Annotated in this window: 424 protein-coding genes, 17 tRNA genes, 3 rRNA genes, 1 pseudogene, 4 riboswitches and 5 other annotated features (2 of these 454 cut by a window edge); of the genes and pseudogenes, 366 read left to right on the forward strand and 79 right to left on the reverse strand. The window is 33.7% G+C overall.

What is annotated here, in order from left to right; genetic code table 11:
- The 3 genes from EQM13_RS04940 to EQM13_RS04950 form a co-directional block, all read left to right on the forward strand.
- Positions 1 to 475, forward strand: partial view of a Cthe_2314 family HEPN domain-containing protein gene (locus EQM13_RS04940; protein WP_128752107.1) — the 3' portion only. It extends 278 nt beyond the left edge of the window; 475 of the gene's 753 nt are visible here — the last part of the coding sequence; the start codon falls outside the window, past its left edge; its stop codon occupies positions 473 to 475.
- Between the two features lie 16 nt (positions 476 to 491).
- Positions 492 to 1,151, forward strand: a complete 660-nt coding sequence (locus EQM13_RS04945; protein WP_128752108.1) for a hypothetical protein — start codon at positions 492 to 494, stop codon at positions 1,149 to 1,151.
- Between the two features lie 64 nt (positions 1,152 to 1,215).
- The gene (locus EQM13_RS04950) at positions 1,216 to 2,616 is read left to right on the forward strand and encodes a relaxase/mobilization nuclease domain-containing protein (RefSeq protein ID WP_128752109.1); all 1,401 of its coding nucleotides are present in this window, start codon (positions 1,216 to 1,218) and stop codon (positions 2,614 to 2,616) included.
- Positions 2,617 to 2,907: 291 nt separating this feature from the next.
- Here EQM13_RS04950 and EQM13_RS04955 read toward each other — a convergent pair whose 3' ends face one another.
- On the reverse strand, positions 2,908 to 3,261 hold the full coding sequence (locus tag EQM13_RS04955) for a helix-turn-helix transcriptional regulator (protein WP_128752110.1): 354 nt from the start codon (positions 3,259 to 3,261) through the stop codon (positions 2,908 to 2,910).
- 505 nt (positions 3,262 to 3,766) lie between these two features.
- Positions 3,767 to 3,940: a hypothetical protein gene (locus tag EQM13_RS18170; RefSeq protein WP_161567171.1), complete on the reverse strand. Its 174-nt coding sequence runs from the start codon at positions 3,938 to 3,940 to the stop codon at positions 3,767 to 3,769.
- 90 nt (positions 3,941 to 4,030) lie between these two features.
- Here EQM13_RS18170 and EQM13_RS04965 point away from each other — a divergent pair, with 90 nt between their 5' ends.
- The 15 genes from EQM13_RS04965 (at position 4,031) to EQM13_RS05030 (ending at position 13,247) form a co-directional block, all read left to right on the forward strand.
- Positions 4,031 to 4,486, forward strand: coding sequence for a 4Fe-4S binding protein (locus EQM13_RS04965; protein ID WP_128752111.1), 456 nt, complete (start codon positions 4,031 to 4,033; stop codon positions 4,484 to 4,486).
- Between the two features lie 61 nt (positions 4,487 to 4,547).
- Positions 4,548 to 4,697 carry a cupin domain-containing protein gene (locus EQM13_RS18175; RefSeq protein ID WP_161567172.1) on the forward strand — a complete coding sequence of 50 codons (150 nt, stop codon included), beginning with the start codon at positions 4,548 to 4,550 and terminating at the stop codon, positions 4,695 to 4,697.
- Between the two features lie 69 nt (positions 4,698 to 4,766).
- Positions 4,767 to 6,350: an IS21 family transposase gene (istA, locus tag EQM13_RS04970; protein ID WP_128751667.1), complete on the forward strand. Its 1,584-nt coding sequence runs from the start codon at positions 4,767 to 4,769 to the stop codon at positions 6,348 to 6,350.
- A gap of 1 nt (position 6,351) precedes the next feature.
- Entirely contained in the window at positions 6,352 to 7,116 is a 765-nt protein-coding gene (istB, locus tag EQM13_RS04975; RefSeq protein ID WP_114217624.1) for an IS21-like element helper ATPase IstB, read from the forward strand.
- Positions 7,117 to 7,258: 142 nt separating this feature from the next.
- Entirely contained in the window at positions 7,259 to 7,429 is a 171-nt protein-coding gene (locus tag EQM13_RS04980; protein ID WP_206172812.1) for a cupin domain-containing protein, read from the forward strand.
- A 153-nt stretch (positions 7,430 to 7,582) separates the two neighbouring features.
- On the forward strand, positions 7,583 to 7,867 hold the full coding sequence (locus EQM13_RS04985; RefSeq protein WP_128752112.1) for a DUF5320 domain-containing protein: 285 nt from the start codon (positions 7,583 to 7,585) through the stop codon (positions 7,865 to 7,867).
- A 63-nt stretch (positions 7,868 to 7,930) separates the two neighbouring features.
- Positions 7,931 to 8,308: a DUF134 domain-containing protein gene (locus EQM13_RS04990; protein WP_128752113.1), complete on the forward strand. Its 378-nt coding sequence runs from the start codon at positions 7,931 to 7,933 to the stop codon at positions 8,306 to 8,308.
- Positions 8,305 to 8,715: an iron-sulfur cluster assembly scaffold protein gene (locus EQM13_RS04995; protein ID WP_128752114.1), complete on the forward strand. Its 411-nt coding sequence runs from the start codon at positions 8,305 to 8,307 to the stop codon at positions 8,713 to 8,715. Before EQM13_RS04990 ends, EQM13_RS04995 begins: the two co-directional genes overlap by 4 nt.
- The gene (locus EQM13_RS05000; RefSeq protein WP_128752115.1) at positions 8,690 to 9,058 is read left to right on the forward strand and encodes a NifB/NifX family molybdenum-iron cluster-binding protein; all 369 of its coding nucleotides are present in this window, start codon (positions 8,690 to 8,692) and stop codon (positions 9,056 to 9,058) included. The genes EQM13_RS04995 and EQM13_RS05000 overlap by 26 nt, the downstream gene beginning before the upstream one ends.
- Position 9,059: 1 nt before the next feature.
- Positions 9,060 to 9,923 (forward strand): nucleotide-binding protein, encoded by an 864-nt coding sequence (locus tag EQM13_RS05005; RefSeq protein WP_128752116.1) that lies wholly within the window; start codon positions 9,060 to 9,062, stop codon positions 9,921 to 9,923.
- On the forward strand, positions 9,901 to 10,776 hold the full coding sequence (locus EQM13_RS05010) for an ATP-binding protein (RefSeq protein WP_128752117.1): 876 nt from the start codon (positions 9,901 to 9,903) through the stop codon (positions 10,774 to 10,776). The genes EQM13_RS05005 and EQM13_RS05010 overlap by 23 nt, the downstream gene beginning before the upstream one ends.
- Before the next feature lie 4 nt (positions 10,777 to 10,780).
- On the forward strand, positions 10,781 to 11,602 hold the full coding sequence (locus EQM13_RS05015; protein WP_128752118.1) for an MBL fold metallo-hydrolase: 822 nt from the start codon (positions 10,781 to 10,783) through the stop codon (positions 11,600 to 11,602).
- Positions 11,603 to 11,619: 17 nt separating this feature from the next.
- A complete protein-coding gene (locus EQM13_RS05020) occupies positions 11,620 to 12,459 on the forward strand; it encodes an Mrp/NBP35 family ATP-binding protein (RefSeq protein WP_128752119.1) in 840 nt (279 codons plus the stop codon).
- On the forward strand, positions 12,460 to 12,819 hold the full coding sequence (locus EQM13_RS05025; RefSeq protein WP_128752120.1) for a NifB/NifX family molybdenum-iron cluster-binding protein: 360 nt from the start codon (positions 12,460 to 12,462) through the stop codon (positions 12,817 to 12,819).
- Between the two features lie 95 nt (positions 12,820 to 12,914).
- Complete coding sequence (locus tag EQM13_RS05030; protein WP_128752121.1) at positions 12,915 to 13,247, forward strand: CGGC domain-containing protein; 333 nt, start codon at positions 12,915 to 12,917, stop codon at positions 13,245 to 13,247.
- Between the two features lie 477 nt (positions 13,248 to 13,724).
- On the opposite strand, the gene EQM13_RS05035 is transcribed toward EQM13_RS05030, so the two are convergent.
- Positions 13,725 to 14,126 carry a hypothetical protein gene (locus EQM13_RS05035; RefSeq protein WP_128752122.1) on the reverse strand — a complete coding sequence of 134 codons (402 nt, stop codon included), beginning with the start codon at positions 14,124 to 14,126 and terminating at the stop codon, positions 13,725 to 13,727.
- A gap of 406 nt (positions 14,127 to 14,532) precedes the next feature.
- On the opposite strand from EQM13_RS05035, the gene EQM13_RS05040 reads away from it, so the two are divergent.
- On the forward strand, positions 14,533 to 15,096 hold the full coding sequence (locus EQM13_RS05040) for a TetR/AcrR family transcriptional regulator (protein ID WP_128752123.1): 564 nt from the start codon (positions 14,533 to 14,535) through the stop codon (positions 15,094 to 15,096).
- A gap of 19 nt (positions 15,097 to 15,115) precedes the next feature.
- Positions 15,116 to 17,986 (forward strand): hydrophobe/amphiphile efflux-3 (HAE3) family transporter, encoded by a 2,871-nt coding sequence (locus tag EQM13_RS05045; protein WP_128752124.1) that lies wholly within the window; start codon positions 15,116 to 15,118, stop codon positions 17,984 to 17,986.
- 158 nt (positions 17,987 to 18,144) lie between these two features.
- Here EQM13_RS05045 and EQM13_RS05050 read toward each other — a convergent pair whose 3' ends face one another.
- The gene (locus EQM13_RS05050; RefSeq protein WP_128752125.1) at positions 18,145 to 18,816 is read right to left on the reverse strand and encodes a Crp/Fnr family transcriptional regulator; all 672 of its coding nucleotides are present in this window, start codon (positions 18,814 to 18,816) and stop codon (positions 18,145 to 18,147) included.
- 92 nt (positions 18,817 to 18,908) lie between these two features.
- Here EQM13_RS05050 and EQM13_RS05055 point away from each other — a divergent pair, with 92 nt between their 5' ends.
- From EQM13_RS05055 to EQM13_RS05080, 6 genes are all read left to right on the forward strand, one after another.
- Entirely contained in the window at positions 18,909 to 19,538 is a 630-nt protein-coding gene (locus EQM13_RS05055; RefSeq protein ID WP_128752126.1) for a 4Fe-4S binding protein, read from the forward strand.
- Positions 19,539 to 19,618: 80 nt separating this feature from the next.
- Positions 19,619 to 19,933 (forward strand): cupin domain-containing protein, encoded by a 315-nt coding sequence (locus EQM13_RS05060; RefSeq protein WP_089982003.1) that lies wholly within the window; start codon positions 19,619 to 19,621, stop codon positions 19,931 to 19,933.
- Positions 19,934 to 19,953: 20 nt separating this feature from the next.
- The gene (locus EQM13_RS05065; protein ID WP_128752127.1) at positions 19,954 to 21,645 is read left to right on the forward strand and encodes a methyl-accepting chemotaxis protein; all 1,692 of its coding nucleotides are present in this window, start codon (positions 19,954 to 19,956) and stop codon (positions 21,643 to 21,645) included.
- Positions 21,646 to 22,160: 515 nt separating this feature from the next.
- Entirely contained in the window at positions 22,161 to 22,349 is a 189-nt protein-coding gene (locus EQM13_RS05070) for a cysteine-rich KTR domain-containing protein (RefSeq protein ID WP_128752128.1), read from the forward strand.
- Positions 22,350 to 22,868: 519 nt separating this feature from the next.
- Positions 22,869 to 23,309 carry an RNA polymerase sigma factor gene (locus EQM13_RS05075; protein WP_161567173.1) on the forward strand — a complete coding sequence of 147 codons (441 nt, stop codon included), beginning with the start codon at positions 22,869 to 22,871 and terminating at the stop codon, positions 23,307 to 23,309.
- The gene (locus EQM13_RS05080; RefSeq protein ID WP_128752130.1) at positions 23,287 to 23,526 is read left to right on the forward strand and encodes a helix-turn-helix domain-containing protein; all 240 of its coding nucleotides are present in this window, start codon (positions 23,287 to 23,289) and stop codon (positions 23,524 to 23,526) included. The genes EQM13_RS05075 and EQM13_RS05080 overlap by 23 nt, the downstream gene beginning before the upstream one ends.
- Here the strand turns inward: EQM13_RS05080 and EQM13_RS18080 are convergent.
- Positions 23,506 to 23,727, reverse strand: coding sequence for a hypothetical protein (locus EQM13_RS18080; protein WP_150132665.1), 222 nt, complete (start codon positions 23,725 to 23,727; stop codon positions 23,506 to 23,508). The genes EQM13_RS05080 and EQM13_RS18080 overlap by 21 nt on opposite strands.
- Before the next feature lie 282 nt (positions 23,728 to 24,009).
- Here EQM13_RS18080 and EQM13_RS05085 point away from each other — a divergent pair, with 282 nt between their 5' ends.
- The 7 genes from EQM13_RS05085 to EQM13_RS05105 all read left to right on the forward strand — a co-directional run bounded on the left by EQM13_RS05085 (position 24,010) and on the right by EQM13_RS05105 (position 29,106).
- Entirely contained in the window at positions 24,010 to 24,366 is a 357-nt protein-coding gene (locus EQM13_RS05085) for a type II toxin-antitoxin system PemK/MazF family toxin (RefSeq protein ID WP_128752131.1), read from the forward strand.
- Positions 24,367 to 24,480: 114 nt separating this feature from the next.
- Entirely contained in the window at positions 24,481 to 24,651 is a 171-nt protein-coding gene (locus EQM13_RS18180) for a hypothetical protein (protein ID WP_161567174.1), read from the forward strand.
- 60 nt (positions 24,652 to 24,711) lie between these two features.
- Complete coding sequence (locus EQM13_RS05090; RefSeq protein WP_128752132.1) at positions 24,712 to 26,400, forward strand: recombinase family protein; 1,689 nt, start codon at positions 24,712 to 24,714, stop codon at positions 26,398 to 26,400.
- A gap of 356 nt (positions 26,401 to 26,756) precedes the next feature.
- Positions 26,757 to 27,368 carry a helix-turn-helix domain-containing protein gene (locus EQM13_RS05095; protein ID WP_071140355.1) on the forward strand — a complete coding sequence of 204 codons (612 nt, stop codon included), beginning with the start codon at positions 26,757 to 26,759 and terminating at the stop codon, positions 27,366 to 27,368.
- Positions 27,369 to 27,397: 29 nt separating this feature from the next.
- Complete coding sequence (locus EQM13_RS18185) at positions 27,398 to 27,544, forward strand: hypothetical protein (RefSeq protein WP_161567175.1); 147 nt, start codon at positions 27,398 to 27,400, stop codon at positions 27,542 to 27,544.
- Between the two features lie 201 nt (positions 27,545 to 27,745).
- Entirely contained in the window at positions 27,746 to 28,435 is a 690-nt protein-coding gene (locus EQM13_RS05100) for an N-acetylmuramoyl-L-alanine amidase family protein (protein ID WP_159429052.1), read from the forward strand.
- A gap of 128 nt (positions 28,436 to 28,563) precedes the next feature.
- Positions 28,564 to 29,106, forward strand: coding sequence for a GNAT family N-acetyltransferase (locus EQM13_RS05105; RefSeq protein WP_071140036.1), 543 nt, complete (start codon positions 28,564 to 28,566; stop codon positions 29,104 to 29,106).
- A gap of 136 nt (positions 29,107 to 29,242) precedes the next feature.
- Here the strand turns inward: EQM13_RS05105 and EQM13_RS05110 are convergent, their stop codons facing one another.
- Positions 29,243 to 30,940: a sigma-54 interaction domain-containing protein gene (locus tag EQM13_RS05110; RefSeq protein WP_071140037.1), complete on the reverse strand. Its 1,698-nt coding sequence runs from the start codon at positions 30,938 to 30,940 to the stop codon at positions 29,243 to 29,245.
- A gap of 426 nt (positions 30,941 to 31,366) precedes the next feature.
- Here EQM13_RS05110 and gcvPA point away from each other — a divergent pair, with 426 nt between their 5' ends.
- The 8 genes from gcvPA (at position 31,367) to EQM13_RS05150 (ending at position 41,800) form a co-directional block, all read left to right on the forward strand.
- Positions 31,367 to 32,770 carry an aminomethyl-transferring glycine dehydrogenase subunit GcvPA gene (gcvPA, locus tag EQM13_RS05115; RefSeq protein WP_071140038.1) on the forward strand — a complete coding sequence of 468 codons (1,404 nt, stop codon included), beginning with the start codon at positions 31,367 to 31,369 and terminating at the stop codon, positions 32,768 to 32,770.
- A 21-nt stretch (positions 32,771 to 32,791) separates the two neighbouring features.
- Positions 32,792 to 34,354 (forward strand): aminomethyl-transferring glycine dehydrogenase subunit GcvPB, encoded by a 1,563-nt coding sequence (gene gcvPB / locus EQM13_RS05120; protein ID WP_200796101.1) that lies wholly within the window; start codon positions 32,792 to 32,794, stop codon positions 34,352 to 34,354.
- 13 nt (positions 34,355 to 34,367) lie between these two features.
- A complete protein-coding gene (locus EQM13_RS05125) occupies positions 34,368 to 35,504 on the forward strand; it encodes an ATP-NAD kinase family protein (protein WP_071140040.1) in 1,137 nt (378 codons plus the stop codon).
- Between the two features lie 53 nt (positions 35,505 to 35,557).
- Entirely contained in the window at positions 35,558 to 36,301 is a 744-nt protein-coding gene (locus EQM13_RS05130; protein WP_071140041.1) for an SDR family NAD(P)-dependent oxidoreductase, read from the forward strand.
- Between the two features lie 22 nt (positions 36,302 to 36,323).
- Positions 36,324 to 37,289, forward strand: coding sequence for a C-terminal binding protein (locus EQM13_RS05135; protein ID WP_071140042.1), 966 nt, complete (start codon positions 36,324 to 36,326; stop codon positions 37,287 to 37,289).
- Between the two features lie 19 nt (positions 37,290 to 37,308).
- Positions 37,309 to 38,484: a pyridoxal phosphate-dependent aminotransferase gene (locus EQM13_RS05140; RefSeq protein ID WP_128752133.1), complete on the forward strand. Its 1,176-nt coding sequence runs from the start codon at positions 37,309 to 37,311 to the stop codon at positions 38,482 to 38,484.
- Between the two features lie 151 nt (positions 38,485 to 38,635).
- Positions 38,636 to 40,045 carry a YfcC family protein gene (locus tag EQM13_RS05145; RefSeq protein WP_071140044.1) on the forward strand — a complete coding sequence of 470 codons (1,410 nt, stop codon included), beginning with the start codon at positions 38,636 to 38,638 and terminating at the stop codon, positions 40,043 to 40,045.
- A gap of 126 nt (positions 40,046 to 40,171) precedes the next feature.
- The gene (locus EQM13_RS05150) at positions 40,172 to 41,800 is read left to right on the forward strand and encodes an amidohydrolase (RefSeq protein ID WP_071140045.1); all 1,629 of its coding nucleotides are present in this window, start codon (positions 40,172 to 40,174) and stop codon (positions 41,798 to 41,800) included.
- Between the two features lie 169 nt (positions 41,801 to 41,969).
- Here EQM13_RS05150 and EQM13_RS05155 read toward each other — a convergent pair whose 3' ends face one another.
- Positions 41,970 to 43,760 carry an acyltransferase family protein gene (locus EQM13_RS05155; RefSeq protein WP_240662995.1) on the reverse strand — a complete coding sequence of 597 codons (1,791 nt, stop codon included), beginning with the start codon at positions 43,758 to 43,760 and terminating at the stop codon, positions 41,970 to 41,972.
- 1 nt (position 43,761) lies between these two features.
- On the opposite strand from EQM13_RS05155, the gene EQM13_RS18190 reads away from it, so the two are divergent.
- From EQM13_RS18190 to EQM13_RS05210, 13 genes are all read left to right on the forward strand, one after another.
- Positions 43,762 to 44,052 carry a hypothetical protein gene (locus EQM13_RS18190; RefSeq protein WP_071140047.1) on the forward strand — a complete coding sequence of 97 codons (291 nt, stop codon included), beginning with the start codon at positions 43,762 to 43,764 and terminating at the stop codon, positions 44,050 to 44,052.
- 409 nt (positions 44,053 to 44,461) lie between these two features.
- Complete coding sequence (locus EQM13_RS18195; protein ID WP_159429053.1) at positions 44,462 to 44,629, forward strand: hypothetical protein; 168 nt, start codon at positions 44,462 to 44,464, stop codon at positions 44,627 to 44,629.
- Between the two features lie 160 nt (positions 44,630 to 44,789).
- The gene (locus tag EQM13_RS05160) at positions 44,790 to 45,959 is read left to right on the forward strand and encodes a macrolide family glycosyltransferase (protein ID WP_128752134.1); all 1,170 of its coding nucleotides are present in this window, start codon (positions 44,790 to 44,792) and stop codon (positions 45,957 to 45,959) included.
- Positions 45,960 to 46,070: 111 nt separating this feature from the next.
- Positions 46,071 to 46,913, forward strand: coding sequence for a lipoyl synthase (gene lipA / locus EQM13_RS05165; protein WP_071140049.1), 843 nt, complete (start codon positions 46,071 to 46,073; stop codon positions 46,911 to 46,913).
- Positions 46,914 to 47,094: 181 nt separating this feature from the next.
- The gene (locus EQM13_RS05170) at positions 47,095 to 47,394 is read left to right on the forward strand and encodes an anti-sigma factor (RefSeq protein WP_128752135.1); all 300 of its coding nucleotides are present in this window, start codon (positions 47,095 to 47,097) and stop codon (positions 47,392 to 47,394) included.
- 61 nt (positions 47,395 to 47,455) lie between these two features.
- A riboswitch (cobalamin riboswitch) is annotated at positions 47,456 to 47,615 on the forward strand.
- A gap of 189 nt (positions 47,616 to 47,804) precedes the next feature.
- Positions 47,805 to 48,812 (forward strand): ABC transporter substrate-binding protein, encoded by a 1,008-nt coding sequence (locus tag EQM13_RS05175; protein ID WP_206172814.1) that lies wholly within the window; start codon positions 47,805 to 47,807, stop codon positions 48,810 to 48,812.
- A complete protein-coding gene (locus EQM13_RS05180; protein ID WP_071140051.1) occupies positions 48,802 to 49,800 on the forward strand; it encodes a FecCD family ABC transporter permease in 999 nt (332 codons plus the stop codon). Before EQM13_RS05175 ends, EQM13_RS05180 begins: the two co-directional genes overlap by 11 nt.
- Before the next feature lie 10 nt (positions 49,801 to 49,810).
- Positions 49,811 to 50,503, forward strand: a complete 693-nt coding sequence (locus EQM13_RS05185) for an ABC transporter ATP-binding protein (RefSeq protein WP_200796103.1) — start codon at positions 49,811 to 49,813, stop codon at positions 50,501 to 50,503.
- 119 nt (positions 50,504 to 50,622) lie between these two features.
- Entirely contained in the window at positions 50,623 to 54,342 is a 3,720-nt protein-coding gene (gene bchH, locus EQM13_RS05190) for a magnesium chelatase subunit H (RefSeq protein WP_071140052.1), read from the forward strand.
- A 19-nt stretch (positions 54,343 to 54,361) separates the two neighbouring features.
- On the forward strand, positions 54,362 to 55,396 hold the full coding sequence (locus tag EQM13_RS05195; RefSeq protein ID WP_128752137.1) for an ATP-binding protein: 1,035 nt from the start codon (positions 54,362 to 54,364) through the stop codon (positions 55,394 to 55,396).
- Positions 55,397 to 55,419: 23 nt separating this feature from the next.
- Positions 55,420 to 57,273: a magnesium chelatase subunit D family protein gene (locus tag EQM13_RS05200; RefSeq protein ID WP_128752138.1), complete on the forward strand. Its 1,854-nt coding sequence runs from the start codon at positions 55,420 to 55,422 to the stop codon at positions 57,271 to 57,273.
- A gap of 16 nt (positions 57,274 to 57,289) precedes the next feature.
- Complete coding sequence (locus tag EQM13_RS05205; RefSeq protein ID WP_071140054.1) at positions 57,290 to 57,826, forward strand: hypothetical protein; 537 nt, start codon at positions 57,290 to 57,292, stop codon at positions 57,824 to 57,826.
- A 152-nt stretch (positions 57,827 to 57,978) separates the two neighbouring features.
- Positions 57,979 to 58,188 carry a hypothetical protein gene (locus EQM13_RS05210; RefSeq protein WP_071140055.1) on the forward strand — a complete coding sequence of 70 codons (210 nt, stop codon included), beginning with the start codon at positions 57,979 to 57,981 and terminating at the stop codon, positions 58,186 to 58,188.
- Between the two features lie 80 nt (positions 58,189 to 58,268).
- Here the strand turns inward: EQM13_RS05210 and EQM13_RS05215 are convergent, their stop codons facing one another.
- Positions 58,269 to 58,796 (reverse strand): GNAT family N-acetyltransferase, encoded by a 528-nt coding sequence (locus tag EQM13_RS05215; protein ID WP_071140056.1) that lies wholly within the window; start codon positions 58,794 to 58,796, stop codon positions 58,269 to 58,271.
- 289 nt (positions 58,797 to 59,085) lie between these two features.
- On the opposite strand from EQM13_RS05215, the gene EQM13_RS05220 reads away from it, so the two are divergent.
- From EQM13_RS05220 to EQM13_RS05240, 5 genes are all read left to right on the forward strand, one after another.
- The gene (locus EQM13_RS05220) at positions 59,086 to 59,673 is read left to right on the forward strand and encodes a 5' nucleotidase, NT5C type (RefSeq protein WP_071140057.1); all 588 of its coding nucleotides are present in this window, start codon (positions 59,086 to 59,088) and stop codon (positions 59,671 to 59,673) included.
- Between the two features lie 512 nt (positions 59,674 to 60,185).
- Positions 60,186 to 60,884 carry a hypothetical protein gene (locus tag EQM13_RS05225; protein WP_161567176.1) on the forward strand — a complete coding sequence of 233 codons (699 nt, stop codon included), beginning with the start codon at positions 60,186 to 60,188 and terminating at the stop codon, positions 60,882 to 60,884.
- Between the two features lie 210 nt (positions 60,885 to 61,094).
- Positions 61,095 to 61,577, forward strand: a complete 483-nt coding sequence (locus EQM13_RS05230) for a GNAT family N-acetyltransferase (protein WP_071140059.1) — start codon at positions 61,095 to 61,097, stop codon at positions 61,575 to 61,577.
- A 29-nt stretch (positions 61,578 to 61,606) separates the two neighbouring features.
- Positions 61,607 to 62,170, forward strand: a complete 564-nt coding sequence (locus EQM13_RS05235; RefSeq protein WP_071140060.1) for a hypothetical protein — start codon at positions 61,607 to 61,609, stop codon at positions 62,168 to 62,170.
- A gap of 149 nt (positions 62,171 to 62,319) precedes the next feature.
- The gene (locus tag EQM13_RS05240) at positions 62,320 to 62,895 is read left to right on the forward strand and encodes a DJ-1/PfpI family protein (protein ID WP_071140061.1); all 576 of its coding nucleotides are present in this window, start codon (positions 62,320 to 62,322) and stop codon (positions 62,893 to 62,895) included.
- Between the two features lie 127 nt (positions 62,896 to 63,022).
- On the opposite strand, the gene EQM13_RS05245 is transcribed toward EQM13_RS05240, so the two are convergent.
- Positions 63,023 to 63,703, reverse strand: a complete 681-nt coding sequence (locus EQM13_RS05245) for a DUF3298 and DUF4163 domain-containing protein (protein ID WP_083381875.1) — start codon at positions 63,701 to 63,703, stop codon at positions 63,023 to 63,025.
- 195 nt (positions 63,704 to 63,898) lie between these two features.
- On the opposite strand from EQM13_RS05245, the gene EQM13_RS05250 reads away from it, so the two are divergent.
- Positions 63,899 to 64,216 (forward strand): GyrI-like domain-containing protein, encoded by a 318-nt coding sequence (locus tag EQM13_RS05250; protein WP_206172831.1) that lies wholly within the window; start codon positions 63,899 to 63,901, stop codon positions 64,214 to 64,216.
- A gap of 291 nt (positions 64,217 to 64,507) precedes the next feature.
- Here EQM13_RS05250 and EQM13_RS18695 read toward each other — a convergent pair whose 3' ends face one another.
- Positions 64,508 to 64,705: a hypothetical protein gene (locus EQM13_RS18695; RefSeq protein WP_240663044.1), complete on the reverse strand. Its 198-nt coding sequence runs from the start codon at positions 64,703 to 64,705 to the stop codon at positions 64,508 to 64,510.
- Here EQM13_RS18695 and EQM13_RS05255 point away from each other — a divergent pair.
- Both EQM13_RS05255 and EQM13_RS05260 read left to right on the forward strand, forming a co-directional pair.
- Complete coding sequence (locus EQM13_RS05255; RefSeq protein WP_454665258.1) at positions 64,641 to 66,380, forward strand: ABC transporter ATP-binding protein; 1,740 nt, start codon at positions 64,641 to 64,643, stop codon at positions 66,378 to 66,380. The two genes, EQM13_RS18695 and EQM13_RS05255, sit on opposite strands and share 65 nt — an antisense overlap.
- Positions 66,373 to 68,124 carry an ABC transporter ATP-binding protein gene (locus tag EQM13_RS05260; protein WP_071140064.1) on the forward strand — a complete coding sequence of 584 codons (1,752 nt, stop codon included), beginning with the start codon at positions 66,373 to 66,375 and terminating at the stop codon, positions 68,122 to 68,124. The genes EQM13_RS05255 and EQM13_RS05260 overlap by 8 nt, the downstream gene beginning before the upstream one ends.
- A 437-nt stretch (positions 68,125 to 68,561) precedes the next feature.
- Here the strand turns inward: EQM13_RS05260 and EQM13_RS05265 are convergent, their stop codons facing one another.
- The gene (locus EQM13_RS05265) at positions 68,562 to 68,984 is read right to left on the reverse strand and encodes a hypothetical protein (protein ID WP_071140065.1); all 423 of its coding nucleotides are present in this window, start codon (positions 68,982 to 68,984) and stop codon (positions 68,562 to 68,564) included.
- A gap of 235 nt (positions 68,985 to 69,219) precedes the next feature.
- Between EQM13_RS05265 and EQM13_RS05270 the strand changes: the two genes are divergently transcribed.
- The 4 genes from EQM13_RS05270 (at position 69,220) to EQM13_RS05285 (ending at position 74,306) form a co-directional block, all read left to right on the forward strand.
- A complete protein-coding gene (locus tag EQM13_RS05270; protein WP_128752141.1) occupies positions 69,220 to 69,990 on the forward strand; it encodes a patatin-like phospholipase family protein in 771 nt (256 codons plus the stop codon).
- A gap of 105 nt (positions 69,991 to 70,095) precedes the next feature.
- Positions 70,096 to 70,713 (forward strand): TetR/AcrR family transcriptional regulator, encoded by a 618-nt coding sequence (locus EQM13_RS05275; RefSeq protein ID WP_071140067.1) that lies wholly within the window; start codon positions 70,096 to 70,098, stop codon positions 70,711 to 70,713.
- Positions 70,714 to 70,782: 69 nt separating this feature from the next.
- Positions 70,783 to 72,561 carry an ABC transporter ATP-binding protein gene (locus tag EQM13_RS05280; RefSeq protein ID WP_128752142.1) on the forward strand — a complete coding sequence of 593 codons (1,779 nt, stop codon included), beginning with the start codon at positions 70,783 to 70,785 and terminating at the stop codon, positions 72,559 to 72,561.
- Positions 72,558 to 74,306, forward strand: coding sequence for an ABC transporter ATP-binding protein (locus tag EQM13_RS05285; protein ID WP_071140069.1), 1,749 nt, complete (start codon positions 72,558 to 72,560; stop codon positions 74,304 to 74,306). Before EQM13_RS05280 ends, EQM13_RS05285 begins: the two co-directional genes overlap by 4 nt.
- Before the next feature lie 67 nt (positions 74,307 to 74,373).
- Here the strand turns inward: EQM13_RS05285 and EQM13_RS05290 are convergent, their stop codons facing one another.
- Positions 74,374 to 74,631 (reverse strand): glutaredoxin domain-containing protein, encoded by a 258-nt coding sequence (locus EQM13_RS05290; RefSeq protein ID WP_071140070.1) that lies wholly within the window; start codon positions 74,629 to 74,631, stop codon positions 74,374 to 74,376.
- 248 nt (positions 74,632 to 74,879) lie between these two features.
- On the opposite strand from EQM13_RS05290, the gene EQM13_RS05295 reads away from it, so the two are divergent.
- From EQM13_RS05295 to EQM13_RS05305, 3 genes are all read left to right on the forward strand, one after another.
- Positions 74,880 to 75,971, forward strand: coding sequence for a uridine kinase family protein (locus tag EQM13_RS05295; RefSeq protein ID WP_083381876.1), 1,092 nt, complete (start codon positions 74,880 to 74,882; stop codon positions 75,969 to 75,971).
- 111 nt (positions 75,972 to 76,082) lie between these two features.
- On the forward strand, positions 76,083 to 77,354 hold the full coding sequence (locus EQM13_RS05300; RefSeq protein WP_071140071.1) for a 2-hydroxyacyl-CoA dehydratase subunit D: 1,272 nt from the start codon (positions 76,083 to 76,085) through the stop codon (positions 77,352 to 77,354).
- Positions 77,351 to 79,018, forward strand: a complete 1,668-nt coding sequence (locus EQM13_RS05305) for an acyl-CoA dehydratase activase (RefSeq protein ID WP_128752143.1) — start codon at positions 77,351 to 77,353, stop codon at positions 79,016 to 79,018. Before EQM13_RS05300 ends, EQM13_RS05305 begins: the two co-directional genes overlap by 4 nt.
- A 119-nt stretch (positions 79,019 to 79,137) precedes the next feature.
- Here the strand turns inward: EQM13_RS05305 and EQM13_RS05310 are convergent, their stop codons facing one another.
- From EQM13_RS05310 to EQM13_RS05325, 4 genes are all read right to left on the reverse strand, one after another.
- Entirely contained in the window at positions 79,138 to 79,860 is a 723-nt protein-coding gene (locus EQM13_RS05310) for a hypothetical protein (RefSeq protein ID WP_240662996.1), read from the reverse strand.
- 173 nt (positions 79,861 to 80,033) lie between these two features.
- The gene (locus tag EQM13_RS05315; protein WP_114217881.1) at positions 80,034 to 80,798 is read right to left on the reverse strand and encodes an ABC transporter permease; all 765 of its coding nucleotides are present in this window, start codon (positions 80,796 to 80,798) and stop codon (positions 80,034 to 80,036) included.
- Positions 80,795 to 81,712: an ABC transporter ATP-binding protein gene (locus EQM13_RS05320; protein WP_128752144.1), complete on the reverse strand. Its 918-nt coding sequence runs from the start codon at positions 81,710 to 81,712 to the stop codon at positions 80,795 to 80,797. The genes EQM13_RS05315 and EQM13_RS05320 overlap by 4 nt, the downstream gene beginning before the upstream one ends.
- Complete coding sequence (locus EQM13_RS05325; RefSeq protein WP_071140075.1) at positions 81,712 to 81,912, reverse strand: PLDc N-terminal domain-containing protein; 201 nt, start codon at positions 81,910 to 81,912, stop codon at positions 81,712 to 81,714. The genes EQM13_RS05320 and EQM13_RS05325 overlap by 1 nt, the downstream gene beginning before the upstream one ends.
- 177 nt (positions 81,913 to 82,089) lie before the next feature.
- Between EQM13_RS05325 and EQM13_RS05330 the strand changes: the two genes are divergently transcribed.
- Entirely contained in the window at positions 82,090 to 83,532 is a 1,443-nt protein-coding gene (locus EQM13_RS05330) for a DDE-type integrase/transposase/recombinase (protein WP_128752145.1), read from the forward strand.
- A gap of 269 nt (positions 83,533 to 83,801) precedes the next feature.
- Here the strand turns inward: EQM13_RS05330 and EQM13_RS05335 are convergent, their stop codons facing one another.
- Positions 83,802 to 84,914 (reverse strand): helix-turn-helix domain-containing protein, encoded by a 1,113-nt coding sequence (locus EQM13_RS05335; protein ID WP_128752146.1) that lies wholly within the window; start codon positions 84,912 to 84,914, stop codon positions 83,802 to 83,804.
- A gap of 232 nt (positions 84,915 to 85,146) precedes the next feature.
- Between EQM13_RS05335 and EQM13_RS05340 the strand changes: the two genes are divergently transcribed.
- The 3 genes from EQM13_RS05340 (at position 85,147) to EQM13_RS05350 (ending at position 87,463) form a co-directional block, all read left to right on the forward strand.
- Positions 85,147 to 85,752, forward strand: a complete 606-nt coding sequence (locus tag EQM13_RS05340; protein ID WP_128752147.1) for a non-canonical purine NTP pyrophosphatase — start codon at positions 85,147 to 85,149, stop codon at positions 85,750 to 85,752.
- Positions 85,753 to 85,826: 74 nt separating this feature from the next.
- Positions 85,827 to 86,741 carry an AEC family transporter gene (locus tag EQM13_RS05345; RefSeq protein ID WP_114217876.1) on the forward strand — a complete coding sequence of 305 codons (915 nt, stop codon included), beginning with the start codon at positions 85,827 to 85,829 and terminating at the stop codon, positions 86,739 to 86,741.
- Between the two features lie 254 nt (positions 86,742 to 86,995).
- Positions 86,996 to 87,463 carry a PTS sugar transporter subunit IIA gene (locus EQM13_RS05350; protein ID WP_128752148.1) on the forward strand — a complete coding sequence of 156 codons (468 nt, stop codon included), beginning with the start codon at positions 86,996 to 86,998 and terminating at the stop codon, positions 87,461 to 87,463.
- Positions 87,464 to 87,746: 283 nt separating this feature from the next.
- On the opposite strand, the gene EQM13_RS05355 is transcribed toward EQM13_RS05350, so the two are convergent.
- Positions 87,747 to 89,189: a DDE-type integrase/transposase/recombinase gene (locus EQM13_RS05355; RefSeq protein WP_128752149.1), complete on the reverse strand. Its 1,443-nt coding sequence runs from the start codon at positions 89,187 to 89,189 to the stop codon at positions 87,747 to 87,749.
- Positions 89,190 to 89,364: 175 nt separating this feature from the next.
- On the opposite strand from EQM13_RS05355, the gene EQM13_RS05360 reads away from it, so the two are divergent.
- The 4 genes from EQM13_RS05360 to EQM13_RS05375 all read left to right on the forward strand — a co-directional run bounded on the left by EQM13_RS05360 (position 89,365) and on the right by EQM13_RS05375 (position 94,596).
- On the forward strand, positions 89,365 to 89,655 hold the full coding sequence (locus EQM13_RS05360) for a PTS sugar transporter subunit IIB (RefSeq protein WP_240662997.1): 291 nt from the start codon (positions 89,365 to 89,367) through the stop codon (positions 89,653 to 89,655).
- A 19-nt stretch (positions 89,656 to 89,674) separates the two neighbouring features.
- Positions 89,675 to 91,036, forward strand: coding sequence for a PTS galactitol transporter subunit IIC (locus EQM13_RS05365; protein WP_128752150.1), 1,362 nt, complete (start codon positions 89,675 to 89,677; stop codon positions 91,034 to 91,036).
- A gap of 23 nt (positions 91,037 to 91,059) precedes the next feature.
- A complete protein-coding gene (locus EQM13_RS05370) occupies positions 91,060 to 91,707 on the forward strand; it encodes a class II aldolase/adducin family protein (RefSeq protein WP_240662998.1) in 648 nt (215 codons plus the stop codon).
- A 78-nt stretch (positions 91,708 to 91,785) separates the two neighbouring features.
- Positions 91,786 to 94,596, forward strand: a complete 2,811-nt coding sequence (locus EQM13_RS05375; RefSeq protein ID WP_128752152.1) for a sigma 54-interacting transcriptional regulator — start codon at positions 91,786 to 91,788, stop codon at positions 94,594 to 94,596.
- Positions 94,597 to 94,610: 14 nt separating this feature from the next.
- Here EQM13_RS05375 and EQM13_RS05380 read toward each other — a convergent pair whose 3' ends face one another.
- Complete coding sequence (locus EQM13_RS05380) at positions 94,611 to 95,219, reverse strand: DedA family protein (protein WP_128752153.1); 609 nt, start codon at positions 95,217 to 95,219, stop codon at positions 94,611 to 94,613.
- A 126-nt stretch (positions 95,220 to 95,345) separates the two neighbouring features.
- Between EQM13_RS05380 and EQM13_RS05385 the strand changes: the two genes are divergently transcribed.
- Positions 95,346 to 96,272, forward strand: coding sequence for an aminoglycoside phosphotransferase family protein (locus EQM13_RS05385; RefSeq protein ID WP_206172851.1), 927 nt, complete (start codon positions 95,346 to 95,348; stop codon positions 96,270 to 96,272).
- Positions 96,273 to 96,288: 16 nt separating this feature from the next.
- Here the strand turns inward: EQM13_RS05385 and EQM13_RS05390 are convergent, their stop codons facing one another.
- A complete protein-coding gene (locus EQM13_RS05390) occupies positions 96,289 to 97,425 on the reverse strand; it encodes an aldo/keto reductase (RefSeq protein WP_114217862.1) in 1,137 nt (378 codons plus the stop codon).
- A gap of 175 nt (positions 97,426 to 97,600) precedes the next feature.
- On the opposite strand from EQM13_RS05390, the gene EQM13_RS05395 reads away from it, so the two are divergent.
- From EQM13_RS05395 to EQM13_RS05420, 6 genes are all read left to right on the forward strand, one after another.
- A complete protein-coding gene (locus EQM13_RS05395; protein WP_128752149.1) occupies positions 97,601 to 99,043 on the forward strand; it encodes a DDE-type integrase/transposase/recombinase in 1,443 nt (480 codons plus the stop codon).
- A gap of 443 nt (positions 99,044 to 99,486) precedes the next feature.
- A complete protein-coding gene (locus EQM13_RS05400; RefSeq protein ID WP_071140086.1) occupies positions 99,487 to 100,356 on the forward strand; it encodes a DegV family protein in 870 nt (289 codons plus the stop codon).
- Between the two features lie 144 nt (positions 100,357 to 100,500).
- Positions 100,501 to 101,838, forward strand: coding sequence for a uracil-xanthine permease family protein (locus EQM13_RS05405; RefSeq protein ID WP_128752154.1), 1,338 nt, complete (start codon positions 100,501 to 100,503; stop codon positions 101,836 to 101,838).
- Between the two features lie 213 nt (positions 101,839 to 102,051).
- Positions 102,052 to 103,023, forward strand: coding sequence for an L-lactate dehydrogenase (locus EQM13_RS05410; RefSeq protein WP_128752155.1), 972 nt, complete (start codon positions 102,052 to 102,054; stop codon positions 103,021 to 103,023).
- Between the two features lie 172 nt (positions 103,024 to 103,195).
- Positions 103,196 to 103,717, forward strand: coding sequence for a GNAT family N-acetyltransferase (locus tag EQM13_RS05415; RefSeq protein WP_128752156.1), 522 nt, complete (start codon positions 103,196 to 103,198; stop codon positions 103,715 to 103,717).
- A 43-nt stretch (positions 103,718 to 103,760) separates the two neighbouring features.
- Positions 103,761 to 104,198, forward strand: a complete 438-nt coding sequence (locus tag EQM13_RS05420; protein WP_128752157.1) for a DUF523 domain-containing protein — start codon at positions 103,761 to 103,763, stop codon at positions 104,196 to 104,198.
- A 97-nt stretch (positions 104,199 to 104,295) separates the two neighbouring features.
- Here EQM13_RS05420 and EQM13_RS05425 read toward each other — a convergent pair whose 3' ends face one another.
- A complete protein-coding gene (locus EQM13_RS05425) occupies positions 104,296 to 105,948 on the reverse strand; it encodes a Na/Pi cotransporter family protein (protein ID WP_071140090.1) in 1,653 nt (550 codons plus the stop codon).
- 315 nt (positions 105,949 to 106,263) lie between these two features.
- Positions 106,264 to 106,362, forward strand: a riboswitch (TPP riboswitch).
- Between the two features lie 66 nt (positions 106,363 to 106,428).
- On the opposite strand from EQM13_RS05425, the gene thiD reads away from it, so the two are divergent.
- The 47 genes from thiD (at position 106,429) to EQM13_RS05655 (ending at position 162,510) form a co-directional block, all read left to right on the forward strand.
- Positions 106,429 to 107,247 (forward strand): bifunctional hydroxymethylpyrimidine kinase/phosphomethylpyrimidine kinase, encoded by an 819-nt coding sequence (thiD, locus tag EQM13_RS05430; RefSeq protein ID WP_071140091.1) that lies wholly within the window; start codon positions 106,429 to 106,431, stop codon positions 107,245 to 107,247.
- Between the two features lie 294 nt (positions 107,248 to 107,541).
- Positions 107,542 to 109,440: a ribosomal protection-like ABC-F family protein gene (abc-f, locus tag EQM13_RS05435; protein ID WP_206172862.1), complete on the forward strand. Its 1,899-nt coding sequence runs from the start codon at positions 107,542 to 107,544 to the stop codon at positions 109,438 to 109,440.
- Positions 109,441 to 109,518: 78 nt separating this feature from the next.
- On the forward strand, positions 109,519 to 109,812 hold the full coding sequence (locus tag EQM13_RS05440) for a metal-sensing transcriptional repressor (protein WP_234958895.1): 294 nt from the start codon (positions 109,519 to 109,521) through the stop codon (positions 109,810 to 109,812).
- A 144-nt stretch (positions 109,813 to 109,956) separates the two neighbouring features.
- Positions 109,957 to 111,822 (forward strand): heavy metal translocating P-type ATPase, encoded by a 1,866-nt coding sequence (locus EQM13_RS05445; protein WP_071140092.1) that lies wholly within the window; start codon positions 109,957 to 109,959, stop codon positions 111,820 to 111,822.
- Positions 111,822 to 111,995 carry a hypothetical protein gene (locus EQM13_RS18200; protein ID WP_161567177.1) on the forward strand — a complete coding sequence of 58 codons (174 nt, stop codon included), beginning with the start codon at positions 111,822 to 111,824 and terminating at the stop codon, positions 111,993 to 111,995. Before EQM13_RS05445 ends, EQM13_RS18200 begins: the two co-directional genes overlap by 1 nt.
- A gap of 442 nt (positions 111,996 to 112,437) precedes the next feature.
- Positions 112,438 to 113,853: an NCS2 family permease gene (locus tag EQM13_RS05450; RefSeq protein WP_071140093.1), complete on the forward strand. Its 1,416-nt coding sequence runs from the start codon at positions 112,438 to 112,440 to the stop codon at positions 113,851 to 113,853.
- Between the two features lie 691 nt (positions 113,854 to 114,544).
- Positions 114,545 to 115,096, forward strand: coding sequence for a 2-oxoacid:acceptor oxidoreductase family protein (locus EQM13_RS05455; protein ID WP_128752158.1), 552 nt, complete (start codon positions 114,545 to 114,547; stop codon positions 115,094 to 115,096).
- Positions 115,097 to 115,402, forward strand: coding sequence for a 4Fe-4S binding protein (locus EQM13_RS05460; RefSeq protein WP_128752159.1), 306 nt, complete (start codon positions 115,097 to 115,099; stop codon positions 115,400 to 115,402).
- Positions 115,402 to 116,598, forward strand: a complete 1,197-nt coding sequence (locus tag EQM13_RS05465; RefSeq protein WP_128752160.1) for a transketolase C-terminal domain-containing protein — start codon at positions 115,402 to 115,404, stop codon at positions 116,596 to 116,598. Before EQM13_RS05460 ends, EQM13_RS05465 begins: the two co-directional genes overlap by 1 nt.
- On the forward strand, positions 116,598 to 117,485 hold the full coding sequence (locus EQM13_RS05470) for a thiamine pyrophosphate-dependent enzyme (protein WP_071140097.1): 888 nt from the start codon (positions 116,598 to 116,600) through the stop codon (positions 117,483 to 117,485). Before EQM13_RS05465 ends, EQM13_RS05470 begins: the two co-directional genes overlap by 1 nt.
- A 71-nt stretch (positions 117,486 to 117,556) precedes the next feature.
- Positions 117,557 to 119,002: a 4-hydroxyphenylacetate 3-hydroxylase family protein gene (locus EQM13_RS05475; protein WP_128752161.1), complete on the forward strand. Its 1,446-nt coding sequence runs from the start codon at positions 117,557 to 117,559 to the stop codon at positions 119,000 to 119,002.
- An 8-nt stretch (positions 119,003 to 119,010) separates the two neighbouring features.
- A complete protein-coding gene (locus EQM13_RS05480) occupies positions 119,011 to 120,195 on the forward strand; it encodes a thiolase family protein (protein WP_128752162.1) in 1,185 nt (394 codons plus the stop codon).
- 9 nt (positions 120,196 to 120,204) lie between these two features.
- Positions 120,205 to 121,056, forward strand: coding sequence for a 3-hydroxyacyl-CoA dehydrogenase family protein (locus EQM13_RS05485; protein WP_128752163.1), 852 nt, complete (start codon positions 120,205 to 120,207; stop codon positions 121,054 to 121,056).
- Between the two features lie 24 nt (positions 121,057 to 121,080).
- On the forward strand, positions 121,081 to 121,863 hold the full coding sequence (locus tag EQM13_RS05490) for an enoyl-CoA hydratase-related protein (RefSeq protein ID WP_128752164.1): 783 nt from the start codon (positions 121,081 to 121,083) through the stop codon (positions 121,861 to 121,863).
- A 26-nt stretch (positions 121,864 to 121,889) separates the two neighbouring features.
- The gene (locus tag EQM13_RS05495) at positions 121,890 to 122,885 is read left to right on the forward strand and encodes a C-terminal binding protein (protein ID WP_128752165.1); all 996 of its coding nucleotides are present in this window, start codon (positions 121,890 to 121,892) and stop codon (positions 122,883 to 122,885) included.
- A 177-nt stretch (positions 122,886 to 123,062) separates the two neighbouring features.
- Complete coding sequence (locus tag EQM13_RS05500) at positions 123,063 to 124,214, forward strand: acyl-CoA dehydrogenase family protein (protein ID WP_128752166.1); 1,152 nt, start codon at positions 123,063 to 123,065, stop codon at positions 124,212 to 124,214.
- A 39-nt stretch (positions 124,215 to 124,253) separates the two neighbouring features.
- On the forward strand, positions 124,254 to 125,060 hold the full coding sequence (locus tag EQM13_RS05505; protein ID WP_128752167.1) for an electron transfer flavoprotein subunit beta/FixA family protein: 807 nt from the start codon (positions 124,254 to 124,256) through the stop codon (positions 125,058 to 125,060).
- 19 nt (positions 125,061 to 125,079) lie between these two features.
- Positions 125,080 to 126,123, forward strand: coding sequence for an electron transfer flavoprotein subunit alpha/FixB family protein (locus EQM13_RS05510; RefSeq protein ID WP_083381878.1), 1,044 nt, complete (start codon positions 125,080 to 125,082; stop codon positions 126,121 to 126,123).
- 53 nt (positions 126,124 to 126,176) lie between these two features.
- Positions 126,177 to 126,470, forward strand: a complete 294-nt coding sequence (locus EQM13_RS05515) for a hypothetical protein (protein WP_071140105.1) — start codon at positions 126,177 to 126,179, stop codon at positions 126,468 to 126,470.
- Between the two features lie 85 nt (positions 126,471 to 126,555).
- On the forward strand, positions 126,556 to 127,956 hold the full coding sequence (locus EQM13_RS05520) for an Nramp family divalent metal transporter (protein WP_114217841.1): 1,401 nt from the start codon (positions 126,556 to 126,558) through the stop codon (positions 127,954 to 127,956).
- 90 nt (positions 127,957 to 128,046) lie between these two features.
- Positions 128,047 to 128,463 carry a hypothetical protein gene (locus EQM13_RS05525; RefSeq protein ID WP_071140108.1) on the forward strand — a complete coding sequence of 139 codons (417 nt, stop codon included), beginning with the start codon at positions 128,047 to 128,049 and terminating at the stop codon, positions 128,461 to 128,463.
- 44 nt (positions 128,464 to 128,507) lie between these two features.
- On the forward strand, positions 128,508 to 129,818 hold the full coding sequence (locus EQM13_RS05530; protein WP_128752168.1) for a lactate racemase domain-containing protein: 1,311 nt from the start codon (positions 128,508 to 128,510) through the stop codon (positions 129,816 to 129,818).
- A 36-nt stretch (positions 129,819 to 129,854) separates the two neighbouring features.
- Positions 129,855 to 130,613 (forward strand): glucose 1-dehydrogenase, encoded by a 759-nt coding sequence (locus tag EQM13_RS05535; protein ID WP_114217838.1) that lies wholly within the window; start codon positions 129,855 to 129,857, stop codon positions 130,611 to 130,613.
- 232 nt (positions 130,614 to 130,845) lie between these two features.
- A complete protein-coding gene (locus EQM13_RS05540; protein ID WP_128752169.1) occupies positions 130,846 to 131,643 on the forward strand; it encodes an IclR family transcriptional regulator in 798 nt (265 codons plus the stop codon).
- Positions 131,644 to 131,999: 356 nt separating this feature from the next.
- A complete protein-coding gene (locus EQM13_RS05545; protein WP_206172865.1) occupies positions 132,000 to 133,349 on the forward strand; it encodes a beta/alpha barrel domain-containing protein in 1,350 nt (449 codons plus the stop codon).
- A gap of 14 nt (positions 133,350 to 133,363) precedes the next feature.
- Entirely contained in the window at positions 133,364 to 135,283 is a 1,920-nt protein-coding gene (locus EQM13_RS05550; RefSeq protein WP_128752171.1) for an aconitate hydratase, read from the forward strand.
- Positions 135,284 to 135,322: 39 nt separating this feature from the next.
- Entirely contained in the window at positions 135,323 to 136,327 is a 1,005-nt protein-coding gene (locus tag EQM13_RS05555) for an isocitrate/isopropylmalate dehydrogenase family protein (RefSeq protein WP_128752172.1), read from the forward strand.
- A gap of 40 nt (positions 136,328 to 136,367) precedes the next feature.
- The gene (locus EQM13_RS05560; RefSeq protein WP_128752173.1) at positions 136,368 to 139,799 is read left to right on the forward strand and encodes a pyruvate carboxylase; all 3,432 of its coding nucleotides are present in this window, start codon (positions 136,368 to 136,370) and stop codon (positions 139,797 to 139,799) included.
- A gap of 382 nt (positions 139,800 to 140,181) precedes the next feature.
- On the forward strand, positions 140,182 to 141,489 hold the full coding sequence (locus EQM13_RS05565; RefSeq protein WP_128752174.1) for an S-layer homology domain-containing protein: 1,308 nt from the start codon (positions 140,182 to 140,184) through the stop codon (positions 141,487 to 141,489).
- A 14-nt stretch (positions 141,490 to 141,503) separates the two neighbouring features.
- Positions 141,504 to 145,814 carry a S8 family serine peptidase gene (locus tag EQM13_RS05570; protein WP_161567178.1) on the forward strand — a complete coding sequence of 1,437 codons (4,311 nt, stop codon included), beginning with the start codon at positions 141,504 to 141,506 and terminating at the stop codon, positions 145,812 to 145,814.
- Positions 145,815 to 146,015: 201 nt separating this feature from the next.
- Entirely contained in the window at positions 146,016 to 148,118 is a 2,103-nt protein-coding gene (locus tag EQM13_RS05575) for a BglG family transcription antiterminator (RefSeq protein WP_206172867.1), read from the forward strand.
- Positions 148,119 to 148,128: 10 nt separating this feature from the next.
- On the forward strand, positions 148,129 to 148,434 hold the full coding sequence (locus EQM13_RS05580) for a PTS sugar transporter subunit IIB (RefSeq protein ID WP_128752177.1): 306 nt from the start codon (positions 148,129 to 148,131) through the stop codon (positions 148,432 to 148,434).
- A 39-nt stretch (positions 148,435 to 148,473) separates the two neighbouring features.
- Positions 148,474 to 149,772 (forward strand): PTS ascorbate transporter subunit IIC, encoded by a 1,299-nt coding sequence (locus EQM13_RS05585; RefSeq protein ID WP_128752178.1) that lies wholly within the window; start codon positions 148,474 to 148,476, stop codon positions 149,770 to 149,772.
- 72 nt (positions 149,773 to 149,844) lie between these two features.
- Positions 149,845 to 150,813: a phosphotriesterase family protein gene (locus EQM13_RS05590; protein WP_161567179.1), complete on the forward strand. Its 969-nt coding sequence runs from the start codon at positions 149,845 to 149,847 to the stop codon at positions 150,811 to 150,813.
- 126 nt (positions 150,814 to 150,939) lie between these two features.
- Entirely contained in the window at positions 150,940 to 151,332 is a 393-nt protein-coding gene (locus EQM13_RS05595) for a hypothetical protein (protein ID WP_128752180.1), read from the forward strand.
- Between the two features lie 157 nt (positions 151,333 to 151,489).
- Positions 151,490 to 152,266: an IclR family transcriptional regulator gene (locus EQM13_RS05600; protein ID WP_128752181.1), complete on the forward strand. Its 777-nt coding sequence runs from the start codon at positions 151,490 to 151,492 to the stop codon at positions 152,264 to 152,266.
- A gap of 91 nt (positions 152,267 to 152,357) precedes the next feature.
- Positions 152,358 to 153,152 (forward strand): beta/alpha barrel domain-containing protein, encoded by a 795-nt coding sequence (locus tag EQM13_RS05605; RefSeq protein WP_128752182.1) that lies wholly within the window; start codon positions 152,358 to 152,360, stop codon positions 153,150 to 153,152.
- Positions 153,153 to 153,172: 20 nt separating this feature from the next.
- Positions 153,173 to 154,078: a molybdopterin-binding protein gene (locus EQM13_RS05610; RefSeq protein WP_128752183.1), complete on the forward strand. Its 906-nt coding sequence runs from the start codon at positions 153,173 to 153,175 to the stop codon at positions 154,076 to 154,078.
- Positions 154,079 to 154,094: 16 nt separating this feature from the next.
- Positions 154,095 to 154,868 (forward strand): 2-keto-4-pentenoate hydratase, encoded by a 774-nt coding sequence (locus EQM13_RS05615; protein WP_128752184.1) that lies wholly within the window; start codon positions 154,095 to 154,097, stop codon positions 154,866 to 154,868.
- 44 nt (positions 154,869 to 154,912) lie between these two features.
- A complete protein-coding gene (locus tag EQM13_RS05620) occupies positions 154,913 to 155,806 on the forward strand; it encodes an acetaldehyde dehydrogenase (acetylating) (RefSeq protein ID WP_128752185.1) in 894 nt (297 codons plus the stop codon).
- A complete protein-coding gene (gene dmpG / locus EQM13_RS05625; RefSeq protein WP_128752186.1) occupies positions 155,787 to 156,812 on the forward strand; it encodes a 4-hydroxy-2-oxovalerate aldolase in 1,026 nt (341 codons plus the stop codon). The genes EQM13_RS05620 and dmpG overlap by 20 nt, the downstream gene beginning before the upstream one ends.
- A gap of 122 nt (positions 156,813 to 156,934) precedes the next feature.
- Positions 156,935 to 157,573 carry a 4Fe-4S binding protein gene (locus EQM13_RS05630; protein ID WP_128752187.1) on the forward strand — a complete coding sequence of 213 codons (639 nt, stop codon included), beginning with the start codon at positions 156,935 to 156,937 and terminating at the stop codon, positions 157,571 to 157,573.
- On the forward strand, positions 157,563 to 159,014 hold the full coding sequence (locus EQM13_RS05635; protein ID WP_206172869.1) for a hypothetical protein: 1,452 nt from the start codon (positions 157,563 to 157,565) through the stop codon (positions 159,012 to 159,014). The genes EQM13_RS05630 and EQM13_RS05635 overlap by 11 nt, the downstream gene beginning before the upstream one ends.
- A 34-nt stretch (positions 159,015 to 159,048) precedes the next feature.
- Positions 159,049 to 160,308: a benzoate/H(+) symporter BenE family transporter gene (locus EQM13_RS05640; protein WP_128752188.1), complete on the forward strand. Its 1,260-nt coding sequence runs from the start codon at positions 159,049 to 159,051 to the stop codon at positions 160,306 to 160,308.
- Between the two features lie 186 nt (positions 160,309 to 160,494).
- Positions 160,495 to 161,607, forward strand: coding sequence for a M24 family metallopeptidase (locus tag EQM13_RS05645; RefSeq protein WP_128752190.1), 1,113 nt, complete (start codon positions 160,495 to 160,497; stop codon positions 161,605 to 161,607).
- 55 nt (positions 161,608 to 161,662) lie between these two features.
- Complete coding sequence (locus EQM13_RS05650; protein WP_128752192.1) at positions 161,663 to 162,094, forward strand: DUF1893 domain-containing protein; 432 nt, start codon at positions 161,663 to 161,665, stop codon at positions 162,092 to 162,094.
- 2 nt (positions 162,095 to 162,096) lie between these two features.
- Positions 162,097 to 162,510, forward strand: a complete 414-nt coding sequence (locus EQM13_RS05655; protein WP_128752193.1) for a DUF3842 family protein — start codon at positions 162,097 to 162,099, stop codon at positions 162,508 to 162,510.
- A 327-nt stretch (positions 162,511 to 162,837) separates the two neighbouring features.
- Here EQM13_RS05655 and EQM13_RS05660 read toward each other — a convergent pair whose 3' ends face one another.
- Positions 162,838 to 164,280, reverse strand: a complete 1,443-nt coding sequence (locus tag EQM13_RS05660) for a DDE-type integrase/transposase/recombinase (protein ID WP_128752149.1) — start codon at positions 164,278 to 164,280, stop codon at positions 162,838 to 162,840.
- A gap of 175 nt (positions 164,281 to 164,455) precedes the next feature.
- Between EQM13_RS05660 and EQM13_RS05665 the strand changes: the two genes are divergently transcribed.
- From EQM13_RS05665 to EQM13_RS05675, 3 genes are all read left to right on the forward strand, one after another.
- On the forward strand, positions 164,456 to 164,986 hold the full coding sequence (locus EQM13_RS05665) for an ECF transporter S component (RefSeq protein ID WP_114219471.1): 531 nt from the start codon (positions 164,456 to 164,458) through the stop codon (positions 164,984 to 164,986).
- Between the two features lie 402 nt (positions 164,987 to 165,388).
- Positions 165,389 to 166,066: a hypothetical protein gene (locus EQM13_RS05670; protein WP_128752194.1), complete on the forward strand. Its 678-nt coding sequence runs from the start codon at positions 165,389 to 165,391 to the stop codon at positions 166,064 to 166,066.
- A gap of 32 nt (positions 166,067 to 166,098) precedes the next feature.
- Positions 166,099 to 167,289: a S8 family serine peptidase gene (locus EQM13_RS05675; RefSeq protein WP_128752195.1), complete on the forward strand. Its 1,191-nt coding sequence runs from the start codon at positions 166,099 to 166,101 to the stop codon at positions 167,287 to 167,289.
- A 76-nt stretch (positions 167,290 to 167,365) separates the two neighbouring features.
- On the opposite strand, the gene namA is transcribed toward EQM13_RS05675, so the two are convergent.
- The gene (namA, locus tag EQM13_RS05680; RefSeq protein WP_114219472.1) at positions 167,366 to 168,391 is read right to left on the reverse strand and encodes an NADPH dehydrogenase NamA; all 1,026 of its coding nucleotides are present in this window, start codon (positions 168,389 to 168,391) and stop codon (positions 167,366 to 167,368) included.
- Between the two features lie 224 nt (positions 168,392 to 168,615).
- On the opposite strand from namA, the gene EQM13_RS05685 reads away from it, so the two are divergent.
- The 4 genes from EQM13_RS05685 to EQM13_RS05700 all read left to right on the forward strand — a co-directional run bounded on the left by EQM13_RS05685 (position 168,616) and on the right by EQM13_RS05700 (position 175,693).
- On the forward strand, positions 168,616 to 169,374 hold the full coding sequence (locus EQM13_RS05685) for an acyl-[acyl-carrier-protein] thioesterase (protein ID WP_128752197.1): 759 nt from the start codon (positions 168,616 to 168,618) through the stop codon (positions 169,372 to 169,374).
- Positions 169,375 to 169,455: 81 nt separating this feature from the next.
- Positions 169,456 to 172,689, forward strand: a complete 3,234-nt coding sequence (locus EQM13_RS05690) for a DEAD/DEAH box helicase (protein ID WP_128752199.1) — start codon at positions 169,456 to 169,458, stop codon at positions 172,687 to 172,689.
- 193 nt (positions 172,690 to 172,882) lie between these two features.
- Positions 172,883 to 174,316 carry an adenylosuccinate lyase gene (gene purB / locus EQM13_RS05695; protein WP_206172872.1) on the forward strand — a complete coding sequence of 478 codons (1,434 nt, stop codon included), beginning with the start codon at positions 172,883 to 172,885 and terminating at the stop codon, positions 174,314 to 174,316.
- A 102-nt stretch (positions 174,317 to 174,418) separates the two neighbouring features.
- Complete coding sequence (locus EQM13_RS05700) at positions 174,419 to 175,693, forward strand: adenylosuccinate synthase (protein ID WP_128752201.1); 1,275 nt, start codon at positions 174,419 to 174,421, stop codon at positions 175,691 to 175,693.
- A 74-nt stretch (positions 175,694 to 175,767) separates the two neighbouring features.
- Here the strand turns inward: EQM13_RS05700 and thpR are convergent, their stop codons facing one another.
- From thpR to EQM13_RS05715, 4 genes are all read right to left on the reverse strand, one after another.
- Positions 175,768 to 176,310: an RNA 2',3'-cyclic phosphodiesterase gene (thpR, locus tag EQM13_RS05705; RefSeq protein WP_128752203.1), complete on the reverse strand. Its 543-nt coding sequence runs from the start codon at positions 176,308 to 176,310 to the stop codon at positions 175,768 to 175,770.
- A gap of 363 nt (positions 176,311 to 176,673) precedes the next feature.
- The gene (locus EQM13_RS05710) at positions 176,674 to 177,891 is read right to left on the reverse strand and encodes an IS256 family transposase (protein WP_128752205.1); all 1,218 of its coding nucleotides are present in this window, start codon (positions 177,889 to 177,891) and stop codon (positions 176,674 to 176,676) included.
- A gap of 135 nt (positions 177,892 to 178,026) precedes the next feature.
- Complete coding sequence (locus tag EQM13_RS18205; RefSeq protein ID WP_161567180.1) at positions 178,027 to 178,191, reverse strand: hypothetical protein; 165 nt, start codon at positions 178,189 to 178,191, stop codon at positions 178,027 to 178,029.
- A 139-nt stretch (positions 178,192 to 178,330) separates the two neighbouring features.
- A complete protein-coding gene (locus tag EQM13_RS05715; RefSeq protein WP_206172881.1) occupies positions 178,331 to 179,713 on the reverse strand; it encodes an ISLre2 family transposase in 1,383 nt (460 codons plus the stop codon).
- 270 nt (positions 179,714 to 179,983) lie between these two features.
- Here EQM13_RS05715 and EQM13_RS05720 point away from each other — a divergent pair, with 270 nt between their 5' ends.
- Together EQM13_RS05720 and EQM13_RS05725 are read left to right on the forward strand one after the other, a co-directional pair.
- The gene (locus tag EQM13_RS05720; RefSeq protein WP_114219945.1) at positions 179,984 to 180,196 is read left to right on the forward strand and encodes a helix-turn-helix domain-containing protein; all 213 of its coding nucleotides are present in this window, start codon (positions 179,984 to 179,986) and stop codon (positions 180,194 to 180,196) included.
- Between the two features lie 14 nt (positions 180,197 to 180,210).
- Complete coding sequence (locus tag EQM13_RS05725) at positions 180,211 to 181,482, forward strand: DNA methyltransferase (protein ID WP_114219946.1); 1,272 nt, start codon at positions 180,211 to 180,213, stop codon at positions 181,480 to 181,482.
- A 38-nt stretch (positions 181,483 to 181,520) separates the two neighbouring features.
- On the opposite strand, the gene EQM13_RS05730 is transcribed toward EQM13_RS05725, so the two are convergent.
- Positions 181,521 to 182,114 carry an MjaI family restriction endonuclease gene (locus tag EQM13_RS05730; RefSeq protein ID WP_114219947.1) on the reverse strand — a complete coding sequence of 198 codons (594 nt, stop codon included), beginning with the start codon at positions 182,112 to 182,114 and terminating at the stop codon, positions 181,521 to 181,523.
- A 179-nt stretch (positions 182,115 to 182,293) separates the two neighbouring features.
- Here EQM13_RS05730 and EQM13_RS05735 point away from each other — a divergent pair, with 179 nt between their 5' ends.
- Positions 182,294 to 183,736 carry a DDE-type integrase/transposase/recombinase gene (locus tag EQM13_RS05735; protein ID WP_128752207.1) on the forward strand — a complete coding sequence of 481 codons (1,443 nt, stop codon included), beginning with the start codon at positions 182,294 to 182,296 and terminating at the stop codon, positions 183,734 to 183,736.
- Positions 183,737 to 184,098: 362 nt separating this feature from the next.
- Here the strand turns inward: EQM13_RS05735 and EQM13_RS05740 are convergent, their stop codons facing one another.
- The 3 genes from EQM13_RS05740 to istA (EQM13_RS05750) form a co-directional block, all read right to left on the reverse strand.
- Positions 184,099 to 184,419 carry a hypothetical protein gene (locus tag EQM13_RS05740; protein ID WP_114219964.1) on the reverse strand — a complete coding sequence of 107 codons (321 nt, stop codon included), beginning with the start codon at positions 184,417 to 184,419 and terminating at the stop codon, positions 184,099 to 184,101.
- Between the two features lie 223 nt (positions 184,420 to 184,642).
- Positions 184,643 to 185,407 (reverse strand): IS21-like element helper ATPase IstB, encoded by a 765-nt coding sequence (gene istB, locus EQM13_RS05745; RefSeq protein ID WP_128752209.1) that lies wholly within the window; start codon positions 185,405 to 185,407, stop codon positions 184,643 to 184,645.
- Between the two features lies 1 nt (position 185,408).
- Entirely contained in the window at positions 185,409 to 186,992 is a 1,584-nt protein-coding gene (gene istA, locus EQM13_RS05750; RefSeq protein WP_128752210.1) for an IS21 family transposase, read from the reverse strand.
- 801 nt (positions 186,993 to 187,793) lie between these two features.
- On the opposite strand from istA (EQM13_RS05750), the gene EQM13_RS05755 reads away from it, so the two are divergent.
- From EQM13_RS05755 to EQM13_RS05795, 9 genes are all read left to right on the forward strand, one after another.
- Positions 187,794 to 188,255, forward strand: coding sequence for a MarR family winged helix-turn-helix transcriptional regulator (locus tag EQM13_RS05755; protein ID WP_128752211.1), 462 nt, complete (start codon positions 187,794 to 187,796; stop codon positions 188,253 to 188,255).
- Positions 188,248 to 189,735, forward strand: a complete 1,488-nt coding sequence (locus tag EQM13_RS05760) for an ABC transporter ATP-binding protein (RefSeq protein ID WP_161567181.1) — start codon at positions 188,248 to 188,250, stop codon at positions 189,733 to 189,735. Before EQM13_RS05755 ends, EQM13_RS05760 begins: the two co-directional genes overlap by 8 nt.
- Positions 189,732 to 190,454, forward strand: coding sequence for an ABC transporter ATP-binding protein (locus EQM13_RS05765; protein ID WP_128752214.1), 723 nt, complete (start codon positions 189,732 to 189,734; stop codon positions 190,452 to 190,454). Before EQM13_RS05760 ends, EQM13_RS05765 begins: the two co-directional genes overlap by 4 nt.
- 98 nt (positions 190,455 to 190,552) lie before the next feature.
- A complete protein-coding gene (gene hydE, locus EQM13_RS05770; RefSeq protein ID WP_128752215.1) occupies positions 190,553 to 191,605 on the forward strand; it encodes a [FeFe] hydrogenase H-cluster radical SAM maturase HydE in 1,053 nt (350 codons plus the stop codon).
- A 197-nt stretch (positions 191,606 to 191,802) separates the two neighbouring features.
- The gene (pyrR, locus tag EQM13_RS05775; protein ID WP_071141345.1) at positions 191,803 to 192,351 is read left to right on the forward strand and encodes a bifunctional pyr operon transcriptional regulator/uracil phosphoribosyltransferase PyrR; all 549 of its coding nucleotides are present in this window, start codon (positions 191,803 to 191,805) and stop codon (positions 192,349 to 192,351) included.
- 349 nt (positions 192,352 to 192,700) lie between these two features.
- Entirely contained in the window at positions 192,701 to 193,972 is a 1,272-nt protein-coding gene (locus EQM13_RS05780; protein ID WP_128752216.1) for an NAD(P)-dependent oxidoreductase, read from the forward strand.
- A complete protein-coding gene (gene preA / locus EQM13_RS05785; protein WP_128752218.1) occupies positions 193,972 to 195,207 on the forward strand; it encodes an NAD-dependent dihydropyrimidine dehydrogenase subunit PreA in 1,236 nt (411 codons plus the stop codon). The genes EQM13_RS05780 and preA overlap by 1 nt, the downstream gene beginning before the upstream one ends.
- A 14-nt stretch (positions 195,208 to 195,221) precedes the next feature.
- Positions 195,222 to 195,686, forward strand: coding sequence for a DUF1097 domain-containing protein (locus tag EQM13_RS05790; RefSeq protein ID WP_071141348.1), 465 nt, complete (start codon positions 195,222 to 195,224; stop codon positions 195,684 to 195,686).
- Between the two features lie 228 nt (positions 195,687 to 195,914).
- Positions 195,915 to 196,601 (forward strand): Crp/Fnr family transcriptional regulator, encoded by a 687-nt coding sequence (locus EQM13_RS05795; RefSeq protein ID WP_128752219.1) that lies wholly within the window; start codon positions 195,915 to 195,917, stop codon positions 196,599 to 196,601.
- A 19-nt stretch (positions 196,602 to 196,620) separates the two neighbouring features.
- Here EQM13_RS05795 and EQM13_RS05800 read toward each other — a convergent pair whose 3' ends face one another.
- The 6 genes from EQM13_RS05800 to EQM13_RS05825 all read right to left on the reverse strand — a co-directional run bounded on the left by EQM13_RS05800 (position 196,621) and on the right by EQM13_RS05825 (position 200,492).
- Positions 196,621 to 197,058 (reverse strand): gamma-glutamylcyclotransferase family protein, encoded by a 438-nt coding sequence (locus EQM13_RS05800; RefSeq protein WP_071141350.1) that lies wholly within the window; start codon positions 197,056 to 197,058, stop codon positions 196,621 to 196,623.
- Positions 197,059 to 197,667 carry a pyroglutamyl-peptidase I gene (pcp, locus tag EQM13_RS05805; RefSeq protein ID WP_071141351.1) on the reverse strand — a complete coding sequence of 203 codons (609 nt, stop codon included), beginning with the start codon at positions 197,665 to 197,667 and terminating at the stop codon, positions 197,059 to 197,061.
- Between the two features lie 33 nt (positions 197,668 to 197,700).
- Positions 197,701 to 197,811 (reverse strand): 5-oxoproline transporter, DUF979 family subunit, encoded by a 111-nt coding sequence (locus tag EQM13_RS05810; protein ID WP_234958966.1) that lies wholly within the window; start codon positions 197,809 to 197,811, stop codon positions 197,701 to 197,703.
- Positions 197,812 to 197,839: 28 nt separating this feature from the next.
- Positions 197,840 to 198,529, reverse strand: a complete 690-nt coding sequence (locus EQM13_RS05815) for a radical SAM protein (RefSeq protein ID WP_071141352.1) — start codon at positions 198,527 to 198,529, stop codon at positions 197,840 to 197,842.
- A gap of 18 nt (positions 198,530 to 198,547) precedes the next feature.
- A complete protein-coding gene (locus EQM13_RS05820) occupies positions 198,548 to 199,255 on the reverse strand; it encodes a B3/B4 domain-containing protein (protein ID WP_071141353.1) in 708 nt (235 codons plus the stop codon).
- A gap of 57 nt (positions 199,256 to 199,312) precedes the next feature.
- A riboswitch (guanidine-I (ykkC/yxkD leader) is annotated at positions 199,313 to 199,409 on the reverse strand.
- 120 nt (positions 199,410 to 199,529) lie between these two features.
- Positions 199,530 to 200,492 carry a D-alanyl-D-alanine carboxypeptidase family protein gene (locus EQM13_RS05825; protein WP_071140846.1) on the reverse strand — a complete coding sequence of 321 codons (963 nt, stop codon included), beginning with the start codon at positions 200,490 to 200,492 and terminating at the stop codon, positions 199,530 to 199,532.
- 298 nt (positions 200,493 to 200,790) lie between these two features.
- Between EQM13_RS05825 and EQM13_RS05830 the strand changes: the two genes are divergently transcribed.
- Together EQM13_RS05830 and EQM13_RS05835 are read left to right on the forward strand one after the other, a co-directional pair.
- Entirely contained in the window at positions 200,791 to 201,150 is a 360-nt protein-coding gene (locus EQM13_RS05830; protein ID WP_071140845.1) for a hypothetical protein, read from the forward strand.
- Positions 201,151 to 201,736: 586 nt separating this feature from the next.
- Positions 201,737 to 202,006: a hypothetical protein gene (locus EQM13_RS05835; RefSeq protein WP_128752220.1), complete on the forward strand. Its 270-nt coding sequence runs from the start codon at positions 201,737 to 201,739 to the stop codon at positions 202,004 to 202,006.
- Between the two features lie 153 nt (positions 202,007 to 202,159).
- Here EQM13_RS05835 and EQM13_RS05840 read toward each other — a convergent pair whose 3' ends face one another.
- Entirely contained in the window at positions 202,160 to 202,339 is a 180-nt protein-coding gene (locus EQM13_RS05840; RefSeq protein WP_071140842.1) for a hypothetical protein, read from the reverse strand.
- A 162-nt stretch (positions 202,340 to 202,501) separates the two neighbouring features.
- On the opposite strand from EQM13_RS05840, the gene EQM13_RS05845 reads away from it, so the two are divergent.
- The 15 genes from EQM13_RS05845 (at position 202,502) to EQM13_RS05915 (ending at position 215,265) form a co-directional block, all read left to right on the forward strand.
- Positions 202,502 to 203,053, forward strand: coding sequence for an RNA polymerase sigma factor (locus EQM13_RS05845; RefSeq protein ID WP_071140841.1), 552 nt, complete (start codon positions 202,502 to 202,504; stop codon positions 203,051 to 203,053).
- A gap of 348 nt (positions 203,054 to 203,401) precedes the next feature.
- Entirely contained in the window at positions 203,402 to 205,540 is a 2,139-nt protein-coding gene (locus EQM13_RS05850; protein WP_128752222.1) for a M1 family metallopeptidase, read from the forward strand.
- Positions 205,541 to 205,651: 111 nt separating this feature from the next.
- Complete coding sequence (locus tag EQM13_RS05855) at positions 205,652 to 205,900, forward strand: hypothetical protein (protein WP_071140839.1); 249 nt, start codon at positions 205,652 to 205,654, stop codon at positions 205,898 to 205,900.
- A gap of 267 nt (positions 205,901 to 206,167) precedes the next feature.
- On the forward strand, positions 206,168 to 206,734 hold the full coding sequence (locus EQM13_RS05860) for a TlpA family protein disulfide reductase (protein WP_071140838.1): 567 nt from the start codon (positions 206,168 to 206,170) through the stop codon (positions 206,732 to 206,734).
- A 416-nt stretch (positions 206,735 to 207,150) separates the two neighbouring features.
- Positions 207,151 to 207,660 carry a helix-turn-helix domain-containing protein gene (locus EQM13_RS05865; protein ID WP_071140837.1) on the forward strand — a complete coding sequence of 170 codons (510 nt, stop codon included), beginning with the start codon at positions 207,151 to 207,153 and terminating at the stop codon, positions 207,658 to 207,660.
- Positions 207,630 to 208,301 (forward strand): IS630 family transposase, encoded by a 672-nt coding sequence (locus EQM13_RS05870; protein WP_128752223.1) that lies wholly within the window; start codon positions 207,630 to 207,632, stop codon positions 208,299 to 208,301. The genes EQM13_RS05865 and EQM13_RS05870 overlap by 31 nt, the downstream gene beginning before the upstream one ends.
- Before the next feature lie 195 nt (positions 208,302 to 208,496).
- Complete coding sequence (locus EQM13_RS18995) at positions 208,497 to 208,688, forward strand: hypothetical protein (RefSeq protein ID WP_406565240.1); 192 nt, start codon at positions 208,497 to 208,499, stop codon at positions 208,686 to 208,688.
- Entirely contained in the window at positions 208,658 to 208,978 is a 321-nt protein-coding gene (locus EQM13_RS05880) for a nucleotidyltransferase domain-containing protein (protein WP_071140835.1), read from the forward strand. Before EQM13_RS18995 ends, EQM13_RS05880 begins: the two co-directional genes overlap by 31 nt.
- Before the next feature lie 5 nt (positions 208,979 to 208,983).
- Entirely contained in the window at positions 208,984 to 209,649 is a 666-nt protein-coding gene (locus tag EQM13_RS05885; protein WP_128752225.1) for a class I SAM-dependent methyltransferase, read from the forward strand.
- A 188-nt stretch (positions 209,650 to 209,837) separates the two neighbouring features.
- Positions 209,838 to 210,983, forward strand: a complete 1,146-nt coding sequence (locus tag EQM13_RS05890) for an MFS transporter (protein ID WP_071140833.1) — start codon at positions 209,838 to 209,840, stop codon at positions 210,981 to 210,983.
- Between the two features lie 93 nt (positions 210,984 to 211,076).
- Positions 211,077 to 212,381 (forward strand): putative DNA modification/repair radical SAM protein, encoded by a 1,305-nt coding sequence (locus EQM13_RS05895; protein WP_071140832.1) that lies wholly within the window; start codon positions 211,077 to 211,079, stop codon positions 212,379 to 212,381.
- Positions 212,381 to 213,121 carry a TIGR03915 family putative DNA repair protein gene (locus EQM13_RS05900; RefSeq protein ID WP_071140831.1) on the forward strand — a complete coding sequence of 247 codons (741 nt, stop codon included), beginning with the start codon at positions 212,381 to 212,383 and terminating at the stop codon, positions 213,119 to 213,121. Before EQM13_RS05895 ends, EQM13_RS05900 begins: the two co-directional genes overlap by 1 nt.
- 79 nt (positions 213,122 to 213,200) lie before the next feature.
- Positions 213,201 to 214,043 carry a CvfB family protein gene (locus EQM13_RS05905; RefSeq protein ID WP_071140830.1) on the forward strand — a complete coding sequence of 281 codons (843 nt, stop codon included), beginning with the start codon at positions 213,201 to 213,203 and terminating at the stop codon, positions 214,041 to 214,043.
- An 89-nt stretch (positions 214,044 to 214,132) separates the two neighbouring features.
- The gene (locus EQM13_RS05910; protein WP_071140829.1) at positions 214,133 to 214,468 is read left to right on the forward strand and encodes an encapsulin-associated ferritin-like protein; all 336 of its coding nucleotides are present in this window, start codon (positions 214,133 to 214,135) and stop codon (positions 214,466 to 214,468) included.
- 11 nt (positions 214,469 to 214,479) lie between these two features.
- On the forward strand, positions 214,480 to 215,265 hold the full coding sequence (locus EQM13_RS05915) for a family 1 encapsulin nanocompartment shell protein (protein WP_071140828.1): 786 nt from the start codon (positions 214,480 to 214,482) through the stop codon (positions 215,263 to 215,265).
- A gap of 57 nt (positions 215,266 to 215,322) precedes the next feature.
- Here EQM13_RS05915 and EQM13_RS05920 read toward each other — a convergent pair whose 3' ends face one another.
- A complete protein-coding gene (locus tag EQM13_RS05920) occupies positions 215,323 to 216,033 on the reverse strand; it encodes a YoaK family protein (RefSeq protein ID WP_240662999.1) in 711 nt (236 codons plus the stop codon).
- Positions 216,034 to 216,243: 210 nt separating this feature from the next.
- Between EQM13_RS05920 and EQM13_RS05925 the strand changes: the two genes are divergently transcribed.
- From EQM13_RS05925 to EQM13_RS06010, 19 genes and pseudogenes are all read left to right on the forward strand, one after another.
- Entirely contained in the window at positions 216,244 to 216,453 is a 210-nt protein-coding gene (locus tag EQM13_RS05925; RefSeq protein ID WP_128752226.1) for a helix-turn-helix domain-containing protein, read from the forward strand.
- A gap of 18 nt (positions 216,454 to 216,471) precedes the next feature.
- On the forward strand, positions 216,472 to 217,074 hold the full coding sequence (locus tag EQM13_RS05930) for a DUF1819 family protein (RefSeq protein ID WP_161567182.1): 603 nt from the start codon (positions 216,472 to 216,474) through the stop codon (positions 217,072 to 217,074).
- The gene (locus tag EQM13_RS05935; RefSeq protein WP_128752228.1) at positions 217,074 to 217,664 is read left to right on the forward strand and encodes a DUF1788 domain-containing protein; all 591 of its coding nucleotides are present in this window, start codon (positions 217,074 to 217,076) and stop codon (positions 217,662 to 217,664) included. Before EQM13_RS05930 ends, EQM13_RS05935 begins: the two co-directional genes overlap by 1 nt.
- Positions 217,665 to 217,676: 12 nt before the next feature.
- The gene (gene brxC / locus EQM13_RS05940) at positions 217,677 to 221,264 is read left to right on the forward strand and encodes a BREX system P-loop protein BrxC (RefSeq protein ID WP_128752230.1); all 3,588 of its coding nucleotides are present in this window, start codon (positions 217,677 to 217,679) and stop codon (positions 221,262 to 221,264) included.
- A gap of 11 nt (positions 221,265 to 221,275) precedes the next feature.
- Positions 221,276 to 225,004, forward strand: a complete 3,729-nt coding sequence (gene pglX, locus EQM13_RS05945) for a BREX-1 system adenine-specific DNA-methyltransferase PglX (protein ID WP_128752232.1) — start codon at positions 221,276 to 221,278, stop codon at positions 225,002 to 225,004.
- Positions 225,005 to 225,021: 17 nt separating this feature from the next.
- Positions 225,022 to 226,071, forward strand: a complete 1,050-nt coding sequence (gene cmr1, locus EQM13_RS05950) for a type III-B CRISPR module RAMP protein Cmr1 (protein ID WP_128752233.1) — start codon at positions 225,022 to 225,024, stop codon at positions 226,069 to 226,071.
- Positions 226,068 to 227,933 (forward strand): Cas10/Cmr2 second palm domain-containing protein, encoded by a 1,866-nt coding sequence (locus EQM13_RS05955; protein WP_128752235.1) that lies wholly within the window; start codon positions 226,068 to 226,070, stop codon positions 227,931 to 227,933. Before cmr1 ends, EQM13_RS05955 begins: the two co-directional genes overlap by 4 nt.
- A complete protein-coding gene (gene cmr3 / locus EQM13_RS05960; protein WP_128752236.1) occupies positions 227,905 to 228,984 on the forward strand; it encodes a type III-B CRISPR module-associated protein Cmr3 in 1,080 nt (359 codons plus the stop codon). The genes EQM13_RS05955 and cmr3 overlap by 29 nt, the downstream gene beginning before the upstream one ends.
- Complete coding sequence (locus tag EQM13_RS05965) at positions 228,984 to 230,438, forward strand: hypothetical protein (RefSeq protein ID WP_128752237.1); 1,455 nt, start codon at positions 228,984 to 228,986, stop codon at positions 230,436 to 230,438. Before cmr3 ends, EQM13_RS05965 begins: the two co-directional genes overlap by 1 nt.
- The gene (cmr4, locus tag EQM13_RS05970; RefSeq protein ID WP_128752239.1) at positions 230,417 to 231,352 is read left to right on the forward strand and encodes a type III-B CRISPR module RAMP protein Cmr4; all 936 of its coding nucleotides are present in this window, start codon (positions 230,417 to 230,419) and stop codon (positions 231,350 to 231,352) included. Before EQM13_RS05965 ends, cmr4 begins: the two co-directional genes overlap by 22 nt.
- Positions 231,333 to 231,854, forward strand: coding sequence for a type III-B CRISPR module-associated protein Cmr5 (cmr5, locus tag EQM13_RS05975; protein WP_128752240.1), 522 nt, complete (start codon positions 231,333 to 231,335; stop codon positions 231,852 to 231,854). Before cmr4 ends, cmr5 begins: the two co-directional genes overlap by 20 nt.
- 3 nt (positions 231,855 to 231,857) lie before the next feature.
- Complete coding sequence (gene cmr6, locus EQM13_RS05980) at positions 231,858 to 233,081, forward strand: type III-B CRISPR module RAMP protein Cmr6 (RefSeq protein WP_128752241.1); 1,224 nt, start codon at positions 231,858 to 231,860, stop codon at positions 233,079 to 233,081.
- A 42-nt stretch (positions 233,082 to 233,123) separates the two neighbouring features.
- Entirely contained in the window at positions 233,124 to 235,652 is a 2,529-nt protein-coding gene (gene pglZ, locus EQM13_RS05985) for a BREX-1 system phosphatase PglZ type A (protein ID WP_128752243.1), read from the forward strand.
- 15 nt (positions 235,653 to 235,667) lie between these two features.
- Positions 235,668 to 237,022, forward strand: a pseudogene (gene brxL / locus EQM13_RS05990) (protease Lon-related BREX system protein BrxL); the annotation flags it as partial.
- A 186-nt stretch (positions 237,023 to 237,208) separates the two neighbouring features.
- On the forward strand, positions 237,209 to 237,715 hold the full coding sequence (locus EQM13_RS19110) for a S16 family serine protease (RefSeq protein WP_320054945.1): 507 nt from the start codon (positions 237,209 to 237,211) through the stop codon (positions 237,713 to 237,715).
- Positions 237,716 to 238,308: 593 nt separating this feature from the next.
- On the forward strand, positions 238,309 to 238,860 hold the full coding sequence (locus EQM13_RS05995; protein WP_161567183.1) for a type III toxin-antitoxin system ToxN/AbiQ family toxin: 552 nt from the start codon (positions 238,309 to 238,311) through the stop codon (positions 238,858 to 238,860).
- A 123-nt stretch (positions 238,861 to 238,983) separates the two neighbouring features.
- Positions 238,984 to 239,463: a DUF6530 family protein gene (locus EQM13_RS06000; RefSeq protein WP_128752246.1), complete on the forward strand. Its 480-nt coding sequence runs from the start codon at positions 238,984 to 238,986 to the stop codon at positions 239,461 to 239,463.
- A gap of 4 nt (positions 239,464 to 239,467) precedes the next feature.
- The gene (locus EQM13_RS06005) at positions 239,468 to 239,818 is read left to right on the forward strand and encodes a GIY-YIG nuclease family protein (protein ID WP_128752248.1); all 351 of its coding nucleotides are present in this window, start codon (positions 239,468 to 239,470) and stop codon (positions 239,816 to 239,818) included.
- Positions 239,819 to 240,147: 329 nt separating this feature from the next.
- Complete coding sequence (locus EQM13_RS06010; RefSeq protein WP_128752250.1) at positions 240,148 to 241,188, forward strand: Gfo/Idh/MocA family protein; 1,041 nt, start codon at positions 240,148 to 240,150, stop codon at positions 241,186 to 241,188.
- A gap of 90 nt (positions 241,189 to 241,278) precedes the next feature.
- On the opposite strand, the gene EQM13_RS06015 is transcribed toward EQM13_RS06010, so the two are convergent.
- The 5 genes from EQM13_RS06015 to EQM13_RS06035 form a co-directional block, all read right to left on the reverse strand.
- Positions 241,279 to 243,276 (reverse strand): S9 family peptidase, encoded by a 1,998-nt coding sequence (locus tag EQM13_RS06015; RefSeq protein ID WP_128752252.1) that lies wholly within the window; start codon positions 243,274 to 243,276, stop codon positions 241,279 to 241,281.
- A gap of 209 nt (positions 243,277 to 243,485) precedes the next feature.
- Positions 243,486 to 244,118, reverse strand: coding sequence for a beta/alpha barrel domain-containing protein (locus EQM13_RS06020; protein ID WP_128752254.1), 633 nt, complete (start codon positions 244,116 to 244,118; stop codon positions 243,486 to 243,488).
- Between the two features lie 81 nt (positions 244,119 to 244,199).
- Positions 244,200 to 245,486: a PTS ascorbate transporter subunit IIC gene (locus tag EQM13_RS06025; protein ID WP_128752256.1), complete on the reverse strand. Its 1,287-nt coding sequence runs from the start codon at positions 245,484 to 245,486 to the stop codon at positions 244,200 to 244,202.
- A 31-nt stretch (positions 245,487 to 245,517) separates the two neighbouring features.
- Positions 245,518 to 245,799: a PTS sugar transporter subunit IIB gene (locus EQM13_RS06030; protein WP_128752257.1), complete on the reverse strand. Its 282-nt coding sequence runs from the start codon at positions 245,797 to 245,799 to the stop codon at positions 245,518 to 245,520.
- Positions 245,799 to 247,892, reverse strand: coding sequence for a BglG family transcription antiterminator (locus EQM13_RS06035; protein WP_071140820.1), 2,094 nt, complete (start codon positions 247,890 to 247,892; stop codon positions 245,799 to 245,801). Before EQM13_RS06035 ends, EQM13_RS06030 begins: the two co-directional genes overlap by 1 nt.
- Before the next feature lie 516 nt (positions 247,893 to 248,408).
- Between EQM13_RS06035 and EQM13_RS06040 the strand changes: the two genes are divergently transcribed.
- From EQM13_RS06040 to EQM13_RS06080, 9 genes are all read left to right on the forward strand, one after another.
- Complete coding sequence (locus EQM13_RS06040; RefSeq protein ID WP_071140819.1) at positions 248,409 to 249,107, forward strand: response regulator transcription factor; 699 nt, start codon at positions 248,409 to 248,411, stop codon at positions 249,105 to 249,107.
- Between the two features lie 139 nt (positions 249,108 to 249,246).
- Positions 249,247 to 250,188: a sensor histidine kinase gene (locus tag EQM13_RS06045; RefSeq protein WP_206172884.1), complete on the forward strand. Its 942-nt coding sequence runs from the start codon at positions 249,247 to 249,249 to the stop codon at positions 250,186 to 250,188.
- A 128-nt stretch (positions 250,189 to 250,316) separates the two neighbouring features.
- The gene (locus EQM13_RS06050; protein ID WP_128752261.1) at positions 250,317 to 252,053 is read left to right on the forward strand and encodes an ABC transporter ATP-binding protein; all 1,737 of its coding nucleotides are present in this window, start codon (positions 250,317 to 250,319) and stop codon (positions 252,051 to 252,053) included.
- A complete protein-coding gene (locus EQM13_RS06055; protein WP_071140816.1) occupies positions 252,043 to 253,866 on the forward strand; it encodes an ABC transporter ATP-binding protein in 1,824 nt (607 codons plus the stop codon). Before EQM13_RS06050 ends, EQM13_RS06055 begins: the two co-directional genes overlap by 11 nt.
- A gap of 21 nt (positions 253,867 to 253,887) precedes the next feature.
- The gene (locus tag EQM13_RS06060; RefSeq protein WP_128752263.1) at positions 253,888 to 255,645 is read left to right on the forward strand and encodes a DUF4153 domain-containing protein; all 1,758 of its coding nucleotides are present in this window, start codon (positions 253,888 to 253,890) and stop codon (positions 255,643 to 255,645) included.
- A 262-nt stretch (positions 255,646 to 255,907) separates the two neighbouring features.
- Complete coding sequence (rsgA, locus tag EQM13_RS06065) at positions 255,908 to 256,975, forward strand: ribosome small subunit-dependent GTPase A (RefSeq protein WP_200796156.1); 1,068 nt, start codon at positions 255,908 to 255,910, stop codon at positions 256,973 to 256,975.
- Positions 256,976 to 257,052: 77 nt separating this feature from the next.
- The gene (locus EQM13_RS06070; RefSeq protein ID WP_071140813.1) at positions 257,053 to 257,670 is read left to right on the forward strand and encodes a HutD/Ves family protein; all 618 of its coding nucleotides are present in this window, start codon (positions 257,053 to 257,055) and stop codon (positions 257,668 to 257,670) included.
- 341 nt (positions 257,671 to 258,011) lie between these two features.
- Positions 258,012 to 259,310 (forward strand): hemolysin family protein, encoded by a 1,299-nt coding sequence (locus EQM13_RS06075; RefSeq protein ID WP_071140812.1) that lies wholly within the window; start codon positions 258,012 to 258,014, stop codon positions 259,308 to 259,310.
- 91 nt (positions 259,311 to 259,401) lie between these two features.
- Positions 259,402 to 259,986, forward strand: a complete 585-nt coding sequence (locus EQM13_RS06080; RefSeq protein ID WP_071140811.1) for a hydrolase — start codon at positions 259,402 to 259,404, stop codon at positions 259,984 to 259,986.
- A gap of 168 nt (positions 259,987 to 260,154) precedes the next feature.
- Here EQM13_RS06080 and EQM13_RS06085 read toward each other — a convergent pair whose 3' ends face one another.
- A complete protein-coding gene (locus EQM13_RS06085; protein WP_071140810.1) occupies positions 260,155 to 260,712 on the reverse strand; it encodes a DUF4489 domain-containing protein in 558 nt (185 codons plus the stop codon).
- A gap of 342 nt (positions 260,713 to 261,054) precedes the next feature.
- Here EQM13_RS06085 and EQM13_RS18915 point away from each other — a divergent pair, with 342 nt between their 5' ends.
- The 6 genes from EQM13_RS18915 (at position 261,055) to EQM13_RS06115 (ending at position 267,817) form a co-directional block, all read left to right on the forward strand.
- Positions 261,055 to 262,488: a BclA C-terminal domain-containing protein gene (locus tag EQM13_RS18915; protein ID WP_206172886.1), complete on the forward strand. Its 1,434-nt coding sequence runs from the start codon at positions 261,055 to 261,057 to the stop codon at positions 262,486 to 262,488.
- Positions 262,489 to 262,555: 67 nt separating this feature from the next.
- A complete protein-coding gene (locus EQM13_RS06095) occupies positions 262,556 to 263,650 on the forward strand; it encodes a tetratricopeptide repeat-containing glycosyltransferase family 2 protein (RefSeq protein WP_071140808.1) in 1,095 nt (364 codons plus the stop codon).
- A gap of 210 nt (positions 263,651 to 263,860) precedes the next feature.
- Positions 263,861 to 264,802: a metal ABC transporter solute-binding protein, Zn/Mn family gene (locus EQM13_RS06100; protein WP_071140807.1), complete on the forward strand. Its 942-nt coding sequence runs from the start codon at positions 263,861 to 263,863 to the stop codon at positions 264,800 to 264,802.
- A 62-nt stretch (positions 264,803 to 264,864) separates the two neighbouring features.
- Positions 264,865 to 265,566, forward strand: coding sequence for a metal ABC transporter ATP-binding protein (locus tag EQM13_RS06105; RefSeq protein WP_071140809.1), 702 nt, complete (start codon positions 264,865 to 264,867; stop codon positions 265,564 to 265,566).
- A 7-nt stretch (positions 265,567 to 265,573) separates the two neighbouring features.
- Positions 265,574 to 266,704, forward strand: a complete 1,131-nt coding sequence (locus tag EQM13_RS06110; RefSeq protein WP_128752267.1) for a metal ABC transporter permease — start codon at positions 265,574 to 265,576, stop codon at positions 266,702 to 266,704.
- Positions 266,705 to 267,817, forward strand: coding sequence for a metal ABC transporter permease (locus tag EQM13_RS06115; protein ID WP_128752268.1), 1,113 nt, complete (start codon positions 266,705 to 266,707; stop codon positions 267,815 to 267,817). It abuts the gene before it with no gap.
- A 125-nt stretch (positions 267,818 to 267,942) separates the two neighbouring features.
- Here the strand turns inward: EQM13_RS06115 and EQM13_RS06120 are convergent, their stop codons facing one another.
- Together EQM13_RS06120 and EQM13_RS06125 are read right to left on the reverse strand one after the other, a co-directional pair.
- Positions 267,943 to 268,212, reverse strand: coding sequence for a hypothetical protein (locus tag EQM13_RS06120; RefSeq protein ID WP_143037691.1), 270 nt, complete (start codon positions 268,210 to 268,212; stop codon positions 267,943 to 267,945).
- A gap of 48 nt (positions 268,213 to 268,260) precedes the next feature.
- Complete coding sequence (locus tag EQM13_RS06125) at positions 268,261 to 268,611, reverse strand: hypothetical protein (RefSeq protein ID WP_071140803.1); 351 nt, start codon at positions 268,609 to 268,611, stop codon at positions 268,261 to 268,263.
- Positions 268,612 to 269,035: 424 nt separating this feature from the next.
- Here EQM13_RS06125 and EQM13_RS06130 point away from each other — a divergent pair, with 424 nt between their 5' ends.
- From EQM13_RS06130 to EQM13_RS06140, 3 genes are all read left to right on the forward strand, one after another.
- Complete coding sequence (locus EQM13_RS06130) at positions 269,036 to 269,260, forward strand: YdbC family protein (RefSeq protein ID WP_071140800.1); 225 nt, start codon at positions 269,036 to 269,038, stop codon at positions 269,258 to 269,260.
- Between the two features lie 24 nt (positions 269,261 to 269,284).
- Positions 269,285 to 269,755, forward strand: a complete 471-nt coding sequence (gene msrA / locus EQM13_RS06135; RefSeq protein ID WP_071140799.1) for a peptide-methionine (S)-S-oxide reductase MsrA — start codon at positions 269,285 to 269,287, stop codon at positions 269,753 to 269,755.
- A 67-nt stretch (positions 269,756 to 269,822) separates the two neighbouring features.
- The gene (locus EQM13_RS06140) at positions 269,823 to 270,320 is read left to right on the forward strand and encodes a GAF domain-containing protein (protein WP_071140798.1); all 498 of its coding nucleotides are present in this window, start codon (positions 269,823 to 269,825) and stop codon (positions 270,318 to 270,320) included.
- Here the strand turns inward: EQM13_RS06140 and EQM13_RS06145 are convergent.
- Complete coding sequence (locus tag EQM13_RS06145) at positions 270,317 to 270,931, reverse strand: regulatory protein RecX (protein ID WP_071140797.1); 615 nt, start codon at positions 270,929 to 270,931, stop codon at positions 270,317 to 270,319. The genes EQM13_RS06140 and EQM13_RS06145 overlap by 4 nt on opposite strands.
- A 78-nt stretch (positions 270,932 to 271,009) precedes the next feature.
- A complete protein-coding gene (locus tag EQM13_RS06150; protein WP_206172888.1) occupies positions 271,010 to 272,362 on the reverse strand; it encodes a transglutaminase-like domain-containing protein in 1,353 nt (450 codons plus the stop codon).
- A 141-nt stretch (positions 272,363 to 272,503) separates the two neighbouring features.
- On the opposite strand from EQM13_RS06150, the gene EQM13_RS06155 reads away from it, so the two are divergent.
- The 7 genes from EQM13_RS06155 to EQM13_RS06185 all read left to right on the forward strand — a co-directional run bounded on the left by EQM13_RS06155 (position 272,504) and on the right by EQM13_RS06185 (position 279,630).
- Complete coding sequence (locus EQM13_RS06155; RefSeq protein ID WP_128752272.1) at positions 272,504 to 273,910, forward strand: DNA methyltransferase; 1,407 nt, start codon at positions 272,504 to 272,506, stop codon at positions 273,908 to 273,910.
- Positions 273,911 to 273,951: 41 nt separating this feature from the next.
- Entirely contained in the window at positions 273,952 to 275,409 is a 1,458-nt protein-coding gene (locus EQM13_RS06160; RefSeq protein WP_128752273.1) for an aminoacyl-histidine dipeptidase, read from the forward strand.
- Positions 275,410 to 275,494: 85 nt separating this feature from the next.
- Positions 275,495 to 275,896 carry a DUF1292 domain-containing protein gene (locus tag EQM13_RS06165; RefSeq protein WP_128752275.1) on the forward strand — a complete coding sequence of 134 codons (402 nt, stop codon included), beginning with the start codon at positions 275,495 to 275,497 and terminating at the stop codon, positions 275,894 to 275,896.
- 76 nt (positions 275,897 to 275,972) lie between these two features.
- Positions 275,973 to 277,274, forward strand: a complete 1,302-nt coding sequence (locus EQM13_RS06170; RefSeq protein WP_128752276.1) for a M18 family aminopeptidase — start codon at positions 275,973 to 275,975, stop codon at positions 277,272 to 277,274.
- 19 nt (positions 277,275 to 277,293) lie between these two features.
- Entirely contained in the window at positions 277,294 to 278,127 is an 834-nt protein-coding gene (locus EQM13_RS06175; protein ID WP_128752277.1) for an HAD family hydrolase, read from the forward strand.
- Between the two features lie 43 nt (positions 278,128 to 278,170).
- Positions 278,171 to 279,121 (forward strand): TIGR01212 family radical SAM protein, encoded by a 951-nt coding sequence (locus EQM13_RS06180; protein WP_071140790.1) that lies wholly within the window; start codon positions 278,171 to 278,173, stop codon positions 279,119 to 279,121.
- Between the two features lie 71 nt (positions 279,122 to 279,192).
- Positions 279,193 to 279,630, forward strand: a complete 438-nt coding sequence (locus EQM13_RS06185) for a hypothetical protein (RefSeq protein WP_114219135.1) — start codon at positions 279,193 to 279,195, stop codon at positions 279,628 to 279,630.
- A 28-nt stretch (positions 279,631 to 279,658) separates the two neighbouring features.
- Here the strand turns inward: EQM13_RS06185 and EQM13_RS06190 are convergent, their stop codons facing one another.
- A complete protein-coding gene (locus EQM13_RS06190; protein WP_071140788.1) occupies positions 279,659 to 279,835 on the reverse strand; it encodes a DUF1540 domain-containing protein in 177 nt (58 codons plus the stop codon).
- A 234-nt stretch (positions 279,836 to 280,069) separates the two neighbouring features.
- Here EQM13_RS06190 and EQM13_RS06195 point away from each other — a divergent pair, with 234 nt between their 5' ends.
- The gene (locus EQM13_RS06195; RefSeq protein ID WP_200796150.1) at positions 280,070 to 280,624 is read left to right on the forward strand and encodes a DUF6648 family protein; all 555 of its coding nucleotides are present in this window, start codon (positions 280,070 to 280,072) and stop codon (positions 280,622 to 280,624) included.
- A 32-nt stretch (positions 280,625 to 280,656) separates the two neighbouring features.
- On the opposite strand, the gene EQM13_RS06200 is transcribed toward EQM13_RS06195, so the two are convergent.
- Positions 280,657 to 281,091 (reverse strand): endolytic transglycosylase MltG, encoded by a 435-nt coding sequence (locus EQM13_RS06200; RefSeq protein WP_071140787.1) that lies wholly within the window; start codon positions 281,089 to 281,091, stop codon positions 280,657 to 280,659.
- 95 nt (positions 281,092 to 281,186) lie between these two features.
- Between EQM13_RS06200 and EQM13_RS06205 the strand changes: the two genes are divergently transcribed.
- The 4 genes from EQM13_RS06205 to EQM13_RS06220 all read left to right on the forward strand — a co-directional run bounded on the left by EQM13_RS06205 (position 281,187) and on the right by EQM13_RS06220 (position 285,334).
- The gene (locus tag EQM13_RS06205) at positions 281,187 to 282,161 is read left to right on the forward strand and encodes an RluA family pseudouridine synthase (RefSeq protein WP_114219134.1); all 975 of its coding nucleotides are present in this window, start codon (positions 281,187 to 281,189) and stop codon (positions 282,159 to 282,161) included.
- Positions 282,124 to 282,618 carry a GNAT family N-acetyltransferase gene (locus EQM13_RS06210; protein ID WP_071140785.1) on the forward strand — a complete coding sequence of 165 codons (495 nt, stop codon included), beginning with the start codon at positions 282,124 to 282,126 and terminating at the stop codon, positions 282,616 to 282,618. The genes EQM13_RS06205 and EQM13_RS06210 overlap by 38 nt, the downstream gene beginning before the upstream one ends.
- A gap of 62 nt (positions 282,619 to 282,680) precedes the next feature.
- Positions 282,681 to 283,109, forward strand: a complete 429-nt coding sequence (locus EQM13_RS06215) for a CBS domain-containing protein (RefSeq protein ID WP_083381951.1) — start codon at positions 282,681 to 282,683, stop codon at positions 283,107 to 283,109.
- 179 nt (positions 283,110 to 283,288) lie between these two features.
- Positions 283,289 to 285,334 (forward strand): methyl-accepting chemotaxis protein, encoded by a 2,046-nt coding sequence (locus tag EQM13_RS06220; RefSeq protein ID WP_128752278.1) that lies wholly within the window; start codon positions 283,289 to 283,291, stop codon positions 285,332 to 285,334.
- A gap of 170 nt (positions 285,335 to 285,504) precedes the next feature.
- On the opposite strand, the gene EQM13_RS06225 is transcribed toward EQM13_RS06220, so the two are convergent.
- Genes EQM13_RS06225 through EQM13_RS06245 form a run of 5 tightly spaced genes read right to left on the reverse strand, consistent with a single transcriptional unit; the run spans position 285,505 to position 288,098 of the window.
- A complete protein-coding gene (locus EQM13_RS06225) occupies positions 285,505 to 286,275 on the reverse strand; it encodes an ABC transporter permease (protein WP_071140783.1) in 771 nt (256 codons plus the stop codon).
- Positions 286,276 to 287,034, reverse strand: a complete 759-nt coding sequence (locus EQM13_RS06230) for an ABC transporter ATP-binding protein (RefSeq protein ID WP_071140782.1) — start codon at positions 287,032 to 287,034, stop codon at positions 286,276 to 286,278.
- Between the two features lie 18 nt (positions 287,035 to 287,052).
- Entirely contained in the window at positions 287,053 to 287,403 is a 351-nt protein-coding gene (locus tag EQM13_RS06235; RefSeq protein WP_071140781.1) for a DUF1048 domain-containing protein, read from the reverse strand.
- Positions 287,404 to 287,412: 9 nt separating this feature from the next.
- On the reverse strand, positions 287,413 to 287,760 hold the full coding sequence (locus tag EQM13_RS06240; RefSeq protein ID WP_071140780.1) for a DUF1048 domain-containing protein: 348 nt from the start codon (positions 287,758 to 287,760) through the stop codon (positions 287,413 to 287,415).
- Positions 287,757 to 288,098 carry a PadR family transcriptional regulator gene (locus tag EQM13_RS06245; RefSeq protein ID WP_083381950.1) on the reverse strand — a complete coding sequence of 114 codons (342 nt, stop codon included), beginning with the start codon at positions 288,096 to 288,098 and terminating at the stop codon, positions 287,757 to 287,759. The genes EQM13_RS06240 and EQM13_RS06245 overlap by 4 nt, the downstream gene beginning before the upstream one ends.
- 290 nt (positions 288,099 to 288,388) lie before the next feature.
- Between EQM13_RS06245 and glsA the strand changes: the two genes are divergently transcribed.
- The 24 genes from glsA (at position 288,389) to EQM13_RS06365 (ending at position 320,424) form a co-directional block, all read left to right on the forward strand.
- The gene (glsA, locus tag EQM13_RS06250) at positions 288,389 to 289,306 is read left to right on the forward strand and encodes a glutaminase A (RefSeq protein WP_071140778.1); all 918 of its coding nucleotides are present in this window, start codon (positions 288,389 to 288,391) and stop codon (positions 289,304 to 289,306) included.
- A 144-nt stretch (positions 289,307 to 289,450) separates the two neighbouring features.
- A complete protein-coding gene (locus tag EQM13_RS06255; protein WP_071140777.1) occupies positions 289,451 to 291,307 on the forward strand; it encodes a sigma-54 interaction domain-containing protein in 1,857 nt (618 codons plus the stop codon).
- Positions 291,308 to 291,721: 414 nt separating this feature from the next.
- On the forward strand, positions 291,722 to 293,557 hold the full coding sequence (locus tag EQM13_RS06260; RefSeq protein ID WP_128752279.1) for a peptide ABC transporter substrate-binding protein: 1,836 nt from the start codon (positions 291,722 to 291,724) through the stop codon (positions 293,555 to 293,557).
- Between the two features lie 121 nt (positions 293,558 to 293,678).
- Positions 293,679 to 294,623, forward strand: a complete 945-nt coding sequence (locus tag EQM13_RS06265) for an ABC transporter permease (RefSeq protein WP_071140775.1) — start codon at positions 293,679 to 293,681, stop codon at positions 294,621 to 294,623.
- Positions 294,623 to 295,615: an ABC transporter permease gene (locus EQM13_RS06270; RefSeq protein ID WP_128752280.1), complete on the forward strand. Its 993-nt coding sequence runs from the start codon at positions 294,623 to 294,625 to the stop codon at positions 295,613 to 295,615. The genes EQM13_RS06265 and EQM13_RS06270 overlap by 1 nt, the downstream gene beginning before the upstream one ends.
- An 11-nt stretch (positions 295,616 to 295,626) precedes the next feature.
- Complete coding sequence (locus tag EQM13_RS06275; RefSeq protein WP_128752281.1) at positions 295,627 to 296,679, forward strand: ABC transporter ATP-binding protein; 1,053 nt, start codon at positions 295,627 to 295,629, stop codon at positions 296,677 to 296,679.
- Complete coding sequence (locus EQM13_RS06280; protein ID WP_128752282.1) at positions 296,669 to 297,619, forward strand: ATP-binding cassette domain-containing protein; 951 nt, start codon at positions 296,669 to 296,671, stop codon at positions 297,617 to 297,619. Before EQM13_RS06275 ends, EQM13_RS06280 begins: the two co-directional genes overlap by 11 nt.
- A 34-nt stretch (positions 297,620 to 297,653) precedes the next feature.
- The gene (locus EQM13_RS06285) at positions 297,654 to 298,481 is read left to right on the forward strand and encodes an NlpC/P60 family protein (RefSeq protein WP_128752283.1); all 828 of its coding nucleotides are present in this window, start codon (positions 297,654 to 297,656) and stop codon (positions 298,479 to 298,481) included.
- Positions 298,482 to 298,820: 339 nt separating this feature from the next.
- Complete coding sequence (locus EQM13_RS06290) at positions 298,821 to 299,216, forward strand: manganese efflux pump MntP (RefSeq protein WP_114218575.1); 396 nt, start codon at positions 298,821 to 298,823, stop codon at positions 299,214 to 299,216.
- Positions 299,217 to 299,456: 240 nt separating this feature from the next.
- Complete coding sequence (gene nagZ / locus EQM13_RS06295; RefSeq protein ID WP_206172891.1) at positions 299,457 to 300,668, forward strand: beta-N-acetylhexosaminidase; 1,212 nt, start codon at positions 299,457 to 299,459, stop codon at positions 300,666 to 300,668.
- 57 nt (positions 300,669 to 300,725) lie between these two features.
- Positions 300,726 to 303,749, forward strand: a complete 3,024-nt coding sequence (locus tag EQM13_RS06300) for a PD-(D/E)XK nuclease family protein (protein ID WP_161567184.1) — start codon at positions 300,726 to 300,728, stop codon at positions 303,747 to 303,749.
- Complete coding sequence (locus tag EQM13_RS06305) at positions 303,737 to 307,015, forward strand: UvrD-helicase domain-containing protein (protein WP_083381947.1); 3,279 nt, start codon at positions 303,737 to 303,739, stop codon at positions 307,013 to 307,015. Before EQM13_RS06300 ends, EQM13_RS06305 begins: the two co-directional genes overlap by 13 nt.
- Before the next feature lie 105 nt (positions 307,016 to 307,120).
- Entirely contained in the window at positions 307,121 to 307,327 is a 207-nt protein-coding gene (locus tag EQM13_RS06310) for a hypothetical protein (RefSeq protein WP_071140765.1), read from the forward strand.
- A gap of 14 nt (positions 307,328 to 307,341) precedes the next feature.
- On the forward strand, positions 307,342 to 309,270 hold the full coding sequence (locus EQM13_RS06315; RefSeq protein WP_128752286.1) for a hypothetical protein: 1,929 nt from the start codon (positions 307,342 to 307,344) through the stop codon (positions 309,268 to 309,270).
- Between the two features lie 32 nt (positions 309,271 to 309,302).
- A complete protein-coding gene (locus EQM13_RS06320) occupies positions 309,303 to 310,733 on the forward strand; it encodes a TldD/PmbA family protein (RefSeq protein WP_128752287.1) in 1,431 nt (476 codons plus the stop codon).
- Positions 310,733 to 312,037 carry a metallopeptidase TldD-related protein gene (locus EQM13_RS06325; RefSeq protein ID WP_071140762.1) on the forward strand — a complete coding sequence of 435 codons (1,305 nt, stop codon included), beginning with the start codon at positions 310,733 to 310,735 and terminating at the stop codon, positions 312,035 to 312,037. The genes EQM13_RS06320 and EQM13_RS06325 overlap by 1 nt, the downstream gene beginning before the upstream one ends.
- 151 nt (positions 312,038 to 312,188) lie before the next feature.
- Positions 312,189 to 313,919: an ABC transporter ATP-binding protein gene (locus EQM13_RS06330; protein ID WP_071140761.1), complete on the forward strand. Its 1,731-nt coding sequence runs from the start codon at positions 312,189 to 312,191 to the stop codon at positions 313,917 to 313,919.
- Positions 313,920 to 313,984: 65 nt separating this feature from the next.
- On the forward strand, positions 313,985 to 314,299 hold the full coding sequence (locus tag EQM13_RS06335; protein ID WP_071140760.1) for a hypothetical protein: 315 nt from the start codon (positions 313,985 to 313,987) through the stop codon (positions 314,297 to 314,299).
- A 233-nt stretch (positions 314,300 to 314,532) separates the two neighbouring features.
- Entirely contained in the window at positions 314,533 to 315,288 is a 756-nt protein-coding gene (gene sufC / locus EQM13_RS06340; protein ID WP_128752288.1) for a Fe-S cluster assembly ATPase SufC, read from the forward strand.
- A gap of 16 nt (positions 315,289 to 315,304) precedes the next feature.
- Complete coding sequence (gene sufB, locus EQM13_RS06345) at positions 315,305 to 316,714, forward strand: Fe-S cluster assembly protein SufB (RefSeq protein ID WP_071140758.1); 1,410 nt, start codon at positions 315,305 to 315,307, stop codon at positions 316,712 to 316,714.
- 12 nt (positions 316,715 to 316,726) lie between these two features.
- Positions 316,727 to 317,836: a Fe-S cluster assembly protein SufD gene (gene sufD / locus EQM13_RS06350; protein WP_071140757.1), complete on the forward strand. Its 1,110-nt coding sequence runs from the start codon at positions 316,727 to 316,729 to the stop codon at positions 317,834 to 317,836.
- Positions 317,829 to 319,079, forward strand: coding sequence for a cysteine desulfurase (locus EQM13_RS06355; RefSeq protein ID WP_071140756.1), 1,251 nt, complete (start codon positions 317,829 to 317,831; stop codon positions 319,077 to 319,079). Before sufD ends, EQM13_RS06355 begins: the two co-directional genes overlap by 8 nt.
- Complete coding sequence (gene sufU, locus EQM13_RS06360) at positions 319,069 to 319,491, forward strand: Fe-S cluster assembly sulfur transfer protein SufU (protein WP_071140755.1); 423 nt, start codon at positions 319,069 to 319,071, stop codon at positions 319,489 to 319,491. The genes EQM13_RS06355 and sufU overlap by 11 nt, the downstream gene beginning before the upstream one ends.
- Before the next feature lie 411 nt (positions 319,492 to 319,902).
- A complete protein-coding gene (locus EQM13_RS06365; protein ID WP_071140754.1) occupies positions 319,903 to 320,424 on the forward strand; it encodes a DUF6512 family protein in 522 nt (173 codons plus the stop codon).
- Positions 320,425 to 320,451: 27 nt separating this feature from the next.
- Here the strand turns inward: EQM13_RS06365 and vanG are convergent, their stop codons facing one another.
- On the reverse strand, positions 320,452 to 321,507 hold the full coding sequence (gene vanG / locus EQM13_RS06370) for a D-alanine--D-serine ligase VanG (protein WP_071140753.1): 1,056 nt from the start codon (positions 321,505 to 321,507) through the stop codon (positions 320,452 to 320,454).
- Positions 321,508 to 321,513: 6 nt separating this feature from the next.
- Positions 321,514 to 322,341, reverse strand: coding sequence for a glycopeptide resistance accessory protein VanW (gene vanW / locus EQM13_RS06375; RefSeq protein WP_071140752.1), 828 nt, complete (start codon positions 322,339 to 322,341; stop codon positions 321,514 to 321,516).
- Positions 322,342 to 322,548: 207 nt separating this feature from the next.
- Here vanW and EQM13_RS06380 point away from each other — a divergent pair, with 207 nt between their 5' ends.
- From EQM13_RS06380 to EQM13_RS06440, 14 genes are all read left to right on the forward strand, one after another.
- Positions 322,549 to 323,259, forward strand: coding sequence for a nitroreductase family protein (locus EQM13_RS06380; protein WP_128752289.1), 711 nt, complete (start codon positions 322,549 to 322,551; stop codon positions 323,257 to 323,259).
- Between the two features lie 235 nt (positions 323,260 to 323,494).
- Entirely contained in the window at positions 323,495 to 325,186 is a 1,692-nt protein-coding gene (locus tag EQM13_RS06385; RefSeq protein WP_159429074.1) for an ABC transporter ATP-binding protein, read from the forward strand.
- Positions 325,187 to 325,356: 170 nt separating this feature from the next.
- Positions 325,357 to 326,316: a M23 family metallopeptidase gene (locus EQM13_RS06390; RefSeq protein ID WP_128752291.1), complete on the forward strand. Its 960-nt coding sequence runs from the start codon at positions 325,357 to 325,359 to the stop codon at positions 326,314 to 326,316.
- Between the two features lie 395 nt (positions 326,317 to 326,711).
- The gene (locus EQM13_RS06395; RefSeq protein WP_071141266.1) at positions 326,712 to 328,898 is read left to right on the forward strand and encodes a radical SAM peptide maturase, CXXX-repeat target family; all 2,187 of its coding nucleotides are present in this window, start codon (positions 326,712 to 326,714) and stop codon (positions 328,896 to 328,898) included.
- 12 nt (positions 328,899 to 328,910) lie between these two features.
- Positions 328,911 to 329,174, forward strand: coding sequence for a CXXX repeat peptide modification system protein (locus EQM13_RS06400; RefSeq protein WP_071141267.1), 264 nt, complete (start codon positions 328,911 to 328,913; stop codon positions 329,172 to 329,174).
- Between the two features lie 15 nt (positions 329,175 to 329,189).
- Complete coding sequence (locus tag EQM13_RS06405; protein ID WP_128752292.1) at positions 329,190 to 331,457, forward strand: ABC transporter substrate-binding protein; 2,268 nt, start codon at positions 329,190 to 329,192, stop codon at positions 331,455 to 331,457.
- Positions 331,458 to 331,505: 48 nt separating this feature from the next.
- Positions 331,506 to 331,688: a hypothetical protein gene (locus EQM13_RS06410; protein ID WP_071141269.1), complete on the forward strand. Its 183-nt coding sequence runs from the start codon at positions 331,506 to 331,508 to the stop codon at positions 331,686 to 331,688.
- 94 nt (positions 331,689 to 331,782) lie between these two features.
- Entirely contained in the window at positions 331,783 to 333,549 is a 1,767-nt protein-coding gene (locus EQM13_RS06415; RefSeq protein ID WP_128752293.1) for an ABC transporter ATP-binding protein, read from the forward strand.
- A complete protein-coding gene (locus EQM13_RS06420) occupies positions 333,550 to 334,347 on the forward strand; it encodes a carbohydrate ABC transporter permease (RefSeq protein WP_128752294.1) in 798 nt (265 codons plus the stop codon). It abuts the gene before it with no gap.
- A 1,078-nt stretch (positions 334,348 to 335,425) separates the two neighbouring features.
- Positions 335,426 to 335,668, forward strand: coding sequence for a hypothetical protein (locus EQM13_RS06425; protein WP_128752295.1), 243 nt, complete (start codon positions 335,426 to 335,428; stop codon positions 335,666 to 335,668).
- Between the two features lie 96 nt (positions 335,669 to 335,764).
- Positions 335,765 to 335,887, forward strand: a complete 123-nt coding sequence (locus EQM13_RS18820) for a hypothetical protein (protein ID WP_255417543.1) — start codon at positions 335,765 to 335,767, stop codon at positions 335,885 to 335,887.
- A gap of 55 nt (positions 335,888 to 335,942) precedes the next feature.
- Positions 335,943 to 336,206: a hypothetical protein gene (locus EQM13_RS06430; protein WP_128752296.1), complete on the forward strand. Its 264-nt coding sequence runs from the start codon at positions 335,943 to 335,945 to the stop codon at positions 336,204 to 336,206.
- A gap of 142 nt (positions 336,207 to 336,348) precedes the next feature.
- A complete protein-coding gene (locus EQM13_RS06435) occupies positions 336,349 to 336,780 on the forward strand; it encodes a hypothetical protein (protein WP_161567185.1) in 432 nt (143 codons plus the stop codon).
- 31 nt (positions 336,781 to 336,811) lie between these two features.
- Entirely contained in the window at positions 336,812 to 337,915 is a 1,104-nt protein-coding gene (locus tag EQM13_RS06440) for an ABC transporter ATP-binding protein (protein ID WP_128752298.1), read from the forward strand.
- Positions 337,916 to 338,003: 88 nt separating this feature from the next.
- Here the strand turns inward: EQM13_RS06440 and EQM13_RS06445 are convergent, their stop codons facing one another.
- Positions 338,004 to 338,489 (reverse strand): superoxide dismutase family protein, encoded by a 486-nt coding sequence (locus tag EQM13_RS06445; protein ID WP_071141275.1) that lies wholly within the window; start codon positions 338,487 to 338,489, stop codon positions 338,004 to 338,006.
- A 205-nt stretch (positions 338,490 to 338,694) separates the two neighbouring features.
- On the opposite strand from EQM13_RS06445, the gene EQM13_RS06450 reads away from it, so the two are divergent.
- The 11 genes from EQM13_RS06450 (at position 338,695) to EQM13_RS06500 (ending at position 348,319) form a co-directional block, all read left to right on the forward strand.
- Positions 338,695 to 339,162, forward strand: coding sequence for a pyridoxamine 5'-phosphate oxidase family protein (locus EQM13_RS06450; RefSeq protein ID WP_128752299.1), 468 nt, complete (start codon positions 338,695 to 338,697; stop codon positions 339,160 to 339,162).
- Between the two features lie 15 nt (positions 339,163 to 339,177).
- Positions 339,178 to 339,648: a ribonuclease H-like YkuK family protein gene (locus EQM13_RS06455; RefSeq protein WP_240663000.1), complete on the forward strand. Its 471-nt coding sequence runs from the start codon at positions 339,178 to 339,180 to the stop codon at positions 339,646 to 339,648.
- A gap of 33 nt (positions 339,649 to 339,681) precedes the next feature.
- Complete coding sequence (locus EQM13_RS06460; RefSeq protein ID WP_071141278.1) at positions 339,682 to 340,560, forward strand: patatin-like phospholipase family protein; 879 nt, start codon at positions 339,682 to 339,684, stop codon at positions 340,558 to 340,560.
- An 81-nt stretch (positions 340,561 to 340,641) separates the two neighbouring features.
- Complete coding sequence (locus tag EQM13_RS06465) at positions 340,642 to 341,586, forward strand: DUF5700 domain-containing putative Zn-dependent protease (RefSeq protein WP_071141279.1); 945 nt, start codon at positions 340,642 to 340,644, stop codon at positions 341,584 to 341,586.
- A gap of 17 nt (positions 341,587 to 341,603) precedes the next feature.
- Positions 341,604 to 342,092: a PTS sugar transporter subunit IIA gene (locus EQM13_RS06470; protein ID WP_083382004.1), complete on the forward strand. Its 489-nt coding sequence runs from the start codon at positions 341,604 to 341,606 to the stop codon at positions 342,090 to 342,092.
- A gap of 255 nt (positions 342,093 to 342,347) precedes the next feature.
- Positions 342,348 to 343,448: a metallophosphoesterase family protein gene (locus EQM13_RS06475; protein WP_071141281.1), complete on the forward strand. Its 1,101-nt coding sequence runs from the start codon at positions 342,348 to 342,350 to the stop codon at positions 343,446 to 343,448.
- Positions 343,449 to 343,450: 2 nt separating this feature from the next.
- Positions 343,451 to 346,186 (forward strand): AAA family ATPase, encoded by a 2,736-nt coding sequence (locus tag EQM13_RS06480; protein ID WP_128752301.1) that lies wholly within the window; start codon positions 343,451 to 343,453, stop codon positions 346,184 to 346,186.
- A gap of 86 nt (positions 346,187 to 346,272) precedes the next feature.
- Positions 346,273 to 346,956, forward strand: coding sequence for a metallophosphoesterase (locus EQM13_RS06485; protein WP_071141283.1), 684 nt, complete (start codon positions 346,273 to 346,275; stop codon positions 346,954 to 346,956).
- A 19-nt stretch (positions 346,957 to 346,975) separates the two neighbouring features.
- A complete protein-coding gene (locus EQM13_RS06490; protein ID WP_071141284.1) occupies positions 346,976 to 347,524 on the forward strand; it encodes a class IV adenylate cyclase in 549 nt (182 codons plus the stop codon).
- A gap of 61 nt (positions 347,525 to 347,585) precedes the next feature.
- The gene (locus EQM13_RS06495) at positions 347,586 to 347,798 is read left to right on the forward strand and encodes a hypothetical protein (protein WP_071141285.1); all 213 of its coding nucleotides are present in this window, start codon (positions 347,586 to 347,588) and stop codon (positions 347,796 to 347,798) included.
- 92 nt (positions 347,799 to 347,890) lie between these two features.
- Positions 347,891 to 348,319, forward strand: coding sequence for a flavodoxin (locus EQM13_RS06500; protein ID WP_071141286.1), 429 nt, complete (start codon positions 347,891 to 347,893; stop codon positions 348,317 to 348,319).
- A gap of 83 nt (positions 348,320 to 348,402) precedes the next feature.
- On the opposite strand, the gene EQM13_RS06505 is transcribed toward EQM13_RS06500, so the two are convergent.
- Positions 348,403 to 348,600, reverse strand: coding sequence for a DUF378 domain-containing protein (locus EQM13_RS06505; RefSeq protein ID WP_071141287.1), 198 nt, complete (start codon positions 348,598 to 348,600; stop codon positions 348,403 to 348,405).
- Between the two features lie 182 nt (positions 348,601 to 348,782).
- Between EQM13_RS06505 and EQM13_RS06510 the strand changes: the two genes are divergently transcribed.
- The 3 genes from EQM13_RS06510 (at position 348,783) to ppsA (ending at position 354,365) form a co-directional block, all read left to right on the forward strand.
- A complete protein-coding gene (locus EQM13_RS06510) occupies positions 348,783 to 350,129 on the forward strand; it encodes a L,D-transpeptidase (protein ID WP_071141288.1) in 1,347 nt (448 codons plus the stop codon).
- 71 nt (positions 350,130 to 350,200) lie between these two features.
- On the forward strand, positions 350,201 to 351,808 hold the full coding sequence (locus EQM13_RS06515) for a methyl-accepting chemotaxis protein (protein WP_071141289.1): 1,608 nt from the start codon (positions 350,201 to 350,203) through the stop codon (positions 351,806 to 351,808).
- A 187-nt stretch (positions 351,809 to 351,995) separates the two neighbouring features.
- Complete coding sequence (gene ppsA, locus EQM13_RS06520; RefSeq protein WP_128752302.1) at positions 351,996 to 354,365, forward strand: phosphoenolpyruvate synthase; 2,370 nt, start codon at positions 351,996 to 351,998, stop codon at positions 354,363 to 354,365.
- A 45-nt stretch (positions 354,366 to 354,410) separates the two neighbouring features.
- Here the strand turns inward: ppsA and EQM13_RS06525 are convergent, their stop codons facing one another.
- Positions 354,411 to 354,578: a CDIF630_02480 family spore surface protein gene (locus EQM13_RS06525; RefSeq protein ID WP_083382005.1), complete on the reverse strand. Its 168-nt coding sequence runs from the start codon at positions 354,576 to 354,578 to the stop codon at positions 354,411 to 354,413.
- A gap of 127 nt (positions 354,579 to 354,705) precedes the next feature.
- On the opposite strand from EQM13_RS06525, the gene EQM13_RS06530 reads away from it, so the two are divergent.
- Both EQM13_RS06530 and EQM13_RS06535 read left to right on the forward strand, forming a co-directional pair.
- Complete coding sequence (locus EQM13_RS06530; RefSeq protein WP_071141291.1) at positions 354,706 to 355,299, forward strand: HD domain-containing protein; 594 nt, start codon at positions 354,706 to 354,708, stop codon at positions 355,297 to 355,299.
- A gap of 180 nt (positions 355,300 to 355,479) precedes the next feature.
- Positions 355,480 to 356,082: a GNAT family N-acetyltransferase gene (locus EQM13_RS06535; RefSeq protein ID WP_071141292.1), complete on the forward strand. Its 603-nt coding sequence runs from the start codon at positions 355,480 to 355,482 to the stop codon at positions 356,080 to 356,082.
- Between the two features lie 119 nt (positions 356,083 to 356,201).
- Here EQM13_RS06535 and EQM13_RS06540 read toward each other — a convergent pair whose 3' ends face one another.
- From EQM13_RS06540 to EQM13_RS06550, 3 genes are read right to left on the reverse strand one after another with little or no spacing between them, the layout of a single operon-like run.
- Entirely contained in the window at positions 356,202 to 356,999 is a 798-nt protein-coding gene (locus EQM13_RS06540) for a MetQ/NlpA family ABC transporter substrate-binding protein (RefSeq protein ID WP_071141293.1), read from the reverse strand.
- A 12-nt stretch (positions 357,000 to 357,011) separates the two neighbouring features.
- Positions 357,012 to 357,653 carry a methionine ABC transporter permease gene (locus tag EQM13_RS06545; protein ID WP_071141294.1) on the reverse strand — a complete coding sequence of 214 codons (642 nt, stop codon included), beginning with the start codon at positions 357,651 to 357,653 and terminating at the stop codon, positions 357,012 to 357,014.
- Positions 357,654 to 358,658 (reverse strand): methionine ABC transporter ATP-binding protein, encoded by a 1,005-nt coding sequence (locus tag EQM13_RS06550; protein ID WP_071141295.1) that lies wholly within the window; start codon positions 358,656 to 358,658, stop codon positions 357,654 to 357,656. It lies immediately after the preceding gene.
- Between the two features lie 121 nt (positions 358,659 to 358,779).
- A riboswitch (SAM riboswitch) is annotated at positions 358,780 to 358,880 on the reverse strand.
- A gap of 236 nt (positions 358,881 to 359,116) precedes the next feature.
- On the opposite strand from EQM13_RS06550, the gene EQM13_RS06555 reads away from it, so the two are divergent.
- From EQM13_RS06555 to pyrE, 11 genes are all read left to right on the forward strand, one after another.
- Positions 359,117 to 359,323 carry a hypothetical protein gene (locus EQM13_RS06555; RefSeq protein WP_071141390.1) on the forward strand — a complete coding sequence of 69 codons (207 nt, stop codon included), beginning with the start codon at positions 359,117 to 359,119 and terminating at the stop codon, positions 359,321 to 359,323.
- 18 nt (positions 359,324 to 359,341) lie between these two features.
- Positions 359,342 to 359,620 (forward strand): spore coat protein, encoded by a 279-nt coding sequence (locus EQM13_RS06560; RefSeq protein ID WP_071141391.1) that lies wholly within the window; start codon positions 359,342 to 359,344, stop codon positions 359,618 to 359,620.
- A 198-nt stretch (positions 359,621 to 359,818) separates the two neighbouring features.
- Entirely contained in the window at positions 359,819 to 360,475 is a 657-nt protein-coding gene (locus tag EQM13_RS06565; protein ID WP_071141392.1) for an HAD family hydrolase, read from the forward strand.
- 79 nt (positions 360,476 to 360,554) lie between these two features.
- Positions 360,555 to 360,631, forward strand: a tRNA-Leu gene (locus EQM13_RS06570).
- A gap of 141 nt (positions 360,632 to 360,772) precedes the next feature.
- On the forward strand, positions 360,773 to 361,696 hold the full coding sequence (gene pyrB, locus EQM13_RS06575; protein ID WP_071141393.1) for an aspartate carbamoyltransferase: 924 nt from the start codon (positions 360,773 to 360,775) through the stop codon (positions 361,694 to 361,696).
- A gap of 2 nt (positions 361,697 to 361,698) precedes the next feature.
- Positions 361,699 to 362,127 carry an aspartate carbamoyltransferase regulatory subunit gene (locus EQM13_RS06580; RefSeq protein ID WP_071141394.1) on the forward strand — a complete coding sequence of 143 codons (429 nt, stop codon included), beginning with the start codon at positions 361,699 to 361,701 and terminating at the stop codon, positions 362,125 to 362,127.
- On the forward strand, positions 362,128 to 363,327 hold the full coding sequence (locus EQM13_RS06585) for a dihydroorotase (protein ID WP_114218613.1): 1,200 nt from the start codon (positions 362,128 to 362,130) through the stop codon (positions 363,325 to 363,327).
- Positions 363,317 to 364,171 (forward strand): orotidine-5'-phosphate decarboxylase, encoded by an 855-nt coding sequence (gene pyrF / locus EQM13_RS06590; RefSeq protein ID WP_071141396.1) that lies wholly within the window; start codon positions 363,317 to 363,319, stop codon positions 364,169 to 364,171. The genes EQM13_RS06585 and pyrF overlap by 11 nt, the downstream gene beginning before the upstream one ends.
- Positions 364,164 to 364,898, forward strand: a complete 735-nt coding sequence (locus tag EQM13_RS06595) for a dihydroorotate dehydrogenase electron transfer subunit (RefSeq protein WP_071141397.1) — start codon at positions 364,164 to 364,166, stop codon at positions 364,896 to 364,898. Before pyrF ends, EQM13_RS06595 begins: the two co-directional genes overlap by 8 nt.
- Complete coding sequence (locus EQM13_RS06600) at positions 364,891 to 365,787, forward strand: dihydroorotate dehydrogenase (RefSeq protein ID WP_071141398.1); 897 nt, start codon at positions 364,891 to 364,893, stop codon at positions 365,785 to 365,787. Before EQM13_RS06595 ends, EQM13_RS06600 begins: the two co-directional genes overlap by 8 nt.
- 10 nt (positions 365,788 to 365,797) lie before the next feature.
- Complete coding sequence (pyrE, locus tag EQM13_RS06605) at positions 365,798 to 366,358, forward strand: orotate phosphoribosyltransferase (protein WP_071141399.1); 561 nt, start codon at positions 365,798 to 365,800, stop codon at positions 366,356 to 366,358.
- A gap of 61 nt (positions 366,359 to 366,419) precedes the next feature.
- Here the strand turns inward: pyrE and EQM13_RS06610 are convergent, their stop codons facing one another.
- Positions 366,420 to 367,811: a sodium-dependent transporter gene (locus tag EQM13_RS06610; RefSeq protein WP_071141400.1), complete on the reverse strand. Its 1,392-nt coding sequence runs from the start codon at positions 367,809 to 367,811 to the stop codon at positions 366,420 to 366,422.
- A 166-nt stretch (positions 367,812 to 367,977) separates the two neighbouring features.
- Between EQM13_RS06610 and EQM13_RS06615 the strand changes: the two genes are divergently transcribed.
- The 4 genes from EQM13_RS06615 (at position 367,978) to EQM13_RS06630 (ending at position 372,074) form a co-directional block, all read left to right on the forward strand.
- A complete protein-coding gene (locus EQM13_RS06615; RefSeq protein ID WP_071141401.1) occupies positions 367,978 to 369,414 on the forward strand; it encodes a spore germination protein in 1,437 nt (478 codons plus the stop codon).
- 4 nt (positions 369,415 to 369,418) lie between these two features.
- Positions 369,419 to 370,669: a Ger(x)C family spore germination protein gene (locus tag EQM13_RS06620; protein WP_071141402.1), complete on the forward strand. Its 1,251-nt coding sequence runs from the start codon at positions 369,419 to 369,421 to the stop codon at positions 370,667 to 370,669.
- 1 nt (position 370,670) lies between these two features.
- The gene (locus EQM13_RS06625) at positions 370,671 to 371,774 is read left to right on the forward strand and encodes a GerAB/ArcD/ProY family transporter (RefSeq protein ID WP_071141403.1); all 1,104 of its coding nucleotides are present in this window, start codon (positions 370,671 to 370,673) and stop codon (positions 371,772 to 371,774) included.
- Positions 371,775 to 371,870: 96 nt separating this feature from the next.
- The gene (locus EQM13_RS06630) at positions 371,871 to 372,074 is read left to right on the forward strand and encodes a cold-shock protein (protein WP_071141404.1); all 204 of its coding nucleotides are present in this window, start codon (positions 371,871 to 371,873) and stop codon (positions 372,072 to 372,074) included.
- A 66-nt stretch (positions 372,075 to 372,140) separates the two neighbouring features.
- Here the strand turns inward: EQM13_RS06630 and EQM13_RS06635 are convergent, their stop codons facing one another.
- The gene (locus tag EQM13_RS06635) at positions 372,141 to 372,410 is read right to left on the reverse strand and encodes a GIY-YIG nuclease family protein (RefSeq protein ID WP_071141405.1); all 270 of its coding nucleotides are present in this window, start codon (positions 372,408 to 372,410) and stop codon (positions 372,141 to 372,143) included.
- Between the two features lie 86 nt (positions 372,411 to 372,496).
- Positions 372,497 to 372,703: a binding site (T-box leader), on the forward strand.
- A 49-nt stretch (positions 372,704 to 372,752) separates the two neighbouring features.
- On the opposite strand from EQM13_RS06635, the gene trpS reads away from it, so the two are divergent.
- A complete protein-coding gene (trpS, locus tag EQM13_RS06640) occupies positions 372,753 to 373,757 on the forward strand; it encodes a tryptophan--tRNA ligase (protein ID WP_071141072.1) in 1,005 nt (334 codons plus the stop codon).
- 34 nt (positions 373,758 to 373,791) lie between these two features.
- On the opposite strand, the gene EQM13_RS06645 is transcribed toward trpS, so the two are convergent.
- A complete protein-coding gene (locus tag EQM13_RS06645; RefSeq protein ID WP_071141071.1) occupies positions 373,792 to 374,424 on the reverse strand; it encodes a bifunctional 2-keto-4-hydroxyglutarate aldolase/2-keto-3-deoxy-6-phosphogluconate aldolase in 633 nt (210 codons plus the stop codon).
- Between the two features lie 428 nt (positions 374,425 to 374,852).
- Entirely contained in the window at positions 374,853 to 376,142 is a 1,290-nt protein-coding gene (locus tag EQM13_RS06650; RefSeq protein ID WP_128752303.1) for an IS110 family RNA-guided transposase, read from the reverse strand.
- A 449-nt stretch (positions 376,143 to 376,591) separates the two neighbouring features.
- On the opposite strand from EQM13_RS06650, the gene EQM13_RS06655 reads away from it, so the two are divergent.
- Positions 376,592 to 377,869: an IS110 family RNA-guided transposase gene (locus EQM13_RS06655; protein ID WP_206172910.1), complete on the forward strand. Its 1,278-nt coding sequence runs from the start codon at positions 376,592 to 376,594 to the stop codon at positions 377,867 to 377,869.
- A 271-nt stretch (positions 377,870 to 378,140) separates the two neighbouring features.
- Here the strand turns inward: EQM13_RS06655 and EQM13_RS06660 are convergent, their stop codons facing one another.
- Positions 378,141 to 378,995, reverse strand: a complete 855-nt coding sequence (locus EQM13_RS06660; RefSeq protein WP_071141070.1) for a MurR/RpiR family transcriptional regulator — start codon at positions 378,993 to 378,995, stop codon at positions 378,141 to 378,143.
- Positions 378,996 to 379,263: 268 nt separating this feature from the next.
- Here EQM13_RS06660 and EQM13_RS06665 point away from each other — a divergent pair, with 268 nt between their 5' ends.
- From EQM13_RS06665 to EQM13_RS06690, 6 genes are all read left to right on the forward strand, one after another.
- Entirely contained in the window at positions 379,264 to 380,253 is a 990-nt protein-coding gene (locus tag EQM13_RS06665; RefSeq protein ID WP_071141069.1) for a D-isomer specific 2-hydroxyacid dehydrogenase family protein, read from the forward strand.
- 31 nt (positions 380,254 to 380,284) lie between these two features.
- Complete coding sequence (gene gndA, locus EQM13_RS06670; RefSeq protein ID WP_071141068.1) at positions 380,285 to 381,688, forward strand: NADP-dependent phosphogluconate dehydrogenase; 1,404 nt, start codon at positions 380,285 to 380,287, stop codon at positions 381,686 to 381,688.
- Between the two features lie 152 nt (positions 381,689 to 381,840).
- Positions 381,841 to 382,614 (forward strand): PTS mannose/fructose/sorbose/N-acetylgalactosamine transporter subunit IIC, encoded by a 774-nt coding sequence (locus tag EQM13_RS06675; RefSeq protein ID WP_071141067.1) that lies wholly within the window; start codon positions 381,841 to 381,843, stop codon positions 382,612 to 382,614.
- 17 nt (positions 382,615 to 382,631) lie between these two features.
- Entirely contained in the window at positions 382,632 to 383,510 is an 879-nt protein-coding gene (locus EQM13_RS06680; protein ID WP_071141066.1) for a PTS system mannose/fructose/sorbose family transporter subunit IID, read from the forward strand.
- Between the two features lie 219 nt (positions 383,511 to 383,729).
- Complete coding sequence (locus EQM13_RS06685; RefSeq protein ID WP_071141065.1) at positions 383,730 to 384,149, forward strand: PTS sugar transporter subunit IIA; 420 nt, start codon at positions 383,730 to 383,732, stop codon at positions 384,147 to 384,149.
- Complete coding sequence (locus EQM13_RS06690) at positions 384,149 to 384,637, forward strand: PTS system mannose/fructose/N-acetylgalactosamine-transporter subunit IIB (RefSeq protein WP_071141079.1); 489 nt, start codon at positions 384,149 to 384,151, stop codon at positions 384,635 to 384,637. The genes EQM13_RS06685 and EQM13_RS06690 overlap by 1 nt, the downstream gene beginning before the upstream one ends.
- 62 nt (positions 384,638 to 384,699) lie before the next feature.
- Here the strand turns inward: EQM13_RS06690 and EQM13_RS06695 are convergent, their stop codons facing one another.
- A complete protein-coding gene (locus EQM13_RS06695) occupies positions 384,700 to 385,710 on the reverse strand; it encodes an ABC transporter substrate-binding protein (protein WP_071141064.1) in 1,011 nt (336 codons plus the stop codon).
- A gap of 95 nt (positions 385,711 to 385,805) precedes the next feature.
- Here EQM13_RS06695 and pgsA point away from each other — a divergent pair, with 95 nt between their 5' ends.
- The 14 genes from pgsA (at position 385,806) to EQM13_RS06765 (ending at position 403,443) form a co-directional block, all read left to right on the forward strand.
- On the forward strand, positions 385,806 to 386,345 hold the full coding sequence (pgsA, locus tag EQM13_RS06700; protein WP_071141063.1) for a CDP-diacylglycerol--glycerol-3-phosphate 3-phosphatidyltransferase: 540 nt from the start codon (positions 385,806 to 385,808) through the stop codon (positions 386,343 to 386,345).
- A gap of 291 nt (positions 386,346 to 386,636) precedes the next feature.
- Entirely contained in the window at positions 386,637 to 389,633 is a 2,997-nt protein-coding gene (locus tag EQM13_RS06705; RefSeq protein WP_128752305.1) for a sigma 54-interacting transcriptional regulator, read from the forward strand.
- A gap of 7 nt (positions 389,634 to 389,640) precedes the next feature.
- Positions 389,641 to 390,066 carry a PTS sugar transporter subunit IIB gene (locus EQM13_RS06710; RefSeq protein WP_206172912.1) on the forward strand — a complete coding sequence of 142 codons (426 nt, stop codon included), beginning with the start codon at positions 389,641 to 389,643 and terminating at the stop codon, positions 390,064 to 390,066.
- A gap of 45 nt (positions 390,067 to 390,111) precedes the next feature.
- A complete protein-coding gene (locus tag EQM13_RS06715; RefSeq protein ID WP_071141061.1) occupies positions 390,112 to 391,410 on the forward strand; it encodes a PTS transporter subunit IIC in 1,299 nt (432 codons plus the stop codon).
- Positions 391,411 to 391,512: 102 nt separating this feature from the next.
- Entirely contained in the window at positions 391,513 to 392,553 is a 1,041-nt protein-coding gene (locus EQM13_RS06720; RefSeq protein ID WP_071141060.1) for a zinc-dependent alcohol dehydrogenase, read from the forward strand.
- A 27-nt stretch (positions 392,554 to 392,580) separates the two neighbouring features.
- On the forward strand, positions 392,581 to 393,249 hold the full coding sequence (locus tag EQM13_RS06725) for a class II aldolase/adducin family protein (RefSeq protein WP_071141059.1): 669 nt from the start codon (positions 392,581 to 392,583) through the stop codon (positions 393,247 to 393,249).
- A 19-nt stretch (positions 393,250 to 393,268) separates the two neighbouring features.
- Complete coding sequence (locus EQM13_RS06730; protein ID WP_071141058.1) at positions 393,269 to 394,384, forward strand: iron-containing alcohol dehydrogenase; 1,116 nt, start codon at positions 393,269 to 393,271, stop codon at positions 394,382 to 394,384.
- Between the two features lie 81 nt (positions 394,385 to 394,465).
- On the forward strand, positions 394,466 to 395,527 hold the full coding sequence (locus EQM13_RS06735) for a zinc-dependent alcohol dehydrogenase (protein WP_071141057.1): 1,062 nt from the start codon (positions 394,466 to 394,468) through the stop codon (positions 395,525 to 395,527).
- A gap of 20 nt (positions 395,528 to 395,547) precedes the next feature.
- Entirely contained in the window at positions 395,548 to 395,994 is a 447-nt protein-coding gene (locus tag EQM13_RS06740) for a PTS sugar transporter subunit IIA (protein WP_071141056.1), read from the forward strand.
- Between the two features lie 182 nt (positions 395,995 to 396,176).
- Positions 396,177 to 396,406, forward strand: a binding site (T-box leader).
- Positions 396,407 to 396,450: 44 nt separating this feature from the next.
- On the forward strand, positions 396,451 to 399,099 hold the full coding sequence (locus EQM13_RS06745) for a valine--tRNA ligase (RefSeq protein WP_071141055.1): 2,649 nt from the start codon (positions 396,451 to 396,453) through the stop codon (positions 399,097 to 399,099).
- 135 nt (positions 399,100 to 399,234) lie between these two features.
- On the forward strand, positions 399,235 to 400,830 hold the full coding sequence (locus EQM13_RS06750) for a hypothetical protein (RefSeq protein WP_071141054.1): 1,596 nt from the start codon (positions 399,235 to 399,237) through the stop codon (positions 400,828 to 400,830).
- 36 nt (positions 400,831 to 400,866) lie between these two features.
- Positions 400,867 to 402,159 carry a bifunctional folylpolyglutamate synthase/dihydrofolate synthase gene (locus EQM13_RS06755; RefSeq protein WP_071141053.1) on the forward strand — a complete coding sequence of 431 codons (1,293 nt, stop codon included), beginning with the start codon at positions 400,867 to 400,869 and terminating at the stop codon, positions 402,157 to 402,159.
- Positions 402,160 to 402,220: 61 nt separating this feature from the next.
- A complete protein-coding gene (locus EQM13_RS06760) occupies positions 402,221 to 402,442 on the forward strand; it encodes a hypothetical protein (protein ID WP_071141052.1) in 222 nt (73 codons plus the stop codon).
- A 71-nt stretch (positions 402,443 to 402,513) separates the two neighbouring features.
- Positions 402,514 to 403,443, forward strand: a complete 930-nt coding sequence (locus tag EQM13_RS06765) for a YncE family protein (RefSeq protein WP_161567186.1) — start codon at positions 402,514 to 402,516, stop codon at positions 403,441 to 403,443.
- A gap of 2 nt (positions 403,444 to 403,445) precedes the next feature.
- On the opposite strand, the gene EQM13_RS06770 is transcribed toward EQM13_RS06765, so the two are convergent.
- Positions 403,446 to 403,979 (reverse strand): DUF4364 family protein, encoded by a 534-nt coding sequence (locus tag EQM13_RS06770; RefSeq protein WP_071141050.1) that lies wholly within the window; start codon positions 403,977 to 403,979, stop codon positions 403,446 to 403,448.
- A gap of 135 nt (positions 403,980 to 404,114) precedes the next feature.
- Between EQM13_RS06770 and EQM13_RS06775 the strand changes: the two genes are divergently transcribed.
- From EQM13_RS06775 to hpt, 4 genes are all read left to right on the forward strand, one after another.
- Positions 404,115 to 404,900, forward strand: a complete 786-nt coding sequence (locus EQM13_RS06775) for a polysaccharide deacetylase family protein (protein ID WP_234958949.1) — start codon at positions 404,115 to 404,117, stop codon at positions 404,898 to 404,900.
- A 17-nt stretch (positions 404,901 to 404,917) separates the two neighbouring features.
- Positions 404,918 to 405,559, forward strand: a complete 642-nt coding sequence (locus EQM13_RS06780) for a hypothetical protein (RefSeq protein ID WP_071141049.1) — start codon at positions 404,918 to 404,920, stop codon at positions 405,557 to 405,559.
- 165 nt (positions 405,560 to 405,724) lie between these two features.
- Positions 405,725 to 406,390, forward strand: coding sequence for a single-stranded DNA-binding protein (locus EQM13_RS06785; protein ID WP_071141048.1), 666 nt, complete (start codon positions 405,725 to 405,727; stop codon positions 406,388 to 406,390).
- 199 nt (positions 406,391 to 406,589) lie between these two features.
- The gene (hpt, locus tag EQM13_RS06790; protein WP_071141047.1) at positions 406,590 to 407,123 is read left to right on the forward strand and encodes a hypoxanthine phosphoribosyltransferase; all 534 of its coding nucleotides are present in this window, start codon (positions 406,590 to 406,592) and stop codon (positions 407,121 to 407,123) included.
- 42 nt (positions 407,124 to 407,165) lie between these two features.
- Here hpt and dapD read toward each other — a convergent pair whose 3' ends face one another.
- From dapD to asd, 4 genes are read right to left on the reverse strand one after another with little or no spacing between them, the layout of a single operon-like run.
- A complete protein-coding gene (gene dapD / locus EQM13_RS06795) occupies positions 407,166 to 407,885 on the reverse strand; it encodes a 2,3,4,5-tetrahydropyridine-2,6-dicarboxylate N-acetyltransferase (RefSeq protein WP_071141046.1) in 720 nt (239 codons plus the stop codon).
- Between the two features lie 3 nt (positions 407,886 to 407,888).
- On the reverse strand, positions 407,889 to 408,665 hold the full coding sequence (gene dapB / locus EQM13_RS06800; protein ID WP_071141045.1) for a 4-hydroxy-tetrahydrodipicolinate reductase: 777 nt from the start codon (positions 408,663 to 408,665) through the stop codon (positions 407,889 to 407,891).
- A 12-nt stretch (positions 408,666 to 408,677) separates the two neighbouring features.
- Positions 408,678 to 409,553 (reverse strand): 4-hydroxy-tetrahydrodipicolinate synthase, encoded by an 876-nt coding sequence (gene dapA, locus EQM13_RS06805; RefSeq protein ID WP_071141044.1) that lies wholly within the window; start codon positions 409,551 to 409,553, stop codon positions 408,678 to 408,680.
- An 11-nt stretch (positions 409,554 to 409,564) separates the two neighbouring features.
- On the reverse strand, positions 409,565 to 410,560 hold the full coding sequence (gene asd / locus EQM13_RS06810; RefSeq protein WP_128752307.1) for an aspartate-semialdehyde dehydrogenase: 996 nt from the start codon (positions 410,558 to 410,560) through the stop codon (positions 409,565 to 409,567).
- 142 nt (positions 410,561 to 410,702) lie between these two features.
- Here asd and EQM13_RS06815 point away from each other — a divergent pair, with 142 nt between their 5' ends.
- The 22 genes from EQM13_RS06815 to thrS all read left to right on the forward strand — a co-directional run bounded on the left by EQM13_RS06815 (position 410,703) and on the right by thrS (position 430,685).
- Positions 410,703 to 411,614, forward strand: a complete 912-nt coding sequence (locus tag EQM13_RS06815) for a type II CAAX endopeptidase family protein (protein WP_071141042.1) — start codon at positions 410,703 to 410,705, stop codon at positions 411,612 to 411,614.
- A 46-nt stretch (positions 411,615 to 411,660) separates the two neighbouring features.
- Complete coding sequence (locus EQM13_RS06820) at positions 411,661 to 411,870, forward strand: small, acid-soluble spore protein, alpha/beta type (RefSeq protein ID WP_071141041.1); 210 nt, start codon at positions 411,661 to 411,663, stop codon at positions 411,868 to 411,870.
- Positions 411,871 to 411,907: 37 nt separating this feature from the next.
- Positions 411,908 to 412,654: an SIR2 family NAD-dependent protein deacylase gene (locus tag EQM13_RS06825; protein ID WP_071141040.1), complete on the forward strand. Its 747-nt coding sequence runs from the start codon at positions 411,908 to 411,910 to the stop codon at positions 412,652 to 412,654.
- Positions 412,655 to 412,662: 8 nt separating this feature from the next.
- Entirely contained in the window at positions 412,663 to 413,397 is a 735-nt protein-coding gene (locus EQM13_RS06830) for a class I SAM-dependent DNA methyltransferase (protein WP_071141039.1), read from the forward strand.
- Between the two features lie 147 nt (positions 413,398 to 413,544).
- Positions 413,545 to 413,745: a cold-shock protein gene (locus tag EQM13_RS06835; RefSeq protein ID WP_071141038.1), complete on the forward strand. Its 201-nt coding sequence runs from the start codon at positions 413,545 to 413,547 to the stop codon at positions 413,743 to 413,745.
- Positions 413,746 to 413,846: 101 nt separating this feature from the next.
- Positions 413,847 to 414,719, forward strand: a complete 873-nt coding sequence (gene hslO / locus EQM13_RS06840) for an Hsp33 family molecular chaperone HslO (protein WP_071141037.1) — start codon at positions 413,847 to 413,849, stop codon at positions 414,717 to 414,719.
- Positions 414,720 to 414,760: 41 nt separating this feature from the next.
- Positions 414,761 to 414,836 (forward strand) — tRNA-Phe (locus EQM13_RS06845).
- Positions 414,837 to 414,842: 6 nt separating this feature from the next.
- Positions 414,843 to 414,914: transfer RNA gene (locus EQM13_RS06850), tRNA-Gly, on the forward strand.
- A gap of 137 nt (positions 414,915 to 415,051) precedes the next feature.
- Entirely contained in the window at positions 415,052 to 415,540 is a 489-nt protein-coding gene (locus EQM13_RS06855; RefSeq protein ID WP_114218633.1) for an AAA family ATPase, read from the forward strand.
- A 274-nt stretch (positions 415,541 to 415,814) separates the two neighbouring features.
- On the forward strand, positions 415,815 to 416,381 hold the full coding sequence (locus tag EQM13_RS06865) for a histidine phosphatase family protein (RefSeq protein WP_071141035.1): 567 nt from the start codon (positions 415,815 to 415,817) through the stop codon (positions 416,379 to 416,381).
- A gap of 384 nt (positions 416,382 to 416,765) precedes the next feature.
- Positions 416,766 to 417,461, forward strand: a complete 696-nt coding sequence (locus EQM13_RS06870) for a response regulator transcription factor (RefSeq protein ID WP_071141034.1) — start codon at positions 416,766 to 416,768, stop codon at positions 417,459 to 417,461.
- Positions 417,462 to 417,463: 2 nt separating this feature from the next.
- Positions 417,464 to 418,393, forward strand: coding sequence for a sensor histidine kinase (locus tag EQM13_RS06875; protein WP_161567187.1), 930 nt, complete (start codon positions 417,464 to 417,466; stop codon positions 418,391 to 418,393).
- A 119-nt stretch (positions 418,394 to 418,512) separates the two neighbouring features.
- Positions 418,513 to 419,436: an ABC transporter ATP-binding protein gene (locus EQM13_RS06880; RefSeq protein WP_114218634.1), complete on the forward strand. Its 924-nt coding sequence runs from the start codon at positions 418,513 to 418,515 to the stop codon at positions 419,434 to 419,436.
- Complete coding sequence (locus EQM13_RS06885) at positions 419,429 to 420,163, forward strand: ABC transporter permease (RefSeq protein ID WP_128752309.1); 735 nt, start codon at positions 419,429 to 419,431, stop codon at positions 420,161 to 420,163. Before EQM13_RS06880 ends, EQM13_RS06885 begins: the two co-directional genes overlap by 8 nt.
- A gap of 13 nt (positions 420,164 to 420,176) precedes the next feature.
- Entirely contained in the window at positions 420,177 to 420,911 is a 735-nt protein-coding gene (locus tag EQM13_RS06890; RefSeq protein ID WP_128752310.1) for an ABC transporter permease, read from the forward strand.
- Positions 420,912 to 421,193: 282 nt separating this feature from the next.
- The gene (locus EQM13_RS06895; protein WP_161567188.1) at positions 421,194 to 422,309 is read left to right on the forward strand and encodes an MGDG synthase family glycosyltransferase; all 1,116 of its coding nucleotides are present in this window, start codon (positions 421,194 to 421,196) and stop codon (positions 422,307 to 422,309) included.
- 30 nt (positions 422,310 to 422,339) lie between these two features.
- Positions 422,340 to 423,002 carry an HAD family hydrolase gene (locus EQM13_RS06900; RefSeq protein ID WP_206172915.1) on the forward strand — a complete coding sequence of 221 codons (663 nt, stop codon included), beginning with the start codon at positions 422,340 to 422,342 and terminating at the stop codon, positions 423,000 to 423,002.
- 151 nt (positions 423,003 to 423,153) lie between these two features.
- Positions 423,154 to 423,888 (forward strand): DUF6873 family GME fold protein, encoded by a 735-nt coding sequence (locus tag EQM13_RS06905; protein ID WP_114218638.1) that lies wholly within the window; start codon positions 423,154 to 423,156, stop codon positions 423,886 to 423,888.
- A gap of 78 nt (positions 423,889 to 423,966) precedes the next feature.
- Positions 423,967 to 424,824, forward strand: coding sequence for a putative sporulation protein YtxC (gene ytxC / locus EQM13_RS06910; protein WP_071141027.1), 858 nt, complete (start codon positions 423,967 to 423,969; stop codon positions 424,822 to 424,824).
- A gap of 93 nt (positions 424,825 to 424,917) precedes the next feature.
- The gene (gene hisS, locus EQM13_RS06915; protein ID WP_114218639.1) at positions 424,918 to 426,231 is read left to right on the forward strand and encodes a histidine--tRNA ligase; all 1,314 of its coding nucleotides are present in this window, start codon (positions 424,918 to 424,920) and stop codon (positions 426,229 to 426,231) included.
- Positions 426,232 to 426,575: 344 nt separating this feature from the next.
- Positions 426,576 to 428,354 (forward strand): ABC transporter ATP-binding protein, encoded by a 1,779-nt coding sequence (locus EQM13_RS06920; protein ID WP_128752311.1) that lies wholly within the window; start codon positions 426,576 to 426,578, stop codon positions 428,352 to 428,354.
- 157 nt (positions 428,355 to 428,511) lie between these two features.
- Positions 428,512 to 428,717 (forward strand) — a binding site (T-box leader).
- Between the two features lie 57 nt (positions 428,718 to 428,774).
- The gene (gene thrS, locus EQM13_RS06925; RefSeq protein ID WP_128752312.1) at positions 428,775 to 430,685 is read left to right on the forward strand and encodes a threonine--tRNA ligase; all 1,911 of its coding nucleotides are present in this window, start codon (positions 428,775 to 428,777) and stop codon (positions 430,683 to 430,685) included.
- 60 nt (positions 430,686 to 430,745) lie between these two features.
- Here the strand turns inward: thrS and ftsH are convergent, their stop codons facing one another.
- The gene (gene ftsH, locus EQM13_RS06930; protein ID WP_200796165.1) at positions 430,746 to 432,296 is read right to left on the reverse strand and encodes an ATP-dependent zinc metalloprotease FtsH; all 1,551 of its coding nucleotides are present in this window, start codon (positions 432,294 to 432,296) and stop codon (positions 430,746 to 430,748) included.
- A 161-nt stretch (positions 432,297 to 432,457) separates the two neighbouring features.
- Positions 432,458 to 432,602: a sequence feature (ribosomal protein L20 leader region), on the forward strand.
- Between ftsH and infC the strand changes: the two genes are divergently transcribed.
- From infC to argS, 10 genes are all read left to right on the forward strand, one after another.
- On the forward strand, positions 432,594 to 433,130 hold the full coding sequence (infC, locus tag EQM13_RS06935; RefSeq protein WP_071141074.1) for a translation initiation factor IF-3: 537 nt from the start codon (positions 432,594 to 432,596) through the stop codon (positions 433,128 to 433,130). Its footprint overlaps the feature before it by 9 nt.
- 17 nt (positions 433,131 to 433,147) lie before the next feature.
- On the forward strand, positions 433,148 to 433,342 hold the full coding sequence (gene rpmI / locus EQM13_RS06940) for a 50S ribosomal protein L35 (RefSeq protein ID WP_071141023.1): 195 nt from the start codon (positions 433,148 to 433,150) through the stop codon (positions 433,340 to 433,342).
- A 35-nt stretch (positions 433,343 to 433,377) separates the two neighbouring features.
- Positions 433,378 to 433,728, forward strand: a complete 351-nt coding sequence (gene rplT / locus EQM13_RS06945; RefSeq protein WP_071141022.1) for a 50S ribosomal protein L20 — start codon at positions 433,378 to 433,380, stop codon at positions 433,726 to 433,728.
- A gap of 67 nt (positions 433,729 to 433,795) precedes the next feature.
- Positions 433,796 to 434,590: a TrmH family RNA methyltransferase gene (locus tag EQM13_RS06950; protein ID WP_071141021.1), complete on the forward strand. Its 795-nt coding sequence runs from the start codon at positions 433,796 to 433,798 to the stop codon at positions 434,588 to 434,590.
- A gap of 122 nt (positions 434,591 to 434,712) precedes the next feature.
- Complete coding sequence (gene pheS, locus EQM13_RS06955) at positions 434,713 to 435,735, forward strand: phenylalanine--tRNA ligase subunit alpha (RefSeq protein WP_071141020.1); 1,023 nt, start codon at positions 434,713 to 434,715, stop codon at positions 435,733 to 435,735.
- An 18-nt stretch (positions 435,736 to 435,753) separates the two neighbouring features.
- Positions 435,754 to 438,153 carry a phenylalanine--tRNA ligase subunit beta gene (gene pheT, locus EQM13_RS06960; RefSeq protein WP_128752314.1) on the forward strand — a complete coding sequence of 800 codons (2,400 nt, stop codon included), beginning with the start codon at positions 435,754 to 435,756 and terminating at the stop codon, positions 438,151 to 438,153.
- Positions 438,154 to 438,204: 51 nt separating this feature from the next.
- Positions 438,205 to 438,774, forward strand: a complete 570-nt coding sequence (locus tag EQM13_RS06965; RefSeq protein WP_128752315.1) for a cell division protein ZapA — start codon at positions 438,205 to 438,207, stop codon at positions 438,772 to 438,774.
- A gap of 5 nt (positions 438,775 to 438,779) precedes the next feature.
- The gene (locus EQM13_RS06970) at positions 438,780 to 441,200 is read left to right on the forward strand and encodes a DUF3656 domain-containing U32 family peptidase (RefSeq protein WP_206172917.1); all 2,421 of its coding nucleotides are present in this window, start codon (positions 438,780 to 438,782) and stop codon (positions 441,198 to 441,200) included.
- A gap of 13 nt (positions 441,201 to 441,213) precedes the next feature.
- Entirely contained in the window at positions 441,214 to 443,595 is a 2,382-nt protein-coding gene (locus EQM13_RS06975) for an endonuclease MutS2 (protein ID WP_128752316.1), read from the forward strand.
- A gap of 54 nt (positions 443,596 to 443,649) precedes the next feature.
- Positions 443,650 to 443,851 (forward strand) — a binding site (T-box leader).
- A gap of 153 nt (positions 443,852 to 444,004) precedes the next feature.
- The gene (gene argS / locus EQM13_RS06980; protein ID WP_071141016.1) at positions 444,005 to 445,708 is read left to right on the forward strand and encodes an arginine--tRNA ligase; all 1,704 of its coding nucleotides are present in this window, start codon (positions 444,005 to 444,007) and stop codon (positions 445,706 to 445,708) included.
- Between the two features lie 75 nt (positions 445,709 to 445,783).
- Here the strand turns inward: argS and EQM13_RS06985 are convergent, their stop codons facing one another.
- Complete coding sequence (locus EQM13_RS06985; protein WP_071141015.1) at positions 445,784 to 445,978, reverse strand: hypothetical protein; 195 nt, start codon at positions 445,976 to 445,978, stop codon at positions 445,784 to 445,786.
- A gap of 186 nt (positions 445,979 to 446,164) precedes the next feature.
- Here EQM13_RS06985 and EQM13_RS06990 point away from each other — a divergent pair, with 186 nt between their 5' ends.
- From EQM13_RS06990 to EQM13_RS07100, 23 genes are all read left to right on the forward strand, one after another.
- Positions 446,165 to 447,943 carry a B12-binding domain-containing radical SAM protein gene (locus EQM13_RS06990; protein WP_128752317.1) on the forward strand — a complete coding sequence of 593 codons (1,779 nt, stop codon included), beginning with the start codon at positions 446,165 to 446,167 and terminating at the stop codon, positions 447,941 to 447,943.
- Between the two features lie 5 nt (positions 447,944 to 447,948).
- Positions 447,949 to 448,707, forward strand: a complete 759-nt coding sequence (locus tag EQM13_RS06995) for a hypothetical protein (protein WP_071141013.1) — start codon at positions 447,949 to 447,951, stop codon at positions 448,705 to 448,707.
- Positions 448,708 to 448,718: 11 nt separating this feature from the next.
- Positions 448,719 to 449,840 carry a tetratricopeptide repeat protein gene (locus EQM13_RS07000; protein WP_071141012.1) on the forward strand — a complete coding sequence of 374 codons (1,122 nt, stop codon included), beginning with the start codon at positions 448,719 to 448,721 and terminating at the stop codon, positions 449,838 to 449,840.
- A 20-nt stretch (positions 449,841 to 449,860) separates the two neighbouring features.
- Positions 449,861 to 450,772: a bifunctional enoyl-CoA hydratase/phosphate acetyltransferase gene (locus tag EQM13_RS07005; protein ID WP_071141011.1), complete on the forward strand. Its 912-nt coding sequence runs from the start codon at positions 449,861 to 449,863 to the stop codon at positions 450,770 to 450,772.
- A 302-nt stretch (positions 450,773 to 451,074) separates the two neighbouring features.
- Positions 451,075 to 452,604 (forward strand): 16S ribosomal RNA (locus EQM13_RS07010).
- Between the two features lie 84 nt (positions 452,605 to 452,688).
- Positions 452,689 to 452,764, forward strand: a tRNA-Ala gene (locus EQM13_RS07015).
- A 41-nt stretch (positions 452,765 to 452,805) separates the two neighbouring features.
- Positions 452,806 to 455,737, forward strand: a 23S ribosomal RNA gene (locus EQM13_RS07020).
- A gap of 52 nt (positions 455,738 to 455,789) precedes the next feature.
- Positions 455,790 to 455,906: ribosomal RNA gene (rrf, locus tag EQM13_RS07025) — 5S ribosomal RNA — on the forward strand.
- Together the 16S, 23S and 5S rRNA genes with 8 tRNA genes alongside form the textbook arrangement of a ribosomal RNA operon.
- Positions 455,907 to 455,909: 3 nt before the next feature.
- Positions 455,910 to 455,984: transfer RNA gene (locus EQM13_RS07030), tRNA-Asn, on the forward strand.
- Between the two features lie 13 nt (positions 455,985 to 455,997).
- Positions 455,998 to 456,084, forward strand: a tRNA-Leu gene (locus EQM13_RS07035).
- Between the two features lie 16 nt (positions 456,085 to 456,100).
- A tRNA-Met gene (locus tag EQM13_RS07040) sits at positions 456,101 to 456,177 on the forward strand.
- Between the two features lie 7 nt (positions 456,178 to 456,184).
- Positions 456,185 to 456,261, forward strand: a tRNA-Met gene (locus EQM13_RS07045).
- A gap of 20 nt (positions 456,262 to 456,281) precedes the next feature.
- Positions 456,282 to 456,356: transfer RNA gene (locus tag EQM13_RS07050), tRNA-Glu, on the forward strand.
- Positions 456,357 to 456,367: 11 nt separating this feature from the next.
- A tRNA-Val gene (locus EQM13_RS07055) sits at positions 456,368 to 456,443 on the forward strand.
- Between the two features lie 65 nt (positions 456,444 to 456,508).
- Positions 456,509 to 456,585 (forward strand) — tRNA-Asp (locus tag EQM13_RS07060).
- A 1,047-nt stretch (positions 456,586 to 457,632) separates the two neighbouring features.
- Positions 457,633 to 457,708, forward strand: a tRNA-Thr gene (locus EQM13_RS07065).
- Positions 457,709 to 457,794 (forward strand) — tRNA-Tyr (locus EQM13_RS07070). It abuts the tRNA gene before it with no gap.
- Positions 457,795 to 457,813: 19 nt separating this feature from the next.
- A tRNA-Gly gene (locus EQM13_RS07075) sits at positions 457,814 to 457,888 on the forward strand.
- A 19-nt stretch (positions 457,889 to 457,907) separates the two neighbouring features.
- Positions 457,908 to 457,981, forward strand: a tRNA-Gly gene (locus EQM13_RS07080).
- A gap of 12 nt (positions 457,982 to 457,993) precedes the next feature.
- A tRNA-Cys gene (locus EQM13_RS07085) sits at positions 457,994 to 458,067 on the forward strand.
- Positions 458,068 to 458,072: 5 nt separating this feature from the next.
- Positions 458,073 to 458,146, forward strand: a tRNA-Arg gene (locus EQM13_RS07090).
- 290 nt (positions 458,147 to 458,436) lie between these two features.
- Positions 458,437 to 458,544, forward strand: a complete 108-nt coding sequence (locus tag EQM13_RS18390; protein ID WP_128752318.1) for a putative holin-like toxin — start codon at positions 458,437 to 458,439, stop codon at positions 458,542 to 458,544.
- A gap of 274 nt (positions 458,545 to 458,818) precedes the next feature.
- Positions 458,819 to 460,465 carry a glycosyl hydrolase family 18 protein gene (locus EQM13_RS07100; RefSeq protein ID WP_128752319.1) on the forward strand — a complete coding sequence of 549 codons (1,647 nt, stop codon included), beginning with the start codon at positions 458,819 to 458,821 and terminating at the stop codon, positions 460,463 to 460,465.
- On the opposite strand, the gene sfsA is transcribed toward EQM13_RS07100, so the two are convergent.
- Both sfsA and EQM13_RS07110 read right to left on the reverse strand, forming a co-directional pair.
- Positions 460,457 to 461,143 carry a DNA/RNA nuclease SfsA gene (gene sfsA / locus EQM13_RS07105; protein ID WP_071141140.1) on the reverse strand — a complete coding sequence of 229 codons (687 nt, stop codon included), beginning with the start codon at positions 461,141 to 461,143 and terminating at the stop codon, positions 460,457 to 460,459. The genes EQM13_RS07100 and sfsA overlap by 9 nt on opposite strands.
- Before the next feature lie 98 nt (positions 461,144 to 461,241).
- On the reverse strand, positions 461,242 to 461,373 hold the end of the coding sequence (locus tag EQM13_RS07110; protein ID WP_071141141.1) for a methyl-accepting chemotaxis protein. It continues 1,974 nt past the right edge of the window; 132 of the gene's 2,106 nt are visible here — the last part of the coding sequence; its start codon lies beyond the right edge, outside the window; it ends in the stop codon at positions 461,242 to 461,244.

Consider the following 461,373-nt stretch of genomic DNA (forward strand, 5'->3'; position numbering starts at 1 on the left):
AACGGATTCGGAAGAAGAAGGACTTGCTTTTTATTATATTGAAAATGCTTTGTTTCGCACCTCAAGTTTGTGGGATATGTTGGCACAGTTATATAGACTTTTCTACAATGTAGATATTCCAAAAGAGAAAGTTTATTACAAACAAATATTTAGTCCTACTAAAAATTATGGGGATAAATTCAGGATAAAGGCAGCAGAAATTTATGAATATATTGAACAAGATGATAATACGGATTGTGAAGGAGAGTGGAAAGGTAATCATTCCTTTGTCAATGACCTTAGGAATAAAATGATACATAGAAACTCTCCCAATATTGCTGTAATGAGTGATTTTGATATGAACCTAAAACATCATCCTGTTTTTCAGCTTAAGAGAATAATTGAAGATTATGTAGTAGTTTCACAATATATTAAAGAGATTTTGGATGAGATAGAAAAGGAAGTTATGAGTACTTTTGATGATGCAGATTGTTAAGAGAAGGACATAATTTATGAAGGAGAAGGGCAGTATGAAAATCTTTTATGAAAGTAAAATCATGGAACAATCAGCTCATTTTGGTTGGCAAGATAAAGATTCAGCTTTATATGGTCTGAGAGAGGGGTATAAAAATAGTGCAGATGATTTAGTGGGAATTGCCTTAGAAAGTGGAAATATTAAAACTTTAGATACATATATCTTCCCTATTTTATTCTCTTATCGACATAGTTTGGAAATTTTTTTAAAACATATTTATCTACGGTGTTGGGGAAAGTTACCCAAAGGTGGACATAACTTAATAACTCTTTGGGATGAAGTAAAAACAGAAGTTATAGATGGATTTATAAATAATGAAACCGCTCTTGAAGAGGTCAAAAGGAACAAAATTGATTTTATACCTTATTCGTTAGCCGATATAAGCCTTACTAAAATCAGACTTTTGCTCAAAGAATTTCAAGAGGCAGATCAAAGAGATTTCGAAAGAACAAATCCATCTGAAAAGCAAACAGATCAAAACGCAGAAGTTTGGAGATATTTAATTAGTACCGATAATGATTTATACTTTACAAGCGGTCATTCGATTGACTATTTATCATTAAAAGAAAGCATTTCATATTTGTATGAAATATTTGACTTTCTATACCATATTACGGATGAATACCTATCATCTTAATATATTAGGCACTTGGATTCATATATCTAAGTGCTTTTATATTTGACTAAAGGAGGTGTTTTGATTGGCAACAACACGCTTAATTTCTATGCACCAAAACAAAGGAAAGTCTATTGCTGATTGTCTTGCAGATCGCACAGATTATGCGAAAAATACTAACAAAACAAATGATGGCGAATACATCAGCTCTTACGAGTGTGACCCTAAAACCGTGCAGGGAGAATTTCTTTTATCTAAGCGAATTTACTCTGACATTACAGGTAGAGAACAAGCAAACGATGTAATAGCTTATCAGATACGCCAATCCTTTAAACCGGGAGAAGTTACGCCGGAGCTTGCCAATCAAATAGGCTATGAATTGGGTATGCGGTTTACAAAAGGCAATCATGCTTTTTTTGTCGCTACCCATATAGATAAGGCTCATATTCATAACCACATAATTTTTAATTCCACCTCACTGGACTGCACCAAAAAATTTCGTGATTTTTTAGGTTCAGGCAGAGCAATTCGTAAAATATCTGACCGCATTTGCCTTGAAAACGGACTGTCTATTGTTGAAAATCCAAAGCGAGGAAAAAACCATTATGGTAAATGGCTTGGAGATAAAAAGCCTGTTTCTCACTCTGAAAAGTTAAGGCTTGCTATAGATGAAACCCTTAGAAAAAAGCCTGCCGATTTTGATACGTTCTTATCAGAAATGAAACTGGAAGGATATGAAATCAAGACGGGAATGCACATCAGTTTTAAGAGTGAAAATCAAAAAAAATTCATTCGCCTGCGTTCTTTAGGGAGTGGATATTCTGAGGAAGAAATCAAGGCTGTCATTGACGGGAACAAACCTTTTGTTAATAGAAAAAGAGCAACTGAAAAGTCACAATCTCATGTTAATCTTTTAGTAGATATACAAGCAAAATTGCAGGCTGGAAAAGGTGCTGGTTATGAACGGTGGGCAAAGATTTTTAACCTAAAACAGATGGCACAGACAATTAATTTTCTAACGGAAAATAATCTGCTTTCTTATGAAGATTTGGATAAAAAGGCAAAGGCTGTTACAGATAATTTCAATCAATTATCGGCTCAAATTAAAGCTGCCGAAAAGCGTATGACAGAGATAGTAAGCCTTAAAACCCATATCATCAATTATTCCAAAACCCGTGAGGTTTACATGGCTTACCGCAAGGCAGGATACTCCAAAAAATTCTATGAAGAGCATACTGCTGATTTGCTTTTGCATAAAGCGGCAAAGGCGGCTTTTGACAGCTTAGAGGGCAAGAAATTACCTACCGTTAAGGCTCTGCAAATGGAATATTCCAAACTGCTTTCTGAAAAGAAAAAAGCTTATGGGAAGTATCATTCCACTAAAAAAGAAATGCAGGATATACTGAATGCAAAGGCAAATGTTGACCGTCTTTTAGGCGAGAATATATCGGAGAAGGAAAAAGAAAAATCACAGGAACAGAGGTAATCTCTCCTGTGATTTTTCAGCTCCCAAAGGGAGCGTAGCCACACAATTTATTGTGTGTTCAGTGGGGATTGGGGAACTCCCCAACAAGCAGATTTGCCCAAAATACCGTAAGGGAATTTTGAGCAAAATCGCAAGGTGTGTACCACCTTGCCCTGCTTGCCACGTTACTTAATCTATGATATCAATACCAATGGAGAAGCCAATCTTAACGTGACAAGAGCAAAGAAAAACGCTGCAAGGTTGTATCGGCTGCAACGTTCTTCATTCATTATTTGACTGTGTTTTGGACATTCATTCGTCCTCTGTTTCGACTTCCTTAACCTCTTTTGCTGTAGCGGTAACAATCTGCAAACCCTTGTCGCTTATATCATCAAGCAGACTTTCAAGCTGCCTACGTTGCGTGGATTTATCTGTTTCTTTATTTGGAAAAAAGAATTGGTCTACCGATACATCTAAAAGAGTAACAAGTTCATAAAAGATTTGAAGGCTTGGGTGCTGTCCACTATTTTCGATGGACGCAATATAGCGAGGAGCAATGTGAATTTGATCCGCTAATTCGTTTCTTGATAATCCCTTTGCTTTACGTGCTGCTTTTATGGCTTGACCGAAAGTCTTAAAATCGTATTTTTCGACTTTGCGTATCATGATTTATTTCACCCTACTACATTTTACTGTTCACCTTATATTTTGGATATGATTAGACACATCATAAGGCTGATTGGAATATATCAAAATTATATGGAATTATAAAATTTTCCAATATGCTGTTAAAATTCAATTTAACAGCATTAAATTAATCGTAAGGTTTAATATAATTAGACCTGAAATAAAGATACTATAGATAACACTGATAATAAATGTTTGTGGTCGACAGTCAATTAGGATATAAATTCTCTTGATTGGCGGTTTTTTACTGTAAAGCAATAAAAGTTTATTATTTCAAACTACGCTGACCAGAGCCTTGATTACGATGAAGAATTGGTAAGGCTCCTTGTTGAGAAGGTAAATGTATTTGAAAGCAACGTGGTTGTAAGGTTTAAGTCGGGAATTGAAGTAGAAGTATAAACATAGCTTAAAGACAGGCCGTCAATCAGGAGATAAATCATCGTCTTGGTTGGCGGTTTTCTCTGGAATAGCAATAAGGTTTACATTATTTCAAAAGAGTAATCGAATCTGTATCGAATTCTCCATCAAAATGAACAACGCTACTTTTCTTATAAGATGTAACTTTAAACTTTCCATTTTTAACGTTAGTAAGTATATCCTCATCTGATAAAGATTTTATCAGTGCTGTACTTCTGATTAAATTAATATTCTTAGTCATATAGAATCTCCCATGTGTTACCAAGGTAACACCCTTTTTAATATTATAGCGTTATAATATTAAAAATTCAATAAATGGGTGGAGGATCATATGAAGTATATTATTACTACAATACGTGTTTTATTTTTTGCGCTATTCATATTTTTATTACTTAACGGTAAAATGATGCTTTGGATTGCATTATATGCGGTAAGTCTCTTAGTAGCATTGCTATTTGGCAGAGTATATTGTGGTTATGTCTGTCCGATGAATACGTTGATGATTCCAACAGAATGGCTCTCAAAAAAGCTAAAGCTACAGACGGTTAATTCTTCCAAGTGGCTTAGCTCTGGAAAATTTGCATGGTTCGCATTGGTGGGTAGCGTAGCAATAATGTTGCTTGCACAAAAATTGTTACATAAAAATATTCCTATCTTACTAATTTGGTTAGTGGTTTCGGTGCTTATAACGCTTAGATATAAGCCGGCAGTATTTCATATTGTCAACAAGTATGTTCGAAAGATGCCATTTACTACTCAAAATAGATATAATCGTTTTGTGTTGTGACTAAGTTACATATAATAATATTAAATTTATGATATGATTTAAATACTAGGAGGATGATAAAATGATTGAGCAAGTATATAAAATATCAACTGGCAACGAAAAAGCAGTAGAAAAGGTTATTTATGATGATAACCTTCATTATCTGCACATGATTTTTAACAAAAATGAAGGTGTTTATGCTAATCTAAAAATAGGTCAGCTGGCTCATTGAAAATTAGGTCACTTTCTTAAGAAAATATGGTATCCTTTCAGTATAAACTGGGAGGAGGAAGAGAAGGAAGTGATAAAATTGAATCAAAAACAAAAAATCATACTTAAACATATTGACGGTATGAGCAATCGAAGCATTGCCAGTGAGCTTCACATGAGCAAGGATACTGTAAATAAATATGTAAATGAGTATGAAAATCAAAAGCAAGAACTTTTAGCAAAAAATCCTGAAACAGATACAAAAGAATTAATTCAAGCAATTGTTGAAAAACCAAAATACAATTCTGAAAACAGAGGGCCAAACAAGGTAACATCTGAGATGATTGAAGTAATTGAAGAATGCTTAAAGGTTAATGAATGGAAGCGTGCTAACGGTATGTCAAAGCAGCAAATGAGAAAAATTGATATTCATGAATACTTGTTAAAGAAAAATTTTAATATTAGTTATTCATCAGTTAAAAGATTAGTTAAAACAATCGAGGATAGGCATCGTGAAGCTTTCATAAGACAAGAATATGTTCTTGGAGATGTATGTGAATTTGACTGGGGTACGGCAAAATTAGATATAGGGGGAGAAGGATATAAAGCTTATCAAATGGCAGTTTTTACTCCTGCTAAAAGCGGAATCAGATATTCAATGCTTTTTAAATCTCAAGATACTCCAGCATTTCAACAATCACATGCAGAATTTTTCTCATTTTGCAAAGGTAATTTTAGAACAATGGTCTATGATAATATGAGGGTTGCAGTTAAGAAATTTGTTGGATTGTTCGAAAAAGAGCCAACAAAAGCATTGACAGAATTATCAATATACTATGGATTCAACTTTAGGTTCACGAATATTGCAAAAGGCAATGAAAAGGGCCACGTTGAGAGAAGTGTAGAATATGTTAGAAGAAAAGTATTCAGTGAGCCGGGTAATGACAAATTCGACACTCTTGCAGAAGCAAACAAGTTTCTTTTTGAAGAATGTATGAAGCTTAATAATAAAGAAACATCTAACGGATTGGTGCCGATGGAAATCTTTAAAGAAGAGCAAAAACACTTGTTTCCTAACTTACCTAAGTTTGAAAGCAGTATTTATTCAGAAAACCGTGTTGACAAATATTCGACCGTAACGGTAAGTCAAAATCATTATTCTGTGCCGGATACATTAGTTGGTAAAATGGTAAAAGTGAAGATGTTTACAGATAAGATAATTATCTACTACGATAACAGCATTGTAGCTAAACATGACCGCAGTTTTAAACTGCATGACTGGAAAATTGAGATTCATCATTATCTTAGAACTCTACATAAAAAACCAGGTGCCCTCAAAGGAAGCACAGCACTGCTCCAAACGGACACCCAGATCAAATATATCTATGAACAGTATTATACCAAAGATGCCAAGACATTTCTACAAGTTTTAGAAATTATTTATGAAAAAGGAATCCATGCTGTGACAGAAGCTTTAAGGGAACTTGAAAAACTGTCACCAATGGATATGAGTGCTGATAAGGTTAAGGTGATTTGTGAAAGTAGAAAGGAAAAAGAAATTTGCGTTACTGTTCCATTAAATGATCATCTAACTGAAAAATCAAGGAGCACATTATCGATTTATGATAAACTTGCAGCACTCCAATCAAGAAAGCTTAACAAGGAGGCTGTATAGTATGAAGGTTAAATTAAATGAAGAGATTAAAGAATACTGTAATATATTGAAACTTAAAGGAATTAAAACTCACTATGAAGAAGTAATATCTGAAGCGGCTGATTATGAGGATTTTCTTCATAAGCTTTTAACTTATGAGATGGAAGAAAAGGATAAGCGTTCCATTGAATGTCGTATTCGAAATGCACATTTGCCTTACAGGCAATATATTGAAGATATTGAAATTGACTGTCTCCCAGTAGATATGCAGAAAAGACTTCCTGAGTTAGCAACACTTGATTTTATCGAAAAAGGCAAAAATATCATAATGACCGGTAACCCGGGAACCGGAAAAACTATGGTTAGTATTGCTTTAGCATTAAAGGCTTGCATGGCAGGTTATAAGGTTCTGTTCACGACAATTCCACTACTGGTTACTACATTGAAGGAAAGCAATAGCGCTAAGACCTTGAGATATTTTGAGAATAGATTTGAAAAATATGACCTTGTAGTGGCAGATGAACTTGGGTACACCTCGTTTGACCGGGAAGGGACAGATCTGCTGTTTAATAATCTTTCTTTAAGGGCAGCAAGGAAATCAACAATAATTACTTCTAACCTTTCATTTGAGCGTTGGATTGAGGTTTTCGGTGATCCGACAGTTACAAGTGCGATGATAGATAGACTTACTTACAAGGCAATTCTTGTCGACATGGAGGGTGATTCTTATCGGCTAAGAGAAACATTAAGAGAAAATGGTGCATCTATTAAATCTTTAACAGCTTAAAGTATTTGTGCCTTTGTACACAAATTTTAGAGGCACATTTATTTACAAGAAAGTGACCTAAAATTAAATGGTCTTTTGACCTAATTTTCGGTTGACAAATACAGAAGGATTGCCAGAGCATTTTTCAAATTCTAATGTTTATATGACCGTAGTAAGAGGTACACTTTCTATTGGCCTTAATGACCAGGAAATTCATAAGTATTCCAATGGTACTTTACTAAAAATACCTGTAAATACAAAGATGAACGTTAAAAATTTGAATGATGACACGTTGGAATTGATTGTTGTAAAAGCACCAGCCCCAACAAAATAAAATAAAGCGTTGACCGTCACTTGAGGAATTTCCTTGATTGACGGTTTTTTTTGAATTTTCTATTAAATTTACTCGAAAGTTATTGACATATGCCATAAACAGAGTATAATAAGAATAGATGGCATATGTCATAAATTATAAGAAGGTGAAAAGATGCCAAGAAGGGATGGAACCGGCCCAATGGGTGCGGGATCAATGACTGGAAGAGGTTTAGGGCTTTGCACAGGTGCTAATGCAGTAAAGTATGGAGCTGGTCTCGGAATGGGAATAGGTCTTGGACTTGCTTGCAGACGCGGTTTCGGTTTCGGTCGCGGTTTTGGTAGAGGTTCTGCGATTAACCAGGCCTCCTCAAAAACACAAAAAGAGCTGCTGAATGAACAGAAAACCATGTTGCAAGATCGACTTGAAGTTATTGATAAGCAATTGGAGAACCTATAATGGGCATCAGGGATAACCGGAGGACGCTCTGGTTATTTCTGATTAGGATGGAGGTGATGAATTATGGCGAGACCAGTAAAGTGGAGAAAAGTTTGCTGTTTGCCTGAGAGCAATAAATTCGGGCCTCTTGATTCGTCTGCCGACGCAGAAAACCATGTAAACATGACAGTAGATGAGTATGAAACTATAAGACTTATCGATTTGGAAGGCTTCACTCAAGAAGAGTGCGCCAAGCAAATGAATATTGCTCGTAGCACCGTTCAAGGCATTTATATCGAAGCCAGAAAAAAGCTGGCTGAATCATTAGTAAATGGAAAGGTATTACTGATTGAGGGCGGTGAATACCGGCTTTGTGAAGGGTTAGGGAATGGTTGTGGCCGTGGTTGCCACAGGCATAGGCGTGGTAGATGTTTTACAGATGATGCGGATCGAGGTGGTTGATTATATATTCAGAAAGAGTAATTGAGCATTTTATGTGCCCACAAAATGCCCATAGTATGCCGGATGCAAATGCTGAAGGAAGCTACGGTGATCCTTCCTGTGGAGATTATTTGACCGTTTATTTAAAGGTAAAAGATAATCGTGTTGAGGAAATCAGCTATCTTGTGTTTGGGTGTTGTGCTTCAATTGCAACATCCAGTATGACGTCGGTATTAGCAAAGGGCAAAACCTTAGACGAAGCATTGAATATTACGGAAGAAGATATTATCCAGGCTTTAGATGGACTTACTGAAAATAAGGTTCATTGCTCAAATTTAGGTGTGAGTGCGCTACGCAACGCAATTGAGAATTATTTAAACAAAAATAGAACGGAGGATTCTTATGAAAATAGCAATTCCAGTAGATGAGAAAACCTTGGAGTCGAATGTATGTGTATCATTTGGACGTACTCCCTATTTTCTTATTTATGATGTAGAAACCAAGGAAAGTATATTTATTGACAACAGTGCGGCGGCAAGCACAGGAGGTGCAGGGATTAAAGCTGCACAAATAATAGTGGATAACAAAGCAAATGCTTTACTAACTCCCCGCTTAGGAGAAAATGCTGCTGACGTGTTAAAACCCGCTGAAATCAAAATTTATAAAACGGCAACTACTTCAGCCAAAGATAATATTGATGCTTTTATTGCCGGCAAACTTCATTTGCTTGATGAAATTCATGCCGGATTTCATGGACACGGGGGCAATTAATATGAGAATAGCTGTGCTTAGCGGCAAGGGCGGCACAGGAAAGACACTGGTATCAGTGAATTTAGCTGCGGCATCGAAGGAATCCACATATATAGACTGTGATGTAGAAGAGCCGAATGGACATCTGTTTTTTAAGCCTGAAGGAGTCAGGGAGGAAGAAATATCAGTAAAGATTCCAAAAGTGGATGAAGAATTATGCAATGGGTGTCGAAAATGCGTTGATTTTTGCAACTTTAACGCCCTCGCCTATATTAAAAACAAACTGATTGTCTTTGACGATGTGTGCCACTCCTGCGGTGGCTGTATCTTGGTTTGTCCTGAAAAGGCACTAACAGAGAAAGCAAAGGTTATTGGCAAAGTACAAAAAGGGATTTCCGACGAAGTAACGGTATGGACAGGAATACTGAACACCGGTGAAGCTACGGGCATTCCTATCATAAAAAAGCTGCTTACCGAGAAAAATTTGGAAGCAAATAAACAGACATTTATTGACTGCCCTCCAGGAAGCGCTTGTATCGTAATGGAGAGCATCAAAGATGCGGACCATTGTGTATTGGTAGCTGAGCCGACATTGTTTGGTGTTCATAACCTCAATATGGTATACGATCTGGTCAAGTTATTTAATAAGCCATTTGGGGTGATTCTTAACAAATGCTTGGATGAAGAAAACCCAGCAGAGAAGTTTTGTTTTGAAAATAATATAAAGATATTAGGGCGGATTCCATTTGACAATGAACTTGGAACCTTGAACTCGAATGCGGAAATTGCCGTTAATAAAAATGAAAAGTACCGAGAACTGTTTTCTTCTCTGCTGAAAACAGTGGCAAAGGAGGTGCAGTGTAATGAAACAACTACTAATCCTTAGTGGAAAAGGCGGCACTGGAAAGACCACAATAGCAAGTGCATTTATAAAGCTTGCTGACGCCAAAGCATATGCGGATTGTGATGTAGATGCACCTAACCTGCACCTAATAACCGGATGGAATGTTGAACCGGAAAAAACAGACTATTATGGGTTGCCAAAAGCGGAGATAAATCTGGAACTGTGTACCCAATGCGATCAGTGCAGGCAAAACTGCCGATTTGACGCGATCAAAGCAGAGTCGCACTATAAGGTTGATCCTTTTGCATGTGAAGGCTGCGGCGTTTGCGCATATGTTTGTCCTGCGGAAGCGATAACTTTGGTACCGGCAGTGGCCGGAGAGCTGATGCTGTATTCTGATCGGGAAAAAGTGTTTTCAACGGCACAGCTTAAAATGGGCAGTGGTACCTCTGGAATGCTTGTCACTGAGGTGAAAAAACAAATGAAGTCGGCAGCAGTTGATACTGGGCTGGCCATTATTGATGGATCTCCCGGAATAGGCTGTCCTGTCATTGCATCACTTAGTGGCGTGGATATGGTTTTGATAGTCGCAGAACCTTCCATATCAGGTATCAGCGATATGGAGCGCATTATAACAACAGCGGCGAAATTCGGAACCAAGACAGCAGTATGTATAAACAAATATGATACCAATATTGTAAACACAGAGAAGATTGAAGAGTTTTGTAATAAACAAGGTCTTCCTTATATCGGCAGTATACCCTTTGACTCAAACGCAGTTAAAGCTATTAATAATGGTCAAACCATTGTAGACATCGACTGCACATCGGGAACGGCGGTTAAAGAGGTTTACCACAAAACAATGAATCTACTCTTTGAACAAGGTGGAGGTTAAAGTCATGCTTATTAAAACTTTGGTTGAAAACACAGCGATATCAAAAGACTTTGGCAGCGAGCATGGCCTTAGCCTGTATATAGAAACAAAGAAACATAAAATATTGTTTGATGTTGGTGCAAGCGAGCTGTTTCTTCAAAATGCAAAAAAGCTTGATGTGAATATTGCTGATGTTGACTTTCTTGTGATTTCACATGGGCACTATGACCACGGCGGAGGGCTAAAAACATTTTTGAAAGAAAACACAAAAGTCGAGGTATTTCTACATCGACTCGCTTTTGGAAAGCACTATGCGATCCGTCCAAACGATGAATTGGATTTTATAGGTCTTGATGAAAATCTGAAACAAAACAAACAAATTGTCCTCACATCAGACTGTTTCTTTATTAACAGTGGAATCCAAGTATTCTCGAATATTGCCCAAAGAGAGCCGCGTCCAAAATCAAACGGTGGTTTGCTCATGGAGCATAAGGGGCAAACGATCGATGATACCTTTGCACATGAACAGAACCTCGTGGTAGAGGAAGACGGGAAAACCCTATTAGTAACTGGCTGTGCCCATAATGGCATTATAAATATTCTTGAGCATTTTCACACACTTAAAGGGCGAATGCCCAACTATGTAATAGGCGGATTTCATCTTTCCAGCCGCTCTGGCGGCAATGAGGACTCTGAAATAATAGATAGAATTGGTAAATACCTAATGGGTACAAAAGCAAAATTTTACACCTGTCATTGTACAGGTCTAGAGCCTTATAAAAGGCTAAAAGCTGCTATGGATGATAGCATCTATTACCTTTCAGCAGGCAGTGAAATTACAATCTAAATAAAAGGAGCAAGAATATGAGCGAAAATTGCAATCAAAGCTGCAGCAGTTGTTCGGAGGACTGTGCAGAAAGAAAAGAACAAAAAACGGACTTCTCCGAAAAACTGCACGAGATGAGCAGTGTAAAAAAGGTCATTGGTATTGTCAGTGGCAAAGGAGGAGTCGGCAAATCACTTGTTACCTCTATGCTTGCAGTCACCATGAACAGAATGGGTTATCATACAGCTATTCTGGATGCGGATGTTACAGGGCCTTCTATCCCAAAAGCCTTTGGTATCAGGGAGAAAGCCTCAGGCAGTGAATTTGGCCTATTCCCTGTTAAAACAAAGACCGGGATTGATGTTATGTCTGTCAATTTGCTTTTAGAAAACGACACTGACCCGGTTGTATGGAGAGGACCAATTATTGCCGGCACAGTAAAGCAGTTTTGGACAGATGTTATTTGGAGCGATGTGGATTTTATGTTCATCGATATGCCGCCGGGCACCGGCGATGTTCCCCTTACGGTATTTCAATCCATTGCTGTTGATGGAATTATCGTTGTGACGTCCCCACAGGAACTTGTTTCCATGATTGTTTCAAAAGCTGTTAAGATGGTCGAGATGATGAATATCCCTATTATCGGTCTGGTAGAAAACATGTCCTATTTTAAATGTCCTGATAACGGCAAGGACTATCAGATATTTGGCGAAAGCCATATTGAAGAAGTTGCTGATAAACATAATTTAAAGGTTCTCGCTAAATTACCTATTGACCCGAAAATTTCAGCTGCATGTGACAAGGGTATGATAGAGCTTTTCGATGGCAATTGGCTTGAGCCGGTTGCAAAAATATTAGAAAAAATGGAGGAAAGTTAAATGATGAAAATTGCAGTAGCAAGCGAAAACGGAATGGTGACCGAGCACTTTGGACATTGCGAAGGGTTTATGATTTTTGACACCGAAAATAATCAAATTCTCAAAAGCGAAACCATTGCTAACCCTGGACATAGACCTGGATTCTTGCCTAATTTTCTTGCCGATCGTGGTGTAAATGTCATTATCAGCGGTGGTATGGGCGGAGGTGCAGTCGAGATATTTAATGAAAGGAACATCGAGGTTATTGTCGGAGCAAAAGGTAACGCTAAGGATGTGGTAGAAGCGTACCTGCAGGGTTCCTTAAAATCGACTGGTTCCGTTTGTCATGAACATCAGCATCATGATGAATGCGGCGAATAGAATAGCACATTTGTATTGTGAAATAGTGCTTGCACGGTATAATTAGTGCAAGTACTATTTTTTACTACCGTACATATAGAATTGGAGGTTTATTAATGAAAGTTGGATTAATTAGATGTATGCAAACTGAGGATATGTGCCCCGGAACAACTGATTTTAAAGTGATGAAAGAGAAGAAATGCGCATTTGAAGGTATAGAAGAGGATATAGAAGTTATTGGAGTGAACACTTGTGGCGGTTGTCCTGGGAAAAAGGCAGTAACCAGAGCGGCTGAAATGGTAAAACGAGGTGCAGATACTATTGTTTTGGCTTCATGTATAACAAAAGGAAATCCTATTGGATTCGCATGCCCGTACGCACAACAGATGAGGGCTGCAATTGAAAAGAAGGTTGGAGAAATAATAAAGATTATTGATTATACGCACTAATGGTAAAGGTATTTGTAAAATAACCTTTCACCGTTAACCGTTCTACCAAACGGACAATTGGGGTTGACTGCATCTACCGAACAGGTAAAAACTGTGGACTGTATCTACCGAACCAATAGATTGAAAATGTGCTATTGTTGTAATTAAAAAAGTCCAGTCGAGCCATGTTGATGTGTTGACTTGATGTCAAGAGTGAAAGAATAATTATACTAAAATCATTCATAAATAAAGGGTTTTCAAGGTTGGAGGATTTTCTGCCCAATATCTGGCAGTGCCGTTTAACCTTAAAAATCCTTATTTTTATTTATTAAGGAAATATGTCGACCGTAAAAATATGTGTAGGGTTGTGGAGATAGAATAGATGTGGAAATTAGTATCAATAGTTCTGCTTAAGACGCATATGTGAAAAAATTGTTACTATCGAAGTGTACTGATAAAAATAGATACCAGTATTAGTATCTATTTTGAAAATGAGAATTAGGTTTCAAATTCTTTGTTATCATAATTTTTTATTATATAGGTTGCTATAATACCAAATGATATGAAGGCAATTACACTTGATAGAATTGTTGAGAATCCTTGAGTCCAAGGTGCATTAACCTTACCAAGCGCGGAATTAGTAGTTAATAGGATAAACCAGGCAGTAATTCCTGTAATACTTCCAATTATCCAAACATTAGATGCGCTAAAGACTTCAAGCTTTCTCATAATAAATAGGAGTATATAGCCGACTACTTGACCTGCTATTATATGAATTAAGAGCTGTACAGCAGTTAGTTTTGCTCCTAAAGTAGATAGACCAAGTGATTCTGTTGATAAAATTATTCCTGCTTGGATAAGTGATGCTATTAAGAACCCCGTTGAATATTTTAGATACATATACAAACATCTCCTTTCACCAATTAGTATTCCCATAATTCCTAAACTATTTATATAGCTTGAATTTTTCGATTTACATGCAACGATCCAGAATTCTTTTAATCTGAATAAAAAAATAAATGGCTTACTTCAAAGGGTAAGCCATTTTATGAGTAATTATAACTCATATAGTCCAGCAAAGCGAAACATAAAAGCAGGGCATCCTATGCATCCTTTGTTTTTTTACAGGAACATGTGCAGACCCATTATAAAAGTTCAAAATATTTTTGAAAAAGCGGACACGAGATATCCGTTATTTTTAAATGGAATAAAGTTAAAAAATTTATAGAAGAATTACTTGACAGTTAAAATAAAATATTGTAATGTAAGTAAGTAAGTACTTACATAATGAAAGGAGGATGTGCAATTGGACGCAGACAAAAGATTGAGTAAAGAAGAACGAAGAGTTCAAATATTGGATGCTGCTATGGATGTTTTTATAGCGAAGGGGTTTAGTAATAGTACGACATTGGAAATTGCTAAAGCTGCAGGTATATCTGAAGTAACATTGTTTCGTTACTTTTCGTCTAAGAAGGAAATCTTTTTAGAAGGGATTGAGCCCATCTTGTTTGGTTCTCTAAAGAAGGCATTGGATACTTCTAAAAGTTATAGCATGGCAGAAAAAGTAGAATATATGTTAATTGAAAGAATAAGTTATATTTCTATGCATCGCGAGGTCATTAAGCTAATTTTAAAGGAGGCTGCATTGCTAAAAGAATTAGGTAGTGAAAGTTTCATTGAGAAGACAATTCAATTAATGAAAAGTATGTTAAGTCAAACTGGGATAAAGCTTGATAATGAAGACTTTACGTTAAGATTATTAATGGGTTCCATACTATCTTTTTTGTATATGCCAGAGGACAATGAAACAAGTATAAAAAAATACGTGAGCAAGGTGACATCAATTCTATTAGATGAAATAAAAAATTAGAAAGGTTAGGTACATTTCCATGAATAAAGTATTTAATTGGTTAGGCAGTATAATTGAAAGATATCCGTTCAAAGTATTACTTATTTCAATTCTGCTATTTTCTATGTTAATATTTGGCGCAACAAAAATAGAAATGGCAACCGGTAATGAAACATTGGTTCAAGATGATAATCCAGTATATATATCGAATCAAAAGATGGAGAATACATTTGGTGGGGAATCTATTCTAGTTCTTTTTACAGATAAAACAGAAGGCAATTTACTATCTGTTGAAAACATTAGAAGAATGTGGAATGTTGAAAAACGGTTCCAATATGACGAGAATATTTTCTCATTTATGAGCCCGGCTAGTATTGTACATCAAATGACGGAAACACAGGGTACTAAGATAAAAGAGCAAGTACTTACTTTAAGCGATGGATTAGAAGAAATGGGAACCAAGATGAAAGATATCGGATCGGAATTGAGTGCTAAAGAACTGATGGATACAGCTGAAATAGAAAATAAGTTAGAGAATCTTTCTAGTTCAACCGATGCTTTTAATAAACTTATCAATGGTCAGAAGAATATGGCTAATGGTGCAAAGGAATTACAAGGTGGTCTATATTCAATCGCCAGTGGGCTAGAGGAGGTATCTGGTCAATTAACTCAATTAAGCAATATGATTGGAGAAAACCAAGAATTAAAAATTAAATTAAGTACGATATCAGGGAATATCTATAAAAGCTCTCAGGGTATCAGTACTATGGCTGAAAAGACATCGAATATAAAAACAGGTGCAGACAATACAGCCAATGCGCTGAATAATGTAAGTAGTAAGCTATCGAATGAAACTTCTTCAATGAAAGATACATTTGCCAACAGCAATAGCATTCGTCCAGATGAAATGAAGGAAATGGCAAACGGTTTTATTACCATGGGAGATAACCTTTTAAATATTTCAGAAGGTTTAAGTACATTTTATGCTAAAAGCGAAATGATGGTAGCAGACATCCCAACAGACCAGGTAGAATTAGATAATATTTTATATGATGAAGATGGCAATTTAAGAAGTGTATTTTCTAATGTTGTCTTAGATGATAAAAATAGTTTAATGGTAGTGAAACTTCAGGGCAATTTAGATGACGAGTATAAGAAGCAAGTATCTGAAAATATTGCTGCGGCCTTAGAAGAGGAAGAATTTGAAACACTATCTTATGTAGTCTCTGGTAAACCTGTACTTGATACAGCATTAAAAAATGAAATGAAAACAAATATGGTAATTATGGTAGGTCTAGCAGTTGTTATCATGCTCATTGTTTTATTTATTGTATTTAAAGTAAAATGGAGAATGCTAAGTTTGGGTATTATCTTAGTGTCAGTAATTGCTACCTTAGGTCTAATGGGTCATATAACTGTTCCTGTTACTATGGTGTCTATGGCCGTGTTCCCTATATTAATTGGGTTAGGAATTGACTATTCCATACAGTTTCATAATCGATATGAAGAGGAAAAATCAGTAAAAACAACATTAAGGAATATAGGTACAGCGGTAGCAATTGCTGTATTAGCAACAGTTTTGGGGTTTGTATCTCTTTATGCATCACCTGTACCAATGATTCAAGATTTTGGTAAAATGTTGACTATTGGTGTAATCATAAGCTTTATCGGAAGTATATTCTTATTAACGCCAATATTACACTTGAGAGATCTATTCGGACTACAGAATAAAGACAATGTAAAATTAGATGTAAAAGAAGTAGAAGAAAAAGACACTTTCTTAAATAAAATACTAAAAGGATCTACAAAAACTGTAGTAAAATTCTCAGTGCCAGTATTACTTATAGCTATTATTGCAGCAGGTTTCGGATTTTATCTCGATAATAAAGTAGGTGTCCAGACAGATATTGAATCCTTCATGCCACAAGATATGAATGCACTACAAGACATCCATACAGTCAGAGATGCCGTAGGATCTACAGACCAGATGGCAATCTATATCAGTGACGATAATATATTGGAAAAAAATAATATAAACTGGATACAACAGATAACAAGACATATTCAAGAAAAGTATACGGACGTTGTGGTAGATATAAAATCCATAGATACGTTAGTAAGCAATTTAGGTGAAGATATAAGTGCCGATGAATATGCAGAATTTATTGATGACTTACCAGGGCAACAAGTTAATATGTTTTTGAATAGCGAACAAAATGAGTCAGTAATACTATTAAATATCGAACATTTGGATACGGAAAGATTACAAGATTTCGTTTCTGAATTAAAAGCAGATTTAAAAGATGCTCCTATGAATGTAGAAGTAACAGGTAAAAGTGTACTTGATGTAGAAATGGTAAATGGATTGACTTCTGGAAGAGTTTTAATGACTATTATAGGATTAGTACTTGTGTTCGTAGCTCTTTTAATTGTGTATAGAAATTTTATAAAAGCTTTAGTCCCAATCATACCAGTAATCTTGATTGTAGGAATGTCAAGTGGAATTATGTATCTTCTAGGAGTAGATTACACTCCGATTACTACAACCCTTGGTGCTTTAGTTCTAGGTATGGGTACAGAAATGACAGTTATGTTAATGGAAAGATATATTGAGGAGCGTAAAATAGGAAAAGATAAATCAGATGCGATAATTCATTCTACTATTATGATAGGCAAGGCTATCGTGGCATCAGGTCTTACTACAGTAGGCGGATTCTCAGTATTAATGCTATCTGAATTTGTAATTCTAAAAGATTTTGGATTGATGACAGTAATCAATATATCATTAGCATTACTAAGTACATTTATTATACTACCACCAATCCTTTCAATTTGTGATCGATTCCTTTTAAGTAAAAAAGAAAAGGAGGAAGCTGAAAATGCTTCACAAGAAATTATTCATGAAATTTAGGAATGATTAACTTGGCAATAGAGCCTTCTATACATTCTATAAATTAGCTATTGGAAAATGGCTTACAAAATGAAAAAAAGTTTTTATAGCTGAGCCATACATGAAGCCAATTGAGGTTTTGCGTATGGCTCTTTTTTATTACTTATTTTTAGGTATTGCTATTGATTGGCGGCCTTTTTATATTTCAATAGAGTAATTGTATCTGAGTCAAATTGAATCAGCCCATCTTTTCTCATTTTTGCTAACTCTCGAGATAAAGATGTACGTTGAACCCCGATTTTTTCAGCAAGTGCCTTTTTGGTTATATTTAGTTTGATGTGATTAGAATTTTGTTTTTTACTTTCGTAATTAAGATAATTCATAATGCTTTCACGTATTGTTCTATTGATATAATGTTTTATCTTATCTCCGAGAATGAATGTACGGTCAGAAATAAGTTCTAAGTATGTTCGTAAAAATATAGGATTATTACAGATCAATTCAAACAGCACTTCCCTATCAATTTCTAAAATATCCGTGGGCAATTGTGTTAATACGGTCATAGGATAATAAGGATTTTTTGAAAACAGTAGATTTCCGCCTAAAATATCATCTTTGTAAAACTCTGAGATTGTAAGCAGATTTCCAGATTCGTCAATACGATCTACAACAACCTTGCCAAATAAGACTATTTCTAATTTATTACATAATTCCCCATCAAAATGGACAACGCTACTTTTCTTATAAGAAGTAACCTTAAACTTTCCACTATTAAGGTTAGTAAGTATATCCTCATCTGATAAAGATTTTATTAATGCTGTACTTCTGATTAAATTAATATTCTGAGTCATATATAATCTCCTTATGTGTTACCAAGGTAACGCCCTTTTTAATATTATAGCGTTATAATATTAAAAAATCAATAAAATGATGGAGGTGTCATATGAAGTATATTATATCAGCAATACGAATATTGTTCTTAGCACTGTTTTTATTTTTAGTACTGAATGGAAAAATGATGCTTTGGCTTGCTTTATTTGCGGTAAGTCTCATAGTAGCATTGCTGTTTGGTAGAGTATATTGTGGTTATGTCTGTCCGATGAATACGTTGATGATTCCGACAGAATGGCTTTCAAAAAAGCTGAAGTTACAGACGGATAAGTCTCCCAAATGGCTTCGCTCGGGAAAATTTGCATGGTTTGCATTGATAGGAAGCATTGCAGTCATGCTACTTGCAAAAAAAGTATTACATAAAAATATTCCTATTTTGCTTATTTGGTTGGTTGTTTCAATACTCATAACACTCAGATACAAGCCAGCTGTATTTCACAATCTAATATGCCCATTTGGAGCAATTCAGAAAGTCTTTGGAAGATTTGCTAAGTTTTCAGAAAAGGTAAATAAAGAAAGTTGTATTGGATGCAAGCTTTGTGAGAAGGTTTGTCCTTCCGAAGCAATAGAGGTTAAATCAATAGATAAAAAGGCTAAAATTGAAACTTCACTATGTTTGCAATGTACTAATTGTCAACAAGTATGTCCGAAGAATGCCATTCACTACTCAAAACAAGTATAAGTTGTTTTTGTGTAGTGGCTAAGTTAAGTATTAATCTTTTTAATCTAAGTTATGATATTAAATATAAGGAGAATGATAAAATGATTGAGCAAGTATATAAAATATCAACTGGCAACGAAAAAGCAGTAGAAAAGGTTATTTATGATGAGAACCTTCATTATCTACACATGGTTTTTAACAAAGGAGAAGGATTGCCAGAGCATTTTTCAAATTCTAATGTTTATATGACAGTAGTAAGAGGTACACTTTCTATCGGTCTTAACGATCAGGATATTCATGAATATTCAAAGGGTACTTTACTAAAGATTCCTGTAAAAACAAAAATGAACGTTAAAAACTTGAATGATGACACGTTGGAATTGATTGTTGTAAAAGCGCCGGCTCCTAAAATATAAAACGTAAAGCGAGGCACGAAATGAGTAAATTAAGCATTAAGATTTTAAAGATAGTAATGATAATATCACTTTTATCAATGGTTATCTTAGGGGTAACCAATATTTATGTTTTTAAGTCTATATTTTCTAATCTTCAAACGGAGGCTGTAGACATCGTTAAAGACTCGGTTAATTCCATTTCTGAGGACGAATTGCAAAAAGTAATTCTTAATAAATCTATGGATAGCATTGAATATAAGAATCTACAAGAATCTATGATGATATTTAAAAGTGACAAAGATATTAAGTACCTTTATACAATGATAAAGGGAGAAGATAATAAGGCGTACATGGTGGTTGATGCATCGTTAGAAAATGCATCTCCTTTTGGAGAAGAATATGAATTAGAAGATGCAATGAATAAAGCATTTAACGGTGAGGTATCATTTACAGAGAATCCAGTATCAGATGAGGATGGCACATTTATTTCTGCTTATGCACCAATAAAAGATTCCTCTGGAAAAGTAATCGCAATTGTAGGTGCTGATAAAGATGTTGCTACTTTCGCTTACATACAAACAACAATGTTAAAAACCGCAGTTAAAATTATCGTAGCTATTATAGCATTGTCCGTTATATTGAGCATTATATTAACAAAAAAAATTACTGCAAGTGTGAATGAAGTAGTCATTGGCTTAAATAAAATGTCACAAGGGGATTTAACAGTATCTGTTAATGTAAATTCAAAGGATGAAATTCAAACAATTTCAAAATCAATTGATCATGTTAGGAATAATATGGTAGAGATGCTTAGTAAGTCAAAGCAGTTATGTGAAGCAGTAATGGATGGAAGTATCAATCTATCAGCTGCATCGGATCAAATGGCTGCATCTTCAGAGGAAGTATCATCAGCAATACAAGAAGTTGCAAAAGGAATGAATTCTCAGTCGAATGAAATGGCTAAGATTAATGAAATTATGAACACTTTTGGTCTGAAAATTGATGATACCGTAAAAGGCATTGGTGAAATAAATTCAAAAATAGAAATAATCAACTCAAAAGCCCAAAACAGCAATCATGATTTAGTAACGCTTGAAGATGGGATGAAGGAGTTGGATGATTCATTTACGGTAATGAATCAAGAGATAAAAGATTTAGGTGTTTATTTATCACAAATTGGTGAAGTTACAAATCTTATCAATAGTATTGCAGAACAGACTAATCTACTTGCTTTAAATGCTGCAATTGAAGCGGCTAGAGCAGGTGAAACGGGAAAAGGCTTTGCCGTTGTAGCAGATGAAATCCGAAAACTTGCCGAACAATCTAAAAATTCAGCTTCTAATATAAGTAGTCTACTTGATAATGTGACTATTAAAAGCAATTTGGTAGTAAAAACATCAGAAAATATGAATGGAAAATTAATCGAACAGGATAAGGTAATTAATAACTCTATAAAATCTTTTAAGGATATTATCGATAATGTAGAAGAGATAATTACAAGAATCAATGCCATAAACAATCATATGAATGATATCAATATAGAAAAAGTAAATATTATTCAAAGTGTTGAAGAAACAGCTTCCGTATCAGAGGAAGTTTCAGCTTCTTCAGAAGAGATCGCGGCATCCTCCCAAGAATTAAGTGCATCCTCTGAGGAGGTTGCAGCGGCAACGCAAGAATTAAGCGAGTTATCAAAAAATATGATGGAGACTATGGAACAATTTAAAATTTAGGCTTTTTAGGAGAATTAAAATTAATGTACAGGCTATCAACTAAGGGATCTTCTTGGCTGACAGTGTGGCGAATAGCAATTGAAAAGAAAGTAGGAGAAACCATTAGGATTATTGATTATTCACATTAATAGTGAAGTTACATATAAAACAAGCGCCATGGATATGTTTCCATCTGTACTTAGCACAAAAATACGGTAGATATGTTTCAGAGAATAGAAGGTTCCAAAGTTTCCCGTTCTGTTCTCTTGAGAAGCATGTCCAATTGAAAGAAACGGAATTTGTAGAAGTAGAAAAGATCGTATGATTATATTTTTGTATGTATTCTATTGACATACGATAAAATATATGAGGTCAGTAATTATAGAAATTGTTCGGTTATTTATTCTCCCCTATATGATACGTTTCTATTTTAAGCATGAAGCAAGGTGAGAGATTGCAAATCCTTATCGGTAATTTTCTAACACCACACAGGACGCAGGTCTAAGTCGAAGTACAGAGGTAGGTGATAAAATAATATGAGTGATGAAAAATGGATAGGATGCCCTGTTTGTGGTAATAAAACTCGAACAAAAGTAAGGTCTAATACAATCTTAATTAATTTTCCACTTTATTGCCCTAAATGCAAGCAGGAAAGGACAGTAAATGTACAGCAATTTAAAGTAAAAGTTATCAAAGAGCCAGACGCTAAGACGCAGAGCCGATAACCCGTGATTAATAAGGGTTGTTGGCTCTTTCTTTTTGTAGTGATTTTGTTATATGTTTGTTGAAATTTTACAAAGGATACAAAACTGTTGTTTTAGAGATAGTTGTAGATATTCGTTCAGCGGCGGTTTTGAAATATTATTCAAAGCTACCGTGTTTTTGTTGAAAATATGTTTTTATAAGGTGTATTAAAGTTACCCTTTTTTAAGGACAGGACACGGCGGAATCAAGGGAGGTATCGTCGTGTCTATTTCTCATTATCTTGTTTCACCTAATTTTAACTTATTAAAAAAAATCTATATTCTATAATAGCATATTACTGCCATCAATATGAACACACACATCATTATATGCAATTTATTAGGCCATCTTATGCCCGGCTATATTTTCAGTCGGGCATTTTTGTGTCTTTTTTAAACTTTATTCAAAAAATTTCTGAAAAGTTTGGCAGTTTTGTAATTCTCACCGTAATAGTGGCGAAAGGGGAACAGCGGGGTCACCGCCCGAAAGGGGGTGAGAATGTGAAACCTAACAGCCATGAGCAAAGCAAGCGACACGCCTTTGACAGCTTTTGCAAAAAGATACTAAAACATGAGGCAAGGGATTATTACGATGAGCTGAAAAGCCAGCGTAATCGAGAAGTATCCTTTTCCGATTTGTCTGCAAAGGAAATGGATGAGCTTTATACAGAGGATAGATACTTCGTTACCGAGCAGATTTTCAATGTTTTAGGTCTTGATGTCATTGTTACAGATGATGTTATTGCAGGGGCATTACAAAGTTTGCCGGAACGCAAGCGTGATATTATCTTGCTTTCCTATTTCCTTGAGTTGTCTGACCGAGAAATTGGGGACAAGCTGAATATGCTGCGTTCAACTGTCCAGTACCAAAGAACAAGCACGTTGCAACAGCTAAAAAATTTTATGGAGGGAGATACCTATGAGCGACAAGACAAGAAATAATCATCTGCTTTCCTACCCTGTTATTGTATTAGCCTCTGGTGGCGATGTGGATGCTATCAATGCTGTTCTGAAACATTATGAAGGGTACATAGCAGCATTGTCTATGAGGACATTTTACGATGAAAGCGGCAATCCCCATCTGTGTGTAGATGAGGCATTACGCCGCAGGCTGGAAACTAAGCTGATTACAAAAATCTTAACTTTTAATGCGGCTTAACGGATAAATCCATATGGGAAGTACGCTCCCCTTTCTGTACCTCCAGTTTATGGTTTCGTTGCCATTCAATAAAAGTTCATTGATGAAGTGAGCTTTTATTGCCTGATAACTTAGGCTGATGTTCCTTGACAAAGAAAGCAGGTCAGATAACGGCTTTGCAGTATAATGCAAATCGGATACATTCCATTTATATAGAGCCATGCGGTTGATACGCCATGACCTCTGTTTAGAGTGAGCGAATAATATCAGACCGTAAAACAAATATGGCAGTTTGTAGGCGATGACATATAAATGGGACAATGATACTCCCTTATAGCCACAGTCCGAGCGTTGAAAGCGTCGCAGGCAATGGGTAGGGTTTCGGCAGAACGTCGAGAGGGTGAAATTCCCGTGGAGCTGTGCCAACAGCCGTCCGATTTTACTAAAAATTATATACATTTGCTAATACAGTTATTGCACCTGATTTGAAAGGAGATGGAGTATATGAATGACTGCATTATGCGTGGAGATATTTTCTGTGCCAATCTAAACAATGGAATTGGAGCTGAACAAAGAGGATACCGACCAGTTCTGATTATCCAAAATAATATAGGAAATAAATTTAGTCCAACGGTTATTGTAGCAGTAATCACAGGACAAATTCATCACAAAGCAAGACTGCCCACTCATTGCCAACTAAGTTCTCATTCTGCATTATCCATTCCATCAATGGCATTGTTAGAGCAGATTACTACAATAGATAAAAGACGGTTGAAAAAATATATAGGAAGAATAAGCGAGGAAGAAATTTCTTGTATCAATAAGGCTCTCTCAATCAGTGTAGGATTGGAGAGCCTATAATTATGTCTTTTTTGCTTTTCTAAAGATGTTGAGTTGAAATAGAAAATCGATACATTTCACATAAATTTAAAACCTATTTATAATGGAGGCATGTAATCACGGAGGTGTTTACAGATGGAAAATATCAAGCACGAATCAGAACATTTAACGGAAAAAGAATTTATTCCAAAAGGAACAGCTTGCTCCTCTGGGTCAAAAGCATATAACACTTTCATAAATACCATAGTGAGTGTAGTAGAAAAGTATGGAGCTGAGATTTTAGAAGAAATAGATTGTGCTGTGTAATTCACAGCACGTTACATAGGATATTTTCCATTTGTTTAATCAGAAAAGGAGGTTTTATTTATGAACAGAAGTGGCATGAAATGTGTTTTATATCCTCGTGTCAGCACAGAAATGCAGGTTGATGGATTTAGCTTAGATGGTCAGAGAAGTAGCTTAAAACGCTTTGCAGATAGAGAAGAAATGATAGTAGTAGACATCTATGAAGATGCAGGTAAATCCGGAAAATCCATTGAGGGCAGACCTGCCTTTAAAAAGATGTTATCAGATATAGAAAATGGCTTACAAATAGATTACATACTGGTGTATAAGCTATCCCGTTTCGGGAGAAATGCAGCAGATATTCTAAATTCTTTAGAGTTTATACAATCCTATGGGATAAATCTTATCTGTATTGAAGAAGGAATAGATTCATCACAGGCAAGTGGAAAACTCCTCATATCGGTGCTTTCAGCGGTTGCCGAGATTGAAAGAGAAAATATTATTGAGCAGACAATGAATGGTCGTAAGGAAAAAGCAAGACAAGGTGGCTGGAATGGTGGTTTTGCTCCTTATGGTTATTATTTAAAAGATAAAAATTTATTCATTCAGGAAGAAGAAGCGGAGGTTATCCGCATAATATATGATAAGTTTGCTAATACGGAAATGGGTTACGGCGGTGTTGCCCAATATCTTAACCTACAAGGTATTAAGAAAATTCAAAGGCAGAATGGGAAACTTAGCGAATGGAGTGGTCATTTGGTTAGGCAGATTTTAGACAACCCTGTTTACTATGGAAAAATTGCTTTTGGCAGACGGGCAAGGGAAAAAGTGAAGGGTACAAAAAATCAATACCGGCAAGCGTGGCAAGAAGAGTATATTGTTGCGGATGGTAAGCATGAGGCTATCATCAGCGAGGAATTATGGAACAAGGTTCGTGAAAAAAGAATAGAAACTGGAATAAAGCAGCCATCAAAAGTGGGCAAGGATCGGTCACATTTACTCACAGGGCTTTTGAGATGCCCAGTTTGCGGTGGTCCGATGTATACCAATAAACACGCATGGACAAATAAAGATGGTACATACAAAGAAGTATATTATTATGTATGTAGTCGTAATAGAATGGTCAGAGGAAAAAGCTGTACTTATAAAGCAATGCTTAAAAAAACAGAAATTGAGCCGCTTGTTATTGCCTCAATTAAAGAATTGGTTAGCAATAAAACCTTTGCTAAGGAAGTTAAATCAAGAATAGGCACTCAAATTGATACAACAACAATTGATAGGGAGATTAAGAATTACGAAAGCAAGCTCAGAGAGGTTGACTTGAACAAAGCACGTTTGGAGAATGAAATTGATACCTTACCTGAAGATACCCGTTATAGGGAGAGAAAGCTGCATGATATGACTATTCGATTAGATGGGCTGTATGATATAATGGTGGAATTAGAAGAAAAAATTGAAGATGCAAAGCTAAAGCGACGTTCTGTGGAAATGAACGCTATCACATTAGACAATGTTTACAGATTGATGATTAACTTTGAAAAAATGTACGATAGAATTAATGATGAAGAACGGAAAGCTCTTGTATCGTCCTTGATTAAAGAAATTCAGATATATCCTCGTGATGAAACAGAAGTACCATTAAAGTCGATTTTCTTTAACTTTCCTGTCTTTAAAGACGGAGAAGAAGTGCAGGAACTTTTGTGGGATAAAGATACGCACGTTGAGAGTATAATAATGATGACGCATTGTGGCGATAAGGAGAAAAGGTAGGGTTCAACCACAACATATAGTGGTTTGAGGACAAAAATTGGGTCAAAAATCGGAGTAAAAACACCGTTTTTTGACCCTTAAAAATAGGGTAAAATATAGATGACATAGGAAAAATGAAAATTTTAGTTGATAAATCGGTGGATGAATTATATTATATATTACAGAAAAGTAGAGTAGTGAAACATGAATGATTTATAAGCTATTAGACAAATAGGAATTTGACTCTTCCTTTGATATGAAAAAACCGCAAAATTAAGCAATGTAAAGTCTAGTTGCGGTATTGTAAAGCTTATGTGGTAGTATTTTAGCATGATTTTAACTACAATAAAATTACCAAAACAAAGGAGGATTTTATTGTGAAATTATCAGATAAGATTATAATTTTAAGGAAACAACATGGTATGTCTCAAGAGGATTTGGCCGAAAAACTGAATATATCTCGTCAAGCAATCTCTCGTTGGGAAAATGGGTCTGCCACACCTGATGCATCAAATATTTTACAACTCAGCAAACTTTTTAATGTTACCACCGACTATTTGTTGAATGATGATTTTAAAAGTGATAATGACTTGCCAAAACTCAAGGAGACGAAAGAAAATAACCTAAAGCAAATAATGATATATTTGATTACGCTTGAGGTCATGGTTTTGCTGATGCAAATTATGGCTACTATCATCCTACAAAATGTTTTCTTTGTTGTTTTAAGTATCATACCATTTGTGGCGTTGGTCGGTGGTTTTGAATATGCATATCAAAAAAACGGGAATGAAACATCTGCTATTTTCAGAAAGAGTTTCTATAAAATATCTGTATGGCTTGGATTATATTTCCCTACAAGGTTTCTGGTAACTTTAGCAATGCATTTTTACCCTCACCCCTATTCGACCATTATTTTTGAAATTATGGTAGTGAGTGTGTACCTGATGCTTTCCATGATAGTGATGCTATCCATTGATGAAAAAGCATAAATTGAAGCAAAGGGGACGGTTCTTTTTGTTTGATAAGTTTTAAGGAATGTGATATGTTTATGATATATTTGTATGGGGATGATTGTGTGCCAAGACAAGCAAGAGTTATAAGCAGTACCGGAATTATCATGTCTTTAGTTCCCTTATTATCGCAGTATATAAGAAATTCAGGATAGTATTAATATTATCTGTAATCTATATAATATCTAACTGTCTGAGATATTTAAACCAATAGATATATTATTAGATTTAAACTATCTATTTATTTTAGTTTATATTTTAATAATATATATTTTTATTTCAAATATATGTAATAGTATAAGAAAAAAATTATATAAAAGTAGTTTATGCAGTGTTCATAGGTGGGGGGACGAATGTTGTTTAGGAAAAAGAGAGTAGTATTTTTGACCATTTTACTGGGTTTAGTTATATTGATTATTATAAAGGGCATTCCCTTTATAGATAGAAATTTTAAATCTTCGAAGAGAGTAATAGTAGTTGATCCCGGGCATGGAGGTAAAGATCCGGGAACTATCGGGTTTAGCGGTAATTATGAAAAAGAAGTCAATTTAGAGATTTCTAAAAAGCTAAAGAAAAAATTAAAGTCAAATGGCTATAAAGTTATTTTAACCAGAGATAGTGATGAATATGTGGACAATCTGTTAAGAGCGAAGACAGCAAATAAAAAGAGGGCTAGGGTATTTATTAGTATTCATTGCAATTCTATGGAAAATAATAGTTCTGTAGATGGGGTTCAGGTACTTTATTATCCAAATAGAGAAAGTACAATTGGGGATTTAAACAATAATGAATTGGCACAAATTATGATGAATTCAATGGTTAATGGAACCGGAGCTAAGGATAAGGGAATAATAGAAAGAAAAAATTTAATTGTACTGAATCAGACAAAAATGCCGGCAATAATAATTGAGTGTGGATTTTTATCTAATAAAAACGAAGAAAAACTTTTGCTAACAGAGGATTATCAAAATAAGATAGTGGATTCAATAATAGATGGATTGGAAGAGTATCTTAGTCTGAATACTGGTAGTGAAATGAGGAAGTAGAGCTTTATTAAGATGGTAATTGTTATTATGTACAGGATATGCTATGATTACATTAATTTGATTCAAAATTATAATTTATTATGTAACAAAAATTTATATTGTATTTATATATAGGAGGTAAAATTAATATGAGCCTGACGGGTGATAAAATTTTTATTCGCTTTTTTGAAGATACAGATGCAGAAGCTTTACTTGATTTACATTTAAGGAACAGTGAGTTTTTTCAGAAGTATTCGCCAACTTTTGACGATGACTTTTACACAATTGATTCAACACGTAAATATATCAGTGATTCAGTAAAGCAGAGAGAAGAAGATAAAGCCTATTCTTTTGGTATATGCTTAAAAGATAACGGAAAATTGGTAGGTGATATATCCATTTTTCATATATTTCGAGGTTCACTCCAGAAATGTTTGATTGGTTATTCATTGGATAAACAATATAATGGTAATGGATATACCACGGAAGCGGTCTCTTTGGTAGTAGAATTTGCGTTTAATGAATTACACCTACATCGTGTTGAGGCAGGCGTAATGTTAAGCAATATAGGTTCAATGCGAGTATTAGAAAAGGCAGGTTTTCATAGAGAAGGTATAGAACAAAAAGGTGTAAAAATTAATGGCCAATGGCAAGATCATCAGATATTTGCTATAATATCAGATAATAACTAAACTTTATTTAGTTAAGTGCATAAAATTTTATTATATTTAGGAGTAGTATAAAATAATCTGTGTTTTTGTGAAAACAAATTCTCTTTCCTGTTGCTAATATTTACAGGAGATTTTTTTGTATATAAATAATGCGTAACTACATTTTTAATTTTCTATAAAGAGTTCTTAGACTTAAACCAAGCTCCTTTGCAGCTTTTTCTTTCCCTTTGACATCCCATCCATTCTTATCTAAGGCATTTATTATTAATTGATACTCGGTTTCTGAAACCCTATCTTTTATATTTGAGTTAGAATTAACATAGTGTGTAATTCTAGTAGGCAGACTACTAACCTGTATTATTTTTGTTTCCTCCATATTTAAGGCATATTCAATACAATTTTCCAGTTCTCTAATGTTTCCCGGCCAGCTATATGATTTTAATGTTTCTAAAGCCTCATCCGATAAAGAGCTAATTTTTTTATTAAGTCTCTTATTATATACATTTATAAAATGATTTGATAATAACTCTATATCACCTATTCTTTTGATTAGAGGAGGTAAGTGTATTTGAATCACGTTTAAGCGATAAAATAGGTCTTCACGAAATTTATTTTCTTCAATCATTTCTTCTAAATCTCTGTTAGTTGCAGCAATAACTCTGATGTCAATAGGTATAGGTGTTATACTTCCAAGTCTTTGTATTGTATGGTTTTGAAGGACTCTAAGTAGTTTTGCCTGCAGATATAGGGGCAATTCTCCGATTTCGTCAAGAAATATTGTTCCGCTATTGGCCAGTTCAAATATTCCCTGTTTACCGCCTTTTTTAGCTCCCGTAAAAGCTCCTTCCTCATATCCAAATAACTCTGATTCGAATAAAGAATCTGGGATATTTGCACAATTTATTGGTATAAATGGATTATCTTTCCGATTGCTTGTATAATGGATGGCCTCGGCAATCATTTCTTTACCGGTGCCGGTTTTTCCGGTTATAAGGACCGATGATGATGAGGTAGACAATTTTATAATCTTTCTTTTAATTTCATTAATAATATTATCATTTGATATTATTTTTTCAAGATAATTAAAATTTGTAGATACAGATAATACCTTATCTTTTTCGAATTTTAAAGAGTAGCCGATTACCTCATCATAAGATGTTAATGGTGATACGTATATTAATCCGTTAAATGTGTTGAGACTAAAATATCTTTTTATAGGCTTTTTAACGGATAAAATCCAATCCGAAACATCTTTTGGTAATATTTGATATATAGATTGAGCAAATAGATCACAATATGGAAGCAGTTCATTAGTTCCTTTATTACAATAAATCAACATCCCATTTGCGTCTATTAGCAAAAAATATTCATATTCATTTGTAATTAATTCATCTATGGCATTATGTAATATTTGAGAATCTTTTTTTGAAGATTCATTTGAAGCGAACATAGATATTAAATTAGAAATGTAGTCTATAATTTCCACATAATTACTGATGTTCTTTTCTATCGTGACATGTCTTTCTTGAGAAAAAGAAGTCATACTGACTACACCTATTGGAATGCTATTTATTTTTATACAAGATAATATTTCAATAGTAGAAGGACAATTATTCACAAATCTGCATCCAATACATGATTTCATATGGCCGGGCTTATTAACTACAATGTTGCCTTGAGTCAAAACCTCTTCAATAGAAGCCGAATGAACAGTTCGGCCTTTCCTTTTAAGATAGGTCCTTGTACTCGTAATTAAATGTGAATCGGCATCAAAAATTGCATATTCTAAATTTGTTAGATTTGACATTGTTGAAACGATATTATCCAGGCTCGGCCTGATGTCTTTTAAAATCATGATATCCCTCCTATTTGACAAATATGACAATTAATTTGACTTAAATGGCAATTATATATGATTATTTTATCACATTACCGGAAAAGAAAATTAAAAATTTTCAAAAAACATTGGAATATAGCATATAAAAATTTTTAATAAAAAAAGTATAAACTAAAATATTGGTATAAAAAATGCGACGTAATATTATAGTCAAAGATAAATTATCTTTGACAGGTAAAATGACAGTTATATCTGAATATGTTTCAGGAATCGGACTGGAAGCCCGGGGAACTAAAAAGTGGTGATAAAGCTGATACACATTGTACTGTGAAGGGAGGAAGTGTAAAAATTGCTTATATAATGATTTAGCATTATGAATAGCAGGCGCCGCACTTGTTGTTGAAAGTGAAGGAATTGCATAAATTTTAATAGGAGGTACCAAGTATGACAAATCATGGATTTAGAAATCATCCGTATATTCCTAACTCAGATGAGGATGTACAAAAGAAGATGTTAAGGGAAATAGGTTTAAAAAATTTAGAGGATTTACATAGTGAGATTCCTGAAGAATTAAGGTTTAAAAGAAAATTAAACTTACCTGAACCATATACTTCAGAATATGAATTGAAAAGAGAAGTTGAGAAACTGTTACGAAAAAATATATCTTCCAATGAATATATAAATTTTTTAGGGGCAGGCTGCTGGCAGCATTATGTTCCGGCTATTTGCGATGAGATAGCTAATAGAGCAGAATTCCTTTCGGGATATGCCGGAGAACCTTATAATGACCATGGAAGGTTTCAAGCCTTGTTTGAATATGAGTCATTGGTTGCCGAGCTTGTAGATATGGATGTGGTGAATGTTCCTACTTTTGACTGGGCGCAGGCTGCGGCAACTGCGTTGAGAATGTCATCAAGAATAACTTCCAGGGAAGATGCTTTAGTAGTCCGAACTATTAGCAGGGATAAGCTGGATATAATTAAGAATTATTGTGATCCCGGAGTAAATATTATTTTAGTTGACTATGATACAAAAACCGGAATGATTAATATGAATGATTTAAAAAATAAGATATCTGATGAAACTGCCGCAGTTTACTTTGAAAATCCTTCATATTTAGGGTTCATTGAAGAACAAGGAAATGAAATTTCCAAGGTTGCCCGCGATGCCGGAGCACTTTCAGTTGTAGGAGTTGATCCAAGCAGCTTAGGTGTAATGGAGACTCCGTCAGCATATGGAGCAGATATAATTTGTGGAGATTTACAGCCTTTAGGAATGCATATGAATTATGGGGGAGGGCAATCTGGATTTATTGCTACAAGAGATGAAAAGAAATTTGTACTTGAGTTTCCTTCCAGATTATTTGGCATCGCGCCAACTATAAAAGAAGGAGAATACGGATTTGGGGATATAGCATATGAAAGGACTTCCTTTGGAAATTTAAGAGAAAAAGGAAAGGAGTATGTAGGTACTCAAACAGCATTATACGGTATTACTGCAGGGGTTTATCTTTCATTAATGGGTCCCCATGGAATGTTTGATTTAGGGAAAAATATTATGCAGAAATCTCAATATGCCATAGAAGAATTAACTAAGATAGAAGGTGTAAAAGGTTCTAAATTCAGTAATGTAAGCTTTAAGGAATTTGTAGTTGATTTCAATGATACGAATAAGACCGTTAAAGAAATAAATGAAAAATTATTAGCAAAAGGCATATTCGGTGGAAAAGATCTTTCTGAAGAATTCCCTGAATTAGGACAAGCGGCGCTATATTGCGTAACAGAGGTTCATTTAAAAGAGGATATTGATACCTTAGTCAATGAAATAAAAAAAATAGTCAGAGGATAGACAGCAGAAAGGGATGATATGATGAAGCGAATTATTAGAAATTCTAAAATCAGAGATTTCCATCAGGCCAGGTGGAATGAACCAATTATAAATGAGCTAGGGCATAAAGGCGAAAGGGGGATAATAGTTCCTCAAACCGAGGAAGCCATTGAAAGACAGGTAGGAGATGGGATATCTAAACTTCCCCAATCTGTGAGAAGAAAGAAACTGCCTAATTTGCCTGAGATAAATCAAAAGAGAGTTCTCATGCATTATTTGAGGCTTTCACAGGAAACTTTGGGAGGTGATATAAATATTGAAATCGGACAAGGCACATGTACTGTTAAATATAATCCGACAATAAATAACAAAATTGCCGATTCCGAAAAGATGACTGAATTGCACCCCCTACAGGATGAGAGTACTGTCCAGGGGATATTGGAAATCATGTATAAAACCGATTTAATGATGAGAGAGATTTCCGGTATGGATTATTTCAGTTTTCAGCCGGGAGGAGGTTCTCAAGCTACTATGACTATGGCTTCAATAGTCAGGATGTATCATAGGTTACGCGGTGAAGAGGAGCAAAGGGATGAAATCATAACGACTATATATTCTCATCCGTCAGACGCGGCGGCTCCTGCGTTAAAAGGTTATAAGATTATTAAGATTATGACGGATGAGAAGGGTCATCCTGATTATGAGGCATTTAAGGCTGCGGTGAACAATAGAACGGCTGCATTTGTCGCAGCCAATCCGGAAGATACCGGAATATTTAACCCAAGGATAAAGGAATTTACTGATTTAGTTACTAAAGCCGGTGGTCTGAATTGCTATGATCAAGCTAATGCAAATGGTTTGTTTGGAGTGGCGAGAGCTAAAGAAGCAGGTTTTCAAATGTGTTATTTTAACCTTCACAAATCTTTTGGAACTCCTCATGGCTGCGGAGGGCCCGGTTCAGGTGCTGTCGGAGTCATTAAGGAATTGAAAGATCTTTTGCCGAAACCGTTGGTTGATTTTGACGGGAAGAAATATTATTTAAACTATAATATTAAAAACAGCATTGGAAAAGTTAAGTCTTTTATTGGAACACCCCAGGTAGTGTTAAAAGCATATTCTTGGATTATGAGCATGGGCGCTGAAGGATTGTATGAGGTTGCAAAGATTGCAGTTTTGAATAATGTTTATTTAATTAAAAAGTTATTGAAGTATAAAGGCCTTACAGTTCCATATGATGTAAATATTCAAAGAATCGAGCAAGCCAGATATTCAATGGAACAGATAACTAAGGATACCGGAATAGGTATTGAAGATATTACAAGAAGAGTAATGGACTTCGGAACGCATATTTGGTCAAGCCATCATCCCTTTTATATTCCCGAACCTATAACACTGGAACCAACAGAATCTCCGTCTAAGGAAGATTTGGACGAGTATATAGAGACAATACATCACATATTGGATGAAGCCTATAATAATCCCGAGATAATTCATAGTGCTCCAAACAATAGTACAATTCATCAGGTTGATGAATCGAGCCTCGATGATCCTGATGAGTGGTGTCCGACGTGGAGAGTATATCTAAGAAAAACTAAGACTGATTAGCCAGGTATGTAATATGAAAACTATTGGCTTAATTATAAATCCGATATCCGGTATGGGTGGAAAGGTAGGGCTGAAAGGAACAGACGGAGCGATTACTTTAAATAAGGCTGTTAAACTTGGAGCTGTTAGGGAGGCTCCATGCAAAGCCTTGAAAGCATTAGAAAAGTTAATTCCGTTGAAAGATGATTTACTGATACTGACTTCATCAAATGATATGGGAGAAATTCAATGTAAATCTTTGGGATTTAACTATAAGATTGTGTACAAGACCGGAAATTTTACAAATTACCGTGATACTATAAATGCCGCAAGGATTTTTGAGAAATTAGGCGTTGAATTGATACTCTTCGCAGGTGGTGACGGTACTGCAAGAGATATTTATAAGGCCGTGGAAATTAGAATTCCTGCTTTAGGAATTCCCACAGGGGTGAAAATCCATTCTCCTGTTTATGCCAACACTCCGGAATTAGCGGGTGATTTGGCTCTTATGTATTTAAAAAACGGTAATTTATGCTTGAAAGATGAAGAGGTCATTGATATTGACGAAAAAGAATTCAGAAATAATAGGGTGGTAACGCGTCTGTTCGGATATTTGAAGGTTCCGTATAAAAAGAGACTGCTGCAGAATAAAAAATCTCCGACTCCTTTAGGAGATGAAGAAAGCCAGAAAGCGATTGCCCTTGATATTATAGATAATATGCTGGAAGGTGTTTATTATGTTATAGGACCGGGGACTACAACGAGAGCAATAATGGAGGAATTGAACTTACCCAACAGCCTTCTCGGAGTAGATATAATTAGAGATAGAAAAATAGTGAAACTGGATTGCAATGAAAGCGATATTTTAGACATTGATTTAGAACGTGTTTGTAAACTGGTTATTGCGCCAACAGGCGGTCAGGGATATCTGCTGGGGAGGGGCAATCAGCAGATCAGCTCTCGAGTAATATCTAGAATTAAAAAAGAAAATATAATAATTATATCATCAAATAGCAAGATTATCGAGTTAAGAGGAAATCCGCTTTTTGTATATACAGGTGACCCTGCAGTCGATAAATACTTAGAGGGCTATTACAGGATTAAAGTTGGTTATGGGAATGATCTTATATATAAAGTTTCAGGAGGTGAGGATGGTAAGACTTTGCTCTAAAATTTCAAAATATTTTGCATAATATTATTTATTTAATGAACAGGAGGATGAGTATGGCTAAATACGAAGATTTAAAAGGCAAAAGAGTAATTGTAACAGGAGGGGCAAGCGGTATAGGTTTTGCTACCGCTAAACGGTTTGCGCAAGAGGGAGCAAAAGTTGTAATTTTTGATGTAAACAAAATTGCTTTAAAAGAAGTTCTTTTAAGTAACCCGGAACTAATCGGAGGGGAAGAGGTAGATGTTTCAAATGAAGAAAGTGTAAGAAATGGTTTTTTAGGATCTGATGAACTTATAGGAGGTATTGATGTTCTTGTTTCCAATGCGGGAATTAGCATAAGAAATTTATTTAAAGATACAACTTATGAACAATGGAAAAGAGTGTTGGATATAAACTTGGGCGGGATGTACTTATGTGCAAAGGAAGCATTGAAGAGAATGGCGGATCAAAAATCAGGAGTAATACTTTTCACAGCTTCAACGAATGGAATGGAAGGACATCCTTTCTATGCAGATTATAATGCTTCCAAAGCCGGTGTTATATTGCTTGGAAGAACTTTGGCCTTGGAATACGCTCCTTATATTCGAGTAAATTCTGTTTGTCCGGGATATGTATTGACTCCAATGCAAAGAGCAGAATATACAGAAGAAATGTTACAAAAAGTAAATGAGGGCATACCTATGAAAAGGCACGCAAAGCCTGAGGAGGTAGCTGGATTATATGTATTTTTGGCATCTGATGAAGCTCAATATATTACTGGACAGCATATTCCATTAGATGGCGGAGAAACAGCTTAATAATTAAAAAAGGAGGCATGTCATGAAATCATTAATTGCAATTTTCAGTTATATGAAACAAGATGAAATAGATATAGAGAAGGAAATTTTAAAAGGAACTGATACGGTTGTTGAGTTTTTCAATTCAGAAGAAGAAATAGAAAAAAGATTTAAGGAAATTAGTGTCCTAATCTTAGCTAATCCTGAAATTAAGCGAGATACAATAAACAGATTGAGCAATTGTAAAGCAATTATCAGACGTGGCGTTGGGGCTGATAACATAGATATAAAATCGGCAACAGAAAACAAAATTATTGTATGTAATGTACCTGATTATTGTTCTTCTGAGGTCTCGGATTTAGCTCTTGGATTAATTCTCAGTTTGGTAAAAAGAATTCCGAATTATATCTCAGATGTGAAAAATGGTATTTGGCATATAGATAGTCCGAAAGTATTGCCTCTGTCAAGGGGATTGCAAAATATGACTCTGGGCTTAGCAGGATTTGGCGGTATTTCAAGAGCTCTTGCTAAGAAAACCAAGAGTTTATTCAGAAATATTATTTCTTCTGACCCATATGTTTCATCTGATATAGCAAAGGAATATGGTGTAGAACTTGTTTCCATGGATAAATTATTTAAATTATCCGATGTTATCTCTTTGCATATGCCAAATACTAAAGAAACTTATCACTTTGTTAATGATGAATTATTGTCTTCTATGAAGGAATCTGCATATTTAGTAAATACTGCCAGAGGACAACTGATTGATGAAATAGCATTGTATAAGGCTTTAAAGAATAGAAAGATTGCAGGGGCTGCATTAGATGTAACAGAGATAGAACCCCCAGAAGTAGATAATCAGCTTTTAGAGTTAGATAACCTATTTATTACTCCACATATTGGATTCTATTCTTTAGATTCCTTTAAAGAATTAAGAATAAAGGCAGCAGAAGAAGCGAGGAGAATCATTATGTCAGAAAAACCACTTCATCAAATAAACCATTTTTAAATATGAAGGAGGTCATGTGATGAAATTACCAACCAAAAGAATGAGTAATATTCCATTTACTGGAGGAATACGAGAAATTTTAAGCAAAGCCGATAAAATGGAGAAAGAAGGTAAAAAGATAATCCACTTGGAAATTGGAAGGCCTGATTTTGGTTCTCCAGAAGTTGCAATACAAGCTTTAATTAAATCAATTAAGGCTGGCCAAATGCATTATAGCGATATTTCAGGAGTTGAAGAGCTTAGAGCTGCAATCGCAGACAATATTAAAAGAACAATCGGAATTGAAGTAAATCCTTATAATGAAATAGTTGTAGGAGTTGGAGCAGTAGAAGGATTAATAAATTCTATGATATCATTACTTGATGTTGGAGATGAAATCATATTTTTGACGCCGTGCTTTCCAGCATACTTTGATGAAGCTTTTTTAGCAGGGGTTATACCTGTAGAGGTGCCTCTTAAGTTTTCAGATAACTATTCACTAGATATTAATGAATTGAAAAGAAAAGTAACAAATAAAACAAAAATGATATTAATTAATAGTCCAAATAATCCTACCGGTGCTATATTGTCAAGAGAAGACTTGGAGAAAATAGCTCAAATTGCTATTGAGAATGACTTATTCGTTGTATCTGATGATGCTTATAGTGAATTCTATTTTGATCAGAAGTGGACAAGCATAGCTACTATACCCGGAATGAGAGAAAGAACTATAATAGTAAATACTACTTCAAAAGCATTTTCAATGACCGGTTGGAGAGTTGGTTATACGATTGCTCGGCCTGAGATAACAAGGTATTTATGCAAGACTCACCAGAACATGACTACGCAACCAAGCACCTTTGCCCAATATGGCGCTGTTGCGGCATATGAGAGTGGTAAATCTTGGACTGAAATGATGGTTAAAGAATTTAAGAGAAGACGGGATTTAGTTATAAGATATTTAGATCAGATACATGGAATAGATTACATCAAGCCTGAAGGAGCATTCTACTTTTTTTTATGTATTGATAAATTAAATATGAGTTCAGATGAATTTTGTGATTATATTATAAGAGAAGCAGGGGTTGCCTTAGTTCCCGGAGATGCATTCAAAGGCGAGAAAGGCCGCCATTTTGTCAGACTAGCGTATGCAAATTCTTACGAAAACATTGAAGAAGGTATGAAAAGAATAAAGAAAGCTATAGAAAAATTATAATTTATTATATTGCATTTGAAACAATTACTCTGTTCATAAACGATGAGCTTAAGTAATTAGTGGATTTAGGAACAATTTAATACGTCAAAAGGGAATTAAGCAAAAAGTATATAAAACTTATTAGAGCTAAAAACAAGAAAGAAGGGAGATTATGGAACATACTAAAATAAAGAAAAAGAGATTTGAAATGCCACATGTATATATAATATTAATGTCAATGATGTTATTGGTAATAATTATGTCATTTATCGTGCCAAGTGGAGAATATGTAAGAACTGTTGATCCTGTGACAGAAAATACAATTGTGGACCCTGATAGTTATCATACAGTTGAAAAACCGACACCAACTTCCCCATTAGGTTTCGGGGTAGCAATTTATAACGGTGCTATGAATGCAGCGTCAATATTTTTTCAAATAATAATGGTTTGTGGTACGTTGGAATTTCTCCAGACAACAGGTGCATTTGAGGCTGGTGTAGGAAAATTAGTTAATACGTTCTCTAATCATATTAGTTTACTTCCGGCTGTAATTTTATTAATTTTTACAATTTTAGGGAATATAGGAATGCAGGATGGATGTCTTCCGTTATATCCAATAGCCGCAGGTATAATGATTAGAGCTGGATATGATAAAGTATCTGCAGTGGGAGCAGGTATCTTGGGAGAGGCTATAGGTTTTAGCGGTGGTGCATTAAACATGTTTACTGTGGGAATATCACAGGAAATATTAGGAATACCGATATTTTCAGGTTTTTCGTTTAGATTGATGGCTTCGACATTATTTTATATAGTAACCGTTTCATACTTATTATGGTATTGCAAAAGAATTAGAAAAGACCCCACAAAAAGTGTAATTGCTGATGAATATATTAATCAATTGTCAACACAAAAAGAATCCGAATCATTACCCTTAACTTGGCAGAGGTCTGTTGCATTAATAGGATTGCTTATTGCAGTGATATTACAGGGGTATGGTCCTCTTAAATTAGGTTGGGGGATTGCTGAAATAACATCTTTATATGTGATTCTAACGTTTGTTATTGTAATTATATTCAAAATCAATCCTAATAAAGCATGCGAAATTTACATGGAAGGTGCAAAAAATATTCTTCCTGCAGCCTTTGTTTTGGCATTTTCAAATGCAATTTTAGTATTAATGAATAATGCTAAAATCATAGATACCGCTATCCATACGTTAGTTCAGGCACTTGAAGGAAAAGAAGAAATTGGGATTTTAATAATCCTATTCTTCGCAATTATGGCTTTTGAATTTTTAGTTTCATCCGGCACTGGAAAGGCCATGCTGATTATGCCAATTTTAAAACCGATTGGTCAGATAATAAATATGAGCAGGCAGCTTATAGTCGTTGTATATCAGTACGCAGAGGGCGCTACACAATATATTTGGCCCACATCCGGTACTCTTTTAGCTGCACTTGGGCTGTGTAAAGTTAGATATCAGGATTGGGTTAAATTTGCATGGAAACCGATTTTGTTGATAACTCTTACAAACATTGTGATGGTTATATTGGCATATAAATTACAAATAGGACCTTTTTAACTACTATTCAAGATTAAGAAAATAGATGCTAAAATTAAAATGTTAGAATAGCTTAATCTATTTTTAAAAGCTAAGACAATCAGATTAAGCTATTCTAAGTAAATATAAAATAAAAGGTGAGTGTATATGAATTTAATTATATTAAACGGAAATATTTATACAATGAATAAAAGAAATCCAAAAGCAGAAGCATTATTTATTGAAGATGGAATATTTAAGAATATAGGATCTAATAAAGAGATTTCAGAATTAATAAATAAAAGCAGCCTTGTAATTGATGCAGATGGGAAAACCATATTACCGGGTTTTATAGATAGCCACATGCATTTAGCCATGTTTGGTTCAAATCTGTATGAATGTAATTTAGTAGGGACAAAATCAATAGAGGAATTAATTAATAAAGTTAAGGATTATATTTCTTCAAAGAAAATTCCGAAAGGAGACTGGGTAATCGGAAAGGGATGGAATGAAGACTATTTTAATGTTAAAAGACTTCCTAACAGATATGACTTAGATAAAATTTCAAAAGAACATAATATTTGTTTAACCAGAGGATGTTATCATATGTGTGTCGTAAACAGTAATGTTTTGGATGAAATTGGGATCAACAAGGAAAATCATGAGATAAATAATGGAATTTTTGATATAGACCAGAATAGTGTTCCAACAGGTATTTGCAGAGAGAGTGCAATGAAGTTGGTATACTCTAAGCTGCCTAAGGTATCTAAAGATAGGTTTAAAGAATATATAAAGCTTGCATCAAACTATGTATTATCAAGAGGTATTACTTCTTTATGCACTGATGATTTTATGCTACCGGGAATAGAGTGGCAGAATGTTATTGATTCGTATACTGAAATGAACAGAGACGGTGAACTAAAAATCAGAGTCTATGAACAATGCCTGCTTCCAACCTTAGAATATATTAAGGAATTTGCTTCTAAAGGATATAAGACCGGGATTGGCGATGATCATTTTAAAATCGGACAGCTAAAAATATTAACTGATGGGAATTTAGGAACCAGAACGGCTTATTTATCGGAACCGTACAGCGATGACAATTCTACTTTCGGGATACCGCAATACACACAAAATGAACTGGATAATTTGATTTTAACTGCAACTGAATCCGGATTGCAAATTGCTTCCCATGCTATAGGAGATAAATCCATAAATATGGTTATTGATGCTTTGGAAAAATTACCGGAAGAATATAAGAAAAGAGATTTAAGAAGCAATATTGTGCATTGTCAGGTTACCAATGACAGGCTGCTGAAAAAATTTAAGAAATTGAACATTGTTGCTAATGTGCAACCTATATTCTTAAACTATGATATTCATATGGCTGAATCTAGGCTTGGGCCAAGCAGAATTACTAATTCATACAATTGGAAGACATTATTGAACGAAGGCATAAAAGTGGCATTGGGTTCGGATAGTCCCGTTGAGCTGCCTGATACAATGCTTGGTATATATTCGGCAGTAACCAGAAAGGATTTAAATGGCTTCCCAAATGGAGGATGGTTTCCGGAAGAAAAATTGACAGTTGATGAAGCACTTCATGGATTTACTATTGATGCTGCATATTCTTCTTTCAGCGAAGATATTAAAGGTTCAATAGAAATTGGGAAATTAGCCGATTTTGTTGTATTATCAGAAAATATATATGAAATTGAACCTGAAAATATTAAGAATGTTAAGGTCTTGAAAACTTTTATTGATGGTAAGTTAGTATTCGATATCGAAAAGATTTAGGTATATTAGGATAATAAGAAATGCTTCGGATGGATTCAATAAATCCATCTACAAAAATATCGATACACAGGGCAAAACAGTAGGAAAAGCTGAGGATTATAAATTAAAGGAAGATAATTGCTGTAAAAGCTATATATATAATAAATATACCTGGTACTGTAAAATATTATTATATTTTTAGGTTCTCGATAATAAGGCTTTCTAAGGATTCAACTCCTTTGGAATTTAAATGTACACCATCTTGGTCAAAGTACTCAGGATGTTTAGAAGCCGTAGAATACCAGTCAATTAATGTCACATTTTCCCGTTCTTCAGCTTTTTCTTTTAAGATTTTGTTGACCTTGCTTTCCCAGGAACGTGGCACACGAATATTTATTAAAAAGATATGTGATTTTGAGAAAGAATCAAGCAATTTATCAATTTGTTTATTTGTAAAATAGCCATTTGTTCCTAATTCAATGATAACCGCTTTATCAGAATCATTAAATGTGGTATACTTAGCAGCTAAGGTTGCTGCTTCCGACATTTGCCTTCCAATTTTTCCGTCGATTGTAATGTTATTATATTTTTCGTTAAGGCTTGGAGCAATATCTAATATAATAGAATCTCCAATAGCTAATATATCCTTATAAGTTCCATTTTCTGCTGATGAGGTTTTTTCATCATTTTCAGTAGATACTTTTATATCCTTTTTATTGAGGTTTTTATTAGAAGCTTTTTTTTCGGGAGTTTGAGCTGTATTTATTTCGGATGAATATGCTTCGGCCTTTTCTAAGTTTGATTTTATTTTTGCCATACTGGTAATACCAATAGCAAGGGACATGATCACTAAAAATGATATTATAGTGGTAGTTTTTTTTGCTGAGATTAAGTAATGGCAATATTCTCGAAACCCAAATTTTCGTATTGGCAGCTCTATAAAACGATATGAGAATTCTGCAATAATACATGTAATAATTAGTTGAAAAAAGACACGTAAGTATGATGGGTTTCCTATTTCATAAATAGGGGTACTTAAGACCATAATAGGATAATGCCAAAGGTATATTTCATAGGATCTTGTACCAATCCAGCGCATAGGTTTCCACGAAAGTATAGGACCTAAAATTCCTTGTGGATGACAAACACATGCTATAAGTAAAGCCGTGTTTAAACTAAACAGAAATAATCCGCCTCTGTATAAAAAGGAATTATATTCATCTATAAATATGACACTAAAAATAAAGATAGAAAAAGAAATAATGCTTATGAGTTTTAACTCATTTTTTTGTTTCGGAGAAACTTCCTTAGTGAAATGTTTCTTGTTTGCCAAAACAGTTGCTAAAAAGCTTCCTATTAATAATTCAAAAGCACGAGTATCTGTGCCATAATATACACGGCTTGGGTCGGCAGTTGGATCATAAAGTATACCCATCAAAGTTGCTGAAAGCAAAGCTCCAATAAAAACTATACGTGAAAACTTGCCGATTTTTTTAGTGATTTTTAGTCCTATTATAAGTATAAATGGCCATAAAATATAGAATTGCTCCTGTACTGCCAAAAACCACATATGTTTCAAGGGAGATGGTGAGCCAAAGCTATCAAAGTAAGAAATCTTGTGAAAAATAAACCACCAATTAGTTGTATATGAAATAGAAGACATTGCATCTCCTAAGAGGCTTGTCAAAAGTCTATGGTTAAAAAGTATTACCCATAAGACAGTGACTATAATCATTAAATAAGCAGATGGTAATATTCTGCAAAGACGATCTTTCCAAAAAGTTTTTACTTTAAAATTTTCTCCTGTTAATAAAATTTTAGAGGTTACTAAATAACCAGATAGGACAAAAAAGATATCAACTCCTAAAAAACCACCTTTAGCCCAACTAAAGGTGAAGTGATAAAAAACTACAGATAAAATTGCAAAGGCGCGAAGTCCATCTAATCCTGTTATGTAACGACGATTGTGTATAGTGTTCAATATGAAATCTCCTCTACTTCCTATAATATTAATTATAACCTCTAACTTAAGTATATTAGTCTATGGTTTAAAAAAGGTTTCAAATAAGTTATATAAAGATTACAATATAGTTACAAATATTATTGCTTCATCTGTAAACATGGATGAGATAACAAAAAAATGTGGAATATCTAAAGAATTACAGCAGTTTACTACTGAGATACCGAATATGTTCTTCGAAAATTCAGAAGAAATTAAAGCCAAGATAAAGAAATATAATGTATATTTATATATTATCAGTTTATATATTTAATTTCATTGGTAATTAGCGGATGGTTTTCCAAAGTCATATAGATGGAAGAGGGCTGAGAAAATGTTTAACAAAATGGTTTGTGAAAACGGCGTTTATGATGAAAATATCATTAGAAATAATGTTGATAAAATTATAATTTTTTATAAGATATATTTTGAGATAAATAAAAGTAATTGAGGAATTATTTTCGATGGATATTGATTATATAAAAGTAAATAAGTTATAATTGAATTTAAATCAATGATATCAAACTTTGTAACATTTTGTAATAAATGATTTTAATAAAAAATTAGTAGCATTTATTACTTTAGCACTTTTAATTTATAATTCGGAGAAAAAAGTTATCTTTTAATTATGAGGTTATAAACTTATATTGTTTGATATTAATGGGAGAGGAGTTCGGTATAAGATGAAGAAAGTTGTTATTGGAGGGGTTTTATCATTAATCGGAACATTAGGCTTATTAACTGTTTGTATCATAGTTGCAAATGATGTGGTGTCGGGATGGAGTACACCGCCTGGGCGTTTTATGACTACGGTATTTTCTTTAGGAATGACTCCTATATTGGTGTTTTAAGGCGAGAAGTCCTGCCTGAAATAAACAATCGTATTTCGTTGATGGCATTATATGGAGCAACATCGGATTGTAAGGATATATTAATAAATTTCATAGAAGAAGTTTATAAAGGTGAAGAATAAGAAGAAAGATTAAAATAATTATTTAAAGAGGTAGAGAAATGAGTAAAATTGTATTTTTTTGTATACCAGCCTATGGACACACCAATCCAACAATAGAAGTGGTCCGTGAACTTACAAAAAGAGGGCATGAAGTATGGTACTATTCCTTTAGTATGTTCCGTAAAAAGATAGAAGGAGCAGGTGCTAAATATATTGAATGTGATAAGTATGTACCTGAACTGAAGGCTGAAGATGAAAAAAAAGTAGGAAAGGATTTTGCAGCGCTTATTGAAATGACAGTGGATACTACTATAGCCTTAGACGAGAAAGTTTGCAAAGAACTAAATGAATTTCATCCTGATTGTATTGTTTCAGATTCTTTGTGTTTTTGGGGAAAATTATTTGCAGCTAAACTGAATATAAAATATGTTTGCTCTACCACTTCCTTTGCTTTTAACCAATATACCGCAAAGATGATGAAACAAAATTTAATGGAAATGGTACGGATGATTAAAGGAATGCATCGTATCAAGAAAAAAATTAAACAATTGAATGACTATGGATATGCTGTTGATAATTTTATTTCTCTCATCCAAAATGACAATGAAACATACACTATTGTGTATACTTCAAAGGAGTTTCAACCGTTAGCGAACACATTTTCAAATAAATATTTTTTTGTGGGTCCTTCTGTTTCCGATATATTGGCGGGACCACGAAATAGTGATAAGAAACTTATCTATATTTCCCTTGGGACCGTAAACAATAAAAATAATGAATTTTATAAAAAATGTTTGATGGCATTTGGTGATGGCGAATTTGATGTTATCATGTCCGTAGGCGAAAGCACGGATATTTCATCGTTGGGAGAAATACCTGAGAATTTTGAAATAAAGAACAAGGTTGAACAAATAAAAGTATTACAAAATACAGATGTTTTTATAACACATAGCGGAATGAACAGCGTTAACGAAAGCTTATATTATGGCGTACCGATGGTATTATTTCCCCAGCATCAAGAACAACGCATGGTAGCTGAAAGAGTTGTGACTTTAGGTGCCGGAGTTTATTTAAAAAATGATAACCCCAAAGATATGAAAGAAGCGGTGCAGACGATTCTAGAATATGATTCTTATCAGGAAAATGCCGTAAAATTATCAGAAAGCCTTAAACTATCCGGGGGTGCAAAAAAAGCAGCGGAGGTTATCGGCAGGATTGCAGAAGAATAGATGTGGCTGAAATAGGATAATTTAGATATTAATGACTATATCCTTGGATTATCAACAGATGAATTTATTAATGGACTGCTGGATATAAATTTAAATACGGAGGAATAACAAATGCATTTAGAAAAACCGGAATGGATTAAAGTAAAAATACAAGGTGGAAATGTATCAGGTAAGGTAAACTCTTTGATTTCAGAACTTTCTTTAAATACCGTATGCAATGAAGCCAATTGTCCTAATAGGATGGAGTGCTATGAAAGAGGAACTGCCACATTTATGATATTAGGTAGAAATTGTACCAGAAACTGTACCTTTTGCAATGTAACTAAGAAAAAGCCCGAAAAAATAAACCCCATGGAACCGGAAAACGTAGCTAAGGCTGTAGCTAAGCTTGGTTTAAAACATGCCGTTATTACATCTGTTACTAGGGATGATTTGGAAGATCAAGGAGCTAATCAGTTTGCAAGAGTTGTAGAGAAAATAAGAAAGACTGCCCCAAAGGTAACAATTGAACTGCTTATACCTGATATGCAAGGAAATAAGGAATTAATAGATATTATCATAAATTCAGAACCAAACATACTGAATCATAATGTAGAAACAGTACCGGAATTATATTATAAGATTAGACCTATGGCGGTATTCGATAGATCTATAGAATTACTTGGTTATGTAAAGAAGACAAAACCAAATATGAGGACTAAATCGGGTATGATGTTAGGCTTGGGTGAAACTAAAGAACAGATAATAAATGTATTTAGAAGATTAAGAGAAGTTGATTGTGACATGCTGACATTGGGGCAATATTTGCAGCCCAGCAAATCCCATATTCCGGTAGTGGAATATGTTACTCCTGAAACATTTTACGAATATAAAGAAATCGCGTTATCCATGGGTTTTAAGAGAGTGGCATCGGCACCTCTCGTTAGAAGTTCTTACTATGCAGAGAATTTTTAAGACATGAAGGGGACGGTAAGACTGCAGAAATATTTCTCTCCGCTTTTGTTCAAAATATTTTTTCCCTCTGTAACGAAACATTCGTTTTTGGGATATATAAGCAGAATCAATTAAAAGGAGGCGAGGTAGTGGGTGCCCGCATTGAAGAAATATACAAAGAATACGCCCAAAGCGTGTACAAATGGAGGTCGAACAGCATTTAAAGGAATGTGACGATTGCCGCTCGGACTATGAAAAGATGAAATCTCCTGTCAATATACCGCTGCCGCCAACGACGGATAAAGAGGTAGACTTTTTGAAGAAAGTTAGGCGCAAGGCCTGGTGTATCGCTGCCTGTCTCTTTGTCATCGGGATATTGATTGGCATTGCCGGCATTTACATTGGGGAAACCGATGACGCACCCGGCGCTGCGCTAATTGGTATCCTGGTGATGATAGGATTAGTGGTGTTTGGCGTAAGAGCTGCTTGGCGCAGACGTTGATGGCAAAGTAAAATTTGTCTTGACAATTGATATCACTATATTTAATATAATAGATGAGAATTGAATATAAGAATGAATAGGGCTAGGGAAGCAGGGTGAAAATCCCTCACGGTCCCGCCGCTGTAAAGGAAGAGTCTTTTCTAAATGTCACTGGGAAACTGGGAAGACAGAAAAGATGATGAATCTTAAGTCAGAAAACCTACCTATTTATTAGCAGAAATAACTCTACGGTGGATGGAGAAAGCTGATTATTATTTTAGAAGAATTTTTGCTTTATTGAATTTTATATAATAAAGATTATTTAATAAGCTTATAAGAACTTCATTAGCCATGATTATTGCTTTAATGAAGTTCTTATTTTTTTATAAAAAGAGAGGATGAAAAAGGTGAAGTTCTATAAAAGGATATTGTTGCCATTAGTTGTGATTATGTTGATATTTAGCGTTTCGGGGTGTACTAAAACTACTGAGACAGGCGGGTTGAGCAATACTCAAGACCTTCCCATAACTGTAGAGGGAAATAATTATCCGTTAAAGATAAAGGATTTTCTCAAGAAAGAAACTATCTTAGAAAAGAAACCGGAAAAGGTAGCTGTTTTATCAGGCACCCCCTTAAATATATGGTACGATTTGGGGGGAAAATCCATATGTACGTCTAATATAACAGATAATTTAAAATTGATATCCGAATATAAGAAGGAAATAAACGATCTTCCACAGATAGGGCCTGTATATTCCATAGATATGGAATCCGTAGTATCCCTTAAACCGGATTTAATTATAGCTCAGGCCGGCACTCAAGGGACACAGGCGGATAAATTAAGGGATATTGGGTTTAAGGTGATTACTACTAATATAAGAAGCTATGATGATGTAATAGCAACTTATAATGCCTTCGGCAAGATACTGGGAAATGAAAAATCAGCTGAAGCAAAGATAGAAGCTCTAAAGAATAAGAAAGAAGAAATAGTATCTAAACTGCCCAAAGACAATAAATCCGTGGTCATATTATATATAACAGCCAAAACTATTGCTGTTAAGTTGGACAATAGTATAGCAGGAGATGTAGCTAAAATTTTAAAACTTGACAATATTGCATCCGATTTGCCTCCCGATACTATAGGCTCGGAAACTACTCCGTTGGATGTGGAATACATAGTGAAAAAGAATCCTGATTATGTTCTGGTTACAAGTATGATATCTGATGACGAAGAGGCCAAAAAGACTATGGAAGAGGAATTTAAGAGTAACCCCGTATGGAAGGGAGTAAAAGCCGTTCAAGAGGGACGAGTTATTTATCTTCCCCAACAGTATTTCTTATATAATGCAGGTCCTTATTATAGTGAAGCAATAGAATATATGGCAAAGAGTATATATCCGGAAATATATGGAGAGGTGACTCATCAGGATGGAAAATGATATTTCTCTCAGGGACAAAAAGGGATTTAAAATAACTGTTATTGCTATCTTAGCGATGCTCTTCTTTATATCTTTTATATTAGGGCTTACAAAAGGAACTCTTGAGGTAGAGGTGAAGCGGATATTTGAAGTTATTTCTAAGGATGACGGAAGTCCAGAGAGAATGGTAATTTGGAATATCAGGCTTCCAAGAATGATATTGGCAGCTTTGGTAGGAATAAATCTTGCTCTGTCAGGTGCTATTTTACAAGGGGTAATGAAGAATCCCTTAGCTGATCCCAGCATAATCGGTATAAGCAGCGGAGCAGGACTATTTGGAATTATTGTATTGGTCGTTTTTCCCCAGTATATAAAAATGGTGACTATTGCAGCTTTTATGGGAGCCATGTTGGCTGCCTCCATAATATATCTTTTATCCTGGAAAGGCGGCATAAAAACTATAAGGGTAGTATTAGCAGGAGTAGCTGTATCGTCTCTTTTTGCCGCAGGGATTTCAGGAATATTGGTCTTTTATAGTGATCGGGTCCATGGAGCATTGAATTTTATGAATGGAAGTTTATCATCAAGAAGCTGGCCGGAAGTTTGGACTATTTTACCTTACACTATAATTGGTTTTGTTTTAGCAAATATATTTGCGGACAAACTTAATATTTTGATATTGGGGGACGATGTTGCACGGGGTATTGGCTTAAATGTTGAAGCAACAAGATTTGGATTTACGGCTTTAGCCGCTTTTCTTGCGGCAAGTGCAGTAAGTGTTGTGGGACTTTTAGGATTTGTAGGGCTTATAGTGCCTCACAGTATAAGGTTAGTTATTGGGAACGATTATAGATACATGTTTCCTGCAACTGCTTTATTTGGCTCTGTACTCCTAATGCTAAGCGATACTTTTGCAAGAACTGTTTTAAGCCCCATGGAGATACCGGTAGGAATTGTAATGGCGGTACTGGGAGTTCCTTTCTTTTTATTCTTGCTAAGAAGGGAGTAAAAGGCTAAAGATGAATAAGAATATTATATTATCAATTGAGGGTTTAAGCGTAAGCTATAAAAATAAAGATGTTTTAACGGATATAAATTTACAGATAGAAAAAGGGAAGGTCTATTCTATTATTGGTCCAAATGGCTGTGGAAAGACTACTTTAATACGGACCATTAACAGAAGTATAAAACCTAAAAAGGGAAAGATTTTTTTAAATGGAGAGAATATATTCAAAATGAAAAACAAAGATGTAGCTAAAAAGATAGCCATATTAAATCAAAATAATAATACGATGAACGATGTAACTGTAAAAAGATTAGTTCAATATGGGCGATATGCTTATAAAAATTGGTGGGAGACCGTTGACGGAAAAGATAGTGAAATAGTTCAATGGGCAATGGAGAAGACGGGAGTGATAAAGCTTCAGAACAGAAGAATTAATACCCTTTCAGGAGGAGAAATGCAAAGGGTGTGGATTGCTATGTCTGTTGCACAAAAGCCGGAGATACTTCTGCTGGATGAACCTACTACTTATCTTGATATATGTAACCAATTAGAGATAATGGATCTCATAACGAAGCTAAATAAGGAAGAAGAAATAACTATAGTCATGGTACTCCATGATATAAATCATGCGGTCAGATATTCAAACGAACTCATTATAATTGACGATCACCAATATACGCAAAAGGAGATCCCTGGATTATATTAAAAAGCGGAGCAATTGAAGAAGTCTTTAAAGTTAAAGCCGAAATAACAATGGATGAAGATACGAAAAAACCGAGATTTTATGCGAAAGAATGCATTTAGAAAGTATAGGGAGGTCCTATGGTGAAGATTACTTTTATAACTGTATCAACCCCTGGAATTAAATCCTTAATTGAAGCAGGGAAGGAGATAAACCGACAATATCCTAATATTCTTGATTTAAATCTTTATTACGGAAAAGAAGAGATGAATGATGAAAAATCCAAAAAAATGGCAGAAGATATTAAAAACAGCCATTTGGTTTTTGTAGATTTAATGGGAAGCCCTTCAAGTATAGCGAAAAGCGTATATATAGGTCTTGAAAGCTGCAATGGGAATATAGTTCCTTACGGAAGTTCCGCAAGAGAGTATATGCGTCTCGGAAGTTTTACTATGAAGGGCATGACAGACGGGAAAAACAAAAAGAAAATGAATATGGCTGCCATTGAAAAGATGAAGAGTACGGCGGAAACGCTCGGCAAAATAATGCCGGGCAAGATGAGGGATATGAAAAATTATTTTAGTATACTGAAATATTTTAAGGTAGCGGATAAGTCAAATATTCTCAATATGCTTTACCTCATGTTGAGGGATTATGGAAATATAAATGAAATACCGAGACTGCTGGAACCGAGGGAAGTAGAAGAAGTTGGTATATGTAATCCTGAGACTATGAGATTTTATAAAAATTATGAAGAGTATGAAAAGGACTTTCCCTTTGATATTAAAAAACCCACAGTAGCGATTCTTTTCTACGGCCATAAATATCCTGTAGATACATCGTCCTGTGTCGGAGAAATCAAAAAAAGAATTGAGAAATTTGCAAATGTCATTCCTATTGCAATTTCAGGAGCATTTACAAAGAATGAAAAGAAGATTAAAGATGTGATATTAAAATCCACCAAAACATCTGTGGATATAATACTGAACTTCATGTCCTTCAGGCTTGGAGCAGGTCCCATGGGCGGAGAACCTCAAGCAGGTATAGATCTGCTAAAAAAAGCAGATGTCCCGTATTTTCATCCTTATTTTATGTCAAGAAGAAGGATTAAGGAATGGGAAGAATCAATACAGGGCTGCAGCACATCAGAAATGATGATTTCCGTTATGCTGCCGGAATTAGACGGATGTATCGAAACATATCCTGTCGGGGCTATGACAGAGCCAAGATATGACATGGAATTTGATATTAGAACCGATGAACTTGTGATAATAGAAGAAAGAGTAGACAAATTGATATCCAGAATCAGGTCATATATCAATCTTAGAAAAAAAGAAAATAAAGATAAAAGGATAGCTATTATATGCTATAATTATCCTCCTGGAGAAAGTAATATATTCGGAGGAGCATTTTTAGATACATTTTCATCTGTTGAAAATATATTGAAAAATCTAAAAGATAAAGGTTATAAAGTAAATCCTCTCACTAAAGAAGAACTCATGGGGATATTTACTGCCGGGGGTATAGTTAATTCAGGGAAATACAGTGATAGTTGGGAAAAAATGATTAAATATCCGGATAAAAAATATAGAGAAGAATTAAAGAAAAGTTCTGATTATGAAGACATAATAAAGGAATGGGGACCGTCACCCGGCAGTATAATGGTCAACGATAATAATGAGTTTTTGATTCCCGGGATAATTGAAGGGAATATATTTATAGGATTGCAGCCCACGAGAGGAGTACATGAAGAAATTGAAAAAGTATATCATGATAAAACCTTGCCTCCCCATCATCAGTATTCGGGTTTCTATAAATGGATTAAAGACGAATTCAAAGCAGATGCAATCATTCATGTGGGAACCCACGGCACCTTGGAATTTTTAAAAGGAAAGGAATGCGGTATGAGCGGAAATTGTTATCCGGACAAGCTTCTATCGGATATTCCTCATATATATTTATATTATTGCGGTAATCCCTCTGAGTCGACCATTGCTAAAAGAAGATCCTATGCAAATATAATAAGTTATCAGCCGCCGGTATTTGTACAAGGGGAACTTTACGGAGAATTTGCGGGATTAATATCAATGATAGACAATTATCATCAGTCTTTATCATTAGCTCCCCAAAGCAGCGATGATATATTATCAAGTATATGGGAGCTGGCTGAAAAACTTAATATGCCGAAGAACCTCGATAATATAGAAGGAGAATTATACAGAATGAAGAAAAGCCTCATACCGAAGGGACTCCATATATTCGGGAAAGGGTATACCCCTGAAGAAGCGAGGGAATATGCAAAAGGTCTGCTGAGGTACAACAGAAACGGCATTTTAAGCATCAGGGAATTAATTACAAGAGCTAACGGATGTAGTTTAGATGCTCTCTTAGATAATGATCAGTATGAGACTATAAGAGAGATTGATGAAGAAGCAGAAAAAATTATTGATTATTATTTTGAAAATAGAAAGCTGAAAAAGTCAAAATATATAAATGAAAATAATAAAGATGAATTTATAAAATCCTTGGAATACGGGTGTACAATTATTGAATCATCTCAAAAAAATTATGAAATGGAAGGCTTGATGAGGGTATTGGAGGGAAAGTATAATCCTGCAAAGTTGGCGGGAGATATATACAGGCATCCTGAAATATTGCCTTCAGGATATAATCTGTATCAATTTGATCCCAGGCTTATACCCACTAAAATTGCATATAAGAGAGGGGAAAAGATATGTTTGAATACTCTCGATGCTTATAAAAAAGAAGAGAATTCCTATCCCTTATCTACTGCCGTGGTGCTGTGGGGGCTCGAAACTTCGAGGACCCAGGGAGAAACTTTTTCCCAGATTTTAGCCTATCTGGGGGTCAGGGTTTCGGAGAGCAGCAATGAATGGGATCCAAAATATGACATTATTCCCATTGAAGAACTGGAAAGGCCCAGAATAGATGTAACAATAAATATATGCGGTTTTTTCAGAGACATGTTTCCGAATTTGATAGTAAGCCTTAATGAGATATTTGAAAGGCTTTGGAAATCGGACGAAAGTGATGAGGAAAATTATTTCAAAAGGAATTCAAAAAGAATATACAAAAAGCTTCTTGATAAAGGCTATGATGAAGAGGAAGCAAAAGAACTGGCTATTTCCAGGGTATTCGGCCCTAAGGAAGGAAGCTACGGTACGGGAATAACCAAGATAATAGAAACAAAAAATTGGGAAAAAGAAGAACAGTTGGGGAAAGCTTATATAGACAGTCTGCAACATGTGTATAACGGAAAGGTTCATGGTAAAAGAGTAGAAGGGCTTTATGAAGAAAACCTGAAAACCGTAGAGATTATTTCTCAAATAAGAAGCAATCATGAATATGAAATTACGGATTTGGATCATTATTACGAATACTTCGGAGGATTATCGAAATCAGTGGAAATGGTAAAGGGGCAAAAAGCCAAAATGTATATAACCGATACGACAGGGGACAGGGTTCTCAGCGAAAGTGTGGAGAAATCCATAGAAAGAGGAATAAGGACAAGGGTATTAAACCCAAAATGGATTGACGGAATGCTCGAGCACAAATATCACGGCGTTCAGAAAATTGCCGACAGATTTGAAAATGTTTTAGGCCTTGCGGCAACTACAAATAGTGTGGAAGAGTGGATTTATGAGGATATGTATGATTCCTATGTGGATAATGAAGAACTTAGGAAAAGGCTTATTGAGAATAATCCCTTCGCTTATATGGATATACTTGAGCAGATGACGGAGTATTACAACAGAGGATATTGGAAGGCGGATAAAGAAAAGATAGACAAGATTAAAGAGCTCTATTTGGAACTTGAGGGCAATATTGAAGAGAATTTATAAAGAAAGGATGCAAATATATATGGAAAACAACGGGTTGATATATCCTTTTTCTGCTATAGTGGGACAAGAAGATATGAAGAAGGCTTTGATATTAAATATTATAAATCCTCGTTTAAATGGGGTTCTGATAAGAGGGGAGAAAGGAACAGCAAAATCTACGGCAGTAAGAGCACTGGCGGATATTCTTCCTGAGAGGGAACAAATAGCAGACTGTATTTTTTCCTGTGACCCTAATGATGATAGCTTTTGGTGCGAAAACTGCAGGGCTAATTTCAACAAAGAAACCGGAAAAATCAAAAAAGGGAAAATGAGAGTGATTAACCTCCCCGTCAGTGCCACGGAAGACAGGGTTGTGGGGACATTGGATATAGAGCAGGCAATAAAAAAAGGAGAGAAAAGATTTGAACCGGGAATCTTGGCGGAAGCCAACAGAAATATTTTATATGTAGATGAGGTAAATCTTTTGGATGACCATGTGGTTGATGTACTGTTAGACGCAGCAGCTATGGGGGTTAACTCCATTGAAAGAGAAGGAATCTCCTATACTCACCCCTCAAGATTTGTCCTGATAGGAACCATGAATCCTGAAGAAGGGGATTTGCGGCCTCAGCTCATAGACAGGTTTGGACTTGTGGTGGATGTACGGGGTGAAAGAGATGTTGATTCACGGGTTGAAGTAATTAAACGAAGACTTAGTTTCGAGGCAGATCCCAAAAAATTCGTAAAAGAATATGAAAATGAACAGAAAGAATTGGCCGGTCGGATGGAAAATGCGAAGAAAATATTAAATGATGTGGTTTATTCGGAAGGATGCTTAAGTGTTGCAGCAGAAATTGCCATAGCCATGAAAGTAGACGGTCATAGGGCGGATATAACTTTTATGAAGGCAGCAGTAACCAATACTGCTTACAGAGGAGATACAAAGGTAGATAAAGAAGATCTTTTTATAGCCGCAAAGCTGTCCCTTCCCCATAGAATGAGAAAAAAACCATTCGAGGAGGGAGTCATTGATTTTGACAGAATCAATGATATTATTGAAAAATCGGTGTTGTAAACGGAAAGGAATGAGGTTTAACTATGTTTAGCAATTGTTTTCCTTTTTCGGCGGTATTGGGTCAGGATAGGATTAAAAGGGCTTTGATACTGAATATAATTAATCCGAACATAGGCGGGGTTCTTATAAGCGGAGAAAAGGGGACAGCTAAGTCTACATTGGTAAGAGGATTTTCAAATATAATTGATTCTATGGATGTAGTGGAGCTGCCTTTAAATATTACCGAAGATAGGCTTGTGGGAAGTATAGACATAAAAAAGGCCGTAAATGATGGGCAAAAAACATTTGAAAAGGGAATTCTATATAAAGCCCATAATCAGATATTGTATGTTGACGAAATAAACTTATTAAGCGAGCATATCGTAAATATACTTTTAGAAGTTTTATCCACCGGAATTAATGTAGTAGAACGGGAGGGAATATCATATAGCCATCCTTCAAAATTTATATTGGTAGGTTCCATGAACCCAGAAGAAGGTCTTTTAAGACCTCAGTTGTTGGACAAGTTCGGTTTGTATGTGGAAGCTAAAGGAGAAACAAATGTAGAGAATAGAACAGAAATTATTAGAAGGCGGTTGGAATATGAAAAGAACCCTAAGAAATTTTGTTTAAAATGGGAAAAGAAAGATATAAAGATAAAAGAAATAATTGATATGGGCAAAGAAATAATAAAGAGGATTAAAGTAGAGGATGAGGATTACGGATTTGCAGTGGGCCTGGCAAAGCAGGGGAATTGTTTGGGACACAGGGCAGATATAATATTAATTGAAACCGCCAAAGCTATAGCGGCTTTTAATCAAAGAAATAGAATAATGGAAGATGATATTAAAGAAGCAGCATCTTATGTACTGCCTCATAGAATAAGAGAATTGACACCTCTTGAAGAGTCAGAAACATCTATGGATGATAATAGAATGGAAAGAAACAATACCGAAAATTCTCCGAGGGAGGATAGCGATACAGTTCAGAAACCTTTACCTGAAGAAGAAAATATGACTTCAGATACTAAAAAAGAAGGAATAAAAGAAAGTATAGAGGACATTGTAGGCGGAAAGCAAAAGATAAATATTAATATGGACTTCGGAAAAAAATTCAGCAATAAAGGTTCGGGAAAGAGAGCCAAAGTAAAGACGGATAGCAGTAAAGGAAGATATGTAAAGTACAAGATGCCTAAGGGAAAAGTAAAGGATATAGCTTTTGATGCCACTCTTAGGGTAGCGGCCTGTAATCAGAGAAACAGGGATAAAAAGGGGATGGCTATATGCATAAAGTCTCAGGATATACGAGAAAAGGTCAGAGAGAAACATACAGGGGCAACGATTTTATTTACGGTAGATGCAAGCGGCTCTATGGGAGCAAAGAGAAGGATGGGAGCTGTAAAGGGAGCGGTGCTTTCATTATTAAAAGATGCGTATCAGAAGAGGGACAATATTGGCGTTATTGCCTTCAGAAAAGATAAGGCAGAAGTACTATTGAATATTACAAGAAGTGTGGACTTAGCCGAAAAATGCCTCAAAAAATTGCCTACGGGAGGGAAAACACCCTTAGCCGCAGGGCTTTACAGCGCATATCAGGTTCTTAAAGCAGATAAGATAAAAAATCCCGATTCTTTGCAATATCTTATTATAGTTTCCGACGGGAAGGCAAATGTTCCTCTGAAATCGGAAAATGCTTTGGAAGATGCCTTTATCATGGGAGAAAAAATAAGGAATGAAGGCATTAAAACTATGGTAATCGATACGGAAAGAAACTATATTGAATATGGGTTTGCAAAGGAATTAGCAAAAAAGATGGACAGCGAATATATAAAAATCAGTCAAATATCAAAGACGGATATTAATGCAAGTATAAAAAGTTTGCTTGATATAAATAGATAAAAAGGAGGAAAATGGTATGAAAAAAAGTATATTATTATTGATAGTTGTATTAGCAATGGGTATAATGTCAGGCTGCGGGAATAAAAATGAGAATGAGCAGAGTAATGTACCTGCAGATAATACCCCAAAGGAATCAAAGTTTGAGGAGAAAGACGGTCTTTTAGTGTACTTGGACTTGAAAAACAGTCCTTTTGAAGAATCAGGCCTAAATATATCGATTAAAAAGGGTGAAGACGGTTATGCCGATTTTGTAAAGACCGATTTAAAGGGAAATGAAACTAAAGATTATTACAAATTTGATTATTCAACAAATACTGTAGAAAAATATTATTATGTTTCCGCAATGGGAACGGCATATTACTACTATTATGATTTAGAAAAAGATGAGCTATCAAAAGTGGAAGACGGGGACCATAATGATGTTACCGAAAAAATGAAGAGTTCGGGCAGATGGGACTCTGCCGCAGAAAAAGCAGCAGAAGAGATAAAATCTCTTCAGGATTATTTCAAGGAAAAATACGGTTCGACAATAGAAGAAGCTGTTTTACAATAACATGGGCAGCACAAGGGGACGGTTTGAGATCACTGAAAAACGATGTAATAATATGTAAGATAGTTAGAATCAATTAAATATGAAAAGCAAAATCCTCCTTAATTTAGTATAATGGAATTGATAAGAAACCATACCAAAAAGGAGGATTTACTATGCTTAAAGACAAAAATAATCAGTTAAGCATCTACTCAATATTATATAATAAAATACCTCAAAATCATATACTAAAATTAATAAATAATTCCATAGATTTAAGTTTTATAACAAAATTACTTGAACTACGGATAAGTATTATGGAAGGAAGATCGGCCAAAAATTCTGAGCTTATCATAAAACTGCTGGTTTTAATCTACATTCTTTAAAACGAAAAGCATGGCTGGGCACCGGCAGTTTTCAACCGCTAATGCGACAGCCTCTTATTATGGTTTCTAACTTCTTAATTTTATTCATCTAACTTCCAATTATCTCTCGTAATAGCCATTAAGTAAAAGTCTCTGTAATCACCTTGTACAAATTCATACTTCTTTAATATTGCCTCCTGCTGAAATCCGATTTTTTCACCAATCTTTTTCATCCCTATATTGTCAACTCTGGTTTTATATTGAATTCTCATAATGTTTTGAGTCTTAAAAAGATAATTCACAAAAAGTCTTAAAGATTCTGTACCAATTCCTTTTCCTCTTGCCGATTTTTCTGCAATGAGTAAACCAATTTCAAGGGTTGTACTACTGCCCAAAACTCTTATAAAATTGATTTCGCCTAATGGCTTGCCTTCTTTATCTTCAATGATTGCATAAAACCTGGAAGGATTCCCTATACTTTTATTGAATAATTCGAAAAACTGTTCTTTATACACCATTTGCATATCCATAAATTCTCCGAGATGTGTTTGGTCCTGTAACCACAAATAAAAACAATCAAGATCCTCTTTTTCTAATGGCCTTATTCTTATATTAGTTCCTTTTAACATAATTAAGCCTCCGTCTTATTTATTAATTTTTTGTTGATACTGAGATAACAGGTCTGTGCATTACTTACCATATTATACTATGTAGTACTGAAGTCATCAATTAATTTTTGATTAAATCTTCAATTCGGCAATCTATACTTTGCGTAAATGGGTCTCAAAAAAGGTTTCCTTAGTTTATTAGTATTTTAATAGAAATTTTTTTATATATAAGTTTACTTAAATTTAATATTTTATTAAAAATATCTTTATATTCATAGTGTATAATCAAAAAATAAAAGGAGGTGAATTAATGAAAGAGTTAAATTTATGCATTGATATTGATGGGACTGTTACTGAAGCATATGATTGGATTCCTATAGTAAATCGATATTTCAATACTACAATCACTCCTAATGATGTAACTGTATATGATATATATAAAATTTTAGGAGTAGATAAAGCTGATTATGATTTATTTTATGATTTATATGGGGAAGCATTACATTTGGAATGCAGAATCAGAAAAGGTGCAAAAAATGTTATAGATAGCTTATACCAAAAACACAATATTCACTTTGTCAGTGCCAGAGAAAAAAGAATGAAATATGTAACTCATATATGGTTTGACCACTATAAAATACCAATGGATTCATTGACATTATTGGGAAGCCATAACAAAGTTAGTACTGCAAAGGCTTTAAACTGTGATATATTTATAGAAGACAGATATGAAAATGCAATTCAACTTGCTCAATCCGGATTTGAAGTGCTCCTTGTGGACTGTAACTATAACAAAGGACCTTTGCTCCATAATATTACCCGTGTATCAGACTGGTTTGAAATAAGAAATATAATAGAAAATAAAAATTATGAATTTAAAAACAGCATAGCTCTATAAAATCCGGAACAACACAAAGGTTGTTCCATACATAATAGTGGTATGAGCAAAGCCCTCCTTAATTTGGTATAATATGATTAATATAAAACCATACAAAGGAGGATTTATAATTTTTAAAAATAATAATAAGTTAATCATCTGTTTAATATTGTCCGATAAAATATCACAAAATCATATAAATGAAGCTATTATTTTTTTTATGTAAATATTACAGTAAATTTACTGAAAATTCTGAACTTATGGCAAAATTGAAGATTGTTAAAAAGAGGTGAAACTAAGACTGTGGAATTAATTTTAGAATATAATTTTATCAATAATTAGGGTAGAAAGAGTCCGCGGATATGATAGAATAAAATAAGAATTTCAAAAGTTGCTTTAAAAAACATAATATAAGGGAAATCAAAATTTAACGGAAGATGGTAGGGGGAATAGTTACGACTAAGATTGATTTATATTGTTGGTCTGATCAGTGTCCGCATAATAGTTTAGCAAGAAATTTGTTATATAAACTGATGTGTAAGGGAAAATACGATATTAGTTTCTATGATGTTTCAAAAGAATACGATATAGCTAAAAGAATGAATATGTATTCTCCGACATTGGTTGTATTTGATAATAAAATTAGGTGGAACGGGCCTATTTCTTTAAGTACAATTCAATCTATAGCTGAAGGTAATATCCCAGAAAATAAGCCTTATAAGGTTGATTTAGGTAAACATATAATAAAAGGAAATGTTGAGATGCTTACAGAAAAAAATATTTTTGACACATGTATTTGCTGTGCTCCATCTCAAAAAACAAGTTGCTGTTATAGTAAGGCTGAATGGATTAAGCAGATAAGAAAAGAGTTCAACTTGCCATATTTAGGAGTGCTGCATTATTACAATAATAAATGTGTAGGCGGGGCAGAATTTGTACCGTCATTGGCTGTTCCATACCCGATAATTAAAGGCAAAGATATTGCATTTTTAACTTGTTCTTATCTTTCGGGAGAAGAGCATGATTTTAGAAGTTATCCATTAAAAAAATTGGAAGAAAAGTTATCATCTTTAAACTATAAATCGTTAGTTGCAATAGTGTCGGAATATGTTGTTTTTCCCAATGGAACTCTTAACTGGTTCAAAGAAAAGGGCTATATTGACTTAGGTGAAGTTTATTATGAAGAAAGAGATTTTGCAAGGATGCATTTAATAAAGAAAGATTTATATTAGGGCTTAGAAAAACTCAGCAAGTTAGCATTATTGACCTCAAGAAATATCAGGCATTAATTTAACAAAATATTTCAGACAGTGGATTTACGGTACGGAATCTTCGAAGTTTTTATATGAAAGAGTTGAGGTATCAGATATTGTTAATAATTATAAAATACATACCGATAGAGTCAGGAAAAATTGACATATATTGATGAAAGGGTGATATTTATGGATATAATATTAAAAAGAAGAACAAGGGATCATGTTATTACTTTTTGGGAGAAAACCCAAGACGAAGAAATAAGAAGATTGTTTCCATTTAGTATTGAATCTTTAGAAAAAGCATTGATATTGTTTAAAGAGTCTTTGAGAGAAGATGCTCTGAGCTACGGCAAAGTAATTTATTTTAAAGGAAAATATATCGGAGATATCTGGTGTTATAACATAGATGAAAGCGATGAGAAATCAGCTATGATAAGTGTTGTCATCTTTGAAAAAGAACTCTGGGGCAAAGGCATAGCAACAGAAGCTGCAAACACTTTTTTAAAAGAAATATTTGATAAGTTTGACATAGAAAAAATTGGAGCATTTACATATTCTAATAATTATGGTTCAATAGGTTTGTTAAAGAAAGTCGGATTTTCTGAAATTGAAACATTTGTTGAAGACGGTATTGAATCAAAATATTTTGAAATACAAGGGATAGATTAGAAAGATACCGAAAAATGAAATAATATTTTATGGAGAAAGGAGCCATCGGTGAAGTGAAAAACAACAAAAAAAAGTATTTACTCATGATACTATGTATTATAACAGTCTTTATACTATCTTCATGTAGTAAGGATATTGGACAAAAGGAGAGCATAGATGATAGTCCTATAGATAATACTACGGAGAGTAAAAACACAAAAAGTGCTTCTTATAAAAAAATAGAAGATTATCTATGGAAAGAAGCAAAAGATACATTTTCACCCTACTATGAATTAATCTCCTATGAAATTACGGATTACAAAGAAGATGCTAAAGATGATACGGTGGAAGGGGTATTAAATTATAAAATTATATATAAGAATTATGATAAAGATCCTGATACTGTAGGTTATATTAAGGAAGCCAAAGAAAAGAATGATCCCAATTATAAAACATACTATGATGAATATTTGCAACAAAAGGAAATGAATATGGAAATAAAAGCTGTTATAGATAAAGAAGGCAATATAACACTTTATGGAGATAATGACCCTACTGAAAAGAGAGAATGGACAGAGCTTAAAATGTCAGATTTTATAATAGGCAATAAATAAAATTTGGTGCCGGTATTCAGACTCCTGCTGTGAATGCTATATATCCCCAGCTTGTTCTCCAAGAATATCTATCACAGCAACAAAAAAATATCAGTTAACGACTAAATTCAGAGAGCCTTTTTATTGGGTCTCTCTACTGGAGGTATCGTATGAAAAGTAAAGACGTTTTACTTGTATTAACGGATTTATGGGCAGATTGGGAAGCAGCTTATGCAATTGCGGAAATTAATTCTTCCGAAAAATATACTGTTAAAACAATTGCAATTGATAATAAACCTAAGCAATCTATTGGTGGAATTAAGGCAGAAGTGGATCTTTTAATTGGAGAATATTTTGATTTTTCACATTGTGCCCTTATCATCCTTCCGGGAGGACTGAGATGGAAAGAAAATGATTATCATCAGATTATAGATTTTGTAAAAAGCGGTTATGAAATGAATGTTCCCATTGCCGCTATATGTGGTGCTACTCAATTTTTAGCTAAAAACGGTTTTTTAGATGAAGTATATCATACAGGTGATACCTTTGATTATTTCAAGGTACTTGAGGGATACAAAGGACATGATAAGTTTCAAACCAAACAGGTTGTTATGGATAACAATATTATTACAGCTAATGAAACAGCAGCGGTTGAATTTGCTGCCCAGATATTTTCACTTCTTAAGATTGACAATAATTCTGAAATTGATAAATGGAAAAATTATTACCAATGCGGTCTATTTTAAAATAGTTTAAGCCGAAAGAAACATAAGACCAAGAGAATGGCTGAAAAAGGATAAGTCAAATACCGATATTCAAAGAGGTGTTTCATCTGTTACCGATAAAACACCTCTTTGGTTTATTTTATTTTTATCAGCATTTTGGATACCACCCTATTGTTTTGTAAGGAATTGTAAATTCAACAATGCCGGTAGAATAAGGAGCAATATCATATTGTTGATAGTAGATAACCAATCCTTGAGGGGTAAGATAAAAATTTTGCTGATTAAAATTTTTTAATATTAAATTTTTATAGTCATCAAAATATATGCCCGGATTCTGTTTCATGTTATATTCTGCCTGTTTTATTATTTCTTCGGTAAGCAGACGTTCATAATCTGTACCTCGTTTGAAGAAAGTATAAAGAGGTATATTCGTGCCGCTGGATAGCTCCCATGTATCCGAGCTTCTCACCGTACTTCCATGGGCACCTCCCGTGAACTCATACTTGTCAATATATACACTTAAAAAACAATTCTCATTATAAGCTATGTTATATTTCATATAAGCTTCGTAAGGATGAAATGGAAAACCGTCAGTCTGTGAGTCAATATAAGTTTTAATGGCCTGTTCATGCAAATAATCGGTATATTTTACATATCCGTTGACATTCATAGTTATTTGATTGTTGATAAGATGCTCTGAATATGAATTATGTTCTATGCTTACTTTCGGATATTTGATATTAAGTGTCATCACTTTAACATCGTCATGTTTAAATGTTTTATTAATTTCTTTCATTGTAATGTTTGCTTTATAAGAGTTTTTACTCATTTATATCCCTCCAATTTTATATATAATATGTTCAATATATAAGAAAGGCTACTAAACACAAGGGGAGATGGTTTAAAGAGACGATATTTTGATAGCAAAATAGATACTATAGAATGATTTTATAAATTTGAATGAAAATTAAATGTAATTATGATAGGATAGTAAGAAAGAGAGAAAAAGAAAAATTTATATTTAGTGAGGGTTAAAGTTTATGGAATGTATAGAATGTTACAGCGAGAACAGTCGCATCACACCTTTACTGGAAGCAAGAAAGTGTTTGGAAAATCACAAACAATATATCTTTTAGGTGTAATTGTTGTTGACTTTTCAAAGGTAGAAGAAGACATGATAACAGTAAAAGTTCCGGAAGCCGAATATGCCGTTTTTACGACGACTCCCGTTGATACTACAAAGGATAAAGAACAAAAGGAGTTTGCGGAAATTATTGCAGGCACATGGAAATATATTTTTGAAGATTGGTTTAAAGAAAGTGGATATATTTATAATAGATAATAAAACGTCGAATATATTTTCCAATCTTAAAAATATAGTATATACCTTTAGTTTTTCCCAAGGAAGATATGTATAAATTAGGCTGTAATATGAAAAGAAGTCTATTTTGGATTTAAAATTAAAATCTTATAAAATTTATAAAAAATATATTGACTGGTCTGTAAATTATATGGTATTTTTACAATATAGTTAGTTTCATCTAACCTTTTAAATAGAAAAATTCTTGTAGAGATATCATAATTAAATAATATGTTGCACAATTATATACACAGGTTAGTTTAAACTAACTTATTATTCGATTTCAGATAATAACAATATCAAGAAGAAAAGGGGATATGTCATGAAACAGAAAAACAATGTAACTGCAAAACCCAAAACAGGTATGCCAAGGCTGCTTGAGCTGGCAGCTACGAAAAAGTCACTGATGATTTCCTCGGTAATTTTTTCTGCACTGGCCGCTGTGGTTTCGTTTATCCCGTACATTGCCATTTACTATATTGTACGGGAGATCATGGGAACTTATCCAGACTTCGGAGAGCTTGACATGCAGAGGGTTATCGGTTTTGGATGGATGGCCTTCAGAGGAATCATTCTCAATATTCTCTTATATTTTGCTGCATTGATGTGTTCACATTTAGCTGCCTTTGGTACGCTGTATGAGCTAAAAGTAAATTTTGCGTCCCATCTTGCCAAAGTACCCTTAGGGTTTCACGTACTTGTAGGCAGCGGTAAGCTGCGTAAAATTATGGATGAGAATATTGAAAAGATTGAGGGGTTTATTGCCCACCAGCTTCCGGATATTGTAGCATCTTTTGTGGCGCCGGCGGTGATGATTGTTATTTTACTTTCCGTAGACTGGCATTTTGGATTGTCGGTCATATTAGGTGTTGTCATTGCCTTTGTAATTGAAATGAAAGCATATGGCAACGAAGGAGCTAAGGCTATGATGGAAAAATATCAGGATTCGATGGAAGATATGAACAACGCTGCGGTGGAATATATTCGAGGTATTACTGTGGTTAAAGCTTTCAGACAGACAGTGTATTCCTTTCGCAGGATGCATAGCGCTATTAAGGAATACACCAATATGGTCATTCCCTATACGTTGAGCTGGGAAAATTACATGTCAGCCTTTACTACTATCGTCAACAATATTTATCTATTTCTAATACCCGTTGGTATCTTAATCGGAATTCATACAACAGATTATGTGCTTTTTGCCAGTAAGTTTATTTTTTATCTGATATTTGTACCATCTATTGCTACGGTGATGTTGAAGATCATGTATGTTTCAAGCAACGGAATGCAGATAATGGGGGGCGTAGAACGTATGGACAAAATTTTAAGCGAACCGCATCTACCACAGCCGATAAATCCTAAAACAATCGATCAATATGAAATTGTTTTTGAAAATGTGTTTTTTTCATATACAGGACAGGAAGCCGCAGCCTTGTCCGATGTCTCATTTCGGGCAGAAGAAAATCAAATTACGGCTATTGTCGGTCCGTCAGGTGGAGGAAAAAGTACCGTTGCACATCTTATCCCTCGCTTTTTTGACGTATTAGGAGGAAGCATTAAAATCGGAGGGGTGGATATAAAGGACATGAAGAGTGAATACCTGATGGAGAAAGTCAGCTTTGTATTTCAGGATGTATTCCTTTTTAAACAAAGTATACTTGATAATATTCGAATTGGGAATCAAAATGCTACGGATGAACAGGTAGTGGCTGCTGCCAGGGCGGCTCAATGTCACGAGTTCATTGAAAAATTGCCTGACAAGTATCATACTGTTATAGGTACAAGAGGAGTGCATCTTTCAGGAGGAGAACAACAGCGTATTGCCATTGCAAGAGCTATAGTGAAGGATGCACCCATTGTCGTACTGGACGAGGCCACTGCATTTTCTGATCCCGAGAACGAATATCTGATTCAACGGGCTTTTGAAAAACTGATGCAGGGCAAGACGGTAATCATGATAGCCCATCGATTGTCAACAATACGCAGTGCCAATAAAATAATAGTAATGGATAAGGGCCGACTTATTGAACAGGGAAGCCATGACGAACTCATTGCAATAGAGGGCAAGTATTTTCACATGTGGAATATGTATACCCAATCACTTAATTGGAAAATAAACAAAAGGGGGGATAGGGTTCATGCATAAACTTAAGGACTTTTTAATGCTGACAGATAAAGGATACTCGGATTTAAAGAGGGCGATTACTGCCTGCACCATTACAAATCTTGCATTAATGCTGCCTTTTGCCGTAACTATTCAGATTTTTACCGAGCTGTTAAAGCCTCTTATGGGGCAGGAAATTTCCTGGACACGGATGTGGTTTTTTTTAGGGTGCGGTATCGTTGCCGGAATTTTAGTGTTTATCGCCAACAAAAATGACTATAAAAAAACATATGTGACATCATACTTAGAAGCCGAAAATTCAAGAATCAGTGTTGCGGAACGTATACGGAAATTGCCCATGAATTTTTTTAATTCTAAAGATCTCACGGAACTTACCACAAACATCATGGCCGACTGTTCTACCACCGAACATGTATTGAGCCATATTATACCTCAATTGTGTGCTAATGCAGTTTCCATTACGCTTATTTGCGCCATGCTTGCTATTTTTGATTGGAGAATGGCACTTGCCGTTTTTTGTACCGTTCCTATATCCTTTTTTATCATTTTAGGCAGTAAAAAAATTCAGAACATGTTAAGTGAAAAGCATGTGGAAGCAAAGCTGAAGGCCTCCGGTCAGGTGCAGGAATATTTGGAAGGAATTAAGGTCATTAAAGCCTGCGGATTGGATGGCTCCAAATTTTCGGCATTGGATAACGCACTGCGTCTGATGAAAAAAATGGCTATTAAAATGGAATTTGGTACAGGGATATTTGTCACCGGGGCTCAGATGATTCTGCAGGCCGGAGTAGGACTTACTGTTTTTGTAGGTGTTCACTTATTGACGAATGGGGAAATTGAATTGATTCCCCTGCTGATGTTTTTTGTTATCGTCGTCCGAATTTACGGTCCGGTTATCGTTGAGCTTACTCTTCTTCCGGAGCTTTTTTATCATCGTGCCGCCACAAAACGTATGCGCGCATTGATGACTACTCCTATAATGGAAGGGGATACGGAAAAGCAGATTACGAGATGGAATATTGATTTCGAAAATGTGTCTTTCAGCTACAATACCAGAAATCCTCGGGAAGATGCGGTAATCAAAAATCTGACGGTGTCCATTCCATCCGATGCTATTACAGCGTTAGTAGGACCTTCAGGTTGCGGAAAAAGTACTATTTCAAGGCTGATTGCACGGTTTTGGGATGTCAATCAAGGATGTGTTAAAATCGGCGGTGTCGATGTGAAAACTCTCGATCCCGAACATTTGATGAGTTATATGTCCTTCGTATTTCAGGATGTTATTCTTTTTAATGATACGGTTTATAACAACATCCGTATCGGAAATATGGATGCGACGGAAGAACAGGTTATGGCTGCTGCACGGGCAGCACGCTGTGATGAATTTGTAAATGAATTGCCGGACGGTTATCAGACTATGCTCGGCGAGAATGGCAGTACTCTTTCCGGAGGTGAACGGCAACGAATTTCAATTGCCCGTGCACTTCTGAAAAATGCACCTATTATTCTTTTGGATGAAGCTACGGCGTCTCTTGATCCGGAAAATGAGGTATTGATTCAGCAGGCTATCTCTAAGGTGATTGAAGGGAAGACAGTGATTGTCATTGCCCATAGGTTAAGAACCATTGCTGGTGCCGATAAAATTATTGTATTAGACGAGGGTATGCTGGTGGAAGAAGGTAACCATGATACTTTGATGAAAAACAAAGGTTTGTATGAAAAAATGTATCGTATTCAGCAGGAAAGCTTGGGCTGGAGTGTATAGGTTATAAAAAAAGTAAGGTCCGTAATGGATCCAGTTTGTAATATATCTATTATCTATATGGATCCATTACGGACCATATAAAATATTGGAGATATATTATTTTCATCAAAGAAGCATCAAATCAATCAGATTAAACACTATCTCTGATTATCTTTATAGGGTACTCATTAAAGAGCCGCCTAAAAGATTTACCGGATGCTTTTTACGAACCTTACATAGCTTATAATCTCCAAAATAAGAAATTATATTCATAAAATTTTTTGATTATAATCATAAAAAAATCATATTTTTTCGATGTATACTTGATTTAAATGGGTTTTAATGAAAAATTCCTTAATATACTAAAACAGGGAATTTTTTAATTCCTATAAAAATCGAATGTATTTAATATTATTTGGCAACAGTTTTTTATTTATTTTTTCTTATAATACTTAAATTTAATCTTTTTTTATTTTGCTGAAATCCCAACCTTGTGTTTTTCTTAAATTTTTCTTTCTTTCACTTTGAATGTTTGCATACTGCAAATAGGCAACTGCCGAGAGAATATAGCAAATGATTGTGCTTTTGGGTATTTTAGCTGAAATTCTGTCTAAATCCATTTGGTAGGTTTTCTCTTCCTCTTTTGTCAAATTGAAGCCTTCCGGGTTGTTTAAGGCATTTATAATATCTATGCCTCTTTTTCCTTCAAGAACATAGGTCGCCGACAATATTATACTAATAACAAGCAGAACAATGAATATTATATTCTTATAAGATTTCGCACTTCCCTTATAACTTATAAAAAAATTTTTTAATATAAAAATAAAATTGAATAGGACTAATATAAAGTTTAACGGAACTAATATTTTAAGCTTAGTCACTATATCCCCTCCCTTTTACATAAAAAATATATAAATATACTTCTATATATTTTTAATATTTCCTCTTTAATTTATTGCTTTATTTACCAGAATAAAAGGGAACGTTCCAAAATAGTTCTGAAATTAGGGATTATATTACATTAAAAAATATTGTTTTTATATTAACGCCATTTTTTGTTAAAATATTAAGTGGAGATGTCCAAATACATAAGAATATGAAGGAGGTATAAAAGACATGAATGGGTTATTTTTACAAGGGGGAGGAGCTAAAGGAGCTTTTCAGGCAGGAGTGATATACGGTTTATATGAGAAGGGATATAAATTTGATATAATATCCGGGACATCAATAGGTGCTATCAACAGCTATTTTATTTATAAAAATCAAATAGAAGAATTGAAAAATTTTTGGTTAAAAAACAGATTTAAGAATTTCAACGAAGGTATGACGTCTGATAAAGTAATTGATAATCAGGGTATTATCGATTATTTAAGTAAATTAGAAGGTTTAAATGAAACGGTAAAAAACATATATGTGAACTATGTTCATGTCCAAAACAAAGAGTTTAAAGAAATGGTTGTAGATATAACTAAAGTTTCAGATGAATGTAAGCTTAAGGCTGTAAAATATAGTTCACTGCTTCCATATCGGATGAAAGAATATAATTCTATTGAAGATGTTAAGAATAACTTTGATTCTTCGGTCATGCGAAAGAATTTTTATGAAGATTTAAAGTTGAATGTATATGAAGGATATAATTTAGATGGGGGAATTGCAAATAATGATTTTCTCAATCCGTTTATAAAAAATAATGTAGATAAATTATATCTTATCGTTTTTCACAAAAATTATCGGGTACCGGATTATATAAAAACCATATATTCAATGGATGATATTATAATCATTGAGCCCAAAACAGATTTTAAACCCAATGATACATTAAGACTTGAACGTGATTTTCTAAATGATATATTTGAAGAAGGATACAGCATAAGCAAGAAAATATAAAACAGAAGGTTTAACCTTAATATGAAACGATTTTAGAAAAAATCCGTACTTGACGGAAATAGTTGAATAATATATAATATAACAGTGTTATATAGAGGTGAGATTTTGAGTCAGGATGAATTGTTTACGAAACAAAATATTTTAGAAGCCGGAAAGAAGGAATTCCTTACAAAAGGCTTTAAGTCAGCATCCCTTCGTAAGATTGTGAAGGAGGCCGGAGTAACGACGGGGGCATTTTATGGTTATTATCCCAATAAAGAAGCATTGTTTTCTGATTTGGTAGAAGAACCGGCAAAGACAGTTATGGACAAATTTATGGAAGCTCAGATTGCCTTTTCTGAATTGTCTGCGGAGAAACAATGTGAACAAATGGGTAAGATGTCTGGAAATGCAATGAAATGGATGGCAGAATATATCTATGATCATTTTGACGCATTTAAATTGATTATCTGTTGTGCGGAAGGAACGAAATATGAAAATTATATTCACAGAATGGTAGAAGTCGAAGTAAAATCAACTTATCAGTTTATATCCACATTGCAATCGTTGGGATATTCCGTTCGGAAGATTGATAAACAGTTATGTCATATACTTGCCAGCAGCTTATTTTCCGGATTTTTTGAAATGGTTGTTCATGATATGGAGAAGGAACGGGCGATGAAGTATTTGAAAGACTTAGAGGAATTCTATATTACAGGATGGCAAGGAATTTTAGGGCTGTAGAAGCTCTAAATTTTTCTCATGAAGTTAGTTTAAACTAACTCAACCCAAATAAAAAGGAGTGTGCATTTTATGGAGAAATCAAAAAGCTTACTTTTTTATGCAGGCAATTATAAAATTTTGACTTACCTTGCTTGCATTTTTTCGGGAATTAGTGCATTATTGGCACTTATACCTTTCATTTATATTTGGAAGGTAGTGGAAGAAATCTTTCGGGTAGCGCCGGATATTACGAAAGCAGAAGGACTTCCTCATTACGGACTCATGGCAGTCGTATTTGCTGTATTGAGCATGTTAATTTATTTTGCAGCATTGATGTGTTCCCATATTGCCGCTTTCCGTACGGCAAGGAATATGAGAAGTATGACGCTGAATCATCTGATGAAATTGCCTCTTGGATTCTTCGAAGAAAATGGCAGCGGAAAACTCCGCCGTATTATTGACGAAAGCTCGGGGCAGACAGAAACCTACCTTGCGCATATGCTTCCTGACTTGGCCGGAGCTTATGTAACACCTGTCGGCGTTATTGTATTGCTGTTTGTGTTCGATTGGAGATTAGGGATTATAAGTCTTATTCCTTTTGTTATAGGTATTGTGTTTCTTATGAAAATGATGGGGCCGTCTTTGGCAGGGTCTATGAAGGAATATCAGAATGCATTGGAAGATATGAACAACCAGGCAGTAGAATATGTACGGGGCATACCTGTCGTAAAAACTTTTCAACAAAGTGTTTATTCTTTCCGAAATTTTCATGAATCAATTCTTCGCTATAGAAAATGGGCAATAAATTATACCATCTCTTTGCGAATGCCCATGTGTGGATATACTGTCAGTATCAATGGAATCTTTGCTTTTTTAATCCCAGCAGGTGTACTGTTGATTTTATCCGCAGTGGATTATAAGGCCTTTCTTTTAGACTTTATTTTTTATATTATTTTTACTCCGATTTGTACTGTAATGATGAACAAGATTATGTTTTCCAGTGAAAATGCTATGCTGGCAAAGGATGCGCAGAGACGAATTGAATCTATATTAAATGAAAAACCTTTTGAAAAAGCAAAAAGTCCGGCAGTACCGAAGAAAAATGATATTTCTTTTGAACATGTTTCCTTTACTTATAAAGGTGGAAAAGTTCCGGCATTAAAAGATGTGTCATTTCAGATCAAAGAGGGGAAGACAGTTGCTCTTGTCGGTCCGTCCGGAGGGGGGAAGACCACAGCAGCAAGTCTTGTGCCGAGGTTTTGGGATGTAGATGAAGGAAAAGTTTCCATTGGAGGGGTGGATGTACGAAATATGGATGAACAGGAACTGATGAACCGTGTTGCATTTGTTTTTCAGGACAATCACCTTTTTAAAACAAGTATTCTGGAAAATATTCGTATTAGTAAACCGTCTGCCAGTCGGGAAGAGGTATTGACGGCAGCAAAGGCAGCTATGTGTACGGATATTATTGATAAGCTTCCTAATGGAATGGATACAGTTGTGGGAACAAAAGGTGTATATCTTTCAGGCGGGGAAATTCAAAGAATTACTCTTGCCCGTGCGATTTTAAAGGACGCGCCGATTATTATTTTGGACGAGGCCACAGCTTTCGCAGATCCGGAGAATGAATATCAGATTCAGAAGGCATTTGATAGGCTGACAAAAGGAAAAACAATTTTGATTATTGCACACAGACTTTCCACTGTAAAAAATGCCGATCAAATTCTTGTTATTGTGGATGGTTCTATTGCAGAACAGGGAACTCATCAGGAACTTCTTCAAAAAAATAAGGTTTATGCAAGAATGTGGACAGAATATGAATCCTCTGCCACATGGAAAGTAACAGTAAAAGGAGGTGCCAAGGCATGACAAATTATTTAAAAAATAAATTTGCTTTAAGTGAACAGGGAGCAAAAGATTTGCATAAGGCAATCTGGAGCTGTACGGCAACGGATATAAGTTTGATGTTTCCGGTTGGCATTTTGTATTTGCTATTAAAAGAACTTTGTCTGCCACTCTTTAACGGAGGAAGCATGGAACTGAATTTATGGATGTATGTGGGGTTGTCCGTTTTGGCCCTTGGCATCTTATTTGTTTTAGAATATATTCAGTACAATAGCACTTTTCTTGCATCCTATTCAGAGAGTGCGAACCAGAGAATCAGTTTAGCAGAACTGCTCCGTAAGTTGCCTTTATCTTTCTTTGGGAAAAGAGATTTGTCGGATTTGACAACCACAATTATGTCTGACTGTGCCATGGTGGAAACAGCATTTTCCCATTATATACCGGAATTGATAGGTGCTGTTCTTTCTCTAATTCCTGTCGGAATCGGGTTATTTGTTATAGACTGGTCTATGGCTTTGGCACTTTTATGGGTAATTCCGGTTGCTTTTTTCATTGTGTTTGCTACCAAAAAGCTGCAGGATGGTTTTGGGAGAAGAACAAAAGCCAAAAAACTTGCATATGTTGACGGAATTCAGGAATATATAGAAAATATCAAGGACATAAAGGCAAGCAACCAGAACAGAAGTTACTTACGAAATTTGGAAGAAAAGCTTGCTGTTTTTGAAAAAGTTTCTATAAAAGGTGAATTGATTACTGGGATTTCTGTTACTAGTGCACAGATGTTTTTGAAGATAGGAATTGCTACAACTGTACTGGCAGGTTCAATATTTTTGGCAAAGGGTAGCATTGATTTTCTCACATTTTTGATTTTTCTCATTGCAGCATCCCGTGTCTATGAACCGTTAGCTGCTTCGCTACAAAATCTTGCGGCGGTATTTAGTACGTTGCTGACTGTGGAACGTATGCGTGAGATCCGCAATCAACCAATACAGGAAGGTTCTGAACAGACAGAATACAAAGGATATGATATTGTATTTGAGCATGTAGGATTTTCTTACCATAGAGGGGAAACAGTATTGGAGGATGTTTCTTTTACGGCAAAGCAAGGGGAAGTGACTGCTCTTGTGGGGCCATCGGGCGGCGGCAAATCCACTGCTGTAAAGCTAACGGCACGGTTTTGGGATATTCAGAAAGGGAAAATCACATTAGGCGGTACCGATATCAGTACAGTTGATCCGGAAACCTATTTAAAGAATTTTTCTATTGTTTTTCAGGATGTCGTTTTGTTTAACAATACGGTCATGGAAAATATCCGCCTCGGGAAACTAAACGCAACGGATGAGGAAGTTCTGGCAGCAGCAAAGGCAGCGCAATGTGACGAATTTGTTTCCAAGATGCCGAAAGGCTACCAAACTATGATTGGTGAAAATGGCTCTGCCTTGTCCGGAGGTGAGAGACAGAGAATTTCTATTGCCCGCGCATTGTTAAAAAATGCTCCGGTTATTTTGCTGGATGAAGCTACAGCTTCACTGGATGTAGAAAATGAGTCTCTTGTTCAGTCGGCTATCAGTGAGCTGATAAAAAATAAGACTGTGCTGATTATTGCCCATCGTATGCGTACCGTAGCAGGAGCTGATAAAATTGTTGTTCTTTCGGAAGGCCATGTTGCAGAACAGGGGACACCGAAAGAATTGATGAAACAGGAGGGCATTTACCGTCATATGGTAGAACTTCAGACAGAAAGCCAGAATTGGGCACTGAACGGATAAACCGAAAATTGGAATTATCAAAAGAGGAAAATATTAAAAATTAATATTTTCCTCTTTTGCTTATATTTTATATTTTTAGTTCATTATAATCGAAAATAATTTTTTCTCCATCATTTATAACGATACAAGGTATTCCTATCTTTCCTGCTTCTTTAATTGTATTGAATTCAGGACGGGTGTCTCTATACTTTAAAAACCTCTTTAAGTTCATCAGGCTGTCAGTAATATCTAAATATGCGAATTTAACATTATTACCCGAAAAAAACTCTTTTGCAGGTCCACAGTCTGGACAATACTTACTTCCAAATAAAATTATTTTTTCCATATACATCACTCCTTGAATTGCTAGTTTTTTATATACCTTATCTTTTATAATTATTATAGCATTATTATTATAATATTTATTGAAGGATATTTTGAATTTATAAGAAGATTTGCTTTTAACAATATTTTTGGTTAGAGTTAAATCCTATGATATAATATGTTCAGAATATATAAACTATATTATCAAAGATTTTATGCTATCAGGAATAAAAATATAATTATAATTATATTTTGAGGAGAGATATCAAATTGAAAAACACGTTGCAGGATATTTTAATTTTTCATTGTTCCGAATATCCGGAAATGGAGCTTCAGGATTATATAAAACTGATTTATCAAAATGAATTTGGAAGCGGTCATATGATTTCTAATGTGTATGATAGCGAATTGTTTTTAAAATCAGAGTATGAAGAAATATTAAAGGAAGAAAGCCGAGGGGAAAATTCGTCTTTTATTGAATCGATAGGGAATCACCTTTGCCGGGTATACCTTAATCCGGCTAAAATAACATTTAATTTTCTTCCTATGTTAAACCGGCTATTTGTTGCTACGGCTAACACTCATAAAGGCTCTATTCCCGAGTTCCAAAGAAAGGTTTCTTTTTTGCATGAAATGGCAGCAACAGGTCTTCTTCCGTTAAAAGAAGAAACGGTAAAATCATATTTGAAAGAGTATTTTTCTTTAGGCTGCCCTCCAATGCATCACAGCAAAACTTACAGGGAAAAATATAATCCCCACTACCGGGTGATAAAGATGTTATATGCTTTTTATTTTCCTGTTTTTCAATCCATACAAGAATTAGAGAATAAAGATAAACGTGTAATCATCGGAATAGATGGCAGATGTGGAAGCGGAAAGTCAATGCTTGCCGATTTGTTGTCGGAAGTTTTTTCATGTAATATATTTCACATGGATGACTTTTTCCTTCCTAACTCCCTTTGCACAGAAGAGCGCCTTTCCAGACCTGGAGGGAATATAGATTATGAACGATTCATGAAGGAAGTAATGGATCCTCTGTCAAAAGGACGGGATGTATGCTTTCAACCATTTAATTGTATAACTCAGAAATTTGGACGGCCAATAAGGAAATCTCCCAAATTTATTTCTGTAATAGAAGGCAGTTATTCTTTTCATCCTATTCTTAGTGATTTTTATGATCTGAAAATATTTTTGACATGTTCTAAAGAAGTACAGAAAAGAAGGCTTTTAAACAGGGAAGGAGAAGAAAAACTGCATCATTTTTTAGAACGCTGGATTCCGATGGAAGAATATTATTTCAGTACTTATAATATCGAAAATAATTGTAATTTAAAATTGGATACAACTGACTTTTGTGGATAGTGATAAGAAATTGAGATATAGATTTATACCCGAAAATATTCCAAATTTCTTATTGACCGTACGAAGATTATGTTATAATAATTAGTAAATTACGAATGAGGAGGTAACGCTATGGGTACTGTAGTAGAAAAATTCGGAGAAATGGTAAGAAAAAATGTTGAAAAGAACCCTTCAAGAGCATTGGAACTATTAAGGGCAGGCTATTTTATAAGTGGTAAGCAGATGAAGTACCTGCCAAAGCATCAGTTGCTTCCTCACCAAAAATATGCTGCTGTAGTCAGTAACCGTGCAATTCGAGCACCTCTTACAAGTCCGGATCATTCAGCTGTAGTAAGTGTGTTTACACCCTGCGAGTTATTACATGCTATGGGCATCATGCCTCAGTTTACTGAGGGACTTGCTTGTTACATTAACGGAGCCAAAGCAGAGAGTGCCTTTATCAGATTTGCCGAGAATGCCGGTATTCCGCAAACCTATTGTTCTTACCATAAAATTCTCATTGGAGCGGCATTATCAGGTGTTTTACCTAAGCCTCGTTTTGTTGTGAATACCACTCTTGCCTGCGATGCTAATAACAGTACCTTCCGTCTGTTGGCGGATATATGGAAGGTACCCCATTTCACTCTTGACATTCCCTATCGTAGCAGTGATAGGGAGGTTTCCTATGTGGCGGAACAGATGAGGGAGTTTGTACTTTTTTTGGAGGAAACTTTAAGCCAAAAACTTTCAGAGAAAATGTTACGGAATGTCATTCGAAGGGAAAACAGATCAATCCGGCTGTATCAGGAATTTTTCAACGAGCTTTCACAAAAGGTTTTGCCTAACGATATGACCTCGGAAATGTATAAAATTTTTCTTACTCATGTTTTATTAGGAACAGGAGAGGCTGAGCATTACTTTGAACTTCTGGTGGATGATGCACAGAAATCAGAACCATCAAATAATGAAATTCGGATCTTATGGGTACATTCTCTTCCTTTTTGGCAGAGATCCATGAAAAATATCATTAACTTCAATCCGAGAGTCCAGCTTTTATGCTGTGATTTAAATTTTGATGTTATGGTTGAACTGAATGAAGAAAACCCTTATGAGTCCATTGCAAAAAAACTTCTTTCTCACTCCTTGGGAGGAGAAAATACTCGGCGTACGGATAGGATTCTTGAAATGGCAAAATTACTTCATGCTGACGGCATTGTATATTTCTGTCATTGGGGTTGTAAACATACTTTGGGTGGTGCTAATGCTGCAAAGTGTATCCTTGAAGATGCAGGATTTCCTACATTAATTTTGGACGGTGACGGCTGTGATAGAGGAAACGTTAATGACGGTCAAATGAGTACCCGAATGCAGGCATTTTTAGAGATACTGGAGGCAAAAAAATGATAGAATATATATGTAAATACACCCCTGTAGAAATTCTTAAAGGATTTGGAGTAGAACCTATGTCATGGAATTGTTCTGTTGATAACTTAGATCAAGCAGATAAAATTATTCATCGGAACATATGCGCCTTTTCCCGGGCATTAATTGAACATAGGGTAAGGGAACCTGAAAATGTGCTGATTTTGACCAACTGCTGTGATTCTATAAGACGTGTTAGAGATGTGCTCGCTTCACGAGGTCAGACTGTTTTTATCCTTGATTTACCTCACAGAGATGATCAGTGCTCAAGAAGATTATATAAAAAAGAACTGCTTCGCTTTATTGATGAATTCTCTGCTTATTCAGGTAGAAAATTTGATTTAACTTGTTTCAAGGCTGCCTGCGGGAAACTTCCTTTGCCTATATCCGGTCCGACAGTTGCACTTCTTGGGGCAAGGATAAACAATAGGCTGCTTGACCGTATCCAAAAGCTGTCTCCGCTTCCCGTTATAAATCTTACTTGTACAGGCAATCGGAGAATCGGTATTGCTCCTCAGACAGACGATATAGAGAAACTGATGGATTGGTATGCCAGCGAATTGCTTTCCCAGATACCCTGTATGCGTATGACAGAAATTGCCTCACGGCAGGAACTTATTAATGATCCGAATATTTGCGGAATTATATATAATACTATCAGTTTTTGTGATTATTACGGGTTTGAATATAAAATGTTGCGTGAAAAATTTTCTTTACCCATGTTGAAAATTGAAACCGATTATACAGGGCAGGGAGATGCACAGTTGGAAAATCGAATGAGTGCTTTTTTTGAGAATTTAAATGTATTATCTAAAAGGAATACATGTTCATATCCTAAAAATGAGAATTACAGTAAGAAGTTTTATATTGCGGGAATCGATAGCGGTTCGACTTCCACAGAAGCAGTAATCTTGGACAGTGAGCATAATATAGTTTCATCTGCTGTAGTGCCGACAGGTGTTAGCGTGCCGGATAGTGCAAAAAAGGCGTTTAAGGTGGCATTGCAAAAAGTGTCCTTGTCCGAAGAACGGATTGTTCGTACAGTTTCTACCGGATACGGACGTACTGCCGTGACTTTTGGGAACCGGGATATTACGGAGATTACCTGCCACGGAAAGGGAGCTTATTTTCTGAATCCGGCCATACGCACGGTTATTGATATGGGGGGACAAGACAGTAAAATTATCAGATTGAATTCGGATGGTTCGGTGAAGGATTTTGCGATGAATGATAAATGTGCTGCGGGAACAGGACGTTTTCTGGAAATGATGGCTCAATCTCTCGGCATTACCCTTGAAGAAATCAGCCTTTGCGGTCTAAAATGGGATGAAGAAATTACTATTTCGAGTATGTGTTCTGTTTTTGCTCAATCGGAAGTTGTCTCCTTGATTGCATCGGGAAAGAAATTGTCGGATATTGTGCACGGCTTGAATGTTTCCGTTGCATCAAAGGTGATTGCCCTTGGAGGACGAACCGGAGCGGAGCCAGGCTATATGATGACAGGCGGTGTTGCAAAAAATATAGGAGTTGTCCGGGCAATTGAGGAAAAACTTGGGGTTACGATTTATGTGCCTAAGGAGCCGGAAATTTGCGGTGCTCTCGGTGCAGCTTTGATAGCAATGGAGGATATCATGAATGAGTCTTGACTTGTACTCTTGCAAAACAACCGGCATGGGAAAACGTCAATCCGAAATAAATCAGCAAGAGGAAAGATAATAAAAAGCAGTGGGTTATGTTCCTCACTGCTTTTTATTATAATTTGTAATTACAATTCGAAGAAAAAAGGATTTTTTATTTGGTGTATTCCCCATATATCGACAGCCATTCTATACATCGCTTTGGCATGGATTCTGTCATGCCAAATAAAGCGACGGAGGACTTTTCGAAGTGTCCATTGTTCATCGCAGCTACCGTCAAATATTTGATTTTCAAGAAGAACGGGCATAGCCTCAACAGATTTGAGAGCATTAATACGATTTTCTGAAATATCCGGCAAGTTATTAATATTAATGCCTATTTCCCTAATGTAATATGAAACTACATTGTTGGCATGAGTATACATTTCGTTAGCGGTACGGGGAATTTCACCATAAAATGTTTTTCTTGGATTTAAAGATGTTTGATGCTTGTCTGGAATGGAATCATAAAGTGCCTTGAAATCATTTGCAGACTTCATAACTAATAATTTCAATTTTTTATATTCATCTATATTGAGGGGAAATTTTTCAGATTCAAATAGAACGTCTGAATCGGCGTCACAGATTTGTAGATTACTTTTCTTTTCCTGAACAATTTGTATTTCGGACTTTTCTTTATTACAAAATTTTTTTCCCGTTGACCACATAATATACTGCTTAATTTCTTTATCAAACTTGTTCAGAGCTTCGTCTTTTGTCCTTCCACGGACGTAAGCTCCTATGTAATTGCTCGAATGAATTAAGTATCCCTTATCATTATATTCAATAACTGCTTTAATAAGTAATGGCATCTACAGCACCTCTCAATCCTATTTGAACTAAATTTCAATATAATATATTATATCATGTAAATTATTATAGAAATAAATTGTTTTGCCTCAAAAAGAAAAATAAATAAAATACCTATTATTTTATTTAAGCACCTCTTTCCCAGAAGAAAAAAAGGTGCTTAAATAAAAAACAATTAAAGCTGCTTTTTTCTAAATATTGTAATGGAACTACCGACCATAATTAGAATATATATGACGGAAGTCAATACGGCATAGAAAAGGTTAGATGGCTTTACCGCCCGTGTCAGCAAGGCAATATTCTTTGCGGCAAGGGAGGAAGGATTATATTTTTGTATAGCAGGCACCATATTACAAACTGTTAACGCTACGACAACACCACCGGTTATAAGTAAGGAGCCGTAATTATTTTTTATCAACGTTGAAGCAAATAACAATACTGATAGTAGGAACATTCCAAAGAGCCATAAGCAAAAAACAGAAAACAATAAATTAGATGTTTGATCACCCGGGAATAAGTAAACCGTATATCCCCAGCAGACAATAAAAGCCAGCATATAGCTTAGCGTCCAGACAATTGCCATTGAAGTGAACTTGGACAAAATGACTGTACTTCGTGATAATCCCTTTGTCAGCATATTGATCAGCGTTCCCTTAGATAATTCTGTCGCCAAGATTCCATGGAACAGGATAACCATTACAATTAATCCCATCTGAGAGATGTTTTTGAAAAATTGAGTCCATGAATCTATTGCAGTCGGATTGGTTATGGATATGGTTATTCCTTCTGTTGTAAATGAAGAGAATATTTCGGGAAGCAATTTTGCCGTCAGGGGACTCATCATTCCAAAGACGAAAAAAACAATCAGCATGATGAACAATTTATATGTCCGTATGCTTTCGATAATTTCTTTTTTTAGGAAAATAAAATAGTTTCTCATTGTATTGCCTCCATAAACAAGTTTTCCAAAGTTGGTTCCATGATTTCAAACTTAATTGGAGTTATCTTTTTTTTAGCCAGCAGAGCAATTAGAAATTGGCCGTCCTTTTTTATGTCCAATACCTTTATGGTTATGGTATTTTTATCTTTCTTTGCTGTTATTTCAGGTGATTTTAATTCTTCACAATCCATAAAGGATTCAGCATCATCGGCCTTTGCAAATTCTATAACAAAACCGTTGTGTCGATGTTTTTTCTTTATATCGGAAAGGGTACCACAGAGGGCTAATTTTCCATCATGTAAAAGAGCCACATGATCACAAATACGCTCAACATCTGAAAGAATATGAGTGGAAAAAATAACCGTTGTTTTCCCCTTTATTGCAGATAAAATATCAAGAATTTCCTTTCTGCCTATAGGGTCGAGGGCAGAGGTTGGTTCATCACATATCAACAATGAAGGCTCATTAAAAAGGGCCTGTGCAATTCCGAGACGTTGCTTCATTCCCCGTGAGAAGCCGCTGATTCTTCTGTTTACCTTTTCTAAGCCCACGAGGGATATCAGTTCTTCACTTCTATTCTTAATTTTTGAATTTGATATTCCGGCAATTTCACCGCACAATTTAAGGTACTCCATTGGGTTCATATATCCATAGAACTCAGGAACATCAGGCAGATAACCGATGGAGACATTACTTTTCCTTTCTCCATAAGATACTTTTTCACCATGCACAACAATATCACCGCTATCGGGCTTTAAAAGCCCTAAAATCATTTTCATGGTTGTGGTTTTTCCCGCACCGTTTTGCCCTACAAAACCAAATACTGAATGTTCGGGAACAGATAAATCCAAACCTCTTATCACGGAATGATTACCAAAGTTTTTACAGAGATGTTTAATTTCTAAAATATTCATTAATCCTCACCTCTACCAAAAACAAAATAGATAATGGGACCGATAATCTGAATAAATAACACGATAAAGGACCACATGATTTTGTTTCCGAAACGATAGTGAGGATGCCTGATTACATGGATAAACGCAGTAACGGCCAGCACAAGTTCCGCAATAATAAGGGGAATAAGAAAAGGCCAATATTCCTTTAGAATTTCCATTATAATACCTCCTGACAATTATTGGTAGTGTCAATAAGACACCACTCTTTTTTTATTAAAGCCTTATATTATCAAGGGTTACAGAGTTTTTATAAAATAAAAAACAATGACCCCCCATTTTCTGTTATAATTTGAGTTATCATGCACCAAATTTAAATAGAAAGGTTGGTCATTGTTATGTCTCAAATTATAACTTATTTACTACTATATAATCAATACTTACTTAATCGAATTTATGAATTAACTTTATTTATCGCAAAATATATTCCTCTTAAACAATGGGCCTTTGATGATTCTAAAAGTCCTTATTATCAGAAATTTAAAATAGATAAGCTTCCAATAATTAAAAAATTCTTTAAACAGGATTACAGTTTTTTACTTGAATACTATCTTTGGAAATATGGTAAACCTGTAAAACCGGTTCAACGTCGTAATGGTAAATCTATTCCTGAAGATATATTTTGCCCTCTCTGTGGTGCTCCTCATCAATACATTTACGATAATAATGGTGGTAAAGGCCAATATCAATGTAAAGTCTGTGGTCAAACTTTTATTACAGGTAAACAAGCAGCTTCTCCTTTGGTTCTTATTTGCCCTTATTGCGGACATGCTTTAGCTGCTAAAAAAGATCGTAAACACTTTATTGTGCATAAATGTGTCAATAAGAATTGTTCTTACTACAAGAACAATTTAAAGCTGCTTCCCAAAGACTCAGATCCTAGTGAGAAGTATAAATACAAGCTCCATTATATCTATCGTGAATTTACGCTGGATTTCTTTTCTATGGATTTACATCAGCTTCCGTCATGGGCTACTAGTTTTAAGTTTAGAAAGAACAATGCTCATATTATGGGACTTTGTCTTACTTACCATGTTAATCTTGGTTTATCTCTCCGTAAAACTGCTGAAGCTATGCGTGAAATCCATAATATTAATATCTCTCACACTATGGTTGCAAGCTATGCAAGAACTGCTGCCGTATTAATTAAGCCTTTTGTAGATACATTCGATTACAGTCCTTCAAATAACTTAGCTGCTGATGAAACCTATATCAAAATTAAAGGACTCAAGGGTTATGTTTGGCTCATTATGGATACTGTTTCTCGCTCTATTCTTGGTTATCAAGTCTCTAAAAGTCGTGACGTCGGCCCTTGTATACTTACCATGAGAATGGCTTTTGATAAATTTAGAAAATTCCCCGGTAAAGCTTTAAAATTTATATCTGATGGTTACAGTGCTTATCCTTTAGCTACTCAACAGTTTAAAATTGAAAAGGACTGGGACTTTAATGTTACTCAAGTTATTGGTTTGACTAATGATGATGCTGTAACTAAAGAGTATCGTCCCTTTAAACAAAAGATTGAACGCCTTAACCGTACTCTCAAAGCTTCTTATCGTGTTACTTGTGGTTATGGTACCGATGATGGTGCTTATTATGGTGTAAACCTTTGGGTTGCTTACTATAACTTCCTGCGTCCTCATGAACTTTATAGTTGGAAACGTCCTTTAAATGAGGTTGATATGCTTAAGAATGCCGGCAATATGCCCGGTAAATGGCAGCTTCTTATCTTTTTAGGACAGCAAGTCATTCTTAATATGCAAGAAAATCCTGCATCTTGATTTCTATCTGTTCTTAGATTTCAGAGCCTGAGGTAACCCAGCCACCCTTTAGGGCTTGCCCTTGATAGTAGGACAAATACAATGCTACAATACTGTAAAGACGGCACGAAAAATTATCTGTTCTTGAGTTTCTTTGCCGTCGGTAAATATTGCGCAGCATTGTTTTGGCATACTGTCAAGGGTGGCGGTGACTGCCATGAAAATATATTTTTGCAATTTTCTAGGTTCTATTCAGCCTGATTTTTTATTCTTGTTTTTCATAGGCTACTTTACACTATCCAATTATTTTTTAGTTTTTCAATTATTGTCTGAAAACGGCTATCACCTGAAAGTACTGCAAACGCAGGGTTATTTACAATCACATCAGTCATACTTTGCTTTATCGTTTTTTCATCTCGGGGCAGTTGTATTCCCAAATCAAGTTCGTCCAGCCAGTTATCCAGCAGATCAAAGAAATGATCCCCCTGTAGGTGCAGAGGATATATATTTCCTGTGACGATTTCCGTGTATTTTTCCAGCATATCGAGGGCCTCATTGTTTCTTTTCTGTGTAATATACCCTTGAGCAGCGGATATATAGGTATTGATAAAAACTGCCGGATGCAGATGCTTGAAATCGAAGGCTTCTGCTGTTATAAGAGCACGTTTCAGTACTTCATCAAATCTTTCCGGTTCATCTGCACACAGCAGTAGATAATTAGGGAAAAAATTAAACAGGATAACAATATTTTGATAGATTCCAGCCTGTAAAGCAGTTTTTGCATCTTTTATTCTTCCTGTCATTTGGTATGCAGAAGCTAATAGTAATTCAGGAGGCAGTATCTGTGTATTCATTCCTTCAAGCAATTCTAGTGCAGCATTTGGATCATTAGTAGCAATACAACACAATGCCTCCATATACAATGCCTGCTTAGTCAATGACACATCATTGCTTTCATTCTTTACACGGATGAAAAGTTCCTTTGTTTCACGAATCAAGAGTGTCGTCTTGTCCGGATCTTTTGGTAACATGCTATGATTTAATATAAGAATCCCCATTTGCAGCAGCAGAGGAAAACAGGAAAAATATTTTTTTATAATTTGACGACAGTGTCCCATTACTTCGTCAAAGGGTTTTGATGCAAAGTCAGCGGACAGCTTCAGATATAATTTCCGAATATCCTCTTTTGTCATTTGTGGTTCGTAGTCCATCAGATCATCAATGCTGATATTAAAATATGCTGCAAGTTCCGGAAGAAAAGTTATGTCAGGATAGCTTTGCCCTGTCTCCCATTTGGAAACGGAGGCCTTTGAAACCCCTATATAATTAGCAAGTTCATCTTGTGTGATTCCCTTTTCTTTTCGTTTATTCACAAGAACTTTTGCAATATTTATTTCTTTCATAAAAATCACCTCTATATTTATTTTATCCGATAAATAGAAACTTACAATGGATTGGTGATTGATTTTGGTTGAAAAAATCAACCTATGAGATACATAACGGATTAAATATCGATAATAAAATGACGATGATAATTAAAGCTAAAAAATAGTTTCAAATTACAACTTTATAGTTCCTCGGTATATTATTTATGATATCATATATTTAAATTTACTTATGAGGAGTTGAAAAAATTTGAAAATTTTATACGGAACAGGGAATATTGCAAAAATCAATTCTATGAAAAACATGCTGAGAAATTTAGAAATAGAAATTATTTCTTTAAATGATGTCAATTTAAAAGTAGAAAAAATATATGAAAATGGAAACAGCCCTTTGGAAAATGCTAAGATAAAAGCTTTTGCCTATTATAAAGTGTGGGGGAAACCTGTTTTTTCATGTGATTCCGCCTTGTATATAGACAGAATGGATTTTTATCATCAACCCGGCGTTCATGTAAGAAGGATAAATGGCGGAGAATTAAATGATGAGGAAATGATAAAATATTACACTGAACTTGCCTCAAAAGCAGGCGGTGAAGTAAAGGCAAAATACAAAAATGCAATATGCCTGATTTTAGATGAGAAAAAGGTCTTTGAATATGATGGAAATGATATTGCGGAAGAGTTTATCATTACTTCTGAACCACATAAGAAAAGAAAAAGAGGATTTCCTTTGGACTCAATATCCAAAGATATTAAAACAGGTAAATATTATATGGATTTATCTTATTATACCGAAAGCCAGAAGAATATGATAAATGGATTTAGAGATTTTTTTATAAGAAGTTTAGTTCTATAGCGATTTCTATGATATAATAATAAACTGTGTGGAAAATTAGAACTTTAGATTTTACATGATAATGGGGGTTTGCTATGAAAGCTGTTGTGACAATTATAAGGCAAATGGGAATTATGTACATATTAATGTTTATTGGATTTATTGTATATCGAAAAAAAATAATTGATGAAAAAGGTTCAAGGCAGATGGCCAATTTACTTGTTTGGGTAATTAATCCGTTGGTTATGTTGATGTCATATCAGATGGAATTTTCTATGGAAAAGCTGAAACAGTTAGGTATTTCTTTTGCACTTTCTTTAGTTTCCATGATTATTGGCATCATTATAGCAGAGATTATATTTAAAGATAACGGAAATATTGATAAGCTTGCGGTTAGTTTTGCAAACGGAGGATTTATAGGTATTCCGTTAGTTACTAATATATTGGGGGCTGAGAATGTATTTTTTCTGTCTGCCTACTTTGTTTGTTTTTGGGTTCTAAACTATACTTACGGAATTTATAGGATATCGGAAGATAAGAGTTTGGTCTCATTAAAAAAGATACTGGGAAATCCGGGGATCATTGCAATAATTGTTGGATTTTTGATTTTTATTTCTCCGGTTAAACTTCCCAAAATAGTTTATGATGCCTTTAATTTTATCGGAAACACCAATACCCCTATTGCTATGATAGTTTTGGGTACTTATATTGCTGAATCCGGACTGACTACACTGTTTACAAATAAGCGCACATATTTTATTTGCTTTATAAAATTGATTGTAATTCCGCTGATAATGGTAGGAATATATAAGTTGTTGCCGTCTTCTTTGAATGATATCAAAAAAGTTTTGCTTATTGCCATGTCCGCTCCGGTTGCCGTAACGGTATCTATGTTTTCCCAAATATATGGGAAGGATTATAAATATGCCGCACAATTAGTTGGTCTGAGTACTCTGCTGTCGTTAGTAACCATTCCATTGATTATGCATATAGCCGATATTGTGTGGTAAGAATTATTATGTAAGCAGAATTTTTCTAAGAAAGCTGTGAATAAAGTGATAAACATTGGTTTATTATTTTATTCACAGCTTTTTTATGCACTAAATTTATACTATTTTATGTTTTGCTTAGATTTTAGTTATCAGTGCATATAAATTTCTTATCATTCAGACATTTCAACCTTTCGGTACTATGCACTATATTGGCATGATAATTGCTATTTATTATTGATAAATAACAGAAGTATATTATAAGGAGCGAGAATATGACAACGAATAAAGAGGTAGTCTGTGAGGATCTTATATTTTTAGATGTAGATGAAAGCAGCAGAGATAATTTATTACTGAATCTTGGAAACAAGTTGGTCGAAAAGGGATATGTCAAAGAAAGTTACCCTAGAGCTTTAGTGGAAAGGGAGAAAACTTATCCCACAGGGCTTAATACAGATGGAATTCCTGTTGCTATTCCCCATACGGATATGAAACATGTTAATAAGACTTCGATACTCATAGCTAAGCTTAAAAAACCCGTAGTATTTAAAGAGATGGGACTTGGAGTAAAGGATGTAAAAGCAGAACTTATTTTTATGCTTGCTATTAAAGATCCTTCATTTCAAGTAAAGACCTTGGGGAAATTGATGTCAATTTTTTCAAATAAAAAAGAACTTATGAATATATATAATTCTGAAGACAAAAAGGAAATAAAAGAAAAGATGAAAAAAATTTTAAATTAATAATGATAGTGTAAAGTAGCCTATGAAAAACAGAGTCAAAGAAATTAGGCTCAAATGAACCTAGAAAATTGCAAAATATATTTAAACTTGGTGCGCCGCCACCCTTGACAGCATGCCAAAACAATGCTGCGTAATATTTACCGACGGCGAAGAAACTCAAGAACAGAGAATTTATTGTGCCGTCTTAACAATATTGTAGCATTGTATTTGTCCTGCCATCAAGGGCAAGCCCTAAAGGGTGGCTGGATTACCTCTGGCTCTGAAATCTAAGAACAGATAGAAATCAAGATGCAGGATTTTCTTGCATATTGAGAATAACCTGTTGTCCTAGAAAAATCAAAAGTTGCCATTTGCCAGGCATATTGCCAGCATTCTTAAGCATTTCAACTTCATTTAAAGGACGACTCCTTCTATACAGTTCATGAGGACGTAGGAAGTTGTAGTAGGCAACCCAAAGATTTACACCATAATAAGCACCATCATCAGTACCATAACCACATGTAACACGATAAGAGGCTTTAAAAGTGCGGTTAAGACGTTCAATCTTTTGTTTAAAGGGGCGATACTCCTTGGATACAGTATCATCGTTAGTCAGACCAATAACTTGTGTAACATCAAAGTCCCAATCCTTCTCAATCTTAAATTGTTGAGCAGCCAAAGGATAAGCACTGTAACCATCAGATATAAATTTTAAAGCTTTACCAGGGAATTCTTTAAATTTATCAAAAGCCATTCTCATGGTAAGTATACAAGGTCCGACATCACGACTATTAGAGACTTGATAACCAAGAATAGAGCGGGAAACAGTGTCCATGATGAGCCAAACATAACCTTTGAGCCCCTTAATCTTGATATAGGTTTCATCAGCAGCTAGGTTATTTGAAGGATTGTAATCAAAGGCATCCACAAAGGGTTTGATAATAACTGAGGCAGTTCTAGCATAGTTGGCAACCATAGTGTGTGAAATATTGATATTATGAATTTCACGCATAGCTTCAGCAGTTTTGCGAAGGGAAAGACCAAGATTAACATGATAAGTTAAACAAAGCCCCATAATATGAGCATTGTTCTTTCTGTATTTAAAACTTGTAGCCCAAGAAGGTAGCTCGTTCAAATCCATAGAAAAGAAATCTAGCGTAAATTCACGATAGATGTAATGAAGCTTGTATTTGTGCTTCTCACTAGGATCTAAGTCCTTAGGAAGTTGTTTTAAATTGCTTTTGTAATACGAACAATTTTTATTGACACATTTATGCACAATAAAGTGTTTACGGTCTTTTTTAGCAACTAAAGCATGTCCACAATAAGGGCAAATAAGAACTAAAGGAGAAGTTGCTTGTTCACCCGCAATAAAAGTTTGACCACAGACTTTGCATTGGTATTGGCCTTTGCCACCATTGTTATCATAAATGTATTGATGAGGGGCACCACATAAAGGGCATACAATCTCTTCGGGTATAGTTTTGCCATTACGACGCTGAACTGGCTTAATAGGCTTATTGTATTTCCAAAGATAGTATTCGAGCAGAAAACTGTAATCCTGCTTAAAGAACTTTTTGATTATTGGGAGCTTATCTATTTTAAATTTCTGATAAGAAGGACTTTTAGAATCATCAAAAGCCCATTGTTTAAGAGGAATATATTTTGCGATAAATAGGGTTAATTCATAAATTTGATTAAGTAAGTATTGATTATATACAAGTAAATAGGTTATAATTTGAGACATAACAATGATCACCTTTTCTATAAATTTTGTGTGTAGTAACTCAAATTATAACAGAAAATAGGGGGTCATTGTTTTTATTTTATAAAAAACTCTGTAACCCTTGATAATATAAGGCTTTAATAAAAAAAGAGGGGTGTCTTATTGACACTACCTTAATAATAAGGGGGGATTTTTTATGAATAAAATTAAAACAATCTATGTTGCTTGCGGTTCTGGGGTAGCTACTTCCCAGACAGTTGCATCAAAAATATCTTCCATGCTTGAAGAAGAAGGCATAAAAGCAAATGTCGAAGCAGTAGATATTAAATCATTGGAAAATATAATAGATCAATGTGATATCTATGTATCAATAGTACCTCTTGACACAGTACATGTAGATAAACCAACTCTTTCAGGCATACCATTTCTTACGGGAATTGGGATGGAAGAGGAGTTTGAAAAGCTGAAAAAATATATTAACAGTTAAATAAGGGGGTAAATAAATTATGTTGAGAGTTATTAATTATATTTTAGGATTAGGAGCGGCAGTTTTTCTACCTGTTATAATGATAATAATTGGTTTGATTATGAAGATGAAACCTAAAAAGGCTATTATGTCTGGTATTACTTTAGGAATTGCATTTACAGGAATTAATCTTGTTTTAAATTTTATGCTTGAATCCATAAGTCCGGCGGCATCTCAGTTTGTTAAGAATACAGGAATAACTCTTACAGCAATAGATGCTGGATGGCCTACAATGTCAAGTATAGCATGGGCATGGCCTGCAGCAGTAATCATGTTTCCTATTCAGATTATTATAAATATAGTAATGCTTGCTTTTGGATGGACAAACTGTCTTAATGTGGATTTGTGGAATGTGTGGGGGAAAATATTTACGGCAACTATAGTTACATCAATAACAGGTAATATTTTTCTCGGACTTATTGCAGGAGGAATTCAAGTTGTTTTTGAATTGAAGAATGCCGATATAACTCAAAAACAAATATACAGGCTTACAAAAATTCCGGGAGTTGCCTGCCCTCATCAGATGCTCATACAAGGAGCTTTAATGGCTCCAATAAATAAATTATTTGATTATATTCCGGGACTGAGGTCGTCAAATTTAGATGCAAATAAATTGAAAAGTAAAATAGGAATATTTGGTGAAAACAGTGTTATGGGATTTATCGTAGGTGCCTTAATTGCCATATTTGCGGGATATGGATTGAAAGATATTTTAAATACTGCCATAAAAGTAGGCACGGCTTTAGTATTTTTCCCAATGGCTGCTAAACTTTTTATGCAAGCGTTAGCTCCGATAGCAGATGCAGCAGGAAATTATATGAAAAAAAGATTTAAGGGAAGGGAATTTTATATAGGATTGGACTGGCCTTTCCTTGCAGGACAATCAGAATTATGGGTAGCTACTATAATACTTGTTCCTATTGAACTTCTTCTTGCCGTATTTTTAAATAAATTAGGAGCAAATAATGTGCTTCCTTTGGCTTCATTAATAAATATATCCGTTGTAACTCCGGCCTTAATAGTAACAGGTGGAAATCTAATAAGAATGTTGATCATTGGAATAATTTTTACTCCTGTTTATCTTATTGTGGCAACTAATTTTACAAATATAATTACAAACCTGGGACGAAATGCAGGAGCGGTAAAAGCAGGGCAAGTTATTTCTTGGTTTGGGATAGAACTTCCCGAATTCAGATATAGTATTGCTCATGCATTAAATATTGTTCACGGAGATTTTATAGGACTGATATTATTCATAAGTTATATTTTGATATTTATTTGGTACAGTAAATATATGAAAAAGAGGGATGAATCATTTGAAATGGAATCTCAAACAAAATAAAATCAGTTGAGGTGATAAAATTGTTGGATAATTGTAAAAAAGAAGTTTTAAGAATAGCACAAACTGCGGAAAGAAAAGGTCTATGTATTACAAACTCAGGGAATTTTAGCATGAGAGACGTTGAGACAGGATATATTTTAATAACTCCATCTCATGTATCAAGAGAAAATATGTCTTATGATGATATATGTGTTCTTGATATAGACGGAAACATTATAGAGTCGAAAAATGGCAGGAAACCTTCAAGTGAAGTTTTGATGCATCTTGAGATATATAAGATGAGGGAAGATATAAATGGGATTGCTCATACTCATTCCAAATTTGCTACGGCTTTTGCAGTTATGAATAAGCCGATTCCACCTATAGTATATGAAGCGTCGGCCTACGGAGGGACAATAAATGTTTCTCCTTATAGAAGTCCTGGAACAAAGGAACTTGCAGAAAGCATCAAAGATACCTTATCAAAGTCCAATGCAACTCTTCTTCAGTCTCATGGAGCCGTTTCTTTAGGTTCTGACATAGAAGAAGCATTGCTAAATTCCTTTTATGTAGAGGATGTGGCGGAAATTTATTGGAGAATTTTGGCCGTAACCGGAGGAAAAGAACCTCCCATAATATCACAGGTGGAATTCGACAAGTGGAAATATCCCGACCAAATATTGTTTAAATAAAAAAGACACTTTTGTGCCTTTTTTATTTAAATATGGCACAATTTAATATAAAATAGATATTATGTTGAGGGTGGTTTTATGAAAAAGATAGATGAGATACTGAATTATATTAATAAAAAAGCGTCTGCAAATATTGGCAACGATTTCCTTAGTATGGGTACTACGGCCTCTGAAATTGAGAAAGAGTTAGGCATAGTAAGAAATAATGCAAGTACATTATTAAATAATTTATTTAAAGGTAATTTTCTTATAAAAATAAAAACAAGGCCTGTAACTTATATATCTGCTGACATATTCAAAGATGTTTCAAAGGTAAAAAAAATAAAATATGAATATTCCATAAATGAAATAAAAGAAATTGAGAATATGATAAAACAGGAATATGAGGATCCGTTTGAAAACCTTATAGGATATAAGGGAAGCCTTGAAAATCAGATAGAACAAGCAAAAGCAGCTATAATGTATCCTCCTTATGGTCTTCATATTTTGATTTTAGGAGAAAGCGGGGTAGGTAAGACAACGTTTGCCAAGTTGATATATAAATATGCAAAAATAAAGAAAAATAAAACCGAAAACGAGTTTCCCTTTGTTTCATTTAATTGTTCCGATTATTTTAACAATCCTCAGCTTTTAATGGCTCATTTATTTGGATATGTAAAGGGAGCTTTTACCGGAGCAGAGAAGGACAAGGAAGGGGTTATAGAGAAAGCTGACGGAGGAATTCTCTTTCTTGATGAAGTCCATAGGCTACCTTCAGATGGACAGGAGATGCTTTTTTATCTTATGGATAAAGGAGAATTTATGCGCCTTGGAGAAACATCATCCTATAGAAAAGCAAATGTAGTTATAATAGCTGCAACTACAGAAAAGCCTACGGATGTTCTTCTTACCACCTTTCTTAGAAGAATACCTGTAATAATAAATTTGCCTCCTTTTAGGGAAAAGAGCATTGGTGAAAAAATAGAAGTTATAGAATATGGATTTCAGGCCGAGTCAAAAAAACTGAACAAAAAATTAAGCATATCACCTGAAGTAATAAAAACCCTTGCTTTACAGGATACGAAAGGAAATATCGGTGAGATAAATTCTATAATAAAAATAACATGTGCCGAGGCTTTAATGAAATATAAAGAAAATGAAGATAAAATTAGTATTGATTATTTTATGCTTCCCAAATCCATAAAAGTGTCCAGCATAAATATGAAGAGTATAGACAATAAAACAAGGCAGTATTTAAACATATTTGAGAATAATATTGAAATATCTCCCGATTCTTATTATAAAGGATTAAATTATCTGGATAATTCGTATTATGATAAATTGATAGATGAAATTTCTAATGTAAAGAATGATAAAGAGGAGGTAGCCAATAAATTTGATGATATCATATCTTCTTATTATAATGATATCATTAAGAACAATAAATTTGATTACTGGGATACAAAAAAATTATACAATGTAGTAGACAAGAATATTGTAAATTTATGCAGAGATTTTATTAATGCTGTTTCCATGAGATTAGGGCTAAACTATAGTGATAAACTTTTTTGGGGACTATCATTTCATGTGAAAGCCATGGTAGACAGAATTAAAGAGGGAAAAATTATTCATAATGATAATCTTGAAGAGATAAAAGAAACAAACAAGGTCGAATTTAATTTAACGGAAAAATTTGCCGGAAAGTTGGAAAAAATATATAATATAAATATTTCAGAGGATGAAATAGCTTTTATAGTCCTATTGATTATTAATAGTGTGGATAAAAGAGAAAATACGGATAAACCGGGGATTTTACTGATTTGTCATGGGGAAAGCACTGCTACAAGTATGGCTCAAGTTTGTAACAGCTTATTCAATACAAATTTGGTTAAAGCTATTGACATGCCATTGGATTCCAAAGTAGAAGACACATATAACAAAGTTTTGGCTTCGGTAATTGCAATGGACAGAGGAAACGGCATTATTTTATTGGTAGATATGGGTTCTTTGATTTTTTTAGGAGACAGAATACAAAAACAAACGGGAATAAAAGTTAAAACAGTTCAAAACATAACTACTTTAGATGTTTTAAATATTTTAAGATTTGTTTTGTATAATGATGTTAATATAGAAAATATTTTAGAAGACGGAACAAAAAGTTATAGAGTTATATCAAAGAAAAAAGCTATTTTAACTGTTTGTACTACAGGAATAGGTGTTGCGAAAATGGCTGAAGAGATGATAAATAATTTGCTTAAGGAAAATAATATAAGGGGAGTGGAAGTTATTACATCTAATTATGATGAGATTAGGGAAGGCACGGAAAAGAGAAATAGATTGATGAAGGAATATGAATTAATATGTTCCATAGGAGATATTGAACCTGATTTTGACTGCCCGTATTTTAACATAAGCCAGCTTGTAATTAATGAAACCAAGGAAAAAATAATAAAACTTATAAATATTCATATTAATCAAAATGAAAGATTAGATGAAGAAAAATTTAATAATTCCAATATATTTGAGACTTCAGTAAGGCTTCTTGAGAAGAATGTAGTTTTTATAAATCCTAAGATAGCTGTTGAAAAAATTAAAGAATTTATAGATAATATAGGACTAAAATATGGCGAAGAAAACAGCGAAGAAATGATTAATTTAATTTTGCATTTGGGGTGTATGCTTGACAGGTTAATAAGAGGAATAAAAATTATCTACAAAAACAAGGGAAAATTTATTGAAGAGAATAAAAAGATATATACCTTAAGCAAAAAAAATTTTGCTTTATTAGAGAAATTTTTTAATATTACCATAAGTGATGATGAAATATGTTACTTTATAAAAATAATACTTCATATGGTAAATATCAAAAAAATTTGCTCTAAAACTGAGCTAACTGAAAGCAGTAAATAATTGTGTATTAAAAATTACGAGCGATTTTTAATTTTTTTAATCGCCCAAAAGGCAAAAATTACTCCTACTGCCAAACATCCAAGAATAATATAGGAGTACATGTTTATTTGGTTTACAAGCTCTTTCCATTGAGAACCTGCAAATGCACCTAAGAATATCAATACGGAATTCCATACAAATGTACCTATACCGGTATAGAGCAAAAATATCCATACATTCATTTTTGCCATCCCTGCCGGAAGGGAAATGAGGCTTCTTACTATAGGGATAAATCTGCAAAAAAATACGGTTATATTTCCGTGACGTACGAACCATCCCTTTGCTTTTTTGACGTCTCCAATTTTTAAATGAAAAATATGCCCCCATTTGTTGATCCATCTTTCTAAACTCTTTGTATTTACGAGCCTTCCTAAACTATAAATTATAATGGCACCTATTGAAGAACCTATTGTGGCAAACACTGTGGCAATCCATATGTTCATTCTGGTATAATTAGTCATAAAACCGCTTAATGTTAATATTACTTCAGAAGGGATAGGAGGAAAGATATTTTCAAGAGCAATTAACAACATAATTCCGACATAACCCGAAGAGTCTATGATTTCAATAATCCAGTCATCCATTTTATAAAATTCTCCCATTATAAACAAATTTTTAAGATAATATTTCTGTAGTTTTTCTGTTTCAGAAATGATATCATATATTTACTATTTTTATTTTATCATGAATTCCGTGAGGAGGCAAGATAGTTGCAGGAGAAATGTATGGATAAAATAACTGAAATACCAAATTGTGAAAATTGGCAGCGGATAGAACGAATCAACAAAGGTTGGTCTGATGATGTAAAATATCACGTTATAGATAAGGACGGCAATGAGCTTTTATTAAGATTATCCGATATTAGTAAATTTGATAATAAACAGGCCGAATATAATTTTATTAAACTTATTAATAAGCTTGGTTTCTCTATGTCGGAAGCAGTTGATTTCGGAGTTTGTAATGGAGGGAAAAGTACATATATGCTGCTTTCATGGGTTGACGGGAAATCATTGGATGAATGTATTTCATCATTTCCCATTATGGAACAATATGAGTTAGGAATCAAAGCAGGGAGAATTTTAAAACAAATTCACTCAATACCTGTTAATGATAATCTTCCGTTTCATTGGGAAACAAAAATGAAAAATAAAATAGTTTCAAGAATAAATGATTATAAAACTTCTGATTACAGGGTTAAGGGAGACGAAACCGCAATTCTTTATGTAAGAGAAAATATAAAGTTAATTGATAATGTTAAAAAAGTATATCAGCATGGGGACTTCCATATGGGAAATCTGGTTCTTACAGATGATAAAAACGTCGGTGTAATTGATTTTAACCGATGGGATATAGGTGATTTTGTTGAAGAATTTTATAAAACTCAATCTTTTGACAGAGAATCAAGTATTCCCTTTGCAAGAGGAAAAATCGACGGATACTTTGATAATATTCCACCTTTGGAATTTTGGGAAAGGCATGCGCTTTATGTTGCATATTCGTCACTTTTTTCGATCATATGGTCAATACCTTTCGGAAAATCTGATGTTGAAAGTATGATTACACGCTGCCAAATGGCTTTAAATGATTACGACAATTTTAATATTATAATTCCCCGTTGGTACAAAAATATCCTCTGATTTCAGAGGATATTTTTTATTTGGCAAACAATTCTTCCGTTAAATTTTTAATCGTTTTTAATTTTTCCGGAATTTCAATTGACTGGGGACAATGAGTAGCGCATTTACCACAGGCAATACAATTGTTAATTCTTTCAGATTCGGGCACTTTATTATATGATGTTTTATAACCGTCTTTGTTTTTGCTAATTGCATATTCATTATATAATTTAAATATTTTGGGGATGCTCACACCTTGGGGACAAGGCATACAGTAACGGCATCCGGTACAGGGAATGGTAATATTGGTCTTATATGCAGCCACTGATTTTTCAATGGTTTTATAATCTTCTGAGTTTAACGGTTCGAAATTTGTCATGGTGTTAACATTATCAATAATTTGGTCCATAGTAGACATCCCGCTTAAAACAGTCATAACATTCGGCAAGGTTGCTGCATATCGAATTGCCCAAGATGCAATGCTCTTATCCGGTCTTGCCGCTTTAAATATCTTATTTGACGTATCGCAAAGACTTGCTAAAGCTCCGCCTCGAACGGGTTCCATGATGATACAGGGGATATGGCGCTGTTCCAATATTTCATATTGCTGTTTAGCATCCTGTACTTCCCAGTCGAGATAATTTAATTGTATTTGTACTACATCCCATTCATAAGTATCACAGATTTCTCTTAAAACATCGGGGGTATCATGAAAAGAAAATCCCAAATGACGTATTATTCCCTTTTCTTTTTTTTCTGATAAAAAATCATATAACTTAAATTCCTTGCATTTTTTAAAATGCTCTTTTGTTAAGGAATGAAGCAGATAAAAATCAAGGTAATCTGTTTGAAGCTTTTCCAATTGATCATTGAAAATTCTTTCTATATCCTTAGGAGTATCGACCATCCATACGGGCATCTTGGTAGTTAAAAAATAACTGCTTCTGTCATATTTTTTAAGAGCATGGCCTAAAAATTTTTCTGATGTGCCATCATGATACATATACGCCGTATCAAAATAGTTGATACCGTGAGTAATAGCATAATCGATTATTTCCTGTGCTTTTTCATAATCGATATCACCTTTATCGGGATTTATCTTTGGAAGTCTCATACATCCTAAACCTAATACTGAAATAGATAAATTGGTATTTTTGTAATTTCTTTTTAACATATTAATACCCTCCCCTTATATAAGGTAGTGTCAATAAGACACCCCTCTTTTTTTATTAAAGCCTTATATTATCAAGGGTTACAGAGTTTTTTATAAAATAAAAACAATGACCCCCTATTTTCTGTTATAATTTGAGTTACTACACACAAAATTTATAGAAAAGGTGATCATTGTTATGTCTCAAATTATAACCTATTTACTTGTATATAATCAATACTTACTTAATCAAATTTATGAATTAACCCTATTTATCGCAAAATATATTCCTCTTAAACAATGGGCTTTTGATGATTCTAAAAGTCCTTCTTATCAGAAATTTAAAATAGATAAGCTCCCAATAATCAAAAAGTTCTTTAAGCAGGATTACAGTTTTCTGCTCGAATACTATCTTTGGAAATACAATAAGCCTATTAAGCCAGTTCAGCGTCGTAATGGCAAAACTATACCCGAAGAGATTGTATGCCCTTTATGTGGTGCCCCTCATCAATACATTTATGATAACAATGGTGGCAAAGGCCAATACCAATGCAAAGTCTGTGGTCAAACTTTTATTGCGGGTGAACAAGCAACTTCTCCTTTAGTTCTTATTTGCCCTTATTGTGGACATGCTTTAGTTGCTAAAAAAGACCGTAAACACTTTATTGTGCATAAATGTGTCAATAAAAATTGTTCGTATTACAAAAGCAATTTAAAACAACTTCCTAAGGACTTAGATCCTAGTGAGAAGCACAAATACAAGCTTCATTACATCTATCGTGAATTTACGCTAGATTTCTTTTCTATGGATTTGAACGAGCTACCTTCTTGGGCTACAAGTTTTAAATACAGAAAGAACAATGCTCATATTATGGGGCTTTGTTTAACTTATCATGTTAATCTTGGTCTTTCCCTTCGCAAAACTGCTGAAGCTATGCGTGAAATTCATAATATCAATATTTCACACACTATGGTTGCCAACTATGCTAGAACTGCCTCAGTTATTATCAAACCCTTTGTGGATGCCTTTGATTACAATCCTTCAAATAACCTAGCTGCTGATGAAACCTATATCAAGATTAAGGGGCTCAAAGGTTATGTTTGGCTCATCATGGACACTGTTTCCCGCTCTATTCTTGGTTATCAAGTCTCTAATAGTCGTGATGTCGGACCTTGTATACTTACCATGAGAATGGCTTTTGATAAATTTAAAGAATTCCCTGGTAAAGCTTTAAAATTTATATCTGATGGTTACAGTGCTTATCCTTTGGCTGCTCAACAATTTAAGATTGAGAAGGATTGGGACTTTGATGTTACACAAGTTATTGGTCTGACTAACGATGATACTGTATCCAAGGAGTATCGCCCCTTTAAACAAAAGATTGAACGTCTTAACCGCACTTTTAAAGCCTCTTATCGTGTTACATGTGGTTATGGTACTGATGATGGTGCTTATTATGGTGTAAATCTTTGGGTTGCCTACTACAACTTCCTACGTCCTCATGAACTGTATAGAAGGAGTCGTCCTTTAAATGAAGTTGAAATGCTTAAGAATGCTGGCAATATGCCTGGCAAATGGCAACTTTTGATTTTTCTAGGACAACAGGTTATTCTCAATATGCAAGAAAATCCTGCATCTTGATTTCTATCTGTTCTTAGATTTCAGAGCCAGAGGTAATCCAGCCACCCTTTAGGGCTTGCCCTTGATGGCAGGACAAATACAATGCTACAATATTGTTAAGACGGCACAATAAATTCTCTGTTCTTGAGTTTCTTCGCCGTCGGTAAATATTACGCAGCATTGTTTTGGCATGCTGTCAAGGGTGGCGGCGCACCAAGTTTAAATATATTTTGCAATTTTCTAGGTTCATTTGAGCCTAATTTCTTTGACTCTGTTTTTCATAGGCTACTTTACACTATCTTATATAATAATTATATTGTAATACTCCAATTTCTTACAAGTCAATAGTGAATAATTTGAATTAGGAATTAAAATATATTTATATTGGATAAAAGGTTAAAATATGCTATAATCAAAAATAATGATTTGTAATACAAATTTTTCGATGGGAGGTGTGTTGTTAAATGATTAAAATTATTGTAGATAGTACTTGTGATTTGCCCCAAGATATACTGAAGGAATACGATATTAAAGTGATGCCTCTCAATGTTCTGATTAATGATGTGGAATATAGAGATAGAGTTGACATACAGACGGATCAGGTGTATGAGTATATGAAAAAAGGAGTTGTTCCCAGAACATCACAGATATATCCTGAGGAAATATATAATACATTTATTGATTATGCCAAAAAAACATATGATTTTATATATTTGGCATTTTCTTCAGCCCTTTCAGGTACGTTTGATTTGGCAAAGATGATACAAAAGGAAATTAAAGACCGATATCCCAAAGTTCATATGGAAGTGGTTGATTCAAAATCCGGTTCCTTTGCAACGGGGATTATAGCACTACAGGCTGCTAAATTAGCAGATAAGGGGTATGAAATTTCTGAAATATTAGAACAAGTAAATTTTATGGTAAAACATATAGAACATATTTTTGTAATTTCGGACTTATCTTGGCTTTTAAAAGGAGGAAGGATAAGCAAAATAGCAGCAAAAACCGGGAGCATTTTAAATCTTAGGCCTTTGTTGGACGTGCAAAATGGACATTTGAAAGTTATCGGCGTGGTTAGAGGAAAGAAAAAAGCACTTCGTGCTATTGTGGATCTGGTTGCTCAAAGAATTAAAAATTTTCCAAACCAAATTGTGGGAATAAGTCATGCTGATGATTTGCAAACGGCTCAGGAGGTAGTAGAACTTTTGAAAGAAAAGATAGGCATTTCAAATACTATGATTGAAAAAATAGGATGTGTATTGGGAGCTCATCTGGGGATAGGCGGTGTTGGAGTATTTTTTCTAAACCTTAAGCCTAAATTATACATAGATTAGTTAATGATGGAATTTATCAAAATAAATTAAAAAATTAATTAAATTTATTCAAATTTTTATTGACAAAGTTTGATGAAACATGTACTATGTCTCATAGTATGTATTTTTGTTGTGCATAATATTAAACAAAGGAGAGATGTGTATATGACTGATTCAAACTCAAAAATTATAGGTTATTTACCTGATGAAACTCCTTCAACGGGGAAACTTTTGCTCTTTTCGCTGCAGCAAATTTTGGTTATGTTTCCGGCAACGGTAACAGTAGCACTTCTTACGGGGTTTCATGTATCTACTACAATATTTGCCAGCGGGTTGGCAACTTTGTGCTTCTTGTTTATAACTAAAGGGAAGATACCTCTTTATTATGGCTCCAGCTTTTCCTATATTGCTGCTATATGTGGGATTACGGGAGCCAAATTTGGAGTTGTTGCCCCAGATGCCCTTATTTCTCAGGCCCAGTTCGGAATTATTTGTTCAGGATTTGTTTCAATTTTAGCAGGAGTTATTGTTAACCGATTTGGGATGAAATATATCGAAAAGGTTTTGCCACCTACCGTTACAGGGTCCATTGCTATGGTAATAGGAATATCCCTTGCAGGTACAGCAATAACAAGTGCTCTGGGATATGATGCGACAACAGGTCTTACCAATAACGCTTCTTCCATTGCTGCTATTGTTACTCTTCTTGCCACTGTTATTTTTTCGGTATACTTAAAAGGAGTTTTAGGACAACTTCCCATTCTTTTCGGAATAATTGTCGGTTATATTGTTAGTATACCTCTTGGTTTAGTCGATTTCTCTCAAATATTCACAGGTAATATTTTTATGGTTCCTCATTTCACGTTACCCACTCCAAATTGGATGTCCGTTGCGGCAATAATGCCTATAGCTATTGCAACAATTCCTGAATCTACTGCTCACTTATTCCAACTTGATGTATATATAAATGATCTTTCTCGAAAGAAAGGAAAAGGCGAATATAAAATTGCAGATAAACTTGGTCTTAACTTAATAGGAGACGGTATAGGAGATATTGTTGCATCAATGTTCGGAGGGCCGGCAGGCACAAATTACGGAGAGAATATATCTACTATGGCAATTACTAAAAATTTTTCAGTTGCAATGCTCAAAGTGGCATCAATTATGGCAATGATATTTTCATTCTTTGAACCTTTATCCAATGCTATAAATTCGGTGCCATCTTCTGTAATTAATGGTGCATGTATATTTCTCTTTGGAGTTATCGGCGCTCAGGGAATTGCCATTATGATAAATAAAAAGGTTGATTTATTTAATACTAAAAACCTTTCGGTTATTGCAATAATATTAGTTATAGGTCTTGGAGGACATTATGGTTTCCCTGACAATATGATTCCTTTCTTTGGGATTAAGTTACCCGCTATTGCAACAGCAGCAATTGCAGGAATTATACTTAATCTTATTCTTTCTATAGGAGAGAAAAAAACTACTGATGAAAATTAGAAAATATATATTTATTTTCCGATAATCAAAAGGCAATCAGCAAACATTCAATAAGTTTGTTGGTTGTTTTATTTTTTTAAATTTATTATATTTGGATAACGATTTCCATGTATGGGACAAGTTGATATATATAAAACTAAGTAGTATGATAGTTAAAATAGTTAAAAATGTTGTTTCTATTTTATACTATACAATATTGATGGAGGAATATATATGGGTTCAATAAGAAGCAAACTTGTAGTGGTAGGCGTTGGACATGTGGGTTCTCAGGTACTTAACTGTGCTGCATCTTTAAAATTATTTTCTGAAATTGTTGCTATTGACAAAATTGAAAGCAAAGCTAAAGGGGAAGCTCTTGATATCAGTCACTTTACATCTTCGGATTATATTAATAATGTAAACATCCGCTCAGGAGGATATGAAGAATGTAAAGATGCGGATATTATCATTATATCGGCAGGTCCCAGCATAATGCCTAATAAGGATATTAAGAAATTAGACAGACTGGCTCTTGCGTCTCAAAATGTACCGGTAATGAAGGAGATTATTAGCTCCATAACAAAATATACTAAAGATGCAGTAATTATAATTATTACTAATCCCTTGGATGTTATGGTATATTATGCACAGAACTTTTTCGGATATTCTAAGAATAAAATATTTGGAACGGGAACAAGCCTTGATTCAGCTCGATTCAAAAGAATTATTGCGGATAAATATAATGTAGATCCCAAAAGCGTACAAGGGTATATGATGGGGGAACACGGGAATTCTGCATTCCCGGCATGGAGTCTTTTGAGAATCGCAGGCATCTCTTATGATGATCTTGATAAATATTTTAATCCGAAAGAACATCTCGACTGTGATAATGTAGCTTCAGAAGTAGTGGAAGTTGCTTATAGCGTACTTAATATGAAAGGATATACTAATTCAGGAATTGCAATGGCTGCCTGCAGACTTGCAGAGGCAGTTTTGCTTAATGAGCGTACTATTTTGCCTGTTTCCTCAACTCTTGAGGGCGAGTATGGATTAAGAGATGTGGCACTGAGTATTCCCACTATTATAGGGAAGAACGGTATAGAAAAAAGGATTCAAGTGCCTCTTTCCGACGATGAGATTAATAAGCTCAAGGAAAGTGCAGAAAGTGTATTGAAAACAATTAAATCCGTTGGACTTGAAAAATAATTTTTAAGAATAGCTTTTCAAAGCTGTTTTTCATTAATTTACACTTGACTTTAAATGAATTTCAAAGAAAGGCTTCATTAGTTTATAATGCTTCAATAGAAGCCTTTTTTATTTATATGGAAATGATGTTGAAGTTAAATTATAATAGAACGTAGATAGGGGGTGCAAAGAGTTGAAAAGGATTTTGGAAACAGAAAGAACTTATCTACGTGAATTGGCTTGGGAAGATTATGATGATCTATGTGAGATTCTGCAGGATGAGAAAACCATGTATGCATATGAACATGCTTTTAGTGACGAGGAAGTGAGAAATTGGCTTAATAATCAATTCCGAAGATATAAAAATTTTGGGTTTGGATTATGGGCTGTGGTTGATAGAAATACCAATTGCTTTATAGGGCAGATAGGACTTACCATGCAGAATGTAGAGAACAAACAGGAGCTTGAAATAGGATATTTACTTAAAAGAAAATTTTGGCATAAAGGTTATGCTACAGAAGGAGCAATTGCCTGCAAAGAATATGCTTTTAATGTATTAAATAAAAAGAGGGTTGTAAGTATTATACGTGATAATAATTATGCTTCTCAGCATGTTGCCGAAAGAGTAGGAATGAAAATTGAAAAGCAGTTTACAAAGCATTATTACAATATGGACATGATTCATTATTTATATGTTATAAACAAGACAAAATAGATTATATTCCCTGATATGTATTAATAAAGAAAGAGGCGATAAAATGTATTTGGTAAGTTTATGTTTGGCAGGTTTTAATTGCAGGTATGACGGAAAAAGCAAAGGAAATGAAGGTATAATTGAATTGATCAATCAGGGCAAGGCTATTGCCCTATGTCCCGAGCAATTATCGGGATTATGTACTCCGAGGCTTCCATGTGAGATTATTATAGATGAAAGAGGAAACAGAAAAGTAATCAGGAGAGATGGGAAGGATCTTACCAAAGAATTTACTGAAGGTGGAAATAGAGTTTTATCCATAGCAAAAGCTATGGGTATAAAAAAGGCAATATTAAAATCAAAAAGCCCTTCCTGCGGTTGTGGACTTATATATAATGGAACATTTTCAGGGAGAGTAGTTCCGGGGAACGGAATAACGTCTGAACTTCTAATCAAAAACGGTATTGAAGTTTATACGGAAGAAGATATACATAAATTATAAACCCCACTTACCTTAATATACTTTCCGTAAAATGGGTTTCAAGAAAGGCTTCCATTAAAACACAATATATTAATGGAAGCCTTTCTTATAAATTTCTCTAATTATTTCTTGGTATTCCTTGCAGTTCATCTTTAGAAGCTAAACATATTTTATATATATGATCGGCAATTCTTTCAAAATGAGTTATAATGTTTAAAAATATAATTCCTGATTCTACAGAACAAGTTCCATTTTCTAACCTTTTCACATGAGCATTGGAAAATTCTTTACATAGGTCATCGGCTTTGTCCTCAAGCTTTAAAGTTTCTATTAAAAGGGGAATGTCTTTTTCTTTTAAAACTTTTATAGTATTATCATACATTTTGATGACTACATTTTGAAGCTCATGAAGTTCATCTATTGCTTCGTTTGAAAACACAAGTTTTTTTTCAACTTTGATTTCTATAAGTTTTACAATGTCTTCAGCATGGTCTCCTATTCTTTCTATGTTGTTAATACTGGTTATCATTGCCGGTACCATTATGGAACCCGAATCTGAAAGAGCTCTTTTAGATAATTCAACTATATAAGTAGTAATATCTTTTTGCATTTGATTTACTGTTTCTTCATATTCATGAACTTTATTTATCTTATCAAGTTCATTGTCGTAAAAGGCTTCCATTACATCCTTCAGCATCTGTTCAGATATTTCTGCGCCTCTTGTTATTTCTGATATGATAGCTTTAAAAGCAGCAACAGGAGTATCTAAAAGGAGTTTGTCCAAGTATATGGAAGGGCTTTCATAGTTAGGTCCTTTATCTTTAATTATAGTCTCTAAGAATCTTACATAGTATTTAGTTATAGGCAAAAATATAAGGGCACTTAAGACATTAAATATTGTATGAGAATTTGCTATTTGAGCTCCTATATCTGCGTTAGGTTGTATGTAATTTGTAACAATTTGTATTGCATGAACAAATTGAGGCAAAATTAAAGCAGCAATCAAGACACCGGAAATATTATAGATAGTATGTGCCCAGGCTGTTCTTCTGGCATTTATGTTTCCTGTCAAGCTCGCAAGCTGAGCGGTAATACAAGTGCCTATATTATCTCCCAGCATAATACAGACAGCAGACTTTAAATTTATTAGATTTGCTTTTCCCAATATCATTACTAAACCTACAGTGGCACTACTACTGTGAACCATAGCAGTAGCAAAAGCACCCAGTAATATTCCTATAACGGGAACGGATGCGTAGGTCTCAAAGAAGTACCTTAAAGTTTTACTGTGTTCCATATACGGTACTCCGCTGTTTAATATTTTTAGCCCTAAGAACATCATTCCAAAACCCATAATTGCATTACCGATATTTTTGGCGGTTTTATTTTTACTGAAAAAATTTATTCCGAAACCAATTCCGAGTATTGGAAGAGCTATATCCGTTAGCTTAAAATCAAAACTCAAGGCCATAAGTTGAGCCGTTATAGTAGTGCCGATATTAGCTCCGTATATTATTCCTATGGCTTGAGAAAAATTCATAAGACCCGCATTGACAAAACCTACAGTTAGTACAGTCACTGCGGTACTGCTTTGAACAAGGGCTGTCAGAAAAGTACCGACTAAAAACGCACTCCATATTCTTCCTGTCAGAACGGAAAGCATTTTTTTCATCATTTCACCGGAAGCCTTTTCAAGCCCGTCTCCCATTTTGTCGACTCCATACATTAATAAGGCAGTGCCTCCAATTAAACCATAAATTAACTCTGTCATAAATTTCCCCCAAACTATAAATTATTTTTATAACCCATAAAAAAATTCTATTTTGTCTTATTACAGACTTGACCCTAAATGGATTTCAAAAAAAGTTTTTGTTAATATATTAATGCTTTAATGGATACCTTTTCATTATATTACATAATAACTATACAGCAAATAAAAAAACTTATCAACACGAAAATATGGAAGATGCCTATTATGATTTTCATTCAGGAAAGTGTTAATATATTAATTATATGCATTATTATAGATAAATTTATCATGAAGCAATTGATTCTGAAAGTAAAAAGTGTTATTATAATTAACAAAAGATATTTGCGGGGGGACTCCTTTGAGTTGAGAAGGTAAAACCTGACCCTTTGAACCTGTTAGTTAAGACTGGCGTAGGGAAGCAAAATTTGTATGATTGTATTTAATAAATGGTGCTTGCCAAGATCGGCAGGTGCCATTTTTAATTTATAGGAGGAGATAAATTTGGAAAAAGTTCTTACAATTGCCGGCTCTGATTGTAGCGGCGGTGCGGGAATTCAAGCTGATCTTAAAACCTTTGCGGCCCATGGCGTTTACGGCATGAGCGTAATCGTATCGGTAGTTGCGGAGAATACATCCCGTGTTATTGATATACAGGATGTTGCTCCTGAGATGATTGAAAAACAGATTGATGCCGTTTTTGAGGATATCGGGGTAGATGCCGTAAAAGTGGGTATGCTTTCTCAGCCTTGTTGTATGAAAGCTGTAGCACGTAAACTTAAGGAGTATAAACCCCAAAATGTAGTGATCGATCCCGTTATGTATGCTAAAAATGGGTGTCCTCTCATGAATCCCAGTGCCATTGATATACTGATTCATGAAATACTTCCCCTGGCAGATGTTCTTACACCAAATATTCCGGAAGCAGAAAGAATTTCCGGAATACAGATAAATTCTGCTGAAGATATGGAACAAGGGGCAAAATATATATATGATTTGGGAGTGAAAAATGTGCTGGTCAAGGGAGGTCATGCTGTTGGAGATGCCTTGGATATTCTATATGATGGCAAACAGTTTTATTATTTCAGAGCACAACGTATCAATACAAAAAATACCCATGGTACAGGCTGTACATATTCTTCTGCCATTGCTTCCAACTTATCTTTGGGATTTGATTTGCAGGAAGCTGTAAGGAGAGCAAAGGAATATGTCACAACTGCCATTCGTCATTCACTTGCTATTGGTAAAGGCTGCGGTCCTACCCACCATTTTTATGATTTATATCAAAATGGATTGACCAAAACTATCATCAAAAATAATTGACAGTACTATATTTCTTACATATAATTAAAGAAGGTATTTAAATTATTAAGGGGAGCTTTACTAAATGAGCACAATATTAAGATGGATTGTATTTGAATCGAATATTAACGCAAATTTTTCTCTTTACGGGATAGGTGCGTCCAAAAATAGATTCAAGCTGCAAAAACCATATTAGTATTGAGGGATAAACATATTTAAACATGTCCAGTGGAACCCAAGGCTAATTTTGGCTTTGGGTTTTTTTATATATATTTTATGGTCGGGTGGGAAAAGGACGTTTGCAGCGTAATAAATATGGAAAGGAAGATAATAATGATTGAATGCAGTATAAATAATTTAATTAAATATTATGGTGCAAATAAAATATTTGAAAATATATCCTTTGAATTGAAGACAAACGAGAGAATAGGGCTTATCGGAAAAAACGGATGCGGGAAAACCACATTGATGAAGATTCTCATAGGAGCTGAAGATTATCAGGGAGGGAGTATAAATTTCAGTAAGGATACAAAGGTTGGATATTTAGATCAAATATTTGAATTCAAGCCGGATACGACTGTTATGGAAATATTTGAACTGGCTTTTCAGAAACTTTGGGAAATCAAGAAGGAAATGAAATCTGTTGAGCAGAAAATAAAAAAATTGAAGGGAGGAAATTTAGATAAAGTATTAAAAAGATACGGGTATCTTATGGAACAATATGAGATAAACGGGGGATACGAAGTTGAAACCCGTATAAACAAAATATATAATGGGCTAAATATTGCGGATTCATATAGGAAAATGAGATTTGAAGAATTAAGCGGAGGAGAAAAGACGAGGGTTATGCTGGGAAAACTTCTTTTGGAAGAACCGGACATTCTTCTTATGGATGAACCTACCAATCATTTGGATATTTCTTCTGTTGAGTGGTTGGAAGAGTTTCTAAAAAATTATAAAGGAGTTGTATTAGTCATTTCCCATGACAGATGTTTTCTCGATAATGTAGTGAACAGAATTATAGAGTTGCATTCTGACAAAGCGGAATTATATGATGGGAATTACAGTGATTATACAGCAGAGAGAGAAAGACGATTTTTATTGGAGTATAAGGCATACCAAAATCAACAGAAAAAAATCGATACAATGGAAAAGCAGGTTCAAAGATTTAGAATATGGGGAAAAATGAGAGATAGTGAAGTTATGTATAAACGTGCTAAAGAAATTGAAAAACGTTTAGGCAAAATAGAAGTATTGGACCGTCCCGTGTTGGAAAGCAGAAAGATCAGATTACCTCACCAAAAGGCGCAACGTTCTGGGAAAATTGTTCTTAAAGCGGAGATGATTGAGAAATCCTTTGGAGAAAAAATGTTGTTCTCTGATTTGTCCTTTACGCTATTTTATCAGGATAGATTATGTATAATGGGAAATAACGGAAGCGGAAAAACCACTTTACTGAAAATTATTTTGGGAAAGATACCGGCAGATAAAGGTTGCGTTTCCTTGGGAGCCAGTATAAAAATAGGTTATCTTCCTCAGAATGTAATTTTTAGAGATGAAGAAAAAACATTACTTGAATATTTTATAGAGGAGCACAAAGTTACTGTAAGTGAGGCAAGATCAGAACTGGCTAAAGTTTTATATTTTCAGGAGGATGTAAATAAGAAAATTAGAACCTTATCAGGAGGAGAAAAAAGGCGGCTGAAATTATGTTCTTTATTATATGAAGAGGTAAATTTTATGATTTTAGATGAGCCTACCAATCATTTAGACATGGATTCGAGAGAAGTATTGGAAGAAACTTTAACGGACTATGACGGAACTCTATTATTTGTTTCCCATGACAGATATTTTATAAGAAAGATTGCCGATAAAATCATGGTATTGGACAATGGAAATGGAAAATTATACCCAATGAATTATGATGAATATTTGGAAGAGAAAAAGAAGGATCTGGAAGTTGAATTTCCGAAGGAAAATATAAAAGAAGTTCGGAAAACACCCGAGAAGAAAGTTAAAATGCCGGATAAGAACCAGAAATTAAAAAAATTGGAAGAAGAAATGAATTCCATTGAAGAAAAATTAAATCTTATTGATGAACTTATGAATTTAAATAATTCAAATGCGGTACGGCTTAGTGAACTGTTTAATGAAAAAGAAACATTAGAGATGCAATTTGAAGAAGTATTTCTTGAATGGGAAAAGTTACAATAGATGAATACTATATGTATTTTTCTTGACAGAAAAACATATCAATGATAATTTATAATTATAATCTAATGGTGATTAAGTATGAAAGTAGGCGATAAAATGCGTCAATGTATGGATGCGGATAATTTGCATAGACGAATCAAGAAAATTGCTGGTCAGATAAATGCCATAGATAAAATGATTGATCAAGATGTTCCATGTGAAGATATTCTGATTCAAATCAATGCTGCCAAAAGTGCAATGCATAAAGTGGGGCAGATTATATTAGAAGGTCATTTAAACCATTGCGTAAGAGATGGAATCGAGCACGGAGATGCAGAAAAAACTATTGCTCAATTTGCAAAAGCAATAGAGCATTTTTCGAGAATGTCTTAGCATAAATAACAAAGAACAGTTGTTAGAATATAACGGCTGTTTTTTTATGACCCGTATTTTATTATTGACAAAATTATTTTTTTCCTATATTATATACATATAGGGGTATAGGTATGTAACATAGTAAAGAAAGAAGGTGAGCATATGGAATCTGTAAAGATTTTTGATAAAAATAAGGAAAAGCGAGACATATTTTTTCTTATAATTTCGGCTATTTCATTGATAATCAGTTTTTTTCACCTGAGTATTTTTTCTGTTGATGCAGCATGGGTTGCAATTATTTTTTGTGGAATACCGATTTTGAAAGATGCGGCTATTGGACTGTTTACTAAATTTGACATAAAAGCAGATTTATTAGTATCCTTGGCATTAGTTGCTTCCATATTCATTGGGGAAATTTTCGCTGCCGGTGAAATTGCTTTTATTATGGCCGTCGGTTCACTATTGGAAGAGAGAACGGGAGCAAAAGCACGTGCAGGAATTGAAAAACTGATTCATTTAACTCCTATGACAGCAAGAGTTATTAATGACGGAGTTGAGAGTGTTATATCTGCCGAGAAAGTCCAAGTCGGAGATAAATTGAGAGTTCTTGCAGGTGAAACTATTGCAGTAGACGGAATCATTGTCAGTGGACAAACTTCTATTGATCAATCAGTTATGACAGGGGAATCTTTACCTATTGATAAAGAGGTAGGTGACGAGGTTTTCAGCGGTACTGTCAATCAATTTGGTCCTTTTGATATGAAAGCTGTTAGAGTAGGTCAAGACAGTTCCTTGCAAAGAATGATTCGATTGGTAAAATCAGCTGATGCGGATAAAGCAGAAATTGTGGGAATTGCCGATAGGTGGGCAACATGGATTGTAGTTATTGCCTTAATGTCTGCTGTAATTACCTGGTTTTTTACCAAGGAGATTATTAGATCCGTTACTATTTTAGTTGTATTTTGTCCATGTGCATTAATATTGGCTACACCTACTGCGATTATGGCGGGAATTGGTAATGCTGCTACGCATGGTATTTTGGTTAAAGAAGGGGATGCATTGGAACGCCTCGCAAAAGTGACTCGGATTGCTTTTGATAAAACAGGAACGTTGACGTATGGGAGACCTTTTGTTGTTGACATAGTTAGTTTCAAGAAGGACATTACCCCTGATGAATTGCTGTCTTTAGCAGCATCCGCTGAGCTTCGTTCAGAACATCCGCTGGGGAAGACCGTAGTAAAGTACTTTAAATCCAAGTTTAATACATTACCTCAAGAACCATCATCTTTTCAAATAATTGCCGGGCATGGTGTAAGTGCAAAGATATGTAATCAAACAATTATTTCCGGTAATGAACAATTATTAAAAGAATGTTCAATTGATATCCCCCAAGAAATATTAAGTGCAGCAGAGAAATATAAAAACAACGGATGTACTATTATATATGTGGCGATAGATAATTGGGTTGCAGGCATAATTGCTTTCTCCGATATACTTCGTAACAATTTGGCAGTAACGATAGAGAGTATTAACAAAATAGGAGTAAAAAGCCTTTTACTGACCGGGGATAATGAACAGGCAGCTAATCATATAGCAAAGACAGCAGGTATTCCCGATGTATATGCTAATTGTCTGCCGGAAGATAAAATGCTGGCGATAGAACAATATCAAAAGAAAAATGAGTTTATTTGTATGATAGGCGATGGAATAAATGATGCCTTAGCATTGAAGAAGGCTTATATAGGCATAGCAATGGGCAGCATTGGAAGTGATATAGCAATTGATGCGGCAGACATTGCTCTTGTTAACGATAATATAGATAGCATTCCTTATTTGCTGCTTTTATCCCGTAAGGTTATGAAAACTATTAAAATAAATTTGACGTTTTCTATGGGATTAAACTTTGTTTCCATAATTCTTGCAATGGCAGGAATCCTTAATCCGGTAATTGGTGCATTGTTACATAATGCTGGTTCGGTTTTAGTTGTTATAAATTCATCACTTTTATTAAAATGGAGGAATAAATAATGAAGAGAATTTTATCGATTATTTTATGTGTTTTAGTGGGAGCTGGTTTAATTATAGTGGGTTCGTATTATCTAATAAAGGAGAAAGATGATCAAAGTTCTGTAAAGATATATCGTATTTTTATTGCTGTCGGCATACTAATTTTGGTAGTCTCCGGTATATTCTTTTTATAACATTAAACAGGTATGTTCAGAAGATAACTAAATAGTCTAAAAAAGGTTGTTGTACTGCAGCAACCTTTTTTTATTTGAATTACATTAAATGTTCATATAACACAAGCAATAAAAATATATTTTCTAAATTTGTTTGAATATTAAAAGCAAAAACAAAATAAATATTCGGCAAATAATGAGATATTATAGAATATATCCTTATTAATGTTTACTATTATAATATAAATTTTTATCTGTATTTAATTGATATATTGTGTATATTTCGAGGAATATCGCCATAATTTTTATTTTGATTTTTAAATATATTCATAAAATGATGTTCATTTTTATCTTGACTAAACAAAGATTTTTATATAATATAAGTAATATATTAATAAAACTTGGAGAAGTTTGTTTGATGTTTTAAGGAATTATAATAATTATGGAAAGAGAGGAGTTAAGAATGGAAAAGTTTTTTCAGTTAAATGAAAGAGGGACAAATGTCAGGACAGAAATAATCGCAGGTATTACTACTTTTTTTACAATGGCTTATATTATCTTCGTTAATCCAAACATTTTGTCAATTACCGGCATGGATAGAAACGGTGTATTCGTAGCAACTATTTTAGCTTCTGTAATAGGAACTCTTGTAATGGCCTTAGTTGCCAATGTTCCTTATGCTGTTGCTCCCGGAATGGGGCTTAATGCATTTTTTACATTTACAGTATGCGGACAGTTGGGATTTAAATGGCAAGAAGCTTTAGCAATGGTATTTATATGCGGTATTATTAACATTATTATAACTGTTACCAAAGTTCGTAAAGAGATTATAAAGTCTATACCCCAAAGTCTTCAATTAGCGATTAGCGGGGGAATCGGTATGTTTATTGCTTATATAGGATTGAAAAATGCAGGATTTTTAAAATTTACTGCTGATCCGGGTACTTATGCTCTTTTGGATAGTAAAACCGTTGTTGCTAATAGTTCAATAGTTCCCGCCCTTGTTAATTTCGGCAACAAAGGTGTACTTCTTGCACTGATTGGGCTTGTAATTACGGTTATTCTAATGGTATTAAAAATTAAAGGATCGATTCTTATTGGTATAGTTTTAACTACACTTATTGGTATACCTATGGGGATTACTTCTATTCCCGAGAAAATTTTTGATATCAGTGCAATCGGAGGAATAAATAAAGTAGCGGGTTCTTTCTTTGGAGATGTCGGTTTTAAAAGCATGTTCGCAAATTCTTCAAATATATTTTTAGTCCTTATTACTATATTCGGGCTTAGTCTTTCAGATACATTTGATACAATAGGGACATTTATCGGAACAGGAAGAAAAAGCAACATATTTGATGAAGAAGATGAAAAAGCTCTTCTTCAAAGTAACGGATTTAAATCACGTATAGACAAGGCTCTGTTTGCAGATTCAACAGCTACATCAATAGGTGCTTTACTTGGTACTTCCAATGCCACTACATATGTAGAAAGCGCAGCAGGTATTGGTGCCGGAGGGCGTACAGGCCTTACTTCAGTTGTGGTAGCATGTTTGTTTTTACTATGTCTGCCCTTTGCTTCTATAGTAGGGATGGTGCCTTCTCAAGCTACAGCACCGGCGCTTATTGTAGTAGGGGTTTTAATGGCTGAATCCTTCGGAAAGATTAAATGGGGTGATTTAGAGGAAGCTATTCCAGCTTTCTTTACCGTATTGATTATGACTCTTGCTTATAATATTTCTTATGGAATAGCCGCAGGATTTATATTCTATTGTATAGTAAAAATATGTTTAGGAAAAGCAAAAGAAGTTCATCCTATTTTATACGGAGCAGCAGTACTTTTCATTTTAAACTTTGCTTTATTGGCAATAAAGGGATTATAGTAAATATTAAAAAAGGATAATTACAAATAAACTAATTTTAAATAAAAATTTTTATAAAAAATGGCTGCTGCACAATGATTTTTATTCATTCATTGTGCAGCAGCCATTTTTTATGCAAAAAAACAAAATGCAGGTTCCGAAAAATCTGCAAATAAAATCTTTAAATTCATAGGCTTATTAAAGTACGCCTTAAACCAACCCATTGAATGACTACGGATAATATCAGTCAATTTTTAGGCTCGATTCTTTTAGTTTACGGATTATTCAGTAGTTTCGGGACATTCTTCTTTTTAGTTGTATTAAGAATACCAACCTGACATAAGTTTAAAGATTTTTTTATTTTAGGTAATTATGCATTAGTTTCGCATACTCGCCCTATTTTTAACATCAAAATGAGCACATTCACTAAATAAATAATGTTGTAAACCAAATTTTTACTTGTTTTGAAGAATCTGATTTCAAATTCAAAAAGAGATGGTTGAAAATGTCAAGGTACCTGAATTACTATTGTCATGAAATTTTATGTTAATGATTTATAAATAATTACAAATAAAAATTCAATTTCTATTGACAATTTTCATGGAGGAGTATAAAATAAAAATGAAAACAGAAATCACATTGTGGAAACTCAAAATGTAATGTAGTTTAATGATGTATATAATGATTATTATAAAAAAGGAGGATATGTAAAATGATAGAAGTCAGATGGCATGGCAGGGGAGGCCATGGAGGATTTACGGCGGCAAGGTTATTGGGACTGGCTGCATCCGTATATGGAGGCAATTATGCTCAGGCTTTTCCGTCTTTTGGTCCTGAAAGGAGAGGTGCACCTGTTTTAGGTTTTACCCGCATTGATGATAAGCCGATTAACGACCACAGTCAAGTTTACAGTTGTGACGTGGTTGTTGTTCTTGACGAGAGCTTAATTGGCTCTGTAGATGTGACTAAGGGATTAAAAGATAGCGGAGTAATGCTTATTAATTCACATAAAAGTCCGAATCTTTTTAATTTTAATGTAAAAGCAAAGATATATACTATTGATGCTACTCAGATAGCATTGAATATCTTGGGAAAACCTATTACCAATACTGTAATGCTGGGGGCGGCTGTCGAAGTAACTAATTTTGTTGACATCAAATCGGTTTATGAGGCTATTGATTCATTTATGGATAGAGATTTACGCGAGAAAAACAAGAAAGCTGCTCAGACTGCTTATGAATTTATGAGAGGGGGAAATCAGTAAATGTACAAACCAAAGGTAGTCAAGAATTATCAGTTCCCGAGAACAAAAGAAGATATGCCCTTAGGTCCCGGTTCTGCCGCAGGGGTATTAATTGATGTCAATTCCGGATGGAGAACTTTTAGGCCGGTTATTGACGAGACAAAGTGCAGTATGTGCTATGTATGCTGGGTGGTCTGTCCTGATGGGGTAATAGATAAAACCGGCACTAAACTGGAAATAGACTATGACTATTGCAAAGGCTGCGGAATATGTGCTTATGAATGTCCCTCAAAAGCTATTGACATGATAAAGGAGAGTGAAAAATAATGAGTACAACAGCAGTAGCAACAAAGAAAAATTTTATTTCCGGGGATGAAGCCGTGGCATATGCAGCAAGGCTTTGTAAACCGGAAGTTATTGCAGCATATCCTATTACACCCCAGACAATAATTATAGAAAAGATATCGGAATTTATTGCATCTGATGAAATGAAATGCCAGTTCTTATTAATGGAGAGTGAACATAGTGCAATGGCAGCATCTATGGGTGCTTCAATGATGGGATGCCGTACTTTTACAGCTACTTCTTCTCAGGGGCTTTTGTATATGTCGGAAATGCTTCATTATGTAAGCGGCAGTCGGTTCCCCATAGTAATGATAAATGCCAACAGAACTGTTGCCGCTCCTTGGAACATATACTGCGATCACAGGGATTCCATTTCCGAAAGGGATTCAGGCTGGATGCAGCTATATGTGGAAAATGGACAGGAAGCCCTTGATACTTTGATTCAAGCATATAAAGTTGCGGAAAATCCCAAGATTTTAACTCCAATAATGATTAATTTGGACGGTTATGTTTTGACTCATACTTATGAATTAGTCGATATACCTGAGCAAGAGGATGTAGATGAGTTTCTTCCGCCGTATAATGCTGTAAATAAATTCGATTTTGACAATCCAAAGAGCCTTAGCTTTACCGCTTCCCCCGAATGGCAAACAGAATTCAGATATCAACAGCAGGAAGCAATGGAAAATGCCGAAAAGGTTATTAAAGAAGTTGATGAAGAGTATGGAAATAAATTTGGGCGTTCTTACGGAGGTATGATTGATGAGTATTACGTAAAAGATGCTGATTATGTTATCGTTGCCATGGGAAGTGTAGTCGGAACTTCAAGGCTGGTAGTCGACGAACTTAGAAAACAGGGGAAGAAGGTAGGACTTGTAAAGATTCGTTCTTATCGTCCTTTCCCGAAGGAATATTTTAAAGAATTAGGAAAGAAAGTAAAAGCAGTTGGTGTTATTGACCGCGATATTTCATTTGGCTACGAAGGGGCAGTGTACTCGGAGGTAAAATCTTCATTGTATACTCCGGGAGTGAATGTTAAAACGATAAACTTTATTGCCGGAATATCGGGACGTGACATTACAAAGCAATATATTGCAGATATGTTTGGTCAGCTGGAAGCTGCTGACTTAGGTAAAGATGTAGAGGAAGTTCAATTTACGGGATTGAGGTGGAAATAATGATTAAGATGAAAGAATTAAGCGATGAGGAATTGTTTTACGGTCATAAGGCATGCCAAGGATGTGGGGCAGGGATTGTATCACGTTTGGCAATGAAAATTTTGGGGGATAAAACGATAGTTGTTCTTCCGGCAAGTTGTATTTCATCTGTTACTACAATATATCCTCAAATGTCGTTTTTTACAAATAGTATGACAAGCTCTTTTCCGGCAACTGGTGCTGTTCTTTCCGGAATTTCCGCAGCCTGTAAGGCTAAGGGATTAAATGATGTAAATGTTCTCGGATTGGCGGGAGACGGCGGCACGGCAGATATAGGCATTCAGGCTTTGTCAGGGGCAGTAGAACGCGGCAACGACTTTATATATATCTGCTATGACAACGAAGCATATATGAATACGGGCATCCAGAGAAGCAGCCTTACTCCCTATGGGGCATGGACTACAACCACACCTACAAATGACGGCGCTTTAGGAGAGACAAAGTTTAAAAAGAATCTTTTTGAGATCATGATGGCCCATCGTATACCATACTGTGCGACTGCCAGCGTAGGATATCCCTTTGATTTTATTAATAAAGTAACTAAAGCTAAAAAAATTAAAGGCCCTAAATTTATCCATGTATTGTCTCCATGTCCCACAGGATGGGGGTTTGATACGGACAAGACCGTAGAAATAGGGAAATTGGCTGTACAAACGGGACTTTGGTATTTGGCGGAATATGAAAAAGGTAAAATCAGGATTAATATAGAACCTAAATCATTTAAGCCTGTTTCCGAATATTTAGGGGGACAGAAGAGATTCAGACATCTCAACAAAGGCGACTTTGAAGTTATTGAAAAACACAGGGATCGGGAATGGAAAGCTTTAAAGAATCTGGTTGAGGATTAAAAAAATAAAAAATTTATTAACAAATTAATGATGGCTATCTATGATTATAAGATAAAGGGAGAGATAAGATTATGAAAACGGGAAATCAATACCGTGAAAGCCTAAAAAAGTTACACCCTATTATTTATTGTAACGGACGCAGGATAGAGGATGTAGTTGATGATAAGATGACCAAACCCCATGTAAATTCTGCGGCTATGACATATGATTTGGCTTTTGAACCGAAGTATGAAGACCTGATGACAGCGACATCCAGTTTAACTGGTAAAAAAATAAACAGGTTTACCCATATTCCACAGAGCACCGGTGATTTAGTGAAAAAAGTAAAGATGTTAAGGATGATAAGCCAACATACGGGAACCTGTTATCAGAGATGTGTAGGGATGGATGCGTTAAATGCTACTTTTATAACAACTTATGAAATAGACAGGGATTGCCATACCAATTATCATGAACGCTTTAAAGAATATTATAAGTATGTTCAGCAAAATGATTTAATGATAGCGGGTTCCATGACTGATGTTAAGGGAGACAGAAGCAAAAAACCGTCACAACAGGCCGATCCTGATTTGTATGTTCATATTGTAGATAAAAGAAAAGACGGAATTGTGGTACGAGGTGCTAAGGCACATCAAACAGGCATGGCTAATTCCCATGAGATGTTGATATTGCCTACAACAAATCTGGGGCCTGAGGATAAGGATTATGCTGTGGCTTGCGCTATTCCCGTAGATGCCCCCGGAGTTATTCACATATTCGGCCGTCAAACAAATGATCAAAGAAGGTTAGACGGAGACATTGACTGCGGCAATTCGGAATTTGCCATAGTTGGCGGAGAAACATTAACGATATTAAATGATGTATTTGTTCCGTGGGAACGGGTTTTTATGTGTAACGAATACCCCTATGCCCAGAAATACGTAGAGACCTTTGCTTCCTATCATAGGCAGAATTACGGAGGATGCAAGGTAGGGCTCGCTGATGTAATAATAGGTACGGCTGCGGCGGTAGCAGACTGTAACGGAGTTTTAAATAAATCCCATATCAAAGACAAACTTGTGGAGATGACGTTTTTGGCCGAAACAATGCATTGCTGTTCATTGGCTTGTTCGTCGGAAGGATTCAAGACCCCCGCAGGAAGCTACTATGTTAATACGCTATTTGCTAATGCGGCAAAGCTGAATTGTACGAGAACAATGTATGAGATTTCTCGGCTGGCCCATGATATAGCAGGAGGTTTTATTGCAACCCTTCCTTATGAAGCGGATTACAAGTCGAAAGAAGTAGGGCCCTATATAGATAAATATCTTGCTGCAAATCCTAAGTATTCCACAGAAGAGAGAATCAGAATGGCACGTCTGCTGGAAAATATGACCGGGGGAACGGCATTGGCCGAATCAATGCATGGCGCCGGCTCTCCTCAGGCTATGAGGATAATGATATACAGACAAGCAAATCTGGAACATAAAATGGATATTGCTAAAAAATTAGCTAAAATAGACAAGATGGAGGGGTAATTTAACGTATGAATGTACATGAAGCTGTAATTGTAAGCGGATGTAGGTTGCCTGTAGGTAAATTTGGGGGCTCATTAAGCAATTTCAATGCACCTGAATTGGGTGCAATAGTAGTGAGGGAAGCACTAAAAAGGGCAAATATCAACGGAAATCAGGTAGACGAAGTTATAATGGGAACCCATTTTCAGGCCGGTATAAAGGCTAATTCCGCAAGACAATGTGCTATATATGCGGGCCTGCCCGTAGAAGTACCTGCCTGGACACCTAATAAAAACTGCGGTACCGGACTTAAGGCCGTACAGTGTGCAGTTCAGGCAATAGGAGTGGGAGACGGAAATATTATTGTTGCCGGCGGCTGTGAAACAATGAGCAGGATTCCTTATATAATTCACAATCACCGATTTGGTGTCAGAATCGGCCACGGAGAGTTATTGGACGGCATGTTATACGATGGTTTGATAGACCCGTTTTGCAATTATCATATGGGTGTTACTGCGGAGAATGTGGCAAAAAAATGTGAAATTACGAGAGAAATGCAGGATGAATTTGCTTATAACAGCCACATGAAGGCAGCTAAAGCCAGAAGAGAAGGGAAATTTAAAAATGAGATTATCCCCGTAGAAGTAAAAAAACATAAACAGACTGTGATTTTTGATCAGGATGAAACGATAAGAGAGGATACAACTATTGAGACCTTATCTAAATTGAAACCGGCTTTTAAGGAAAACGGCACGGTGACTGCCGGAAATTCTTCGGGAATAAATGATTGTGCTGCTGCGGTGGTTGTGATGTCGAAAGAAAAAGCAGAAGAAATGGGGAAAAAACCTATAGCCGTATTTAGAGGATTTTCTTCGGCAGGAGTTGATCCTTCAATAATGGGTTATGCTCCGGTGCCGGCAATCAATAAATTACTGAAAAAGACAGGGGTAAGAAAAGAGGACATAGATCTTTTTGAAATAAACGAAGCCTTTGCGGCTCAAGCCGCAGCGTGTGTCAGGGATCTCGGACTTGACCCGGAAAAAGTAAATGTCAATGGGGGAGCCATAGCTTTAGGTCATCCGGTAGGATGCAGCGGAGCCAGATTAGTAGTGACGGTTGTTAATGAAATGATAAGGCGTAATGCTAAATATGCTGTTGTTGCTTTATGTATCGGTGGAGGCCAAGGAATCGCAAGTCTTATAGAAAGGTGCTGAGATGAAAGTATGACTATTAATAAATTATTTGTTATAGGTTCCGGAACTATGGGTTCGGGTATTGCTCAAACTGCCGTGCAGTCGGGACTTGAAGTAACAATGAGTGATATTAACGAGACCTTCGTTGAAAGGGGAAGGCAGAATATAGAGAAAAGAATAAACAGATTGGTTGAAAAGGGGAAATTTACGGCTGAGGAAAGAGATAAAGCATTAAACAGGCTGAAAACGACAGTCGGTATGAAGGAAGCCGAAACAGCCGACGCAGTAATAGAAGCGGCTTCCGAAGATGAAAAAATTAAGAGCGGGATATTTAAGGAATTGGATGAAATATGTCCTCCTGAAACTATATTTGCAAGCAATACGTCTTCGATTTCTATAACATATTTGGCTTCGTTTACAAAAAGACCCGATAGGGTTATAGGAATGCATTTCTTTAATCCCGTACCTATAATGAAACTTTTGGAAATAACCATGGGATATGTTACATCGCAGGAAACTCTTAGTAAAGCTAAAAAAGTTGGAGAAAAAATGGGGAAGGTTTACGTTGTTGCAAAGGATAAAGCCGGCTTTATAGTAAATCGTTTACTTGATCCGATGCTTAATGAAGCCGTTTACTTAGTGGATGAAGGAGTTGCAACAGTAGAAGATATAGATAAGGCACTGGTTTACGGATGTAACTATCCCATGGGGCCTTTGGCATTGACGGACTTAATAGGTCTTGATGTATTGCTGGCTGTAATGGAAACATTTTATAAAGAGTATGGGGATCCCAAATACAGGCCTGCTCCTTTATTGAGGAAGATGGTCAGAGCGGGTAAACTTGGCAAGAAGACAAAAGAAGGTTTTTATAAATACGAGTAAATAATCGTAAGAGGGTGTAATTGGATGGGTTATAAAAATATTATTTTAGACGAAAAAGATGGTATTTTAACAATAACGATAAACCGACCTAAAGTTTTGAACGCACTTAATACTGATACCCTAAATGAACTTGAGAATGTGGTAAGAGATATTGAAAGAGATAAAGAAATTATGGTTGTAATAATAACAGGAAGCGGAGAAAAGTCCTTTGTTGCAGGTGCGGACATTGCAGAAATGAAATCTTTAAATATACATGAAGGGCGAAATATGACAAGATTAGGTCAGTGCGTATTTCAAGAAATTGAAAATCTCAGCAGACCTGTAATTGCGGCCGTAAACGGTTATGCATTGGGGGGAGGCTGTGAACTGGCAATGGCGTGTGATATTCGTATTGCCTCTGAAAAAGCCAAATTCGGGCAGCCGGAAGTAGGACTTGGTATAATTCCCGGATATGGAGGAACCCAGAGGCTTCCGAGGCTGATAGGCAAAGGCCGTGCTAAATATTATATTTTTACCACAGATATGATAACGGCAGAGGAAGCATTTAATATGGGGTTGATCGATAAGGTAGTACCTCACGGAAAACTTTATGAAGAGACATTAAAAATTGCCGAGAAGATAATATCTAAGGGACCTATAGCTGTGAGGATGGCTAAATATGCTGTTAATAACGGAATGAATATGGATTTGGCTTCCGGGATTGCTTATGAAGCCGAAGCCTATACCACTTCATTTGGTTCCGAGGACCGCATAGAAGGTATGAGTGCATTTTTGGAGAAAAGAAAAGCCGACTTTAAAGATGAATAAAGAAGACTATATGTGGAGGGGAGAAAATGAGCAAATTTAAAGTTGTTGTTACCGACCATGAATATGAATCTATGGAGATTGAAAGGCAAGAGATGTCAAAAATTGATGTTGATTTTTATGATTCCTATCAATGTAAGACGGAAGACGAAGTAATAGATGCAACTAAAGACGCTGACGGTGTTATAGTTCAATATGCGAAGATAACGCCGCGGGTTATCGATCACTTAAAGAAATGTAAAGTTATTTCAACATATAGTATCGGTGTTGACAAAATAGATATAAAATCGGCTACCGCAAAGAATATATGCGTTGCCAATGTTCCCGATTATTGTGTTGATGAGGTATCAGACCATGCTGTACTTCTGATGTTGGCTATTGCCAGAAAACTTACGCTGCTTAACGGAAAAGTAAAATCAGGGGTTTGGGATTATAAAGTTTCAAAGCCAATCTATAGAATAAAGGGGAAGAAACTTGGGCTTATAGGTTTTGGAAAAATACCTAAACTGGTCGCTAAAAAGGCCCAGAGTTTTGGAATGAAGGTCTATGCTTATGATCCCTACATTACGGCAGAAGAGATGTCAAAATATGACGTAAGCAGAATGGAATTTGACGATATTATTCAAACAGTTGATTTTGTTTCTATACATGTCCCCTTGCTGCCGTCTACAAAAGAAATGTTTAACGAGGCGGCATTCAAAAAGATGAAAAAGACGTCATATCTGATAAATGCGGCGAGAGGTCCGGTTGTTGACGAAAAGGCATTGATTGAAGCATTGCAGAATAAAGAAATTGCAGGGGCGGCCCTTGATGTGGTATATAAAGAACCCATATCTAAAGATAATCTTCTGGTGAAAATGGATAATGTAATTATTACACCCCATGTGGCTTGGTATTCGGAAGAATCGGCAGAGGCTCTTCAAAGGACAACCGCTCAGCAGGTAGTTCAGGTGTTGGAGGGATATTATCCTAAAAATCTTGTAAATAGAGAGTTAAAAGGGAAGTTAAATTTAAAAGAAAGATAAAAATTTATATAAAAATAACTTATAGATATGATGAACCGATATCAGCCGAACAATTCACAGATAATTCCCCTATTTTTAAATATTGTGTGAGATTTGAGCTTTACGCCGATATCGGTTCTTATATAATATTTCAAATGAAATTTGATAATTTTATGTATAACAAGGAGGTAATTTATAATGCAGTTTTTTCAGTTTACTCGAGAACAGGAAATGCTTAGAAAAGCTGTACGTGAATTTGCTGAAGCTGAAATAGCCCCTAAAGCGGCTGAGTGGGATGAAAAAGATTATTGCCCCATAGAACTTTTTCCGAAGATGGGTGAGATGGGAATAACAGGAGTTTTTGTTCCCGAGGAGTATGGCGGAGCCGGATTGGGCCATGTGGAAAGGGCAATATGCTTAGAGGAGATATCAAAATATTCAGCGGGACTTGGAATTGCTTTAATGACTCATCATTTAGGATTGTCTTCAATTTTATATTTCGGAACTGAAGAACAAAAGAAGAAATATCTGCCCGAGTTGGCGGCAGGAACAAAGATTGCCGGTTTGGCTGTGACAGAGCCGGGTGGAGGCTCCGATCTAATGGGAATTAAATCCAAGGCGGAAGAAAAAGACGGCAAATGGGTAATCAACGGACGAAAATGTTTCATAACCAATTCCCATATAGCCGATTACAATGTGTTGGTAGTAAGCATAGGAAAAGATCAAAAAGGGCATAACTTGATGGCAGCATTTATAATAAAAAAAGGTACTCCCGGATATACTCCCGGCAGAAAAGAAAATAAATTTGGTTTGCGTGGCTCTGTAACAGGAGATATTAACTGTGTAAACGTAACTGTCGGATCTGAGGCAATGCTGGGAGGTTCTGGAGACGGAATTAAAATTGCCATGAAGAGTATAGGAGAAGTAGGACGTGCAGGTATGGCCGCAATCGGCGTCGGAATTTTGCGCGGATGTTTGGAAGAGGCAGTTAAATTTGCTAATGAACGTATCATATACGGAAAACCTCTGTCGAAAATCCAATCGATTCAGTTTAATATAGCCGAAACAAGGCTTGAATATGAATCAGCAAGATTATTGCTTTATCATGCCGCAAGTATGAAAGATGAAAACCTTCCTTGCACAACGGAGTTCGGAATGGCAAAATGGTATGCAACGGAGGCTGCGGTTAATGCTTCCAAACGTACAATGGATCTTATGGGGGGCTATGGTGTAATAAATGAATATCCTGTAGGACGTTTTTTAAGAGATGCACAGGCTGCTATTCCTTCCGGTGGTACAACGGATATTCAGAAAATTATTATTGGAAGAGATACAATAAACAAAAATTAAAACATGTGTTTTTATGTATAGAAAAGGGGGTGAAGTTAATTGAGTTACAATATTGCTGTTTGTATAAAACCGGTGCCCGACCCTGATTTTTATGACAAGATAACCATAGATCCAAGGACAAAAAGGATAACCCGCAGCGGTATACCGGCTGTCATTAATCCGGCAGACAAAAATGCGGTAGAAGCCGCTTTAGAAATTAAAGAAAAATACGGAGGAAAGGTGACGGTAATAACAATGGCGCCGCCTAACGCCGAAGAAAATATGAGAGAGGTTCTGGCCATGGGAGCGGACGCGGCTTATATTTTAAGTGATCGTGAGTTTGGAGGAGCAGATACACTGGCAACCTCCTATACTTTGGCCCAAGGGTTAAAAAAAATAGGCCCATTTGACATAATCATTACCGGTACGGAAAGTGCCGACGGAGCAACAACCCAAGTTCCTGCCCAATTAGCTCAATGGCTTGAAATCCCGCATCTGTGGGGAGTGAAAAAAATAGAATTTATAAATGAAACAGAACTTAAGGTTAGAGCAAAAATCGAAGGCGGGTCTATAGAGTATTTCATAAAACTGCCGGCTTTATTAGCTGTATCCCGTGAGATTAACAGACCGAGGTATACAACGATTATGGGCATAAAGGGAGCTAAAAAGAAACCGTTGACAATATATGGGGTAAAGGATATTGACATAGATTTAAATAATATAGGCCTGAAAGGGTCTCCTACACAGGCAGGAGCAGTGAATGTTCCCTCTATCGACAGGAAATGTAAAAAATTAAGGGGCGAACCGGATGAAATAGCGGATTTACTTATAAGAGAATTAACGGCAGCCGGTATACCTCTTGAATAAATTGTAAGAAGATATATTGGTGAACAGAGGAAGGGAAAGAAGAATGAATATAGATGAATGGAAAGGCGTTTGGGTTTTAGCGGAACAAAGGTCAGGGCGGATAGATTCAGTCAGCTTTGAGTTAATACAAAAAGCCAAAGAATTAAAAATGCAGTTAAAATCATCTGAGCCTGTAACTGCAGTAATTATCGGAAATGGCATTGAAAAATTAACTGAGGAATTGGGAGAATATGGAGCGGAGGAAGTTATAGTTATAGATGACCCTGCACTGGAAATGTTTAATAATGAAATTTATAGCCTGATTTTAACTGATTTAATAAAGAAAAGAAAACCTGAGATACTTCTTATAGGAGCTACCATATCGGGACAGGATATTGCTTCAATGTTGGGAGTTAGGCTGGGAACAGGTGTTGCAACCCATTCTGTAGGCTTACATATTGATGAGGACAACAACCTTGTTTCTGCTGTACCTGCCTTTGGCGGTAAGGTCATAGGGGATATCATATGCCCTAAACACAGGCCTCAAATAGCTACAGTAAAACCGGGAATCTTGGAAAAAGGGCAAAAAATGCAGGGAAATAAATTTAAAACAATCAGATATGACCCGTCAGATATTATTAAGAAAGATAAAGGATGTATAAAAGCATTGGCAGTTCACAAGAAAGAATATAAGGGCATACCGTTACAGGAAGCTAAAGTCGTGGTGGCCGGCGGGTTCGGCATAGGTTCAAAGGGAAATTGGAATCTTCTCCGGAAATTAGCCCAACTTTTAGGGGGAACCGTAGGATGCAGCCGGCCTGTCGTTGACGAAGGGTGGATACCGGACGACCATTGTATGATAGGGACAAGCGGAAAAACGATTCGTCCTAAGCTGTATATAGGCTTTGGCATATCGGGTTCGACTCATCATGTATGCGGCATGAAGGATTCCGATGTAATTATAAGCATTAATAAGGATGAGAATGCACCGATCTTTAATGTGTCGGATGTAGGGGTTGTAGGAGATGCTGAAATTATACTTAAAGATTTGATTGAGAAAATCGAAAAATTAAAATCAATGTAAATAATCTTTCAACGTAAAAATCGGTTTGAAGATGTATGGGAGAAATGTATATCATGTTGAAAGTCGGAGTTAAATTTTGCGGAAGTTGCAATCCTTATATTGACATGGGATATATATATAAAAATATTCAAGGAATATTGGGTGTTCAATATGTAAGCTGGGAGAGCAAAAATTATGATGTTCTTCTGATAATCAGCGGTTGTCCTAAAAATTGCATTACAAAACCTGATTTTAAGGGCCCTGCGATTATCGTGGCAGGTAATTTTATTGATATGGTTCCGGTATCCGATGAAAAATTAGTCGAGGTCTTAAGGGAAAAAATAGAAAGGCTATCCCTTATGAGGTAGCCTTTTGAGAATAGAAAGGAGGAAAAGGTTACAATCGGCTTGATTTTGTCAAAAAAACAAAAAATTAAATTGGGAGGGAAAAATTTTGGAGGGTATAAAAAGAAAAAGGTTAACTTCAGAGGGACTTGAAGTTGGAGAACTGCCGGATATTGAAAGCGATACCAAGACATTGCTTAAAAAGATCGGACCGGGATTGGTTTGGTCTGCCGCTGCCATAGGTACGGGAGAATTAATATTGATTACGAGAAATTCCGCCATGTACGGTCTTAGGTTTGCATGGATGATAGTATTTTTAATATTTATAAAATTCTTTATAAACTATGAAGTCGGACGATATACTGTTTTAACGGGGCAGCCAATCATGGGCGGAATAGCAAAGGCATCGAAGATTTTGGTTTTCTGGTTTGCATTTTTACCTATTGCATGGCAGGTAATTACTATTTCCACTTATTGCGTAAATTGCGCCACTTTGCTGCAATGGATTTTTGGCGGAAGGGGAAGCTTAGCATTTATGGCGACAATAATTGCACTTTTAACCGGACTGATATTATATTTTGGCAGATATGATACACTGGAGAAATTCTGTACAATCGGTACGTCATTTATGACTTTATGTATATTAATTTCGGCAATTGTTTTTACACCGGGGAAAGGATATGGAGAATTGTTTTTAAACATAATCATGCCTAAATTGCCGCAGAATCCCCAAGCGTGGACTGATATGATGTCTCTCACCGGATTTGTGGGAGCCGGTTGTGTAGGTACTATATGGTACAGCTATTGGCTTAAAGAAAAAGGATATGGGTTTGGTTTAAATAATAATAAAAAAGATGAAAAGGGTATTGATGTGGCGGTAATTCCGGGAGAGACGCCGGAAGAAGTTAGAAAAGGCAAAGGGTGGATGAAAATGTTACGCCTTGATTTAGGAATCGGGACAATTTTGACTTTAGTTGTCTGTTTAAGTTTTTTCCTATGCGGCTATGCAATATTACAACCTCGAGGCTTGGTGCCGGAAGGATTAAAGGTGGTACTTGTTCAGGCCCAGATAATGGTACAGCTAATAGGTCCCATTGGCGAATGGATATATGTAATAGTAGCTATTGAAGTAATGTTTGCTACTTATTTGGCATTCCAAGACGGAACCTCCAGAATGTGGGACGATGCAAGCAGAATACTTGTTCCAAAGCTTACTACTAAATATGACAAGCGTAAGACTTATAGATTTTGGGTAACGATATTTACAATACAATGCCTGATTTCTTTGATAGTTACTTTAAAAGATGCCCAGCCTTTGCTCCTGCTACAGGCACAGTCAATATTAGACGGCGCTTATAATTTGCCGATATTGTCCGTAGTCGTATTAATAGTTAACCTCAAAATACTGCCGAAAATTTATAAACCTACAAAGTGGTGTGTATTTTGGAATATAGTAGGCATCGTTTTCTTTAGTATTTTTGCAATATTCTATACAACTACTTTGGTATAACTGCTTTTATAACAACAGGATAACTCACTAATATAAAAAGGAGTTATCCTGTAACTGTTTTATTAAGTTTATAAAGGGGGTAACTTTGACTTGAAAAAATATATCGGTAGTATTATTATGCTGTTTTTTTCATTAGGTATTTTTGCTTTGGCGTTGATAATCTCTATGAGAAATAATAATTTTATGATTTTGAAGCGAGAAGGGTTTTTCCATAGGGTATTTCTTGCCTGTATTTTAACTATTGTTGCTGGTTTGTTCTTTGATTTATTATTAAAATTAAGAAAAACAAGAAGAACTTTTCTTAAAACATCCATGTTATATTGGGGATTTGTAGCTTTATTAAGCAGAATTCAAATTATTATAGGTATGAATTACAGTTTTTCATTATCATTTTTATTCTCAATGGCAGTAGGGTTAATTGTGATTTTTGGATTAGGCAGCGTGTTCGGATTCTTTTTTTATCGCATATATATGTCAGTATATAAGAAATTAAGCAAGTCACAATAATAATTTTGTGAGGTATATAAAAATTGAATCGAAGGTGGTAAATAATGAATAGATTAGATTTTAAAATTGATTTTCCATCGATTATAAAAATGTCCGACTCCGTATTTATTCCTAAGATGTATAAAGTACGTCAGAATTTCGATACTTTAAAACTTTCAAATTTTATTGAGAAGTTAAAAGGCGAGTTAACAAATAAAAAAGATATAATGGAATCTCTAAATGGCAAAAAAGTATGCATAGCCCTCGGAAGCCGTGGTATCAATAATATATCCTCTATAGCCACTCAAATAGTAAAGGAGGTAAAACAATACGGCGGTGAACCATTTATAATCCCTGCAATGGGAAGCCACGGAGGTGCGACTCCCGAAGGACAGAAGGAATTGTTGGAGGGATACGGTATCACCGAAGATAAAGTAGGAGCTCCTATTATATCAAACCTTGATGTGGAATTTTTAGGGAAGACAGACGAAGATATTCCGGTATTTACAAGTAAGGATGCCCTCAATGCCGATGGGGTTATACTTGTAAATCGTGTTAAACCTCATACGGCATTTCACGGAGATATAGAAAGCGGTTTAATAAAGATGTCTGTTATAGGAATGGGGAAACAAAAGGGGGCAGAATTGTGCCATAAAATGGGATTTAATAACTTTTCCGAGAAATTAAAGAATATGTCAAGGATTGTATTCTCCCATGTACCTGTAGTTCTCGGAGTGGCAATTTTGGAAAATGCATATGATGAAACAGCGGATATAAGGGCTTTAGCCCCGTCGGAATTCTTCACTGAAGAACCAAAACTTTTAAAAACTGCCAAGTCATTAATGCCCCAAATTTTATTAAATAATCCGGACATCCTTATAGTGGACGAACTGGGAAAGGACATCAGCGGAGACGGGATGGACCCTAATATTACGGGAAGATTTGCGTCGGATTATGTAAAAAGTGATTTTAAAGTAAACCGGATCGTGGTGTTGGGGCTTACGAAGGCTACGGATGGAAATGCAAACGGTATAGGAGTAGCCGATATTACTACTTCAAGAGTGCTGAAGGATACGGACTTTACAAAAGGCTATATCAATTCGATTACTGCAGCTATCCCCAGTACTGTACGCTTGCCTATGGTTATGCCTAATGATTATGAAGCTATAAAAACGGCAATAAAGACAGCTAACAATTTGGATTATGACGGCAGAAAATCACGTATAGTACGTATTAAAAATACTTTGAGCCTGAAAAACATATATGTCTCCGAATCGCTTATTGAAGATGTAAAGAAGAATTCAAAGCTTGAGATCATATCGGGGCCTTTTGATTTTGAGTTTGATAAAGAAAATAATCTGATAACAGGCTGGTAGATATTAACGATTAAATGAGAAAGGAGAGAAAGTAAAATGAATTTATTTGACTTGACGGGTAAGGTGGCAGTGGTAACAGGAGGAAGTTCAGGGAATGGGCAGAGTATTGCATATGGTCTTGCACAGGCAGGGGCGGATGTGGCGGTAGTCGGCAATACAAGCCCCTTAGACAAGACAAAGAAGCTAATTGAAAGTACCGGAAGAAGATGTTTACCGATAAAAACTGATTTAAGAGATATACATGAAGCAAAAACTAAGATTATTGATTCCACTATGAAGGAATTCGGAAGAATTGATATACTTGTCAATAATGCGGGTATTCAGAGAAGAAATCCGGTTATGGTTTTTACGGAAAAAGATTGGGATGATGTTTTGGCCGTGAATTTGAAGTCCGTTTTTATTTTGAGCCAAGGAGTAGCTCCTATAATGCAGAAGAATGGATGGGGGAAAATTATAAATATGGCTTCCATGTTGTCTTTTCAGGGAGGTTTAAATGTCCCAGCTTATGCTGCCAGCAAAGGAGGAATAGCCCAACTTACCAAAGCTATGGCAAATGAATGGTCAAAATATGGAATTAATGTAAACGCCATGGCCCCGGGATATATAGTCACTAAGATGAATACCGCCCTAATATCCGATAAAGAACGTAGCAGACAAATATTAGAAAGAATTCCAGCCGGACGCTGGGGAGAACCGACGGATCTGATTGGAGGAGCTATATTCCTTTCATCCCATGCTTCTGATTATGTAGATGGACATGTACTATGTATTGACGGAGGATGGATGGGGAGGTAATATTTATATAAAATTAATATTGAGAAGTTAGCTGTTTATTTGGACGTATTTTCCAAAATACGTCCAAATAATTTTTTTGACTAAGTATATAAATTCCCTGTATTTACAGTAAAACTGTTTATAATGCTTGACAACAGGGTATTACATGAATATGATTTATTTATAATAAGGATATTAAAAATTACAATTTGGTTTTATTTAAACAGTATTATTTTGAAGAGGAGAGAAATCTATGCAAAATGGAGAACCTGAAAGAAAAAATAAGTTTTTTGTGCAATCTTTACATAGGACATTTGAAATAATCGACATAATCAGTGAAGCGGAGGGAAAAGGTGTCAACGTTACAGAGATAAGCAAAAAAATTAAACTACCCATAAGTACGGTTTATAGATTGTTACAAAACTTAATAGAAGGGGGCTATGTAGAAGAAATAGACGGTTGTAACTATATTCTCGGACTGAAATTTTTAGAATTAGGGGTAAAAGTTCAAAAAAATATTGATATACGTAATGTTGCACGGGACTTTCTTGAAAAGCTTAATGAAGAAACGAAAGAAACCATATATGTTGCAAAGTTTGACTCTAAACAGTTAAATATAATTTATATTGAAAAAATACAAAGCAAGAGAAATATAACATTAACTGCAGGGATAGGTTCGAGAAACTATGTTCATTCTACCGCTAATGGGAAATGTCTTCTGTCCGGTTTTAGTGATGAAAAGATAATAGAAATTTTGAAAAAAACAGGAATGCCTGCTTTAACTGATTATACCATAGTTGATGCGGAACAGTATTTAGAAGAAATAAGAAAGGTACGACAAGATGGATATGCAATTGATGATAGGGAGAATGAAAACGATGTACGTTGTATTTCTTCCCCGATATTTGATCATGAAAATAAAGTGACGGCAGCAGTAAGTATTTCCGGGGTAATAAATAACATGGATTTAGAGCTTATGCATACAAAATATAGGGATCTTATAATAGAGACTGCAAGATCTATATCTGAAAAATTAGGATACTGGAAGTAATAAACAGACTTTAATAAATACGATAGCAAACAAAAATGCAAGTTTTTATATAAAAACTTGCATTTTTGTTTGCTATTTTTTTATATACGTGTTAAAATATATTTTATAATTTCAATAATATACATATCCAATATATAATATATGTAAGAATAAAATAATAATTAGATATGCGGCATTCTGTAAAATGAATATATTGGTTATCCATATTGCATTAATTGAGATATAAGAAAAGCTTCTATAGGAATATTATAAGGTAGTTTTTCTTGAAGCTCATTTACGGAAAGTTCTTTTTAATCAATATTTTATAAGTGAGAACTTTCCTATTCGTTATAAAAATATAATCGGGAGGGATTAACGTGTATAATCCAGTAGATGTACTAAAGCCAAATCTTTATAAGAGTATATTTCCTTATTCGGAAATTCCAAAGGTTGTTTTTAATAATATTCAACTGCCTATGGAATTGCCGGAGAACATATGGATTACGGATACTACTTTTAGAGATGGGCAGCAGTCTATGTCTTTTATGACGGTGAAACAGATAGTCAAGATTTATGATTATCTGCATGAATTAGATAACGGTTCAGGGGTTATATGCCAATCCGAGTTTTTTCTGTATTCCGATAAGGATAGAAAAGCTGTAGAGAAATGCAGAGAAAGAGGATATGAATTTCCACAGATAACATCCTGGATTAGAGCAGATAAGAGGGATTTTAAGTTAGTAAAGGATATGAAAATTAAAGAAACGGGAATATTGATGTCCTGTTCGGATTATCATATATTTCACAAATTGAATATGACGAGAAAACAAGCCATGAACAAATATCTTTCCATTGCGGAAAGCGCATTGGAATATGGCATAATTCCGAGATGCCATCTGGAAGATATAACAAGAGCAGACTTTTTTGGGTTTGTCGTTCCACTGGTCAAAAATCTGATGGGACTTTCCAAGAAATCGGGAATACAAGTAAAAATAAGAGCTTGTGATACATTAGGAGTTGGAGTTCCTTATAATGGAGTAGAACTTCCCAGAAGTGTACCTGCAATTATTCACGGTTTAAGGTATTATTGCAATGTTCCCTCGGAATCCATTGAATGGCATGGCCATAATGATTATTACGGAGTAGTGACTAATTCAACAACTTCTTGGCTGTATGGATGCTCTTCGGTAAATACCACATTATTCGGAATCGGAGAAAGATCCGGGAATTGCCCTCTGGAAGCCATGATAATGGAATATGCTCAGTTAAAAGGTACGACAAAAAATATGAACCTAAAGGTTATTTCTGATATATCCGATTATTTTCAAAGAGAATTTAATTATAAAATACCTGTGCGTACACCTTTTGTAGGAAGTGAATTCAATGTTACAAGGGCTGGAATACATGCGGACGGATTGTTAAAAAATGAAGAGATATATAATAGTTTTGATACCGAAAAGGTATTGAACAGGCCTATAATAGTAGCGGTAAATTCTTATTCGGGATTGGCGGGAATAGCAGCCTGGATAAACAGTTATTTTAAGCTTAAAAGTGACAAAAAAATAGATAAAAATGACGAAAGAGTGCTTTCGATTAAAAAGTGGGTAGATGAAGAATATAAAAGGGGAAGAACTTCGAATATAAAAAATGACGAACTGAAAGAGATTGTATTAAAATATTTTCCAAACATTTTAAACGATGATAAAACAAAGGCCATAGAGGCATAATAGGAGGAAATAATATGAGACTGACGGTGGCGCAGAAAATCATAAAAGATCATTTATCGATTGGAGAAATGAAAAAAGGAACTGAAATAGGGATAAGGATAGATCAAACCTTAACTCAGGATTCTACAGGAACTATGGCTTACCTTCAACTGGAATCTTTGGGAGTTGATAAGGTTAAGACTAAAAGATCCGTGGCTTATATAGATCATAATATGCTTCAGACGGGTCCGGAGAATGCAGATGATCATAGATATATTCAAAGTGTAGCAAAAAAATACGGAATATATTTTTCAAAGCCCGGAAACGGCATATGCCATCAGGTTCACTTAGAAAGATTCGGAGTGCCTGGGGAAACTTTATTAGGCTCCGACAGCCATACTCCGACTTGCGGAGGAATAGGAATGATTGCTATAGGTGCCGGCGGATTGGACGTGGCTGTGGCTATGGCAGGAGGAGAATATTTTATAACCATGCCCGAGATTGTTAAAGTGGAGCTGAAGGGCTGCTTAAAGCCGGGAGTATCGGCTAAGGATATAATCTTGGAGATATTGAGAAGATATAAAGTTAAAGGCGGAGTAAATAAGATATTTGAATACTGGGGAGAAGGAGTTAAAAGTTTAACGGTTCCCGAAAGAGCTACCATAACAAATATGGGAGCCGAACTCGGAGCGACTACATCTGTTTTCCCTTCCGATGAGGTTACTTATGAATTTCTGAAAGCTCAGGGAAGAGGCAGTGATTATAGAGAAATAACCGCCGATGAAGGAGCTGTTTTTGATGAAGAGTTTGTAATAAATCTTGATGAGCTAAGGCCGTTAGTAGCCTGCTATCATAGCCCCGACAATGTAGTGCCCATAGGGAAAGTGGAAAATATCAGGGTAGACCAAGTTGCTATAGGAAGCTGCACTAATTCTTCCTATAGGGATTTAATGAGAGTTGCTCAAATTTTAGATGGAAAGACGGTAGCCGAACATGTTTCGCTGACTATTTCTCCGGGTTCCAAACAAGTACTGAATATGCTTGCGGAAAACGGAGCTTTGTCAAAGATTATTTCATCGGGAGCAAGAATATTGGAATGCGGATGCGGACCATGTATCGGAATGGGGCAGGCGCCAAATACCGACGGGGTTTCTTTGAGGACTTTTAACAGGAATTTTAAGGGAAGATCCGGAACTCCTTCAGCAAAGGTATATTTGGCAAGTCCCGAAGTAGCGGCAGTATCAGCTTTAACGGGATATATCACTGATCCAACGAAATATATTTCCGAAGGTGATATAAATCTGCCGAAACATTTTCTTATAAATGACAACTCCATAATTCCGCCGGCAGAAAAAGGAGAGAATGTTGAAATAGTCAAGGGACCGAATATAAAACCCTTTCCTCAAGGAAAGCCGTTAACAAAAGATATCGGCGGGAAAGTACTTATTAAGTTGGGAGATAATATAACAACCGATCATATAATGCCGTCAAATGCGAAATTATTGCCTTACAGATCCAATATCCCATATTTAGCGGACTATTGCTTGTTGCCCTGTGATAGTGAATTCCCTCAAAAAGCAGAAAAATTTGGAGGAGGAATAATTGTTTCCGGATTTAACTATGGTCAAGGTTCAAGCCGTGAACATGCTGCATTGGTTCCCCTGTATTTGGGGATTAAAGCTGTTTTGGCCAAGTCCTTTGCCAGAATTCACAAACAGAATTTAATTAACAACGGAATAATTCCCCTTATTTTTCAACAGGAAAAAGATTATGATGATATAGATGTTATGGATGAACTGGTTTTAGAAAATATTTTGGAGCAGATGGAAGGAGACACCATTGTTGCAAATAATGTGACTCAAAATAAAAGATATACTTTGATATTGGACGAAACGGAAAGACAAAAAGAAATATTAAGGGCGGGGGGACTTTTAAACTTTATAAAAAGCAGGTAAACCTAAAATTGATATTTAAACAGTTGGAAGGACGGTGAGATGATGCACAATATAACATTGATATATGGAGACGGAATAGGAAAAGAAGTAATAGCTTCGGTTAAAAAGATAATTGATTATTCGGGTGCTGATATTAATTGGGATATTGTTGAAGCCGGCTATTCTGCTCAGGAGAGATACGGAACTCCTCTTCCTGATCATGTGACAGACAGTATAAAGAAGAATAGAATAGCATTGAAAGGGCCGGTGACGACTCCTATAGGCAAGGGGTTCAGAAGTGTAAATGTGGCTTTAAGAAAACAACTAAATCTTTTTGCTAATGTAAGACCGATAAAATCCTATGACGGTGTCGACAGTATTCATAAAAATGTGGATTTTGTCATAGTGAGAGAAAATACCGAAGATTTATATTCCGGAGTTGAGCATATGGTAGGAGAAGATGCTGCGGAGAGCATAAAGATTATAACGAGAAAAGCAAGTGAAAGGATATGCAGATTTGCTTTTGAATTGGCAAGGAAGGAAAACAGGAAGAAGGTAACTTTAGTTCATAAGGCGAATATTATGAAACTTTCCGATGGACTTTTCTTAAATAGTGGGATAAAATGTAGTAAGGAATATGAGGATATACAATTTGAAGAAGTGATAGTTGATGCGATGAGTATGAAGCTTGTTCAGTCTCCACAGGACTATAGCGTGATAGTTGCGCCTAATCTTTACGGAGATATATTATCGGATTTGTCTGCAGGGTTGATAGGAGGATTGGGATTGGCTCCGGGAGCTAATATAGGAGAAAATATAGCGGTGTTTGAACCGGTTCATGGCTCAGCACCGGATATTGCAGGGAAGAATATTGCAAATCCCACATCTGCTATATTATCGGGTATAATGTTGTTAAAATATATCGGAGAAGTAAACAGAGCAGAGACGATAGAAAAAGCTTTGAAAGAAATATTTAAAGATAGGGCTAAATGTACCGAAGATTTGGGAGGAAGCCTTGGGACAAGAGAATTTACTCAGGAAATTATCAATCAAATGAAAGGATAATTAAAGAAGAAATTTTGTTGTGTTAACGGAGGTAATTTAAATGAATAAGAGATTTAAAAAGGTTTTAGTTGCAAACAGAGGAGAAATTGCCATAAGAGTGTTCAGAGCCTGCAATGAACTGGGAATAAGAACCGTAGCCATATATTCCGATGAGGATAAAAATTCTCTTTTCAGAACTAAAGCCGACGAATCTTATTTAATAGGAAGAAATAAAGGGCCTGTAGAGGCATATCTGGATATTCATGAAATTATTAAGATTGCTTTGAAAAGGGGAGTAGACGCTATTCATCCCGGTTACGGATTTTTATCCGAGAATCCGGAATTTGCAAGAAAATGCGAAGAAGTAGGGATTGAATTTATAGGACCTACTCATGAGATAATGGAAAAACTTGGAGATAAAATACAATCCAAGATTGTGGCTCATAACGTTGGAGTACCTATTATCCCGGGAATAGAAAAGTCAGTATATTCTAAGGAAGAAGCTTTGGAATATGCTGATTATTGCGGTTATCCCGTTATTCTAAAGGCATCTGCCGGAGGCGGCGGCAGAGGAATGAGAGTGGTGAGGAATAAAGAAGACCTGATAAAAGAGTATTACAGTGCTAAAAACGAAGCTAAAAAAGCTTTCGGAATAGAGGATATCTTCATAGAAAAATATATAGAAAAGCCTAAGCATATAGAAGTTCAAATTTTAGGGGATAAATACGGAAATATTGTGCATCTTTACGAAAGAGATTGTTCAATACAGAGAAGGCATCAAAAGGTTATAGAATTTACACCTGCCTTTTCTATAACGGAAGAACAGAGGAAAGGGATATGTAATGATGCTATAAAGATAGCAAAAGCCGTTAACTACAGGAGTGCGGGGACAGTTGAGTTTTTATTGGATTCCAGCGGAAATCACTATTTTATTGAAGTGAATCCCAGAATTCAGGTGGAACATACCGTTACGGAAATGGTTACGGGGATTGATATAGTTGAGAGCCAAATTTTAATAGCCGAAGGGTATTCCCTTGATTCCGATGAGATAGGGATTAAAAGCCAAAAAGATGTAAAGCCGAGAGGGTATTCCATTCAATGCAGGGTAACTACTGAAGACCCTCTAAACAAATTTGCACCGGATATAGGAACAATAGATACCTATAGAACAGGTTCGGGCTTTGGAATAAGGCTTGACGGGGGTAACGGATTTACAGGTTCTAATATAAGCCCCTATTATGACAGCCTTTTGGTAAAAATAACTTCTTGGTCCAGAACCTTTGAAGACGCTGCACGAAAATCAAGCAGGGCTTTGAAGGAATTGAAAATAAGAGGAGTAAAGACAAATGTCCCGTTTTTAATAAATGTACTTAATCACGAAGACTTTTTAAGGGGAAGATGTAATACCGGATTTATTGCCGATAATCCGGAACTATTTGATATAATTACGAAAAGAGATATAGAATTGCGGATATTGAATTATATAGGAGAAAAGGTAGTAAACGAGACTAAGGGCAATAAACCGGATTTTGATATTCCCGTTGTTCCCAAAGTTGTTAGGCCTAAAGAGCAGTACGGAACAAAACAAATATTGGATGAAAAAGGACCCGACGGGCTTATAGAATGGATTAAGAACCAAAAGGGCCTTCTTCTTACTGACACTACCATGAGAGATGCTCATCAATCTTTGATGGCAACAAGAATGAGGACGAGGGATATGATGAAAATAGCCAAGGCGGTATCCGTGCTGGGCAATGATTTGTTTTCCCTGGAAATGTGGGGGGGAGCAACTTTTGATGTTTCCTACAGATTTTTAAAGGAATCTCCATGGGAAAGATTGGAATTATTGAGAAAGAAAATACCCAATATACTTTTTCAAATGCTTTTAAGAGGAGCCAACGGAGTCGGATATAAGAATTATCCTGATAATGTTATAAGGGAGTTTGTAAGGGAATCGGCTGAAAAAGGCATAGATATATTCAGAATATTTGATTCTTTAAATTGGTTAAAAGGAATGGAAGTAGCCATAGATGAGGCTTTAAAGTCGGGAAAGATTGCGGAAGCATGTATATGTTATACGGGAGATATATTGGATGAGAGCAAAGATAAATATACTCTTGATTATTACGTTAAGACGGCAAAGGAAATAGAAAGGACCGGCGCTCAGATTTTAGGAATAAAGGATATGTCGTCTTTGTTAAAACCTCAGGCAGCTTATAAACTAATAAAGGCTTTAAAAAATGAAATTGGTATTCCTATACACCTTCATACTCACGATACAAGCGGAAACGGAGTGGCAACTGTTTTTATGGCTGCTTATGCGGGAGTGGATATTGCGGATACTGCTTTTAACAGTATGGCAGGGTTGACAAGTCAGCCGGCTCTTAATTCGGTAGTTGCAGCTTTGGAACATACAGACAGAAGTACGGGGCTTAAATTAGACGACCTTCAAAAAATTTCGGACTATTGGGCAGCAGTAAGACCTGTATATAAGAATTTTGAATCAGGGTTAAAATCAGGTACAGCCGAAATATATAAATATGAGATTCCCGGGGGACAATATTCCAATCTAAAACCCCAAGTCGAGAGCTTCGGATTGGGGCATAGATTTGAAGACGTAAAGAAAATGTATATGGCAGTAAATAACATGTTTGGGAATATAGTAAAAGTGACACCTTCTTCTAAGGCTGTAGGAGATATGGCTATTTTTATGATACAAAACGGATTAACTCCCGAAAATATTTATGATAAAGGAAAAGATATGGCATTTCCCGATTCCGTCGTTTCATATTTCAAGGGGATGATGGGGCAGCCCATGGGAGGGTTTCCGGAAGAACTTCAGAAACTTGTATTAAAAGGAGAAAAGCCTATAACAGGCAGACCCGGAGAACTCCTTGAACCTGAAAATTTCGGGAAAATAGAATCATATCTGAGAGATAATTATAAGATAGAGCCTAAAAAGGAAGATGTTCTGTCCTATGCTTTGTATCCGAAAGTATTCGAAGATTACTTAAAATATGTCGAGGAAAACGGAGATTTAAGCAGGATGGACAGTGACGTATTTTTCCATGGGTTAAGAGAAGGAGAAACATGTGAAGTAGAAATTGAAGAAGGAAAAACCTTAGTCATAAAACTTATAGAGATAGGCAAATTAGATGATGACGGAAACAGAACATTGTATTTTGAAGTAAATGACAGTACAAGAGCAGTAAAAATTCATGATAAAGCAAGCAAGACAATAAAGGAAACTTCCCTTACGAAATTGGCAGATCCGAAAAACAAGCTTGAAATCGGAGCAAGCATACCGGGAACTATTATAAAAGTATTGGTGGAGCCGGGACAAAAGGTTAAGGAGAATCAATTGGTTGCCATAATAGAGGCAATGAAAATGGAAACTCAAGTTTTATCTCCTGTTAATGGATCCGTAAAATCAATATTTGTAAAAGAAGGGCAAAAAGTAGAGAGCGGAGAGCTGCTCATTATGCTGAAATGATGAGACAAAGGCGAATGAATAATATAGTTTAAGCATAAAAACCATATACTGAAGTTTAAATGTATATGGTTTTTTTATATTTAAGAAAACGATGTCAGTATTTTTAGAATATTGTATTATTTTTTGAAAATAAAGAAGGATTTTGACTATTTATATAGAATAAATAAAAGATACAATATAATAATTGAAGAAATTATTTCTTCAATTACTATATTTATATTTTTATTCTATAATAGTGCTTTAAATTGTCATATTCCGCATTGGTAATTTAAAACATTATAGTTTAAAAGTTATTGTTTTATGAGGAGGTGAGTAACAGATAAATAATATAAGGCTGAAAGAACCGTTGTGGTTAAATTAAACTTAGAGGGGGAATATATTTATGCATAAGAAGAAGAAATTGATATCCGTAGTTCTTGGAATAGTACTCTTTGTTACTGCTAACAGTATTTCTTTCGCACAATTTAGTGATATGAATTCTCATTGGGCAAAAGACGAAGTACTGAAATTATCGGAAGAAAAAGTTGTATCAGGATATCCGGATGGAACGTATAAACCAAATAGAACGATTACAAAAGGAGAATTTTTTACAATATTGAACCGTGTATTAAATTATAATATAGAAAGTGTTGAAAGTCCAGATGCTCCTATTACACGAGGAGAAGTAATTAAGGTTTTGGGGCAAGCTTTTGATATTAAGGGACAAGGTGATAAATCTTCCCTTGGATTTACAGATAAAGAACAAATACCTGAAGATATTGTTGAATATTTAAAGGGAATGAAAGAGGAAGGATATATTTCCGGTTATGCAGACGGTAGTTTCAAGCCTGATAATGTGATTACAAGGGCGGAGATTGCCAAGATACTTAACAATATATGCAAGGATATATATAATTCAGAAGATGTTTATACAGGAACCGTGGAAGGAAACTTGGTCTTAAACGGTTCGGGAACTAAACTTAAAGATGTATTGGTGAAGGGAAACTTATATATTGCAAGTAAAAAGGGAATTGAGGGCAAGAACGTTAAAGTAGAGGGAAAGATAATAATACTCGGCGGCACGGAAGGAAATGTCGTTCTTGAAGACTCTACCGCATCAAAAGTTATTATAAATAAAGATCATATTAATTTGGAATTAAAAAATGTCAGTATAGATGAGATTTTGATATCTGCTAAGGATACTACAATAAATAGTGATAAAGAATCTAAAATAGGGAAAATAAAAGCGGAAGAAGATGTCAAATTTAACGGAGAAACGGTTAATAAAGGCGGAGAAATAACGCCTGTACTTTCCACGATACCTTCCACTCCTTCTTCAGGAAATTCAGGCGGCGGAGGAAGTTCAGATAATGGAGGAAATTCGGGCGGAGGCAGCTCAGGTGGGGGTAATTCCGGAGGAGGAACAACTCAACCTGAGGAAAAAACGATAAAAGCTGAATTTCATAAATATGTGCTGGATAACTTCGGAGAGGTCTCAATTAAGATCACAGGAATAGATGGAGCTAAGAAGTTTTCCGTGGCATTTAAGTATTCCGACGGAACAACTGAAGATACTGTTGGTCCGGTGAATATAGGTGAAAATACGACGGCTATATTTTATGACGGGAAGAATCCCGTAACAATTACAATATACGGTGAAGACGGAGTCACACCGATACATGTATTTGAAGATGTAACACTTAGTGAATGAGAGGGGGGTTTTTTGTGAAAAGTATAAAAAAATTACTATCCGTTTTCCTTGTTTTGACTTTATTTATTCCTTCTCTTTCTTTTGCCGGATCTTTGAATGATACTGTTTATTATAGCAATTCTGAAGATGCGGAAAAAATTGCGGAAGATGAAAAAACAGAGAATATAAATGATGAAAATAGTGATAAAAATTTGGAGACAGAAGAAGAATCATTAAAATTAAATAATAGTTCGGAATTAAAAGAAGAACTTGGAGAAAAGAAATTTAAAGGTAAAATTACAGACGAAAATGATAATAAGAAAGTAAGAGTAATAGTAGAGGTTGATGGAGACCCTCTTATTGTTTATGCTACAATAAGAGGAAAGAAACTGGAAGATTTAAAGGAAAGTGAAAAAAGCAGCCTTGAAAAGAATATTATTTCATCTCAAAATGATGTTATAGAAAGTATCAAAGATGAAAATATAAATTTTTCTACAAAAGATCCTGCAACAAAAAAGGAAATGCCTAAATTTACAACTGCTTTTAACGGCTTTTCCGGTTTTGTTGAAAAAGGTAAGATAGAAAAGTTAAAAGAAATTCCGGGCGTTAAAAATGTATATATTTCTCAAGAGTATGATAGACCAAAGCCTGATATGAATAATTCCGGAGGTATGGTTAAAGCCGGAGAGACTTGGGATCTGGGATATAAGGGAGAAGGAACTGTTGTAGCCATAATTGATACGGGAATCGACCCGGCTCATAAGGATATGGTGTTGAGTGATGAAACGAAGCCGAAACTTACTAAAGAAGCGGTGAATAGTTCTATATCTGAAAATAACCTCAAAGGGAAATATTTTACGGAAAAAGTTCCCTACGGATATAACTATTATGATCAAAATGATCAGATATTGGATTTGGGTCCGTCAGCTTCGGAGCATGGTATGCATGTAGCCGGGACTGTGGGAGCCAACGGAGACCCTGAAAATGGAGGAGTCAAGGGAATAGCACCTGAATCACAGCTTCTTGCAATGAAGGTATTCAGTAATGATCCAATATATGCTACAACTTATGATGATATATATCTTAAAGCTATTGATGAAGCCATAAAACTTAAAGCAGATGTTCTTAATATGAGTTTGGGCTCAACAGCATCGTTTTACATTCCGAAAAGTGCCGTGGATGCGGCTATCACCAATGCGGTGGATAACGGAATAGTATGCTCCATATCGGCAGGAAATTCGGGATATATAAGCTATGGATACGGCAATCCTATAAAGTCAAATCCGGATATAGGAGTTGTAGGCGCACCGGGACTTTCAAAGGATTCAATATCTGTTGCTTCTGTTGAAAATTTAAAATTGACTGTTCCTTATCTTGTATACGGAGAAGACAATAAAGTTGGTATGATGGTTGCAGGAAGTATAGATCCTGCAGATGTGTTCGGAAATGGTGAAGAAACAAGCGATAGTGTTCTTCCTTCAAATTCGGTTATAATTGGTAATAAAGCTTATGATATTGACTACTTAAATCAAAATGTAGATTCTCAAAGAAAATTGATAGAAAAATTAGAAGATAAAGAACCTGTATATATAAAAAATGACAGTAAAACATTGTTAGATTTTTATGGTAAAAAAATAAATTCTTATTCAGACCTTCCTCATGATCTGGAGTATTATAATAATAAAGGAGAAAAAACTATTTATTCTGATGTAATGGAAATGAAAGCTAGAGTTGAATATGTAGACTGCGGTACAGGACAAGCTCAGGAATTTGAAGGTAAGGATTTAGCAGGAAAAGTTGCTCTTGTAATGCGTGGAGGAAACACATTTGTAGAGAAGATAACGAATGCTCAAAATGCAGGAGCAGCAGGAATAATAGTCTACAATCACGAAGCAGGGGGAGAAGATTTAATAAATATGGCCACTCCGTCAAATCAGACAATTCCTGCTGCATTTATAGGATATAAAGAAGGAAAAGCTCTTGCCGACTTGGCAGAGAAGAGGATTCAGTTCACAAAGGAAGTAATGAGTATTCCTAATATTGTGGGAGGACAGATGTCCGATTTCACTTCATGGGGAACGACTCCTACTCTCGAGATAAAACCTGAAATTACGGCTCCCGGAGGACAGATCTATTCAACCCTTCAGGATAACAAGTATGGGACTATGAGCGGAACAAGTATGGCAGCACCTCATGTTTCGGGAGGTTCTGCATTGGTTAGACAGTATATATCGGAAAATTACGAAGGATTGTCTTTAGGGGAACAGACAAGACTTGCGAAGGTGCTTCTCATGAATACGGCAGAACCTTTGATAGATGAATATGATGCTGTTTATTCACCGAGAAGGCAGGGAGCAGGATTAATGAACCTATACGGAGCGGTATCAACTCCTGTTACTGTAACAGATGCTTCAACAAATGAAGCAAAGGTTGAACTGAAGGACTTTGACAGTGAAAACTTCTCTATGACCTTAAGAGCAACCAATTTGTCTGATGATGAAGTAACATACGGAGTGGATACAAGTGTATTGACCGATGAAATACTGAATTATCAAGGTACGGAATATAACCTTTTAGGAACAGTGGAGATGGATGCAGTAGTGGATGCTCCTGAGACTGTAACTGTACCTGCTAACGGTTCAACGGAATTTACGATAAACGTTGATTTCTCAGAAGACCAGAATGCATACAGAAACATGTTCGTAGAAGGATTTGTAACCCTAACAGAAGTAACGGATACTCATCCGACTCTCAGTGTACCATATGTGGGATTCTACGGTGACTGGACTGAACCGAGCATAATAGACGGTTTTGAAGACTTAGGAGAAATCCCGTTCTATGGGATGTCAGGCATGGTAGATACGGAGACTTATTTCATGGTTCCGGGAAAAGCTGCTATAAGTCCGGGAACGGAAGATGGAAAATCAGATGGTACGGATACAGTGACACCTGTTCTTTCCTTCCTAAGAAACGCCGAAGAAGTACAATATAATATTCTGGATAAGGATAAAAACAATTTAAGAACAATTGAGCTTGAAAATTTTGCAAGAAAGACTTATATAGACGGAGGCGTAAATCCCGAATATTCTTTCAGCCTTGATAGACTGTGGGACGGAAAAGTAAACGGCAAAAAAGTTGAGGACGGTCTCTATTATTATCAGATAAAATCCAAGCTGCAGAATACTGATAAGTGGCAGGAAAAAGATATTCCTGTATATGTTGATACAGTGGCACCGGAGATTACAGATGCTTCATATGACAGCGGAAAGATAAAATTTAAGGTAGAAGATGCTACATCGGGATTCAGAGGATATGCCGTATGGATTGACGGAGAACAAGTTGTAAAATTTACTAAAGATACCGAGGTACCGGAAGAGAAAGACGAATATGAAATTGATATAACAGATAAAGTCAGCGGAAAAACGGATCCTAAGATACAGTTGGTGGTATTCGATTATGCTTTGAATTCAAGTGTTAAAACTGTATCCTATAAAGAAGAGTCGGGTCATCCTGTAATATATATTACAGGACCTGTATTGTTAGATGCTTATAATACAAAGACTGTACCTATTGAAGGAGCAGTATTTGACGTAAATAATCCTGTAATCAAGGTTAATGGAAAAGAAGTGGAAGCCGTAGAAGAAAGTAATATTACAGTTCTTGATCCTGAAGATTCATCTAAGATTTTAAAACAAGGCGACGGATATACATTTAGTACTGTTATTGAAGCGGAAGATGTTTATAATACGGTACAGGTTGAGGTTACGTCGGCTGAAGGGCAACCTATGTCAATATCAAGGAATTTCATGGTGGATACCGAAAATCCGGAAATTTCGGCATCATTTAAGGAATGGAATTCTGAGACAAAAAAGGCTACATTGAGTGTCAATATGAAAGACAATGTTCCTATTCTTACTCTTTATGCGGGAGACAGTATGGTTGCCTCAATAGATGAGGTAGATGAAATATTCTCAAATATTGAACCTATCGATGTAACGAAGGATATTACGGCTTATGCGGGTGACGAAGATTCCGTAACTCTTAAGTTGGTGGATTGTGCCGGAAATGAGGCTGTTCTTGAAGTACCTATTGAAAAGACGGGAGATAGCCAAGGCAGTAATCACGAAAAAGCAGATAATGTAATTGATTTGATTAATAATATACCTTCTTTGGAATCTTTAACTTTAGATGACAAAGGTTATGTGGAATCAGTAAGGGAAGCTTATGACGACTTATCTCAAGCTGAAAAGGAATCTGTCGATAATGCTGATATATTAATATCTGCCGAAAATAAGATTTCTGAATTGGAAAATGGACTTAAAGAAGAGGATATTCTTCAAGAATAAACTAAAAGTTGTTATGGATATAAATTAAAGACTGGTAATATATGAGCGTTGTAAGGCCAAGGGGCTTTACAACGCTTATTTTTTTATATGGTGTAATTCTGCTATAATTTTGTTGAAAAACGTTAATCTTTTTCTGTCATATGCTTTCAAATATAATAGAAAATGAAAGAGGTGATAATTATTATACTCAATGTAAGGCGGATGCACATACTTTTAAACCTCATGGATTTAAATTCTCCCATAAACATATCTGATTTGGCGCATTTGTTTAAAGTGAGTAATAGGACAATTTGTAACGACCTTGACTGCATTGATGAGTTTTTGAATCATAATAAATTACCTGCGCTGATTAGAAAGCCAAATGTGGGAGTTCAATTTCGTGAACCGAATAAATATAAAGATGATGTGTTAAAGGCAATGGGAAATATCAGCATTTATCATTATAACCTTTCCGTGAGGGAGAGAGTAAACATTATTTTGGATAACCTCCTTCAGGAAAGGGATTTTACAACTATTAATGATATGGCAGATAAGCTTTATGTATCCCGCAGTACTATTGTTAAAGATCTCAGTCTGGTAAGAAAATGGCTTAAAGTAAGGGGATTAGAGCTTCAATCTATTCCTAAACACGGAATTAAAGTGATAGGAGATGAGAAAAAACTTCGCAAAGCAGCTATGGAATTGTTGACGGAATCATCGAATTTAGACAATAAATCCGAGAAATCCGAGATACCAATGATAGTTCGTGTAAATTTAGGGGTTGACAGGGAGATAAATAATTTTTTTAAAGATATAGATATTGTTTATATCGAAGAATGCATAAAAACTGCAGAGAAAGAACTTAACACCGTTTTTTCAGATGCGGCTTATTCGGGAATCGTGATGCATTTGGCTATAGCTGTGAAGAGGATAAAGCTCGGCCGAGATATTATAATGCCGGAAGATGAGTTAAAATCTCTTCAAATTACAAAGGAATTCAGCGTAGCTTCAAATATAACAAATATGTTGGAAAAGCATTTTGAAATAAACATTCCTTCCGATGAGATAGGATATATAACGGTACATTTGTTAGGTGCAAATATATCCAACACCAATCGTAACAAGAATAAAAACTGGATTGACTACGAATTGATAACTGAAAGGATTATATCCGAAGTTGACAGCAGATTGAATATGGCTTTGTCCAAGGACAGTCAACTTTTCGAGGGATTGCTGGAACACTTGGAACCGGCAGTATACAGGTTAAAACATGATTTATTGTTAAAAAATCCTCTTTTAAATGATATCAAGCTAAAATACAATAATCTTTTTAATATAGTAAAGATGAGTTTAAAACCATTAGAAAATTATGTGGGAAAGGATATTGATGAAGAAGAAGTCGGCTATTTTACAATACATTTTGGTGCCGCAATAGAAAGATATAAAACCTCTCATATGAAAAAAACTGATGTTTTGGTTGTTTGCAGTACTGGGGTAGGTACGGCCAAGATGTTGTCGTCAAGATTACAAGCGGTATTTGACGTTAACATAGTAAATTGTATCGCATATCACCAGATAAAAGATTTTGTAATTAAAAATCCGGTAGATATTATAGTGACCACAATTCCGATAAGAGTTGAAGGAATAAAAACAATAACAGTTAATCCTCTTTTACCTGAAAGGGATATAGAAAATCTGAGAAAATATCTTAATATATCTAAGCCAAAGGACAGCGTTTTAAAAGAACTTATAAATATCATAGAAAAGCATTGTACTATACTGGATAAGGATAGTATCGTCAAAGAATTATCAATATTTTTGAATACGACAACAATTGAAAAAACGAGAGGAGTTGTTCAGCCATTGTTAAAAGATATTTTGACAGAAGAAGTAATAAAACTAAATGTTGAAGTTAAAGATTGGGAAGATGCAGTAAGAAAGGGGGGATATTTGTTAGAAAAAACAGGTGCGGTAGAACATCGGTACGTGGATGCTATGGTTAATTCGGTAAAGACTATAGGACCATACATTGTAATAGCTCCAGGAATTGCTATGCCTCATGCAAGGCCGGAATCGGGATCAAAGAAGGTTGGAATGAGTTTGATAACATTAAAAAATCCTGTGAATTTCGGCAATAAGGAAAACGATCCTGTAAAAATAGTGGTTTGCCTTTGTGCCATAGATCATGTGACTCATTTGAAAGCATTGTCAGAGCTTGTAGAAATGTTGGGAGATGATGAAAATGTGAAAATTATCAGCAGTTCAACTGATGTAAATGAGGTGCTTGGAATGATTAGAAGAAGTAGTGACAAATTTAAAAATTGAGGTGAAAATTATGGATAAAAGATATGAAATTACGGCTTTATGCGGAATGGGATTAGGTTCAAGCAGTATAGCAAGGATGGCAATAATGGAGTTTGTTGACAAATATAAAATCAATGCCTTTGTAAATGTTGCGGATATTGGTATGATAAAAGGATTAAAAAGCGATATTGTTTTAACTACAAAAAGTATGGAAAGCCACATACCTAAAGAAATGTATGAGAACATGAAGGTTGTCTTTGTTACAAATCTTATGAAAAAAGATGAAATAAACAATTCCCTTTATAAAATATTTAAAGAGTGGGGAGCAATAAAATAATTTTATAAATTTTTATAAATATAAAAGGAGGATGAGAGAATGAAAACGGTTATACATTTTATTATTTTCCAGATACTTGATCAAGCTCCTATATTTTTAGGAATTATAGCTCTTGTCGGACTACTGGTTCAAAAAAAGAAATTCTCGGATATTTTTGACGGAGTTATAAAAACGATAGTAGGTTTGATAATACTTTCCTTGGGAGCAACGGCAATATCTGATTCCATAGGTCCTGTGATTGGCCTGTTGAACAACGTTGTTAAGGTTAAAGGGGTAATGCCCATGAATGAAGCCGCTTTTGGGGTATCTATGTTAAAGATTGCTAATCAAGTAGTTTTAACATTTATCATCGGATTTTTGATCCATTTGGCCCTTGTATTTATATTACCGTGGAAAAATTTTAAGAATGTTTATTTAACAGCTCATATGATGCTTTATCTATCGGTATTTTTAAATTTGTCATTGGGATCGGTTTTAGGTATCAAGGGAACTTCATTGGTTATTGTTTCGGCGATATTTGCTGCAATATATTGGACTTTCACTCCGGCAATTCCGAGGGTACTTGGGAGAAAGTTTGTTGGAGATGACTTTACATTGGGACATGCTCAACAGTTCGGTGCTTTAATAGGTGCAGGCATAGGAAAATTATTCGGAAAACCCGAAGAAAACGACTCGGATAAAATAAAATTGCCGGGAGGATTATATCTTTTCCAGGATATAACATTAGCTTTGGCCATAATCATTCCCATATTATATATAATTATAGGACTGATTGTCGGGCAAAGTAATGTAAGTACATTATCGAAGGATCAGAATTGGATTATTTGGCTTATTATGCAGTCATTATATTTTGTTGCCGGAGTTTCGGTCATGCTTGTAGGGGTAAGGATGTTTTTAAATTCCATAATACCTGCTTTCAAAGGTATATCCGAAAAGATAATTCCGAATTCGATTGCGGCTTTAGACTGCCCCGTTTATTATCCTTATAGTTCTTCGGGAGCGATGATTGGTTTTTTAGGGTCCATTCCCGCTTCGATAGTTGTCACACTTATATTGATAGCCTTTAAGTCTCCTATAGTTGTATTTCCGAGTCCTATAATATTATTCTTTGACGGATGTACCGTGGGAGTTTTCGGGAATAAATACGGCGGATGGAAAGGAGCCTTAGTTGGAGGATTTGTCAGCAGTTTTATTGCTCATCTTGGTGTGGCGGCGTTATATCCGATGATGGGAATGTTATACGGTTCGGGTGTTATGTTCAGCAATATAGATTATGCGGTATTTTGGCTTCCGATATTGTGGATTTTAAAATTGTTAAGACCTGTATTTGGGATATGAATTTGCCTTAAAATAAATATATAATAAATGAGAAATGATTTTCTCGTTTATTATATAATGGAGGGGATAGAATTGAAATTTGTTCAAACTGTGTTAGGAAAAGTTCCCATTAATAAGATTGGAAAGACGGACTCCCATGAGCATCTTATCAGAATCGGAGGAGGGGAAGTTATTCATGGAGGGAATGATTTCCTGATGGACAGCGTAGATAATGCTGAGAAAGAGATATCGCTGTATAAAAATGCAGGCGGAGATACGATTGTTGAAATGACTCCCTGCGGAAGCGGCAGGGATATAAACAGCTTGATTAAATTAAGCGAGATTTCCAATATAAATATAATTGCTACAACAGGGTTCCATAAATCAGAACTTTATGACAGAACTCATTTTCTTTACAGGTATTCAACAGAAGATATAGCGGATTTATTAATAAAGGATATTGAAGAAGGAATAGATGAATATGATTATGCCGGACCGATAGTCAGAAGATCAAAGGGAAAAGCAGGAGTGATAAAAGCTGCTGCAAGTTATCAGGTAATTACAGAGATAGAGAAGAAGGAATTAAAAGCTGCGGGAATTGCTTCCGTTAAAACCGGATTTCCCGTTTCTCTACATCTTGAAAGAGGTACTATGGCTTTGGAAGCTGTCGAAATTTTGCTGCAAACCGGGGTAAGGCCTGATAATATTATCTTAGGACATATAGATAGAAATCCGGATTTGCTGTATCATAAAAAAATTGCTTCTAAGGGAGTTTATCTTATTTATGACGGCCCCGGAAGAATAAAATATTATACAGACGAAGTAATCTCGAATTTATTTAAAAATATGGAGAATGAAGGTTTTGGTTCCCAGATATTGATTGGAGGAGATCTGGGCAGAAGGTCTTACTTTAAATCCTATGGAGGAGGACCGGGACTTGATTATAATCTTAACACATTTGTACCGAGGCTTTTGGAAATAGGACTCAGTGAAACCTCAGTAAGAAATATTTGTTGTGAAAATGCAAGGAATGCTTTTTCAAATAAGATCTATGAAATTTAATAGGAATCCATTTTCATACTTGATCCGGCATAAATTTTTACATTTATTTATCATATTATTTTGAAGTTTATTTTAATGTAGGATATAATATATATAAATATTTTGTCTATGGGGAGAGTGAAAAATGTGGTTGATAAGGAATTCCAGAAAATAGTGTTGGAAGAACTAAGAGACCTGAGGGAAGGACAAAAGAACTTAGTGGAGGGACAGAAAAGTTTAGTAGAAGAACAGAGAAGATTGGGAGAAAGACAGGAGAATCTGGAAAGAAGAGTTGACGAAAATTCCATAGCAATCAGAGGAATGAAGGAAGAACATGGAGTATTGTTAAGAGGGATAGAAGAGAAATTGAAAATACAGCAGAAATCCGTGGAAAAGATAGATTTTATAGAAGGAGCCGTTAAAGAAATAAAGAAAGACATTAACAAAGTAGAGCAGGTAACGGCCGATAACTGGTCTGATATTGCCAAATTGAAATCATTTAAGGTTATGGAAACATATAAAAAAGGGGAAACCGATTAAACCGGTTTTCCTTTTTTTTATAATATTAATTCGTTAATAACGAATATAATTCTATAATACAAAAAAATATATTGACAACGTATTCTTAACATATTATAATTTATTATGAAGATAAAAATTAATTAGAATAATAGATAAACGATAGGCAGGTATATAAATGATAAAAGCAGAAGGGGTTATAGTTCAGTCGGTAGCTCGTGCTTTAGATATAATACAGTGTTTTAGCGGCAATAATGTGGAATTGGGTATTTCAGAAATTGCAGATAAAATGGATTTAAGTAAAAGCACGGTTTATGGATTGGTAAATACATTAGTATCAAAGGGATATTTGGAACAGAATCATCAAAGTAAAAAATATCGTCTTGGGATTAAATTATTTGAGTTCGGAAATTTAGTTCAGAATCGTATGGATTTGAGGAATGAGGCAAAACCTTTTTGCCAGTTATTATCCGAAAAGTATAAAACTACGGTACACTTGGCAGCCCATTATAGAGGAGAAGTTATTTATATAGATAAAATTGATGCAAATGATTGGGTGATTGCTTATTCTCAGGTGGGCAAGAGAGCGCCCATGCATTGTACAGGGGTAGGGAAAGCTATTCTTGCATATGCAGGTGAGAAATATATAGAAGAATTCATATTAAAGGAACCTTTAAAAAAGATAACTGAAAACACAATTACCGAACCTGAAAATCTTCTAAAGGAGTTAGAGACGGTTAAAAAAAGAGGTTATGCAGTAGATGATGAAGAAATTGAAGTTGGTATAAGATGCGTGGCTGCACCGGTTTTTAATTACGAGAAATACCCTATAGCAGCTATCAGTGTATCGGCACCTTATAGGAAATTACAAGATGAAATTATAAATGAAGTGGCAGCGGATGTTAAATATTATGCGTTAAAAATTTCCGAGCGTATGGGATATTCGGATAAATAAAAGATATAATTTGGAGAATGGGATATTTCTCCAAAAAAAATACCGATATTTATGAACATAATTCGTTAATAACGAAAAAAGGAGGAAGATTATGCAAGATATCAGAGACATTATATTTAAGAGTATTGAAAATCAGAAATTTAATGCTCTTTTGATTCCCGAAAGAAACGGCTTACTGTCAGGAGTTAAATATGCCCTTGAAGAAGCGGAAAAAATCAAAATTGAAATTGAATTTTATAAAAAAGAGGGAAATCAAATCGAAAGGGACAAGCCTATTGCTAAGATATCTGCTTTTCCTAAGAATATGGCTTTGGCGGAAGAAAGAATTATAGGTACTCTGTCTAAATTTTCCGGAATTGCCACTGCAGCAAAAAAAGCAGTAGATTTTTCTGAAGGAAAAATTAGGGTAGTCTCCGGTTCGTGGAAAAAGATGCCCCCGTCTATTAAAGATGGTGTGAGAAGTGCCATTGTTTCCGGCGGAGCACACTTTAGGATTACTGACGACAATATGATTTATCTTGATAAAAATTATATTAAAATGTTTGGCTCTATACCTAAGACACTAGATGCAGTGAAGGATTTTAAAAGCTTTACAAAAGTAATCCAAATTAAAGGAAAACAACTTACTGTTGAAGAGGAAACAAGGCGGGCTTTAGAAAACGGTTGCGGCATATTGATGGTGGATACGGGAGAAATTAATGATGTTGTCCGCTGCTTAAAAATTGTTGATTCCATGGGAATGAGAAATAAAGTTAAAATTGCTTTCGCGGGAGGCATAAAAATCATAGAAATTAAAGAACTGGCGAAATTGGGCATAGATGTTCTTTGTATAGGCAAGGAAATTGTAGATGCCCCACTGCTTGATATGAGACTTGATGTGATATAAAAATATCCGGAGGCGAGAAAATGGGATTAAATTTATTGGAAAAAACGGAATTATGGATAAACAATATAACCCTTGACAATGCAAATCTTACTGAAATTGCGGAAACAGTTGCACAAATTTTAAAGCTGAAAAAAGGAAATGTGCTGGTTGTAGATGTTCGGCCGAATCATATTACTTTAGATATTTTGGAAAAGGATATTCCGGAGGAAAACATTTTGGGAAAAGAAAAAGATATACTGATTGCTCTCTCAAAGTTAAAAGGAGTTAATATTACTGATGACACTTATATCCATTCAAACGGTATTTTAGGAATGGTTTGTTTTGAAACGGAAAATCCTAAAGAGATGTTGAAAAGTGTTGCGAATATGGTTGATGAGATGAAGGAAAAGATTTCTAAGCGAGCTATAGTTTTTCCTACGGGTTTTGAATTAAAGAAAAATTTAATAGAAGATACAAATACTCCTTATCTAAAAGGAGTTTTAGAAGAAGAAGGATTCAAAGTAACGGTGGGGGATATTATGGATGATGATATCGAAAGTGTGGAATATATATTGTCTGAAGCCGTATCTAAGGCTTATGGCCTTATAATTACTACGGGAGGCATAGGGGCGGAAGATAAGGATAAAACCGTGGAAGGCATATTAAGGATTGATCCTCAAGCTGCGACTCCATATATTGTAAAATTTAAAAAAGGAACAGGGCGTCACGTAAAAGATGGGGTAAGAATTGCTGTCGGTAAAGTCGGACCTACATATATTGTTGCATTGCCCGGCCCAAATGACGAAGTGAAGATTGCTTCCGAGATTCTAATAAAATTATTAAAGAATAATTGTGATAAAGAGCAAATTGCTCAACAGATTGCCAATGCTTTGGCAGAAAAAATGTCTAAGAAAAAATTCAATCATGAAAGTTTATTACATAAATAATGAGGAGGTATTTAATATGGATTACAAAAAAATAGCTCAGGATCTTTATAATGCGGAAAAAGGAACTTATCAAATTGATATGATAAGCAAATCCAATCCCGATATGACTGTAGAAGATTCATATAAGATACAGTTGGAAAATATATCAAGAAGAATTTCCCAAGGGGAAAAGGTTGTAGGAATGAAAATAGGGCTTACAAGTAAGGGAATGCAGAATCTTTTGGGAGTGAATGAACCTGATTACGGACACCTTACGGATAAGATGATAGTAATGGAAGGAGAGATATGCCCTATAAAAAGTCTTATTCAGCCTAAAGTAGAAGGTGAATTGGCTTTTTTCTTAAAGAAAAGTTTAAAAGGGCCAGGTATTACAATAGCTGATGTTTATCATGCTACCGATTGGATTGTGTCTGCCATTGAAATAGTGGACAGTCGAATAAAGGATTGGAAAATAAAGTTGGTAGATACTATTGCTGATAACGGTTCAAGTGCGAAATTTGTTTTAGGAAATAGAATAACCAAGATAGATGGTATTGATATGCGGTTAATAGGAATGAATTTGGAAAAGAACGGAGAACTTGTAAGTACGGGAACAAGTGCCGAAGTCTTAGGAAACCCCGCGGCATCCGTTGCATGGCTGGCAAATAAATTGTCTCAATTTGGTATTGAGCTTAAAGAAGGAAGTATTATTTTATCGGGAGCAGTAACCGCTGCAGAAAAGGTTCAAGCGGGAGACTCTTTTACTGTTAGTTTTCAGGATATGGGAAGGGTAACAGTAAAATTTAAATAATTATATACAGCACTAAATTAAACACTTTAAGGAGGATAATATTTATGAAAAAAGTCAAGGTAGGCATAATAGGTCCGGGAAATATAGGAACGGATCTGATGTATAAAGTTATGAGGAGTAAGAACCTTGAAATGTATATGATGGCAGGAATTTATGAATCCGAAGGATTAAAAAGAGCGGCAAAATTGGGATTTAAAACTTCAATTGAAGGTGTAAAAGCCATTGTTAAGGAACCCGAAATAAAGATAGTATTTGATGCTACCAGTGCCAAAGCCCATGAAGTCAATGCCCCGCTGCTTAAGAAGGCTGGAAAGATCGCTATTGATATGACTCCGGCAGCAGTGGGTCCCTATGTGGTTCCTTGTGTTAATTTGGATAAGTTAACTTTTGAAAATAATTTTAACATGGTAACCTGCGGAGGTCAGGCAACGGTTCCTATTGCCTATGCTATTAATGAGGTTGCCGATTCATCTTATACGGAAATTGTATCTTGTATTTCTTCCAAGAGTGCGGGGCCTGGAACGAGAGCCAATATCGATGAATTTACTCAGACGACGGCAAAAGCTCTGGAAAAGGTAGGGGGAGCTGATAAAGGCAAGGCAATCATTATTTTAAATCCGGCAGATCCGCCTCTATTGATGTCCAATACAATATATTCTATTGTTAAGCATCCTGATGAAAAAAAGATAATCGAATCCGTAGAGAAGATGGTTTCGAAAGTACAAGCCTATGTGCCTGGATACAGATTTAGAGTACCGCCAATTGTGGAGGGGAATAAAGTTACGGTCATAGTTGAAGTGGAAGGAGCAGGAGATTTTTTACCTAAATATTCCGGAAATCTTGATATTATTAATGCAGCAGCAGTAAGTGTAGCAGAAAAATTGGTTCAAGGAATGACAACGGAAGGGGTGGATAACAGTGGAAAAGCAGAAAATTAATATAGTTGATACGACTTTAAGAGACGGAAGTCATGCAGTAAGCCATAGCTTTACAACAAAAGAGGCAGAGGATATAGCCGAAGGATTGGATAAGATAGGAGTAAGCATTATAGAGATAAGCCACGGAGACGGTATTGGCGGTTCTTCAATTAATTATGGGTTTTCAAAGGTTCCTGAAATGGAATTGATCAAAGGGGCCAGAAAAAAAATAAACAATGCAAAGTTGGGGGTACTTCTTCTTCCGGGGGTTGGAACCATTGAGGATTTGGAAGAAGCTCGACGAAACGGAGCAGAAGTAGTCAGAGTTGCCACACATGTTTCCGAAGCGGATATCGGAATCCAACATATTAAATATGCAAAGAAAATGGGAATGAAAGCAGTGGGGTTTTTGATGATGTGCCATATGGGAAGCTCCGAATTAATTGTAGAACAAGCTAAGATTTTTGAAGACAGCGGAGCGGATTATATAAATGTTGCAGATTCGGCAGGTCATATGGTTCCCGATGATGTGAGGGAAAGAATAAGCCTATTAAAAAAATCCATAAATATTCCTATAGGTTTTCATGCTCATAACAATCTTGGTTTAGCTATAGCAAATTCCATTGCTGCCGTTGAGGAAGGTGCTACTTACATTGACGGGACCTGCAGAGGTCTCGGGGCAGGAGCCGGAAACGCCCAGCTGGAAGTTTTAGCGGCAGTTTTAAACAGACTGGGTTATGATACTGGAATTGATATTTACGGAGCTATGGATGTAGCGGAAGATATTGTTGAACCTATAATGCAAAGACCTCAGGTTATAAATACGGCATCATTGATGTTAGGATATGCCGGGGTTTACTCAAGTTTCTTGCTTCATACTTATAGGGCTGCGGAGAAGTTTAAGCTGAACCCGAGAGATATTCTTGTGGAATTGGGAAGAAGAAAGATGGTTGGAGGACAGGAGGATATGATAGTTGATGTTGCCTTTTCTTTAGCTCAGAAGAAGAAAGAAACAGCTCACAGTTAATTATGTGTATTCGATAAATTTGCAAAAGTTTTTCTACCGTTTTGTATATTTAAAGGTGGAAAAACTCAGCAATTTTATATAAAACAATATCCAAAAAATTATTATGAAGGAGGGTTTGTTATATGAAAAGTGTCACCCTTGTGGCAAAGGTAAATAGGGAAAAGTGCAGAGGATGCAGAATCTGTACGAAAGTCTGTCCTGTATTGGCAATTTCCGTAACAGACAAAAAGGCAGTTGTAAATGAAGAGGAATGCCGGGCCTGTGCAAACTGCGAACAACGTTGTCCATTCCATGCAATCGAGATGGTAAAACGTGAAGAACCCCTTGAAATCGGAGTGGATGTAACAAAATTTGATTACGGAGAAATAAGAAAAATTTGCGAGAAAGCCCATCTTAATCCGGAGCAGATTCTTTGTTACTGTGTAGGAGTAAGGGCGGAGGAAGTAGCTGCTGCTATTTTGGATGGGGCTGATACTCCGGAAAAGGTTTCTTCCAGAACAGGAATTAGGACAGGCTGTACTATTGAGTGCATACAACCTCTTCTAAGATTGCTGGATGCAGCGGGGTACAAGCTAAATCCTATTGAAGGAGGATGGCAGTGGTATGGGAAAACCGCAACAGCTTGGACTGTTCCCGAAAGTGTAAAGGAAAAGTACAGCAGCAGAGGATTTTATTTTGACGAAGATGAAAGACTTTTGGATGAAGTCGTAGCAACCCATACTGATTATGAAAGTAAAGGAGGAAAAAATCATGATGAATAAACCGATTACCCCAATATCTGCTAAACCATCGGAATATGGAATTGATCCTTCTCTTGTAAAGAAACGTGCCGCAGAATTACCTGATATGGTATCGATTATGTTGAAAGATTTGTTTCCGGATCTTCCCGATATTATTTACCCCAATGAAGAAAACAGCTTGGAAGGTGTGCGCAAAGCTGCCGTAGATTCATTGATGAAAGTTGATATGAGCATGATTAAACCTGGAGATTCCGTAAATGTTCTTGCCTCCCATCACGGTTTTACTCTTCTCGGAGGACAGCCTTATGCCGAATTATTAAAGGCTGTTAAGGATGTTGTTGAAAAGAAGACAGGCTGTAAGGATATTCGCCTTAGAGCAGGAGTAGGCATGAGATTCCGTGAAACGGAAGAATATATTAAACGTTACGGTCTGGATACTTATTATAACGGAAAAGCTGTGGGAGTGGCACCGGTTGATGAAGGCGTTCCTATAGAAACGGAAATAGGAACTCTGTATGGATTGAAAAAAATTTATGATGCGGATTGGATTATACATGTTCATCATACGGATGTCCGGGAAGTCCATTTTCACAGACAAGTTGATAAAGCGGTTAAACCCTTTGGAATGTCCTATGCACGTATAGAAACGAGAAGTACTTATCATCAGAATTTGGGACCCAGAGCGGCTAATTTTGTTGCAAGAGCTATATTTGAATCAAAGTTTGTACAAAGCAAATTCGCATTTGCCGCATTTTTGGATGTAGGACCTCACGGTATTGTAGGGGTAGATTGCGACAATGATCTTTATGCTTTAAACGATAGGGCAACTTTTATCGGATGTCAGCGTTACGGAAAAGTCATGACCTTATTCGGAGAAATTAAAGATTGTATTGCAGTCCTTGATTTTCCGTGCCCTGTACCCTATGTATTTTCCGCCGGCGTTATATTCGCCAATTTTGTAGGGGCAAATACGGATCTCTATGATTTAAAGAGCCCCCTTCCGCCTTATACATGGTATACCGAAGCATTTTACGGAAAAAACGGTAAGCCGTTATTAGATGAAATTCCTGCAATTAATCCGGCAATAAAAATGTGTATTCACAATTATGCGTGGGTAGGATATCCGTCTGCCTTTTTCGCAGAATATATTCCTACGGTAGTAGTCGGAAGAGAACAAGGGGATCTGTTTAACAAGGACCCGTTAAATATGAGATATATGGATTATGCATTAACTGCCAAGACATTGGATTCGGCTATGAATTTTGCTTATAAGACAACGGGAACGGATAAGGTTATTATATTTGACGGTGCAATGGGTGGTATGAATGTCAGCAAATCCATGGCTGAATTTCTTATGGAAAAAGCACCCCTTGTCAGTGAAAGAGTGGAAAATGCTTTACTTCCCAAATGGCTTAAACAAAGGGGAGTGGATGTTTCCATATTAAATAAATTAGAAAAATAAGTAAAAAAATAATTTTATAAGGGAGGATTAATTTATGTCATCTGTAGGTGAGAAACATTTCCTGATTGAAAAGGGACCGGGCTTTCGTTCCGGCTTCTCTGATCTTGGAAAGAATTTAAATACTAAGACGATTACGGCAGGTGTTGTTGCGGCAATTTTTGGATGTACTGGTCCGGCATTGATTACAATTAATGCAAGTACTACCGCTGGCTATAATACAGCACAAACTGTAAGTTGGCTTTTTGGAATTTATGTTTTTGGTGGATTAATTAGTATAATAATGGCTCTTTATTATAAAATGCCAATTGTTGGAGCTTATTCGATTCCGGGAGCAACTATGCTTGGAGCTGCATTGACTGGATTTACATTTAATGAAGCAGCAGCTTCTTTTATCATAGCCGGAATTATAGTATTAATACTTGGAGTTACAGGATTAATAGGAAAAGTTATGAAGTGGCTTCCACAACCTATTGTTATGGGAATGATCGGAGGATGCATGCTGCGCTTCGGTACATCTATTGTGACTTCTACAAAAGAATCTCCGATTATATGCAGTGTTGCTTTACTCGGATTTTTCATAATTCCAAAATTAATCAAAAAATTTCCACCAGTTTTAGCAGCTCTTATATGTGGTTTTATTGCATTGTTAATAACAGGTACTGTGAATTCCAATGCTTTTAACAATATGACTTATATTCCACCTCAAGTGGTTATTCCACATTTTAATGTTGCAACTATATTATCCGTATCTGTACCTCTTGCCGTTTTAGTTATGGGAGCCGAAAATGCCCAGGCGATAGGTGTTCTTTATGCGCAAAGTTATAGGCCACCTATAAATGCAATGACAATTGTCAGTGGTATAGGAGGTATATTGAGTGGTATTTTTGGCGCACACAATGCTAATATCGCTGGACCAATGACAGCGATATGTTCTTCCGAAGAAGCAGGAGAAAACAAAGAAGGCAGGTATGCAGCCAGCATTGTAGATGGTATTTTATTTGTGGCTTTCGGAATATTTGCATCGTATACCATTGGATTTGTTCAGGCAATTCCAGCTAGCTTGGTTAGCATTTTAGCAGGTCTTGCTATGATTAATGTTTTAATTAATTCATTTCAGGAAGCTTTTATAACAAAAAAGTTTAAAATAGGTGCATTTTTTGCCTTGATAATAGGAACAAGCGGAATTTCTATTTTGAATATAGGTTCAGCATTTTGGGCTTTGGTTGGTGGAGTAATTATCTCGTTGATTTGTGAAAAGAAAGATTTTGTTATGAAAGCGGAAAAAGTAAATTAAGACAATATTTTATTTTGAAATATAAAAATTTTGATTAACTATAGATATAATAAAAAAACCTTAGGGACACAAAATCATGAATGGATAACAGGTTTTGTATCCCTAAAATATAAATAATATTTTTATAAATTGATTGAAATTAAAAAATTTCAAAAGAAATCTTTGTTTGTGAATAGGAGGTAGGGTATGAAAGAGAAAATTGGGGAAAGAATAAATAATTTGCAGAAGGAAGTAGTGAGTTTAGGTTTAGATGCTGCAGTAATTAAAGACAGAGAAAATTTGATTTATTTTGTGGGAGTGGAAGATTTGGAATGTGGTTCTTTAATTGTCCCCGCAAAGGGAGAAGCCGTACTTTTTTGCTTGTGGCTTGATGCTAATCATGTAAGAGAAGTAAGCGGAATAAAGAATGTAATTCCATATATGTTTCCAAAGGAAAATATAAGCAAAAAAACAGCAGAATATATAGCTCAGATGGGAATAAATGAACCCAAAGTTGGCTTTACAAGATATTTTATTGACTTGCAGGATTTTTTATGGTTACATCGACTTGTTCCTAAAATTCACGTGAAAGATATAGGGGGAGTTTGTTATAAACTTCGTTCCGTTAAGGACCAAGAAGAAATTGATTATATAAGAAAAGCGGCGGGATTTTTACAATATGGAATGAAAGCCGCGGTTGATGCTCTGAAACCAAATGTAAAGGAGACGGATATTTTGGCAGAAGCGGATTATGCCATGAGAAAAGCCGGTTCCGAAGGGGCCACATTTAAGATGCAGGTTCTGAGGCATGACAGGCAAATGTTGGTTCATCCTTATGCTGGTAATTATATTATTGAAAACAATCAACCGGTGGTAGTTCATTTGGGCTCTTCGTATAAAGGATATACCGCAAAAATGTGCCGTACCATATTTTTGGGGAATGTAGATAAAGAAACCGTAAAGATATATAACATTTTGATTAAAGCTCAGGAAATTGCAGTAAATAATTTGGTCCCGGGGGTAAAAACTTCCGAAATATATGATGCGGTATATAGATATATAGATGATCAGGGATACGGTAAAACCTTTATAGATTATATTGGATACGGCGTCGGGATACGCCAATCGGAATTCTATCCTATTATAGGGAAGAATTTAGATCATATTATAGAAGAAAATATGGTAGTAGATGTTTTACTTCCGACTTTATATAAGCCTAAAGTCGGGGGACCGAGAATTACAGATACTATATTAGTAAAAAAGAACTCCTGTGAGTACTTGACTTCTTTTGATAGAAATCCTATAGTTAAAAATTTTTAAAATTGAAAAACATGACAAAATCTGATATTCTATATTATATGAGGGAGTTGAACAGATGAAAGATTTAGAGCTGGCTGAAAAGATTATTGAAGAAAAGGGTCTTACATTGGTTGTGGTAAAAGAAGGGAATATACTGTTTACGAGTGCTGACAGAGGGATAAAGCCTATATATACTGCTGTGACAGATTTCAAAGAAGGACTTGAAGGCTCCAGTGTTGCAGACAGAGTTACGGGCAGAGCTGCCGCAATTCTGTGTAAGTATGGAAATATAGAGGAAATTCATACGGACCTTATTTCCGATGAAGCTATAAAGATTTTTAAAAAGAGTGGTATTAAATATTTTTATGAAGAATATTCGCAATATATTAAAAACAGGGATAAGACGGATATGTGTCCGGTAGAAAAGCTGGCTTACGGTGTAGATGATCCCCAAGAACTGATTCAAAGAATATCGGAATTTATAGGAAGTATGAAAGGGGAGGTATGATATTGAAGATTGCTGTAATAGACGGAAAAGGCGGAGGCATAGGCTGTCAGGTAATAGAAAGACTGAAGTCTTTAAAAAACAGTGATATTGAAATCATTGCGTTGGGAACAAATTCCCAAGCTACGGCTAATATGCTGAAGGCCGGAGCAAATGACGGTGCTACCGGAGAAAATGCAATAGTTTGGATGAGCAACAAAGCAGATGTTATTATCGGACCTATGGCAATAATTGCAGCCAACTCCATGATGGGAGAAATAAGTCCGAAGATGGCGGAGACTATTTCAGGCAGTAATGCAAAAAAACTTTTGTTGCCTATAAACAAATGTAATTTTGAAATAATAGGTCTTGAAAATTGTCAATTGAAACAGCTTTTTGATATATTAATAGAAAAAATAAAAATGATGTTGAAAAAATAAAACCACGAAGGTTTTTTCCTAGGAAGGAAACTTTCGTGGTTATTTTTTGATAGTGTAAAGTAGCCTATGAAAAACAGAGTCAAAGAAATTAGGCTCAAATGAACCTAGAAAATTGCAAAATATATTTAAACTTGGTGCGCCGCCACCCTTGACAGCATGCCAAAACAATGCTGCGTAATATTTACCGACGGCGAAGAAACTCAAGAACAGAGAATTTATTGTGCCGTCTTAACAATATTGTAGCATTGTATTTGTCCTGCCATCAAGGGCAAGCCCTAAAGGGTGGCTGGATTACCTCTGGCTCTGAAATCTAAGAACAGATAGAAATCAAGATGCAGGATTTTCTTGCATATTGAGAATAACCTGTTGTCCTAGAAAAATCAAAAGTTGCCATTTGCCAGGCATATTGCCAGCATTCTTAAGCATTTCAACTTCATTTAAAGGACGACTCCTTCTATACAGTTCATGAGGACGTAGGAAGTTGTAGTAGGCAACCCAAAGATTTACACCATAATAAGCACCATCATCAGTACCATAACCACATGTAACACGATAAGAGGCTTTAAAAGTGCGGTTAAGACGTTCAATCTTTTGTTTAAAGGGGCGATACTCCTTGGATACAGTATCATCGTTAGTCAGACCAATAACTTGTGTAACATCAAAGTCCCAATCCTTCTCAATCTTAAATTGTTGAGCAGCCAAAGGATAAGCACTGTAACCATCAGATATAAATTTTAAAGCTTTACCAGGGAATTCTTTAAATTTATCAAAAGCCATTCTCATGGTAAGTATACAAGGTCCGACATCACGACTATTAGAGACTTGATAACCAAGAATAGAGCGGGAAACAGTGTCCATGATGAGCCAAACATAACCTTTGAGCCCCTTAATCTTGATATAGGTTTCATCAGCAGCTAGGTTATTTGAAGGATTGTAATCAAAGGCATCCACAAAGGGTTTGATAATAACTGAGGCAGTTCTAGCATAGTTGGCAACCATAGTGTGTGAAATATTGATATTATGAATTTCACGCATAGCTTCAGCAGTTTTGCGAAGGGAAAGACCAAGATTAACATGATAAGTTAAACAAAGCCCCATAATATGAGCATTGTTCTTTCTGTATTTAAAACTTGTAGCCCAAGAAGGTAGCTCGTTCAAATCCATAGAAAAGAAATCTAGCGTAAATTCACGATAGATGTAATGAAGCTTGTATTTGTGCTTCTCACTAGGATCTAAGTCCTTAGGAAGTTGTTTTAAATTGCTTTTGTAATACGAACAATTTTTATTGACACATTTATGCACAATAAAGTGTTTACGGTCTTTTTTAGCAACTAAAGCATGTCCACAATAAGGGCAAATAAGAACTAAAGGAGAAGTTGCTTGTTCACCCGCAATAAAAGTTTGACCACAGACTTTGCATTGGTATTGGCCTTTGCCACCATTGTTATCATAAATGTATTGATGAGGGGCACCACATAAAGGGCATACAATCTCTTCGGGTATAGTTTTGCCATTACGACGCTGAACTGGCTTAATAGGCTTATTGTATTTCCAAAGATAGTATTCGAGCAGAAAACTGTAATCCTGCTTAAAGAACTTTTTGATTATTGGGAGCTTATCTATTTTAAATTTCTGATAAGAAGGACTTTTAGAATCATCAAAAGCCCATTGTTTAAGAGGAATATATTTTGCGATAAATAGGGTTAATTCATAAATTTGATTAAGTAAGTATTGATTATATACAAGTAAATAGGTTATAATTTGAGACATAACAATGATCACCTTTTCTATAAATTTTGTGTGTAGTAACTCAAATTATAACAGAAAATAGGGGGTCATTGTTTTTATTTTATAAAAAACTCTGTAACCCTTGATAATATAAGGCTTTAATAAAAAAAGAGGGGTGTCTTATTGACACTACCTATTTTTTTAGGAGGGTTAGAATATGAAAAAATTTACTACAAGAGATTTAATTTTATCCGGTATATTGTTGGCATTGGGAATTATAATTCCGATGATATTCCATGCTGTGGGAGGTATGGCGGGTTCTGTGCTTTTACCTATGCATATACCGGTTTTAATAGGAGGATTTATGTTGCCGCCATTATTCGCTTTTTTATTGGGACTGATTACGCCTTTGCTGAATAGCATTTTCACGGGTATGCCGCCCATGTTTCCGATGGCCTTAATTATGATGTTTGAATTAGGAACTTATGGATTGGCAGCGGCTTTGGCCGTTAGAAAATTAAGACTTTCTTCCATACCGTCCCTTATTATTTCTATGATTTCAGGAAGGGTGATAGCAGGGATAATTGTATTTATACTGTCTTCGTTCTTCGGAGTGCAGATGAATGCCTTTACTTACGTTAAAGGAGCTGTAGTTACGGGACTTCCGGGGATAGTCATTCAATTGATACTTATACCTTCTTTGATGCAGGTTTTGGGGAAAAATTATAAAGTAGGTACAAATAATTAAAATACAATAAAATTGCCCCAAACCCGTTTGACTGGGTTCGGGGCAGCTTTTTATTTAAACCCTCTTTCATACTGCTTCTGATATTCTACGTCCCTGTTACAAAAATTTAACATATTTATCTCAAAATTTGACAAGTTTAAATATAGCAATTATGGTATTATATATACAAATATCTTTTATACAAATTCTTATTTAAAATAATTAATACTCATATCTAAAATATTTTATCATGAAAATTATCAATAGTTTAAGCTATCTTTGTTAAGTTCATAAAATAGATGTATTTTTTAATATTTAGTAACGTATATTTAAATATTTATTTAAAGGAAGTGATTCCGATGGTAATATTTATTTGTAAGTTATGAAAATGAAATATGTGGGTATGAAAAGGAGTGGATAAGTATGTTAAAAAAACATATGTGTTTAATGACATTCATAACTATTTTGATGCTTTCTCTTTTGACATCTGCCTATGCGGATTCAGCCAAATATATAATAATATCGTCAACCGGAGAAGATAATAAATCTAATCCTACGGAGGTTGTAACGATGGATAAAGACAATATTCAGCAAGGAACGGATGAGGATTTGTCCATATATAAGATGTCCGATAATGATGTAATAGAACTTCCTTCGTTTAAACCGAGAGGTTTTTCTCCCGTACAGGATACTGAGAAATACAAAAAGTGGCAAGGAAATAAATTGTCATATGAAATCAGGCAGAAGAAAGAATCGGGGAAATATTCCAAAGATGATGTGATAAAAGTATGTGTAAGCCCGGACTTTGATGTTGCAGATGAAGAATTCATAAAGAAAATCAAAGAAAATCTCGGTGAGTTTGTAGAATATAAAAAAATAGGTACAAGATATGAGATGGATATAAAATTTGAACAGTTAGATATTCTGGAAAAGATGGATGAAGTAAGGAGAATTGCTGACCCTATTGAATATACGGAAAAGACTAATTTTGCTACTGGTTTTAAAATCGACAAAGATATAGGCCTTAATTTAAACGAAGCTACGGAAATGATGGGAATAAAAAAGGCACGTTCTGATTTCGGAGTGACAGGAGATATTTAGATGGAAGTGAAAACAGATATTCAAAGAATGATGTGGTAATAGCCGTCATAGATACGGGAATAGATGCGGAACATGTGGACTTAGACGGGGGAAAAGTTATCGGATGGTATGATGCATTAAACGGAAAAGCAAATCCATATGACGATGAAGGTCATGGAACCCATGTTTCCAGTATCGCAGCCGGTACGGGAGAAGGAAATCTCAATACTCAAGTGGGTTTTGCACCGGGTGCTGCTTTAGTTGGTGTAAAGGTATTAGATGAAAACGGGAATGGTTCTAATGAGAATATGATAGATGGTCTTGAATGGATATATAATAATATTGATAAATATAAAATTGACGTTGTAAATATGAGTATAGGAACACATCTTCCATATATAGATGTCGAAGAGATAATTGATTTAATAAATGCTATAGACAGTGAAGGAGTGCCGGTATTTGTTTCTGCGGGAAATGAGGGAGACGGAGAAAAGTTAGGCAGATACTATGATACTTTAACTACCTATGCTAAATATACATCAACATCTGTGGGAAGTGTCAGGGACCCTTACGAGGGTGGATGGGGATTAAGCAAGTTTTCATCCAGAGGTACAGGCAGTCAAGGGCCTTATATAGTTGCCCCAGGGCATAATATCAGGGCGGCTGAAGCTAATTCTCGGAGTGCATATGTTACGTTAAGCGGTACATCTATGTCTACTCCGGCAGTTGCCGGAACCTTCGCACTTATGTATGATGCAGCATACAGTACGGGGAATTCGGAAATAAGTTTTTCGGCATTTGATATGGGGCCCAATGATTATGATAAATTATATGGTAATGGAAATTTACTTGGATACGAATCTATAAGAAGAGCCGGTGAATATACAGGAAGCTTTGATAATCATCGTACTTATATCAGAAACCCTGAAGGTTATATTGAAAAAGGGAAAGCGGTACTATTTCCGATAGAAGTGAACTCATCATCGGAAGATCTTAATGTGAATATGTTAATATTGGATGAAAATAATGAAAATTTAGATATAGTTATATGGGAAGCGGGAACAGATCCTTTTGCAGGAGACCCGTCAACATATTTAATTGGAGAAGAAGAAAAGATGCCACATGAACATATAAGAATAGAAAGTCCCAAAGTAGGTACCTATTATATAGGAGTGGCAGCTATAGAGGATTCGGGAAATTATTCATTAGAGATTACTGGATATAATATAGATATAGGTGAATGAATGGTAATACTTTTAGTATGAAGTTCAAAAAAAGACTGTATATCAGCGGTTATCAACCGCTGATATACAGCCCTTTTTATTTAAACCCTCTTTCATACTGCTTCGGATATTCTACGTCCGTGTTATACCCGTGTTTATAAGCGTTAATCAATACCCAATAGGGGTTTCTCAGCAATTCCCTTCCGAGAGCTACCAAATCTGCTCTGTTATTTGAAAGTATATCCTCTACATGGTCGTATTCCTTAATTAAACCTACAGCAATTGTCGGTATGCCGCATTCTTTTCTTATAGCTTCGGCATAGGAGACTTGATAACCCGGATAAGTTTTGATTTTCACGTCTTCCAATAACCCTCCCGAACTTACATGGACAATATCTATTTCATTTTTTACTGTATTGATTATTTTGACCATTTCTTTAATATCAATGCCGCCTTCTTTATAATCGTCGGCAGAAACTCTGAGGAGAATCGGCTTGTCTTTAGGCCAGACTTCTTTGACTGCGGCTATAATTTCTCTCAAAAACCTTGTTCTGTTTTCTAAACTGCCCCCATATTCATCGGTTCTTCTGTTAGAAAGAGGCGACAGAAATTCATGAATTAAATATCCGTGAGCTCCATGAATTTCTATTGCGTCAAATCCTGCTTTATCGGCTCTTTTTGCTGCGTCTCTGAAATTTTTTATTATCTCTTTTATTTCATCTATGGTTAACTCCTTTGGAATTTTATAATGGCCGCTGAAATCAATAGAAGAAGGGGCAACGGTATATTCTTCGTCCGCATCGCATTTTCTCCCTGCATGAGCCAATTGGACAGCTATTTTTGCGCCGTATTCTTTGCAGCCCTCAACCAATGACCTTAACCCGGGTATATGTTCATCTTTCCATATTCCCAGATCATTACTGCTTATTCTTCCCCTCGGAACTACAGCCGTGGCTTCTACGATAATCAATCCGACGCCTCCGACAGCCCTTGATATATAATGAGTTTTGTGAAAATCCTTTACAAATCCATCATTATCCGAGGAATACATACACATGGGAGGCATCACTATTCTGTTTCTTAAATTCATTCCCTTTAAATCATACTCTTTAAAAGTTTTCAAATATATCACCACCTTATATTAATATATACCATTTTTTTATATGATATAATCAATGATGAAATTTATACAGGAGTATAGTTTATTTGATATATGGCGGATTATATGATAAGTTAAATATAAAGATTTTATAACAATAAATCAAATATTTCCCATAAAAAACGAGATCAACTTGATTGATTTAAGAAGAATAATAACCGATACTGTATGTTGAGGGGGACAAATTAATGGTGGTAAATTCAATATTTAAAAAAAGATATCATTTGGAATTTGATGATGTGGATTTCATGAAAAAGTTAAAATTAAGTACTCTATTTTTATTTTTTCAAGAAGCTGCAAATTTACATTCCGAGGAACTTGGTGTGGGACTTGATACTTTAGATAAGGAGTATAATGTGGCTTGGGTTTTGATTAGGCTTAAGGCTGATATAATAAGATATCCTCAGTGGAATGATGAGATAATTATGGAAACTTGGCATCAGGAGCCTAAAAAATATGAGTTTGAAAGAGATTTTATTGTAAGAGATATTCATGGAAACATAATTATCAGAAGTATTTCCACTTGGGTAATAATTGATAAAACTACAAGGGAGTTAAAGAAAAGCAGCTTAATTCCATATAAACCCTCGTCTATAATTGAAAGGCGAGCTATTGAATGTAAATTGGGAAAATTAAAAGCAGTTAAAGAGCGTGAGGTTATATATAAAAGAATCGTGGGATATAGCGATATTGATGTGAACGGACATCTTAACAATTCAAAATATATTGATTTTATTATGGATTGTTTTTCCTTTGAAGATCATAAAAGATATAGAGTCAAATCCATTCAGATTAATTATATGAATGAAGCTCTGCCTGATGATGCTATTTTAATTTGCAAGGACGTTTCTAAATTTGATGAAAATATAATGTATATGGAAGGAATCAGAGAAAAGAACAATGATATTGTATTTAGGGCGGATATAGAAATAGAAAAAAATATATAAAAATTTTTACCGAAATTATGATAAAATAATATTGTATGTGTTATATGTAAAGAATTTTAAATTTGTTTTTAGAGGTGAATCATGTTAAAAATAAATGACAGGATTCTTATGGATATAGCTAAAAGTTATGAGTCCTATATAAGAGGCAGACAATATTATGAAAATGGAAGAGTATCCAATGTGAAATTTAATAAGGAGTGTACCCGATTCAAGGGAATCGTAAGGGGAAATGAGAACTATGAGGTTTCCGCTGTCTTTGACGGTATGGGAAATCTTTTATCCTCCAGTTGTACATGTCCTGCCTATGCTAAATATTCGGGTGACTGTAAACATATAATTGCCTTTTTACTTAAGATAAAAGAATTTGAATCGATGGGAGCCTTTGGAGAAAGAATTGATAAAAACAGTGCTAAAAATATAATAGAGTATTATAGAGATAAAGATGAAGAAGAAAAAATTTCAGTAAATATAGAATGCGAATACGAATTCAGTATGAAGCCATATCAAAAAGTAGGAGAGTCCTCATATCTGAATTTAAAAATTGGAGAAGATAGGTTATATGTAGTTAAGAATATAAAGGGTTTTCTTCGAAGTTTAGAGACCGGTGAAGATATAAATTTTGGAAAAAATTTTAAATTTTCTCCTCAAATTCATAAATTCAAAGATGAAGATATGGGAATTATCAACTTCTTAAGGCTCCTATATGAAAATTATGAAATAAATTATTCTGAATATGGCTTTAAGAAAGAAAATATTTTTAGAAATCAAAAAGTCCTTCTTACTCCCATAGCCTTAAAAAGTTTTTTTAGTCTGATGAATGGGAAAAAATTCAATGCCGATATAATGGGAAGAAAATATGAGAATATAACAATAATGGAAGATGATCTGCTTTTTAACATGAAGATTAAGGGCAGAAATTCAGATTTAATAATGGGTGTTGATTCCGGGGAAGATACTTTCCCTCTTACTTCCGATGGTGAATACTTTTTTCACGGAAATCAAATATATAGGATTTCCAAAGAACAAAGAGAAAAAGTCGTTCCTTTATATAATGAAATAATGCATAGTAAAAATGGAATTTTGAGAATACCGGAACAATATAAGGAGGACTTCATTTCGGAAGTCTTGCCTAATATTAAAAATAAAGTTAATTTAAGTATAGACAAAAAGGTAGAAGATGCAATATATAGTCCTGAATTCAAATGTGATATTTATTTTGACAGACAGGACGAGGTAATCTTAGGCAAAGTAAGTTTTATATATGAAGACATAATTATAAATCCTTTCAGCTCAAGGATGGATGTTTCTGTAAACAAGGAGAGAATATTGCTCAGGGACAGAGAAAAGGAAAAATATATTTTTAAATTGCTGGAAGAAGGAGACTTTAGAGTTATAGATGGAGGAATATACATAGACAAGGAAGAAAAAATATTTGATTTTATATATGAAGTTATTCCAAAATTACAGGAATGTTGTAATATATATTATTCGGAAAGTTTTAAAGGTTTAAGTATTAAGAATTCCTCATATTTCTCGGGAGGAATAAAACTTAATAAAAAATTAAACATGTTAGAATTTAATTTTGAAATAGATGGGATTGATTCTAAAGAATTAGAACAGGTGTTTAAATCCATAAAGGAAAAGAAAAAATATTTTAGATTAAAAGACGGTTCATTTTTGCCTCTCGACAACAAGGAACTTATGGATGTCAGGAATATAGCAGAATATTTCGGCACTGACAAAAGAAAGTTTAAAAATGGGACCATGACTATACATCGATTTAATTCAATTTGTCTAAATAATTTTTTGAAGGAAAAGGGATTAAATTTTGTAAAAGAGGATGATAATTTCAAGAAACTTGTTCAAGATATAAATGAACCGAATGACATAGAATATGAAATACCGGCGGAACTAAAAGGCATTCTCAGAGATTATCAGAAATTTGGATTCAAGTGGTTAAAAACTTTATCAAAGTATGGATTCGGAGGGATATTGGCAGACGATATGGGGCTTGGAAAAACCCTTCAAATTATTACGTTTTTACTTTCGGAAAAGAGGGAAAAAGGCCCTATGCCTTCTCTTATAATAGCACCCACGTCTTTAGTGTATAACTGGGAAGAAGAAGTACGCAAATTTACATCGGATCTCAAGGTACTGATAATTGTAGGAAACAAACCGGGAAGAAAGGAATTGATTAAAAGCTTAGGAGATTATGATATGGTTATAACATCTTATCCTCTTATCAGAAGGGATATAGATCTTTATCAAAAATTTGACTTCAGGTGTTGTATATTAGATGAAGCACAGCATATAAAAAATTATCGTTCATTAAATGCAAATTCGGTAAAAAAAATAAAGGCAAATAATTATTTTGCCCTGACAGGAACTCCTATGGAAAATTCGTTAATAGAATTGTGGTCTATTTTTGATTTTTTAATGCCCGGATATTTATTGTCCAACAGAAAATTTTTAGAAAAATATGAAAAACCTATTGTTAAGGGACAAGATGAAAGAACCCTTGATGACTTAAACAATCGTATAAAACCTTTTATTCTCAGAAGGCTTAAAAAAGACGTATTAAAGGAGTTGCCAGATAAAATAGAGCAAAGAATAGTCGTGGATATGACAAAAGAACAGAAAAAAATATATCTTGCTTATCTGAAATCAATTAGAGGGGAAATAGAAAAGGAAATAAAGGATAAAGGATTTAATAAAAGTCAGATTAAAATTTTAGCAGGGCTTACAAGATTGAGACAGATATGCTGTCATCCGGCAATATTCATTGAAAATTACACAGGGGAAAGCGGAAAGCTAAATTCTCTTGAGGAAATACTAAAGGATGCTATAGACGGAGGTAGGAGAATTCTTTTGTTTTCTCAGTTTACTACTATGCTTGGAATTATAAAGACCATGTTGGAAAAAAACAACATATCCTATATGTATCTTGATGGTTCTGTAATTCCGCAGGAAAGGGGAAATTTAGTCAGAGAATTTAATGAAGGTGTGGGAAAGGTGTTTTTAATATCGCTAAAAGCCGGAGGAACAGGATTAAATCTAATCGGAGCCGATATGGTAATACATTTTGATCCCTGGTGGAATCCTGCTGTGGAAGAACAAGCTACGGATAGGGCTTACAGAATAGGACAGAAGAATACGGTTCAGGTTATAAAGTTGGTGACTAAGGGGACTATTGAAGAAAAGATATTTAAGCTTCAGGAAAGAAAAAAGGAAATAATAGACAAAGTAATAGTAGAAGGAGAAACCCTTATATCCAAGATGAGCCAAGATGAAATAAGTTATTTATTTGAATCATAAATCAAAAAATATATCTGAACATAATTTAAAATATCTTTATTTTTGTTGATTATAATGGTAATATAAATATGTAGTTTAATTATATTGTTTACTTAATGATATTTATTATAAAAAATTTCAAAAAATTGTTTACATTATATTTTATAGGGAATATAATTAAAGTCTTGTTTTTATTTTTGAAGGAAGGATGATGATGTTGAAGAATACTTATGAAAGTCCTTTTAATACGAGATATGCAAGTAAGGAAATGCAATATTTGTTTTCGCCGGATATGAAGTTTAAAACGTGGAGGAGGCTGTGGATTGCGTTAGCTAAGGCTGAGAAGGAGTTGGGGCTTAATATCACGGAGGAACAGATAGATGAGATGATAAGTCACAAAGATGACATAAATTATGAGGAAGCGGAAGAAAGGGAGAGAGAAGTACGCCATGACGTAATGGCCCATGTATATGCTTATGGACTTCAATGCCCTAAGGCAAAGCCCATTATACATCTGGGAGCAACTTCCTGTTATGTAGGAGATAATACTGATATAATTATAATGGTGGAAGCACTGAAGCTTATTCGCAAAAAAGTAATAAATGTAATAAATTCACTGTCTAAATTTGCTTATAAATATAGAGAAATGCCTACTTTGGCTTTTACTCATTTTCAACCTGCCCAGCTTACTACGGTAGGGAAAAGAGCGACCTTATGGATTCAGGATTTACTTCTTGACTTGGAGGATATTGATTACCAGTTATCAAAAACAAAACTTCTTGGCTGTAAAGGAACTACCGGCACTCAAGCAAGTTTTTTGGAACTGTTTGAAGGAGACCAGGAAAAAGTTAAAAAGCTTGACATGATGATTGCAAAGCAGATGGGGTTTGAGAAAGTATTTCCCGTCTCAGGGCAGACTTATACCAGAAAGTTAGACAGCCAATTTTTGAATATTCTCAGCGGAATAGCTCAAAGTGCGTATAAATTCAGCAATGATATTCGTCTCCTTCAGCATTTGAAGGAAATAGAAGAGCCCTTTGAAAAGCATCAAATCGGTTCTTCAGCTATGGCGTATAAGAGAAACCCAATGCGTTGTGAAAGGATATCTTCGTTATCAAGATATGTAATAGTTAATGCTTTAAACCCTGCCATAACGGCAAGTACTCAATGGTTTGAAAGAACATTGGATGATTCGGCAAACAGACGTATAAGTATTTCGGAAGGATTTTTAGCTGTGGATTCAATTCTTAATATATATATGAATGTAGCTGATGGCCTTGTAGTATATCCTAAGGTAATTGAACAAAGAATAAAGCAGGAGCTTCCCTTTATGGCTACTGAAAATATAATGATGGATGCAGTTAAAAGGGGAGGAGACAGGCAAGAGCTTCACGAGCACATAAGGGTTCATTCTATGGCTGCATCAAGAACTGTAAAGATTGAGGGCAAGCCCAATGATTTAATAGAGAGGATTGCTAAAGACAAAATGTTTGGCTTAACTAAGGAAGAAATTATGAGTATTATGGAACCTAAAAATTTTATCGGCAGATCTAAAGAACAGGTAGAAGAGTTTTTAGAAAAATATATAAATCCTGTTATTGAGAAAAATAAAGATATACTAAACATGAAATCAGAGTTAACTGTATAAACTAATCTTAAAATATTTAATACGGAATTAAAACTTAAATATTTATCATATAATGATTTTGTTAACTATTTAAGTTAAAGAATAAAACAGAGGTGAATGTTTATGGTAAAAGCTATAGTTGGAGCAAATTGGGGTGATGAGGGGAAAGGTAAAATTACCGACATGTTTGCAAAGGAATCCGATATAGTTATCAGATTTCAAGGTGGAAGTAATGCAGGTCATACCATAGTAAATGAACATGGCAAATTTGCTCTCCATCAGTTACCCTCAGGAGTATTTTTCGATCATGTTACCAATATAATCGGCAATGGAGTTGCTCTTAATATACCGAACTTAATAAAGGAAATTAAGCAGATTGAAGAAAAGGGAGTTAAAAAACCTAAAATACTTGTTTCAGATCGTACCCAGATATTGATGTCCTACCATATTTTATTTGATAAATATGAGGAAGAAAGGCTTTCAAAAAAACAATTTGGTTCTACTAAATCGGGAATTGCACCATTTTATTCTGATAAATATTATAAAAGGGGTCTTCAAATAAACGATTTGTTCTATGAAGATTCGTTGAGAGAAAAAGTTGAGGAAATTTGCACCATAAAAAATGTAACATTAAAGTACTTATATAATAAGCCTGAGTTAGATCCTGATGAGTTAATGAAGGAATTAATGGAATATAAAAGGGAAATAGAACCTTATGTTGCAAATACTTTTGAATTCATTCACAAGGCTTTAGATGAAGATAAAAAGATACTTTTAGAGGGACAATTGGGGGCATTGAAAGACCCTGATTTTGGAATATATCCCTATGTAACTTCTTCTTCCACTTTAGCAGGGTTTGGCACAGTAGGAGCAGGAATTCCTCCTTATAAAATAACAGATGTAATATCTGTTGTTAAAGCTTATTCAAGCGCGGTAGGAGCAGGTCCCTTTGTAACCGAGATATTCGGAGAAGAAGGGGACGAACTGAGAAGAAGAGGAGGAGACGGAGGAGAATACGGGGCAACTACAGGAAGACCCAGAAGGGTAGGCTGGCTTGATATGGTTGCCACAAGATACGGCTGTAAAGCACAAGGGGCTACGGAAATTGCATTTACGGTATTGGATGTATTAGGATATTTGGACACTATTCCTGTTTGTGTGGCTTACGAAATAGACGGGAAAGAAACAAAGGAGTTTCCCGCTAACGCCCAACTTGAAAAAGCCAAACCGATATTTAAATATTTCCCCGGATGGAAATGCGATATCAGAGGAATTAAGGAATATAAGGATTTACCTCAAAACGCTAAGAATTATATAAAATTTGTAGAAGAATATATAAATGTCCCCATTAAATTAATATCAAACGGTCCGAGAAGAGACGATATAATTCGCCTGTAATGAAATAAAGTTTTTTTAATGAAAGCTGTCTGAAAAATTCAGGCAGCTTTCATTGTTTATAGAACAGTTCTTTTTTATTTGAAAAAACTGCTGTGAATATTGGTATAGACCATTCTGTTATTTATTCTTTCGCTTTTCATCAGATCTATGTGATTTAAAGTAAACTTTATTGGAGGAAAGTTCAAAGTTTTTTTTAGATCATTGGAATTTTTTTTGAATACTACTCTTCTTCCCAACGTCAAATGAGGAGAATACCTCCGCTTTTCCATCTCGAAACCTTTATCCGAAAGATTTTTTGAAAGATTTTTGTGAATTAAATTTAAATTTTCGTTGTCATTAATTCCTACCCAAAGTATCAATCCGTCATTTCTTTCAAAGTTTCCGATATCTTCAATAATTATGGGGAAAGAAGAAATATTTTTAACAGAATCATCCATAGAGATTTTTATTGTTTCTATTTTTGAATTTTCAACTTCTCCCAAGAATATCACAGTTAAGTGAATATTATCTTTAAGCGAAAAACTTCCTCTTTCTGAAAACCGTTTCAATTTATCGGAAATATGAAAAAGCTCATCTTTTATTTCTTCACTGAAATTAACGGCTATGAATAATCTCATAATATCCTCCTTCCGATTCAATATATAATATTTTATATCATTAAATTATTGATTGCAAAACTATAACGGATTTTGATAGAGTCAAGTTACTGTAGGGAAAAAATATATAGATATCATCCAGAGAATATAATTAATTTTGTGCTTTAGAGAAAATATTTATCTCTAAGCTGACAAGAATTATTTAATTGGATATAAATAACAATTAAATAGCTTATTTTTAGTTTTGCCCATATTATTTTATTTTATGCATTAAAATGAATATTATGGGCAATAATTTTAATTATGGGGTAGTATGCTATTCTTTATTTGGCCATCAGGCTTTAAAATGGCCTTGTTCCTTATCTTATCATCTTTTAATAAGTTTTATAGATATTGTTCTACTCTTCCCTCGAAAAATATTATTAGTTGATTTAGTATTAAGTCCCAGTTTTTATATCTTTGAGTCCATTTCTTCACTACATTTTGACTTGCCAGATATAACATTTTTTCCAGGGCTTGATCTGATGGAAACATTGTCTTATTCTTTGTTACTTTTCTAAGCTGTCTGTGAAATCCCTCTATTATGTTTGTTGTGTACATTATTGTTCTTATTTCTTCGGGATATTTAAAGAACGGAGATAATACGTCCCAGTTCATTTGCCAGCTTTTGATGGCATAAGGGTACTTTTTACCCCATTTTTCTTCTACTTCTTTCAGGTTCTCTATTGCTGCTTCCTCATTTGCTGCCTTGTATACTTCTTTAAAGTCTCCGGCAAATTCTTTTATGTCCTTATAGCTTACATGCTTAAATGAATTTCTTAATTGATGAATTATACATCTCTGTATTTCGGATCCAGGATATGCTGCTAATATGGCTTCTTTTATACCTGTAAGCCCATCAACACAAAATACTAATACATCTTTTACACCTCTGTTTTTTAGGTCGTTTAGTACTCCCAGCCAAAACTTTGAGGACTCATTTTCTCCTATCCAAATTCCCAGAACATCTTTAAAACCATCCACATTAACCCCTAAAACTACGTATGCAGCTTTACTTTTTATTTGTCCATCTTCTCTGACTTTGTAGTGTATGGCATCCATAAATACAAAGGTATATAATGATTCTAACGGTCTGTTTTGCCATTCTTTTATTTGGGGAATAATATTATCTGTGATTTTACTTACCATATCTGCGGATAATTCTATCCCATATATATCTTTTATTTGATCATGAATGTCCCTCGTTGACATACCTCTTGCGTATAGTGCTATTACTTTTTCCTCAATTCCCGATATATCTCTTTTGTTCTTTGGAACTATAATTGGCTCAAATTCACTATTTCTATCCCTCGGAACTTCTATTGGCATTTCTCCAAATTGAGTTTTAACAGTTTTTTCTGTATAACCGTTTCTTCTGTTATCTGTCTGCTTATTTTTCTTATCTCCTTTAGAATATCCTAATTCTGTTTCCAATTTTGCCTCTAACATCTCTTGAAGTGCATCTTTAAACATATCTTTCAGATATGAATGAAGATCCCCTGCTGTTTTTAGATTTCCTTCTGCTATCATTTCCCTTAATACTTCTTTTGACAGTGTTGACATAAAAACGCTCCTTTCTGGTTTTCATATTATTTTTATTCTTGCCAGAAAAGAGCATTTATTTTCACAAAAGCACAGATTATTTTACACTACCATCATCCATATTTAAAAAAATAAATTGTTTTATACAATTATTCCCTATGTTTGTAAAATAAGTTCTCCTTTTATTTCTTTTGGTATAAAATTTTTTATTACTTCGCTGCCGATTTGCCATTGACATGGAGCCTCTGCCTGCATGGTTTGTGTACCTAAAGGGGGTAACCCATAGATAACCGTACTACCCCCTCCTTTACAGGTTACCATGCAGGCTACTCCATATCAATGGTCCGCTGCGCCAAATCTTTTATCTCTATGGTTTTCTAACTAATATGCTAACTTTATAACTCTATTATATAACTTTTATTTTTTGCTACAACTATTCTTACCTCTTATTTTACTTTACTTAAATTCTACCCATTATTGCTCTTATTTCGTTATATAATCCTGTCTTTTCTCCTCTCACTATTGCTGTCGGTCTAATGTTCCAAGTATCATTATACCTGTTTGCAATACTTCTTGCTTCTTTTATTAACTCATCTTGTATCTGTTCTTTCTCTTCTTTTTCCCTTTTCATCTTTTGTGCCATTACTAAATCATATACTTTCCCTCCGTTCCATTTGTAAATTAATAACTTCGACATTTTATCCACTCCTATTTTTGACCATACTTTTGGCCTGCTGCTCAAACGGCTTGAAAATATATGGCTTACGTGTCCTTTCGTACTACATCCTATTATTCCTATCCTTTCTTCTGCTCTTTTTACTGCTTCCTTCTTTGTTTTATTTTCTGTAAGGCTCAATATCTCTTTAAATACTTTTTTTACTTCTTCTCTGTCCGGCCAGTCAACCGCATCTTTCAATTCCTGTCTTATTATTTCATTATTTAGATGTGCAGTTGCTGTTATTATACACTTTTTCAGATGATATCCGTCAAGCACAAATTTACTCTTTTCAATCCAGTTTACTCCTTGGCGTATCCAGGATGCTCCATCTCCCGATATATATATTTTCTCTACATAATTCATGTTGTATTGTTTGTCTATATAATCTGCTACTTCAAGCCATAACTTTTCCGTATTTTCATACATCCCTCCAAAATATTTTACATTCTTTAACCTCTTTCTGCTTTTACTGCTTTTTTCTGCATCTATTCCTTCATGTACATAAACAATCTTTGGCATTGCTATATTATACTTGTTTTTGTTACTTCCTTTTTGCTGTAGATGCACATGGTCTTCATCTGCTTCTATATATAATGTTTTTATATCCTTTTTCTTGTGTTTTTTAGTTTCTGTTGTTGTAAAATCAAGGTTGTGTATTTTATCCATCACGGCCTGTTTACTTATTTCATTCATATATGACGCTTTTTCTCCCGCTTTTCTATAGCTGCTTTCTGCTGCCTCATCAACTGCATTTATTATTACATCCTCACTCATTTTTTCATGCGGTTTTATTCCAACCATATCATCAACAAGATGATGCCTTTTCCCTCCCATTTTGGGTTTAAAATATGTTCTTTCATATGTTACAATACCAAAACTTGTTAAAATCCTATTTTTATCTTTTCTTACTATTTCCCATTTTTTCTTTCTAACTCCGCTGTTACGTAGATATTCATCCATATTCTCCAATACTTCTGTTATAATATCTCTTCCCAGCTCAAATAAAATTTTTTGTAAGGCAAGTATTAAACCAACAATATTTTTATTCCCTTCCATGAAATTTTTTATCTCATTTTCAATTTTTTTTACTCCAAACTCATTAAAATGTTGTATACTATTATACATAGAAGATATCATCCTTTCTTAATTTATTGGTATTTCAACTTATATTTTAATAGGATGATATCTTCTTTTCAACTATATATGGAAATATATTCTATTTCCCTACTGTAATTTTACACTAACACGGATTTTTAAGAGATGTCAAAAAATATAAAATTCAAAATATATCAAATTTTAATATATAAGATTAGATCTAATTTCAACTAATATATTGACAATATCAATTAATAAGTTTATATTAATTATAATGAAATTTATATTTGGAGGTTATATATGACAACATTAGAACAAATTAAAATTTTGTGTTTGAGATCAAATATAAGTATTTCTGAATTGGCGCGTCGAATGGGGCAATCACCACAAAATTTTAATGCTAAGTTGAAACGAGGGACGGTTTCTACAAAGGAGTTAATTTTGATTGGAAAAATTCTCAATGCAACATTTGAACAATATTTTGTTTTGAAAAATGGTGAAATAATTAAATAATAGGAGATTAAAATATGAGCAAACATAAGATAATTATCGGAGATAGCAGACAGTTAAATAAAATTCCTGATAAGTCTGTTCAATTAATTATAACATCTCCACCATATTGGCAACTTAAAGATTATGGAGTAGATAATCAAATCGGATTTAATGATAGCTATGAAGAATATATTAATAATCTAAATTTGGTATGGAAGGAATGCTATCGTGTTCTTTCTGATGGATGCCGTATGTGTATAAATATTGGAGATCAATTTGCAAGGTCAGTTTATTATGGAAGATATAAAGTTATCCCTATTAGAACTGAAATTATTCGTTTTTGTGAGACTTTAGGAATGGATTATATGGGTGCAATTATATGGCAAAAAACCACCACAATGAATACAAGCGGTGGAGGCAGTGTAATGGGTAGTTTCCCTTATCCAAGGAATGGTATATTAAAAATAGATTATGAATTTATCCTTTTGTTCAAAAAATTAGGGAATGCTCCTAGGCCAACGATTGAGCAAAAGAAACAGTCTGAAATGACCAAAGAAGAGTGGAGACAATATTTTTCATCACATTGGAATTTTAATGGAGTAAAACAAAAGGGACATATTGCTATGTTTCCTGAGGAATTACCTAGACGTCTTATAAAAATGTTTTCTTTTGTTGGAGAAACTGTTTTTGATCCATTTTTAGGAAGTGGAACAACTTCTCTTGCTGCAAGAAATCTTGGAAGAAATTCTATTGGATATGAAATAAATACGGAATTCATACCTATTATCAAAGATAAGTTAGGTGTAGAGGATATAAATATGTTTAATGACCAGATTATAATTATTGAAGATGAACTTAAAGATTCCCTATCATTTGAAGGCTTACCTTACATATTTTCAGATCCTCATAAAATGGATAAAAAAATGGATATAAAGAAAAAAACATTTGGTTCAAGAATAGATCAAAACACTCAATTGCAAGAAAATCTTTTTTCAGTAAAAAAAATATATTCTCCGGAAATGCTATTACTTAGTAATGGTCTTAAAGTAAAATTATTAGGAATAAAGAGTAAGCCAGAGACTTGTTCAGAGGCAGTAGACTTTTTAAAGAAAAAATTCTGGAAGCGAAAAGTATTTTTAAAGTTTGATACTGTTAAATATGATAAGGACAAGAATCTTTTATGTTATCTTTATCTTGATAATAAAACTTTTATTAATAATCATCTAGTTAGAACTGGCCTTGTTGATGTTGAAACTTCATTTGATTATTCATGTAAAGCCAAATTTTTAAAATCACTGCCGGTATAAATAGCAGGTCGGAAGTTAATTACTCTTCCGACCTAATTTCAATCTTCAACTTCGATTTTTAATCCTCCGGCTTTAGTTTTTTTGTAGTAAATCATCTTTACATCTATTTTTTCTGAAAGCCGATCCATAGTCTTATATGTATCAGGCTTTATAGAATACGGAATAGAGCCGACATATCCATCGATTCCAATTGCTTCTTCATATGGCGTAGCTAATCTATATTTTTGCTCTTTTTTTTCTGCTAAAAAAGCTAAAATTGCCTGTTGAACATAGAGACCATTATATGTTTTATAAATTATTAAATCTTTTACCCATTTTCTAATTAAATTCTTATCAATTAAAGTTATTGCTTGTTTGAGATTTTCAACTTGGTCATATATTTTGTCAGTTGCGTTATTTATAACATTGGGATATTTTTCAAGATACCACTTCTCCCAATTTTCTATGGTGATTGTTTTTGCTGATTTTTGAAATTCTGGGAATAGTTCAGACAACTGACCGACTACTTTGGGACGAGTTCCCTGAGCGTTTTGATTGGCTAAGTTTATAAGTTGTGATGTATATTTTGGAAAATGGACATTTTCACTTCTATTGTATGCTTGAATGTTTTCTTTGTTAATTGTATATTTCATTTTAGTATCCCCTTTTTTATAATAAGGTAGTGTCAATAAGACACCCCTCTTTTTTTATTAAAGCCTTATATTATCAAGGGTTACAGAGTTTTTATAAAATAAAAAACAATGACCCCCCATTTTCTGCTATAATTTGAGTTATCACGCACTAAATTTAAATAGAAAGGTTGGTCATTGTTATGTCTCAAATTATAACTTATTTACTACTATATAATCAATACTTACTTAATCGAATTTATGAATTAACTTTATTTATCGCAAAATATATTCCTCTTAAACAGTGGACTTTCGATGATTCTAAAAGTTCTTATTATCAGAAATTTAAAATTGATAAGCTCCCTATCATCAAAAAATTTATCAAACAAGATTATAAATTCCTACTTGAATACTATATCTGGAAATATGGTAAGCCTGTCAGGCCTGTTCAACGCCGTAATGGTAAAACCATTCCTGAGGATACTGTCTGCCCTCTCTGTGGTGCTCCTCATCAATACATTTACGATAATAATGGTGGTAAAGGCCAATATCAATGTAAAGTCTGTGGTCAAACTTTTATTACAGGTAAACAAGCAACTTCTCCTTTGGTTCTTATTTGCCCTTATTGCGGACATGCTTTAGTTGCTAAAAAAGATCGTAAACACTTTATTGTGCATAAATGTGTCAATAAGAATTGTTCTTACTACAAGAACAATTTAAACCTGCTTCCCAAAGACTCATATCCTAGTGAGAAGTATAAATACAAGCTCCATTACATCTATCGTGAATTTACGCTGGATTTCTTTTCTATGGATTTACATCAGCTTCCTTCATGGGCTACTAGTTTTAAGTTTAGAAAGAACAATGCTCATATTATGGGACTTTGTCTTACTTACCATGTTAATCTTGGTTTATCTCTTCGTAAAACTGCTGAAGCTATGCGTGAAATCCATAATATTAATATATCTCACACTATGGTTGCAAGCTATGCAAGAACTGCTGCTGTATTAATTAAGCCTTTTGTAGATACATTCGATTACAGTCCTTCAAATAACTTAGCTGCTGATGAAACCTATATCAAAATTAAAGGACTCAAAGGTTATGTTTGGCTCATTATGGATACTGTTTCTCGCTCTATTCTTGGTTATCAAGTCTCTAAAAGTCGTGACGTCGGCCCTTGTATACTTACCATGAGAATGGCTTTTGATAAATTTAGAAAATTCCCCGGTAAAGCTTTAAAATTTATATCTGATGGTTACAGTGCCTATCCTTTAGCTGCTCAACAGTTTAAAATTGAAAAGGACTGGGACTTTAATGTTACTCAAGTTATTGGTTTGACTAATGATGATGCTGTAACTAAAAAGTATCGTCCCTTTAAACAAAAGACTGAACGCCTTAACCGTACTCTCAAAGCTTCTTATCGTGTTACCTGCGGTTATGGTACCGATGATGGTGCTTATTATGGTGTAAACCTTTGGGTTGCTTACTATAACTTCCTGCGTCCTCATGAACTTTATAGTTGGAAACGTCCTTTAAATGAGGTTGATATGCTTAAGAATGCCGGCAATATGCCCGGTAAATGGCAGCTTCTTATCTTTTTAGGACAGCAAGTCATTCTTAATATGCAAGAAAATCCTGCATCTTGATTTCTATCTGTTCTTAGATTTCAGAGCCTGAGGTAACCCAGCCACCCTTTAGGGCTTGCCCTTGATAGTAGGACAAATACAATGCTACAATACTGTAAAGACGGCACGAAAAATTATCTGTTCTTGAGTTTCTTCGCCGTCGGTAAATATTGCGCAGCATTGTTTTGGCATACTGTCAAGGGTGGCGGTGACTGCCATGAAAATATATTTTTGTAATTTTCCAGGTTCTATTCAGCCTGATTTTTTTATTCTTGTTTTTCATAGGCTACTTTACACTATCTATAATAAAGTTATTTACTTGATATGATACTATTTACATTAAATATAAATTGAAATAATATTATCGTATGGGCAAAGATTTATTATATTTTTCCTACAGTAAGTTTATAATTTTGAGTAATAATCTCCTTTCGTTCACGAATTCCTTTAATTCGATTGTTAAGGTTATTTATATACTCATTATATTCTAATTCGTTATTTATTAGATAATAGCCATGATTGTCAGCAGCAAGGGGTAACTTGTAAACTTTTGTACATTCTAATATAAGTTTCCTTACTTGTGCATGGGTATCATCTTTTTTTGTAATACCTATGAGTTTTTCAATTTCTCTTGCAGTAATTTTATTTTTTTTACCATAATGCTTTAATAAAATATTTTTAATTTTTTCAATTTTTTTAGGCATCTGAATAATCACCTCCTTTTTTATTTCATAGTTGATGTCAATAGTGTTAGGTTGCTGTAGGAAAAAAGAATATGGCTTATCACCCATATTTGAAATAAATTGACTTATCCAATTAATACTTGTATTTGTCAACCGAAAATTAGGTCAAAAGACCATTTAATTTTAGGTCACTTTCTTGTAAATAAATGTGCCTCTAAAATTTGTGTACAAAGGCACAAATACTTTAAGCTGTTAAAGATTTAATAGATGCACCATTTTCTCTTAATGTTTCTCTTAGCCGATAAGAATCACCCTCCATGTCGACAAGAATTGCCTTGTAAGTAAGTCTATCTATCATCGCACTTGTAACTGTCGGATCACCGAAAACCCCAATCCAACGCTCAAATGAAAGGTTAGAAGTAATTATTGTTGATTTCCTTGCTGCCCTTAAAGAAAGATTGTTAAACAGCAGATCTGTCCCTTCCCGGTCAAACGAGGTGTACCCAAGTTCATCTGCCACTACAAGGTCATACTTTTCAAATCTATTCTCAAAATATCTCAAGGTCTTAGCGCTATTGCTTTCCTTCAATGTAGTAACCAGTAGTGGAATTGTCGTGAACAGAACCTTATAACCTGCCATGCAAGCCTTTAATGCTAAAGCAATACTAACCATAGTTTTTCCGGTTCCCGGGTTACCGGTCATTATGATATTTTTGCCTTTTTCGATAAAATCAAGTGTTGCTAACTCAGGAAGTCTTTTCTGCATATCTACTGGGAGACAGTCAATTTCAATATCTTCAATATATTGCCTGTAAGGCAAATGTGCATTTCGAATACGACATTCAATGGAACGCTTATCCTTTTCTTCCATCTCATAAGTTAAAAGCTTATGAAGAAAATCCTCATAATCAGCCGCTTCAGATATTACTTCTTCAAAGTGAGTTTTAATTCCTTTAAGTTTCAATATATTACAGTATTCTTTAATCTCTTCATTTAATTTAACCTTCATACTATACAGCCTCCTTGTTAAGCTTTCTTGATTGGAGTGCTGCAAGTTTATCATAAATCGATAATGTGCTCCTTGATTTTTCAGTTAGATGATCATTTAATGGAACAGTAACGCAAATTTCTTTTTCCTTTCTACTTTCACAAATCACCTTAACCTTATCAGCACTCATATCCATTGGTGACAGTTTTTCAAGTTCCCTTAAAGCTTCTGTCACAGCATGGATTCCTTTTTCATAAATAATTTCTAAAACTTGTAGAAATGTCTTGGCATCTTTGGTATAATACTGTTCATAGATATATTTGATCTGGGTGTCCGTTTGGAGCAGTGCTGTGCTTCCTTTGAGGGCACCTGGTTTTTTATGTAGAGTTCTAAGATAATGATGAATCTCAATTTTCCAGTCATGCAGTTTAAAACTGCGGTCATGTTTAGCTACAATGCTGTTATCGTAGTAGATAATTATCTTATCTGTAAACATCTTCACTTTTACCATTTTACCAACTAATGTATCCGGCACAGAATAATGATTTTGACTTACCGTTACGGTCGAATATTTGTCAACACGGTTTTCTGAATAAATACTGCTTTCAAACTTAGGTAAGTTAGGAAACAAGTGTTTTTGCTCTTCTTTAAAGATTTCCATCGGCACCAATCCGTTAGATGCTTCTTTATTATTAAGCTTCATACATTCTTCAAAAAGAAACTTGTTTGCTTCTGCAAGAGTGCCGAATTTGTCATTACCCGGCTCACTGAATACTTTTCTTCTAACATATTCTACACTTCTCTCAACGTGGCCCTTTTCATTGCCTTTTGCAATATTCGTGAACCTAAAGTTGAATCCATAGTATATTGATAATTCTGTCAATGCTTTTGTTGGCTCTTTTTCGAACAATCCAACAAATTTCTTAACTGCAACCCTCATATTATCATAGACCATTGTTCTAAAATTACCTTTGCAAAATGAGAAAAATTCTGCATGTGATTGTTGAAATGCTGGAGTATCTTGAGATTTAAAAAGCATTGAATATCTGATTCCGCTTTTAGCAGGAGTAAAAACTGCCATTTGATAAGCTTTATATCCTTCTCCTCCTATATCTAATTTTGTCGTACCCCAGTCAAATTCACATACATCTCCAAGAACATATTCTTGCCTTATGAAAGCTTCACGATGCCTATCCTCGATTGTTTTAACTAATCTTTTAACTGATGAATAACTAATATTAAAATTTTTCTTTAACAAGTATTCATGAATATCAATTTTTCTCATTTGCTGCTTTGACATACCGTTAGCACGCTTCCATTCATTAACCTTTAAGCATTCTTCAATTACTTCAATCATTTCAGATGTTACCTTGTTTGGCCCTCTGTTTTCAGAATTGTATTTTGGTTTTTTAACAATTGCTTGAATTAATTCTTTTGTATCTGTTTCAGGATTTTTTGCTAAAAGTTCTTGCTTTTGATTTTTATACTCATTTACATATTTATTTACAGTATCCTTGCTCATGTGAAGTTCACTGGCAATGCTTCGATTGCTCATACCGTCAATATGTTTAAGTATGATTCTTTGTTTTTGATTCAATTTTATCACTTCCTTCTCTTCCTCCTCCCAGTTTATACTGAAAGGATACCATATTTTCTTAAGAAAGTGACCTAATTTTCAATGAGCCAGCTGACCTATTTTTAGATTAGCATAAACAAATAGTCAGTTTAAACCAAATCTTTTATTCTTTTGATTTAGTTGCTTCTTTTTCTAATAAAGTTTCTAAATTTTTTTCATAGTTTTCAAGAACTATATAAGATTTATTCTTGGAAATCCATTTACTAAGCATAAATCTATTATATAACATTTATCTTATATGACAACCATCCTAACACACATTAGGTTACTTAAAACTATATCATCAACAAAATAATGTCTATTTCCACTTTTCAAATCCAGAACTTGTCAAAATACTATTCTTATCTTTTTACTATCTCCCATTTCTTCTTAATCATGCCATTTCATATATGATTACCCATATCCTCCAATATTTTTATTACAATATTTTTTCAAAACTCAGATGTGTCTTATTGCAGAACAAATATTAAATCGTTAATATTTTCTTTGTTTTTATGAAATTTTTATTTTACTTTCGTTTTTTACTCTATATTCGTTAGAATGCTGAATACAATTCTATTTTTAAATTTTTTATTTATATTTACTTTATTAGAATGACATCTTCTTTTCAAGTATATGGAGCTTTATGCCATTTTCTTTTAGTAATTTTATACTGATCATATTGTGTTAAACTAAAAAGGGTGTATAATATAATTAGTCGGCTGATAATTAACCGGCTAATTATTTTTTAGCGCTTTAATTCAAAACTTTTTGGAATTGGAGGTGTAATTTTTGGATGAGGATAAATTGGAACTTATTAGTCTGAAGAGAAAGATTAAATGCCTTCACAGGGCTAATATGCGGGTAGTTTTAAAAAGATATGGGTTATACGAAGGTCAACCTTTTACTCTTATTCATCTAAAAAAGAAAGGAGAATGTACCCAAAGAGATCTGGCGGAATTTTTAAATGTCAGCAGTGCTACTATTGCGGTTTCATTGAAGCGGTTGGAGAAATCGGGATTGATAAAAAAGACTCCTGATAAGAAAGATTTAAGATATAACAATATAAGTTTGACGGAAAAAGGCAGAGAAATAGTCGATAAGTGTGAAGACGCTTTTGAAAATGCGGATATCCATATGTTCGATGGGTTTAGCGATGAAGAAATAAAAAATCTGAAAATGTATTATGCAAGAATCATAGACAATCTGGAGAAATTCAATTTTTCTAATAAAGGAGGTAATGCCGATGATTAAAAAGCTTTTTTCATTTTTTGACGGATATAAAAAATATGCGGCTTTAGCAATATCATTTATGATCATTGACGTAATGGGAGAAATTATTCAACCTATGCTTATGTCCGATATAGTTGATATAGGAATAAAAAACAGGGATTTAAATTATATATTCAGAATAGGAGGTTTAATGCTTATAATGGCATTGATTGCCATTATAGGAGGTATTATAAACGTATATTTTGGATCAAAGGCAGGGGTAGGTTTTGCAACTAATATTAGAAAAGGTGTTTTTCATAAGATTCAAGAGTTTTCGTTTTCTAACATTGATGAGTTTAAAAGTGCATCTTTGGTTACAAGACTTACGAACGATGTAACTTTAATTCAACAGGTAACAATAATGGGACTGAGGATTCTTGTAAAAGCACCGCTTATGCTTATATTCGGAGCGATTATGGCTTTTAAAATAAATTCGGAATTGGCTTTGGTAGTAGCCGTTGCAATACCTATTTTGGGAACGTGTGTATTTGTTATACTTAAAAAGTCCTTTCCTTTTTTCGTAAATATGCAGAAAAGGTTGGACAGAGTAAATGGAAATATTCAGGAGAATTTAACAAATATAAGGGTTGTAAAATCCTTTGTCAGAGAGGATTTTGAGAGAAACAAATTTGAAGAATCCAGCGATGCGCTTATGAATAATGCTACGAGAGCTCTTCATATTGTAATTTGGGATAGACCTTTGATGATTGTCGTTATGAGATCTTCTATTATGGCGCTTCTCTGGTTCGGAGGAAATAAAATATTGCAGGGTTCTCTTCAAGTAGGAGAACTTATGTCATTTATAAGTTACATCACTCAGATTTTATTCTCCCTTCTTCTTCTCGGTATGGTTATAACCCAGGCTTCAAGAGCAAGTGCCTCGGCAAAACGTATAATTGAGGTACTGGATACGAAGATTGATATTAAAGACAAAGAAGATGCGGAAGAAAGAAAAGTCAAGGAAGGAATCGTAGAATTTAAAAACGTATTTTTTAAATATAAAGATGAAAATGCCGATTACGCTTTAAAAGATATCTCCTTCAAAGTTAAAAAAGGAGAGATAATAGGGATAGTCGGTTCAACCGGGTCCGGAAAAACTTCTTTAGTTCAGCTTATTCCAAGACTTTATGATGCCACGAAAGGAAGTGTGCTTGTTGATGGAGTGGATGTAAGGGATTACAGATTAAACGACTTAAGAAAATCCATCGGGTTTGTTCTTCAAAAAAATGTATTGTTTTCAGGTACTATAAAAGATAATTTGAAGTGGGGAAATACTCAGGCTAAGACTGAGGAAATAGTTAGAGCGGCTAAAAATGCTCAGGCCCATGATTTTATAATGGAGTTTTCTAAGGGATATGAAACCGAGTTGGGACAAGAAGGAGTTAATATATCAGGAGGTCAGAAACAAAGGCTGAGTATAGCCAGAGCAATGCTCAAAAATCTTAAGATAAGGGAGATGTGAGATTTAATAACGTAACCTTTGGATATAACTCCGATAAAATAGTACTTAAAAATATTTCTATTTATGCAAAGCCTGGGCAGAAAATTGCGTTGGTAGGTTCTACGGGAGCAGGGAAGACTACAATTACAAACCTTTTAACAAGGTTTTATGATATAGATGAAGGAAGTATAACCATAGACGGAATCGATATCAGAAAAATAAAGAAAGAGAACCTAAGGAAATCCCTTGCCATGGTTTTACAAGATACTCATTTGTTTACGGGAACGATTATAGACAACATAAGATACGGAAAACTGGAAGCTACTGACGAAGAAGTAATAAAAGCGGCTAAGTTAGCCGGAGCAGACTCTTTTATCAGAAGACTTTCCAATGGATATAATACTGTAATAGATGGAGACGGAAACAATTTAAGTCAAGGACAAAGACAATTGTTGAATATTGCCAGGGCAGCCGTAGCGGACCCGCCCATACTGATTTTAGACGAGGCCACCAGTTCCATAGATACCAGAACAGAAAAATATATTGAGGAAGGAATGGATAGGTTAATGGAAGGGAGGACAAATTTCATCATTGCCCATAGATTATCGACGGTAAGAAATGCTGATGCTATAATGGTTATTGAAAATGGAGAAATTATTGAAAGAGGAAACCATGAAGAACTGTTGAAACAAAGAGGAAGATACTACGATTTGTGCACGGGAGCTTTTGAGTTAGAATAGAATTTATTTTATATGATTTATAATAAAGAATATGAAATCTGGGTATAAGATGATATAATATAGAGGAAGTTTTATGGTATAAATAAGGAGAGTTGTAGATGCTTGTAGAAAAATTATATGAAAATAATGAACTTAAACCTTATGAACTTAAAGAATTGATTGAAGAAAACAGTGCGGAACCAAGCCCAAAGTTATTAAATGCTGCTTTATCGGTAAGAAAGAAATACTATGGGAATGGCATATATTTCAGAGGGCTGATTGAGTTCAGCAATTATTGTAAAAATGATTGCTACTATTGCGGAATAAGAAGGGGTAATGTTCATGCTCACAGATACAGGCTTACAAAAGAGAAAATTTTAAAATGCTGCCGAAATGGCTATAGATTGGGATTTAGAACCTTTGTACTTCAAAGCGGAGAGGATATGTATTATACGGATGAGATAATGACGGATATAATAAGTTCAATCAGGAGAGAATTTCCTGACTGTGCCATTACCCTTTCTGTGGGGGAGAAATCCTATGAAACATATGAAAGATATTTTCAAGCAGGTGCTGACAGATACCTCCTAAGACATGAAACGGCAAATGAAGAACATTACAGAAAACTCCATCCTAAGGAATTGAGTCTCAAAAACAGAAAACAATGCTTATATAACTTAAAAGAGATAGGTTTTCAGATAGGAGCTGGATTTATGGTAGGCTCTCCTTATCAGACCACGGATAATTTGGTGGAGGATCTGTTATTTCTAAAAGAACTCAATCCTCATATGGTAGGAATAGGCCCTTTTGTTCCGAGTAAGGATACAATATTTGCTCATGAAAAAAAGGGAACTTTGAATATGACCGTCGCTTTAATAGCTATAATAAGGCTTCTTCTTCCGAAAGCCCTCATACCTTCAACAACAGCCTTGGGAACAATTCATCCTTTGGGAAGGGAAAAAGGGTTTAAGGCAGGAGCAAATGTTGTAATGCCTAATCTTTCTCCGGTAGGAGTGAGAAGGGATTATTCCCTATATGATAATAAAATATGTACAGGAGAAGAAGCAGCAGAATGCAGATATTGTTTGGACAACAGGATAAAGGTTGCGGGATTTGTTCCGGATTTTTCGAGAGGAGATTATTATGGTATGAAAAGTGTTCATGCCTTATAATATGAACCATATAGAAAAATTTTTATAAATAAGTTGAAATATGGAGTATTTTATGTTAAGATAAATTTACAATTATATATTTAGTGTATATTTAAGTCCTTTAAATGATCCTGGGAGGTTGTAAGGCGAAAGCGAATGTCTTGATTTATAGGGATCAAGATATTTTTTTATCTTAATAGAAGAAAGGTGGAATTCGGGTGAATTTAAAGGCAATAATAATGGATGATGTTAAAATGAGGAAATCCATAGTCAGGATTTCTCATGAGATAATAGAAAGAAATAATGATTTGAGCAATATAATGCTTGTGGGAATAAAAAGAAGAGGCATACCTATAGCTGAAAGGATTTCTGAAAATATAAAAAAATTTGAAGAAATAGATGTTCCTGTATACAAGTTGGATATATCCTTATATAGAGATGATTTATCGGAATTAGCCGATTTTCCCATAGTTAAGGATAGTAAAATAGAGGCAAGTGTTGAGAAGAAAAATGTAATATTGGTAGACGATGTGATTTATACCGGAAGGACTGTAAGGGCAGCTATAGAAGCCATATTTGATAACGGAAGACCAGACAGAATTCAATTGGCCGTTTTGATAGACAGAGGGCATAGGGAAATTCCTGTGAGGCCGGACTATGTAGGGAAAAATATACCTACTTCTCAAAATGAAATTGTTTCCGTAGAAGTCAATGAAATAGACGGAGTTGATTCAGCTAAAATCCTTGTACATCCTTTATATAAATAATACAAAGGTTAATTGCGAACTTCTTATATTATTTAAAAGTTTGTACAAGGTTTTTTTCATAAATTCGGGTAAATTCCTTAAATGGGTTTAAAAAAGTTGAAATGGTTGGAAAGACTGGGTTTGAGATATTTTTTCGGATTAACATTTATTAGAAGGACATAATCATTGTTAAAAAGATGACGAAATCTGAAATAATTATTGGTATAAATTTAACATATCGATGTAGATAGTCGAATTTTGACTTAAATAGAGGTTTAAGCATATTTCTTAAATAGAAATATGCTTATTTTTTTGTTAAAATATAAATGCAATTAACCTTTGAATATTAATATATAAAGGAGGAATAGTTTTGGATAAGGAAACAGATTATTTACAAGAGAAAGAGAAAATGTTTACCCCAATCTTGGCAGTCGAAGAAGCGTCAAGATGTCTTTTATGTTATGATGCTCCTTGTACAAATGCTTGCCCAGCTGGGACAGACCCCGCAAAGTTCATCCGTTCTTTGCGTTTCAGAAACTTTAAGGGGGCAGCATCAACTATCAGAGAAAATAATGTTCTCGGAGGAATATGCGCCAGAGTATGTCCTACAGATAAATATTGTGAAGGTGCCTGTAGCAGATGCGGTATAGATAAACCTATACAGATTGGAAAACTTCAGCGCTATTTGACAGATTATGAACAAATGACAGGGATTAAATCCCTGGAGGCTGTAAAGGCTACAAAGGATAAAGTAGCAATCGTAGGTTCAGGTCCCAGCGGACTTTCCGCGGCAGCTAAATTAGCTTTGGCAGGATATAAAGTAACTGTATTTGAAGCAAGAGAACAACTCGGAGGTTGGCTGACATACGGAATTCCGGAAAACAGACTGCCTCAGCAAGTTGTAGAAAATGAAATACAATATGTTAAGGATTTGGGAGTTGAATTTAAAACTAATTGTAAAGTAGGAAAGGGTATTAAAATAGAGGACCTCAAAAAAGACGGGTTTAGAGCATTTCTGTTAGCGACAGGAATGCAAAAAGGTAAAGGTGTTAATATAAAAGGAAACGATTTGAAAGGTGTTATAAACGGAGTGGATTTTTTGGCCAAAGCCAAAACATCCAGAGGAAATATTGAAGTAGGAAAGAAAGTTGTAGTTATAGGCGGAGGAGACGTTGCCATGGATTGTGCTTCTACGGTTAAACTTTTAGGGGCAGAAGATGTAAAAGTAGTTTACAGAAGAAATATGGAAAAGATGCCTGCCGACAGAAAAGAATTAGCATATATTCAAGAACTTAACATACCTGTTTTTACCGGATTTAAACCTGCAGAAATAGTCGGTGAAAATGGAAGGGTTTCTAAATTTAAAGCAGTAGGTATGTTTGATAATTCAGAACTTAATCTTGATGCCGATATGGTCATATTCGCAGTAGGACAAGAGCCGGAAAAGAATATAGTGTCTGCTGATGTTAATGAAAAGGGAATATTTAAAACATCTAAATATATGACCAATGTAGACGGAATATTTGCCTCGGGAGATATTGCCGAAGGAGATAAAACAGTGGTATATGCGGTAAAAGAAGGCAAAGAGGCAGCAGATTCAATAATTAAATACTTAACAAGCAAGAAAGAAGGTGTAAGATAATGAAAAAGAAAGATCTTTCTATAGAATTTTGCGGAGTAAAATGTGAAAATCCATTTTTCTTATCATCATCACCAGTGGGCAATTGTTATGAAATGTGTGCTAAGGCTTTAGATACCGGCTGGGGCGGTGTTGTATTCAAAACTGTAGGATTCTTTATAGCAAATGAAGTTTCACCCCGTTTTGATAACTTAAGAAAAGAAAGTACACCCTTTATAGGGTTTAAAAATATGGAACAAATAGCAGAGCATCCTTTGGAAGAAAACCTTGAAGCTATAAGAAGAATAAAAAAGGATTATCCCAATAAAGTATTGATAGCTTCCATAATGGGACAAAATGAAGAAGAATGGGAGAAACTTGCAAAACTTGTTACTGAGGCGGGAGCGGATATAATTGAATGTAATTTTTCATGCCCTCAGATGACGAGCCATGCAATGGGTTCAGATGTAGGCCAGAATCCGGAACTGGTAAAGAAATATTGCCAGGCCGTAAGACAGGGAACCTCTCTTCCGTTTCTTGCTAAAATGACTCCGAATATAGGCAATATGTCATTACCTGCAATAGCTTCAATTGAAGGAGGAGCAACAGGAATATCGGCAATCAATACGGTTAAGAGTATAACAGGAATAGATCTCAATAAATTTATAGGGCTTCCCATAGTTAACGGAAAATCTTCAGTATCGGGATATTCAGGGAAAGCGGTTAAACCTATAGCTTTAAGATTTATACAGGAGTTAGCTACAAATGAAAAACTTAAAAATATTCCCATAAGCGGAATAGGGGGCATAGAAACTTGGGAAGATGCTGCCGAATTTATACTTTTGGGTTCGACGAATCTACAAGTAACTACAGCTATAATGCAGTATGGTTATAGAATAGTAGAGGATTTAATCGAAGGATTATCCTATTACATGGAAGAAAAAGGATTTAAAAAATTGGACGATATGGTTGGTTTGGCAAATAAGAACATAATTCCGGCAGAAGATTTGGACAGAAGCTATATAGTATATCCCAAATTTGACGAAGAAAAATGTGTAGGCTGCGGAAGATGTTATATATCATGCTATGATGGAGGACATCAGGCTATTAATTGGGATGACGAAAACAGGAAACCTGTTCTGGATAAGGAAAAATGTGTAGGATGTCATTTATGTGCTAATGTATGCCCTGTTCAATGCATTTCAAAGGGTGATATAGAATTCAAAAAAGGCTGCAAAGAAGAAGCAGTCGCCCTTTAGTGAAGGGATAATATATGAGTCAAATAATATGCAGTGCCATAAGTGTAGGCATATTATCCGGAATCTGGGGTTTTATAAGTTCTCCCCTTGGGTTGTTATGCTGGGTCGGATTTGTAGGCTGCACAAGTTATTATGCTTCGGGAGGGAAAAAGGAAGGATTGAAAAAGTCCATTATCTGTAATATGACAGGAGTTCTGTGGGCTATGATGATTATCATAACGAGTGAGCACTTTGGTTCTTCAGTAGCAGGAGCCGTGATGACGGGAATATTTTCCTTTGTAATGTGTGCTCAATCTAAATTTAAACTCTTATCATTTATACCCGGAACATTTTGCGGAAGTTTTTCGACTTTTGGAGCAGGAGGAGACTGGAAACTGGTAATCGTATCACTTCTTTGCGGAGCTGCTTTAGGATATTTCTCCGATATGGGAGGAATATGGCTTCATAGGATATACCAACCAAGTAGTCAAAAATCATAGTATTATTAAAAGAGATGCTTTCTCCGATTTTAATTTTTATCGGAAGAAAGCATCTCTTTATAACCTATAGGAAGATTAACATTTCATTAATATAAATTCTCCATAAAATAGGTTTCAAAAGGGACATCCTTAATTTGTTAATACTTTAATAAAAGCCTTTTTTATAATATTAAAAGGAATATGGTATAATAGTAATATTATTATCATGTTTTAGCGGTGGTGAATCATATGTGTATGTACAAAGATTTATTTGATGATGAAAGACAGACGGAAATGAGAAGATATTTTTTAAATTTGGCAAACACTGTCGGCATAATAAAAAGTTATAAGAAAAAGGAAGTCATTAATTATGAAGGCGATGATTTTGTGGGGATCGTGGTAAAGGGAGTTATTTCCCAGAGCATTATAAGCTCGAAAGGAAATATCCATCCTTTATATTTGCTCAGAGAAGGAGAAATATTCGGAGAGACTTTTTATTTCTGCGGAGGAGAAAATAATATTTCAACAATTGCCAGAGAAGATTCGGAGGTTTCCTTTTTGTTAAAAGATAAGCTTAATATGGAACTTATAAATAACCCGGAAGGTTACAGATATTTTATCCATAGTATAACCAGAAAATTCAGGATAATTTTGTTTCAGCTTACAAATAAGGTTTTCAATGATTCCATGGGCAAGGTTGCCGATACGTTGTTGAGGCTTTCTTCATGTACGGGTGAAGGCCCGTCGGGCAGAAACGTTATAAATATGATATTTACCCATCAGGAGTTGACCAATATTATAGGATGTTCAAGAATAACCGTAACAAATTGTTTGAATAGACTTTTGAGCGAAAAAATAATAAGCTATGAAGATAAAAAAATAGTAATTAATGATCCGGAAGCTTTAAAAAAATATATAGATCTGATTTTAGATTAAATAAGATGCTTTAGAAATTCTAAAGCATCTTATTTTTTTGAAATTTTAAATATCTTTCCCAATTTTCGGAAGATATATATTCTGCATTTTCACTTTTTAGTACATCTCTATTTACTAATTTATAAAAAGATAATCTTTCCTTATTATTGTTATCCAGATAATAAACATCTACCGGTTTCCTTTCGTAGATAATTTTGTCTCTGTCAAAAAAATATTTTTCAAAATTATCAATGGTTTTAAGCAAGGTATATTCGGCATCGTCATTAAAAGCAATTACCTGTCCGTATACTTTATCTTTTCCGTCAATTATAGCCGGACAGTTGTGGATTTTTAAATGATACAATTTTCCGTATATATATGCTACAGTGATAGAAGTTACCTTACTTTTCAAATATTTGTTATAATTCCTGAAATTTTTTATAAGGGTTCCATAAATAAATATCTTTATTTCATACATTTATTTTTCCGTAACTATAACTTCCACTGCAGTTTCTATTGCTGTTACCATTGTATCTATATCCATTCCCGGCATATTTGGCTTATCGATAACCTGTTGAAATAAATAGGGGATATGGATAAATCCGGCTTTGATATTTAGATTGTTTTTATAAATATAGTTTAATATACCATACATGAGATGATTACATACGTAGGTTCCGGCAGAATCAGAGACGGCCGCGGGAATCTTCTTGTTTTTTATCGCTTTTACTATATTTTTTATGGGGATAGAAGCAAAATATGCATTTTGCCCGGTTTCATCTATTTTTTCATCAATAGGTTGTTGATTTAAATTATCCGGGATTCTGGCATCATTAATATTTATTGCCACTCTTTCAATGCTAATTCCGGTTCTTCCCCCTGCCTGACCGATATTTAGCACAAAATCAGGGTTGATTTCTTTTATTTTATCAGTGGTACGCTTGATGGATTCGTTAAATGCAGTAGGTACTTGAAATTTTATAACATCTGCACCACATATATTATCTTTTACTTTTTTTACAACCTCGTAGGCGGGATTAATGTCTTCTCCTCCAAAAGGATCAAAACCCGTAATTAAAATTTTCATTCTATGACCTCCTTGATGTTATAAATATATAAATTAAGCAAAAGCCCAAAAAATATGAATTAATAACATTGTTAAAGCTACCGGCAGCTGATATTTTATTACACCGTATTTTTTATCTTTAATCTCAAGAATAGCAGTAGGCACGATATAAAAATATTACGTATCAGCATTACTAAACATTTAGTAATGCATTTGAAATTTCCTCGAATCTTTCATCGGTTATACCAAGTTTTTTCTTAAACCTTTCATCTTCCATTCTTGCAACAATTATCTTGTCGGGAGATATTTCCTTAATAATATTTTTTATCTTCTGAATTGATTCTTCGTTATCGTTATAGCCCTTAATGATAGTAATTTCAAATAGAAATTTTCCTTTATATTGTTTACTAAAGGAGGCCATATTCGAAATATATTCTGCCAGCGTATACCCTTCAATCGGTCTTTGAACTTTTTGAAAATCTTTTTCTGTTATTGTTTTTATCTCTCCAACAACCTCATCACATTTATTAGCAATTTTCATATATTCATCTCTACCTAATAGATATCCATTAGAAAGCAGTCTCACAGGTAAACCTTTGGCTTTGATAAAGTCAATAATATCACCAATTTTATCATTTACTAAGGCTTCTCCTTTTGAGTTAATAAAAATTAATTCTGCTTTTGTATTTTCTATCATGTTTTCTAACTCAATCAATGAACTGTCTATTTTATCAAATGACTTTTGGGTATCTATCTTATTTTTCGATCTTCCAATAGGGCAAAATATGCAGTCAAAGTTACAATACTTTTCTGGAAGCATGTTAACTTCCAGCACTCTTCTTCCGTCTTCAATATAAACATCTTTATAACTGAAACCACTCATCATCTTATCCTCCTCAAATTAATTTATTGATATTTCTTTATTGTTAATATCAAGAATTGTAATCTTACATGTTCCACCTAAATTATCTTGTACTATTTTTGCTAAATCCTTTAGAGCATTCTCAAATTCTTCTAACCTTTTTTCATCAATTAATTCAATGCACAAAAAAACATTCTTTGTATTTTCGGTGAGCATTGTTCTTACTGATTCCCGCCAATTCCAACATCTGCAAATTGCTCCTTCGTTATCTTTATATACTATTTCACCTTCATAGGGTGGTGCATTTTCATCCGTTCCTAATGTAACAAAATTTTCATTTCCAACTGCCTTGGTCAATCTTATATCTCCGACGAATTTATCGATATCCTCACCACCGCAGGGCAGTCCGTATTTTAAGGAAATAGAATTGTAAATATCAACCAAAGGATTAATAGTTCCTAAATGGTTTCCATTATGCACTCGCTTTAGTAATGCCTCAATAGACGATCTTGCACCTTTCTTTGTTTTAAATTTTTGGAACGCCTCTCTCCATACTTTTATAACTTCGTTACTACTGAATTCTACATTCTTCAAATATTTTAAGGACTCCTTTTCTGAATTACAAATCATATCCTTATATTTGTCTTTATCTTTTATAGAATTATCTATGCCGTGGCAAATAACAACACCAATTCTTGCATTGGGGAATAGGTTCCAAAAGTCATCTTCAATAATAAATTTTTTCATTAAAATGTACCTCCTCAAAAATAAATACTAAAAAAAGCCTTAGAAATATTATGAAATATCTCCCAGGCTTTTATCCTTCCGTGTACACAGTCAACTGTGTGCCTTTCTCTCGGACCTGCCAGTTATAAACTGCGGAACCCTAGAAAGCTTAAATATATAACCAAATTATAATTTACAAGTTTAAAATATAAATTAATTTTAGCATAATACTAAGATTAAGTCAATTTTTTGTTAAAATATATTTCTCTTAGTCATCCGCCTAATTTCCTCGCCGTTAATTGTTTTCCAAACTGTTATACACCGTAACCGCATCTATAATATTATACTGTTCCGTTTTATGATTTCCTTCGGCTCCTGCCGTAACCAAAATATATTCTTTCCCATCTGATTCGGCAAGACTTGCGAGACATAAACCAGCTTCATCGGTATAACCTGTTTTCCCTCCTAAAATTTTGCCTTCCTTTATAGTTTGTTCTCCAAGCTCTTTAAACATGTTGCTCTTGAAAGTTATACCGTCCGGATGCTTATTTGTCGACGAAGTTGAATGGGAAGATGAAGTAAAAATTTCACGAAAAGTTTCATTTTCCAGAGCATAGGATAGAAGACTGGCTATGTCTTTAACTGTTGTAAAATGGTTTTGATCATGAAGACCCGTTGTATTTACAAAATGAGTATTGTCAAGGCCGAGTTTTTCGGCTTTTTTGTTCATCATATCAACAAAAGTTTCTTCCGAACCTGCTATGTAATCCGCAAGACCTATACAGCATTCCGCCCCGCTGGGAAGCAGTGCTCCATATAACAGATCTATTGCCTTTACTTTTTCTCCTTGGAGAAATCCTGCTACTGACGCATCGGAACCGCTAAGGTTCTGAAAAACCGAAGGGGAAAGTTCAACCTTAACATTTGTATTCGGCAGATTTTCTATAGCAACAATTGCAGTCATAATCTTCGTCATAGAAGCAGGATAGACTTTTTCATCGGCGTTTTTTTCCATCAGTATGTTTTTATCCTCTAAATCAACTAAAATTGCATAGGAACTATGAATTCCTTCCGGGGATATATAAATCTTTTTAGTAGATTTCTGCACCGGCTTAAATTCATGCTTATCCTTAACTTCCATAATTTTTCCCGGTATAATTTTTAAAGCAAAAACTGCAATTCCTAATATTAATAAAAACTTTAAAAGTCCTTTTATTTTTGACTTCTTCTTATATCTTCTTCTATATCCTTGTGGCATAGTAAACATCTCCTTCTTATAGGATAACTCTATTTAAACATAAATCAAGAGGAAATATTTAAATATATTATTATAAATTTCTTAAGATTTTCTTATAAACCATAGGAAGAGCACAAGGGGACGGTTCTTTTGTGTCGTTTTTACATTTAAAATCTTGTTAAAATCAATATATAGAGTCAGACAATAGTTATTTTATCTGCTGAAATAAATTCTAAATATTGAAACAATATAGGTTATATGATAAGATATATACAAAATATTGGAAAAGAATAATAAAGGTCAGGAGATGAAACTTATTATGAAAAGGTATTATAAAGTTATTGTTCCCGGAATAATAGAAATTCTCAGTTTTTTATTATTGGATGTTAAAAATTTGGAACTGTTCTTTATGATATGGACTTTTTTCTCAGTAGTAATCATATTATATATACTTTTAAATGATTCAAGGGAATTCATCAGGGCCGGAAATGTAGGAACCGACAAAGGAAATATTCAGCATACCCAAAATTATTTTGCACAAAAAATGGGAGAATACGTTTCCGTGAAAAACAAAAAAATGGGGAAAACTTCAGTAGATTATAAAATTATAATTATTTTAATCATATATCCTGCAATTAATATTGTAGGTCTGATTTTGTCTTCTTTTAAATTGTATTAATCAGAAAAGGTGATATTTATGGAAATATTGATGTTTATATTACTGTTTTGTACCGGTTTAAGATATATATAGTTCTTTAAAAAATATAATTAATTCTACAAATATTACATTTGGCAATATTGAGATAAATTTTTATTTCAATTACGTGGTACTGTTTATAGGAATAGTATTTTTGATATCTATAATCGGAAGTATTAAAAAAAATCCGAGATTTATAAAACTAATATTAATATTTATATATATGGAAATTTTATACATATTCATCTGTCTTATTTTTGGATTGATTCAAAAATACTTTTTAGGAGTTACTATTTATCTTATTATTAATCTTCTAATTGATATTGGAATAGTAAAATATATAAGGGACAATTGGTTGAAAAAAATTTCATAATCAAGATTTTTATATGAAAAACATCAATTATTTTCGTTTAGCGGATAAATATTATTATGAATAATATTTATCATTATATTTTATAAAAGACAGAACACAATAAAAATTTAACATTATTATGCAAAATTATTGTAACAAAGGGGTGCATTCAGTAGTTTATTTATTGGTTGCACTAAAAGTGATTCGGAAGATGCATTGAAGAAAGAAATTATATATGACACAAAAGAAGATGCAGTGAAAAACATTACACCTTATTTTAGTATAGCAAAGGCAGATACCGTAAAAGGTAATAAGGGTGCTTATGTAATATATCCGGTAACAGTCAACGATAAAGAATTAAATATTTGTTTAGGTATTGTAGATGATAAAACAGAAATAATATCAAATAATGGAGTCAATATAATTGATAATAAATTTTTTGTTGTCATTAGTGAAGATGAAATTAATGTAGAATATAAAAGTTAAATTAGGGAGAACTGTACGGGTTCTCCCTATCCTATTTGTTGTGTATCTATCCTAACAGCGGGGACGGTTCTTTTTGTTTGACATGGGATAATGAGATCATAATCATACCTCGTTTTCTTTCTTCTTTTTTGGCATTTGTAGCAAAAATTTTGATTATATCTTATCATTATTTCTGTCCGCTTCTATTTTTCCGAGCAAATATAATAGAGGCAAAGCCGGAATTTTTAAAACAGGTACTTTAGTTTTCTGCCTGCAGATGCCGTAATCCGTAAGTTTTTTTGTTACTACAAAGGCATTGGTAACTCCTGACTTTTCATCGTTTGCTAATTCCACTATAGCATATTTAAATATAAGATTTTTTTCAGAATAAGTGTCACAAAAAGGTACCTTTTTAAAAGGTTATAATATTTGGAATACAAATATATTCATACATAACCTTATTTTTATGATAAAATATATACAAAATATAAATATTTGGAAGAAGGGAGGATGAGAATGTTTATTTTAATGACATGTATAAATACCGAAGAGGAAAAAGAAAAGTTAAAAAAGATTTATCTTAAGTATAAAAAACTGATGTTTAAAATTGCATTTGATATTCTCCAAGATTTTCATTGGGCAGAAGAGGCGGTTGAGGAAGCCGGAATGAAAATAATCGATAATTTGGACAAGTTTTCCGATATAGACAGTACAAACTCAAAGAATTTAGCTGCGGCCATAGTTAAAAATACGGCTAAAAATATGGCAAAACACCGAAACAAATTTGAAGCGGTGGATTTGGAAAGTAAAGAAAATAATTTAGAGGATAACAAATTTTTGCCGGAGATATTTTTGTTATCTCGGGAAAACGTTAAACAAATTGTTGAATGTATCTCCCAATTAGATGAAAAATACGGGAAAATTCTTTGGATGAAGTATATTGATAATATTGATGACAGAGAGATTTGCAAAACTTTAGACATAAGCCCCGAAAATTTCAGAGTCAGACTATGCAGAGGAAAGAAGATATTAAATGGGAAGCTAAAAAATCGGAACTTATTAAAGTAATAAACATAAGAATCTTTATCCGTAATAGCCAAAGCAAGGAGAGAAAGTTATTGTTTTCGTATAAGTAAATAGCTCTCTCTCCTTGTTTATATACCATATTTTATTTTCAATTTCATCATGAAGGGGTGTTAAAGGTAAACAAAAATTCATTAGCCGGTTTTTTGTTAAAAAATTTTTGCTGGAAAGACATTATAAAGCATATTTGCTTAGTTTTATAACCGAAATTTTTTGTAAAATGTATTATATTGTGCAAAATTGTTGTAACAAAAGGGTACCCTCAGTTGTTTATATATATGAAAGGGTAAATTTAAAATTATTAATATTAAAACATACGGAGGAAAGTAGTATATGAACAGTAATAAAAAAGTATTTGTAATATTAATATGTCTTGTCGTTACATTTTCTTTTATCTACTTCAATAAAGCCAAAGTATCCGATACACAATTTCCTGAAAATAATACATATAAAATACAAGCAACTTATGATAAAGAAAAAAGACTGCTGAAGGGATATCAAATCCTTGAATATACAAACAGAGCAGGAAAAGATTTGGAAGAACTGAAATTTCATCTGTTTGCCAACGCTTACAGGGACTTAAAAACAGTACCGGAAGTGTCGGGAGACCTTGAACATTATCCTGAAGGATTTAACGAAGGCAAGACCACAATCAAAGAAGTAAAAGCAAATGAAGAGGCGGCAGAATTCAAAGTCGACAATCAGATTCTCTCCGTCAAACTCAAAAAAAAGCTTTTAAAAGGTGAGTCCGTAAAAATAGAAATGGAATTTGAAGATTTGATACCGAAAACGAATAACAATTACGGAGTATATGACGGGATAACAAGCCTTGCCTATTGGTACCCAATTTTGGCTGTACATGACGGAAGTGACTGGCAGATAAGAGAATACGGTAAAATAGGAGAATCGAGCTACAGCGACATGGCAAATTATTATGTAAATATAACCCTTCCCGAAGATGAAATAACAGTGAGCACGGGAATAAAAACAGGAGAACATAAAGAAGAAAAGGGATACAAAAAAGTAGAAATGGAAGCTTTAAATGTGAGGGATTTTGTAATCATATCAAGTGATAAATTTGTTAAGAAAGAGAAGAAAGCAGGAGAAATCACGATAAACAGCTATTTTCTTCCGGAAAATAAAGCGGCAGGAGAAGCAACCCTCAAATACGGAGAAAAAGCATTAAAATATTTTGAGAATCTTATAGGTCCGTATCCATATAAGGAATTGGACATAGCGGAAACCAATATGATAAATTCGGGTATGGAATATCCCCAATTGTTATCCGTAGGCAGAGGCCTTTATGAAGAAGAAGAGAACTTAAAAAACAGTGTAATATTTGAAACAACGGTTGTTCATGAAGCGGCACATCAGTGGTTTTACGGAATAATAGGAAACGACCAGCAGAAAGAGCCGTGGCTTGATGAATCCTTTGTCACATATTTAACGGCAAAATACTTTAAAGATAATGGAAGAGAGGAAATATTCAATCAGCAGGTAAAAAACAACGAATCGAAATTGAAAGAATACAAATCCGTATTTTCAACGGTAAATGATTTTGACGGATGGAATTCTTATTTGGATACGGTATACAAGAGGGGAAGTTTAGTTCTATACAAATTGAACGAAGACATGGGAGAAGAAAAATTCAAACAATTACTTCAGGAGATCTATAAGGAATATAAGTATAAAAATCTAAATACGGAGAAGTTTTTGGATATTTTAACTAAAACAGAAGGGGAAGAGAGAAGTCAAATATTTAAAGAAGATGCTGTAAAGGAGAAAAAGGCAAAAGCTGATATAAATAAGAATATAAAATTGTCGGATTTGCCTGTGGAATTGAGGAGGGCTAAAAATGCATCTGATAAAGTAATTGAGTTAAAAAATAAAGGCTACAGTATTAATATGACTTTTGATTTCTTAGCCGTTAAGGGGGATGCTAATATCGTTTACGGGACTGAAGGAAATGAAGAGCAGAATAAGGATATGAGATTGGCAGCTGAAATGATTTTAGAAACATCAATAGAACAGTCGTCAATGAAGAAACAGTCTGAAAAATTTAATGGTAAGGTTGTGACTGACAAAGAAGCTCTGGATATGAAAGAGATGCCGGATCTGACTATTATCGTAGGCAATCCCGACATTAACGGATATTATAAAGAGGTTAACGATAAGCTGGATATACAGATCCACGGGAATAAAATATCTATAGTGGACCTTGACTATGATATAAAAGATGAAAGATATTTTTTCAGTTATTTGGTTGATAATTATGCAGATGAGGAGAAGAAGATAATGGTGTTTTATTCTAGGGACGGTACCGGAATATCTACTACTTACAGAGGATATTATTATTATTCCACCTTTGGAGGAGGGATAAAATACAATCCCGACTTTTTGGGATTGATTGCAGAAAAGGACGGGAAGAAAGAGGTCATGATATTTGATGAGGAAGGGAAAGTGAAAGAATAAATTATTGAGACTAATTTAACATTATTTACTCGTTAACAAACTCAGCTGATTTGATAAAGAATGTTAAACGATATGTTACTAAAAAATTTATCTATGAGAGGAAGGATTGCGATGTATAAAAACAAAAGAAAGATTATTTTGACTTTAACAGTATTTACTTTACTTGTTGTATTTAGTTCTTTGGTATTTGCTCAAGATGATATGAAACCACAAGTATATGTAGAACAAGAGTGTGTTTGTATTCCTGTACCTGGAGGATATGATTGTTGTATGATGGAGTACAGATATGATAATAGTGGAGATTTGATTTCATCACGAACGCTTTGGTGCAAATTCACAGGAAGTTATGGAGATTGTTAATAACCCAAAATAGGGGTATAAGGTAATACTTTATTAAATGTTTAATATTCTTCATCTTTTTTATAATTAATAAAATGTTAATTAGGTAATTGCGAAACTAAAAAAATTGATTATTGAAATTAAGCCATTATAAAGATTGAATGTATAAAAACACCAAAAAACAGCAAAGAGATTTATAAATATTCACTAGAAATATCGCTTGATTCCAATGTATGTAGAGTTTCGCAAATGCCTAAAAATGTTAATAAGTGAAAGGAGGTGCATAAATTGAAAAAGAAAATTACCAAAACAGTAATTATTATAGGAGCAGTTCTTATTGCGCTGTATTTAGGGAAAAGAATTTCATATGAGGTTAAAGCTGATGAAGCAATGGAAAAGATGTCTTCGAAGCAAAATCTTAATATTTCAAGTTTAGATATGGATTTAAATTTAAAGAACAAAAAAGGAGAAAAAATTATTTTAACAAAAGAATTGAAAGATAAGGGACAAGCTGATAGCCATTTTATCGTTTTTTTCTCTCCAACTTGTAAACCATGTTTACAGGAAATAAAAATGTTAAACCAGTTTGCAGATGATAATACTTTAAAAAAAGAGCCTATATTGATAGGAATAGGAGAATATAAAAAAATAAATGATTTGATAGATGAAAATAATATACTATTAGATTATTATTCTATAGATTTATCAGAATTCAAAGAAAAGGTAAAAGAGAATGCAGTGCCATTAAGTTTAGTGGTGAATGGAAAGGGAGAATTACTTTTTGGGAAAAAAGGATGGTCAGATGACAAAGATACGGTAGATTTATTTACTAAAAAAATCAATTCATATAAATAAATTATAGATATTACAAGTATACAACCAAACATTTGGTTTTTTCACGTTCAAATTTTATTATAAACAAATTTGAATACCAAAATTAATATATACTGAAGAAATCAGCAATAGTATTGTTGTGCTGATTTCTTTAGTATATATTAATTGAGCTTGAAACATATAAGATAATGATTTCAAAATAAAATATATACGAAGTATAAATGCTTAAAGAAGATATACAATTTTTAATATGGAAGAGGATTAAAGACAGATGATAATAAGAATTCATTAACTGATTTTTTACTAAGTTTTTATCGGAAAACTTTTACAGGGCATATTTACCTAGTGTACTGACATGATGATGCTTAATTAAATAAGAGTATCTTTTTTTCCGTTAAATGGTACAATAAAAAACAAAAGAAACGGCGGTGATATCTATGGCAAGACCTAAAATACACAGAATTAATTTAACGGATAATGAAGTAAAGAAATTGAAATCCTTACTCCGTAAGAAAGATACATCCAAAACAGTACGGAGCAGATGTCAGATTTTACTTGATCTTGATGAATCACATGGGAAAATTTTAACCCATATACAAAGTGCAAAGTCAAACGGTGTATGTATGGCAACAATACAAAATGTAGTATGTGCTTACTCCAATGGTGGTATTGAAAATGTAATTACTCTTAAGCAAAGCATAAATTCCGACAATGCGCGCAGGTTGGCAGATGGCAGAGCAGAAGCACTAATTATTGAACTTGCCTGTGGGCCTGTTCCTGAAGGGCATAGCCGTTGGACGATAAGACTTTTAGAAGAAAAATTAAAAGTTATCTTGGAAACGCCCGTTAGTAGAGAAGCAATAAGACGAACTTTAAAAAAAACAAACTTAGACCTCACAAAAACGACTACAGGTGCATTCCTCCAAAAGAAGATGCCGATTTTGTAGCATGCATGGAAGATATACTTGACATATATGAACTTCCTTATAATAAGGTTCGCCCTGTTGTATGCATGGATGAAAAGCCTTGCCAACTCTTAGGTGAGTCACGAGAATCATTGCCAATGCGTTGCGGAGATGACTGTAAAATTGATTCTGAATACGTCCGTAACGGAACTTGCAGTATATTTGTTTTTACAGAACCTCTTGGCGGCATCCGCCATGTCAGCATAAGAGAACATCGTACAGCTGGGGATTGGGCAGAAGAAATCAAATATCTCTCAGATATTATGTACCCGGATGCAGAGAAAATAGTTTTGATCATGGACAATCTCAATACACACAAATCAGCATCTTTATATAAAGTTTTTCCACCTGAAGAGGCAAGACGCATCATAAAACGGCTTGAAATCCATTATACCCCAAAACATGGAAGCTGGCTTAACATAGCAGAGATAGAACTTAACGTGATGACACGCCGGTGCTTATCACGCAGAATTAATGATATTGAAATATTACGCAATGAATTAAATACATGGGAAAATAACCGTAATGCTGACATCGCTAAAATCAATTGGCAGTTTAGAACAAAAGATGTCAGAACGAAATTGGCGTCTCTATACCCCACATATATTATGCGGAACTCGTGAAAATCAGGTTGTTTGTATAATTAAATATGAATATGTCGGTACACTATATAAATTACAATGGTAAATAGCTAAATTTCCTTAAGCTTTTTCTTATTATATCATCTCTATATGCATTTTGAAAATTTTTCAGCAGTCATCATAGCTATTTGTTAATAAAATTTATATAAAATACATGATTTATTAAGATTAGCAGAAATAGTTAAACTTGAAACTACAGAAGAACAGAGAGATACATTAAATATTATTACAACTTTTAACATAAATGCCAGATATCCTGATTACAAGCAAAGCTTTTATAAAAAATGTGATTATAAATTTACTACAGCTAATATTAAGAAGATAAAGGAGTTGAGAGCATGGCTTCTTTCAATAATAGACGAAGAGTAGAGGAAATAATAGTAGATTATGGGAAGTTAATAGAAAAAGAAATAGATGTAAAATATATTTATTTATATGGTTCTTGTGCAAAAGGAACCTATACGGAAGATAGCGATATAGATATAGCTATAGTAGGGGACGATTTTGGTAGAGATATAATAGAAGATACTTTGCTATTAATGAAGCTAAGACGAAAAATAGATTATAGGCTTGAGCCTCGTCCATTTAGAACCATTGATTTCAACCCATCTAATCCATTGGCCAGAGAGATAATGAATACCGGAATACAGGTGGTGTAGGACATATGATAAAGTCGAAGCCTTGGGATTGGAGCAAGAATAAGAATGAAGGTTGGCTGACGCCTTCAATTGAATCTTGCTATTTAGCCGAGTCATGGAAATCTAAGGGGTTTAACAAATTTTTGGATTTAGGCTGCGGGCTTGGCAGACATTCAATTTATTTTGCTAAAAAGGGGTTTAGTGTAAATGCTGTTGACTTGTCAGAATTTGCTCTAAATTATCTCAACGATTGGGCAGAGAAAGAAAAATTGAATATTAAAACAGAAACATGTGACATGTTAAATCTTCCTTTCAATGATGACAGCTTTGATTGTATAATAGATTACAATGTGATATATCATACGGATACATTGGGCTTTTTAAAATCTCTTGAGGAAGTTAAGCGCGTTTTAAAATCAGATGGTGAGTTGTTTATCACACTTATATCGAAAAATACCTGGTCCTTTAAAAATGCAGATAATTATAGACGTATTGATGAAAATACTATTTTGCGTAATGAAGATGATACGGAACGGAATGTTCCCCATTTTTATGTTGATATTCAAGATATCAGAAATTATTTTAAGAATTTTGACTTTGTTGTTCCACCTCTGGAACAAACCGAATATGACATAGAAAATACAGGCTATTATTCAACACATTTCAATCTTATCCTTCATAAAAAATATTAAAAAATTAATCTTATTTAATAAATCTAACTTTATGATATAATTATTCATATGATAAATTAATTTTCATTTAAGGAGAGTCTGACGATGGCTGCACTTCCACATTAATTGTATGAGTTTTTTTATGTGAATAAAAATAATTTTCCTGAAAAACAGGTTTTTTTGTCATGCAATTAACGGAGGTGTTGAAATTGAATAAAAATAAGAATATCCATATTCTTTGCATTATAGCTTTTTTGCAAGGATTGGTTTTTTATGGTCCTATATCTACTTTGTTCAGACAGAACAGAGGGCTATCTTTAAACGATATATTTGTAATAGAAACGGTTTATGTAATACTTTTATTTATATTTGAAATTCCTTGGGGATATATTGCCGACAGAATCGGCTACAGGTGGACTTTGATTATATCCTTTTTCTTGTTTTTCCTATCTAAAATAGTATTTTATTCTGCTCATTCTTTTGACGGATTTTTATTTGAAAGGATTATTTTGGCTTTGGCCATATCGGGGATATCAGGCTGTGATTCAGCTCTTATCTATACTTCCGTAGATGAAATGGACAGCAACAGGGCCTTCAGTTTATATAATGCTTCTTCTGCCGGCGGTTTTTTAGCGGCTTCTTTTCTTAATTCCATTATAGTGAAATATTCTATGGATTTAACTGCACTATTAACTATCATTCCTTACGGGGCAGCTTTTTTCATTTCTTTTTTTCTTAAAGACAGTTCTCATCATGTTGAGTCCCAAAGAATCAGTCTGACTGATAATATTAAAGTCTTAAAGAAAAACAAAAATATAATCATATTTTTAATATCCATGGCTTTAATCTCCGAAAGTACCCATTCCATATGCGTTTATCTAAATCAGCCCATATATTTAAGAAGCAGTATTGATATGAAATACTTCGGTTTTCTGACTGCATTCATGCAGATTGCCTGCTTGTTATCCGCAAGAGCTTATAAATTAAATGAAAAAGTCGGAACCAAAAAGTTATATATAGTCTTAATTTCTATGATAATAGGTGCAAATATATTTTTGATTTATTTAAAAAACGGAATTTTAGTTGTACTGATGATATTCATCATAGAAGGAGCTTTTGCAGTTACCCAGCCTCTGTCGAACACCATACAGAACAGGAGTATTACTGTAGCTAACAGGGCAACCTTTTTATCATCCTATGCCATGGTAGGAGATATAATAGGAAGCATTTCAAATTTAGCGGTGGGAAAAGCATCGGATTTTTCATTGAATATTGCAATCGGAACTTGCGCCGGGCTTAACATATTAGCACTGATTTTAATTCTTATATTTTTTAGAAAGAAAAAGAATAAATAATTAAAATAACATAGAATATATATTTACACGAACATATGTTCTATGTTATTATATTTATAACGAATAGGAAAATTAAAATTTCGGAGTGATATTATGGAAATATCGGATAAACTGAAAATTTTATCGGCTGCTGCCAAATATGATGTATCCTGTTCCTCAAGCGGAAGCAGGAGAACAAGTAAAAAGGGAGGATTCGGCAGTACAAGTATGTATGGAATATGTCACAGCTGGACTGATGACGGAAGATGTATATCTTTGCTCAAGATCCTTATGAGCAACTGCTGCATATACGATTGCGCATATTGTATAAACAGGCGTTCCAACGATATTCCCAGAGCAAGTTTTACACCGGATGAAGTGGCGGATTTGACAATAAATTTTTATAAAAGAAATTACATAGAAGGGCTTTTTTTAAGTTCGGCAGTTTTAAAAAGTCCTAATTATACGATGGAACTTTTAACCGATATAGCGAGAAAATTAAGAGAAAATTATGGATTTAACGGATATATTCATCTTAAAACCATACCGGGAGCGGATAACGATTTAATAGAAAAAGCAGGAATGTATGCAGACAGAATGAGTGTAAATATAGAATTGCCATCGGAAAAAGGATTGAAGTTATTGGCTCCTCAAAAGAAAAAGGAGTCCATATTAACTCCCATGAATTTTATTAATTACAGAATGGAACAATATTCGGAAGAAAAGAAAAAGTTCAGATTTTCTCAAAAATTTGTACCTGCAGGTCAGACTACACAGCTTATAGTAGGGGCTACACCGGATAACGACTTGAAAATACTGAGACTTTCCGAGGCTTTATATAATGAATTCAAGCTGAAAAGAGTGTATTATTCCGCTTATGTTCCGGTAACACATCATCCGAATCTTCCAGCCGTGTCTTCTCCTCCTTTAATAAGAGAACACAGGCTTTATCAGGCTGATTGGCTGTTAAGATTTTATGGTTTTCATGCTTCTGAAATACTTAATGAAGAAAAGCCGGATTTTGATTTGGCTCTTGATCCTAAATGTAACTGGGCATTAAAAAATTTAGAATTTTTCCCTGTAGAAATTAACAGAGTAGACTATAACACCCTTTTAAGGGTTCCGGGAATAGGAGTAAAATCAGCTCGAAAGATAGTAGCGGCAAGAAGGTTCTGTCCTTTAAATTTTGATGATTTAAGAAAATTAGGAATCGTAATGAAGAGAGCAAGGTATTTTATAACCTGCAATGGGAAATATTATGGTATAAAAAATATGGATGAGTCTGCAATACGAAACAGTCTGATATATGAGGATAAAAAAAGCTCCAATATTGTAGGAGAGCAGCTTTCCATGTTTTCCGTCTATCCCAGTATTATCTTACCTGAAAACAATATAAAGGTAATAGGGGAGGAAGTATAATGCTTTGTTATTTCTATGACGGCAGTTTTGAAGGACTTTTGACGGCTATATATGATTCCTATTACAGAAAAGAAATTCCCGACAGGATAATTTCAAGAGTTGAATTGCAAGAAAGTATGTTTGTTGATAAGGTGTACATAAATACGGATGGGAACAAAGCGGCAAAAGTTTATGAGTCTATCAGGACAAAAATATCGGAGGATGCTCTTAAAAATTGTTTTTATGTATTTTTATCTGAAACGAAGGATAAGGATACGGTTATATATAAATATTTAAGGAAAGGTTGGAAGATTGGGAAAAATGTGAATTTAAATTTATCTGACGACATCGTTCTTTCAGTCTATAAAATATGTAGAAGAGTAACAAGAGAAGTTCAGCTGTTCGTTGGACTGGTACGTTTTGAATGTACCAATAATGGGGTATACTATGCTCAGATAGAGCCGGATAATGATATTGTGGGATTGCTGGCTTCCCATTTTGTAGAAAGACTTTCCGATGAATATTGGATTATTCATGATTTAAAGAGAAGTGAAGCTGTTGTATATAATAAGAAAGAGTGGGTTATAACGGATTTGTCTTTGGAAAGGCCATTTGAATTTTTAAAAGAAGAAAAAAAATACCAAGAGCTGTGGAAGGAGTATTATGTAAGTGCTTCAATAAAGTCAAGGGTAAACCTTAAAGCCCAGAAAAATCATATGCCGGTAAGATATTGGAAACACTTGATTGAAAAGAAAGTTTAATAAATATTGAATTTTGATATCTGTTACATAAAGCTATGATATAATAACTAATAGACGAAAAGATGGAGGATGGTGTGTGATGATAGAATTAGGTAAAATTCAAAAATTGGAGATTAAAAGATATACATCCGTAGGAGTATATCTAAATGTGAAGGGAAGCAGTGATGAAAATAAGTCGGACGTTTTACTCCCGAAAAGACAAATTCCTAAGGAAGCAAAAGTAGGGGATGAAATAGAAGTTTTTATATACAGGGATTCGGAGGACAGGATGATAGCTACTACGTCAAAACCGAAAATTGCCTTAGGCGAAATAGGTTTTCTGAGGGTAGTGGAAATAACTAAAATTGGGGCTTTTTTAGATTGGGGGCTTGAAAAGGATTTATTTCTTCCTTTTAGAGAGCAGATTTATAAAGTGCAAAAAGGAAAAAAGTATCTTGTAGGTGTATACATAGATAAAAGCGATAGGCTGTGTGCTACTATGAAAATCAAGGATTTTCTTCAGAATGACCCTCCATATAAAGAAAATGACAGAGTTAAGGGAATGATATATAGTATCAATGAAGATATAGGAGCATTCGTGGCAGTGGATAATAAATATGACGGACTGATTCCTATGAGAGAACTTTATGGAGTATATAGAGCAGGGGATGAAGTTGATGTAAGAATTATAAAGGTAAAAGAGAATGGAAAATTGGATTTGACCATTAAAGAAACACCCCATATTCAAATAGAAGAAGATGCAGAGAAAGTTTTAAAAAGGTTGGAAGATAACCAGGGAGTACTATCACTTAATGATGAAAGTTCTCCGGAAGATATAAAAAAAGAGTTGCATATGAGCAAAACTGCTTTTAAGAAATCTGTAGGGAAATTACTGAAAGAGAAGAAGATTCAATTCACTAAAAACGGTATAAGGATTAAATGAAAGTGTACAAATTAAAATATCCTGTGTTTAATGGAATTTAAGAAGGGTAATAAATTAAAGGATGATAAAAAATATGGGAGGGATTGTATATGAGTGAATATCATGAACCGGTAGAATTGATAAGTGAAAAGGACAGAAATATAGTGAGAGCACTCAACAGCTTGAAGGAAGAAATTGAGGCAGTTGATTGGTATAATCAAAGGGTAGCCGTATCTCAGGATGCCGAATTGAAAAGTATAATGGCTCATAACAGAGACGAAGAAATTGAACATGCATGTATGACATTAGAATGGTTGAGGAGAAATATGTCCGGATGGGATGAAGAACTTAGAACTTATTTGTTCAAAGATGGCTCTGTTGTAGACTTGGAAGGAAAAGGTGAAGCTGATTCAGAGTCTCAACTTGACATAGGAGATTTAAAATAAGGAGGGATATTATGCTATACAGAGAAATTGCACCGGTAAGCAAGGAAGCTTGGAAGGAAATTGACGAAAGAGCGAAAAAAGTTTTTAAAGCTTATCTGTCGGCGAGAAAAGTGGTCAGAGTAAACGGGCCTAAAGGCCTTGATTATAATGTGTTAACAGAAGGCAGATTAGGTAAAATTGAAAGCAAGGATAATGTATCTTACAGTTCTTATAAAGTTTTACCCTTGACGGAGTCAAGAGTCGAATTCGAAATGGACAGATGGGAACTTGATAATATTCTAAGAGGAGCAGAAGATATAGATTATAAGCCCTTGGAAGATGCTGTTAAGAATATTGCCTTATTTGAAGATAGAGCAGTATATAGTGGACTGGAAGAAGATTCAATAGTAGGATTAATTAAATCTTCACAAAATCCGACTATTCCTTTTGGAGAAAGTTCGGAAGGTATTATGGACGGAATTGCCAAAGGATTAATAACATTGAGAGAAAAATTTGAAGAGGGGCCTTTTGCCTTAGTAGTAGGGGAAAAAGCTTATAGAAGAATTATCTCGGAAGAATCTTCCTACCCATTGTATAAAAAGATTGAAAAATTAATCGGAGGTAAAATCGTTTATAGCCATGTATTGAACGGAGCAATTTTGTTGCCTTTCAATCATGAGGATTTGGAATTGACTATAGGAAGAGATTTTTCCATAGGGTATCAATCTCACACTAATGAGAAGGTAAAATTCTTTATAACCGAATCCTTTACTTTCAGAGTAAAAGATGAGAATTTGATTGTAAATTACAGCCTATAGAGTTGGAACAATATATTATTTCGGCAATTAAAGGGAAGTGGTAACAATGCGGTGTTACTACTTCCTTTTTTTAAATTCCTCTTCCTCAATAAACATGCAGACAAACACTATACATAGAATTACCGCACTGACTAAGATGGCCTTTTGCCCAAGAATTGAAACCCAGTGTTTTCCTAAAACCGCACCAAGCGTAAATACAAATATAAAACCGTAATAAAAAAAGCTCTTATAAAGCAAACTCTTGTCTTTTTTGTAGACAGAGCTGCAAAGCAGATCTGTGGCAGTACGAAGATTTCCTATACACATAGTGGTAGCCAGAGAATTGTTGTGTATTTTCCTAAAACTTTGAACCTGAATACCACATGCAAGTGAAATCATGCTGTTTGCCAAAAGGTTCATGGAACTGTTCATGAAGGTTACCGCCGTCATAATTATAATTTCTATAATAACCGATAACTGCCTCCAGTGAGGCTTTTTGCAGTTTTTAAAATTGAGACACAGCATTTGAGCGATAAATACTCCGGCAGTAAAGGACATAATCGGAAATAAATATCGGACGGATTCCACATAATTTCCGTCAAAGATATGTATCCCTAAAAGGATGATATTGCCGGTTTGTGCATTTGCAAAAACATGATCCCTGAAAATATATGTGTAAGCGTCCATATAGCCGCCGGAAAAGGCAAGAAGAATTCCGACTATGATGGACTCAGACATCTGCCATTTATATTTTTTATTGCCTTTTTTTTCTATGCTTTGCATCTTCATTTGATATAATACCCTCTTTATACAACCAATACAGGCAGTCTTTATCCTTTATATACTATAGCAAAATGGAAAGTCCATTGCAAGCTATTATGAGTGAAAGATAGAAGAGATGTTATTGAGAAGTCGAAAAAAACAATTGTGAATGCGATATTTGTATTATATAATATATATAGTTGGTTAGAATGGAATTATAATGAAAAGAGGTGCTTTATGGGTGTAAGCTATAAAAAATTATGGAAGTTGTTAATTGATAAGGATATTAAAAAAACTAAAATGAGAGAAAAAGTAGGGATTAGTACAAGTACATTGTCTAAACTAACAAGAAATGAATATGTATCTCTTGATATATTAGTCAGAATTTGTTCTTATCTAAAATGCCAAATCAGCGATATTTGTGAAGTAATATATGAAGAAGATTAAATGGGAAGAGGTGGAAGTGTGAAGAATTTAGAATACAGTGCCGGCATTGTCAGCAAGGGATTTTGGTTTCAGGAGTTTAAAAAATATATAGAGATGTTGAAAGAAGGAAAGACGGCAGCAGAAATCAAAGAGTTCCAGGTAAAAGAAAATATATTTTTGGCTCCGTCTCCGTCTTACGGCAAGAAAATAATCGGAGAGATTTTTAAGCGCACGCAAGCTCTTCCTAAAGATATTATAGAATTGTTTTCTGATCTTAATGTTTCGGATCAAAAGCTTATAAATTTGTTGGGGATTATGTTAACCGACAGGTTATTTTTTGAATATATATATGAAGTTTATAGGGAGAATCTTATCCTTGGGACAAAAAAATTCAAAGACAGCAGTACGCGTATATTTTTAAAAAATAAGTCGGAGCAAAGCAAAAAAGTAGCGGGATTTACGGAACAAACGAAAAAAAGATTGGCCACAGCCTATAAGACCTATTTGAAAGAGGCGAATCTCCTACTGGAAAAGGACGGTATTTTAACATATCATAAACCTATCATGGATTTTCAATTGGAAATTAAAATGAAAAGTCTATCTCTTTATCCATATTTAAAGGCATTGACGGGGGTAATTTAATGAAAGAATCGAAGAAAACATTGGAACAACGTTTAGATCAAATCCAGATAGAAATAGATAAAAAAGATTTCAGAAAAAATAAAGGGATGGGAAATGAGATAGGATATTATATATTTGATTACTCTGAAAGAGAAGAATTAAAGGTCAGAGAATATATCAAGTATTTAAAAGAAAAGAATAATCCTAATATTACTGGGTATAAGTTGTTGGTATATGATTTGTATGATTTGATGATTGATTACATAGAAAAAGAAGGCCTTCTTGAAAAATGTATTAATATGGAGGAAGAATACGGGCTGGAATATTTGATTATTTCTGTAGCGGAATTGTTGAATATGGATGACAGCAGAAATTTTTTTACCGATTATATAGAAGAGAATACTCCCGAAAATGCGGTAGTTTTTATTACAGGAGTTGGTAAGATATTTCCTTTTGTTCGTGCCCATGATATTTTAAACAAATTGAGTCAGGTTTTTGACAGGGCTCCGGTAGTATTGTTTTATCCCGGAAAGTATGACGGTCAGACTTTAATATTGTTTTCAGAATTTGAAGACAATCACTATTACCGAGCGTTTCCGCTGGTTAAATAATGGAGGGGTATTATGCTGATTAAGGATATGTTTGTTAAGCCTATTGATAGGGATATCAAAGGAGTAATAAAAGTTGGACAAGATGACGATGCCAATGTGAAACAAGAGTTGGAAGAATATGTAGTAACAGACGAATTACAGAGGCATTTCAGAGATTTTTTTGAAAGCTATAGAAAAGGAATTAATGGGGATACCGACAAAATGGGAGTTTGGATTTCCGGATTTTTTGGAAGCGGTAAATCCCACTTTTTAAAAATCCTATCATATTTATTGGAGAATAGGAAGGTAAACGGAAAACCGGCTGCAAATTATTTTTTAGATGAAAATAAAATTAAAGATCCCGCAGTTGTCGCCGATATGAAATTGGCTTCATCGATTCCTACTGATGTTATATTATTTAATATTGATTCTAAAAGTGAAACGTCCGGGAAAAAGGGCAAAGATACAATACTTAATGTTTTTTTAAAAGTATTTAATGAAAAATTGGGTTTTAGCACAAATCCCTATGTAGCCGATTTGGAAAGGCAGCTGAATGAGGAAGGGTTATATGAGGTTTTTAAAGAGAAGTATAAAGAAATTACGGGAGATGACTGGATAGAATTCAGGCACAAATTTAGCTTTTTTAAGGACAGGGTAATTAAGACATTGGCGGAAATTAAGTTTATGACCTTGGAAACGGCAAAAGACTGGGCAAGGAGTACAACAAGGCCTTATGAAATAAGTATAGATGAATTTGCTCAAATGGTAAATAAATATTTAAGGTCAAAAGGAGAAAATCATCATATTATTTTTTTGGTTGATGAGATGGGTCAATATATCGGAGATAATACGGATTTAATGCTCAATCTCCAAACAATAACCGAAGATTTGGGAACCGTTTGCCGAGGCAAAGCCTGGATTATAGTAACTTCTCAGCAGGATATAGATTCCGTAACAAAGGTTAAAGGCAGGGATTTTTCGAAAATTCAAGGTCGTTTTGATACGAGGATAAGTTTAACATCTGCCAATGTGGACGAAGTTATTAAGCTCAGGATATTAAAGAAAACGGAAACTGCCAATGAGACCTTATCGGTGCTTTATGAGAATAAAGAAACCATTATCAGAAATCTTATAATTTTTAACGATACTGCTGAAAAAAAACTATATGAAGATAAAAAGGATTTTTGTGAGGTATATCCTTTTATACCATATCAATTTAATCTTTTGGCCAATGTATTGACTTCCATCAGGCAGCATGGTGCCAGCGGAAAGCATTTGTCGGAGGGAGAGCGTTCTATGCTTGCACTGTTTAAAGAAAGTGCGGAAAAACTGATGAACAAAGGAGACGGTACGATTGTACCTTTTAATATATTTTATGATGCCTTAAATAAGTTTTTGGATCACAGTCATTCGGTTGTCATTTCTTGGGCTTTGAAAAATAAGTGTATAAACCCGAATAATGAAGAAGATAATTTTAATGTGAATGTTTTAAAGGCTTTATTTATGATCAAATATATTGATGAAGTTGAAGCAAATGCAGATAATATTACTACTTTAATGGTGTCCGATATAGATGAAGACAGAAGGGCGTTGAAAGAAAAAGTACAGGAAGCTTTGGATATTTTAGTGGATCAAATGCTGGTTCAAAAAAACGGTAATATATATATTTTTTTAACCGATGAGGAACAGGAAATTAACCGTTCGATAGAGAATCAGGATATTGAATTTACCGATTTAATAAGGAAGGTTTCGGAACTCATTTTTGCCGATATTTATTTTGAAGAGAAGGTTAAAGTTGAAAACTTTAAAAACAGATATTCCTTTGGATTTAACAGGTTTGTGGATGACGTACCGTATAAAGGAAATCAGACTTTCGATTTCGGAGTTAAGATAATTACTCCAAGATCGGAATTAAATGGGCAGAGCGATAATTTACGTCTGCTAAGCAGTGCCGGGCCGAATGTCTACGTGGATTTACCTAATGATGCGGGGTTTTTGAATGAGTTGAGTTTGTCCATGAAAATTGAGAAGTTTTTATCCGTTCCGTCTGCTGGTAATATTTCAAAATTTGAGGAAATAAAAGCGGTGAAACGGGAGGAAATGAGGGAACATCAGGGAAGAGCGAAATTATTTTTGCAGGAATCATTAAAATCTGCTAAATTCTATGTTAATGGCGACTTGTTGGAATTAAGCACTAAAGACTTCAAATACAATTTGACGGAAGCTTTGGAACGTATGGTGTCTACGGTTTATCATAAATTAAATTATATTACTCACCCTATGGATGAAGTTGATATATATAATCTGTTTAAATCGGACAATTCCGGTCAGATAACTTTAGGTACTGCTTTGCCTAACGAGAATGCCATAAGGGAAGTATTGGATTATATACGGCTTCGGACCCAAAATCATGCCAAGATTTCATTGAAAGAGATAAAAAACAGATTTAATAAAGCACCTTACGGTTTTATAGATGCGGATACGGAATGGATAATCGCCAAATGTTTTAAAGACGGGCTGATAAGATTTACTTTAAATGGGAGTATGGTTTCTTTATTAAATGAAGCTTCCGAAAGAATCGTCGAATATATTACGAAACGGGTTTATGCCGAGAAGTTTTTAATAGAAGAAAAAGAGATCATATCGGAAAATATGAAAAGAAACTTAAAAAATGTGGCTAAGGAAGTATTTAAAATAACTATTATTACGGAAGATGCAGATACTATGGTGATGGAATTCAATAAACTTGCCAAAGATATGGTTGATAATTTGGAAAAGATATTGCGGGAATACCGAACCGATACCTATCCCGGAAAATATATTGTAATGAGCGGGATTAAATTGATTCAAGGGACTATATTCATGGACAAAGCTGTAGATGTATTTAGATATGTGAAAAACCGTGAAGAAGATTATCTTAATTTTGCAGAGGATTATCTGCCGATAAAGGCTTTTTTTGGAGGGGAACAGCAGGGAATATGGGATAAGACTCAGAAATATATCGATATATTTGAAGAAAGCAGATCTTATGTAATTAATGAAGAAATAGAATCCGTCGTAAAAAGAATGGAAACCATTTTTAAAATGCCTTATCCTTATAACAATATTAAAGATTTGCCCGAACTTAACAATAAATTTCCAAATATTTATAATGAAATTTTAGACAAAGAACTTGAACCGGTAAAAACGGAAATCTGTGAAGCTGAGAAGAGAGTAATGGAAGTATTGAAACAAAGCGGTCTGGAAGAAATATTTTTTGAGAAATTCACACGTGCCTTTTATAATCTTACCGAAAAAGCCGAGTCATGCGACAATGTGGCTAGGTTAAACGGATGCAGAACGGAAGCGGATAAATTAAAGATCAGATTTTTAAATGAAATCGCTAAAGAACAGGAACGCATAGCCGAAAAAGAAAAACCTAAAAAAACGGTTGAAGCGGGAAGGACGGATAAAATTGCAAATCCGGTAAAAAAGCAGCGTAATATAAGTATCAGAGATATAAATCCTTCAAGTTCATGGCAGATAGAAACCGAAGAGGATTTGGAGAAATATCTGCGGGACTTAAAAGAAAGGCTGGAAAAGGAAATTGAAGAAGGTACTATATTAAATATTGAGTTTTAGAGGGGGATATTATGGACAAGGCTGTGTTAGAAAACTTCGCCGTATATGCAAGGAACAAGTTAATACAGGATATTAAAAATAAAGCATCTATGATAGGCATTACAGAAGAAGGAATAGCTGATCCTCTTCCGGAATCCAATTCAGATATGCTGATTTTCAACATTAAGACTGTGGAATCATATAGAATTCACGGCGGAGAAGTAAATCAGTACAAAAAGCTCGTTGAAGAGCTCAATAAAAGAAAAGAAAGTCAGGACTACGGTACCGCATATAAAGGATTAATAGAAGAAGTAGCTTATACTTGGTTTAACAGGCTTATAGCTATACGATTCATGGAAGTAAACAATTATCTTCCCGATAAAATGAGAATACTTTCTTCAGGAAGGAAAGGAGTAAACGAACCAGAATTTGTCACCTACTATCAAGATACAAGCTTAAATTTTACGAATGAAGAGTTAGAACGGTTGGCTAATTGGAAATCAGACGGCAGCGCGGCATCAATGGACAATATGTTTCATCTTTTATTTATAAAACAATGCAATGTCTTAAATGAGAATCTGCCGGGGTTATTTGAAAAGACCGATGATTATGCCGAATTGTTATTGAATATATCGTATAATGACCAAGATGGAGTATTGTATAAATTGGTACATGATATACCGGAGGAATATTTTGATGTAGAATCGGAAAAAGACAAAGGTCAGGTGGAAATTATAGGCTGGATGTATCAGTATTATAACACTGAGAGGAAGGATGAAGTATTTTCAAGACCAAAGTCGGTCAAAATTCAAAAAGAAGATGTTCCTGCCGTGACACAGCTTTTTACACCTGATTGGATTGTCAGATATATGGTAGAAAATTCATTAGGAAGGCTTTGGATAGAAAAATTAATAGCTGATGGTGACAAACGGAATGAAAAAGAAATAGCCGGAGAGTTTAATTGGAAATATTATATTCCGGAAGCAGAACAAAATCCTGAAGTGAAAGAACAGTTAAAAGGAATACGAAAGGATAGGAGAAATATTCGATTAGAGGATATTAAATTTATAGACCCCGCCATGGGCAGCTTTCATATAGGGGTTTATGCCTTCGAAGTGTTCATGCAATTATATGAAAGTCAAGGATACACAGTTAGAGAAGCGGCTAAGTTAATTATTGAAAAAAATCTGTATGGCCTTGATATAGATAAGAGGGCGTACCAGCTATCCTATTTTGCTTGTATGATGAAGGGAAGACAATATAACAGGAGAATTTTAAATGGGAAAACAAAATGTAATTTATACGATATACCTGAGAGTAACAATATTAATAGAAATCATTTAGACTATTTAGGTACTAATATTGAAGATAAAAAAGTTTGGGCTAAGCGTAAAAAAGAGATAGTGGAAATCCTTGATATTTTTAAAGATGCAAAGGAATACGGATCTGTATTAGATGTACCAGATAAATATGATTTTAGATTGTTAAAAGAGTTTATTGAAAACAAACAGTTAGATCTATCTTTTGATACCACAGGTATTGATGATACACAAAAGAAAATTATAAATGTACTTAGTGTTGCTGAAATATTGTCGAAGGAATACAATGTCGTGACAACAAATCCTCCATATATGGGAAGCAGCGGTATGAATTCAAAATTAAGCAGATATGTTAAAGATAATTATCCCGAGAGCAAATCGGATTTATTAACAGTTTTCATTGAAAGGTGCAGGGAGTTCACGAAAGATTGCGGATATTATGCCATGATAACTCAACATTCATGGATGTTTTTATCAAGCTTTGAAAAGCTCAGAAAGAAACTCCAGTCAAATACTATCTGCAATATGATACACTTGGGGCCGAGAGCTTTTGAAGAAATAGGCGGAGAGGTAGTACAGAGCACAAGCTTTGTATTTAAAAACACTTTAATTAATAATTATAAGGGAAGTTATATAAAGCTTATTGATTTTAGCAATGCAGAGGAAAAAGAAACGAAAGCATTGGAAGTAATAAAAAACCCTCAATGCGGATATTATTATGAAACGGATCAGAATAATTTTAAAAAGATACCGGGGATGCCGGTGGCTTATTGGGCAAGTGAGAAGATAATTAAAACCTTTATATTTCCAAAATTATGTGAAGTGTGCGAAACACGAAAGGGTTTAGCTACGTCAGACAATAATAGATTTTTAAGATTATGGCAAGAGGTTGGTTTTGATAAGGTAGAATATAATTGTTCTTCAAATTATGAGTCACAAATTATTAATAAAAAGTGGTTTCCATTAAATAAAGGTGGAGATTTTAAAAGATGGTATGGAAATAATGAGTATCTAATTAATTGGGAAAACAATGGATTTGAGATAAAAAATTTTAAAAGTTCTAACGGGAAATTACTTTCAAGGCCTCAAAATTTATCATATAATTTTAAACAAGCTATAACTTGGACAAAAATAACTTCGGCTTTATTTTCTGCAAGGATGTGTTTTGGTGGTTTTTTGTTTGATGATGCAGCAGCTATATGTTTTAATGCAGATATACTAAAGTTGAGATATATTGTTGCTTTTTTAAATTCAAAAATTTGTCAAGTGGTAGTTAAGATTTTCAATCCTACACTTAATATTCAAATTGGTGATGTCGGTAATTTGCCAATTTGTATCGAAGATAGAGTATATCACCCAATAGTTAAACTTAGCAATAATAATATCTCAATATCCAAAACCGACTGGGATTCTTTTGAAACCTCATGGGATTTCAAAGTTCATCCGTTGTTAGATAAAGATAAGCAAAACCAGGTTCCCAAAACCATAGAAAATTCATATGAAAATTGGAAGCACTTTGCCAATTCACAATTTGACAGGTTAAAAGCAAATGAAGAAGAGCTAAACCGTATTTTTATCAAAATTTACGGTTTGGAAGATGAATTAACTCCGGATGTAAGTGATAAGGATATAACTATTGCCAAAATATTCGATACTAAAAATGAAATCTATGACGATATAAAAGGTAACAGATATATATTAACTAAAGAAGATGTTGTCAAATCCTTCATTTCCTATGCAGTAGGCTGTATGTTCGGGAGATATTCCTTGGATACGGAAGGTTTGGCATATGCCGGAGGCAAATGGGACGACAGCAAATATTCTGCTTTTATACCTGATAAGGATAATATTATATTGATTACGGATGAGGAATACTTTAAGGATGATATATTAAACAGATTTGTCGAATTTGTAAAAGTTTGCTACGGAGAAAAAACATTGGATGAGAATCTTAAATTCATAGCAGATGCCTTAGGCGGGAACGGTACACCAAAAGAAATTATACGAAATTATTTCCTTAAATATTTTTATAAAGACCACGTGAGGACTTATAAGAAGCGCCCCATATACTGGTTTTACGACAGCGGAAAGGAAAACGGGTTTAAAGCACTTATATATATGCACAGATACAATGAAGACACTACAGGTAAAGTTCGTATAGACTATTTACATAAAATACAAAAAGCTTATGAGCGAACTATGGACAACTTAAAATATGAAATAGCAAATAATAAAAATCCAAGAGAAGTATCGAAAGCAGAAAAACGCCTTACAAAGCTTATGAAACAACTAAAGGAATGTAAAGACTATGACGAAAGAATTGCCCATTTGGCATTGGCAAGGATACCCATTGATTTGGACGACGGGGTTAAGGTAAACTACGATAAAATTCAGATCGATGAGAAAGGAGAGAAAATACAAATATTAGCTGAAATAAAATAGAAGTAAGGGGGAGAGTCATGAGAAAAGTTCAAATTACACTAAAACTTATTTCACCATTAGTAAGTTTTGGAGAGGATAAAAAAAATAAAGAATTTAGAGTTACAGAATTGAAGGCACTTTTACGTTCAACTTTTAGAGAATTGTATTATTTTCAAAATTTAGAAGAGATGAAAAAACAGGAGGCTGATTTATTTGGAAGCACAGAAAAGAAAGCACCGGTTTCGATAGTATTACAAAATATAATATGTAGGGTTGATAGTAGTATTGCTATGCTGCCGCATAAAGAAGGCAAACAAGCTTTTTATACTTCATGTTTTGGCATAGACAGCGAGATAACAATATGTTTTATTGAGAGAAATAAAAAAGGTAATATGGATTTTCTTGAGTTCTATATTTATTTGTTAATTCAAGCTTCAATAATAGGTGCATTGGGAAGAAGATCAAGAAAAGGATTTGGTTCTTTTAAGGTAACGAATATAGAAGATTTGTCTGATAATGATGGTGATGAATTTGGGAAATTACTGCCCATGAATTTAGAAGATATTGTGGAATTATTGACAAAATTAAATTTGAACAATCAAGGAGAGTTTGTAAAACTAAGAAACTGTTCTACAACGGATAACATTGTTTCTTATAGCGGGCAGGGCAAATCAGACGAGCTGGATTATCCATTTGTGAAGAGAATAACAATAAATCATTTAAATAATGAAACAGATGTAAAGGGATTGTTAAAAAAGATTTCTGAGTTGACTCATGATAGATTGTGTGCAATAGAAAATAATGAAAACGGCCTTTTGGATAGAAAAGATCTTGATAAAGTAAATGTCAGTATTTTAGGGCAGCATAAATCAGGAATTCCCAAAATAAAAAGATTTGCATCACCTGTATGCATTTCATTTGCAATGGACAGAGGAAACAATAAATATTTAATTATTAAAGAACTGAATTATAATTATGCCGTTAGCAAATTGTATAATAATAAAACCAAAGTTAACTCAAAAATAAACCAAAAGTATATTTCTGAGTTTATAAATAAATTGGTACAAACAGGAGGTGTTAAGAAATGAAATATTTATTGGCTGTAACTTTAGGTCCTGTACAATCTTATATAGAAGAATCCGAGAAGTTTATAGGCCTTAGGAATGGCAGTCAAATAATATCGGATTTAATGAAAAATATAATAGAATATATATTTGATAAAGATGAGGGAAGCCAAATAATATACCCTAAATATGATAAACCTATTGACATAAATAGTATTAATGATTGTACAAACTATCTTGTTTTTGAGGTAACTGAAAAAGATAAGTTAGAATTAAAATCCTTAGAAGATAAAATATACAAAAATATGGGCGGAAATCCTGAGAATTTTAAAGAAACTTTTTTTCTGTTTTGGGCAATTGAAGAATTGAAAAGTGATGAAGATTATTCCACTATATATAGTAAACTTCAAAGATTAATGAACGGAATCAAGCATACCTATATTTTTAACAATGAAGAGAAATTTCAGGAAGGTAATTTTGGTAATGATAAATGCCATATATGTGGGAAACGCTCTATATATAAGAATGATTTATGCCCCTTATGTATATATAAAAGAGAATATAATAAAAAATACAATGAATCTAATTATGAATCCAATTATTCCATAGCTATAAAATGTTGGAAAGCGAAATATAAGGGAAATATTAAAGCAGTTGATAAATTGTTTAAAGAAATTTTTAAGAAAGGGCATGAAGATGGATATTATAGCTTATCGCAGTTAGAAAATACCATATTTATGTTAAAAAAAGGTGATATCAAAAATAAAAGATTTAAAGATTTTTTATATGATTTGAAACAAGAATCAGCAGAGAAGTTAGAAAAATTAACAAAGAAAAAGGAAAATAGATTATTATCGAAAGAGCTTGAAACAATTCAGCAAGACCTTAGAAGCATACAGCAGGATCTTAAAAAATTATATAAAAATGAAAATAAAGATTTAAATATATCAGAACCCAATTATGAGTACGGATTTATACAATTTGATATAGACTCCTTAGGGGATTGGATGCATGGAAAGTTTTTGGATGAAGATATGCAGAAAAATTTGAAAGCGTATCAAGAGAAAATATCGGGACTGCTTATTTCATTCGGTAGAGAACTGAGAAAAGAGTTAGAACATGAATGTGATATTATTTATTCGGGCGGAGATGATTTTTTAGCTATGATGCCTATAGAAAAAATTCAATTTGTATTAGATAAAATAAAAAAATTGTTTGAAAAAAATGTTGGGATGAAGTTGCAAGTTATCGGAATATCTAAAGAGATGACTCATTCAACATGTATAACGATTGCGCCGTGTAAAGTACCTATTGGAGAAGTGTTAAGTAAAAGTAGGTTAGAATTGAATAAAGTTAAAGAAAAATATGAGAAAAATAATAAGAATGGTATTGCATTTAATTATATTGTAGGGGACGGTGCTGCAGTAACAGCTTATATGAAAAAAGATAATTTTGACGGATTCTTAAAACTAATAGAATATTATAAAGAAATAAAAGATATTTTTCCTTTATCTTTTATTAAAAAGTATCAAAAAGAGTTTATAAATTTCCCGTATGAAGAAATTACAAATCAAAATTTCAGAGATTTAAGATCTATGAACAAAATAGAGTTAAAACGTATTATGAAAAAAAGCAAGTTAGTTAAGGAAGATAAAGGAACCGAACAAAAAGAAATTGCAATACAAAAATATATGAATGAAATGATAAAATTTATGGATTCATTATTTTATAAAAATTGTGTGCCCATATCTGCCAATAGGGAAAATGTAGATTTTGAAAATTATTCAAATATAATAGATATTTACGAAAGGTTATGCAGATTACAAGGATTCTATAAATGTATCGGAGGTGATGTAAATGAAACTACTGAAATTAAAACCGTGTGACAATACTTTTTTTAGAGATGGGAAAGTTTTTAAAATGGGTTATAACAATATAATACAATCAAAAAATATTCCTTATCCTTCGGTTTTTTCAGGTGCTGTTTTTACAGCATTTCTGGCAAATAATGAGGGCTTAAAGAAAAAATTCATGAAAAATCCGTCTGTTAAAGAAAAAAGAAAGATTTTAAAAATAGGACAAGTGTATCTTTATAATGAAAGAACAAGAGATATTTATATACCTGCTCCTAAAGATTTATTTAAAGATGAAGATGGTGAAATATATTTTGGAAAATTTGATGATTTGGCGGAAGGAATGACTTCTTTACCGTATAAGAAGGCACTTATGTCGCCTAATATTGATGGTATCGAAAGAATATCAAAAGAGTTTATTAATATTAAAAATATATTTAGAGAGTATAAAAACAAGTCTTATTTAGGAATGGATTTAGTTCATGAAGATGAAATATTTAAAAAGAATTATAAGGTAGGAATAGGTACTGATTATGATAAAAGGATTGTAAAGGAAGATTTGCTGTATAGAGTTGAGCAAACGGAATTTTTATCTAATGATTGGTCATTTATAGTAGAGTATGATATAAATATCAAACTTATCAAAGAGAAAAAAATTGGAAATATTGAAGAATTAAAAAAAGGTTATTTAAAATTAGGTGGAGAGAACAAGATATGCAAATATGAGGAATGTGACAAATGGGTAAATGATTATATAAATGAGTTCAGAAAAAATGCGGAAGATAATTATAAAATAAATTCATCTATTATAAAACTTATATTTACAAGTCCTGTTTATTTTAAAGGAGAGAATGATTTAAACAAGATTGGGGTTATAGGAATATCAAGCGACAAGCCTATTTATATAGGAGGATTTGATATTAAAGAAAAGGCAGCTAAACAAATGTATAAAGGTTATGAGGCGGGAACTGTATTTTTAATTATGGAAAATAAATTTGAAACCATAAAAAATAGACTTGAAACTTCTATAGGAGATTTAATTAACGAAGGCTTTGGAAAATATATAATTTTGGAGGAAGAATAATGGATGGGAAACCGGATGCTTTAGTGATATGTTCTACATTAAATCAGATTACAAATTATTTGGTTATAAAAAAGTTTATAAAAGAATATGGACCCTTAAAAATATATAATATTACATTTGATAAAGATGCCCGTAAAAAAATGAATAAAAATATTAATATTGATGATTGGGACAAACAATTAAAAAATTCATGTAAAAAAAAGTTTAAAATAGATGATTGTAATATCACAAATATTTGTCTTGGAGAAAGCGATTTTTACAATATTGGAGATATAGTTTATAAAGTGATGTGTGAGATTGATAAATTTGATATAGAAAATAAAAAAACCATATATTGGCATATCACAGGCGGTCAAAGAATAATAGCTATGGCTGCCGGTGAAATTATCAAAGAAAGGCCGCAGGACAAATGGATTTATATGGAAGGCAATGTTGAAAAATTACTTGAATATAATAATCAATTAAAAGAAGTAGAAATAAATGATTATGATGATAAAAAGTTAGAATTTAAAGATGCATTTAAACTTGCAGGATTTAATTTAAATGAAGATCTTAAATCAACTACTATTTTAAATATAAGTAAGGAGTTAGGGCTTAATAATAATGAGTTAAAAAATGAAATTGAATTTTATAATAAACTGTATGATATTTTTATACAACCGGAAGATAAGGCAGAAAAAATAGAAATGGAGCTATACGATGGTGAGGAAGAGCAAAATAAAAGATCTTTTAGAAATTGGCTTATTTACTCTAATAGTAATAATGAAACTACTAAAAAAGAAAGAGTTGAAGGAGAAAATAGCGAGAGACAGCAATTTATATATAAATTATTTGAGAAGTTATTGGACAAACATAATGAATTAAAGAAAGAGATTTGCGGATACGATATATTAAATTCCCAAGAACTAAAAAATAATTATCCGGCAGGTTATATACTTGAAAAAATAGCAGCATGTAAGATATATGATGTTTTAAGATCTAAAAACTTTGCTCATAATATAAACCAAATAGGATTGAGTATAAAAGCATATTTTGACGATGAAGAAAAGATAAAGCATAAAGATAAAACAACAGTGGATGAGCTTGATATAGCACTTTTAAGCAGTACAGGCAAAATTATTAATTTTGAATGTAAAGTGGGGGGGATGGAAGGAGACAATGCTAAAAGCCACAACTATACGACATATAGATTAGCGGGAGTATTTGGAATGCCGATACTGATTTCACCATTGCTTCAAGAAGAAATAAGTGAGTTAAAAGAAGAAGAAGTAGATAAGTCGAAAAAAGAAATAGATAAGTTAAAAGCCGAGTTTTATAAAAAACAGTATTCGACAATAAGAGCGGCAGAGAGAGCCGAATTATATGTGTGGGGAATAGATAGTATAGAAAATAATTTGGAAGAATTATTAAAAAGAAGACAGGAGGAAGGAAAATGTACACGAAAAGCCAATTAGAATATATAAAAGCCATAACACCGATACATGCAGGTACCGGACAGGATTTGGGCATTGCGGATATGCCTATACAGAGGGAAAAACATTCTAATATACCCAAAATAGAAGCATCATCTCTCAAAGGTTCAATAAAAAGTATTTTGTATTATAAAATAAAGAATGGAAATTGCAATAGTGAGAATAATGGAGAAGATGATTTGAAAAAAATGTATAAGTATTTTGGTCCTGAGAATGGAGACGAAGCTTCAAGTTTAATAGCCTTTACGGATGCAAAATTGCTGCTGTTTCCGATAAAGTCTGCTGCAGATATTTTCAAGCTTGTTACCTGCCCGTATATTTTAAAAAGGTGGGTTGAGGATTTAAAGTTAAGTAAAATCAATCAAGGCGGTCAGGTGGATAAAAATGAAAATGAAAATAAAAATAATTATAATCGGATAGATGATTTAGATGTGAAAGACGGACAGGCAATAGATTTAGGTGAAGGGAAAGATAATATAATATTGGAAGATTATGTTTTCAAAAAAAGTGAAACACAATGTAAAGAAGTTTTAAAAGAAATATTTAAAAAAGAAGATGTTGATGTTAAGAAAATCATTATACTATCCGATTCGGATTTTGTAGAACTTGTAACTTTATATACGGAAATTATAACAAGGAATAAGATAGATACAGATACTGGTGTAGCTAAGGATGGAGGGCTTTTTACAGAAGAATATTTACCGGCTGAAAGTATATTATATTTTATAGTGTTGGAGGCGCCGAATTTTAATGGGGATGAAGAAAATAATGCTATAAAGTATTATACCAAACATATAGGCGATGTATTCCAAGTAGGAGGAGATTTTACTATAGGAAAAGGCTTTGTAAAAAGATTGAGCAAGGAGAGTGGTCGCGATGTCAATCAAGAATCTTAATTTAGAAATTGCTCAGTTTGCTATGAAAAGTGTTTTAGACTCGGTTAAGGAAATGGAAAGTTGCGTAGATGGAGAAAATAAAAGGGAAAAAGGAAAAGTCGGTAAACCCAAAGAAGATGTCAAAAAAGATACTAAAAAAAATTCTCCTTATAAATCTTTAATTAAGAAAATACCTGTAATGGTACAAAAAAACGGGTTAATTAATACATTAGTATTTTTATTTTCCAAACAAAAAGGTAAGGAGTATAAGTTGGCTTTAAATCATTTTATCAATTGGAGCATAATAAACCCTAAAACTAAAGACATGGAAAGTTTTAAAAAAATAAAATTAGAAGAAGATCAATTTGGAGAAGATCAATTCGAAAAAGATAAATACAAAGAGTATATAAAAGCTGTATATGGATTATCTTCTAAGGAATATAGAATTCTAACGGGAGAAATGATTAATTTATTTGTTTGGCTTAAAAGGTTTGCTGATGGTGTAATTGAAGGGGATGATTAAATTATGGGTAATAGCAATGAAGTATTTTGCATAAAGAAAGAAAGTGATAATAGATTTGTACCAATATTTGTAGATAAAGAGGAAAGAGAAAATAATAAAAAAGGTTATATAGAATATTACGGATGCAATGAACTTGTTCACAATATTTCAAATTCCAAAGATATTTCTAATCTATTATTAAAATTAAATAAATTTTCAGGCATTGAAATCCCCCAAGACATAAATACAGTAAAATATAAAGAAATATTGGATCAAGTAAGAAAAAATAATAGGGAGATAATGGCATTAACAGAAGAACAATACTATTGGCTGAACTTTGATGCAAAAATAATGGATAAGTTAGCAATAGGTTTAGGAGGGCAATCTGTATTTGAAAATGATATTACTTTACATCATATATATGGTATTCCTTATATTCCAGGCCAGGCAATAAAGGGCAGTATGCGGAATTATATAATAAGAGAAGAAAAAGAATTTAACGGAGATGAAATTAAAGCTGTTAAAAATTACTTTTTCAGATGTATATTTGGATCAGGCTCAGATGATGAGAATGCAGATCAAGGGAAGGTTATTTTTTTAGATGCTTACCCTAACGATAAATTTGATTTAGAAAAAGATGTAATAACAACTCACTATACTAACTATTATCAGGGGAGCGGTTTTCCGTTAGATACAGAAGAGCCGATTCCAAACAATTTTCTAATTGTAAAAGATACCTGTTTTAGTTTTAATATTGGAATAAGCAGAAAAGTAGCAGATGAAAATTGTACATTGAGCAATGGGAAAAGCGTAAGGGCTTTTCTGTTAGAAACAATATTGGATGTTTTGCAGTATAATGGATTAGGTGCTAAGACATCGGTAGGATATGGATTTTTTGATGTGGACAGAAAACAAATTATAGCCGATGAAAAAGCAAAATGGGAAGAAGAGAAAAGACGATTAGAGGCAGAAACAGAAAAGAAAAAATTTGAAGAAGAAACAAAAGGCATGACAGAACTCCGGATAGAAATGTACAAATTAAAAAAAATGACGGGGTCTACTAAACACAACGAGGTTATGAATCTGTTTAAGGAGTATATAGATAAAGTCGATGGAGATGAAAAAATAGAATTGGCTGAGTTTATAAAAAATTATTTGGTTTCTGAAAATAAATGGAACAAAAAAAACGGTGATAAATTAAACAAAAAAATTGAAAGAATCTGTGATATACTAAATTGTGAAATTTAAAAACAGTTATTAGTTAATCGGTGAGAGAAGGGAGCATAATTTATGGCTGAATTAAACTTAAATCAAATTGAAGACAAACTAAATCAAAAATTCACAGGAGACAGCCGCAAACTTGTTTTTTGGTATGACGACAAAGGAGAATTTGCGGAAGATATTAAAAATCTGAAGCTGAAAAATGCCAAGATCCATTGCCTGACTCATACCAATTTATTTAAGACAAAAATATTGTTGGAACGGGAAGATACCGAAAGCAATTATCTTATATATGCTCCTTTCCCTAAGCCTGATTCCAGAGAAAATCATTTGGCGGATACCGTTAAATATTCCGGGGAGTTTTCTGCTGATAGGATATCTTTGCTCATGGCGGATTTAGGTATGGATGAAAAATGCAGGCCCGTATTACAGAAATATAGAAAATTCTTTGATTCAAAGGATAGAATAAAGAGATTTCGTGCTCTTGAAGTCGACGATTATAACGGGAAAGATAATATAGAGATATTATTATTCAGTGTTTTGGCCAAATCCAAAGCAGCTAATTTTGAAGAAGCGGTACGTATTGTTTTAACCGGAAGCAAACTTGTCGGCAATGAGTATATGGCGGAATTCAGAAAATACGGATTGGATGAGGCTTTTTGGGAACATATCGGGCGTACCTTCTCTTTTACAGATGATAAGCCTAATCTCGAGAAATTAATTATAAGTCTTTTTTTAACATATGCGGAAAAAGAGATCCACGGGGAACTGCCTTCTTTTATAAATAAATACCTGCTGAATAAATCGGGAACGGTTATGGCTTTTATGGATCAACTTATGAACAATATTTTATATCAGGGCAGATTCGATGATTTGTCTGATGAAGTTTATCAAAAGATTAACGGAGAAAAATTGTTTGAAAATCTGTCGGCGGATGATGTAGTGGATTTGGATATATTCAGGTTTGCGGATGAAAAGATTATTAGTTGGATGATTGAGCGGTTATTGGATGAAAATTTAAATGCAACTATTAACGGCATGGATATTCCCAAACTTTGCAGGTTCAGAGAGAAAAAACATTTCGGGGGAAATTATTTTAACGAATACCATCTTTTAAGACATGGATTTTATATAATATCTCAGACAAACTATAGACCGGGGTCCGACATTCTTTCTATAATAAAAAAATATGATGAGAATGATTACAAAATAGATACTCATTACAGAAAATTTTATTACTATTTGGATAAGGTAAAAAACTGTCATATTTTTGATGGCTTGCAAGAATTGGTAGAAAACATTTATACCAATAAATACCTTAATGTTGTTACTAAAGAATTTAATGATAAATTTTCTTATGAAGAGATTAAAAAAGGCTATAAACTTCAAAGAAACTTTTATGAAAATTTTGTGTCCCGAAGCAAGGAAATGTTGATAGTGATTATTTCGGATGCCTTTCGCTATGAGGTTGCCAAAGAATTGGTTGAAAGAATGAAAAAAAATAAGAGGTTTGAAACAGTAAGTATTGAGCCGCAAATCGGGATAGTCCCTTCTTATACGAGGCTCGGAATGGCGTCTTTGCTTCCTCATGAAGAGTTGAATATAGATGGCAATTATAATGCTTGTGTAGATGGAAAACCCTGCTCTGATTTGGAAGAAAGAGATGAAATATTAAAATCCGCGGACCCGAATTCCGGAAGTATTCGCTATGATGATTTAAAGAAATATAAGAAAGACGAATTGCGGGAGTTTTTTGTCGGCAAGTCTGTGGTTTATGTTTATCATAACCAAATCGATGCCAGAGGAGATAAACCGAATACGGAAGACGAAGTTTTTATGGCTTGTAAAGAAGCTATTGATGAAATAGAAGAATTAATAATAAAGCTTACGGACAGTGTTTCGAGGATTAAGTATATCGTGACGGCTGATCACGGATTTATTTATAAAAGGAATAAAATTATTGAATCGGATAAGATAGACGGTTTTTTTACAAAGAATGACCAGGTTAATAAAAGATTTATAATATCGGATAAAGATTATGAAGTTACGGGAACAAAGAATATATATGTATCCGATGCTCTTGACAGTTATGATACCAGAACCGTAACCGTTCCCGTGACTTCCAATATATTTAAAGCATCGGGGGGAGGGCAAAATTTTGTTCACGGCGGCAGTTCCCCTCAGGAAATATTGGTACCGGTTGTTCAGGTAAAAACAGTCAGAGGGTATAGAAAAAGTGAAAATGTTAAGATTTCAGTGATCAGTATGCTGTCTAAAATCACGAGTTTAATAGTAAATTTGGATTTTATTCAACAGGAAGCTATCAGTGATGTGGTAAATTCTACTACATATAAAATTTCTTTTATTGATGAAGGAGGAGAGATTATATCGAACGAGGAGATACATTTAGCCGATAGCAAGGAAAAAGAATCCGCAAAGAGGATATTTAAGCTGAAATTCAACTTAAAGAATCAAAAATATGAACGGGATAAAAAATATTATTTTATAGCTGTAGATACAGAAACCGGCATGGAAGTTTTACGCCATGAAGTTATGATAGATATTGCTTTTTCAGACGATTTTGGATTTGATATATAGAGAGGGGACAGTAATATGTTGGAAAGGGTTAATAGAAGTATAATTTCCAATAAGCTTTTAACTTATTTCCCTGGAAAGATTGTTAGAAAAGATCTAACTAAAAAAATTAAAGAGGGTGCAAATGTCCCTATTTATGTGTTGGAGTATTTATTAGGTATGTATTGTTCTTCTCAAGACGAAGAAGTTATTGAAGAAGGGATACAAAATGTAAAGGATATATTGGCTAAAAATTATGTACGACCGGATGAAGCACAGAAGATTATTTCAAAATTACGTGAAACAGGCAGTTATACGGTTATTGACAAAGTTTCGGTTAAATTAAACTATAAGACAGATACTTATGAAGCAGAATTTTCTAATTTAGGCATTCGGGGAGTGCCGATATCTCATACATATCCTTTGAAATATGAAAGACTTCTTTCAGGAGGCATTTGGTGTATTGTCCGTATGGAATACTATTATGATGAAGAAGATAAGAGGCGAGTCCCTTTTATTATACACAAATTGACTCCAATACAGATGCCGAGAATAGATATAGATGAGCTGAAGACAGCCCGCAGGGAATTTACAGATGAAGAATGGATTGATGTAATACTTCGCAGCACGGGAATGGAACCGGACAGTTTTAATGACAGACAAAAATGGCTGCATTTGGCACGTCTCATTCCTTTGGTAGAAAATAATTATAATTTTTGTGAACTTGGCCCCAGAGGAACAGGAAAGTCTCATATTTATAAAGAGATTAGCCCCAACAGCATTCTTGTTTCGGGCGGGCAGACTACTGTGGCAAATTTGTTTTATAATATGGCTTCCAAGCAGATCGGGCTTGTGGGTATGTGGGATTGCGTTACCTTTGACGAAGTGGCGGGAATTACTTTCAAAGATAAGGACGGAGTCCAGATAATGAAGGATTATATGGCATCAGGTTCCTTTGCCCGTGGGAAAGAGGAGAAAAATGCTTCTGCTTCTTTTGTTTTTGTAGGGAATATAAATCAGTCTGTAGATGTACTATTGAGAACTTCTCATTTGTTTGAGCCGTTTCCTGAATCTATGAATACCGATACTGCTTTTTTAGACCGTATACATTGTTATTTGCCCGGATGGGAAATACCTAAATACAGGCCGGAATATTTTACTGATGATTATGGTTTTATAACAGATTATTTTTCTGAAATTATGAGAGAGCTACGAAAAATTTCATGTGGGGATGCTTATGACAAATTTTTCAAATTAGGTAATCAGCTGAATCAAAGGGATACCATAGCAGTAAAAAAGACGGTATCCGGGCTGGTAAAACTTATTTATCCCGAGGGTAATTATACTAAAAAAATATCGAAAAAATTTTAAGGTTTGCTTTAGAGATGCGAAGACGGGTTAAGGAACAGCTAAAAAAAATCGGCGGTATGGAGTTTTATGATGTGAACTTTTCATATATAGATCTTGAAACTTTTAATGAAGAGTATGTTCAGGTTCCTGAACAGGGCGGAGGAAGCTTAATCCCAAAGGGTATGGGAAAACCTGGACATATTTATCATGTATCCCGAGGAAAATCAGGAATGATTGGTGTATTTAAATTGGAGACACAAATGACATCAGGTAACGGTAAGTTTGAGAGAACAGGACTTGGTTCTAATTCGTCAGCCAAAGAATCAGTTGATACGGCCTATAAATATCTTAAGGCAAATAGTAAATTCATCAGTGGAAATATAAGCACTACGACTAAAGACTATTTAGTAAATGTTCAGGATTTAAACGGTATAGGGATGACTACGTCCCTGACTCTATCTACGGTAATTGCAATATGTTCCATTGCTTTAAATAAACCGCCTGTTGGCAGTATGGCTATATTGGGGGATATAAGTATCGGAGGTACATTGATAAAAGTAGATGAATTAGCTAATACTTTACAGGTATGTTTAGATAGCGGTGCAAAGAAAGTACTCCTGCCGTTGACATCGGCAGCCGATTTGGGAACGGTGCCGCCGGAATTGGTAGGAACTTTTAATTTGATTTTTTATAGAAATGCGGAAGATGCGGTATTTAAAGCATTGGGAGTAGAATAATGTTGATTCATCAAGGGAAAAATACTATTAATAGTTCACATAAATATTCATCTAATATGTTATAATTTCTTATGAATTTATGTAGGATTTTTTAAGAAAATTATAGCTGTAAAATAGGAGGATTTGTTGTAAAAATTAATTGCTAAATTTGAAAAGTTTATGGTATAATATAAATGAGTAAGTAGGTGTTAAGGTACTTTCTTAATTTGTCCCTATAAGAGAAAGTTAAAAAATATACTGTACAAATTGTTTAAAAGGGTATAATTATTAAATATATAAAAAATTTGAGCATAATAAATTGTATAGTGAATATGCTAAACCTGTGAGTTAAAACTCACATTCAATCAAAGAGGAGACCCCATGCCTTAAGTTGGGACATTGTTATCAAAGAGGAGACCCCATGCCTTAAGTTGGGACATTGTTATCAAATAGGAGACCCCATGCCTTGAGTTGGGACGTTGTAATGAGAGATGAGGTTACAAAAAATAATGCCTCATCTTCTCTTTTATTATAACAAATATAAAAAATAATTTTAAAAGAACCTTCCGTAAATGAGTTTCAAGAAAAGCTTTTCTTATATGAGGTGGGTAATAATGCAAAAAATCAGATTTTATAAAATTGATTTGAATTATGTAAAATACCTTTGGAAATTTGATAATAAAGTTCAATATGATATATATAAATCTGATGATTATAATAAAAAGAGACCATATATAGGAGTTGTATTGGAAATAAATGATTTTAGGTATTTTGCACCTTTAGAGCATCCAAGAATTAGTCATAGAAAATTAAAAAGCAATCCTCATATACTAAAAATAAACAACGGAAGACATGGATTAATCGCTTTTAACAATATGATTCCTGTAAAAGAATCGCAATTAATAAACTTTGACTTTAAAGATGAAGATGCCAATTATCAAGAAATATTGAGAAGTCAATTTATATTTTGTGATAATAATAAGGAGAGGATTAATAAACATGCTCAAAATACTTATAATAAAGTAGTAATTAAAAAAGATCCTTTTTTTATAAGTATATGTTGTAATTTTAAATTACTTGAAGAGAAATGTTTAAAATATATCGAACCTGCAAAACAATACATAGCGGTATCTAATGAAACAGAACATAGAAATATTGAAAAATAGGATAAATAAAAAAGATAGCTTAACGGCTGTCTTTTTTATTTGACATATCATAATGTTTAATATATAATTAATTAGTAAATTAGTAAACTACTAATTTACTAATTAATTATATGGAGGCATATTATGAAAATACCAACAACTTTAAAACATAAACCTGTTATTATATCGGAGAACTATGAAAATGTTGACGGCAGGTATGCTTATAATAGCGATGCTAAAGGCCTTTCATTAGGCTTGGCCCAGTGGAACGACAGAGGGAAAGTGGATATATCCGCTAAGGTATGGAGATATACGGGAGAAAAGTGGTCAAGGCAATCTGAGGAACTTCCTCTTCATCGGGTACTTGATCTTGCAATACTTGTATGCAGAACAGAACTCTATTTCAGAGAGGCTTATAGATATCCCAAACTATATGATGATAAGAATCCTGTTATTGACAGAGTGGGACTTCAGGGAGATGCCATGACGGTATCGGTATGTGTGGATAATGAAAAAATTGATGAGGATATTAAGCTTTTCAGGCAAGCTCTCAGTAATGATGATGAACTTATCGGAGAGAGATTAAAGACACTGTCAAGGATATTGAAGGAGATGGGGTATTAGTCAAATGGATAGGAAAAAGGAACTTAAAGAATTATATAAGCAGATGAAGCCGGAAATGGGAATATTTGCAGTTAAATGTACTGTTAATAATAAATATTTCATGGAATCTTCTCCAAATTTAAAAGGCAGAATAAACAGCACTGTTTTTAAACTTAATGCAAAAACTCATCCCAATAAGGAGCTGCAGGAGGATTGGAACAGGTACGGTGAAGATAGATTTAATATTAGTATAATTGATACTCTTAAATATAGTGAAGATGAGACCAAAACCGACTATAGGGATGATCTGGCACTGCTTAAGGAAGTTTGGGAAGAAAAGATGTCAAAGGAGAATATAAAATTTTATAATCTGTAGAAAAGTTTTATTCTTCCTCAATATAATGTTTTTTAAAAAGGCTTTCTTTAATGGGAGCCCTTTTTATATTAGTTTATTTTATTTCTATAATAAAATTTATTGTTGTATAATATGGGTTTATGTTATTGTATTATATGACACAGTAACAACTAGGACATGGAGGAGATAAAATTTTGGAGGGATATATAAGAAACTAATTACATAATTATACTGGTTTTAAGGAAGATTTAATTAGTGAATATAAAGAATTATAATTTGGTATAGAAAAGAACAATAATTTGTTTGAACATAACAGGATATAAATATATAAATTTGAGGAGGAACATTATATGATGTACCAAAGAGAATATAAACAAAAGTTGAAAGTCGCAATGGTGGGGATTGGGTCTCATGCTTATAGGAATCTTTTACCTGCCCTTAATTATCTTCCTGTTGAGTTATGCGCTGTATGCAACCGTTCAAATGAGGAAATACTTGTTAATACTGCTCGGCAATATGGATGTCGTCATTACATGGACTCTCAGAAAATGTTTGAAAATGAAAAATTGGATGCTGTATTTATTTGTACTCCGGCAAGTGTACAGCCTCATATTGCAGCTCAGGCATTCGTAGCAGGAGTAAATGTTTTTGTAGAAAAACCTCCTGCAGAAAACTCGGAACAGATTCTTCAAATGATTAAAGACAGAGGCAGCTTAGTTGCGGTAGCAGGATTTAAAAAGGCTTTCATGCCAGCTACGGATAAGGCAATAGAAATTGTTAATAATCCAAAATACGGTGTACCTGATTCTATTCTTGCTGTATACCCTGTTAAATTGCCTGATAATGGTAAAGATATATTAAAGAATAAAGAATATACTAAATGGCATAAAAACAGTTGCCATCCGCTTTCCTTTATGTTAGCAGTAGGAGGGAAGGTATCTTATGTTACATCTCATGTTGGTAAAAACAGCGGTATTTGTATAATAGAATTTGAAAATGGAATTATAGGAAATCTCCATTTAGCAACGGGACCCCAGCCTAATGAAATGTATAATATATACGGTAACAGTTGGAATGTTAAAATAGACAATACCACAAGGGTAATTTTTAATCGGGGGATACCATTTGATTACGGACATACGGAAAGTTTTATAAGTGAGGGTGAAGATTACGGGGCGATTTTATGGGAACCTCAGAATTGTCTTGCAACCCTTGAAAATAAAGCTTTATTTATACAAGGAATATATGGTGAGATGAAATATTTTTGTGATTGCATACTGGAGAAAAAAGTCCCTGAACGGGGTTCTTTAGAATTTGCTCTGAGAGTAATGAAGGTGTGTGAAGCTGCTCTTTTTTCGGAAGGCAAAAGAATTAAAATCGAAGAAAATTAGATTAACATTTAGAACATATGACATTTAACAATGAAGCTGCTTTATTTATATTGAAATAGAGCAGCTTCATTATATATATATTTTAAATTGCTATTTTAAATATTTGTTCATCCACTCGGTAATTTCTTTTAATCTCCTGATCCTGTGTTTAGGCTTTCCGCTTCTGCTGAGTTCATGGTTTTCTCCCTTAAACATGCATAATCTTGCTTCAACTCCATGATATTTTAAAGCAGTGAACATTTGAAGACCTTCAGCTAACCAACATCTGTAATCTTCCTGGGAATGAATAAATAAAGTGGGGGTTTTTGCCTTATCAGCATATTTCAGCGGAGAATGAAACCATAATTTTTCATGATTATTCCAAGGAGTTCCTCCCATCTCGTTATCTGTAAAATAGTATCCTATATCCGTAGTCCCGAAATCGGATATCCAATTGGAGATACTCCTTTGACTTGCAGCAGCGGCAAATCTGTCGGTGTGTCCTATGATCCAATTGGTCATGAATCCTCCGTAAGAACCTCCCGTCACTCCCAATCTGTTTTTATCTATAAAAGAATAAGTCTTTAGCATGATATCTGTAAATTTCATCAAATCATCGTAATCTATTGTACCGTATTTTTCTCGTATGTCGGCGAATTCGTTTCCTCTTCCGTCGCTTCCCCTGGGGTTGCAGAATATTACCGCATATCCTTCGTTTGCCCAATACTGCATTTCATGATAGAATACTTCTCCGTAAACTGTTTTCGGCCCTCCGTGGATATCCAATATTGTGGGATATTTTTTATTGGAATCGAAATCCACCGGTTTTAATATCCAGCCTTCTATGGTAATTCCAGGCTCTGTCTCAAAAGCAATTCTTTCCGGAGAAGATATCTTTTTAGATTCTGAAACCCATTCGTTGAAAAATGTTATTTGTTCTTCTTTTTCGTCTTTCAATAGATAAAGTTCTTGAAGTTTCATATTTCTCATTCCTACAAATAATATATTTTCCTCATGAACGTCGAAGCCGTCAACGGAACCTTTTTCTTTAGTTATTTTTTCGATATGTCCGTTTTCATCTATTCTGTTTATATAAGATGAATTCCATTCGGTAGTTTCAAAATAAAGATAATTTCCGTCAACTTTAAATGTGTCACTTTCTCCATATCTGCAGTCCGAACCTACTGACTGCCAAGTACTGATATCAAAATCCGGAGATATATTTTTAACATTTCCCGAAGATAAATCCATGATATAAAATTGATGGTTTTGATTTAATCCGTAATCTTTCATGTCACTTCCTGCAAATATAATTTTTTCTCCCATAAATTCTGCATAAGAGTAACTGAAAGATTCTTTCCCGCTTATTTTTTCCAAAGTATTATCCGCTGTATTATATAAGTACATATTTGAAGTGAGAGGCATTTTATCCTTGAAAGTATTTATAATAATAACTGCTTTTGATTTATCTTTATTTAAATTAAACAATTCTACATTTGAGTACTTGTCGGTAGTAGGAATAACCTTGTTTTCTTTTGAATTGTATAAGTATAGCCTATTCCTTTTTTTGTTGGTAAACCCGCTTCCGTTACTCCAGAAAGGAATTTCATCTAATATCTCATAATCCTTTTCTTCCTTAATCTTTTTTAAAGCGGATTCTTTTTCAGCCTCTTTCAGATTGGTTAAATCTGGTTTGCAATCATCGTATAAGGCTGTAAGTATAAAATTGTTATCGCTGATTTTTTTGATTTCGGTAACAAGCAATGGGATTTTAAAGGCAAAAGAGGCTTCTCCTCCGTGAATATTTATTTTATAATAATTTGTAAACTTTTCTCCTTCTTGAACTCTTTCTTTGTCCTTCTGGTTTCTAATCTCGGGGAATAAAATATTTGAGTCGTCCAGCCAAATAAAGTCTTTTTCTTCATCAAGAGAAGTCAATTGGAGTAGTTTTGCAGTATCTGTATTATAGATCCATATGTTTGAAAGATATTTATTTTCTTCCACATCCATTCTGCTGACTACAAATCCTCCATATTTTCCGTTGGGGGAATATTTAATTTTTGATAGAAATTTGTATTTTGTGAAATCATCAATCTTTAAGTTTTCCATATTTACCCTCCGTTTTTAAAATATTGTATAATAATATTATACAATATTTTATTGTTTTCTTATATATTATTACATAATTTTATGATATGCAGGATTTTAAAAATATTATGGGAAGATAAAATAAATATTATAAAGAATATACATGACAAGAAATATCCGACCCTTGTCATGTATATTCTTATTAATTACTATTTAAATATAAACATGTCTTACATGCTTCTAGTAGTATCGATGATTTTACGAATCTTTTCTGCATTTAAAGCAATTTCCTGTCTGCTGCCTTTTGTTAAAAGTCCGCCGATTCCCACACAATCCACTCCGTTTTTTATCCATGTACTTAGATTGTCCAGGTTTATTCCACCGGATGCGAGTATGGGCATGTGAGGGAGTGGAGTTTTTATAACAGATACAAGTGATGGTCCGTAGAAGTTTGAAATCGGAAAGGCTTTTATAAATGAAGCACCGGCTTCCAGTACTTCTGTCATTTCCGTAACTGTGGCACAACCTGGAGCATATGGAATTTGATATCTGTTACATACATGGACAACTTCTCTACTGAAGTTCGGTGCGATGATAAATTTCGCTCCGGACAGTATGGCTAATCTTGCAGTTAGGCCGTCTAAAACCGTACCTGCACCTATAAGCAGTTTATCGCCAAATTTTTCATTCAAAAATTTGATTACATCTCCTGCATTGGGTAAAGTGTAACTGATTTCCAAAACATCTATTCCGCCCTCAAGACAGCCTTCAGCTATTTCTTGACACCTTTCAACATTTTCCACTCTGACAATTGCCATAACACCTGCTTTTATAATCCTATTTTCTATATCCGTTTTAAACATATTTTACCTCCTAATATTTTTATATTAATTTGTGGTAATTAAGTATAGGTAAACTCTACTTAAATTAATGTAAATTTAACATTAGCGGAATAGACCAAATATCCAGTTGATAATAGAACCAACGATGTTGTAGTCCACGTTAGGGAACGAAGCACCGGCAATACCTAAATCGGCAAATACCGGATAGAGAATTAATGGTAAAAGGACAAGACCGATTCCAACTATGAATGAGCCAAACAGGGCACCTTTCCATCCACCGTAAGCGTTGCCGAAGACACCGCAAGTTCCGCCTGAGAAGAAGCAGATGCCTGCAGCTGGTATCATAATAACCGAACTCTTAAAGAGTACCATAAGTAACATACCGAATAATCCGCCCATGAATGAACCTATAAATCCTACTAATACTGCGGTAGGAGCAAATGGGAAGATAGCAGGGCAGTCAACGGCCGGTTTTGAGTTTGGAATATATTTTTCCGAAATTGCAACGAATGCAGCCGTAATTTCAGCTATAAATTGACGAACGCCATAGATTAATACACTCATACCGGCAGCAAATTGAACACCTTGAAGCAATGGATAGATGAACCATAGATCATTTCCGGACATTTCCCGAACCAATGATAATTGTCCATTGGCAGCACATGCTATGACTGCAACATAGAACAATACAACCATAAATAATGCCACTGAGAAAACGAAATCACGAAAGAGTTCAAACCATTGAGGCAATTCAATGTTGCTTGAGTCTGAATTTTTTTTGGATTTACTGAATTTTCCAATAAATTTTCCGATATATCCCGATAATGCATATCCTATACAGTTGAAGTGTCCCATTGCTAAATTATCCGAACCCGTAATTTTATTCATAAATGGTTGGCATATTGTAGGAAGTGCGGCACCACAAAATCCTAAAATAATACCTCCAATGATTATTGTTACAATTATAGGCAAATTGTTAGCAATGAATATCAATGCAAGTACACATGCAAAATAAAGAAAATGCTGTCCGGTTAAGAAGATTGCTTTGAAACGTGTAAACTTTGCAATTAATAGGTTGGCAACGAAACCAACCAACATTAACAGTGCTACCTCGGTTCCGTAAGTATTAAGCGCCATACCTGTGGCAACTTCTACTTGAGTGGTTACTCCGTCAATACCAAAACCCGCATTAAACAATGTAGTAAAATTAGTTACAATTGTTGAAATTGCTCCTGAACCAATGTTAAAAATCATAAATCCGATAATTGTTTTTACTGTTCCCGAAATTACATCCTTAGCAGACTTTTTTTGTAATAAGAGACCTATAAGGGCAATACTGCCGACAATTAAAGCCGTATTTCTGGTCTGAGCTAAAATTGCATTTATCATAGATATACACTCTCCCTCTTTATAAAATTGATTATTTACTATTTGCAGCTATGAATTTTTTAAGTTTTTGCTTGATTTCTTTTTTATCCATAATATTACGGATGCCGATTGCATATGGGACTTTATCCTTAAGTTCATCCATAAGGTCTTCCATCATAATTACTAAGTCCCCGTTAAATCCGATTAGTGAATCTAAATTTCCGTGTTCGGTTTTGATTTTAAAATCATTTTCACTGATTACTTGATCAACTTTGATTTTAAGAAGCATGCTTGAACCCATTCCAGCCCTACAGCAAATTAAAGCTTTATACATTATTTCCCCTCCTTATCTGATTCGTATTTTTTTATATAATCCATAATTTCTTTTGGATTGACAGCTTTGTCCAATACATCATAAAATCCGTTATTTTCGAGCAGTTCTACCAATTCTGACATTGTACGGATATGACTGTTATTATCTACGGCACTGAGACAGAAAATATATTTCACAGGATCATTATCCTTGTTTCCAAATTTAATAGGTTCTTGAAGTGTGGTAATGCCTATTGCAATTTCTTTTGCACCTGTTTCCGGCCTTGCATGAGGCAGGGCGACATGTTTTGTAATAACCATATAGGGAGATAATTTTGCGGCATTTACCATTGCATCTATATAATTTTCAGTTATCTTGCCATTTTCAAGTAATACAGAAGCTGATTTTCTGATGGCCTCCTCTAAATCCTTGGCAGGTATTCTTAGTTTGATTAGCTTTTCATTAGTAAGGTCACTTAGCATGAGTCCTTCATCTCCTTTAAACGTAAAAGTGTCTGTTTGTGTAAAGTAGGATAACAATTCATTGGAAAGCATACTTTCTGAAATTATTTTTGTATGCTTTTTGATTATATTCATAACTTCATCTATTTTCGGTTGTCTTAAAAAAACGTCACCTAATTGAATATATACTTCTCTGGTGAGTTTATATTTTTCTTTCTGAGTCATAACAGGACTGACTTTGATTATTGGAGCATTTATTTCTAAAACTGCCGGATTATAATTAGTAGTAAATACAATATCTATTGGCTCAACAACAGACTTTATTTTGGAGGATTCAAGAGGAGGCAGAAAATTTAATTCCGGAAATAAATTCACGAGTTCCTTATACAAGATTACGGAACTTCCGACTCCGTTTGAACAAACAATCAAAGCTGTTTTTTTCTTTATAACTTCATAATCCTTTTTGTCGAAAAATATAGCGGCACAATGCAAAGTCAAATATGCTAATTCCTCTTCCGGTATTTCCTCTCCAAACAGTCCGCAGAATTCTTTCATAACATTACTTACAATCTTATAAAATAATTTGTATTCCTCTTTTATCTTTTCACATAGAGGATTGGAAATTGGAAGTTTGAATAATAGCCTATAATAAGCAGGTCTAAAATGCGAGTAAATTTGTTTGAATATTTTTTTGCGGTTTATATAATAAATTCCGCTTATAGATTCAAATTTTATCATTATACTGTTTACAATTTTGGAAATTACATATCTGTCTTTTGTATCCTCATTGATGTTTCCAACGGATATTCCTAAAATCCAAGCACTAATATACATAATGTCAAATGGATGAATTTTATCTTTGATATTGTAGACTTCCAATAATTCTTCAGTAAATTTGTATTCTTTCATAGAATTCATTACAGTGATATTTGGTATATCCGGATTATTGGCAATATTATCCTGATTTGAAACCATCCTTGATTTTAAGAAGATAAATATATAAACAAATTCCGCAAGCCTATCTTCTACAAACGTGATTTTGTATTTCTTAACAAGTTTCGATATTATTTCTTTTGAAGATTCAAAGGTGCCAAGTTTATATTCATCTATAAAAAGGTCAAATACCTTTGGATTATCACCATTTGATAAGGTTTGGCTGATACTTTTAATCATTGTTCGTCTTATATTCATCTCTGACCCAGACAAATAATATCCTCTGATACGATTATATTTAATTTGGATATTTTCTTTTTTCAGCTCCGGGATCAAGTTCTTAAAATCAAGATATACAGTAGACCTGCTTACTTTCATTGAATCTATAAAATGGTTTATAGACAAATAATCCATATTTATAAATAACATGAGATACATATATAGGAGCCTTTCAGTCTTGCTGAAATAATAAGTAGCTCTGGAATAATTTTTATCTATTAATTCTTTAATTGCCGTTTTAGTATCTTGCTGAACAATTATATTTCTACTCGAATTAAGAGAAATGGTAGGTACTTTTATTCCTCTCAGCATATGGTTGATTTTATTGAGTCTATAAGTAATTTGACGTTTTGAAGAATTTGTTTCTTCTTCTAATTCTTTTAAAGTTATAATTGTACTGTTCAATAAAATGTTAAGCATCGATATAATTTTTTTATCCATATTCAACAAATCCCCATTTCTCGTAAAAATTCATTAAATCACCTCCCTTATGAATTTAGAATCTTAATGTTTCTATATATTTATAATATCTTTAAAAAGGTATCGTTTTCAATTTGATTTGAGTTTAACTTTTGTTTTGAATATGCTCAAAGATTGGATTATGTTTAAAAAATCCCAGCATTATGAGAATAGTGGTTCCAGACATTAGAAAAATATTTCAGAAGCATTTAATAAAATTTTAAGAAAAAATTAATAAATCTTAAATATCTTAAAAGTATAATTTAAGAAAAAGGGGAGGAGATTAGATGAAGAGGACTTTAGAGTTTATTATTAAAACCGCTATTGTTGTTATATGTATATTAATAATATTTTATTTGAAAAATCGATAGGAAAATGGACATATTAATAATGAAGAGCATTATAGTCCTTAAAAAAAGCGAATATTATTGCAAAGGGTAAAGCCTATTGATATACTGAAAATATAAGGCTTTTTAATAGAAGAAGGGGAATGAGGGAATGAAAAAAGAGAAAATTTTGGTTGTGGAAGATGAGAAAGAGATATCGGATTTAATTGAAATATATCTTGTTAATGATGGATATGAAGTATTAAAGGCTTATAACGGAGAGGAAGCATTAAATATATTAAAAAATGAAAGAGTTCACCTTATAGTTTTAGATATTATGATGCCGGGAATGGATGGATTGGAAGTATGCAGAAGAGTAAGGGAAAATAACAATATTCCCATACTTATGCTAAGTGCAAAGTCTGAAGATATGGATAAGATATTGGGACTTACCACAGGGGCTGACGACTATCTTACGAAACCTTTTAATCCCCTTGAACTTCTTGCTCGGGTTAAGTCCCAATTAAGAAGGTATATATATTTAAATCCTAACAGTGAGATAAATGATGATAATGATATAAATATAAAAGGGCTTACAATTAATAAAAAGACTCATGAAGTGACAGTATATGGTAGAAAAGTAGATCTTACTCCCATTGAATTTGACATTCTTGCCCTTTTATCTCAAAATCCGGGAAGAGTTTTTAGCGGAGAGGAAATATTCAAAGAAATATGGAAAGAAAAGTATTTTGAAGGGAACAATACTGTTATGGTACATATAAGAAAAATTAGGGAAAAGATTGAAGATAATCCAAGGCAACCTCAGTTTATAAAAACGGTATGGGGGGTAGGATATAAAATTGAAAACTAAATTTTTTAAGAGTATCCGTTGGAGGATAATATTTCTTTTTTTCGCGAGTGTCATTACCGCTGTTTTTTGTGTATTGTTTTTACTCCTGATAGCTTATAACCTTCCGAGATCCCTTCTCCTAAGACAAACCTTAAGTGTTATGAAATATAGTGTGGGAGTTACTCCCGTTGTAATTTTTGTCGGTACGATACTATTTGTTTTTTTCTTTTTTATCTATATGCAGAGAATGGTTAAATATATTGAAGAAATTAACAGAGAAATTAAAGTTATTTCTCAGGGGCAACTTGAATCTCATATTCCCGTTAAATCCGATGATGAACTGGGGGAATTAGCGAAAAGCATTAATTTAATGGCTTCTCAGCTAAAAAATTCTATTGAGGAAGAAAGAAATGCGGAGAAAACCAAAAATGAATTAATTACAAGTGTGTCCCACGATTTACGGACTCCTCTCACGTCAATATTAGGATACCTGGGACTAATATCTAATGATGATTATAAAGATGAAATAACTATGAGGTATTATGTTGATATTGCTTATAATAAAGGAAAAGATTTGAAAAAAATGATAGATGAACTCTTTGAGTTTACAAAGTTAAATTACGGAGGGCTTAAAGTTGACTTAAAAAAGATTAATTTAGGTGAATTATTAGAGCAGTTGGCGGAAGAGTTTGTTCCGATTTTTAAAGATGCGGGAATGAAATATAGATTGGATATTCCTGAAAAGAAGGTATTTATATTGGCAGATGGCCCTCTTTTAGTGAGAGTATTTGAAAATTTGCTCATTAACGCTGTGAGATATGGAAAAGAAGGAAAATATGTAGATATAAACCTTCGCCGAAACGGAGATGAAGCCATAGTCGATATAGTAAATTATGGAGAAATTATTTCCCAGAGGGATCTTCCATATATATTTGATAGATTTTACAGAGTTGAAAAATCCCGTTCTCAAAAAACAGGAGGAACGGGACTCGGACTGTCCATTTCCAAAAGCATAGTAGAACTTCATCATGGAAGCATTAAAGCTTTCAGCGGAGAGGACAAGACTACTTTTGAAGTAGCATTAAAATGTGAAAATTCATAGTTTGGTATGAAATAAAACATCTCTATTGCAGAATAGAATATTATGGAGATGTTTTTTTATTATTGTTAATACTTATATTTCTATGTTATAATTTAGTGGACTTTATAGATAATGTGGAGATGAGCATTATGGATTTTCTGAAGAAGTACATAAGAATATATTGGAAAAAATATATAATAGTATTGATATTTCTTACTTTAGAGGCTATCTGTGATCTTCTTCAGCCGACTATTATGTCTAAAATTATTGATAATGGAGTGGCAGCTAAGAACTTGAACTATGTATTTCATATGGGAGGAATAATGCTCTTAGTAACAGTCATAGGAGCGGTTAATGCTGCTACGAGGAATATTATATCAAGTAGAGTATCCCAAAAATTTGGTACTGAGCTTAGAGGGGATTTATTCAAAAAAGTTCAGAGCTTTTCCTTTGATAATATCAATAAATTTCAAGGGGCGACTCTTATTACAAGGTTAACTAATGATGTAACCCAAGTTCAAAATTTTGCTCACGGAATGATGAGGATATTTGTAAAAGCGCCTATTCTCTGTATAGGAAGCCTTATAATGGCAGTACTTCTTAATCCCCCGATGGCTTTAATTCTTATAGGAGTAATCCCTGTTATCTTTTTTATAATATATCTTAATGTAAGAATAAGTTATCCGTTTTTTGTTAAAATACAAATTGCGTTAGATAAATTAAATGAAGTTATGCGTGAGTACCTGTCGGGAGTCAGGGTAGTAAAGGCATTTAACAGATTTGCTTATGAATTGGATGAATTTAAAATATCCAATGATAATTTAACCAATGCTTCAATTACAGGGATGAAAGTAGTTTCCATATTCAATCCTATAATAACATTAGTTATAAATTTAGGAATAGTTGTTATTCTTTGGATGGGAGGCATCAAAGTTAACAACGGTTCAATGCAGGTAGGAAAGATAATAGCATTTATTAATTATATGACTCAAATTCTTTTTTCTTTGGTGATGATGTCCCATGTATTTACTATGTTCATAAGAGCAAAGGCTTCAGCAGAGCGTATAGGAGAAGTTTTTGACCAAGAAAATAGTTTAAGGGAAATCGACTCTCCTGCAGATGTTAAAAACATAAAAGGAAAAATTGAATTTAAAAACGTGGATTTTACTTACAGCGGAAGCTTAAATCCTGTTTTAAAAAATATCAGCTTTGTCTGTAATCCGGGTGAGATGTTGGCAATAGTCGGTTCTACCGGCTCAGGAAAGACGAGTTTGATTAATTTAATTCCCCGGTTCTATGACGTTACTTCTGGAGAATTAAAAATAGACGAAATAAATGTGAATATGATGAATTTAAAGGAACTGAGAGATATTATAGCTATTGTTCCTCAGAAAACAATGCTTTTTTCAGGAAACATATTAGAAAATATTAAATGGGGAAATGAAAATGCCTCTGTCGAAGAGGTACAAGATGCTGCTAAAATTGCTCAAGCTCATGAATTTATAATGTCCTTTCCTGAAAAGTATACTACTCAATTGGGGCAAGGGGGAGTTAATCTTTCGGGAGGCCAGAAACAGAGAATTTCTCTTGCCAGAGCTCTTCTCAAAAAGCCTAAAATTCTTATCTTAGATGATTCAACAAGTGCGGTAGATATGACTACAGAAGGGAAAATAAGAAGAGGATTAAAATTATATTTGAAGAATACAACTTGTATATTTATTGCTCAACGCATTACTACAATTAGGGAAGCCAACAGAATAATTGTCCTTGATAATGGTATGATATCGGCAATTGGAACTCATGAGGAATTAATGAAAAATTCGGATATATATAAGGACATATATTACTCCCAGATGGGAAGGGAGGATGCAGAATATGGAAAATAAGAATTCCGAGAAGATAGTACAAAATATCGGTCTTTCAGGAAGAGGACACAGAGGGCCGAGAAATATGGCTCCAATTGAAAAACCGAAGAATTTTAGTGAGACTATAAAGAGATTATGGGGATATTTTAAAGGGGAAAAGAGACTCTTGACATTTGTATTCTTATTGGTAGGTATAGATGTTGGAGTTGGACTTTTGGCACCATACCTTATAGGAAAAGCCATAGATAATATTTCTCCCGGAATTCATGCCGTTGATTTTAGGAATCTACGCATTATTGCCTTAGTACTTATATCAGTATATATTACCGACGGTGTTGTTATTTTTTTTCAAGGCTGGATAGTGGCAGGCGTTTCTCAAAGAATAGTTTCGGGTATGAGAAAGGTGCTGTTTGGAAAGCTTCAAAAATTACCGTTGTTTTATTTCGATACTCACAGTAATGGTGAGATAATGAGTAGGCTTACCAATGATATTGATAATATAAGTACTACCATATCCCAATCGACTATTCAACTGATGTCTGGCGTTCTAAACATATTAGGCGCTCTTATAATGATGATTGTACTAAGTCCTTTACTTACAGTAGCATCATTAGTTACAGTACCTTTAGTCTTATTTCTGACACGGGGGATTGCTAAAAAAACTGAGATACTTTTTAAGGAACAACAAGATGTCCTGGGAAATTTAAATGGTCATATTGAAGAGTCCATATCGGGGATTCAGGTAATAAAATCCTTCAATAGAGAAGATAATATAATCAGATATTTTGAGAATATAAATACTCAATTATGTGAAGTGGGAACTAAAGCTCAAATATGGTCAGGATTTATTATGCCGATGATGAATGTAATCAACAATTTCGGTTTTGCGGTAGTTGCCGTATCGGGAGGAATTATGGCAGTAAAAAATATTATTACCGTAGGAATAATAGCAAGTTTTCTTAGTTATTCCAGACAGTTTTCAAGGCCTCTTAATGATTTGGCCAATATATTTAATACTCTTCAGTCGGCCGTGGCAGGAGCGGAAAGAGTTTTTGAGATACTTGACGAACAAGAGGAGATTGAAGACAGAGAGAATTCCCTGACGCTTCATGATGTAAAGGGAGATGTGGAGTTTAAAAACGTAAGTTTTGAATATAAAAAGGGAATCCCCGTACTTAAAAATATAAATTTTAAAGTGGAAAGGGGAAGTACAATTGCGCTGGTAGGTCCTACGGGAGCCGGGAAAACTACTATAGTCAATCTTCTTACAAGATTTTATGATGTAACGGAAGGTGAAATATTAATAGACGGAAAAGATATAAGGGATTATACCAGAGACAGCGTAAGAAGATGTTTTGGAATTGTACTCCAGGATACGTATCTTTTTTCAGGAACAATAAAGGATAATATTAAATATGGTAAAATAGATGCATCAGATGAAGAAATTAAAGAAGCGGCGATAATGGCTAATGCTCATCAATTTATAAATAGAATGCCTCAAGGGTATGACACCGTCCTGTTAGAAGGGGGAATTAATTTAAGCCAAGGAGAAAGACAGCTTATAGCTATAGCCAGGACAGTTTTGGCAAACCCGTCTATTCTGGTCTTAGATGAAGCTACTTCAAGTATTGACACGAGAACGGAGTTTAAAATTCAGGAAGCAATGCTTAAAATCATGAAGAATCGTACTACATTTATTATAGCTCACAGGCTTTCCACTATTAAAGGTGCAGACGTAATAATGGTTGTTGACGGAGGCCGAATTGTAGAAAGGGGAAGTCATGAAGAACTTATATCAAAAAAGGGAGAATACTACCGCTTATATCAAGGATAGCATAAAATATTTAAAAAGGAGATGATACAAATTAATATTAAAGCTAATATATATCAAACATTAAAGGGGTTAAAAGCAAGCCTTAAAAGATTTCCTGTTACTATAATTACATCTGTTGTTTTAGTAATACTTCTTATAGCTCTTGAAGAAAGCAGATCTTATTGGCAGAAGGAAGAACTGGAAAATCTTACACAAATAATAATGGTTATAGCTTTAGGGCTTCCTCTTTTTACATCTATGAAATTCTTTTTAGAAAAGAAGGGAAAATACAACGGGATTTTTCAAATAATTCTTTTTGCTTTGGTAGGAATATTTTTATTGTTATATTATTTCTTCCTGCTTAAAGATTTTAAAACGGTAAGCATATCAAGATATATAGGGATGAGTGTGTTTCTGTACGTCACGTTTTTATATATTCCCCGCCTCGGGAGAAGAGAAGATTATGAGTATTATATAATCAAAATATTTTCTTCATTTTTAATGACTCTTATTTACTCTTTTGTACTGTTTGCCGGAATTTCTCTGATACTTTTTTCCGTATCAAAATTGTTTTCCGTTAATATAGAGGGGAAAATATATTATTATGCATTTGTTATTATAGCAGGACTATTTTCCGTACCATATTTTCTTGCAAAAATTCCTTTAATAAGTTCTAAGTTTTCCGATGAGAAATATTCTAAAGGACTTAAAATACTTTTATTATATATAGTAATTCCTTTAATTCTTATATACACTTTAATATTATATGTATATTTTGGGAAGATAGTTTTAACCCAGCAGTGGCCTATAGGTTTGGTGTCGAATTTGGTTTTGTGGTATACTACTTTAAGCATAGGGGTTATATTTTTGATATATCCCTTAAAAGTTGATAACAACTGGGCAAAATATTTTATAAATTGGTTTCCTAAAATTATTCTTCCGATTCTTATAATGATGTTTGTTTCTATGGGAATAAGAGTGAGAGCTTATGGAATTACTGAAAACAGATATTATGTGTTGGTGCTGGGAATATGGGTATCGGCTATAATGCTGTATTTTATATTTGCAAAGGAGAAAAGAAATATTATAATTCCCGTTACTTTCTCCGTAATAGTTTTGAATTCTATTTTTGGGCCTTTAAGCGGTTTTTCCGTATCCAAATACAGTCAAAACCGAAGATTTGTTCACATATTGGAGAAAAACAATATGATTGAAGACGGAAATATCGTGAAATCACAAGGAAGTATTTCTGCGGATGACAGAGCCGAAATCAGCAGTATATTGGATTATTTTGAAGATAATCACAGCCTTGAGGATATAAAATACCTTCCGTCAGGCTTTGCTATGGGAGATATGAATGAAGTACTGGGATTTTCATATGTTAAAAAAGCTTCCGACGGAAGAGGCGAATATCTGTATTACAGCAGCTATGAAAACGAGGGAGCCATAGATGTAAAAGATTATGATTATTTTATGGATTCAAATTCTTTATACAGAAAATCCCTTGAGGTCGAAGGCATTCGGGCGGAATATGATATAAATTCCTTTGCATTTAGCCTTGTCAGAAACGGCAAAGTCATATACACTAAGGATTTAAACGAATACGGCCGGACAATATATGAAAACAATAAAAATACTGAGGGAAAATCCACCGATCCAGCCGAAATGACCTTTACGGATGAAAATGACGATTTTAAAATCAAATATATAATCAGGAGTTTATCGGGAAAACTTGAAGGAGATCCAGCAAAATTTCATTTACAAAACATGGAGATAAATATCCTGTTGAAGATTAAATAAGATTATTTAATGGATATTCAAGTATTTTATTAATTTTAATAATTGACAGTATTTAAATTTTATGATATTTTAAATTTATATTAAAGAAAGGAGTGGTGTCTTATGATGATGAGAATATATTTTAATTTTAATAACACTGCTCTTGGGATGTTGATTTAATTTCATATAAAATGATTTTTATTACTCCCTGGGGCAGGATATAATTTTTTATGCTGTTTCACAGGGTATTTTTATGCCCAAAATAATAACTGGGGGTAATAAATTGAATAACAATTTGTTTGAATTAGGATTGAATGAAGAAATAATTGAAGAATTTAAACAGTATTATAAGGATGGATATATAGGAAGAGTTATCACAGAATATAAGGGAATGTATAAGGTTATAACCGAAAATGACATAATTTTATCACAGATATCGGGGAAAATTTCTTTTGAAGCTGTGGATAGGAATGATTATCCGGCAGTGGGAGATTGGGTGGTATTGGACAGAGATAGATCGGACAGAGGAAATGCGGCCATTCATGGAATACTTCAAAGAAAAAGTAAACTTTCCAGGAAAGTTGCCGGAACCGATATAGATGAACAGATTATCGCTTCGAATATAGATATAATATTTATCTGCATGTCATTGAATCAGGATTTTAATTTAAGAAAGCTTGAAAGATATATAAGCATTGCATGGAACAGCGGCGGAACTCCTGTGGTGGTTCTGACCAAATCCGATTTGTGCGAAGATATTTCGGAGAAACTTACGGAAGTTGAAAAAGTAGCCATCGGAATAGATATAATACATGTCAGTTCATTAACATATGAAGGTCTGGAAGAGTTGAAGAAATATTTAACTTTTGGGAAAACCGTAGTATTTATAGGTTCTTCCGGAGTGGGAAAATCAAGTCTCATTAATTTATTGTTAGGCCAAGACAGATTAAAAACAAACGAAATAAGGGAGTCTGATGATAGAGGAAAGCATACTACTACTCATAGGGAGCTTATTCTTCTTCCGGAAGGAGGAGTTGTTATAGACACTCCGGGAATGAGAGAAATACAGCTTTTAGATGAAGAAGAAAGTATTGAAGATGCCTTTTCCGATATAACGGAAATATCCAAACACTGTAGGTTTTCCGATTGTAAGCATGATAAGGAGCCGGGTTGTGCAGTTGTAAAAGCTATAGAAGAAGGGGTTATTTCTAAGTCAAGACTTGACAACTATAACAAATTAAAAAAAGAAGCAGAATTCATTAAAAGAAAAATGGACAGAAAAGCCGAATTAAAATATAAGAAGGAAATAATCAGAAGGAATAAAAAGATAAGAAATAATAATAAAATTTAAGGGGACAATTTTTTAGATATAAGGATATTAACATTCAGAAATAAAGCTATAGATAATTTGATAAGGGAGATTTTAATATGGCTTTAAAAGCCGAGATAATAAAAAAAGAGCAATATAAAATTAGTAAATGGTCAGGAGGAACTACTACTCAATTAGCTATTTATCCCAAGGAAGCTAAATATGAGGAAAGAGATTTTAAATGGAGGTTAAGCTCGGCAGAGGTAAATATAGAAGAATCTACCTTTACCAAACTTCCTGAAATTCATAGAATTATAATGATAATTGAAGGAAAGCTGAAGTTAGAACATTTAGGACATCATAGTTGTATTCTCTATCCTTTTCAGCAGGATTCTTTTGAAGGAGATTGGGAAACAAAAAGTTGGGGAAAGGTAAGAGATTTTAACTTAATGTTTACTGATGAATGTAAGGGAAAGTTAGATTCAGCTCATATTAATAAGAATCAAGATTATTTTTGTTTATTTCCTCTAAAAGATAAAAAGTTTTTTCAATATACTAAGGCAGTATATTGTGTATGGGGTAAGATAAATATTAAAGTTTCGGAAGAAGAAAATTATATTCTCGAATCGGGAGATACAATATTATTGAATATTAAAGATAAGGAGAACATGAGTATTGCAATTATCGGAAAAGAAGATTCGGATATTATACTTATGGATATATTGGTATATAAATAATAGTTCAATGATAAATACAACTATTTTATAATTTTTTGTTTATAGTAAAGAATGGAAGGAATATATTAGAAGTAATAAATGAAGAATGGATAGACTGTTTTTTATATTATTTACATTGTGAATATATTCTGATATAATTTTTAATTAAGCAGTATTATTTTGGGAGGTGAAATTAATCAAATGGATGACAACCCTGACAGTTGTTTGTGTCGGATAGTAAAAAGCAGAAAAAGGCAGACATTTTTTAAACAGAGACAATAAATTCCTTGAATTAAAATAGAAAATCGAGGGAGTTTTTGTCTTTTTTGTTTTATTTAAATTTTTGAGGAGGTTGAATTTGTTTGTTTACTCAAATTGTGTTTTTATTTATACTAATTTTATTTAATGCCTTTTTTGCTGCTTCAGAGATTGCGGTACTATCTTTAAATAATAATAAAATAAGGATTATGGCTGAGAATGGAGATAAAAAAGCTATCCTTATTAATAATTTTATAAAAGATCCTGAGAAATTTCTTGCTACTATTCAAATAGGCATAACTTTGGCAAACCTTTTATCAAGTGCATTTGCAGCGGACACTTTCGCTGATAAACTTGCTATTGCTGTAGAAAGAACTGGTTTGCCTATACCTTCAGCCGTATTAAAGCCAATGGCGGTTATTGTTATTACAATAATTTTATCATATTTTACTTTAGTCATAGGTGAATTAGTTCCTAAAAAATTTGCTTTGCAAAAACCGGAGAAGATATCAAGATTTGCTGTAGGACCTTTAACTGTTCTATCATTTATAGCATTTCCTTTCGTGAAATTTCTAAGTTTTTCTACCAATACTTTTATAAAGATTTTAGGCGGAGATCCTAATGCTGCTGAAGATAATATAACTGAGGAAGAAATTAGAATGATGGTAGATGAAGGAGAAGAAAGTGGAGCCATCCAAGAAGATGAAAGAGAAGTCATAAATAATATTTTTGATTTCGATGATAAATTCGTTTCTGATGTCATGACTCACAGAATGGATGTATTAGCCGTACCTATCGATTCGGAGCTGGATAAAATAGTAGATTTAATAACTGAAGAAGGTTTTTCACGAATACCTGTTTATGAGGAATCTATTGATGATATTGTGGGAGTTCTTCATGCTAAAGATTTAATGAAATTAGTTAAAGAAGACATTCACAAGGATTTTGATGTAAAAGATATAATGAGAGAACCATACTTTGTCCCTGAGTTTAAAAATGTAAGTGCGTTATTCAAGGAGTTAAGGCAAAACAAAGTTCATATGGCTATCGTTATTGATGAATATGGCGGTACTTCGGGAATAGTGACTATGGAAGATTTATTGGAGGAAATTGTGGGAAGCATTTTAGATGAATATGACGAAGAGGAGAAAGTCGAATATGAGAAATTAGATGAAAATACTTATATGTTTGATGGAACTATAAGTTTGGATAAAGTTGAAGATATAATGAATATAAAGTTGCCTACCGAGAAGTATGAAACATTGAGTGGATATATTATCGGGCAAATAGGGAAGATTCCATCTTTTGAGGATAAAACGGCCATAGAGCTGGATAATATTGTATTTAAAGTAGAAGAGGTAGAAGAAAGGAGAATTTCAAAGATTAAATCCTGCAGAATTTAGAAGGTATGTTTAATTTCACGCTCTTACATTATCGTAGCTTTTGTGATAGAATTGTACAAAGATTTATTTTAATAAGAAGGAAGGTTATTATATGGAAAAGCATATACCAACAAGGCAGGAAGCTTTTGAATTATTAAAAGAATATAACAAGGGGGAGAGTTTAATACATCATGGACTGGCAGTCGAAGCCGTAATGGTTCATTTTGCAGAGCTATTTGGTGAAGATAAAAATAAATGGGGAATTATAGGATTGGTTCATGATTTGGATTATGAGATGTACCCTGATAAGCATTGTATAAAGGTTAAAGAAATATTGACTGAAAGAAATTGGCCCGAAGATTATATTAGAGCAATACAAAGCCATGGCTGGGATATCTGCGTTGATATAAAACCCGAAGAAAGGATGGAAAAAGTATTATATACCATAGATGAATTAACTGGTTTGATAACGGCTACGGCCCTTTTAAGACCAAGTAAGAGTGTTATGGATTTAGAAGTAAAATCGGTAAAGAAAAAATGGAAGCAAAAGAGTTTTGCTGCAGGAGTTGACAGAGAGACAATAAAAAGAGGAGCAGAACTTCTTGGTATGGATTTAGATTTTATGATAGAAGAAACAATTAAAGGGATGAGAGATGTTGCCGGAGAAATAAACTTAAAAGGTTCAATTGAGGAATGAATTAAGGAAAACACGATTTTCATCTGAATTATAAAAAAGGTGGATTTTCTATAATTGTAGAAAATTCACCTTTTTATAATTAGATAACCATGCTAATAGTTAATATATTCACCTATCTGTTTTTAATACGATTAATGCTATATTAATTAAATTTTCTAATAGTAGTAATTAACAATGCTCAGTTGCCAAAACAGTTAATACTCCATTAGTAACATTAAACGTTCCAACAACTGCTGCTAACAATGAAGATCCTTCTACAGATACTCTATATGTGCAGCAATCACTGCCGCAAAAATCACCGTCACATACTTCAAAGTTTACTGGTATAGTACTTCCTATAGCTACTGCAACTCCTTGGAATAAGTCGAAGGTATAAATTTCTGTTTCCGGAACGTTTCCACATCGTTTAAATACTCTGAAAGTTAGAGTGAAACCAAGAGCAATTGCTGTTCCAAAACTAACCAGTGCTGAAAAGCTTAATTTTACTTTTGGTTTATCAAAACACTCTAAATCTATAGAAACGGTACCCAAAGTTTTGGGAACAGGTGTAGAATCTAAAATATTTATTATTGGTATAGAAGTTGCACCTGATACGTTTGCACAATTAAATGTTGTTTGATGAGGTTCTTGACATTTACATGGCTTAGGCTCCTCACAACATTCTGTAGGATAAAAGTAAAATTTGCTTCCTGGATTTTTATTAACAGGACCTTGAATTCTATTCATATATATAACCCCTTTCTTCTAAATTAACCTTTCTTATATATTTTATTTGCTTATCTGCTTTTCTAATTATAATATATTAAACATATAAAATAATGTTACACAACAATTTTAAATAAAATTTGTTTTTATGGCCCATGGTAAAGATATATTTTACCTTAAATATAAATTTTCCGTAAAGTGTGTTTCAAGAAAGGCTTTCTTATTTTATATATAAAAATTTTGGACGTAAGGTAGAAATGGTGTAACAAATTTGTGAACTTTACATAATTTATACCGAGAAATGAATATAGTTTATTTTAAACAATGTATGCAGATTAAAAGAATAATAAGGAAGGGATGCTAATGGGTTATCGAATAGATTCTAAAAATAGAGAGTATGTGGAATATCAAAATTGTAATTGCGTAGAATCGGAACCGCGTAAATATGTAAGACCGGATCCGTGTAAGTGCAAAAGACCAGATCACTGTAAATGCATAGAGATAGTATGCCCTCCAGGACCAAGAGGACCACAAGGACCTCCAGGACCAAGAGGAGCAACGGGACCACAGGGACCAGCAGGAGCAACAGGAGCGCAGGGACCACAGGGCCCGCAAGGTCCAGCAGGAGCAACGGGAGCGCAAGGACCGCAAGGACCAATAGGTCCACAAGGACCAGCAGGAATAACGGGTCCGCAAGGAATACAAGGTCCACAAGGACCAGTAGGACCACAAGGTCCGGTAGGAGCGCAAGGACCAATAGGAGCAACAGGACCACAGGGACCAGCAGGTCCAGCGGGAGCAACAGGAGCGCAGGGACCACAGGGACCAGCAGGCCCAGCAGGAGCAACAGGAGCACAGGGACCAGCAGGCCCAGCGGGAGCAACAGGAGCGCAGGGACCACAGGGACCAGCAGGCCCAGCAGGAGCAACAGGAGCACAGGGACCAGCAGGCCCAGCGGGAGCAACAGGAGCGCAGGGACCACAGGGACCAGCAGGCCCAGCGGGAGCAACAGGAGCACAGGGACCACAGGGAGCACAGGGACCAGCAGGCCCAGCAGGAGCAACAGGAGCACAAGGGCCACAGGGTATAACAGGAGCTCAAGGCCCACAAGGACCGCAAGGACCAGCAGGCCCAGCAGGAGCAACAGGAGCGCAGGGACCACAGGGACCAGCAGGCCCAGCGGGAGCAACAGGACCACAGGGACCAGCAGGCCCAGCAGGAGCAACAGGAGCACAAGGGCCACAGGGTATAACAGGAGCTCAAGGACCTTTAGGGCCTCAAGGACCACAAGGTATAACAGGACCTGCAGGACCGACAGGACCGCAAGGACCGGTAGGACCACAAGGAATACAAGGACCAGTAGGTCCGACAGGACCGACAGGACCTGCGGGAGGATTGTCAACTTATGGATATTTCTATTCACCTGGAACAAGTTTAGGAACAGGCATAATACTCGGCGGAGCTGAGATTCCTTTGACTAATGATGGAGTAGTGGTTGGATTGACACATATCGCTCCAAGTCCTGATGTAATAGTAAATGCTACTGGAGATTATGAAATAGAATTTTTAGTATCAACAACCGTGGGTGTTAATGCAACATTTGCAATAGCAGTAAATTCAGTAATTCAGACGGAGATTAACTATACTGCCTTAGTAGCTTTAGGTCAGGTTAAAGGTCAGGGAATATTATCATTAGAAGCTGGAGATTCAATATCAATAGTAAATAATTCTTTAATATCTGCAACACTGTCACTTAGTTCTGCAGTTTCAGTTTCATTACTTGTAAAAATGGTTTAGAAAGATTTTTTAATAAAAGAATAGCTCTTTGAATTTTTAAAGGGCTATTCTTTTAAAGGAGGATTTTATGAAAAAAAATATTACAATTAGTTTGTGCATGATAGCAAAAAATGAAGAAGATGTATTATATAGATGTTTAAATTCTGTGGCAAGAGCTGTTGATGAGATAGTAATAGTCGATACGGGCTCAACAGATAAAACCAAAGATATAGCTCAGAATTTTAATGCACATATATATGATTTCCCCTGGGAAGATGATTTTTCAAAAGCACGTAATTTTTCTTTTGGAAAAGCAACAAAAGATTATATATTATGGATGGATGCAGATGATATAATGAAAGAAGAAGATATGAGAGAATTAATAGACTTAAAAAGTAAATTTGATACTACAATAGATTCAGTTACTATGAATTATGTATTAGAAGAAGATGAAGATGGGAATTCTGTATTTTCTTTACGCAGAAACAGACTTGTCAAAAGAGCAAACAATTATATGTGGATTGGAGCGGTTCATGAATATTTGAATGTTTATGGCAACATTATAAATTCAAATATTTCCATATATCATAAAAAGGTAAAAAACAGTGGAGACAGAAATTTAAAAATATATGAGAACAGATTGAAGAATGGAGAAATGTTTAATACGAGAGATATATTTTATTATGGGAATGAGCTTTATTATAATAACTTTATTCCTAAGGCCATAGCACAGTATAAAAAATTTTTGGAAACAGAGGATGGCTGGGTGGAAGATAAAAAAACTGCTTGTGCCAATCTGGCGGATTGTTTTTACAGAATAGGTGATTTCAAGAATGAATTGAGATATTCATTTAAAAGTTTCGAGTATGGGATTCCCAGAGCTGATTTCTGCTGTAGAGTAGGATATCATTTTTTAAACAATAAGCAATACGATGAAGCTATATTTTGGTATAGTTTGGCGACCAATCTTCCTTTAGAAGAAAATAGCTGGGGATTGATAAATAATATATGTTTTACGTGGCTTCCTCATATACAGCTATGTGTTTGCTATTCTGCAAAGGAAGAATACGAGAAAGCATACCGCCATAATAAAATTGCAGAAAAATATGCTCCAAACAGTAATATGGTAAAGCAAAACAAGATGTTCTTGGAAAAGGTGTTGTCGATTTCGAGCAGATTGTGATAACAGGTGATAATATGATAATAAACCCGTATAATTCGATATAGAGGATATGCGGGTTTTAGAATTTTATATATTTTATTTAGTGTTGTATAATTGTATAACTGTTTTCTTTGTTGAATGGTGGGGTATTATAATATTGGTTGTTTTTTGATTATATTAATTATAGTTTTACCATATAAGAAAATCGGAACTTTGGGAGGAACATAGTTTATGAAGAAATTTGCGACTTTTATTTTATTTTTTTTGATTATTGCTGTTACTGTTACGGGATGCGGAAATATAAGAAATAAAGATTATATGTTTGAAGATAATGGGAAATACAAAGTAGTTACTACTACAACTATGCTTACAGATTTGGTAAAGAAAATAGGAGGTAAATACATAGACGTTTATGGCTTAATGGGACCGGGGATAGATCCTCATTTGTATAAAGCAAGTGCAGGGGATGTTATACTAATGCAAAAAGCTGATATGATAGTATATGGAGGTCTAAATTTGGAAGGAAAAATGGGAGAAGTATTTGAAAATTTGAGAGATATAGACAAACTGGTAGTTTGTGCTGCTGATGGAATAGATAAAAAAAATTTGATTAAAGTTGATGGTGATTCAAATGTTTACGACCCTCATGTTTGGTTCGATGTAAATATATGGGAAGATGAAGCAATAGAGGTTGCAAAAGGATTAAAGAAACTGGATAAAAAACATTCGAAAGAATTCGATGCCAATTTAGAGAGTTATCTTTCAGAACTAAAAGAACTGAATAATTATATAGTTAAAAGAGTATCAGAAATTCCTGAAGATAAAAGAATACTTATAACTGCTCACGATGCATTTAATTATTTTGCGAAAGCATATGGGTTTAAAGTTAAAGGGCTTCAGGGTATAAGTACTTCAGCTGAAGCAGGGACCTCAAATGTACGCCAGTTGTCCGATTTTATCGTAGAACATCAAATTAAAGCCGTATTTATTGAAACCTCAATACCGAAGAAAAACATGGAGGCATTGCAAGAAGCTGTGGAAGCTAAAAATTTTCAGGTTAAAATCGGAGGAGAATTATATTCGGATTCTCTGGGAGACCCGGATACCAGTGCAGGGACGTATATAGGCACATTCAAACATAATATTGATACTATTGTTGATGCATTAAAATAAATAATTAAAGTAGAGGGGATGAAAAGGTGGACAATAATGAGTATATAGTAAAAGTTGAAGATATGACCGTGGTATATCAGGTTAAACCTGTTTTATGGGATATAGATCTTAAAATACCAAAAGGGGTTTTAATGGCAATAGTAGGCCCTAACGGAGCAGGGAAATCTACACTAATTAAGGCTATGCTTGGACTCATTAAACCTATATCAGGAAATGTATTATTTGACGGTAAACCATATAAAGAACAGAGAAGCCATATAGCTTATGTGCCTCAAAGCGGGAGTGTTGATTGGGATTTTCCTACAAATGTATTGGATGTAGTTCTTATGGGGCGTTACGGAGCATTAGGATGGATAAAGAGACCTTCTCATGATGATAAGATTAAATCAATAGAAGCCTTAGAGAAATTAGGAATGAAGGAATTTGCAGACAGGCAGATAAGCCAGCTTTCCGGAGGACAGCAGCAGAGAGTTTTTCTTGCAAGAGCTCTTGTTCAAGATGTTGATATATATTTTATGGATGAACCCTTTAAGGGAGTGGATGCGAAAACTGAAAAGGCGATAATATCTCTTTTAAAGGAACTAAGGGAAAGAGGCAAAACTGTAATAGTAGTGCATCATGATCTTCAAACTGTTCCGGAATATTTTGATTGGGTAACTTTGCTGAATACTCAAATAATAGATAGCGGTCCTGTTAATGTGGTATTTACTGAAGAGAATTTAAAGAAAACTTATAGAAGTACCGGACAAATTTTGAAAAGGTAGGGATAGTATGGATATATTACAGATAATTTTGAGAGATTATACTTTAAGAATAGTAGCATTGGGTTCCGGAATTTTAGGGATAATAAGCGGAGTTGTGGGAAGTTTTGCGGTTATCAGAAAGGAGAGCTTGATAGGAGATTCGGTTTCTCACTCGGCTCTTTTGGGAATTGCTTTGGTTTTTCTTATTACTCAAACTAAGACAACTGAATTTTTGCTTTTCGGTGCTCTGATGTCCGGTCTTGCCGCTACATTTTTAATTCTTTTTATAGTAAGATATTCAAGAATAAAATTTGATAGTGCTTTAGCTTTAGTACTTTCTGTTTTTTTCGGAGGTGGAATAGCACTTTTGACCTATATTCAGAAAATACCAAATGCAAATCAAGCTGGACTGGATAAATTTATTTTTGGTCAGGCGTCAACTTTATTGAAAAGAGAAGTTTGGATGATGGGAGTCCTTGGAATTATAATAATAACTTTGATTATTATATTTTGGAAGGAATTTAAAATAATTTCTTTTGATCCTGAATTTGCAGAAAGTATTGGGTTTTCAGTCAAAAAAATAACTATGATCCTTTCGGGAATAACAGTAGCAACTATAGTTGTAGGTCTTCAAACTGTGGGAGTTATTTTGATGAGTTCTATGCTTATAGCTCCGGCTGTGGCTGCCAGACAGTGGACCGATAAACTTTCCGTTATGGTTATATTATCAGCAATGTTTGGAGCAATATCGGGAATTTTAGGAACTATATTAAGTTCAATAGTATCCGAGCTTCCCACAGGACCTATGATAGTAATGGTTATAAGTGTAATAGTGATGATAAGTTTATTATTTGCACCGAACAGAGGGCTTATATGGAAATATTTTAAAGAAAGGAAAAATCAAAAAGAGGTAAGCGAAGATAAGATTTTAATTAATTTATATAATTTAGCAATGAATCACAAGGAATTGTATCACGGTCATGAAATTTCGGCAATAAAACCTTATAGTGCAAAAGTAAAAGGAGAATCACAGATTGTTTATATATTACAGAATTTGTCGGAAAGGAATCTTGTACAGAAAGATATTTTTGATAAATGGAAGATTACCGAAGAGGGGATAAAATACGTTCAAGATTATTTTGGAAAGGAGGAAGAATAAATGCAGCCACAGTTGGAAATTCAAATTATTGCGGTAATAGTATCGGTAGCGTGTTCTCTTCCGGGAGTGTTTTTAGTACTGAGAAAGATGTCAATGATGTCCGATGCAATAACCCATACAATTTTGCTTGGAATAGTAATAGCTTTTTTTATGGTCCATAGTCTTACATCGCCTCTGCTTATAATAGGAGCCGCCGCAGTAGGAGTTCTTACTGGATTTTTAACTGAAATGCTTCATAATACCAGGCTTATGTCGGAGGATTCGGCTATAGGAATTGTATTTCCATTTCTTTTTAGTATAGCCATTATAATAATTTCAAAATATGCAGGCTTGGTTCACCTGGATACGGATTCGGTATTGTTAGGAGAATTGGCTTTTGCTCCATTTGACAGGATGAGAGTGTTTGGGATAGATATAGGGGCCAAAGCTATTTATTCCATGGGAGCAATTCTTATTATGAATATTTTATTTGTAACTATATTCTTCAAGGAATTAAAAATAGTAACTTTTGATCCTACCTTAGCTTCAGTTTTGGGATTTTCTCCAATACTAATACATTATCTTCTTATGACAGTTGTTTCTATAACGGCAGTAGGGTCTTTTCAAGCAGTAGGTTCAATTTTGGTTGTAGCATTTATGATAGGCCCTCCCGTAATAGCATACCTTCTTACAGATAATTTAAAACACATGGTTTTAATAGCAGCTTTGGCAGGAGCAGCAAGTGGAATATCAGGATATCAATTTGCATCCATTTTTGATATATCCATAGCAGGGTCTATGGCAATTATGGTTGGGACAATATTTTTAATAGTATTTATATTTGCTCCTGAGAGAGGACTTTTGACTACTATAAAAAGAAGAAAACATCAAAAAGTAGATTTCGCGGAGAAATCTTTGATATTTCATATATATAACCATGAAGGCACTGATAATGAGTATATAGAATGCGGAGTAAATACTATTAAAGATCATCTTCATTGGGATAATGATTTTTTGAATTTTATAGTAGAAAAATTAAAAAGGGAAGAAAAAATATGTATAGAAGATAACGTAATAAAGTTAACCAAATCGGGAAGAGAATATGGAATAAAAAGTATGAGTCAGTTATTTTAAGAATTGGAGATTAATTTTTAATGAAATTAATCTCTATCCGACAGCCAACAGACGATAATGTATACTCTAATTATACCGCTGTTACCGCCCGTTGGAAAGGATGTCGCTTTGACAGAATGCTTGTTTCAAACTCTGCCTTGCTTATCGGCATCATGTTGAAGCAAGCGGGCAAAGGTGGACACAATATCGCCCTCCTTGCTACCTTTAGCACAAATATTACAAGATTTTTTTACGCCGCAATTTCTAATCGCACAGTCCCCACACATTTTTTCTGAATGAGTATCAGAATGGCAACCCAAGCAAAACATATCATCTTTTGAAAATACACAAGTGTCAGTTGAATACTCTTTTGCCAATCTGATTTGTTCTTCATCATTATTGTTGAATTGTGGCAAGGTAAACAAGACATTCGCCACAATTCAAACCACAATATGCTAAATCCATTAAAACAACTCCTCCCCTAAATACTTGTCATGTGGCACTACCAAGCATTTTTCGATAGCTTTCCAATAGCTTTCGTACAGGCTTTTTTGTGCAGTACCATAGTTCTCAATAGTATCAAACTCCCAATAAAGCATATAACGAACACTCTTTACAATACGGGTTACCTTATGTGGTGGAAGTCCCTCTTTGATCAAAGAAAAATCGTTAATATTGTGTGTTCTTTTAATAAAGCGTAGCAGTAATACACCCTCTAACTGCTTCATGAATTGGACAGCTTCTTTCATGAGAGTTTCAAATTCATTAACTTTGTCTGGCTTGACTTGGTAAATACATATTTCAGAAAATGACATCCTTTTTCCCTCCTTTGCCTTTATTATATCTCATGGAATGCGACATGTGTATGTCGCATTCCTAAAAATAAATGATTTGCCGCTTTTTACCCTTGTCACTATTGCACAAGCAGGGCTGGTGTATATACACCAACACATTTTTAAGATTTTCCTGTACGGGAAAATCTCAAAAATTGTTTGTTGGGCTAGCCACCCCAAACCCGGCTTAGGAGCAGTATCACCTTCAGGATCAGATATATTTCTACTGCCGCTAAACATTTTTTAGAAATCTTTAAATCATAAATATGAAATTTTTAGTTGATTTAATTACAAGACATGCGGTAAAATAGTATTCATAATATGAAGATATCATATTCGCCAATAGAAAGGCGGATTTAATTTATTAAGAAAATAATATTTTCTAATATAGAAGGAGAGAATAGCAATGTCAAATGAAATCAAATATGAAGTTATCGAAAAAATAGGGGTGATTTCAGGCGTGGATAAAAAGTGGCAGAAGGAATTGAACTTAATAAGCTGGAATGGCAGAGAGCCTAAATATGATATCAGAGACTGGGATTCAAGTCATGAAAAGATGGGTAAAGGAGTCACTTTTACAAGAGATGAATTAAAAAGGCTAAGAGATATATTAATTGATCTTGAGCTTTAGGTATAAAAATGAGGAGGGAAAGAAATGAAAGATATAGTTTTTGCAGGAGGATGTTTTTGGGGAGTGGAAGAATATATGTCGAGAATAGAAGGAGTTGTAGATACAAAGGTCGGTTATGCTAACGGTATCAAAGCTAATCCTTCTTATGAGGAAGTATGTACTGGGACAACAGGTCACGCCGAATCATGCTATGTAAAGTTTGATGAAAATAAAATCACCCTTGAGGAACTTCTTCACAGGTTTTGGAAAATAATTGACCCTACATTGGTGAATAGGCAAGCTGGAGATACAGGAGAGCAATACAGAACAGGAATTTATTACATTGATGAGAAGGATTTGCCGATTATACTTAAAACCTTGGAAGAAGAGAAAAATAAATATGAAAAACCCATAGTCACGGAAATAGAGCCATTAAAATGTTTCTACGACGCGGAAGAATACCACCAAAAATATTTGAAAAAGAATCCGAATGGATATTGTCATATTAAATTTTAGATGAATTAAGTAAAATATGAGGAATAGGAATAGACAGCTATACCTTATTTAAGGGGGAGGAAATGATATGTTTAAACTGGAAACGGTCAATGGCATGAACGATGAGGGAAAATTAGAATATATGAATATTTTGCTTAAGGGACAAGTTAGTTCGGAAAAAGACAGCATAGCAATTCTTTCAAATGCTTCTGCAATTATCATGTCCTGTGTCGACAGGCTTAATTGGTCTGGGTTTTATATAATGAGGAACGGAGTTTTGGTTTTAGGACCGTTTCAAGGGCTTCCCGCATGTAATAGAATTGAGATAGGAAGTGGAGTATGCGGAACAGCAGTTGAGGAAAAAAGAGTATTGAGAGTAGATGATGTACACCAGTTTTCCGGCCATATTGCCTGCGACAGTGCTTCTCAGTCGGAACTTGTTCTTCCAATAATTAAAAAAGGCAGAGTTTACGGAGTACTGGATTTGGACAGCCCTGAAAAAAGCAGGTTTACTGAATTGGAAGAAAAATATTTTTTGAAATTTGTAACGATATTAATTGATCATGTGGATTGGGAAACAGTTTAGAAGAGAATTTTATTTAAAACATTTCTTATGCAATCATATGAATATCCCTTTCTTTGAAGATATCCTCCTAATTTTCTGTATATTTTTTCCTTTGAGTCATTTTTATAGGACGATATCTTTTTATTTGCCAATTCCAAGGCTCTTTCAAATTCCTCATCAGATTCTTCATTAACTACTTCTTCCAATATTTCTTTTGATATTCCCTTCATAGATAATTCATATCTAATTCTTTTAATTCCCAATCCATTAAGTTTACTTTTTTCTTCAAAATATATTTCTGCAAATCTTCTATCATTAATTAAATTTTGGTCTTTTAAATATAGGACAGTATTTTCAATTATTTCTTTTTCATATCCTTTTTCGGACATCCTGTCTATAATTTCCTTTTCTGTTTTCCATCTGTAGGAAAGAAGATTTAAAGCATAATTTTTTCCTTTATTCAATTCTTCAGACTTTAAAACATTTTCTACCCATTCCTGAGAAACCGTCATATCTTCTTTTAAGTCATATTTATATGATATCTCCGAAGACAAGCCGAAGGCAAAACTATCATCTATATAGATATTTACCCGTTCTTTATTTTTTTGAGATTCTATTTTCGTTATTTTCATATATTCTCCTATTCTCCTTAAATATTATCTCAGTGAGAAGAAAATTTTCCCACTGAGATAATTATATTTGAGTGGTTGTTATATTTCGTGAACTTCAACGGATTTAACAAAGGTCTTATATTCATTGGATTTCAAGGGCCTGTCGGAGTATTCTATTTCTCCGACCTGATTATCGTAAGGGTCATGCCTTAAAAATTTTCTTTCCGGATAGAAATCATAATGAAAATCTGAGTTAGCAACCATTCTAAAGGGGTCAAGATTTCCAAAATAAAAATTCCATCTTTCCTTATCATTATTTCTTAAAGCTCCTCCTCCAAAGGATGGATCGGCAAACAGCCAACCGTAAGGTTCAACATAAAATTCAGCCCAATCATGACATCCCGCTGAGTAAGGATCCACATGAAGTCCGGATTGCCATTTGGCAGGGATACCGATTATCCGGCATAATGTAATAAATAGTATGGCCTGTACTCCGCAATCTCCCTTTTGATTATATGCACAATATTCGGGTATATTTGTAATTGCTGCATATTGTCTCATATATGAATATTGTATATTTTCGGTAATATAATCATATATACGCCTTGCCCTTAACAGAGGATTGGTTTCTTTTCCTACTATTTCCTTCGCTAAAGATACAAGAAACGGAGTGAATCTTATATGAGGCGGCCATTCTTCGGTACAGAAATTAGGCTGATATGCCGATACCTTTGATGGATCCGGATTAACGTATTTTATATGATTTTCATATGAATATTCTACGAAAAATGTATCCCCTCCCTTAACTTTTTCTTCAAAGAAAATAGTTCTTTGAGGGTATTGAAGGGGTGAGATATATTTTGCTTTATGAGAGGTACTCAATATTTTTATATCTTTAATCTGCCTTGCTGCCCGGGGTATAGGAAGATGGACATTTACAGTTTCTCCTATTCTTGATAATTCCTTATCCAATTTAATTCCTGCCATGACCTGAATGAAATATTTCTTCTCTCCTTTTTCAATTATTTCCTTTACTGTTTTATTTAAGAGAGAACTTCCTGAGGAATTTTCTTCTTTTTGTATTAATCTTGACTTAAAATCAGAATTTACTTTAACAATATTCTCCAAGAATCTGTGATGAAACATTATTTTACCATTTATATATATCCAATCGGCATATCTTTCATCCTTTAAAAATTCGAGTTCTTCTTTTGTAAAATTTTTAATCTTTGATTGGGCGTAATTTAAGGCAGATTCGTAAGTAAAATCATAATCTTCTTTTAATCTTTCGATTCTGCCTCTTTCAAAGATTAGTCGTTGTTTTAAAATGTCGGGAATATTTCTTTTTAAATAAATATCGATAAGTTTCTGAGATTTTTGAAAATCTCCAAAATAAACGGTGTTCTTTAAATCTTCCGGCAGATCTACCGTAAGAAATTTTAATTTATTCATAATCATCCCTCCGCTGTTGATGTTTATCTTGATTATATAACAGATATTATACTTTATAAAGAAAAAGAATTTTATTTTTAGAAGGTTTTTAGAAGTATATATAGAATATCATATGGGAATATATTCTATGTGGAGGTAAATATGAACAAAGCGTCTATAATAAATGAATTACAGGAAATCATATCTTATGGGAAAAGAGAAAGAGATAAGATACTAAATTCCTCTGAAAACATAAATTTTTCTTTATATGAAAAAGTAACTGCCTTTGAAGAAGACAAAGTAAGGAAAAGCGAACATAGTACAGACAATTGGCAAAATAAAATTTTTTATGCCGATAATATAAAAGTAATGGAATTCCTCTTAAAGAATGGTTACAAAGGGAAAATTGATTTAATATATATAGATCCTCCTTTTTTTTCTGAAACAAATTATAACAGGAGAATTATACTAAATGATGGAGAGAAAGATATTTTCATCAAACATTTTGCTTATGAAGACAGATGGAGAAAAGGAATAAAAAATTATCTTGAAGAGTTGACCGTAAAATTATATTTGATGAGGGATCTTTTAAGCTCTAAGGGCAGTATATATGTTCATTTGGATTGGCATATAGTTCATTATATAAAGGTATTAATGGATGAAATATTTGGAAGAGAAAATTTTGTTAATGAGATAATATGGAGTTATAAATCAGGAGGAGTAGGTAAAAGACATTTTTCTAAGAAACACGATACTATTTTATTTTATTCAAAGACTAAAAATTATATATTTAATGTTCAGAAAGAAAAATCCTATAACAGAGAATTAAAACCTTATAGATTTAAGGGAGTAAAAGAATTTAAGGACGATATTGGCTGGTATACATATGTAAACACAAAGGATGTTTGGAATATAGACATGATAGGAAGAACATCAAAAGAAAGGGTGGGTTATGATACTCAAAAACCGAGGAAACTCCTTGAGAGAATTATTTTATCTTCTACAGATGAAAATTCCATTGTGGCAGATTTTTTTGCAGGCAGCGGTACTACCGGAGTTGTGGCAGAGAAACTTAAAAGAAAATGGATAATGTCAGATCTGGGAGCGACATCTATTGCAGTGATGAAGGAGAGACTTATTGAAGAAAGGGCAAATAGATTTAATTTATATAGAATACCTCACGAGGAAGACGACAGTATTGACTTCAAAATTAAAATAAAAAAAAGATGTCCCTGGGATTTTTTTAATGAATGTTTGGAAATAGAAATAGAGGATTATGAAATAAAAGACATATCAAAACTTCCTGTTAATAGGAAATATTGGTTAAAGATAAAGGATATTTTAGAGAAAGACTCTTTTGAATTTGTGGAATATATAGCAGTGGATACGGACTATAAGGGAGCTTTTTTCTCTTTTAAGCAGGAGCACTATAGGACTTATGGAAATAAGAGAGGTTCTTTTAATAAGAATATACTATTAAAATTGGAGAAAAACTTAAAAAAAAGGAATATAGCGGTACAATTGATAGATGTATTTGGAAATGAAAAAATTAAAATAATCAATTTATAATATACAATTGATTTTATTTTAAAAATGAAAGGAGCGAGGGCATGGAAAGAATTTTGAAAAAATTAGATCCGGAAAGAGTATTTTATTATTTTGAGGAAATAACTAAAATACCAAGATGTTCGGGGGAAGAGAAAAAGATAAGTGATTACTTAGTAGATTTTGCCAAAAAGAACAAATTGGAAGTTATACAGGATGAAGCCTTAAATGTAATTATTAAGAAAAAAGGAACTTTAGGTTATGAGAACTCTCCGGTAGTAGTTTTACAGGGACATATGGATATGGTAGGAGAAAAAAATGAAGGAGCTGATCATGATTTTTCAAAAGATTCCATTGAAATATTTATAGAAGGCGATTTTATAAAAGCAAAAGAAACAACTCTCGGAGCCGATGATGGAATTGCTGTGGCGATGTCTTTGGCTATACTCGAATCTAAAGATATTCCCCATCCTCCTTTAGAGGTACTTATTACTACTAATGAAGAAACAGGGATGAATGGTGCCATGAGTTTAAACCCTGAATTTATAAGAGGAAGAATATTGATAAATTTAGATTCCGAAGAAGAAGGGATTCTTCTTGTCAGTTGTGCGGGAGGAGAAAGAAACAAGGTAACGATTCCTATAATATGGGAAGAAAATAAAAAGGAAATGGAAGGCTATATTATTAAAACCGAAGGATTGCTGGGAGGACACTCGGGAGCAGAAATTAATAAGGGAAGAGGAAATTCAAATAAGATATTGGGAAGGATACTTAATTCAATTAATGAAAAATTAGGAATTAATTTGTACAGAATATCTGGTGGAGCTAAAACCAATGCTATTCCTCGTACTGCAGAAGCAGGAATTGTTGTAGAAAAGGGTAAAACGGGAATATTAAAAAAAGAAATCAGTGTTATTGAGGATGAATTAAAAAATGAGTTGAGATGTACGGACAAGAATATAAAAATAACGTTAAATTTAGATACAGAGGAGATTAACAAAATATATTCCAAAAGTACATCGGATAATATAATAAATTTTTTGATGCTTACTCCAAATGGAGTGAAAACTATGAGCGGAGAAATTTTAGGACTTGTAGAAAGTTCTTCCAACATTGGAATAGTACATTCTACAGAAAAAGAAGTAATTTTTGAATCGTCTATAAGAAGTTCAAAAAAGAGTCTGCAAAAATATATATCAAGAATAACAAAAATAGCAGGAGAAGTTTCCGGAGGAAGATGGGAGAGCTATTCTTCTTATCCTGCATGGGAATATAATCCCAACTCATATATAAGGGATTTATTTAAAAATACCTATAAAGATATTTATGGAAAGGATATAAAAATTGAGGCTATTCATGCAGGTCTTGAATGTGGACTTTTTAAAGAAAAATTTGAAGACATGGATATGGTATCCTTAGGACCAGATATGGTTGGGGTACACACTCCTGAGGAGAGATTAAGTATCTCTTCCACTAAAAGAACTTGGGAATTGCTAACAGAGGTTTTAAAAAAAATCAAATAATTTCATTTTTTTATATACTCATAGATTAAAATAGGGTATTATATGCATATAATTAATACAAAATATAATGAAAAGGAGAATGATTATGAATAAAAAATTTGATGAAGAAAATTGCGGATGTGACCATCCTGAACATTCCCATGATTGCGGATGTGAACATGACGATGATACGGATATAATTTATATAACATTGGATGATGGAAGTGAGATAGAATGTAGCATTATAAGAATTTTTGAAGTTGATGGAAAGGAATATATCGCTCTCCTTTCTATTGACGATGATCAAGTTCTTTTGTACAATTATGAAGAAAATGAGGATGGCTTTGGACTTTCTTCAATTGAAGAGGAAGATGAATTTGAATCGGTTTCGGAGGCTTTCTATACGTTTTATGCTGATGAAGAAGGGGACTATGAGGATTACGACGAATATGACGAAGATGATGATGAAGATGAAGACGACGAGGACGATGAGGATTATGATGAATGATTATTAATTAAAAGTACTTCAGTTAAAAACTGAAGTACTTTTAATTAAATTTTTATAAAAAGAAAGGGTGATTTAATTGAAAAAAGAATTGGATTTTTCTTACAAACTTTTAGATTTTGTAAATAACAGTCCAAGCTCATTCCATGTAGTCAATAATGTAAAAAGTGTATTATTAAAAAATGGATTTAAAGAGTTGAATTCGGGGGAAAGATGGGTTTTAGAAAAAGAAGGAAAATATTTTGTTACTAAAAATGATTCTGCTCTTATAGCATTTGTTGTAGGAAAAGGAGAACTGGGGAAATATGGTTTTAAACTAATCGGAGCACACACGGATTCTCCTACCTTTAGAATAAAACCCCATAGTGAAATAAAAACAGAAAATCAATATCTGAAGTTAAATACAGAAGTGTATGGCGGGCCCATTATAAATACATGGTTGGACAGGCCTCTTTCCATCGCAGGAAGAATTTCTGTAAAAGAGAAAAATTTTCTTAACCCGGAAACCTTTTTGCTGAATATAGATAAACCTATAGCCGTAATACCTAATCTGGCTATACACATGAATAGACAGGTAAATGATGGTATCAAATTAAATACTCAAAAAGAAACACTCCCCATTTTGTCTGTTATTAATGAAAAATTTGAAAAAGATAATGCTTTTCTGGACCTTATAAGTGAAAATATAGGAGTAGATCCTGAATCAATCGGGGATTTCGACTTATTTTTATACGAATATGAAAAAGGGTGTATAGCGGGACTTAATGATGAATTTATTTCTTGTGGGAAGTTGGATGATTTGGCTATGGTTCATGGAGGACTTGAAGCGTTGATTGATAGCGAACCGAGTAATGAAACAAATGTATTGGTTTTATTTGATAACGAAGAAGTAGGGAGTTCCACAAAACAAGGGGCGGACAGCCCTATGCTTGAAAACCTTTTGGAAAGAATATGTATTTCTTTAAAAAAGGACAGGGAGGATTTTTTCAGAGCATTTAATAATTCTTTTTTAATTTCGGCAGATATGACTCATGCTCTACATCCTAATTATCCCGAAAAGCAAGATCCGACAAACAGATCCATTATTAACAAAGGACCGGCCATAAAAATAAGCGCCAATCAATCTTATACTTCTGACAGTGTAAGCAGCACTGTATTTCAATCTTTATGCAATGGAGCAGGAGTTCCTGTGCAGATATTCGTGAACAGATCAGATATGAGGGGAGGTTCAACTATAGGTCCTATTTCTTCAACTCATCTGGGCATTTCTTCCGTTGATGTGGGCAATCCGATTCTTGCCATGCATTCCATAAAAGAACTGGGAGGAGTTTACGACCATTATTATATGTATAAAGTTTTTAAGGAACTATATAAAATATAGCTTAAAAGGTTGAGAAAATATGAAGTTCAAAATGATAGCTATCGATCTGGACGGAACTTTGCTTACAGATGACAAAAAAATTTCCAAGGAAGATTTAAAGGTTCTTAAATCCGCCATAAATCAAGGGTATGAGTTGATAATAGCTACAGGAAGAAGATATTATTCGGCAAAGAACTTGATAAGGGATTTAAAAGAGGATGTTGTTATTTTTGCTAACAATGGAAATATTGTAAGGAATACAAAGGATGATAAGGTGCTTATAGAAAAGTACTTAAATATTAAAGATTTTCATACTCTTATTAGAGAAGGCAGAAAGAGAGACCTATTTTCTATTGTTCATGCAAACGGATATGATAAAGGAGTGGATTTATTTATTGAATTAAACAAAGATGACAGCAGATATTATAATTATATTGGGAAAAATGAAAGCAGATGCGTTCAAGTCGATGATTTTTTGTATGGTAATATTGAAAGGGTACTTACTGTAGTTTATATGGGAAATAAAGATAAACTTAGGAAATTTAAATTTGAGATGGACAGTTTATATCCTCATAAATATAGATTTCATATGATGGAGAACATGTCTGTACAAGGTTTTCTCGAGGTGATGAATCCCTTAGGCTCCAAATGGTTGAGTATTAGAGAATATGCAATGGGTAAAGGGATATTCCCTGATAGAATTATCTCTATAGGAGATGATGATAATGATATAGAGATGATTGAAAAATCAGGGCTGGGAATTGCTATGAAAAATGGGACAGAGTCGGTAAAAAAATCTGCAGATATAATTACTGAGACTGATAATAATCAAGATGGAGTAGGGCTTACTTTAAAGAAAGTATTAAGGTTGTAATATAAATAATAAAATTCTTGAAGGTGATTTGGTGGAGCACAAATTGAGATATAATTCTTATTCTCAATATCTGAAGGAAAGATTCGGAGAAAAGGTATATAAACTTCCTATCAATCTTCCCCTTACGTGTCCGAACAGAGACGGAGTGCTGTCCTATGGAGGATGTATCTTTTGTGGGGAAGAGGGAGGTTCTTTTGAAAACCTTCCTAATTATTTAACAATAAGAGAACAGATATTGAAGAATAAAGATTATATAAGGAAAAATTATAAAGCGAATAAATTTATAAGCTATTTTCAAAAATTTACAAATACTTATGTTCCCATGAATTATTTTAGAGAGATGATAGCAAATTCAATAGATGATGATATAGTAGGGATATCCTTATCTACCAGACCCGATTGTATAGGGGAAGAATACTTAGAGTATCTGTCAGATTTAAGCAAGAAAAAGGATTTAGAAATTACTTTGGAAATAGGACTTCAGACAGTCAACTATCATACCCTTAAGATAATAAACAGAGGGCATACTCTGGCTGAATTTATTGACAGCATATTAATGTGTAAAAAATACAGTATTAGGACCTGTGTACATCTCATATTGAACTTACCTTGGGATACTATGGATGATGTAGTGGAAGCTGCTAAAATACTTTCTGCTTTGGATGTAAATGAAGTAAAACTTCATGCGCTTTATATCTTAAATGGGACTGTTCTCGGAGACATGTATAAGTCCGGGAAAATTCAATTGATTTCAAAGGATGAATATATTGAACGTGTAATTACGTTTTTGGAATGGTTAAAGGATGACATCGTAATACAGAGAATTATAGGAAGAGCACCGGAAGAAGGTTCTTTGTTTGTTAATTGGAATGAAAGCTGGTGGAAGATAAGAGATGAGATAACAAAAGAAATGGAAAAAAGAAATACCTATCAGGGGAAGAAATGCCATTATCTTGCAGGAAAGGCATTAAAAAATTTTAAAAATATAAAATAAAATAAAGGGAAAAGAGAGTCTGATGTAGAATAAAATAATAATATGTAATTATCAATGTGGAGGTGGTTAAAATGGTTAAGTTTATTTGCGGAGAAAAGGGCAGCGGAAAGACAAAAAAACTGATAGAGATGTCAAATGCAGACATAAAAGCCGGAAACGGAAACATTGTTTTTGTAGCAATAGACCATAATCACATATTTAGCCTTGACTATCTTGTGAGGCTTATAAATGCCATGGAATTCAATATTGAAGATATTGAATCATTCTATGGCTTTTTATGTGGAATTTTAAGTATGGATTACGATTTGGATAAAGTTTATGTAGATGGTATATATAAGCTGATTAAAATTGAGAAAAAGGATATAGATTATTTAATAGAGAAATTAAATTTGTTGAGTGAGAAATTTGGAGTTGATTTTTATATTGGCTTGGGAGTAGGTTCAGATTATAAACTTAAACAAATTCCTTATAAGTCATCTGAATATATTATAGAAGTAGCGGGAGACTAAAAGCAGGAAATATTTCCTGCCTTTTAGTCTATCCTTTTGTATTGGGATAAAATGTTGCACAATCAGTTTCTTGAGAAGATGATGCATTCCTGTGTTGTATTTCAATTTTTTCTGCAGTACAATAGTCCCCAGTCATATGATATGAACAAGTGTTTACTACACATTTAACTCCTTCAATAGGTGAATTGTTCTTATTTGCTTTCATACAATACCTCTTTTCTTATATTTTTAGTAGCTATAATTATTTTGTACTTTTTTAAATAAAGTATTCTAAAAAATAGTGGAAAAGTTTTTATTACAAAAGAATATTTGAACTTATATATAAAAGTGATATACTTAAATAAAGGGAAAAATTTAATTTTATTTTTTAACATAACATATGGATTTATTTTAAATAATATAATATAAATAATTAAGACATTAGATAGGGTGTTTTAAATTGTCGACGTACCATAAAAAAGAAAGCATTTTTGATACATTTTTTAGCAACAGGAATTCTCTTATCATTCAGTATAAAAATGGAGATATAAGTAAAAGAGAATTTTTAGAGGGAAATTTTGAGTTTGTCCAGAACATGAATGTCAAACCTTTTTCTAAAATAGACAGTTATGAAAAGGGGATGTATAATTACCAATATTATAATGTATTAGCAAAATATTATACTATGCTTGCTAAGGAAATTAAAAAAAGCGGAAAAAATGAAAAGTATTATGTCTATTATATAAACAAGGGAGATTATTATTATCATGAAAAGGATAGAGCTACATTTCAGCTTCTTAAATATTTAAATTATGAAAAAGTGGTAGCTTATTTTATAAAAGTGGAATCAAAATATCTCAAAAATAAACTTTATGAAATAGTTCTTATAGATCATAAGGATGCCATATTCCATTCGAAGAGCAGGTGGTTGATGGAGGCTCTTAAGAAAGAGGGAGTTTTTTTGGATGAGGAGAAAGTTTCATTAATTGACGGCTATATAAATGAAAAATATTAACGGGGAGAATTTTCCCCGCTTTTTTATTTTAATTATTTGCTCATCATACTTAATATCTCTTCAATTGTACTGTTTGATTTGATTTCATATTCTCCGGATTTAAGTTTTGTATCCAAATTCATTTCCTTCGCTTTGGCGAGAAATTCGTCTTTATCTTTTATAAGTCCCTTTTCAAGCAAAATATTCGCAATATCGGGGCAAGGAGATCCTTGAGGAATTACTACCTTGACATTTACAATATTTGCTTCTTTGCTGTTATCTGATTTGTTATCTTTATCTGAAGGTTGGGATTTATCGGAAGAAATAGTTTCATTAGTTGCGGGACTTTTATCTGCCGTATTTTTTTTGAACATAATATTTAATCTCCAAGTTATAACTCCGGCTACTACAACTATTGTTAATATAATCAGTATGTAATCAACGGCATCATACATAAAGTCCTTCATACGTTCGCCAAATTTTTTCAAATTTTCCACCTCTTTTTTTAAAAAGATTATGGTTTTATTGAGTTTTTATATATAATATGATTATAACATAACATAGAGAAAAAGGTGAGACAAATTTGAGAGAAATAAAAATCAAGAAAAATGAAAGTAATCAAAGAATTGATAGATTTCTGAAAAAATATTTGGCAAAAGCTTCTCAAGGATTTATATATAAAATGATCAGAAAGAAAAATATTAAATTAAATAACAAAAGAGTAAATCCCGAAGATATTATTAGAGAGGGTGATATAATTCAACTCTTTTTTTCGGAAGAAACCATTGAAAAGTTTTTAATTGATAAGGAAGAGATAAAATTACCTATAATTCCGAGAATAATTTATGAAGATAATAATATTATCTTAGTGAATAAGTCCAAAGGGGTTCTTTCCCATTCGGACAAAAAAGGATATGAGGATAATATCGTGGACGAGATAATCGGATATCTTCACAGAAAAGGAGAGTATAACCCTAACCTGGAAACAACTTTTACTCCTTCTATATGTAATAGACTGGACAGAAATACAAGTGGGATAATAATCGGAGCTAAAAATTTTTCTTCTCTTCAGATTATAAATGAATCAATTAAAAATGGAGATATAAAAAAGTTTTATATATGTATGGTGAAAGGAGAAGTAGAAGGAGATTTTCTTTTAAAGGGATACCTGATTAAGGATGAGGGAAAAAACAAAGTAGAAGTATATAAAAATAAAGTGGAAGGTTCTAAAGAGATAATAACGGATATAAAGCTACTAAAAAAGGAAAAAGGATATTCTTTTCTTGAGATCCAACTGATTACAGGAAGGACTCATCAGATAAGAGCACATCTTTCATCTATAGGATATCCCTTGGTGGGAGATACAAAATATGGATCAAATAGTGTGAACAAACGATTCAGAGAAGAATATGGACTTAACAGCCAATTTCTTTATGCACATAAAATTATATTTAATGGACTTTCTCACCCTTTGGAATATTTAAATGGGAAGGAATTTACAGCAAAGGGCGGAAAAGTTCTTGAAAAAATTGAAAGGGAGTGGAAATGTGAATATTAGGGATGCGAAAAAAGAGGATATAGATGATATTGTCAAAATGTGGAAAGAGTTATCCGACTATCATAGAAATTTTTTGGATTATATGCATCTTACTGAAAATTGGGAGGAAAATATAAAAAACCTATATAGCGAAGATTTAAATGATGCCAATAGAATATTTCTAATTGCAGAAGAAAATAACGAAAGAATAGGATTCTTAAGAGGAGAAGTGAGAATTGCTTTAAGCAATATTTTTATCGTTCCCAAATCAGGTTATATAAGTGATATATTTGTCTGTCAGAGATTTAGAGGAAGTAAAGTTGCTGAGTCTCTAATGAACCGAGCTATAAGGTGGTTTAGAAGAAATGGAATTTCTAATGTAAGACTAAATGTAAATTCGGAAAATATCAGGGCAATTAGATTTTATAATAGAATAGGGTTCAAAAGAGTTAATGAGACGTTAAATTTAAACGTTTAATGTTTAAAAAAAGAAAAACTACATATCATATTACTGATTTTAAATTTAAGGAGGGTGATATATTGAAAGTTAATGATATTATGACATCTCCTGCGAAATCAGTAAGAGTTAACAGTACTCTTGGAGAAGTTGCTGATGAGATGAAAAGACTTAATGTAGGAAGTATTCCTGTTTGTGACGATTCCAATAATCTTATGGGAATTGTAACAGACAGAGATATTGTAGTCAAGGGAATATCCCAAGGGCACAACAACGGAGCAACGGTGGAATCCGTAATGACTAAAAATCCTATTACTGTTAGTCCTGAAACAAGTATTGAAGAGGCAACTAATGTTATGAGTCATCATCAAATTAGGAGGTTACCTGTAACTGATAACGGAAGGCTGGTAGGAATCCTTGCCTTAGGAGACATAGCAGTATCAGACCATGTCGCTGATAAAGCAGGAGACGCTTTATCAAATATATCGGAGCCAGCAAGACCTGAGATGTAAAACTATATAAAAAAAGGCTTTCATTGAATCATTAATATATTAAGAAAGCCTTTTTTACTGCCCTCTTAACCTCCTCTTAACCTTTTCTTAACATTTTACTAATAGATTTTTGATAAACTTAAAATATCCTGAAATGCTCATAAACTTATTTCAACATCAGAGAAGAGGAGGATATAGTAATGAAAATTACGACAAAGATGGTACTTGGATTTTCGATAATTTTTTTTGTTTTGTTATCAATAATAGCTTTTTACGGATATACAAATATTAATAAACAGTTGACAGAAAGAATTAACTCTCAAGTTAAATCGGAATTAACTACTAACGTATCTTTACTTAATAATTGGCTTCTGGAAAAAGCCGAGGATTTGCAGACTACAGCTATGATTATAAGCAATACTGCTCCTGAGAAGATTACTGCTGACTATGTTCAGCATTATAAAAAGGATCCGGACATGACTGATATGTATATAGGCTTTTCAGACGGCAATATGCTGGATGGTTCAGGTTGGACGCCGCCGTCGGATTATAATGTTGTCACCCGTGACTGGTACAAAAATGCACAAAAAAGTAAGTCAGTTGTATTTTCTGATCCGTACATAGATAAGATAACTAAGAAAATAGTTATTACGCCTTCAGTTCGAATAACAAATGAAAAAGGAGATATCGTCGGAGCGGTCGGAGCGGATATATTCTTGGCAACTTTGCAGAGCAGTGTAGATAATATGAAAGTTTTGAATGGCAAGGGATATGCGTTTTTGATTTACGGCAATGAGACCTCAGGGTCATTTATCTCACACCCTATAGAAGAGTTGGAGGGAATTGATATTTTAAATCCAGGTGGCCAAGAATCAAAAATTAAAAACATAGTAGAGACCCAAGGGCTAAATTTAAGGGATTTACAGGAAATGTTTAAAACTTTACTGTCAAAAAATTCTGGAGTAATTACTGTTAAATTTAAGAATGAAAACAAAATTATTGCTTTTAAAAAATTGGTAAATTCAAACTGGGTACTTGCCGTATCTGCGCCTGAAAGATTATTTTATAACGAATTATCCGTTTTTAGGACAAATTATTTCATTATTTTAATGGGGACCTTAGTATTAATGGCCATATTAATTGGGTGGTTTTCCAGATTTAAAATAGCAAAACCTATTTTGGTTCTCTCAGGATATGTGAAGAAAATGGGCGATAAGGATTTTACTGAGCCAATACCTCAAAATATCATAAAGTTGACAGATGAAATTGGGGACTTAGCCAAGTCAATGAATAAAATGCAGCAGTCAATAAAGGAAATAGTTGCCGGAGTTATGGTGGAATCAGACATTGTCGATGATTCTGCAATTACTATTGATAAACATATTAACAGCTTGAATTTACAGATTGAGGATGTTTCTGCAGCTACGCAGCAGTTATCTGCAGGCATGGAAGAAACCTCAGCATCGACTGAGGAAGTAAATGCTACCTCTATTGATTTGGAAGCAGCTATAGAACATATTGCAAAAAAGGCGGAGCAAGGCGCGATTACTTCTAATCAAATCAGTAAAAGGGCCGTTGAAATAATGAAAGTAGCATCATCTTCCGAGACAAATGCACATAATATTTATTCCATTACACAAGAAAAAATGAAAGATGCTATTAAAAAGTGCAAAGAAGTTGAAAAGATAAATATATTGTCTGATTCAATTTTGGCCATAACGTCACAAACAAATCTACTTGCATTAAATGCTTCTATTGAGGCGGCAAGAGCAGGTGAGGCCGGTAAAGGGTTTACGGTTGTTGCCGATGAAATCAGAAAACTTGCGGAAAGTTCAAGAACTACGGTAAACTTAATACAAGATATAACAAAACCAGCAATTGACTCCGTCCAAAACCTTGTAGACAGTTCAAAGCAAGTGATGGAATTTATAGATAAACAGGTAATAATGGATTATAAAAAAATGGTGAAAGTCGGCGATCAATATAGCCAAGATGCTGTTAATTTTAACGAACTTGCAGAAGATTTTAATGCTACAACTGAAAAACTCCTGGTATCCGTCAAAAATGTGACTACAGCTATGGATGAAATTGCATCAACTACTTCGGAAGGTGCAAACAGTACTACACTTATCGCACAGAAAACAGAAGATGTTGCTTCGAAAGTAAATGAAATTGTTAAACAAGCCGAAGCATCTAAGTCAAGTTCTGTAAAATTAAAAAAAATGGTTGCTCAATTCAAAATATAAAATTATTTAATGCTATAGAAGCGAATACAAATAATTTCGGCGCATAAAGAGCCCTTCGAGCGCATAATTTCCATGGAGGACCCTTAAAAGTGTGCATTTAACTATGGACTGATAGCTAAGTAGTATCTATGAAAAATGGCAAACCACTATCATTTTAATATCTGCAAACATTAAGCTGCGTTACGCCTGTAAGCCCTCATTGCAAGTAAATGTGCAACTACAAGAATACCAAGACACCATGCGAGCGCAATCCAAATGTTATTGCCAACGGGCTGGCCTGACAATATTGCACGGATGGTTTCCACTATCGAGGTTACTGGTTGATTTTCGGCAAAGGCGCGAACAACCGGCTGCATCGTTTTAGTCGGTACAAAGGCTGAACTGATAAATGGCAGGAAGATAAGCGGATAGGAAAAGGCGCTTGCACCGTCCACTGATTTTGCGGACAGTCCGGCAATCGCCGCGACCCAAGTTAAAGCCAGCGTAAACAGCGTAAGTATACCAGCTACTGCAAGCCATGACAGTATTCCAGCCGACGAACGAAAGCCCATAATCAGCGCTACTAGAATGATGACGACAACCGAGATTGCGTTGGATACCAACGAGGTCAGCACATGCCCCCACAGCACGGCTGAACGTGCTATCGGCATGGAATGAAACCGTTCAAATATGCCCCGTTGCTTATCGATAAACAGACGGTAAGACGTATAGGATATGCCGCTTGCAATCGCGATCAGCATAATGCCGGGCAGCAGGTAATTCACATAGTTATCCGTGCTGGTTTGGATTGCGCCGCCAAATACATAGACGAACAGCATCATCATCGCAATAGGCATGATGGTAACTGTGATTATGGTATCCATGCTGCGAAAAATATGGCGCATGGAACGTCCAAGCATGACGCCCAGGTCACTGAAAAAGTGTTTCTTAATCGTTTCCATTTATTTTTCCTCCTTTTTGCTGATGATTGCGAGGAATATCTCCTCCAAGGTCGGCTGTTTCTCAACATACTCCACCTTTGCAGGCGGGAACAGCTTTTTCAATTCCGCCAGCGTACCGTTGGCGATAATCCTGCCCTCATGCAGAATGGCAATTTGATCTGCCAGTTGTTCGGCTTCCTCTAAATATTGCGTGGTCAGAAACACCGTCGTGCCATTATTAGCAAGCTTTTTGACTGCCTTCCAGACCTCAATACGTGCTTCGGGATCAAGTCCGGTGGTCGGCTCGTCGAGAAAAATAACTTGCGGTTTTCCTATAAGGCTCATTGCGATGTCGAGCCTGCGGCGCATACCGCCCGAATAGGTGGAAACCCTGCGGCCGGCGGCTGCGGCCAGACTGAAACGGTTTAGCAGATCTTCCGCCACCTGATGCGGATTTTTCAGGTGCCTTAGTTTAGCAATCATGATTAAATTTTCCCGCCCGGTCAAAATTTCGTCCACAGCGGCAAACTGCCCGGTCAGGCTAATGGACTGCCTCACACTGTCGGGCTTTGACACAACATCGAAGCCGTTTACGGTGGCGGTGCCTCCATCCAGCTTCAGCAGAGTAGTGAGTATCTTGACAATTGTTGTCTTGCCTGCGCCGTTGGAGCCGAGCAGAGCGAAAATACTGCCTTTTTCCACCTCAAAATCCACGCTCTTTAGAACATGAAGTTTCTTGTAGGACTTTTGCAGCCCTTTCACTTGAATTGCTTTTTCCATCTCAATAATATCCCCCTTTTACTTTGTTTTATCCGTATCCTTTTTTATGGCCTTGTAAACTTCTTGGTTAACAGATTTCTGATAGATGTCAGCGTAAGTTTTTGAATCTTTGATCAGATTATCGCAGAAAGCCGCCACGTCACTGCCCGTCACTTCGAGAACGCCCTTCCCCGAGGCCGCGCCCTCCTCAAAAAGATCTACAATCCCTGAGAGCAAGCCCGTCCCCTCGGTCAGCTCAACAGGGCCGACCTTAAAGAGATATTTTTGAATCTCTTTATAAACAATCTGATAATCCTGCGGGAGTGCTTTGACACGCGTCATATGCGCCCGCCACTCTTTTTTGCCTTCGATGATATCTTGTATTCTCATTTTATCCTCCTATTTACCTAATTTTTTAGCAATATTATTGTTGAGTTGTTCGCGCCACTTGTCACGAATAGACTTTGCCCCTTCTTCGCCGGCCAGCGCTGAACAGAAACCTTTGATATCGTCACCCAAAACCTCTTCCACACTTTGACCGTCTGCTGCCGATTCTTCAAGCAGGCCAAGCACGCCATCGAGAATCGGCATGAGGTTGCGGCCGGTGAAATCTGCGTACGCCCAAAGATTCAAACCGATTTTGTCCCATGCCTCTTGATAATCTGCCGGAAGCTTTTTTACTCGCGAATCAAAAGCTTTCAATTCTTTAGTCATATCGTTGCCTGTAATTTTATCCCAAAAATTCATTGCTTTTCCTCCTTTAACTCGCTAATTTTTGATGATACGAACTCCCATTTTTCCCAGAACTTCCGCAATTCCTCACGCCCCGCGTCATTGAGCGCGAAAAATTTTCGCGGCGGTCCCATGTCGGAGGGCTTTTTGGTGATGTCTACCAGTTTGTTTTTTTCAAGCCGGATCAGAATGGTGTACACCGTTCCCTCCACAACATCTGTGAAGCCGATGGCGTTCAGCTGCCGCGTGATTTCGTAACCGTAGGTTTCTTTGCGGCTTATTATTTCAAGGACGCAGCCCTCAAGCACGCCTTTGAGCATTTCCGTTAGGTTTTCCAGAACAATCTCCCCCATTGCTATTTTGTATGACTGATATGAAGTGATACTGACTACTACTATATAGTATCACATAGTAGTTGGTTTGTCAATATTGATAAATGTAAATCCTATATTATACAAAATATAATATAGGATTTTTTAGATTATGACTTATCTTTAGAGATTAAGTTTTATGGGGTTAAAATGGATAGCTGAGAAAAGTCGTCAGCTTAGCTGGTAGATGGCACAGAAACATTTTTGTATAGTCTATTTTTGATATATATTATATAATTATAATATAATAATTAAATTAAAGGGGGACAAAAATGCAAGAATTATTGGACAACCTGGTTAAAATTAATCTGCCCTTAACTCATAAGGGAAAAGTGGCAAATTATATTCCTGCTTTGGCAAGAGCAGATATAGACAATCTTGGAGTTTGTGTAATAGATATGTCCGGAAACTCATATGCTTCCGGAGATTATAGAACTTTATTTACCATACAGAGCATTTCTAAAACTATTTCCTTTATGCTTGCACTTCTGGATACAGGCGAGGAAAAGGTTTTTACAAAAGTGGGAATGGAAGCAACGGGAGATAGGTTTAATTCTATATACAAGCTGGAAACAGCAGACGTATCCAAACCTTTAAATCCCATGATCAATGCGGGAGCCATAGCTGTTTGTTCTTTAATTAAAGGCAGAAATGGGGAGGAAAAATTTGAGAGGCTATTGAATCTTTTTAAAAAGATAACCGGCAATAAAGAGCTTAAAGTAAATGAAGAAGTATACAGATCAGAAAGAGAGACGGGGAACAAGAATAGGGCTATGGCTTATTTACTTAAGGATATGGGTATTTTAGAAGAAAATCCGGAAGAAATTCTAAATGTGTATTTCAAACAGTGTTCAATTGAGGTTAGTTGTGTAGATATAGCCAAAATTGGTCTTCTTCTTGCCAATGAAGGGAGACTGCCTTTTACAGGAGAGGAAATAGCCAGTAAACGTATTGCCAGAATTATAAAGACTTTTATGGTGACGTGTGGTATGTATGATGCCAGCGGAGAATTTGCCATAGAAGTGGGAATTCCAGCTAAAAGTGGAGTAGGAGGAGGAATAATGGCCTCAGTTCCTCATAAAATGGGAATAGGAGCTTATGGACCTTCCCTTGACAATAAAGGGAATTCTGTAGGAGCCTGGGGGATACTTGAAGGCTTATCAGCAGAATTAAACTTAAGCATATTTTAAAAAAGTTGCAATATATTTCCTCTATATGTTTGTTGCTTTATTTTGATAACTATAAGTGCTATAATCTATGTGATAAAAATATAAATTATTTATTGGAATAATTAGAAATTATTGAATAAAATTTTAAGTAAAGGGTGGGCCTATATGTTCAGTGACAATGAATATGTGAATGTGTTTACGGATATGATGTCGGAAGGTTTTATAGTTATAGACAACGAAGGTAAAATACAAGTATATAATAAAAAAGCCAAAGAGATATTTGGAATAATATATAATCAACATATAAGCCATGAAAGAGGAGCTATTAAAAAGGGAGATATTGTAATAATCGGAGACAATTCATTATCTCGGGATGACGGAAACCTTACTTATTCTTCATTGAAATGCATAGGAATAGAAGATAAGGGAATAGACACGGGAGATGCATTAATAGCTGTGGGCGTTTATGATGTTTGCGGAGTAAAGCCCGTATATTTGCATAAAAAGAAAGACAAACATCAGGAGACGCTAAAGTTTAAAACAAATTTCATTGATATGAATATCAGCGTAGTTATTGACTTTACAAATAAAATTATAACCATCGAAATTGACGGAGAAAAATATACTATGAATTATATAAATGCTGTAGGACATATAGTTATATTAGATGGTAAAACAAAAAAAATGAAATTTTATCAGTCTCCCGGATATACAGCAAGAAGAGAAAGCATAAATGATATATTGAAGGGAGAAATCTATAGGGCCAAAGGAGAAAATTTTGAAATACTTAATATAATAGGAAAGGATATATTTGAAATACACAAAGGAAGTTCGACGATCAAGGAATTTTTGGAAGTAGCTAAAGGCAAAGATTTAAGTTATTCTGATGAGTTCAAGGAAATCAATGGTATTCCTACGATGTGTACTCTTTTACCTGTTGATAAGAATGGTAAAAGAATAGGAGCTGCATTAATTGTTGAAGATATTTCTGAAATCAAGAGAGTAATAAAGGAGAGAGATGAGGCTCTTCAAAGTCTGGAAGAAGCTGAAAAGAAATTACTTGAAGGAAAAAGCCGACAGAAATATTTTCCTGAAATAATCAGTGAAAGCAAAGAGATGGAATATGTAAAGAATCTTGCTATTAAGGCATCAAGAACTAATTCCACCGTATTGATAATGGGAGAAAGCGGAACAGGAAAAACTCTTTTAGCAAAAGCTATTCATGATAACAGCAAAAATAAAAATAACCCTTTTGTTCACGTTAATTGTGGTGTAATAGCAGAAAGCCTTCTTGAAACAGAATTGTTCGGATATGAAGGGGGAGCTTTTACCGGAGCAAAAAACGAGGGCAAAAAGGGATTCTTTGAAATCGCTGAAGGAGGAACCATATTTTTAGATGAAATTGGAGAAATACCCTTGAGCTTACAAGTAAAACTTCTCCAATTTCTTCAAGATAAGAGTTTTTATCGTGTTGGAGGAACAAGGAAGATTAAAATTGAAACCAGAATAATAGCTGCTACAAATAAAAATTTAGAGGAAGAAATGCTTAGAGGAAGATTTAGGGAAGATCTATATTACAGGATAAATGTATTTCCCATATATATACCTCCTTTAAGAGAAAGAAAAAATGATATATACCCATTAGTAAATTCAATGCTTCCAAATATTTGTAAGAGAATTGGAAGTGAAGATAAAAGGATGTCTGGGGAAGCATTCAATATGCTTTTAAAATACCAATGGCCCGGGAATGTAAGAGAATTGGAAAATATTCTTGAAAGGGCAATAAATTTATCAGAGGGTAGTACCATTTTGTCCAAGAATTTGACCATAAATATAAAAGAACAGGATAATTTTAACGGGGATAGGATAGTTCCCTTAAGGGATATTGTAAAATATTATGAAAAGAAATCAATAGAAAATGCTCTTAAATATTTTAATGGGGATAAGAAAAAAGCAATGAATGCTTTAGACGTAAGCAAAACTACTTTTTATGAGAAGCTGAGAAAATATTCAATTAATTAATGCGGAAATAAGGAATATGTACTTTTTTTAGGAAAAAATTTTAATGTTGATATAATGAAAAAATTCCAATAGCTATTGAATTAATTTGATTTTTTTATTACGAAAATTCGGAAAATAATATTTTGAGAATGCCTTTTTTATAACCCATAGGAAAGTCATGATCTCCTTAATATATGGTTGAACTAAAATGGGTTTCAAGGAATGTATCCTTAGTATATTAAGATTTGATAGAAGCTTTTTTTATATTAAAAATAGGAGTATGTAATGGATATCAGAATTGGCATATTAATTGCTTAAATTAACATAAAAGAAATTTCAGAAAATTCTTATATTGTTTTACTATGAATAATTAATTAAGGAGGTATCAAAAAATATAGGGCTGCGATTAAAATATTAGAGGGGGGATGATACGGTATGAAAAGAATAATGGCTTTAACTATGGCATTACTGATTTTTTTGGTTGGCTGCGGATCAAGCAAAGAAGGGGACGACGAAGCACCTCAGGAGTACACGACAGCTTATGCGCAGGAAATAGAGACTTTAAATTATCTGGTTACCGCATCGGAAGTAGAATATGGGCTGGCGGCTAATCTGATAGATACTTTAGTTGATTATGACAGATATGGAGTGATAGTGCCTTGTTTGGCAACTGAATGGAAATTATCCGACGATAATTTGACATGGACGTTTAAAATTCGTGAAGGAGTTAAATGGGTAACTAATGAAGGCAAAGAATATGCAGAGGCTACGGCACAGGATTTTGTAGATGCTATGAAGTATATTTTGGATTCCAAAAACGAATCCCAAACGGCTAATGTAGTTTATGGCGTTATCAAAAATGCGGAAAAATATTATAATCAAGAGATTACGGATTTTGAAGAAGTGGGAGTAAAAGCGGTAGATAAATATACTCTTCAATATACTCTTGAAAAGCCTACACCTTATTTTTTGTCAATGCTTAATTATTCGTGTTTCTTCCCTGTTAACGGAAAGTTTTTAGCCGAAAAGGGAGATAGATTCGGTACGGACAATACGAATATTTTATACAATGGCGCTTATATACTGGAAACCTTTGAGCCTCAGATCAGAAGGATTCTTGTTAAAAATGAAAATTACTGGGATAAAGACAATATCTTTATTGCGAATATAAACTATATATATAATAAGGAATCATCTACTTTATCGCCGGAACTGTTCCTTCGAGGAGAAGTAAGCTATGCCGATATTCCTTCTTCGGCTCTTGATGAATGGATGAAGGATTCTGAAAAAGAAGCTCAAATTCGTCCCAATAGAACCAGTTTCTTTACTTATTTTTATGCATTCAATTTTGACCCTAAATTTTCAGAAGAATATGAACCACAGAATTGGAAAATTGCAGTTAATAATGTAAATTTCCGCAAATCAATATTTCATGCTTTAGACAGAAAAGCAGCTATGCTCACTGAAGAGCCTTATGATCCCGAAAAGCGGATAAGTAACACAATAACGCCTAAAAATTTTGTAAGTGTAGATGGAGTTGATTACACTCAATTGGATGGTTTGGCCGAGATTTCAAATACCGATTCTTTCAATAAGGATTTGACTTTGAAATATAAAGAAAAAGCGGTAACGGAGCTTAAAGAGGCAGGAGCAACATTGCCGATAAAGATATTAATGCCTTACAATACAAATAGTACAGAATGGGCTAATCGTGCTCAAGTAGTGGAACAACAACTTGAAGGCTTGCTTGGCAAAGATTATATTGATGTAATAATAGACTCAAAACCACCTACAGGATTTTTGGGAGAAGTGAGGCGTGCAGGAAAATATGCAATTCTTGAATGTAATTGGGGACCGGACTATGCCGATCCGGAAACGTATACAGGGCCTTTTATGGAGGAAGGAACATATAACTGGCCTGAATTAGCAGAAGGTTATAAAGAATCTAACGGTAAAAATAAATATGAAAATATGATAGTGGCAGCAAGAAATGAAGTATTAGATATTAAAAAGAGATATACATTATTTGCAGAGGCAGAAAGTTTCTTTATAGATGAGGCTTTTGTTATTCCTTATGCAATTGGCGGCGGCGGATATTCGGCTTCTAAATTGAACCCCTTTGAATCTCCTTATTCACCCTTCGGCGTTTCTTCTTTAAGGTTTAAAGGACAAAAGGTTATGGAGAAGTCAATGAATTCGGAAGAATATGATAAACAATTGAAACAATGGGAGGAGAACCGTACTAAGGCATTAAAAGAAGCAGGTCAATAGAATAAGAGGTGAATGAAATTAATGCAAGGGCTATAGCCATAGTCCTTGCATTAAAATTAACTTATATTGCGATCCTTTGAAAGCATAATTATCGGATGATAATCGGAAAGGAAGGAGAAACATGTTAAAATATTCGTTAAAAAGATTATTTCAATCTATGGTTACGCTATTAATTGTTATAACAATAGTTTTTTTCTTATTGCGTCTGATGCCGGAAGAGGGATATTTTGGAGATAGTTATGAAAAACTTGATGAAGCACAAAAGGAAGCAATATTAACTGGCATGGGACTTAGAGACCCTCTGCACGTACAATTAGTAAATTTTTATAAAAACATTTTATCGGGAGATTTAGGAACATCGACCATATATAGGCCTAAAGTGCCTGTAATAGAAATACTCAAGAGTAAAATCCCATATTCTCTTGAGTTTGGGTTGTCTGCTATGGCAATTTCGTTGATTTGTGGAGTGTCTATGGGAATACTGATGGCACGAAGTAAAAATAAAGTTTGGGATAAAATCGGAACGGGATATATTGTAATTATAAATGCTGTTCCCGCGGCAGTTTATTATTTATTTATTCAACTTTATGCCACTGATATTTTTAAGCTTCCGATTCTTTTTAAACAAAGTGATCACCTTAGCTGGATACTTCCCGTTATTTCCATGTCCTTAGGAAGCACGGCTTCTTATGCCATGTGGATGAGAAGATACATGGTAGATGAATTAAATAGGGATTATGTAAAATTAGCAAGGGCTAAGGGATTTAAAGATAAAAAAGTCATGGTGAAGCATGTTTTGAGAAATGCCTTTGTGCCTATGGCACAATATTTACCTGCTTCCCTTTTGTATACCATATCCGGTTCCATATATATAGAATCCTTATATTCAATACCCGGAATGGGAGGTCTTCTTGTAACGGCTATTCAAAGGCAGGATAATCCTTTGGTTCAGTCACTTGTTCTTATTTATTCTTCAATAGGCATAATTGGCCTTTTCCTTGGAGATATACTTATGGCATCCTTTGATCCCCGTATTAAATTAGAAGGCAAGGGAGGTGCGAGATAATGGGAATAGGAAACAAAAAAATAACTAAGCTCGCTGAAGGGATCAACGAATCTATTAAAACGGATGAAGCCTTGTTTGATTTTGAGGAATATGATGATTCCTTGGCAGAACGTACAGGATATTCCAATTACTCTTACTGGAGGTCCACATTTTATGTGTTTATAAAAAATAGAGCCGCGTTATTTTTTTTAATCATAATGATCGCTCTTTTAGTTTTTACATTTATTCAGCCTATACTTCCCAATCAAAAGTCACCTACTCAAATTTATATTGATCCGGCTACCAATATGCAGCTTAGGAATCATCCTCCCGATTCGGAATTTATATTTGGGACAAATTCCATAGGTCAAGATCTCTGGTCCCGTATATGGAGCGGAACCCGTACCTCTTTAATGATTGGACTTTTAGTAGCTATATGGCAAGCTATAGCGGGAATTACCATAGGGGCATTGTGGGGCTATGTCAGAAGTCTTGATCGTTTTATTACTGAGGCTTATAATGTCATTGATAATATACCTACAACTATAATTTTGATATTGCTGACCTATATAATGCGTCCCAGCATAGGGACATTAGTTTTTGCAATGTGCATAACCGGATGGCGCGGAATGGCATTGTTTGTCCGTAATCAAATAGTAATTATAAGGGACAGAGAATATAATTTAGCATCTAAATGTCTCGGAACTCCAACTCGAAGAATTATAACCAGGAACCTTCTTCCCTATTTAGTTTCCGTTATTATGCTGAGAATGGCTTTAGCTATTCCGGAAGCCATAGGTTCCGAAGTATTCTTGACTTATATAGGCCTCGGGTTGCCAATAAGTATTCCATCCTTAGGGAATCTGATAAATGAGGGTAGAGTTGTTATGATGGTCTCATCGTTGCGTTATCAGCTAATATTTCCTGCAATAGTTATATCAATTATAACAATATCTTTTTATGTAATCGGAAATGTATTTGCCGATGCGGCTGATCCAAGAAATCACATATAGGAGGGGATGATATGATGGAAGAGAATGTTATATTATCCGTAAAAGACCTTGTAGTTAAATTTAAATTAAGAGGGAGGATTTTAACGGCTATAAGAGGGATATCTTTGGATGCATATGAGGGCGAAAGCTTAGCAATAGTAGGAGAATCAGGATCAGGCAAATCAGTTTTTACTAAGACCTTTATGGGGCTTTTGGATAAGAACGGATGGGTGGACTTCGGAAGCATAGAATATAAGGGTAAAGATATAACAAAATATAAAACTGAAAATGATTGGATAAAAATTAGAGGGAAAGAAATAGCAATGGTATTTCAAGAACCCATGACTTCTTTAAATCCTCTTAAAACCATTGGAAAACAAGTTGAAGAGACTATAATTCTTCATCAAGGGTTAAGAGGGGAAAATGCTAGAAAAGCAGCGGTGGATATTCTCAAGGATGTAGGAATTCCTGAACCGGCGAAAAGATATTCCCAATACCCTCATGAGTTTTCAGGAGGCATGAGACAGAGGGTTGTTATAGCGATTGCTATTGCCTGCAGACCCAATATTCTTATATGTGATGAACCTACTACTGCCCTGGATGTGACTATACAAGCGCAGATATTGGAACTTTTAAAAAACTTAAAAAGAAAATATAGCCTCACCATTATATATATTACTCATGATTTGGGAGTAGTAGCTAATGTGGCAGACAGAATTGCCGTTATGTATGCCGGTGATGTTGTTGAAATAGGTACTTGTGAAGAGGTTTTTTATAATCCTCAGCACCCTTATACCTGGGCACTTTTGTCATCCCTTCCTCAGTTGGGGATTAAAGGCAAGGAGTTGTATACTATTAAAGGAACTCCTCCCAATTTGTTTAATGAGATAAAGGGAGATGCATTTGCTCCTCGTAATCCGAGAGCGTTAAAAATAGATTTTATTAAAAAGCCTCCTTATTTTTCAGTAAGTCCTACTCACAAAGTTAAAACTTGGCTTTTGGATCCCCGTGCTCCAAAGGTAGAGCCGCCGGAGTCCATAAAGATGTTGAGGTCGCAATGGAAGGTGAATAATAATGGAATATAATAAGAGAGAAGTACTATTGGAAGTTAACAATTTATGCATAGAATTCGGAAGAAAAAAGAAAAACAGATTTAGAGCCGTTGATAATGTGACTTTTGAGATTTATAAAGGTGAGACTTTTGGACTTGTAGGAGAATCCGGCTCTGGGAAGACCACTATAGGGAGAGCAATTATGAGATTAAATGAAACATCTAAAGGGGATATAATTTTTAAAGGTCACCGTATTAATGGCAAGATCGGTAAAGAAATGGATAAGGAATTAACCAAAGAAATTCAGATGATATTCCAAGATCCTATGGCATCTCTTAATGAAAGAGCAAAAGTGGATTATATAGTATCGGAAGGATTATATAACATAAAAAATTATAAGAATGAAAAGGAGAGAAAAGAAAAAGTTGAAAATGCTCTTTTAGACGTAGGGCTTATTCCGGAGTTTGCCAGTAGGTTTCCCCATGAATTTTCGGGAGGGCAGAGACAAAGAATAGGAATTGCAAGAGCTTTAGTAATGGAACCGGAATTTATTATAGCAGACGAACCCATATCTGCTCTTGATGTTTCAATACGGGCCCAAGTTTTAAATCTTTTGTCTAATCTTCAAAAGAAAAAAGGGCTGACTTATTTGTTTATAGCTCATGACCTGTCTGTCGTAAGGTTCATATCAGATAGGATAGGAGTAATCAGGAAGGGAAAGATAGTTGAACTTGCGGAAACAGAAGAACTGTTTCAGCATCCTCTTCACCCTTATACTCAAGGACTTCTTTCTGCAATACCGCTGCCTGATCCTGTGAAGGAAAAGCATAAGATACTGAAGGTGTATGATCCGAAATGCCATGATTATGATAAGGATAAACCGGAATGGGTTGAAATAGGGAGAAATCATTTTGTTTTGGCAAATAAGAGGGAGCAGGAACAATATAAGAAAGTATTAAAAGAGTTTAACTGAGATTAAATTTGTAGTTAAGGAGTGATTTAAGAATATGAATATAAAAGACGATTTTACTCATGGAATTATAATTAAAACATTGTGCCCATTGAAAAAAAGTCCCGAATTTGGAACGGAAATGGTGGATGAATCTTTATTTGGAAGGAAAATCAAAATATTAGAAAATGTAGACAATAACTGGTATTATGTTGAGACTGACTATAGGTATAAAGGATATGTAAATAAAGATTATATATATGTAAATGATAAAAAAACAAAGAATTGGATGGAAAATGCAAACCATACTGTTTGCTGGAATATCGTAGATGTAATGGCGGAACCTAAGTTCCAGTCATATCCTCTGATTCGGCTTACAAGAGGTGCTATAATTAAATTGACGGGGAAGGAAGAGGAACAATGGGTTCAGATGGAATTCCCTCAAGGAGATAAGGGCTGGATTAGAAAGGATTTTGTAAAAGAGAAGGTGAACATAGGGTCTGTATATCGAGAAGAGGATATAAGAAGAAAAATAGTAAATACGGCTCTTTCTTATATGGGAACTCAATATAAATGGGGAGGAAAATCTCCATTGGGAATAGATTGCTCCGGCTTATGTGCCATATCATATTTAATTAACGGAATAATAATTTATAGGGATGCCCAGATAAAAGAAGAGTTTAATATGAGAAGAATAAAAAGGAAAGATATGAAATTGGGAGATATGCTTTACTGGCCTGGTCATGTGGCGATGTATATAGGAAATGAAAAATATATTCATTCTACGGGAAAGTCCAGTGGAGTTGTTATAAATAGTCTCAATGCTGAAGATGAAAATTATAGAGAGGATCTTGCAGATATAAAAGAAGTCGGAACGATATTTTAATAATCCATTATCCTGAGATAACCATGTTTACAAAAAGCAAAAACAGTTATTTGATTGGATAATTATTATGTAATTGACATTTTTGGAGATTAGTGATATCATAAATAAACAATTTGAAAATACTCATGAGGGAGTAGTTAGCGCATAAAATGTGTGCGTGATAAGTCAACATGCTGACTGATAACAGTCTGGCTTGTCTTAAATAACGAGACTCATGTATAACTTTAACGGCTATACATGGTCTTGTGGGATTCTTTTTATTTATAAGCTCAGGTATTGCCGTAAGGATTATACCTGAGTTTTTCTTTTTGTAAATACAAAATAACGGGAGGTTACAAAATGAATTTATCAGAACTGTTTCTAATTGCTATCGGACTATCCATGGATGCATTTGCTGTATCAATTTGTATTGGCTTATCTCTACAAACAGTCAGTCTGGAAAAGTCGCTAATTGTAGGATTGTATTTTGGTACGTTTCAAGCTGTAATGCCATTAATCGTCTACTTCTTTGGTTTTCAGCCGGCAGATAAAATTGCAGCTTTCGATCACCGGATTGATTTTATTCTTCTTGGATTTATCGGCATTATCACATTATTATTTTCAATGGCAGGCGTGAAAATAGGTAATGTATTTGGGTCGAAGTATAAATCAGGAGCTGAGCTTATTGGAGGTATTATTCTCATACTTATGGTATTAAAAATCATACTTGAACACACAGGAATACTTGTCATATAGATAGTTTAATGATTTTTGTTTCTGAATGTTTTTGGATTCTTCACTGAATTGTGTTATATTTTTCATAAATTTTCTATTTTAGAATACATAGTAAATTAATAAGGTTTGCAGGTTGATATAAATATTATGGATATAAAAGTTTTCAAACAGGCTGATTCAGAAAAGATTTTTGTAGTTTTTGAGTATTTATAGTATAATTTTGGTATACTATAAATCTAAAAATAGAAATGGGTGAATATGATGAAAAAAATGATTATCGTGGTTTTAGCCTGTTTATTGATTTTTCTTCTTGGCTGCAAAGGAAAGAATATAGATATACCTGATCCTAATGATGAGAAAAATTCAGAACATGTGGAAAATCCAGACGAAATAGCTGAAAAAATAAAATCCATGACTATTGAAGAAAAAATCGGTCAACTTGTTATGATAGGAATTGAAGGAGAAAAGGCTGATGAAAATATAAAGGAAATGATAGAAAGCCGACATGCAGGAGGCATTATTTTATTTTCCGGCAATATAAAGAGCGCAGACCAAACCTTAGAATTACTTAATAATTTAAAGGATTTAAACAGGGGGAATATACCTTTATTCTTAGGGTTGGATGAAGAAGGGGGAAGAGTGACCAGACTTTCCAAAGAGTTTGTCAAGATTCCTTCTATGGAGGAAGTAGGGAATAAAAATGATAAAGATTATTCCTTTAGAATAGGAGAAGCTTTGGGAACAAGAGTTAAAAGTTTAGGTTTTAATATAGATTTTGCTCCTGTAATGGATATAAATTCTAATTATAAGAATCCTGTTATTGGAGACAGATCATTTGGAGATAATCCCAAGATAGTCATAGAACAAGGAGCACAAGTAATGAGTGGAATTAAATCCACAGGCGTCATATCCGTAGTGAAACATTTCCCAGGACATGGAGACACAAAAGTTGATTCCCATAAAAAACTTCCCGTAGTAGATAAAACTTTTGAAGAAATAGATAATTTTGAGTTGCTTCCTTTCAAGAAATCTATTGAAGAGGGAGTTGACGGGATAATGATAGCTCATATTTTATTCCCTAAAATTGATGGGGAGAATCCTGCAAGCTTTTCATATACCATAATAAACGATATATTAAGAGAAAAGCTTAATTACAGGGGAGTTATAATTACCGATGACATGACTATGGGTGCAGTGATGAATAATTATGATATAGGGGAAGCTTCTGTAAAATCTTTGAAAGCGGGAAGCGACATAATACTTGTATGTCATGGATATGAAAATGAACATAAAGTACTTGACACAATAAAAGAAGCAGTAGAATCGGGGGATATTAAAGAAGAAGATATTGATAAAAAATTATATAGAATTTTAAAGCTAAAAGAAAAATATGTTAATGATGAAAGGATAAATGAAGTTAATATAGAAGATATAAACAGAAAAACCAGAGATATCTTATCATATGACAGATAGGATTTTTTCTGAAGAGTAAATTTTAGTGAAAGAATTGGATTGATGAGGTGTGTGAGTATGCCAAAGAGGGTTGTATATTTTAGTGAGTTGAACAATGTTATGAAAGATGAATTACTTAAAAAGGGAAGGAGATATATAAGAGAAAATAAAGGGGATAGGTTCTACTATATACTTCCCAGCGGAAATCTAATTTTTGAATACAGAAAGATGTTTCTTGAAGGAATGCCCGGAGGATTTGATATAAATATAATTACATTTGATGACATTGCAAATAATATGATGAATTTAAAAAATAAAAAATATATTGATTCGGAGATAAAAAAATCCATATTAAATAATATAATGAAGGAATTAAAGAATGAGGGAAAAATCAATTATTATGATGATATTGCCTTTACCAAGGGATTTATAAACGATATTTCGAAAATAATAGGAAAGATTAAACAGTCCTTAATTTCTCCGGAAGATTTTTTAAAGAGATGCCCGGATACTCAATATTATAAGGAAATAGGGCTTATATATCAGGAATATGAACGTTTTTTAAATAAAAAAAATATTGCAGACAGAGAAGAAACTTTTTTTAATTTATTGGAAGACGAAAATAAGGCTAAAGGAATCTTTGAAAATTTAGACTTTATAATAATAGATCAATTTTTTGATTTCAGGCCTCAGGAATTTCAAATACTTAAATTGATGACGGAAGTGAACCTGGACATATATATAAATATGCCGTTTAAAACTGACAGATATTATAACACGGTCGGAAAAACCGTAGAGGATTTGGAAAGCATAGGATTTATCACAGATTTTAAGGATTATAAAGAAAGAAATCATTTTGAAATTATAGGAAATAAGTTATTTGGGGAAGAAAGAGAAATCTTTGTTAAAAACGATAATATAAAACTGATTAAAGCTTCCGACAACTATGCTGAGATAAAAAGAATCGCTTATGAAATCAAAAAAACGGCTGATAAAGGAATAAAATTGAATGACATAGGATTGATATTGTGTTCAAATGAATATTTAAATGTGGTTTTTAAGGTATTTAAAGAGGAAAAAATCAAATTTTCAATTAATGAAGAAAGAAAGCTTTCCGAAATTCCTCTAATAAGGGATATTCTTAATATACTTATTTTAAAGATAAATAAATTTGACAGAAAAAGCATCATCAACAGAATAAAAAGTTATTATTTTAATCTTGCGGAAGAAGGAAGCAAAGGAGAATTTTTGTTAAGAAAATTTAAATTTAAAGATATTGACGATTTGATTTTGGCCATTGAAGAAGAAAAAAATATATTTTCCGATTTTATCAAAAAAGGTAGAGATGATATGAAGGACAACTTCAAGGAGATAGGGATTTTATATGAAGCCATAATTGGGATGAGAAAAGAGGCAGATTCCATTCCTGATCAGGGAAATATAGATGAAATGATATGTTCTGTCATGGAGATAATAGAAAAATATGGATTAGAAGAAAAAATACTTGATATTTATAATGAAACGGGAGATTATGATATATTCTACAGAGATTTTATTTCCTATTCGAAAATGGCAGATATTCTTATGAAAATGAAAGAGAATATCCCCATGGTTTATGAGAACATTTCTTTTGAAAAATTTTTTCGGATATTCAAAAATTATTTAGACGATGAAAACATAGTTGAAACTATTGGAGATAAGGATGGGATAAATATACTTACTCCGCTGACTTTAGAAGGAACTGATTATAATACGGTATTTATGGCCGGCCTTTCCCAAGAAAATTATCCCGATTTAAGAGATGAAAATTTTTTCTTTTCCGAGGAAAATTATTGGAATTTAAAAGATATAGGAATAGATGTTAAAAATTATAATGAGAAAATGGACAAGGAAGGCTTTTTATTTGTACTTGGGATTACAAGATGCAGAGAAAGACTGTATTTAAGCTATTGTGAAAGTTCGGAAGATGAAGGGAGTATTCCATCCATATTTTTGGATGAATTTTTGAATTTATTTAAAGGAGACAAAATAGAAGAAAAAATAAATATAATTTCTGTAGATATGAATTATTTATTTGAACTGCCCTTTGGAGGATGTACGGCTGATGAAGGAAGAATCGGAAAGAATATAAAATGTGAAATTGAAAGGGAGAAAGGTAAATTTAATGAATACAATGGTTTTATCGATAGTAATGAAATCCAAAATGATATTGAGGGATTTCTCAGAAATAAAAAGTATTCCGTTACCTTTTTTGAAACCTATGGAAAATGCCCTTATAGATTTCTGATGGACTATATTTTAAATATTCAGGGAATGGAAAGGGATATAAAAGAATTTACCCCATTGGACAAGGGGAATATTTTTCATCAGGTATTGAAGGAATATTATATTTCCCATAAAAAGGATTTTGAGAAACATGTATCGGGAGAAAAGGCATTTGACATGAACAGTATTCCATCGGAGATAGAAAAAAGAGTTGTAAGTATTTTAAAAAGTAACGGAGTTAAAAATATAAATAAAGTTTGGCAGATCAGAATAAATTCCATTGCTGACTCTATTATTAAATTGATCGATTCGGATTTGAAAAGAATTGTTCAGGGAGGGGAAAAGCTTCTTCCTTATGATTTTGAAGTGGAATTTGGTAAGGATTATGATTTTCCTTTGAATTTAAAAGACAGAACAATCAATATAATGGGGAAAATAGATAGGCTGGATAAATTTTACGGAGATGAAAAGTATGTCATATACGATTATAAGACCAGCTCTTATGGAATTAGAAATATTGATGATATAACGAAAGGCATTTCTTTTCAATTACCCGTTTATATTATGAGTCAGAAAAACAAAAATATTGTGGCGGGAGCTTATATAATTATATCCAATGGAAACGTGAGATTTCAAATAGTTAAGGAAGAGGGGAGAAAATTATTTGGTCCGAAAAGGAGGAGTGGAATTTTAAAACCGGAAGAGTGGACAAGTATTATGAATACGGAAATTGAAAATATGAATAATTATTTAAATAATATGGAGGAAGGGGATTTTTCTATAAATCCAAGGGAATGTGATGATTACTGTCCATACAGGGAAATATGCAGATATTGAGAGAAGGTGAAAAAATGGGCTTGAATGAAGCTCAGAAGAAAGCGGTGGAAACCATAGGCAGAAATGTCTCCGTAAATGCAGGGGCTGGTTCAGGGAAGACCAAAGTTCTTACCGAAAGATATGTTTATATACTTGAGAATGGAGATCTGGAAGAGGGAAAAGAAATAGAATCTATCCTTGCTATTACATTTACCAAAAAAGCAGCCGGAGAGATGAAAGAAAGAATAAGGGGGCTGATTAAAGAGAGATTTTCTCAAGGCGAAAAATGGAGGAGGCTGTACAGAGACTTGGAAAGGGGAAGTATATCTACAATCCATGGTTTATGCTCAAAGATGCTGAGGGAGAATCCGGTAGAAGCTGCCGTTGATCCTTCCTTTGAAATTTTGGACGAAGAGGGACAGGACAGGCTTTTATATGAAACCGTATACGGTTATCTTATAGAAAATGTAGAAAAAGATGATAGGGTATATAGGTTTATCTCAGAATTCAATGTCTATAATATTAATGAAATTGCAGAAATTCTTATAAAAATTTATAATGAAGTTCGAAATGCCGGTATGACTTTTAAGGATTTAAGGGAAATTACTTTGAGGAATATTGACGAAATATCATTGGACAAAAATTTGATTGAGAAGATTAAGGATGATTTTTTGTATCTTATAGAAAAGGGAAGAGCTAATTCCAAATATGCCAAGCTAAAAAATGATGAAGTATGGAATAATTTTAAGTCTTCAAGGGAAAACGAAAATATTGCGGATGCTTTGATATATCTTAAAGAATTTATAGGAAATATGAAGGGTGAAGAGGAAAGGATCGAAAGGCTGAAGGATAATGTGGACAAAGCAGTAATGATAAAAGAAAAGGACAGAAGATGGCTTTATGAAATTGTACTGGATTGTTTAATTGATATAGACAACAGATATTCCGGCAGAAAAAAGGAAGAAGGCGTTCTTGATTATGAAGACCTTCAAATAGAGGCTTTAAACCTCCTTAACAAGGAAACCATACTTAGAAAATATCAAAATAAATATAAATATATTATGGTAGACGAATTTCAGGATGTCAATGAACTTCAGAAAAATATCATATACAAATTAGCTACTGAGAAATCCGATTTGGACAGACAAAATTTATTTATAGTAGGAGACCCCAAACAGTCCATATATGGATTCAGGGGAGCTGACGTTCAGGTATTTTATGATGCAATGGAAGATATAAAAAGAGTATCGGAGATTGAGCCTATTGTATTAAAAGAAAATTACAGAACTGTGAATACGATTTTGAAATTTATAAATGAGATGTTCAAAAATATTATGGGAGATAAATATAATGAACTAAATTTTACCCATATATCTGAAAATCAAGTAGATGTAGAAATTCTTGAATGTGAAGATTTGGAAATCCCGTTGGGAGAGTCGGATTCCTATTATAATAAAGTATATGAAAGCAGAATTATAAGTAAAAGAATAAAGGAATTGGTTAAAAGCGGAAAATATACTTACGGAGACTTTGCCGTACTTTTCAGAAGTACTACAGACGATTACATATATGAAGAAGCCTTGAGAGAATATGGCATACCATACTATAATTTGGGAGGTAAAGGATTCTTCAAACAGAAGGAAATAATTGATCTGATGAACTGTATCAAAGGAATAAGCAATCCTTTTGATAATATTTCTTTAACAGGAGTGCTAAGAAGCCCAATGTTTGGTTTATCTGATGAAAGTATATATTGGCTTTTAAGGCAAGGCAAAAAGTCCATTTTAGATGCCATGAAGGATGGTTTGAATAATATTTCTTTTGACGAAAGGGAAAAGATTAATTATGCTTATAGTACTCTGTCATCTTTTATTAGAAAGAAAAATTTAGTACAACTGAATCTTCTGGTAGAAGATATAGTGAAAAGTACTTATTATGCAGAAGGGTTAAAATTTTTAAGAGGGGGAGAACAAAGAGTAGGAAATATATATAAATTTATTGAAATGTCGAGGAAATTTTATGAAAAAGAAGAAGGAACTTTAGAGGATTTTATAGATTATATTGATTACTTAAAAGAAAGAGGAATGGATGAATCCCAAGCTCAAATTCGATCTCAGGAAGAAAATGAAGTTAAACTGCTTACCATACATAAATCAAAAGGGTTGGAATTTAAGGTGGTAGTCATTCCGCAGCTGGCTAAAAAGTTTATGGAAGATAGTTCAAAAATTTTATTTGATAAAAGATATGGAATAGGGATTAAAGACGAAGAAGTTTCACCTTTTTATGATCATTTGAAAAAGGTGGAGAGAAAAAAAGAAGAAGAGGAAAATAAGAGAATATTATATGTAGCCCTGACGCGGGGAGAAAAAAAGCTCATATTGGGGATGCAGGGGAAAAACGAGGGATTTAAAAGATTTCTTAGTGAATTTCTAAATTTAGTACAATATGATAAATACGGTTCTGTTGAGACAAATGACGAAAATCAGAATGAAGAAGAAGTGATTGAAAAGAAAAGTCTCAACCAGGATAATATTTATATTTCTCCTCAGGATTCGGATAAAAGAGTTTTCAATTATTATTCTGTTTCTCAATATTTAAGCTTCAGGGAATGCAAAAGAAAGTTTTATATGAGTTATTACAGAAAATTACCGCTGAATAACAGAAATTTCAATATTAATTCGGGAAACGGGCACATTATTAGTCCTACGTTAAGGGGAGAAATCGTCCATAAGTTTTGTGAATTATATTCAAAGAATAAGGATATCGACGAATTAATAGGTAATATAGCTGAATATTACGGAGTGGGGATGTCTAAGAATGTTTTTAATGAATTATATCCGTATATAGATAATTATTTAAAATATTATAATGAAGAATATGATAAAATTTATAGAGAAAAGAGATTTTATTATAATATGGAGAATAACTTTATATATGGAATTATCGATAGGATAAATATTATAGGAGGTAAGGGGGAAATATGGGATTTTAAAACGAACAGGACAGAAGATAAAATATCTCTGATTGACAGATATAGGCCTCAGCTTCAATTATATGCCAAGGCCCTTCACGATATTTACAATATAGAAGTAATAAGAGCAAAGCTCTTTTTACTGGAATCGGGAGAATTTGAAGATATAGATGTATCGGAGAATGCTTTAAAAGAAAATATGGGTAAGATAAAGGATTTTATTCATTTTGTTTCTGGAAACGATGAAATAGAAAAATATAGCAGAAATAAAGATTGCTATCAACACTGTAATTTTTATAGAATATGTAACAGGTAAGAAAATATTTTAAATTACCTTATTTAAGGGAATTGTTATATCGACAAAGTTAAATAATTGTTCTATACTATAAATGGGATAATCTATCTATAAAGAGGTGTTTATATGTTAGTAGGAGGGATCTTATTATTAATATTAGGCTTTTATATGATATTTCGGAACAGGTATAGTTTAAAAAGAAGTGATGGAGGAATGCAAGTTCAGAAAAAAGATAAGGTTGAAAAAGACGGGTATTATAAATATACGGTGTTCATAGGTATTTTTGCTATTGTATTAGGGATATTCAGTATATTAAGCTATATTATTTATTAAAGGGTGTTAATTATATGAAAAAAACTTTGATTCTAATTTTTTTAATACTTACTGTAATAAATTCCTGCGGCTATTCTCAAGGTTACGAAAAAACCATTTTTATAGTTGTAGACCAGATGCCTATGGAAGCGGGAGAAAAAATAATGGGAGAAAATTATGCGGGAGGTCTTATAAATACCAAAACTGTAACTCCATATAATCCTGTAAGTTTTTCTTTGAGCGTAGCAACAGGAAGAAAAGTGGGAATAGATGAAAGTAATTTTAAAGGATTGCATAAAAATAGGGATGGAAGCATTAAAGTAATGGGTTATGATAGGATAGTAAAGTCGTTAAATGATAAGTATTCAAATTTTGTTTCGGAAGTTGATTTTTTTGGAGAAAAATTGAAAAATCAAGGGATAGGTTATATTGGCAATGGTCCTTCATCATTAATTGCTTGTGATAAAAAAGGAAATATTGAATCCGGGGAAACATATATAAATTATGATTTAGATTGGCTTGTAGATAAAACGAATAATATATTAAAAAAAGAAAATATTTTAATAATGGATTATGACATATATGAGGAAAATGACGGAATTGAAATATTGAAGTCGTATTTAAATGAATATAAGGATTTAAATGTAATATTGGTTTCAAGAAATGTAGCAGATAATATGAAAGGGATGTTAAACAAGTGGCTCTCTTTAATAATATATAAATCTGAAGGCGGAGAAAATGGCATATTGACAAGTTTATCAACGAAAAGAGAAGGAATAGTCACTCTGTTGGATATTTTCCCTCATGTGTTGTCCATTTACGGATTAGAAAGTAAGACTGCTATAGGAAAGAGTTTTAATATATCTCCTGTTGAAAAACAGCCTATGGCTGCTGTAAAAAAGGTATTTGATAATACAATGGGGCAACTATGGAGTACTTATTTCTTTCATGGGATTATATATTATACATTTTGCTATTTTGCTTATTTTATAGTAAAAAGGAGATATGATAAATATAAGAATGCTGCCCTTTATTTTGATTTTATTGCGGTAATTATTTTTGTTTCATTTCTCTTAGGTTTTTTTAATATGCAGGGATATCCGATTGTATATATCCTTTTAGTACTGATGATTAGTTATCCCATATCATATTTTTTCAGGCAAAGAAAAATGAACACGGCATTCTTTTTTTCTACGGTTACATATTTATTTATGGTGCTGGGTATAATTTTCTTTCCTGAGGTTATATATAATTCTTTTGTAGGGTTTAACAATATAGTTTTCGGTTTTAGATACTATGGATTTAATAATGGTGCAATGGGAGTGCTTTTAGCTTGTTCTATCATCAGTTATTTCTCGGTAAAGAATATGATTAAAGATAAGCTTTATAAGAATATACTTCTGATTTTATATTTTTCTTTAAACATAATTGCTTTATCTTCAAGAGTTGGTGCCAATACCGGAGGCTTTTTAGCCAGCATAATTTTGTTTTTAATAATGATATATGAAGAGATATTTGAAAGAAACCTTACATGGAAGAGTATCTTAGGGTTATTTATTGTAGGATTTTTGATTATGTTTATTAATGTATATTTGGATTTACACAGTTTTGACAGAAGTCACGCAGGAGATTTATTATATAGAATAGAGTTTTTGGGCAGTAAAGAACTTTGGGATATGGTTAAATTGAAATTGAAGGAATTGATTTGGTTTACCATTACTCCTCCTTGGTGTATAGTGGCAGTAAGTCAAGTATTATCTGTAAGGAGCTTGTTTAAGGATAATATTCAAATAAACCGTATTAAGGATATAAGGCCCGATGTATATAAGGAATATTTAATATTTATGGTAATCGGAGCTATATCACTTCTTATAAATGATACGGGAATTATTTCATCTATATTTATGGTGGGTTATTTTTTAATATCCCTAATGGATGCAGATATAAGATCTTATGATTTATAACATATTTTACGTTAATAACGGGAGGTGTTAACATGGAAAAAGTTAAAATGTCTGAATTTTTAACAGATAAGAAGACTAAGTTAGAAGAATTGTTGGATATGCTTTTGAAGGATTACAAATATGTATCTATTCTTGGGACAGATGTAAAGGGAAAGACATATTCCGTAAAGAAAACAGGGGTAGATATAGGGGATTCCATGTGGACAGAAAGAGGATTTGTAATAAGGGTATTTAATGGAATCAACTATTCCGAATACTCGTTTAATGAATTGCCGGAAGATTTATCGCCAATAGTTGAGAAAATAAGGGGAATTTCTAAGGAAGATTTGAATAAGCTGAAATCTTCTTCTTTGGAGTTTATGGAGTATCCCTTAATACAGGAAGAAAATGCGGAAAAGAGTTTTTTGGGAGAAGTTGAAATTTTACCGGAAAAAATGAGTTCAAGAGAAAAAGTGGAAAGACTGCAGAGAATAAAGGATGAAGGGTTTAAATATTCTGATGAATTGGTGGACTGCAGGGTCAGCTATGAAGAAGTTCATGTTTCAAAAATATTTTTATCCCGCAATAAAAAGCTGGCTCAGTCTTATATATGGACTAACGGACAACTTGTAGCCATTGTAAGAAGAAATGGAAATACTAAATTTGACTACAAAGGATATTCGGGACTTAAAGGAGTGGAAATACTTAACGAAATGAATGAAGGAGTCAAAGGTTTGATTGATGAAACAATTGAGCTTTTAGATAGTGAAAAAGTACAACCGGGAGAATATGATGTAATATGTACTCCTGAGATTTCGGGGTTGATAGCTCATGAAGCTTTCGGTCACGGGGTTGAAATGGACATGTTTGTAAAGAACAGGGCTAAGGCTGTGGAATATCTCAAAAAACCAGTAGCCTCCGAATTAGTTACTATGCACGACGGAGCGGCAAGTGCGGTAGAGGTTTCATCCTATTTATTTGATGACGAAGGAGTAATAGGAAGCGATACAACAATAATCGACAAGGGAATATTAAAGACGGGGATATCCGATTTGCTTTCAGCATTGAAATTGGGCACTAAGCCTACGGGAAACGGCAAAAGAGAGTCCTTTGAGAGAAAAGCATATGCCCGAATGACTAATACGTTTTTTGAGAAGAGAAGTTCTAAACTTGAGGATATGGTATCATCTATTGATTATGGATATCTTATAGATGTGGGAATGAGCGGCATGGAAGATCCTAAAAATTGGGGTATACAATGTATGGTTCTTATCGGAAGAGAAATAAGGAATGGGAAATTTACGGGAAAGATTGTTTCTCCAATAGTGCTTACAGGATATGTACCCGATTTGCTTCAGTCCATTTCAATGGTGTCCGATAAGGTGGAACTTTCCGGAACAGGAATGTGCGGCAAAGGATATAGGGAATTTGTTAAAGTTTCTGACGGAGGTCCATATATTAAAGCAAAAGTGAGGTTAGGATAATGATAGATAATATAAAGAGGATATTAGAAGGTTCAAAAGAAATAAATGAATGGAAGATCGTCGAAAATAAAATTTCTTCCAAGGAAGTATTTTTTATAAAGGACAAAATTCAAATGAACAGAGGGAAAGATGTACTTCATTATAAAGTGACTCTATATAGGGATTTTGAAGAAGATAACAAAAAATACAGAGGTTCTTCCATAATCAATATCCATCCCACAATGAGCATGGAAGAAATAAAAAGCTGTATAGATGATGCTTCTTTTTCCGCAGGTTTTGTTAAAAATGAATATTATCCCATACCAGAAGGAAATGCGGAGAAATTTTCAAAAACAAAAAGTAATTTCTGTGAGGGGAATATTTCGGACTGGATAGAAAAATTGTCTTATTCATTATATAAGGAAAATATATATGAAAAAGGTTTTATAAATTCTTCGGAATTATTTTTAGACAGGATATGTACGAGAATTTTAAATTCTAAAGGTCTTGATGTTTCATTCAGCCAATATAAAGGTATGGTTCAAGTGGTAACAAGCTGGGAAGGGGATAAGGGTGAAATAGAGTTATACAATAGTATCAGATTCGCGGATTATGATGATAAAATGATTAGAGAGGAAATCAGAAAACAGTTGCTTTTATCTGAAGACAGAGCAAAAGCTTTACCTACACCCAGTTTAAATAAAGAAAATATTTTACTTACAGGAAAATCGGTTAAAGAATTTTTGGGATATTATTATTCGAAATCAAATGCCAAGGGAGTATACGATGGTATATCAACATTTAAAAAGGGAAGTAAAGTTCAAGGCAATGAAGTAAAGGGAGATTTAATTAATATGTCATTGAATCCGTTTATGGAAAATTCTACAGAAAGTACTCCCTACGATGAAGATGGATTTAAGTTAGAGAAGATTGATATAATAAAAGACGGAGTGCTTTTAAGATATTGGGGAGATGTCAGACACTCTTATTATCTTAATGCCGAACCTACAGGTAATATCGGGAATGTATTCTTTGCCGGCGGAAGTAAATCTGTTGATGAAATGAAAAAAGAGCCCTATTTGGAGCTTATAAGTTTTTCTGATTTCCAAATGGACGGATTGACAGGAGATTTTGGGGGAGAAATAAGACTCGGATTTTATTTTGATGGGGAAAATACTGTTCCTGTAACGGGAGGCTCAATTTCCGGTAATATTATAGAGGTCGAAAAGAATTTAACTTTGTCTAAAGAAATAGAAAAGGAAAACAATTTTTCGGGACCTAAGGCCATTCAAATTCATGGCATAAATGTTTTGGGAATAAAATAGGATATTAGGAAAGCAGCTTCTGATTATACGAAAAAGAAGCTGTTTTCTTTTTCATTTTCAATGTTGAAAAAAACTTTGACTAATTATATAATATTCGTGTGGCTAAATATTAAAGTGTCTTATTGAATTCAGGGAAGAGGTGATTGCTAGATTGATAAAAAAGTTTATTTCTTATTATAAGCCTCATAGAAAGCTATTCTTTATAGATATGTTATGTGCCTTTATTATTTCTGCATTGGACTTGGTTTTCCCCATAGTTTCAAGAAACTTTATCAACGATATTATTCCTAACGGGAAGATGCATTTGCTATACAAATGGTCAATTGTATTGTTCCTTTTATATATTTTAAGATATATATGCAATTATGTGGTTACTTACTGGGGACATGTTGTGGGTGTAAGAATAGAGTATGATATGAGAAGGGATTTATTTGCTCATTTGCAAACTTTATCTTTTAGCTATTTTGATAATAATAAAACGGGACATATTATGTCAAGAATGATAAATGATTTGAGAGAGATTTCCGAATTGGCTCATCACGGTCCGGAAGATATATTTATTTCTTTTATAATGATAGTAGGATCTTTTATTATCTTATTTGGAATTGAGTGGAGGCTGACTTTAGTCATATTTGCCTTTGTTCCGTTTATGATATTGTTTGCGATAAAGAAAAGAGTAAAATTAGAAAATGCTTTTAAAGATGTAAAAATGACTATTGCCAATGTAAATTCTCAGCTGGAAAACAGCATTTCCGGAATCAGAGTTGCTAAATCTTTTACCAACGAACAGTATGAAATGGAAAAGTTTAACGGAGGCAACAAAAAGTTTAAGATTTCAAGAGAATCTGCATTTAAATATATGGCGGATTTTTCATCAGGGATTATATTTGTTTCGAATATTTTAAATCTTGTGGCCCTAAGTTTAGGCGGAATATTTGTGTACAAAGGAATTATCAATATCGGAGATTTAGTGGCATATATTTTATTTATAGGATTTTTTCTTCAGCCTATACGTAGGCTTACTGAATTTACTCAGCAATACGAAGATGGAATGACAGGGTTTAAAAGGTTTATGGAAATAATGGATATAAAACCGGATATAGTAGATAGAGAGGGAGCTGTTGATTTAAAAAATGTAAAGGGAAAAATTAGATTCAATAACGTATCTTTTAGTTATACAAACGGAGAAAATACCGTTCTTTCCAATATAAATCTGACAATAGAACCGGGGGAAACAATAGCTATTGTAGGACCTTCCGGGGCAGGAAAAACAACTTTATGTCATCTTATACCCAGGTTTTATGAAACCAATAGCGGAGAAATAACAATAGATGATATAGATATAAAGAATATAAAACTTAAATCTTTAAGACAAAATATAGGACTTGTTCAGCAAGATGTATTTCTTTTCACAGGAACTATAAAAGATAATATACTTTATGGAAATCCTCAAGCAACGGAAGAGGAAATAATTGAAGCTGCCCGAAATGCAAGTATTCATGATTATATTATGAGTTTACCAGAAGACTATGATACCTACATAGGAGAGAAGGGCATTAAATTGTCCGGTGGTCAAAAACAAAGAATATCCATAGCCAGAGTATTCCTAAAAAATCCGCCTATATTGATATTGGATGAGGCTACTTCCTCTTTAGACAATGCAACAGAAATTGCAATACAAGAATCTCTGAAAAAATTGTCTTATGGGAGAACAACCTTAATAATAGCTCATAGGCTTTCCACTATAAAAAATGCAGATGAAATTGTAGTTTTAACTAATCAGGGAATTATTGAGAGGGGCAGACATCAGGAGCTTTTGGATAGAGGAGGAGTATACTCCGAATTGTATAAATCTCAATTCAAAGACTTAATGACCGAATAGTACAAGTTCCAAAAAAACTTATTTCCACATATAATGTTAATGAATTATGTGGAAGGGGGGGTTTTATGGATAATCTATTATATCCGGAACTTTACTATAGGATATATCCCAAAGTAATTGATGTTATCAACAAAAACTTATCTATAATTTCAGCGGATACAGAGTTGACAGATGAGCAATTGAATAATATGGTAGAAGAAGTATATAGAGAAATGATACAGGAATGTCCTGAAATGCAGGAAGATCCAGGTGAACGAAAAATAAGATCTTCAAGATATAGAATTCAGAGACCTTATTATGGAAGAGGAAGATTAGCAAGAGACATTATTTCAATAATACTTATTTCGGAATTGCTCAGAAGAAGGTATATATATGGATAGTAATAAATAGGCAGCAGGGCGTTTTCCCTTTGCTGCCTATTTATTATTTTTTGTCTTTTATTTATATTTAATTTTGATTTAATTGTAATAAATAAGTGTAAATATAATAGGGATGGTATAAAATATATAGGGATGATTTTATCTAAATTGAGATTATCTGTTGACTAATTCCTACTAAAATAGTATGATATAGATGTTAAAAGGTGATATAATATATATAAGGAGATGAGAAAATAGTGGAAAAACTATTGAATATAAAAGATCTTCATGTAGAAGTTGATGGCAAGGAAATACTTAAAGGGATTAATTTAGATATTAATAAAGGGGAAGTTCATGTAATAATGGGACCTAACGGTGGAGGAAAATCCACTCTTGCCAATACTTTAATGAACCATCCTAAATATAAAATTTCTAAAGGAGATATTTATTTTGAAGGAGAAAGGATAAACGATCTAAAGACAGACGAAAGGGCAAAAAGAGGAATGTTCTTGTCATTTCAATATCCCGAGGAAGTAGCCGGCGTTACTGTAGAGAGTTTTTTAAGAACTGCAAAAATGGCCGTAACGGGAGAACCTTTAAAAATACTGACCTTTAGAAAAAGGCTGGAGGAAAGCATGAGACTTTTGGATATTGATAAATCTTATGCTAGGAGATATTTAAACGTAGGATTTTCCGGAGGGGAAAAGAAGAAAAATGAGATTCTTCAAATGGCTATACTTGAACCGAAGCTTTCCATCCTTGATGAGACAGATTCTGGCCTTGATGTAGATGCGGTAAAGGTAGTATCGGAGGGAGTTAAACTTTTAGCCGATGGAGAAAAATCCATAATTATAATAACTCATCACAATAAGATATTGCAATATCTTCATCCGGATTACGTACATGTTTTGATAGACGGAAAGATAATTAAAACAGGAGATATGAGTATTGCAAAGGATATCGAAAATAACGGATATGAAAAATATAAAGAAGAAGTTTATCAACTTTGAGGTGGTGTTTGTATAGATGGAGACTAAAAAGAAAACATATGTGGATGATATAGACAGAGGTATTTATGATATAAAAAATAAGGTCAGGTACAGTTACAAGGTAGAGAACGGGTTGACGGAAAAAATTGTGCGGGAGATTTCAAAAGAAAAGAATGAACCTAAATGGATGACAGATTTTAGACTTAAATCTCTTGAGATATATAACAATATGGAATTGCCTCCTTGGGGACCGGATTTAAGTGACCTTGATATGGATAATATAGTTACTTATATAAGGCCTGATACGGATATGAAAAGCAGTTGGGATCAGGTGCCGAAAGATATAAAACGTACTTTTGATTTACTTGGAATACCTGAAGCGGAAAAGGAGTCTCTTGCCGGAGTGGGAGCTCAATACGATTCTGAAGTGGTGTACCATAATATAAAAGAAGAGCTGGTAAAACAAGGAGTAATATATACTGATATGGAAACTGCAGTCAGAGATTATGAAGATATAGTCAAGGCACATTTCATGAAATGTGTTCCCCCGACTGATCATAAATTTGTCGCTCTTCACGGGGCAGTATGGTCGGGAGGTTCTTTCGTATATGTTCCAGAAGGAGTACAGGTTGATATTCCTCTTCAATCTTATTTCAGGATGAATGCACCGGGAATAGGACAGTTTGAACATACTCTGATAATAGTGGAGAAAGGTGCACGGGTTCATTTTATAGAAGGATGTTCCGCACCTAAATATAATGTAAATAATCTTCACGCCGGCTGTGTGGAGCTGTTCATAGGAGAGGGAGCTACTTTAAGGTACAGTACCATAGAAAATTGGTCTAAGAATATGTATAATTTAAATACTAAGCGTGCTTTAGTTGAGAAAAACGGAACTATAGAATGGGTTACCGGTTCTTTTGGTTCGAAAGTATCTATGCTTTATCCGATGAGTGTATTAAAAGGAGAAGGAGCAAAATGTGAGTTTACAGGAATTACTTTTGCCGGAAAGGGTCAGTACCTTGATACAGGATGTAAAGTCGTTCATGCGGCTCCTCATACTTATTCCAATGTTAACTCCAAATCCATTTCCAAGAGTGGAGGAGTAGCCATATATAGAGATGTAATTAAGATAAATAAGGAGGCCCATCATTCCAAATCCACGGTGTCTTGTGAGTCCTTGATGCTGGATAATATATCAAGATCCGATACCATACCTGTTATGGATATATTAAATGATGAGGTGGATTTAGGTCATGAGGCAAAGATAGGAAGAATAAGCGATGAATCGATTTTTTACCTTATGAGCAGGGGATTAAGCGAGGAAGAAGCAAGAGCGATGATAGTAAGAGGATTCGTGGAGCCGATTTCAAAAGAACTTCCGCTGGAATATGCGGTTGAGATGAATAATCTGATTAAGCTGGAATTAGAAGGAACAATAGGATAGGAGGATGAACTCATGGCTGAATATATAAATGCTGTAAATAGACTTCCGTCTATAACATGGAGATGGGTGAAGGTCAATGAATTATATTTGGATAATTTAATCATTCCCGAAATAAAGGAATATGAATATCCTTATTTGAAATCAACTTCCCATGGAAATATAGAGATAAAAACCGAAATAAAGAATATGGAATCTTTCTGTCCTTTGAAAGATGAAGGAAAGGATTACGGAGTATCTGAGGATTTGGTTAATTTTGCAAAGAAACATTATAACAGTTCTCTTTTAATTCATGCGCCTAAAGGAGAAGTGCTGAAAGATCCTATTAAAATTTACCATATGATGGATAATAAAAATCCTAATTTGATTGATAATAATATAATAATCGGAGAAGAAGACAGTGAGATAACGGTAATCATGGAGTATAACACAGAAAAGAACGTTAGAGCTTTCCATAATGGTATCACAAGAATTTATGCTAAGGATGGAGCTAAAATCAATATAATAAAGGTTCAAAATATGAATGAAGAGTCCAACCATTTTGATTCTAATATGTCGATCATAGGATATAACGGAGAGGTAAATTATATTTCTGTGGAAATAGGAGGAAAAGCAAGTATTACTAATTATGTAAATAATTTAAACGGTACCGAATCCAAGTCCCAAATAAAATCCATATATTTGGGGCGAGGTGATGAAATAAAAGATATAAATTATTTGATGAACCAGAGAGGAAGAAGAAGCCGAAGCAATATAGAAACAAGAGGAGTTTTAAAGGACAGGGCCAAGAAAACATTTAAAGCTACAATAGATTTTAAAAAGGGAGCTTCGAAATCAAAGGGAGCGGAAGAGGAATATGCTATATTATTGGATCCGACAGTTAAAGCAGATGCTGCGCCTCTGTTACTGTGCCAAGAGGACGATGTCGACGGGGCTCATGCTGCCAGTGCGGGAAGAATAGATGAAAACAAATTGTTTTATATTATGAGTAGAGGATTTAATGAAAAGGATGCAAGAAAACTTATAATAGAGGCTTCTTTCAGACCTATAATTGATGAAATCGTAGAAGATGATTTGAGAGAAAAGATTCTTGATGAAATTCAAAGGAGATTAACCAATGAATAGAATAGATGATGCACAGATAGAAAAAATTAGAAAGGATTTTAAAGTTTTTTCTCAAAAGATAAATGGGAAAAAGATTGTCTATTTGGATAATGCCGCTACCACTCAGAGGCCGGAGAGCGTTATAAAAGCAGTTGAAAATTATTATGATACTTCTAATGCCAATCCTCACAGAGGTGCCCATGCTTTAAGTATAAGAGCGACAAAGGTATATGAAGACGGAAGAGAAAAAGTAAGAAAGTTCATTAATGCTAAAAGTACCAAGGAAATAATCTTTACTAAAAATTCTACTGAAGCCCTTAATTTAATTGCTAATTCCTACGGAATGAATTTTATTAATAAAGATGATGAAATAGTGATACCCATATCGGAACATCACAGTAATTTAATACCATGGCAAAGAGTGGCAAAGACAAAGGGTGCTGTATTGAAGTATATGTATATAGATGACGAAGGCAGACTAACGGATGAGGAAATAAGATCAAAGATTACGGAAAAAACCAAGTTAGTATCTATAGCTCATGTTACAAATACTTTAGGAGTAGTATATCCAATAGAAAAAATCATTGATTATGCGCATAAAAAAGGTGCAATAGTAGTGGTAGATGCTGCTCAAAGTGTTCCTCATATGGCTGAAGATGTACAGAAACTTGATGCGGATTTCATGGTTTTTTCAGGTCATAAAATGTTATCTCCCATGGGCATAGGGGTGTTGTACGGAAAAGAAAATATTTTGGAAAAGATGCCCCCTTTCTTATTGGGAGGAGATATGATAGAATATGTATCGGAGCAAGATGCTACTTTTGCAGAACTTCCCTTTAAATTTGAAGCAGGTACTCAATATGTAGAGGGAGTCGCAGGGCTTTCTGCAGCAATAGATTATATAGAGAATTTAGGCTTTGATTTTATAAGGGAAGTTGAAAATCAGTTGACCGAATATGCCCTGGATGAAATGGGGAAGATTCCATATGTAACTGTATATGGCCCTTTAAATATGAAGGATAGAGCAGGAGTAATCTCATTTAATATTAAGGATGTACATCCTCATGATGTGGCAACTATAGTAGACAGCAATTATGGAGTGGCTTTAAGGTCAGGACATCATTGTGCCCAGCCTTTAATGACCTATTTAAATCTTAATGCTACTTGCAGAATAAGCTTTTATTTCTATAATACAAAGGAAGATGTGGATATATTTATCAGGAGTATCAAAGACGTAAGGAGATGGCTTGGATATGAGTCTTAATGACATATATACGGAACTCATAATAGAGCACAACCAGCATAGTCCCAACAAAAAACATTTAGATCATCCTGACCACGTGGAATTAGGACATAATCCCAGTTGCGGAGATGAGATATCTTTGGAATTGAAGTTTAACGGAGACATAATAGAAGATGCTTCCTTTACAGGTCACGGATGTGCCATATCTCAAGCTTCAACATCTATAATGATAGATACTATAAAGGGTAAAACCAAAGAAGAAGCATCAAAGTTAGCGGATATGTTTATAAAGATGATAAAAAAGGAAATAACAGATGAAAAAGAATTAGAAAAATTGGAAGATGCAATTGCATTTAAAAATATTTCAAATATGCCTGCAAGAGTTAAATGTGCTGTTCTTTCATGGCATACTTTGAAAGAGTCTATTAAATAATCCTTGATACCTTCAAGATATCAAGGATTATTTAATTATTACGTTATTTTTAAGTATAATTATAGAATTAAAGTTATAATGTTATAATATGCTTGTTAAAAATACATAAATATTTATTTTGTATTGTCCATGATGTAAAATAATATCTTGTATATGATGATATAGTTTACCTAAGTACAGGGTTAATGATGTTTTTTATATGTTACTCATTTAACATAGGATGATATATAGGAGCTGAATTAATATACATAAATTATATGATTTGATGTATAATTTATGTTTTTGTAATTATTATAGGGATGTTGTATTATAGAGTTAGGTAATAAAAATTTTTAGATGGAATTCCACTATTATTAAACAAAAGTTAATATTAAAATAATTTTTGAGGAGGGAAGGGAGTATCCCGAGAAGATGTTTAAAAATACAAGAAAGATTAAAAAATGGGAATCATGGGGAATCATATGGACTATTATTTTGGGTTTTCTCCTTTATTTTGCTTTTGAATTGTCGGGAAATTGTTGGATAGTCGGAATTATAAGCCCTATTAATAAAAGCCTTTGGGAATATTTAAAAATAAGTTATTGGAGCGTTGTATTATTTTCATTAATTGAATACCACTGTATAAAAAAAGAAACTAATGGATTTTTTATTGGGAAATTTGCTGAGATACTCATATTGGATTTAATTTTCGGATTAGGACATTATATTTTTATCACAGCATTCGGCAGTTCTCAATTATGGGCGGATATAATTTTCTATGGTACAGGGGTATTTCTTGGAGGAATAATTAGCTTAAGTATCATGAAAAAAGATGTATCCGGCAAATTAAATTTTGTGGGACTGTTGGCTATGATTATAATAGGGATACTTTTTATATATTTTACTTTTTATCCGTTACATATTCCTTTGTTTATGGATTCTGTTACATTTTGATCAGATTATCAAAAGATTTCCGCCATTTTATACATTTATTGCAAGTTCTATCAGAGAATCTAAAATCTGTTCAAAAGTCATTCCGATGCCTTTCAGCATATTGGGATATCTGCTGCGGATAGTAAAGCCCGGAATGGTATTGACCTCATTGAAGATAATTTCCTTGTTTGGGGTCAGAAACATATCGACTCTTGCAAGGCCGGAACATCCGAGAGCGCGATAGATGGCAACGGCAGTTTGCTTAATAGCCATGGAGATATCTTTATCAATGGGGGCAGGCATATGAATTTTATATGTTTTACCGGCATATTTTTCGGTATAATCGAAAAAACCTTTGGTTTGTGACAGTTTTATTTCATCTACTTCACCGACGGTCAGATTATTGGTGCCGAGAATAGCACAACCTACTTCAGAGCCTTCAATGGCTTCTTCGATAACTACTTTGTTATCATATTGAAAAGCAGCGGCAATTGCGTTGAGGAGCTCATCCTCACCGAGAATTTTGGTGATACCGAGAGAAGAACCGGCCTTTGCTGGCTTAACAAATAAAGGATAGTTTAGAAATTTTGTTTTGTCTATTATTTCCTCTTCTGATATTTCGTATTGTATTGCTACGGAAGAAGGGGTTTTTACTCCGGCCGATTCAACAATTTTGTGGGCCATATCTTTATCCATGCATAGAGCAGAACTCAAAGTATTACATCCCACAAAAGGAATATAAGCCAGTTCAAGTAATCCCTGTACTGTCCCGTCTTCTCCGTTTTTCCCATGAAGTACCGGAAATACCACATCAATTTTAGTATTTTTTATAGTGTTTCCATGGAATTCAATTATTCCGTGAATATCACGGCTGGGTGAAATAATGGCCGGAACGCAAGGACCGTTGTTTAGCCATGTATCATCTGCGATTTGTTCATAAGGACCATAGTATCTCATCCAATTTCCGTCTCGGGTGATTCCGATCAGGATTATTTCATAATTTTTTGGATTTAAATTGGTGACAACAGAATAGGCGGATTGCAGAGAAATATCATATTCTGAAGAACATCCGCCAAATAAAACTAAAACTTTTTTCTTTTTCATATTATCTTATTCTCCTTTGTTAATAATTTCGATATCTTTCGGTAATGAATAACCTATTTCGCATAGGTTTGTATATAGCTTGGATTCCGCTATAATCTCATTCGTGTTTTTATCAATTTTTTGCTGATATATTGAAACCTGTTCATAAATCTTATCATGTTCTTTATAAAATATTTTGTCTCGATTGGTGATTTCATACTTATAGTCAGTATCCATGTCAGTCAAAATACGGCCGTAGATATATGAATCATCAAAGGATATTAAAATTTGAAATGTGATATTGGTTTCATTTTTTACTTTTAAATCCAGCCAGCCTTCACTTACCGTAGCATCTATACCCTCTGGCTCATCAGGGTCCGGATATGGGAAGGTCATTATTTTGTGAGGATGGCGTTCTATAATTGTGAGAGGGGTATGAAGAAATAGCCAAAACAGCATATTGCTAAGCTGACATAGTCCTCCCCCTGGGACTGTGACAAGATTGTCATTTATAACGCATAGACCGTCCTTATATTTTTCGTATTTTTCAGCGTATCTTACAAGCTGCCAAAATGAAAAAGTTTCTTCGGGCCTGATCAATATTTTATTGACAGTCTCTGCGGCTAAATGAAGGTTGAATACCTTATTTTCCTGATATTTCATATCGAATCCCGTTTTTTCATTTAGAAGGGTGGACTTAGATTCATATATTGAAAAAGGAAGAGGTTCTTCATTTTTTGTTTTTACATAATGATTTTTGTCGAAAAACATTTTGATGTAAAAACAGAACCTTCGCTGTGCCCTTCGGAGGGGTAATAAAAACGGAAATATTTCCGTTATTCTTCTTCTTTTCATCTTGCTGATCTCCTTTGTTAAAATGTTAAAGCTCATTTGTTTGGTATTTTTAATATAACAGAACTAAATAAGCGGTGTTTAAAGAAATACTTATTAATATCTTAAGTTTTTCTTAATTTTTTGTATTTTAATTTAAAAATTTTACCAATTATAGTTTTCATATGTTATTATTTAAATATATTATTAAGTACATTGGAGGTATGGAATATGAATGAAGTTTTAAAACAGCTTAAAGAAAGAAAATCCGTACGTATATTTGAGGAGAAGGATATTCCTGCTACGGTTAAGGATGAAGTGATTGGGGCGGCTTTTGAAGCTCCCACTGCCGGCAATATGATGTTTTACACCATAATTGACGTGACGGATCCAAAGATTAAAGACAGATTATCAATACTTTGCGATAACCAGCCTTTTATCGCTAAAGCACCCCTTATGCTTGTTTTCTTGGCCGATTGTGAAAGATGGTACAGAACATATATTGCAGCTGATGCCTCTCCAAGAAAACCGTCGGCAGGAGATCTTTTCCTTGCCTGCGCAGACGCATTGATTGCTGCTCAAAATACCGTTGTAGCTGCCCATTCGTTAGGTTTGGGTTCCTGCTATATAGGTGATATTCTTGAAAATTGCGAACAGATAAGAGAACTTATTAAATTACCGACTTATACGGTACCCATAGCCTTAGTTGTTTACGGCTATCCTACTGAACAACAGCTCAGCAGGAAAAAACCGCCTCGTTTTGATCGAAGCCACATTCTTCATGAAAATTGTTATAGAGAAATGAAATCGCAAGAACTTCTTGATATGTACAAGAAACAAGGAAGTAATGAAATTATTAAAGACCTCTGCAATCGTAAATATATGTCTGATTTTGCTTTGGAGATGAATCGGTCCGTGGCTGAATATCTGAAGAATTTTTAAAAGACAGGGGTACGTTTCGAGACCAGTGATAAAGTTGTTATTTTTAAAAATTACTCCAGCAAAAATGCGGATTTGTAGATATAAAAAATTAAAAAATCAGACTTTTTCACTGGTCTCGGACGTTTCATTTGTCTTGCCTGGAAAGATAGGGGGACGGTTCTTTTTGTTTGATTCAAACAAAAAGAACCGTCCCCTGAAAGGGTATATTAATAGAAAATTTACGGGAGGGAATAGCGTGAGAAAGTTAAACGGTATTATTCAGTTATATGATTATGTAAAGAGAAGAAAAGCGGTATTCTTTGGAATGCTTATATTATCATGTATTGTAGCGTTTTTCGAGTTGATACCTGTCCAGTTATTGGGTGCGCTCGTTGACGTAATAGGGAAAGTTAAGTTAACCTCTTATAAGCTGATTTATGTTAAAATATTCGGGACGTCTCCTGTAAATTTAATCATTGCATTTGGTATTGTGTATATGTTGGAAGGCGTGTTTTCGTTGTTATATGGATCTGCGGTAACTTTATTTAATAACAGAATTATTGAAGATGTCAGAAACGATGCTTTCCGGTGGGTTATGAGCGGTGACGATAATGAGAAAATCAGAGTGGGAGATATTATATCAAGAATCACGGGAGACGTGGAAGCGGTTACCAGGGCTATAGCAGGGCCTCTTAACGGATTTCTGACAAGCATACTGTCTTTAATTTTCAGCTTGGTTATATTTGCCCTTTGGAATATAAAACTGGCGGCTATTTCAGCAGCTTTAGCTCCTGTAATATATCTTCTTTCCAAATGGGTTACAAAGAGGAGCCAGGAACTTGCCAGGATGGAAAGAAAATCCTTTGGCAACATAAGCGATTTTTTATCGGACGTACTGTCCAATATTACATTGATAAAGTCATATAGAACCGAAAAAGAAGAAGGCAAAAGGTTTTGCAGATATAACGGTGATATAAGCGGGTACAGAAAATCAACTATGCACCTGTTTAATCGTTATTGGCCGTCGGTAAGGGGGGTTCAGGCCTTCGGGTTTGTGGCAACGCTTTTGATAACATATCACGGTATAAATGCCGGCAGGTTTAGTGTCGGGGATATCCTTGTTGTGTATACGTATTTAACTAAAATTTACGCACCTATGATTTTAATCAGCAGATACGGAAACGAACTGTCTCAGGCGGATGCAGCCTTGGAACGGGTTTTTGAGCTGAAGCCCAAGAGAAATTTCATATCGGCTGATAAACAGGCATCCGATATGGACTACGCAGACAAACCCCTGGCAGTTGAATTTAAGGAAGTTTCCATAAAGAACGATGAAAATTTGGTAATCCATGACTTATCCTTTAGTGCAAAACCGGGGCAGTTAATAGCGATAATAGGGGAAAGCGGCAGCGGGAAAAGTACGTTTATAAATTCTTTGGCTGGACTGACAACCATTAATGAGGGAAAAATTGTGTTAAATAACACGGATGTTTCCAGGGATAAGGAAACTTTGAAAAATTCTTTTAGAATATGTTTTCAAAACCCATATATTTTAAAAAGAAGTATAATTGAAAATTTGAACTACGGAAATCAGGAGAAAAGTGAAAATTTAGATGAACTATGTGAAAAGCTCGGAATCGATGAAATAATCAAAAATAGGGGATATGATTTTAAGCTGGATTCCATAAATAAGAATCTGTCCGGCGGTGAGCAGAGAAGATTTGCATTGTGCAGAACATTAAACAGATATGCCCCTGCTTATGCCTTTGACGAACCGACGGCGGAACTTGACTTGGAAAACAGATTGAAGGTTGTATCGCTGCTCGGAGAAATAAAGGGCAAATCGACTGTTTTTGTTGCAACCCATGATGAAGAATTGATAAAATTAGCCGACAAAGTAATTAAGATTGATAACGGAGTAGGAAAGGTTATTAAAGCAGTTAATTAGACTGATTTATACAATTTAAGAAAACATAGTATGTTTTCTTAGTAACTTTATTGGTAAATTTTATAACTAATAGTGAAGGATTAAGTTATTTCAATACATATTAGTATAGGATTTAACATTAATTTAGAGTTCTGCAGCTAACTGAAAATTTATTAGATAAGGAGGAATTTATGACTTTAAAAAGACCAATACAAATGTGTGTCTTTGCTTTTCTTCAAATTATATTACCTATATATTTGATCTATAATAGTATTGCAAATAGTTATGATACAATATTTATTTTTATTGTAAACAATAGTTTACACATATTAAGTATGTATTTTATATTTTTATCAGTTTACTGGGAAAATTTTAATTATTATTTAAGGTATATATTTTTAATATCAGTAATTATATGTACGGGAATAAGTTTATTTAGATTTGAAGCTAAAGCTGTTTTTTCTTACAAAGATGTAATAGAAGATATAGATGCAATAATTCTTTTACCTGTCTTTATTGTATTAGTTATAAATATAATATTAAGTAAGCATCAAAAACATAAAAAAATTGATATAGATTTATCATTTCCATTTAAGGAGGGCAAATATTTAATTGCTGAAGGTGGGGATGGTAAAAAGTCTTTTTTTACTAATTATCATTATAAATTTAAAGACCATGCGAAGTGGAAGGAGTCTATGAGATATGCAGTAGATATAGTCAAAATTAATAGCATAGGTTTTACAATGGATGGAATTATACCATTGAATAATGAGAAGTATTATATATTTAAGCAAGAAGTGTATTGTCCTATTGATGGTATTGTTTATGAGGTAATAAATAATGTAGAAAACAATATTCCATATAGCGGAAATTACTTGAGGGGTATTGGAAATCATGTAATAATAAAAAAAGATAATTATTTTATAATTCTCGCGCATTTAGAAAAGAATACAGTAAATCTAATAAAAGGTCAATATATTAATAAAGGCGAATATATTGGTGAAATTGGTAATTCAGGATATTCAAACAGACCACACTTACATATGCAGGTTATTTATAATGATGGCAGTAATATATGGAAAGGAACTGGAGTTCAGTTTACCCTAAATGGTAAGATGCCAGTTAAAAATATGAGAATATGTATAGATTAAAATAATGTATAAAATAAATCCAAAGATATATAACAAAATACAGGAAGTTTCCCCATATTTATAGGTACCGGACACAGATTAGACAATACATTCCAAAAATATTTTGATATCGATATTAAATAGATAAAGAATTAAAAACCTGCTAAAAAATACTTGATTTTTATTAGCAGGTTTTTATATTTGAATTCATTTGTTTTTATGACTGTGAATATATTACAGAAAATTAATATATTCGCTCCACAATTTGACAAATCCTAACGTCGCCTTTATGTTATATTATTTATAATTTCATAAATTAAATACTAACATAAAAACATACCTTGTTTTTATGCTACAGAGTATATATTATCTATAAAGTTTTATTTGTAAATATTTTGGTACAAGGAGTGGTCTGATTGGAAAGAAAGGAATATACATTTGGAAAAACCATAGGAGGCTGGCGTTCTGATAAATCTCAAACTGTAACTTTTATAGTCACTGAAGATTGTAATCTCAGATGTAAATACTGTTATGTAACACATAAATCTTCTGATAAAAGAATGAACTTTGAAACCGCAAAAAGATTTGTGAATTATCTTTTGAATTCTGATGATTTAAGATATTCTGAAGCTCTCATTTTGGAATTTATTGGTGGGGAACCTTTTTTAGAAGTGGAACTTATCGACCAAATATGTGATTACTTTAAGATTACTGCATTTAAACTAAACCATGATTGGTATTGGAATTACAGAATAAGTATTTGTACAAACGGGGTTAATTATTCGAATCCTGCCGTTCAAAATTTTATAAATAAAAATAGGAACAAAATTTCAGTTACAATTTCTTTGGATGGTACAAAGGAGAAACACGATTTAAATAGAGTTTTTCCTGACGGTTCCGGTTCTTATGATACAATTAACAAAAATTTGAATTTATGGTTAAGCCAATTTAGAGGAACGACAAAATCAACTTTTGCAAGTCAGGATTTACCATTATTATATGAAAGTATAATTTCACTTTGGAACAAAGGAATAAATGAAGTTAGTGCAAATGTAGTATTTGAAGATGTTTGGAAAGAGGGAGACGACAAAATTTTAGAAGAGCAGCTTATAAAACTTGCGGATTATGTAATTGAAAATGAATTATATGATAAAGGATTTTACTGTTCATTTTTTGATGAATCAATAGGTTTTCCGTATACCGAAGAAGATATAAGCAGAACCTACTGTGGGGCAGGGAAAATGATATCTTTCAACCCGAGTGGTAATATCTATCCATGCTTAAGATATTATGGACATTCGTTGAATAACCATAAAGAATGGGTACTTGGGAATTTGAAGGATGGGGTTGACATGGAAAAAGTCCGTCCTTTCGTTTTATCCACAAACAGAATTCAAAGCGATGAAGAATGTTTGAATTGTGAAATCGCCACGGGTTGTGCATTTTGCCAGGGGTTTAACTATGATGAAGCGCCTACTCCCACAAATTTTTATAGAGCAAAATATATCTGTAAAATGCACAAGGCAAGAGTTAGGGCAAATGACCATTATTTTTCAAAGCTTTATAATCTTTGTGATATAGAAAGAAGTAACGGACAAGCTTTAAAAAAACAAATTTATTTCTTATTATCCGATGACTATGTGACTTATTGTTCATATAAAAACGAAAGTAAAACCGATAATATTATGGAAGAAGATGAAATCATAAGTGGCCTAAAATTTGCACGACAAAACTTTTTAAGACCCGTATTTGTGCATTCAAATAATAGTTTTGACTTTAAGAATATAAAGGAATATTTAAATTATGATATTCTGCACATAGTTCCAGCAAAGTTTTGTGAAACTGCAAAAGAAATTGGCCTAAAGAGGATTTTACCAGTTTATGATTTGGAGAGTGTAAAAAAATCGGATTCATTTCAAGAGAATATAATATTAAATATAAATTCAGATGAAATAGAGGAATTATCGGAATGTCTAAAAACATTGTTTAAAAATTGTAATCGTATAAACCTTAACATAATAGGACTTGATAAAAATTTTAACGAAGAAGTATATCGTTTCCAAATGAAAAAAATAAGCAAATTTTTAATTGAGGAATTGGGAAATAACGGAGTTTTAAAAGAACTTAATTTACTTACAGATACAATTTTTCTTGACAAACATGAAAATTGTATGGCTGGAGAAAACGATTTCATCGTGTCTTCGAAAGAAAAAATTTATACTTGTTGTGCGGAATATTCAAATAACCCTGATGAATTTATAGGCGATTTGGAAAGGGGAATTTTTAAAGATTACTCAAAAAGATTATATGAAATAAAAAATAGCAACTTATGCAGAATTTGCGATGCATATCAATGTAAAAACTGTGTATATATCAACAAATTATATACAAATGAGGTCAATGTTTCACCATCTTTTCAATGCAGAAAAAGTCATATAGAAAGAGATATATCAATTGACATTTTAGAAAAACTAAAGATTTTATCGGAGAAAATTGAATTGCCTCCTATAAGAGAAATAAAGAAGAAAGACTATTTAGATCCCATTTACAAGTTCTCTGATAATATTGAGAATCTTATAGGATATTACAAATATAATAGATAAGGAGGAATTAAAATGAAGGGTAAAGTTATTTGGAAACTTTCAAAGGAAGATTTCAATAATATTCAGGATTTATTTGAAAAAAAACTTGCTCTTGAAAATTTAACCAAAATTATTGATGTTAAGGATTCCGAATTATATGAAAAATTGGTTAAAGATTATGGAAGAACATTTCATGAATTTAATAATTGGTGGAGTGTAATGTCTAAAAAATATAAATGGGAAGGAAGTAACTGGTGGGTAAATTTTGATACTCAAGAAGTTATAAGTCAAGACTGATTTGGAGGCCTTATTATGAAAATAAGCGAAAAGGGAAAACAAACAGTACTTATAATTGCAATAATAGCAGTAGTTGTTATAGGATTTGTTTTGTTAAATAAAACCGGGAAAGAGGATAATGAAAAGCAAGAAGTTTCTAAGAATGCAACAGATACTGAAGAGGGGGAGCTTCATTATAAGGAAGAATCAAGGGGAGAAGAAGTTTTTGAAGATATAAAATACATTAAATTTCTGAAATTTAAAGATAAACCCGTAAGACTTTCAAAAAATCCCCAAAATAACAAGATGTCTCTTATGGATATGAAAACAGGAGATTTAATCTATGAATTTCCCAATGAAGAAATGTATAAGGGAGACGGAATTTGGATAGATGAGGAAGGTATATCTTGGACAATAAAGTATGATGATGATTTAAAAAAAATTTTAGTGAAATCCTTTGATGAAACAGGAAAGGAAATAAATCAAGCTGTTGAAATTGAAAATTTTGAGGGAACTTTATTTGAAGATTCGGGCTTACATATTGAAAAGTTCAAATGCGATGAAAGATATTTATATATTCTTTCCTATTATAAGGATAAGGAGAGTAAAAAGACCTACAGATCACTTCAGATATATAGCAAAGATGGGAAACTTCATAATACTTATAATAATGATACCGTTTCAATATATGACTTTGACGTAGACGGTAAAGGAAGTGTATATATACAAACAGAAAAATCATCCCATGGGCCTTCAAGTATTAACAAGATAAATATAGAAGATGGACTTTTGGAATATCTCATGCCTTCGGAAGGAGAATTTATAAAATATAGCAGAGAAAAAAATCATGTTTATATTTCAAGTCCGTCAGGAGAGGCAATACGGGAATACGATATAAATAATAAAAAAGAATCGGGCGTTGTATTTACCTTCGGAAAGGATTCCACAGTTCTTGGGAAAAGTCCCGAAGGTACGATAACGGATTTTTTCGTAGGAAAAAATAATGATTTTTATATTGCTATTACACCTTATGAAGAAGACGAACCATACAAATTCTTTGCATACAGAGAAAAGGAGAAAAAGAATAATGCCGATAGAGCCGTAACTTTGACGATTACAGCACCTTATAGGCAGGACTTTTTGGCATATGCAATAAAATGCTACGAGATTAAGTATCCGGAGGAAAAAATAGAATATGATTATATTTACAACAATCGTGAGGAATATTTGGAAAACAATGAGCAATATGGGAAACAATTGACAATGAAAATTCTTTCCGGAGAAACCGGGGATGTTGTTATGACAGGTGGGGCAGGACTTGTTTACAGGGATTTGTTTAAAACCGATGCATTTGAAGATTTGACATCTTTCCTTGAAAAAGATCAGAAGTATAAAGATTTAAATAAGAGTGTTTTGAATGGAATAAAAATAAATGATAGAATTCGTGGACTTCCCATAAGCTTTATAGGCTATTATTATCAAGTAGATGACCAGTTGGCTGAAAAGTTGGGTTTAAATTTGGATTATGATAATTTGAAGTGGAGTGAAGTTTTAAAACTGACAAAGATAATAGAAGAAAAAGAACCCGATGCACATTTATTTACAACTATAGAAGAAAAAGAAGATATGTTGATTACAATACTAATAGCAAATATGCCAGACTTAATTGATCTTGAAAAGAAAGAAGCAAATTTAAATCAGAAATGGTTTATAGAGTTGATAAAAGAATTGAAAGAGTGTCTTAAAAGTCCAAACTTTGCGAAGACAGTAGACGAATTAGGAGATGATTGTTTACAAGGTTCATTATTTTGCAGCTTAAACAATAACAAGGGGCCAGGTGCTGACCTGTATCTTTTTGAAAAGTACAACGAAAAAAACAGAAGTAGTATAATCCCCATATTTACGGGTGAGAAAAACAGTAATCGAGTTGCATATACAAATAATATGTATTCAATAAACGGCCGTTCTCAAAGAAAGAAAAATGCATGGAAATTTCTAAGCTTTCTTTTAGAAGAAGAGATTCAGGCATATACCTGGGTTCCTGGAAGCCCTATAAATACGTCTGGAGAAGACAAGTATATTAAGGTTGAGGAAAAAGAGATGATAAATATGAATAAAGAAATTTCGAGAAGATTTTATAAAGAACGAAGAGAAGCTTATAAAAATATTGATTATCTTTATGATATGGATTACTTTAAAAAAGATATTTCAGATCCGATTATGGAATATTTAGATGATAAAATCACAATAGAGGAAGGGATAGAAAAGGCGCAGGGAAATGTGGATTTAAGGCTTAATGAGTAGAGTTGTATACCCAAGAGGTATTCACAATATATTTAAAGGGGGGATATCATGACTTACGAAAGCAAGCTAAAAAAAACAAAGGTTTCGATTTCGCCTATGGCGTGCACAGATTGCGGAAATATATGTTCAAGCGGTTGCGGAAATAAATGCCGAGATGGTTGTGCTACTTTTTGTGCAGATCTCTGTAAGATTGATGTAGGTATACAAGCTATGAATGATCTGGAGAAGTAACGAAACAGCCTTGCAATTATTGATGATTGCAAGGCTGCATACATATATGAAAATTGTGAATTTAAAATAAGAACAAGGAGAAATAAGAAACAAAATGAAATCTAATAAAAATAAAGAAGATAATGAAAAGCTAAAGGTTTTTATTAAAAAATACATTTCTCCGAAAAAAAATAGATTGGTCTTTTTAGTCTTGATGATATTCGGTGGAACTTTTATAAAAAACATAAATCCGTATTTATATGGTAAAATGCTTGACAGTATTTCCTCTTCAAATATGGAATATTTAATAAAGCTGATTGTCATATATTTTGTTGTAACAATATTTACAACTTTATTAGGGATTTATGAAGACTATTTAGGCCAGACCTTGAGTTTTAAAGTGTCAAAAAGTGTTCAAAAGAATATGTTTGATAAAATAATAAGACTTAAAACAAAGGTCTATGATAAATATGATACAGGGGAATTTATGTATCGTTTAAACGGAGATTCCGATGAAATAGTTTCATTTTGCATAAATGTCATTACAAGTTTTTTGCATATAATAGTTAATATCGCCATTTCATTGTATTTTGTTTTCAAAATTTCAACCCAATTAACTTCGGTAGCGGTTTTTTATATTCCTGCTTCTTTTGCGGTGACATTTTTATCAAGAAAATATTTTAAAGAATTAGCAAAAAGAAGGAAAGAGTATAATGATAAATATTATAGCTTTCAAAATGAAATATTTTCAAATAATACAGGGATTAAAAGTTATATGCTTGAGGATTCGATGAATGAAAAATTCAAAAATTTCATCTCAAGAGATTTTAAAATTTTAAAAAGATCAATTTTTTTAAATAATACAGTTGATCTTTTGAATAATTTAATAACTGTTATTTCTTCATTATATGTAATATATTTATCTGCTATTTTAATAAGGTCAAATTTACTGACAATAGGAACAATGGTTTCATTTAACACATATATAAATAATCTTTTTTCTTCCATATCAGAAGTTTTGAAATTAAATATAAGTAAACAGAATGTCATTATATCTTTAAACAGAGTAAATGAAATTATGTCTAAGAGTAGTGAAAAAAGAGAAACTCCAGGAAATAATTTTTCTTTAAAAAATATAAATTTTGAGGGAAATGAAATTTATTTTAGATATAGTGAAAAAGATAAACCGGTTTTGAATAATTTTTCATTTGAAATATCATCCTTCGGATTTTATGGCTTTGTAGGAAAGAATGGTTGTGGGAAAAGCACAATTGCAAAATTGTTGGTAAAATTATACGATGTTGAATACGGGGAATTGAAGCTTAATGGAGAGAGCTATAAGGATATACCAAAAGAGAAACTAAGAAGAAATATAACCTATGTACAAAAAGAAGACTTTTTCTTTGATGATACTGTATTAAATAATATAAAATTTGGGAATCCTGTTGCAAGGGATGAAGAGGTAATTGAAATGTGCAAAAAGGTTGATTTGGATGAATATATAAATACACTTCCCCAAAAATATGAAACTGTAATCGGAGAGGGAGCATCAATACTTTCAAGTGGGCAAAAACAAAAACTTAGCATTGCCCGTGCATTACTAAGGAATACAAAAATATACATTTTTGATGAAGTGACTGCAAATTTAGACGGAAAATCTGAAAAACTTATAATATCTGTTTTAAAGGAATTAAGCAAAAATTCTGTAGTAATTTTTATAAGTCATAAAGTATCTTCAATCATAGAAAGTGATGAGATATTTTTAATTGATGAAGGAATCGTAGCAGAAAGGGGAAGTCACAATTATTTAATTCAGAATAGTAAGCTTTATTGCGAGCTGTTTAAAAATATAGATTTGAATATTAGAGAGAAGGTGACTTAAATGAAAAAAAGTAAGATGAATGTATGGCTCTTTATTCTTCCCGGGTTTATAGGAGTTCTTTTGTTCTATATTATCCCGTTTTTTATGAGCCTTTATTATACTTTTACAAAAGGTGTAACAGATGTTCAATTTATCTGGTTTGAAAACTTTAAGGATTTAGTCGGGAATCCTACATTTGAGCTTGCAACAAAAAACACGTTGAAGTTTATTTTAATCGGTGTTCCATCGGTTACCTTACTTTCGTTATTTTTAAGCCTACTGATGTCGGATAAGCTTTATGTCTTCCCAAGATGGGCAATGCTTTCACCTATAATCGTTCCTGTTGCATCAGCACTTATGAGCTGGAAAACATTATTTGACAATGAAGGAATTATAAATAAAATAATACAATTATTTGGGTGGAACACAGTAGATTTCTTAGGAGGAAAGCATGCAATGGGGTTTTTGATCTTCATTTTTATAATAAAAAATATGGGATATATGCTTGTAATATTCACAGGTGCAATCTCATCCCTTGAAAAGGAATACAAAGAAGCATTTCTTTTGGATTCAAATTCAAAACTAAAGTATTCATTTAAAATAGTAGTACCTTTAATTACGCCAATAATATTTTTTGTCGTAATATTCAGTATAATAAATTCCTTCCAAATGTTCAGAGAAGCCTATGGGCTTTATGAAAATTATCCACCAAGTACAGCCTATCTGTTACAGCATTTTATGAACAACAATTTTTTAAAGCTTAATTATCAGAGATTAAGCACCGCCGCTTTTATATTGGTAATAGAATATCCATCCTAATATCGGTATTCCTAAATTTTCAAAAAAAGTTTCAGAAGAATAGGGAGGGATAAAAAATAAAAAAATATTGAAAATATTTTAATATATTTTATATCAACAATATGTCTTCTTCCTATGATAATAATGATAATAAATTCCTTCACAGATTTAATGGGGGTTCAGCCTAATACAATACGGAAAAGTTCTATTCCAAACTGAAGACTTTTTCAGAGGATTTTGGAATTCAGCAATCTACATCTTTATAATCATCGAATAAATATTCCCCCTAAGCTTGCTTGGGGCATACGGATTCAGCAGATTCGAATTCAAGGAAAGAACTTCCTATATTGGCTATACATAGTCTTAATGCTAATGCCTTTTCAAGCAACTATGGTGCCTCAATATTTAACCCTAAAAGCGCTAAACATAATAGACAGTCCCAGTGCAGTAATACTGCCTAATATATTCTCAACCTTCGGAACAGTTCTAATGGTACAGTATATGAAGAAGGATGGACAAAGAAATATATGATGCAGGAAGAATAGACGGGCTAAGCGAATTCAAACTATTTCTAAAAATAGTATGCCTTTATGTCGTTCAATAATATCCGCACTTACAGTTCTATATTCGTACACTACTGTCAATGGTAGAACAACCTTAGTCCTTTATAAGTGACAAGTGACTATATGCCTTGTCAGTAACCTTAAATGCAACAGGAGAATTAGAGAGAAATATCCTTCGCACAGGAACAGTATTCAGTATAATGCCAGTATACTCCTATACCAATTTTCCTATGAGGATTTACACAGGGGAATAAGCTGGTCATCAGGGCTGGAAGGTTATATGAAAAAATTTATATAACGAAGTAAAGGAGAGAAGAACCCAAAACAAAAATTAGGAAGAGGAATCAATAATATTTATGGCAGCAATGCTATCGTTCACCTTAATCACACAAAAAATTTCCTATATCATGGCACCTGAAGTAGAAGTAACAAAACAAAAAGAGGAGAAATAACAAAGATCCCTTTGATAAAAAAGTGAATCTTAGGAATCTACGATACTATAGTACCCAACAGTGCAATTCACACAGAAGGAGAAAATGTATCTATGTAATATCGAAGAAAAATCCATAAGAAAAAGAGACCAACTAGTGAGAATAAATGTGAAGATAGAAGCAACAAACGGATATGAAACAGCAATAACAGGAGTTCTTCCATATAATTCAGAAGTAGTAAAATGGACGACAAAACCTCTAAGAGAAGGAATGAACGTAAGAGTAGTAGAAGGAAGAGGTGAAAAAATGAAGAATAGAAAAGAAAAAAATAAAATCAAAATAACTTAATATAATATTGTCAGTTCTAACCCTTTTGCTATTCTTAATACAAAGAAATATAAAAAAAGAATCACAAAAACTTTCCTTCAAAGATTGAAATAATATTTGAAGAAAAAAACGAAATCTATCAGAAAACTAATGGGCGGAAGGAAAATAATAGAAGAAAAATATATACTATCTGAAACCGAAGAAAAGGATATATCTTTTGAAGGAAAAAATATAGCATAATAGGAATAGATGAAAACTACTCTCAAATAAATAATATAGAAATTGCCTCTGGGAAATGGATAACAGGAGAAAATCAAATACTCATAGTGAAAAATTTGTAAAAGAAACAAATGACTCTTTTTCTTTAGGAGAAACGATGGACATATTCGGAAAAAAGTATAAAATAGTCGGAATATATGAAAATGATAAATACTCAAAATCAAAAATAGAAAATTTATATGTAAAAAAAGAAGATATCCCAGAAAATTTAGGAGAGGGAGAAAAACATTTTACAGTCTTGAAGTCAAACCTAAAGATGAAAACAGAAAAAACTTTGTAAAAGAAAAATTTTTGAAGACGTAAAAATAATTTCAACAGAAGAACAAGAAGAAATAAAAATCGCAGACTTTACAGAATCAAAGAGAAATCTATCAAAATACTATTATGGATTTATATTTATATTTGAAATTATAGTATTAATATTGCTTACAGTATACCTAATAAAGTCCATAAAATTAAATATAAAAAAGTATCAATTTGGAACAAAAAGAAAATACGGAAAGGAACTTCTTTCGGGAAATATGACAATAGTGTTATTACAAATACTAAAAACATTATTACTGATATTTCTTTGGATATTTCTATTAAGATTAATATTAGAGTTTAAACTATCAACCCCAAGCAGATTTTTACCGCCTACGGATATATTTGACTTCAAATTTTACTCTCGAATTGAAAATATACTTAGAGAAGAATATGGAAAAACCGTTGCAGGATATGGAAAGATATATACAAATCTTATGAGAGTAACAAAGAAGTATTTTATAGAATCGGTTATTTTACTAATAGCATTATTATCAGTTTCAATAAGCTATATGTGTGGGAAGTTTAAGACGGCAGAAAGAAAACTCTAATAAATTTTATAAATAGAAAGAGGAGAGTTTTATGGGAAGGCTATCGTTTAGAAATATAAAAAAAACGTATAAAGGAAATATTCAGGCAGTAAAGGATTTTAACCTTGAGGTTGAAGATAAAGAATTTATAGTTTTGGTAGGTCCATCCGGTTGCGGAAAATCCACAATACTTCGTATGGTTGCAGGATTAGAGGAGATAACAGGAGGAGAATTATATATAGATGATGTATTGATGAATGAGATTTCTCCAAAGGACAGAGATATTGCAATGGTGTTTCAAAACTATGCTCTTTACCCCCATATGACAGTCTACGAAAATATGTCCTTGGGTTTAGAGCTTAGAAAAGTACCTAAGGATGAAATTGCAAGAAAGATAGAAGAAGTTGCAAAAACATTGGATATAAAGGATTTATTAAACAGAAAGCCGAAAGCCTTATCAGGAGGGCAACAGCAAAGGGTAGCTCTAGGAAGGGCAATAGTAAGAAATCCAAAAGTATTTTTAATGGATGAACCTCTTTCAAACTTGGATGCAAAACTAAGAGTTCAAACGAGGATAGAAGTAATAAAATTGCATAATGAATTGGAAACAACCTTCATATATGTAACCCATGATCAAATCGAAGCAATGACAATGGGAACGAGAATTATAGTAATGAAAGACGGATGTATCCAACAAGTAGCAACACCTAAAGAGCTTTATTATAATCCTTCAAATATATTTGTTGCAGGTTTCATAGGAAGTCCGCAAATGAACTTTATAGATGTAAATGTAGAAAAAATTGAAGATATAGTTCATCTCAAAACAAAAGAAATAGAAATAGAATTAAACAAAAAGAAAAGTAAAAAAATTGAAGAAGGAGGATATATTGCTAATAAAATAGTAATAGGAATAAGACCGGAAAGTTTAAATCTTATAGAAGATTCTTCAATTACAGCAAATTATATAGAAGGAAAGGTAGACGTTATAGAAATGGTAGGTGCTGAAAGCTTTATACATTTAATAATAGGAGACGAAAAGATAGTTGCAAAGATAAATTCAAAAGAAGAGCATAGAAAAGGAGATATTTTAAAGCTTAGTTTTGACTGTGAAGATATTTATTTATTTGATAAAGAAAGTGAAAATGCAATAGAATAATTAATCAATATAATGAAGATAGAAAAGAAAAACACATTATTGAAAAAAAGCTAAAGGTCAGATTACTTAGTCTGACCTTTTTCATACTTTAACAGAGCTTACTTATCACTCCGCAGCCCAATCTTTTCCCTGAATTTCCCGTAGGCTGAGTCCTGTAATCGTCGGGATTTTGGTGTATTATTATGGTTTTTCCTATTATGTCGGCGGGCTTAAATTTATTTGTGAAGAAAATCATCTTTGCATAGCCGCTGTTGGAAAACAGTACGGGGAAGTCCCCAGCATGATTTCCGTGGGGCTGATTTGTGGGATTCCAGTGACTTCCTGCCGAGAGAAAGGGATCTGACGGATCTCCTATTTCGCATGTATTTCCGTCGTGTATATGAAATCCGTGAGGACCTATGGGCATGGTACTGTTATGAGCAGGAGTATATGGTGGAAGCCCCCATACTTCCACGTGTACTTCGGTCCCGCCACAAACATTTAAGAATTTTACTTCGCCGTATAAATTAGGTTGCAGCGGACCTCCGTATATATAAGCTATTGCATTATCGCTGCAGCAATAATTATAATCCATATTAAGACCTCCATTTATTTTTATATATTCATATTATGATGTAATAAATGTTAATGTGCCGATGTGAACAAGATGCCTTAACAGACTATAAAAATGATTGTTTTATGGGACAACATATATTATAATAATTATGTGATTACAATATATGTATTTGTAAGGAGAAAGTCGGATGATAATTAAATAAGAGAGGTGAAGTGAATAAACTATGTTTAAAGAAATGAGAAGAAAAGATAAAGAAATGGATAAAAATTCGGTTATCGATATTGTTAAAAATGGGAAATACGGAATAATGTCAACAGTTGGGGATGACGGGTACCCTTATGGAATTCCGCTGAACTATGTGTATATTGATAATAATATTTATTTTCATTGTGCACCGGAAGGACATAAGATTAATAATCTGAAATATAATGAAAAAGTATCTTTTTGTATAGTGGAATTAGCTGAGATTCTTTCTAAAAAATTTACTACAAAATACAGAAGTGCAGTAATATTTGGGAAAGCAAGGGAAGTATTAGAAGAAAAAGAGAAAAAGAAGGCTTTTATGGAGCTTATTCACAAGTATTCAAATGAATACATGGAAGCGGGAGAAAGGTATATAGACAAAAGCATGGATGCTGCAAAGATTTTTAAGATTGAAATAGAGGATATTAAGGGGAAGAAGAATAACTAAATCTATATAAAAGGGATGAAAAAAATGCACAGTCCTACTTATGGCAATATATCTTTTGAAGATATGATTTCGAAGATTAAAAATTTTATTTCCAAATCACCTAATAGTGAATACAATATATCGGTAGGAACGGACAGCCAGAACTTTGACTATACAAAGACCGTAATAGTCGTTTCGGTTTACAGAAGAGGTCATGGAGGAATATTTTTCTATGATATAAAGAATGTAAAGAGAATAAACAATCTGATGCAGAAATTATTTTATGAAACGAGTACCAGTTTGGAGATAGCAATTAAACTGCTGAAAGCCTTTGAAGAGGAAAAAATAAATTTGGGTATAAGTATTCATGTGGATGCGGGAAATAACGGTTCAACTTCAAAATTCATAAGGGAAATAACCGGATGGGTAAATTCATACGGATTTGACTGTGAAACAAAACCTAATTCCTATGCTGCTTCCTCTATAGCGGATAAATTTTCAAAATAATTTTTCAAATACAGTTAAAAGAAAGGTGATAAAATGACAGTTCAAAATGTTGGATTGGTACTTGAAGGGGGAGGTATGAGAGGAGCTTATACTTCAGGAGTATTAACTGCCATGATGGACAAAAATATAAAATTTTCTTATATAATAGGAGTCTCGGCGGGAGCTAATAATGGAGCGAATTTTATTGCCGAACAAAGGGAAAGAAATAGAAAGGTTTTTGTAGATTATGTAAATCATAAAGGATATTCGGGATTTAAATATTTTTTAGGAAGAAAGGGCTATTTTAATATGGATTTCTTGTTTGATAAACTTCCCAACGAATTGGTTCCATTTGATTATGATACTTTTTTGAATTCTCCGGTAATATTTAAAGTTTGTGTTACAGATAGTAAAACGGGAAAACCGGTTTATTTTGAAAAAAAACAATTTCGGTCAAAAGATGATATTAATACGGTTCTTCAGGCTTCCAGCAGTTTGCCTATAATATCGAATCCTGTAAATATTAATGGAAAGCTATATTTTGACGGGGGGATATCCGATTCAATTCCCGTAGAAAAATCTATAAATGATGGGAATAAATATAATGTATTAGTCCTTACAAGGAATAAAGGGTATAGAAAAAAAGAAGAAAAATTAGGGACATTAGGTAAAATATTATTAAAAAATTATCCAGAAATAATTAATAATATAAAAAAAAGACATAAAATGTATAATAAAGCTTTAAACAAAATTGATGAATTGGAAAGAAATGGACAAGTTTATGTGTTTAGGCCTATAGAAAAAATTGAAGTGAGTAGATTGGAAAAGGATGTAAATAAATTGCAAAAACTTTATGAACAAGGTTATGAAGAAACCATTTCTCAAATTGATACATTTGAAAAATGGTTAGAGCATGTTCAAGATATTCATTAAAATATTAAATTCTGACATACCCTATTCCAAAATACAGTATATATAATTAATGGGAAAAGAAATGGAATGGGGGATAAATTAATGATCTTTGAGAGTCGGGGGGCCGAATTTTTAATCAGTCTTTATAAAAATAATTATTTTGATGAAAAAAAATATAAAGAATGGATAAATACTCATGAAATGAAAGAATTTTTAAGACACGAAAGGGCATTGAACAGAAATACAAGTAAAAGTATTTTAAAGAGAGAAATAATTAAGGTATTAAAAGATAGCAGTTATGAGGATATGTATGGGTATTTTAAAATAAAAAGGAATATTGAACAGATAGAGAAGGATTATAACTATATTAACGATAATTGGGAAATTATTGTTAATAATGCGTTGAAAAGATTGTATAATATTATTCCTGAGTGGGTGGAGATAAATCCTCAAATATTCTTATTAGCCGGAGGAGTTGACGGAGGATTTTGTATTTTTGGTAAAAGGATATATATTAATCTGATAAAATATATAGGGAAAATAGAAGAATTTGAAAAAGTTATTTCTCATGAAATGTATCATATAAGGAAGAATCCTTTTAGAAGAAAAAAGTCTTGGATAAAGAATATGTATTTTTATCCTGAGAAGTACTTATATGAATTATTCGGAAGAATATTAGAAGAGGGAATAGCATGTTTAATTCAACATGAGGCGAACTTTATTGCAGACGATCCTGCCGGTACTCTCACGAAAGAAAACATGAATTTTGCAGAGGCAGAGTTTAAAAAATTAAACGAGATGTTGATATTTGTTAAGAAAGGAAAGCCCCAGTATTTTTCATTTCAAAGATTAAATACCTATGTAATAGGATATAAGATAGCAAAATTTCTTTATGAAAAGGACGGATTATTTATTCTGAATAAATGGACATTGGATTATAATTATAAGGAACCGATAAAAAAATATATTGAAGTATGCAGAGAAAGTAATGTAAATTCAGGATTTACGAGAAATATAGAAGAATGGATTTTATATAATATCGTATGAAAGGAGGACGAAAAAATATGTTTAAAATGTTTTTAAAGGAAAAGTGGATTGATATATTTTCACCTGTTAATGGAGAAATCATTTCTCTTGAAAAATTGGAAGGTGACAATTCTGCATTTAATGATATGGGAAAGGGTATAGGAATAATCCCTTCGGACGGGAAAATAGTAGCACCCTTTGATGGAGAAATTGCCAGTATATATAAAAGAAACCATTGTATAATAGTGAGAAATGAAGACGATATAGAGTTAATAATACATATCGGACTTGATACCAATAAATTAAACGGAGAGGGATTTGTAAGACATGTAGAACTTATGGATAAGGTAAAAAAAGGTGACCTTCTTATAGAGGCTGATATTGACAAAATAAAGGAAAAAGGCTTTTCTATTGTTACTCCGGTAATTGTTTCCCATTCAAATAGAATTGAAGAAATAGAAATGTCCGATGGATTTTTAAAAAGAGGGGAAGATGTTATAATGAAGGTAAAAATGAAGAAAAAATAAGGTCGATATAATTATATTTGAAATTAAAATTCAAGTTTTAAAAATATTAAAGAATTGGTGTTGAACAAAATATGATATCAATTGATTTTTTAATTGCTAAGCATTTTTTTAGCTTTATCTAAAATAAAACTAAAAAAATGCTTTTATTGTTAATTTCAAAGCGAAAAAATGAATAAGAAATTGATAATAGGGGGTTTTTAAGAGAAAGTTATAATGTTATACTTTATATTAGAACAGCAGTTTGGAGGTATATATATGATTAAGATAATCCATACCGGAGATTTACATATAGGAGTCCAATTTAAAAATACGAGCTTTGACGGAATACAATCTAAAAAACGAAGGATTGAACTTTGGGAAACCTTTGAAAGGATTCTGAAAAGGGCTGATGAGAATAAGCCGGATTTTCTTATTATCTCCGGGGACCTATTTGAAGAAGATTATTTTACTATGGGAGATATAAAGAGGATAAGAGACGGCTTTAACAGTATCAAAGGAGTAAATGTAGTTATATCTGCAGGAAACCACGATCCCTTAGATGAAAAATCTTTATATAATCTTATACAATGGCCCGAGAATGTATATATTTTTCATAATGAAAAATTGGAGAAAAAGGAATTTAATAGTCTTAATACTGTTATTTGGGGTTATAGTTGGAAGGAGAAGGAAGAAAAAAAGAGATTATTTGATGATTTGGACAACATAGATAAAGATAAAATCAATGTTCTTGTTCTTCACGGGGATATTTTAAATAAGGATTCCCCGTATATGCCCTTGGATATGGGGGAAATAGAAAGCTTAGGGTTTGACTATGTTGCATTGGGACATATACATAAACCACAGTTTCTGAAAGATAGGATTTCCTACTGCGGAAGCCCCGAGCCTTTAGACTTTGGAGAAACGGGAATTCACGGCATAGTTGAGGGAGAAATTGAAAAGGGAAGAGTATCATTGAAACTGATTCCTTTCAGTAAAAGGATATTTGTAAACAAGGAGATAGACGTCTCCCATATTGCCGGATTTTCAGATGTTATACAAGCTATTAAAAATATAGACGATGAAAATTCGAGGCGAAAAAATTTCTACAGATTAACTTTAAAGGGTATAATGGATAGAGACATCAATTTGGATTTGGAAGAAATAAAGGAAATACTTAAAGATGAGTTTTATCATATAGAAATAATAAATTGTACAACTCCGGATTATGATTTGGACAAACTTTTGAAGGAAAACAATAATAATATTATCGGGATTTTTATAAAAGAGATGATGAAAAAAGGCCTTGAAGATCCTATTGTAAAAGACGGACTTTACTTAGGGCTTAAAATACTTCTTAAAGAGAAGATGGGTGAATAAAGATGGTAATAAGAGAATTAAAGATAAATTCCTTCGGAAAATTCAAGAATAAGGAAATTGAATTCAAAGATGGTTTCAATCTTGTATATGGAGAAAATGAATCGGGAAAGACTACTGTACATAAATTTATTGAGGGAATGTTATTTGGATTTTTTAAGCCTTATTCCAAAAAGAAAATATATACTGCAGACCAGAAAAAGTATATCCCCTGGACGAAAGAAGGCTATAACGGAATTATTAAATATTCCTATAATAACAATATGTATAGAGTTGAACGTAACTTTTTAAAGAAACAGGATGAAGTGAAAATATTTGACGATATTACAGGAGAGGATATCACTGATTTTTTTGAATATGATCCTGTATTGAGGCAACATATTCCCATACTTCCTGAGATGAATATTAACAGTATCATATATAAAAATACGGTAAGCATAAGTCAGATGAACAGTAAGATAGAATGCTCCCTGTCGAAGGAAGTAAAGAATAGTTTGATTAATGTAGGAAAAAGTTTAAGTGAAGATATCTCCATTAAAAAAGTAACGGATTTTTTTAATAATGAAATCGACAATATAGGGACTAAAGAAAGAAAGAAAACTTCTCCTTACGGAAAAGCTGTTGAAGAACTGGATGCCTTGTATAAGGAAAAAGATAAGACCGTTAAGGAATTGGAAATCGTCAATGATTTTTTGTGGAGGCTTCAGGGAACGGAAGAAGAAATAAAGAGATTAAAAACTGATAAGGAAAATGCTGAAATAGAGGTAGAAAAGATAAAAAAATTGCAGCTAATAAAAAAGTATAAGGATGCTTCTCTATTAAAGAATAGTATTGAAAATATGGAAACACAAATTGAAAAATTGAAGAAATATGAAGATTTAAATTTCGATGAATATGGTGAAATAGTATCTCTGACAGGAGAAGTTTATAACTTTAAAGAGAAAGTTGATAATTTAAAAAATGAGATAGAAGAAAAAAACATACAGATCAGAGAGGTTGAAAGGAAAATATTAAAATTAAAAGAATTTGAAGATATGGATGAAAATAAAATAAAAAACATTGTTTCTTCTCTTCAGGATTTTTATATTAATAATAAAAAACTTAAGGAATTGAATGAAAAAATAAAGGGAAAGGCAGAACAGAATATATATAATACAGGTGAATACGAAAATATTTTCGAGGATTTGTATAAATATGAAGAATTGGAAGAAAAAAAGAATAAAATTCTTTATGACCAAGATTATTCAAAATCTTTATTTTTAAAAGTCAGGCTGGAGGAAAAGGAAAAACTGATTAAAAAAAGTAATTTATTTTTTATATTACTAATGGTAGCTCTTTTTTCATTTATCGGAATGGGATTTATAAATAAATTCTTATTTATAGGAATTATACCTATTTTTTTATTTATTATATATATTATATCCCGAAAAAAGGAAATTGAAGATTATGTTGTCAACTTGAAGGGACAAATAAATGAGATTAATAATAAAGAAGAAAATAAAGAAGGAGAGATCGGGAAAATAGAAAACGAACTGAAGAACATATTGAGTAAATATGATCTCAAATCTAAAATTGAACTGAAAAAATTATTAAATTCAAATTATGAAAGAGATTTAAATTTAAAGAGCGAGGAAAAAAGTTTAAAGGATATTAAAGATGAAATAATTGAATTAAATAATGTTGTAAAAAAGTTACGGGAAGATTGTAATGATTATTTTATTAAATTCAGTTTGGATGAAAACTGTTCTTTAAATGATATTAAAAATATTGAAATAAATTATGCGGATTATAGAAATTTACTGGATAAGCATAGAAACTATATGGAAGAAAATAACAAATTAAAGGGAAAATATAATTTTTCTATAGAAGAAACAGAAAGGGTATCCAAGAACATAAGAAAATTGCTTAACAAGAATAAATGCAGCTCTCTTGAAGAATTTAAGGAAGGGTTGAATAAGAAAAACGAATATAAAAGTTTAAAAGATAAATTAGAAAATGATAATATACTTTTAAATAATATTTTGAATGAAAATAATTTTGAGCGGTTAAAAGATCAGGTCGGTTCTTTCAAAGAAGATGTAGACTATTTTCATAATGAAGAAAATAAGGATGACCTTATGGACCGTATTAAGAAATTGGATACAAGGATTTCCAAATTATATATTGATAAGACAGTATTTGAATCTAATATAAAGAATGCTTATTCGGGTATAAGACCTTTGGTAGAGATAATTGAGGACATAGAGAGAAAGAAAAATGTTATTGATTATTATGAGAACAAAATTAAGTCTTTAGTCTTAGCAAGGGACACTATAGATAATATTTCAAAGAATATTCATAAGGAATTTGCTCCTCTTTTAAATGAAAGGATAAGTAGCTTAATCAGGATGATTACTGATGAGAGATATAAAGAAGTTAAGATTAGCGAAAATATGGATGTTTCTGTAGAAGATCCGGAAACCGGAATGTTAGTAAATATAGAACAATTAAGTGGAGGAACTATGGATCAGCTTTACTTTGCAACTCGATTTGAGATTATGGATACTATGGAAGAAGAAAAGATACCGTTAATATTAGACGATTCTTTTGTTCAATATGATTATAACAGATTGAAGAATATTTTAAAATTTTTGTCAAAAGATGTTTCCGGCAGACAAATAATTCTTTTTACATGTCATATAAGAGAAAGGGAAATATTAGATGAATTAGGTGTTAAATATAATTATATAAACCTTAGTTAAAGTAATACTTTAACTAAAACAAAACTGTATATTAAGCCATATTATACTTAAAGTTAATCTTTAACTTTAAACCGAGAGGTGATGTAATGATTTATGGGATAGGTGATTTACATTTAGACAATACAAAGACAAAACCCATGGATATATTCGGAAGTTTATGGATAAATCATGAAGAAAAAATATTCTCAAATTGGAAAAAAGTAGTAAGCAATGAGGATGTAGTTTTAATTCCCGGGGATATTTCTTGGGCAATGAACATAGAAGAGGCTTATTTTGATTTAAAAAAGATAGATTTACTTCCGGGCAAAAAGGTAATAACTAAAGGGAATCATGATTATTGGTGGGAAAGTAAAAGAAAATTGAAATCCTTGGAATTGAAAAGCATCTTTTTCCTTCAAAACGAAAGTTTTGATTTTAACAAAGTTTCCATATCCGGAACAAGAGGATGGATTTCAAAGGATTCGGAAGGGTTCGATTCCCATGATGAAAAAATTTTTTCCAGGGAATTAAATAGGTTAAATCTTTCTCTTTCTCAGAAAAAAGAAAATATTGACAAGAGAATTGTAATGCTTCATTATCCTCCTTTCAATATGGATTTAACTCCTAACGAATTTGTCAGTCTCATGAAAGAAAAAAAAGTGGATTTATGCATATATGGCCATCTTCACGGAGAAGGACACAGATATGTTGTTGAAGGATTAATTGAGGGTATAGAGTTTCTATGTGTTTCAAGTGATTATTTGAATTTTTGTCCCAAGAAATTAATGTAATTAAATAGGAGGAACATTTATGAGTAAGGAATTAGAAGTAAAAATATTAGATATAGATTCAAAGAAAATGGAGGAAAAACTCAAAAATATTGGAGCAAAATTGATAAAAAAAGAATACCAGATTAATATAATAATTGATGGAAAAGACAATTATATTCAACAAAAATTAAACAGTTATTTAAGAATCAGAGAAACTCAAGATTTAATGTCCAATAAGGTAAAAGATACCTTTACTTTAAAACAAAATATTTCTAAAGATGGGATAAGAGAAAATATTGAAACCGATGTAGACATCGATAATAAGGAAAAACTTATATATATACTAAAAACTTTAGGGCTTAATGTAATACATGAAGGAAAGAAAAAAAGAATTTCTTATATGTATGGGAAAGTCAGATTCGATATAGATACGTGGGATAAAGACACATATCCTTATCCTTATATGGAAATAGAAGTTGAGAAGAAAGAAGATTTGAAAAAAATATTAGAACTATTGGGAATAGATAGAAATAAGATAAGCACAAAATCGATTGCTGAATTAAGGGAGGATTTAAGGATTAATTTGTAACCAAAATTTTTTTTAGGCATAGAATAAGTATTATAGGTTTATACATAAAGGGGGGATTGTGATGTTTAGCGATCTGTTTAAAGGAGGAAACAACAATTTTATATTGCTCTTTCTGTTTATAATACTTATTTTTGGATTTTCTGGTTCATTCGGTTTGAATACGGATTCTGAAGGAGGAGGAATATTAGGAAATATATTAGGAAATATATTAGGCGGAATTGATGAGACATGGATATTTTTAATCTTCTTAATAATTCTTTTCTGTAATTTTTAGCAATTTGTCTTTACAAAAGAGACATATTATAGTATGATAATTATGGTGATAATGATAATCAATATTATAATATGAAAGGAAGCGATTTATAAATGAAAAAATTAAGTATAATATATTGGAGCGGTACGGGGAATACAGAAGAGATGGCAAATATTATATATGAGAGTGCGAAAGAACAAGGAGCCGAAGTTATACTTAAGTTTGTAAATGAGGCAGCTTTAGAAGATATATCAGAATCCGATGTAACGGCTTTAGGGTGTCCTGCCATGGGAGATGAAGTATTGGAAGAAAGCGAAATGGAACCATTTATAGAATCCATTGAAGATAAAATCAGCGGTAAGAAATTAGCTTTATTTGGTTCTTATGGATGGGGAGACGGAAAATGGATGATAGATTGGGAAGAAAGAATGAGTTCCAAGGGAGCTAATATAATACATGATGCCTTAATAATTAATGGAAAACCGGAATCTGATGAAGATACAAATCTTTGCAGAGAATTTGGAAAATCATTAGTTAAGTAAAGCCATTTTTATTAATGATAATTTTAATAAACCCCTTATACCAACATCAGAATTTTAATTATTCTGATGTTGTTTTATTTGTATTATTTAATTTTTTCTCTGTTTCTCAATAGAAATTTTATACAGTACAGCCCTGATAAACCTATTAATCCATATATTAATCGGCTCAATATATTGGAAGAACCTCCAAATATGGTAGCTATAAAGTCAAACCTGAATATTGCTATGATACCCCAATTTATAGCACCAATTATTACTAATATTAGAGCAAATGCATCCATAAAATACCTCCCTTTAAAGTTTATTGTTTATATTATTGCAATATATTAAGATTAGTATTCTTAGTAACAGACAAAAATATTTATTATAATTTTTGTTCTTAATAAATAAGGATTTTTTACATATTTTATTGGAATAATAATAATAACTATCTATCAATAAATAAAAGAGGAAGGTGACAATATTGAAATATAATCAGAGATGGTCTTTGATTTTTATTTTTTTAATGATTCTTACCGGATGCAATTCAAATATTTCGGAAAAACCCAATACGGATAAAGGAACAGAAAAAGAAAATCCCGAAGAGGGTTATTATAATTTTGTTGAGAGAGATATAAATTCGATTAGCATTAATGAAGAAAATAAAATTACCGATAAAATGAGTAAGAGCAATAGAAAAATTTTATCTATGGCGGATTCCAAGAACTTAAATACAAACAATAATTTTGTTCTTTTAAGAACTTTTAATACTCAACTGCCCCAAGGATTAGCGTTGAATTTAAGTTATAAAAAACACTTAATGCCCTATGATTATTTTTTAACTACCAAAGATAATGTGAAAGTATATAATATGCCTTCTGTTGATGGAAATGTAGTGGGAGAATTTAATAGTTTGGAAAAAATAAATCTGTTAAGTGAGGTTAAGGGCGAATATATAGAGAGCACAAAATCTCAAAAATGGTATGCAGTGACATGGGAAGATAATGATTTGGGTATTTTGTACGGTTTTGTTCCTAATGGTTCGGGAGAGATAAGGAGTTTTAAATTTGATACCATGTTTTCAAATTTAAAAAAATTAGAGGATGAATTAAATAAAGGAAAATATGGATATATTTCTAATTATCGCGATGCTAACGGTTCGCCTCCCCTTATAAATAACAAAGGAATCGACAAATATGGAGTTCAGGCTTATCAAAGTGCTCCCGCATATTCTGATTTAAACAATAAAAAAGAATTCAGATATTTTCCCGATGGAATGATAGTATTTGTTCAAGGAGATGTTAAAGGGTACTACAAGGTTAAGGCTTTAGGATATGAAGGGACGTATTGGATTCCCAAAGAGTATGTATCCTTTGATAACAATATTGATAAACTTACCAAAGCGGTGGTTGTTGATGTAACCAATCAAAACCAAGCAGTATTTGAAAAAATATCGGGAAGCTGGAATATGGTTTCTTATAATTTGGCAACTACGGGAGTAAGAAGTGAAAAGATGTTTGAAACTCCTATAGGAAATTTTAAAGTCCAAGAAAAGAAGGACAAATTTGAGTATTTAAATGATGCCACCGGAGAAATAGCGGGATATGCTCCTTATGCCATAAGATTCAGTCAAGGGGGATATATTCATGGAATTCCTGTAGAATATGTAAAAAAAGACGGAGAAAAAATCGATCCGGGTATGAAGGAGGAATTAGCTACCTTGGGAACATTTCCGAGATCCCATAAATGTGTGAGGAATTATACAAGCCACGCTAAATTTTTATATAACTGGGTAAGTCCAAATGATACGTCAGTAATAGTATTTAAATAAATATTTTGAGAATAAAATACAGTTGTGATATTATAAAAATAAGGAAAAAAGAGAGAATAGGGGGTAATATTTTGAAAAATAGTAAAATTTTATTGCTGGAAATTGTGAAAATAGCAACTGTAATAGGTTTTATGGTTTTATTCGGGAAAGAGGGCAACTGGATATATGTTGCAGGAGCAATTATAATTATTGTATTTGATTTAATAATTAAAAGATTATTTAAGAGTTCAAAACAGGTTGATGAATTAAAAACCGGTATTAAAGAAGTAGCTGAAGGAAATTTATCTAAAAAGTTCAGTGCTAAAGATGTGGAATTCAAGGAAATAGCGGATAACCTAAATAAAATTATGCAGGATTATCGATCAGCTTTGGCACAAATACTTTATAATTCGGAACAGACTTCTAATGTAACAAAAAAATTAGCTTCTGCAACGGAAGATACCAATAAGGCTTTGGAAGACATCGCGAAATCCGTAGAACACATGGTGGGAGGGGCTTCCCAACAAGAAAATATGATCGAGTCTGTAATTAAAGAGACAAAAAATTTAGAAGAGATTTCAAATGATACATCTAATGAAAATGTCAAAATTCATGAGCAGTGGGAAAAGACCAATAAGGATTTTGATGAAAGCAAACATAATTTGGAGGATTTAGCTGACGGAATGGTCAGCAGGACTTCCAATAATAGAAATGTATTGGACAAAGCAAAAGAAATGTCCCAAAATATTAAAGAAATAAATAACATAGTAGGGTTGGTAAGAGGAATTTCAGAACAAACAAATATGCTTGCATTAAATGCGGCTATTGAAGCTGCCAGAGCAGGTGAATATGGGAAAGGTTTTTCAGTGGTAGCAGATGAAGTCAGAAAATTAGCAGAGGAAACAAAGAAGGCCACAGATAATATAGACAACATGATAATGAAGTTTGGAAATGAAATAAGCTTTTTTCTAAATAATTTGGAAGAAAGCATTAATAAAGAATTATTGGATACGGAAAAAGTCCAAAGTACTAAGTCCTCTTTTGAAAAAATGACTAAATCTTTGTCAGAGGTTGATATTGTTATAAATAATACCAAAAATAAGATGGAGACTCAGAAAGATGTTCTTAAAAAAGTATTGGATAGCTTAACGGAAGTATTTCAGATATCTCAGGAAACGGCAGCCGGTACTGAGGAAATTTCCGCTTCTGTTGAAGAACAAAGTGCCATAATGGCGGAGATTTCTCGTGATGCAAGTGCCTTGGATTCAAGAAATGAAGAATCGAAGAATATATTGCAATCCAGTTCGAAAATCAAGATTGAAAAAAATAAATTAGATAACATTATAAATAATAACAAAAAAATAATAACTGAGTTGGCCGGCAGAGATGAAATAAGGCAGGTTAAAGATAATTGCAAAGGTGTGTTTAAAGAATTTTTAAAGAAATATCCCGGCATCGATGCCATATACTTTTATGATATAAATGGAAAATTGCTTGCAGACAGTGAGGAAGGAATGGATTATATAGATCCTTCAGACAGGCCTTGGTTTCAAGAAGCCATTAAAGGAGAAGTTTATGTTTCCGATCTTTACCTGGGCATAGATTGTAAGAAGGTAATAGTTACAGCTTCATCTCCTGTTTATAATCTACAGAACGAAATTGTAGGAATAATAGGTCTTGACTCCATAATAGAAAGTTAAAACAGACTAATATAAAATATATAAATTTAAAGTTGATAAAAAGTCTTCTGTTTAATATCTGAATAGAGGACTTTTTGTTTTTTAAAAAGTTTTTAAAAATTATTAAAAAAGTTTTTAAATAGTATGGCATATTTATATAAATGTGCTATAATATATATTATAAATGCTAAGGGAGGTATTAAGATCCATGACATACAAATATATAAAATGGTTTGACGAAATCAGTAAAGAAGATATACCTATAGTAGGGGGAAAGGGAGCAAATTTAGGAGAACTGACACAAAAGGGAGTAAGCGTACCGCCCGGGTTTTGTATTACTGCAAAAGCATATAGTGATTTTATATCGAAGGAAGAATTGGGAGATAAAATTAGAAGAAAGATAGAAGGATTAGATATAGAGGATTCAGCGAAGCTACAGATGAGAAGTTTGGAAATAAGGGATATTATTAATAATTCTCCTATGCCAAATGAAATAAAAGAGGAAATAGAAAGAGCATATAAAGAATTTAGTATAAAAACGAGAATTGAAAATCCATTTGTTGCTGTCAGAAGTTCTGCAACGGCCGAAGATTTACCTGAAGCTTCTTTTGCAGGTCAACAGGATACATACCTGCATATCAGCCGTATAGATGAAGTATTAAGGTACACCAGAAAATGCTGGGCATCTCTTTGGACAGCAAGAGCAATTTATTATAGAGAGAAACAAAATTTTGATCATTTTCAGGTTTCATTAAGTGTAGTCATTCAGAAGATGATTAACAGCGAAAAATCTGGGGTAATGTTTACGGCTAATCCCATAACAAATGATGTTAATCAGTTAATGATAAATGCCAGTTGGGGTTTGGGGGAAGCTGTTGTGTCGGGAACTGTTAGTCCGGATGAATATATTCTTGATAAATGCAATAAAAAAGTAGTCGAGAAGCATATTTCCGAAAAGGTTGTAATGGTAGTTAAAAACGAGGAAGATATCGGAACGGTGGAAGTAAGGGTATCGGACTTTTTAGGATATGATTTTATCAATAAGCAGTGTCTGACAGAAGAAGAAATAGATGAATTGGCCGAATATGGCATAAAAATTGAAAATATCTATGAAAATTATGAAGATATCGAGTGGGGATTCGATAAGGATACAAAGAAATTATATATATTGCAGGCGAGACCTATTACTACATTAAAAAATAGAGTAAAGAAAGAGGTGAATTCTATGGGAGAAAAGAAAGAATTAAATGTACTTACTAAAGGATTATCGGCTTCGCCGGGAATTGCATGCGGAAATGTAAAGAATATTTCAAATATCAGCGAGATTTCAAGAATAGAAGATGGGGATGTTATTGTAACGGTGATGACTAATCCGGATATGGTCCCAGCCATGAGAAGAGCCCGTGCAGTAGTTACCGACGAGGGAGGAAGAACGTGCCATGCGGCAATTGTTTCAAGGGAATTGGGAATTCCATGTATAGTGGGAACTAAAACCGCTACCGAAACTCTTAAGGAAGGAATGAGTATAACGGTAGATGCAACAAGGGGAGTAGTATATGAAGGAAAGGTATTTAAGAAGGAAAAAGAAGACACAGGGAAATCAGATATATCTTCCCAAAATCCCGCGGCATTAGACAATTTAGTATATCAATTGTCTCCTATTACGGCAACTAAAATATATATGAATTTGGGAGAACCTTCAATTATAAATAGATATAAAGAATTACCTTTCGATGGGATTGGACTTATGAGAACCGAATTTATATTTACTAATATGATAGGAGCCCATCCTATGTATTTGGTTAAGACAAATCAAGGTAAAGTACTTATAGATAAGATGTCGGAAGGAATAACTACGGTTGCTCAAGCAATATATCCGAAGCCTATTGTTGTGAGACTTAGTGATTTCAGGACTAACGAGTTCAGGGGTTTAAAAGGCGGAGATGAAGTAGAACCCGTTGAAAATAACCCCATGATAGGATGGAGAGGCGTATCACGATATATATCTCCTGAATACGAGGAAGGTTTTAGACTTGAATGTAGGGCACTTAAGAAGGTAAGGGAGGAATACGGACTTACTAATGTTTGGGCGATGCTTCCATTTGTAAGGACTACTTGGGAACTGGTAAAGGTTAAGGAAATAATGGCATCGGAAGGACTGGTACAAGGAAATAATTTTAAATTGTGGATAATGGCAGAAGTTCCTTCCGTAGTATTTGAAGCAGAAGAGTTTGCTCAATTGGTTGATGGTTTCAGTATAGGAAGTAACGACCTTACTCAATTGATAATGGGAGCAGACAGGGATTCCGGGATATTAAATAATATGGGTTATTTTGATGAAAGAAATGAAGCAGTAAAGAAAGCAATATCCATATTAATTAAAGCTACACATAAATACGGAAAGACTATTTCCATATGCGGCCAAGGGCCGTCCCAATATCCTGAATTCGCAGAATTCTTAGTTCAAGAGGGAATTGACAGTATGAGCGTCAATCCTGATACGGTCAATTATACCAGAAGGTTGGTTGCCTCTGTTGAACAGAGAATTATACTTAAGCAAGCAAGAAAATTAAAATAGACAGATAGACCCTATTATAGGCTGATATTTTGGTAGAATATCAGCCTACTTTTTATTTTCTTCCACCCATTTTTTGGCTTCTATAACTCCTCTGAGACTTGGTATGGATACTTTAGATTCAGGTTTTAATTTTTCCGTATCGTCATAAGCATTCATACTTTGAGGTTCAATGGGCATATCGGGTTTTTTAACCTTTGTTTTTTTCTTTTTCATATTTTCACCTCTTCCATTACTTATTATTTACATATCAGAAAATAAAATTCCGGGATAAACTTATTTTTTAAAAGAATCATTTATGGTAGACTAATAGGTGAATTCGAATTATAAGGGGGATGAAGATATGGACTTCAAGGAATTAGATAGGGAAATTGAATTTATTGTAGAACTGGACAAGATGAAGAGCATATTCAGACAGACGAGTCTTATAAACGGTACAAGGAGAGAAAATGATGCGGAACACTCTTGGCATTTAGCATTGATGACTATGATATTATCGGAATATGCCGATAACAAGATTGATGAATTTAAGGTAATAAAGATGGTGGTGATCCATGATTTGGTCGAAATATACGCAGGAGATACATTTTGTTATGATGAGAAAGGAAATATGGATAAAAAAGAAAGAGAACTTAAAGCAGCGGAGAAAATATTCGGAATGATTCCGGGGAAGAAAGGAGAAGAATTGAGGTCCCTTTGGGAGGAATTTGAGGCAATGAAAACGGATGAAGCCTTATTTGCAGCTTCCATGGACAGACTTCAACCCTTTATAATGAATTATAATTCTTCGGGAGGAACATGGAAAAAATTTAATATTTCAAAAAAACAGATACTTAATAGAATTGCCCCGTTGAAAAGAAGTTCAAAAGTGCTTAATGATTATGCGGAGAGACTAATTGAAGATTCTTTCAAGAAAGGATATATAACTAAAGAATAAGAACTATATTTTATTTGTCAAATTCAAATTTGTATGATATTTCTGCTTGCGATTAAGAAAGTAAGGTATGTTGGTGTAATCTGAAAGCTAATAGTATTATACAGCAGTGATTATCAATAGAAATAAGTAATAACGCTTTGTTTTCAAAAGCTGCTATAAATAAGAAAAGGAGACATTAGTATGAAAACAATTAGACTGGTTCAGGAAACAGATGCCGCAGAAATTCTGGCAATATATGAGTTCTACATTAAAGAAACAGCTATTACTTTTGAATGTGAGACTCCTTCCTTAGATGAATTTAGAAATCGCATAAAGGAAATATCATCCGAATATCCTTATATAGTCTGCTTGTCGGATAAAAAAATTATTGGATACGCATATGCGCACAGACAAATGGAGCGGGCTGCGTATCAATGGAATGCAGAGTTGTCTGTGTACATTGATAAAAACTGTTTGCGCTGCGGAGTGGGCAAAGCACTTTACAATACCTTGATTGAGATATTGCAGATGCAAAATGTGCGCAACGTATATGGGGGCATTACATCTCCTAACGAAAATAGCAAAAAATTGCATGAACACCTCGGATTTAAAAAATTAGGTGTATACCACAACACAGGATATAAGTGCGGCGCATGGCATGATGTTGCATGGTTTGAAAAGACTATTGGAAATTACGATCTTGACCCTAAACCATTCTTATCAATTCGAGAAATTGACAAGAAAACAATTATGGAAATATTGAATCGTCATAATGAATTGCTTAATTCCATGTTAGCAGAATAACATGGGGCAATGTTGACAATCTCAGATAATTCAGTATAGCCTGCAAAAAAATGCGCCTTAGCGCATTTTTTTGTTATGGAACTATATATGCAATTGGTAATTGTGTATTTTTCAAAGTTCTAAAATGCAGGGATTACTCCGCCATTATATTTTTCTTCAATGAATTTTTTTACCTTTTCGCTTTGGAGAGCTTTTATTAATTTCTGGAATTTTTCTTGGTTTTCTTCTCCGCCTCTTACAGCAACTATATTAGCATAAGGGGAGCTTTTATCTTCAAGTATTAAAGCATTTTTCGTAGGAACAAGATTAGCTTCAAGGGCATAATTTCCGTTGATTACAGCACCATCTACATCTCCGAGTACTCTTGGCAATTGAGCGGCTTCCAATGCCTCAAATTTTAAGTTCTTTGGATTTTCTGCGATATCATTTTCTGTAGACAAAATATTATCCGGATCTTTTAATTTTATTATTCCGTTTTCCTGAAGAAGCAGAAGTGCTCTTCCTCCGTTTGTAGGATCATTTGGAATCGCAATGGTACTTCCGTTGGGAATTTCATCTATGGATTTGTATTTTTTGGAATATAATCCCATGGGTTCAATATGAACAGCACCTATAGATACGATATTTATATTTTGCTTTTCTTTAAATTCGTTCATATAAGGGAGATGTTGAAAGAAATTAGCATCGATTTCTTTGTCGGCTAAGGCCGTATTTGGCTTTACATAGTCGGTAAATTCAATTACTTCGAGTTTAATTCCCTCTTTTTCTAAATCATCTTTAATCAAATCTACAATTGCTTTGTGAGGTTCGGGAGAAACTCCGATTTTTATTACATTTTCTGCACTTTCTTTTTTCCCGCACCCGGTGAGCAAAGTAAAAATTAAAATGGCAATTAATATTAAACTGAATTTTTTCATTATAATTCCTCCTTATTTTTTATTTAATTTGTGAGCCAATTTATTGCCAAATAGCTGTATTCCCTGAACCAGAATAATAATTATTATTACGGAAACTACCATTATGTCGGTTTGAAATCCATAGAGCCCATATCTTATGGCCAGATTTCCCAAACCACCTCCTCCGATAGCTCCTGCCATAGCAGAATAGCCGATTAAATTGATAACAGTTAGGGTAATTCCTGACACTAAGGAAGGCATAGCTTCGGGAATCAATACTTTAAATATGATTTGTCTGACTGTAGCTCCCATGGCTAAACTTGCTTCCACGACTCCTTTATCTACCTTTTTTAATGCCTCTTCTATTACTCTTGCAACGAATGGAGCGGCAGAAATGGAAAGAGGGACAATTGTAGCAGTCGTTCCGATGGTCGTTCCCACAATAATTCTGGATACGGGAAAAACGAGGATCATGAGTATGATAAAAGGAAAGGATCTTAGAATATTGATTATTCCTTCCAGAATCTGATTTAACATAAGCTTCTCCCATATTCCGCCTCTTTCGGTAATTGTTAATAATACACCTAAAGGGAATCCTAAAAGGAGAGAAAATATAGTAGAGAAAAATACCATATATATAGTTTCTAAAGTTGCTTCATATACCAGTTGCCCCATTTAAATCACCTCGAAATTGATACCTTGATTATTAAGCCAAGATAGGGACTTTTCTATTTCTTCATTTTCTCCGTCTACTTGAACAATCAAATATCCAACGCTCGTTTTATTTAGATCGTAAATATTTCCGGAAAGTATGTTTACAGAAATATTAAATTTTTTTATCATATCGGATACAACCGGTTTTCTTGCGTTTTCTTTACTAAAGCTTAGTCTTATTAATTTTCCGTGATCAATTTTAGGCAGTGGAACGAATTCATCGGTGTTTATATTCAGGCTGTTTATAAAAGAACGACTAATTTTTGTCTTAGGATGTCTGAATAATTCTTCGACAGTATTTGATTCTATTATTTTACCGTTTTCTATGATAGCGACTCTGTCACAAATATCCTTAACCACTTCCATTTGATGAGTAATCATGATTATGGTGACATTGAATTCATCTCTTATTTTTTTTAGCAATGCCAAAATCGATTTGGTGGTTATCGGATCCAATGCGGAAGTACCTTCATCACTGAGGAGTACTTTAGGGTTATTTGCTAATGCTCTTCCTACTGCTACTCTTTGTTTTTGACCCCCGCTTAACTGGGCTGGATAGGAATTTATTTTATCTTCTAATTCAACATATTTCACGAGTTCTTTTGTTCTTTTATCTATGTCTTTTTTATCCATTTTTTCCAATCGCAATGGAAAGGCTATATTATCGTATACATTTTTTGAGGAAAGAAGGTTAAAGCTCTGAAATATCATTCCTATTCCCTTTCTTTCTTCTCTCAGTTCATTTTTATTCAAATTTGTGATATTCACATTATCAATTATTATTTTTCCGCTGTCAGGTTCTTCAAGACGATTTATACATCTGATAAGAGTTGATTTACCTGCACCGCTCAACCCTATTATTCCAAATATCTCACCTTTTTCTATGTTTAAATTTATATTTTTTAAAGCAATAATTTTTTTATTATCTTGTATATAAGTTTTTGATAAGTTTTCAATGGTAATCAACAAATTCACCCCTTTAAAGAATTACTCTGTGAAGTAATAAAGACAATAAAATACCTCTCTCAATGATTTAAGGTTTTTTAAATAAAAAAACCTCTTTTCGGAAGAAAGAGGACTATATCCCCTCTCATCTCTCGGCAAGTATTACCGTAGGAATTGGCACCTTGTATTTACACAGGTTGCCGGGTTTCATCGGGCCAGTCCCTCCACCTCTCTAGATAAGAGTTTAAACTTACTATTAATTTGTATAATAAATATTCTAATAGTAATTTAAGTTTTTGTCAATATTTTTTAAAAATTAAAAACTATGTTTCCATTAAAAATTTTTTTATAATATTTTATTATAGTTAAAGTATTTTTCTATGAATAAAAAACTATTCTAAAATCTTAAATGAATAATAGACAAACTAAAGACACAAAATATTTAAGGAACAAAATATTTTGTGGAAAGGAGAAATTTTATGGCGCTTAAAAATACTGTTAATTTAGGAAATATTAATCAAAGTGAACTTCAAAGCATAAGGGAAATTGCAAGTTGTCATCAAACGATGGCTGCCAAATTTGATCTATACTCTAATCAATGTCACGATGCTCAGCTTAAACAGATGTTTAAGCAGTCCGGGCAAGATGCTCAAACTACCGCATCTAATTTAACAAATTCACTATAAAAATTAAGGAGGGATAATATGCAAGAAAAAGATATGGTAAGTGATGTTTTGACAGGAACGAAAGCCAGTATAGAATCTTATACCAAAGCTATAACGGAATGTTCCAATCAGCAATTGAGGAGCACATTGCAGCAACTTAGAAATGAAGCGGAACAATTTCAATATCAGTTATTCCAAATAGCAGAAAAAAAAGGATACTATAATCCGGCTCCTCCTGCTGATCAAAAATCTATTCAGACTGTTAAAACCGGCCTTTCATCTGGAATGTCCGGGACTTCAGGAATGAATATGCATTAAATCCAAATAGGAGAATATACTTTTTTGAAATCCCTTGAAATGAGATAATATTTCATTTCAAGGGATTTTTAGAATGGAAACAATTGATTAGATATTTCTAATGTATTGAATATAAAATACACTTGAGTTAAAATATATTAGGATGTCTTCAACATTTGAAGCATGAGACTTAAATAAATTTGCAGGAGGGTCAAGGCAATGGATTTATTGTTAACTATTTTTGACATGGACGGATTGATGTTTGATACAGAAAGAATATCATACGAAGCTTGGAAGGTAGCAGCTGAAAAGTATAAATTTGAGATAAGTTCAGAAACATATGAAGGGCTTATATGTAAAACAGAAGAAGATCTATTAAAAGAACTGAGATACATATATGGGGAAGCTGCTCCTATAAATGAATGGAGAAATTATATGAAGAAGGTAAGAGGAGAGATTATAGATAAGAATAAGACCGTCCGTAAAAAGAAAGGGCTGGATTCTCTGATAAATTTTTTAAGGAATAAAGATATTAAAATTGCTGTGGCATCTTCAAGTTATCGGAAAACTGTAGAAAAATATTTAAAACTTGAAAATTTGACGGACCATATAGATATAATTGTTTCCGGAGACGAGGTTTTAAACGGTAAACCGAATCCCGAAATATTACTAAAGGCTTGTAGCAAAGCCAATGTGGATACTTCAAAAGCGTTAGTTTTGGAAGATTCTTTACCGGGGATAAAAGCTGCAAAAAATGCAGGGATTAATGTTTTTCTTGTTCCCGATATGGTAAGAAACAAAGAAATTGAATCTTCAGCAGACAAGGTATTTAATAGTTTGGAAGAAGTTCGAATATATTTATCTTCTGTATTATAAAAATTAGAAAAATGGATATATAAAACAAAAAATATTTTTCTTGAAAGATTAATTATTCTATGTTAGAATATATGTAATTGCACGAGTGACGGAATTGGCATACGTATACGATTCAGGTTCGTAGTTTTGAGGGTTCGAGTCCCTCCTTGTGCACCATAAAAATACCTTTAAATTGATCCTGAGAGATCAAAAAGGAAAGTATAGGCAAGCTAAGCTGTGCCTTCCTTTTGAGGAAGGTTTTTTTATGTCCTTTTCATTTAAAATAGTCCAGTGAGGCTAAAAAGGAGGGAATATAAAATGCTTAAAGGAAGACATTTGATTGATCCATTGGATTTTTCGGTAGAAGAATTGGATGAAATTTTTTCTTTTGCCGAAGAAATAATTGCTGAGCCGAAAAGATACAGCAGTTTATGTAATGGAAAAATATTGGCTACATTATTTTATGAGCCCAGTACAAGAACAAGATTTAGTTTTGAAGCGGCTATGCTTCGACTTGGAGGAAATGTTATAGGCTTTTCCGAACCTAATTCAAGTTCCGTTTCCAAAGGGGAAAGTATCCCAGATACTATCAGAACAGTAGGTTCTTATGCGGATATTATAGCCATGAGACATCCGAAAGAAGGAGCACAAAAATATGTTTCCCATTACTCGCCTGTTCCTATCATTAATGCAGGTGATGGAGGGCATCAACATCCTACCCAAACTTTAACAGATCTTTTAACAATCCGAAAAGAAAAAGGTTCATTCGATAATTTAATTATTGGAATATGCGGTGATTTAAAATTTGGCAGAACAACTCATTCTCTTATAAAAGCCATGTCAAGATATAAAAATGTATCTTTTGTTCTCATTTCTCCTCAAGAATTAAAAATTCCCGATTATATTAAAACTGAAATATTGGATAGTAAATGTATAAAATATTTAGAGGTTGAAAAATTAGAAGATGTTATAGGAGATTTGGACATATTGTATATGACCAGAGTACAAAGAGAAAGATTTTTTAATGAAGCTGATTATATAAGACTTAAAGATAGTTATATATTAGATAAGAAAAAGTTGGACCTGTCGAAAAAGGATCTGAAAGTACTTCATCCTTTACCGAGAGTCAATGAGATAAGTATTGAAGTAGATGATGATCCTAAAGCGTGCTATTTCAGACAGGTGAAAAATGGGATGTTTGTTCGTATGGCTCTTATGGCCAAATTATTGGGGGTGGTATAATAATGCTTTATATTGATAGTATCACTAAAGGTATAGTTATTGATCATATAAAGGTAGGATGTGGATTTAAAATATTCAATTATCTCGGTTTGGATAAAATCCATTCCACAGTAGCCCTTATAATGAATGCTCCAAGTAAGAAATATGGTAGGAAAGATATAATTAAAATTGAAAATGATATAGATATAGATTTAAACTTATTGGGTTTTATTGATCCCAATATTACCATAAATATTATAGAAAATGAGAAAATAAAAGAAAAGACCAGGCTCTCTCTTCCTTCCAAGATAGAAAATGTGATTAAGTGTAAAAATCCAAGGTGTGTTACTTCAACGGAAAGAGATATTAAACATGTCTTTGTCCTGGTGGATAAAGAAAAGGGAATATATAAATGTCAATACTGCGATCAGATATATACAGGAGACATTTAAATGGATATTTTAGTCAAAAACGGAAGAGTGGTAGACGGCTTTAAAGAATTTACAGGAGATGTGTATATTAAAGGTGGGAAAATAGAGGATTTCGGCACGAACTTAAATTATAATTGTAAAAAAATTGATGCCGGTGATTTATGTGTGATGCCTTCTTTTGTGGATATGCATGATCATTTCAGGGATCCCGGATTTACTTTCAAAGAAGATATTTATACCGGAAGTAAAGCAGCCCTAAGAGGAGGATATACCTTTGTAAATTTAATGGGAAATACCAACCCTGTGTGCAGTAATATGGAAATAGTTGATTATGTATTGAATAAATCAAAGAAGTTTGACTTAGTTGACGTTCATCAGGTGGTTTCCATTACAAAAAATTTTGACGGCGAAACTTTAGAACATCTTGATACCTTGGACAAAAGAGTCAAATTTATTTCCGATGATGGGAAAGGAGTAGTAAGAAATGACATTATGTATAAGGCTTTTCTAAAGGCAAAGGAAAAAGGACTTGTAATAATATCCCATGCAGAAGATGAGAATTTAACTCCTATGGATAACAGACTTTCAGAAAACCTTATGACCATAAGGGATATTTCTCTTGCAAAATTTTCAGGAGGAAGGCTTCATCTTGCCCATGTGAGTACTAAAGAAGCGTTGGAAGAGATAATAAAAGCCAAAAAGGAAGGTGTCGGAGTTACCTGTGAGGTGACTCCTCACCACTTGGCTCTTTATGACAATGATTATAAAGTTAATCCTCCTATCAGGGAAAAAGAGGATGCAGATAACCTTATATGTGGACTAAAGAACGGCGGGATAGATGCAATAGCTACAGATCATGCTCCTCATAGTAAGGAAGATAAGATAAATGGGGCCTGCGGAATTTCCGGATTGGAATCCGCCTTTTCCGTATGCTATACTGTCTTGGTTAAAAGAGGTTATATAAAATTAAGTCAATTATCTCGGTTGATGTCTTTCAGACCCGGAGAATTGATGGGAATTAGAAAAGGAAAGATAGAAGTTGGATATGACGGGGATTTAGTGCTGGTTGATTTAAACAAAAAAAGGAGGATTGACGGAAGTAAATTCTTGTCCAAAGGAAAGAATACTCCTTTTGATGGAATGGAGTTTTACGGAGATGTAATAGGAACTGTTAAAAATGGAGAAATAAAATATGATGGGGGTTTGACCATTGATTATTGACAGACTTTATGAGGAAGTTAATAAGAAAGGAAGCATATGCCTTGGCCTTGATACGGATATTTCTTATATACCTGATAAATTAAAGAAAAAATATGATTCTGTTTCCGAATTGTTATTTCAATTTAACAGAACAGTAATAGACGAAACTTTGGATCTGGTCCCAATATATAAAGTGCAGATAGCTTTTTATGAGGCCTACGGGATAGAAGGAATGAAGGCTTATAGGGATACCTTAAGATATATAAGAAATAATAAATCCATGGTAATCGGAGATGTAAAAAGAGGAGATATATCTTCTACGGGGAAGATGTATGCTAAAGCTCATTTCAGCGGAGATTTTGAATGCGATTTTATCACTGTCAATCCTTATATGGGAATGGATAGCATAGAACCTTACTTGGAATATGTACAAGAGGCAAACAAGGGATTATTCGTTCTCTTAAGAACTTCGAATAAAGGAGCCGAAGATATTCAATATCTCAATGTGAAAGGATATAAGGTATATAACTGGGTGGGAGACAAAATAAAAGAAATTGCCGGAAATTATATGGGAAGATGCGGATATAGTTCAGTGGGAGTTGTAGTAGGTGCAACTCATACAGATGAAGGAGCAAATTTAAGAAAGAGATATGAAAATATGTTCTTCCTTATTCCCGGATACGGAGCCCAGGGAGGAAAGGGAAGAGAAGCAGCCTTGTATCTGAAAAACGGAAATGGCGGGATAGTGAATTCTTCAAGAGGAATAATTGCCGATTACAAGAATTATGAAGATGGGGAAGAAAGATTCGAATATTATGTCAGACAGGCGGTCCTTTTAATGAAGGAGGATATCCGAAATGGCTAAGGAATATGTAATAGGGAAAATAGAGGAGAACATAAGAATAGAGGATGGAGTATATGAACTTTCCGTTGGAGGTAATTTCTCGGGAAATCCCGGACAGTTTTATATGTTGAGAGGATGGAGGGAAGGACCGTTTTTAAATAGACCTATAAGCATATCCAATATTTATAAAGATAAAATAATATTTTTATATGAATTAAAGGGAAAGGGAACTAAAATATTTTCACAACTGAAAGAAAACGACGAAATAAAATTAATAGGGCCTCTTGGCAGAGGCTTTTCTTTTGAAAAAGATGAAAAAGCTGCTCTTGTCTCCGGAGGAATAGGAGTAGCGCCTTTCGTATATCTTTCAAGAAAAATAATGGGAGATATAGATTTATATGCCGGTTTTAGAAAAAACCCTTACATTATAAAGGATTTAAAAGAGAATATAAATCAAATTTATATTTCTACGGAGGATGGAAGCGTCGGATATAAGGGGCTTGTAACTGGGGTATTTAATCCCGAAAGATATACAAAAGTATATACTTGCGGTCCAATTCCCATGATGAAAGCTGTGGTGGAAATATGCATTGAAAAAAATATTCCGGTAGAAGTGTCCATGGAATCAAGAATGGCCTGCGGTATAGGAGCGTGCTTAGGATGTACCATTGAAACTATCTCAGGAATGAAAATGGTATGCAAGGAAGGCCCTGTTTTTAACGGAAGGGAGGTAGTTTTTGATGCTTAAGACAAAATTATGGGGCATAGAATTTAAGAACCCGGTAATTGCAGCATCAGGAACATTCGGATTCGGAAAGGAATATGAAGATTTTTTTTCTCCGTCGGAATTAGGAGGGATATGTACCAAGGGATTAACATTGAACAGGAGAGAAGGAAATAAAGGCATAAGAATATATGAAACTACCGGAGGACTTTTAAACAGTATCGGAATGCAAAATCCGGGTGTCCATGATTTTATAAAAGAGGATCTTCCGCTAATGGAGAAGTATGGAACGGTGCTGATTGCCAATATTGGCGGAAGTACCATTGACGAATATATAAAATCAGTTCAGATAATAAGTGGTACTTCCATTCCCATAATAGAATTGAATATTTCCTGTCCCAATGTAAAGGAAGGAGGAATGGCTTTTGGACTGAAAGCCGAAATAGCTTATAAAGTAGTTAAGGAAGTAAGGAATGCTACAAATAAGCCATTGATAGTTAAATTATCACCTAACGGAGAAAATATTGTTGATATTGCAGAAAACTGTGTAAAGGCTGGAGCAGACGGTTTGTCCTTGGTAAATACGTTTTCAGGGATGGCGGTAGATATTTATAAGAGAAAACCGGTATTTGATAATATTATAGCAGGTCTTTCAGGACCGTGTATTAAGCCTATATCGTTGAGAATGGTTTATGAAGTTTCTAAAGCAGTAGACGTGCCCATAATAGGAATAGGAGGAATAATGGATTATAAGGACGGCTTAGAATATATAATGGCAGGAGCCTCTCTTATTCAAGTGGGAAGCGGGAATTTTATAAAGCCGAATATTTCTGTTGATATTATTCAGAGGATGGAGATGTTTATGAATGAAAACGGAATAAAAAGTATAGACGAAATAGTAGGAATAATATAAGGAGGATATTATGATAATAGATTTGTTGAAAGAAACAGGTGCTTTACTGGAAGGGCATTTTCTATTGTCTTCAGGAAAACACAGCGGGAAATATATTCAGTGCGCTAAATTACTCATGTATCCGGATAAAGCAGAAATAGCGATAAAAGATATTGTAGAAAAGCTTAAAGAATTAGATTTTGATATGGTTGTAGGACCTGCCATGGGAGGAATAATAGTAAGCTATGAGTTGGGAAGGCAGACGGGTAAACCTGCCATATTTGTAGAAAGAGAAGACGGAAAGATGACATTAAGAAGAGGGTTCTCCATAGAGAAGGGCCAGAAAATACTTATAGCAGAAGATGTGGTGACTACCGGAAAATCATCCTATGAGGCTGCGGAAGTTGTGGAAAGCATGGGAGGAGAAGTAGTCGCAATAGCCTGCTTAGTAGATAGATCCAATGGGAATATAAAATATCCACTATATAGTGGAACAAAAATAAATGTCCAAATTTTTGATCAGGAAGAATGTCCCCTATGTAAAAAAGGGATTCCTTTTGTTAAACCTGGGAGCAGAAAGATAGTAAAATAAAATATCAATGAGCCAAAAAGCTGTTGCAAATTTATTTTGCAACAGCTTTTTGGCTTTTTTCTTAGAATGTAATTATTTGTAGAGAATTTAAAAATACTAAAAGTACTAATATAGGAGTTATATATCTGATAACAAATTGATATAGTTTAAATGAAACGGCTATATTTAAAGTTCCGTTATTAGAAAGTGTTTGATATAAAGTATTTTTATTAACTACATATCCCACGAATAATGCTATTAAAAACCCTCCTAAAGGCATTAATATATTTGACGTAAGAAAATCATAAAAATCAAAAAGATTCCTTGAACCTATCATTGCGTTTCCGAAAAGACTGCCGGGGTGTACCGTTAATATACCCACTATTAATACTATAGAAGAAATAATTATAACTGATTTCGTTCTATTAATTTTTAATTCTTCTGACAGAAAGGCAACAGGTACTTCCAAAAGAGAGATTAATGCGGTAGTAGCTGCAATGGCGGTAAGAAAGAAAAAAGCAATTAATAACAGATTTCCAAAGGGAAGTTTCATGAATATCAATGGAACTGTAGTAAATAAAAGGCCCATTCCGGACCCTTCCGGTTTCATGCCGAAAGAAAATACTACAGGAAATATTGCAATTCCGGCTAATAAAGATACCATTATATCTGAAAGTGCCACTTTAATTGGCGTTCTCATTAAATTGTTATCATTTGTAAAATAGCTGGCATAAGTAATCATAGTGCCCATGCCCAATGAGAGTTTAAAGAATGCAAGACCCATAGCGGTCATTATACTACTGCCGTTTAATTTTGAAAAATCAGGATTAAATAAGAAATTGAGCCCTTCTTTAGATCCCTGAAGAGTTAAGGCACGGATATCACAAATGATCACAAGTATAAACAGGATTGGAAGTAAAGTTTTGGTCACCTTTTCTATCCCTTTTTTTACTCCCGCTATAATAATTAAAGAAACTACAACTAATACAATTAATTGCCAAATCATAGGATTGATTGCACTGTTTCCGGCTCCAGTGGTATTTAAAAAAATAGATTGAGTTGTATTAGCCGCTTTTGTACTCTCTAAAGAAGATAATATATTGAAATCTCCCTTGATTCCCCTGAAAACATAGGAATATACCCACCCTGCTACATCTGTATAAAAAAACATAATAAATAATGATGACAGTATTCCCATATATCCGATACATTTCCAAAAAGGATTTGCCTTGAGTTCTGTGAAAGCTCCTATAGCATTTTTTCTTGTATGTCTTCCTATGAAAAATTCAGAAATCATAACGGGAATTCCCAATAAAAAAACACATATCAAATAAACAAATAAAAAAGCCCCTCCTCCGTTATTTCCGACAAGATAAGGGAATTTCCACATGTTTCCTAAACCTAAAGCTGATCCTAATGTTGCGAAAAATACTGCTATTCCTGACGAAAAATTTTCTCTTTTTGGTTTTTCCACAATATCATTCCTTCCATTTTTTAATTCCGCTGTTATGCTATAAAGAGATAAATTATTAATACTTTATCACAAAATTATTAATAATTCAACGGAAAATTTTATATTTATTAGCTGAATTACTAATACTATTACTGTGTGTGAATATTAAGAATTAGAAGGTGGTTTTGTGATAAGTAAAAAAATTGATGAAAACAAAAAAATATTGGAAGAAGAATTTAACGGAAGCAGTGATTTTTCCATTTATGAATTTAAAAGTAAAAGTGGAAAAGAATTTCTTGTGTCATACATAAATAATTTAGTTGATCCCAGTAGTATAAGCCAATACATCATAAATAATCTTTTAAATTATGAGAATAAATTTGATATTACAGGTGTTGTAGCTGCTTCACGTATAACAGAAATAAGCGATATGAATCAAATTATAGATAAAATATTAAATGGAAATATTGCAATATTTATTGAAGAAAGTACAATTGCTTATACGGTAGAGTTAAAGCAATACGAGCATAGGGCTATAGATGAGCCCAATGCTGAAACCGTAATCAGAGGACCTAAAGAAGGCTTTGTGGAGGATTTAAATATTAATAAATCTATGATTAGAAGAAAAATAAAAAATAAAAATTTAGTATTTGAAGATTTCACATTGGGTGAACAGACAAAGACAAGAATATCCGTTGTTTATATAAAAGGTATTGTAAATATAGGAGTACTTGAAGAAGTAAAAAGAAGGCTGTTTAAAATTAATACTGATAGTATATTGGAATCAGGCATGATAGAAGAATATATAATCGATAATCCTAAAACAATTTATAGTACAATAAGTAATACTCAGAAACCTGATGTTTTGGCAGGAAAGATATTGGAAGGAAGGGTAGCCGTCCTGTGTGACGGAACACCTCATGCTCTTACTATACCTAAGTTGTTTATTGAAAGTATCCAGACATCTGAAGATTATTATCAGAGGCCTTATATAGCGTCTCTTTTAAGAATGGTGCGTTTTTTTTCTCTGTTAGTAAGCATATTGCTTCCGGGAATATATATAGCTTTGCAAACTTTTCATCAGGAGATGATTCCCACCGTATTTTTAATAACTATGTCGGAAAACAGGGAAGGAGTTCCCCTTCCTGCAGTAATAGAGGCTACGATGATGATTTTGATGTTGGAGTTTTTAAAAGAGTCGGGAACAAGACTTCCAAGAGCCGTAGGAAGTGCCGTAAGTATAGTAGGAGCATTGGTATTGGGGCAGGCATCTGTTCAGGCCGGAATAGTAAGTGCTCCAATGGTTATAATAGTTGCAGTAGCGGCCATTGCAGAATTCACTATACCTTCTCAGCGGGAAATAATTATATATTACAGATTATTTATACTTTTTTTGGGAGGATTTATAGGATTATATGGAATTACATGTGGCTTGATAATTTTAGTAGTTCAGGCAGTAACCCAAAAGTCTTTTGGAGTAGATTATGGTTATCCTTTGACCCCTACAAATAAATCCGGTCTTAAAGATTTTTTGGTGAGATTTCCTATGAAATTTTTTAAAGTCAGACCTGAAGCTATTTCTAAACAAAATGTTACGAGAGACAAGTCCAGAGGGAAGAAGTGATCTTATGAAAAGGAGAATACTTCTTGTAATTTTTATATTACCGGTGATAATATTTACCGGTTGCTGGGATCAGAGAGAATTGAATAAAATAGGCATAGTTACAGCTATGGGGATAGATAAGGAAGGAGACGAATTTATTGTAACCGTAGAAGTAATAAAGCCGGAACCCGTAAGGGCAGGGTCAAGTGTTTCAGAGAGTAATGATAGAGTCACTTATACTCAAGGAAGAGGGAAGAGTGTCTTTGATGCTGTCAGGAATATAACACTGAAATTTGATAGAAAAGCTTTTCTTTCTCACAACAGTATTATTATATTTGGAGAAGATTTTGCTAAAGATGGTATAATAAAATATTTAGATCTTATAAATAGGGACCAGGAAACAAGAGAAACTTCATATTTACTGGTTGCCGAGAAGGCTAAATCTTATGAGGTTATGGGAATCAATGCCGGAATAGAAGAAATACCGGGGAGATATATTCAACAGTTAGTTGAAAATGAAGTATATAATGTATCTTCTCTTAAAATGGATTTAGTGGGATACTTAAGGGATTATTATAATGTTGGAAAGCAACCTATTATTGGGAAAATCAGTATATTAAAGAAAGAAAATTTAAATGATAATGGGTCGAAATACGAACTTTCTGTAGAAGGAGCATCTATATTTAATGGAGGGCGCCTTTCCGGATATTTGAATGCAGATGAAACGGAATGTGTTAATTTTATAAAAGGGAATATAGGAAATTCAATAATAACTTTTAATAATCCCGAAAAGGTACCTTCAGATGGCTTAAGTACATCTACTCCCAGGGTTGGAGGAATGCCTAAATCCGTAGGGAAAGATATTAAACAACAGTCGGTATTTGAGATTGAAGAATCAAAAGTAAAGAGAGACGTGGAAATAGTAGATGGGAAGATATTAATGAAAGTAAATATCAAAATAAGAGGGAATCTTGCAGAAGAAAGTGGAGACATTGACATTTCCAAAAGAGAAGTAATTGAAGCCGTTGAAGAAGCTTGTTCCAAACAACTTCAGGAAGATCTAAAGAAAAATTTTGAAACAATACAGAGAAAATATAAATTAGATGTATTTGGGTTTGGCCAACTGTTTCATATAAGGTATCCTGACGAATGGAAGAATGTGAAAGACAACTGGGCTCAAGTATTTTCGGAATCAGACTGTAAAATTGAAGTAGAAACGCATATACATACAACAAACCTTACTAATACCCCTACGGGAAAGGAGAAAGGAAAATAGAATGAAAGAGGAACAGTTAATTTCAAGTTATCAGGCTATTTTACTGATTACTGTATTTAGAATAGTAATTGCTTTTTCATACCTTCCCGCAGTCAATACTCCTCCGGGCAACCAGGACATATGGATAAGTATAATTCTTTCTATACCATGGACAATTGCAATAAGTTTTCCGATTTTATATTTAAGCAATAAATTCAGCAATTTAACTTTGATTGAATATACTGAAAAGATATTGGGAAAGGCTATAGGAAAAATAGTGGGAATAGCTTATGCTGTATTTTTATTGTTTTATGTTATAACGTTTGTTGCAATACTTTCCGAGGTATTGACTTCCACAATATTTCCTCAAACACCTAGTTGGATACTTATACTCATTCTTCTTATTACTTCTTCCTATATATCATTTAAGGGATTAGAGGGGTTAGGAAGAGGAGCAGAAATTTTTGTACCTATTATTTTTTTAGTAATTCTGACTTTTCTTATATTTGGATTTAACCTTTTCGACTTCAATGAACTTCTTCCTATACTTAAGGATTCCACTTTCAGCCAAATAAATATTGGAGCAAGAGATATTGCATTTAAATTTACAGATATAATAATATTGGCAATGTTTGTTCCAAATCTTGAGAATAGGAAAGAATTAAATAAAATATTTATCAGATCCTTGCTTATTTCCATGCTTGTACTGATTATAGTGGTTTTGTGTACCCAGTTGTCTTTAGGTATTGAGCAGACAAAACATGCGGATTTTCCGTTTTTTACCTTCTCACGGCTTATTAATTTATTTGATTTTATTCAGAGAATAGAATCCATATATGTTATGGCCTGGACAGTTGCAAACGTATGGAAGGTTTCAGGATATCTCTATTCTTTGACTATTAATTTAAAACAAACTTTAAATTCTAAAAGTAATGAAGTATATATAATTCCTATGTCAATATTAATATTTATATTATCCACAATATTAAAGAATAATTATTCTGTGGTAGGAGTCAGTCAACCTCTTCAGTTTTTATTATATTTTTCATCAATAGCATTTATGTTTGCAATACCTTGCATTACTTTGATTGTATATTTCTTTAGAAGAAAAAAATTAAGAGAATAAAATTTTTATTGTTGCATAAAAAACGATGATTTCGGAGATTTTTATAGATGAGATGTTTTAAAAAATTAAAGAATAAAATTTTGGAGGTATTTACACATGGTTAACGGTACAGTAAAATGGTTTAATTCAGAGAAAGGATTTGGCTTTATTACAGGTGATGATGGAAATGATGTCTTTGTTCATTTTTCTCAAATAAACAAAGACGGATTTAAAACATTGGAAGAAGGAGAAAGAGTTTCATTTGAAGTTAGTAAAGGAGAAAAAGGTCCTCAAGCCTCAAATGTAACTTCTATCAGATAACTATAAAACCAAATATAAAAGAGGTCCGAAGATTTAATCTTCAGACCCTTTTAAATTTATTCGAATCTAAGATATACTGCTGAAATTTTCATTTTTAGATTGGCAGACAAGTTTGTATTTTTCTTTTTTTGTCATTTTTTTTATTTCATATTCTCTTCTTTGAGCAGATATTTTATCTTCAAATTTTTCAAAATAAACAAGCTCTACCGGAAGTCTGCCCCTTGTATATTTTGCGCCTTTGCCTTTTTTATGAGTTTCTAATCTTTTTTTTAAACAGTTGGTCCAACCTGTATAAAAAGTATTATCGCAGCATTTAAGAATGTATACATAACACATAATATCACCAAAATAATTATATCATTTTTTAAAATAATTGTTTTATATTTTTAAATATTTGTGTATAATAAATATAACAAGTAAATATAAAAGCTGAGATCAAGAATAGTAAATATGAAAAAGGTCTTTAGAGAGTCGGGGATAGTGAAAACTTGACGATACTTTCATATTGAATGGGCTTGAGAGTTAAAATCCGAAAATCGAGTAGGATTTTACGGTTTATCGCCGTTAAAGATTTAAGTGGGTTTTTAACCAAATTGAGTGGTACCGCGAAGTTGCCTTTCGTCTCTTTATATGAAGAGATGAAGGGCTTTTTTAATTATTACCATTGGAGGTTATATAATGGATGAGAAAAAAATTGTTTTCAGTGGCGTTCAGCCTTCGGGAAAATTAACAATTGCAAATTATTTAGGTGCTATTAAGAATTGGATTCCTCTTCAGGAAGAATATAATAGTATTTTTTGCATAGTTGATCTTCACGCTATTACTGTTCCCCAGGAACCTCAAAATTTAAGAAAGAATACATTGGATGTATTAGCCTTATATTTGGCATGTGGGTTAGATCCGAAAAAAAGTATCATATTTATTCAATCCCATGTAAGTGCCCATTGTGAATTGACATGGATTTTAGATTCCATATCCTATATGGGACAGCTAAATAGAATGACTCAATTCAAGGAGAAATCCCAAAAGCCGGGAGCCGACGTAAATGCAGCCTTATTTAATTATCCTGTTCTCATGGCAGCCGATATACTTCTTTATCAGACGGATTTAGTTCCGGTGGGAGAGGATCAAAAACAACATTTAGAATTGGCAAGGGATTTAGCTATAAGATTTAATAATCGATACAGTGATACTTTTAAGATACCGGAAGTTTTTATCCCGAAGATAGGCTCGAGAATTATGAGTCTGCAGAATCCGGAGGTTAAAATGTCCAAATCTGACAAAGATGAAAATGCATACATTGAATTATTAGATGATCCGAATTCGGTGAGAAGAAAAATAAAAAGGGCGGTTACGGATTCTTATGGGGAAGTAGTATATAGAGATGAACAACTTGGGATTAAGAATTTGATTGATATTTATTCCGTATTTTCGGGAGAAAGTATAAAAGACATTGAGAACCGATATATTGGAAAAGGATACGGGAAATTTAAGGATGATTTGGCTGAAGCAATAGTAGAAGTTTTAAGACCAATTCAGGAAAGGTATGAAGAATACCGGAAGAATAAGGATTTTCTCGAAGGCATATATTCAGAAGGAGCCGAAAAAGCAGAAAGATTAGCAAACAGGACATTGAAAAAGGTTTATAAAAAGGTTGGTTTTATACCAAGGGTGAATAAATAAAAAATTAGAGAGATAATTTTATCTCTCCAATTTTTTATTTATTATTTCTTGCTTCTTTTACTTTTTTAACAAATTCTTTAGCAGTTCTGGTTATGTCTTCCTTTGAACCTTTAGTAAGATTTCCGCCTACTCCTACTGCTATGCAACCATTTTTGATCCATTCTCCTACATTATCTAAATTAACTCCGCCTGTCGGCATCAATAATGCTTGAGGAAGGGGTCCCTTAATTGCCGATATGAAAGAAGGTCCTACTGCACTGCCGGGGAAGACTTTTATTATATCGGCTCCCGATTCCATTGCCTTTATCATTTCAACAACGGTCATGCAGCCTGCTATATAAGGTATCTGATATCTGTTGCAGAGTTTAGCTGTTCCTTCATCAAAGGCTGGGCTGACTATATATTTTGCCCCGACCAATATGGCTATTCTTGCAGTTTCACCATCTAAAACTGTACCGGCTCCCACTAACAATTTATCTCCGAATTCTTCCGTTAATGATTCGATAACCTTATATGCCCCCGGAACTGTAAATGTAATTTCTATTGAATTTATTCCGCCATCCATACATGCTAAAGCAATTTTTTTGGCTTCTTCGCTATTTTTGGCCCTTACAACAGCTGTAATGCCTACTTCTTCAATTTTACTTAAAATTTCATACTTTTTCATATTGTACCCTCCTCTTTAAATCAAGTAGTATTTTCCAATACTTCTGATTAATTTTATATTATTTTAATGGATCATTTGCAACGAAATAATTACATTTTACATGAAATGTCCATTTTAATCCTCACTTAATAAAAGTAGCACTTATATATTTTTATGAACAGTGGCTTTTGCTCACTTTATATAGTAGTAGAACCTCTTTCTAGCAGGATCTATCTCCCAAACTTCCTTCGTCCAACTTAATCTATATGTGAGTCCCGTCATGCTCGTATGCAGGATTATATCCTAATGGAGGAATTACAGGATCGCCACTTTTGTTGTTTTTAATTATTCTAGTTTGTAAATTTAAATTCTATTTTAGCTACCATATTTAAATAGAATCTTTTAAAACTATTAATTCATACGTAATTTAATCTCTGAAATAGATAGAATTAAGCAACTGAATTTAAAAACTCATCTGGATATTTTATTTGTGACATCATTTTACTTTCATCATAATCGACATCTTTCAAAATTATTGTATGGATTATTCTTAATAGTTTTCTGCATAATGCTATTATAGCTTGTTTCCCAGTAAGCTGATTTTTTCGCCTTGTAGTATAATAAATGTACATTTCTTTAAATGCAGTATTTGTCCGTATCATCCCAAGTATTACCTGGTACAATAATCGGCGGAGATCTTTACGTCCTCTTCTGCTTATAGATGTTGCACCTTTTACCTTACCAGAACTATTTTCTGTTAAAGAAAGCCCTGCCATTTTTATCATTTGTTTCGGAGTCTTGTACTTTCTTATATCTCCTAATTCAGCAACTATGCCACTTGCCGTTACGAGCCCAACACCCTTAATTTGCATTATCTTCTTTGTTTCATCTAGTTGATTGCAAATCTTGGTTACATAATCATCTATTTCTTCAATTTGCTCTAAAAAGCTTTCATATTTGTCTAAAAGAAATTTTATTTCTAATTTTGCAAATGAAAGTCCTTCTTTTATCCCTATGCTATTTTTACTAGCTGTTACAAGTCTTTCTATCTTCCCAAGGCCTACACCTCTTCTCATCTTTGGAGGTAGCATCTCATAGATTTCATTTGGTGGTATTCTTTCAATTACAGACGGAAAGATATACTTTTTAATTATCTTTATAAATGATTTCGATTCCCAGCTGGCATATGCTTCTTTGTATTCTGGAAAGTATCTGTCTAACCAATTGTGAATCTGATTTTTAGTACGATTTAAATCCTTTATTACAACTTGCCTTAAGTTCTTAGCATTCCTTAGCTCTTCATACTCACCTTCAAGCAAATTCGGGGTAGAATATCTTGCATCTTTTACTAGCTGTGCAATAATCTTTGCATCTTTTTTATCTGTTTTTGTTTGAAGGTTATCATCTAACTCTTTTATCTTTTTTACATGCATTGGATTTACTGTAACCACTGTATAGTCATTAGCTTTAAGATATCTTGCTATATTTAACCAGTAATGTCCTGTTGGTTCCATACCTATAATTACTTGTTCCTTCTCCTCAACCACTTTAATTTCATTAATCCAATTCTCAAACTCTAAATATCCTGAAAGGGAATTATTGAATTTAATTGATTTTCCAAACTCTATGCCTCTAATATCTTGTGCTCTTGCTACATGAAATTCTTTTGCTATGTCAACTCCAACAATTAGTGTTTCATATGTCAATTGATTTAATCTATCATTTTGTTTATAATTCATAGTGAATCCTCCTTTAAATTAAGAAATTGTTTTCTCTCAATTACAATTATACCTTAATTTATTTGTGAGGATTTTCTATTTTTATCGTACCACAGGAAGCTCGTATAATATGTTTAGAAGCACTTTTTATAGGTCTTCTAAGCATATTTTAATATTTTTAATACAATTTTTATTAGAGATATCCTAATGCTATAATTAAATAAAGAATAGTTAGCAAAGGATAATTCTTTGCTCTCCAGCAAAACCATTGGGTTATTGCCCTTAAAGCGTGCTTCCTAACTTAGCTGTCATATCCTGCTTACTTCAGATGCCGCATCTCTTTGATTAGACCAACAGCAAGGTAATTTTCAAAGATGAATGCTAATAATGCGAGGTTGCCGTAAGCAGCTAAGATTAGGATATCTCTTTTACTAATTGTTCTCCATCCTATTATGAAAGGTGGTGATCTTATGAAGAACAATATTCTATCAACTTTATACGTAGGTATTGATGTAAGTTCTAAGACTAATGTCTTATGCGCTCTAGATTTTGAAGGCAATAAACTTCTTAACCTTAAGGCTTTGAATAACCAACCTGGTGCCGAATCTATCTTAGATAGTATTATTAGGTGTTTAGATTCTAATAGCCTAAAATATGTTGTTATTGCCCTGGAATCTACTTCTTTCTACAGTACCCACATTGCAAACTTTCTTGCTTCTAATGAGATTCTATTAGCCTACAAACCTCTTGTATACTGTCTTAATCCTAAAACTGTTGCAAATTACAGAAAGACTTTTGTAGACATGGATAAAACAGATCCTCTAGATGCATATGTCATTGCTGATTTTGCTCGTTGTGGCAAAATTACTTCTAAGCCTTGGCGTGGATCGCAGTTTCTTGCACTCCAGCGATTAACTAGACATCGTCTTCATTTAATTGAAGGTATTACTAGAGAAAAAGCTTATATGGTGTCCAACATTTATCTTAAGTTTAGTGAATTAACAGTATTAGATAAAGAAGAACGCCCATTTTCTAACACTTACGGTGTCACCTCTTCAGCCATATTAACTGAATATTTGTCCTTAGATGATATTACCTATTCATCTGTTGAGGACTTAGTTGCTTTCATTAGAGATAAAGGTAAAAATCGCTTTAATGATCCTAACAGGACTGCTCAGGTGCTCCAGAAGGCTGCTAGAGATTCCTATCGTCTTGATAAAATCCTTTATGAACCTTTAAATGTTGCAATCGCTTCATCTTTCAATGTAGTCAAAGCATTAGAAGATGAAGTTAAAACCATTGATAAGGCTATTGAAAGGAATATCAAAGGGATTAATCCTACTGAATATCAATCCCTAATCTCTATTCCAGGAGTTGGGCCAGTACTTGCTAGTGGAATTCTTTCTGAGATAGGAACCATCACTTCCTTTGATTCTCACAATTCTCTAGCTAAATATGCAGGCCTAACTTGGAGAGTTAATCAATCAGGTAATTATTCTTCAGATGAGACCAGAATGACTAAGACTGGCAATAAATACCTTAGATACTATTTAATCGAGGCTGCCAATAGTGTTAAAAATCATGTACCAGAATACAAAGAGTACTATTACAAGAAGTACGGTGAAGTAACAACTCACCAACATAAAAGAGCCCTCGCACTTACATCTCGTAAATTTGTTCGTCTGGTTTTTGGATTGCTGACTAAAAACCAAATCTACTCCAATGATAAAGTTGGAGAGATAAATTAAAATATTTCTAATCTCTAAACCTATTTTTTCACTGAAATACATAGGTTCTATTAAGGTTGTCTTTTTTTAATTGTTCCTTATGTTTTTATTAAAATTTATCTCTTGACATATCACCAGATTGCTTATTATTTCAATATTTAAAAATAAATTTTTATATAACTCCTATTCTTATAACGAATAGGAAAGTTCTTACTTATAAATATTGATAAAAAACTTTTCGTAAATGAATTCAAGAAAAGCTACCTTAATAATGCTTCGATAGAAGCTTTTCTTATATCTTTGTATAAGAAATCGCATTCCTCATCTTTTGAAGAGCAATATTGGAAAGTTCTTTTCTTTTTAATATTAAATTAATATATAAAACGTTTATTATAGTAAGATGGGCAACCATGGAAGCAAAAGCTTCAAATTGATATTCCGTTTCATGGGAAACGACATTAAGAGGAACATCTACTTTCTTACTAATAGGTGATTTTGAAAATGAAGTTATTCCGATGGTTTTTGTACCGTTTTTCTTAGCCACATCTAACGCATTCATTATGTTTATATTAGAGCCGGAATGGGAAATTGCTATAACCGCATCATTTTCCGTAAGCTGAGCAGCAGACATAAGCTGCATATGATAATCGGTATAAGATGAAACGTTCATTCCGATTCGTAAAAGCTTATGATGAGCATCCATCGCTGCAACACCTGAGCCTCCATTACCATAGCATACAATCTGATTTGCATTTAAGAGAATATTTACTGCCTGTTCTATGAGTTTCGGGTCAATAGACTGTAATGAATCATTTAGGACCGATATAGTGGCTTCAAATACTTTATTGATAATAATAGCTTCATCATCGTTATCGAGAATTTGTGTAGTACCGTAATTTTTTGTTTCCTTAACCACGTCTGTAGCTAATGATATTTTAAGATCATGAAATCCCTTAAAATCAATTTTTTTACAAAAACGAAATATGGTCGAATCCGCTAATTTGAGTTTATCTCCTATTTGGCTTATAGTTGAGTAAATCAACTCTTGAGGATTATTAAGAATATAATCTGCAATTTTTTTCTCTGTAGGATTAAAATTACTATATTGCGATTTAATTTGAAGAAATGCCTTTGGCGTAGAATTCATAATATCACCTTTTTCGATTAATATTTAACAATTTAATGTTTAATAATATTATATAACAATAGAATTGCCATATCAAAAAGCCTCTAGAAATCAAAAAAATTTAAATAAAAAAAGTGTTGAAAAAAATTTTTCTATATTATATAATATAGAAAAAGAAATTCTTTTTATAAAAATATTATCATATGAAAGTTTTTTTTGCAAGGGTTTATACAATTATTTTTAATAAATAGAATCAAAAAAATAGATCAAAGAGAAAGGAGATATAAAGATGGCTGTAAAAATTGCAATCGTTAACTCAAGCAGCTTTGGGAGGATTTTTCCGGAGCATATGGAAAGATTAAAAAAATTAGGAGAGGTAGACAGATTTGATCTTTCCAAAGATATGGGAGGAAAGGAATTAGCTCAGAAACTTATGGGTTATTCAATTATAATAGCAAGTGTTACGCCTTTATATAATAAAGAATTCTTTGATTATAAGGATAAAACTCTTTTGATTGCCCGTCACGGTATTGGATATAACAACATAGATATAGAAGCCGCCACTAAAAAAGGTACATTTGTTACAAAAGTGGATGCTGTTGTGGAAAGAGAATCGGTAGCAGAGAACGCTGTTGCTTTATTGATGACCGTTATAAGGCAGACAGCCCTTGCTTCAGAAAAGGCAAAAGAGGGGAAATGGGCTGAAAGAGCAAAATTTATGGGTTATGAAATAAAAGATAAAACAGTTGGAGTTATAGGTTTCGGAAATATCGGAAGCAGAGTAGGAGAAATATTAAAGAACGGGTTTAACGCAAAATTAATAGCTTATGATCCATATCTTACTCGGGAGGAAATAGAAAAAAGAGGGGCTCAATCGGTATCCTTAGAAGAACTTCTTAAGAACTCAGACATAATTTCCTTAAATGCTCTTTTAAATGAAAATAGTTACCATATGATGTCCGAAAAGAGTTTTGCTTTGATGAAAAAAGGCGTATTTATCGTAAATGCAGCAAGAGGAGGACTTATAGACGAAAAGAGCTTGATAAAAGCATTAGATGAAGGAATAATAGGCGGCTTAGGGTTAGACGTAGTTGAAGGAGAACCTATAGATGAAACTCATCCGTTATTTGCTTATAAAAATGTGGTGATAACTCCTCATACATCAGCTTATACTTATGAATGTTTAAAAGGCATGGGGGATAAGGTTGTAGATGATGCAGAGAAAATTGCAAAGAACGAGAATCCTAATAACGTTGTTAATAAAGAATTATTAAAATAGTGTAGGAATTTAACGGTAGGGGGAGAAATGAATGAAAGATATTGGGTTAATTGGATTAGGAGTAATGGGACGAAATCTTTCTTTAAATATTGGAAACAAGGGTTTTAGTGTAGCGGTATTCAATATGACTTCTCAGAAAACAAAGGATTTTATAGAAAATGAAGTAGGGAAACAGGATATTACGGGTTATTACGATATTAAATCTTTTGTTGAATCTTTGAAAAAACCAAGAAAAATCTTGCTAATGGTTAAAGCAGGAAAACCAGTGGACAGTGTGATTGAAAAACTTATTCCTTATCTTGATGAGGGAGATCTTATTATGGATGGAGGAAACACATACTACCGTGATACTACAAGAAGGATTAACGAATTAAATGAAAAGAAAATACTTTATCTTGGAATAGGAATTTCCGGGGGAGAGGAAGGTGCCCTTAATGGACCTTCCTTAATGCCCGGGGGTTCGAAGAAAGCTTACGATTTAGTTAAGGACATACTGATTAAGATTGCGGCAGAAACAGAATCCGGACCATGCTGTACCTATATAGGAAATGATTCGGCAGGACACTTTGTAAAGATGATTCATAACGGTATAGAATACGGAATTATGCAGGCTATGTCCGAAACTTATGATATATTGGGGAAGGTATTAAAGCTTTCAGCCGATGAAATAGGAGATATATTTGAAAAATGGAATGAGGGTGAACTCAATTCATTTCTCATGGAAATATCTTATAAAATCATGAGACATAAAGATGAAGAAACCGGAAAACCTACAGTGGAATTAATTTTAGATAAGGCAGGTCAAAAGGGAACCGGTAAATGGACTGTTCAAACTTCTATAGATATGGGAATACCAGCGGTTTCTTTAAATGCAGCTTTAGAAGGAAGAGTTCTTTCATATTTTAAGGAAGAGAGGCTAAACCTTTCAAAAAAGGTAGCGAAGGATTATCCTAAGGATTTGTACGATAAAGATAAAATCATAGGAGATTTAGAAAATTCATTGCTTTTTTCAAATCTGATATTATTTTCTCAAGGGCTTTGGGTTATGTCTGAAGGGTCTAAAGTTAATAATTTTGATATTGATATTTCTGAAGTATTAAAAATATGGAAGGGTGGCTGTATTATAAGGTCAAAAATGCTTGATTTTATGAGGGCTGTTATTGACGAAGATAAGGAAAATGTAAACCTTTTGAACAATAAGAGAGTTCTGGAATTTCTTATGACAAGATTAGATTCTATAAAATATATAACTAATATTGCAAGGAATTTTTATATACCCACCCTCGTTCATAATTCTGCTTTAGATTATTTTTTCAGCATGATCGAAGGAAATCTTCCTGCAAATTTCATTCAGGCCCAGAGAGACTTCTTTGGAGCCCACACATATAACAGAATTGATAAGGGAGGAATTATTTTTCATACCAAATGGGAATAGTTGGTATGAAATTTATGACATTCTTATGAAAACGTTATAATGCTTTATTGGGTTAAAATATTTTAATTAATAAAGTTTTAAAATTTGATCGGAAAGGAGGGTAGGCAAAGAAAATTTAATATAGTTATATTATTAAAAAGGAGGAAATAAAAATGGAACATAGTATTACTGTGGCTCAAGCATTAATAATTGCGCTTTGGGTTGCTTTGGTTGAATCACGTGCTCTTGGCTATGCAACCTTAAACCTAAGATTTAGTCCTTTGATGACAGGATTGGTTGTAGGGCTTGTTATGGGAGATGTTCCTACAGCTATGATTGCTACTGCTTCAATACAGTTAATTTATATGGGAATGATCGCTCCGGGAGGAGCTATGCCAAGTGAACCGGCAGTGGCAACTGCAATAGCAGTGCCCGTTGCCATATTGGGAGGCTTAAAACCTACGGAAGCAATAGCTGTAGCAGTGCCTGTAGGACTTTTGGGCAGTTATCTTTACCAATTTAGATTTTTCCTTAACACGTTTATCACAAGATTAACGGATAAATATGCAGCTCAATTAAACGACAAAGGCTTAAACTTTTCAATCATAATTTTACCGACAATTATTAGTTTTGCATTATTTACACCAGCAATGTTTATAGCTTTATATTATGGAACACCAGTAATTGCGAAGTTTACGGCTACTCTCTCCGGAGGAAGAATATTCCATATACTTGATGTAATAGGAGGAGGACTTGCCGCATTAGGTATTGCACTTATATTACAAGTAATAGGAAAGAAAAAATACCTTGTATTCTTTCTTTTAGCATATTTTGTATCCGTTATGTTACAACCTCTTAAAATTAATACAGTAACATTTGCTATTATTGGTACAATAGTAGCATATTTGTATATCTTAGTTACCGGTGAAAAAACCGAAACAAATTAGAAGGAGGCAAAGTTAAGATGGATGATAAAGAGAATACAGTTAAAACAGATGTTACTTTAGCAGACTCTCCTGAAAAAATTACAGATAAGGATTTGCGAAAGAGTTGGTTCAGATGGTGGTATGCAAATGAGATTCCTCATTCTTATGACAGAATGATAGCGGCTTCTTTACTTTGGGCAATAACACCTATTTTGAGAAAATTGTATAAAAAGAAAGAAGATTTAAAGGAAGCCTATATGAGACATACACAATTTTATAATACACAGGCTGTATGGGGTGGAGGCACTATTCTCGGTATAACGACTTCTTTGGAAGAGGCAAGAGCTAAAGCATTGGCTGAAGGAAAAGGAGAAGCAGTGAGCGGAGATGTAATAAATAGTACTAAAGTTGGTCTTATGGGACCTTTGGCCGGTATCGGAGATGCTATTGATTCAGGTACTGTTCAATATATTTTGATAGCTATTGCTTTGCCTTGGGCAAAGGGAGGAAGTGCTTTAGGTGCCTTATTTCCTTGGTTGATGTTTGTAGCTGTGACTTATATATATGGTTTTTATTTTACTAAACTTGGTTATAAATTGGGCCGTTCTGCTGCTACTGAAATTATCGGCGGAAAGAATATAAGAAAGATTATTGATGGGCTGTCTGTATTAGGTCTTTTTATGATGGGAATATTGGCATCTTCTTATGTTAAAGTTAGCAGTTCATTAAAATGGACGATTTCGGGGAAAGAATTTGTTCTTCAAGATATATTTAATTCAATACTTCCGGGACTGTTGCCGTTAGTTACTGTATTAGGAGTATATTGGTATTTTAACAAAAAGGGATTAAAGATCACCCAGGCACTTTTGGGACTATCCATAATTTTAGGCGTACTCGCCGGGGTAGGTATCCTATAATATTTAAACTATTATTTAAGGATTGTCTCTCTTTTTTAGAGAGGCAATCCGGTTTTTAAATTTTTAAATATTTTATTAAATCATGTATCATAAATGAGGTCAAGAGTTGAAATCCCTTAACGGGAAATCTCTAAACTAAGAAAATCATAATTTCCCTATAGGTTATAAAAATCTTATAAGGAGTTGTTAGAATCACCCTATATAGAAAGAAGGAAAAGTATGAAAAAGAAATTTGTTTTAATCATAACTCATGGTAATTTTGGTATAGAATTATTGAAAAGTGCCGAAATGATTATGGGCGATCAAGAAGATGCTGCTGCTTTGGGGTTAAGATTAGGAGAGAGTGTAGATGATTTGCGCAACAAAGTGGAAGAGATTATTGTTGAAAATCAAAAGGCGGATAAGGATATTATAATTCTTGTAGATATTTTAGGCGGCAGCCCGTCAAATGTATCGTTGTATATGTTAAAAAAATATGGTAACATTGAATTAATAACAGGTGTTAATATGCTTATGCTTATAGAAATATTTCAATCAAGAGAGTCTGAAGAATTGGATAAATTAATAGAAAAAGCTATAGATTCGACTGTAAACGGAATTAAAAGATATAATTTAAAAGGAAAGGACAGTGATTGTTAATGGGGCAAATAGTATTGGCAAGGGTAGACGATAGGCTTATTCATGGTCAGGTAATGACAAAATGGTCTAAGGGGATGAATACTAATGCTTTATTTGTTGTTGATGATGCAACTGCTAAAGACCCATTTATGAAGGATATATATACGATGTCAACATCAAATACGGGTATGACAATTAAAGTTTTAAGTATCGATGAAGCAGTGGACTACTGGAATAAAAGTAACTTTGAAGATTATAAGGCAATACTGTTATTTAAGTCGATTGCCGGGGCTAAAGAAGCCATAGACAAAGGACTCCCTGTAAAAAGATTAAATCTTGGGGGCATAGCTAAGACTAAAGATTCTAAGTTTGTGATTCCCAATATAGCAGTGAGACATGAAGATATGGATACTTTAAAGGAAGTTGAAAGCAAAGGCATAGAAGTATTTTTCCAAGTTGTGCCGGATACTAAGTCAGTCAGTTTAAAAGATGCAATTAAATCATTTTAAATTATCCTACAATCTTAGAATTTTAATACTTTTATAAGAGAGGTGAGAGAGCCTCTCTTATGTCATTTTTTAATATTTTCCATGGCCTCTTTTGCAAAATTGGTATTTACTATCTCGTTATAAGGAGGTCTTTCATCTAATTCGCCCGCCAATTCCATTATATCCATCAGTTTGTTAAGGCCTTCTTCGGTTAAAACTAAATCAGGTTTCCAGGTATCCTGATCTTTATATCTATTTATTAAAGTAATAAGTATATCCCTTTCTGTTTCCGGGAATTGTGATTTTAATGAATCCGCTATCTCCTCTGCCGAATGGTTTTGTACCCATACCATTCCTTTGTATATAGCATTTGTAAATTTTTGTACTATTTCAGAATTTTCATCCATATATTTTTTTGTGGTGGAATAGCACGTATATGGAATATATCCTGCTTCCTTTCCGATAGATGCAACTACATATCCCTTTCCTTCTTTTTCTAAGGAGGCAGCCACAGGTTCAAATAAAGTAACGTAATCTCCTTCTCCCGCTATAAAGGCTCCTCCCATAACATCAAATTGTATATCTGTGCGTACTTCCATATCTGTTCCGGGAGTTAAACCGTTTTGTTTTAATACGTACTCCAATACCATTTCAGGCATTCCGCCTTTTCTTCCACCAATAAGGGACTTTCCTTTTAATTTTTCAAAGGAAAAATTGTCATCTTTTTCTCGTCCTACAAGAAAAGAGCCATCTTTTTGAGTTAACTGAGCAAAATTTATCGCTTTATTAGTTTTGCTTTGGTTATAGACATATATTGAAGCTTCCGGCCCCATAAAAGCAATATCGGCTTCTCCGCTGAGAAGGGCAGTCATACATTTATCCGCGCCTTTTCCGTTGATAAGCTCAATTTTTAAACCTTCTTCCTGAAAGAAATTTTCCGTTATTGCTATATATTGAGGAGTATAAAATAGAGAATGAGTAACTTCTATTAATTTTACAGTTTTTAGTTCATCTTTTTTACATCCGCTTAAACTAAAACTTAATATTATTGTAAATACTAATAGAAGATAAATGAATTTTGATTTTCTAAACATTGGATCCCTCCTAAGATAGTTTTAAATATATGCTATTTTATTATATTCAAAGAATTTGTTAAGGGTGACAAAATCATTTTGGAAAGGAGTATATTATGAATTTTCCTAACTTATTAACAACTATAAGAATAATTTTAGTACCTTTGTTTATTTATATATTCTTTTCTCCTATGAAAAATAATATTTTGTACGGAACGATTATTTTGTTTATAATAGGACTTACAGATATTTTAGATGGCTACATTGCCAGAAAGTACAATATGATAACGAAACTGGGAACTATTTTGGATCCTATAGCAGATAAGATTACGATATTTGGAGTAATTATAAGTTTTATTCACGTAGATTTAATTCCTTATGAGGTTTTTATAATATTATTTGTCAAAGAGATATCTCTGGCTTTATGTGGTCTATTAATGTATTATTCGAAGGAGTCTCAACCTCTTTCCGCAAATAAATTTGGCAAGATCGCAACTTTTTCTTTTTATGTGGCTGTATTTTCTATACTATTTGACTTCCCTCAAATAGTTTCTCAAGGACTAATAGGATTAACTGTAGTATTAAATATTTTTGCATTTTTTAGCTATTTTACTATAATTTATACTTATTATAATAAGGATTATCATGCTAATTAAAAAATAAATCCCATTTTATAAAACTAATTTTCATAAGAGTAAAATATAATATTTTTTTATGGTCATAACAAACATATAATACCAAATTATTAAATTTTATCTATTATTAGTCAAAGGTTTACATTAGAAGGAATAAGACTTTTTATAGGCTATTAAATAGAAGGAATTGTGGAATATTCTGTTGAACATTAATAACTAAATTATCTTAGAATCATGAAAATAAGCTGACCGCAAAATCTTCTAAGACTATGGTATAAATATTGCATAAATTGTGAAATGGGGAGTGGAATTATGAAAGACCGTTTAGTACAGATAATTAAAACTGAAGATAAGAAAAACCCTTATACTGATGATCGCTTAGCTGAAATGCTCGATACTCGAAGAGATGCAGTTACGGCCTTAAGAAATGAATTAAGTATCCCAGATTCGAGAGAACGACGTAAACCTTATTTAGTAGAAGCCATTAGAGAAATAATTTCAAAAAATCCGGAAATATCGAACCGACAACTTACCAAGATTATTAAAGATCGAGGTTTTAACGTATCAAAATATTTAATATCTCAAATAGCCCTACAGATTAAAGAAAAAATATTTGATTTGAATTTGGTGATGAGCCATAATGAGCCCTTAGAACATTTAAACCTTAAATCGAATTTTAATCTAAAAAATACATTAAAATATCCATCTGAATTGTTGGCCTTTAGTAGAATTATAGGTTTTGATGGAAGTCTGAAATCTCAGATTCAACAGGCAAAAGCTGCAATATTATATCCTCCTCACGGCCTTCATACTTTGATTTTAGGACCTACCGGAGTTGGAAAAAGTAATCTGGCAGAAGCTATGTATGATTATGCACTTGAAATCAAAGCCATTTCTGAAACTGCTCCTTTTATTATTTTCAATTGTGCAGATTATGCTGAAAATCCGCAGCTTCTTTTATCACAACTTTTTGGACATGTAAAGGGAGCTTATACCGGAGCCGCTGTCTTAAAAAAAGGATTAGTGGAAAAAGCTGATGGCGGAATATTGTTTTTAGATGAGGTTCATCGTTTGCCTCCGGAAGGTCAAGAACTGCTTTATTTTTTAATGGATAAGGGAAAATTTCGTCGTATGGGAGAAACTGAGACAGAACGAACAGCAAATATTTTGATTATAGCAGCAACTACAGAGGATATTGAATCATCTTTACTTTTGACTTTCCGCAGGAGAATACCGATGATCATAGAGCTTCCATCTCTGTCCGTAAGACCTCTTGATGAAAGATATCATATAATAAAGGCCTTTTTTAATAAAGAAGCAGATAGAATAGGGGTCAAAATAAAGATTATCCAAGAAGCTTTAAGAGCTCTTTTAATGTATAGTTGCCCAGGAAATATAGGACAACTCAGAAGTGATATTCAAGTTGCTTGTGCAAGAGGTTTTCTGAATTGCATAAGCAGTCAAAGAGAATATATTGAGGTTGGCTTGTCAGATTTACCTGTTCACGTTCAAAAGGGATTATTAAAAATACAAGAGCGTAATCCGGAAGTTGAGTATTTTATCAAAGAAGATTTAATGACAAAACCTAATCAAAGCGAAACTAATATTGAACCTGAGCCTAAAGAAGACCTTTATACATTACCTCGAGAAATTTATGGATATATTGAAGAGAGATATCACGAATTAGAGTTACAAGATTTAACTCAAGACGAGATAAACAAGTTAATCGGCGAAGAATTGGAAATAAAATTCCAGCAATTGATAAAACGAGTAGAAACCAGTCACCCAACCTTAGCTAAGCAAGATTTAGCCGAGATAGTGGGCCAAAATATAGTTGATATAACAGAGAAAGCAACAAAAATTGCAGAAAAGCGGATTGGGGGAATAGATAAGCATCTTTTTTATTGCCTTGCGATACATTTAAGTGCAACTTTTGAACGAATTCAACAGGGAAAGCCAATTGTGAATCCTCATCTTGATAAAGTTATGAAGAAATATAAGTTGGAATATAATGTGGCAAAAGAAATGGTCAAACATATTGAGCTTTTATCAGGATATAAAATACCACAGGATGAAATCGGTTTTATAGCTATGTATCTTCGAACAATTACGAGTCCGTCAGACGAAAAACGGGGAAGAGTTGGAGTTTTAGTACTTTCTCATGGTAGAGTGGCTCAAGGTATGGCAGAAGTGGCAAATCGGCTGTTAGGTGTAAATCATGCAGTAAGTATAGAAATGTCGCTGGATGAAAAACCCGAATCAGCTCTTCAAAGAACAATCGAAGTTGTATATAAAATCAATGAAGGTAAAGGAGTTTTAATTCTTGTAGATATGGGTTCATTAATCACCTTTGGAGAAATAATCACCAAAAAAACGGGGATTCCCACCAAAACCGTTGGCAGAGTGGATACAGTAATGGTTTTGGAAGCTGTCAGACGGGCTATTGTGCCGGACACTAATTTGAATGAAATCGTAAACAGCATAGATAAAGATAAAATAGTACTTGGAAGATTTGTACCTTCAGAAACTTCAAGAGATAAAAAAGTAATTATTACTTTGTGCATAACTGGGGAAGGTACGGCTATAAAAATTAAAAGACTTATCGAAAAAATGCTGCCGAATATTAAAGAAAAAGCTGAAATTATTCCAATGGGAGTCGCAGGAGATGAAGATATATCTACAAAAATGAATAATATTAGAAAACAATATACAGTATCAGCGGTTATTGGAAGCATAGACCCTAAAGATAATTTAGTGCCTTTTATTTCAGTGGAAGAAATAATAGATGGTAATGCTATAGAAAGGTTGAAAAGTATTGTTTATATGGAATCTCCTTCACAGATGTTAAAAAATGGTGATGTTATCAAAATCCCTTTTGCTAAAGTAATTCATGAGGAGCTTATAATGGTCAGACCTGATTATTGCAATAAAAATGAGGTGTTAGACGGCCTTGCGGAACTTTTAATTAAAGGTGGGTTTGCGAAAGAAAAATTTTTGCTTGATGTATATAAAAGAGAAATCATGGAACCAACGTTATTAAAAGAGAAATTTGCGATTCCACACGGAAATCCCCAAAATGTTATAAAGCCGGCTATAGCTATTGCTATATTAAATAATTCAATAATATGGTCGGAAGAAAATGAGGTAGAAAATGTTTTCATGATGGCATTAAAAGAGGATTCGACAGATATTTTAAATAATTTTTATAAGTTAATAAAAACTCCCAACTTATCGGAGAAATTGAAAAAATCTCGCAATCCTCAAGAAGTAAAAAGCATTATTTCAGAGATATTGATATCCTGCCACTAAAGCTTCCATGAAGGTTGGAACGGAATTTGCATTTTATAATCGTAGCTGCAGCTTAAATAGATATTCGAGTTTTAAGGAGGAGATGCATATTAAATTAAATAAACATAAAAGGAGGGAAGTTATGATGAAGGCAAAGAAACAAGTAGTGATTTTGGTTGCTTGCGGTAGTGGCATTGCTACATCTACTCTTGCGGCAGATGCAATAAAGGATATTTGTGATGAGATAGGCATTGATGCAGTGATAAAAAAGAGTAATATGAGTGAAATACTAACAAAAGCACAAGATGTGGACGTCGTATTTACAACTAACAAGTATAGTGAGACATTACCTGTACCATCTTTAAGTGTTACCTCACTTATTACAGGTATTGGTGAGGACGAGATTAGAAAAAAATGTAAAGAATTGTTATCTAAAATAGCGGAAAATGTTTAGATAAAAAATATTAAATATACTTTATAGAAAGGAAAGGTGAAAACTATGGAACACTTGGTATCGATTATAAGACAAGTACTAGATATTGGTGCAATTGCTGTTCTTCCGATAATTATTACTATTTTAGGATTGTTTTTTAAAATGAATTTTTTCAAAGCATTCAAAAGCGGACTATTATTGGGAATTGGATTTCAAGGGCTTAAATTGGTTATTTCACTATTAATAACGACAATAGAACCGGTTACTAATTATTATGCCGCTTCAGCAACGGGATATGCATTTACTACTATAGATGTTGGGTGGCAGACACTTTCTGCAGCAGCCTGGATGACACCCTTTGCCGCAGTTGTTTTACCGTTAGGTCTTATTGTTAACATAATATTAATTAAGTTTAAAGTTACAAAGACATTCAATATTGACATTTGGAATTATTGGCATATATTAATGGCTTCTTCTATTCTTTATTATATATTCTCAAGAGCCGACATGTCAGGAGCCGTTCCATTTGCTATTTGTACTGTGTTTGCCATGTTGTTGGTAGCTATTATATGTATTGTCGGAGATAAAATTGCTCCGTTCTGGCAAAGAAATTTTGGATATGAGGGAACAACCTGTACGACTATGAGTTCAACATTATCAGCAGTTCCCGTTGTCTATGTTTTGAATAAGATAGTAGATATAATTCCCGGAGTTAACAAGGTCGACATCAACTTATCTTGGATTAACAAGAAATTAGGGCCATTGGGAGATCCTGCTCTTGTAGGTTTTATTGTAGGTTTATTTCTTGCAATTATAACTAGACAAACTCCTACAGTAATAATTCAAATAGCGGTTGGAATAGCAGCGGTTATTGTTTTGATGCCAAGAATGGTAGGTCTGCTTATGGAAGGACTAACTCCGATTAGTAAAGCCGCGAAAAATTATATGACAAAGCATGTTGGAGAAGATCAGGAATTACTTATTGGTACAGATGCAGCATTTGCTATTGGTGACCAAACTGCCGTTACATTGAGTCTTTTATTAATGCCAATTACAATTGCACTCGCATTTATCATTCCAGGAAACAATTATTTCCCGGTAGGCATGTTTGCTTCTATTCCTTATTTTGCAGGAATGATTAGTATGATGACTGACAGGAACCTTTTCCGCGGATTAATTACAGGAACATTGTATATGGTGTTTATTGTAGTTTCACTCAATTTTATGGCAGATGTCGGTACAAGCTTTGTCACTTCAGCAGGTGTGTTAGAACTTGAAAAGGGACTAAAAGTTACTGCTGCATCCCTGGCAAATGTCGTTGATATTTTGATGGTGCTGATTGCGAAACTATTCAAAGTATTATAAAAGAAGTTGTATGTAAAAATCATATTAGCATTATGCTAATTAATTTTCAAATAAAATATAAAAAACAAAACTGATAAGTATATTAAAGAAAGGGAGAGAACTATGAAAGAAAAAATGAGAATGGCTATTTGGTATGGACCAGAAGATGTAAGAATTGAAGAAAGAGATATGTTTGATTTGGAAGATGACGCTGTTATCATGAAGGTAAAAGTATCCTTAACTTGCGGAACGGATGTAAAAACATATAAAAGAGGACATCCAAATTATCGCCCGGGGATAACTTTCGGTCATGAAGCAGCAGGAATTGTATATAAGAAAGGGAAAAACGTACAAAATTTTGAAATAGGAGATAGAATTGTACCACATAGTGCCGCTATGTGTGGTAATTGTTATTACTGTAAGACAGGAAGAAATGACGGATGCTGTGAACATAGAGTCAGGATTATCGGCGGCCATTCGGAATATGTATATATTCCAGGCGTAATTGTAAGACAAAACCTATTTAAAATTCCTAAGGATGTTAGTTATAAAGCGGCAGCATTAACAGAACCTCTATCATGTGCAATGTATGCCGCAGATATGACGAAGTTTAGTTATGGAGATTGTGTTGTTGTAATGGGAGCAGGCCCAATTGGGTTAATGATTTCCATGATTGTTAAGAAGATGGGAGCTCATGTCATCCAAACTGATTTTTCTCAATCAAGGTTGGAAGTATCGAAAAAACTTGGAATTGATACTACTGTACTTCTTAACAGCGACATGGATGTAGTAGAGACTATCAGAGCTCTAACTCCTGAGGGAAGAGGGGCAGATGCTGTAATTGATGCTACCGGACAACCTGTAGCTTGGGAAAACTGTATTAATATCTCTCGAAAGGGCGGATATATCAACTTGTTTGGAGGGTGTAAGCCGGGCACAACAATCACTATCGATACTGAAAGAATGCATTACGGCGGACTTACCATTGCAGCTTTTTTCCACACAACACCAAAACATGTTATGATGGCAAATAACATGATTAATCACCACGAAATCCCTGAAGATATTTTTGTAACGGGAGAATATAAATTTGAGGATTTAATAGAAGCATTGGAAGCACATGCAAACCAGATAGGTGTGAAAAATGCCCTTATCTATGAATAATAAGAAAAGAATGGAGTGACAAATAAAATGAAAAACAAAATTGAAAAAGCAAAACAAGATGTTATGTGGGGTGTCAAAATGATGGTCGAGAGAGGTTATTCCTTGGGTACGGCCGGAAATATCAGTGCAAGAGTTGAAGGAGAAGACTTATTCGTTATAACTCCGTCTTCTCGCCCATATAACACCTTAGAATTAAATGATTTATGTTTAATTGATATGAAGGGAAACATAGTTGATGCGAAATTTAAGCCTTCTGTAGAGGCTACTATGCACAGGTTCATATATTTAGATAGAATAGAAGTTAATGACATTATTCATTCGCACTCCAAATACGGAACTTTGGTGAGTTCCATTGAAAATATAAAAGAACTTCCAATCATTGATGTTGAAAGTATTTCCTATTTAGGTGGAGAGGTACCTATTGCGCCTTTTGCTCCGGCCGGTTCTTTGGAGTTAGCTACAAGTGTAAAAAATTCAATTGGTACAAGTGCGGGAGTGCTTATGGAAAATCATGGTACCATAGGTGTGGGGATTACTATGGAAAAAGCTCTTATTGCAAGTGATAATATTGAGCGAACAAGTGAACAATTCTTGTTCCTTCTTGCAACCGGATTAAGAAAAAAAGAAATTCCGAATGACTATGTTAATAAAGTTAGAGAAATATCAAAAGTCAACCGAAAGATATCTACTAAGTAGAAATGGGGAGTAATATATGATGAAAAAATTTAGGATTGTTCCGGATATTTATCAATGTGATACTTTTAATGATTTCTTAGATAGTTTCCCTTTGAATTCTGATGATTTGATAATTACAAATCGTTATATCTATGATCCTTTTATTAAAAAATTCAATCTGCCATGTCATTTCGTATATCAGGAAGAACATGGCTCAGGTGAGCCGAGCGACATTATGGTCGATGCAATATTAACGAACATAAAGAATATTTCATACAAAAGAGTAATAGGAATTGGCGGCGGGACAGTAATTGATATAGCGAAGGTACTCTCAATTAGAAAATTTGATTGTTGTGATGAGATATTTGACGATCCGTCGAAAATAAAAAAAGACAAAAAATTGATTATAATTCCTACAACTTGTGGTACAGGCAGTGAGGTAACCAGATCATCAATTATTAGTTCAACGAAGCGCAAAACCAAAATGAGAATGGCGTATGATGCCTACTTTGCTGATATTGCTGTTTTAATACCGGAATTTATCAGCACTCTGCCCTATAAGTTCTTTGCATTTAGTTCAATTGATGCATTAATTCATGCTGTAGAATCATATCTTTCTCCGGAAGCAACTCCATATACGGATTTATTTTCGGGAAAGGCAATCAAGATACTGTTACAATCGTTTGTAACCATCTCTAAAAATGGAGTTGATTCTAGAAGAACTGTTGAGAGGGATGTGTTACTTGCAAGTAATTTTGCCGGGATATCTTTTGGTAATGCAGGATGTGGTGCTGTCCATGCTCTTGCTTTTCCGCTAAGCGGAAGATATGGAGTTGTGCATGGGGAAAGTAATTACCAGTTTTTTGTTCAGGTGCTTAAATTGTACTATAAGAAAAAACCTGAAGGCAAAATTTCATATTTAATAGAAATGATTGTAGATATTCTTCAATGCCATACTGATCAGGCATTGGAATGTTTGGCCGTTTTACTCAACGATATTTGGAAAATTAAGAGTTTGAGCTGTTTTGGTATGGGAGAAGATGAGATAGAAGAGTTTTCCAAAGAGGTATATTTAACTTTACAACCGGTTCTTTCTACTAGTTATGTAAAGCTGAGCCAAGATGAATTAGCTGAAATATACAGGAAATTGTTATAAATTGAATAATTGTAAGATCAAATTTATAGGATTATTATGGTAGACTTGATTTCATGATTTCAAAAGAAAGGAGTGTCATTTTTGAGAGCATTGATGCGACTATCCCCAAAAGCAAATGATATGGAGTTGGTCAATACTGAAGAACCTAAAATATTAAAAAGTACTGACGTCAAAGTTAAAGTAGTTTATGCGGGTGTTTGTGGGGGAACCGATATAAAATTAAAGAAGGTCGATGTTGGCGGACGGTTTGACAAATTAAAACCACCTGTTATTCTTGGACATGAAGCATCTGGATATGCCGTTGAAGTAGGTACAGATGTAAAGAAAACGAAAATAGGAGATAGAGTTGTATATGAAACAACCGTAGAACCATGCGGTTCATGTAGATATTGTCATTCAGGCGATTGGAATATGTGCTCACATAGAAAGGGATTAGGTTCAAGTACGAATGGTAGCTTTGCGGATTTTGTTGTAGTTCCGGAACGAAACATAAGAGTTATACCCAGTGAACTTTCTCTGAAAACTGCTGTACTTTCAGAACCTATGGCTTGTGCGTATCATATAGTTAGTGAAAGAGGATGTATAAAGGCCGGAGAAAATGTTGTTATTATTGGTCCGGGTATTATTGGGTTATGCTGTGCTTTAGTTGCATTGTTTTCGGGGGCGAATGTTGTTGTAATTGGTACGGAAAAAAGTAGGGAAACTCGGTTGAAGATTGCAAAAAAATTTGGATGCCATGTTTTAGTTAATGATGGACATAACTTAAAAGAAAGAGTTCAAGAAATTTTCGATGGAGAATTTGCAGATTTAGCCATTGATGCTGTTGGTTCTCAAAACTCTTTTAATTCAGGATTAAGCTTAGTCAGAAAAATGGGTCGCGTTGTAATAACAGGTGTTCCCAGTTTGGATACTGAATTATATACTATAGACATGTCTTATATTTACAGAAATCAGATTTGTATTACTTCCGGCAGAAGTTCAACCCCATCGAGTTGGACAGGCTCATTGAAGGTTTTGCAGAAATATCACAATCAATTGGAAGAATTGGTTTCACATGTTTATTCGCCTGAGAAATGGAAAGAAGCATTTGAAGCCACCGAGAAGAAGCAAGCAATTAAGGCCGTAATTGATTTTGAAAAATAGACGTTAGGAGATTAATAATCATGGTAAAAAATATATTGGTAATAGAGTCAAATGCAAAAACTTCCAAAGAAGCTATAACGGAAGCATTTCAAGAGTTGTATATGAGAGGTTATGTTAAAGAAACCTTTCTGAAAAACTGTCTTGAAAGAGAAAGGGAATACCCCACAGGTTTGATGACTGAAATTCCCGTTGCAGTACCTCATACAGATACTAAATATGTCAATGAATCGGCTATTTGTATTGTCCGATTAAAAAATCCTGTAGTTTTTCGAAACATGGAAGATCCCAGTTCAACGATTAATGCTGAATTTGTATTTAATCTTGCACTAAAAACAGGAGAAGACCATATAAACACATTAAAAACTGTTGTTAATATTGTACAGGACAATGAGTTCTTGAAGGAAGCAAAGGTTGCCTCTTTAGAGACAGTGAAGTTAAAGATTCTGGAACGCTGGGATTCTTTTTAAAAGGAATAAGTTTATAGAAAATGTATATAAAAAAGAGATATTTTGTAATAGAAAGGCTTTTATGTTTAAAGGAATAAGAGTGTATTTGTTAATCGGGAATTAGCTTTTCCCGGAATTACCTCCAATAAAATTAATGTTGACAACAGTACAAAAACTGATATATTATATAATATAACGTAATATTAATTACTTTGACGGAGAAGAGTAGATAAATACTTCTGTACAGAGAGGAAGATCCGAGGGCTGAGAGATTTTCTCATAAAAGGTTTATTGAAGGTAGCTCTTGAGTTTTCAGATTGAAATGACAGTAAATCTGAACGGGTAATTCCGTTATATAGTTTGTTATAATTAAGAGCCGCAGCATGTTTGGCGGAATTAAGGTGGTACCGCGTATTAACCCTTCGTCCTTATATTTAAGGATGAAGGGTTTTTAAGTTTTATTAAGGAGGTTAGAACGTGAAAAATAATTTACCAAAAACTTATAATCCGAAGGAATTTGAAGATAAGCTGTATAGTTTCTGGAATGATAAGGGATATTTCAAAGCTCATGTAAATAAAGATAAGAAATCTTTTTCTATTATGATGCCTCCTCCTAATGTAACCGGAAATCTTCATTTAGGCCATGCACTGAACGGAACGATTCAGGATATTTTAATCAGATGGAAGAGGATGGAAGGATATGAAGCCTTATGGCTTCCGGGAACAGACCATGCCAGTATTTCTACTGAAGCAAAAGTAGTAGATAAATTAAAAAAAGAAGGCAAGAGCAAAGAGAAATTGGGAAGAGAAAAATTTCTTGAAGAAGCCTGGAATTGGACTGAAAAATATGGAGGAAATATTAAGGAACAATTTAAAAAGTTAGGAGCTTCCTGTGATTGGAGCAGGGAAAGATTTACATTAGATAAAGGACTTAGCGATGCGGTGGAAGAAGTATTTGTAAGGTTATATAATAAAGGTCTTATATACAGAGGAAACAGAATCATCAATTGGTGTCCTAATTGTAAAACTGCTTTATCGGATGCGGAAGTGGAACATGAAGATACGGAAGGCAAGCTTTGGTATATCAGATATCCCATTAAAGGAGAAAAGGAGTTTATTACTATTGCAACAACAAGGCCAGAAACGATGCTGGGAGATTTGGCGGTAGCTGTTAATCCTAAAGACGAAAGATATAAGAATTTAATCGGAAAGACTCTTATACTTCCACTGGTTAATAAAGAGATACCTATCATTGCTGATGAATATGTTGATATGGACTTTGGCTCGGGAGCTGTGAAGATTACTCCGTCTCATGATCCCAACGATTTTGAAGTTGGGTTGAGACATAATTTAGGTCAGTTTAAAATATTTAACGATGATGCGACCATTAATAAAAACGGAGGAAAATACGAGGGCTTAGATCGATATGAGGCAAGAAATAAGATAATTGAAGACCTTAAATCCGAAGGATATTTAACAGATATAAAGGAACATATGCATAGTGTGGGACATTGTGAAAGATGTCATACTATAGTTGAACCTATAATATCAAGGCAGTGGTTTGTGAAAATGGAACCTCTTGCAGAACCTGCTCTTAAGGCCTACGAAGATGGACAATTTAAGTTCATTCCCGACAGATTCGGCAAAATATACACTAATTGGTTGGAGAATATTAGGGATTGGTGTATTTCGAGACAGCTCTGGTGGGGACATAGACTTCCCGTGTATTATTGCAAAGATTGTGGCGAAGTGGTGGTATCAAAGGATAAACCGAAAGAATGTCCCAAATGTAAAAGTAAAAATATATATCAGGATCCTGATACGTTAGATACATGGTTCTCATCAGCCCTTTGGCCCTTCTCAACTCTCGGATGGCCTGAAGAAACAGAGGATCTGAAGTATTTTTATCCCACAGATGTATTGGTTACCGGATACGATATTATTTTCTTCTGGGTTGTAAGAATGGTTTTTTCTGCATTAGAGCAAACGGGGGAGGTTCCATTTGATAATGTATTTCTTACAGGTCTTGTAAGAGATTCTCAAGGGAGAAAGATGAGTAAATCCTTGGGAAACGGAATTGATCCTTTAGATGTAATAGACAAATATGGAGCAGATGCTTTGAGATTTACATTGGTTACCGGAAATAGTCCGGGCAATGATATGAGATTTTATATGGAAAGAGTTGAATCAAGCAGAAATTTTGCCAATAAATTGTGGAATGCGACTCGATTTGTTATGATGAATATTGATGAAGATATAAAATCGTATGATTTTGATACTGGAGATTTAGAGGAAGAAGATAAATGGATACTTTCCAGAAAGAATAATGTGGTAAGAGAGATAACTGAAAACCTTGATAAATATGAACTCGGCATGGCAGCTCAGAAAATATACGATTTTATATGGGATGAGTTTTGTGATTGGTATATAGAAATAGTGAAGGGAAGATTATATGGAACGGAAAGAAAAACTAAGGAAACTGCCCAGAAGGTTCTGTTAATTGTGTTAAAGGATATTTTGAAGATGCTTCATCCTTTTATGCCTTTTATTACCGAAGAAATTTGGAGATATCTTCCCGACGAAGAAAAACCTTTAATTATATCTTCATGGCCTGTATACCGAGAAAATATTAATTTTCCGGAAGCGGAAAGAAGCATGGAGTATATAATGAATGCTATTAAAGGAATAAGGAATATCAGATCGGAAATGAATGTAGAGCCTAAAAGAAGATCAAATATGATATTTGTAACTCAAGATGAAGAAATTAAAAAGGTAATTGATGAGGGCAAGAGATATTTTGTTAATTTGGCTTTTGCCAATGATATATATATAAGAGATTCCAAAGATGGCTTAGGAGAAGACAATGGAGTAGTGGTTTTGGAAAAATGTGAGATATATTTGCCTATGAGAGATTTAATAGATTTTGAAAAAGAGAGAGAAAGACTCGAAAGAGAAAGAGAAAAGTTGGAATCTGAATTGAAAAGAGTGAGAGGCAAGTTGTCCAATAAAGGGTTTATAGATAAAGCTCCTAAGGAAGTTGTAGAAGCTGAAAGAGAAAAAGAGACGAAGTATAAAGATATGATGGATAAAGTTTTGGAAAGGTTAAATATTATTAAAAATAATTAATAAAAAATCGGTTGATTTTTCAACCGATTTTTTTATTAATAGATTTAAATTAGAATAATATGGTGGTAGAATATATTTATTAAACAAGGAGGTGATATTATTAAAAGAGTAATTATTTTTTTTGTTGTAATATTTTTGGTAATAACTTTTATCCATGTTATGTATAATAGTAAATTAAGTGCTGCGGCTCCATCTCCAAATTGGAGTCGGGAAATATCCATACAGAAAACAAGTTTTAATAGAAACCCCTTAGTATCAGATATTGATGAGAATATTTTATTTTTGGATCAGGCATATGGAGATGAAAAAGGCTTAAAGATTAAATTATTTAATAACAAAATGGAGTTATTGAAGGAAGAAAAAGTTTATATTCCTCAATTGGAATTCAATACTACAAGTTCCCAAGAGGTTTTTTTAGATGGCAAGTATATTTTGTGGAGAGACAATAACAAAAATACAGTTTATAGAGGAGAAATTTCCGATGACCTGAAAACAGTGCAGGTAAAGGAAATAATGAATAATGTAGAAAAATTGGATTATTATAGTGACGGGAAGAAAGGAATACTTGCTTTTTTGAAAAAAGATGGTATGATAAGTATTTGCCGTGGTGACGGGGAAACCATCTTTGACGGAGAAATTTCAGGAAATATTAAGGATTTAAAGGTATATTCTCAAGATGAAAATATATATCTGCAAACAGTAAATTATAATAATAAAACGGGCATTAAGGAATATCGTATCAGCCAATGTAGAGACGGAATCATGTCTGATGCTGTTACCGTTTGGGAAATTAGCGAAATAGGAATGAAAGTGAGAGACTTTGTCCTCTGCGGTGACGGGGAAAATATTTATTCTTTAATTACAACTCAAGGCAAAGGCGCTAATAATTTCGGCTATATCTTAGCAGGATACAATAAGAGTACCGAGAAATCCTTTGAACCCGTTAAGTTTAATGATTATCCAGATATGGGCCTTGGATATTTTTACAGCAATCCCGTAGTGATAGGAGAAAACGAAAATGGGATTGAAATATTAGTCGGAGGAACTACTTATTTAGATCTTTACAGCAGAGAAAAAACTAATATCGTAAAAGTGGGGCTAAACAGGAAAGGAATAAATAAAACCGAACTTATATCTAAAACAAAAGGATTATCAATAAAGCCAAGCTATGTAAAAGGAAAAGATGGAGAAGTATGCTTCTGGCTTGAACCGGATGAAGGAAAATATTTTAAAGTTATGGCAGCTACTACGGATAAAAGTGTACTGTTGAGTACTACTAAAATAAATTCCAATGATGTAAAGGAAGCCTTAGGAAAAGAAGTTCCTTCCCTTACAAGCTATCTATTGCTTATTTCTTTTGCAGGAAGGTTTTTACCTTTGTTACCTGTTCTTGGATGGCTGATATATATATTTTCCATTAATGAAAGAATTGAGAAGAGTGGTTATAAGTATCTTATAATAGGAATATTCATATATTTATTTTTTCAAATTATAACTATAAATAGTTTTTATAAACCTGAGGCCGTTTTGTATATGCCTAAATTGTTGACTTTTACAGGCAGTAAAATTATAATTCCTACAGTATTTTCACTGGTGGGTCTTTGTGCGGTAATCATGTCGAGAAAAAAGGACAGAATAAAACAGCCTTATAAACAATATATTTTGTTTCTGACCTTTGCTTATATATTAATGAATTATTTGTATACTCCTTATTTATTTATTAATAATTGATAGAAAAGGGATGGAAAATAGGAGGTTATATTTAAAATGAACTATAGTAAAGCTTTGGAGTATATAAGGAGCGTTGAAAGGTTTGGTTCCAAATTAGGTCTTGATTCTACAAGACGGCTTTTAGAACTTTTAGGTAACCCTCATAAAGGTTTGAAATATGTTCATATTGCGGGAACCAACGGAAAGGGTTCCGTTGTATCCTACATTGGGAATATGCTCATGGAAACGGGTTGTAAAGTGGGAGTTTATACTTCTCCTTATTTGGAGGTTTTTAATGATAGAATTCAAATAAATAACAAAAATATCTCCGATGAGGATTTGACGCAAGTCATAGAACAAGTTAAGGAAAAATCAGACTATATGATTAAATATGAAGGCATTCGTCCCACAAGCTTTGAGATTATAACCGCTGCCGCGTTTTTATATTTTAGCAATATGAAGGTAGATTATGTGGTATTAGAAGTAGGCTTAGGCGGAAGAATTGATTCAACTAATGTGATAGAAAGCTCTTTGGCATCGGTCATCACTACTATCGATATGGATCATATGGATATATTGGGAGATACTTTAGGAAAAATTGCATATGAAAAAGCAGGTATCATAAAAGAGGGAGGATTAGTTATATCATATCCCCAAAAAGAAGAGGCATTAAATGTAATTAAAAAAGTAGCTCAGGATAAAAATGCGGAACTCATATTGTGTTCCGAAGACAATGTGTCTATAAAAAGTACAAATGATGAAGGTGCTGTGTTTGATTATAATTACTCAGGTCACTTTTTTAAGGATCTAAATATTTCATTGCTGGGAAGGTACCAAGTTTTTAATGCATCTTTGGCTTTGACAACGATAGTCACATTGAGAGACAGGAAATTTTTAGAGATAGGTGATGAACAAATAAGGAGAGGGCTTAAGAATACAAAATGGAAAGGAAGAATGGAAGTCTTAAGAAGAAATCCCATTTTTCTTATTGATGGAGCTCATAATCCTCAAGGTGCTTTGTCTTTAAGAGAGTCAATAAAACTATTTAAATATAAGAGGCTTATATTGGGCATAGGAATACTTAAAGATAAGGATGTGGACAGTGTAATAAAAGATTTGGTTCCGATGGCTGATATGATAATAATTACGGAACCCAACGGTGTGAGAAAGATGGAAGCAGAGGAATTAGCTGAAAAAATAAGAAATTATAGTAGCAATATATATGTTGAAAAAGATATTCATAAGGCTGTAGATTATTCACTGAAAGTTGCAAATCCCGATGATATGATATTATTTTCAGGTTCTTTATATTTAGTAGGAGATGTTAGGACAATTATTATGAATATGTAGTTCTTTTTTTACCTCCTCTGGAGTAAATATTATTAATATATTCCGGAGGAGGATTATTATTATGAGGATAATAAAATTCAATCCTTATACCAGGTTTAAAGATGAGGAACTTATAAGAAAATTTTTTGATGAAACAGAAAATCTTAAATATTTAGTATCTTTAGGTTGTGAAGAAGATTATAGAGATGGGATCATGAGAGTAAATAATTTGATAATAGAAATAAAAAGAAGAAATTTAAAGGCCGATAAACGGGAATCCATGATGAAAATCATTAAAAAGTAGATACTTGATTTTATCACCGAAATCCATAAATAAGCATAAATTGTTATATAAATGTGGATGGAGGTGAAATATTGAAAAAAAAAGGAATATTGATAGTTGCTAATACAGGTGATGATTCTTTAACAATAGTAGATTTTAGAAAAAAATTGAAGGTGGAAACAGTTTCCCTTTTATCCTTTGTTAATTTAGAAAAGGAATTATATTTAGATGGTTTTTATATAGGACCTTATGAGATGAGCATGAGTAGTGAAGAAAATAAGATTTATATTGTAAATGCATACAACAATACCGTATTTAAAATGGATATGGATAAAAGAAAAATTGAAGATGTAGTGGTGGTAGGAAGTTTTCCTACATCAATAAAAACCTTTGAAGGATATATATTTATATCTAATACGGACTCAAATTCTGTTTCAATATTGGATGAAAAAAATTTTCAGTTGATTCAAAATGTTCCTGTAGGAGAAAAACCAGTTGATATAGAAATCGATAGAGATACAAAAAAAATACTTGTAGCTAATTCTAATAGCTACAGTATAGACGTAATAGATATAAATAGTGAAGGGGAAGGAAAGATTAAATTGGATAAAAATCCGATTAAAATATTCATCGAAAAAGGATACATGTATGTTTTGTCCTATATTAACAATGGAATTATAAATCAAAGCAATATTTCAATTATAAATCTTCACGACAGACAAATAGTTAAAAGTATCAATCTAAAAGGTATATTTAATAATATGATAATGATTAATAAAAAATTCATATATCTAACAAATATTGACGATGGTTTTTTATATAAGTTAGATATTAAAGAGGATAGAATATTGACTAAAAATTTTCTTAAAGGCATGCCTAATAAAATACTTTGGGATAAGGATAAAATGTTATTTATAACTAATATATCGGAAAATATATTAACGATTTTTGACATTGATAAGGATAAAATATATATGAATATAAATACGGGAAAAGAACCAAACGGTCTATTATTATTATGATGTTACCTTAGCTTTATGATGCTGTCTAAGATATCCTGATATATTGAGTCAGGATTTTTTTTCCAATTATCGCATATTAACTTTGCTTGATTTATATTTGCAACATTTAAATCAATATTAAATAGAGTAGTATCCCCTTCAACCAATTTCAAGGTTACAACATATTCCTTATCGTTTTTTTTAATATAGCTGCCTCTTATCTGCTTTTCTCTCATTATTTCTATCTTTTTTATTTTTAACTTTTTATCGATATCGTCTTTTATATCCTTTGGAATTCTGTTATCAAAGTATTCTAAAGTTAATTTACCTTTATTTAAAAGAATATAATAATTCTTTTCATTTTCATCGGAATATTTTAAAAAGTTTGTTTCTACTAATTCACTTAAAAATTGTTGCACGAGAAAAAAATTCATATAATTATTATCCAGGACAAATTCCGTTATCTCTGCATTTGTAAGAGGTTTGGGGGATTTGTCTATTATATATAAAAGAAGAAGTTTATTTTGAGCAAGTTCTTCGCTATTATCAACAAACATTTCAATCACCTTCTTAGTATGAACTAATTAAATTATATCATATCATGTATAAAAGAGAAGTAGCAATTCATAAAGTGTTATATATAAAAACATTTGTGAATAAATTGTATTAGTAGATATAAGGGAGGAGATATTTTGAAGACATTTAAAGCGAAAGGAGATAACATTTTAAAAGGAGCAGTAATGATTGGAGTTTTAATTATATCGATTATTTATACCAGTATTACATATAATATCAACGTAAGGGAAGCTTTTTCTAATATTAGGGAATTGCCTATTTACAGTGTAGAAAGAAACGATAAAAAAATATCGATAACGTTCGACGCGGCTTGGGGAATAGACTCTACAAGAACTATATTGGATATATTGGATAAATATAATATAAAATCTACATTTTTTCTTGTGGGATTCTGGGTAGAAAAATATCCTGAACTTGTAGAAGAAATAAGCAGCAGAGGACATGATATAGGAAATCATTCTACCAATCATCCATATATGACAAAATTATCGGAAGAACAAATGATACAGGAGTTAAGTAAAACAGGGGATCAAATTAAAGAGATTTCTGGGAAAAAACCGATATTGTTCAGGCCTCCATTTGGAGATTATAATGACACGGTAATAAGAGTCTGCAGAGAAAACGGTTATTATCCTATACAGTGGGATGTGGATTCTTTGGATTGGAAAGAATTGGGAGTACAACCTGTAGTAGATAGAGTGACAAGAAATGTGAGAAGTGGATCTATAGTGTTGTTTCATAACAACGCAAAATATGTAGCTGAGTATTTACCCATAGTAATAGAAAAGTTACAAAAGGACGGATATGAAATAATACCCGTTTCTCAATTGATATATAAGGATAATTATTATATTGATAATACGGGAAGACAAATAAAAACAGAAAGTAATAAAACTGACTGATAAAGAGGAGGAAAAACATGGGATTACAAAAGATAAGTTTTATTGGGGTTTTAGGGAATGAGGAAGATAATGCCGTTTTTTATTTAATTGAGGAAATATTTTTTAACGGAGGTTATCATATTATCTATGAGAACGATGATGGAAAGATATTGTTTTTAAAATCTAAGGAGGATATACAAATCGGATTAATGAATATAACTTCCGAGACATTGGAAGCAATTAATAATTTACATTTAAAATTTGATTTGATTGTTCACACTAATTTAAGCGGAAAATGGGCAGAGAATAAATATTTAAAAGAATTCTTTTCGAATATTTCCAATATAGTTATTTTTAACAGTGATGATAATAACAGCATCGAATTACTTAAAGGAAATAATAAGGCTGTGATTATAACTTATGGTCTCAATAATAAATCCACTATTACTGCTTCCAGCTTAAATATTGATAATATGGTTCAATTTAATTATTGTATTCAAAGAAAAATAATAAATTTTTTTGGGACAGTTATTGATGGATTGGAGTTTCCCGCAAAGTTGAATTTTATTGAAGAAAATAGTGTATATAATGGAATGGCCTCCATTTCTACGGGAATATATTATGGTATCCCTATAGAAACAATCAAAAAAGCTATAGAAAAAGTCAAAGAAGTACATTGAAAACAATTAATTGAAATTTTCGTCTGAGTTGTTAAGAAGGATTTTTAAGTTATATGTCAAATATAGAAATTATAAAAATTTTATTTTAGTAATCATATTGTATGTTTTAAATGAATAAATATAGATTGTACTAAAAACATAAGAATAAGGGGGAATTGGGGAAATATGGTGGATAAGGTTATTGAAACAAATATAGTCAAGGTAATAGGGAAAGTTAAAACTGAAATGAAATTTAGTCACGAAATGTATGGAGAAGGTTTTTACTCTTTTGAGTTGGAAGTGCCGAGATTGAGTGATTTTGCTGATGTACTGCCAATCACTATTTCCGAAAGGCTTTTTGTAAACATGGATTTTTCGGTTGGCACTTATGTTGTCATTGATGGTCAGCTTAGATCATACAATCGCTACATAAATAATTCCAACAAGCTTATGTTGACAATTTTTGCAAGGGATATTTATATTCCGCAAGAGGATGAAATGGAAGAATTAATGAAAAAGCCCAACGAGATATTTATTGACGGATATATATGCAAACAGCCGGTGTACAGAACAACTCCTTTTGGAAGAGAAATATCCGACCTATTGATCGCTGTTAACAGGCCTTATAATAAGTCTGACTATATTCCTTGCATTTCCTGGGGAAGGAATGCAAGGTTTTGTGAAAAGCTTCTTATAGGGGATCATATTAAGGTATGGGGAAGAATTCAAAGCAGAAATTATCAGAAAAAACTTTCTAATGGAGAAGCGGAAGTAAAAGTTGCTTATGAAGTATCCGTCTCTAAGTTGGAGTATGTAAAAGATGATAATAATAGAACAAAGGATTACGATTAAAGAAAAATTGATTTATAATATAAGGAGAAAAACAAAAGATTAGAGGTGGTCAAATGCATTGGGACGTTACAAAATATGTAATTCTTTTTATAATTGCAATCAGCATACAATATACTTTGAATAAAATATTATATGAACTTAAAGAAATAAAGAAAAATTTAATAAAAAAAATGTAGTTTAATGGAAGGAGGGAAATATCTTGAAAAAGAACGAAAGAAAAAAGATCTTATTTACGGATGAAGAAATTCAACGTAGAAATAGGGAACTGGGAGATATTATTTCTAATGATTATATGGGAAAGGACTTAGTAATTATTTCTTTATTGAGAGGAAGTTTTATATTTACGTCTGACTTGGTCAGAAATATAAAAATTCCCGTTGAGATTGACTTTATGACTACTTCCAGTTATGGAAATGAGAAGGAATCTACAGGAAATGTTGAAATTATTTCTCGTATCAGATCCGATATAAAGGAAAGAGACGTATTGGTAGTTGATGACATAATGGATACAGGACTGACCATGAAGTATGTTATAGATTATTTAAAAGGTCATTCTCCAAATTCCATAAAAACCTGTGTTTTTTTAAATAAACCCAGTAGAAGAAAAATAGATTTAAAGCCTGATTATATTGGCTTTGATATACCGGATATATTTATAGTGGGCTATGGCCTTAATTATGGGAATTATTACAGAAATATGCCTTATATTTTTACATTTGAGGAAGACAATTAATCAGAATAAAATATGCCTTGCAGAAAACCTGCAAGGCATATTTTATTCTCTTATTTCCTTTACTATAGCAGTTTTATTTTTTGTTTTATTGTCTTTTTCCTTTATAAATTTAGCAGGTATCCCCGCAACAACACTGTTTGGAGGGACATCCATTGTAACAACAGAACCTGCCGCAACAACAGAACCTTTTCCTACTCTGACGCCTTCCAAGACAACAGCATTTGCTCCAATTAAAACTTCATCTTCGATTATAACAGGAGTCTTATTGGGAGGTTCCAACAATCCTGCAATTACAGCTCCGGCACCCACATGAACATTTTTACCGATCTGAGCTCTGGAGCCTATCACCGTGTTCATGTCTATCATAGTATAATCGCCAATTACAGCTCCTATATTTATTACGGCTCCCATCATTATTACGGCCTTGTTTCCTATATGAACCATGTCTCTGATTATAGCTCCCGGTTCAATTCTTGCATTGATATCTTTTATATCCAATAGTGGAATTGCTGAATTCCTTTGATTATTTTCAATGTAATATTCGTAAATATTACTACCGTTCTTTTCAAGGAGATCTTTAAAGTCTGCCCATTCTCCGATTAATATTGTGAGATCGTTATTTCCAAAATGTTTAAATTTGGATAAATCCATATTATCTATATTACCTCTGACATACGCCTTTATCGGAGTAGTTTTTTGTGAGTTTTTCAAATATTGGGCTATCTTATAGGGATCATCCAAGAAATCTTTATCATTAGTCATTAATTAATTCTCCCTTCCTGTAAAGTTTTTAAGCATATCATCCATAGTATAAAATCCTGCGCTTTTTTTATATATGAATTTGGCAGCTTTAATAGCCCCTTGAGCAAAAACTATTTTAGATAATGCTCGATGCTTTATTTCCACTTCTTCATCCTCTCCAAGGAATAAAACTGAATGTTCTCCTACTATTGTTCCCCCTCGGATGGAATGAATTCCAATTTCATTTTTTTGTCGTTTCTCTGCTCTTTCATGTCTGTTAAAAACATATTTCTTAGGCTCATTAAATGATTTATTTATTTCGTTAGCGATCATATAAGCTGTGCCGCTTGGAGAATCAATTTTTTTGTTATGGTGCATTTCCACTATCTCTATATCAAAACTGTCACCTAAAAAAGAAGCAGCTTTTTTTGCAAGAGACAAGAGCAAATTTATTCCCAAAGACATATTTGCAGAATAAAATATGGGAATCTTTTTTGCGGCTTCCTTTATATTTTTAAAATTTTCATCAGACAATCCTGTGGTTCCAATAACTAACGGAACGTTATTTATCAAGCCGAATTTTAAAAGAGAATCTAAACTTGAAGGGTGAGAAAAATCTATAACCATATCTACAGCATCTTTAAATTTAAAAATATCATCATATAATTTAAAATCTGAAAAACATTCTCTGCAGTGTTTGCTTATTCCACCGACAAGTTCCATTTCATTATCCTTAGTTATTTCATTAGAAAGCACAGTACCCATTTTGCCTGAATACCCATTTATAAGGGTTTTAATCATTTTATTTACCTCCTATATCTTTAATCCATAGGATTTCATTTCAGCCATAAGAATTTTTTTGTTCGATTCTACCATAGAAGTGAGAGGAAGTCTTAAAGGACCTACATCCATTCCCAGTAAATTCATAGCTTCCTTTATAGGAATTGGATTTGTCTCAATGAATAAAGCGTCAATTAAAGGTTTCATATTTAATTGAAGGTCTTTAGCTTTTTTGAGATTGCCGTTAAGATAAGAGGACACCATATCATGAGTATCTCTCGGAAGGATATTTGCAACAACGGAGATCACGCCTAATCCTCCTAAGGATAGAAGAGGTACAACCATATCATCATTTCCCGAATAGATACAAAAATTATTTTTGCACAGCCTTGCTATTTCAGCTACTTGAGCGATATTTCCGCTGGCTTCTTTTACTCCTCTTATATTTGGATGCTCTGAAAGCTCGGCTAAAGTCTTCGGCAAAATATTAAGGCCTGTTCTGCTGGGGACATTGTATATTATTATTGGAATATTTACTTCCTGTGCAATAGCTAAATAGTGTTCTTTCAGCCCTTTTTGAGTAGTTTTATTATAGTAAGGGGTTACGATAAGTAATCCGTCGGCTCCAACTTTTTGAGCATATTTACTTAATTCGATACAGTGAGCCGTATTGTTGGAACCGGTTCCTGCGATAACGGGAATTCTTTTATTTATTTTTTCAACAGTAAATTTTATGAGTTCTTTTTTTTCTTCATCTGAAAGAGTTGCAGATTCTCCTGTAGTACCGCATACAATTATGGCATCTGTTTTTTCTTTAACATGCCATTCAAGTAACTCTTCAAATTTGTCATAGTTTATTTTTCCATCTTTAAATGGTGTAATAATTGCTACTCCTGAACCTTTAAACATAAATTTCCCCCCTAAAATTGATTTTTAATTAAAAGCTCTGCAATCTGAACCGTATTTGTGGCAGCTCCTTTTCTTATATTATCTGCTACAATCCATAAGTTAACCCCTGATTTTACACTGAAATCCCTTCTTATTCTTCCAACATAAACCTCATCGGTACCTTCTGCAATTATAGGCATAGGATATATATTTTCTTTAGGATTATCCATTAATATGATTCCTTTTGCCTTTCTTAAAACATTGACTAATTCTTCTAATTCAAAGTCCTTATCAAATTCTACATTGGCAGAAACCGAATGGCTGTACATTACAGGTACTCTTACAGTAGTAGCGGTAATATTTAAATCATTTCTATGAAGTATTTTTCTCGTTTCATAAATCATCTTCAGTTCTTCCTTTGTATAACCTGTATCAGTAAATTCATCAATATGAGGAAGACAATTAAAAGCAATGGGATAAGGATATTTTTTAGGCGGAATATTTTTTAATCCATTCTCTAAATCCTTTACCCCACCTACTCCTGAACCCGAAACTGCTTGATAAGTTGAAAATATAATTCTTTTTATATGATAAGCATCATCTAAAGGTTTTAACGGAACCACAGATTGAATTGTTGAACAATTTGGATTTGATATAATATAATCATGTTTCAATACATCCTCAGGATTTACTTCGGGGACTACTAAAGGAACATCATCATATAGTCTCCAAGTGCTGCTATTATCAATTACTACTATCTTTTTACTTTTTGCTATAGGTGCAAATTTTTTGCTTATTTCTCCTCCCGCAGAAAATAGTGCTATATCTATAGGTTTGTTAAAAGAATCTTCATTTAATTCTTCTACAACATATTCTTTTGATCTAAATAATATTTTTTCTCCCTTTGACTTACTTGAAGCAAATAAATATAAGTGGTCAATGGGAAAATTTTTTTCTTCCAATATCTTCAAAAATGTTCTTCCTACCATGCCTGTTGCACCGACTATTCCTATATTATAATTTTTCATAAACTCACCTCTATATTTTGGTTATTTATACTATTATATTATAATATATTATATTGATTTATGTGATATAAGTAAATAGGAATTGATAAAAGTGAAAAAAAAAGATACAATTTAAAAGAAAGAATTTTATGGAGGTAAGAATATGAATGCTAATAGCAAACCAAGAATATACCAAGTAAATGTTTTTTATCTTTTAGTAGCTTTTCTCCTTATCTTTGCAGGTTCATATGTACAAAAAAGAGAAATCTATTCGGGACTTGTAATTACTGAGTTTTTATTAATACTACTTCCTACGGTCTTATTTTTATTGATTAAAAAATCTAATTTTAAAAAGGTATTAAGGCTTAATAAATTATCTCTTAAACAGATATTATTTATACCGTTAATAGTTATTTTTTCTTATCCTGTAGGAACTTTTTTAAATTACATAGTAGTTGCTATTTTGAGTAGATTTGGAGAAATAAATACAGCTGCTGTGCCACTTCCAGATAATATCAGACAGTTGATCATTAGCTTTTTTATTATTGCGCTTTCTCCGGGAATATGTGAAGAAGTAATGTTTCGAGGAGTTATGATGTCATCTTATGAAAGATTTGGGAAGGCAAAGGCAATATTAATTTCAGCATTGTTATTTGGATTGTTTCATTTTAATATTCAAAATTTTTTAGGACCGGTATTTTTGGGAATAATTTTCGGTATTATTGTAAATAAAACGAATTCTATTTATTCTTCAATTATTGCCCATACTACTAATAATACTATTGCATTATTAATCGGGTACTTTTTTTCTGATGGCACTAAAAACATTGGAGAAGAATCTTTAAGTGCTTTAAAGGGTTATAATTTGGTAATTCCAGGAGTTACTTTAGGAATAGCGGCTCTTTTAATGGGATTGATAGCTTTAAGATTTATAAGAGCATTACCTGAGGAAAATGAGGATTTGTATTTAGGAGAATTGTTTACTAACAGCAGAGTAAGAGTTATTGAGTGGTTACCACTTATTGTAGTTTTAATATTTTTTGTAATATTTAATTATAAGATTGTGTTTTTTTAGGATATTTTTCTTTTTCCCTGCCATACTAAAAGTAGGAGGGGTGATAATGAATAAAAAGAAAGATGAAAATAAGGAAAACCATGTAATAGATGAAGAAAAGCTAAAGTATGAAATAGCCAAGGAGTTGGGACTTATTGAAAAGATAAACAGAGTCGGCTGGGCAGGACTTACGGCAAAGGAATCGGGGAAAATAGGCGGAATTATTACAGCTATGAAAAAACAGAAGAAAAACAAATCTGACCTTGAATCAAAATGATTTTTTGATTAAAATAGTATTAAAGGGGGCATTTTGTATGGTAGAAAAATACTATATTGAAAAAGCCATTAAATTAATAAAAGAATCAAGAAAGACTTTTGTTTTGACAGGAGCAGGGGTATCTACTGAAAGTGGAATTCCAGATTTCAGAAGCCCTCAAACGGGACTTTGGGAAAAAGTAGACCCAATGGAAGCTTTGTCTACTACCGTGTTATATAATAATCCAAGGAAGTTTTATAAAGAAGGATTTAAAATGTTATTAGGAATGACCGGTGCAGAACCTAATAAAGCTCACTTAGCGTTGGCAGAAATGGAGAGAAAAGGATATATAAAAGGAATAGTAACCCAAAACATTGATAATCTCCACCAGAAGGCAGGTTCAAAATATGTATTGGAAGTTCACGGAAATACAAGAGAGGGAAGCTGTTTAAACTGTAAAAATAAAGTGAAATTAGATGTAATTAATAACAAGGTAAATAAAGGAGAAATTCCTCCCAGATGTGATGCATGCGGAGGAATACTAAGACCTGACGTAGTATTTTTTGGAGATATGCTTCCTGAGGATTTTAGCATTGCTCAGGAAGAGGTAGGTACTTCGGATTTGCTCATTGTGGTTGGTTCAAGTCTTGTAGTTTCTCCTGTAAATTATCTTCCTCAATTGGTTAAAAAATTGATTATAATAAATATAGGTTCTACGCCTTTTGATAGAAGAGCCGATCTTTGTATTCAAGGGAAAGCAGGAGAAGTTTTGGATGAGATATTAAAGGGTTTGGACAAGGAGTAATGGGCTAAATGTATAATAAGTTTGCACAGTATTATGATGAATTAATGGATGATGTGGAATATGAAAAATGGTATCTATATATTGAAGAAATTTTAAAAAAGGAAAATGTCAATGGGGAAGATGTATTGGAGATGGCCTGTGGAACAGGGAATATGACCAAATATTTTGTGAAGAAGGGGTATAAGGTTATTTCTTTTGATTCCTCAGAGGACATGCTTTCCATTGTATATAATAAGTTGCATAAATATTCCAATCTAAAAATTTTAAATCAAAATATGATTGATTTTAATATTAATAAAAAATTTGATATAGTTATCTGTGTATGTGATGGAATAAATTATATTTTGGATGAAAATGATCTGCAGAGAATTTTTATATCCGTAAATTCTCATTTAAAAAGTGGAGGAGTTTTTATATTTGATATTAATTCTTTCTATAAGTTAAAAGAGATTGTCGGAAATAATATTTTTGTGGAAGACAGAAAGGATATATATTATATATGGCAGAATTATTTCGATGAAAAGTCAAATATAGCTCAATTTGATTTGACTTTTTTTGCGAAAGAAAAGGATAAATATATTAGATTTGATGAAGAACATTTTGAAAGAGCCTATTCTGTTTCAGAAATATCAAACCTTTTGAATAAGGCCGGTTTTGAGAAAGTTAAATGCTATGAGCATCCTACGTTTTCTTTTCCTGATGAGAAGAGCGAGAGAATTAATTTCGTTGCTGGGAAGATATAGTTTTATAGCAGTTCTAAACAGGAATATTTTAATCGACTTGAGGGAATATTATTTGACAAGGATGCATAATTATGATAGACTAATAAAAGTAGATGACGTACATAGCAGATTCATCTATTAATAGTTTATATTGGAGGAATGTTTTAAATGGTTAAAGGTACAGTTAAATGGTTTAATGCAACAAAGGGATACGGTTTCATATCCACTGAAGATGGAGAAGATGTATTTGTTCATTATTCAGCAATAACACAAGATGGTTTCAAGACATTAGAAGAAGGTCAAAAAGTTGAATTTGAAATAGTTCAAGGAGAAAAAGGCCCTCAAGCTACAAATGTTACAAAACTATAAGAAAAAAAACTAAAATTTATATATAGTTTTTAACCGTAGCCAATTTTTAGCCCCTCATGTAAATAAGGGGCTTTAATTATGTGTATAAGGAGAAAAATAAAATGGATTATATGATAAGAGGAATTGATAAAAAAGGTCTTATTCGATTTTTTGTTGCAGTAACTACAGATACGGTTGAAAAGGCAAGAGAAATTCATAATACCACTCCTGTCGTTTCTGCCGCTTTAGGAAGAACTTTGACTGCATGCAGCATTATGGGGGTAATGATGAAGGGAGAAGGAGAAAGCATTTCTCTTCAAATAAGAGGAGACGGACCTATTGGAAATATAGTATCTGTAGCTAATCCAAAGGGAGATGTAAAAGGATACGTAAAAAATCCGGATATTGATTTGCCTCTTAAAGCCAACGGAAAACTTAATGTGGGAGGGGCAGTAGGGAAAAACGGGAGAATAACCGTTGTTAAAGATTTGGGACTTAAAGATCCTTATATAGGACAATCTAATTTAGTGTCAGGAGAAATAGCCGAGGATGTTGCCAATTATTTTTTCTATTCTGAACAACAGCCTTCTGCAGTTAATCTGGGAGTAATGATAGATAGGGATATGACGGTAAAGGCTTCCGGAGGATATATAGTGCAGCCTCTTCCCGATGCGGATGAAGATGACATCAGTAGATTGGAAGAAAATATAAAGAGATCAGAGCCCGTATCTTCCCTTGTGAACAGAGGCCTTACTCCTGAGGAAATAGCTGAAACGGTTTTTAAAGGCTTTGAATTGGAGATACTTGAAAGTATCAAGGTTGAATATAAATGTGATTGTAGTAGAGAAAAAATAGAAAGCGCATTGCTAAGTTTGGATGAGAAAGAAATAGAGAGTATGATTGAAGAAGATAACGGGGCGGAAGTAGTATGTTATTTTTGTAACTCAAAATATAATTTTTCAAAAGAGGATTTGGAAACCCTAATTAACTCTTGACACCAAAATGAATTTCATATATATTATATGATATAACTGTTGCCCAGATAGCTCAGTAGGTAGAGCAGAGGACTGAAAATCCTCGTGTCGGTGGTTCGATTCCGCCTTTGGGCACCATATAATGCGGGAGTGGCTCAGTGGTAGAGCATCGCCTTGCCAAGGCGAGGGTCGCGAGTTCGAATCTCGTCTTCCGCTCTAAAAAGACATAGCTTCCCACTAAGAGGAAGCTATGTCTTTTTGGTAAAAAACAATATGATACTATGGATTCAAAGGTGATTGTATCGTGCGAACAGAAATTTGTTTGAATAAAAATAGTAAGGATAGAGATTACTATGAAAATACTTATATTTGGTATTGTTGCAAGTGGAAAAACAACTTTAGCAAGAAAATTATCGAAAGAATTAAGCATCCCCTATTATGAGGGAGATTGTATTGCCTGGGGATTTCCAAATGAAAAGAGATATAAACGTTCTAATGAAGAACAAAAAGAAATCATTGATAAGATAAATGAAAATGGCGCATGGATTGTAGAGGGAACTTACAGAGAAAGTCAAAAAGTCTTGTATGATTTAGCAGATAAGATTATCTTTTTAGATACACCTTTATATATTAGAAGATACAGAATAATTTCTAGATTTATCAAACAAAAAGTCGGATATGAAAAAAGCAACTATAAACCGACCTATGACATGCTAAAACATATGTTTATATGGACAAATGATTTTGAGAAAAATCGTAATGTTCACGAAGATAGGCTCATGGATTATGAAAATAAGCTTCTTTGGATAAAGTCCGTAAATGAACTAAAGGGAAAACTGTAAACTCCAATATATCGTGAGATTATAAGAATAATCTCTCCTGCATCTATTAAAAGCATCATAAACAATGGTGATGTTTTGAAGATTGAACAAAAATACTGGGTATTTCTTATGTAAACACATGGGGTTTCAGTGTATGGATGGTTATCATACTATTAATTAACCATTGCTTAGACATTGATACATCAGGAGGAATTGAAAGCTAACTGGCAACTTTTATTAAACGGTGAAGGATTTTTTAAGATTGAACCATTAAGATAGACACGGAGGTTATTTTATGACAGAAATATATTTTATCAGGCATGCGGAATCTGATAATTCCGTCTATGATGATTATAGCCGTCCCTTAACAGAAAAGGGAATGAGAGATCGGATTTTAGTCACTAAATTTTTGAACTCTAAAAGAATAGATGCTGTATTTTCAAGTCCGTATAAAAGGGCAATTGATACTGTGAAGGACTTCGCAGGAAAGAATCACTTGAAAATTCAATTTATAGATGAGTTTAAGGAAAGACACGTAGGCAGATGGGTAGATAACTTTACGGATTTTTCTAAAAAACAGTGGAATGATTTTCATTATAAATTGAATGAAGGCGAATCATTACAAGAAGTACAGAGCAGAAATATAAATGCTTTAAAGCGTATATTGACTGATTATGAAGGCAAGAATATTGTAATTGGTACTCATGGAACTGCCTTAAGTACAATTATAAATTATTACGACTCATCTTTCGGTTATAATGAGTTTAATAATATTATAAAATTAATGCCTTGGATTGTGAGATTCACTTTTGATGGTAAATTTTGCAAAGAAATAGAAAAGATCAATGTCTTTGTATATTAAGAGCATATGTTAATAAAACCACATCCTTGCTCTATCTTCAATATCTGATTTTTTTAAATTTACTTTATAATTGAGAAGATATATGAATAATGAAGTGATAAATACCGCTTTTTGCCACAAGAAGCCTATTACGTTAGTGTAAAATTACAGCAGGGAAATAGAATATATTTCCATATATAGTTGAAAAGAAGATATCATCCTATTAAAATATAAGTTGAAACACCAATAAATTAAGAAAGGATGATATCTATATATTTTTTCCCTACAGTAACTTGACTCTATCGTTTTATTACCCATGCTTGAATATTTTATTTTTTAAAAATATAATATTTGTAAAAGAGACAGATAATGGTTTGTACGAAACTTAAGAGATGGGTGGAGATAATGAACAAAAAAATTTTAATTATTGATGATGATAAAGAGTTATGCCGATTATTAAAAAAGTGTATGGAAAATGAAGGTTTGTCTGTTCAAATTGCCTATACCGGACCAGAAGGGTTAAAGCTTGAAGTGAATAATTACCATATTATTGTTTTAGATATCATGCTGCCTGAAATGAATGGATTTGATGTATTGACCGAAATTCGTAAAAGAAGTTCTGTTCCTGTATTGATGCTGACTGCAAAGGATAGCGAAGTGGATAAAGTATCAGGTCTTAGGTTAGGTGCTGATGACTATCTGACTAAGCCTTTCAGTATCAATGAATTTATGGCAAGAGTACAGTCCCTTATTCGCCGTTATACTATCTTAAATAATCGCAGTTATCCTGAAGAAAAATGTTTATACTTTAAAGGGCTTACAATTAACCCTAAAAGCAGAACGGTAATGGTAGATAAAAATATAGTTGGGTTAACAGGAAAAGAATTTGACCTATTGTATTTTTTAGCTTCCCACAAAGGACAGGTTTTTACGAAAAAACAGATTTATAATCAAGTCTGGAGTAATGATTACTCTTTTGATGACAGCAATATTATGGCTTATATAAGTAAGCTCAGAAAAAAGGTTGAAAGGAATGCAGATATGCCTATTTATATCCAAACCGTGTGGGGAGTAGGCTATCGTTTTAATCAAGAGGTATGACAATGAATATAACAAGTATTTTGACTATATTGGTCTTTGTTCTTGGAATATCTGTTTTTATCATGGCAAATTATATAGTAAACATAAAAAAGAGCTTATCTAAGATGATAATAGTTTTAAATGATATAAAAAAGGGAAATCGAAATAGAAAAGTTCTTATAAGTGATAATAATTCCGCATCAGATATCGGATATAAAATAAATGAAATATTGGATGATTATAGATCAAAAATTATCGAACTTGAAGAAGGAGAGGAAACTTATAAACGAATGCTTATAGGTTTTTCTCATGATGTCAGAACTCCCCTTACTTCTTTAGTCGGGTATTTGGATGCTATTCATAATAAAGTAGTCCATGGAAAGGAAAAAGATGATTATCTGGAAATTGCTCGAGATAAAGCATATAATCTAAAGGATTTTGTGGAACTGTTATTTGAATGGTTTAAACTTGATGCTAAAGAAATGGCATTTCACTTTGAAGATGTTGATATTAATGAACTAACGAGGAGTGCATTAACAGATTGGGTACCCATATTTGACGAAAGGGGAATTAAATTTTATATAGACATTCAAGATAAGGAATTTATTGTTTCAGCAGATGTTAATGCATATATGCGAATTATTAATAATATTATTCAAAATGCGGTATTACATAGCAGGTGCAGTAAGGTAAATATTGAAGTCTTACAAAAAGACGATGAGGCTGTTATCATGATTTCCGATAACGGAAAGGGAATAGCTCGGAAGGATTTGCCTCATGTGTTTGATCGGCTCTATAAATGTGATGAATCGCGTTCTGCTGGAGGAAATGGGTTAGGACTTGCCATTGTAAAAGAACTTGTTGAGATTCATCATGGAAGGATTGAAGTGGAAAGTATTTTAAATGAGGGAACGACCTTTACCATTACTATACCGATAAGAAAAGCTTTGTGAGAAATTACAGGGCTTTTTTAAATTAATTAAAAAACAAGAGAAAAACAAGATTTTTGCAAAGTTCTAGCAAGATTTATTTTTTATAATGGAATTATCAACTAAGCAGGGAGGTTATTAAAGTGAAAAATTTAATAATAGAAACAAAAAAGCTTAATAAGAAATATGGAAAACAAATTGTAGTAAACAATGTTGATCTTCATATTGAACAGGGAGAAATTTACGGATTACTTGGAAGAAACGGGGCTGGGAAAACTACTATAATGAAAATGATTTTAGGCCTTGTTTCCATTACATCCGGAGAAATCAATGTGTTTGGGCAGAAACTAAAAGGTAATGAACAGCAGATTTATCCGCGAATAGGAGCTATTATTGAGACCCCGGGATTTTATCCGAATCTTACCGGAACTGAGAATCTTAGAATTTTTGCCAAATTAAGAGGAATGACAAGAAAAGACTGCATCAAGCATGCATTGGATTTAGTGGGGCTCTCCTATAATGACAAAAAACTTTTTCTTGAATATTCTCTCGGTATGAAACAACGTCTCGGTATTGCCAATGCTGTTATGCATGAACCCGAACTTTTGATTCTGGACGAGCCGACTAACGGGCTTGATCCCATAGGTATTGTTGAAATGCGGGAATTTATTAGAGATTTATGTAAAAAAAACGGTATTACCATTTTAATTTCAAGTCATATTTTGACTGAAATTGAACAACTCGCAGACACCATAGGTATTATAGACCACGGTATTTTATTAGAAGAAAGCAGTTATAAAGATTTACAGAAAAAGAATAGAAAATATATCCTTTTAAAAGTATCATCAACTTCAAATGCAATTAGAGTGTTAGAGCAAAAAATGGGGATTCATGACTATGAAGTGGAAAATGACACGATGTTAAGGATTTATGAAATAGACAGAAACATGGGCGAGATAAACAAGTTGCTTATAACAAATAATATTGAAGTCCTTAGTTCACAGTTTTGCAGCGATACATTAGAGGATTATTTTAAGAATATTACAGGTGGTGAAGGTATTGTTTAAATTAATTCAGGTAGAATTCATGAAACTGAAACGAAAAAAATTTATAATTTTGATATTGATCTCTGCTTTCACTATGCCGCTTATTTCGGTACTTTATTATTTAGGTGGTGGCCCTATCCGTAATTTCAGCGGTTTTTCCATATGGGGAGCACTTTCGTATACCGAATGGATTATTTTGCCGTTCATATTGGGAATAGTGAGTACGATGATTTTATTTGATGATAGACAAAACGATACCCTCAAACAAATTTGGATAGCTCCGGTGTCCAAATCAAAATATTTGTTTTCTAAATTGTTAATTTTAATTTTGTTTTCTGTTTTATATATGTTTTTAACTGCTGTTTCAACTATAGGAGGAGGAGTTTTGATTGGTTTTAAAGACATTAACAATATCACTTTAGGTTTTCTTTTTAAAAAATCAATGCAGATAGGAATATTGACTCCTCTTGCAATACTGCCAATAACCGTCTTGGAAATTGCGTCAAAGAATAATTATATTTTTCCCATTTGTGCAACCATTGTATATGTTTTTTTGGGTTTTATTTTAATTGGTTTTACAATGGAATACCATCCCCTTTCTATTGTAACAGCTATGATTATTCATGATATACCTACAGTAGAAACAAAGGAAGCCATTAATCTTAGAAATTGTTATATTAATTTTACTGGTCTTTCTGTTATATCTTTTGTACTTTCTGTCATTTTACTAAAAAAACAGGACTATTAAATGGAGGTTAACTATGAAATCATTGATTCAAACGGAATTTCTTAAATTCAAGCGTTCCAGAATTTTGTATATATCCATATTCGGAGTATTGATTATTTCTGCGACTGTTCTTTTGCAAGGCCAGCATATTTTTTATGGAGAAAAATATGCCGATAAATCCGGTTGGCTGATAACGGCGGCTCTTTCTCTGGGCAGTTTTTATATTCTGCCACCACTTTTTGCTTTAATAGGCAGTTACAGTATCAGCAGGGAATATCAGGACGGAACTATGAAGGAGCTTGCAATTATCCCTGTAAGGGGTAAAGAACTGATAGTATCAAAACTGATTGTTTCATTTACTTTCTGTATTTTTTTAACATTACTATTATTTGTTTTGGAACTTTTTACAGAAGTTATATTATATACCAATAAATTAACGATTTTAGAGATGATAGGATATTTAAAGCAATATTTCCTTCAGGGGATCGCTTTGTTTTTTGCAATTACTCCCCTTATTGCCATAGTTACTATTTTTCGAAAAGGTTACTGGCTTTCTGTTATATTTGCAATGATTTATTCGTTTGCCGGAGTCTTTACATCTCAGTCCCAAATGTTTAAATCAATCTATCCTATTTCGGCTTCATTTTGTTTTTCCGGTTTTTATGATGTATCAGGTATGCAATTTATGATTGCTTGTATTAGCTTAATTATTTCACTTCTTATTGCAGGAATTATTTTAAGATCTGCAAGAGTTTATAGAATGGAATAAAATTATAAAGGTTTTAATTTAATAGGTAGTTAGTTAGGATATTTTTGAATAAAAATTAATTATGATGAATAGGAAAGTTATAATTTACCTTAATGTTAACTTAACTTTAACCGGATTTCAAAAAAGGCCTCTTTAATATTGACAGAAGCCTTTTTTTCATTTTTTTATCTTAATATTTTCATAAATACTCTTTCACTAATTAAATATATATATTATAATGTTTGGTGAGTTTTACAATTAAATAGTTATTTAAAATAGTAATATTTGGGAGGCATTATGGCTTTGAATATTCTAATAACAACTGCACCTTTCGGAAATGGTCATAAAATGGTAGCTATAGCTTTAAAAAATGCTTTCGTAAATAAGGGTTATAATAATGTCTTTATAGTTGATTTATTTACAGAAGCACATCCTGCAATAACAGAGGCCATAAAAAGAGCATACATAAGAAGTTACGATTTTGGAAAGGCATATTCCAGATTATATTACGGCTCGGAAAAATTTGCGGATAAAAGTATAATTGAACCGTACAGGAATTTTGGATATAAAAGATTAAGCGAAATAGCTATAAAATTCAAACCTAACGTAATAATAAATACTTTCCCAATGCTGACACCTCTTAAAATTAAAAATGAAGCAAATGAGAACATCCCTGTTTTTAATATTGTTACGGATTTTTATGTTCACAAACTATGGATCAGTGAAGGAATAGACAAGTTTTATATAGCTACAAATGAGCTCAGAGAAGATCTGAAAAAAATGAACATTTCGATGGAAAAAGTCATTGTATCCGGCATTCCAATAAGAAAAGAATTTGAAGAGACAAACAATATTTTAAAGGTCTACAGAAAATACAATTTCAAAAAAGGGGGAAAAATAGTTTTAATAAATTCAGGAGCCTTTGGAGTTCTTAAGGATATCAAGAAAGTATGTGCGGAGTTATGTAAGAATAGAATGATTCAAGTGGCAGTAATATGTGGGAACAACAAAATGCAGAGAATGAGACTTGAGTCTTTGGGGTTAAGAAACCTGAAAGTTTTTGGTTTTGTTGAAAATATTGACGAACTTTATAAAATATCTTACTGTATGATTACAAAGTCAGGAGGCATAACTTTGAGTGAAGCACTGGCCGTACAGATTCCTTTGATTATCGTTAAGCCTGTTCCCGGGCAGGAAAAGGAAAACGCATTGTATTTTGAGAGAAAAGGTGCAGCCATAATTGCAAACAATTGGTACCAGATTGTGAAGAGTACCCTTGAACTTATTAATAATACTGACCTAATGAATACCATGAAAGAAAACATGGGAAAGATGTATATTAAATCGTCTTCAGAGAAAATTGTTGACGATGTAGTTGAAAGTATAAAAAGTAAAGAGATCATGCAAATATTAGGGTAGGTGTAACAATGTAAAATGGACAAAGAGAGGATGATAAAAATAGAAAGTTTTGATACGGTAATATTTGATATGGATGGAACAACTTTGAATACCATTGAAGACCTTTCCGACAGTGTAAATTTTATATTGACTAAATATGGATATCCCAATAGGACATTGGAAGAAATAAAAAGCTTTGTTGGAAACGGAGTTGCGAATCTTATTGAGCGTTCTATACCAGATGGACGCAACAATCCCAATTTTGAGAATTGCCTCAGTGAGTATAAAGATTATTATAGAGATAATATGCAAAATAAGACCGCACCTTATGATGGAATAATAGAACTTTTAAGAGAACTGCGCAAGAGAAACTATAAGCTTGCGATAGTATCTAATAAATTTGATAAAGCTGCTAAGGAACTTAATACTAAATATTTTGGCGGCTGCATTGATGTTGCAATTGGGGAATCGGAAAATGTAAAAAAGAAACCTGCTCCGGATGGTGTCTTTAAAGCCTTGAAGGAGTTGAATTCAACTCCGAAGAAAGCAGTATACGTAGGAGATTCGGAAGTAGATGTAAAAACAGCTCAAAATGCCGGCTTGATTTGTATAGGAGTTACATGGGGATTTAGAGACAGAAAGGTATTGGAAAAAATGGGAGCGGATTTTATTATTGATAAACCGGAAGAACTATTTAATATATTAAAAGGTTAAGTGTAATTCACTTTAAAAAATAGCTTATGCTGTTTCTTATAAGATTAACAGTTTAAGTTATTTTTTATTTTTTCACATTTGTTTAAAAATGTTGTATAATAAATAGAAATCTTTTCTATATAAAATAAAGGAAAACAATGGAGAAAAATTAATGAATAATCCTTTTATACCTTTAAAAAAAGCTAAATTGGTTATTGTAGACGGAAGAATAGACAAGGATTCATTTGAAAAACTGGAAGAAATGGGTTTAAAAGTTATTCCAACAACATGTTGTAAAGAAATTCATCCTTCTGTTGCTTTTCATCCTGATATGGTTATTCATCCGGTTAATCCTGAAACTTTAGTGATTGCTCCAAATGTTTTTGAATATTATGAGAAGGTTTTATATGGAATGGGTATTAAATTAATTAAAGGAGAAAAGTGGTTGAATATAAAATATCCTAATGACATAGCATACAATGTATTAAGAATTTCCAAATATGCTTTACATAATTTTAAATATATCGATAAAAAGCTTCTATTTTATTTAAAAAAGGAAAAGTTGGAATTTATTAATATAAATCAAGGATATTCTAAATGTTCTACAGCGATAATTGATGAAAAAGCTATAATTACTTCAGATTATCCTATATATAAAAAAATGTCAGAATTAGGCATTGATTCTCTTCTAATCCGGCAAGGAGCTATTGAACTTTTGGGATTTAATTATGGCTTTATCGGAGGATGCTGCGGAAATATATCTAAGAATGAAATTATTTTTTATGGCAATGTGTTTCGCCATCCTGATGGAGAAAAAATAATGAAATTTTTAAATAAATATAATAAAAATGTTTATTTTTTAACAGAAAAGAATTTGGTTGATATAGGTACAATAATTAGCTTATGATGCAAATATAGTTATCTTAAATATAGAATATAGGAAGTTTTAAAACACATAATATTATTACCGTGAAGGAGTGATAATATGGAATTATTAACCATAAGTTATGATAAAAATATGGATAAAGTCAGGGAATCCATATATAGTTATAAATATAAAGAAAAAATTAATATTGTAGAAGAAGAAAAAGGAAACAGATGTTTTTTCAAATTTTTAACAGATGAAAAAATTTCAGCCAGAAAAAAAATGAGTATATATGAGGAATTATCTCATGTAATACTGAATTTAATATTAGAAGTTTGTATTAAAGATATGTTTTTTAAAGAGATATTTAAAAATTGCAGTGATTTCAGCAGAAGTGAAAAGATTGAAATCGGAGAAATAGGTTATAAGGTATTAACAGAAAATGAAAATTTTAATAGTGAAAAAAACATGATTTTTAATGAAGTCCTTAATTATGTCAAATCCAATACGGAAATTGCCATTGACGGTTTTCTGATATTTAAATTAAGATGGATGAGTAATTTTCTCCAGGGATTAATAGAAAAAAGTAAGGACAGTTTTACGCAAGAAAAAGAATATAGAGAATTTATTAAGATATTACAATATTTTGTTGATATTCAAGAACCTAAAATGGAAATAATAAATGTATTGATTACAAAGGATGACTATAAACTATTCGATAAGGATAACAAGGTTGTTGATAACAATTTTTTCAGTGATATTATAGGCGAATTGAATAATGAAAATATAAGTAAAGATGATATTCTGATAAGCTCATTAATAGTTATCGCACCTAAAAAATTAATTCTTCATGTAGATGAGAAAGCAAAGAACAGGGAGATAGTTGAAATCATTAAAAATGTTTTTTCCGAAAGGATTTTATTCTGTACCGGCTGTAACCTATGCAGTATCAATTTTTCACTAAAAAAAGGAAAATAAATATTTAAATATATATTTATTACTTTTTATTAAAATTAAAGTATGTTATTATAAAATAATAGTGTATTAATTTTTATTGAGGGAGGAAATATTATGGATGTACAAATAATTAAACCTTCTATTCTTCCGGGATTTATGGAGCTTTTACCCGGAGATCAGATTTTATTTAATGACATGATGGACAGGATAAGAAATAATTATGAAAAATTTGGATTTCTTCCAATAGATACCCCTATAATTGAAAAATCGGAAGTCCTTTTGGCAAAAGGCGGAGGAGAAACTGAAAAACAGATATACAGATTTCAAAGAGGAGATAATGATCTTTCTTTGAGATTTGATTTGACCGTTCCCTTAGCGAGATATGTTGCCCAGCATTTTTCTGAAATCAGTTTTCCCTTTAGAAGATACCAGATAGGAAAAGTATACAGAGGAGAAAGAAACCAGAAGGGAAGATTCAGAGAATTTTACCAATGCGATATAGATATAATAGGAAATGAAAACTTAAGTATAATCAATGATGCGGAAATCCCAAGTGTTATTTATTCCACATTTAAAGAGTTGGGATTTGACGATTTTACTATAAAGATTAATAACAGAAAGGTATTGAGCGGATTTTTTCAATGGTTGAAAATCAAAGACAGCAAGGCGGTATTAAGAATTATTGATAAATTGGACAAAATCGGGATGTCAGGAGTCGGAGAAGAATTATCGGAATTAGGATTAAATGAAAACATCATAGAGAAGATAAAGAAGTTTATGAGTATTAAGAGTTCAAATGAGGAAATTCTCGATAATTTGAAATCTTTAAATATTGATAACGACATTTTCAAGTCAGGATTTGAGGAATTAAACTTTGTAGCAAAATACATAAAGGATTTTGGAGTTCCCGAAAAAAATTATGTTTTGGATTTAAGTATTGCAAGAGGATTGGACTATTATACGGGAACAGTCTATGAAACTTTTTTAAATGATTATCCCAAACTTGGGTCCATATGTTCCGGAGGAAGATACGATAATCTTGCGGCTCACTATACAAAACGAAGCCTTCCTGGGGTTGGAATATCCATTGGACTCAGCAGATTATTTTCTCAGCTTATGGAAGAAAAAATAATTGAAAATAAGAAGAACTTTTTAACCAAAGTTTTGATTATTCCAATGGATGATTGCCTTAAAGAGGGTATAGAAGTTGCCACAATCTTAAGAAAGGAAAATATTTATACTCAGGTATATACTGAAGAAGGAAAAATCGGTAAAAAATTTAATTATGCCGACAAATTAAATATACCTTATGTAATAATCATTGGTTCCCAAGAGGTAAAGGATAAGGCGGTAACCATAAAAAACATCAACTCCGGAAATCAGGAAACTATGGAATTAAGCGAAGCTTTAAAGATATTGAAAAACTGAGAGGAGAAGGATTTTCATTAGATAGGTATGTGAAATTTGTTTTTATAGTAAGAAAATAGAATATGTTTCCATATATAGTTGAAAAGAAGATATCATCCTATTAAATATATGTTGTCAAAACAAATAAATTAAAGAAAGGATGATATCTTTTTATGTATAATAGTGTACAATTAGTTTTTGTTCTGAATATTTTTGGAACAAAATTTAAATTCTATAATAATATGTCGAATTCAAACTTGTATAATCTTGGATTCTTAATTGGTATATTTTCATGGTCATCCCCTCCCTCATTTATAGCATACCGAAATTATAAAAGAACATAGAAAGATAGGAGATTTTTTGATATGAAAAAAGCAATTCAAAACAACCTCTACATGTTGAGGTTTATGTGGAAATATTGTAAATCCAATGTAATATTGAGGTTGCTGTCAACGCTTACTGCTCCTGTTCAACCATTTATTTTTATAATTACCATGAAATTGGCGATTGATGGTATTTCCGAAAAACGGGATTTGAAATATCTTCTCACCATTATTCTTACTGCCTTTTTAGTGGGGGCGGTTTCTGCTATTTTTAATTCATGGGTTAATAGCAGCAGCACAAAGGCGCAACCAAAAATATCAAAGGGTATTCAAGACGAATTACTGAAAAAGTCCTTAACATTAGACTTTGCATGTTATGATGATGCTGAGTATTATGATAAATATGTTAGAGCAATGCAAGAAGCCGAAAGCAGAGCTATTGAAGTTCTTGATTCCTTAGTAGAAATCCTTTCAAGTATTGTTGCATTATTAATGATAGTGTCGCTTATTATTGCATTAAATCCCATTGTTATTTTGATTTGCGTAGCGGTACTTGGGATAAATATATTTTTGAACGCAAAAAGAAATAAGATCGTCTTCAAACGAGATATGGAGATTACTCGTCCTCAAAGAGAAGGGGCATATTATAAGAAAATGTTTTATGAACCCCAGTATGCCCAAGAGTTACGATTAGGCAAACTGGGACGGCTAATGAATAAAAAATTTATTTCTTCAATGGACAGAGTTCTAACTGTTGTAGAAAAATATTGCGGAAGATTTGTTTTTTTTGATAGTGCCTTTAGTATTGTTGGGTTCGGTCTTATGTCTTCTGTAATGGCATTTGCCTCTTGGCAAATTACTAAAGGGAATTTGAGCATTGGCGATTTTGCAGCTTTGCTCAATGGTGCTCAACAATTATTAGAAAGATTATTTGCTTTGTTTGGTCAGTTTCCTCGATTGTTTCAAAATAGCATGTATATTGAGAATCTTCGAAAAATCCTTGATTACAGCCCAGTAATTGCATCTGACAATGGAGGCATTGAAATTGATAGATTACAAAATAATATAAAAATAAATGGGATTTCGTTTACTTATCCGGGGAAAGACAAGCCTGTATTAAAAAATATTAATATGGAAATTCGTCACGGGTCTAAGACAGCCATTGTTGGATATAATGGTGTTGGGAAATCGACTTTAGTAAAATTACTGCTTCGTTTTTACGATCCCGACAAGGGTAATATTAAGATTGATAATATTGACTATAGAGAAACTAACGTGGATTCGCTTAGAAATAAATTCGGTGTGCTTTTCCAAAACTATAAATGTTATGCTTTAACCGTTGCGGAAAATGTACTCTTAGACGATTATATGGACAAGTCAGTTGAAGAAAAAGTTGTTTCATCTTTAAAATACAGCGGAATATATGAAAAGATTGCGGGATTGGAAAAAGGAATAAACACAAACTTATCACGTGAATTTGACAGTGACGGCATGCCTTTGTCTGGTGGTGAAGAGCAAAAAATTGCTATTGCAAGGGCTTTTGTGGAGGATAAAGACATTCTGATTTTAGATGAACCGTCAAGTGCTCTTGATCCGTTAGCTGAATACGATATTAATCAGAAAATAATGTCACTTGCCGACAATAAAACTGTAATCTTTATTTCTCATAGGTTATCCACAGTTCGGATGGCGGATATGATTTATATGATGGATAATGGGAAAATCATTGAGTCAGGAACACATGATGAGTTGATGAAGCGAGGGGGCAAATATTGTGAAATGTTTACAAAACAAGCAGAGAAATATATGCTGGAATTTTGACTCCACCCTACCTTTTAACAAAATTAGCCACTTGCTTAAGAATGGTAATGTTGATTTAGTAATTACAATTCAATTTTAGAAAGGGTCAGTCAACAAATTTTTAAAATTTATTGACAACATCAAAATATATTGATATAATTAGATATTAATACAATATTAAAAAACTGCGAAGAGAAGAGTAGGTTAGTTTTTATTTCAGAGAGGGATTGTTGTGGCTGAAAGCAATCCTAATTAAGAATTAGCCGAATACCAGCTTGGAGTTGTATCTTAACCTTTAGGTGAAAGATGTCCGCTGATTACAGCGTTATGAAAAAATGAGAATTAATTAGGGTGGAACCACGTGAGTAGCCTCTCGTCCCTTAAGGTATTTATATCTTGAGGACGGGAGGCTTTTATATTTCAAATAAGGAGGAATAAAAGATGAGTAAAATTAAAATTATATTTCCGGATAATTCCGTCAGAGAATATGAAAAGGGAATTAAGATTTATGATATAGCAAAGGATATAAGTGAAGGACTTGCAAGAACAGCAGTAGGAGCAAAATTAAATGATAAAATTTTGGGACTTGGTGATTCCGCTGAGGAAGGCGGCAAAATAAAGATTTTAAAGTTTGACGATAAGGAGGGAAAGAAGATATTTTGGCATACCACTTCTCATATTATGGCTCAAGCGGTTAAAAGATTATTCCCTGATACGAAATTAGCTATAGGGCCTGCAATAGACGATGGATTTTATTATGATTTGGATACGGAACACAGATTTACTCCGGAGGATCTGAAAAAAATAGAGGAGGAAATGGCCCGTATAGTTAAAGAAGGTTATGAATTAAAAAGATTCGTACTTCCGAGAGATGAAGCCCTTCAATATTTTAAAGAAAAAGAAGAACCTTATAAGGTTGAATTAATCGAAGATCTGCCTGAAGATGCCGTAATATCTTTTTATAAACAGGGCGAATTTACGGATCTCTGTGCGGGGCCTCATTTATTAAATGTCAAAAGGGTAAAGGCAATCAAACTTTTAAGTATAGCTGGTGCTTACTGGCGGGGAAATGAAAACAATAAAATGCTTCAAAGAATATATGGAATAAGTTTCGAGAAGAAAAAGAATTTGGACGAATACTTGGTGCTGTTGGAAGAAGCTAAAAAGAGAGATCACAGAAAACTTGGAAAGGAATTGGGATTGTTCAGTATGCATGAAGAAGGGCCGGGATTTCCTTTCTTTCATCCCAAGGGAATGGTATTAAGAAATATTCTTGAAGAATTTTGGAGGGAAGAACATATAAAAAGAGGATACGGAGAAGTAAAAACTCCGATTATACTGAATGAGGAATTATGGCATAGGTCGGGACACTGGGATCATTATAAAGAAAATATGTATTTTACTAAAATAGATAATGAAGATTATGCTATAAAACCTATGAATTGTCCCGGAGCAATGCTTATATATAAGTCAAATATGTTCAGCTACAGAGACCTTCCCCTAAGATGGGCTGAGTTGGGCTTGGTTCATAGACATGAATTATCGGGAACTCTTCATGGACTCATGAGGGTCAGAAGCTTTACTCAGGATGATGCTCATTTATTCATGCTTCCGAGTCAGGTAAAAGAAGAATTAATAGGAGTAATTGATTTTGCCAGCTATATGTATAACATATTTGGATTTAAATACCATGTAGAACTTTCAACGAGACCGGAAAATTCCATGGGAACCGAAGAACAGTGGGAATTGGCAACTAACAATTTGATAGAAGCTCTGAAGGAAAAGAAAATAAATTATATAATTAATGAGGGAGACGGAGCTTTTTACGGGCCCAAAATAGATTTTCATCTTCAGGATGCAATAGGAAGAACTTGGCAGTGCGGAACTATTCAGTTGGATTTTCAAATGCCTGAAAGATTTGATTTAACTTATATAGATAAAGATAATGAAAAGAAAAGGCCTGTAATGATTCACAGAACTATATTTGGGAGTATTGAAAGATTTATAGGCATATTAATAGAACATTATGCAGGAAAATTTCCTTTATGGTTATCTCCGGTTCAGGTTATCCTACTTCCCATATCGGATAAATTTAATGATTATGCTTATGAGTTGAAAAAGGAAATGATTGATAAGAACATAAGGGTTGATATAGATGACAGAGCAGAAAAAATAGGATATAAAATCAGGGAAGCTCAACTTCAAAAAGTTCCTTATATGTTGGTCTTAGGGGAAAAGGAAGTAGAGAACAATGATGTTTCCGTAAGAGCAAGAGAAGAAGGAGATTTAGGAAGAATGGAAATTGAAGATTTCATTGGGAAGGTAATTGAAGAAGTAAAAAATAAGAAATAACATTAAGACAAAAAATTCCGATAGTTGTTTATAAACAACTATCGGAATTTTTTGTCTTAATTAAGTTGCCGTATTTGAGGAAAGTTCATATTGCTTTAATATTTCATCTAATTCTTCACTTGTGAGGGTTTCCTTTTTCATTAACTCATCAGCGACAACCGTAAGTATCATCTTGTTTTCGTCTAATATCCTTAAAGCGCTTTCAAAACATTTATCAAGTATTTTTTTGATCTCTTTTCTTATTACTTCATAATTGTATTTAATGTAGTAGTCTTCTATCGTAATGTTTCCGAAAGAGCTCATTCCGTAGCTGCACACCATTTCTCTGGCGATTTCCGTTGCCTTGTTTAAATCATCCTTTGCTCCCGTTGTTATTTCATTGAAAACTAATTGTTCTGCAGCCCTTCCCCCGAGAAGTACAATTATCTTATTGGTAAGTTCCTTTTTTGTAAGAAGATATCTTTCTTCATCGGGAAATTTAAGTACATATCCCAAAGCCTGACCTCTCGGGACTATTGATATTTTTTGAATCATATCTGATTTTAAGATTTTACCTACCAGAGCGTGACCAGATTCATGAACTGAGACGGTTTTTTTTTCTTTGAAAAGTATAGATGGATTTTTTACTTCTAATCCTGCCACTACTCTTTCTATTGCCTGATTAAAGTCATTAATGAATATCTTATTTTTATTGTTTCTGACTGCAATTATTGCTGCTTCATTAGCAATATTCGCAAGTTCGGCTCCTGACAATCCGGTAGTTTTTTGTGCTATGGATTTGATATTCACAGCAGAATCTAAAGGTTTGTTCTTTGTATGAACCTCTAATATTTTTTCCCTTGCGTTTATATTTGGATTCCCTACATATATATGTCTGTCAAATCTTCCCGGGCGAAGAAGAGCCTCATCCAAAAGATCTATTCTGTTAGTGGCTCCGACTATTATAACGGTTTCTGATGTGTTGAAACCGTCCATTTCAACCAAAAGTTGATTAAGAGTCTGATCCTTTTCATTGTTGGAATCTAAATTTCTTTTTGCACCTATTGCATCGATTTCATCAATGAATATGATACTCGGAGCTTCTTTTTTTGCTCTTTCAAATAAAGTTCTTACTCTTTTTGCGCCTACCCCTACATATTTCTCGACAAATTCAGACCCGCTTGAATACAAAAAGGTTGAATTTGTCTCTCCTGCCACTGCTTTGGCAAGGAGAGTTTTCCCTGTACCCGGAGGGCCGTAAAATAATATTCCCTTAGGAATTTTCGCACCCATTTTAATATATTTATGGGGGTTGTTAAGAAAATCAATTGTTTCTTGAAGTTCTTCTTTTATCTCTTCAAGTCCGGCGACATCTTTAAAGGATATGGTTGATTTATCTTTTTCCTTGTTTTCATCTTTTTCACTAGCTATGGATAAAGTAACCAATTGGCGCTTTGAATTTATATTCATTCGGTATACAAAAAAAATCGATGTGATTGCCCATATAAATATTTTATCCGTGACAGTAAAACCCTTTAGGAAATCTAAAGGGAAAAATATATCAACCACCAGAAGCGAAGATAATGTTAAACCAAAGATAAAGATAGATAAAAGTATTTTCTTCTTATGCAATTTATCCCCACCTTTTCTAATTACTAATAATAGTTTAACCATTTAATTCATTTATATAAAAATTTATAACTAAAAAATATTGATAATTATAAACTTTTTTTGAAATTCGAAAACTTGACAATATATAATTTTTAGCTTATAATAATTTATGAAATTAATAGAAAATTAAGCAGAAGTATCCGCTTCTCACCTTATAGCTGGGGCTCATAAGGTTAAATATTTTAGATAGTTATTGGTTTGACAAATTATTTTTGTCTGATTGTTGGAAAAAGAAGCGGGTATTTTTGCCCGCTTTTTATTTTTTATACTGGGAGGTGTAGTAATATAAAAGAGCTTCAAATTAATGAAGAAATCAGAGAGGGAGAAGTAAGACTCATTGATAGCGATGGGGCGCAGTTAGGAATAGTTCCCGTAAGAAAGGCTTTGGAAATAGCTTATGAAAAGAAATTGGATTTGGTCAATGTAGCTCCAAATGCAAAACCGCCGGTTTGTAGAATAATGGATTATGGAAAATATAAATATGAATTGGCAAAAAAAGAAAAAGAGGCAAGAAAAAATCAAAAAGTTATTAATGTAAAGGAGATACGACTTACTCCAAGCATTGAAACTCATGATCTCCATGTCAAGGCAAAGAGAGCCATGGAATTTTTACAGAGTGGAGATAAAGTAAAGGTAAGTATAAGATTCAGAGGCAGAGAATTAGGGCATACTGATATTGGAAAAGAAGTATTGGATAAATTTACTAATCTAGTCAGTGAATCTGGTTCTGTGGAAAAGGAGCCGAAATTTGAAGGGAAAAGCATGGTGATGTATTTCGGCCCTAAGTCAGAATAGTTAAGGAGGTAATTTAGATGCCAAAAATAAAAACTCATAGGGGAGCGGCAAAAAGGTTTAAAAAGACAGGTTCAGGGAAGATAAGAAGATTTAAAGCATACAAAAGTCATAAGACCGGGAAGAAATCTCCAAAGAGAGTTAGAAATTTGAGAAAAGGTACTTTAATCAGTGAAGCGGATTTAAAGAGAATGTCTAAAGTACTGCCATATTAGTTGATAAAACATTGGAGTTTAAGGAGGTAATTTAAATGGCAAGGATAAAAAGAGGAGTTAATGCCAAAAAAAATCATAAAAAAGTATTGAAACAAGCCAAAGGATATTATGGTTCCAAAAGTAAATTATATAAAGTTGCCAATCAAGCTGTAATGAAATCATTGAGTTATGCTTATGTGGGCAGAAAGTTAAAAAAGAGGGATTTCAGAAAACTTTGGATAGCAAGGATTAATGCGGCTGCAAGACTTAACGGGATGAATTATAGTACATTTATTAGTGGTCTTAAAAAAGCAAATGTTGAAATCAATAGAAAGATGTTGTCTGAAATGGCAATCAGCGATCCGAAGAGTTTCTCCGAATTGATAGATATTGCCAAAAATAATTAAAGCAAGGTTCCGATAGCGGAACTTTGCTTTAATTATGATTAAACTTTCGGACAGGAAGGAAAATTAGATGAATCATGTGGTTAGCAGTCTTTCAAACCCAATTGTAAAGGAAATAAAAAAACTTTATAAGAGAAAATACAGGTGGCAGAAAAAGCTGTTTATTGTGGAAGGAATTAAAATAATAGAAGAGTGTATAAAAGAAAAATGGAATATTAAGTATATTATTATAAGAGAGGATTTTCCCTTAAAATTTGAAGTCAGTAGATTGATAGATTGTATTGATGATAATAATATAATAGTTGTGAATGAAAAGGTGTTCAATGAAATTACGGATATGGAAAATCCTCAGGGAATATTAGGTGTAATTGAATTTAATCTCTCCGACATGGAATTTCTTTTTAAAGTGAAAGATAAATTTTTTATAATAATAGATGAATTGCAGGATCCGGGCAATATGGGAACCATAATAAGAGCAGGAGATGCTTTTGGTGTCAACGGAATAATAATTACCCAGGGCTGTGTTGATATCTATAGTCCCAAGGTTGTTCGTTCTACCATGGGTTCGATTTTTCATGTTCCCATTGTTTTTGCTGATGATAAATTAAAATTAATAAAAGATTTGAAAGAGAAGAAAGTGGCTGTATATGCTACGTCTCTTAGGGGAAATATACATATTAATCGGGTGAATTTTAGAAGAGATTTTGCCTTAATTATAGGAAATGAATCTAATGGAGTTACGGAAGATTTTTTAAGGACTGCAGACAGTTTAATCAAGATTCCGATGAAGGGTAAGGCGGAATCCCTTAATGTGGCCATAGCTTCTTCCATAATTATGTATGAAGTTCTCAGACAAAGAGGCTAATATTTCTTGTATTTAACAAATTTAAGTGCTATAATTTAATAAATCAGATTCTTAAATATTGACCTTCGCTAATTTTTGATGGTCTTATTTTTTATATAACAGGATGGAAAGGAGTTCTACATATGAAGGATAAACTTAACAGGATAAAAGAAGAAGCCATTAATGAAATTTTTAGAGTGAAATCTATAGAAGAATTGGAACAGATAAGAGTAAGGTTTTTGGGTAAAAAGGGCGAATTAACTTTGATTTTGAGAGAGATGGGGAAACTATCGCCGGAAGAAAGGCCTATAATAGGTCAGTTGGCCAATGATACAAGGAATGAAATAGAAAGAGAACTTTCCTCAAAGAAAGAAAAAATCAATTCACAACTTGAAAACAAAAAATTTAATAAAGAAAAGATAGACATAACCATGCCGGGTAAAAAAATAAAATTAGGACACAGGCATCCTTTAATACAGACTATAGAGGAACTGGAAAATTTATTTATCGATATGGGATTTACCGTAGTTGATGGCCCTGAAATAGAAACCGTTGAAAATAATTTTGACGCTTTAAATTCCCCGGAAGATCATCCTTCCAGGGATTTAACCGATACTTTTTATATTACCGATAAGATACTCTTAAGAAGCCAAACATCTCCTGTACAGATTAGAACGATGAAAAAAACTAAACCTCCTATAAGAATTGTTTCTGCAGGAAGAACTTTTAGATTTGACGATGTGGATGATACTCATTCCCCAATGTTTCATCAGCTTGAAGGATTGGTTGTAGATGAAGGAATAACTATAACCAATTTAATGGACACAATAGATGTATTCATTAAAGAATTATTTGGAAATGATATGAAGACCAGATTCAGACCTCATTATTTTCCATTTACCGAACCCAGCGCCGAAGTTGATGTGTCATGTTTTCAGTGTAAAGGAAAGGGATGTGATGCATGCGGAGGAACAGGATGGAGTATGGAACTTTTGGGCTGCGGGATGGTTCATCCGAAGGTGTTGGAAAACTGTGGCATAGATTCGGAAAAATATTCGGGATTTGCTTTTGGACTGGGAGTAGATAGGATTGCCATGGTTAAATATGGTATTGACAATATAAGGCTTTTATTTGACAATGATATGAGATTTTTAGAACAATTCTAAGTATGAGGAGGAAATAATATGCTATTACCTGTTAAATGGTTGAAGGAATATGTAGATATAGATGAAGAAGTAAAAACGCTATCGGATAAACTTAATTTGTCCGGCTCCCATGTAGAATCCATTATTTCTTTAGATAGAGGAATTAAAAAAGTAGTAGTAGGTAAGATTTTAAACATAGAAAAGCACCCAAATGCGGACAGATTATCAATTACCAAAATAGATGTGGGAGGAGAAGTCTTACAGATTGTTACAGGCGCGAATAATATCAAAATAGGAGATTATGTGCCTGTTGCCCTTATAGGAGCAAGACTTTCAAAAGGCGTCAAGATTGGCAAGGGTAAACTCCGGGGAGTTGAATCCGATGGAATGTTATGTTCGCTGAAGGAGTTGGGGTTTGAAGACAGCATAATTCCCAAGGCTCAGAGAGACGGAATATTTATATTGGACAAAGAATACCCCTTGGGAGAAGATATAAATAAAATATTGAATTTATTCGGTGAAGTAATTGAATTTGAAATAACACCCAACAGACCTGATTGTTTAAGTATTATAGGAATGGCAAGAGAGGTTTGTGCGACCTTTGGGAAAAAATTGAATTATCCGCCGGAAGAAATTAATGAAGAGTTTGACAATATCGAAAATTATATCAATAACGTAAAAATAGTAGATAATGATTTATGTTCGAGATATTATGGAAAAGTAATCAAAGACGTAAAAATTCAAAGTTCGCCCTTATGGCTTCAGTTAAGGTTAATGGAAGCCGGTGTGAGACCTATAAATAACATAGTAGATATTACCAATTATGTAATGCTGGAATACGGAGTCCCTCTTCATGCTTTTGACTTAAGTAAAATAGCGGGTAGAGAGATATATATCAGAAGAGCTGTTGAAGGAGAAAAGATTACAACCTTGGATGGTGCCGAAAGAAATCTTGAGCCATCGGATTTGGTCATAGCGGATGGGAAGAAACCTGTGGCGATTGCAGGAATAATGGGTGGATTTGATACGGAGATAACCGAAAGTACCAATACCATATTTATAGAATCGGCTCAGTTTAATAAAAGAAATATCAGGCTTACTTCTAAAAGATTAGGATTGAGAACGGAAGCTTCAAGTAGATTTGAAAGAGGAGTAGACCCCAACTTATGCGAGATGGCTTGCAGAAGGGTATGCAGATTGGCGGAACTCATAGGAGTAGGTAAAATAATTGAAAACCACATAGATGAATATGAGAAAAAGAAAGAAAAACGGGTTATTTATTTGAGGCCAGAAAGAGTGAACAAGATTTTAGGTTCTGATATTAAGACGGATAATATGATAGAAATATTGAAGAACCTGGAATTGGAAGTTGAGTTTTCGGAAGGCAGATTAAAAGTTTTGGTTCCTACTTTCAGAGATGATTTGAAAATAGAAGTTGATTTAATAGAGGAAATAGGACGTATATATGGCTTTCACAATATGAAACCTGCACATTTAAAAGGAATATTGACGAAGGGCGGAAAATCATATAAAAATGCCGCTGAAGATAAATCCAAGGAAATATTAAAGGGTTTGGGACTAAATGAAATAACTACATATTCTTTTGTCAGCCCGAAATGTTTTGATAAGATTAATCTTCATGAAGATAGCATTAAGAGAAGATATATAAAACTTATAAATCCTCTCGGAGAAGATTATAGTGTTATGAGAACTACTCTTATTCCAAATATGATGGAAGTATTATCCGGAAATTTCAATTATGGCGTAGACAGAGCTTATGCTTATGAAATCGGAAATATTTTTATTCCGACGGAATTTCCTATAAAGGATAAACTGCCATTGGAGAAAAGGACTTTATGTATAGGAATGTATGGGGAAGTGGATTTTTATACTATTAAAGGTATTGTGGAAGAATTTTTAGCCAATGTAGGAATTAAAGGCTGCGATTATCTGAGGGAAGAAAATTATCCTACATTCCACCCCGGAAGAACTGCCAACATAATATATAATAATAAGGTCCTCGGAGTATTAGGAGAAATTCATCCTGATGTGGCTAAAAATTATGACATAAAGGAAAGAACATATATTTGTGAGTTGGATTTTGATTCAATTGTTGAAGAGGCAGTTTTTGAGAGGAAATATAAGGCTTTACCTAAATATCCTGCTGTAGAAAGAGACATCGCCGTTGTTATAAATAAGGATATTTTAGTAGGGGATATAGAAAAGGTAATATGGGAGAATGGAAAGGACATAATAGAAGAAGTTAATTTGTTTGATGTTTACACGGGAGATCAAATACTGAAGGATAAAAAAAGTGTTGCTTTTTCAATAGTCTATAGATCCGATAAGAAAACTCTTACAGATGATGAAGTGAGCAGAGTGCACAATAATATTATTGAAAAGATAGAAGATACCTTTGATGCAAAATTGAGAAGTTAGGGAGTAGCTTTTTTTCTGTATAAGTATAAAATTTGAGGAGATGATTAAGTTATGACGGATAAAAAAAAGGTGGATGTAACAATTGACGGTCGTAACTTTACCGTGGTAGGCAGCGAATCGGAAGATTATATCAAAAAAATAGCTCAATATGTAGACAATACAATTAAAAATGTTTTTCATAACAATATGAGATTGAGCAACCATATGGCAGCTATTTTAGCGGCATTTAATATTGCAGATGAATATTGTAAAGTTAATCAGAAATTAAAGAGTTTGGAAAAAGAAGTGGTAGGACCTATCGGGAATTATGAGAATGTCAGCAAGGAATTAGAAAATTCAAGAGCTAAAATAAAGGAATTAGAAGAGCAGTTGAACAACAATAAGGAAGAATTTGACAAAGCAAAAGAGGATCAAGAAAGAGAAAATAAAAATTCCAAGAAATATGAAAAACTTTTGGAATTAAAGGAAAAGGAATTAAAAGAGAAGGAAGATATGGTAAAAGAGCTTCAAAATAAATTGTACGAAAATCAAATGGAGTTGGTTCAGGTTAAAAAGGAATTAGATGAGTCCATTAAATATTTTGATTCTGAGAAGGGAATATTTTCAAAGGAGGAAATATAGAATTAGTGAATAAGAAGAATAGGAATACGGAATTGTTGGCTCCTGTTGGGAATATGGAATCCCTATATGCTGCAATTCAAAACGGTGCTGATGCAGTATATCTGGGAGGAAAGCTTTTCAGCGCCAGACAAAGTGCTCCCAATTTTGATTATGAGGAATTGAAGGCTGCTATTACCTATGCTCATATCAGAAATGTGAAAGTTTATGTGACAGTTAATATTCTCATTGCCGACAGTGAAATGAAAGATGCCTTAAACTATGTAAAATTTCTTTATGAAAATGATATAGACGGTATTATTGTTCAGGATTTGGGTTTGGCCTACGGCATAAAAGACATATTTCCCGAACTTCATCTTCACGGAAGCACCCAAATGACCGTTATAAACAGAGAAGGAGCTCTATTTCTGGAAAAGCTGGGCTTTAATCGAGTTGTCCTTGGGAGGGAAGTTTCTCTGAAGGAAATAAAATCCATTTCATCAACGACTCATATAGAGCTGGAGGAATTCGTTCACGGAGCTTTATGTGTCTGTTATTCCGGGCAATGTCTTATGAGCAGCATTATAGGCGGGAGAAGCGGAAACAGAGGCAGATGTGCCCAACCCTGCAGGATGCCTTATACAATAATGAAGATCGGAAATGGAAGTATTCAAGAAATAAAAATGGAAGGAAAATATCTTTTAAGTCCCAAGGATTTAAATACTATAGATTATTTGGATAAAATAATAAACAGCGGCGTTGCATCTTTAAAAGTGGAAGGCCGGATGAAGAGACCGGAATATGTGGCTGTTATCATAGAAAAATACAGAAAGGCATTGGATTATGGCGTAAAATCCATTACTGATCAAGACAGAGAAGATATTTTAGAGATATTTAACAGAGGATTTACAAAGGGATATGTATTAGGTGATTTCGGCAAAAACTTTATTTCTTATGATAGGCCGGATAACAGAGGTGTATTAATAGGGAAAGTTGCTAAATGGGACAAGATGTATATGTATATTAAGTTGTTTGATAAGGTGGAAAAAGGAGACGGACTTGAGTTCCAATTGGATTCAGGAAGGTATGTAGGAATTATTGTTAATTTTTCTAAGGACAGAGAAGAATTGCTGAGGATAAAAAGAATAAAGGGAGTAAAGAAAAAATCCGAAGTTTATAAGACTTCCGATTTTATGCTGATTGGGAAAGCCAGAGAATCCTTTCAGGAAGAGAGAAAAAAATTTCCTATAAATATGAATTTGAATATTTCTGTCGGTGATAAGATTAAACTATCAATAGACGATGGCAAATATAAAGTGGACGTTTACAGCGACGGCGTTGTACAAAGAGCCGAGAATATAAGTTTAACCACGGACAAGGTAGTTAATCAGATGGATAGGCTTCAAAATACACCTTATTATATAAAAGATATAAAGATGAACTTTGAAGGACAAGGATTTTTTCCTATGGGAGGATTGAATAAACTAAGAAGAGACGGAATCCAAGAACTAAATGAAAAAAGAGAACTTTTAAATTTCAGATCTGAAATTACAGATGAAGAATATGGTGAGAAACTTGAAAAGCTGATGAGTTTTAATAAGCCCAAATCAAAAAAACAGAGAATGAGTGTGAGGGTTTCAAGTATTGATCAGTTTAAACATATAAATTTGAATAAATTAGACAGAATATATATTGGGTTTAGTGAAGACATTGAAGACATATTCAAAGAAATAAAAAAATCAGGTAAAGAGGGATTTTTATATACGGATAAGATAGTCGGAGAAGAAGGACTAAAGGACTTGGGAAAGAATATCGAACTCCTTCAAGGACTGATTGATGGTGTATCCGTATCGAATATCGGGACTCTTAAATATGTTCAAAAATATAATATAGACATTCACGGAGATATAGGGTTAAACGTTTTTAACAGCCTTACTGCCAAACTTTTAAAAGATTCCGGAGTGAAAAGCATAACGTTATCTCCGGAATTGGATATTAAGGGTATAGACGAGATATGCCGAAGAAGTTCCTTGGACTTTGAGCTGTCCGTTTATGGCTACTATCCTCTGATGGTACTAAAGCACTGTCCCATGGCTTTAATTAAAAAATGCGATAATGATAAAAGTTGTTCAAACTGTAGATTCAAAAGAGGATATGGATTGAAGGACAGAAAGGGAAAGATATTTCAGATGATAAGGAACAATAAGGTGACTGAGATATATAATACAGTTCCGTTGATGCTTAGTGAGGAGGTAGGTGGAATTTTTAAATCTGGAGTAAATATGATAAGAGTTGATTTTACTGTTGAAAAAGAAAATATTTCTCGTATTCAAGATGCTTTTTTTAGTATTTCTAAGAATTTGACCGATAAAGAGGATGTCTTGCATACTATAGCCGATTTAAAAAGAAACGGAATCACAAAAGGGCATTTGCATCGAGGTATTCTATAATAGAGGTGATTTTATGAATGAAAAGACCTTAAGAGTGTTGGAATATAACAAAATAATTGATATCTTAAAAGATAATACGGAATCCTCATTAGGAAAAGAGCTTGTATCACAGATAAAGCCTCTGACAGATATAGATGAAATAGAAAATAGGCAGAAGGAAACAGAAGAGGCTTTGGAACTTATAATCAAGAGAGGTACTCCTCCTCTTTACGGAATACATGATGTAAGGGGAGAAATCAAAAGAGCGGAAATCGGAGGTACCTTAGGTCCGGGAAGTCTTCTTAAGATTTCGGATTCTTTAAGAGTTGTGAGAAGTTTAAAGAATTATTTGAAAGAGACAAGGGAAGATAAAAACGGGAATTATCCCGTCGTTGGAAATTTGATAAATGAATTGAGCGTATTTGAGTATATTGAAGAAAGTATTAATAATGCAATTATAAGTGAAGAAGAAATATCGGATAATGCAAGTCCAGCTCTTAGAAGCATAAGAAGAAAGATAAATATGAAAAACGACAGCATAAGAGATAAATTAAATTCAATTATCAGTTCATCCAATAATAAAAAGTATCTTCAGGACAGCATAGTTACCATAAGGGAAGGAAGATATGTAGTTCCTGTCAAACAGGAAAACAGAGGAAATTTTCCCGGGCTAGTTCATGATCAATCTTCCAGTGGTGCGACTTTATTTGTAGAACCTATGGCTGTAGTAGAATTAAATAATGAACTGAAGGAATTGAAAATTGAAGAACAGCATGAAATAGAGAGAATTTTGATTGAGCTTACCAATATGGTAAGGGAAAGAAGTAACGAGATAAGGAATAATCAAAAAATACTTCAAAGATTGGATTTTATATTTGCTAAAGGGAAAATTGCCGTTAATATGGATGGAACAAAGCCTATTCTTAATGACAGAGGGTATATAAATATTAAAAAGGGAAGGCATCCTCTTCTTGATAAGAAAAAAGTTGTTCCGATAGATATATATATAGGAGATGATTTCAGAACTCTTGTAATTACCGGGCCTAATACCGGGGGGAAAACAGTTACTCTTAAAACAGTAGGTCTTTTATGTTTAATGGCCCAATCTGGTCTTCATATACCGGCAGATCATAATTCTGAAGTGGGAGTATTTAATAAGATATTTGCCGATATTGGAGATGAACAGAGCATTGAACAGAACTTAAGTACTTTTTCGTCTCATATGACAAATATCGTAGAGATATTAAAAAATGTGGAAGAAAAAAACTTGGTTCTCTTTGATGAACTGGGAGCCGGTACAGATCCTGTAGAAGGAGCGGCATTGGCAATGTCAATACTCGATTATCTGTATAATATAAAAGTGAGAACTATAGCAACTACTCACTATAGTCAATTGAAAATATATGCTCTTACTAAAGAAGGAGTAAAAAATGCTTCCATGGAGTTTGATGTAGAAACATTAAGCCCTACTTACAAACTTTCGATTGGAATTCCTGGAAAATCAAATGCTTTTGAAATATCTAAAAGGCTTGGGCTTATGGATTATATTATATCTCATGCTCAAACTTTAATTTCCAAAGAAAATGTAGATTTTGAAGATGTATTAAAGACAATGGATCAGGACAGAAAGAGAATTGAAGAAAATAAGTTAGAAACTGAAAGATTGAAGATTGAAATAGAAAGATTAAAAGAAGAATTGACTGATGAAAAAGAAAGAACTCAGGAAGCAAAGGAAAAGATTATATACAAAGCTAAAGAAGAAGCAAGAAATATTTTAAGAAATGCTAAGGAAGAATCGGATCTTATTGTATCCAATCTAAGAAATATATCTAATGAAATTGAAAGAGAAAGAAATATTAAAATTCAGGAAGCTCAAGACAAACTTAAATCTAAATTAAATGAAACGGAAAAGGATTTATCCATAAAGTTATTGGATGTGAAAAGTTCTAAACCCCCTAAAAATTTAAAGGTAGGAGAATCTGTGGAGATATTGTCTTTAAATCAATCCGGTATTGTAGTTTCTCTTCCAGATGATAACGGAAATCTTCAGGTGCAGGTTGGGATAATGAAAATCAATGTGCCTGTCTCCTCTCTGAGAAGAATAAAAGAGAATGATTCACAAAAAAGAACTGCGGTGATGACAAAGAATATTCTAAAATTTAAAACTCAGGATATAAAGAATGAGATCGATTTAAGAGGAGAAACATTGGATGAAGCATTACTGGACTTGGATAAATATTTAGATGATGTATATATTTCCGGACTTAAAGAAATATATATAATACACGGAAAAGGTACGGGAGTTTTAAGATCAGGGATATCGGATTTGTTAAAGAGTCATAAACATGTTAAATCCTATCGACTGGGCAAGTACGGAGAAGGAGGAAGCGGAGTAACGGTAGTTGAACTAAAATAATTTTCTTGATAAATTATGAATTATGAGGTATATTATTAATTAACAATTTAAAAGACATATTCTGAGAAGAGGAAATAAAATATATTTTTTGGCAAAGCGAATTAGGGATGGTGAAAGCCTAAATACAAATATATATTTGAAAAGAGCCTTGGAGAATCCATCTGAATAAAGTAGGATAGGACGCAAGATGCGTTAAATAAATGAGTGGGCAATAGGCCAACAAGAGTGGTAACACGGGAAAACTCTCGTCTCTTAAATTGAGATGAGAGTTTTTATTTATAACGAATAGGAAAGTTCTTACATATAAATATTGATTAAAAAGAACTTTCCGTAAATGAGTTTCAAGAAAAGCTACTTTATAAAATACTTCGATAGAAGCTTTTCTTATTATTTGAAGGAGGATTTATAAATGAAGGATTTAAAAGAAGAAGTTGTTGGATTGATTGAAAAAGAAATTGATGATATCTTAGCAAAAGAAGAAATTGAAAAATTAGTTGAAATTCCGCCAGATAGCGAAATGGGGGATTATGCATTTCCCTGCTTCAGGTTATCTAAAGCTTTAAAGAAATCACCAAATTTGATTTCTCAGGAATTAGCAGAAAAAATAGAGAAAAACAGTTATATTGAAAAGGTTGAAAGTTTGGGGCCATACTTAAATTTCTTTATTGATAAGGAAAAATTAACTGAAATAGTACTCAATGAAGTAAAGGAGAAAAAAGAGAGATATGGTTCTTCGGATATGGGGAAAGGTAAAACCGTAATTGTAGAATATTCTTCTCCTAATATTGCTAAACCGTTTCATATAGGTCATATAAGGACTACTATCATAGGTCATGCATTATATGATATATATAAATATTTAGGTTATAATGCGGTAGCTATAAATCATCTCGGAGACTATGGCACTCAATTTGGTAAATTGATTGTGGCTTATAAAAAATGGGGAGACAGAAAAATTGTTGAAAAGGATCCTATAAACGAATTGCTAAAGCTGTATGTTAAATTTCATAAGGAGATGGAGAATGATTCCACTTTAGAGGAGCAGGCAAGGCATTGGTTTAAAAAATTGGAGGACGGAGACTCGGAAGCTTTAGAGCTATGGCAATGGATGAGGGATATGAGTCTTAAGGAATTTAACAGAGTTTATGATATATTGGGGATTAAATTTGATTCCTTTACGGGTGAGAGTTTTTATTCGGATAAGATGCCTAAAGTAGTAGATGATATGAGGAAGAAAGGCATATTAAAGAAATCCCAGGGAGCGGAAATAGTAGATTTGGAACCTTACGGCATGCCTCCGGCCCTCATAACAAAGAGCGACGGATCTACCCTTTATATAACAAGGGATATAGCCGCAGCAATATACAGGAAAGAGCATTACAATTTCTATAAGAATGTATATGTAGTGGGATCAGAGCAGATACTTCATTTTAAACAGTGGAAAAAAATCGTAGAACTTATTGGATATCCTTGGGCGAAGGATTGTATCCATGTTAATTTCGGAATGGTGAGATTGGAAGAAGGAACCATGTCCACTCGTAAGGGAAGAGTTGTTTTTTTGGAGGATGTGCTTAAAAAGGCTGTAGAAAAAACCTTGGCTATAATAGAAGAAAGAAATCCAAACTTAGAGAACAAGGATGAAGTTGCCAAACAAGTCGGAATAGGAGCAATAGTATTTCAGGAATTATTTAATAACAGGATTAAAGATTATACATTTACATGGGAAAAGACATTAAGCTTTGACGGGGAAACAGGTCCTTATGTTCAATATACCTATGCAAGGGCGAACAGGCTGCTGGAAAAAGGAAATTTTTCGCCGGATAATGAAATAGATTATTCTATTTTATCAGCGCCGGAAGAAATTAACATTATAAAGATGATTTATAATTTTCCAAAGGAAATAGTCACGGCAATGGAGAAAAATGAACCTTCTTTTGTTGCAAGAAGCATAATGGGAATAGCAAAAGCCTTCAACAGCTTTTATAACAGTTGTCCCATAATGCAGGAAGAAGATAATTTGAAAAATGCAAGGCTTCAGTTGGTATGGGCAACGAAATCAGTAATCAAAGCAGGTCTTTCCCTTCTTGGAATGGAGACTCCTGATAAAATGTAAATATTAAAGGTCCTTATACTTTTTATAAAAATGTATAAGGACCTTTATATTTTAATGAAGAAATATTTATAAATACTATTTTTGCAAATATAAAAGAAACTCATCTTCTTTAGCTTCCGATAATTCACTGAGTTCTTTAATGATATTATCTTTTAAATTGAGAAATGCATCAATCTTTGTATTTTTCCCTGTGTATTCAAGTGCTTCTAATATCATTAACATATCATTTTTAGACATCTCCTGTATAGATATTTTGTCAAATTCCTGCATAAATCTACCCCTTTCTCAATGTATTTACATATATATTTTATATTCTTTTTTTAAAATCTTCAATACTTATCAAGTAATATTGTTTAAAAAGAAAAACGAAAGAAATATCTGAAAACTTGTAGAGACAAATTAATATGCTATAATAGAATTAATTCGGAAGATGAAAGATTAGAGGAATGATTAATTATGAATATAGTTATTACTACCCTTAATTCAAAATATATTCACTCGGCTCTGTCTCTCAGATATTTAAAGAGTTTTTCGTCGGAAATATCAGATATGGATATAGCGGAATTTACTATAAATCAAAATGCTGATTATATTGCAGGAGAAATATTTAAGATGTCTCCGGATATAGTGGCTTTTTCCGTTTATATATGGAATGTCAAGCAAATATTAAAGATATGCAGAATCATAAAAATAGTAGACCCTCATATAAAGATTATATTGGGAGGACCGGAGATTTCTTTTGAAAAAGAGAATATATTGGATGATATTCCTTATGTGGATTTTATTATATCGGGAGAAGGAGAAGAGACTTTTAAGGAACTTTTATTAGCCTTAACAGAGAAAAAAGAAGACTTTGATTTAATAAAAGGTTTGACCTTTAGGAAAGAAAACAGGTCTTTTAAAAATCAAGGGAGAGATTTAATCAAAAATTTAGATATAATACCGTCTCCATTTTTGAACATAAAAAAGGACGAACTTAAAGATAAAATAGTGTATTTTGAAAGCTCAAGAGGTTGTCCCTTTAACTGCAAATTTTGCCTTTCTTCAACAATCAAAGGAGTAAGGTTTTTCACAATAGACAGGGTAAAAGATGATCTAAAACGATTAATAAAGGCAGAGGTAAGGCAAGTTAAATTTGTGGATAGGACATTTAATGCTGATAAAGAATATGCCATGGAAATAATGAATTTTATAATGAAAATGAATCCTCAAAATATGAATTTTCACTTTGAAGTTACTGCTCATCTTTTAGACGAAGATATGCTGGAATTTTTAAGCCATGTAAAGGATGGATTGTTTCAATTTGAAATAGGGGTTCAATCAACTAATGAAAAAACGTTGGAGACTATAGGCAGAAAAACAGATATAAAAAAGTTGAAAAGAGTAACTAAAAGAATTAAAAGCTATAGAAGTATTCATCAGCATTTAGATTTGATTGCGGGGCTTCCCTTTGAAGATTATGATTCCTTTAAGAATTCTTTTAACGAGGTCTATGAATTAAGGCCGGAAAAGCTGCAACTGGGATTTTTAAAACTTCTTAAAGGGTCAAAATTGAGAGAAGACAAGGAATTGTATGGTTTTAAATTTTTGAATGAGCCTCCTTATGAGGTACTGGAGACGGATAGTATCAAATACAAGGATATGCTGAAATTGAAAACAATTGAAGATTTAGTTGAAAAATATGGGAATGATTCTTCCTTTGAAAACACTTTGGAATATGTCATTAAAAATTATTATAATACTCCTTTTGATTTTTATGAGGATTATGCCGATTATTGGGAACAAAAGGATTATCATAAAATTTCCCATAGTAAAAGAGAATTATATAGAATAATTTATGAGTTTTATAAAGAAAGAATTAGTGATAATATTGAAATATTCAATGAAATATTAAAATACGATTATATTTTCTATAACAAATCATCAAATTTGCCTGAATATATTAAACGGGCAACTGGCGTTGGAAATATTAATAAAAAGCACGATATACTTAAGGATGAAGAAATTTTAAATAATTATCTCCATGATTATTCCGATATGCCGACTAAAAGGATATTAAATATTGTTCATATGGAAACTTTCCCTTTTGATATCATTTCTTTTATAGAGGAAGGTTATAAAATAAGAGAAATTAAAAAAGACAAGAAAGATTTGATGTTTGTTTATGAAAATGGAGTGATGAATAAATGTAAAGTTTTTGATATAACGAAAATTGCCAATAAATATGAGGAGTGAAGATTATGGACTTGATTAAAGACTTGTTCTTTGTAAATGGAGCGGTAATAAAAAAAAGTTCTAAGAGTTTTTTTAAGAATTGGATGATCATTTTTACCGGTTTTGTGTATACAATTATTTCTACAGTGGCATTTACTCTGATTAATACATTATTTCAAGGAATTTTAAATATAATTGCGGGACTTTTAACAGCTATTCTTGTTAGCAGTTTGGTGTCCAATTATCTGAATTTATTATATGGCGTAATAAAGTATGACAAAATTTCTATTCAAGATTTTAAAGAAGGATTTAAGCAATATATATGGAAAATATACGGTATATATTTTATAATTTGGATAGTAAGTTATCTTCTCGAGGGAATAGGCGGAATTGCGGGTTCCAACGGAGGAGCTTTAATGAATATTATTACTATTGGGGCATTTATTATTTTTAACCCACTGCCGGAAGTTATATATCAAAAGGACAGGAGTTCTTTGGAGTCTTTGACTTATTCCGCAGGATTTATGGCTGAAAATTGGATTAATTGGATAATTCCTAATTTGATTTTTTCTTATGTTCTTTATAAACTGACAGGGGGGATTATCTTAGATCTGTTAACCACTCATATAGCATTTAATTTTGATTTCTCATTGTTTGGAATTGGGAAATATTTGGTTGAACAGATTGTTTTTTCTTTTACCATGATTTATAGGGGCCATTTATTTGATATTCTTAACACAAGCACAAGAAGAAAAAGATTATATATGAGGAAATACTATGATTAAGGGTGATTGCCATGGATAAAATTGAAAAATATTTTAAAAGAAAAGCTGATAAAATTTCTTTCATTGAAATAAAGCAAAATACATCGGTAAAGGTGGGAGATTACATTGTTACCGGTGATTTGCCTTTACCTGTAATTACGGATGTATTTTTAAAGGAGATCAAAAAAGGGAATCTACAAGACGATATAAAGGTATCATATATTATAGAAGGAATTATTTTTTTAATGGGGACAGACCATGATTTTAAATATAATGATAAATATAAAGAGATATTAAAAAAATATAATTCCGATATAGAAAGTTATATTTTTTATAAAGGATTAAAAGAAGTAGAAAATGAAAATTATGAAAAAGGAGCAATATTATTTAGAACACTGACTAATTTAAACCGGGAACATATTAACGGATTGTTTAATCTGGGAATATGCTATGAAGGAATATCCTATGGAGAGAAGGAATTGAAAGAGGACTTTCTTAAAAAATCGATGGAAACATTTGAGAGCATACTTGATTTGAATCCTAAGTATTCCCTTGCTTATTATAAATTGGGATATTATTATAAAACTTTTGGACAATTTGAAAAAGCGAAGCTTTCCTGGGAGAAATTTATTTTGCTTAGTAAAGATTCGGAGAGAAAAGATGAAATAAGAGAGGAAATAGAAAAAATAGCAGACAATGCATCGTATGAAAGGGGATGTAATTTGTTGTTTGCCAGAAATTATTCTGCCGCAATAGACGAATTTACTCATTTGGAAAATCGTTATAAGGACTTGTGGAACATTTATTATATGAAAGGGTTAACTTATAAAGGGCTAAATGATTTAAATTCTTCTATTGAAAATTTTAAAAAGGCAGCAGAGCTTAATCCTAAGAGCTCGGATATATTTAATGAACTGGGGATTGCTCTATATGGAGTTGGTAATTTTCAGGATTCAATAGATGCTTTTTCAAAAGGTATTAACATTAATGATAAAGATTATAGAATAATATGCAACAGAGGAATAGTATATTTTCAGATAGGAATGTATGATGAAGCGAAAGAGGATATAGACAGAGCATTTTCAATAAATCCTCAAAATAAAACAATTAAGGATGTTAAATATAAGTTGGAAAAAATATTAGGAACAAATTAATAATTGGGGGAGGGTAAAAAATGATAAACAAATTAGAAGAATTGCTTAAAATAAAATATGAAAAGAAGATGAAGTTGGCTGTAGTGGCATCTCAAGACCATGAGGTCTTGGAGGCTGTATCGGAAGGAGCAAATTTAAACATTATAGAGCCAATTTTAATTGGAGATATAAATAAAACTAAGAAAATTGCCCAAAAATATAATATATCAATTAATAAATGGAAAACCATAGATGAACCGGATTTGAAAAAGTCGGCGGAAATCGGAGTTAAACTTGTAAGTCAGGGAAACGCAAATTTTATAATGAAAGGTTTGGTGGATACGCCAACACTTATGAAGGAAGTATTAAATAAAGATTACGGATTGAGAACGGAAAACCTTCTCAGTCATACAATGATATATGAGACAAAAAATTATTATAAATTCATTTTGCTAACAGATGGAGGAATGAATTTAATTCCAAATGTAGACGAAAAAGAAAAAATTATAAATAATGCAGTAAAAGTGGGGCATGCCCTGGGAATGAAAAAAATAAAGGTAGCTTGCCTGGCGGCAAAGGAAAAAGTTGATAAAAAGATGATTGCAACATTAGATGCGGGCGAACTTAAAAAGAGGTATGAGGAAGGAAAATTTGAAGATGGGGTAATAGTAGACGGACCCATGGCATTAGATTTGGCCGTTTCAAAAAAAGCTGCTCAGATTAAAAATTATAATAGCGAAGTGGCAGGGGATGCGGATGTGTTTTTAGTTCCCAATATTGAAATGGGAAATGGAATAGGAAAGAGTATTACCTATTTCGCAGACGGAAAATCTGCCGGCGTTATAATGGGAGCTAAAGTGCCGGTAGTTTTAGTATCGAGGGCTGATTCTCATGAATCCAAATTGTATTCAATCGCTTTGGGAAGTTTAGTTTCACAACATATGACAAAATAACTTGAAAAAAGAAGAAAAGAGAAGATAAATGCCTTAAAATATGAGTAATATCAAATTTATTTAAATAATATGAATTTGATTTATAGAAAAACATGTGTTAGTATATAAAACGTTGTTGTAAAGATGACTTTATTAAAAATATTATATTTTAAGTTTTAAAAGTTGTTGACAAGTAGCGCATATTATGCTATAGTAATAAAGCAACTTAAGTGAACCAAGAAAATTAAACAGTGGGAATAAATTTGAGTAAAAAATAAGTTATAAAAAAGAAGTTAGTGTTTGATAAGAGCAAAGGCAAACTTTAAATTGAGAGTTTGATCCTGGCTCAGGACGAACGCTGGCGGCGTGCTTAACACATGCAAGTCGAGCGAAGGAATACTTAGGAAGCCTTCGGGAAGAATACGTATTTCTTAGCGGCGGACGGGTGAGTAACGCGTGAGGAATCTGCCTCGCACAAGGGGATAGCCTCGGGAAACCGGGATTAATACCCTATGATACTTACACTGCGCATGCAGAGTAAGTTAAAGGATATCGGTGTGAGATGGCCTCGCGTCCCATTAGCTTGTTGGCAGGGTAAAAGCCTACCAAGGCGACGATGGGTAGCCGGCCTGAGAGGGTGAACGGCCACATTGGAACTGAGACACGGTCCAGACTCCTACGGGAGGCAGCAGTGGGGAATATTGCACAATGGAGGGAACTCTGATGCAGCAACGCCGCGTGAGCGAAGAAGGTTTTAGGATCGTAAAGCTCTGTCCTAGGGGAAGATAATGACGGTACCCGAGGAGGAAGCCCCGGCTAACTACGTGCCAGCAGCCGCGGTAATACGTAGGGGGCGAGCGTTGTCCGGAATTATTGGGCGTAAAGGGTGCGTAGGCGGCTGAATAAGTCAGATGTGAAAGGTTAAGGCTTAACTTTAATAAGCATATGAAACTGTTCAGCTTGAGTTAAGGAGAGGGGAGTGGAATTCCTAGTGTAGCGGTGAAATGCGTAGATATTAGGAGGAATACCAGTGGCGAAGGCGACTCTCTGGACTTAAACTGACGCTGAGGCACGAAAGCGTGGGGAGCAAACAGGATTAGATACCCTGGTAGTCCACGCCGTAAACGATGAGTGCTAGGTGTTGGGTGTCAAAGCTCAGTGCCGCAGCTAACGCAATAAGCACTCCGCCTGGGGAGTACGATGGCAACATTGAAACTCAAAGGAATTGACGGGGACCCGCACAAGCAGCGGAGCATGTGGTTTAATTCGATGCAACGCGAAGAACCTTACCAAGGCTTGACATCCCTCTGAGATAGGTAGAGATACTTATGGCTTTTAGGAGACAGAGGAGACAGGTGGTGCATGGTTGTCGTCAGCTCGTGTCGTGAGATGTTGGGTTAAGTCCCGCAACGAGCGCAACCCTTACTTTTAGTTACTAACAGGTAAAGCTGAGGACTCTAAAAGGACTGCCGGTGATAAATCGGAGGAAGGTGGGGATGACGTCAAATCATCATGCCCTTTATGTCTTGGGCTACACACGTGCTACAATGGTCGGTACAGAGGGAAGCGACACCGCAAGGCGAAGCAAATCCCAAAAAGCCGATCCCAGTTCGGATTGCAGGCTGCAACCCGCCTGCATGAAGCTGGAGTTGCTAGTAATCGCAGATCAGCATGCTGCGGTGAATGCGTTCCCGGGTCTTGTACACACCGCCCGTCACACCATGGGAGTTGACAATACCCGAAGCCGGTAAGCGAACCCGAAAGGGGAGCAGCCGTCGAAGGCAGGGTTAATGACTGGGGTGAAGTCGTAACAAGGTAGCCGTATCGGAAGGTGCGGCTGGATCACCTCCTTTCTAAGGAGAATTTAATTCCCACTGTATTAATTTATAAATAATATATTAATAGAAAATATTAATATAATGTGGTTTTAACTCTTTGGGGGTGTAGCTCAGCTGGGAGAGCACCTGCCTTGCAAGCAGGGGGTCAGGAGTTCGAATCTCCTCATCTCCACCAGAACCTTGAGAACTGAAAAAGAAAGAAGAAGAAAAGAAATAGGTCAAGCAAATAAGGGCATAGGGTGAATGCCTTGGCATCGGAAGCCGAAGAAGGACGGGGTAAGCGCCGAAATGCTTCGGGGAGTCGCAAACAGACATAGATCCGGAGATATCCGAATGGGGGAACCCGCCTGAGCAAACCTCAGGCATCATGCACTGAATAAATAGGTGAATGAAGGGAGACTGGGGGAACTGAAACATCTAAGTACCCCAAGGAAGAGAAAGAAAAATCGATTTTCAGAGTAGCGGCGAGCGAAAAGGAAAGAGCCCAAACCGGAGGGTTAAACCTTCGGGGTTGAGGACACAACATAAGGAGAGAAGAAAAGCAGCCGAAGGGACTGGGAAGTTCCGCCAGAGAAGGTGAAAGCCCTGTAGGCGAAACAAAGAAACTCGACAGTTGTGAACCAGAGTACCACAGGACACGAGAAATCCGGTGGGAAGCAGGGAGGACCACCTCCCAAGGCTAAATACTAACCGATGACCGATAGAGGAATAGTACCGTGAGGGAAAGGCGAAAAGAACCCCGGGAGGGGAGTGAAAAAGAACCTGAAACCCTATGCCTACAAGCAGTAGGAGCACTATTAGAAAGTGTGACTGCGTACTTTTTGTAGAACGGGCCAGCGAGTTACGATATGCAGCAAGGTTAAGCAGTGAAGCTGCGGAGCCGTAGGGAAACCGAGTCTGAATAGGGCGGAAGTTGCATATAGTAGACCCGAAACCGGGTGAGCTACCCATGGTCAGAGTGAAAGGGAAGTAAAATTTCGTGGAGGCTCGAACCGATTAGTGTTTAAAAACTATCGGATGAACTGTGGGTAGGGGTGAAATGCCAAACGAACCCGGAGATAGCTGGTTCTCCTCGAAATAGCTTTAGGGCTAGCCTTATGGAAAGTGAGATGGAGGTAGAGCACTGAATGGTAAAGGGGCACAAAGTGTTACCAAAACCTATCAAACTGCGAATGCCATACTCATAGAAATAGGAGTCAGACTGCGGGAGATAAGTTTCGTAGTCAAAAGGGAAAGAGCCCAGATCACCAGCTAAGGTCCCAAAGTGCAGGTTAAGTGGCAAAGGATGTGAAGTTACGGAGACAACCAGGATGTTGGCTTAGAAGCAGCCATACATTTAAAGAGTGCGTAATAGCTCACTGGTCAAGTGACGTTGCGCCGAAGATTTCCGGGGCTAAACCTGACACCGAAGCTGTGGGATAGAAATATCGGTAGAGGAGCAATCTGTGAGGAAGAAGCTATACCGGAAGGAGTAGTGGACAAAACAGAAGAGAGAATGCTGGCATGAGTAGCGAAAAGGCAAGTGAGAAACTTGCCCGTCGAAAGCCTAAGGATTCCTGAGGAAGGCTCGTCCGCTCAGGGTAAGTCGGGACCTAAGCCGAGGCCGGAAGGCGTAGGCGATGGACAACAGGTTGAGAATCCTGTACCAAGAATATGCGATAGAGAGATGTGCTGACGCAGGAGGATAAGATGAGCACACAGACGGAAAAGTGTGTCTAAGCCTGAAGTAAGCTTTCACAGGGAAAACCGTGAAAGAGTTATGAGAGGTGATGGGGAGCGAAAATAGAAGTAGCGAAGCATCCGAATCCAAACTGCCAAGAAAAGGCACTATCGAGTATATAATTGCCCGTACCGGAAACCGACACAGGTAGGCGAGGAGAGAATCCTAAGACGCACGGAAGAACCCTTGTTAAGGAACTCGGCAAAATAGCCCCGTAACTTCGGGAGAAGGGGTGCCGGAAGAAGAGAAGGCCAAACGGCTGGGAAATAATCCGGCCGCAGTGAAAGGGCCCAAGCGACTGTTTACCAAAAACACAGGTCTCTGCGAAGTCGAAAGACGAAGTATAGGGGCTGACACCTGCCCGGTGCTGGAAGGTTAAGGGGAAGAGTCAGTAGAAATACGAAGCTTAGAACTTAAGCCCCAGTAAACGGCGGCCGTAACTATAACGGTCCTAAGGTAGCGAAATTCCTTGTCGGGTAAGTTCCGACCCGCACGAAAGGTGTAACGACTTGGGCACTGTCTCAACAAGGGATCCGGTGAAATTGTAGTACACGTGAAGATGCGTGTTACCTGCGACAGGACGGAAAGACCCCATGGAGCTTAACTGTAGGCTGACATTGGATTTTGATATCATATGTACAGAATAGGTGGGAGGCATAGAAGTAAGTGCGCCAGCATTTATGGAGTCAAAAGTGGGATACCACTCTTATGATATTGAAATTCTAACCAAGTACTGTGAAGCCAGTACAGGGACACTGTCAGTTGGGCAGTTTGACTGGGGCGGTCACCTCCCAAAGAGTAACGGAGGTGCTCAAAGGTTCCCTCAGTACGGTTGGAAATCGTACGAAGAGTGTAAAGGCAGAAGGGAGCTTAACTGCGACACATACAGGTGGAGCAGGAAGGAAACTTGGACTTAGTGATCCGGTGGCACCGAGTGGAAAGGCCATCGCTCAACGGATAAAAGCTACCCTGGGGATAACAGGCTTATCTCCCCCAAGAGTTCACATCGACGGGGAGGTTTGGCACCTCGATGTCGGCTCGTCTCATCCTGGGGCTGAAATAGGTTCCAAGGGTTGGGCTGTTCGCCCATTAAAGAGGCACGCGAGCTGGGTTCAGAACGTCGTGAGACAGTTCGGTCCCTATCCGTCGCAGGCGCAGGAAATTTGAGAGGAGCTGTCCTTAGTACGAGAGGACCGGGATGGACAGACCGATGGTGAATCAGTTGTCTCGCCAGAGGCAGAGCTGAGGAGCTAAGTCTGGGAAAGATAAGAGCTGAAGGCATCTAAGCACGAAGCAGACCTCAAGAAGAGATTTCCCACTCCGGAAAGGAGGTAAGACACCAGAAAGACGAACTGGTAGATAGGTCTCGGGTGGAAGAGTAGCAATACTTTAAGCTGAGAGAAACTAATAAGTCGAGGGCTTGACCTAAAGATTCTTCTTCAAAGTTTTCAGGGAAAAGGGAAAGGAAAAGGAAAAAGGATTTGGTGACAAAGACGAGAGGGAAACACCTGTAACCATACCGAACACAGAAGTTAAGCCTTTCAGTGCTGATGGTACTTGAGCGGAAACGCTCTGGGAGAGTAGGACGTTGCCAGAACATTCTTGGGTAGCTCAATGGCGGAGCAACCGGCTGTTAACCGGTAGGTTGTGGGTTCGAGCCCCACCCCAAGAGCCAAAAGAAAAGATAAGCCGGGGTGGCGGAACAGGCAGACGCACAGGACTTAAAATCCTGCGGTCCTTAAAAGATCGTACCGGTTCGATTCCGGTTCCCGGCATTAGGGTTGGCTATATCGCGGGGTAGAGCAGTCTGGTAGCTCGTCGGGCTCATAACCCGGAGGTCGTTGGTTCAAATCCAACCCCCGCAACCATAAATTTGGCGGCGTAGCTCAGTTGGCTAGAGCATGCGGTTCATACCCGCAGTGTCAGCGGTTCAAATCCGTTCGCCGCTACCATACAATATTAATAAGTTAGAGGCCCTATGGTCAAGCGGTTAAGACATCGCCCTTTCACGGCGGTAACTCGGGTTCGAATCCCGGTAGGGTCACCAAAAAAACAAAAGGGCGCATAGCTCAGCTGGGAGAGCACCTGCCTTACAAGCAGGGGGTCATAGGTTCGAGCCCTATTGCGCCCACCAAGAAAAAAATGTAGTGGCAAAAGTGAGTAGAAGTAATAATATATAAATAATGGTAAGTAAAATGCGGCCTGGTAGTTCAGCTGGTTAGAATGCCAGCCTGTCACGCTGGAGGTCATGGGTTCGATCCCCATCCAGGTCGCCATAAAAACAATATAACAAATGATGGAATCGAAGGCAGAAATTTAATAAACTTGCTGGTGTAGCTCAATTGGTATAAGCAGAGAACCCAAATCGTGTATTTCGATTTGGAGTGAATCGCTTAGTGGAACAGTTAGAATAAGCAGTGTTGTAATTTTAAGGCAGAGATTTTAATACATGCTGGTGTAGCTCAATTGGTATAAGCAGAGAACCCAAATCGTGTATTTCGATTTGGAGTGAATCGCTTAGTGGAACAGTTAGAATAAGCAGTGTTGTAATTTTAAGGCAGAGATTTTAATACATGCTGGTGTAGCTCAATTGGTATAAGCAGAGAACCCAAATCGTGTATTTCGATTTGGAGTGAATCGCTTAGTGGAACAGTTAGAATAAGCAGTGTTGTAATTTTAAGGCAGAGATTTTAATACATGCTGGTGTAGCTCAATTGGTATAAGCAGAGAACCCAAATCGTGTATTTCGATTTGGAGTGAATCGCTTAGTGGAACAGTTAGAATAAGCAGTGTTGTAATTTTAAGGCAGAGATTTTAATACATGCTGGTGTAGCTCAATTGGTATAAGCAGAGAACCCAAATCGTGTATTTCGATTTGGAGTGAATCGCTTAGTGGAACAGTTAAAATAAGCAGTATTGTAGTTTTAAGGCAGAAATTTAATAAACTTGCTGGTGTAGCTCAATTGGTATAAGCAGAGAACCCAAATCGTGTATTTCGATTTGGAGTGAATCGCTTAGTGGAACAGTTAAAATAAGCAGTATTGTAGTTTTAAGGCAGAAATTTAATAAACTTGCTGGTGTAGCTCAATTGGTATAAGCAGAGAACCCAAATCGTGTATTTCGATTTGGAGTGAATCGCTTAGTGGAACAGTTAAAATAAGCAGTATTGTAGTTTTAAGGCAGAAATTTAATAAACTTGCTGGTGTAGCTCAATTGGTATAAGCAGAGAACCCAAATCGTGTATTTCGATTTGGAGTGAATCGCTTAGTGGAACAGTTAAAATAAGCAGTATTGTAGTTTTAAGGCAGAAATTTAATAAACTTGCTGGTGTAGCTCAATTGGTAGAGCAACTGACTTGTAATCAGTAGGTTGGGGGTTCAAGTCCTCTCACCAGCTCCAGGAGGGGTTCCCGAGTTGGCCAAAGGGGACGGACTGTAAATCCGTTAGCTGAGCTTTCACTGGTTCGAATCCAGTCCCCTCCACCACAAAAAAAATAATATATGCGCGGGAGTGGCTCAGTGGTAGAGCATCGCCTTGCCAAGGCGAGGGTCGCGAGTTCGAATCTCGTCTTCCGCTCCATGAAATTATTTTTAGCTATGCGGGTGTAGCTCAGTGGTAGAGCCCCAGCCTTCCAAGCTGGTTGCGAGGGTCCGATTCCCTTCACCCGCTCCAGGAGATATATATGGCGGCATAGCCAAGAGGCAAGGCAGAGGTCTGCAAAACCTTTATCCCCAGTTCAAATCTGGGTGCCGCCTCCAGAGGAGTAGCTATAGCTCAACTGGATAGAGTGCTTGACTACGAATCAAGAGGTTTGGGGTTCGAGTCCCCATAGCTACATTAAATACAGTAAATAAGCGGATTTAAGCAGAATTGCATATAAGAAAACTTATACGCAGGGATAGTGATTATTTAAAGAAATTTAGGTAATCACTATACCTGTTTTTTTGTTTGAGGATGTGAAATTGATGAAGAAACCTAAAAAAATAGAAATGGATGGAGTAGAAAATATAAAAAACGAATAAATAATCTTGTACAAATATGAATAATTTGGTAAAATAGAATAAAGGTAATCGGAAAAGCAGGTGTGATCGCTGCCTCCATTCACTAAAGAAGGGAGGTGGTGCGGTATGAATACATATGAATCCATATCTTTAATGATTATGTTTTCTATGTTTGTAATATCGCTAATCTCCTTAATTGTTGGCTTAACAGCCAACAAAAAGGGAAAAAAATAAATCACCCTGCCAGTCACAGGGTGATTTGTAAGATCTAATCATCTGGTGGCAATCGCATTATTGCGACGCCGATTACCTTATTACTATTATACCATAAACAAGTAAAAAGTAAACATATGTATTAAATTTTATTATATTTATAAATTGCAAGTTTAATTTTCAAAGTGTTTATGGAAAATAGTTATAAATTATTGTAACTATTTTTTAACCAATAAAATGATAAATTTGATATACTATAATAAATATTAAGAAGTTGAAAATAAGGGGGAGTCCAATGAAGAAATTTATAATTTTCTTAATTTTCGCATTATGCATATTTACGGGAATATTTTTTTTATATAAATATGTACCTAATGCTGAAACAGTATCTTATAGTTATGATGAACCTACACTTATAATAGAAGATGACGTTATAACAGATAATGATGATTCCCTATTGATTGAAGATAATAACATATTTTTATCATACGACACAATAAAGAAGTTTATAGATCCAAATATATTTTATGATGAAAATGAAGGGACAATTGTAATAACTACTATTAATAAAGTAATTAAAGCTAAAATAAATGAAGATAAAGCATCAGTAAACGAAAGAGAAGTTCAACTAAAAAATTCTATTATAAAAGTTAATAATATATTATATATTCCTATAGAATTGTTTCCGGAGGATTATAAAACTGATATAAGATATATAAAAGAAAGAAATACTGTGATTATTGATTTTAAAGACAGACAATACCCTATAGGAGAAGTTTATACCGTAAATGGAACTGTGAGAACAGGGCCTTCCATTAAGTCACCTTTACTTTTAGGAAAGGTGGAAGAAGGAAGTAAATTACTCATATTCGAAGAATATGATAAATGGTACAAGATAAGAACCGAAGAGGGAATAGTCGGGTTTATCGAAAAAAGATATGTAAAGAAGGATTTGGCTCAAAAAAAGGGAGAAGAGGTTTCTGATGGAGCGGTTTCAGAAAAAATCAATATTACATGGGATTATATAGGGGACTATGGAGGAAATATTGATAAAATTCTTCCTGTTCACGGGTTAGATATTATTTGTCCTACTTTTTTTTCCATAACAGATAAAGATGGAACAATTAAAGATAAAGGAAATCAACAGTATGTTTCTAAATATCAATCTTTAGGATATAAAGTATGGGGATTAGTATCCAATAGTTTTGATCCGGATGTGACAGGGGAAGTTCTCAAGAATACATCTTCGAGAGAGCAGCTCATAAATAAACTTTTAGAGATCTATATTAATTATGGGTTAGATGGAATAAATATTGACTTTGAAAATGTATACCTAAGGGATAAAGAGCTTCTTACCCAATTTGTAAGAGAGCTGACTCCCATATTCAAGGAACATAATATGGTAGTTTCCATAGATGTAACACCGATATCCTCCAGTGAAAACTGGTCGAAGTTTTATGATAGAGTAGAATTGGCAAGGATTGTTGATTATATAGTAATTATGACTTATGATCAATATTGGGCGGCAAGTCCTAATGCAGGTTCGGTAGCTCAGTATACATGGGTAGAGGAAAGTATTAAAAATATAATTAATGAGGTACCTAATAATAAGCTGATACTTGGAATACCTTATTATACAAGATTATGGAAAACCGATTCCGATGGGAAATTAAGCTCTGTAACATTATCCATGGATGCTCAGGATAAATTTGTTGCCGATAATAATATGATTAAACGTTGGGATAAGGAAAGCGGACAATTTTATGGGGAAGTTGATAAAGAAGGAGAAAATTATAAGATATGGCTTGAAGACGAAAATTCTATTAAATTAAAAACGTCTCTTGTAAACAAGTATGATTTAGCGGGAGTTGCTTCCTGGAGGAAAGGATACGAAAAAGAAGAAATATGGGAAACCATAAGTAATAACATAAGATTAAACTAATATTTTAATCTTTTTTCCTATTTTAATTTCATTCTTTGTTACTATGGAATTATACCCAATGATGTTTACTCCGCAGCTTTTAGCTCTTTTTACATTTTCTCCGAACTTTTTATCCATCAGATAATTTGGTGTAAAGATAGATATATTTTCCATTTGTATTAAAAAGAAGATAAAGCCTTCAAGGCCCTCTTTTTTTGCTTTTATCATTTCTTCAACGTGTTTTGCTCCTCTTTCCGTAGGAGCATCGGGAAACAGCGCCAATTTATCTTTTTCGAGAGTCACTCCCTTTATTTCAATAAATCCTTTTTTCTTTCCTCTTTCATAATATAAATCAAATCTTGATTTGTCAAAGACGACTTCCCTTCGAATATAAGTTATATCTTTAAATTCGTCTATTTTTCCGCTCTTTATAGCTTCATATACTACTTTATTGGGGGCTTGGGAGTCGATGTTTATGAGAGTATTTTCTTTAAAAGCCGATATAATCGAAAATTTAGTTTTTCTGTTAGCGTTATTTGACTTTTCAAGATATACTTTTGTTCCGTAGACGAGGATTTCTTTACATCTTCCTGTATTTTTCACATGGACTCTTTCTACATTATTATCAATTAGTACTTCAGCAATAAATCTGTTGGGACGATTTAAAAATATTCCCTCGATAACATCATTATATTTCAAAATATTCCTCCTAAAAATTAAATTAATATTTGGATTTCAGCGATGAGGAATAAAATATTCATTCCTCATTGCCGTTCAATTTATCCGTAAATATTCTATTAGACTTTAAATCTTGATACAATATTCACCAATGTGTCAATACTATTTTTTGAATATTTTACTTGCATTTTAACTTCATCGGCCTTTTCAAGTACCCTGTTTAATTTTTCCGCGATACTTTCGGTTCCTTC

The organism is Acidilutibacter cellobiosedens, from assembly GCF_004103715.1.
Taxonomy (GTDB): Bacteria; Bacillota; Clostridia; order Tissierellales; family Acidilutibacteraceae; genus Acidilutibacter; species Acidilutibacter cellobiosedens.

What these genes read in the sequence shown, in the direction of transcription:
- EQM13_RS05000 (WP_128752115.1), top strand. Translation starts at nt 8,690, where the DNA reads ATGAAAATAGCAATTCCAGTAGATGAGAAAACCTTGGAGTCGAATGTA.
- EQM13_RS05170 (WP_128752135.1), top strand. Translation starts at nt 47,095, where the DNA reads ATGGAGGTCGAACAGCATTTAAAGGAATGTGACGATTGCCGCTCGGAC.
- preA (WP_128752218.1), top strand. Translation starts at nt 193,972, where the DNA reads ATGAAAAAGAAAGATCTTTCTATAGAATTTTGCGGAGTAAAATGTGAA.
- thpR (WP_128752203.1), bottom strand. Translation starts at nt 176,310, where the DNA reads ATGAGATTATTCATAGCCGTTAATTTCAGTGAAGAAATAAAAGATGAG.
- EQM13_RS06310 (WP_071140765.1), top strand. Translation starts at nt 307,121, where the DNA reads ATGTTAGTAGGAGGGATCTTATTATTAATATTAGGCTTTTATATGATA.
- EQM13_RS05915 (WP_071140828.1), top strand. Translation starts at nt 214,480, where the DNA reads ATGCTATACAGAGAAATTGCACCGGTAAGCAAGGAAGCTTGGAAGGAA.
- EQM13_RS06035 (WP_071140820.1), bottom strand. Translation starts at nt 247,892, where the DNA reads ATGGATAAAAAAATTATATCGATGCTTAACATTTTATTGAACAGTACA.
- EQM13_RS06685 (WP_071141065.1), top strand. Translation starts at nt 383,730, where the DNA reads ATGAAAAAGAAATTTGTTTTAATCATAACTCATGGTAATTTTGGTATA.
- EQM13_RS05455 (WP_128752158.1), top strand. Translation starts at nt 114,545, where the DNA reads ATGATAGAAGTCAGATGGCATGGCAGGGGAGGCCATGGAGGATTTACG.
- EQM13_RS05630 (WP_128752187.1), top strand. Translation starts at nt 156,935, where the DNA reads ATGAAAAGTGTCACCCTTGTGGCAAAGGTAAATAGGGAAAAGTGCAGA.
- EQM13_RS06160 (WP_128752273.1), top strand. Translation starts at nt 273,952, where the DNA reads ATGGAAAGAATTTTGAAAAAATTAGATCCGGAAAGAGTATTTTATTAT.
- EQM13_RS05270 (WP_128752141.1), top strand. Translation starts at nt 69,220, where the DNA reads ATGAATGGGTTATTTTTACAAGGGGGAGGAGCTAAAGGAGCTTTTCAG.
- EQM13_RS05010 (WP_128752117.1), top strand. Translation starts at nt 9,901, where the DNA reads ATGAAACAACTACTAATCCTTAGTGGAAAAGGCGGCACTGGAAAGACC.
- EQM13_RS05205 (WP_071140054.1), top strand. Translation starts at nt 57,290, where the DNA reads ATGAAAAAAAGTATATTATTATTGATAGTTGTATTAGCAATGGGTATA.
- EQM13_RS06260 (WP_128752279.1), top strand. Translation starts at nt 291,722, where the DNA reads ATGAAAAGAATAATGGCTTTAACTATGGCATTACTGATTTTTTTGGTT.
- trpS (WP_071141072.1), top strand. Translation starts at nt 372,753, where the DNA reads ATGGATGAGAAAAAAATTGTTTTCAGTGGCGTTCAGCCTTCGGGAAAA.
- EQM13_RS18195 (WP_159429053.1), top strand. Translation starts at nt 44,462, where the DNA reads ATGAAGAAAGTTGTTATTGGAGGGGTTTTATCATTAATCGGAACATTA.
- EQM13_RS05735 (WP_128752207.1), top strand. Translation starts at nt 182,294, where the DNA reads ATGTCTCAAATTATAACTTATTTACTACTATATAATCAATACTTACTT.
- EQM13_RS06010 (WP_128752250.1), top strand. Translation starts at nt 240,148, where the DNA reads ATGATGTACCAAAGAGAATATAAACAAAAGTTGAAAGTCGCAATGGTG.
- EQM13_RS06320 (WP_128752287.1), top strand. Translation starts at nt 309,303, where the DNA reads ATGGAAAAAGTTAAAATGTCTGAATTTTTAACAGATAAGAAGACTAAG.
- EQM13_RS18695 (WP_240663044.1), bottom strand. Translation starts at nt 64,705, where the DNA reads ATGGCAATGTACGGGATAAACGAAACCACAGCGGCCAGTGCAGAAAAA.
- cmr5 (WP_128752240.1), top strand. Translation starts at nt 231,333, where the DNA reads ATGTCAATCAAGAATCTTAATTTAGAAATTGCTCAGTTTGCTATGAAA.
- dapD (WP_071141046.1), bottom strand. Translation starts at nt 407,885, where the DNA reads ATGACTAATGATAAAGATTTCTTGGATGATCCCTATAAGATAGCCCAA.
- EQM13_RS05495 (WP_128752165.1), top strand. Translation starts at nt 121,890, where the DNA reads ATGAGCAAATTTAAAGTTGTTGTTACCGACCATGAATATGAATCTATG.
- EQM13_RS05910 (WP_071140829.1), top strand. Translation starts at nt 214,133, where the DNA reads ATGAGTGAATATCATGAACCGGTAGAATTGATAAGTGAAAAGGACAGA.
- EQM13_RS05465 (WP_128752160.1), top strand. Translation starts at nt 115,402, where the DNA reads ATGAGTACAACAGCAGTAGCAACAAAGAAAAATTTTATTTCCGGGGAT.
- EQM13_RS06085 (WP_071140810.1), bottom strand. Translation starts at nt 260,712, where the DNA reads ATGAATAGAATTCAAGGTCCTGTTAATAAAAATCCAGGAAGCAAATTT.
- argS (WP_071141016.1), top strand. Translation starts at nt 444,005, where the DNA reads ATGAAGGATTTAAAAGAAGAAGTTGTTGGATTGATTGAAAAAGAAATT.
- EQM13_RS05215 (WP_071140056.1), bottom strand. Translation starts at nt 58,796, where the DNA reads ATGTTAAAAGGAACTAATATAAGAATAAGGCCATTAGAAAAAGAGGAT.
- EQM13_RS05090 (WP_128752132.1), top strand. Translation starts at nt 24,712, where the DNA reads ATGAACAGAAGTGGCATGAAATGTGTTTTATATCCTCGTGTCAGCACA.
- EQM13_RS05730 (WP_114219947.1), bottom strand. Translation starts at nt 182,114, where the DNA reads ATGAAATATACAATTAACAAAGAAAACATTCAAGCATACAATAGAAGT.
- EQM13_RS05065 (WP_128752127.1), top strand. Translation starts at nt 19,954, where the DNA reads ATGAGTAAATTAAGCATTAAGATTTTAAAGATAGTAATGATAATATCA.
- EQM13_RS05285 (WP_071140069.1), top strand. Translation starts at nt 72,558, where the DNA reads ATGACAAATTATTTAAAAAATAAATTTGCTTTAAGTGAACAGGGAGCA.
- hydE (WP_128752215.1), top strand. Translation starts at nt 190,553, where the DNA reads ATGCTTGTAGAAAAATTATATGAAAATAATGAACTTAAACCTTATGAA.
- EQM13_RS05315 (WP_114217881.1), bottom strand. Translation starts at nt 80,798, where the DNA reads ATGAGAAACTATTTTATTTTCCTAAAAAAAGAAATTATCGAAAGCATA.
- EQM13_RS06095 (WP_071140808.1), top strand. Translation starts at nt 262,556, where the DNA reads ATGAAAAAAAATATTACAATTAGTTTGTGCATGATAGCAAAAAATGAA.
- EQM13_RS06460 (WP_071141278.1), top strand. Translation starts at nt 339,682, where the DNA reads ATGACAGTTCAAAATGTTGGATTGGTACTTGAAGGGGGAGGTATGAGA.
- EQM13_RS05620 (WP_128752185.1), top strand. Translation starts at nt 154,913, where the DNA reads ATGAAAAAAGTCAAGGTAGGCATAATAGGTCCGGGAAATATAGGAACG.
- EQM13_RS05800 (WP_071141350.1), bottom strand. Translation starts at nt 197,058, where the DNA reads ATGTATGAAATAAAGATATTTATTTATGGAACCCTTATAAAAAATTTC.
- EQM13_RS06150 (WP_206172888.1), bottom strand. Translation starts at nt 272,362, where the DNA reads ATGAATAAATTAAAATTTCTTACGGTAGATCTGCCGGAAGATTTAAAG.
- istB (WP_114217624.1), top strand. Translation starts at nt 6,352, where the DNA reads ATGAAGGTTAAATTAAATGAAGAGATTAAAGAATACTGTAATATATTG.
- EQM13_RS06185 (WP_114219135.1), top strand. Translation starts at nt 279,193, where the DNA reads ATGGTTAAGTTTATTTGCGGAGAAAAGGGCAGCGGAAAGACAAAAAAA.
- EQM13_RS05760 (WP_161567181.1), top strand. Translation starts at nt 188,248, where the DNA reads ATGATTAAAAAGCTTTTTTCATTTTTTGACGGATATAAAAAATATGCG.
- EQM13_RS05610 (WP_128752183.1), top strand. Translation starts at nt 153,173, where the DNA reads ATGGGATTAAATTTATTGGAAAAAACGGAATTATGGATAAACAATATA.
- EQM13_RS06055 (WP_071140816.1), top strand. Translation starts at nt 252,043, where the DNA reads ATGGAAAATAAGAATTCCGAGAAGATAGTACAAAATATCGGTCTTTCA.
- EQM13_RS05540 (WP_128752169.1), top strand. Translation starts at nt 130,846, where the DNA reads ATGCAAAATGGAGAACCTGAAAGAAAAAATAAGTTTTTTGTGCAATCT.
- EQM13_RS06905 (WP_114218638.1), top strand. Translation starts at nt 423,154, where the DNA reads ATGAATAATCCTTTTATACCTTTAAAAAAAGCTAAATTGGTTATTGTA.
- EQM13_RS18205 (WP_161567180.1), bottom strand. Translation starts at nt 178,191, where the DNA reads ATGGTAACCTGTAAAGGAGGGGGTAGTACGGTTATCTATGGGTTACCC.
- EQM13_RS06815 (WP_071141042.1), top strand. Translation starts at nt 410,703, where the DNA reads ATGAATGCTAATAGCAAACCAAGAATATACCAAGTAAATGTTTTTTAT.
- EQM13_RS06445 (WP_071141275.1), bottom strand. Translation starts at nt 338,489, where the DNA reads ATGGATTATAATTATTGCTGCAGCGATAATGCAATAGCTTATATATAC.
- EQM13_RS05565 (WP_128752174.1), top strand. Translation starts at nt 140,182, where the DNA reads ATGCATAAGAAGAAGAAATTGATATCCGTAGTTCTTGGAATAGTACTC.
- EQM13_RS05790 (WP_071141348.1), top strand. Translation starts at nt 195,222, where the DNA reads ATGAGTCAAATAATATGCAGTGCCATAAGTGTAGGCATATTATCCGGA.
- EQM13_RS06275 (WP_128752281.1), top strand. Translation starts at nt 295,627, where the DNA reads ATGATGGAAGAGAATGTTATATTATCCGTAAAAGACCTTGTAGTTAAA.
- EQM13_RS05390 (WP_114217862.1), bottom strand. Translation starts at nt 97,425, where the DNA reads ATGTTAAAAAGAAATTACAAAAATACCAATTTATCTATTTCAGTATTA.
- EQM13_RS06560 (WP_071141391.1), top strand. Translation starts at nt 359,342, where the DNA reads ATGCAAGAAAAAGATATGGTAAGTGATGTTTTGACAGGAACGAAAGCC.
- EQM13_RS06450 (WP_128752299.1), top strand. Translation starts at nt 338,695, where the DNA reads ATGTTTAAAGAAATGAGAAGAAAAGATAAAGAAATGGATAAAAATTCG.
- EQM13_RS06555 (WP_071141390.1), top strand. Translation starts at nt 359,117, where the DNA reads ATGGCGCTTAAAAATACTGTTAATTTAGGAAATATTAATCAAAGTGAA.
- EQM13_RS05925 (WP_128752226.1), top strand. Translation starts at nt 216,244, where the DNA reads ATGGGTGTAAGCTATAAAAAATTATGGAAGTTGTTAATTGATAAGGAT.
- EQM13_RS06255 (WP_071140777.1), top strand. Translation starts at nt 289,451, where the DNA reads ATGTTCAGTGACAATGAATATGTGAATGTGTTTACGGATATGATGTCG.
- EQM13_RS05955 (WP_128752235.1), top strand. Translation starts at nt 226,068, where the DNA reads ATGAAATATTTATTGGCTGTAACTTTAGGTCCTGTACAATCTTATATA.
- EQM13_RS05710 (WP_128752205.1), bottom strand. Translation starts at nt 177,891, where the DNA reads ATGTCAACACTGTCAAAAGAAGTATTAAGGGAAATGATAGCAGAAGGA.
- EQM13_RS05255 (WP_454665258.1), top strand. Translation starts at nt 64,641, where the DNA reads ATGATTTCCTCGGTAATTTTTTCTGCACTGGCCGCTGTGGTTTCGTTT.
- EQM13_RS06715 (WP_071141061.1), top strand. Translation starts at nt 390,112, where the DNA reads ATGGAACACTTGGTATCGATTATAAGACAAGTACTAGATATTGGTGCA.
- EQM13_RS18080 (WP_150132665.1), bottom strand. Translation starts at nt 23,727, where the DNA reads ATGGCTCTATATAAATGGAATGTATCCGATTTGCATTATACTGCAAAG.
- EQM13_RS05125 (WP_071140040.1), top strand. Translation starts at nt 34,368, where the DNA reads ATGAAAACTATTGGCTTAATTATAAATCCGATATCCGGTATGGGTGGA.
- EQM13_RS06015 (WP_128752252.1), bottom strand. Translation starts at nt 243,276, where the DNA reads ATGGAAAACTTAAAGATTGATGATTTCACAAAATACAAATTTCTATCA.
- EQM13_RS06995 (WP_071141013.1), top strand. Translation starts at nt 447,949, where the DNA reads ATGGACTTGATTAAAGACTTGTTCTTTGTAAATGGAGCGGTAATAAAA.
- EQM13_RS18175 (WP_161567172.1), top strand. Translation starts at nt 4,548, where the DNA reads ATGATTGAGCAAGTATATAAAATATCAACTGGCAACGAAAAAGCAGTA.
- EQM13_RS06300 (WP_161567184.1), top strand. Translation starts at nt 300,726, where the DNA reads ATGCCAAAGAGGGTTGTATATTTTAGTGAGTTGAACAATGTTATGAAA.
- EQM13_RS05405 (WP_128752154.1), top strand. Translation starts at nt 100,501, where the DNA reads ATGACTGATTCAAACTCAAAAATTATAGGTTATTTACCTGATGAAACT.
- EQM13_RS06755 (WP_071141053.1), top strand. Translation starts at nt 400,867, where the DNA reads ATGAACTATAGTAAAGCTTTGGAGTATATAAGGAGCGTTGAAAGGTTT.
- EQM13_RS05600 (WP_128752181.1), top strand. Translation starts at nt 151,490, where the DNA reads ATGATAAAAGCAGAAGGGGTTATAGTTCAGTCGGTAGCTCGTGCTTTA.
- EQM13_RS06455 (WP_240663000.1), top strand. Translation starts at nt 339,178, where the DNA reads ATGAAAAAAATGCACAGTCCTACTTATGGCAATATATCTTTTGAAGAT.
- EQM13_RS06585 (WP_114218613.1), top strand. Translation starts at nt 362,128, where the DNA reads ATGGATATTTTAGTCAAAAACGGAAGAGTGGTAGACGGCTTTAAAGAA.
- EQM13_RS06020 (WP_128752254.1), bottom strand. Translation starts at nt 244,118, where the DNA reads ATGTTTAAAACGGATATAGAAAATAGGATTATAAAAGCAGGTGTTATG.
- EQM13_RS06105 (WP_071140809.1), top strand. Translation starts at nt 264,865, where the DNA reads ATGACCGTGGTATATCAGGTTAAACCTGTTTTATGGGATATAGATCTT.
- EQM13_RS05110 (WP_071140037.1), bottom strand. Translation starts at nt 30,940, where the DNA reads ATGATTTTAAAAGACATCAGGCCGAGCCTGGATAATATCGTTTCAACA.
- EQM13_RS05605 (WP_128752182.1), top strand. Translation starts at nt 152,358, where the DNA reads ATGCAAGATATCAGAGACATTATATTTAAGAGTATTGAAAATCAGAAA.
- EQM13_RS05200 (WP_128752138.1), top strand. Translation starts at nt 55,420, where the DNA reads ATGTTTAGCAATTGTTTTCCTTTTTCGGCGGTATTGGGTCAGGATAGG.
- EQM13_RS05645 (WP_128752190.1), top strand. Translation starts at nt 160,495, where the DNA reads ATGAAAGAGAAAATTGGGGAAAGAATAAATAATTTGCAGAAGGAAGTA.
- EQM13_RS18200 (WP_161567177.1), top strand. Translation starts at nt 111,822, where the DNA reads ATGAAGAGAATTTTATCGATTATTTTATGTGTTTTAGTGGGAGCTGGT.
- EQM13_RS05350 (WP_128752148.1), top strand. Translation starts at nt 86,996, where the DNA reads ATGACAACGAATAAAGAGGTAGTCTGTGAGGATCTTATATTTTTAGAT.
- EQM13_RS05055 (WP_128752126.1), top strand. Translation starts at nt 18,909, where the DNA reads ATGAAGTATATTATATCAGCAATACGAATATTGTTCTTAGCACTGTTT.
- EQM13_RS05615 (WP_128752184.1), top strand. Translation starts at nt 154,095, where the DNA reads ATGGATTACAAAAAAATAGCTCAGGATCTTTATAATGCGGAAAAAGGA.
- EQM13_RS05235 (WP_071140060.1), top strand. Translation starts at nt 61,607, where the DNA reads ATGGAGAAAGGAGCCATCGGTGAAGTGAAAAACAACAAAAAAAAGTAT.
- EQM13_RS05725 (WP_114219946.1), top strand. Translation starts at nt 180,211, where the DNA reads ATGAGCAAACATAAGATAATTATCGGAGATAGCAGACAGTTAAATAAA.
- pcp (WP_071141351.1), bottom strand. Translation starts at nt 197,667, where the DNA reads ATGAAAATTTTAATTACGGGTTTTGATCCTTTTGGAGGAGAAGACATT.
- EQM13_RS06270 (WP_128752280.1), top strand. Translation starts at nt 294,623, where the DNA reads ATGGGAATAGGAAACAAAAAAATAACTAAGCTCGCTGAAGGGATCAAC.
- EQM13_RS18180 (WP_161567174.1), top strand. Translation starts at nt 24,481, where the DNA reads ATGGAAAATATCAAGCACGAATCAGAACATTTAACGGAAAAAGAATTT.
- EQM13_RS06740 (WP_071141056.1), top strand. Translation starts at nt 395,548, where the DNA reads ATGGTAAAAAATATATTGGTAATAGAGTCAAATGCAAAAACTTCCAAA.
- EQM13_RS06975 (WP_128752316.1), top strand. Translation starts at nt 441,214, where the DNA reads ATGAATGAAAAGACCTTAAGAGTGTTGGAATATAACAAAATAATTGAT.
- EQM13_RS05045 (WP_128752124.1), top strand. Translation starts at nt 15,116, where the DNA reads ATGAATAAAGTATTTAATTGGTTAGGCAGTATAATTGAAAGATATCCG.
- EQM13_RS06480 (WP_128752301.1), top strand. Translation starts at nt 343,451, where the DNA reads ATGGTAATAAGAGAATTAAAGATAAATTCCTTCGGAAAATTCAAGAAT.
- EQM13_RS18190 (WP_071140047.1), top strand. Translation starts at nt 43,762, where the DNA reads ATGAAATCTCCTCTACTTCCTATAATATTAATTATAACCTCTAACTTA.
- EQM13_RS05585 (WP_128752178.1), top strand. Translation starts at nt 148,474, where the DNA reads ATGAAAACGGTTATACATTTTATTATTTTCCAGATACTTGATCAAGCT.
- pheS (WP_071141020.1), top strand. Translation starts at nt 434,713, where the DNA reads ATGAAGGATAAACTTAACAGGATAAAAGAAGAAGCCATTAATGAAATT.
- EQM13_RS06225 (WP_071140783.1), bottom strand. Translation starts at nt 286,275, where the DNA reads ATGGAAACGATTAAGAAACACTTTTTCAGTGACCTGGGCGTCATGCTT.
- EQM13_RS05900 (WP_071140831.1), top strand. Translation starts at nt 212,381, where the DNA reads ATGCTTTGTTATTTCTATGACGGCAGTTTTGAAGGACTTTTGACGGCT.
- EQM13_RS06355 (WP_071140756.1), top strand. Translation starts at nt 317,829, where the DNA reads ATGAATAGAATAGATGATGCACAGATAGAAAAAATTAGAAAGGATTTT.
- EQM13_RS05650 (WP_128752192.1), top strand. Translation starts at nt 161,663, where the DNA reads ATGAAAGATTTAGAGCTGGCTGAAAAGATTATTGAAGAAAAGGGTCTT.
- EQM13_RS06920 (WP_128752311.1), top strand. Translation starts at nt 426,576, where the DNA reads ATGAAAAAAGCAATTCAAAACAACCTCTACATGTTGAGGTTTATGTGG.
- EQM13_RS05230 (WP_071140059.1), top strand. Translation starts at nt 61,095, where the DNA reads ATGGATATAATATTAAAAAGAAGAACAAGGGATCATGTTATTACTTTT.
- EQM13_RS06625 (WP_071141403.1), top strand. Translation starts at nt 370,671, where the DNA reads ATGAAAGAGGAACAGTTAATTTCAAGTTATCAGGCTATTTTACTGATT.
- EQM13_RS06335 (WP_071140760.1), top strand. Translation starts at nt 313,985, where the DNA reads ATGGATAATCTATTATATCCGGAACTTTACTATAGGATATATCCCAAA.
- EQM13_RS05030 (WP_128752121.1), top strand. Translation starts at nt 12,915, where the DNA reads ATGAAAGTTGGATTAATTAGATGTATGCAAACTGAGGATATGTGCCCC.
- rpmI (WP_071141023.1), top strand. Translation starts at nt 433,148, where the DNA reads ATGCCAAAAATAAAAACTCATAGGGGAGCGGCAAAAAGGTTTAAAAAG.
- EQM13_RS05830 (WP_071140845.1), top strand. Translation starts at nt 200,791, where the DNA reads ATGAAAAGGTATTATAAAGTTATTGTTCCCGGAATAATAGAAATTCTC.
- EQM13_RS06470 (WP_083382004.1), top strand. Translation starts at nt 341,604, where the DNA reads ATGTTTAAAATGTTTTTAAAGGAAAAGTGGATTGATATATTTTCACCT.
- EQM13_RS05005 (WP_128752116.1), top strand. Translation starts at nt 9,060, where the DNA reads ATGAGAATAGCTGTGCTTAGCGGCAAGGGCGGCACAGGAAAGACACTG.
- istB (WP_128752209.1), bottom strand. Translation starts at nt 185,407, where the DNA reads ATGAAGGTTAAATTAAATGAAGAGATTAAAGAATACTGTAATATATTG.
- EQM13_RS06060 (WP_128752263.1), top strand. Translation starts at nt 253,888, where the DNA reads ATGATACAAATTAATATTAAAGCTAATATATATCAAACATTAAAGGGG.
- EQM13_RS06965 (WP_128752315.1), top strand. Translation starts at nt 438,205, where the DNA reads ATGACGGATAAAAAAAAGGTGGATGTAACAATTGACGGTCGTAACTTT.
- gndA (WP_071141068.1), top strand. Translation starts at nt 380,285, where the DNA reads ATGAAAGATATTGGGTTAATTGGATTAGGAGTAATGGGACGAAATCTT.
- EQM13_RS06230 (WP_071140782.1), bottom strand. Translation starts at nt 287,034, where the DNA reads ATGGAAAAAGCAATTCAAGTGAAAGGGCTGCAAAAGTCCTACAAGAAA.
- EQM13_RS05070 (WP_128752128.1), top strand. Translation starts at nt 22,161, where the DNA reads ATGAGTGATGAAAAATGGATAGGATGCCCTGTTTGTGGTAATAAAACT.
- EQM13_RS04965 (WP_128752111.1), top strand. Translation starts at nt 4,031, where the DNA reads ATGAAGTATATTATTACTACAATACGTGTTTTATTTTTTGCGCTATTC.
- EQM13_RS05345 (WP_114217876.1), top strand. Translation starts at nt 85,827, where the DNA reads ATGAAAGCTGTTGTGACAATTATAAGGCAAATGGGAATTATGTACATA.
- EQM13_RS05550 (WP_128752171.1), top strand. Translation starts at nt 133,364, where the DNA reads ATGAGACTGACGGTGGCGCAGAAAATCATAAAAGATCATTTATCGATT.
- EQM13_RS05665 (WP_114219471.1), top strand. Translation starts at nt 164,456, where the DNA reads ATGAAAAAATTTACTACAAGAGATTTAATTTTATCCGGTATATTGTTG.
- EQM13_RS06155 (WP_128752272.1), top strand. Translation starts at nt 272,504, where the DNA reads ATGAACAAAGCGTCTATAATAAATGAATTACAGGAAATCATATCTTAT.
- purB (WP_206172872.1), top strand. Translation starts at nt 172,883, where the DNA reads ATGTTGAAGAATACTTATGAAAGTCCTTTTAATACGAGATATGCAAGT.
- EQM13_RS05480 (WP_128752162.1), top strand. Translation starts at nt 119,011, where the DNA reads ATGAATGTACATGAAGCTGTAATTGTAAGCGGATGTAGGTTGCCTGTA.
- EQM13_RS06165 (WP_128752275.1), top strand. Translation starts at nt 275,495, where the DNA reads ATGAATAAAAAATTTGATGAAGAAAATTGCGGATGTGACCATCCTGAA.
- EQM13_RS05865 (WP_071140837.1), top strand. Translation starts at nt 207,151, where the DNA reads ATGGCAAGACCTAAAATACACAGAATTAATTTAACGGATAATGAAGTA.
- cmr6 (WP_128752241.1), top strand. Translation starts at nt 231,858, where the DNA reads ATGGGTAATAGCAATGAAGTATTTTGCATAAAGAAAGAAAGTGATAAT.
- EQM13_RS06410 (WP_071141269.1), top strand. Translation starts at nt 331,506, where the DNA reads ATGACTTACGAAAGCAAGCTAAAAAAAACAAAGGTTTCGATTTCGCCT.
- EQM13_RS06380 (WP_128752289.1), top strand. Translation starts at nt 322,549, where the DNA reads ATGAATGAAGTTTTAAAACAGCTTAAAGAAAGAAAATCCGTACGTATA.
- EQM13_RS05820 (WP_071141353.1), bottom strand. Translation starts at nt 199,255, where the DNA reads ATGAAAAAATTTATTATTGAAGATGACTTTTGGAACCTATTCCCCAAT.
- EQM13_RS05475 (WP_128752161.1), top strand. Translation starts at nt 117,557, where the DNA reads ATGAAAACGGGAAATCAATACCGTGAAAGCCTAAAAAAGTTACACCCT.
- EQM13_RS05240 (WP_071140061.1), top strand. Translation starts at nt 62,320, where the DNA reads ATGAAAAGTAAAGACGTTTTACTTGTATTAACGGATTTATGGGCAGAT.
- rplT (WP_071141022.1), top strand. Translation starts at nt 433,378, where the DNA reads ATGGCAAGGATAAAAAGAGGAGTTAATGCCAAAAAAAATCATAAAAAA.
- hisS (WP_114218639.1), top strand. Translation starts at nt 424,918, where the DNA reads ATGGATGTACAAATAATTAAACCTTCTATTCTTCCGGGATTTATGGAG.
- EQM13_RS06890 (WP_128752310.1), top strand. Translation starts at nt 420,177, where the DNA reads ATGAAATCATTGATTCAAACGGAATTTCTTAAATTCAAGCGTTCCAGA.
- EQM13_RS06565 (WP_071141392.1), top strand. Translation starts at nt 359,819, where the DNA reads ATGGATTTATTGTTAACTATTTTTGACATGGACGGATTGATGTTTGAT.
- EQM13_RS06100 (WP_071140807.1), top strand. Translation starts at nt 263,861, where the DNA reads ATGAAGAAATTTGCGACTTTTATTTTATTTTTTTTGATTATTGCTGTT.
- EQM13_RS05440 (WP_234958895.1), top strand. Translation starts at nt 109,519, where the DNA reads ATGAAAGTAGGCGATAAAATGCGTCAATGTATGGATGCGGATAATTTG.
- EQM13_RS05685 (WP_128752197.1), top strand. Translation starts at nt 168,616, where the DNA reads ATGGTGGTAAATTCAATATTTAAAAAAAGATATCATTTGGAATTTGAT.
- dapA (WP_071141044.1), bottom strand. Translation starts at nt 409,553, where the DNA reads ATGTTTAAAGGTTCAGGAGTAGCAATTATTACACCATTTAAAGATGGA.
- EQM13_RS06425 (WP_128752295.1), top strand. Translation starts at nt 335,426, where the DNA reads ATGTATCTATGTAATATCGAAGAAAAATCCATAAGAAAAAGAGACCAA.
- EQM13_RS05290 (WP_071140070.1), bottom strand. Translation starts at nt 74,631, where the DNA reads ATGGAAAAAATAATTTTATTTGGAAGTAAGTATTGTCCAGACTGTGGA.
- EQM13_RS05365 (WP_128752150.1), top strand. Translation starts at nt 89,675, where the DNA reads ATGTTGAGAGTTATTAATTATATTTTAGGATTAGGAGCGGCAGTTTTT.
- EQM13_RS05575 (WP_206172867.1), top strand. Translation starts at nt 146,016, where the DNA reads ATGCACATACTTTTAAACCTCATGGATTTAAATTCTCCCATAAACATA.
- nagZ (WP_206172891.1), top strand. Translation starts at nt 299,457, where the DNA reads ATGAAAAAAATGATTATCGTGGTTTTAGCCTGTTTATTGATTTTTCTT.
- EQM13_RS06645 (WP_071141071.1), bottom strand. Translation starts at nt 374,424, where the DNA reads ATGAAAAAGTATGAAATTTTAAGTAAAATTGAAGAAGTAGGCATTACA.
- pyrE (WP_071141399.1), top strand. Translation starts at nt 365,798, where the DNA reads ATGATAATAGATTTGTTGAAAGAAACAGGTGCTTTACTGGAAGGGCAT.
- EQM13_RS06675 (WP_071141067.1), top strand. Translation starts at nt 381,841, where the DNA reads ATGGAACATAGTATTACTGTGGCTCAAGCATTAATAATTGCGCTTTGG.
- EQM13_RS18390 (WP_128752318.1), top strand. Translation starts at nt 458,437, where the DNA reads ATGAATACATATGAATCCATATCTTTAATGATTATGTTTTCTATGTTT.
- EQM13_RS06835 (WP_071141038.1), top strand. Translation starts at nt 413,545, where the DNA reads ATGGTTAAAGGTACAGTTAAATGGTTTAATGCAACAAAGGGATACGGT.
- msrA (WP_071140799.1), top strand. Translation starts at nt 269,285, where the DNA reads ATGAAAGATATAGTTTTTGCAGGAGGATGTTTTTGGGGAGTGGAAGAA.
- EQM13_RS05715 (WP_206172881.1), bottom strand. Translation starts at nt 179,713, where the DNA reads ATGTATAATAGTATACAACATTTTAATGAGTTTGGAGTAAAAAAAATT.
- EQM13_RS06720 (WP_071141060.1), top strand. Translation starts at nt 391,513, where the DNA reads ATGAAAGAAAAAATGAGAATGGCTATTTGGTATGGACCAGAAGATGTA.
- EQM13_RS06080 (WP_071140811.1), top strand. Translation starts at nt 259,402, where the DNA reads ATGGAAAAGCATATACCAACAAGGCAGGAAGCTTTTGAATTATTAAAA.
- EQM13_RS05380 (WP_128752153.1), bottom strand. Translation starts at nt 95,219, where the DNA reads ATGGATGACTGGATTATTGAAATCATAGACTCTTCGGGTTATGTCGGA.
- EQM13_RS06630 (WP_071141404.1), top strand. Translation starts at nt 371,871, where the DNA reads ATGGTTAACGGTACAGTAAAATGGTTTAATTCAGAGAAAGGATTTGGC.
- EQM13_RS06245 (WP_083381950.1), bottom strand. Translation starts at nt 288,098, where the DNA reads ATGGGGGAGATTGTTCTGGAAAACCTAACGGAAATGCTCAAAGGCGTG.
- EQM13_RS06110 (WP_128752267.1), top strand. Translation starts at nt 265,574, where the DNA reads ATGGATATATTACAGATAATTTTGAGAGATTATACTTTAAGAATAGTA.
- EQM13_RS05050 (WP_128752125.1), bottom strand. Translation starts at nt 18,816, where the DNA reads ATGACTCAGAATATTAATTTAATCAGAAGTACAGCATTAATAAAATCT.
- EQM13_RS06990 (WP_128752317.1), top strand. Translation starts at nt 446,165, where the DNA reads ATGAATATAGTTATTACTACCCTTAATTCAAAATATATTCACTCGGCT.
- EQM13_RS06240 (WP_071140780.1), bottom strand. Translation starts at nt 287,760, where the DNA reads ATGAATTTTTGGGATAAAATTACAGGCAACGATATGACTAAAGAATTG.
- EQM13_RS05690 (WP_128752199.1), top strand. Translation starts at nt 169,456, where the DNA reads ATGTTAAAAATAAATGACAGGATTCTTATGGATATAGCTAAAAGTTAT.
- EQM13_RS05160 (WP_128752134.1), top strand. Translation starts at nt 44,790, where the DNA reads ATGAGTAAAATTGTATTTTTTTGTATACCAGCCTATGGACACACCAAT.
- EQM13_RS06690 (WP_071141079.1), top strand. Translation starts at nt 384,149, where the DNA reads ATGGGGCAAATAGTATTGGCAAGGGTAGACGATAGGCTTATTCATGGT.
- sufD (WP_071140757.1), top strand. Translation starts at nt 316,727, where the DNA reads ATGGCTGAATATATAAATGCTGTAAATAGACTTCCGTCTATAACATGG.
- EQM13_RS05300 (WP_071140071.1), top strand. Translation starts at nt 76,083, where the DNA reads ATGGGTACTGTAGTAGAAAAATTCGGAGAAATGGTAAGAAAAAATGTT.
- EQM13_RS06175 (WP_128752277.1), top strand. Translation starts at nt 277,294, where the DNA reads ATGAAGTTCAAAATGATAGCTATCGATCTGGACGGAACTTTGCTTACA.
- EQM13_RS06825 (WP_071141040.1), top strand. Translation starts at nt 411,908, where the DNA reads ATGGTAGAAAAATACTATATTGAAAAAGCCATTAAATTAATAAAAGAA.
- EQM13_RS05080 (WP_128752130.1), top strand. Translation starts at nt 23,287, where the DNA reads ATGAGCGACAAGACAAGAAATAATCATCTGCTTTCCTACCCTGTTATT.
- EQM13_RS06830 (WP_071141039.1), top strand. Translation starts at nt 412,663, where the DNA reads ATGTATAATAAGTTTGCACAGTATTATGATGAATTAATGGATGATGTG.
- EQM13_RS05660 (WP_128752149.1), bottom strand. Translation starts at nt 164,280, where the DNA reads ATGTCTCAAATTATAACCTATTTACTTGTATATAATCAATACTTACTT.
- EQM13_RS05490 (WP_128752164.1), top strand. Translation starts at nt 121,081, where the DNA reads ATGGGTTATAAAAATATTATTTTAGACGAAAAAGATGGTATTTTAACA.
- EQM13_RS05220 (WP_071140057.1), top strand. Translation starts at nt 59,086, where the DNA reads ATGAAAGAGTTAAATTTATGCATTGATATTGATGGGACTGTTACTGAA.
- EQM13_RS05305 (WP_128752143.1), top strand. Translation starts at nt 77,351, where the DNA reads ATGATAGAATATATATGTAAATACACCCCTGTAGAAATTCTTAAAGGA.
- EQM13_RS05855 (WP_071140839.1), top strand. Translation starts at nt 205,652, where the DNA reads ATGTATAAAAACAAAAGAAAGATTATTTTGACTTTAACAGTATTTACT.
- EQM13_RS05515 (WP_071140105.1), top strand. Translation starts at nt 126,177, where the DNA reads ATGTTGAAAGTCGGAGTTAAATTTTGCGGAAGTTGCAATCCTTATATT.
- EQM13_RS05260 (WP_071140064.1), top strand. Translation starts at nt 66,373, where the DNA reads ATGCATAAACTTAAGGACTTTTTAATGCTGACAGATAAAGGATACTCG.
- EQM13_RS06115 (WP_128752268.1), top strand. Translation starts at nt 266,705, where the DNA reads ATGCAGCCACAGTTGGAAATTCAAATTATTGCGGTAATAGTATCGGTA.
- EQM13_RS04990 (WP_128752113.1), top strand. Translation starts at nt 7,931, where the DNA reads ATGGCGAGACCAGTAAAGTGGAGAAAAGTTTGCTGTTTGCCTGAGAGC.
- EQM13_RS06285 (WP_128752283.1), top strand. Translation starts at nt 297,654, where the DNA reads ATGAATATAAAAGACGATTTTACTCATGGAATTATAATTAAAACATTG.
- EQM13_RS06870 (WP_071141034.1), top strand. Translation starts at nt 416,766, where the DNA reads ATGAACAAAAAAATTTTAATTATTGATGATGATAAAGAGTTATGCCGA.
- EQM13_RS06985 (WP_071141015.1), bottom strand. Translation starts at nt 445,978, where the DNA reads ATGCAGGAATTTGACAAAATATCTATACAGGAGATGTCTAAAAATGAT.
- EQM13_RS06490 (WP_071141284.1), top strand. Translation starts at nt 346,976, where the DNA reads ATGAGTAAGGAATTAGAAGTAAAAATATTAGATATAGATTCAAAGAAA.
- EQM13_RS04955 (WP_128752110.1), bottom strand. Translation starts at nt 3,261, where the DNA reads ATGATACGCAAAGTCGAAAAATACGATTTTAAGACTTTCGGTCAAGCC.
- EQM13_RS06365 (WP_071140754.1), top strand. Translation starts at nt 319,903, where the DNA reads ATGTTTAAAAATACAAGAAAGATTAAAAAATGGGAATCATGGGGAATC.
- cmr3 (WP_128752236.1), top strand. Translation starts at nt 227,905, where the DNA reads ATGAAACTACTGAAATTAAAACCGTGTGACAATACTTTTTTTAGAGAT.
- pglX (WP_128752232.1), top strand. Translation starts at nt 221,276, where the DNA reads ATGGACAAGGCTGTGTTAGAAAACTTCGCCGTATATGCAAGGAACAAG.
- EQM13_RS05395 (WP_128752149.1), top strand. Translation starts at nt 97,601, where the DNA reads ATGTCTCAAATTATAACCTATTTACTTGTATATAATCAATACTTACTT.
- EQM13_RS05815 (WP_071141352.1), bottom strand. Translation starts at nt 198,529, where the DNA reads ATGAGTGGTTTCAGTTATAAAGATGTTTATATTGAAGACGGAAGAAGA.
- EQM13_RS05375 (WP_128752152.1), top strand. Translation starts at nt 91,786, where the DNA reads ATGAAAAAGATAGATGAGATACTGAATTATATTAATAAAAAAGCGTCT.
- EQM13_RS06525 (WP_083382005.1), bottom strand. Translation starts at nt 354,578, where the DNA reads ATGAAAAAGAAAAAAACAAAGGTTAAAAAACCCGATATGCCCATTGAA.
- EQM13_RS05150 (WP_071140045.1), top strand. Translation starts at nt 40,172, where the DNA reads ATGAATTTAATTATATTAAACGGAAATATTTATACAATGAATAAAAGA.
- EQM13_RS05965 (WP_128752237.1), top strand. Translation starts at nt 228,984, where the DNA reads ATGGATGGGAAACCGGATGCTTTAGTGATATGTTCTACATTAAATCAG.
- EQM13_RS06600 (WP_071141398.1), top strand. Translation starts at nt 364,891, where the DNA reads ATGCTTAAGACAAAATTATGGGGCATAGAATTTAAGAACCCGGTAATT.
- ppsA (WP_128752302.1), top strand. Translation starts at nt 351,996, where the DNA reads ATGACATACAAATATATAAAATGGTTTGACGAAATCAGTAAAGAAGAT.
- EQM13_RS06530 (WP_071141291.1), top strand. Translation starts at nt 354,706, where the DNA reads ATGGACTTCAAGGAATTAGATAGGGAAATTGAATTTATTGTAGAACTG.
- EQM13_RS06430 (WP_128752296.1), top strand. Translation starts at nt 335,943, where the DNA reads ATGGATAACAGGAGAAAATCAAATACTCATAGTGAAAAATTTGTAAAA.
- EQM13_RS06725 (WP_071141059.1), top strand. Translation starts at nt 392,581, where the DNA reads ATGAAAAACAAAATTGAAAAAGCAAAACAAGATGTTATGTGGGGTGTC.
- EQM13_RS06485 (WP_071141283.1), top strand. Translation starts at nt 346,273, where the DNA reads ATGATTTATGGGATAGGTGATTTACATTTAGACAATACAAAGACAAAA.
- EQM13_RS04980 (WP_206172812.1), top strand. Translation starts at nt 7,259, where the DNA reads ATGACCGTAGTAAGAGGTACACTTTCTATTGGCCTTAATGACCAGGAA.
- EQM13_RS05130 (WP_071140041.1), top strand. Translation starts at nt 35,558, where the DNA reads ATGGCTAAATACGAAGATTTAAAAGGCAAAAGAGTAATTGTAACAGGA.
- EQM13_RS05485 (WP_128752163.1), top strand. Translation starts at nt 120,205, where the DNA reads ATGACTATTAATAAATTATTTGTTATAGGTTCCGGAACTATGGGTTCG.
- EQM13_RS04945 (WP_128752108.1), top strand. Translation starts at nt 492, where the DNA reads ATGAAGGAGAAGGGCAGTATGAAAATCTTTTATGAAAGTAAAATCATG.
- cmr1 (WP_128752233.1), top strand. Translation starts at nt 225,022, where the DNA reads ATGAGAAAAGTTCAAATTACACTAAAACTTATTTCACCATTAGTAAGT.
- EQM13_RS06005 (WP_128752248.1), top strand. Translation starts at nt 239,468, where the DNA reads ATGGATAGGAAAAAGGAACTTAAAGAATTATATAAGCAGATGAAGCCG.
- EQM13_RS06000 (WP_128752246.1), top strand. Translation starts at nt 238,984, where the DNA reads ATGAAAATACCAACAACTTTAAAACATAAACCTGTTATTATATCGGAG.
- EQM13_RS06505 (WP_071141287.1), bottom strand. Translation starts at nt 348,600, where the DNA reads ATGGATGCATTTGCTCTAATATTAGTAATAATTGGTGCTATAAATTGG.
- EQM13_RS05330 (WP_128752145.1), top strand. Translation starts at nt 82,090, where the DNA reads ATGTCTCAAATTATAACTTATTTACTACTATATAATCAATACTTACTT.
- EQM13_RS06325 (WP_071140762.1), top strand. Translation starts at nt 310,733, where the DNA reads ATGATAGATAATATAAAGAGGATATTAGAAGGTTCAAAAGAAATAAAT.
- EQM13_RS05245 (WP_083381875.1), bottom strand. Translation starts at nt 63,703, where the DNA reads ATGAGTAAAAACTCTTATAAAGCAAACATTACAATGAAAGAAATTAAT.
- EQM13_RS06620 (WP_071141402.1), top strand. Translation starts at nt 369,419, where the DNA reads ATGAAAAGGAGAATACTTCTTGTAATTTTTATATTACCGGTGATAATA.
- pyrB (WP_071141393.1), top strand. Translation starts at nt 360,773, where the DNA reads ATGCTTAAAGGAAGACATTTGATTGATCCATTGGATTTTTCGGTAGAA.
- EQM13_RS05310 (WP_240662996.1), bottom strand. Translation starts at nt 79,860, where the DNA reads ATGCCATTACTTATTAAAGCAGTTATTGAATATAATGATAAGGGATAC.
- EQM13_RS06025 (WP_128752256.1), bottom strand. Translation starts at nt 245,486, where the DNA reads ATGATAAATGCAATTTTAGCTCAGACCAGAAATACGGCTTTAATTGTC.
- EQM13_RS05025 (WP_128752120.1), top strand. Translation starts at nt 12,460, where the DNA reads ATGATGAAAATTGCAGTAGCAAGCGAAAACGGAATGGTGACCGAGCAC.
- EQM13_RS05185 (WP_200796103.1), top strand. Translation starts at nt 49,811, where the DNA reads ATGAATAAGAATATTATATTATCAATTGAGGGTTTAAGCGTAAGCTAT.
- EQM13_RS05280 (WP_128752142.1), top strand. Translation starts at nt 70,783, where the DNA reads ATGGAGAAATCAAAAAGCTTACTTTTTTATGCAGGCAATTATAAAATT.
- EQM13_RS05015 (WP_128752118.1), top strand. Translation starts at nt 10,781, where the DNA reads ATGCTTATTAAAACTTTGGTTGAAAACACAGCGATATCAAAAGACTTT.
- hslO (WP_071141037.1), top strand. Translation starts at nt 413,847, where the DNA reads ATGGATTATATGATAAGAGGAATTGATAAAAAAGGTCTTATTCGATTT.
- EQM13_RS06655 (WP_206172910.1), top strand. Translation starts at nt 376,592, where the DNA reads ATGAAGAACAATATTCTATCAACTTTATACGTAGGTATTGATGTAAGT.
- EQM13_RS05850 (WP_128752222.1), top strand. Translation starts at nt 203,402, where the DNA reads ATGAACAGTAATAAAAAAGTATTTGTAATATTAATATGTCTTGTCGTT.
- EQM13_RS05500 (WP_128752166.1), top strand. Translation starts at nt 123,063, where the DNA reads ATGCAGTTTTTTCAGTTTACTCGAGAACAGGAAATGCTTAGAAAAGCT.
- EQM13_RS05530 (WP_128752168.1), top strand. Translation starts at nt 128,508, where the DNA reads ATGAATAGATTAGATTTTAAAATTGATTTTCCATCGATTATAAAAATG.
- EQM13_RS06440 (WP_128752298.1), top strand. Translation starts at nt 336,812, where the DNA reads ATGGGAAGGCTATCGTTTAGAAATATAAAAAAAACGTATAAAGGAAAT.
- EQM13_RS05670 (WP_128752194.1), top strand. Translation starts at nt 165,389, where the DNA reads ATGTTAAAAAAACATATGTGTTTAATGACATTCATAACTATTTTGATG.
- EQM13_RS05920 (WP_240662999.1), bottom strand. Translation starts at nt 216,033, where the DNA reads ATGAAGATGCAAAGCATAGAAAAAAAAGGCAATAAAAAATATAAATGG.
- EQM13_RS05320 (WP_128752144.1), bottom strand. Translation starts at nt 81,712, where the DNA reads ATGAATATTTTAGAAATTAAACATCTCTGTAAAAACTTTGGTAATCAT.
- EQM13_RS18915 (WP_206172886.1), top strand. Translation starts at nt 261,055, where the DNA reads ATGGGTTATCGAATAGATTCTAAAAATAGAGAGTATGTGGAATATCAA.
- EQM13_RS05825 (WP_071140846.1), bottom strand. Translation starts at nt 200,492, where the DNA reads ATGCCACAAGGATATAGAAGAAGATATAAGAAGAAGTCAAAAATAAAA.
- EQM13_RS06050 (WP_128752261.1), top strand. Translation starts at nt 250,317, where the DNA reads ATGGATTTTCTGAAGAAGTACATAAGAATATATTGGAAAAAATATATA.
- EQM13_RS05325 (WP_071140075.1), bottom strand. Translation starts at nt 81,912, where the DNA reads ATGGAAATTCTAAAGGAATATTGGCCTTTTCTTATTCCCCTTATTATT.
- EQM13_RS06500 (WP_071141286.1), top strand. Translation starts at nt 347,891, where the DNA reads ATGAAAAAATTAAGTATAATATATTGGAGCGGTACGGGGAATACAGAA.
- dapB (WP_071141045.1), bottom strand. Translation starts at nt 408,665, where the DNA reads ATGATTAAAACCCTTATAAATGGGTATTCAGGCAAAATGGGTACTGTG.
- EQM13_RS05470 (WP_071140097.1), top strand. Translation starts at nt 116,598, where the DNA reads ATGATTAAGATGAAAGAATTAAGCGATGAGGAATTGTTTTACGGTCAT.
- EQM13_RS06865 (WP_071141035.1), top strand. Translation starts at nt 415,815, where the DNA reads ATGACAGAAATATATTTTATCAGGCATGCGGAATCTGATAATTCCGTC.
- EQM13_RS06595 (WP_071141397.1), top strand. Translation starts at nt 364,164, where the DNA reads ATGGCTAAGGAATATGTAATAGGGAAAATAGAGGAGAACATAAGAATA.
- EQM13_RS07000 (WP_071141012.1), top strand. Translation starts at nt 448,719, where the DNA reads ATGGATAAAATTGAAAAATATTTTAAAAGAAAAGCTGATAAAATTTCT.
- EQM13_RS06950 (WP_071141021.1), top strand. Translation starts at nt 433,796, where the DNA reads ATGAATCATGTGGTTAGCAGTCTTTCAAACCCAATTGTAAAGGAAATA.
- EQM13_RS06465 (WP_071141279.1), top strand. Translation starts at nt 340,642, where the DNA reads ATGATCTTTGAGAGTCGGGGGGCCGAATTTTTAATCAGTCTTTATAAA.
- EQM13_RS05640 (WP_128752188.1), top strand. Translation starts at nt 159,049, where the DNA reads ATGTCATCTGTAGGTGAGAAACATTTCCTGATTGAAAAGGGACCGGGC.
- EQM13_RS05355 (WP_128752149.1), bottom strand. Translation starts at nt 89,189, where the DNA reads ATGTCTCAAATTATAACCTATTTACTTGTATATAATCAATACTTACTT.
- EQM13_RS06900 (WP_206172915.1), top strand. Translation starts at nt 422,340, where the DNA reads ATGATAAAAATAGAAAGTTTTGATACGGTAATATTTGATATGGATGGA.
- EQM13_RS06760 (WP_071141052.1), top strand. Translation starts at nt 402,221, where the DNA reads ATGAGGATAATAAAATTCAATCCTTATACCAGGTTTAAAGATGAGGAA.
- EQM13_RS05460 (WP_128752159.1), top strand. Translation starts at nt 115,097, where the DNA reads ATGTACAAACCAAAGGTAGTCAAGAATTATCAGTTCCCGAGAACAAAA.
- EQM13_RS06315 (WP_128752286.1), top strand. Translation starts at nt 307,342, where the DNA reads ATGAAAAAAACTTTGATTCTAATTTTTTTAATACTTACTGTAATAAAT.
- EQM13_RS05580 (WP_128752177.1), top strand. Translation starts at nt 148,129, where the DNA reads ATGGATAAAAGATATGAAATTACGGCTTTATGCGGAATGGGATTAGGT.
- EQM13_RS05410 (WP_128752155.1), top strand. Translation starts at nt 102,052, where the DNA reads ATGGGTTCAATAAGAAGCAAACTTGTAGTGGTAGGCGTTGGACATGTG.
- EQM13_RS06130 (WP_071140800.1), top strand. Translation starts at nt 269,036, where the DNA reads ATGTCAAATGAAATCAAATATGAAGTTATCGAAAAAATAGGGGTGATT.
- abc-f (WP_206172862.1), top strand. Translation starts at nt 107,542, where the DNA reads ATGGAAAGGAAGATAATAATGATTGAATGCAGTATAAATAATTTAATT.
- EQM13_RS06535 (WP_071141292.1), top strand. Translation starts at nt 355,480, where the DNA reads ATGAAAACAATTAGACTGGTTCAGGAAACAGATGCCGCAGAAATTCTG.
- EQM13_RS05700 (WP_128752201.1), top strand. Translation starts at nt 174,419, where the DNA reads ATGGTAAAAGCTATAGTTGGAGCAAATTGGGGTGATGAGGGGAAAGGT.
- sufU (WP_071140755.1), top strand. Translation starts at nt 319,069, where the DNA reads ATGAGTCTTAATGACATATATACGGAACTCATAATAGAGCACAACCAG.
- EQM13_RS06145 (WP_071140797.1), bottom strand. Translation starts at nt 270,931, where the DNA reads ATGAAAATAACGAAAATAGAATCTCAAAAAAATAAAGAACGGGTAAAT.
- EQM13_RS06125 (WP_071140803.1), bottom strand. Translation starts at nt 268,611, where the DNA reads ATGTCATTTTCTGAAATATGTATTTACCAAGTCAAGCCAGACAAAGTT.
- EQM13_RS19110 (WP_320054945.1), top strand. Translation starts at nt 237,209, where the DNA reads ATGATTGGTGTATTTAAATTGGAGACACAAATGACATCAGGTAACGGT.
- EQM13_RS06580 (WP_071141394.1), top strand. Translation starts at nt 361,699, where the DNA reads ATGCTTTATATTGATAGTATCACTAAAGGTATAGTTATTGATCATATA.
- EQM13_RS05885 (WP_128752225.1), top strand. Translation starts at nt 208,984, where the DNA reads ATGATAAAGTCGAAGCCTTGGGATTGGAGCAAGAATAAGAATGAAGGT.
- EQM13_RS05360 (WP_240662997.1), top strand. Translation starts at nt 89,365, where the DNA reads ATGAATAAAATTAAAACAATCTATGTTGCTTGCGGTTCTGGGGTAGCT.
- EQM13_RS05085 (WP_128752131.1), top strand. Translation starts at nt 24,010, where the DNA reads ATGAATGACTGCATTATGCGTGGAGATATTTTCTGTGCCAATCTAAAC.
- EQM13_RS06660 (WP_071141070.1), bottom strand. Translation starts at nt 378,995, where the DNA reads ATGAATTCTACGCCAAAGGCATTTCTTCAAATTAAATCGCAATATAGT.
- EQM13_RS06400 (WP_071141267.1), top strand. Translation starts at nt 328,911, where the DNA reads ATGAAGGGTAAAGTTATTTGGAAACTTTCAAAGGAAGATTTCAATAAT.
- EQM13_RS05935 (WP_128752228.1), top strand. Translation starts at nt 217,074, where the DNA reads ATGAAAGAATCGAAGAAAACATTGGAACAACGTTTAGATCAAATCCAG.
- EQM13_RS05425 (WP_071140090.1), bottom strand. Translation starts at nt 105,948, where the DNA reads ATGACAGAGTTAATTTATGGTTTAATTGGAGGCACTGCCTTATTAATG.
- EQM13_RS06265 (WP_071140775.1), top strand. Translation starts at nt 293,679, where the DNA reads ATGTTAAAATATTCGTTAAAAAGATTATTTCAATCTATGGTTACGCTA.
- lipA (WP_071140049.1), top strand. Translation starts at nt 46,071, where the DNA reads ATGCATTTAGAAAAACCGGAATGGATTAAAGTAAAAATACAAGGTGGA.
- pgsA (WP_071141063.1), top strand. Translation starts at nt 385,806, where the DNA reads ATGAATTTTCCTAACTTATTAACAACTATAAGAATAATTTTAGTACCT.
- EQM13_RS06650 (WP_128752303.1), bottom strand. Translation starts at nt 376,142, where the DNA reads ATGAATTATAAACAAAATGATAGATTAAATCAATTGACATATGAAACA.
- asd (WP_128752307.1), bottom strand. Translation starts at nt 410,560, where the DNA reads ATGAAAAATTATAATATAGGAATAGTCGGTGCAACAGGCATGGTAGGA.
- EQM13_RS05560 (WP_128752173.1), top strand. Translation starts at nt 136,368, where the DNA reads ATGAATAAGAGATTTAAAAAGGTTTTAGTTGCAAACAGAGGAGAAATT.
- vanW (WP_071140752.1), bottom strand. Translation starts at nt 322,341, where the DNA reads ATGAAAAGAAGAAGAATAACGGAAATATTTCCGTTTTTATTACCCCTC.
- EQM13_RS06770 (WP_071141050.1), bottom strand. Translation starts at nt 403,979, where the DNA reads ATGTTTGTTGATAATAGCGAAGAACTTGCTCAAAATAAACTTCTTCTT.
- EQM13_RS05720 (WP_114219945.1), top strand. Translation starts at nt 179,984, where the DNA reads ATGACAACATTAGAACAAATTAAAATTTTGTGTTTGAGATCAAATATA.
- EQM13_RS06855 (WP_114218633.1), top strand. Translation starts at nt 415,052, where the DNA reads ATGAAAATACTTATATTTGGTATTGTTGCAAGTGGAAAAACAACTTTA.
- EQM13_RS06635 (WP_071141405.1), bottom strand. Translation starts at nt 372,410, where the DNA reads ATGTGTTATGTATACATTCTTAAATGCTGCGATAATACTTTTTATACA.
- EQM13_RS06695 (WP_071141064.1), bottom strand. Translation starts at nt 385,710, where the DNA reads ATGTTTAGAAAATCAAAATTCATTTATCTTCTATTAGTATTTACAATA.
- EQM13_RS05225 (WP_161567176.1), top strand. Translation starts at nt 60,186, where the DNA reads ATGTGTAAGGGAAAATACGATATTAGTTTCTATGATGTTTCAAAAGAA.
- EQM13_RS06390 (WP_128752291.1), top strand. Translation starts at nt 325,357, where the DNA reads ATGACTTTAAAAAGACCAATACAAATGTGTGTCTTTGCTTTTCTTCAA.
- EQM13_RS06045 (WP_206172884.1), top strand. Translation starts at nt 249,247, where the DNA reads ATGAAATATAGTGTGGGAGTTACTCCCGTTGTAATTTTTGTCGGTACG.
- EQM13_RS05105 (WP_071140036.1), top strand. Translation starts at nt 28,564, where the DNA reads ATGAGCCTGACGGGTGATAAAATTTTTATTCGCTTTTTTGAAGATACA.
- EQM13_RS05060 (WP_089982003.1), top strand. Translation starts at nt 19,619, where the DNA reads ATGATTGAGCAAGTATATAAAATATCAACTGGCAACGAAAAAGCAGTA.
- EQM13_RS06140 (WP_071140798.1), top strand. Translation starts at nt 269,823, where the DNA reads ATGTTTAAACTGGAAACGGTCAATGGCATGAACGATGAGGGAAAATTA.
- EQM13_RS06290 (WP_114218575.1), top strand. Translation starts at nt 298,821, where the DNA reads ATGAATTTATCAGAACTGTTTCTAATTGCTATCGGACTATCCATGGAT.
- EQM13_RS06545 (WP_071141294.1), bottom strand. Translation starts at nt 357,653, where the DNA reads ATGGGGCAACTGGTATATGAAGCAACTTTAGAAACTATATATATGGTA.
- EQM13_RS05145 (WP_071140044.1), top strand. Translation starts at nt 38,636, where the DNA reads ATGGAACATACTAAAATAAAGAAAAAGAGATTTGAAATGCCACATGTA.
- EQM13_RS05420 (WP_128752157.1), top strand. Translation starts at nt 103,761, where the DNA reads ATGTATTTGGTAAGTTTATGTTTGGCAGGTTTTAATTGCAGGTATGAC.
- EQM13_RS05450 (WP_071140093.1), top strand. Translation starts at nt 112,438, where the DNA reads ATGGAAAAGTTTTTTCAGTTAAATGAAAGAGGGACAAATGTCAGGACA.
- EQM13_RS05445 (WP_071140092.1), top strand. Translation starts at nt 109,957, where the DNA reads ATGGAATCTGTAAAGATTTTTGATAAAAATAAGGAAAAGCGAGACATA.
- EQM13_RS05880 (WP_071140835.1), top strand. Translation starts at nt 208,658, where the DNA reads ATGGCTTCTTTCAATAATAGACGAAGAGTAGAGGAAATAATAGTAGAT.
- EQM13_RS05845 (WP_071140841.1), top strand. Translation starts at nt 202,502, where the DNA reads ATGTTTATTTTAATGACATGTATAAATACCGAAGAGGAAAAAGAAAAG.
- vanG (WP_071140753.1), bottom strand. Translation starts at nt 321,507, where the DNA reads ATGAAAAAGAAAAAAGTTTTAGTTTTATTTGGCGGATGTTCTTCAGAA.
- EQM13_RS06030 (WP_128752257.1), bottom strand. Translation starts at nt 245,799, where the DNA reads ATGTATAAAGCTTTAATTTGCTGTAGGGCTGGAATGGGTTCAAGCATG.
- EQM13_RS06540 (WP_071141293.1), bottom strand. Translation starts at nt 356,999, where the DNA reads ATGAAAAAATTCAGTTTAATATTAATTGCCATTTTAATTTTTACTTTG.
- EQM13_RS05135 (WP_071140042.1), top strand. Translation starts at nt 36,324, where the DNA reads ATGAAATCATTAATTGCAATTTTCAGTTATATGAAACAAGATGAAATA.
- brxC (WP_128752230.1), top strand. Translation starts at nt 217,677, where the DNA reads ATGCTGATTAAGGATATGTTTGTTAAGCCTATTGATAGGGATATCAAA.
- EQM13_RS05555 (WP_128752172.1), top strand. Translation starts at nt 135,323, where the DNA reads ATGATGCACAATATAACATTGATATATGGAGACGGAATAGGAAAAGAA.
- EQM13_RS06705 (WP_128752305.1), top strand. Translation starts at nt 386,637, where the DNA reads ATGAAAGACCGTTTAGTACAGATAATTAAAACTGAAGATAAGAAAAAC.
- EQM13_RS05035 (WP_128752122.1), bottom strand. Translation starts at nt 14,126, where the DNA reads ATGTATCTAAAATATTCAACGGGGTTCTTAATAGCATCACTTATCCAA.
- EQM13_RS05635 (WP_206172869.1), top strand. Translation starts at nt 157,563, where the DNA reads ATGATGAATAAACCGATTACCCCAATATCTGCTAAACCATCGGAATAT.
- thrS (WP_128752312.1), top strand. Translation starts at nt 428,775, where the DNA reads ATGAGTAAAATTAAAATTATATTTCCGGATAATTCCGTCAGAGAATAT.
- EQM13_RS04985 (WP_128752112.1), top strand. Translation starts at nt 7,583, where the DNA reads ATGCCAAGAAGGGATGGAACCGGCCCAATGGGTGCGGGATCAATGACT.
- EQM13_RS06875 (WP_161567187.1), top strand. Translation starts at nt 417,464, where the DNA reads ATGAATATAACAAGTATTTTGACTATATTGGTCTTTGTTCTTGGAATA.
- gcvPB (WP_200796101.1), top strand. Translation starts at nt 32,792, where the DNA reads ATGAAGCGAATTATTAGAAATTCTAAAATCAGAGATTTCCATCAGGCC.
- EQM13_RS06820 (WP_071141041.1), top strand. Translation starts at nt 411,661, where the DNA reads ATGAATAAAAAGAAAGATGAAAATAAGGAAAACCATGTAATAGATGAA.
- EQM13_RS18170 (WP_161567171.1), bottom strand. Translation starts at nt 3,940, where the DNA reads ATGACTAAGAATATTAATTTAATCAGAAGTACAGCACTGATAAAATCT.
- EQM13_RS06475 (WP_071141281.1), top strand. Translation starts at nt 342,348, where the DNA reads ATGATTAAGATAATCCATACCGGAGATTTACATATAGGAGTCCAATTT.
- EQM13_RS06405 (WP_128752292.1), top strand. Translation starts at nt 329,190, where the DNA reads ATGAAAATAAGCGAAAAGGGAAAACAAACAGTACTTATAATTGCAATA.
- EQM13_RS06420 (WP_128752294.1), top strand. Translation starts at nt 333,550, where the DNA reads ATGAAAAAAAGTAAGATGAATGTATGGCTCTTTATTCTTCCCGGGTTT.
- EQM13_RS05140 (WP_128752133.1), top strand. Translation starts at nt 37,309, where the DNA reads ATGAAATTACCAACCAAAAGAATGAGTAATATTCCATTTACTGGAGGA.
- EQM13_RS06280 (WP_128752282.1), top strand. Translation starts at nt 296,669, where the DNA reads ATGGAATATAATAAGAGAGAAGTACTATTGGAAGTTAACAATTTATGC.
- EQM13_RS05195 (WP_128752137.1), top strand. Translation starts at nt 54,362, where the DNA reads ATGGAAAACAACGGGTTGATATATCCTTTTTCTGCTATAGTGGGACAA.
- EQM13_RS06780 (WP_071141049.1), top strand. Translation starts at nt 404,918, where the DNA reads ATGGGATTACAAAAGATAAGTTTTATTGGGGTTTTAGGGAATGAGGAA.
- EQM13_RS07100 (WP_128752319.1), top strand. Translation starts at nt 458,819, where the DNA reads ATGAAGAAATTTATAATTTTCTTAATTTTCGCATTATGCATATTTACG.
- EQM13_RS05740 (WP_114219964.1), bottom strand. Translation starts at nt 184,419, where the DNA reads ATGCCTAAAAAAATTGAAAAAATTAAAAATATTTTATTAAAGCATTAT.
- EQM13_RS06235 (WP_071140781.1), bottom strand. Translation starts at nt 287,403, where the DNA reads ATGAGAATACAAGATATCATCGAAGGCAAAAAAGAGTGGCGGGCGCAT.
- EQM13_RS06495 (WP_071141285.1), top strand. Translation starts at nt 347,586, where the DNA reads ATGTTTAGCGATCTGTTTAAAGGAGGAAACAACAATTTTATATTGCTC.
- EQM13_RS06710 (WP_206172912.1), top strand. Translation starts at nt 389,641, where the DNA reads ATGAAGGTTGGAACGGAATTTGCATTTTATAATCGTAGCTGCAGCTTA.
- EQM13_RS05210 (WP_071140055.1), top strand. Translation starts at nt 57,979, where the DNA reads ATGCTTAAAGACAAAAATAATCAGTTAAGCATCTACTCAATATTATAT.
- glsA (WP_071140778.1), top strand. Translation starts at nt 288,389, where the DNA reads ATGCAAGAATTATTGGACAACCTGGTTAAAATTAATCTGCCCTTAACT.
- pglZ (WP_128752243.1), top strand. Translation starts at nt 233,124, where the DNA reads ATGGCTGAATTAAACTTAAATCAAATTGAAGACAAACTAAATCAAAAA.
- EQM13_RS06665 (WP_071141069.1), top strand. Translation starts at nt 379,264, where the DNA reads ATGGCTGTAAAAATTGCAATCGTTAACTCAAGCAGCTTTGGGAGGATT.
- EQM13_RS06415 (WP_128752293.1), top strand. Translation starts at nt 331,783, where the DNA reads ATGAAATCTAATAAAAATAAAGAAGATAATGAAAAGCTAAAGGTTTTT.
- EQM13_RS05400 (WP_071140086.1), top strand. Translation starts at nt 99,487, where the DNA reads ATGATTAAAATTATTGTAGATAGTACTTGTGATTTGCCCCAAGATATA.
- EQM13_RS05020 (WP_128752119.1), top strand. Translation starts at nt 11,620, where the DNA reads ATGAGCGAAAATTGCAATCAAAGCTGCAGCAGTTGTTCGGAGGACTGT.
- EQM13_RS05335 (WP_128752146.1), bottom strand. Translation starts at nt 84,914, where the DNA reads ATGAAAGAAATAAATATTGCAAAAGTTCTTGTGAATAAACGAAAAGAA.
- gcvPA (WP_071140038.1), top strand. Translation starts at nt 31,367, where the DNA reads ATGACAAATCATGGATTTAGAAATCATCCGTATATTCCTAACTCAGAT.
- EQM13_RS05905 (WP_071140830.1), top strand. Translation starts at nt 213,201, where the DNA reads ATGATAGAATTAGGTAAAATTCAAAAATTGGAGATTAAAAGATATACA.
- EQM13_RS05795 (WP_128752219.1), top strand. Translation starts at nt 195,915, where the DNA reads ATGTGTATGTACAAAGATTTATTTGATGATGAAAGACAGACGGAAATG.
- ytxC (WP_071141027.1), top strand. Translation starts at nt 423,967, where the DNA reads ATGGAATTATTAACCATAAGTTATGATAAAAATATGGATAAAGTCAGG.
- sufB (WP_071140758.1), top strand. Translation starts at nt 315,305, where the DNA reads ATGGAGACTAAAAAGAAAACATATGTGGATGATATAGACAGAGGTATT.
- EQM13_RS06785 (WP_071141048.1), top strand. Translation starts at nt 405,725, where the DNA reads ATGGTGGATAAGGTTATTGAAACAAATATAGTCAAGGTAATAGGGAAA.
- EQM13_RS05180 (WP_071140051.1), top strand. Translation starts at nt 48,802, where the DNA reads ATGGAAAATGATATTTCTCTCAGGGACAAAAAGGGATTTAAAATAACT.
- EQM13_RS05995 (WP_161567183.1), top strand. Translation starts at nt 238,309, where the DNA reads ATGCAAAAAATCAGATTTTATAAAATTGATTTGAATTATGTAAAATAC.
- EQM13_RS07005 (WP_071141011.1), top strand. Translation starts at nt 449,861, where the DNA reads ATGATAAACAAATTAGAAGAATTGCTTAAAATAAAATATGAAAAGAAG.
- EQM13_RS06220 (WP_128752278.1), top strand. Translation starts at nt 283,289, where the DNA reads ATGAAAATTACGACAAAGATGGTACTTGGATTTTCGATAATTTTTTTT.
- EQM13_RS05895 (WP_071140832.1), top strand. Translation starts at nt 211,077, where the DNA reads ATGGAAATATCGGATAAACTGAAAATTTTATCGGCTGCTGCCAAATAT.
- EQM13_RS06680 (WP_071141066.1), top strand. Translation starts at nt 382,632, where the DNA reads ATGGATGATAAAGAGAATACAGTTAAAACAGATGTTACTTTAGCAGAC.
- EQM13_RS06730 (WP_071141058.1), top strand. Translation starts at nt 393,269, where the DNA reads ATGAAAAAATTTAGGATTGTTCCGGATATTTATCAATGTGATACTTTT.
- cmr4 (WP_128752239.1), top strand. Translation starts at nt 230,417, where the DNA reads ATGTACACGAAAAGCCAATTAGAATATATAAAAGCCATAACACCGATA.
- EQM13_RS06190 (WP_071140788.1), bottom strand. Translation starts at nt 279,835, where the DNA reads ATGAAAGCAAATAAGAACAATTCACCTATTGAAGGAGTTAAATGTGTA.
- EQM13_RS06070 (WP_071140813.1), top strand. Translation starts at nt 257,053, where the DNA reads ATGGCTTTAAAAGCCGAGATAATAAAAAAAGAGCAATATAAAATTAGT.
- EQM13_RS06040 (WP_071140819.1), top strand. Translation starts at nt 248,409, where the DNA reads ATGAAAAAAGAGAAAATTTTGGTTGTGGAAGATGAGAAAGAGATATCG.
- pheT (WP_128752314.1), top strand. Translation starts at nt 435,754, where the DNA reads ATGCTATTACCTGTTAAATGGTTGAAGGAATATGTAGATATAGATGAA.
- EQM13_RS05535 (WP_114217838.1), top strand. Translation starts at nt 129,855, where the DNA reads ATGAATTTATTTGACTTGACGGGTAAGGTGGCAGTGGTAACAGGAGGA.
- EQM13_RS06305 (WP_083381947.1), top strand. Translation starts at nt 303,737, where the DNA reads ATGCAGATATTGAGAGAAGGTGAAAAAATGGGCTTGAATGAAGCTCAG.